The 350,468-nt window shown below is 63.3% G+C and carries 326 protein-coding genes, 9 tRNA genes and 1 pseudogene (2 of these 336 cut by a window edge); 192 read left to right on the plus strand and 144 right to left on the minus strand.

Features of this window, described 5'->3' with window-relative positions; genetic code table 11:
* On the plus strand, positions 1-1,111 hold the 3' portion of the coding sequence (locus ACR42D_RS06100) for an IS481 family transposase (protein WP_484565969.1). 32 nt of this gene lie to the left of the window's left edge; only the last 1,111 of its 1,143 coding nucleotides appear in the window; its start codon lies beyond the left edge, outside the window; it ends in the stop codon at positions 1,109-1,111.
* Positions 1,112-1,279: 168 nt separating this feature from the next.
* Here the strand turns inward: ACR42D_RS06100 and ACR42D_RS06105 are convergent, their stop codons facing one another.
* From ACR42D_RS06105 to ACR42D_RS06130, 6 genes are read right to left on the minus strand one after another with little or no spacing between them, the layout of a single operon-like run.
* Positions 1,280-2,080: a tetratricopeptide repeat protein gene (locus tag ACR42D_RS06105; protein WP_484565970.1), complete on the minus strand. Its 801-nt coding sequence runs from the start codon at positions 2,078-2,080 to the stop codon at positions 1,280-1,282.
* 29 nt (positions 2,081-2,109) lie between these two features.
* Positions 2,110-3,234 carry a glutamine-hydrolyzing carbamoyl-phosphate synthase small subunit gene (gene carA / locus ACR42D_RS06110; protein ID WP_484565971.1) on the minus strand — a complete coding sequence of 375 codons (1,125 nt, stop codon included), beginning with the start codon at positions 3,232-3,234 and terminating at the stop codon, positions 2,110-2,112.
* On the minus strand, positions 3,234-3,974 hold the full coding sequence (kdsB, locus tag ACR42D_RS06115; protein WP_484565972.1) for a 3-deoxy-manno-octulosonate cytidylyltransferase: 741 nt from the start codon (positions 3,972-3,974) through the stop codon (positions 3,234-3,236). The genes carA and kdsB overlap by 1 nt, the downstream gene beginning before the upstream one ends.
* 16 nt (positions 3,975-3,990) lie before the next feature.
* On the minus strand, positions 3,991-5,277 hold the full coding sequence (locus tag ACR42D_RS06120; RefSeq protein ID WP_484565973.1) for a 3-deoxy-D-manno-octulosonic acid transferase: 1,287 nt from the start codon (positions 5,275-5,277) through the stop codon (positions 3,991-3,993).
* Positions 5,278-6,189 carry a D-alanine--D-alanine ligase family protein gene (locus tag ACR42D_RS06125; protein ID WP_484565974.1) on the minus strand — a complete coding sequence of 304 codons (912 nt, stop codon included), beginning with the start codon at positions 6,187-6,189 and terminating at the stop codon, positions 5,278-5,280.
* Positions 6,155-6,793: an HD domain-containing protein gene (locus ACR42D_RS06130; protein WP_484565975.1), complete on the minus strand. Its 639-nt coding sequence runs from the start codon at positions 6,791-6,793 to the stop codon at positions 6,155-6,157. The genes ACR42D_RS06125 and ACR42D_RS06130 overlap by 35 nt, the downstream gene beginning before the upstream one ends.
* 197 nt (positions 6,794-6,990) lie before the next feature.
* On the opposite strand from ACR42D_RS06130, the gene ACR42D_RS06135 reads away from it, so the two are divergent.
* The 3 genes from ACR42D_RS06135 to hypE all read left to right on the plus strand — a co-directional run bounded on the left by ACR42D_RS06135 (position 6,991) and on the right by hypE (position 9,916).
* The gene (locus ACR42D_RS06135; RefSeq protein ID WP_484565976.1) at positions 6,991-7,659 is read left to right on the plus strand and encodes a hypothetical protein; all 669 of its coding nucleotides are present in this window, start codon (positions 6,991-6,993) and stop codon (positions 7,657-7,659) included.
* A gap of 155 nt (positions 7,660-7,814) precedes the next feature.
* Positions 7,815-8,909, plus strand: a complete 1,095-nt coding sequence (gene hypD, locus ACR42D_RS06140) for a hydrogenase formation protein HypD (protein WP_484565977.1) — start codon at positions 7,815-7,817, stop codon at positions 8,907-8,909.
* A 2-nt stretch (positions 8,910-8,911) separates the two neighbouring features.
* On the plus strand, positions 8,912-9,916 hold the full coding sequence (hypE, locus tag ACR42D_RS06145) for a hydrogenase expression/formation protein HypE (protein ID WP_484565978.1): 1,005 nt from the start codon (positions 8,912-8,914) through the stop codon (positions 9,914-9,916).
* 356 nt (positions 9,917-10,272) lie between these two features.
* Here hypE and ACR42D_RS06150 read toward each other — a convergent pair whose 3' ends face one another.
* The 3 genes from ACR42D_RS06150 to ACR42D_RS06160 form a co-directional block, all read right to left on the minus strand.
* On the minus strand, positions 10,273-11,280 hold the full coding sequence (locus tag ACR42D_RS06150; protein ID WP_484565979.1) for a chemotaxis protein: 1,008 nt from the start codon (positions 11,278-11,280) through the stop codon (positions 10,273-10,275).
* Between the two features lie 62 nt (positions 11,281-11,342).
* A complete protein-coding gene (locus tag ACR42D_RS06155) occupies positions 11,343-12,362 on the minus strand; it encodes a tRNA dihydrouridine synthase (RefSeq protein ID WP_484565980.1) in 1,020 nt (339 codons plus the stop codon).
* A 55-nt stretch (positions 12,363-12,417) separates the two neighbouring features.
* Positions 12,418-13,251 carry a substrate-binding periplasmic protein gene (locus ACR42D_RS06160; RefSeq protein WP_484565981.1) on the minus strand — a complete coding sequence of 278 codons (834 nt, stop codon included), beginning with the start codon at positions 13,249-13,251 and terminating at the stop codon, positions 12,418-12,420.
* 294 nt (positions 13,252-13,545) lie between these two features.
* On the opposite strand from ACR42D_RS06160, the gene ACR42D_RS06165 reads away from it, so the two are divergent.
* The 48 genes from ACR42D_RS06165 (at position 13,546) to ACR42D_RS06400 (ending at position 45,932) form a co-directional block, all read left to right on the plus strand.
* Positions 13,546-13,621: transfer RNA gene (locus tag ACR42D_RS06165), tRNA-Thr, on the plus strand.
* A 12-nt stretch (positions 13,622-13,633) separates the two neighbouring features.
* A tRNA-Tyr gene (locus ACR42D_RS06170) sits at positions 13,634-13,719 on the plus strand.
* Between the two features lie 64 nt (positions 13,720-13,783).
* A tRNA-Gly gene (locus ACR42D_RS06175) sits at positions 13,784-13,860 on the plus strand.
* A gap of 50 nt (positions 13,861-13,910) precedes the next feature.
* A tRNA-Thr gene (locus ACR42D_RS06180) sits at positions 13,911-13,986 on the plus strand.
* Between the two features lie 87 nt (positions 13,987-14,073).
* A complete protein-coding gene (gene tuf, locus ACR42D_RS06185) occupies positions 14,074-15,267 on the plus strand; it encodes an elongation factor Tu (RefSeq protein ID WP_484565982.1) in 1,194 nt (397 codons plus the stop codon).
* Positions 15,268-15,269: 2 nt separating this feature from the next.
* The gene (gene rpmG / locus ACR42D_RS06190; protein ID WP_071546590.1) at positions 15,270-15,419 is read left to right on the plus strand and encodes a 50S ribosomal protein L33; all 150 of its coding nucleotides are present in this window, start codon (positions 15,270-15,272) and stop codon (positions 15,417-15,419) included.
* Between the two features lie 13 nt (positions 15,420-15,432).
* Positions 15,433-15,509, plus strand: a tRNA-Trp gene (locus ACR42D_RS06195).
* Positions 15,510-15,593: 84 nt separating this feature from the next.
* Positions 15,594-15,851: a preprotein translocase subunit SecE gene (gene secE / locus ACR42D_RS06200; protein WP_484565983.1), complete on the plus strand. Its 258-nt coding sequence runs from the start codon at positions 15,594-15,596 to the stop codon at positions 15,849-15,851.
* A gap of 33 nt (positions 15,852-15,884) precedes the next feature.
* On the plus strand, positions 15,885-16,442 hold the full coding sequence (gene nusG, locus ACR42D_RS06205) for a transcription termination/antitermination protein NusG (RefSeq protein ID WP_066807267.1): 558 nt from the start codon (positions 15,885-15,887) through the stop codon (positions 16,440-16,442).
* Positions 16,443-16,488: 46 nt separating this feature from the next.
* Positions 16,489-16,914 (plus strand): 50S ribosomal protein L11, encoded by a 426-nt coding sequence (gene rplK, locus ACR42D_RS06210; protein ID WP_071546594.1) that lies wholly within the window; start codon positions 16,489-16,491, stop codon positions 16,912-16,914.
* A gap of 14 nt (positions 16,915-16,928) precedes the next feature.
* A complete protein-coding gene (rplA, locus tag ACR42D_RS06215; RefSeq protein WP_484565984.1) occupies positions 16,929-17,636 on the plus strand; it encodes a 50S ribosomal protein L1 in 708 nt (235 codons plus the stop codon).
* Positions 17,637-17,793: 157 nt separating this feature from the next.
* Entirely contained in the window at positions 17,794-18,315 is a 522-nt protein-coding gene (rplJ, locus tag ACR42D_RS06220) for a 50S ribosomal protein L10 (RefSeq protein WP_071546598.1), read from the plus strand.
* 40 nt (positions 18,316-18,355) lie between these two features.
* A complete protein-coding gene (gene rplL, locus ACR42D_RS06225) occupies positions 18,356-18,742 on the plus strand; it encodes a 50S ribosomal protein L7/L12 (RefSeq protein WP_071546600.1) in 387 nt (128 codons plus the stop codon).
* Positions 18,743-19,029: 287 nt separating this feature from the next.
* A complete protein-coding gene (rpoB, locus tag ACR42D_RS06230) occupies positions 19,030-23,160 on the plus strand; it encodes a DNA-directed RNA polymerase subunit beta (protein ID WP_484565985.1) in 4,131 nt (1,376 codons plus the stop codon).
* Positions 23,161-23,244: 84 nt separating this feature from the next.
* Positions 23,245-27,399, plus strand: coding sequence for a DNA-directed RNA polymerase subunit beta' (rpoC, locus tag ACR42D_RS06235; protein WP_484565986.1), 4,155 nt, complete (start codon positions 23,245-23,247; stop codon positions 27,397-27,399).
* 216 nt (positions 27,400-27,615) lie between these two features.
* Complete coding sequence (gene rpsL, locus ACR42D_RS06240; protein WP_014324023.1) at positions 27,616-27,987, plus strand: 30S ribosomal protein S12; 372 nt, start codon at positions 27,616-27,618, stop codon at positions 27,985-27,987.
* 98 nt (positions 27,988-28,085) lie between these two features.
* Complete coding sequence (gene rpsG, locus ACR42D_RS06245) at positions 28,086-28,556, plus strand: 30S ribosomal protein S7 (protein ID WP_484565987.1); 471 nt, start codon at positions 28,086-28,088, stop codon at positions 28,554-28,556.
* Positions 28,557-28,571: 15 nt separating this feature from the next.
* Entirely contained in the window at positions 28,572-30,647 is a 2,076-nt protein-coding gene (gene fusA / locus ACR42D_RS06250) for an elongation factor G (protein ID WP_484565988.1), read from the plus strand.
* 131 nt (positions 30,648-30,778) lie between these two features.
* Positions 30,779-31,099 carry a 30S ribosomal protein S10 gene (rpsJ, locus tag ACR42D_RS06255; protein WP_014324026.1) on the plus strand — a complete coding sequence of 107 codons (321 nt, stop codon included), beginning with the start codon at positions 30,779-30,781 and terminating at the stop codon, positions 31,097-31,099.
* Positions 31,100-31,109: 10 nt separating this feature from the next.
* Positions 31,110-31,742, plus strand: coding sequence for a 50S ribosomal protein L3 (gene rplC, locus ACR42D_RS06260; RefSeq protein WP_484565989.1), 633 nt, complete (start codon positions 31,110-31,112; stop codon positions 31,740-31,742).
* Between the two features lie 12 nt (positions 31,743-31,754).
* On the plus strand, positions 31,755-32,375 hold the full coding sequence (gene rplD, locus ACR42D_RS06265; protein WP_484565990.1) for a 50S ribosomal protein L4: 621 nt from the start codon (positions 31,755-31,757) through the stop codon (positions 32,373-32,375).
* Positions 32,375-32,668: a 50S ribosomal protein L23 gene (rplW, locus tag ACR42D_RS06270; RefSeq protein WP_014324029.1), complete on the plus strand. Its 294-nt coding sequence runs from the start codon at positions 32,375-32,377 to the stop codon at positions 32,666-32,668. Before rplD ends, rplW begins: the two co-directional genes overlap by 1 nt.
* Before the next feature lie 2 nt (positions 32,669-32,670).
* Positions 32,671-33,501, plus strand: a complete 831-nt coding sequence (gene rplB, locus ACR42D_RS06275; protein WP_484565992.1) for a 50S ribosomal protein L2 — start codon at positions 32,671-32,673, stop codon at positions 33,499-33,501.
* 11 nt (positions 33,502-33,512) lie between these two features.
* Entirely contained in the window at positions 33,513-33,782 is a 270-nt protein-coding gene (gene rpsS / locus ACR42D_RS06280; RefSeq protein WP_014324031.1) for a 30S ribosomal protein S19, read from the plus strand.
* A 12-nt stretch (positions 33,783-33,794) separates the two neighbouring features.
* Complete coding sequence (rplV, locus tag ACR42D_RS06285; protein ID WP_484565993.1) at positions 33,795-34,127, plus strand: 50S ribosomal protein L22; 333 nt, start codon at positions 33,795-33,797, stop codon at positions 34,125-34,127.
* Position 34,128: 1 nt separating this feature from the next.
* Positions 34,129-34,770, plus strand: a complete 642-nt coding sequence (rpsC, locus tag ACR42D_RS06290; protein ID WP_484565994.1) for a 30S ribosomal protein S3 — start codon at positions 34,129-34,131, stop codon at positions 34,768-34,770.
* Positions 34,770-35,183, plus strand: a complete 414-nt coding sequence (rplP, locus tag ACR42D_RS06295; protein ID WP_071546621.1) for a 50S ribosomal protein L16 — start codon at positions 34,770-34,772, stop codon at positions 35,181-35,183. Before rpsC ends, rplP begins: the two co-directional genes overlap by 1 nt.
* Before the next feature lies 1 nt (position 35,184).
* Positions 35,185-35,376, plus strand: a complete 192-nt coding sequence (gene rpmC / locus ACR42D_RS06300; protein WP_071546623.1) for a 50S ribosomal protein L29 — start codon at positions 35,185-35,187, stop codon at positions 35,374-35,376.
* 3 nt (positions 35,377-35,379) lie between these two features.
* Positions 35,380-35,646 (plus strand): 30S ribosomal protein S17, encoded by a 267-nt coding sequence (gene rpsQ, locus ACR42D_RS06305; RefSeq protein WP_371387309.1) that lies wholly within the window; start codon positions 35,380-35,382, stop codon positions 35,644-35,646.
* An 18-nt stretch (positions 35,647-35,664) separates the two neighbouring features.
* Entirely contained in the window at positions 35,665-36,033 is a 369-nt protein-coding gene (gene rplN, locus ACR42D_RS06310; RefSeq protein ID WP_066805540.1) for a 50S ribosomal protein L14, read from the plus strand.
* 10 nt (positions 36,034-36,043) lie between these two features.
* Positions 36,044-36,364, plus strand: coding sequence for a 50S ribosomal protein L24 (gene rplX, locus ACR42D_RS06315; RefSeq protein WP_071546625.1), 321 nt, complete (start codon positions 36,044-36,046; stop codon positions 36,362-36,364).
* 8 nt (positions 36,365-36,372) lie between these two features.
* Entirely contained in the window at positions 36,373-36,912 is a 540-nt protein-coding gene (gene rplE / locus ACR42D_RS06320; protein WP_071546627.1) for a 50S ribosomal protein L5, read from the plus strand.
* Between the two features lie 11 nt (positions 36,913-36,923).
* Positions 36,924-37,109, plus strand: coding sequence for a type Z 30S ribosomal protein S14 (locus tag ACR42D_RS06325; RefSeq protein WP_014324040.1), 186 nt, complete (start codon positions 36,924-36,926; stop codon positions 37,107-37,109).
* 15 nt (positions 37,110-37,124) lie between these two features.
* Entirely contained in the window at positions 37,125-37,508 is a 384-nt protein-coding gene (gene rpsH, locus ACR42D_RS06330; RefSeq protein ID WP_071546629.1) for a 30S ribosomal protein S8, read from the plus strand.
* Positions 37,509-37,520: 12 nt separating this feature from the next.
* Positions 37,521-38,057 (plus strand): 50S ribosomal protein L6, encoded by a 537-nt coding sequence (gene rplF / locus ACR42D_RS06335; protein WP_484565995.1) that lies wholly within the window; start codon positions 37,521-37,523, stop codon positions 38,055-38,057.
* A gap of 11 nt (positions 38,058-38,068) precedes the next feature.
* Complete coding sequence (gene rplR, locus ACR42D_RS06340; RefSeq protein ID WP_484565996.1) at positions 38,069-38,428, plus strand: 50S ribosomal protein L18; 360 nt, start codon at positions 38,069-38,071, stop codon at positions 38,426-38,428.
* A 16-nt stretch (positions 38,429-38,444) separates the two neighbouring features.
* Positions 38,445-38,936, plus strand: a complete 492-nt coding sequence (gene rpsE / locus ACR42D_RS06345) for a 30S ribosomal protein S5 (protein ID WP_319583782.1) — start codon at positions 38,445-38,447, stop codon at positions 38,934-38,936.
* Between the two features lie 12 nt (positions 38,937-38,948).
* Positions 38,949-39,122 carry a 50S ribosomal protein L30 gene (gene rpmD / locus ACR42D_RS06350; protein WP_484565997.1) on the plus strand — a complete coding sequence of 58 codons (174 nt, stop codon included), beginning with the start codon at positions 38,949-38,951 and terminating at the stop codon, positions 39,120-39,122.
* Positions 39,119-39,565, plus strand: a complete 447-nt coding sequence (gene rplO, locus ACR42D_RS06355) for a 50S ribosomal protein L15 (protein WP_484565998.1) — start codon at positions 39,119-39,121, stop codon at positions 39,563-39,565. Before rpmD ends, rplO begins: the two co-directional genes overlap by 4 nt.
* A gap of 32 nt (positions 39,566-39,597) precedes the next feature.
* A complete protein-coding gene (secY, locus tag ACR42D_RS06360) occupies positions 39,598-40,908 on the plus strand; it encodes a preprotein translocase subunit SecY (protein ID WP_484565999.1) in 1,311 nt (436 codons plus the stop codon).
* A 2-nt stretch (positions 40,909-40,910) separates the two neighbouring features.
* Positions 40,911-41,681 carry a type I methionyl aminopeptidase gene (gene map, locus ACR42D_RS06365; protein ID WP_484566000.1) on the plus strand — a complete coding sequence of 257 codons (771 nt, stop codon included), beginning with the start codon at positions 40,911-40,913 and terminating at the stop codon, positions 41,679-41,681.
* A gap of 131 nt (positions 41,682-41,812) precedes the next feature.
* Positions 41,813-41,926: a 50S ribosomal protein L36 gene (gene rpmJ / locus ACR42D_RS06370; protein WP_014324049.1), complete on the plus strand. Its 114-nt coding sequence runs from the start codon at positions 41,813-41,815 to the stop codon at positions 41,924-41,926.
* A gap of 12 nt (positions 41,927-41,938) precedes the next feature.
* Positions 41,939-42,310: a 30S ribosomal protein S13 gene (rpsM, locus tag ACR42D_RS06375; protein WP_484566001.1), complete on the plus strand. Its 372-nt coding sequence runs from the start codon at positions 41,939-41,941 to the stop codon at positions 42,308-42,310.
* A gap of 79 nt (positions 42,311-42,389) precedes the next feature.
* Entirely contained in the window at positions 42,390-42,776 is a 387-nt protein-coding gene (gene rpsK / locus ACR42D_RS06380) for a 30S ribosomal protein S11 (RefSeq protein ID WP_014324051.1), read from the plus strand.
* Between the two features lie 15 nt (positions 42,777-42,791).
* Positions 42,792-43,418: a 30S ribosomal protein S4 gene (gene rpsD, locus ACR42D_RS06385; RefSeq protein ID WP_071546646.1), complete on the plus strand. Its 627-nt coding sequence runs from the start codon at positions 42,792-42,794 to the stop codon at positions 43,416-43,418.
* Positions 43,419-43,430: 12 nt separating this feature from the next.
* Positions 43,431-44,471: a DNA-directed RNA polymerase subunit alpha gene (locus tag ACR42D_RS06390; protein WP_484566002.1), complete on the plus strand. Its 1,041-nt coding sequence runs from the start codon at positions 43,431-43,433 to the stop codon at positions 44,469-44,471.
* Positions 44,461-44,970 carry a 50S ribosomal protein L17 gene (gene rplQ, locus ACR42D_RS06395; RefSeq protein WP_484566003.1) on the plus strand — a complete coding sequence of 170 codons (510 nt, stop codon included), beginning with the start codon at positions 44,461-44,463 and terminating at the stop codon, positions 44,968-44,970. The genes ACR42D_RS06390 and rplQ overlap by 11 nt, the downstream gene beginning before the upstream one ends.
* A 77-nt stretch (positions 44,971-45,047) precedes the next feature.
* Positions 45,048-45,932 (plus strand): selenium metabolism-associated LysR family transcriptional regulator, encoded by an 885-nt coding sequence (locus ACR42D_RS06400; protein ID WP_484566004.1) that lies wholly within the window; start codon positions 45,048-45,050, stop codon positions 45,930-45,932.
* A gap of 4 nt (positions 45,933-45,936) precedes the next feature.
* On the opposite strand, the gene ACR42D_RS06405 is transcribed toward ACR42D_RS06400, so the two are convergent.
* The 4 genes from ACR42D_RS06405 to ACR42D_RS06420 all read right to left on the minus strand — a co-directional run bounded on the left by ACR42D_RS06405 (position 45,937) and on the right by ACR42D_RS06420 (position 49,662).
* On the minus strand, positions 45,937-46,761 hold the full coding sequence (locus tag ACR42D_RS06405) for a menaquinone biosynthetic enzyme MqnA/MqnD family protein (RefSeq protein WP_484566005.1): 825 nt from the start codon (positions 46,759-46,761) through the stop codon (positions 45,937-45,939).
* Positions 46,761-47,831 (minus strand): cyclic dehypoxanthinyl futalosine synthase, encoded by a 1,071-nt coding sequence (gene mqnC / locus ACR42D_RS06410; RefSeq protein WP_484566006.1) that lies wholly within the window; start codon positions 47,829-47,831, stop codon positions 46,761-46,763. Before mqnC ends, ACR42D_RS06405 begins: the two co-directional genes overlap by 1 nt.
* 94 nt (positions 47,832-47,925) lie before the next feature.
* Entirely contained in the window at positions 47,926-49,020 is a 1,095-nt protein-coding gene (gene mqnE, locus ACR42D_RS06415; RefSeq protein ID WP_484566007.1) for an aminofutalosine synthase MqnE, read from the minus strand.
* Positions 49,021-49,023: 3 nt separating this feature from the next.
* Entirely contained in the window at positions 49,024-49,662 is a 639-nt protein-coding gene (locus ACR42D_RS06420; RefSeq protein WP_484566008.1) for a TetR/AcrR family transcriptional regulator, read from the minus strand.
* Between the two features lie 129 nt (positions 49,663-49,791).
* Here ACR42D_RS06420 and ACR42D_RS06425 point away from each other — a divergent pair, with 129 nt between their 5' ends.
* A complete protein-coding gene (locus ACR42D_RS06425; protein ID WP_484566009.1) occupies positions 49,792-50,619 on the plus strand; it encodes a 1,4-dihydroxy-6-naphtoate synthase in 828 nt (275 codons plus the stop codon).
* Here ACR42D_RS06425 and ACR42D_RS06430 read toward each other — a convergent pair.
* The 7 genes from ACR42D_RS06430 to ACR42D_RS06460 form a co-directional block, all read right to left on the minus strand.
* Complete coding sequence (locus tag ACR42D_RS06430; protein ID WP_484566010.1) at positions 50,616-51,521, minus strand: DMT family transporter; 906 nt, start codon at positions 51,519-51,521, stop codon at positions 50,616-50,618. The two genes, ACR42D_RS06425 and ACR42D_RS06430, sit on opposite strands and share 4 nt — an antisense overlap.
* Positions 51,522-51,692: 171 nt before the next feature.
* Entirely contained in the window at positions 51,693-51,962 is a 270-nt protein-coding gene (locus tag ACR42D_RS06435; RefSeq protein ID WP_484566011.1) for a hypothetical protein, read from the minus strand.
* A 162-nt stretch (positions 51,963-52,124) separates the two neighbouring features.
* The gene (gene yjgA / locus ACR42D_RS06440) at positions 52,125-52,649 is read right to left on the minus strand and encodes a ribosome biogenesis factor YjgA (RefSeq protein WP_484566012.1); all 525 of its coding nucleotides are present in this window, start codon (positions 52,647-52,649) and stop codon (positions 52,125-52,127) included.
* On the minus strand, positions 52,649-53,266 hold the full coding sequence (locus ACR42D_RS06445; RefSeq protein ID WP_484566013.1) for an ABC-type transport auxiliary lipoprotein family protein: 618 nt from the start codon (positions 53,264-53,266) through the stop codon (positions 52,649-52,651). Before ACR42D_RS06445 ends, yjgA begins: the two co-directional genes overlap by 1 nt.
* A 12-nt stretch (positions 53,267-53,278) precedes the next feature.
* The gene (locus ACR42D_RS06450; RefSeq protein WP_484566014.1) at positions 53,279-54,430 is read right to left on the minus strand and encodes an MlaD family protein; all 1,152 of its coding nucleotides are present in this window, start codon (positions 54,428-54,430) and stop codon (positions 53,279-53,281) included.
* A 3-nt stretch (positions 54,431-54,433) separates the two neighbouring features.
* On the minus strand, positions 54,434-55,234 hold the full coding sequence (locus ACR42D_RS06455; protein ID WP_484566015.1) for an ABC transporter ATP-binding protein: 801 nt from the start codon (positions 55,232-55,234) through the stop codon (positions 54,434-54,436).
* Positions 55,235-55,243: 9 nt separating this feature from the next.
* Positions 55,244-56,389: an ABC transporter permease gene (locus ACR42D_RS06460; RefSeq protein ID WP_484566016.1), complete on the minus strand. Its 1,146-nt coding sequence runs from the start codon at positions 56,387-56,389 to the stop codon at positions 55,244-55,246.
* A 162-nt stretch (positions 56,390-56,551) separates the two neighbouring features.
* Between ACR42D_RS06460 and ACR42D_RS06465 the strand changes: the two genes are divergently transcribed.
* The 9 genes from ACR42D_RS06465 (at position 56,552) to ACR42D_RS06505 (ending at position 67,670) form a co-directional block, all read left to right on the plus strand.
* Positions 56,552-57,025, plus strand: coding sequence for an Lrp/AsnC family transcriptional regulator (locus tag ACR42D_RS06465; protein WP_484566017.1), 474 nt, complete (start codon positions 56,552-56,554; stop codon positions 57,023-57,025).
* A 17-nt stretch (positions 57,026-57,042) separates the two neighbouring features.
* A complete protein-coding gene (locus ACR42D_RS06470) occupies positions 57,043-60,063 on the plus strand; it encodes a proline dehydrogenase family protein (protein ID WP_484566018.1) in 3,021 nt (1,006 codons plus the stop codon).
* Between the two features lie 392 nt (positions 60,064-60,455).
* Entirely contained in the window at positions 60,456-61,037 is a 582-nt protein-coding gene (locus tag ACR42D_RS06475) for a TetR/AcrR family transcriptional regulator (RefSeq protein ID WP_071546679.1), read from the plus strand.
* Between the two features lie 17 nt (positions 61,038-61,054).
* Positions 61,055-63,181, plus strand: a complete 2,127-nt coding sequence (locus ACR42D_RS06480) for a SulP family inorganic anion transporter (protein ID WP_484566019.1) — start codon at positions 61,055-61,057, stop codon at positions 63,179-63,181.
* Between the two features lie 21 nt (positions 63,182-63,202).
* Positions 63,203-64,420 (plus strand): cytidylate kinase-like family protein, encoded by a 1,218-nt coding sequence (locus ACR42D_RS06485; RefSeq protein ID WP_484566020.1) that lies wholly within the window; start codon positions 63,203-63,205, stop codon positions 64,418-64,420.
* A 21-nt stretch (positions 64,421-64,441) separates the two neighbouring features.
* Positions 64,442-66,190 carry a sensor histidine kinase gene (locus ACR42D_RS06490; protein WP_484566021.1) on the plus strand — a complete coding sequence of 583 codons (1,749 nt, stop codon included), beginning with the start codon at positions 64,442-64,444 and terminating at the stop codon, positions 66,188-66,190.
* A gap of 1 nt (position 66,191) precedes the next feature.
* Positions 66,192-66,542: a response regulator gene (locus ACR42D_RS06495; RefSeq protein WP_484566022.1), complete on the plus strand. Its 351-nt coding sequence runs from the start codon at positions 66,192-66,194 to the stop codon at positions 66,540-66,542.
* A gap of 16 nt (positions 66,543-66,558) precedes the next feature.
* Positions 66,559-67,209 carry a sensor histidine kinase gene (locus ACR42D_RS06500; protein WP_484566023.1) on the plus strand — a complete coding sequence of 217 codons (651 nt, stop codon included), beginning with the start codon at positions 66,559-66,561 and terminating at the stop codon, positions 67,207-67,209.
* 32 nt (positions 67,210-67,241) lie between these two features.
* Positions 67,242-67,670: a response regulator gene (locus ACR42D_RS06505; protein WP_484566024.1), complete on the plus strand. Its 429-nt coding sequence runs from the start codon at positions 67,242-67,244 to the stop codon at positions 67,668-67,670.
* A 75-nt stretch (positions 67,671-67,745) separates the two neighbouring features.
* Here ACR42D_RS06505 and ACR42D_RS06510 read toward each other — a convergent pair whose 3' ends face one another.
* The 3 genes from ACR42D_RS06510 to rpe are packed head-to-tail and all read right to left on the minus strand — an operon-like array spanning position 67,746 to position 70,886.
* Positions 67,746-68,243: a GNAT family N-acetyltransferase gene (locus ACR42D_RS06510; protein WP_484566025.1), complete on the minus strand. Its 498-nt coding sequence runs from the start codon at positions 68,241-68,243 to the stop codon at positions 67,746-67,748.
* Positions 68,244-68,245: 2 nt separating this feature from the next.
* Positions 68,246-70,186, minus strand: a complete 1,941-nt coding sequence (locus ACR42D_RS06515) for an ATP-binding cassette domain-containing protein (protein ID WP_484568444.1) — start codon at positions 70,184-70,186, stop codon at positions 68,246-68,248.
* 49 nt (positions 70,187-70,235) lie between these two features.
* Positions 70,236-70,886 carry a ribulose-phosphate 3-epimerase gene (gene rpe / locus ACR42D_RS06520; RefSeq protein WP_484566026.1) on the minus strand — a complete coding sequence of 217 codons (651 nt, stop codon included), beginning with the start codon at positions 70,884-70,886 and terminating at the stop codon, positions 70,236-70,238.
* Between the two features lie 140 nt (positions 70,887-71,026).
* Between rpe and ACR42D_RS06525 the strand changes: the two genes are divergently transcribed.
* The gene (locus ACR42D_RS06525) at positions 71,027-71,848 is read left to right on the plus strand and encodes a substrate-binding periplasmic protein (protein ID WP_484566027.1); all 822 of its coding nucleotides are present in this window, start codon (positions 71,027-71,029) and stop codon (positions 71,846-71,848) included.
* Between the two features lie 13 nt (positions 71,849-71,861).
* Here ACR42D_RS06525 and ACR42D_RS06530 read toward each other — a convergent pair whose 3' ends face one another.
* The 16 genes from ACR42D_RS06530 to ACR42D_RS06605 form a co-directional block, all read right to left on the minus strand.
* Positions 71,862-72,188 carry a hypothetical protein gene (locus ACR42D_RS06530; RefSeq protein WP_484566028.1) on the minus strand — a complete coding sequence of 109 codons (327 nt, stop codon included), beginning with the start codon at positions 72,186-72,188 and terminating at the stop codon, positions 71,862-71,864.
* 14 nt (positions 72,189-72,202) lie between these two features.
* Positions 72,203-72,652, minus strand: coding sequence for a siroheme decarboxylase subunit alpha (gene ahbA / locus ACR42D_RS06535; RefSeq protein ID WP_484566029.1), 450 nt, complete (start codon positions 72,650-72,652; stop codon positions 72,203-72,205).
* Positions 72,653-72,940: 288 nt separating this feature from the next.
* The gene (gene ahbD, locus ACR42D_RS06540) at positions 72,941-74,140 is read right to left on the minus strand and encodes a heme b synthase (protein WP_484566030.1); all 1,200 of its coding nucleotides are present in this window, start codon (positions 74,138-74,140) and stop codon (positions 72,941-72,943) included.
* Between the two features lies 1 nt (position 74,141).
* Positions 74,142-75,122, minus strand: a complete 981-nt coding sequence (gene hemB / locus ACR42D_RS06545) for a porphobilinogen synthase (protein WP_484566031.1) — start codon at positions 75,120-75,122, stop codon at positions 74,142-74,144.
* 171 nt (positions 75,123-75,293) lie between these two features.
* The gene (gene ahbC / locus ACR42D_RS06550) at positions 75,294-76,487 is read right to left on the minus strand and encodes a 12,18-didecarboxysiroheme deacetylase (protein ID WP_484566032.1); all 1,194 of its coding nucleotides are present in this window, start codon (positions 76,485-76,487) and stop codon (positions 75,294-75,296) included.
* Between the two features lie 142 nt (positions 76,488-76,629).
* On the minus strand, positions 76,630-77,823 hold the full coding sequence (locus ACR42D_RS06555) for an OmpA family protein (protein WP_484566033.1): 1,194 nt from the start codon (positions 77,821-77,823) through the stop codon (positions 76,630-76,632).
* Positions 77,824-77,926: 103 nt separating this feature from the next.
* Positions 77,927-78,262: a hypothetical protein gene (locus ACR42D_RS06560; protein WP_484566034.1), complete on the minus strand. Its 336-nt coding sequence runs from the start codon at positions 78,260-78,262 to the stop codon at positions 77,927-77,929.
* Positions 78,263-78,271: 9 nt separating this feature from the next.
* A complete protein-coding gene (locus ACR42D_RS06565; protein WP_484566035.1) occupies positions 78,272-79,507 on the minus strand; it encodes a YIP1 family protein in 1,236 nt (411 codons plus the stop codon).
* Positions 79,508-79,598: 91 nt separating this feature from the next.
* On the minus strand, positions 79,599-80,813 hold the full coding sequence (locus tag ACR42D_RS06570; protein ID WP_484566036.1) for a glycosyltransferase family protein: 1,215 nt from the start codon (positions 80,811-80,813) through the stop codon (positions 79,599-79,601).
* Positions 80,810-81,883, minus strand: a complete 1,074-nt coding sequence (locus tag ACR42D_RS06575) for a glycosyltransferase family 4 protein (protein ID WP_484566037.1) — start codon at positions 81,881-81,883, stop codon at positions 80,810-80,812. Before ACR42D_RS06575 ends, ACR42D_RS06570 begins: the two co-directional genes overlap by 4 nt.
* 108 nt (positions 81,884-81,991) lie before the next feature.
* A complete protein-coding gene (gene fliS, locus ACR42D_RS06580) occupies positions 81,992-82,603 on the minus strand; it encodes a flagellar export chaperone FliS (protein WP_484566038.1) in 612 nt (203 codons plus the stop codon).
* Between the two features lie 13 nt (positions 82,604-82,616).
* A complete protein-coding gene (gene fliD / locus ACR42D_RS06585) occupies positions 82,617-84,362 on the minus strand; it encodes a flagellar filament capping protein FliD (RefSeq protein ID WP_484566039.1) in 1,746 nt (581 codons plus the stop codon).
* 162 nt (positions 84,363-84,524) lie between these two features.
* Positions 84,525-85,412: a flagellin N-terminal helical domain-containing protein gene (locus ACR42D_RS06590; protein WP_484566040.1), complete on the minus strand. Its 888-nt coding sequence runs from the start codon at positions 85,410-85,412 to the stop codon at positions 84,525-84,527.
* A gap of 290 nt (positions 85,413-85,702) precedes the next feature.
* Positions 85,703-87,373 carry a CgeB family protein gene (locus ACR42D_RS06595; RefSeq protein ID WP_484566041.1) on the minus strand — a complete coding sequence of 557 codons (1,671 nt, stop codon included), beginning with the start codon at positions 87,371-87,373 and terminating at the stop codon, positions 85,703-85,705.
* A gap of 107 nt (positions 87,374-87,480) precedes the next feature.
* Entirely contained in the window at positions 87,481-88,278 is a 798-nt protein-coding gene (locus tag ACR42D_RS06600; RefSeq protein WP_484566042.1) for an AsmA family protein, read from the minus strand.
* Between the two features lie 71 nt (positions 88,279-88,349).
* Positions 88,350-89,369 (minus strand): zinc dependent phospholipase C family protein, encoded by a 1,020-nt coding sequence (locus tag ACR42D_RS06605; protein WP_484566043.1) that lies wholly within the window; start codon positions 89,367-89,369, stop codon positions 88,350-88,352.
* Positions 89,370-89,422: 53 nt separating this feature from the next.
* On the opposite strand from ACR42D_RS06605, the gene ACR42D_RS06610 reads away from it, so the two are divergent.
* From ACR42D_RS06610 to dnaA, 3 genes are all read left to right on the plus strand, one after another.
* Positions 89,423-89,950 (plus strand): hypothetical protein, encoded by a 528-nt coding sequence (locus ACR42D_RS06610; protein ID WP_484566044.1) that lies wholly within the window; start codon positions 89,423-89,425, stop codon positions 89,948-89,950.
* Positions 89,951-90,040: 90 nt separating this feature from the next.
* Positions 90,041-90,775, plus strand: coding sequence for an FAD-dependent thymidylate synthase (thyX, locus tag ACR42D_RS06615; protein ID WP_484566045.1), 735 nt, complete (start codon positions 90,041-90,043; stop codon positions 90,773-90,775).
* A 609-nt stretch (positions 90,776-91,384) separates the two neighbouring features.
* Positions 91,385-92,746, plus strand: a complete 1,362-nt coding sequence (gene dnaA / locus ACR42D_RS06620) for a chromosomal replication initiator protein DnaA (RefSeq protein ID WP_484566046.1) — start codon at positions 91,385-91,387, stop codon at positions 92,744-92,746.
* A gap of 470 nt (positions 92,747-93,216) precedes the next feature.
* Here dnaA and ACR42D_RS06625 read toward each other — a convergent pair whose 3' ends face one another.
* The 14 genes from ACR42D_RS06625 to ACR42D_RS06690 all read right to left on the minus strand — a co-directional run bounded on the left by ACR42D_RS06625 (position 93,217) and on the right by ACR42D_RS06690 (position 105,936).
* On the minus strand, positions 93,217-93,642 hold the full coding sequence (locus ACR42D_RS06625; protein WP_484566047.1) for an arsenate reductase ArsC: 426 nt from the start codon (positions 93,640-93,642) through the stop codon (positions 93,217-93,219).
* 99 nt (positions 93,643-93,741) lie between these two features.
* On the minus strand, positions 93,742-95,322 hold the full coding sequence (locus tag ACR42D_RS06630) for a hydantoinase B/oxoprolinase family protein (protein WP_484566048.1): 1,581 nt from the start codon (positions 95,320-95,322) through the stop codon (positions 93,742-93,744).
* Positions 95,323-95,383: 61 nt separating this feature from the next.
* Positions 95,384-96,166, minus strand: a complete 783-nt coding sequence (gene tsaB, locus ACR42D_RS06635) for a tRNA (adenosine(37)-N6)-threonylcarbamoyltransferase complex dimerization subunit type 1 TsaB (protein WP_484566049.1) — start codon at positions 96,164-96,166, stop codon at positions 95,384-95,386.
* Positions 96,167-96,180: 14 nt separating this feature from the next.
* On the minus strand, positions 96,181-97,239 hold the full coding sequence (gene rseP / locus ACR42D_RS06640; protein ID WP_484566050.1) for an RIP metalloprotease RseP: 1,059 nt from the start codon (positions 97,237-97,239) through the stop codon (positions 96,181-96,183).
* 73 nt (positions 97,240-97,312) lie between these two features.
* Entirely contained in the window at positions 97,313-98,515 is a 1,203-nt protein-coding gene (gene dxr / locus ACR42D_RS06645; RefSeq protein ID WP_484566051.1) for a 1-deoxy-D-xylulose-5-phosphate reductoisomerase, read from the minus strand.
* 16 nt (positions 98,516-98,531) lie between these two features.
* Positions 98,532-99,341: a phosphatidate cytidylyltransferase gene (locus ACR42D_RS06650; RefSeq protein ID WP_484566052.1), complete on the minus strand. Its 810-nt coding sequence runs from the start codon at positions 99,339-99,341 to the stop codon at positions 98,532-98,534.
* A 111-nt stretch (positions 99,342-99,452) separates the two neighbouring features.
* Positions 99,453-100,160, minus strand: a complete 708-nt coding sequence (gene uppS, locus ACR42D_RS06655) for a polyprenyl diphosphate synthase (protein ID WP_484568445.1) — start codon at positions 100,158-100,160, stop codon at positions 99,453-99,455.
* Between the two features lie 18 nt (positions 100,161-100,178).
* The gene (gene frr / locus ACR42D_RS06660; RefSeq protein ID WP_484566053.1) at positions 100,179-100,733 is read right to left on the minus strand and encodes a ribosome recycling factor; all 555 of its coding nucleotides are present in this window, start codon (positions 100,731-100,733) and stop codon (positions 100,179-100,181) included.
* Position 100,734: 1 nt separating this feature from the next.
* Positions 100,735-101,454, minus strand: coding sequence for a UMP kinase (gene pyrH, locus ACR42D_RS06665; protein WP_484566054.1), 720 nt, complete (start codon positions 101,452-101,454; stop codon positions 100,735-100,737).
* A gap of 115 nt (positions 101,455-101,569) precedes the next feature.
* Complete coding sequence (gene tsf, locus ACR42D_RS06670; RefSeq protein WP_484566055.1) at positions 101,570-102,379, minus strand: translation elongation factor Ts; 810 nt, start codon at positions 102,377-102,379, stop codon at positions 101,570-101,572.
* Between the two features lie 5 nt (positions 102,380-102,384).
* On the minus strand, positions 102,385-103,200 hold the full coding sequence (rpsB, locus tag ACR42D_RS06675) for a 30S ribosomal protein S2 (RefSeq protein WP_484566056.1): 816 nt from the start codon (positions 103,198-103,200) through the stop codon (positions 102,385-102,387).
* Positions 103,201-103,509: 309 nt separating this feature from the next.
* Positions 103,510-103,779, minus strand: coding sequence for a hypothetical protein (locus tag ACR42D_RS06680; RefSeq protein WP_484566057.1), 270 nt, complete (start codon positions 103,777-103,779; stop codon positions 103,510-103,512).
* 86 nt (positions 103,780-103,865) lie between these two features.
* A complete protein-coding gene (locus ACR42D_RS06685) occupies positions 103,866-104,981 on the minus strand; it encodes a spore photoproduct lyase family protein (RefSeq protein WP_484566058.1) in 1,116 nt (371 codons plus the stop codon).
* The gene (locus ACR42D_RS06690; RefSeq protein WP_484566059.1) at positions 104,974-105,936 is read right to left on the minus strand and encodes a hypothetical protein; all 963 of its coding nucleotides are present in this window, start codon (positions 105,934-105,936) and stop codon (positions 104,974-104,976) included. Before ACR42D_RS06690 ends, ACR42D_RS06685 begins: the two co-directional genes overlap by 8 nt.
* 264 nt (positions 105,937-106,200) lie before the next feature.
* Here ACR42D_RS06690 and fusA (ACR42D_RS06695) point away from each other — a divergent pair, with 264 nt between their 5' ends.
* From fusA (ACR42D_RS06695) to ACR42D_RS06730, 8 genes are all read left to right on the plus strand, one after another.
* Entirely contained in the window at positions 106,201-108,261 is a 2,061-nt protein-coding gene (gene fusA / locus ACR42D_RS06695; protein WP_484566060.1) for an elongation factor G, read from the plus strand.
* Positions 108,262-108,563: 302 nt separating this feature from the next.
* Positions 108,564-109,409, plus strand: a complete 846-nt coding sequence (locus tag ACR42D_RS06700) for a radical SAM protein (protein ID WP_484566061.1) — start codon at positions 108,564-108,566, stop codon at positions 109,407-109,409.
* Positions 109,385-110,260, plus strand: a complete 876-nt coding sequence (locus ACR42D_RS06705) for a substrate-binding domain-containing protein (protein WP_484566062.1) — start codon at positions 109,385-109,387, stop codon at positions 110,258-110,260. Before ACR42D_RS06700 ends, ACR42D_RS06705 begins: the two co-directional genes overlap by 25 nt.
* Positions 110,253-111,026, plus strand: coding sequence for a 4Fe-4S binding protein (locus ACR42D_RS06710; RefSeq protein WP_484566063.1), 774 nt, complete (start codon positions 110,253-110,255; stop codon positions 111,024-111,026). Before ACR42D_RS06705 ends, ACR42D_RS06710 begins: the two co-directional genes overlap by 8 nt.
* Before the next feature lie 216 nt (positions 111,027-111,242).
* Positions 111,243-111,965: a lysophospholipid acyltransferase family protein gene (locus ACR42D_RS06715; RefSeq protein ID WP_484566064.1), complete on the plus strand. Its 723-nt coding sequence runs from the start codon at positions 111,243-111,245 to the stop codon at positions 111,963-111,965.
* A gap of 4 nt (positions 111,966-111,969) precedes the next feature.
* Positions 111,970-113,625, plus strand: coding sequence for a ribonuclease J (locus ACR42D_RS06720; protein WP_484566065.1), 1,656 nt, complete (start codon positions 111,970-111,972; stop codon positions 113,623-113,625).
* A gap of 78 nt (positions 113,626-113,703) precedes the next feature.
* Entirely contained in the window at positions 113,704-114,174 is a 471-nt protein-coding gene (locus ACR42D_RS06725) for a lipoprotein (protein WP_484566066.1), read from the plus strand.
* A gap of 65 nt (positions 114,175-114,239) precedes the next feature.
* Positions 114,240-114,707, plus strand: coding sequence for a hypothetical protein (locus ACR42D_RS06730; protein WP_484566067.1), 468 nt, complete (start codon positions 114,240-114,242; stop codon positions 114,705-114,707).
* A gap of 234 nt (positions 114,708-114,941) precedes the next feature.
* On the opposite strand, the gene ACR42D_RS06735 is transcribed toward ACR42D_RS06730, so the two are convergent.
* Both ACR42D_RS06735 and ACR42D_RS06740 read right to left on the minus strand, forming a co-directional pair.
* Positions 114,942-116,258 carry an L-cysteine desulfidase family protein gene (locus ACR42D_RS06735; RefSeq protein ID WP_484566068.1) on the minus strand — a complete coding sequence of 439 codons (1,317 nt, stop codon included), beginning with the start codon at positions 116,256-116,258 and terminating at the stop codon, positions 114,942-114,944.
* 2 nt (positions 116,259-116,260) lie between these two features.
* Positions 116,261-116,782 carry a hypothetical protein gene (locus ACR42D_RS06740; RefSeq protein WP_484566069.1) on the minus strand — a complete coding sequence of 174 codons (522 nt, stop codon included), beginning with the start codon at positions 116,780-116,782 and terminating at the stop codon, positions 116,261-116,263.
* Positions 116,783-116,970: 188 nt separating this feature from the next.
* Between ACR42D_RS06740 and ACR42D_RS06745 the strand changes: the two genes are divergently transcribed.
* The 3 genes from ACR42D_RS06745 to ACR42D_RS06755 all read left to right on the plus strand — a co-directional run bounded on the left by ACR42D_RS06745 (position 116,971) and on the right by ACR42D_RS06755 (position 120,221).
* Positions 116,971-118,734, plus strand: coding sequence for a chloride channel protein (locus ACR42D_RS06745; RefSeq protein ID WP_484566070.1), 1,764 nt, complete (start codon positions 116,971-116,973; stop codon positions 118,732-118,734).
* 109 nt (positions 118,735-118,843) lie between these two features.
* Positions 118,844-119,365, plus strand: coding sequence for a hypothetical protein (locus ACR42D_RS06750; RefSeq protein WP_484566071.1), 522 nt, complete (start codon positions 118,844-118,846; stop codon positions 119,363-119,365).
* 310 nt (positions 119,366-119,675) lie between these two features.
* On the plus strand, positions 119,676-120,221 hold the full coding sequence (locus ACR42D_RS06755; protein ID WP_484566072.1) for a hypothetical protein: 546 nt from the start codon (positions 119,676-119,678) through the stop codon (positions 120,219-120,221).
* A gap of 175 nt (positions 120,222-120,396) precedes the next feature.
* On the opposite strand, the gene ACR42D_RS06760 is transcribed toward ACR42D_RS06755, so the two are convergent.
* The 6 genes from ACR42D_RS06760 to gcvH form a co-directional block, all read right to left on the minus strand.
* On the minus strand, positions 120,397-120,783 hold the full coding sequence (locus ACR42D_RS06760) for a rhodanese-like domain-containing protein (protein WP_484566073.1): 387 nt from the start codon (positions 120,781-120,783) through the stop codon (positions 120,397-120,399).
* Between the two features lie 249 nt (positions 120,784-121,032).
* Positions 121,033-121,476: a NanQ anomerase/TabA/YiaL family protein gene (locus ACR42D_RS06765; protein ID WP_484566074.1), complete on the minus strand. Its 444-nt coding sequence runs from the start codon at positions 121,474-121,476 to the stop codon at positions 121,033-121,035.
* Positions 121,473-122,837, minus strand: a complete 1,365-nt coding sequence (locus ACR42D_RS06770; protein WP_484566075.1) for a dihydrolipoyl dehydrogenase family protein — start codon at positions 122,835-122,837, stop codon at positions 121,473-121,475. The genes ACR42D_RS06765 and ACR42D_RS06770 overlap by 4 nt, the downstream gene beginning before the upstream one ends.
* Complete coding sequence (gene gcvPB / locus ACR42D_RS06775; RefSeq protein ID WP_484566076.1) at positions 122,827-124,269, minus strand: aminomethyl-transferring glycine dehydrogenase subunit GcvPB; 1,443 nt, start codon at positions 124,267-124,269, stop codon at positions 122,827-122,829. Before gcvPB ends, ACR42D_RS06770 begins: the two co-directional genes overlap by 11 nt.
* A complete protein-coding gene (gene gcvPA, locus ACR42D_RS06780; RefSeq protein WP_484566077.1) occupies positions 124,266-125,600 on the minus strand; it encodes an aminomethyl-transferring glycine dehydrogenase subunit GcvPA in 1,335 nt (444 codons plus the stop codon). Before gcvPA ends, gcvPB begins: the two co-directional genes overlap by 4 nt.
* Before the next feature lie 73 nt (positions 125,601-125,673).
* On the minus strand, positions 125,674-126,054 hold the full coding sequence (gene gcvH, locus ACR42D_RS06785; RefSeq protein ID WP_484566078.1) for a glycine cleavage system protein GcvH: 381 nt from the start codon (positions 126,052-126,054) through the stop codon (positions 125,674-125,676).
* 312 nt (positions 126,055-126,366) lie between these two features.
* Between gcvH and ACR42D_RS06790 the strand changes: the two genes are divergently transcribed.
* The 8 genes from ACR42D_RS06790 to amrB all read left to right on the plus strand — a co-directional run bounded on the left by ACR42D_RS06790 (position 126,367) and on the right by amrB (position 136,121).
* Positions 126,367-127,062 carry a class I SAM-dependent methyltransferase gene (locus ACR42D_RS06790; protein WP_484568446.1) on the plus strand — a complete coding sequence of 232 codons (696 nt, stop codon included), beginning with the start codon at positions 126,367-126,369 and terminating at the stop codon, positions 127,060-127,062.
* 14 nt (positions 127,063-127,076) lie between these two features.
* Positions 127,077-127,496: a nickel-responsive transcriptional regulator NikR gene (nikR, locus tag ACR42D_RS06795; protein WP_319583866.1), complete on the plus strand. Its 420-nt coding sequence runs from the start codon at positions 127,077-127,079 to the stop codon at positions 127,494-127,496.
* Between the two features lie 178 nt (positions 127,497-127,674).
* On the plus strand, positions 127,675-128,445 hold the full coding sequence (folE2, locus tag ACR42D_RS06800; protein ID WP_484566079.1) for a GTP cyclohydrolase FolE2: 771 nt from the start codon (positions 127,675-127,677) through the stop codon (positions 128,443-128,445).
* A gap of 89 nt (positions 128,446-128,534) precedes the next feature.
* On the plus strand, positions 128,535-128,861 hold the full coding sequence (locus tag ACR42D_RS06805) for a flagellar basal body rod protein FlgC (protein WP_484566080.1): 327 nt from the start codon (positions 128,535-128,537) through the stop codon (positions 128,859-128,861).
* Positions 128,862-129,011: 150 nt separating this feature from the next.
* On the plus strand, positions 129,012-130,406 hold the full coding sequence (locus tag ACR42D_RS06810; protein ID WP_484566081.1) for an NAD(P)/FAD-dependent oxidoreductase: 1,395 nt from the start codon (positions 129,012-129,014) through the stop codon (positions 130,404-130,406).
* 308 nt (positions 130,407-130,714) lie between these two features.
* A complete protein-coding gene (locus ACR42D_RS06815) occupies positions 130,715-131,731 on the plus strand; it encodes a sigma-54 interaction domain-containing protein (protein WP_484566082.1) in 1,017 nt (338 codons plus the stop codon).
* Positions 131,732-131,795: 64 nt separating this feature from the next.
* A complete protein-coding gene (locus ACR42D_RS06820) occupies positions 131,796-135,179 on the plus strand; it encodes a tetratricopeptide repeat protein (RefSeq protein WP_484566083.1) in 3,384 nt (1,127 codons plus the stop codon).
* A 132-nt stretch (positions 135,180-135,311) separates the two neighbouring features.
* Positions 135,312-136,121: an AmmeMemoRadiSam system protein B gene (gene amrB, locus ACR42D_RS06825; protein WP_484566084.1), complete on the plus strand. Its 810-nt coding sequence runs from the start codon at positions 135,312-135,314 to the stop codon at positions 136,119-136,121.
* A 98-nt stretch (positions 136,122-136,219) separates the two neighbouring features.
* Here the strand turns inward: amrB and uxx1 are convergent, their stop codons facing one another.
* From uxx1 to ACR42D_RS06890, 13 genes are all read right to left on the minus strand, one after another.
* The gene (gene uxx1 / locus ACR42D_RS06830) at positions 136,220-136,423 is read right to left on the minus strand and encodes a UXX-star selenoprotein family 1 (RefSeq protein ID WP_484566085.1); all 204 of its coding nucleotides are present in this window, start codon (positions 136,421-136,423) and stop codon (positions 136,220-136,222) included.
* Positions 136,424-136,582: 159 nt separating this feature from the next.
* Entirely contained in the window at positions 136,583-137,146 is a 564-nt protein-coding gene (locus tag ACR42D_RS06835; RefSeq protein WP_484566086.1) for a CbrC family protein, read from the minus strand.
* Between the two features lie 178 nt (positions 137,147-137,324).
* Positions 137,325-139,565: a polyribonucleotide nucleotidyltransferase gene (gene pnp / locus ACR42D_RS06840; RefSeq protein ID WP_484566087.1), complete on the minus strand. Its 2,241-nt coding sequence runs from the start codon at positions 139,563-139,565 to the stop codon at positions 137,325-137,327.
* Between the two features lie 257 nt (positions 139,566-139,822).
* Entirely contained in the window at positions 139,823-140,092 is a 270-nt protein-coding gene (rpsO, locus tag ACR42D_RS06845) for a 30S ribosomal protein S15 (protein ID WP_319583875.1), read from the minus strand.
* 64 nt (positions 140,093-140,156) lie between these two features.
* Entirely contained in the window at positions 140,157-141,098 is a 942-nt protein-coding gene (gene truB / locus ACR42D_RS06850) for a tRNA pseudouridine(55) synthase TruB (RefSeq protein WP_484566088.1), read from the minus strand.
* Positions 141,099-142,067: a DHH family phosphoesterase gene (locus ACR42D_RS06855; protein WP_484566089.1), complete on the minus strand. Its 969-nt coding sequence runs from the start codon at positions 142,065-142,067 to the stop codon at positions 141,099-141,101.
* Positions 142,042-142,383 carry a 30S ribosome-binding factor RbfA gene (gene rbfA, locus ACR42D_RS06860; RefSeq protein WP_428593359.1) on the minus strand — a complete coding sequence of 114 codons (342 nt, stop codon included), beginning with the start codon at positions 142,381-142,383 and terminating at the stop codon, positions 142,042-142,044. Before rbfA ends, ACR42D_RS06855 begins: the two co-directional genes overlap by 26 nt.
* An 11-nt stretch (positions 142,384-142,394) precedes the next feature.
* Positions 142,395-142,688, minus strand: a complete 294-nt coding sequence (locus ACR42D_RS06865; protein WP_371384853.1) for a DUF503 domain-containing protein — start codon at positions 142,686-142,688, stop codon at positions 142,395-142,397.
* Between the two features lie 70 nt (positions 142,689-142,758).
* A complete protein-coding gene (gene infB, locus ACR42D_RS06870) occupies positions 142,759-145,662 on the minus strand; it encodes a translation initiation factor IF-2 (protein WP_484566090.1) in 2,904 nt (967 codons plus the stop codon).
* A 4-nt stretch (positions 145,663-145,666) separates the two neighbouring features.
* Positions 145,667-145,903: a YlxR family protein gene (locus ACR42D_RS06875; protein WP_484566091.1), complete on the minus strand. Its 237-nt coding sequence runs from the start codon at positions 145,901-145,903 to the stop codon at positions 145,667-145,669.
* A gap of 20 nt (positions 145,904-145,923) precedes the next feature.
* The gene (gene nusA / locus ACR42D_RS06880; RefSeq protein WP_484566092.1) at positions 145,924-147,330 is read right to left on the minus strand and encodes a transcription termination factor NusA; all 1,407 of its coding nucleotides are present in this window, start codon (positions 147,328-147,330) and stop codon (positions 145,924-145,926) included.
* 54 nt (positions 147,331-147,384) lie between these two features.
* On the minus strand, positions 147,385-147,843 hold the full coding sequence (locus ACR42D_RS06885) for a ribosome maturation factor RimP (protein WP_484566093.1): 459 nt from the start codon (positions 147,841-147,843) through the stop codon (positions 147,385-147,387).
* Between the two features lie 114 nt (positions 147,844-147,957).
* Positions 147,958-148,033, minus strand: a tRNA-Gly gene (locus ACR42D_RS06890).
* A gap of 136 nt (positions 148,034-148,169) precedes the next feature.
* Here ACR42D_RS06890 and ACR42D_RS06895 point away from each other — a divergent pair.
* From ACR42D_RS06895 to fliW, 11 genes are all read left to right on the plus strand, one after another.
* Complete coding sequence (locus ACR42D_RS06895; protein ID WP_484566094.1) at positions 148,170-148,946, plus strand: flagellar hook-basal body protein; 777 nt, start codon at positions 148,170-148,172, stop codon at positions 148,944-148,946.
* 17 nt (positions 148,947-148,963) lie between these two features.
* Positions 148,964-149,746, plus strand: coding sequence for a flagellar basal-body rod protein FlgG (gene flgG / locus ACR42D_RS06900; RefSeq protein ID WP_484566095.1), 783 nt, complete (start codon positions 148,964-148,966; stop codon positions 149,744-149,746).
* Positions 149,747-149,781: 35 nt separating this feature from the next.
* A complete protein-coding gene (flgA, locus tag ACR42D_RS06905; protein WP_484566096.1) occupies positions 149,782-150,795 on the plus strand; it encodes a flagellar basal body P-ring formation chaperone FlgA in 1,014 nt (337 codons plus the stop codon).
* 15 nt (positions 150,796-150,810) lie between these two features.
* A complete protein-coding gene (locus ACR42D_RS06910; RefSeq protein WP_484566097.1) occupies positions 150,811-151,506 on the plus strand; it encodes a flagellar basal body L-ring protein FlgH in 696 nt (231 codons plus the stop codon).
* Between the two features lie 59 nt (positions 151,507-151,565).
* Positions 151,566-152,723, plus strand: a complete 1,158-nt coding sequence (locus ACR42D_RS06915) for a flagellar basal body P-ring protein FlgI (protein WP_484566098.1) — start codon at positions 151,566-151,568, stop codon at positions 152,721-152,723.
* Between the two features lies 1 nt (position 152,724).
* On the plus strand, positions 152,725-153,462 hold the full coding sequence (locus tag ACR42D_RS06920) for a rod-binding protein (RefSeq protein ID WP_484566099.1): 738 nt from the start codon (positions 152,725-152,727) through the stop codon (positions 153,460-153,462).
* 77 nt (positions 153,463-153,539) lie between these two features.
* The gene (locus tag ACR42D_RS06925) at positions 153,540-154,019 is read left to right on the plus strand and encodes a flagellar protein FlgN (protein WP_484566100.1); all 480 of its coding nucleotides are present in this window, start codon (positions 153,540-153,542) and stop codon (positions 154,017-154,019) included.
* Positions 154,019-156,154, plus strand: coding sequence for a flagellar hook-associated protein FlgK (gene flgK, locus ACR42D_RS06930; RefSeq protein ID WP_484566101.1), 2,136 nt, complete (start codon positions 154,019-154,021; stop codon positions 156,152-156,154). The genes ACR42D_RS06925 and flgK overlap by 1 nt, the downstream gene beginning before the upstream one ends.
* A 16-nt stretch (positions 156,155-156,170) precedes the next feature.
* Entirely contained in the window at positions 156,171-157,838 is a 1,668-nt protein-coding gene (gene flgL / locus ACR42D_RS06935; RefSeq protein ID WP_484566102.1) for a flagellar hook-associated protein FlgL, read from the plus strand.
* Positions 157,839-157,942: 104 nt separating this feature from the next.
* Complete coding sequence (gene csrA / locus ACR42D_RS06940; protein ID WP_071546860.1) at positions 157,943-158,185, plus strand: carbon storage regulator CsrA; 243 nt, start codon at positions 157,943-157,945, stop codon at positions 158,183-158,185.
* On the plus strand, positions 158,185-158,604 hold the full coding sequence (gene fliW, locus ACR42D_RS06945; protein ID WP_484568447.1) for a flagellar assembly protein FliW: 420 nt from the start codon (positions 158,185-158,187) through the stop codon (positions 158,602-158,604). The genes csrA and fliW overlap by 1 nt, the downstream gene beginning before the upstream one ends.
* 25 nt (positions 158,605-158,629) lie before the next feature.
* On the opposite strand, the gene flgM is transcribed toward fliW, so the two are convergent.
* Together flgM and ACR42D_RS06955 are read right to left on the minus strand one after the other, a co-directional pair.
* Positions 158,630-158,938, minus strand: coding sequence for a flagellar biosynthesis anti-sigma factor FlgM (gene flgM, locus ACR42D_RS06950; protein ID WP_484566103.1), 309 nt, complete (start codon positions 158,936-158,938; stop codon positions 158,630-158,632).
* A 28-nt stretch (positions 158,939-158,966) separates the two neighbouring features.
* Positions 158,967-159,377, minus strand: a complete 411-nt coding sequence (locus ACR42D_RS06955) for a DVU0524 family FlgM-associated protein (RefSeq protein WP_484566104.1) — start codon at positions 159,375-159,377, stop codon at positions 158,967-158,969.
* A gap of 164 nt (positions 159,378-159,541) precedes the next feature.
* Here ACR42D_RS06955 and ACR42D_RS06960 point away from each other — a divergent pair, with 164 nt between their 5' ends.
* The 9 genes from ACR42D_RS06960 to ACR42D_RS07000 all read left to right on the plus strand — a co-directional run bounded on the left by ACR42D_RS06960 (position 159,542) and on the right by ACR42D_RS07000 (position 171,318).
* Positions 159,542-160,405, plus strand: coding sequence for an NAD(+)/NADH kinase (locus ACR42D_RS06960; protein WP_484566105.1), 864 nt, complete (start codon positions 159,542-159,544; stop codon positions 160,403-160,405).
* 2 nt (positions 160,406-160,407) lie between these two features.
* Positions 160,408-162,171 carry an ARMT1-like domain-containing protein gene (locus ACR42D_RS06965; RefSeq protein ID WP_484566106.1) on the plus strand — a complete coding sequence of 588 codons (1,764 nt, stop codon included), beginning with the start codon at positions 160,408-160,410 and terminating at the stop codon, positions 162,169-162,171.
* Between the two features lie 24 nt (positions 162,172-162,195).
* Positions 162,196-163,617, plus strand: a complete 1,422-nt coding sequence (locus ACR42D_RS06970) for an MltA domain-containing protein (RefSeq protein ID WP_484566107.1) — start codon at positions 162,196-162,198, stop codon at positions 163,615-163,617.
* On the plus strand, positions 163,610-164,254 hold the full coding sequence (locus tag ACR42D_RS06975; protein WP_484566108.1) for a DUF4254 domain-containing protein: 645 nt from the start codon (positions 163,610-163,612) through the stop codon (positions 164,252-164,254). Before ACR42D_RS06970 ends, ACR42D_RS06975 begins: the two co-directional genes overlap by 8 nt.
* 10 nt (positions 164,255-164,264) lie before the next feature.
* Positions 164,265-165,698 carry an Asp-tRNA(Asn)/Glu-tRNA(Gln) amidotransferase subunit GatB gene (gene gatB / locus ACR42D_RS06980; RefSeq protein ID WP_484566109.1) on the plus strand — a complete coding sequence of 478 codons (1,434 nt, stop codon included), beginning with the start codon at positions 164,265-164,267 and terminating at the stop codon, positions 165,696-165,698.
* Positions 165,699-165,983: 285 nt separating this feature from the next.
* On the plus strand, positions 165,984-167,021 hold the full coding sequence (gene mtnA / locus ACR42D_RS06985; RefSeq protein ID WP_484566110.1) for an S-methyl-5-thioribose-1-phosphate isomerase: 1,038 nt from the start codon (positions 165,984-165,986) through the stop codon (positions 167,019-167,021).
* Between the two features lie 150 nt (positions 167,022-167,171).
* The gene (locus ACR42D_RS06990; RefSeq protein ID WP_484566111.1) at positions 167,172-169,496 is read left to right on the plus strand and encodes a methyl-accepting chemotaxis protein; all 2,325 of its coding nucleotides are present in this window, start codon (positions 167,172-167,174) and stop codon (positions 169,494-169,496) included.
* Between the two features lie 120 nt (positions 169,497-169,616).
* Positions 169,617-171,137, plus strand: a complete 1,521-nt coding sequence (gene der / locus ACR42D_RS06995) for a ribosome biogenesis GTPase Der (protein ID WP_484566112.1) — start codon at positions 169,617-169,619, stop codon at positions 171,135-171,137.
* Between the two features lie 87 nt (positions 171,138-171,224).
* Positions 171,225-171,318 (plus strand) — tRNA-Ser (locus tag ACR42D_RS07000).
* 90 nt (positions 171,319-171,408) lie between these two features.
* On the opposite strand, the gene ACR42D_RS07005 is transcribed toward ACR42D_RS07000, so the two are convergent.
* Positions 171,409-172,842: a deoxyguanosinetriphosphate triphosphohydrolase family protein gene (locus ACR42D_RS07005; RefSeq protein ID WP_484566113.1), complete on the minus strand. Its 1,434-nt coding sequence runs from the start codon at positions 172,840-172,842 to the stop codon at positions 171,409-171,411.
* 346 nt (positions 172,843-173,188) lie between these two features.
* Between ACR42D_RS07005 and ACR42D_RS07010 the strand changes: the two genes are divergently transcribed.
* Complete coding sequence (locus tag ACR42D_RS07010; RefSeq protein WP_484566114.1) at positions 173,189-173,530, plus strand: DsrE family protein; 342 nt, start codon at positions 173,189-173,191, stop codon at positions 173,528-173,530.
* A 3-nt stretch (positions 173,531-173,533) separates the two neighbouring features.
* Here the strand turns inward: ACR42D_RS07010 and ACR42D_RS07015 are convergent, their stop codons facing one another.
* Positions 173,534-174,691, minus strand: coding sequence for an alpha-D-ribose 1-methylphosphonate 5-triphosphate diphosphatase (locus ACR42D_RS07015; RefSeq protein WP_484566115.1), 1,158 nt, complete (start codon positions 174,689-174,691; stop codon positions 173,534-173,536).
* 302 nt (positions 174,692-174,993) lie between these two features.
* Here ACR42D_RS07015 and ACR42D_RS07020 point away from each other — a divergent pair, with 302 nt between their 5' ends.
* From ACR42D_RS07020 to phnE, 3 genes are read left to right on the plus strand one after another with little or no spacing between them, the layout of a single operon-like run.
* The gene (locus tag ACR42D_RS07020; protein WP_484566116.1) at positions 174,994-175,875 is read left to right on the plus strand and encodes a PhnD/SsuA/transferrin family substrate-binding protein; all 882 of its coding nucleotides are present in this window, start codon (positions 174,994-174,996) and stop codon (positions 175,873-175,875) included.
* The gene (locus ACR42D_RS07025; protein ID WP_484566117.1) at positions 175,875-176,669 is read left to right on the plus strand and encodes a phosphonate ABC transporter ATP-binding protein; all 795 of its coding nucleotides are present in this window, start codon (positions 175,875-175,877) and stop codon (positions 176,667-176,669) included. The genes ACR42D_RS07020 and ACR42D_RS07025 overlap by 1 nt, the downstream gene beginning before the upstream one ends.
* The gene (phnE, locus tag ACR42D_RS07030; protein ID WP_484566118.1) at positions 176,662-177,501 is read left to right on the plus strand and encodes a phosphonate ABC transporter, permease protein PhnE; all 840 of its coding nucleotides are present in this window, start codon (positions 176,662-176,664) and stop codon (positions 177,499-177,501) included. The genes ACR42D_RS07025 and phnE overlap by 8 nt, the downstream gene beginning before the upstream one ends.
* Here the strand turns inward: phnE and phnF are convergent, their stop codons facing one another.
* Complete coding sequence (phnF, locus tag ACR42D_RS07035) at positions 177,502-178,275, minus strand: phosphonate metabolism transcriptional regulator PhnF (RefSeq protein WP_484566119.1); 774 nt, start codon at positions 178,273-178,275, stop codon at positions 177,502-177,504.
* Positions 178,276-178,651: 376 nt separating this feature from the next.
* Between phnF and ACR42D_RS07040 the strand changes: the two genes are divergently transcribed.
* Complete coding sequence (locus tag ACR42D_RS07040; RefSeq protein ID WP_484566120.1) at positions 178,652-179,641, plus strand: hypothetical protein; 990 nt, start codon at positions 178,652-178,654, stop codon at positions 179,639-179,641.
* Here ACR42D_RS07040 and ACR42D_RS07045 read toward each other — a convergent pair whose 3' ends face one another.
* Positions 179,642-180,073: a Fur family transcriptional regulator gene (locus ACR42D_RS07045; RefSeq protein WP_484566121.1), complete on the minus strand. Its 432-nt coding sequence runs from the start codon at positions 180,071-180,073 to the stop codon at positions 179,642-179,644.
* A 198-nt stretch (positions 180,074-180,271) separates the two neighbouring features.
* Between ACR42D_RS07045 and ACR42D_RS07050 the strand changes: the two genes are divergently transcribed.
* A tRNA-Ser gene (locus ACR42D_RS07050) sits at positions 180,272-180,363 on the plus strand.
* Positions 180,364-180,733: 370 nt separating this feature from the next.
* Here ACR42D_RS07050 and ACR42D_RS07055 read toward each other — a convergent pair.
* The 6 genes from ACR42D_RS07055 to ACR42D_RS07080 form a co-directional block, all read right to left on the minus strand.
* Positions 180,734-181,978: an ABC transporter substrate-binding protein gene (locus ACR42D_RS07055; RefSeq protein WP_484566122.1), complete on the minus strand. Its 1,245-nt coding sequence runs from the start codon at positions 181,976-181,978 to the stop codon at positions 180,734-180,736.
* A gap of 138 nt (positions 181,979-182,116) precedes the next feature.
* The gene (locus tag ACR42D_RS07060) at positions 182,117-183,223 is read right to left on the minus strand and encodes an ABC transporter ATP-binding protein (protein WP_484566123.1); all 1,107 of its coding nucleotides are present in this window, start codon (positions 183,221-183,223) and stop codon (positions 182,117-182,119) included.
* Positions 183,223-184,071, minus strand: coding sequence for a phosphodiesterase (locus ACR42D_RS07065; RefSeq protein WP_484566124.1), 849 nt, complete (start codon positions 184,069-184,071; stop codon positions 183,223-183,225). The genes ACR42D_RS07060 and ACR42D_RS07065 overlap by 1 nt, the downstream gene beginning before the upstream one ends.
* An 11-nt stretch (positions 184,072-184,082) precedes the next feature.
* The gene (locus tag ACR42D_RS07070; RefSeq protein WP_484566125.1) at positions 184,083-184,913 is read right to left on the minus strand and encodes a carbohydrate ABC transporter permease; all 831 of its coding nucleotides are present in this window, start codon (positions 184,911-184,913) and stop codon (positions 184,083-184,085) included.
* A complete protein-coding gene (locus tag ACR42D_RS07075) occupies positions 184,903-185,769 on the minus strand; it encodes a carbohydrate ABC transporter permease (RefSeq protein ID WP_484566126.1) in 867 nt (288 codons plus the stop codon). The genes ACR42D_RS07070 and ACR42D_RS07075 overlap by 11 nt, the downstream gene beginning before the upstream one ends.
* 3 nt (positions 185,770-185,772) lie before the next feature.
* Positions 185,773-186,576: an HAD-IIA family hydrolase gene (locus tag ACR42D_RS07080; RefSeq protein ID WP_484566127.1), complete on the minus strand. Its 804-nt coding sequence runs from the start codon at positions 186,574-186,576 to the stop codon at positions 185,773-185,775.
* A gap of 430 nt (positions 186,577-187,006) precedes the next feature.
* Between ACR42D_RS07080 and ACR42D_RS07085 the strand changes: the two genes are divergently transcribed.
* Positions 187,007-187,594 (plus strand): glycerol-3-phosphate responsive antiterminator, encoded by a 588-nt coding sequence (locus ACR42D_RS07085; protein WP_484566128.1) that lies wholly within the window; start codon positions 187,007-187,009, stop codon positions 187,592-187,594.
* 144 nt (positions 187,595-187,738) lie between these two features.
* Here ACR42D_RS07085 and ACR42D_RS07090 read toward each other — a convergent pair whose 3' ends face one another.
* From ACR42D_RS07090 to ACR42D_RS07145, 12 genes and pseudogenes are all read right to left on the minus strand, one after another.
* Positions 187,739-188,551, minus strand: coding sequence for an NADH-quinone oxidoreductase subunit I (locus ACR42D_RS07090; protein WP_484568448.1), 813 nt, complete (start codon positions 188,549-188,551; stop codon positions 187,739-187,741).
* An 84-nt stretch (positions 188,552-188,635) separates the two neighbouring features.
* Positions 188,636-188,866: pseudogene (locus ACR42D_RS07095) on the minus strand (4Fe-4S binding protein); the annotation flags it as partial.
* Positions 188,832-189,479 (minus strand): TorD/DmsD family molecular chaperone, encoded by a 648-nt coding sequence (locus ACR42D_RS07100; protein WP_484566129.1) that lies wholly within the window; start codon positions 189,477-189,479, stop codon positions 188,832-188,834. The gene ACR42D_RS07100 and the pseudogene ACR42D_RS07095, both read right to left, overlap by 35 nt.
* A gap of 50 nt (positions 189,480-189,529) precedes the next feature.
* A complete protein-coding gene (locus ACR42D_RS07105) occupies positions 189,530-190,396 on the minus strand; it encodes a dimethyl sulfoxide reductase anchor subunit family protein (protein ID WP_484566130.1) in 867 nt (288 codons plus the stop codon).
* Between the two features lie 2 nt (positions 190,397-190,398).
* Positions 190,399-191,019: a DMSO/selenate family reductase complex B subunit gene (locus ACR42D_RS07110; protein ID WP_484566131.1), complete on the minus strand. Its 621-nt coding sequence runs from the start codon at positions 191,017-191,019 to the stop codon at positions 190,399-190,401.
* A 13-nt stretch (positions 191,020-191,032) separates the two neighbouring features.
* Positions 191,033-193,114 carry a DMSO/selenate family reductase complex A subunit gene (locus ACR42D_RS07115; protein WP_484568449.1) on the minus strand — a complete coding sequence of 694 codons (2,082 nt, stop codon included), beginning with the start codon at positions 193,112-193,114 and terminating at the stop codon, positions 191,033-191,035.
* Complete coding sequence (locus ACR42D_RS07120) at positions 193,024-193,464, minus strand: hypothetical protein (protein ID WP_484566132.1); 441 nt, start codon at positions 193,462-193,464, stop codon at positions 193,024-193,026. Before ACR42D_RS07120 ends, ACR42D_RS07115 begins: the two co-directional genes overlap by 91 nt.
* Before the next feature lie 191 nt (positions 193,465-193,655).
* Positions 193,656-195,089 (minus strand): sigma-54-dependent transcriptional regulator, encoded by a 1,434-nt coding sequence (locus ACR42D_RS07125; protein ID WP_484566133.1) that lies wholly within the window; start codon positions 195,087-195,089, stop codon positions 193,656-193,658.
* Entirely contained in the window at positions 195,074-197,686 is a 2,613-nt protein-coding gene (locus ACR42D_RS07130; RefSeq protein WP_484566134.1) for an ATP-binding protein, read from the minus strand. Before ACR42D_RS07130 ends, ACR42D_RS07125 begins: the two co-directional genes overlap by 16 nt.
* A 608-nt stretch (positions 197,687-198,294) precedes the next feature.
* Positions 198,295-198,516, minus strand: coding sequence for a hypothetical protein (locus ACR42D_RS07135; RefSeq protein WP_484566135.1), 222 nt, complete (start codon positions 198,514-198,516; stop codon positions 198,295-198,297).
* Between the two features lie 300 nt (positions 198,517-198,816).
* Positions 198,817-200,211, minus strand: coding sequence for a glutamate decarboxylase (gad, locus tag ACR42D_RS07140; protein WP_484566136.1), 1,395 nt, complete (start codon positions 200,209-200,211; stop codon positions 198,817-198,819).
* A 25-nt stretch (positions 200,212-200,236) separates the two neighbouring features.
* Entirely contained in the window at positions 200,237-201,670 is a 1,434-nt protein-coding gene (locus ACR42D_RS07145) for an amino acid permease (RefSeq protein WP_484566137.1), read from the minus strand.
* A 465-nt stretch (positions 201,671-202,135) separates the two neighbouring features.
* On the opposite strand from ACR42D_RS07145, the gene ACR42D_RS07150 reads away from it, so the two are divergent.
* The gene (locus ACR42D_RS07150) at positions 202,136-206,620 is read left to right on the plus strand and encodes a PAS domain S-box protein (protein WP_484566138.1); all 4,485 of its coding nucleotides are present in this window, start codon (positions 202,136-202,138) and stop codon (positions 206,618-206,620) included.
* A gap of 7 nt (positions 206,621-206,627) precedes the next feature.
* On the opposite strand, the gene ACR42D_RS07155 is transcribed toward ACR42D_RS07150, so the two are convergent.
* Complete coding sequence (locus ACR42D_RS07155; RefSeq protein WP_484566139.1) at positions 206,628-207,986, minus strand: sigma 54-interacting transcriptional regulator; 1,359 nt, start codon at positions 207,984-207,986, stop codon at positions 206,628-206,630.
* A 13-nt stretch (positions 207,987-207,999) separates the two neighbouring features.
* Positions 208,000-209,796 (minus strand): ATP-binding protein, encoded by a 1,797-nt coding sequence (locus ACR42D_RS07160; protein ID WP_484566140.1) that lies wholly within the window; start codon positions 209,794-209,796, stop codon positions 208,000-208,002.
* Between the two features lie 232 nt (positions 209,797-210,028).
* Here ACR42D_RS07160 and ACR42D_RS07165 point away from each other — a divergent pair, with 232 nt between their 5' ends.
* Both ACR42D_RS07165 and ACR42D_RS07170 read left to right on the plus strand, forming a co-directional pair.
* Complete coding sequence (locus ACR42D_RS07165; protein WP_484566141.1) at positions 210,029-210,469, plus strand: zinc resistance protein; 441 nt, start codon at positions 210,029-210,031, stop codon at positions 210,467-210,469.
* 71 nt (positions 210,470-210,540) lie between these two features.
* Positions 210,541-210,795: an SHOCT domain-containing protein gene (locus ACR42D_RS07170; protein ID WP_484566142.1), complete on the plus strand. Its 255-nt coding sequence runs from the start codon at positions 210,541-210,543 to the stop codon at positions 210,793-210,795.
* Between the two features lie 131 nt (positions 210,796-210,926).
* Here the strand turns inward: ACR42D_RS07170 and ACR42D_RS07175 are convergent, their stop codons facing one another.
* From ACR42D_RS07175 to ACR42D_RS07185, 3 genes are all read right to left on the minus strand, one after another.
* Positions 210,927-211,205 carry a hypothetical protein gene (locus tag ACR42D_RS07175; RefSeq protein ID WP_484566143.1) on the minus strand — a complete coding sequence of 93 codons (279 nt, stop codon included), beginning with the start codon at positions 211,203-211,205 and terminating at the stop codon, positions 210,927-210,929.
* Between the two features lie 106 nt (positions 211,206-211,311).
* The gene (locus tag ACR42D_RS07180) at positions 211,312-212,697 is read right to left on the minus strand and encodes a sigma-54-dependent transcriptional regulator (RefSeq protein WP_484566144.1); all 1,386 of its coding nucleotides are present in this window, start codon (positions 212,695-212,697) and stop codon (positions 211,312-211,314) included.
* On the minus strand, positions 212,694-215,126 hold the full coding sequence (locus tag ACR42D_RS07185) for a c-type heme family protein (protein ID WP_484566145.1): 2,433 nt from the start codon (positions 215,124-215,126) through the stop codon (positions 212,694-212,696). The genes ACR42D_RS07180 and ACR42D_RS07185 overlap by 4 nt, the downstream gene beginning before the upstream one ends.
* A gap of 123 nt (positions 215,127-215,249) precedes the next feature.
* Between ACR42D_RS07185 and ACR42D_RS07190 the strand changes: the two genes are divergently transcribed.
* Complete coding sequence (locus tag ACR42D_RS07190; protein ID WP_484566146.1) at positions 215,250-215,606, plus strand: hypothetical protein; 357 nt, start codon at positions 215,250-215,252, stop codon at positions 215,604-215,606.
* Positions 215,607-215,613: 7 nt separating this feature from the next.
* On the opposite strand, the gene ACR42D_RS07195 is transcribed toward ACR42D_RS07190, so the two are convergent.
* From ACR42D_RS07195 to ACR42D_RS07220, 6 genes are all read right to left on the minus strand, one after another.
* Complete coding sequence (locus ACR42D_RS07195) at positions 215,614-215,907, minus strand: hypothetical protein (RefSeq protein WP_484566147.1); 294 nt, start codon at positions 215,905-215,907, stop codon at positions 215,614-215,616.
* A 67-nt stretch (positions 215,908-215,974) separates the two neighbouring features.
* Positions 215,975-217,726, minus strand: coding sequence for a YeiH family protein (locus ACR42D_RS07200; protein ID WP_484566148.1), 1,752 nt, complete (start codon positions 217,724-217,726; stop codon positions 215,975-215,977).
* A 252-nt stretch (positions 217,727-217,978) separates the two neighbouring features.
* Complete coding sequence (locus ACR42D_RS07205; RefSeq protein ID WP_484566149.1) at positions 217,979-218,683, minus strand: molybdopterin-dependent oxidoreductase; 705 nt, start codon at positions 218,681-218,683, stop codon at positions 217,979-217,981.
* Between the two features lie 116 nt (positions 218,684-218,799).
* The gene (locus ACR42D_RS07210) at positions 218,800-220,650 is read right to left on the minus strand and encodes an ATP-binding cassette domain-containing protein (RefSeq protein ID WP_484566150.1); all 1,851 of its coding nucleotides are present in this window, start codon (positions 220,648-220,650) and stop codon (positions 218,800-218,802) included.
* A gap of 16 nt (positions 220,651-220,666) precedes the next feature.
* Complete coding sequence (locus ACR42D_RS07215; protein ID WP_484566151.1) at positions 220,667-221,455, minus strand: ABC transporter permease; 789 nt, start codon at positions 221,453-221,455, stop codon at positions 220,667-220,669.
* A gap of 12 nt (positions 221,456-221,467) precedes the next feature.
* Positions 221,468-222,448, minus strand: a complete 981-nt coding sequence (locus tag ACR42D_RS07220) for an ABC transporter substrate-binding protein (RefSeq protein ID WP_484566152.1) — start codon at positions 222,446-222,448, stop codon at positions 221,468-221,470.
* A gap of 418 nt (positions 222,449-222,866) precedes the next feature.
* Between ACR42D_RS07220 and ACR42D_RS07225 the strand changes: the two genes are divergently transcribed.
* A complete protein-coding gene (locus tag ACR42D_RS07225; RefSeq protein WP_484566153.1) occupies positions 222,867-225,551 on the plus strand; it encodes a molybdopterin-dependent oxidoreductase in 2,685 nt (894 codons plus the stop codon).
* A 111-nt stretch (positions 225,552-225,662) separates the two neighbouring features.
* On the opposite strand, the gene ACR42D_RS07230 is transcribed toward ACR42D_RS07225, so the two are convergent.
* Together ACR42D_RS07230 and ACR42D_RS07235 are read right to left on the minus strand one after the other, a co-directional pair.
* Positions 225,663-226,478, minus strand: a complete 816-nt coding sequence (locus ACR42D_RS07230) for a PEP-CTERM sorting domain-containing protein (RefSeq protein ID WP_484566154.1) — start codon at positions 226,476-226,478, stop codon at positions 225,663-225,665.
* A 315-nt stretch (positions 226,479-226,793) separates the two neighbouring features.
* A complete protein-coding gene (locus tag ACR42D_RS07235) occupies positions 226,794-227,078 on the minus strand; it encodes a hypothetical protein (RefSeq protein WP_484566155.1) in 285 nt (94 codons plus the stop codon).
* Between the two features lie 137 nt (positions 227,079-227,215).
* On the opposite strand from ACR42D_RS07235, the gene ACR42D_RS07240 reads away from it, so the two are divergent.
* Positions 227,216-227,404: a hypothetical protein gene (locus ACR42D_RS07240; RefSeq protein WP_484566156.1), complete on the plus strand. Its 189-nt coding sequence runs from the start codon at positions 227,216-227,218 to the stop codon at positions 227,402-227,404.
* 182 nt (positions 227,405-227,586) lie between these two features.
* Here the strand turns inward: ACR42D_RS07240 and mazG are convergent, their stop codons facing one another.
* Both mazG and ACR42D_RS07250 read right to left on the minus strand, forming a co-directional pair.
* The gene (gene mazG, locus ACR42D_RS07245) at positions 227,587-228,393 is read right to left on the minus strand and encodes a nucleoside triphosphate pyrophosphohydrolase (RefSeq protein WP_484566157.1); all 807 of its coding nucleotides are present in this window, start codon (positions 228,391-228,393) and stop codon (positions 227,587-227,589) included.
* Between the two features lie 46 nt (positions 228,394-228,439).
* Positions 228,440-228,961, minus strand: a complete 522-nt coding sequence (locus tag ACR42D_RS07250; protein WP_484566158.1) for a CvpA family protein — start codon at positions 228,959-228,961, stop codon at positions 228,440-228,442.
* A gap of 190 nt (positions 228,962-229,151) precedes the next feature.
* Here ACR42D_RS07250 and rfbC point away from each other — a divergent pair, with 190 nt between their 5' ends.
* From rfbC to ACR42D_RS07330, 16 genes are all read left to right on the plus strand, one after another.
* On the plus strand, positions 229,152-229,721 hold the full coding sequence (gene rfbC, locus ACR42D_RS07255) for a dTDP-4-dehydrorhamnose 3,5-epimerase (RefSeq protein ID WP_484566159.1): 570 nt from the start codon (positions 229,152-229,154) through the stop codon (positions 229,719-229,721).
* Positions 229,722-229,726: 5 nt separating this feature from the next.
* Entirely contained in the window at positions 229,727-231,157 is a 1,431-nt protein-coding gene (locus tag ACR42D_RS07260; protein ID WP_484566160.1) for a mannose-1-phosphate guanylyltransferase/mannose-6-phosphate isomerase, read from the plus strand.
* Between the two features lie 170 nt (positions 231,158-231,327).
* The gene (locus ACR42D_RS07265; protein ID WP_484566161.1) at positions 231,328-232,077 is read left to right on the plus strand and encodes a cytochrome c3 family protein; all 750 of its coding nucleotides are present in this window, start codon (positions 231,328-231,330) and stop codon (positions 232,075-232,077) included.
* A 13-nt stretch (positions 232,078-232,090) separates the two neighbouring features.
* Positions 232,091-234,037: a menaquinone reductase molybdopterin-binding-like subunit QrcB gene (gene qrcB / locus ACR42D_RS07270; RefSeq protein WP_484566162.1), complete on the plus strand. Its 1,947-nt coding sequence runs from the start codon at positions 232,091-232,093 to the stop codon at positions 234,035-234,037.
* A 12-nt stretch (positions 234,038-234,049) separates the two neighbouring features.
* Positions 234,050-234,862 (plus strand): menaquinone reductase iron-sulfur cluster-binding subunit QrcC, encoded by an 813-nt coding sequence (qrcC, locus tag ACR42D_RS07275; protein WP_484566163.1) that lies wholly within the window; start codon positions 234,050-234,052, stop codon positions 234,860-234,862.
* Positions 234,863-234,873: 11 nt separating this feature from the next.
* Positions 234,874-236,100, plus strand: a complete 1,227-nt coding sequence (qrcD, locus tag ACR42D_RS07280) for a menaquinone reductase integral membrane subunit QrcD (RefSeq protein ID WP_484566164.1) — start codon at positions 234,874-234,876, stop codon at positions 236,098-236,100.
* Positions 236,101-236,280: 180 nt separating this feature from the next.
* Positions 236,281-237,369, plus strand: coding sequence for a TAXI family TRAP transporter solute-binding subunit (locus ACR42D_RS07285; protein ID WP_484566165.1), 1,089 nt, complete (start codon positions 236,281-236,283; stop codon positions 237,367-237,369).
* A 310-nt stretch (positions 237,370-237,679) separates the two neighbouring features.
* Positions 237,680-238,408, plus strand: coding sequence for an amino acid ABC transporter ATP-binding protein (locus ACR42D_RS07290; RefSeq protein WP_484566166.1), 729 nt, complete (start codon positions 237,680-237,682; stop codon positions 238,406-238,408).
* A 37-nt stretch (positions 238,409-238,445) separates the two neighbouring features.
* A complete protein-coding gene (locus ACR42D_RS07295; protein ID WP_484566167.1) occupies positions 238,446-239,252 on the plus strand; it encodes an ABC transporter substrate-binding protein in 807 nt (268 codons plus the stop codon).
* A gap of 78 nt (positions 239,253-239,330) precedes the next feature.
* Positions 239,331-240,098 carry an amino acid ABC transporter permease gene (locus ACR42D_RS07300; protein ID WP_484566168.1) on the plus strand — a complete coding sequence of 256 codons (768 nt, stop codon included), beginning with the start codon at positions 239,331-239,333 and terminating at the stop codon, positions 240,096-240,098.
* 12 nt (positions 240,099-240,110) lie between these two features.
* Positions 240,111-240,827: an amino acid ABC transporter permease gene (locus tag ACR42D_RS07305; protein ID WP_484566169.1), complete on the plus strand. Its 717-nt coding sequence runs from the start codon at positions 240,111-240,113 to the stop codon at positions 240,825-240,827.
* Positions 240,828-240,973: 146 nt separating this feature from the next.
* Positions 240,974-241,612 (plus strand): precorrin-8X methylmutase, encoded by a 639-nt coding sequence (locus tag ACR42D_RS07310; RefSeq protein WP_484566170.1) that lies wholly within the window; start codon positions 240,974-240,976, stop codon positions 241,610-241,612.
* A gap of 234 nt (positions 241,613-241,846) precedes the next feature.
* Positions 241,847-242,131 carry a 4Fe-4S dicluster domain-containing protein gene (locus ACR42D_RS07315; RefSeq protein ID WP_484566171.1) on the plus strand — a complete coding sequence of 95 codons (285 nt, stop codon included), beginning with the start codon at positions 241,847-241,849 and terminating at the stop codon, positions 242,129-242,131.
* A 5-nt stretch (positions 242,132-242,136) separates the two neighbouring features.
* Positions 242,137-243,282: a 2-oxoacid:acceptor oxidoreductase subunit alpha gene (locus tag ACR42D_RS07320; protein ID WP_484566172.1), complete on the plus strand. Its 1,146-nt coding sequence runs from the start codon at positions 242,137-242,139 to the stop codon at positions 243,280-243,282.
* Between the two features lie 4 nt (positions 243,283-243,286).
* Positions 243,287-244,138 carry a 2-oxoacid:ferredoxin oxidoreductase subunit beta gene (locus ACR42D_RS07325; protein ID WP_484566173.1) on the plus strand — a complete coding sequence of 284 codons (852 nt, stop codon included), beginning with the start codon at positions 243,287-243,289 and terminating at the stop codon, positions 244,136-244,138.
* Positions 244,139-244,744 carry a 2-oxoacid:acceptor oxidoreductase family protein gene (locus ACR42D_RS07330; protein WP_484566174.1) on the plus strand — a complete coding sequence of 202 codons (606 nt, stop codon included), beginning with the start codon at positions 244,139-244,141 and terminating at the stop codon, positions 244,742-244,744.
* A 104-nt stretch (positions 244,745-244,848) separates the two neighbouring features.
* On the opposite strand, the gene ACR42D_RS07335 is transcribed toward ACR42D_RS07330, so the two are convergent.
* The 3 genes from ACR42D_RS07335 to ACR42D_RS07345 form a co-directional block, all read right to left on the minus strand.
* Complete coding sequence (locus ACR42D_RS07335) at positions 244,849-245,967, minus strand: glycosyltransferase family 2 protein (protein ID WP_484566175.1); 1,119 nt, start codon at positions 245,965-245,967, stop codon at positions 244,849-244,851.
* A 361-nt stretch (positions 245,968-246,328) separates the two neighbouring features.
* On the minus strand, positions 246,329-247,000 hold the full coding sequence (locus ACR42D_RS07340; RefSeq protein WP_484566176.1) for a FlgO family outer membrane protein: 672 nt from the start codon (positions 246,998-247,000) through the stop codon (positions 246,329-246,331).
* A gap of 58 nt (positions 247,001-247,058) precedes the next feature.
* On the minus strand, positions 247,059-247,898 hold the full coding sequence (locus ACR42D_RS07345; protein WP_484566177.1) for a purine-nucleoside phosphorylase: 840 nt from the start codon (positions 247,896-247,898) through the stop codon (positions 247,059-247,061).
* Between the two features lie 92 nt (positions 247,899-247,990).
* Here ACR42D_RS07345 and ACR42D_RS07350 point away from each other — a divergent pair, with 92 nt between their 5' ends.
* The 8 genes from ACR42D_RS07350 (at position 247,991) to ACR42D_RS07385 (ending at position 255,265) form a co-directional block, all read left to right on the plus strand.
* Positions 247,991-248,746 carry a motility protein A gene (locus ACR42D_RS07350; RefSeq protein ID WP_484566178.1) on the plus strand — a complete coding sequence of 252 codons (756 nt, stop codon included), beginning with the start codon at positions 247,991-247,993 and terminating at the stop codon, positions 248,744-248,746.
* Positions 248,743-249,489, plus strand: coding sequence for an OmpA/MotB family protein (locus tag ACR42D_RS07355; protein ID WP_484566179.1), 747 nt, complete (start codon positions 248,743-248,745; stop codon positions 249,487-249,489). The genes ACR42D_RS07350 and ACR42D_RS07355 overlap by 4 nt, the downstream gene beginning before the upstream one ends.
* Before the next feature lie 36 nt (positions 249,490-249,525).
* Positions 249,526-249,906, plus strand: a complete 381-nt coding sequence (locus ACR42D_RS07360) for a PilZ domain-containing protein (RefSeq protein ID WP_484566180.1) — start codon at positions 249,526-249,528, stop codon at positions 249,904-249,906.
* Positions 249,907-249,908: 2 nt separating this feature from the next.
* Positions 249,909-251,336, plus strand: a complete 1,428-nt coding sequence (locus ACR42D_RS07365; RefSeq protein ID WP_484566181.1) for a biotin carboxylase N-terminal domain-containing protein — start codon at positions 249,909-249,911, stop codon at positions 251,334-251,336.
* A gap of 2 nt (positions 251,337-251,338) precedes the next feature.
* Positions 251,339-253,606, plus strand: coding sequence for an acetyl-CoA carboxylase carboxyl transferase subunit alpha/beta (locus tag ACR42D_RS07370; protein ID WP_484566182.1), 2,268 nt, complete (start codon positions 251,339-251,341; stop codon positions 253,604-253,606).
* 73 nt (positions 253,607-253,679) lie between these two features.
* Complete coding sequence (locus tag ACR42D_RS07375) at positions 253,680-254,330, plus strand: biotin/lipoyl attachment domain-containing protein (protein ID WP_484566183.1); 651 nt, start codon at positions 253,680-253,682, stop codon at positions 254,328-254,330.
* A 20-nt stretch (positions 254,331-254,350) separates the two neighbouring features.
* The gene (locus tag ACR42D_RS07380) at positions 254,351-254,692 is read left to right on the plus strand and encodes a hypothetical protein (RefSeq protein WP_484566184.1); all 342 of its coding nucleotides are present in this window, start codon (positions 254,351-254,353) and stop codon (positions 254,690-254,692) included.
* A 45-nt stretch (positions 254,693-254,737) separates the two neighbouring features.
* Positions 254,738-255,265, plus strand: a complete 528-nt coding sequence (locus ACR42D_RS07385) for a single-stranded DNA-binding protein (protein ID WP_484566185.1) — start codon at positions 254,738-254,740, stop codon at positions 255,263-255,265.
* A 107-nt stretch (positions 255,266-255,372) separates the two neighbouring features.
* Here ACR42D_RS07385 and ACR42D_RS07390 read toward each other — a convergent pair whose 3' ends face one another.
* Positions 255,373-256,596 carry a Fic family protein gene (locus tag ACR42D_RS07390; RefSeq protein ID WP_484566186.1) on the minus strand — a complete coding sequence of 408 codons (1,224 nt, stop codon included), beginning with the start codon at positions 256,594-256,596 and terminating at the stop codon, positions 255,373-255,375.
* A gap of 157 nt (positions 256,597-256,753) precedes the next feature.
* A complete protein-coding gene (locus ACR42D_RS07395) occupies positions 256,754-257,290 on the minus strand; it encodes a helix-turn-helix domain-containing protein (protein WP_484566187.1) in 537 nt (178 codons plus the stop codon).
* Between the two features lie 135 nt (positions 257,291-257,425).
* Here ACR42D_RS07395 and ACR42D_RS07400 point away from each other — a divergent pair, with 135 nt between their 5' ends.
* The 12 genes from ACR42D_RS07400 to ACR42D_RS07455 all read left to right on the plus strand — a co-directional run bounded on the left by ACR42D_RS07400 (position 257,426) and on the right by ACR42D_RS07455 (position 271,628).
* Positions 257,426-257,914 (plus strand): YbaK/EbsC family protein, encoded by a 489-nt coding sequence (locus ACR42D_RS07400; RefSeq protein ID WP_484566188.1) that lies wholly within the window; start codon positions 257,426-257,428, stop codon positions 257,912-257,914.
* An 891-nt stretch (positions 257,915-258,805) separates the two neighbouring features.
* A complete protein-coding gene (locus ACR42D_RS07405) occupies positions 258,806-259,822 on the plus strand; it encodes a molybdopterin-binding protein (protein ID WP_484566189.1) in 1,017 nt (338 codons plus the stop codon).
* A gap of 66 nt (positions 259,823-259,888) precedes the next feature.
* The gene (locus tag ACR42D_RS07410; RefSeq protein ID WP_484566190.1) at positions 259,889-262,606 is read left to right on the plus strand and encodes a molybdopterin-dependent aldehyde oxidoreductase; all 2,718 of its coding nucleotides are present in this window, start codon (positions 259,889-259,891) and stop codon (positions 262,604-262,606) included.
* A gap of 66 nt (positions 262,607-262,672) precedes the next feature.
* Entirely contained in the window at positions 262,673-264,919 is a 2,247-nt protein-coding gene (locus ACR42D_RS07415) for a pyridine nucleotide-disulfide oxidoreductase/dicluster-binding protein (protein WP_484566191.1), read from the plus strand.
* The gene (locus ACR42D_RS07420) at positions 264,916-265,131 is read left to right on the plus strand and encodes a DVU_1557 family redox protein (protein WP_484566192.1); all 216 of its coding nucleotides are present in this window, start codon (positions 264,916-264,918) and stop codon (positions 265,129-265,131) included. Before ACR42D_RS07415 ends, ACR42D_RS07420 begins: the two co-directional genes overlap by 4 nt.
* A gap of 2 nt (positions 265,132-265,133) precedes the next feature.
* The gene (trsM, locus tag ACR42D_RS07425; protein WP_484566193.1) at positions 265,134-265,787 is read left to right on the plus strand and encodes a DVU_1556 family methyltransferase; all 654 of its coding nucleotides are present in this window, start codon (positions 265,134-265,136) and stop codon (positions 265,785-265,787) included.
* Positions 265,787-266,242: a DVU_1555 family C-GCAxxG-C-C protein gene (locus ACR42D_RS07430; RefSeq protein ID WP_484566194.1), complete on the plus strand. Its 456-nt coding sequence runs from the start codon at positions 265,787-265,789 to the stop codon at positions 266,240-266,242. The genes trsM and ACR42D_RS07430 overlap by 1 nt, the downstream gene beginning before the upstream one ends.
* Positions 266,239-267,618 (plus strand): radical SAM (seleno)protein TrsS, encoded by a 1,380-nt coding sequence (gene trsS / locus ACR42D_RS07435; protein ID WP_484566195.1) that lies wholly within the window; start codon positions 266,239-266,241, stop codon positions 267,616-267,618. The genes ACR42D_RS07430 and trsS overlap by 4 nt, the downstream gene beginning before the upstream one ends.
* Entirely contained in the window at positions 267,599-268,888 is a 1,290-nt protein-coding gene (locus ACR42D_RS07440) for a DVU_1553 family AMP-dependent CoA ligase (protein WP_484566196.1), read from the plus strand. Before trsS ends, ACR42D_RS07440 begins: the two co-directional genes overlap by 20 nt.
* Before the next feature lie 3 nt (positions 268,889-268,891).
* Entirely contained in the window at positions 268,892-269,896 is a 1,005-nt protein-coding gene (locus tag ACR42D_RS07445) for an XdhC family aldehyde oxidoreductase maturation factor (protein ID WP_484566197.1), read from the plus strand.
* On the plus strand, positions 269,896-271,032 hold the full coding sequence (locus ACR42D_RS07450; protein ID WP_484568450.1) for a DVU_1551 family NTP transferase: 1,137 nt from the start codon (positions 269,896-269,898) through the stop codon (positions 271,030-271,032). The genes ACR42D_RS07445 and ACR42D_RS07450 overlap by 1 nt, the downstream gene beginning before the upstream one ends.
* Positions 271,029-271,628, plus strand: coding sequence for a histidine phosphatase family protein (locus tag ACR42D_RS07455; protein WP_484566198.1), 600 nt, complete (start codon positions 271,029-271,031; stop codon positions 271,626-271,628). Before ACR42D_RS07450 ends, ACR42D_RS07455 begins: the two co-directional genes overlap by 4 nt.
* An 18-nt stretch (positions 271,629-271,646) precedes the next feature.
* On the opposite strand, the gene ACR42D_RS07460 is transcribed toward ACR42D_RS07455, so the two are convergent.
* The gene (locus tag ACR42D_RS07460; protein WP_484566199.1) at positions 271,647-272,531 is read right to left on the minus strand and encodes a hypothetical protein; all 885 of its coding nucleotides are present in this window, start codon (positions 272,529-272,531) and stop codon (positions 271,647-271,649) included.
* 104 nt (positions 272,532-272,635) lie between these two features.
* A complete protein-coding gene (locus tag ACR42D_RS07465; protein ID WP_484566200.1) occupies positions 272,636-275,845 on the minus strand; it encodes a DEAD/DEAH box helicase in 3,210 nt (1,069 codons plus the stop codon).
* Between the two features lie 199 nt (positions 275,846-276,044).
* On the opposite strand from ACR42D_RS07465, the gene ACR42D_RS07470 reads away from it, so the two are divergent.
* Together ACR42D_RS07470 and ACR42D_RS07475 are read left to right on the plus strand one after the other, a co-directional pair.
* Positions 276,045-277,682, plus strand: coding sequence for a peptide-binding protein (locus ACR42D_RS07470; RefSeq protein WP_484566201.1), 1,638 nt, complete (start codon positions 276,045-276,047; stop codon positions 277,680-277,682).
* 15 nt (positions 277,683-277,697) lie between these two features.
* Positions 277,698-279,902 carry a RelA/SpoT family protein gene (locus tag ACR42D_RS07475; protein WP_484566202.1) on the plus strand — a complete coding sequence of 735 codons (2,205 nt, stop codon included), beginning with the start codon at positions 277,698-277,700 and terminating at the stop codon, positions 279,900-279,902.
* Between the two features lie 71 nt (positions 279,903-279,973).
* Here the strand turns inward: ACR42D_RS07475 and ACR42D_RS07480 are convergent, their stop codons facing one another.
* From ACR42D_RS07480 to ACR42D_RS07510, 7 genes are all read right to left on the minus strand, one after another.
* A complete protein-coding gene (locus ACR42D_RS07480; protein ID WP_484566203.1) occupies positions 279,974-280,318 on the minus strand; it encodes a hypothetical protein in 345 nt (114 codons plus the stop codon).
* A gap of 240 nt (positions 280,319-280,558) precedes the next feature.
* Positions 280,559-280,951 carry a cytochrome c3 family protein gene (locus tag ACR42D_RS07485; protein WP_484566204.1) on the minus strand — a complete coding sequence of 131 codons (393 nt, stop codon included), beginning with the start codon at positions 280,949-280,951 and terminating at the stop codon, positions 280,559-280,561.
* Positions 280,952-281,187: 236 nt separating this feature from the next.
* Entirely contained in the window at positions 281,188-282,951 is a 1,764-nt protein-coding gene (locus tag ACR42D_RS07490; RefSeq protein ID WP_484566205.1) for an amino acid ABC transporter permease, read from the minus strand.
* Positions 282,952-283,022: 71 nt separating this feature from the next.
* A complete protein-coding gene (locus ACR42D_RS07495; protein WP_484566206.1) occupies positions 283,023-283,847 on the minus strand; it encodes an ABC transporter substrate-binding protein in 825 nt (274 codons plus the stop codon).
* Between the two features lie 73 nt (positions 283,848-283,920).
* Positions 283,921-284,649 carry an amino acid ABC transporter ATP-binding protein gene (locus tag ACR42D_RS07500; RefSeq protein ID WP_484566207.1) on the minus strand — a complete coding sequence of 243 codons (729 nt, stop codon included), beginning with the start codon at positions 284,647-284,649 and terminating at the stop codon, positions 283,921-283,923.
* Between the two features lie 169 nt (positions 284,650-284,818).
* On the minus strand, positions 284,819-286,180 hold the full coding sequence (locus ACR42D_RS07505) for an L-serine ammonia-lyase (RefSeq protein WP_484566208.1): 1,362 nt from the start codon (positions 286,178-286,180) through the stop codon (positions 284,819-284,821).
* 22 nt (positions 286,181-286,202) lie between these two features.
* Positions 286,203-288,374 carry a malate synthase G gene (locus ACR42D_RS07510; RefSeq protein WP_484566209.1) on the minus strand — a complete coding sequence of 724 codons (2,172 nt, stop codon included), beginning with the start codon at positions 288,372-288,374 and terminating at the stop codon, positions 286,203-286,205.
* 235 nt (positions 288,375-288,609) lie between these two features.
* On the opposite strand from ACR42D_RS07510, the gene ACR42D_RS07515 reads away from it, so the two are divergent.
* Positions 288,610-289,851: a glycosyltransferase family 2 protein gene (locus ACR42D_RS07515; protein WP_484566210.1), complete on the plus strand. Its 1,242-nt coding sequence runs from the start codon at positions 288,610-288,612 to the stop codon at positions 289,849-289,851.
* The gene (locus tag ACR42D_RS07520) at positions 289,848-291,482 is read left to right on the plus strand and encodes a glycosyltransferase family 2 protein (protein WP_484566211.1); all 1,635 of its coding nucleotides are present in this window, start codon (positions 289,848-289,850) and stop codon (positions 291,480-291,482) included. The genes ACR42D_RS07515 and ACR42D_RS07520 overlap by 4 nt, the downstream gene beginning before the upstream one ends.
* On the opposite strand, the gene ACR42D_RS07525 is transcribed toward ACR42D_RS07520, so the two are convergent.
* Positions 291,449-292,471 carry a glycosyltransferase family protein gene (locus tag ACR42D_RS07525; protein ID WP_484566212.1) on the minus strand — a complete coding sequence of 341 codons (1,023 nt, stop codon included), beginning with the start codon at positions 292,469-292,471 and terminating at the stop codon, positions 291,449-291,451. The two genes, ACR42D_RS07520 and ACR42D_RS07525, sit on opposite strands and share 34 nt — an antisense overlap.
* A 100-nt stretch (positions 292,472-292,571) precedes the next feature.
* Positions 292,572-292,940: a response regulator gene (locus ACR42D_RS07530; protein ID WP_484566213.1), complete on the minus strand. Its 369-nt coding sequence runs from the start codon at positions 292,938-292,940 to the stop codon at positions 292,572-292,574.
* Between the two features lie 569 nt (positions 292,941-293,509).
* On the opposite strand from ACR42D_RS07530, the gene ACR42D_RS07535 reads away from it, so the two are divergent.
* The 17 genes from ACR42D_RS07535 (at position 293,510) to ACR42D_RS07615 (ending at position 310,179) form a co-directional block, all read left to right on the plus strand.
* Positions 293,510-295,225, plus strand: a complete 1,716-nt coding sequence (locus ACR42D_RS07535; RefSeq protein WP_484566214.1) for a sensor histidine kinase — start codon at positions 293,510-293,512, stop codon at positions 295,223-295,225.
* Positions 295,218-295,649: a response regulator gene (locus tag ACR42D_RS07540; protein ID WP_484566215.1), complete on the plus strand. Its 432-nt coding sequence runs from the start codon at positions 295,218-295,220 to the stop codon at positions 295,647-295,649. The genes ACR42D_RS07535 and ACR42D_RS07540 overlap by 8 nt, the downstream gene beginning before the upstream one ends.
* Positions 295,650-295,653: 4 nt before the next feature.
* Complete coding sequence (locus ACR42D_RS07545; RefSeq protein ID WP_484566216.1) at positions 295,654-296,058, plus strand: response regulator transcription factor; 405 nt, start codon at positions 295,654-295,656, stop codon at positions 296,056-296,058.
* Positions 296,055-296,438, plus strand: coding sequence for a response regulator (locus tag ACR42D_RS07550; RefSeq protein WP_484566217.1), 384 nt, complete (start codon positions 296,055-296,057; stop codon positions 296,436-296,438). Before ACR42D_RS07545 ends, ACR42D_RS07550 begins: the two co-directional genes overlap by 4 nt.
* A gap of 60 nt (positions 296,439-296,498) precedes the next feature.
* Positions 296,499-297,776 (plus strand): sulfite exporter TauE/SafE family protein, encoded by a 1,278-nt coding sequence (locus ACR42D_RS07555; protein ID WP_484566218.1) that lies wholly within the window; start codon positions 296,499-296,501, stop codon positions 297,774-297,776.
* Between the two features lie 4 nt (positions 297,777-297,780).
* On the plus strand, positions 297,781-298,467 hold the full coding sequence (locus ACR42D_RS07560; RefSeq protein ID WP_484566220.1) for a hypothetical protein: 687 nt from the start codon (positions 297,781-297,783) through the stop codon (positions 298,465-298,467).
* Positions 298,468-298,600: 133 nt separating this feature from the next.
* On the plus strand, positions 298,601-300,088 hold the full coding sequence (locus tag ACR42D_RS07565) for a PAS domain-containing sensor histidine kinase (protein WP_484566221.1): 1,488 nt from the start codon (positions 298,601-298,603) through the stop codon (positions 300,086-300,088).
* A complete protein-coding gene (locus tag ACR42D_RS07570; protein WP_484566222.1) occupies positions 300,085-301,431 on the plus strand; it encodes a sigma-54-dependent transcriptional regulator in 1,347 nt (448 codons plus the stop codon). Before ACR42D_RS07565 ends, ACR42D_RS07570 begins: the two co-directional genes overlap by 4 nt.
* A gap of 131 nt (positions 301,432-301,562) precedes the next feature.
* Positions 301,563-302,606 carry an FUSC family protein gene (locus ACR42D_RS07575; RefSeq protein WP_484566223.1) on the plus strand — a complete coding sequence of 348 codons (1,044 nt, stop codon included), beginning with the start codon at positions 301,563-301,565 and terminating at the stop codon, positions 302,604-302,606.
* Between the two features lie 271 nt (positions 302,607-302,877).
* Complete coding sequence (locus tag ACR42D_RS07580; RefSeq protein WP_484566224.1) at positions 302,878-303,222, plus strand: hypothetical protein; 345 nt, start codon at positions 302,878-302,880, stop codon at positions 303,220-303,222.
* Between the two features lie 378 nt (positions 303,223-303,600).
* On the plus strand, positions 303,601-304,020 hold the full coding sequence (locus ACR42D_RS07585; RefSeq protein ID WP_484566225.1) for a cytochrome c3 family protein: 420 nt from the start codon (positions 303,601-303,603) through the stop codon (positions 304,018-304,020).
* Between the two features lie 3 nt (positions 304,021-304,023).
* A complete protein-coding gene (locus ACR42D_RS07590) occupies positions 304,024-305,169 on the plus strand; it encodes a 4Fe-4S dicluster domain-containing protein (RefSeq protein ID WP_484566226.1) in 1,146 nt (381 codons plus the stop codon).
* A 48-nt stretch (positions 305,170-305,217) separates the two neighbouring features.
* Complete coding sequence (locus ACR42D_RS07595) at positions 305,218-306,189, plus strand: RnfABCDGE type electron transport complex subunit D (RefSeq protein WP_484566227.1); 972 nt, start codon at positions 305,218-305,220, stop codon at positions 306,187-306,189.
* Between the two features lie 2 nt (positions 306,190-306,191).
* Entirely contained in the window at positions 306,192-306,761 is a 570-nt protein-coding gene (gene rnfG / locus ACR42D_RS07600; RefSeq protein ID WP_484566228.1) for an RnfABCDGE type electron transport complex subunit G, read from the plus strand.
* A 10-nt stretch (positions 306,762-306,771) separates the two neighbouring features.
* Positions 306,772-307,461 (plus strand): electron transport complex subunit RsxE, encoded by a 690-nt coding sequence (rsxE, locus tag ACR42D_RS07605; protein WP_484566229.1) that lies wholly within the window; start codon positions 306,772-306,774, stop codon positions 307,459-307,461.
* 2 nt (positions 307,462-307,463) lie between these two features.
* Positions 307,464-308,039, plus strand: coding sequence for an electron transport complex protein RnfA (locus ACR42D_RS07610; protein ID WP_484566230.1), 576 nt, complete (start codon positions 307,464-307,466; stop codon positions 308,037-308,039).
* A gap of 25 nt (positions 308,040-308,064) precedes the next feature.
* On the plus strand, positions 308,065-310,179 hold the full coding sequence (locus tag ACR42D_RS07615; RefSeq protein WP_484566231.1) for an FAD-dependent oxidoreductase: 2,115 nt from the start codon (positions 308,065-308,067) through the stop codon (positions 310,177-310,179).
* Positions 310,180-310,338: 159 nt separating this feature from the next.
* Here ACR42D_RS07615 and speA read toward each other — a convergent pair whose 3' ends face one another.
* Both speA and ACR42D_RS07625 read right to left on the minus strand, forming a co-directional pair.
* On the minus strand, positions 310,339-312,252 hold the full coding sequence (gene speA / locus ACR42D_RS07620; protein WP_484566232.1) for a biosynthetic arginine decarboxylase: 1,914 nt from the start codon (positions 312,250-312,252) through the stop codon (positions 310,339-310,341).
* Positions 312,253-312,452: 200 nt separating this feature from the next.
* Entirely contained in the window at positions 312,453-313,028 is a 576-nt protein-coding gene (locus ACR42D_RS07625; RefSeq protein WP_484566233.1) for a flavodoxin family protein, read from the minus strand.
* Between the two features lie 190 nt (positions 313,029-313,218).
* Between ACR42D_RS07625 and ACR42D_RS07630 the strand changes: the two genes are divergently transcribed.
* Positions 313,219-313,803, plus strand: coding sequence for a TetR/AcrR family transcriptional regulator (locus ACR42D_RS07630; protein ID WP_484566234.1), 585 nt, complete (start codon positions 313,219-313,221; stop codon positions 313,801-313,803).
* 142 nt (positions 313,804-313,945) lie between these two features.
* Here the strand turns inward: ACR42D_RS07630 and ACR42D_RS07635 are convergent.
* Positions 313,946-314,022: transfer RNA gene (locus ACR42D_RS07635), tRNA-Pro, on the minus strand.
* Positions 314,023-314,265: 243 nt separating this feature from the next.
* On the opposite strand from ACR42D_RS07635, the gene ACR42D_RS07640 reads away from it, so the two are divergent.
* From ACR42D_RS07640 to ACR42D_RS07660, 5 genes are all read left to right on the plus strand, one after another.
* Positions 314,266-315,315, plus strand: coding sequence for a protein-glutamate methylesterase/protein-glutamine glutaminase (locus ACR42D_RS07640; protein WP_484566235.1), 1,050 nt, complete (start codon positions 314,266-314,268; stop codon positions 315,313-315,315).
* Positions 315,316-315,352: 37 nt separating this feature from the next.
* On the plus strand, positions 315,353-317,284 hold the full coding sequence (locus ACR42D_RS07645) for a HEAT repeat domain-containing protein (RefSeq protein ID WP_484566236.1): 1,932 nt from the start codon (positions 315,353-315,355) through the stop codon (positions 317,282-317,284).
* 15 nt (positions 317,285-317,299) lie between these two features.
* Entirely contained in the window at positions 317,300-318,175 is an 876-nt protein-coding gene (locus ACR42D_RS07650; RefSeq protein WP_484566237.1) for a CheR family methyltransferase, read from the plus strand.
* A 58-nt stretch (positions 318,176-318,233) separates the two neighbouring features.
* Positions 318,234-318,602, plus strand: a complete 369-nt coding sequence (locus ACR42D_RS07655; RefSeq protein WP_071546983.1) for a response regulator — start codon at positions 318,234-318,236, stop codon at positions 318,600-318,602.
* A 92-nt stretch (positions 318,603-318,694) separates the two neighbouring features.
* Complete coding sequence (locus tag ACR42D_RS07660) at positions 318,695-321,646, plus strand: chemotaxis protein CheA (RefSeq protein WP_484566238.1); 2,952 nt, start codon at positions 318,695-318,697, stop codon at positions 321,644-321,646.
* 400 nt (positions 321,647-322,046) lie between these two features.
* Here the strand turns inward: ACR42D_RS07660 and ACR42D_RS07665 are convergent, their stop codons facing one another.
* Positions 322,047-322,973: a hypothetical protein gene (locus ACR42D_RS07665; protein WP_484566239.1), complete on the minus strand. Its 927-nt coding sequence runs from the start codon at positions 322,971-322,973 to the stop codon at positions 322,047-322,049.
* Between the two features lie 195 nt (positions 322,974-323,168).
* On the opposite strand from ACR42D_RS07665, the gene ybgF reads away from it, so the two are divergent.
* From ybgF to ACR42D_RS07710, 9 genes are all read left to right on the plus strand, one after another.
* On the plus strand, positions 323,169-324,080 hold the full coding sequence (gene ybgF, locus ACR42D_RS07670; RefSeq protein WP_484566240.1) for a tol-pal system protein YbgF: 912 nt from the start codon (positions 323,169-323,171) through the stop codon (positions 324,078-324,080).
* An 84-nt stretch (positions 324,081-324,164) separates the two neighbouring features.
* Positions 324,165-325,394, plus strand: coding sequence for a DNA-processing protein DprA (dprA, locus tag ACR42D_RS07675; protein ID WP_484566241.1), 1,230 nt, complete (start codon positions 324,165-324,167; stop codon positions 325,392-325,394).
* Positions 325,395-325,409: 15 nt separating this feature from the next.
* Positions 325,410-325,682: a TMEM165/GDT1 family protein gene (locus ACR42D_RS07680; protein ID WP_014320867.1), complete on the plus strand. Its 273-nt coding sequence runs from the start codon at positions 325,410-325,412 to the stop codon at positions 325,680-325,682.
* A gap of 72 nt (positions 325,683-325,754) precedes the next feature.
* The gene (locus tag ACR42D_RS07685) at positions 325,755-326,174 is read left to right on the plus strand and encodes a hypothetical protein (RefSeq protein WP_484566242.1); all 420 of its coding nucleotides are present in this window, start codon (positions 325,755-325,757) and stop codon (positions 326,172-326,174) included.
* A 2-nt stretch (positions 326,175-326,176) separates the two neighbouring features.
* Positions 326,177-327,013, plus strand: a complete 837-nt coding sequence (locus ACR42D_RS07690; protein WP_484566243.1) for an HDOD domain-containing protein — start codon at positions 326,177-326,179, stop codon at positions 327,011-327,013.
* Positions 327,014-327,349: 336 nt separating this feature from the next.
* A complete protein-coding gene (locus ACR42D_RS07695) occupies positions 327,350-329,773 on the plus strand; it encodes a methyl-accepting chemotaxis protein (RefSeq protein WP_484566244.1) in 2,424 nt (807 codons plus the stop codon).
* Between the two features lie 100 nt (positions 329,774-329,873).
* Positions 329,874-330,836, plus strand: coding sequence for a GGDEF domain-containing response regulator (locus ACR42D_RS07700; RefSeq protein WP_484566245.1), 963 nt, complete (start codon positions 329,874-329,876; stop codon positions 330,834-330,836).
* Positions 330,811-331,761: a tyrosine recombinase XerC gene (gene xerC, locus ACR42D_RS07705; RefSeq protein WP_484566246.1), complete on the plus strand. Its 951-nt coding sequence runs from the start codon at positions 330,811-330,813 to the stop codon at positions 331,759-331,761. Before ACR42D_RS07700 ends, xerC begins: the two co-directional genes overlap by 26 nt.
* 13 nt (positions 331,762-331,774) lie before the next feature.
* Entirely contained in the window at positions 331,775-332,281 is a 507-nt protein-coding gene (locus tag ACR42D_RS07710; protein ID WP_484566247.1) for a peptidylprolyl isomerase, read from the plus strand.
* Between the two features lie 352 nt (positions 332,282-332,633).
* Here the strand turns inward: ACR42D_RS07710 and ACR42D_RS07715 are convergent, their stop codons facing one another.
* From ACR42D_RS07715 to ACR42D_RS07745, 7 genes are all read right to left on the minus strand, one after another.
* Positions 332,634-333,803 (minus strand): NAD(P)H-dependent flavin oxidoreductase, encoded by a 1,170-nt coding sequence (locus ACR42D_RS07715; protein ID WP_484566248.1) that lies wholly within the window; start codon positions 333,801-333,803, stop codon positions 332,634-332,636.
* A gap of 90 nt (positions 333,804-333,893) precedes the next feature.
* Positions 333,894-335,090 carry an L-2-hydroxyglutarate oxidase gene (lhgO, locus tag ACR42D_RS07720; protein WP_484566249.1) on the minus strand — a complete coding sequence of 399 codons (1,197 nt, stop codon included), beginning with the start codon at positions 335,088-335,090 and terminating at the stop codon, positions 333,894-333,896.
* Between the two features lie 5 nt (positions 335,091-335,095).
* Positions 335,096-335,539: a PPC domain-containing DNA-binding protein gene (locus tag ACR42D_RS07725; RefSeq protein WP_484566250.1), complete on the minus strand. Its 444-nt coding sequence runs from the start codon at positions 335,537-335,539 to the stop codon at positions 335,096-335,098.
* An 8-nt stretch (positions 335,540-335,547) separates the two neighbouring features.
* Positions 335,548-338,475, minus strand: a complete 2,928-nt coding sequence (locus tag ACR42D_RS07730; protein ID WP_484566251.1) for a PD-(D/E)XK nuclease family protein — start codon at positions 338,473-338,475, stop codon at positions 335,548-335,550.
* On the minus strand, positions 338,476-341,625 hold the full coding sequence (locus ACR42D_RS07735) for a UvrD-helicase domain-containing protein (RefSeq protein ID WP_484566252.1): 3,150 nt from the start codon (positions 341,623-341,625) through the stop codon (positions 338,476-338,478).
* A 3-nt stretch (positions 341,626-341,628) separates the two neighbouring features.
* Complete coding sequence (locus tag ACR42D_RS07740) at positions 341,629-342,513, minus strand: DMT family transporter (RefSeq protein ID WP_484566253.1); 885 nt, start codon at positions 342,511-342,513, stop codon at positions 341,629-341,631.
* 2 nt (positions 342,514-342,515) lie between these two features.
* A complete protein-coding gene (locus ACR42D_RS07745; RefSeq protein ID WP_484566254.1) occupies positions 342,516-343,466 on the minus strand; it encodes an ornithine cyclodeaminase family protein in 951 nt (316 codons plus the stop codon).
* A gap of 155 nt (positions 343,467-343,621) precedes the next feature.
* Here ACR42D_RS07745 and ACR42D_RS07750 point away from each other — a divergent pair, with 155 nt between their 5' ends.
* Positions 343,622-344,449 carry a pseudouridine synthase gene (locus ACR42D_RS07750; protein WP_484566255.1) on the plus strand — a complete coding sequence of 276 codons (828 nt, stop codon included), beginning with the start codon at positions 343,622-343,624 and terminating at the stop codon, positions 344,447-344,449.
* Positions 344,450-344,471: 22 nt separating this feature from the next.
* Here ACR42D_RS07750 and ACR42D_RS07755 read toward each other — a convergent pair whose 3' ends face one another.
* The 3 genes from ACR42D_RS07755 to ftsY all read right to left on the minus strand — a co-directional run bounded on the left by ACR42D_RS07755 (position 344,472) and on the right by ftsY (position 348,248).
* Positions 344,472-345,245 (minus strand): substrate-binding periplasmic protein, encoded by a 774-nt coding sequence (locus tag ACR42D_RS07755; protein ID WP_484566256.1) that lies wholly within the window; start codon positions 345,243-345,245, stop codon positions 344,472-344,474.
* Positions 345,246-345,365: 120 nt separating this feature from the next.
* Positions 345,366-346,826, minus strand: a complete 1,461-nt coding sequence (locus tag ACR42D_RS07760) for a 30S ribosomal protein S1 (protein ID WP_484566257.1) — start codon at positions 346,824-346,826, stop codon at positions 345,366-345,368.
* Positions 346,827-346,853: 27 nt separating this feature from the next.
* Positions 346,854-348,248, minus strand: a complete 1,395-nt coding sequence (ftsY, locus tag ACR42D_RS07765) for a signal recognition particle-docking protein FtsY (RefSeq protein WP_484566258.1) — start codon at positions 348,246-348,248, stop codon at positions 346,854-346,856.
* Positions 348,249-348,401: 153 nt separating this feature from the next.
* On the opposite strand from ftsY, the gene asnS reads away from it, so the two are divergent.
* A complete protein-coding gene (asnS, locus tag ACR42D_RS07770) occupies positions 348,402-349,769 on the plus strand; it encodes an asparagine--tRNA ligase (RefSeq protein WP_484566259.1) in 1,368 nt (455 codons plus the stop codon).
* Positions 349,770-349,818: 49 nt separating this feature from the next.
* Here the strand turns inward: asnS and ACR42D_RS07775 are convergent, their stop codons facing one another.
* Positions 349,819-350,468, minus strand: partial view of an AraC family transcriptional regulator gene (locus ACR42D_RS07775; RefSeq protein WP_484566260.1) — the 3' portion only. It continues 247 nt past the right edge of the window; 650 of the gene's 897 nt are visible here — the last part of the coding sequence; its start codon lies beyond the right edge, outside the window — the gene reads right to left on this strand; its stop codon occupies positions 349,819-349,821.

Genomic DNA, 350,468 nt, shown 5'->3' on the forward strand with positions numbered 1-350,468 from the left:
GCAGCTTGGCGCCGAGGCCCTAGCGGCATTGTGCCGCAAGTACGGCATCAGTCGAAAAACAGGATACAAGTGGCTGAAACGATACCATGAACTCGGCAAGTTCGGATTCATGGAGCTGACCAGGAGGCCGCGCGGTTGTCCGCATAGGACGCCTGTTGAAATGCGGGAGGCCGTCGTGGCCCTGCGCAAGGCGTGGCCGGGCATCGGGCCGCGCAAGATCGCCGGTGAGCTGCGCAATCGGGGGCTCCGGCCCCCCTCCCACAGCACCATCGCCCTCATCCTCAAGGACGCGGGGCTGGTCAAGGCGCGCAGGCGGCGCAACGCCCGGTTTCGGCAATGGCCAGGCACGCTGACGGAGCCCGAGCATCCCAACCACGTCTGGAGCGTCGACTACAAGGGCTGGTTCAGGATGCTTTGCGGAAGCACCTGCTATCCATTAACGATTATGGATAGTTACAGCCGATTTCTCGTGGGGTGCGAGGCCCTGTCCCGGCCCGCCTTCGCGCCCACGCGGGAGGCCTTCGACCGGACTTTCGCCCGATTCGGCCTGCCCGAAATAATCCGCGTGGATAACGGAACGCCGTTCGCGGGGGCGGGAGCGGGCGGCCTGTCCCGGCTGAGTGCTCTTTGGCTGCGGTTGGGGATCGACGTGGAGTTTATCGAGCCGGGCAAGCCGCAACAAAACGGGGCGCACGAGCGGATGCACCGCAGCCTCAAGCGGGAAATCCGCCTGGGCAGAGGGCTGCGGCAACAGCAGCGCCGCTTCCGCGCCTGGCGTCGGCACTACAACCACAACAGGCCCCATGAAGCGTTGGGCATGGCCGTCCCAGCCCAGGTCTACGTCCGATCGGAGAGAAGATATCCAGCTGAAATACCGGACTTTCAATACGCCGCACAGCACACTGTCCGGCGGGTCGAAAACACCGGGGAAATCAAGTGGAGGGGCCGCAGGCGGTACATCAGCCAGGGCCTGGCCGGCAGTCTGATCGGCCTTCTGGAAAACCGCGCCGGCGACTTGAACATCTACGCCGGATCAGTCCTGCTCGGCATCTTGCCCGCCTCCGGTTCCGGGGGCCTGATCAGGCCCCCGGAACCGGTAGACGAACAATAAAAGTGTTACCCATGTACCCGGGCAGAAGTGTTACCCATGTTTCCGGTTGCACAGGGAAGCCCTTTTCAAAGGGTTCCCTCTCCCCCTTCCCCCGGCCGCCGGAGGCGCGAACAACGAAAAAGGGCTCCCGTCAGGGAGCCCTTTTTCGTTGAATATCGTAGCGGTCTGCTAGCCCATTTTTTTCTGGGCGAATTTGAGCATTTTGACGGCTTCGGCGAAGTTGGGGTTGATTTCCACGGCCTTGTTGGCGGAGCTGGCCATTTTGCCCCATTTGCGCCAGTCGTAGTAGAGGCGGCCCATATTGTAGTGCAGGTATTCGTCTTCGGTGGTCAGGGTCAGGGCCTTGAGGTAGTATTTCTCGGCGGTCTCGAAGTCCTGCATCTTGCGCAGGACCATGCCGATGCGGTTGTACAGGTGGATGGCGTTGGGGTCGTCCTTGAGCGCCTCGTCCAGCATGGAGTAGGCTTCCTTGTACCGGCCCGCGTTGAGGTAGCGGTCGGCGATGTCGGCCTTGAGGTCCGGGTCGCCGCTGAAGGTGCGCACCAGCTGGTCGAAGACCTCGGTGGCCTTGTCCCAGTCCTGGGCGTCCAGGAGCGCCTGGCCCTTTTCCAGTTCGGCCAGCTTCTGGGCGTTGAGCGCGTCCAGGTCGCCCTGGACCTCTTCGTTCAGGGCCTTCTGGAGCTCCTGCAGCAGTTCGCGCATGGCGTCGAGCAGGGGACGTTCCTTGCCGGGTTCATAGCTGATGACCAGGGGGTAGATCTTGCGCAGCTCCTTGTCGGAGTTGAGCACATAGGTGACCTTCTGGAGGATTTCCTCGAACTCGTCCCGTTCGTTCTTCATGACCTGATTCTTGAGGAAGAGAATGAGGCCGTCGTGAACCGCCTGCACGGCGGGCATGTGCTTGCCCTTCTTCAAGAGGGTGGCGACGGAATTCAGCTTCTTGCGTGATTTGATCAGATCTGATGACATGAGTCGTTCCTGGCTGTGGTTCTGCGGGCCTATAGGCCGGTACTTTCCTTGACCATATCACGAAATCTCGGAAAGAAATAGCGGCTGTCGTGCGGACCGGGGCCGGCTTCCGGGTGGTACTGGATGGCCAGGATGGGCTTTTCCTTGTGGCGGAAGCCTTCAAGGGTGTTGTCGTTCAAGTTTACATGGGTTTTTTCAAGGAAATCGAGGCCTTCGACATCCACGCAGAAACCGTGGTTCTGGGAGGAAATCTCGATCTTCTCGGTCTGCAGGTCCATGACCGGGTGGTTGCAGCCGTGGTGGCCGAACTTGAGCTTGTAGGTGGTGCCGCCCATGGCCAGGCCGAGGATCTGGTGGCCCAGGCAGATGCCCGCCACGGGCATGTCCTGGCATAGGTCCCTGGCCGCTTCCACGGCGGTGGTCACGGCGGCCGGGTCGCCCGGGCCGTTGGACAGGAAGATGGCGTCCGGGCCGAGTTCACGCGCCTGGGCCGCGGTGTAGCTCGAGGGCAGCACGATTATGTCGAACCCCTCGGCCTCCATGAGGCGCAGGATGTTCCACTTGATGCCGTAGTCGTAGATGACGAGCTTGGGGCCCTTGCCCTTCCAGGCGAAGTCCTTGATGTCGTCGATGTAGACCGGCTTCTTGCCGTCCCAGGTGTACGGCTTGTCGCAGGACACGCGGTCGGCCAGGTTGAGGCCTTCCATGTTTTCGATGGACCGGGCCTTCTCGACCAGTTCGGCCGGGTCGGCGTCGCCGGTGGCCATGAAGCCGCGCTGGGCGCCGTTGATGCGCAGGTGGCGGGTCAGGGCGCGGGTGTCGATGCCCTCGATGCCCATGACCCCGGCCTCGGTCAGGTAGTCGGGCAGGGACATGGTCGAGCGCCAGTTGCTCGGTTTCTTGCAGCATTCCTTGACGATGAAGCCGGCCGCCTGGACCTTGTGCGACTCCACGTCCTCGGGGTTGATCCCGTAGTTGCCGATGAGCGGGTAGGTCATGGTGACCATCTGTCCGGTGTAGGACGGGTCGGTCAGAATTTCCTGGTAGCCGGTCATGCCGGTGTTGAAGATGACCTCACCGGAGGCCTCGCCCTGACCGGTGAAACTCGTCCCCTTGAAAATCGTGCCGTCTTCGAGGGCAAGAATCGCTTTCATCAATGGTTCTCCAGAATGGTCTTGACCTTGACGAGGTCTTCGGGCCTGTCCACCCCGTGGCAGGTGTGCCTCGTCTCGGTCACGTAAATATCGATACCGTCTTCGAGCAGACGGAGCTGTTCCAGTTTTTCCCGTTGCTCCAACGGGCTCGGGTCCAGGCTGCCAAACCGCTCCAAAGCCTCCATGCGGAAGGCGTAGAGGCCGATGTGCAGCAGAAATCCGTGCAGCTTCCCGTCGCGGTCATGGGGCACCAGCGAGCGGGAGAAGTAGAGCGCCCGCCCGTTGCCGGCGCGGACCACCTTGACCCGGTCGGGCGAGGCCGCCTCGTCCGGGCCGATGGACGTGGCCAGGGTGGTTACCCGGACCTTGCAATTCTCGAAGGGCCGGACCAGTTCGGTGAGCATGTCCGGCTCCAGGCACGGCTCGTCACCCTGGATGTTAACCACTACCGCGTCGGAGTCAATGGACAGGACCCGCGCCGCCTCGAGCACGCGGTCCGTGCCGCTGCTATGGTCGCGCCGGGTCATGACCACGGGCACGTCCAGGGCCTTGGCCGCGTCAAAGATGCGTTCGTCGTCCGTGGCCAGGGTCACGCTGGTCATCTGCGGGCAGGCGGACGCCCGGGACCAGACGTGCCAGAACATGGGCCTGCCGCCGATCTCGACCAGAGGCTTGCCCGGAAACCGCGAGGATTCGTACCTTGCGGGGATGATGCCGTGACATTCGGGGAATTCGCTCATTGCTTGGGTAGCGTATTTAATCCTTATTAAGAAAATCGGCAACCTGTTTGGCGACCGCTTCCGCGCCGCCCCTGCGGTCCCGGATATACTGCTTCGCGGCCTTTGCCACTGCCTGGCGGGGCGGCGGATTGTCGACGATTTTCTTGAGTGATTCCAATGCGTCCTGCCAGCCGGACGCCTCCACGGCCAGGCCGGAGTCGATGATCTCGCGGCCGACCCAGGCGAAATTCTTCCAGTGCGGGCCGGTCACCGGGGTCACGCCGCTGGTCAGCGGCTCCAGAAAATTCTGCCCGCCCAGCGGGGCCAGTGAGCCGCCCACGAAAGCGGCCGTTGCCAGCCCGTAGGCCGGGACCAGTTCGCCGAAGGTGTCCCACAGGATGACCGTGCCGGGTTTGGCCTGGCCGGACAGGCGGGAGCGCAGGACCCAGTTGAGCCCGGCCCCGTCCATGGCCTTGCGCCACAGGTCCAGGTGGTGCATGTGGCGCGGGAACAGGCCGAGCACGGTGGCCGGGCGCGATGACATGAGCCCGGCGGCCAGCCGGGTGACGTCGTGCTCCTCCTCCCTGCGCACCGAGCCGAAGATGACGAACGGGTCCTTCTCGCGGATCAGGTCCTTAAGCGGGTTGTTCTTGCGGTCCATGGGCCCGGCGTCGCCCATGCGGTCGAACTTGATGTTCGGCATGACCCAGACACGCTCGCGGCCGAACAGGGTGCCGAAGCGGCGGCCGTCGGTCTCGGACACGGCCATGATCCGGTCCGGGCCCAGGGCGCGGAACAGGGCGGGCCAGGTCATGTACCCGGCCAGGGACTTGGTGGTCATGCGCCCGTTGGCCAGAAGCACGCGCACGTTCCCGGCCTTGCAGGCGGACAAAAAGCCCGGCCAGATCTCGGTCTCGAGGATGACGGCCAGCTTCGGTTGCACGCGGCGGACCATGCGGCCCATGAGCTCCGGGTCGTCGAAGGGGAAATACCACGGCTGGACCGCCAGCCCGGCCTTGCGTCCGTTGATCTCCTCGGCGCCCCGCAGCAGGGTCTGGTATCCCTGCAGGGTGTTGGTGGTCACGAGCACGCGCAGGGTCTGGGCCCCGGTCGGCTTCAGGTGCCTGAGCACCTCCCAGGCCAGGTACGCCTCGCCGCCGCTGGCCGCCTGCATCCACAGGTCGGCCGGTGCGGGCTCGCCGCCGGCCAGGGTGCGCTGCTCCCAGCCGTCCTTGAGCCGTCCGTTGAATTTGAGCAGGGGCAGGGCGGCCTTCCAGGCCAAGCCGTAGGTCTTGAGGGCGACGCCCATGGCGGTCAGGGCCATCTAGACCCTGCCTTCCAGGCCGAGCCGGATGAGCTCGCCGATCAATTCGGTGAAGGAGTAGCCCACGTGGGCCGCCGCCCTGGGCAGCAGGCTGGTGGGGGTCATGCCGGGCAGGGTGTTGACCTCGAGCAGGTAGGCCTCGCCGTCGGCCGTGGCGATGAAGTCGCCCCGGCTGTAGCCGGTCAGGCCAAGGGCCGAGTGGGCCACGAGCATCTGCTCCTGGATGGACCTGGTCAGGGTCTCGTCCACCGGGGCCGGGCAGATCTCCTCGGCCCCGTCGGCGGCGTACTTGTTCTCGTAGTCGAAGAAGTCGGACCCGTCCCGGGGGGTGATCATGATCAGGGGCAGGGCCTGGTTGCCCAGGATGCCGCAGGTCAGCTCAACGCCGGGAATGAACGTTTCCACCAGTGCGGACTGGCACATGGCGAAGACCTTGTCGAGCGCGGCCGGGAACTCCTCGGGAGTGCGCACCAGGGACATGCCCAGCGACGAGCCGCCCTTGTCCGGTTTGACGAACACGGGCAGGGGGAGTTCGAGCGGGGTCTCGCGCCCCTGGGTGGGCGTGATCAGCTGCCAGTCGGGGGTCTGGATGCCGTTGGCCTCAAAGACCTCCTTGGAGGCCGCCTTGTTCAGGGCCAGGTAGGAGGCGGCCGGGCCCGCTCCCTGGTAGGGGCAGCCCGCCTTGTCCAGCACGGCCTGGATCAGTCCGTCCTCGCCCGGCGTGCCGTGCAGGTTGATGAAGGCGAAGTCCGCGCCTTTGGCTATGGAGAGCAAATTCCGGAAGTCGTCGGCAGGGTCGAAGAAGGTGACGTCGTGGCCGAGTTCGTCCAGGGCGCCCCGAATCTTCTTGGCCCCGGACAGGGAGACGTCGCGTTCGTCAGACCAGCCGCCCGCTATCAAAATCACATGCATTGAGGTCCACCTCGAGTGTGTCGCATAACAGTTGTTCCAGCTCCAGGGCCTGCCGTTTGGTTTCGCTGATGCTGTCCTGGAGGTTCAGGGGGATGCCGTACCGCACGATCAGGTCCTCGAAGCGGTCCCCGATGGACACCAGGCGGTTGTGGTTCACGCGCTTGTCCGCGTAGAGCACGGCCAGGGGCGTGAAGTAGCGCGCCAGGTCCAGGGCGAACGGCCAGTAGACGTGATGGGTCACCCCGCAGGCGATGACCGGGTTGCCGGTCAGCTCCATGACCCAGGCCCCGCCCAGCTGGCTGTGGTTGCCGCCGTGGCGGATGCAGTAGGTCTTGGCCAGGTCGTGGAGCAGAGCCGATGCGCGCACCGTGGGCACGTCCACGGCCAGGCCCATCTCCGCGGCCCGCTGGGCCAGGCAGGAGGCCACGTCGGCCACCATGCGGCTGTGCTCGGTCACGTGCTCGAGCATGGAGAATGCCTCCCAGTAACCGGCGCACTGGGCGTCGTTCGGGACGAAGAGCTCGGGATCGGGCAGGGCCGGGGGAGGCGGAGGCAGATTCGATCGGCGGGGACCGGATGGGGCGGTGTTATCCTTGGCAGACATGGCGTGCGTGCGCAACGGGCGTCGGGTTGGCGGGATGCACAAGCGCATCCGATGGTTTCCATCTACCAGCACGGCCGGAAAAAATAAAGCGGCCGCGTCACGGAAAAAAGCCTTAATGACGCCCAGGTCATTCTTTTCGCTGAATTCTGGCTGTCCTCTCCCGCTTGTGATAACGATTGTCATAGTGGGAGGAGTGCGTGAACGGATTGCTCATACTGCAGACAGTCTTTTTCCTGGGCGGATTGACCGTCCTGGCGCTGGCGTGGCGCATACGCCGCATCAACCGCGTGCCCCGGCTACCGGGCGTTTCCTGGTGGGCGGCCGGGTACGCGGCCATCGGGCTGGCCGCCATCGGCACCGGGGCGGATTTCTACTACGGCGACTGGATCAAGGGGTTCGTCACCCATCTGCTGCTGACCGGCGGCGTGGTCCTGGTCTGGATTGGCACCAAGCTCTTTTTCGAGGGCAGGGTGGACAATTACACCGTGTCGATCTCGACCGTCCTGCTGGCGGGCCAGGCCGTGGGTGTCTTCTGGTACTACTTCGTCACTCCCTCCTACCAGGCCCGGTTGACCATCACCTGCGTGGTCCTGCTCGTCCTGTCCATGTCCCTGTCCATGTCCCTGTTCCTGTCCCGCATGGACGACCGCGCGGTCATCACCGCAGGAATATCCTATTCCCTCTTCGCTCTGCTCAACGGGCTGCGGACCCTCTCCATCCTGATCAACCCGGTACCGTTCGCCCACTACCTGTCCGGGCCCCTGGCCGTGGCCGCCACCGCCCTGATGCTCCCTGTCCTGCTGACGGCCCAGGTAGCCACCCTGTGCATGATCCGCGACACCATCCGGGTCGGAAAACGGAGATAATCCCCTGAAAAGGGCCTTCCCTGTGTCCGGTCAACCGTCTCCAAAGCCCACCGGCCGATCCGGCGGGTTTTTCATTTGCCCATATCCTGGAGAGGGTATATGACTGTCGCTAACCTGAAGAAACCGGTTCCGAAATCAGCCTAAAGGACTATGCTTTGAGCTTTGAATTCCTGGAAAAGTTCCGTGATCCGGACCTGTGCCGGAAAATCCTCGACAAGATGGAATCCGAACTGGACAGGGAGCTGCGCTTCATGGAGGTCTGCGGCACGCACACCGTGGCCATCTTCCAGAGCGGGCTGCGCTCCCTTCTCCCCGAAAAGATCGTCCACCTCTCCGGGCCGGGCTGTCCGGTCTGCGTGACCCACGAGTCCGAGGTCAACGCCTTCCTGGACCTGGCCGGGCGCGACAACGTCATCCTGGCCACTTTCGGCGACCTTATGCGCGTGCCCGGGCACAAGGGCCGCAACCTGAAGAAGGCCGTGGCCGACGGCGCGCGGGTCAAGGTGGTCTATTCGCCGTTCGACACCCTCAAGCTGGCCCGGGAAAACCCCGGCGACCTGGTGGTCTTCATCGGCGTGGGCTTCGAGACCACGGCCCCGACCATCGCGGGGACCATGAAAATGGCCCGCGAGCAGGGCATAACCAATCTGCGCATCCTCTGTTTCCACAAGACCGTGCCCACCGCGCTGGACGCGCTTCTGGCCGACGAGGCCATCAATATCGACGGCTTCATCCTGCCCGGCCACGTCTCGGCCATCATCGGCGTTAAGCCGTACAACTTCATCGCCGAGAACTACGCCAAGTCCGCCGTGGTCACCGGGTTCGAGCCCCTGGACATCCTCCAGTCCCTGAACCAGATGATCGAATGGCGAAACCGGGGCGAGGCCCATGTGGTCAACAACTACACGCGCATCGTCGGCGAGAGCGGCAACCCCAAGGCGCTCGAGATCATGTACGAGGTCTTCGAGCCCACCGACGCCCTGTGGCGCGGGCTCGGCCTTATCCCCGGCTCCGGCCTGGAAATCCGGTCCGAGTGGGAAGCCTTCGACGCCAAGAAGGAATTCGGCATCGAGATCAAGGACGGCCCGTCCCTGCCCGGCTGCAAGTGCGGCGACATCCTCAAGGGCATCAAGCAGCCGGACCAGTGCCCGCTGTTCGGCAAGGCCTGCACCCCGGCCAATCCGGTCGGCCCGTGCATGGTCTCCACCGAAGGCTCCTGTGCCGCCTACTACAAATACAAATTGGATTAGACATGTCTGACAAGGTTCTTCTCGACTACGGCAGCGGCGGCCGCGCTTCCCAGCGCCTCATCTCCGACCTCTTTCTCAAATACCTCGGCAACGACGAACTCGACCGTCTCAACGACGCGGCGGTCCTTTCCCTGTCCGGCAGGATAGCCATGTCCACCGACTCGTTCACCGTGGACCCGATCTTCTTTCCCGGCGGCGACATCGGCTCCCTGGCCGTGCACGGCACGGTCAACGACGTGGCCATGATGGGCGCGGTGCCGCGCTACATCACCTGCGGCTACATCATCGAGGAAGGGCTGCCCATGGCCGACCTGGAACGCATCGTCCAGTCCATGGGCGAGGCCGCGAAGCACGCCGGGGTCAAGGTCGTCACCGGCGACACCAAGGTCGTTCCCAGGGGGGCCTGCGACAAGATTTTCATCAACACCACCGGCATCGGCGAGATCATCGTCGACCCGACCCCGAGCGGCGACGCTGCCAGACAAGGCGACGCGGTGCTGGTCTCCGGGACCATCGGCGACCACGGTCTGACCGTGCTCGGCACCCGCGAGGGCCTCGACTTCGAGGCCAAGGTCCAGTCCGACTCGGCCGCGCTCAACCACCTCCTGGTCAAGCTCGTCCGCGAACTGCCCGAGGTCCACGTGTTGCGCGACCCCACGCGCGGCGGCCTGGCCACCACCCTGAACGAGATCACCAAGAGCTCGAACGTCTGCTGCGAATTGGTCGAGGCCTCCATCCCGGTGCGGGCCGAAGTCAAGGGCGGCTGCTCCATCCTCGGCCTGGACCCGCTCTACCTGGCCAATGAGGGCAAGTTCCTTTGCGTGCTGCCCGCCGAACACGCCGACAAGGCGCTCGAAATCATGCGCGCCGATCCCCTCGGCCGGGACGCCTGCCGCATCGGCACCATGACCGACGCCAACCCCGGCAAGGTCGTCCTCGTCACCCAGCTCGGCGGCAAGCGCCTCCTCGGCATGCTCGAAGGCGAACAACTCCCGCGCATCTGCTAATCATCCCTAGGATATCAATAAAAAGTCCCCGCCAGCATGTGCTGGCGGGGACTTTTTTTGCCTCCGGCGGCCGGGGGAAGGGGGAGAGGGAACCCTTTGGGAAAAGGGCTTCCCTCTCCCCCTTCCCCCGGACCCCCATCCCCCTCACCCTCCTAAACCTTTTGTATCCGCTTCGCGGGCTGGACTGTACGAGAAAGCCCCTGACTCATATCTGAGTCAGGGGCTTTTGAATTCTTATTTTTTCTGGAGCGATTCGGGTGTTTCAGCACCCGACAGCGGCTCTTTTAACCGCGCTGGCACAAGGCTTTCGAGAGTGGGCAGCTGAAGACCACCCAGCCATCAATAAAGCGAATCGGCTAGCGAGCCTTTCGTGCCTCAATGAGCGCCGCAGCCCGGCGCGCAAGGTAAGTAATCTCCGGTTTGGAGACCTGGTCGTCGGCGCCTACCGTCTCGCCACGGTGGCGGAGCTTGTCGGTGATGAGCGAGGAGAAGAGGATGACCGGCAGGTCGCGCAGGACCGGGTCTTCCTTGACGCGCTTGCACAGGTGGTGGCCGTCCATCATGGGCATCTCGATGTCCGAGACCAGGACCTGGACGTAGTCGGTGATGGGGCGCTCCTCTTCCAAGGCGCGCTGCTTGATCTCCACCAGACGGTCCCAGCATTCCCGGCCGTTGTTGGTCTTTTCCACCTGGAAACCGGCCTGGCCGAGCATGTCGCGGATCATCTCGCGGATGAGCGGCGAGTCGTCGGCGATGAGCGCCTTGTACCCGGTGTAGCCGTCGTATTCGAAGTTGTCGTCGAACTGCAGGCGCATGGCCGGATTGAGCTCCGAGACGATGCGCTCCAGGTCGAGGATGAAGACGATGCGGTCGTCGAACTTGACCACGCCGGTGATGGATTCGGACGACAGGGCGGACACGTATTTGTTGGGCGCTTCCACGTCCTCCCAGGAGATGCGGTGGATGCGGGTCACGCCCGAGACCATGAAGGCCGAGGTGACCTGGTTGAATTCGGTGACGATGACCTTGGGCGGCTCGTTTTCCACGCGCTTTTTCTTGAGCCAGATGGACAGGTCGAGCAGGGGGATGATCCGGGAGCGCAGGTTGAAGGCGCCGAGCACAGCCGGGTGGGAGACCTCGGGCATCTCCGTGACCTTGGGCATGCGGATGATCTCGAGCACCTTGGCCACGTTCACGCCGTAGAAGCCCTTGCGGCTGGGCTTGTGTCCCTCTTCGAGGACGTGTTCTTCCTGGTTGGGTTCGGCTTCGTCGGACGCCTTGGGCTCTTCCTCGAGATAGAACTCGACGATCTCCAATTCGTTGGTGCCCGCTTCAAGCAGGATGTCGGTGGACTGGGTGGCCATGCTGATACCGCTTCCTTGTCAAGGGTATGAAATGATTAAGGCGACAAGCCACTGTGTAAACGCTATTGGCAAATCTCGTCAACAGGCGGCCAGGGGGTGTCCGGATCGGCCGGTTCCAGGTCCCGGATGACGTCGGCGGCCCGTTCCAGGTCCTCCCAGGTCTCGCACTGCAGGAGCGAGGCGCGCAGGGCGCGGATGCCCCGGAGCCCCTTGGCGTAGCGCGGGATAATGGAGCGGATCTTGCGGAAGGAGCGCCCGTCGCCCTCGAAAAGCCGGGTCAGGCGGATGTGCTCGCGCACGATCCCTGCCAGGAAAGCGCCGTCGCGCACGGGCATGGGCTCGCCACGGCGCAGGGCGATGTACCGGGCGAAGATGGACGGATCGTACAGCGCCCCCCGGGCGAACATGATCGCGTCGATGCCGGTCTCCTCGATGCAGCGGGCCCCGTCCTCGGCCGAGAACAGGTCGCCGGACCCGATGACCGGGATGGACACGGCCCGTTTCAGCTCGGCCAGTTTGGTCCAGTTGGCCTGGCCCGCGAACATCTGCTTGCCGTAGCGCGGGTGCAGGGTGACCCAGTCCACGCCCGCGTCCTCGAGCCGTTTGGCCAGGTCGAGGAAGACCTCCTCGCCCTTGTTGAAGCCCAGACGGAACTTGACGCCCACGCGGCCGCCCTCGGGATGCTCGGCGGCCTTGGCCACCATGATGGCGGCCAGCTCGACCAGCTTGTCGAGATCCTCCATGAGCTGGACCCCGGAGCCGGACTTGAGGACCTTTCGCACCGGGCAGCCCGCGTTGAGGTCGAAGTTGCGGTAGCCCATGCCGACCAGCTTCTCCATGACCGGCGGGAAATACTGGGCCTCGGAGCCGAACAGCTGGAGGACCATGGGGTCGTCCTCCGGGCAGGTGGCGATGAGGCGGCGGGTGCCGGAGTTCTTGAAGGCCATGCCCTTGACCGAGACCATTTCGGAGCAGGCCGGGCCGCAGCCGTACTGGCGCACGAGCATGCGGAAGGGCAGGTCGGAATAGCCGGCCAGCGGGGCCAGCCACGGGGAGTCGGGAGTGATGGTGAAACGATTCATGTCGGGATGCACATACGGGCTCGGGTGGCGCGAGTCAAAGGAAAAGGGGGCGGGGTCAACGTTCGTAATAGCGGTCGTACAGTGTCTGCAGCCGTCCCGAGGAGATCAGTCCGTTCAGGGCGGACTGCCAGCGCCGGATGACCGCGTCGTCCACCTGGGGCGAGAAGGCGATGTAGCCTGCGGATTGGACCAGGGGTTCGGGAACGCGGCTGATCCGGGAGGCCGGTATGCCTGCGGCGTGGAGCTTCTGTATCAGGGTCTCGTCCGAGGACACGGCCAGGGTGGCGGCCCCGGATTTGAGCCGGGAGAAGCATTCCTGGTAGGTGTGGGCGGCGACCACGTTGTCGAACCCGCGTTCCAGCAGCACCTTGTGGTGCTGGCTTCCTTCCACGGCGCAGATGGCCGGTGCCGACCGGGCCGCTTCCAAGCCGTTGATGCGGGTCTCCCTGAGGCCGTAGAGGTAGTCCACTTCGCGCTGGAGCGGGCCGACCCACTTGAAATGCGTCTCGCGCTGCGGGGTCCGGTAGACGTTGAAGAAAACCGTGTCGGGCCGGGAGGCGAGGGCCTCCATGCCCTGGGCGAAGGAGACCTCGCGGATGCGGGTCGTAAGGCCCACGGCGGTCATGATCTCGCGGACCGCCTCCAGATTGAAGGCCCGCTTGCCCGAGTGCTCGATGCCGTGCAGCTCGCCGGTTTCCGGATCGGTCACGGCCTGGCCCGTCAGATCGTGGGTCAGGATGACCAGATCATCCGCAAAGGCGGGCACGGGACCGGCCAGGGCGAGTACGGCTAAGGCGAGCACGGTTAAGGCGAGCGCGGCCGGAAACCGGGCGTGCGGCGGGCGGGGGGCCGGGGTGGCTGCGGCTGAGCGGTGTTCGGGAGGTCGCATAGGTTCGCAGGGGGGTTGCTGGTTTGGTATACATTAAATAATAGGCCATCGGCCAGGGGGCGGCAATTATTATGCTCGGCGGAGCACTGATCTCCTGGTCCGCGCCGGGATGGGGGAGGGGGGGCGAGGAAAGAATTTGAAAAAAAAGCGACCGCAGGGTTGACAACGGACCGCTTTTATCATTAAACCGGCCCGTCTTGGAGCGCACGGCTGCTCTTCCCGGCTTCGGGAAAAAAGGTCGTTGAAAACTCTTGATTTTTGACATTACGGCGTATATAGACTTCGTTCCCGTGAGCTGGCGTAGCTCAATTGGTAGAGCAGCTGATTTGTAATCAGCAGGTTGCGGGTTCAAGTCCCATCGCCAGCTCCATAAGACACAAATGGTGGGGTTCCCGAGTGGCCAAAGGGAACAGACTGTAAATCTGTCGGCATACGCCTTCGGAGGTTCAAATCCTCCCCCCACCACCACAATTTTTCGAGTCACGCTGTAGGAGGCGGTCCACGAAGTCCGTCGATGGACTACAGAGAGTGAGCGGGAATAGCTCAATTGGCTAGAGCATCAGCCTTCCAAGCTGAGGGTTGCGGGTTCGAGTCCCGTTTCCCGCTCCATTTTAGCCATCTCTCTCCTTCCATCATCCTATAATACAGTGTATGGCTGTGCTCACGTAGCTCAGTCGGTAGAGCACATCCTTGGTAAGGATGAGGTCACCGGTTCAAATCCGGTCGTGAGCTCCACGGTATTTTTATTGTTTGAATCGCTTGTCAACAAGTATTTAGAAATAGAAACCTACACAACATTTATTGATCCAGGGGGTTATTGAAATGGGTAAAGCTAAATTTGAACGTAGCAAGCCTCACGTTAACATCGGCACCATCGGTCACATCGACCATGGTAAGACCACGCTGACCGCCGCCATCACCAAGCTGGCCCACATGGCCGGCCACGGCGAGTACGTTGCCTTCGACGAGATCGACAAGGCTCCTGAAGAGAAAGAGCGCGGCATCACCATCGCCACCGCCCACGTCGAGTACGAGACCGAGTCCCGTCACTACGCCCACGTGGACTGCCCCGGTCACGCCGACTACATCAAGAACATGATCACCGGTGCCGCCCAGATGGACGGCGCTATCCTGGTCTGCGCCGCCACCGACGGTCCCATGCCCCAGACCCGTGAGCACATCCTGCTCGCCCGTCAGGTCGGCGTGCCCGCCATGGTCGTCTTCATGAACAAGTGCGACATGGTCGACGACGAGGAGCTGCTGGAGCTGGTCGAGCTCGAGATCCGCGAGCTGCTGTCCAAGTACGAATTCCCCGGCGACGACATTCCGGTCATCCAGGGTTCCGCCCTGAAGGCCCTGGAGTGCGAGTCCGCCGACGATCCGGCCGCCAAGCCGATCTTCGATCTGCTGGAAGCCTGCGACTCCTACATTCCCGAGCCCGAGCGCGACATCGACATGCCGTTCCTGATGCCCGTCGAGGACGTCTTCTCCATCTCCGGCCGTGGTACCGTTATCACCGGTCGTGTGGAGCGCGGTATCGTCAAGGTCGGTGACGAAGTCGAAATCATCGGCATCAAGCCCACCATCAAGACCACCTGCACCGGTGTCGAGATGTTCCGCAAGCTGCTCGACCAGGGTCAGGCCGGTGACAACGTCGGTCTGCTGATCCGCGGCGTGAAGCGCGAGGAAGTGGAGCGCGGCCAGGTTGCTGCCAAGCCCGGTTCCATCACCCCGCACACCAAGTTCAAGGCCGAGGTCTACGTCCTGTCCAAGGACGAGGGCGGCCGTCACACTCCGTTCTTCACCGGCTACCGTCCGCAGTTCTACTTCCGTACGACCGACATCACCGGTGTCGTCACCCTGGATGAAGGCGTCGAGATGGTCATGCCCGGCGACAACGCCACCTTCAACGTTGAGATGATCCACCCGATCGCCATGGAAGTCGGCCTCCGCTTCGCCATCCGCGAAGGCGGCCGCACCGTCGGCGCCGGTGTCGTCACCGAAATCGTGGAGTAATCATGCGAGTCAACATTCAGCTGCAGTGCACCGAGTGCAAGCGTAAGAACTACGCTACGCAGAAGAACAAGAAGAACACTACCGGACGCCTGGAAGTGAGCAAGTATTGTCCCTGGGACAAGAAGCACACGGTCCACAAAGAGTCCAAGTAGTCTTCGATAGAGCAGGGGTATAGTTCCAACGGCTAGAACGCCGGTCTCCAAAACCGGATGTTGGGGGTTCGAATCCCTCTACCCCTGCCAACTAAGTCTTTGAAAGCGGCGCGGGGCCTTGCCGAAGAAACGGCAAGGCCCCGCCAACCGCTCAATAATTTGGGATAAAGAGATATGGCCAAAAAGAAAGGCAAGAAGGCCGCTGAAAAGCAGGCCGCACAGTCCCAGGCAGCTGGTCTGACGGGCAAGATCAAGGAATTCATCGAGTTCTTTGAGGAGTCCAAGGTCGAGATCAAGAAGGTGGTCTGGCCGACCCGCAAGGAGACCGTCACCACGTGCATCGCCGTGCTGGTCGTTTCCGTGGTCATCGCTCTCTACCTGGGCGTGGTCGATCTGGCGCTCTCGAAGATCGTCGAGGCCATCCTCTCCTAGGACCAAAGCTACTCGCAAAGGCTGGAACACAACATGGATGCCACAATGGAAAACGCAGCGCCTCGTGCACGCTGGTACATAGTCCACACCTACTCGGGTTTCGAGCAGCGCGTGGAACAGACCGTGCGTGAAATGATGCGCACCGGACAGGACAAGGGCCTCATCGAGGAAGTTGTCATGCCCACCGAAAAGATCGTCGAGATGGTCAAAGGTGAGCGCAAGACTTCCACCCGCAAGTTCTATCCGGGCTACATCATGATCAAGATGATCCTGACCGACGATTCCTGGCACCTTATCCAGTCCATCCCGCGCGTGACAGGATTCGTCGGGGGCAAGAACCGCCCGACGCCCATGCGCGACAGCGAGGCGGAGAACATCCTCAACATGATGGAGAGCCGCCAGGAAAAGCCCCGTCCGAAGTTCAACTTCGAGCGCGGCGACGAAGTCCGGGTCATCGACGGCCCGTTTTCCGGCTTCAACGGTGTTGTGGAAGAAGTCAATTACGACAAGGGCAAGCTCAAAGTATCCGTCTCTATTTTCGGGCGTCAGACTCCTGTGGAGCTTGATTTTGTCCAGGTGGACAAGGGATAGCCCGGATTGTCGCTAACAGCGAAATTTCTCATCGAGGAATACAATAATGGCTAAGAAAGAATTAGGAAAGATCAAACTGCAGATCCCCGCAGGCTCCGCCAACCCCTCCCCGCCGGTCGGTCCGGCGCTGGGTCAGCACGGCGTGAACATCATGGAATTCTGCAAGGCGTTCAACGCCAAGACGCAGGACCAGAAAGGCCTGATCATCCCGGTGGTCATCACCGTGTACGCGGACCGCTCCTTCGACTTCATCACCAAGACCCCTCCGGCGGCGGTGCTCCTGCTCAAGGCCGCCAAGCTCGAGAAGGGCTCCGGTGAACCGAACAAGACCAAGGTCGGCAAGGTCACCAAGGCCCAGATCAAAGAGATCGCCGAGTTGAAGATGGCTGACTTGAACGCCAATGACATTGAGAACGCCATGCGTCAGATTGAGGGCACCGCCCGCAGCATGGGCCTCGACGTCAAGGCCTAGTGAGGTAAAGAGATATGCCTAAGCATGGAAAAAAATACCGCAACGCCCTGGGTGATCGTGACACCGCCGTGCGTGTTGATGTCGAAGAGGGCGTGAAGGCCGCTGTTGCCGCCGCTTTCGCCAAATTCGACGAGACCGTCGACGTCGCCATCAACCTGGGTGTCGATCCCAAGTACTCCGATCAGATGATCCGTGGCGCCGTCTCCCTGCCCAACGGGCTGGGCAAGGACATCCGCGTGGCCGTCTTCTGCAAGGGGGAAAAGGAGAACGAGGCCAAGGAAGCCGGTGCCGATTACTACGGTTCCGACGATCTGGTCGAGAAGATCCAGTCCGGCTGGCTCGACTTCGACAAGGCCGTGGCCACCCCTGACATGATGGCCGTGGTCGGCAAGATCGGCCGCGTGCTCGGCCCCCGCGGCCTGATGCCCAACGCCAAGACCGGCACCGTGACCATGGACGTGGCCAAGGCCGTCAGCGAGCTCAAGGCCGGTAAGGTCGAGTTCAAGGTCGACAAGGCCGGCGTGCTGCACGCCCCCATCGGCAAGGTCTCGTTTGGTCCCGACAAGCTCCTGGAGAACCTCAAGGCTCTGCTGGATAGCGTCATGCGCCTCAAGCCTTCCTCCGCGAAGGGCACCTACATGAAGGCGCTGGCCGTTTCTTCCACCATGGGTCCGGGCGTCAAGATCGACCCCCTGACCGTCCGGAAGTTCCTGGAAGCCTAGTTTTACGACAATAGAATGCCGGACCCCCTTGCGGGGTCCTGTAGATAATCGCACGGAAGGTTGAGTCAGAGACGGCAGGCGGGGCTGTGTCCCCTTAAACATCCTGCTCAGACAAAGCTTTGACCTGCTTTCCGGGCCGAACGACGAGGAGTGGTAGATGAACAGGCAAGAAAAAGCCCAGATCATCGAGCAGCTGCACGAAAAAGCTTCGCGCGCCAGCATCGCCGTCGTCACCGATTTCAAGGGCATGTCCGTTGAGGAAATGACCCAGTTGCGCGCAAAGTGCTTCGAGATCGGCGTCGATTACCAAGTCGTCAAGAATACCCTGGCCCGGTTGGCTCTCAACGACACCGATCACGGTGTGTTGAGCGAACATCTGAAAGAGAACTGCGCCATTGCGCTGGGTTACGACGATCCCGTCGCCCTGGCCAAGGCGTTGGCCGATTACGCCAAGACGAACAAGAAGTTCGCCATGCGTTTCGGTACTCTGGAAGGCCAGTTTCTTGACAGCGACGCAGTGAAGGAACTCTCCAAGATGCCCAGCAAGCCTGAGCTTCTTAGTTCCCTTCTCGGCACCATGCAGGCCGTACCTCGCAATTTCGTGTGTCTGTTCGCCAACATCGAGCGCAAGTTCCTGTATGCCTTGACCGCGATCAAGGAACAGAAAGAAGCTGCGTAAAAAACAGGTTCAAAGCGAATCAATTTCAAGGAGATTTATCATGGCTGATATCACCAAAGAACAGGTTGTCGAGTTCATCGGCAACATGACCGTCCTGGAACTGTCCGAATTCATCAAAGAGCTCGAAGACGTCTTCGGCGTTGAGGCCGCTGCTCCGGCCGTCGCCGTTGCCGCCGCTCCCGCCGCCGGTGGCGACGCCGCCGCCGAGGAAGAGAAGACCGAGTTCGACGTCGTCCTGACCGGTGCCGGCAGCAACAAGATTGCCGTCATCAAGGCCGTCCGCGGCATCACCGGCCTGGGCCTGAAGGAAGCCAAGGCTCTGGTCGACGAAGCTCCGAAGACCCTGAAGGAAGGCGTGTCCAAGGACGAGGCTGACGAGGCTGCCAAGCAGCTGCAGGAAGCTGGCGCCGAAGTTGAAGTTAAGTAACTTCACCGCCTTAAGCTAACAAAGCAAAGAGCGCTCGCCCTCTTAAAAAGGGCGTTGCGCTCTTTGCTCTGTATGTATATATAATGGTTTAATCGCCTTTCGCTATTGGGTTCTAGCGCTGTATGATGCAAATCTGCTCCTCGTCGGTGTGCCGGGTTTTTGGTTCCGGCTGCAGCTTATCTACCCATTTTTCGCACCGGTCGCTCTAGACGCCCGATGCGCCAGACAGAGGGCAAGGGCTCTGCGCCCCGCGCCCCAACCATCAACCGCTCATGCATGAGGGTACAATGGGTCAACTGAGAAAAAAATTCGGCAAAATCGTCAACACGCTCCCCATCCCGCACCTGCTGGAGCTTCAGGTGGATTCGTACAATCGTTTCCTCCAGGTGGATACCCCGCCGGCCAGCCGTGGAGACTTCGGGCTCGAGGGCGTGTTCAGGTCCGTTTTTCCCATTGAAGATTTCAACAAGACCGCTAGCCTTGATTTCGTGTCCTATGAAATCGGCGAACCAAAATACGACGTCGATGAGTGCATCTCGAAGGGTTTGACCTACGAGACGCCCATCCGTATCACCGTCCGTCTCGTAGTTTTTGACGTGGATGAAGAGACCGACAACCGCACGATTCGCGACATCAAGGAACAGGACATATACTTCGGGACGCTCCCGCTGATGACCGAGAAGGGCACCTATGTCATCAACGGCACCGAGCGCGTTATCGTGAACCAGCTGCAGCGCTCCCCGGGCATCATTTTCGAACATGACTCGGGCAAGTCCCACTCCAGCCGCAAGGTCCTCTATTCGAGCCGCATCATCCCCATGCGCGGGTCCTGGCTGGACTTCGACTTCGACCACAAGGACATCCTGTACGTCCGCATCGACCGCCGCCGCAAGATGCCCGTGACTATTCTGCTGAAGGCCATGGGACTGTCGCGCGCCGACATTCTCGACTACTTCTACGACATCGAATCCTACACCCTGCTCAAGACCAAGGTCACGCGCACGGTGGTGGCGGAGCAGTACCGCAAGGAAACCGCATTCGCCGACGTCGAGGTGGACGGCAAGGTCATCATCAAGAAGGGCACCGACATCACCAGGGGCGCCTGGAAGAAGCTCATCCGCAGCGAGGTCAAGGCCATCGAGGTCGACCCCGACTCCCTGCTGGGCCAGTTCCTGGCGCGCGACATGGTCGACAAGAACGGCGAGGTCATCGCCGAGGCGGCCGAGGAGATCACTCCGGATCTGCTCGACAAGCTGCGTGACGCCAAGATCAAGGACCTGGACGTGCTGCACACCCGCGGCATGGAGGTTTCCTCCTCCCTGCGCGACACCCTGCTGCTCGACAAGACCACGGACATGGAGACCGCGCAGATTGAGATCTACCGCAGGCTGCGCCCCAGCTCCCCGCCCACGCCCGAGATCGCGGCCAGCTTCTTCGAGAACCTGTTCCGCTCCTCCGACTACTACGACCTGTCCAGCGTGGGCCGCTACAAGCTCAACTCCCGTCTGAACCAGGAAGTGGACCTGTCCATCCGCACCCTGACCAACGAGGACATCCTCCTCGCGGTCAAGGAACTCATGCGCCTCAAGGACTCCCACGGCCCGGCCGACGATATCGACCACCTGGGCAACCGCCGTGTCCGCCCCGTGGGCGAGCTGGTCGAGAATCAGTACCGCATCGGCCTGGTCCGCATGGAGCGCGCCATCAAGGAGCGCATGTCCCTGCAGGAAGTGGCCACCCTGATGCCCCATGACCTGATCAACCCCAAGCCGGTTGCCGCCGTGCTCAAGGAGTTCTTCGGAACCTCCCAGCTCAGCCAGTTCATGGACCAGACCAACCCGCTCTCCGAGGTCACCCACAAGCGCCGCCTGTCGGCCCTGGGACCCGGCGGCCTGACCCGCGAACGCGCGGGCTTCGAGGTGCGCGACGTGCACACCTCGCACTACGGCCGCATCTGCCCCATTGAGACCCCGGAAGGTCCGAACATCGGTCTGATCGTCTCCCTGACCACCTACGCCAAGGTCAACGACTACGGGTTCATCGAGACCCCGTACCGCAAGGTGGTGGACAAGAAGATCACCGACGAGATCACCTACATGGACGCCTCCAAGGAGGCCAAGGAAGTGGTGGCCCAGGCCAACGCTCCCCTGGACAAGAACGGCGTCTTCACCAACCAGCGCGTCAACGCGCGTCTGGCCGGTGATGTCCAGCTGACCGCGGCCGAGGACGTCACCTGCATGGACATCAGCCCGAGCCAGACGGTCTCCATCTCGGCCGCGCTGATTCCGTTCCTGGAGCACGACGACGCCAACCGCGCGCTCATGGGCTCCAACATGATGCGCCAGGCCGTGCCGCTTCTCCAGGCCGAGGAGCCGCTTGTCGGCACCGACATGGAGGGCCCGGTCGCCCGCGACTCCGGGGCCTGCGTGCTGGCCAAGGAGGACGGCGTGATCCACTACGTGGACGCCGAGCGGATCATCATCAATTACGACAACGGACTGTTCCCCGACTCCGGCGGCTCCAAGCACTACGAGCTGCAGAAGTGGCACAAGTCCAACCAGAACTCCTGCTTCGGCCAGACGCCCCGCGTCCAGGTGGGGCAGCGGGTCAAGAAGGGCGAAGTCCTGGCCGACGGCCCGGGCATCGACCACGGCGAACTGGCGCTCGGCAAGAACCTGCTGGTGGCCTTCATGCCATGGTGCGGTTTCAACTACGAGGACTCCGTCCTCATCTCCGAGCGCATGGTCAAGGAAGACGTGTACACCTCGATCCACATCGAGGAGTTCGAACTGGTCGCCCGCGACACCAAGCTCGGACCCGAGGAAGTGACCCGGGACATCTCCAACGTTTCCGAGGAAATGCTTCGGAACCTGGACGAGTGCGGTATCATCCGCATCGGTGCCCGGATCAAGCCCGACGACATCATGGTCGGCAAGATCACGCCCAAGGGCGAGACCCAGCTGACCCCGGAAGAGAAGCTGCTGCGCGCCATCTTCGGCGACAAGGCCCGCGACGTGAAGAATACCTCGTTGAAGGTGCCGCCGGGAATCTCCGGCACCATCGTCGACGTCAAGGTCTTCAACCGCCGCTCCGGCGAGAAGGACGACCGCACCAAGGCCATCGAGGATGCCGAACTGGCCGCCTTCGACGTCAAGGAGCAGAAGCACATCGCCGCCCTGACCGACGCGATCCGCGACAGGATCTGGACCGTGCTCGAGGGAGCCAAGCTGAAGAAGGACCTGGTTGGTCCCAAGAAGACCACGCTGTGCAAGACCGGCGAAGTCATCGAGCGCGAGGCCGTGGACGCCGTCCCGGTCAAGAAGCTCATTGGCCTGTTCGACCGCGAGGCCAACGACCAGCTCAAGCTGATCACGGCCGACTACGAGCAGCAGATCGCCTTCATCAAGAACATATATGACGTCAAGCGCGAGAAGGTGACCGAGGGCGACGATCTCCCTCCGGGCGTGATCAAGATGGTCAAGGTCTACGTCGCGGTGAAGCGCAAGCTCTCCGTGGGCGACAAGATGGCCGGCCGCCACGGCAACAAGGGTGTCGTGTCCTGCATCCTGCCCGAAGAGGACATGCCGTTCTTCGAGGACGGCACCTCCATGGACATCGTCCTGAACCCCCTGGGCGTTCCCTCCCGTATGAACATCGGGCAGATCATGGAAACGCACCTGGGCATGGCCGGACGCAAGCTCGGCCAGCAGGTCCAGCAGATGCTCGAGGAGAGCGACAAGTCCCTCAAGGCCATCCGCGAGGAAGTCAAGTCCATCCTCGATACCGGCGACATGAACGAGCTCATCGACTCCATGTCCGACGAGGAGTTCGTGGAAGCGGTCAAGAAGCTGAAAAACGGCATTGTCGCCAAGACCCCGGTCTTCGACGGCGCCGAGGAAGACGGCATCTGGGGCTGGCTGGAAAAGGCCGGTCTCGCCTCGGACGGCAAGTTCGTGCTCTACGACGGCCGCACCGGCGAACCGTTCCACAACCGGGTCACCGTGGGCATCATGTACTATCTGAAGTTGCACCACCTGGTCGACGAGAAGATCCATGCCCGGTCCACCGGCCCGTACTCCCTGGTCACGCAGCAGCCCCTGGGCGGTAAGGCCCAGTTCGGCGGCCAGCGTCTGGGTGAGATGGAAGTCTGGGCCCTCGAGGCCTACGGCGCCGCCTATCTTCTGCAGGAGTTCCTGACCGTCAAGTCCGACGATGTCCAGGGCCGCGTGAAGATGTACGAGAAGATCGTCAAGGGCGACAACTTCCTGGAAGCCGGTCTGCCGGAATCCTTCAACGTCCTGGTCAAGGAACTCATGTCGCTGGGTCTGGACGTGACCCTGCACTACGAGGACCGCAAGCGTCCCGAGAGGCCGCAGCCCGCAGCCGTTCCGGCGGGGCCCAAGCCGCTGGTGGACTAGGGCCGGACGACAAAAGGTAATTGGCCCGGCCGGCCGCTTGCGGTCGGCCGGGCATGAGATAACATTTTACGATAGGGGATATCCATGACGTTGGACGATCTGTTCACCTTACGTGGAGCGCCGAATGCGGCTGCACAAGGCCGTAACCTGAAGGCTATCCAGATATCCATAGCTGCGCCCGAAACCATCCGGGAGTGGTCCTACGGTGAAGTCAAGAAACCGGAGACCATCAACTACCGGACCTTCAAACCGGAACGGGACGGCCTGTTCTGCGCCAAGATTTTCGGCCCGGTGAAGGACTACGAGTGCAACTGCGGCAAATACAAGCGCATGAAGCATCGCGGCATCGTCTGCGAGAAGTGCGGCGTCGAGGTCATCGCCTCCAAGGTCCGCCGCGAGCGCATGGGCCACATCGAACTGGCCGCGCCCGTGGCGCACATCTGGTTCCTGAAGACGCTGCCGTCCAAGATCGGCACGCTGCTCGACATCACCATGGCCGACCTGGAAAAGGTCCTGTACTTCGACTCGTTCATCGTTCTTGATCCGGGCGAGACCCCGCTCAAGAAGCACCAGGTCGTCAGCGAGGACCAGTACTTCCAGGTCATCGACCACTTCGGCGAGGACGCCCTGACCGTGGGCATGGGCGCCGAGACCGTCCGGACCATGCTCCAGGCGCTCGATCTGCCGACCCTGCGCACTGACTTGCGCGAGGAGTCCCAGACCACCCGGTCCCAGACCAAGAAGAAGAAAATCACCAAGCGGCTGAAGATCGTCGAGGCCTTCCTCGAGTCCGGCAACAAGCCCGAGTGGATGATCATGGAAGTGATTCCCATCATCCCGCCCGAGCTGCGCCCGCTGGTCCCCCTGGACGGCGGCCGTTTCGCCACCTCGGACCTCAACGACCTGTACCGCCGCGTCATCAACCGCAACAACCGCCTGAAACGGCTGCTTGAGCTCGGCGCGCCCGAGATCATCATCCGCAACGAGAAGCGCATGTTGCAGGAGGCCGTGGACGCGCTGTTCGACAACGGCCGCCGCGGCCGGGCCATCACCGGCACCAACGGCCGCCCGCTCAAGTCGCTGTCCGACATGATCAAGGGCAAGCAGGGCCGGTTCCGCCAGAACCTGCTCGGCAAGCGCGTCGACTACTCCGGCCGTTCGGTCATCGTGGTCGGCCCCAAGCTGAAGCTGCACCAGTGCGGCCTGCCCAAGAAGATGGCGCTCGAGCTGTTCAAGCCGTTCATCTACTCCGAGCTGGAGAAGCGCGAGATCGCCACGACCATCAAGTCCGCTAAGAAGATGGTCGAGCGCGAAGACCTGGTCGTCTGGGATATCCTGGAGGACGTGGTCCGCGAATACCCGATTATGCTCAACCGCGCCCCGACCCTGCACCGCCTCGGCATCCAGGCCTTCGAGCCCACCCTGGTGGAGGGCAAGGCCATCCAGCTGCACCCGCTCGTCTGCTCCGCCTACAACGCGGACTTCGACGGCGACCAGATGGCCGTGCACGTGCCGCTGTCCGTCGAGGCGCAGATCGAATGCCGCGTGCTGATGATGTCGTCCAACAACATCCTCAGCCCGTCCAACGGCTCGCCGATCATCAACCCGTCCCAGGACATCGTCCTCGGACTGTACTACCTGACCACGCCGCGTTCCTTCGAGAAGGGCGAGGGCATGATCTTCTCGAGCCCCGAGGAAGTCATCTCCGCCTACGACTTCGGCGCGGTCGGCATCCACGCGCGCATCAAGGTGCGCATGGACGGCGAGATCCACGAGACCACCACCGGCCGCATCATCGTTTCCGAGCTGCTGCCCGAAAAGGTCCCGTTCGAGCTGGTCAACTGCGTGCTGAACAAGAAGAACATCGCCGCCCTGGTCTCCGGCGCCTACCGTCTGGCGGGCACCAAGGCCACGGTCATCCTGTGCGACCGCATCAAGGACCTCGGTTACGAGTACGCCACCCGCGCCGGTGTGACCATCGGCGTCAAGGACCTCAAGATCCCGGCCAGCAAGCCCAAGATGCTGGCCACGGCCAACGCCGAAGTGGACGAGATCGAGAACCAGTTCCAGGACGGCATCATCACCCGTACCGAGAAATACAACAAGATCGTCGACGTCTGGACCAAGGTGACCAACGACATCTCCAACGAAATGATGCAGGAGATGTCCACCGACGTGCTGACCGATCCCAAGACCGGCAACACCGAGGTCAACTCGAGCTTCAACCCCATCTACATGATGGCCACCTCCGGCGCTCGAGGCAACCAGGACCAGATGCGGCAGCTGGCCGGCATGCGCGGTCTGATGGCCAAGCCTTCGGGCGAGATCATCGAGACCCCGATCACCGCGTCCTTCCGCGAAGGTCTGTCCGTCCTGCAGTACTTCATCTCCACCCACGGCGCACGGAAAGGCCTGGCCGACACCGCGCTCAAAACCGCGAACTCCGGTTACCTGACCCGCCGTCTGGTCGACGTCGTCCAGGACGTGACCGTGTCCGAGCTGGACTGCGGCACCGTGGACGGCCTGGAGCTGACTCACTACATCAAGGGCGGCGAGATCAAGCAGCGGCTGGCCGAGCGTGTCCTGGGCCGCGTGACCATGTTCGACACCTACGACGAGGAGACCGGCGAGCTGGTCATCCCGTCCAACACCATGATCGATGCGCAGTACGCCAAAAAGCTCGACGCCTCCGGCGTGAACTCCATCGTCATCCGCTCCGGCCTGACCTGCAAATCCAAGCAGGGCGTCTGCGCCATGTGCTACGGACGCGACCTGGCCCGAGGCCACCTGGTCAACGTGGGTGAGACCGTCGGCATCATCGCCGCGCAGTCCATCGGCGAGCCCGGCACCCAGCTGACCATGCGTACCTTCCACATCGGCGGTACCGCATCCAAGGAAATCGAATCCTCCAGCATCGAGTCCCAGCACAACGGCCGCGTGATCACCTCGCGCATGCGCACCGTCGCCAACTCCGACGGCGACAAGATGGTGCTCGGCAAGAGCTGCCAGGTCGGCATCGTGGACGAGCAAGGCCGCGAGCGCGAGAAATACGTGCTTCCGTCCGGCGCGCGTCTGCTGGTGGACGAGGGCCAGGAGGTCAAGAAGGGCACTCCGCTGGCCGAATGGGATCCGTACATGGAGCCGTTCATCGTCGACGTGTCCGGTACCATCAAGTTCAAGGACATCATCGAAGGGAAGACCGTCCAGGAGGACCGTACCTCCAAGGCGTCCTTCACCATCATGGAATACCGTACGACCAACTTCCGTCCGGCCGTCACCCTGCTGGGTGAGGACGGCTCCCCGGTGAAGCGGCCCGGCACCGATATCGATGCCAACTTCGCCATGCCCGTGGGCGCCATTCTCATGGCCAAGGACGGCGACACGGTCCGCGCCGGCGACGTCATCGCGCGTAAGCCGCGTGAATCCTCCAAGACCAAGGACATCGTCGGCGGTCTGCCGCGCGTCGCCGAGCTCTTCGAGGTGCGCAAGCCCAAGGATCTGGGCGTTGTCTCGTCCATCGACGGCATCGTCACCTTCGGTTCCGAGACCAAGGGCAAGCGCAAGGTCGTGGTCACTCCCGAAACCGGCGACGCCCAGGAATTCCTGATTCCCAAGGGCAAGCACATCACGGTTCAGGAGTCCGACTTCGTCGAGGCCGGCGACCTGCTGACCGAAGGCTCCCCGGAGCTGCACGACATCCTGCGGATCAAGGGCGAAAAGCACCTGGCCCGCTACCTGGTCGAAGAGATCCAGGACGTGTACCGCTTCCAGGGCGTCAACATCAACGACAAGCACATCGAGATCATCGTCAGGCAGATGCTCAAGAAGGTCTCGATCCTGAACCCCGGCTCCACCTCCTTCCTCATAGGCGAGCAGGTGGACAAGCTGCGGTTCATGGAGGAGAACGCCAAGGTCGCGGCCGAGGGCGGCAAGCCCGCAGTGGCCGAGACCCTGGTCCTGGGCATCACCCAGGCCTCCCTGTCCACGGACTCCTTCATCTCGGCCGCCTCGTTCCAGGAGACCACCAAGGTCCTGACCGAGGCCTCCCTGAAGGGCAAGACCGACTACCTGCACGGTCTGAAGGAAAACGTCATCGTCGGCCGGTTGGTGCCCGCCGGTACCGGATTCCGCAAGTACACGGACTCCGAGATCAGCGTGCCCGACCAGCCCGAGCGCCCGGACAAGTTCCTCGAGGAGCTGGAGGAAAGCCCGCTCCTGGTGGACGTTCCGTCGGTGTAATGCAGCCGAAATTAATAACTCGGCCGCGTTTGATATAACTGTTTGAAAAAGTTGGAGAGGCGTCGCCTCTCCAACTTTTTTGCCGGTCCGGACCCGAAAGTACGCGCGCTCGTCGGGCGAAATGCCTTGACAACGTTTGAGCGAATGGGGTACTTGCGGTCCTCTTTGCGCATGATTTGCGCACAGGTATCGTATTAACTAATGATTGGAGGATGAATGCCCACCATTAACCAGCTCATCCGTAAAGGCCGCGAAGCGCAGCCCAAGCGGAAGAAAACCCCGGCCCTGATGGAATGCCCTCAGCGTCGAGGCGTTTGCACCAGGGTGTACACCACGACCCCGAAGAAGCCGAACTCCGCGCTTCGTAAGGTCGCCCGCGTGCGCCTGACCAACGGCATGGAAGTCACCGCCTACATCGGCGGTGAGGGCCATAACCTGCAGGAACACTCCGTGGTTCTGATCCGTGGCGGCCGTGTAAAGGACCTTCCCGGTGTCCGTTACCACATCGTTCGCGGTACCCTCGATACCTCCGGTGTCGACGATCGTCGCCGCGGCCGTTCCAAGTACGGCACCAAGCGCCCGAAATAAGGTTATAGCTTTATTCGCAATGCCCGGGGTGGGATGACAAAGTAGGGCGGAGGCTGCCCGAAATAATGTCCCCCCGGCCGAAATTCAAGGAGAAAAAAATGCCTCGTAAAGGTCCTGTCGCCAAGCGGCAGATCCTGCCGGATCCTGTATACGGCAGCAAGCTCATCACCCGCTTCATCAACCGTCTGATGCTGGACGGCAAGAAGTCCACTGCGGAAAGAATTTTCTACAAGGCCATCGAAATCCTGGCCGAGAAGACCAACGAAGATCCGTTGCGCGCCTTCGAGAAGTGCCTGGAAAACATCCGTCCGGCCCTGGAGGTCAAGTCCCGCCGTGTCGGCGGCGCCACCTACCAGGTGCCCATGGAAGTCCGTCCCGACCGCCAGACCGCCCTGGCCATCCGCTGGGCCATCGGTTACGCACGCGGCCGCGGCGAGAAGGGCATGGTCGCCCGCCTGTCCGGCGAACTGCTGGACGCTTTCAACAACCGTGGCGGCGCCGTTAAGAAGCGCGAAGACACCCACAAGATGGCCGAAGCCAACAAGGCTTTCGCTCACTACCGTTGGTAGTCACGGAGTAGTAAAGTGGCGAGACAAGTACCCAGAGACAAACAGCGCAATATTGGTATCATGGCCCACATCGATGCGGGCAAGACTACCACTACCGAGCGAATCCTGTTCTACACCGGCGTGTCCCACAAGATCGGTGAGGTCCATGACGGCGAAGCCACCATGGACTGGATGGTTCAGGAGCAGGAACGCGGCATCACTATCACGTCTGCCGCGACCACCTGCTTTTGGCGCGAACACCGCATCAACATCATCGACACCCCGGGCCACGTGGACTTCACCATGGAAGTCGAGCGCGCCCTGCGCGTGCTGGACGGCGCCATCGCCGTCTTCGACTCCGTGGCCGGCGTCGAGCCCCAGTCCGAGACCGTGTGGCGCCAGGCCGACCGCTACAAAGTGCCCCGCATGGCCTTCGTCAACAAGATGGACCGCATCGGTGCGGACTTCTTCCGTTGCGTCGACATGATGAAGACCCGCTTGGGCGCCAAGGCCGTTCCTCTCCAGCTGCCCATCGGGGCCGAGGACGACTTCGAAGGCGTCGTCGACCTGATCGAGGGCAAGGCTTACATCTATGATCATAAGGATCATGGTGCCAGCTTCACCACCACCGAGGTTCCTGCCAACCTCCAGGACCAGTACGAAGAGATGCGCGCCGAGATGATCGAAGCCATCGCCGAGGAGGACGAAAGCCTTCTCGAGAAGTACATGTCCGACGAGCCCCTGACTCCGGAAGAGATCCGCGAGGGTGTGCGCAAGGCGACCACGAACCTGAGCATGTGCCCCGTGCTGTGCGGCACCGCGTTCCGCAACAAGGGCGTGCAGCCGCTGCTCGACGCCGTCGTCGACTACCTGCCCAGCCCCCTGGACGTCGTTGTCATGAAGGGGACGGACCCGAAGGACCCCGAGACCGTCATCGAGTGCCCCTGCGACGATGACGAGCCTCTGGCCGCGCTGGCCTTCAAGCTCATGACCGACCCGTTCGTCGGTCACCTGACCTTCCTGCGCCTCTACTCCGGCAAGATCGAGTCCGGCGCCACGTTCATGAACGCGGCCACCGGCAAGAAGGAGCGCATCGGTCGTCTGTTGAAAATGCACGCCAACAAGCGTGAGGAAATTAAAGAGGCATACGCCGGCGACATCGTTGCCGCTGTCGGCCTCAAGAACGTGGCCACCGGCGATACCCTGTGCGACCTCAAGCGCGCTGTGGCTCTGGAGTCCCTGGACATCCCCGAGCCGGTTATCGAAGTGGCCATCGAACCCAAGACCAAGGCAGACCGCGACACCCTGTCCGCCGCCCTCGTCAAGCTGGCCAAGGAGGATCCGTCCTTCCGCGTCAAGGGCGACGAGGAGACCGGACAGACCCTGATCGCCGGAATGGGCGAGTTGCACCTCGAGATCATCGTTGACCGCCTGCTGCGCGAGTTCAACGTGAACGCCAACGTGGGCGCCCCCCGCGTTGCGTATCGGGAGACCATCTCCGCGCCGAACAAGGTCGATGTCAAGCATGCCAAGCAGTCTGGTGGTCGTGGTCAGTACGGCCACGTCGTCCTCGAAGTCGAGCCGAACCCCGAGAACGGCTACGAGTTCGTCGACGAGATCAAAGGCGGCGTGATTCCCAAGGAATACATCCCCGCCGTGGACAAGGGCATCCAGGATGCCATGAAGAACGGCATCTCGGCCGGATTCCCGGTCGTCGATGTGAAGGTCAAACTGGTCTTCGGCTCCTACCATGAAGTCGACTCCAGCGAGCAGGCCTTCTACATTGCCGGTTCTCTGGCCATCAAGGAAGCCTGCAGAGGCGCCAAGCCGGTACAGCTCGAGCCGATCATGTCGGTGGAAGTGGTCACCCCCGAGGACTACCTCGGCGACGTCATGGGCGACTTGAACGGCCGTCGCGGCCGCGTGGGCGAAATGGAAGCCCGCACGGGCGTGCAGGTCATCCGGTCCTTCGTGCCGCTGTCCGAGATGTTCGGTTACGCCACGGATCTTCGTTCGAAGACCCAGGGCAGGGCGACCTTCACCATGCAGTTCGACCACTACGAGAAGTTGCCGAACAACTTGGCCGAAGAATTGATGAAAGGAAACGACTAAACGTAGAGCCTAGGATTTTCCCTTTGCTTGACAGTGCGGCGGTGCGGGTGTACTCAACCCGACCGCTGCACAGTTCGGCGCCTTTTTCTTTTCGGGCGCGGTAAAGATAAATCCTTTGAGGAGAAAGCACTATGGCTGCTTCGATGGCGAGCGATCGCATCAGAATCAAACTGAGAGCATACGATTACCGTATTCTGGACAAGGCTGTCACCGAGATCGTTGACACCGCCCGGAATACCGGTGCGGCTATTGCCGGCCCCGTGCCGCTGCCCACCGACATTCATCGTACCACCGTCCAGAAATCCGTTCACGTGGACAAGAAGTCCCGCGAGCAGTTCGAAATGCGCATTCACAAGCGTCTTCTGGATATCCTTGAACCCACTCAGCAGACTGTTGACGCCCTGGGCAAGCTTTCCTTGCCCGCCGGTGTGGACGTCGAGATCAAGCTCTAGGAGTATAGTTATGGCTAAGACTCTCGGATTGCTTGGCAGAAAGCTGGGCATGACCCGCATTTTCAAGGACGATGGTACCATCTGCCCCGTGACCGTTATCGAGGCGGGACCCTGCCCGGTCATGCAGATCAAGACCACGGACAAGGAAGGCTACAACGCCCTGCAGCTCGGCTACGATTCCGTGCCCGAGCGCAAGGTGAACAAGCCCATGAAAGGCCACATGGCCAAGGCCGGCAAGGACCTGTACCGCCACCTCAAGGAATTCCCCCTCGAGGTCGTGGAAGGGTACGAACTGGGTCAGGAAATCACCGTCGATATCTTTGCCGCCGGTGAAAAGGTCAAGGTTACCGGTACCTCCAAGGGTAAGGGTTTCCAGGGCGTCATGAAGCGTCACAACTTCGCCGGCTCCCGCGCTTCCCATGGTGCCGAAAAAGTGCACCGCGTTCCCGGCTCCGTCGGTAACGCGACTTTCCCCGGCCGTGTCTGGAAGGGCAAGAAGATGCCCGGCCAGATGGGTAACGCGCGCGTGACCTTGAGCAACGTGGAAATCGTCGATGTCAGGCCCGAGGACAATGTCCTCCTGGTCAAGGGCCAAGTGCCCGGCCCCAACAACGGCCTCGTGATGATCCGCAAGAACGGCTAAGAGGTATACGACATGGCAAAAATTCAAGTTGTAGATCAGAATAACAAGAAGGTTGGCGATTTCGAGCTGGCCCCCGAGGTTTTCGAGGTGGAGATCATGCCCGAAATCCTCAACCAGGTCGTCCGGGCCCAGCGCGCTTCCCAGCGGCAGGGCACCCACGCCACCAAGACCCGCGGTCTGAAATCCGGCGGCGGCCGCAAGCCGTGGCGCCAGAAGGGCACCGGTCGTGCCCGGGCCGGCTCCACCCGTTCGCCCCTGTGGCGCGGCGGTGCCGTCCTCTTCGGACCCCAGCCCCGCGACTACGCCTTTAAGGTCAACAAGAAGGTGCGCAAACTGGCCCTGAAGATGGCCCTGTCCTCCCGCGTCTCCGAAGAGAAGATGACGGTGGTCAAGTCCATCGATCTCCCTGAGATCAAGACCAAGGCCTTTGCCGAAGTCGCCCAGAACCTCGGCCTGAACAAGACCCTGATTGTCGCCAAGAACGCCGACAAGAATCTGGAGATGTCCGCAAGGAACATGCCCCACATCAAGGTCATCGAAGCCGACAAGCTGAATGTTTACGACGTGCTGCTGTACCCCGAGCTGGTTATGCTCGAGTCCGCCGCCCAAGACGTTCAAGAGAGGTTGAAGTAATGGATTATTCGAAAGTCCTGCTCAAGCCTGTGGTCTCCGAGAAGGCCAACGAGGCAAAGGAGCAATCCAATCACGTCTCTTTTTACGTCCACCCCGATTCCAACAAGATCGAGGTGAAGAAGGCCGTTGAAGCAGCCTTCGACGTCAAAGTCGAGTCCGTGAATATCGTGGCCAAGAAAGCCGCTCCGCGCAAGCGCATGGGCCGCCTGACCGGTGGACGCGTCCCCGGGTACAAGAAGGCCTACGTCAAGCTTGCCGCCGGCGATAAAATCGAAATCTTCGAAGGAGTGTAACCATGGCAACCCGTAAGCTGAAGCCTACTTCTCCGGGCCGCCGGTTCCAGACCATCTCCGATTTCGCGGAGATCACCCGGACCACTCCCGAGAAGTCGCTGACCAAAGGTCTGACCAAGAAGGCCGGACGCAACAACAACGGTCGCGTGACCATGCGTCGCCGTGGCGGCGGCAACAAGTCCCTGTACCGCCTGATCGACTTCAAGCGGAACAAGCTTGGCGTGCCCGCCAAGGTGGCCGAGATCGAATACGATCCGAACCGCAGCGCCCGCATCGCCCTGCTGCATTACGCGGACGGCGAGAAGCGCTATATCCTGGCCCCTGTCGGCCTGAATCAGGGCGACGTCATCACCGCCGGTGAAGGCGCCGACATCAAGCCCGGCAACGCCATGGCTCTGATCCAGATCCCGACCGGTACCATCGTGCACAACATCGAGCTGTACCCGGGCAAGGGCGGCCAGTTCTGCCGCGCCGCCGGCACCTACGCCCAGCTCATCGCCAAGGAAGGCAAGTACGCGCTTCTGCGCATGCCCTCCGGCGAGGTCCGCAAGGTCCTGGCCACCTGTTGCGCCACCATCGGTCAGGTTGGAAACATTCATCACGAGAACATCAAGATCGGTAAGGCCGGACGGAATCGTTGGCTTGGCCGTCGCCCGAAGGTCCGTGGTGTGGCAATGAACCCGATCGATCACCCGCTGGGTGGTGGTGAGGGCCGCAGTTCCGGTGGTCGCCATCCGGTGTCCCCGTGGGGTACCCCGGCCAAGGGCTACAAGACCCGGAACCGCAAGAAGGCTTCTTCGAAGCTCATCGTCAAACGCCGCGGCCAGAAGTAGGAGTATAACCAATGCCTAGATCTCTTAAAAAGGGCCCGTTCCTGGACGGTCACCTGATCAAGAAAATCCAAGTGGCCGCCGAGAATCAGGACCGCCGCGTGATCAAGACCTGGTCCCGCCGTTCCACGATCGTCCCCGAGATGGTCGGTATGACCTTCGCCGTCCACAATGGCCGGAAGTTCATCCCCGTGTTCGTGACCGAAAATATGGTCGGTCACAAGCTGGGTGAATTCTCCCCGACCCGCACCTACTTCGGCCACGTTGCCGACAAGAAGAAGTAGGGGGAGCACATTATGGAAGCCAAAGCAGTTGCCAAGTTCATCCGTGTGTCTCCGCGCAAGGCGCGCATCGTCGCCGAGAACATCAAGGGCAAGGGTGTCGAAGACGCTCTGAACATCCTCCGGTTCACCCCGCAGAAGCCCGCCGACATTCTCAGCAAGGTGCTGTACTCCGCCGTTTCCAACGCGGAGCAGATGCCCGGCGTCGACGTCGACTCCCTGATCGTCCACTCCGTGGTCGTGAACGAGGGTCCCACCTGGAAGCGTATCAAGCCGCGCGCCATGGGCCGCGCCTATCGCATCCGGAAGCGCACCAGTCACATCACCATCGTAGTCAAGGAACAGTAGTATGGGACAGAAAGTACATCCTTACGGTTTTCGTCTGGGGTATAACAAGAACTGGCTGTCCCGCTGGTACAGCAAGAAGGACTACCCGGCGTTCGTCTTCCAGGACGACCAGGTCCGCAAGTTCGTCAAGAAAAAACTGTATCAGGCCGGCGTTTCCCGCATCGAGATCGAGCGGGCCGGCGGCAAGATTCGCCTGATCATCCACACCGCGCGTCCCGGTATCGTCATCGGCCGCAAGGGTGTAGAGATAGAAAAGTTGCGTGAGGAATTGCGCAACAAGTTTCAAACCGAGTTCACCATTGAGGTCAACGAGATCCGTCGACCGGAGGTTGAAGCTCAGCTCGTAGCTGAGAACATTGCCCAGCAGCTCGAACGTCGAATTGCCTTCCGCCGTGCCATGAAGCGTACGGTGGGCCTTGCCAGGAAATTCGGCGCCGAGGGTATCAAAGTCGCTTGTGCCGGCCGTCTGGCCGGAGCTGAAATCGCTCGCGGCGAATGGTACCGTGATGGGCGTGTGCCCCTGCACACCCTTCGTGCCGACATCGACTACGGTTTCGCCGAGGCGTCCACCACGTACGGCGTGATCGGAGTCAAGGTCTGGATCTTCAAGGGTGAGATTCTGGACAAAGAGGTACAACAGTAATGCTTGCTCCAAAAAGAGTTAAATTCAGAAAATGGCAGAAAGGCCGACTCAGAGGCAAGGCCCAACGGGGTAACATGGTGTCCTTCGGCGATATCGGGCTGAAGGCATTGGAGCACGGAAAGATCACCAACCAGCAGATTGAGTCCGCTCGTGTCGCCATCATGCGCCACATCAAGCGCGGCGGTAAGGTCTGGATCCGCATCTTCCCTGATCACCCCACCACCTCCAAGCCCGCGGAAGTCCGCCAGGGCAAGGGTAAAGGCGCTCCCGACGGTTGGGTCGCGCCGGTGAAACCGGGCCGTATCATGTACGAAGTGAAGGGCGTTGACATCGAGCTTGCCAAGGAAGCCCTCAAGCGCGCTTCCTACAAGCTGCCGATCAAGACGGCCATCGTTGTGAAGGAGGGTCTGTAAGATGACTTCCAAAGAACTTCGTGAACTGGACGACGCCAAACTGGCTGAGAAACTGAATGAATCCCGCCACGAGCTGTTCTCCATGCGCTTCAAGCATGCGACCGCTCAGCTGGAAAACACTCAGGCTCTCTCCGGCGTCAAGAAGACCATCGCCCGTATCCTGACTATTCAGCGGGAACGACAGGGAGCGTAAGAAATGGCTGAGTTCAAATACCAAGGCAACAAGCGCCTGCTCACCGGTCTGGTCGTCTCCGACAAGGCCGACAAGACCATCGTCGTCCGCGTCGAGACCCTGGTGAAGCATCCGCTGCTGAAGAAGTACATCCGCCGCCGCAAAAAGTTCATGGCCCACGATCCGGCCAACGACTGCGGTGTCGGCGATACGGTCCAGATTGTCGAGTCGAGGCCCATGTCCAAGCGCAAGCGCTGGCACCTGGTGAAGATCCTCGAAAAAGCCGTCTAGGGATTAGGAGGAAATCAAATGATTCAGGTTGAATCCAATCTCGACGTGGCTGACAACTCCGGAGCCAAGAAGGTCGCCTGCATTAAGGTGCTCGGCGGTTCCAAGCGCCGTTACGCCAGCGTCGGAGATATTATCGTAGTGTCCGTCAAGGAGGCCATGCCCCATTCCAAGGTGAAGAAGGGCTCGGTCATGAAGGCGGTTGTCGTCCGCACCAAGAAGGAACTCGGTCGTCCCGACGGTTCCTACATCAAGTTCGACAACAATTCCGCCGTGCTGCTCAACAACAACATGGAGCCTGTCGGGACCCGTATCTTCGGTCCCGTGGCCCGTGAGTTGCGCGCTGCCGGTTTCATGAAGATCGTTTCCCTCGCTCCCGAGGTTCTGTAAGGAAATGACGATGAAGACTAAAATCCGTAAAGACGACAAGGTCATGGTCATCGCCGGGAAGGACAAGGGAAAGGTCGGTAAGGTCTTGAAGATCCTCAAGAAGCAGGACAAAGTCCTGGTCGAGAAGGTCAATATGGTCCAGCGCCATACCAAGGCCAACCCGTATGCCCAGCAGCCCGGCGGCATTATCGAGAAGGAAGCCCCTATCCATGTATCCAATGTGGCTATCGTGTGCGACGCCTGCACCAAGCCCACGCGGGTAGGGTACAAGAAGACTGAAGACGGCAAGAAGGTGCGCTTCTGCAAGAAGTGCAACGAGACCTTCAAATAGGTATCAGTATGACACGTCTCGAAAAGTTGTATAACGAAAAGGTCGTCCCCGAGCTCCAGAAGGAGTACGGTTACACCTCGTCCATGGAGATCCCGCGAATGACGAAGATCTCCCTGAACATCGGTCTCGGTGCAGCCAGCCAGAACAGCAAGCTGATCGAAGCCGCCGTCGAGGAATTGACCGCCATCGCCGGCCAGAAGGCCGTGGTCACCCTGGCCAAGAAGTCCATCGCCCAGTTCAAGCTGCGCGAGGGCCAGCCGGTCGGTTGCCGCGTCACCCTGCGCGACGATGCCATGTGGGACTTTTATGACAAGCTCGTGAGCTTCGCACTGCCTCGGGTCCGCGACTTCCGCGGCATTCCCGATCGCGGTTTCGACGGTCGCGGCAACTTCACCCTTGGCATCAAGGAACACACCATCTTCCCCGAGCTCGACATCGACCGCGTGGAACTGGTGAAGGGCATGAACGTGACCGTGACCACCACGGCCAAGACCGACAAGGAAGGCAAGACCCTTCTTGACCTCCTTGGCATGCCCTTTAAAAAGTAGGAGGACGGAAAGTGGCCAAAACAAGCTTACGCGTTAAGGCAAGCCGCAAACCCAAGTTCAAGGTCCGCGCTTACAATCGGTGCCCGATTTGTGGCCGTCCTCGGGCTTTTCTGAGGCGGTACGGAATCTGCCGTATTTGCTTCCGCAACAAGGCTCTCGCCGGCGAACTGCCCGGCGTCCGCAAGGCGAGCTGGTAATTAAGGAGAAATGAAATGGCTGTTGTTGATCCTGTAGCCGACATGTTGACCCGCATCCGGAATGCGTACGGCGCCTATCATACCGCTGTCGCAGTGCCGACTTCCAAGATGAAGTCCTCCATCGCGGGTATCCTGAAGGAAGAAGGTTATATCGCCGACTACGCTGTCGAGGACAGGGACATCAGTATTACGCTCAAGTACGCTGACGGCAAACCGCTGATTACTGGCCTGAAGAAGGTCAGTAAGCCCGGTCGCCGCGTGTACGTTGGTGCTTCTGATATCCCCCGTGTCCAGAACGGCATCGGTATTTGTATCGTGTCCACCTCCAAAGGGCTGCTTGAAGGCGCCAAGGCCAAAGAGGCCAACGTCGGCGGCGAGCTGCTCTGCGAAATCTGGTAAAGAGGTTCCGTTATGTCTCGTATAGGAAAGAATCCCATCGACATCCCCTCGGGTGTCGAGGTGTCTGTCGGAGCCTCCGAAATCCAGGTCAAGGGTCCCAAGGGAACCTTGGCTACCCCGGTCGATCCGGCCGTGGCGTATAAGATCGAGGATGGCAAGGTGTATGTCTCCCGCGTGGATGATTCCCGCCAGGCGCGCGGTCAGCACGGTCTTCGTCGGACCCTGCTCGCCAACTGCGTGGACGGCGTGACCAAGGGCTTTACCAAGACCCTGGAAGTCATCGGCGTCGGATACAAGGTGTCCGTGCAGGGCAAGAAAGTCGTTCTGGCCGTCGGGTATTCCCACCCGGTGGAGTTCGACCTGCCCGCCGGTCTGGAGGCCAAGGTGGAAGGCGCCAAGCTGACCATCGAGGGCATCGACAAGCAGCTTGTCGGTGAAATTGCGGCCCAGATCCGTCGTGTGCGTCCGCCCGAACCCTACAAGGGCAAGGGCATCAAGTACCTCGACGAGATCATTCGCCGCAAGGCCGGTAAGTCCGGTTCCAAGTAGGGGTATAAGTCATGAGCAAAAGCAAGAATGCACAGAGGCTTCGTCGCAAGCCCCGCATCAGAAAGAAGATCTCCGGTACCGAAGCCCGGCCCCGTCTGGTCGTCTATCGCTCCAACCAGCATCTCTATGCCCAGTTGGTCGACGACGTGAACGGTGTGACCCTGGCCTCCGCCAGCACCCAGGTGCTGAACAAGGACGGCGAGACGCTGAAGGCCAACAAGGACTCGGCCGCCAAGGTCGGCAAGGCTATCGCCGAAGCCGCCATGGCCAAGAAGATCGAGACCTGCGTCTTCGACCGGAACGGATATATCTATCACGGCAAGATCAAAGCCCTTGCCGACGGCGCCCGTGAAGCCGGGCTGAAATTCTAGTCACCAGGAAAGTAAAATGGAACAGAATGAAAGTGGATTGATTGAAAAAATCGTCTACCTCAATCGCGTCGCCAAGGTTGTCAAGGGTGGCCGCCGTTTCAGCTTCAGCTGCCTGGTGGTCGTCGGTGACGGTGAAGGTGGAGTCGGTTACGGCCTGGGTAAGGCCAACGAAGTGCCGGAAGCCATTCGCAAGGCGAGTGAGCGCGCCAAGAAGAACATGATCAATGTTCCTCTGCTGGACGGCACCCTCCCGTATGAGGTCCTGGGACGCTACGGCGCGGGCCGCGTCATGCTCAAGCCCGCCAGCCGAGGCACCGGCATCATCGCCGGCGGTCCCGTTCGTGCGATCATGGAGGCCGTGGGCGTCAATGACATCCTGACCAAGGCCATCGGCACCAACAACCCGCACAACGTGTTGCGTGCCACCATGGCCGGATTGGAGTCCCTGAGGAGCGCGGAAGAGGTTTCGGCCCTTCGCGGCGTCTCGGTCTCCACTCCCAGAAAGTAGAAGGATATCGCCGTGATTAAAGTTAAGCAGATCAAAAGCAAGATTGCCTGCAAGCCTGACCAGGTCAAGACCCTGGAAGCCCTGGGCCTGCGCAGGATCAATCAGGTCAAAGAGCACGATGACAATCCCGTCATCCGCGGAATGATCTACAAGGTCAGACACCTGGTGGAGGTTATCGAATCATGAGACTTCATGAACTCTACGCCTTCCCGGAAGAATATAAGAACCGCAAGCGCATAGGTCGCGGCTCCGGCTCCGGCTGGGGCAAGACCGCCGCCAAGGGGCACAAGGGTCAGAACGCCCGTGCCGGCGGCGGCGTCCGTCCCGGTTTCGAGGGCGGCCAGATGCCTCTGGCACGCCGTCTGCCCAAGCGCGGATTCAAGAATCCCTTCCGTGAAGAATACGAAGCCGTCAACGTGGGCCGCCTGATTGCCCTGTTCGAAGGCAAGGATGAGATCACCGTGGCCGACATGTACGAACGCGGCGTCGTCAAGAACGGCGCTCCGATCAAAGTGCTGGGCACCGGTGACGTCGACAAGGCCGTGACCATCGAAGCCCATCGCTTCAGCGCGTCCGCTGCCGACAAGATTGCCAAGGCCGGCGGTACCGCCAAGGCCATTGAGGCGTAAACTCACTATTGATTCGGAAGGGTACTTAGACGATGTCAGGAGTTGATAATATTGCCCGGTTGCCGGAGCTGCGTAAAAAGCTGCTCTGGACGTTCGCACTGCTCGCTGTCTACCGGATGGGCATACACATCCCTATTCCCGGCGTCGATAGTGCCGCGCTTTCCGAGTTCTTCGCTCAGGCGCAGAACACCCTCTTCGGCGTGTTCGACATGTTCTCCGGTGGTGGACTCAAAAGGATGTCCATCTTTGCCCTGGGTATCATGCCGTACATCTCGGCCTCGATCATCCTCCAGCTTCTGACCGTCGTCAGCCCCGAGCTGAAGCGGCTCCAGAAGGAGGAGGGCGAGGCCGGCCGCAAGAAGATCACCCAGTACACCAGGTACGGCACGGTGCTCATCACCGTGGTCCAGGGTTTCGCCATCGCCACCGGACTGGAGTCCATGAGTTCGCCCACGGGCGCGCCCATGGTGCTCTACTCCGGGATCGGCTTTAAGCTGATGACGATCCTGACCCTGACCGCGGGCACCGTGTTCCTGATGTGGCTGGGTGAGCAGATGACCGAGAAGGGCATCGGCAACGGTATCTCGCTGATCATCTATGCGGGTATCGTCGCCGGCCTCCCGGCTGCGCTGATCAACACGATGCAGCTGATGAGCGTGGGTGAGATCACCCTGTTCATCCTGCTCATCCTGCTGGTCGTGATGGTGGCCACACTGGCCTTCATCGTCTTCATGGAGCGCGGACAGCGTCGTATTCCCATTCACTATGCCAAACGTCAGCAGGGGCGCCGCATGTTCGGCGGGCAGACCACGCATCTGCCGCTGAAGATCAACACCGCCGGTGTTATTCCGCCGATCTTCGCGTCCTCCATCCTGATGTTCCCTGCAACGCTTGCCCAGTTCTCGAGCAACAAGTTCCTGCAGGACTTCTCGGCCTACTTCAGGCCGGATTCCATCCTGTACAACATCCTGTTCGTCGGGATCATCATCTTCTTCTGCTATTTCTATACGGCGATCATGTTCGATCCCAAGGGAATCGCGGAGAATATCCAGAAGCAGGGCGGCTTCATCCCGGGCATTCGCCCGGGCAACCGCACCCGCGAGTACATCGACAAGGTTCTGGCCCGCATCACCCTGTGGGGCGCCTTCTATGTCTCGGCGGTCTGCGTGCTGCCCATGTTCCTGATCAGCAAATTTGGCGTCCCGTTCTATTTCGGCGGCACCTCCCTGCTGATCGTGGTCGGCGTGGCCATGGACTTCATGGGTCAGATCGAGTCCTACATGATCTCCCGCCAGTACGAGGGATTGATGGGGAAAGGCAACAAACTCAAAGGTAGGCGCTAGTCTTGAAAAAGTTTCGGGGCGTCTTCCTCAAGAACGATAAAGAGATTGGCCTCATGCGTGAGGCCAATCGCATTGTTTCAAGGATTCTCGATGAACTCGGTGAAAACGTCAAACCCGGCGTTTCCACCATGTACTTCGAGAACATCTGCCGCGCACGCTGCGACGAGTACGGCGTGAGGCCGAACTTCCTGGGATACCAGGGGTTCCCCTTCGCCCTGTGCTGCTCGGTCAACGAGGAGATCGTGCACGGCTTTCCCTCCGAGGATCGTATCCTCAAGGAGGGCGACATCGTCAGCTTTGACATGGGTGTCGAATACAAGGGATTCCACGGAGACTCGGCCCGCACCTTCGCGGTGGGGAAAGTTTCCGCAGAAGCGCAGAAACTCATGGATGTAACACGCGAGTCTCTGTATATAGGGATCGAACAGGCCCGGCCCGGAAACAATCTGTATGATATCTCCGCGGCAATCCAGTCATACGTGGAAGGGTTCGGCCTGGGCATCGTCCGTCGTTTTGTAGGTCATGGGATCGGCAGTCATCTTCATGAGAAGCCCGAGATCCCGAACTTCGTGCCCAGGGGGCTGTCCGGCGTTCCTCTCAAAGCCGGAATGGTCCTTGCCATTGAGCCGATGGTCACACTGGGAACGCACGAGGTCGAGGTTTTGGACGACAATTGGACTGCGGTTACCAAGGACGGATCACTGTCCGCTCACTTCGAGCACTCGGTGGCCGTGACCTCCGACGGACCGAGAATATTGAGCCTGTCCGACTAGCTCCCCCGGGGGCCTGAAATTCGGGCTTGCTCTTTGTTCAAAAAGGCTGTATAAAACGCAGCTTCGTTAAAAAGGCCACCCCCCGACAGGGGGGTATGGGCATTATTGTTATTTAGACATTGGAGATGGTCATGAAAGTCAGACCTTCTGTGAAGAAAATGTGTTCCAAGTGCAAAGTAATTCGGCGCAACGGCGTGCTGCGGGTGATCTGCGAGAACCCCCGGCACAAGCAGCGTCAAGGATAGAGGGTAATAACTATGGCACGTATTGCTGGCGTTGATCTGCCGAGGAACAAGCGCGTTGATATCGCGCTGACGTACATTTACGGCATCGGCCGCACCATGGCTATGCAGATTCTCGACACCACCGGTATCGACTGGAAGACCAACAGTGACGACCTCACTGCCGAAGACGTCAACCAGATCCGCGTGGAGATCGAAAACAACTACAAGGTTGAGGGCGATCTCCGCCGTGAGATCACCACCAACATCAAACGCCTGATGGATATCGGCTGCTACCGCGGCCTGCGCCATCGTCGCGGCCTGCCCGTTCGCGGTCAGAAGTCCAAGACCAACGCCCGCACCCGCAAGGGGCCGCGCCGTTCCGTCATGGGCCGCAAGAAGAAATAGCTCGACAAGAGACTATCGCTTGCGCGCCCGTGCGTGCGCTTGCGTCTTATAAGACTTTTATTCAACGGAGATTAAGGCAATGGCTAAACCCCGTCGCTCTGGGAAGAAAAAAGAGAAGAAGAATATTCCCGTCGGTATTGCCCACGTCAAGGCCACGTTCAACAACACGATCGTGACCTTCACCGACGTCAAGGGCAATGTCGTCAGCTGGGCTTCCGCCGGTGCTCATTTCAAGGGTTCCCGCAAGTCCACTCCTTTCGCGGCCCAGATGGCTGCCGAAGCTGCCGCCAAGCGCGCCCAGGATTCTGGCATGCGCACCGTGGGCATTTACGTCAAGGGCCCCGGCTCCGGCCGTGAGGCCGCCATGCGCGCCATCAACAACGTTGGCTTCAAGGTGACCTTCATTCGGGACATCACCCCGATCCCCCACAATGGTTGCCGTCCGCCCAAACGCCGCCGGGTCTAATTAAGGAGAAGAATCGTGGCAAGATATACTCAAGCAAAATGCAAGCTGTGCCGCCGCGAGGGAGAGAAGCTCTTCCTCAAGGGTGATCGCTGCTACACCGATAAGTGCGCCTACGAGAAGCGGCCGTACCCCCCGGGACACGCCGGCCGCATGCGCCACAAAATGTCCGACTACGCCGTCCAGCTTCGCGAGAAGCAGAAGGTCCGCCGCATGTACGGCGTCCTGGAAGGCCAGTTCCGTATGTACTACAAGCGTGCCGAGGGCATGAAGGGCGTGGCGGGCCACAACCTGCTGTTCCTGTTGGAGCGCCGCCTCGACAACGTTATCTACCGCCTCGGCTTCGCCAACTCCCGCGACCAGGCTCGCCAGTTGGTCCGTCACGGCATCTTCAAGCTCAACGGCCGCCGCGTGAGCATCCCGTCCATGCAGGTCAAGGCCGAGGATATCATCGAGGTCCGTGAGGAAGCCCGCAAGATCCCCGTGATCAACGAGGCCCAGGAAGTCATCGCCCGCCGCGGCTGCCCCGAGTGGCTGGAATCCGACGGCGCCAACTTCAAGGGCACGGTTAAGGCCATGCCGAGCCGGGAAGACATCCAGTTCCCGATCAACGAGCAGCTGATTGTCGAATTGTACTCCAAGTAAATAGGGGACTACATGCTTATTGAGAACGGCGACAAACTCATCAACACCCGCAATTGGAGCGAACTGGTCAAGCCCGAGTCCCTCGTGCGCGACCCCAAGTCCTCCAAGATGTATGGTAAATTCATCTGCGAACCCCTGGAGCGCGGCTATGCCACCACCATCGGCAACGCCATGCGCCGGGTTCTCCTCTCCTCCATGCAGGGCTGCGCCATCGTCAGCGCGACCATCGAGGGAGTGCAGCATGAATTCACCACGCTGCCCGGGGTTCTTGAGGACATGACCGAGGTTGTGCTGAACCTGAAGCAGGTTCGCATCGCCATGACCACGGACGAGCCTCAGCGCTTGGTCCTCGAAGCCAACAAGAAGGGGCAGGTCACTGCCGGCATGATCCAGGAAAACCAGAATGTCACTATTCTGAACAAGGATCAGCTCATCGCCACGCTGACCGAAAACCGCTCCCTGAAGATGGAATTGGAAGTCCGCATGGGCAAGGGCTACGTCCCGGCCGACATGCACGAAGGGCTGACCGATGAAATCGGCTCCATGGTCCTCGACGCCAGCTACTCCCCCGTCAAGAAGGTCGCATACTCCGTCGAACAGGCGCGTGTCGGCCAGATGACGAACTATGACAAACTCATCCTGGAAGTGTGGACCGACGGTTCCGTCACTCCCGAGGATGCCTGTGCATACAGCGCCAAGATCCTCAAGGACCAGCTTTCGGTGTTCATCAACTTCGACGAATCCTCCTCCGAGACCCATGAGGAAGAGGATGATTCCATCGATCTGAACCCGAACCTCTTCAAGTCCATTGACGAGCTCGAACTCTCGGTTCGCGCCACCAACTGCTTGAAGGCCGCCAACATCCAGCTGGTGGGCGAACTGGTCCAGCGTACCGAACAGACCATGCTCAAGACCAAGAACTTCGGCCGCAAGTCCCTGGACGAGATCCGCCGGGTTTTGGACAGCATGACGCTGAAGTTCGGCATGACGGTCGAGGATTTTGACAAGAAATACCAGGAATGGTTGAAGAGGAAAGAGAAAAATGAGGCATAGAAAGTCCGGCCGCAAACTGAATCGGTCCAATACGCACCGTGCCGCCATGTTCAAGAACATGGCTCGCGCTCTCCTGACCTACGAGCAGATCCGCACCACCGAAGCCAAGGCCAAGGAACTTCGTCGCATCGCCGACAAGCTCATCACCCTGGCCATTCGCAACGACCTGCATTCCCGCCGTCAGGCGTACAAGGTCCTCGGCAGCCACCAGATGGTTCAGCGTCTCTTCGACGAGATCGGCCCCCGCTTCGAGGGCGCCGGCGGCGGTTACACCCGCATCGTCAAGATGTCCCAGCCCCGCAAGGGCGACTGCGCCCCCATGGTCATCATCGAGTTGACCCGGAAGGCCGGCGCTGAGACCGCCGAAGCTCCGGCCAAGGAAGAGCCCAAGAAGGCTCCCGCCAAGAAGGCTGAAAAGCCCGCCGAGAAGCCCGCTGAAAAAGAAGAGCCCAAGGCTGAGGAAGCTCCCGAAGCCGCTGATAAGGCCGACGAAGAATAGATCAAAAGGGGCAGGCCTCGCGCCTGCCCCTTTTTTGATTTTTGTTATAGATTTCATCAATTTTCAGGATAGGTTGCATGGACATCAGGAAGCTTGAAGCGTTTTGCAAGGTTTATGAATTGCAAAGTTTTTCCCGAGCCGGAGAGGCCATGTTCCTGTCCCAGCCGACGATCAGTTCGCACGTCGCCAATCTCGAAGACGAGTTGGGCGTCAAGCTGTTCGACCGTCTCGGGCGCAAGATCATGCCCACCCAGGCCGGCGACGTGCTCTATGAGAGCATGGTGACCATTTTCCGGAACCTGGACCGGGCCAAGGCGGCCATCGAGGTCCTGCGCGACCGGGTTGTCGGCGAGCTCCAGGTGGGGTGCAGCACCATCCCGTCCCACAGCATCCTGCCGGAACTGCTCAAGTCCTTTTCCGCCAAGTACCCCGAAGTCTCGTTCGTGGTCCATACCGGCGATTCGTCCGAGGTCATAAAGAGAGTGTCCTCCGGCGACTGGCCCGTGGGTATCGTGGGCAAACGTCCGGACGAAGAGGAGCTGACCGCCAAGCTGCTGGCCCGCGACGAGACCATTCTGGTGGCTTCGCCCAACGCGCCCTGGCTTCCGTCCGGGGACGAGCCGTCCATGGACGATCTGGTCAAGCTGCCGTGGATCATGCGCATCCAGGGCTCGGCCACAAGGATGGTCCTGGAAAACGCCCTGAACAAGGCGGGCTATTCGCTACAGAGCCTGAATATCCGCTGCAAGGTGGAAGGGACGTGCGAGAGTCTGGCCCACGCGGTGCACGGGGTGGGGATGTGCTTCACCTCCAAGCTGGCCGCCCAGTCGTTGCTGGACAGCGGCGAGGTCGTGCGCATCAAGGTTCCGGCCCTGGAAGGGCGCAGGGAGTTCTACCTGATCCACCACAGCGGCCGGTACATGTTCCCCGCGCTCAAGGCCTTCGTGGAGTTCCACGGGTAGGGCGTCAGGGCAGGAAGACCAACTCCGGGGCCTTGTCGATGATCCCGGTCTCCACCAGGCTTTCGTAGAAGGCCCGCATTCCTTTCTGTTCCTCGGGCCCGAGGTCGTAGACCAGGCCGTCAAAGTAGGAGCACATCTCCTCGTCGTTCAGGCAGCTCTCCTCGGCCGCTATGACGCAGACGTCGCCGATGTTTTCGGTGCCCCAGTTCTTGCCCGCCAGCAGCAGCCGTGCGGCCTGTTCCACCTTTTCCTTATCCCGCTGCCAGCTTTCGCGGCTGACGATCCAGACGCCGAAGATGAACGGCAGGCCGGTCAGTTCGCGCCAGGCCTCGCCCAGGTCGATGCGGTGCGGGTAGTCCGGGTGATAGCGCAGGTTCAGGGCCTCGTCGCCGATGCACAGGATGGCCTGGGGACGTTCCCCGGTGCCCAGGACGTCGGTGGCGCTGCCGGTGGTGAATACGGTCTTGATGTTCCACAGCTTGGCCTGGAGCACGCGGAGCAAAGCGGCGGAAGTGTGCGTCTGGGCGCTGACCAGAATGGTCCTGCCGTCCAGTTCCTCCACCGGGCACCGGCTCAGGAGCAGCACCGACTGCACCGGCCCCCGGCTGCCGATGGCGATATCCGGGATGAGGTAGTACTTGTCCGCGTGGCGGGCGTACTCCACGCTGGAGCAGGCGGAGACGTCGAGCTTTCCCGCGTCCATGAGCTTGTTGAGCTCGGCGGGCGGGCCCGAGGTAACCTCGCAGTCCATGGGCAGGATGCCTGTTTCCAGAGGGTGGTATATGGGCAGGACGTTGAGATAGCCGATTCTTCCGAGGCGGACGGGCATTACTTGGCCTCCATCAGGGTGTAGTCCATGGTTCGCTGGCGGGGCTCGAAACCGGCCCCTTCCACCAGGCGGCGGATTTCCTCGCGGGACAGGCGGAAGGCCACGCCCGCGGCTTTGACCACGTTCTCCTCGATCATGGTCGAGCCGAAGTCGTTGCCGCCGAAATAGAGGGCCAGCTGGGCGATCTTCGGGCCCATGGTCACCCAGGAGACCTGGACGTTGTCCACGTTGTCCAGGACGATGCGGGACACGGCCAGGGTGCGCAGGTACTCCACGCTGGTCAACTTGCGGCAGTGGGGCAGGGCGGTGTGGTCGGGCTGGAAGGTCCAGGGGATGAAGGCGGTGAACCCGTGGGTGCGGTCCTGGACCTCGCGCACGCGGAAGAGATGCTCCAACCGCTGTGCCGGTGTCTCCAGATGGCCGAACATCATGGTCGCGGTGGTGCGCAGCCCCTGCTTGTGGGCTTCCTCCATGACGCCGAGCCACTGGTCGGACGGGCATTTGTTCGGGGCCACCCGGGAGCGGACTTCGTCCACCAGGATCTCGGCCCCGCCGCCGGGGATGGAGTCCAGTCCGGCCTCGCGCAGCCGACGGACGACCTCGGTTACGGGGATGCCTTCCTTCTCGCTCCAGAAGACCACTTCGGGCGGGGAAAAGGCGTGGATGTGCACCGGGTGGTTCTTCTTGATCCAGCGGAGCATGTCCTCGTACCAGGTCAGGGGCAGGTCCGGATGGTGCCCGCCCTGCATGAGAATCTGGGTGCCGCCGAGCGCTTTGGTCTCGTCGATCTTGCGTCCGATTTCCTCGAAGGAGAGCACGTAGGCGTCCTTGTCGCCGGGCTCGCGGAAGAACGCGCAGAACTTGCAGCAACAGACGCAGACGTTGGAATAGTTGATGTTCCGGTCCACCACGTAGGTGACGATGGAGTCGGGGTGCTTGCGCAGCCGGACCTGATGGGCCAGCCACCCGAGGTCGTAAAAATCCGCCTCGGCATAGAGCAACTCGGCCTCGCCGAATCCGATACGCTCCCCGTCCAACACCTTGTCAAAAATCTTCTCAAGCTCACTCATATCAATCTCTCTTGCTCAGTCTTCCCACTGCCAGTCCCGCGAAGCGGCCTAAAAAGTTTAGGAAGGAAAGGGGGATGGGGGGGCGGAGGCATCTCTACACCGCGTTGAAAAAGCCGTCGCGCTCCACCGGGGTGCAGTCGCAGCCCCGGATCATGTCTTCGAGTTCGGTCCGGGACAGCCCCTGTTCCGAGGTGGCCCCGGCCTCATGGCCGATCTTTTCCTCGACCACGGTGCCGTCGAAATCGTCGGCCCCGAACTTGAGGGCGGCCTGGGCCTGCTTGACCCCGAGCATGACCCAGTAGGCCTTGATGTGCGGGATGTTGTCGAGCATCAGGCGGCAGACCGCGATGGTCTTGAGCTCCTCCAGCCCGGTCAGTGGATTGTCGATGGCCAGCTGGCTGTTCTCGGTCAGGAAGGGCAGGGGGATGAAACAGGTGTACCCGTGGCTGCGGTCCTGGGACTCGCGCAGCCGGACCAGATGGTCCACGCGCTCCTCGACGGTCTCGATATGGCCGAAGAGCATGGTCCCGTTGGTCTTGAGCCCGAGCGAGTGGGCTTCTTCGTGGATGGCCAGCCATTCATCGGCCGTGGCCTTGCGCGGGCAGAGCCGCTCGCGGACCCTCGGGGCGAAGATCTCGGCCCCGCCGCCGGGCATCATGCCGAGCCCGGCCGCCTTGAGCCGGGCCAGGACCTCGCTGGTGGAGATGTTCTCCAGATGGGCGAAGTGGGCGATCTCCACGGCGGTGAAACATTTCAGGACCGCGTCCGGGTAGCGGTCGCGCACGGCGGACAGGATATCCTCGAAATAGTCCAGGCCGAGCCGGGGATGACAGCCGCCCACGATGTGGACCTCGCGCGGCGGCAGCGGGGCGGCCTCGAGCTTGGCCAGGACGTCCTCGCGGGTGAGCACGAAGCCGCCGGACTGGCCTTCCTCGCGCTGGTAGGCGCAGAAAGCGCAGCCGTTGACGCAGACGTTGGTGTAGTTGACGTGGCGGTTGACCACGTAGAACGCCTTGTCGCCGTGCATACGGGTGCGCACGCGGTGGGCCAGGGCGCCCACGGCCAACGGCTCCGGACATTGGAACAGGCGCACGCCGTCCTCGAAGGAGAGCCGCTCTCCGGCTTCGACCTTGTCGCGGATGTCGGCCAGGTCCATGTTTTGGTAATAATCGCTCTTGAACAGGTTCATGGGTTACTCCTGTGTGGAAATGTCGGCCAGGCCGTGTCGCAGGAATGTGGCCAGGGCGCGGGCCCGGTCCGGCAGGGAGGCGGCGGGCGCGAGCCCGTTGTCCAGTGTGGGCACGGCGTAGCCCTGGAGGAAACGGTCCATGACCGCGTGCAGGGTGAACACGGCCATTTCCACGTCCAGGGTGGCGGGCAGTTGCCCGTCCCGGACGCCGCCCTCGATGAGCTGCCGGAGGTATTTGGCGTGCGCGCCCCGGATTTCGCCGAGGAACCGCTCGCGCAGGGGGAAATTCTCGTTGAAGAGCATCTTCAGATAGATGCGGTAGAGGTTCGGGTGTCCGTCCACGAACCGGGCTCCGGCCAGGAAGCTCTGCTCGATGCGCTCGAAGAAGCCGAGGTCGGGCGTGTCCCGGATGGCCTTGAGCGGCTTCTTGAAGTCGCTTACCGCGCGGCTGAAAAGGTGCTCGAACAGTCCCTGCTTGTTGCCGAAATACTTGAACAGCGAGCCCTTGGCGATGCCCAGCCGGTCGACGATGCGGTTGACCGACGCCTGGTGGTAGCCGTGCTCGGCGAATTCCACGGTGGCCTCGTCCAGGACGCGCTGCCGCTTTTCATCGGGCAGGTTCTCAAAGGTGTTTTTCGTCAATCGTTGTGCTCCCGCACTTGCGCTTTCCGGTCCGTTCCGTTAGTGGTGACCAGGTGGTCACCATGAGTACAGGGGCACGCCGATTGTGTCAAGTATGGTGATGAAGATTAGTTAAAACAGAAGGTTATTATGAATAGTATGCTGACTCTCGGCTATTCGCCCTGTCCCAACGACACCTTCATCTTTCACGCCCTGACCAAGGGGCTGGTCCCGTGGTCGGGCGGACTGGACGTGACGTTGGCCGATGTGGAGGAGCTCAACGGGCTGGCCGCACGGGGCGCGCTGGATGTGGTCAAGGTGTCCACGGCGGCGGCAGCCGGAATCCTGGACGAGTACGTGCTGCTGCGCGCGGGCGGGGCCATGGGTTACGGGGCCGGGCCGGTGCTGGTGGCCGGGGAGGGGCGGACGCTCCAGTCCCTGGACGGCGGCAGGGTGGCCATTCCGGGCGAGCGGACCACGGCCAACCTGATCTTCGGGATGTGCTGCCGCGACGCCGGGATATCGGTGGGGCGCATGCCCATGGTCTTTGACGAGGTCATGCCCGCGGTGGAGGCCGGGCTCGTGGACGCGGGCGTGGTTATTCACGAGGGACGGTTCACCTTCGGCGAGCGCGGCCTGATCCGGGTCCTGGACCTGGGCGCGTGGTGGGAGGCGCATACCGGCCTGCCCATTCCGCTGGGGGCCATCGCCATAAAGCGGTCATTGGGCGAGGCTGTGGCCCGGCGCATGAACGAGGCCATCCGCCAGAGCCTGCTCTTCGCGCGCAACGAGCCCGAGGCCGGGCGCGATTATATCCGCAGCCACGCCCAGGAGCTGAGTGAGGAGGTGGTCCAGACCCACATCGAGACGTTCGTCACGGACTACAGCCTGGACGCGGGCGAGGCCGGGATACAGGCGGTCTCGCGCCTGCTGGCCGAGGCGGGCTGTACCCGGAAGGATATCTTCATTACCCTCTAGGTGGCGGGGACGGGCTTCCTGGCCTTGGTGTCCTGGCTGACGTACACGCCGATAATGACCAGGGCCGAAGCCGCGTACTGCATCCAGTTGAGCCGCTCGCCGAGCAGAACCACTCCCATGACCAGCGTGATGACCGGGATGAGATTGATGAACGACGAGGCCTGGCCCGCCGGAATCTTGGACATGCCGTAGTTGTACATGCCGTAGGCCCCGATGGTCACGAACACGCCCAGGTACAGTACGGAGGTCACCCCGACCGGGTCGAAGGACGTGGGCAGTTGCGTGGACGGCAAAAAGAGCAGCGGGAAATAGAACAGGGAGCCGGTGAAGGCCTGGATCATGGTCAGGAACCACGGGTTGTAGCGGGGGCTGAGCTTCTTGAAGGCGATCATGTATCCGCAGGCGCAGACCATGGCCATGAATTCGAGGAAGTTGCCGAGTACCGGGTTGGACGCAGTTTCCGTGGCCTCGGCCACGCTGGACAGGACCACCGCCCCGGCAATGGCCAGGCCGAAGCCGGTCACCGTGCGCCGGGTCAGGGGTTCGTTCAGGGTCAGCCGCGCGGCCACGGCCACCATCAGCGGCAGCAGGGCGCAGATCATCCCGGCCTGGGACGCGTCCGTGTAGGTCAGGGCCATGGCTTCGAAGACGAAATAGAAGCCCGGTTCGCATATGCCCATGAAGGCGAGCAGTTTCCAGTCGCCCGGTTGGTAGTCGATCCGCTTCAGGGTCCTGAAGACCAGCATGAAGCAGACCGAGGCCACGAACATGCGGCCGAATATGACCACCATGGGATCGAATCGCTGAAAGGCGATCTTGAGCACGATGAACGAGCTGGCCCAAAGCAGGACCGCCGCCCCGAGCGCCAGCAGCGCCCTCGATTTCCCCTCAGCGATGACCATGTGCAAACTCCTGTGGATGTGAAGGGATCGTCTACCATTGTTCACCCTTGAAGGGAATGGGATTCGCCATCACTTATTCGGATGGAGAAGATCGGAGGCGCAAGGGGCCTGAAATGTGAAAAGGGCCCCGCTTGCGCAGGACCCTTTTCACGGTGTTCTATGAAATCTCCCCTAGTGGGGGCAGACGGCGAGGACGTTGACCGGCTTGAAGCCGTTGTCCGGATTCTCGGCGTAACGGCAGCCCAGATGGGAATCGTCGCGCTTGTGCATGATGTCGGTCTCGGAGCCGAGGTAGTGCGGACAATTGTTGTTGTTGCAGATGAGGATGACTCCCCAACCGGTCTCGGGAGGCGCCAGCCAGGCGTCCAGCCTTTTACCGCAATGCGGACAGTCCCTGTCGGGCAACTCCGTGACGATTCCGGCGTATTCGTGGATAACCATCTCTATCATCTCCTTATATGCGGCGGATCAGGCCGTCATTGATTCAATAAAGACAAGATAATCCCCCAACCCCGCTCGTCAAGTCCGGGGGGTGTTTTTTTTGCCTCCGGGCCTCCAGCCGTAGGCGAGTCTTCGAGCCCTACGGCTGGAGGCCCGGAGGCGCTACTCCCCTTCCAAATCCCGGAGGAGACGGAAGAGGGCGCGGGTGTCTTTGGGTGGTTTGTTGTTGGCCTTTTCGCGGCGCGCGCCGAGGGTCAGTTGGCGCAGGCGCTGGCCTTCTTCGGGGTGGCTGTCGAAGAGTTCCTGGAGCAGGTCGTCGTCGCCGTCCATCAGGCGGTCGCGCAGGTCTTCGATGTGTTGGAAGGCCTTGGTCTTGACCTCGTGCCCGCGATGGGCGGTCTCGACCAGTTCGCTGACGTGGGTGGTGTCGAAGGTGCGCATGAGCTTGCCCACGTACTGCATGTGGCGGCGTCTGGCCTCGTGCTTGGTCATGGTCTTGATGAGCAGCAGGGCCTTTTCCACTTCGGGCGGCAGGCCCGCTTCCTTGACCACTTTGTCGCCCAGCGCGGCCAGGTCGGCCCCGAGCTGTTGCAGGGCGGTCATGTCGCGTTTGAGCTGGGAGCGGCTCGGACGGTCTTCGATCTCGTCGAAGTCGGAGGGGAGGTAGGTCGGTTTCTTTTTAGCCATCAGTCTTTGAGCGGCGCGGCGGCCAGGTCGGTTTCAAGGGAGGCGTAGATGCGTTCCACGCCTTGGGTCATGGCTTTCACCAGGGTCTGGGGATCGGCGTCGGCCACGGGCATGCGTTGTGTGTAGGAGCCGGAGAAGACGATGGCGTTGTCCGGGGTGGATTCGTCCACCACGAAGAACTGCATCTCGACCACGGCGGCGGGTTGCTCGCCGGAATAGTCGCCGTACAGGGCGTTGACCACGCCTTCCAGGGTGAGGGAGGGAACGACCATGCTGCCCGGCTCGATGATGTGGCTGAACTGGCCGGATGCACGCAGCCAGTTGCGCAGCTCCGTGGTCAGCATGCTGCCGGGATTGACGAAGAACATGTTGTAGAAATCGGAGTCCACGCGCTCCTCGGCTCCACGGTAGACCAGTTCGCGGGTGTTGTAGAGGTCCGATACGGACAGCCGCCGGACCAGGAGGATGATGTCCCTGGGCGCATCGGCCTTTTGCGCGGTGCGTGTCGGGGAAATCTGGTAGTAGTGCTTTTCCAGTGGTTTCCCGCCCAGCTTGACGCAGGCCGAGACGGCCAGGGACGTGACCAGGAGGGCTATGAGAAGGTGGTGTCGTTTCATGGCGGTCACCGCTTAGTTGCTTTCGGGATGGGGTTTGTTCGGCGGGGTGCCGAAGATTACGCCGGACGGATACCGCTTGGCCTCGTCCGTGAGTTCCTTGACGTTCTCCATGACCTCCCTGGTGTCCTCGATGATGGACCGGACGTTGGCCTCCTGCGAGGCGGCCACGCCGTTGAGGCGGTTGACCAGGGCGTGGACCTTGGTCACGGCGGTGGCCAGGTCGGCCGAGGCCTTGGAGACGTTTTCCAGGGTCGGGGCGATCTCGGCCATGGCCTTGTCCATGCGCGGGTCGGTCAGGGTCTTGCTCAGGACCTGGGAGGCCTTGTTGAAGCTGGCGATGGCCGCCCGGGTCTCGGCCGCGGCATTGATGATGTCGTCGGCGGACTCCTTGGTGATGCGGTCGACGCTGGTCAGGATGGAGGCCGTTTTGGGGATGATGGTCTCGGCGGCCGGGTCGGAGAGCAGCTTGTCGGTCCGGGCCAGGATGCCCCGGGTGGACTGGAGGATATCGAGCATGCGGTCGCCCGCCTCCCTGCCGCCCTCGGTCTTCATGAAGTCGTTGATGGTCCCGACGATGGATTTGACGTCCTTGATGATCGATTCGAGATCTTCCTGCTTGAGGCTGCTCAGGGTCTTGCTGATGGTGGTCACGGCCTCCTCGACCCGGCTCAGGGTGGAGGGCACGGACGGGATGTACGCGTGCTGCGGGGTCCAGTCGATGGGCAGGGGCGGGTTGGACTTGGGGTCCTGGTAGACCGTGTTCAGGAAAAGCTGGCCGGTCAACCCCAGGGAAGTGGGCCGGATGCGCATGCCGCGCTCGGCGTCGCGGGCCACGTATTGGACGAAGTCCTTTTCGGTCAGGTTCTCGAAGAGGTCCGGGTTGATCTCGCACAGGACGTAGACGTAGCGGGCCTCGTCGTCGGTTGCTTCGGAATAGACGTTGGACACGAAGTTGATCTCGGCCACACGGCCCACCTGGACGCCGCGCAGTTTCACCGGGGAGCCCACGGACAGCCCGTTGACCGACTCATCGAAGTAGGTCTCCAGGGGGAAGGTGGTCTCGAAGAAGCGCCCGGCGCCGAGGATGACGACTACGGCCAGGAGCATGCCGGTGCCGAGTATGATGTACAGGCCCAGCTTGAAATAGTCTTTCGTGCGTACCATTGCCTATCCTTGAGCTGCCGGTTGTCGATCCGGTTCACGGTCGGGGGCGTCCGCGTCGGGCTGCCGGAGAAAGAAGCGCCGGACGGACGGGTTGTCCGAGGTGTCGCGCAGCACGCGCGGGTCGCCCTCGGCCACGATGGATTTGACTTCCTTGTCGAGCATGATAACCCGATCCGCTATTTTGTAAATGCTTTCCAATTCATGGGTGACGATGACGAAGGTGATGCCCAGGTTCTTGGACAGGTCCAGGATCAGCTCGTCCAGGGCCGCGCTGGAGATGGGGTCCAGCCCCGCGCCCGGCTCGTCCAGGAAGAGGATGCCGGGGTCGAGCGCCATGGCCCGGGCGATGGCCGCCCGCTTTTTCATGCCCCCGGACAGGGCGGCGGGCATCTTGAAGGCCGCGTTCTCCATGTCGACCATGGCCAGCTTGGACTTGGCGATGAGCTCGATGGCCTCCGGGGGCAGGTCGGTGAACTCCTCCAGCGGGAGCATGACGTTCTGGAGCACGGACATGGACCCGAAGAGCGCGCCCATCTGGTACATGACGCCGAATTTGCGGATGATCGCCTGGCGTGCGTCGCCCGATGCCGAGGTCAGTTCCTCGTCGCCGTACCAGACCTGTCCGGCCATGGGTTCGACCAGGCCGATCATGTTCTTGAGCAGGGTGGATTTGCCGCAGCCCGAGCCGCCGAGGATGATGAAGACCTCGCCGTGATTGATGTCGAAGGTGACGTCGTCCACGATGATGGTGCCGTCGTAGCCGCAGGTCAGGTTGCGCACGCTGATGACAGGAGTGTTTTCCATGCCCGCCGCCTAGAGATTCAGGTAGTAGAACGCCACGGCGAAGATGCCGTCCGCGAACGCGATGAGGATGATGCCCGAGACCACGGCGCTGGTGGTGGAGAGGCCGACCGCGCTGGCCCCGGACCGGGTCTGCATGCCGCGCAGGCAGCCCACGCCAGCCACCAGGAAGCTGAAGACCAGCCCCTTGAACATGCCGCCCCAGAAGTCGGACATGCCGACGTAGGAAAAGACGCGCGAGGTGAAGGTCACCAGGGGGTAGCCCAGGGAAAGCATGACCAGGGCGCCGCCCACCAGGCTGGCCAGGTTGAAGAACATGGTCATCAGCGGGACCATGAACATGGTCGCCAAAATTTTGGGGACCACCAGGAAGCGCATGGGCGAGAGGCCCATGGTGGTCAGGGCGTCCAGCTCCTCGTTGATCTTCATGGTCCCGATCTCGGCGGCGAAGGCCGAGCCGGACCGGGCGGCCAGGAGGATGGAGGTGACCAGCGGACCCATCTCGCGGAACATGACCAGGCCGAGCATGTTGGGCACGAATATCTCACCGCCGAACCGTTGCAGGCTGATGGCCGACTGGAAAGACATGATCAGTCCCATGAGGAAGCCGATGAGCACGATGATGAACATGGACTCCACGCCCACATTGATGCAGGCCAGGATGACGTCTTTCCAGCGCACCCTGCGCGGGTGGACGATCACCTGGGCGAGCAGGGAGACGGTTTCGCCCACAAAGGCGACCATCTCGCGGATGTTGCGCCATATCTCGCCGCCGCAGGCCTCCAGCGACTCGGACAGGGTGCGCCGTTCCCGATCCGCAGCCAGCATCTTGGGCAGCACGTTGTCCCAGGTCAGGGCCACCAGCTTGCGGTCCTCTTCGCGCAGGTTGTCCAGCGCCATGGCGGCGTCCCGGTCGGCGCACAGTTCCTTGAGCTTGAGCAAAAGAGCCACGCCCGCTCCGTCCATGTAGGTCACCCCCGCGCAGTCGGCGGTCAGCCGGGAAAACGCTTCCCCGGACGCGCCCTTGACGGCCTTGTCCCAGACCCCGGCGGTACCCGCCGCGTCCAGACGGCCGGACAGGGCCAGGACCAGTCCGTCGGCCCGGCTCGAGATGGAGACCCGTGCGTCGGTCCGGCTGCGGTTGTCGTTGGTGGCCATGCGGTGTTGTTCCTTGCTTGATTTCGGGGCTATGCGCCGAACATATCGGATTGTCAGAATATCCGAGGAGCCGTGAAAAGAAAAGTTGTATGTGAGGGGAGGTAACCCCGGAGACGGTGAGGCGCTTGACAGGGGGTGAAAAGAATATTATTTCTTTATTCTATGAATAACAGAAAGATTGACAAACTGGATTTGGAAATCCTGAACATCCTTCAGGAAGACGGAAAGGTTTCCAATGCCGAGATAGCCCGGAAGGTCGGCAAGGCTCCTTCCGCCGTGCTCGAGCGCGTGCGCAAGCTGAAGAAGAGCGATATCATCAAGGGCTATGAATGTATTGTCAACCATAAAGCTCTGGGGCGCGGGCTGACGGCCTTCACTTCCATTCGGGTGGAAGAGGGCGTGGGCGCCACCGAGGTCGGGCAGAAGCTGGCCGAGTTCCCGGAGGTTCTGGAAGTTCATTACACCGCAGGGCGGGATTCGTACCTGGTCAAGGTTCGGGTGGAAGACACCGAGGCCTTGCAGGCGACACTGGCGAAGTTCGGCACTCTCGGGCCGGTCAGGGACACCAATTCGACCATTGTCCTGACCACGGTCAAGGAGTCACGGGTCATTCCACTACCCCACGAAAAAGACTAGAACACAAGGAGTCAACAATGTCCGCTACACCGACCTCCCTGGACCCGAGAATCATCGCTCGGGGCAGGGAGTTTTTTTCGTCCATTACCGGCGAATCTCCTTCGGTTTTCAACAAAGGCTGGTGGACCGGAAAGGTCATGGATTGGGCCATGAAAAACGAGGATTTCAAGGTCCAGATGTTTCGATTTGTTGACGTTCTTCCGTACCTGAGCACATCGGAATCCCTTTCCCGCCATATCGAAGAATATTTTGCGGGCGAGGACTCCAACATCCCGGACGTGCTCAAGTGGGGGGCCACCAAGACCAAGTTCGGCGGCGGCCTGGTGGCCAAGGTCCTGAACAAGACCATCCGCTCCAACATCGAGTCCATGGCCCGCCAGTTCATCATCGGCCAGGAGGCCAAGGAGGCGGTCAAGGGCATCAAGAAGCTGCGCAAGGACGGGTTCGCCTTTGTCCTCGACCTGCTCGGCGAGGCCACCGTGTCCGAGGAGGAGTCCGCCGCCTACCGCGACGGCTACCTGGAGGTCCTGGACGCCATACATAAGGAATTGGACAAGTGGAAGCCGCTGGACGCTAGCGAGGGCGAACTGGACTGGGGCAACGCCCCCAAGGTCAACGTGGCGGTCAAGCCTTCGGCCTTCTACTCCCAGTCCAAGCCCGTGGACCTGGAAGGCACCGTGGATGGCATGGTCCACAGCATCGAGCCGGTCTACAAAAAGGTCATGGAGATGGGCGGGTTCATGTGCATCGACATGGAGCAGCTCAAGTACAAGGAAGCCACGGTGGAGCTGTACAAGCGGCTGCGTCTCAAGTACCCGGACTACCCGCATCTGGGCATCGTCTTCCAGGCCTATCTCAAGTCCGTGGACGAGGATGTCCGCCAGTTCATCGACTGGGCGCGCGAGGTCAATCTCCCGGTGTCCATCCGTCTGGTCAAGGGCGCCTACTGGGACTACGAGACCGTGCTGGCCAAGCAGAACGACTGGCCCGTGCCCGTCTGGACCCACAAGCCCGAGTCCGACATGGCTCACGAGCGCGTTTCCCGCTACATCCTCGAGAACCACGACATCTGCCATTTCGCCTGCGCATCGCACAACATCCGGACCATCGCGGCGGTCATGGAGAACGCGGCCGAGCTGAGCGTGCCCGAGGACCGTTACGAGTTCCAGGTCCTCTACGGCATGGCCGGGCCCGTGCGCAAGGGCCTCAAGAACGTGGCCAAGCGCGTGCGTCTCTATTGCCCCTACGGCGATCTGCTGCCCGGCATGGCCTACCTGGTCCGCCGGCTGCTCGAGAACACGGCCAACGAGTCCTTTCTCAAGCAGACCTTTGCCGACGAGGCGGACATGGACCGGCTCCTGGAAAATCCCGAGGAGACCCTGCGCCGCCAACTGGAGGACAAGTGCAGGACCGAGCCCGAGCAAAAGGAAGGGCTGCCCCGGTTCAAGAACTTCCCGCCCTCGGACTTCACCGTCCCGGCCGAGCGCGAGGCCTTCCCGGCGTCCATTGCCAAGCTTCGCGCCGCCATGGGCAAACAGGTCCCGCTGTACATCAACGGCCGCGACGTGACCACGGACGACACCCTGGACTCCTACAACCCGGCCAACCCGGCCGAGATCATCGGCTCCGTGTGCCAGGCGGGCGTGGCCGAGGTGGACGCCGCCGTGGAGGCCGCCCGCGAGGCGTATCTCTCCTGGCGCGACGTGGCCCCGGAGGAGCGCGCCGAGGTCCTGCTCAAGGCCGCCGCATATCTCAAGGCCAACATCCACGACCTGTCCGCCCTGCAGGTCCTTGAAGTGGGCAAGCAGTGGGATCAGGCCCAGGCCGACGTGGGCGAGGCCATCGACTTCCTCGAATACTACGCCCGCGAGATGATCCGCCTGGGCAAGCCCCGGCGCATGGGCCGGGCCCCGGGCGAGATGAGCCATCTCTTCTATCAGGGCAAGGGCGTGGCCGCGGTCATCGCCCCGTGGAACTTCCCCATGGCCATCTCCGTGGGCATGGTCTCGGCGGCCATCGTCTGCGGCAACCCCGTGGTCTACAAGCCCGCCGGGTCTTCCTCCTGTGTGGGCCGCGCCCTGGTCGACATGTGGCAGGCAGCCGGACTGCCCGGCGGCGTGTTCAACTACTGCCCCGGACGCGGCTCGGTCATGGGCGACCATCTGGTGGACCACCCGGACGTGGCCATCATCGCCTTCACCGGGTCCATGGAAGTCGGGTTGCGCATCCAGGAGCGCGCGGCCGTGGCCCAGCCCGGACAGCAGCAGTGCAAGCGGGTCATCGCCGAGATGGGCGGCAAGAACGCGACCATCATCGACGACGACGCCGACCTCGACGAGGCCGTGCTCGGCGTGCTCTATTCCGCCTTCGGCTTCCAGGGCCAGAAGTGCTCGGCCTGCTCGCGGGTCATCGTCCTGGACGCCATCTACGACCGTTTCGTCGGCCGCCTGACCCAGGCCGCCAAGTCCATCAAGCTCGGCCCGTCCGAGAACCCGGCCAACTACATGGGCCCGGTGGTGGACAAGGCGGCTCAGGAAAACGTCCTGCGCTACGTCAAAATCGCCGAGGAGGAGGGCAGGGTGTTGGTCAAGCGCAACGTGTCCGACGACCTCAAGGCCACCGGCGGCTGCTACGTGCCCCTGACCATCGTCGAGAACATCACCAAGGAACACCGCATCGCCCAGGAAGAGGTCTTCGGGCCCGTGCTCGCGGTCATGCGCGCCAAGGACATGGACGAGGCCCTGGACATCGCCAACTCCACCCGGTTCGCCCTGACCGGCGCCATCTACTCACGCAGCCCGCACAACCTGGAGCGGGCCTACAGGGAGTTCCGCGTGGGCAACCTGTACCTGAACAAGTACTCCACCGGCGCGCTGGTCGAACGCCACGCCTTCGGCGGATTCAAGATGTCCGGCGTGGGCTCCAAGTCCGGCGGACCGGACTACCTGCTCCAGTTCTTGGACCCGCGCATCGTCTGCGAAAACACCATGCGCCGAGGCTTCGCCCCCATCGAGGAGGACGACGACTGGCTGAGCTAGGCAGGCTCTAACGGTTACCAAAAAGTCCCGTCGGGTGCGCCCGGCGGGACTTTTTTTGCCTCCCTTCCCCTGGGCCCCCATCCCTCATCCCTCCTATATTTTTGGTTCCGCTTCGCGGGGTAGGGAGGGGCGAGAGAGGGGGAGGCTTCACTTTGCTTGGAGAGAAGAAGGAATGAGAGAGGGGAAAAAGGAGGAGGGGAGCAACTTTTTTTTATTTCCTATTTGGTTGCCGAATTCGGGTTTTCGACTTTTTCAATCATTTTGCGAGTCTTGATTGTGAAACTGAGTGCATACTCAGTTTTACCGATTTTTTTGACATAGTAGAATGTTACTCAGTATTAGGGAAAAAACTGAGTGAACACTCGGTTCGCTTGGGAAAAAAGGATCAAGGCATGAAGAAGAAGGAATCCATCCTCAAGGTCGCCACGTTCATGTTCGCGCACAAGGGGTTCGCGGACACGTCCGGGCAGGAGCTTGCCCGCCTCACCGGGGTGGCCGAGGGGACGATTTTCTACCACTTCAAGACCAAAGAGGGTCTGTTGCTGGCGATCCTGGAGAAGACCAGGGACGAGATAGTGGACCAGTTCGAACGGTTCTTTGAGAACAGGCCGTTCAAGTCCGGTCTCGAGATGACGGAGGAGGTCATCTCATTCTACCTCTATCTGGCGGGACTGATGGAAGACAAGTTCCTTTTGCTGCACCGTCACTTTCTCTACCAGTTCTCCGAGTCCAATCCGGAGTTCAGGGGGAATCTCGAGGATATCTACAATTGCCTCGTGGACATCTTCGAGAAGGCCATCGTGACGGGGCTGGAGGACGGCTCCATCAGCCAGGAAATCCTTCCCAGGAAATCGGCGCTCATTCTGTTCACGATGGCTGATGGTCTGGTTCGGTTCAAAAACTACAACCTGTACGATGCGGGCGCGCTGTTCAACGAGTTGATGCGGGCGTGCCGCAGGATGCTGCAGGCGTAATGCAAGGAAGAGGCTGCATGGTTTCACGAATATTCCCCTTTATCGGCTGGTTCAAAGGGTACAACATGGCGGCGTTCCGCGCCGATGCCATCGCGGGGCTGACCGTTGCCCTGGTGCTCATTCCGCAATCCATGGCCTATGCCCAGCTGGCGGGCATGCCCGCCTACTACGGCCTGTACGCGTCCTTCCTTCCCCCGCTGGTGGCCGCCCTGTTCGGCTCCAGCCGCCAGCTGGCCACCGGTCCCGTGGCCGTCGTCTCGCTCATGACCGCCGCCTCGCTCGAGCCCCTGGCCACGGCGGGCAGCGAGGGGTACATCGCCTACGCCATCCTGCTGGCCCTGATGGTCGGCATGTTCCAGTTCCTGCTCGGCGTGCTCAAGCTCGGCCTGGTGGTCAACTTCCTGTCCCACCCGGTGGTAAACGGCTTCACCAACGCGGCGGCCATCATCATCGCCTCTTCCCAGTTTTCCAAGATGTTCGGCGTCTACGTGGACGGCGCGGAGCACCACTATGAAACCATCATGCGCGTGGTCCATTCCGCCATCCATTACACTCATTGGCCCACCCTGGCCATGGGCGTACTGGCCTTCGGCATCATGGTCGGCCTCAAGCGCGTCAATCCCAAGATCCCCAACGTCCTGGTGGCCGTCGTCGTGACCACGGCCCTGTCTTGGGGGTTGGGCTTCAACCACGACACCAAGGCCTCGGTGGAGTCCATCCGCGTGCCCGCCGTGCACGAGGCCGTGGTCGGCTTCAACGCCGCCGTGGACGCCATGGACGCCCTGGCCCTGGAGCGCACCGCCCTGGGCAAGCGCATGGAAGAGGCCAAGGAGGGCGGCGACCCCATCGCGGTCCTGGATATCCAGCACGACCAGAACGTCATCGGCGTGAAGATGGCCGCCCTCAAGGAAAAGGCCCACGAGCTGCGCACCGCGCTCCGCGAGACCCTGCTCTCCGGCGTGGAAGAGGCCGGCGGCGGAATGCTCTTCTTCGCCCAGGGCGCGGTCCCGGACGGCATGACCGCCGATGGTCGGACCTGGCGCATCAAGGTCGGCAACACCAAGCTCGACGCCGCCTCTCTCAAGATGATGGGCGGCGGGGCCGTGGTCGGCACCGTGCCCTCGGGCATCCCGTCCATTACCATGCCGTCGCTGGACCTCAAGGTCATGCTGCACCTGCTCCCGTTCGCGGCGATTATCTCCCTGCTCGGCTTCATGGAGGCCATTTCCATCGCCAAGGCCATGGCCGCCAAGACCGGCCAGCGCCTGGACCCCAACCAGGAGCTCATCGGCCAGGGGCTGGCCAACATGATCGGCGCTTGCGGCAAGAGCTACCCGGCCTCGGGCTCGTTCTCGCGCTCGGCGGTCAACCTGCAGGCGGGCGCGGTCACCGGCATGTCCAGCGTGTTCACCTCGCTGATGGTCGTCATCGCGCTGCTCTTCTTCACCCCGCTGCTTTACCACCTGCCCCAGGCCGTGCTGGCCGCGGTCATCATGATGGCCGTCATCGGGCTGATCAACGCCTCGGGCTTCATCCACGCCTGGAAGGCCCAGTGGTATGACGGGGCCATCTCCATCCTGTCCTTTGTCTGCACCCTGGCGTTTGCGCCGCATCTGGACAAGGGCATCATGGTCGGCGTGGTCCTGTCCCTGCTGGTCTTCCTGTACAAGTCCATGCGCCCGCGCGTGGCCAACCTGTCCCGCACCGAGGACGAGTCCCTGCGCGACGCCACGGCCTTCGGGCTCAGGGAGTGCCGCCACATCTCCCTGGTCCGCTTCGACGGCCCGCTGTTCTTTGCCAACGCCAGCTTCCTGGAAGACCAGATTACCGAGCGGCTGATGGGCAACGACAAGCTCAGGCACATCATCATCGTGGCCAACGGCATCAATGACATGGACGCCTCGGGCGAGGAAGCCCTGTCCCTGATCGTCGACCGGGTCCGCTCCCGCGGACTGGACATCTCCCTGTGCGGGGTGAACGAGGCGGTCATGGCCGTACTCGAGCGCACCCACCTGCTGGAGAAGATCGGCAAGGACCACGTCTACGCGACCATGGAGAGCGCCATCTGCGCTACGCACGAGAGTGCCCACCGCGACGGCGACGAAGATAGCTGTCCCCTCACCACCGTTTGCCGCCTGGCCTAAAGGCGAGAAAAGGGAGTCAATATGTCAGTCATCACCGTTTTCAATGGACTGTTTTGCGAAGCCGGCGTGGTGGTCAAGCGCGTGATCGACGCCACGGACTGCAGGCTGGTAACCGACCAGGAGATCGTGGCCGACGCCGCGCGCCTGTCGGGCATGGCCGAGGACCGCATCGCCCGCGCCTTCCAGGCCAAGGGGTCGGTCTTCAACAGCTTCAGCCACGAGAAGGAGCAGGCCATCGCCTGGATGCGCCTGGCCGTGGCCAAGCGGCTGGTCGAGGACGAAAACCTGATCATCCCCGGGTTCGCCTCCCAGTTGCCCGATCCGGCCATCGGCCATATCCTCAAGGTCTGCCTGATCTCCGACCGCAAGGCGCGTGTGGCCGTGGCCGAGCGCGAGGAGGGGTTCGCCGACAAGCACGCCATGAAGCTCATCCGCAAGGACGACGAGGACCGCGCCGCCTGGGTCAAGGCCCTGCGCGAAGTGGACGACCCGTGGTCCGGCACCCTCTACGACCTGGTCCTGCCCGTGGCCTCCACCGGCGTGGAGCGCTCGGCCGACCTCATCGTCGAGCAGCTTTCCAATGCCGCGGTCAAGGTCACGGACAAGACCCGCGCGCAGGTGCAGGACTTCCTCCTGGCCGCCCGGGTGGAGACCGTGCTGGCCAAGGAAGGGCACAACGTCCAGGTCACGTCCAGCAAGGGCACCGTCACCCTGACCATCAACAAGCACGTCCTGCTGCTGGAGAAGCTGGAGCGCGAGCTCAAGTCCATCGTCTCCGGCGTGGAGGGCGTCAAGGCCGTGGAGGCCCAGGTGGGCAAGGGATTCCATCAGACCGACATCTACCGCAAGATGGACTTCGACGTGCCCTCCAAGGTCCTGCTGGTGGACGACGAGCGCGAATTCGTCCAGACCCTGTCCGAACGGTTGATGATGCGTGACATGGGCTCGGCCGTGGTTTATGATGGGGAGTCCGCCCTGAACCTGGTCAGGGACGACGAACCCGAGGTCATGATCCTCGACCTGAAGATGCCCGGCATCGATGGCATAGAGGTTCTGCGCCGCGTCAAGAGCGAGCACCCGAACATCGAGGTCATCATCCTGACCGGCCACGGCTCGGAGGCGGACCGCGAGGTGTGCATGGACCTGGGCGCGTTCGCCTACCTGCACAAGCCCGTGGACATCGACGTCCTGAGCGAGACGCTCAAGGCCGCCAACGAAAAGATCAGGGCCGAAAAGTAACTCCGGGAGCCGGGTGGCGTCATGGCATCAGTGATCGAGAAGATACGACCCCAGTTCTGGGATACGGAGAGCGACGGGGGAGCGGGCAAGAACCTGTTCAACTACCGCCGCATCTGGCGCTTCGCCATCATCCTGCTGGCGCTGGTGGCGCTGATCCCGCTGATGGTCATGGCCTTCATCGACTATAACGTCACCCGGCACTCCCTTGAATCCGAAAACCTCCTGCGTACGTCCAGGACCACCTCGAACACCCGGCGCACCGTGGCCTACTTCCTGGAGGAGCGGACCAAGGCCCTGGAGTTCCTGGTCCAGGACCAGGGCGTCGGCGCCCTGCGCGATAACAGGAACCTGGCCAAGGTGCTGGCTTCCCTGAAGCAGAGCTTCGGCGGGTTCGTGGACCTCGGTCTGATCGACGCCCGGGGGCGGCAGATCGCCTACATCGGTCCCTACGACCTGCTCGGCCGCGACTACAGCGGCCAGGAGGGGTTCGCCACGACCATGGCCCACGGCACCTACATCAGCCGGGTCTTCCTCGGGTTCCGCGACGAGCCGCACCTGGTGGTCTCGCGCAAGGTGCGCGACAGCCGGACCGACGAGGACTTCATTCTCCGGGCCACCCTGGACACGGACCAGTTCAACTCCATCCTGACCCAGCTCGACCTGCCCGGCGGGGGCGACGCCTTCGTGGTGGACCGCGAAGGAATCATCCAGACCCCGTCCAAGGAGCACGGCTCGCTGCTGACCAAGGTGGACCTGGCCATCCCCGGCTACTCCGACTCCACCCGCGTGGAGCAGGTCCGGGGCGGCGACGGCGAGGAGTACACCGTGGGCTACGCCTACATCCACGACACCCCGTTCATCGTGCTCGTGGTCAAGCGCACCCGCGAACTGATGAAGCCGCTGCAGACCATCCGCATGGAACTGCTCTGGATCCTGATCACCAGCATCGTCGTCATCCTGCTGGTCATCGTGGGCGTGGCCACCTACCTGGTCAACAAGGTCTACATCGCGGACCAGACCAGGGCGAGGACCCTGCACCGCATGGAGCACACCAACCGCATGGCCTCCATCGGGCGGCTGGCGGCGGGCGTGGCCCACGAGATCAACAACCCGCTGGCCATCATCAACGAGAAGGCCGGGCTGATCCGCGACCTGTTCGTCTACAAACAGGAGTACGCCCACGACGAACGGCTGCTGGCCAACATCGACTCCATCCTCAACTCGGTGTCCCGCTGCGGCAAGATCACCAAGCGGCTGTTGAGCTTCGCCCGGCACATCGACGTGGAGATGGACGAGATCGAGTTCAAGGGGTTGGCCGACGAGGTCATCGACTTTCTGCGCAAGGAGGCCGAGTACCGGTCCATCACCATCGACATGGACGTCCCGGAAAAGTTGCCCCCGTTCATCTCGGACCGGGGCAAGCTGCAGCAGATATTCCTCAACCTGGTGAACAACGCCTTCCAGGCCATGAACGACGGGGGGCACCTGTCCATCACGGCCCGCGAGACGGCCTGCGACCAGTTGGTCTTCACCGTGGAGGACGACGGCTGCGGCATCCCCGAAGCGGACATCAAGCGTATTTTCGATCCGTTCTTCTCCACCAAGAAGAAGACCGGCGGCACGGGACTCGGGCTGTCCATCACCTATGGCCTGGTCCAGGAGCTGGGCGGGGCCATGACCGTGGAGAGCAAGGTGGGCGTGGGCACGACCTTCACCATCATCATGCCCCTCAAGGGGGCCAAGACCGAAGACAAGACGGGCAAGGCATAACATGAAAGTACTTTTGGTAGACGACGAAGTGGAACTGGTTTCCGCCATGGCCGAACGACTCGGATTCCGGGACGTGGACGCGGACTGGACGGACAGCGGAGAGTCGGCCCTGGCCATGGCCGAGGAGACCGATTACGACGTGGCCGTCCTGGACATGAAGATGCCCCGGCTGAGCGGCCTGGAACTCATGGAGCTGCTGGCGGAACGGCATCCGGACATGAAGTTCATCTTCCTGTCCGGCCACGGATCGGAAGCGGATTTTAAGGCGGGCTGCGCTGCAGGCTGCAACTACTTGATCAAGCCCATCCAGCTTGAGGACCTCGTAGCTCTGATCCACAAGGTGGCGGCGTAACCGCCAAGGAGACCCTATGAGCCGGACCCAATGCGAACCCCGTGAGGGACTGCGATTTTTCGGGCGCATCAGCGCGTCCGTGTCCCACGAGATCAAGAACGTGTTCGCCGTGATCAACGAGGCGGCCGGCCTGATCGAGGATTTCACGCTCATGGCCGAGCGCGGCATGCCCCTTCAGCCCGATCGGCTCAAGGGCGCGGCCAACACCATCCAGGGCCAGATCCGGCGCGGCGACGCCATCGTCAAGAACATGAACGCGTTCGCCCATTCCACCGACGAGGACGTCCGCGAGGTGAACCTTGTCGAGGCCCTGAGGCTGGCGGCGGACCTGACCGCCCGTTTCGCCGACATGCGGCAGATCAAGCTGACCCTGGGCGAGAGCGCGCCCGTTTCCATGGTCGCCTGCCCCTTTGATCTGACGCGGCTGCTGCACTCCTCAATAGTGGCGGCCTTCGATTCCATGCAACCGGGCGACACGCTGGCGGTCAGCGTTTCCCCCGACGACGGCGGCGCATCGTTCTCCCTTTCCGTGCCCGGAAAGGATGCGCCGTTGAAGAATGACGAACCGTTCGCCGAACTGGCCCGGGCCATGAATGCCCGCGTCGAGGTGGACGAAAAGACCGGGACGAGCCAGTTGCTGCTTGCGGACAAGGGCGCTCCCGCGTAAGACAACATTCATACCAGATCGGAGAAGAAAAAATGGCAGAAAAAGTACTGCTTATCGATGATGAAGTGGAATTCCTCGAGGCCCTGTCCGAACGGATGGAAATCCGGGGCATGGATGTGACCACGGCCGAGACCGCCAGTGCGGCGGTCAGCGCGATCAATTCCGGCGATTTCGACGCCATCGTGCTGGACCTGCAGATGCCGGACATGAACGGCATCGACATGCTCAAGGTCATCCGGAAGACCAACCCCGACATGCAGGTCATCCTGCTCACGGGCCAGGCCACCCTGGAGGCGGGCATTCAGGCCATGAAGCTCGGCGCCATGGACTTCATGGAGAAGCCTGCGGACATCGACGCCCTGACCGACAAGATCAAGAAGGCCCAGGCCAAGAAGATGGTCATCGTGGAGAAGAAGACCGAGAAGAAGGTCAACGACATCCTCAAGTCCAAGGGCTGGTAGGCCGCTGTCCCCAAAGTCGAAAAAAAGGCTGCCGGGATTATCCCGGCAGCCTTTTTTCGTCTCTTGCCGTGACGCTCAGTCCTGAAGGTGCAGGCTCATGGCGTGCCATGCGACGCCGCCGTGGGTGGATGCGGACAGGCCGTCGTCGGTGAAACCGAAGCGGGCGTAGAAGGGCAGAAGCTCCTCCTTGCACAACAGCTTGATGTCGGTCTTGCCCATGTCCCCGGCGTGCTCGATGAAATTGGTCAGCAGCTTCTCGGCGATGCCGCGCTTCTGGAAATCCGGATGCACGGACAGGGAGAAGATGACCAGGTGGCGGCCCTCCGGGTCGTGCCCGATGAGCTGCTTGAACTCCTCGTCCGTGATGTCGTCCTTGTCGGTTGCGCCCGAGTTCACCTGGGCGATCACGCGGCCTTCCCATTCGGCCACCAGGAAGCCCTCGGGGTAGAGCTCGATGCGGTTGCGCAGGCTGCTCGCCCAGGCCGCCTCGGCGGGCGGAAAACAATTGACCTCAATGGTATGGCAGGCGGGCAGGTCGTCCATGTCCGCGTGGCGTATGGTCAGGCCTTTCATGATCAATCCAGCTCCACGCCCTCAAGGGCGGTTTCGAGTTCTTCCCAGGTCTCATAGGCGATTTCAAGATCGGACTCAAGGGTTTCCAGCCGCTTTTGGTCGTCCGCCATTACCTCGCCGGAATTCTTGTAATAATCAGCGGAACCCATGCGCTCCTGCAGGGTGCCGAGCTCGGTCTCGAGCGCCTCGATGCGGGCGGGCATCTTCTTGAGTTCCTCGCGCTTTTTCTCCAGCTCGAACTTTTCCTTGTAGCTCAGCTTCCGCTTGGTGGGGGCAGCTTTCATCGGTTCGGATTCGGGCTCGGTCCTGGGCTTGCACGCCTTGGCCGGGGCCGGGGGGGTGGAGGGCCGCTGGCGGAGCCAGTCGTCGTAGCCGCCCACGTATTCGGCCACCCGGCCGTCGCCCTCGAAGGCGATGGACGAGGTGACCACGTTGTTCAGGAAGTCGCGGTCATGGCTGACCAGCAGCAGGGTGCCGGGGTAGTCCATGAGCAGCTCTTCCAGGAGGTCCAGGGTCTCGGCGTCCAGGTCGTTGGTCGGTTCGTCCATGACCAGGACGTTGGACGGGCGGGTGAACAGCTTGGCCAGGAGTAGCCGGTTGCGCTCGCCGCCGGACAGCACGCTGACAGGGACCTTGGCCCGGTCCGGGGTGAACAGGAAGTCCTTGAGATGGGACATGACGTGGCGGCGGTGGCCGTTGATGTCCACGAAGTCGTTGCCCTCGGCCACGTTGTACCGGGCCGACCGGGTCTCGTCGAGCTGGAGGCGCAGCTGGTCGAAATAGTTGATCTGCAGGTTGACCCCGTGGCGCACGCTCCCGGACTGCGGCGTGAGTTCACCGAGCAGGATCTTGAGCAGGGTGGTCTTGCCCGCGCCGTTGGGCCCGATGAGCCCGACCTTGTCCCCGCGCATGACCGTGGTGGAGAAGTCCGCGATGAGCGGCTTGTCGTCGAATCCGAAGCAGAGGTCCCTGGCCTCGATGACCAGCTTGCCCGTGCGCTCGGCCTCCTGGATGACCATTTTGACCGAGCCCACGCGCTCCCGCCGGGCGTTGCGTTCCTCGCGCATCTTCCGCAGGTCGCGAACGCGGCCCATGTTCCGGGTGCGTCGCGCCTTGATGCCCTGGCGAATCCAGGTCTCTTCCTCGGCCAGCTTGCGGTCGAAGTTGTGGTTCTGCTTGGCCTCTGCGGACAGGGCCTCATCCTTGCGTTCGAGATAGGTCTCGTAGTCGCACTCCCAGCTGGTCAGCCGCCCACGGTCCAGTTCCACGATGCGCGTTGCCAGCCGCCGCAGGAAGGCGCGGTCGTGGGTGACGAAGAGCAGGGCCGCGCTCTGGCGCAGCAGGAAGTCCTCGAGCCAGGAGATGGAGTCGATGTCCAGGTGGTTGGTGGGCTCGTCCAGGATGAGCAGGTCCGGGTTCGAAACCAGGGCGCGGGCCAGGAGCACGCGGCGCTTGGTGCCGCCGGACAGGGAAGCGAAAAGGTCGTCGCCGTCGAGCTTGAGGTGCGACAGCACGGTCTCGATGGCCTGGTGGTGCGGCCAGCCACCGGCGTCCTCCAGGGCGTGCTGGGCGCGCTCCAGGCGGTCCACCAGCTCCTGGTCCGGGTCCGGGGATTCGGCCAGGGGGTGTGAGGCGTCGTGGTAGGCAGCCAGGTGTTCACCTACCTGGCCCAGCCCTTTGGCCGTGATGTCGTAGACCGTGCCCTCCAGGGCCTGGGGGACCTCCTGGGGGAGCATGGCCACGCGGCAGCCGCGCTGGTAGTCCACGGATCCGGTGTCCGGCGGGGTGATCCCCTCGATGATGGACAGCAGGGTGGACTTGCCTTCGCCGTTGCGGCCGAGCAGGCAGACGCGCTCGCCCGGCTCGATCTGCATGGACACCTTGTCCAGCAGCACCGTGCCGGTGAAATTGATGGAAATATCTCGTAAACTGACCAGGGCCATGGCGTCGCTCAAAGAAAAGGGGCTGCGGACAGCCCCGTTGATGGTTGGTTTAGCCGCAGGCGTCCTGGAACGCCTTGTGCCGCTCGCCGTAGGGCGGATACTTGAAGAACGCCGAACCGGAAACGAGCACGTCCACACCCGCATCGGTCAGCTCGCGCGCGTTGTCCAGGGTCACGCCGCCGTCGATCTGGATCAGGGTGTCGGCTCCGGTCTCGTCGATCATGGCCTTGAGGTCGCGGACCTTGTCCAGGCAGAAGGGGATGAACTTCTGGCCGCCGAAGCCCGGGTTCACGGACATGACCAGGACCATGTACAGCTGCGGCAGGAGATAGCGGATGGCCTCGGGCGGAGTGTGCGGATTCAGGGCCACGGCGGGCTTGGCCCCGGTCTCGGCGATCTGGGCGCAGACCCGCTCCAGGTGCGTGCACGCTTCGGCGTGGACGCAGATCAGGTCGGCCCCGGCGTCGGCGAACTCGCCTATGTACCGGCCCGGATCGTTGACCATCAGGTGGCAGTCGAAAAAGAGTTTGGACTTGGCGCGCATGGCCTTGATGATCGGCGGTCCGAAGGTGATGTTGGGCACGAACATGCCGTCCATGACGTCCAGATGGACCCAGGACAGGCCCGCGGTTTCCAGGGCTTTCAACTCGGCTTCCATGTTGGCGAAGTCCGAGGAGAGCATGGAGGGGGAAAGTATCATTCGCGTCGCTCCGCTTGGTGGTTTTGCTGGCAAAGGTGTACCCGCTCGCGGATGGGACCGCAAGTCTTTCGAGACAGCGGTTCCGGCTGCCCGGCAAATAATCATTTTTACGGCTTGAAAAATGCGGTAAGAATCCCCGTATGGGTATGCTCAAGGTGAGAAAAATCCTTCCAGTGCTGTTTTTGGGGCTGTTCACCGTGTTCGCGTCGCCCGAGGTCGCTTGGGCCGAGCATGTCCGTTTTTACGTGGACGGGCTGCCTCCCTACGCCGTGCTGCACGACAACGGGCCGCCTTCGGGGTTCGCCGTGGAGCTGATGGGGCGGCTGATGCACTCGGTCGGCGAACATTTCGCCCCCACCGACATCAAGGTGATGACCTGGGCGCGGGCGGTCCATGAGGTGGAGGTCAAGCCGGGCACCGCCCTGCTCGTGCTGGCCAGGCTCCCGGAGCGGATCGACCGCTTCAAGTGGGTCGGCCCGCTGGACACGCTCCCCATCGGGGTCTTCGCGCGCAAGGACTCAGGCATCAAGATCGAGAAACTGAGCGACCTGAAACGATACACCATCGGCATGGTCCGCAACACGGCTCCTTACCGGGTCCTGATCAAGGCCCTGCCCGAAATCTGGCAGAACATGGTCATGCTCAGCGCCATCCCCGCCCAGCTCAGGATGCTCAGGGAGGGAAGGGTGGATCTGATCGTCCAGGCCATCGGCGCGTCCAACCGGCTCATGGACGAAGAGGGCATGGCCAAGGACGACTATACCGTGGTCTACCGTTTCGAACCGCTGCAGATATATTTCGGATTCAACAAGAGTACGGACGACGGATTGATCCGTCGGCTCCAGTCGGCCCTGGACCGGTTCAAGGAAGTGGATTCGTCAGGGACCAGCCCCTACGGCCGGATGCGGGAATCGTTTTTCGGCAAGGTCCCGTCTTCCGTCGGGGAGAACGGGGCGGAGTGAGGCCTGCGGTCGGTCAGGGCTGGTTCTGGACGAGCCGTTCGGCGGTGAAGCCGAGCAGTCCGCCGAGGACCAGGGCGATGGCGAGGACCTGGAGCACGCCCAACACGCTGCCGGGATGGAGCAGGATGCACACGGGCAGGGAGGTCAGCATCGCGATGAGCATGCCCGTGGCCCAGCTCTCCAGCGGCATGCGCGCGTAGGCGATGACGATGCTCAGGCCCAGCCAGTGGAGCAGGGTGGCGGCCACGGGCTGCCAGGCCGAGGACAGAAAGACCATGGGGATGGCGTTCAGGATGCCGGCGGCCAGCCCGAGCAGCAGAATCTTGTACAACTTGTGCATGGCCTCGGGACTCCCTACTTGTCCATCTTGAAATCGACCTTGATCTTGAACAGCTTGTCCGCCGGGAGGTTGAGCACCTTGATGCCCGTGGCCTCGGTGATGGAGGCCAGGATGCTCTCCACCGCGTCCATGTCCGGGGCGATGAGCGCGAACCAGACGTTGAACTCGTTCTCGCGCAGATAGTTGTGCGTCACCCCGTCGTGCTTGTTCACCTCGGCCACGAACTCGTCGAGCTTGTCCTCGGGCACGCTGGCCGCGCACAGGGTGGACTGCCAGCCCAGGGACTGGGACGAGAAGTTCGCCCCCATGCGCCGGATCAGCCCGGATTCCTTCATGGCCCGCACCCGCTCAAGCACCTCTGCCTCGGTCAGACCGACCTGCTTGCCGACCTCCTCGTAAGGGCGTGAAGCGAGCGGGAAATGGGACTGGATGATGTCGAGTATCTGCTTGTCGTATGCGTCCATGGGGATAATGCCTCCGGCGGCCAGAGGGAAAACTTTTGAAATAGTTTTCCCTCTGGACTCCCTTTCAAAACTTTTTATCGCGCCTTCGGCGGGTTGCGTCCGGTCACGGTGAATTCTCTTTCAAAAAACAGCTTCAGGTCAAGCGATCCAACCTGACATCCCACCCCGCCCTCCGCGAAGCGATACAAAAAGTTTAGGAGGGTTGAGGGGATGGGGGTCCGGGGGAAGGGGAGAAGGGAAGCCCTTTTCAAAGGGTTCCCTTCTCCCCTTCCCCCGGCCGCCGGAGGCTTACGCCTTCGGCTTTTTTTTCGGGGTGTAGGAGCACAGGGGCTCTTCTTTGAGATAGTGGCCCTTCATGGTCTGGGCTCGGGCGCGGCAGCCGCCGCAGACCTTTTCGTATTCGCAGTGCCCGCACTTGCCGTCGTAGACCTCGGGGTTGCGCAGGTTGAGGAACTGCGGGGATTTCTTCCAGATATCCGGGAAGGGAATGTCGCGGACGTTGCCGCAGTCCAGTTCCAGGTAGCCGCACGGCTGGACCTGGCCACGGTGGGAGATGAAGCAGAACCCGATGCCGCCCAGGCAGCCGCGCGAGACAGCGTCCAGGCCGAAGTTCTCGAAGTTGACCGGAACGCCTTCCTCCTTGGCCCGCTGGCGCAGGATGCGGTGGTAGTGGGGCGCGCAGGTGGCCTTGAGCTGCATGTTGGTGGTCTTGCGGAAATCGTAGAACCAGTTGAGCACGTCCTCGTACTCCTCGGCGGTGATGATCTCGGTGCCGAGCTCCACGGCCCGGCCCGTGGGCACGAGCAGGAAGATGTGCCAGGCGGACGCGCCGATCTTCTCGCAGAGATGGAAGATGTCCTTGAACAGGTGCAGGTTGTTCTTGGTCACCGTGGTGTTGATCTGGAACTCGATGCCCACGTCCTTGAGATACTGGATGCCGCGCATGGAGGCGTCGAACGCGCCGAGCTCGCCTCGGAACTCGTCGTGCTGGGTTGCCTCGGGCGCGTCGATGGAGATGGAGCAGCGTTCGATGCCCGCTTCCTTCATCTTCCGGGCGGTCTCCGGGGTGATCAGCGTGCCGTTGGGGGCCATGACGCAGCGCATGCCCTTGTTCTTGGCGTAGGCGATCAGCTCGTAGACGTCGGCCCGCATCATGGGCTCGCCGCCGGTGAAGATGATGATCGGGGAGCCCACATCCGGGAAGGTGTCGATGAGCGCCTTGGCCTCAACGGTGGACAGCTCGCCCTCGTAGGGCTCGGGGTGCGCCTCGGCCCGGCAGTGCTTGCAGGCCAGGTTGCAGGATCGGGTCACTTCCCAGGCAATGAGCCGACAGATGGGGGTGACGCCGTCGTCGAGGTACTTCTTGGGCGCGTGTTCCGCGCCGGGGTGCATCTTGCCGTGGGGGTGCCCGCCGGGGTGTCCGCCGGGATGGCCTTCGGGCGGGCAGCCGGTCATGGAGCCGGGATGGCCTTTTGGATGTTCGCTCATATTATTTCAATACCTTGAGTACGTCTTCGGTGAAGTAGGACAGGATCAAATCCGCGCCCGCGCGCTTGAAGCCGACCAGGGATTCCATGACGATGGATTGCTCGTCGACCCAGCCGTTTTGGGCGGCGGCCTTGATCAGGGCGTATTCCCCGCTGACCTGGTAGGCGGCCACCGGCGTGTCGAAATTGTCGCGGATCAGCCGGACAATGTCCAGGTAGGGCTGGCCGGGCTTGACCATCAGGAAATCGGCGCCTTCCTCCAGGTCGGCGGCGGCCTCGCGCATGGCCTCGCGCACGTTGGGCGGGTCCATCTGGTAGGTCTTGCGGTCGCCGAACTTGGGCGCGCCCTCGGCGGCCTCGCGGAACGGGCCGTAAAAGGCCGACGCGTATTTGACCGCATAGGACATGATCGGGACGTTGATGAAGCCCGCTTCGTCCAGGGCGGCGCGGATGGCGGCCACGCGGCCGTCCATCATGTCGGACGGTGCGATGATGTCGGCTCCGGCCTTGGCCTGGGACACGGCGGTCCGGGCCAGCAGGTTCAGGGTCGGGTCGTTCTGCACGTATTCGTTTTTGACCACGCCGCAGTGGCCGTGGGAGGTGTACTCGCACAGGCAGGTGTCGGCCAGGATGATCAGCTCGGGCCAGCGGGCCTTGAGCATGCGCGTGGCCTTCTGGATGATGCCGTTGTCGTCGTAGGCCCCGGAGCCCATCTCGTCCTTGGTCCTGGGGATGCCGAAGAGCATCAGGGCCTTGAGCCCGTTGCCGATGGCCTCGGCCACCTTGATCTCCAGCTGTTTGAGGGAGAGTTGGTACTGGCCGGGCATGGACGGGATTTCCTTCTTGAAATCCTCGTCGTCGGTGTCGATGACGAAATAGAGCATGACCAGGTCGTTGGCCGTGACTTGGTTCTCCCGCACCAGCTCGCGCATGGCCGGAGAGGTCCGCAGCCTGCGTCCGCGATAGAAATCAGTGGGTATCATTATTCCGCTCCAGAAAAGAGATTCAGTTTGACTACTTCTATACCTGTCCGCGCCCATCCCGCAAGTTGGTGCAACAATTTGTGTCCGAAGTCGGGAGCGTCGTGGAACGATTGGAAAAAAAGGCCGGGACCCCTTATTGATAGGGGAGGTCCCGGCCTTGGAATGGAGTGTTTACAGCTTCTCGCCGGTGATTTCTTCGTCGGTGAGGTAGCAGGCGGGGTCCTGGGCCCAGAAGTCGCCGTAGTAGGCCTCGGCGCGGGCGCGGAAGTTGCCGCCGCAGATGTTCAGGAAGCGGCAACCGGCACAGCGGCCGCCCACGTGGGGGCGCTTGTCCTTGAGCTTGTGCAGGAGCTCGATGTTCTCATCGGTCCAGATCTCGGAGAAGGGGCGCTCCAGGACGTTGCCGAAGGTGTGGTGGCGCATGAACTGGTCGGCGTGGACCTGGCCGTCCCAGGAGATGCAGCCGATGCCGCGCCCGGAGGAGTTGCCCTCGTTCCACTTGAGCAGTTCGAGCACTTCCTTCGCGCGTTCCGGGTCTTCCTTGAGCAGCCGGTAGTAGACCAGGGGGCCGTCGGCGTGGTTGTCCACGGTCAGGACCTCCTTGGGCAGCCCCTTGTCGAACAGGGCGCGGGTGCGGTCCATGATCAGGTTGACCACGTCGCGGGTCTCCTGGTGGTTCAGGTCCTCGTTGATCAGCTCGGAACCCCGGCCGGAGTAGACCAGGTGGTAGAAACAGATGCGCGGGATCTCCATCTGCTCAATGAGGTCGAACAGGTGGGGGATCTCCACGGCGTTGCGCTTGTTGATGGTGAAGCGCAGGCCGACCTTGAGGCCCTCGGCCTTACAGTTCTCGACGCCCTGGAGGGCCTTCTTGTAGGAGCCCTTGACGCCCCGGAACTTGTCGTGGACCTCCTCGTTGCCGTCGATGGAGATGCCGACGTAGGACAGGCCGACTTCCTTGAGCTCGCGGGCCTTGGACTTGGTGATCAGCGTGCCGTTGGTGGAGATGACCGCGCGCATCCCCTGGGCGGTGGCGTACTTGGCCAGGTCCACCAGGTCCTCGCGGACCAGGGGCTCGCCGCCGGAGAAGAGCAGGACCGGCGCGCCGAACTGGGCCAGGTCGTCGATCATCTCCTTGGCCTTGTCGGTGGAGATGGGGTCTTCGTGGGAGCTCGGGTCCACGGCGTGGGCGTAGCAGTGCACGCACTTGAGGTTGCACCGCTGGGTCATGTTCCAGACCACCACCGGCTTTTTATCTTTTGAAAATTGGAGCAGATGGGACGGCAGCTGCCCGGATTCGCGGTTGTAGCGCAAGGCGTCGGAAGCTTCGACGGCGCCGCAGTACAATTTGGAAATGCCTATCATTAATATACCTCTCAGGTGAAATGAAGGTCTCTCAGGTAGCACACAAAATGCGCGGTGTAAAAGACGAAAAAAGAGGCCAGGAATGGCCCCTTGTCGCGTCCCTGCCTGTGAAGATAAGAACTATTCTCGGAAAGTCAAGCGGTCATTGGGCGGCCTGATCGGCCATCCTGATCTCAACCCTGCGGTTTCGCTGCTGATCCGCCGCAGTAGTCCCGGCGGTCAGGGGCCGGGATTTGCCGAATCCCACGGCCTCGATGAGGTTCGGGGCGATGCGCCACTTGTCCACCAGGTACTTCTTGACCGCGTCAGCCCGCTTCTTGGACAGATTGAGATTGTACTGGGCGTTGCCCGAGGCGTCGGTGTGGCCGCCGACCACGATGCTCCGGCCCTTGAACTCGGGCGAGTTCAGGGTTTCGCCCAGGGCGTCGAGCACGGCGTAGGATTCGGGCTTGATGGTCGCCTTGTCGAAGTCGAACTGGATGTCCAGGTCCACACCCGAGATGCCGGGGCGGGGCGTCGCGTCCTCGCCGTCGGTCCGGGCGGGCTCGCCTTGGCCGTTGCCCTGTCCGGGCTGTCCGGCGACCGGGCCCGAGGACACGGCCGGGGCCGGGGAGGTCTCGGGCGGGAGGTCCGAGCCCTGCGCGCCGTCGGTGGGGCCGTTCATCAGACCGCTCTTCACCGCCTGCGGGGTGGAGGCGTAGGCGAACCGCGAATCCGGGTCGGGCAGCCACGCCCTGAGCGGCACGGCCATGTCCTTGGCGATGGCCCGGATCATCTGGTTGAACGGGCTGTGCGACATGCGCGTCTCGTGGAGCACCACCACATAATCGTCCGGGTTGCGCTGTTCGATGCGCGAGGACTGGATCATGGTCCACAACAGGGTGCCGCTGCCCGCGGCGTAGACGTCCACCTGGATGGTCACGGCCGAGTCGTCCAGTGTGGTGCCGTCATAAAAATAGGGCACCTTACCGATGACCAGCAGGTCCGCGCCGCGCCGCCTTGCCGATTCCAGGGCCGAGGAATACCCCTGGTAGCCGTAGCCCGAGGCCTGCTCCATGGTCGAGAACAGCCGTTCCTCGGTCCAGGCGTTGAAGAAAATCTGTGTGAACGAGGCGGACAGGGCCGCGTGGTCCGCGCTTTCCTGTTGGATGACGAAGGGGTGGATGTAGGCGGTCAGGGGCGTGTACTGCTTGCCCTTGGGGTGGACCGAGACCTGGAGCGCCGATTTCCTGACGGGCGCGTCCGTGTAGATCTTGGTCTGGTCAGTCAGGGAGAAGCTCACGTGCGAACACGCGGCCATAGTCAGCAACAGGCTGAAAAGTATAGCTTTTTTCATGTCATTCACCGGCTGATGGTTGAAACCGCCCGGAGTCTCCCGCCGGGTTTGCGACGGGGCCGGAATCCTTGGCGGGATCAAAGCAATATGTATGCCGGTGAATCTACTGGAGGGTCTGGGTGGGCGAGGGCGCGGACTCAATGGATTCCAGGAGCTGCTCGCGGGACTCCTGGAGCCCCTGGCGCAGGAGCAGCTTCTTGCCGGTGGAGAGCTTCCGGAACTCGGGCCGGTCGGCCAGCTCCGAAAGCCGCTCCATCTCGACGATGACGCTGCGGATGAGCTTGTGGATGTCCCGCTCCCTCGGGTTGAGCTGGGAGGCGAGCAGGGCGAGATCGCGGATCTCCATGGCCATCCGCTTGAAGGCGCGCGGGTCGGTCTGGCGCGCCAGCTTGCGGTGGGCCTTGTAGGTCTCGATTCTGCGTTTGAACCATCCGATCATAGGCGTTTCCTACACGGTCGGCACCTGGCCCCGCATCATGAGCACGGCCGCGATCATGCCCAGCAGGAAGGGGATCAGGAGCACTGCCGCCACTTTCATGTAGCTGGTCTTGTGAATGTATTTCATGCCGATGGCGGTCAGGACCAACCCCCAGACCGCGTTGAACAGCATCCAGCCCGCCATGAAGTTCGCGGTGAACATGGGGATGATCCCGGTCATCATGGGCGCGTAGGCGTAGGCCACGGCCCGGAACGATCCTTCGAACCCCTTGTTGCCCGATTTGAGCACGCTGAGGATGAGGTGGTAGAAACCGGAGATGGCGAACAGGGACAGGGCCACGACGGCCGGTGTGAGCAGAAGCTCGAAGAGCCCGTTGGTGGCGTCGTAGGGCACGGCCTGGAGCCCCTGGCTCGTGACGTCGATGCCCGGGGTCAGCCCGGCCACGCCCCAGGCGTACTGGACCACGGTCTGGATCATGGAGATCAAGATGGCGAAGGTCAGGGGCTTGGACAGGCCGTTGCCCACGGGCATGACCGAGAAGAACAGGCGCGGCGAGAGCAGGACCAGCTTCAGGGTCAGGAACAGGCCGTGGAAGAAGCCGTAGCGGTCCAGCTGCTCGAAGGGCGGCGGCACCTGCATGGGGGCCGCCTCGCCCTCGTCCGAGTCCGCGAAATCGGCTTGCATGGGGTCCGGGAAATCTTCGTTGAATTCGCCGGTCCAGCCGGGGACGGGCTGCTGGTCCGGGTAGTCCCGCCGCCGGTCGTCGGCCTCGCCGTAATGCTCGTCGTAAGCCGCGTTTTGAGGCTCGCCATAGGCGTCGTCATAGGGCTCGTCCCGCGTCGGGCGGGGCTTCTCGGGCGGGGTCATGGTGTGCAGCCGCTGCCACAGTCCGTCGCCGTCCTTCTCCTCCTCGGGCAGGCCCGGAAACGCCTTGTCCTCGGGCTCTTCGGCCCGGTCAGGGCGTGACGGTTCGGTGCGGCGCAGCCCGCTTCCTATTACGGGCGGGGTTCTGGTCTTGCCCCGGGGGTCGGCGGTCCTTCGCGCGGCCGGTTCGGGCTCGGGCCGGGCTGCCGGTGCAGGGGGTTCGGCACCTTCGGGTTCCTCGATGAGGAACTCCTCCTCGGGCAGGTCGCGGAACTTGAACTTGGTCTGGCATTTGGGACAGGTCGCCACCTGGGAGCGGGCGGGTATCTTGCTCTCGTCCACCTCGCGGGTGAACCTGCATTCGGGACATATTATCTGCATTGTCTTTCCTTGAAGGACATGAATATCGATCGATGATCGGTCGTATACATTTTGTAGGTCAGAATCAAGCGATCTGCAACGTGCTGCACGATTAGCCGGGGTTTTCCTCCAGCAGGAGCATGGACAGGGAACCCACCAGGAACGTCGCCTCGGAGAGCAGAGAGCGCGGGATGGTCGGGTAGTCGTCGCTGAGCACGTGGCTGATGCCGCCGCCCGAGGCCGCGTCGAACCGCTTGAGCTTGGCGGTCAGGGCTTCCGGCGATTTGGTCAGCCGGCTGTAGTGCAGGATGGGTGCGTCCAGGACCAGGGCGGTGCGGCCCTCGACCCCGGTCAGCCGCTCGTGCACGGGCCGGGTGAAGCGCACGCCCTCCTCGTTGCGGAACAGGCGCAGCTGCAGGTCGGGCCACAGCCCGTAGCCCGCCTTGCAGCGGGTCTCGTCCGGGTACAGGGTCATGCGCGGGAACCAGCAGGCCGTGAGCCGCTTCACCAGCAGGCAGGCCGGGAGCAGCCCCCAGACGTCCTCGCTGAACCGTTCGTCGCCGTCCAGGTACAGGACCCAGTCCCCGGCGCATTGGTCGAGCATGAAGTTGCGCTGGGACGCGAAGTCGTCCAGGGGGCGGGCCAATTGGCGGACGGGCGCGGCGCAGGTGAAGTCGCGGCCGGGCGCCTCTTCGGCGTCCCAGAGGACCACCACCTCGCGGACCCAGTCCGGGAACTGGGCGAAAAAGTCGTCGAGCCCGGGCTCGTCCGGGGCCAGGATCACGCCCACGGACAAGTCCGGGGCCTGGACGCCCACGTGGCTCAGGTACGAGCTGTTGATGGCCTGGTGGGGCTTGGCGTTCATGAACAGCCGTTGGAGATTGCGGTAGGCCCCGCGCCGGTCATCGTCCAGGGCCGGGTTCAGGGCCAGGGCCGCCTTGTCCGGACTGATCCCGCTCATGGCCAGGATGTAGAGCTGGGCCCAGGGCGAGGTGTCGGCCAGGACCAGGAACCGGGATTCCGGGCCGTTCCACGCGGGATGGGCGGACAGGAAGGCGCGCGCCGCGGCCGGGTCGGTCTCGCAGACCACCAGCCGGGCGTTCTCGGGCAATCCGGCGGCCAGGGCCAGGGCGTGCTCGCCGCTGCCCAGGCCGAACAGGACCAGGGCCTCGCCCCGGCTCTTGTCCAGGATGCGCAGGGAGCGTTCGGCAAAGGCGGCCACGTCGGCCGGGTCGGCCTTGGCTTGGGCGGTGGCGGCGTTCTGGCCGTCGCGAAATCCGAATTCCAGGACGGCGGCGGTGTATTGTTCTATCAATCCGGTGTTCATTGCGAGATTCCTTTGCGTCGGAGCAGTTCCAGGTACACGGCTTCGAGTTTGCGGGCGATGTCCTGCATGCGGAACAGGCGGGCGGCCTTTTCCCGTCCGGCCAGCCCCATGCGCCGCGCTTCGTCGGGATGGGAAAACAGGTACTTGAGCGCCATTGCATACTCCTCCGCGCTGTTCGCCACAAGCCCGGTGACGCCGTGCTCCACCAGTTCGAGTTGGGCGTTGTCGCGCAGCCCCGAGCTCGGGTGGGTGATCACGGGCAGGCCGCAGGCCATGGCCTCGGCGATGGCCAGGCCGAAGGATTCGCCCGTGTCGTTGGCGTGGGCCAGGACCGAGACGTCGTTCAGAAAGGCGGCGATCTCCGCGTCGGTCTTGACCTGGCCGCGGAACAGGACGTGCCCCTGCAGGCCGTGTTGGCGGACATAGTCCTCGGCCTCGGGGATGCCGCCGATTATGTGGTAGCGGAAGTCGGGCACGTCGCGCAGGACCAGCGGCAGGAAGTCCAGGGCCAGGGGCGACCACTTGCCCGGATCGGGCCGGGAGATGCGTCCGGCCACGGGCCGGGAGAAGTCTCGGTCCGACTTGGCCGCCCCGGCGAACAGGTCGGTGTCCACCGGGTTGTAGAGATACGAGTACCGGGTCGGGTCCGGGGCCACGGGCGTGGTCCTGTGGAACCGGTCCAGGCAGAAGCGCGAGACGAACAGGGTGTGGTCGATGATCGCGGCCTGGGTGCTGGGGTCGTGGCGGCCGAAGACGTTGGTCTCCACCACCACGGGCACGCGGGCGCGCTGGATAGGCCTGAGCAGATCGGGCTCGGGCCACCCGGCGCGGTGGACGTGCACGATCTGCGGCCTGAAGCGTTCGAGCACGGACAGCAGGTCGGCCCCGATGAAGGTGTCCACGCCCGCAGTCCGAATCTGCGCGGCGCGCACGCCGTTCATGCGGCTGTAGACCGCCGGAGTGAACCGGGCCCGATCGAGGTTGGCCACGAAGAGCTGCATGACTTTCTCCGTGCCGCCAAGGCCCAGGGACTTGATCACATGGAGAACGCGGACAGGGGATTCAACCATGGCGGAAAGGTGACACATGCCGCATGTGTTGTAAATAACGGTCTATGGTTCAAGGAAAACGGCACGTTGTCCGCACAACGAAAACCGGCCCCTTGCGGGGCCGGAGGATCATCGGTTGGCGTTGTTGTAGGCGTTGGCCGCGCGGAATTTGGCGGCCGAGGTCCCGCTGCGCAACGGGGTGGGCTCGGCGGGCTCGGCCGGTTTGTGCTCGGCTTTGGGCGCGGGTTTGGGCGCGGGCGCGGTCTGCTGCGGGGCCTGGGGCGGCTGCATGTTCATTACCGGCGGGGCCTGCGGGACCGGGGCGGTCTGCGGCGCGCTCTTGGACACGGTGTCGCCCGGGGCCGCCTTGCCGTCGTGGATGGGCACGATCTGGGCGTAGGCCGAGCGCAGCCCGTCCAGAATCTTGATGACGTCGTCTACCATTCTGTTGTCCAGGCGGATGTTGGCCTTGACCAGTTGCGTGGTGCAGAACATGTACAGCTGGCTGAGCTTGGGGGTGATGTCCCCGCCCTTTTCCTTGTTCAGGCTCTCGGACAGCTCATGGATGATCGCCATGGCCTTGGATATGTAGATGCCCTTTTTGGCATAGTCCCTGTTGTCGATCTCCCGCTTCGCCCGTTTGAGAAACTTGATCGCCGCCTCATAGAGCATGAGGAGGAGTTCCCCCTGGGTGGTGGTTTCGATCTGGGTCGCCAGGTATGCCTTCGCTGGGTTGGCCATCAATTACTCCTTGCTATTGATTCAGCTGCGCCAATGCGGCTTGAAGTTGTCCCTGTTTGAGCTGGTATTGTCCCAGCAGCGTGTCGAGGCGGGAATACTTCAAGCGCAGGTTGCGTTCCAGTTTTTCGATGCGGGTTTCTTCGAAGTCGATCTTTTTGTCGATGGAGGTCATGATGTCCTTGTAGTTGTTCTGCAGGACCGACAGGGGACCGCCTTCGTAGGTATATTTGTTGTACGGCTTGGTCAGCTCTTCCAATTCATTGATCATTTCAGTGGCCTTGCCCGCCTTGACCGCCACCTTGCCGCTGTGAGTTCCGGCTGCGGTGTTGTTCACCCGGATGGCCATGCCGAGCGCGTCGCCGGACTTTCCGGTGATCTCCCATCCCGAGACGGTGGCTTCCTCGCCGTTGATGGTCGCGCTGAGAATCTGCGTGCCGTCGCTGACCACCTCGATGTCGTATTCGCCCGGCTTGGTCGTGCCTTCGATGAGGGAGTTGAACGTGAAATCCGTGGTCCGGCTGACCCCGGTGGGCTCCAGGGAGAACAGCTCGGCCACGGCCGTGGGGTCTGCCTGCAGGGCCTCGTCGAGCTTGTCGTAGTCGATGGTCAGCAGCCCGTAGGTGGGCGAACCCTGCTCGGCGTCGGTGAAGATGCCGAGCTGGGACAGGGAGGCGAACTTGTCGCCCGACTGGGTTTTCGGGTCCCAGGGGGTGAAGCCGATGCCCATGTTGGCCGTAATGTGCTTCAGATTCTGGGAGATGATGTCGATGCCGTAGTTGCCGGTCAGGATGGACCCCTTGGTCTCTTTCTGGTCCGTCAGCGAGTTGCCGCCGGTGCTGACGGCCCCCTTGGTTTCGTCCACCTTGGTCAGGGCGATGATCTGCGCCCGGATGACGTTGACCGCTTCCACGAACTTCGTGACGTTGTCCGAGATGCCGTCGGTGTCCGTGGTCACGGTTAGGCTGACCACCGTGCCGGGGGAAGCTTCCTTGAGGTCCAGGGTGATGCCGGAAATGATGTCGTCCACGGAGTTGGAGTCGCGCTCGATCCAGCCTGAGCCGGGGGCCGGGAACCCGTCCACGCTGATCTGGCTGTTCTGGGCGTTCTGGGTCTCGGTGAAGTCGCCCGCGCCGAACATCAGCGTGCCCGCGTTGGAGATGACCAGCTGGTTGTCCGCGCCCAGCTGCTTGCCCGACAGCTGCAAGTGGTAGGAGGTGCCGTCGAAGATGGTCGAAGCCTGGATGATTCCTCGCGAATCGGGGTGGTTGTTGATCAACTCGACGAACCCCTCCAGGGTGGTGTTCGCCGGGATGTCGTTGATGGTGATGGACTTGCCGGCGTAGGAAAAGGTGAACGAGGTGGCCGAAGAGGTGATGACCGAGTCAAGGGAGCCCGCGCCGGAGTTGGTGATCAGGATGTCGTTGGTGGCCAGCTGGTTGATGGTCACGGTGTGGGTGGATTCCAGGGCGTCGGCGTCGGCGGTGGCCGTGAGCAGGTTCGTGTTGGAGCTGGCAACGCCCTTGGTCATGAACTCGTTCAGGGAGTCCAGCCCTTCCAGGGCGGTCTTCAGGCTGAGCAACTTGGTGTTGAGATCCAGGAACTGCTCGTTCTTGAGTTCCCAGCTCTTCTTCCAGTTCTCCAGTCGTGTGACGCGGCCTCGCTCAACCTTGACGAGCCCTTCGATGAGGGTGTTGAAGTCCGTCCCGTTGCCCAGGCCGGTAAAGTTGATCGCACCCGATGTGTATGTTGTGTCTGCCATGGCTGCATCCTTAATCGGAAGATTTTTCCCATTCCATTAGGTATGAAATGGCCTGCAATCCTGATGCCACGGTAAAAGACGAAAATCCTCCTGTAAAAACAATGGGCCGGGCTCTCAAGGAGCCCGGCCCGAAAGTCGCCTTGAAAGCGATGCGATTGCCGACTAGCCGATCAGGGACAGGGCCATTCTCGGCATGCTGTTGGCCTGGGCCAGCATGGAGACCGCCGACTGGGTCAGAATCTGGTTGCGCACGAATTCGGTCATCTCGGTGGCGACGTCGACGTCGGAGATGCGGGATTCGGCGGCCTGGACGTTCTCGGCCTGGATCTCCAGAACGGAAACGGTGTTTTCCAGGCGGTTCTGCAGCGAACCGAGGTTGGCGCGGATCTTATCCTTGGAGATGATGGCCTTGTTCAGGACATCCAGGGACCGCTGGGCCAGCTCCTGAGTGGAGATGGATCGTCCGTTGGTGCCGGTTGCGCCGAGACCGACGCCCAGGGCCGACGCCGTGGCCGAGTTGATCTGGACGTAGTAGTAGTCTTCCGAGCAGTCGTTGCCGGTACCGAAGTGGACCTTCAGCTTACCGGTGGCCTTGAGTCCGGATCCGTCGTGGGTCGAAGAGGACAGGGCGCCGTTGAGCAGGTAGATGCCGTTGAAGTCGGTGGAGCTGGCGATACGGGTGATTTCCGAAGCCATGGCCTGATACTCGGAGTCGATGATCAGACGCTGGTCGGAGTTGTAGGTACCCGTGGAGGCCTGCATGGCCAATTCCTTCATACGGATCAGCTTTTCATCGATAACGCCGAGCGCGCCGTCAGCCGTCTGGATGAGGGAGATGGCGTCGTTGGCGTTACGGATGCCCTGCTGCAGGGACTTGACGTCGGAACGCATCAATTCGCGAACGGCCAGACCGGCGGCGTCATCCGACGCCCGAGTGACGCGCAGACCCGAGGACAGGCGACGGGTGGACGTTTCCAGGTTGCCGTACGAGACACCCAGGTTGCGCGAAGCGTTCATCGCCATCAAGTTGTGGTTGATAACCAGAGACATAATTTCCTCCTTGAAATTGTTTTGGCTTCCATGCCTAGGTACGATCCCGGGGGTCACATCCCACCGGGAAAACCTTCTTTTGTTGCCCACTTCATCGGCGGGGGTGAAGAAAACTTTAGGTTGCGTGAACGATTTTTTATGTCCCTGAATACGGGAAAGGAGCGCGGTCGGGCAGAGGGCGCGCCAGACCGTGCAAAACGGACCGAACGGGCGGCGAAAAAAAATGGTCCCGGCGATCAGTAAAGCGGGATTAAAGGGGAAAATTTATACCGCGCGACAAGGGACGGCCATCAGGCGAAGCTCGCGCGCATTGTCTCGAGGAGTCTTTTCAGGCGGATCTCATAGGTGTGCTCGGCCCGGATGCGCCGGGCGGCCGCGCGGCTGATTGCCGCCCGCGCCGCCGGATCGGCCGCGAACCGCTCGACCAGTTCGGGGATTCCCTCCACCGTGCGGTAGACCGCGGCCTCGCGGTCCAGATCGAAGAGATCCTCCATCTGTTCGCGGTGGTCGGTCAGCAGGAACCCTCCGCAGGCCGGGACGTCGAAGACCCGCTGGTTGACCGCGCCCTTCATCTGGCGGCTGGTGCAGTTGAAGTTGACGGTTGAGCGCGGATAGAAGCGCGGCAGGTCCACGTAGTAATCCAGGTTGGGCAAAAGCCGCGCGTCCGAATCTTTCAGCAGGGGCGTCCAGCCGTCGTCGCCCACCACCAGCGGGGCAAAGGGCAGGATGGCCCGCACGCAGGAAAGGCGGTACTGCCGGGTGGCCTCCCAGGTGAGCAGGGATTCGGCGGCCAGCCGCTGCTCGCGGGTCAGGTAAGCCATGGCCTCCAACCAGTCCGGGCGCTCGGCTTCGAGGAACCGGGCCACCGAGGTCTCGCCGGAGCGGCCGAACCCCCCGGCCACGGTCCCGTACTCGTGAAGCAGCGGGGCGGGCAGGCCGGACAGGGCCAGGGATTTCTTCACCGGCCCGCCCATGGAGCTGCCCACAAAGGAGATGGCCGAGGTCCACTCGGCCGGGGCCGAACCCGCGTCCGGCCGGAACCGCTGCGGATCGGTGGCCAGGGGCAGGTAATGGACGTGCTTGAATCCCCGGTCGCGCATGGCCTCGAGGTTGCCCGCGTCAAAGGTGAAGATGGCCGTGTTGTCCGCGCCGGGGTGATCGTAGTCGAAGAGGATCAGGTGCGGGTTGTCCACGAACCAGGAGGCCAGGGGCAGGCCGAGCTCATTGAGCAGCCCGGCCAGCTTGCCCTCGCGGTCCAGGCCGAAGTGGTTGACGGTCAGGGCCAGGTCCGGACGGAAGTCGACGACCGCCTTGAGCAGCCCCTCGATGAATTGGCCGGAGCCGGTCTCGCGGTTTGTCAGCTCCAGTCTGTGGTGGGCCACGCCGAGGCGGTCCAGGGCGGCCGGTATCTCCCGGCACAGGAAATAGTCCGAGTCGAAAAAGAGCACGCGGGGGGCGGCTGACCGGAACTTGGGATAGCGCGCCACGGACCAGAAATCCGGCTGCGCTCCGGCCTTGAGGGTCTGGGCCAGGGCGCCGTAATAGTCCCGGTCGAGGCGCTGGTAAAGGGGCAGGATCACCGGGACGAGCGGGCGGCCGCCGTGCTTTTCCCGCCACCGGGCCAGCCGTTCCAGGGCCGTGGCCGGGTCCGGGTCGTCCACGTGCAGGCAGACGGCGCTGTCTCGTCCCCCGAGGGCCCCGGTCCGTTCGAGCAGCCCGCGTTCCCGGTCCACCACGGCCACGGGCAGGCCGCGTTCGAGCAGGCGGTCCAGGCAGCGGCCGAGCCCCGCGCCCAGCAGCACGGGCAGGGCGTCGTCGCCTACCGCTTCGGCCAAATCGGCCTCGCGCGCAAGCCCGTCCCGACCCCAGAGATGCCAGGTCTTGCCCTGGATGCGGATGCGCAGGTCGGTGAGGGTGTGGCCGTCGAGGACCGGTTCGACTGTATACGGGGTGGGGCTCATGATCTGGACCTGTACTGCATCAAAGGGCTGCCCGGCAAGGGGCGGTGAAACGGATAAGGCCGCCCCGGCTTGTGCCGGGGCGGCCCGTATGCGCATGCGAACGGCGGTTATTCCTTGGAGCCGCCGAACAGTCCCTTGATGGCGCCGCCCACGGACTCGCCGGCCTTGCCCGCGCCTTCGACCGCACCTCCGACCGCCTTGCCCACGGCCTCGGAGAGCTGCTTGCCCACCTCGGTGACCGTGCCGGTCACGTCGCCGGTCATCTCGCCGAGGATCTGGGCGAACGCCTCGGCCGGAGTGGTCTCCTTGTCCTTGCCGATGTCCTTCAGGTGGATGTCGGGCAGGTCGATGCCCATGCCCTGGTCGCCGAAGGCGTCGAGCAGGGAGCCGCCGAGGTTGATCTTGCCGTTCTTGACGATGAAGTTGTTGATCTGGATCGTCTTCTCGGAGCCGGTCTCGGACTTGGCCTCATCGGTCTTGGCCGTGCCGCCCTTCTTTTCTCCGGCCACGGTCTTCTTGATGTTGTTGACGATGGTCTGGAAGTTGTCGGTGTTGCCCCGCTTCTCATAGCTGATGACCGGGCTGTCCACGTAGATTTCCTCGATGATGATCTTGTCCTTGGTCAGGGAGTCGGTGTTCACCTTGACGCGGATGGTTCCGCACTCGACCGCGCTGGGCATCTTGAATCCGGCGGGATTGCCCAGGTAGAAGTCGGACAGGGTCCCGGATCCGGACAGTACAGAGATGTCGGCCGAGCCGAGCCGGACCTCGGTCTTGGTGATGGGCGGGCCGAATTCCTCCACGGCTGCCTTGATCAGGTCGCCGAGATTGAGGATGACGAGCACGATGGCGGTGATGAGGCCGGCTACGATGACGCCCGCGCCGATAAGAATGTATTTTTTCATGGCGACTCCTTTCTGGTTGAGTGAGGGACTACTCGGATACGATACGGCATTTATGATGACAGGGCAACATCCTATCGGGAATGTTGCGGAAGTGTGGGGAAAAAAGTTTCGGCCATGTGGCGCATCTCCCCGGTGCCCGCGCCGCGTCTGCCCGAGTCCAGGGACGGCCCGGTCTCCGGCAGGACCTGCCCGCCGCCGTCGAAGACCGCCGGTTCCAGGCGGCGGCAGAGCGCCCCGGCCCGGTTCGCGGCCCGGTCCATGAGCTCGACCACGCTCTCCTCCCGGAGCTCGTCGGACACCGGGTCGTGGTAGCGGATGGGGCCGGTCACCCGGTCGGCCTGGTCGAGCCACTGGGGCGCGTAGAACAGGGCGGTGATCTCCCGGGCCGTGTCCGGCAGCCATGCGGACGCGCCGTACAGGCAAGAAGCCAGCCAGCGGACCGGGAACAACCTCTGGAATCCGGCGAAGACCTTCAGTGCCGAGGCCAGGGCCGGACCGGCCTTGTCCGGTCTGATGCCCGCGAGCTCCGCCATGCCGCTTAAGGGCAGGGCGTCGAACAGGGCCGGGCCCAGGGAGGCGAGCTGGTTGCGGATGCGGTAGAGCGGGCGGCCGATCATCTCCGGGCAGGCGGTCATGTCCAGGAGGGACTCCAGGGCGCGGTGGCGCTGCCGGGCCAGGGACTTCTCGCGCCTGGAGGCGGCGTAATAGTCGCCGGTCAGGTGCCAGACCATGGGATGCATGATCGTGTCCGCCCACAGGTGGGAGACCATGCCCACCAGCAGGGCTCCGGCCAGGTCGCGGTTCGGGGCGCGGGCCGCGTGGCGGGCCTGGAGCCGGAGCAGGGCGTAGGTGTCCTCGCCGCGCGCGCCGTGGATGCGGTGGGCCATGCGGGCCATGGGCAGGGCGCGGGGCGTGGCCCCGTAGAACAGGGCGTCGTGGAGCACGGCCCCGAGGAGCATGGCCTGGGGATGGATCGCGAGACCGGGCGCGAACCGGGTGTCGGCGAGCAGGGCGGCGGTCTTTTCGGCGGTCTTGAAGTGGATCAGTTCCTTGGGCATGGCGGTCCGGTTTTGGGTTTGCCTTTTGGCCATCCTACTTGATACCTTCCGCGTGGCAACACAAACATGAACCCGTCGAGGAGACGATGGTCAAATATCTCATCAATGAAGAGTACGACGTGGAGGACGCCGGGGCGGCCAAGGGGTTTTCCCGGGGCGAACGGCGCGAGGACTACGCCGACCCGTGGCGCGAGACCGGCAACGTGGTCCTGATCGGGCTGCCCGGTTCCGGGCGGGCCGAATTGGCCCGGCTGCTGGCCGACCGCACAGGCAAACCCGTGCTCACGCCGCCGGACGCCGGAGACGCGGCCGAGGCCCTGCGGGGGCGGGGCGCGATCATCGTGCTCGAAGACCGGCTGGTGGACGATCCGGGCGTGCAGCCGCTCATCCACGACGCGGGCAAGGTCTTCTACCTCATGGCAGACACCCGCCTGCTCTCGGGCCGAGTGGCGGAGCGCGAAGGGCTGGCCGACGCCGAGGAGTTGTGGCGCGGATTGTCGGCCCGGCTGGCCGAGGTGGAACCGACCTTCTACGGCGTGCTCCATTTCATATTACAAAGTGCGCGGTCCCCGGAGGAACTGGTGGACGACGCCCTGGAGAAGATCGGCTACTAGCCGGTCCCGGTCCGGGCTGGTGACAGTCCCGACCGTTTGCGGTAAGCAGAAAGACCTTTTCACCTACATATATATCTGGAGTAGAATTACATGCCGGAAAAGAATCTCAGGGTCGAGTTTTTGGCCATGACCCCCGACGCCCTGTCCCTCATCTATGCCGCGTTCCGGCAGTGCTACCACGCCGGGTTCGTGGCCGACATGTGGCCCCGGCTGCTCTCCGGCGAGATCGACCCGCAGGTTCAGGCCGACTTCGTGTCCAAAACCATGGAGTCGGGCCACGACAGCCCCATCGAGCACGTGTCCATGACCTTTGCCGTGGAGGGCATCTCCCGGGCCTGCTCGCACCAGGTCGTCCGGCACCGCATCGCCTCCTACTCCCAGCAGAGCCAGCGCTACGTGGCCGAGAACGACATGGACTACATCGTGCCTCCGGCCATCGCCAGGATCCCCGAGGCCAAAGAGCGGTTCGAATCGTTCATGGCCGAGGTCCAGTCCGCGTACTCGGACCTGCGCGACATCCTGGTGGCCAACGGGCGCAAGACCAAGGCCAACGAGGACGCCCGTTTCGTCCTGCCTCAGGCCGCGGAGACCAAGATCGTCCTGACCATGAACTGCCGCAGCCTGCACCATTTTTTCCACCTGCGGTGCTGCAATCGCGCCCAATGGGAGGTCCGGGCCATGGCTGACGCCATGCTGGCCATCTGCAAGGACAAGCTGCCGGCCATATTCGCCAAAGGCGGGGCCCGCTGCGAACAGCTCGGTTTTTGCCCGGAATCCCCCAAATTCGCCTGCGGGAAGTATCCGACCCGAGACTATCAAGAATAGATTTTTTCCATAGGCCAGGACTTTTTCCCACCCCCGAGAGGCCTTGCCTTTCTTGACGATTCGGTTACGGCGTATTTTTTGTTTTTGAATCCGTATTGTTACACCTGTTCCTAACGGGTGCGTACCCGGCAGCCCTAGAGGGACGGGGGTTTAACGGCATATCACTAATGCCGGATTCGACGCCGCGCTTGTATAGGAATGATTGTTGTCTCTAAATATTCAGTTTTTACAAATGGTTGTGAAGATGTACTCCATTTTACTCCCGATTGCGTAGGATACAGGTTGTCACAAAACAAAATTCAAGGACGAGAAAAAGAGTGAAATAGTCGTTAATCAGGCGAAAAAGAACTTTAATATTGTGGAAAATCTTTTCAACACCTGTTGAAAATTGTGCTCTCTAGATTAATTCGAGAGCCTGAAAACCCTTGTTACACCGGTGTTTCAAACCCGGTGAGCCGAAAACGTCGGCACGCTGTGGGTTTTTTGTTTAAATAAAATATTACAGTAGGTTATGCGCTCGATGCACTGTCGATAACCTGCCCGTGTCTTGGCCGTTTCATTGAATAACGCGAATTGTCCAAACCCTCCCGATACACTATCTCACACAACATGATCGACACTGCCTGGAAGCAAATACTCTACTCTCTCGAGAAGAGCCTTAACCCTGGTCTCTTCACTGTCTGGATTAAACCACTGCAAGGTCGCGTGGAAGGTAACCGGCTTACCTTGACCGCGCCCAACGAGTTCGTGGCCAACTGGGTCCGCGATCGCCTGCTCCAGGTTATCCGCGAATCCGCCGCCGAGGTCCTCGGCGCGGAGCCCCGCATCACCATCAACATCGGCGCGCGCCAGCCGAGCCCCAAGGCGACCCCGGCCGTGGGCAAAACCAAGGCCGTCGCGGAGCGGGCTCCCCAGCACATGGGGCTGCCCCTGAGCCAGTCGCTCAAGCCCGTGACGGTCTCCAATTGGCGCTTCTCCTTCGACGATTTCGTTGTCGGCCCGTCCAACGAGCTGGCCTGCGCGGCCAGCAAGTCCATCGGCTCCACCGCCTTCAACTCCGATCACCTGTTCTTGAGTTCCGGACCGGGCCTGGGCAAGACCCATCTGCTCCAGTCCGTGGGCAACGAGCTGTGCCGCACGGCCAACCGCAAGAACATCAAGGTCGCCTGCCTGTCCTCCGAAGAGTTCGCCACCCGCTGGGTGCTGGCCTTCAAGTCCGGCCAGGTGAACCAGTTCAAGGCCCAGTTCCGCGAAGCCATCGACGTACTGCTGCTTGAAGACGTCCACTTCTTCCAGGGCAAGGAAAAGATGCAGGAGGAACTGCTCTGCACCCTGACCGCCCTGCGCGAACGCGGCTGCAAGGTGGTCCTGACCAGTTCCTTCATGCCCAAGGAATTCAACAAGGTGGACGACCGCCTCGTGTCCCGGTTCTGTTCGGGCTTTCTGGCCCACATCAACCGCCCGGACATGGAGACCCGCCGCCGCATCATCCTGGACAAGGCCCGCCGCATGCAGGTGGCCGTGCCCGGCGAAGTCTCCGAACTGCTGGCCGAGCGTATCACCACCGACATCCGTCAGCTGGAGAGCTGCCTGAACAACCTGATCCTCAAGGCGCGCCTGCTCAACCGCGACGTGACCATGAACCTGGCCTGGGAGGTGCTCGAAAACTACGCCGTGCGCAACGCCTCCCCGGACATCGGGCACATTATCGAATTCATCTGTAAGTGCTACGCCATGTCCGAAGAGGAACTGCGCTCCAAGAGCCGCAAGCGCGACGTGGTCCTGGCCCGGAACACCGCCTTCTACCTGGCCCGCAAACACACCGAACTGTCGCTCAAATGCATCGGCGAGCACCTGGGCCGAAAACACTCCACCGTGCTCAAGGGCATCACCAAAGTGGAACGGGAAATCTCCCTGCAGACGCCGCTGGGACGGCAGATCGAAAACACCACCCAGCGGCTCACGCCGTAATACGCCCCCCACATGTTCCCCCGGAATCGGCCTTGGCCGGTCCCGGGGAAACATTTAAGGCCGGTCGCAAGACCGGCCTTTTCTTTTAAGATGCATGCCTCCAGCGGGGTCTCGCCGGCCGGGCGTCTCCGACGGCCAAAGAACCTTTTGAAAAGGTTCTTTGGAATCTCCCAAACTTTTTGTGTGCCTTCGGCAGGGGCGTGCGGGGGTGAAAAGGCGTGTCTTGATTTGGAGAAGGGGGTTCCCCACATCGTCATGAATGAGGCAAGTTTCTCCATAACCAGCCGCACGCGCGGATGCGCATACATGAAGTTTAGGAGGGGAGAGAGGATGGGGGGCCGAGGGAAGGGGAGAGGGAAAGCCCTTTTCAAAGGGTTGCCCTCTCCACTTCCCCCGGATCGCTGCTGTCCTCATCCGTAAGGCTCGAAGACTCGCCAACGGCTGGAGGCCCGGAGGCTCCTTCCCCCCTCCTAGAAATCGTTCAGAAAGCGGATGACCTGGGTGCGGATGTCGTCGCGGATGGCGCGGGCGGCGGCGAGTTGTTCCTCTTTTGAGCCGGTGATGTATTCGGGATCGGGGAATCCCCAGTCGAGCCGGGTGGTTTCGGCGGGCAGAGACGGCAGGTCCTTGAGCATCTCCGGGCCGGAGGTGGTGATCACGTAGTGGTAGGGTTCGCTTTGGCGCAGCAGGTCGCGGGCGTCGGCGGCGGCCTTGCCGTGCAGGTCGCAGTCCACCTCGTCCATGACTTGGATGACCAGCGGTTCCACTACGGTGGGCTCGGTCCCGGCGCTGCGGACCTCGAACCGGTCCTGGCCGAACCGGCTCAGGAAGGCCTCGGCCATCTGGCTTCGGCCGCTGTTGTGCCGACAGACGAAAAGTACGCGAATGCGGTCCATGGAAGCAACTCCTTCTGGGAACTGCTCTATCTCCGACAGGTTACAGCTGTAGGGCGGTCACATGGCCGAAGTGTATCAACTCTTTGGTAACGGGAGGCGTCAGTCGTGTTGCTGCTCGCCGAATCCGCCGCCGCCCGGCGTTTCGATGCGCACGCGGTCTCCCGTGCGCAGGGCGCGATGGAACTTGCCGGGCTCGGGCTGGGATTGGCCGTTGCGGATGATCACGTTGCGGCCGGGGGTGCCGTGCAGGCCGCCGTTCACGCCGAAGGGCGCGCGGGCGCGACGCTCGGACAGGACCGTGACTTCGGCGTCGGCCAACAGCTCGATTTCGCGGACCAGGCCGTCGCCGCCCTTGTGGGTGCCTCGGCCGCCTGTGCCGCGTAGGATGGCGTATTCGCGCACCCGGAAGGGATAGGCGTACTCCAGGGCCTCCACCGGGGTGTTCAGGGTGTTGGTCATATGCGAGTGCACGGCGGACTCGCCGTCATGATTCGGGCCCGCGCCCATGCCGCCCGCCAAGGTCTCGTAGTAGGCGAACGGTCCCTTGGCCGACCGGCCGCCGACTGTCAGGTTGTTCATGGTCCCCTGGGAGGCGGCGGGCATGGCTTCGGGCAGGGCCTGGGCCAGCGCGCCGAGGAGCACGTCCACCAGCCGCTGGGAGGTCTCCACATTGCCCCCGGCCACGGCGGCCGGGAACTCGGCGTCGACCACCGAACCGGGCCGGGTGGTCACGGCAAGGGGGCGCATGCAGCCCGCATTGGCCGGGATGTCCCGCGCGGCCAGGGCGCGGAACACATAGAGCACGGCGGACAGGGTGATGGCCCGGACCGCGTTGACGCTGCCGCGCACCTGGTCGTCGCTATTTGAAAAATCCAGATGGGCGCGGTCGCCGGTGACGGTCATGGTCAGACGGATGGCGATGTCGCGGGCACCCTGACCGTCGTCTTCCAGGAAATCCTCGAATTCGTAGGTCCCGTCCGGGATGGCGGCCACGGCCCGGCGAGTGATGCGCTCGGAGTAATCCATGAGCGCGCGGGCGTAGTGGGCGCAGACGTCCAGACCGTATTTGCCGATGCATTCGGTCATGCGCCGGACCCCGGTGACGTTGGCCATGAACTGGGCCGAGAAGTCCCCCTCGCGCTCCTGCGGGGTGCGCACGTTGTTCAGGATCAGGCGCAGGAGCTCGCGGTCCACCTCGCCGCCGCGCACGATGCGCACGGGCGGGATGATCAGCCCCTCCTGGAATAGGGAGGTGGACAGGGGCATGGACCCGGAGGCCATGCCGCCCACGTCGGCGTGGTGGGCGCGGTTGGCCACGTAGAAGACCGGCTTGTCCCCGCCTTGTGCGAAGACCGGGGCCACGATGGTGATGTCCGGCAGGTGGGTGCCGCCCTTGAACGGGTCGTTGAGCATGGCCATGTCGCCGGCCGCGAAGCCGCCTTGCTCGACCATGGCGGCCATGGCCGATTTGACGGACAGGGGCATGGACCCGAGGTGTACCGGGATGTGCGCGGCCTGGGCGATCATGTCGCCATCCGCGTCGAAGACCGCGCAGGACAGGTCGCGGCGTTCCTTGATGTTGGGCGAAAACGCGGTGTGCGTCAGGGTCACGCCCATCTCCTCGGCGATGGAGGAGAAGCGGTTCTTGAAGACTTCGAGGAGGACGGGGTTGGTCTGCATGTCCGAATCTACCCGCAAGCGGGGCGGTCTGGCAACCTTGTCCGGCTTTGGGAGAAGGGCGCTAGGCCCGGCTCAGGGCCTCGAGTTTCCTGCGGGCCTCTTCCGGGTCCAGGCCGCGCTTGGCCGCGATCTGGTCCAGGTTGGCCTCGGCGTCCGACGGGCGCACGTAGATGGGCTCGATGGATTCCCCGCTGAACCCGGCCCGCTCGGCGGCGGCCAGGAGCAGTTCGGGCGCGGGGTTGTCGAAGGCGGCGTCGAGCAGCGTGTAGCCGGGTTCGGCCTGGGCCAGGTCCGCGAAAAAATCGGGATTCTTGCGCAGGCCCGTGCCCATGAGTCGCGCCTCGGGGCCGATCTCGGCCATGCGCTGCCCGGCCTGCTCCAGGGTCAGGGCGTCCAGGGGGGCGATTTCGGTCAGGTCCGGGCAGTTGAAGGACTGCATGTAGACCAGGCCGCGCCGGGCGTAGGTCAGGACGTGGAGCGGGCCGGTAGACAGCGGGCCGGGGCCGGTGGCCAGCAGGGGCAGGTAGTCCAGCCCGGCCAGGGGCAGGTCGAGCCCGGCGGCCACGCCCTCGGCCGCGGCCAGGACCAGGCGCAGGCCGGTGAAGCTGCCCGGGCCGCGCACGCAGGTGATGCGCCCAAGCACCGAGGTGTCCAGGCCGAACTCGTCGAGCACGGACTTGAGCCCCGGCACCAGGAAGCGCACGGACTGGCCGGGCACGGTCCACTGGCGGGAGGCGAGCAGGGTCAGGCCGTCCGGGCCGGGCTGGCCCAGGACGAGCTGGAGCCGTTCCTCGGGGCCGGACAGGACCAGGGTCAGGTCGTGCGGCTGCGTGGTCTTGGGCATGGCCATAAGATCGCCTAGCCGAGCAGTCTGCGTACGTCGTTGAAGATGGCCAGGGACATGAGCAGGAGCAGGATGAGCAGCCCCACGCGCATGGACATGGCCTTCCAGCGGTCGTTGAGCGGCCTGCGGAAGACGATCTCCAGGGCGAAGAAGAGGATGTGCCCGCCGTCCAGCACCGGGATGGGCAGCAGGTTGATGATCGCCAGGTTGATGGAGATCAGCGCCATCATGCCGAGCAGGGCGTAGAGGCCGCTCTGGGCGGACTCATGGACCATCTGGGCGAGCATGATCGGGCCGCCCACGGATTCCACCGGGATGAGCCGCTCGATGATGGACAGGAATCCCTTGACCACCACCTCGGACATGCCCCAGGTGTGCGACAGGGCGGGCAGGATGCCGATTCCCTCGATCGGTTCGTAGCGCACCTGCCCGGACTGGTTGATGCCGACCATGGGCACGGTGACGTCTTCGCCGAACAAGTTCTTGAAGGTGCTGACGTGGGGGGTGACGGTCAGGGTCAGCTTGTCGCCGGACCGGTCCACGACCACGTTCAGGGGCTTGCCCTCGGCCGCGCGGATGGTGTCGACCAGCTGGGTCCAGGAGTCGACCGGCACGCCGTCGATGGCCTCGACCATGTCGCCCTTGACGAATCCGGCCTGTGCGGCCGGGGAGTCGGGCAGAACCCCGCCCACCAGGGGCAGGATCACGGCCTGGCCCTGAGCCAGGACCAGGAACCAGTAGATCAGGAAGGCCAGCAGGAAATTGAAGAACGGACCGGCGGCCACCACGCACAGGCGCTGCCAGGCAGGGCGTTTGGAAAAGAGCTTGTCATCCGGGAAGTCGGTCTCCTCCTCGCCCTGTTCTCCGGCCAGGGCCACGTAGCCGCCCAGCGGGATCAGGGAGACCTTGTAGTCGGTCTTGCCCGAGGTGAAGCCGAACAGCTTGGGCCCGAAGCCCAGGGAGAAGGCCTTGACCCCCATGCCGAAGACACGGGCCACGGCGAAGTGCCCCAGTTCATGGAAGAAGATGAGTCCGCCCAGGACCAGGACAATGGCGATGGTGCTCGTGATCATGTATTCCTCTTGTCGCCGCGTTGGTGAAAAAAGCGTGCGGCTCGGATAACTATAACCATTTTCGATTGGTTGGCTAGAGGCGACCCTCTGTTTCCCGACGGATTTCGCCGTCCAGGGCCAGGACCGCCTCGGGCGTGGATACGTCCACGGCGGCGTGGCGGTCAAGTCCGGCCTCGATCATGGCCGGTATGTCGGTGAAGCCGATGCGTTCCTTGAGGAAAGCGTCCACCGCGATCTCATTGACCGCGTTGAGCACGATGGGGTGGCTCCGCCCGGCGTCGAAGGCCTCGCGGGCCAGGCGCAGACAGGGGAAGGCGTCCAGGTCCGGCTCCTCGAAGGTCAGGGTGCCCACCGAGGCCAGGTTGAGCTGGGGCACGTCCACCGTGACCCGCTCCGGGAAGCACAGGCAGTGGGCGATGGGCACCTGCATGTCCGGGTTGCCCATGTGGGCCAGCTGGGAGCCGTCCACGTACTCCACCAGGGAGTGGACGATGGACTGGGGATGGACGACCACGTCGACCATGTCCGGCGGCAGCCCGTACAGATGGCAGGCCTCGATCAGTTCGAGCCCCTTGTTCATCAGGGTGGCCGAATCGATGGAAATTTTCGCGCCCATGTCCCAGTTGGGGTGGGCCAGGGCCTGTTCGCGGGTGACGGTCTCAAGGAACGCCCGGTCGCGGCCACGGAAGGGGCCGCCCGAGGCGGTCAGGATCAGGCGCTTGATCTCGTGGTCCGCGCCGTGCCCGGCCAACCCCTGGAACAGGGCGTTGTGCTCGGAGTCCACGGGCAGGATCACGGCCCCGGACGCCTTGCAGGCCGCGCGGATGAGGTGGCCGCCCAGGACCAGGGATTCCTTGTTGGCCAGGCCGATCATCTTGCCCGCGCGGGCCGCGGCCAGGGTGGGCTCGAACCCGGCGGCCCCGACGATGGACGAGAGGACGAGATCGACCCCGTCCATGGCGGCCAGGTCCACGTAGGCCCGGGGGCCGACCAGCAGTTCGGGCGCATAGCCGCCCGGCAGGTTGTCGAGAAATTCCTTGCGCGCCGCCTCGTCGAGCACGGCGGCGTAGGCGGGCCGGAATCGGGCGCACAACGCGGCCAGCTTCTTGCCGTTTCGGCCACCGGCCAGGGCCGTGACCGTGAACCGCTCCGGGTGCTTGGCCACCACCTTCAGGGCCGAGTCGCCGATGGAGCCGGTGGCACCGAGAATGGCGAGCCTGCGCGGAAACGGCGGGCAGTCGACCGAAGCGGGCCAGGAGGAGATGTAGGTTTTCATGGGCGGCCCGGTCTGCCTAGGGGAAGAACGGCTGGAACATGGAGATCAGGCCGTAGCAGGGGATGACCAGGAGCAGGCTGTCCACACGGTCGAGCAGGCCGCCGTGGCCGGGCAGAATGGTCCCGGAGTCCTTGATGTCCAGAGAGCGCTTGAGCGCGGACTCGAAGAAGTCGCCCATCTGGGCGGACACGTTCAGGGCCATGCCGAGCAGCAGCCACTTCCACCACGCCACCTCGGGCAGGCCGAGGAACAGGCCCCAGGCCATGGTGCCCACGGTGCAGGCGGTCATGCCGCCGATGGACCCAGCCCAGGACTTCTTGGGGCTGATGCGCGGCCAGATCTTCCGCTTGCCGAACAGGGAGCCCGCGTAGAAGGCGGCGGTGTCCGAGAGCACGGCCGCGCCCAGTACGAGCAGTATTTCCAGCCGGTCGAAGTAGAGGAAGAAGTGGAAATTCAGCGGGATGTAGAACAGCCCGGCCAGGAAGATGGCCGCGTGGCGGTAGGACGCGGTGACGTCCTTGTTGTAGCGCAGCAGAAAGACCATGGCGGAGGCCCAGAAGGCCAGGGCCAGGATGACCCCGGGATAGCGGGCGTCGCCGGTGGTGTAGGCCCCCATGAGCAGGAAGGTGCAGGCCGCGCCCAGCGATTTGAAGGCGGTCATGGACTGCACGGGCCGGAACATGGAGTAGAACTCCCACAGGGTCAGGACGCTGAACAGGGCGAGAACCGCGAACAGGACCCATCCCTGGAAGATCAGGGCCAGGGCCGGGAGTATGGCCAGGACGGCGCTGGTGGCGATTCGTTGCTTATGCGGGGAGATATCCATGGAGTATTTCAGCGGTTAATGGTGATTCCGGACTCGGCTTGAATCCGTTTTCTCTACGCTATTTGACGGCAGGGGGCAACACGCCGGACCACGGAATGGGCGCCCGGCCGTCTAGGCGCCGTCCAACTGGTCGCCGGTCTTGCCGAAGCGCCGCTGGCGGCCGTTCAGATCCTCGATGGCCTTTTCCAGCTCCTCGGGAGTGAAGTCCGGCCAGTATATGTCCGTAAAGTAGAACTCGGAATAGGCGGACTGGAAGAGCAGGTAGTTGGACAGCCGCAACTCCCCGCTGGTGCGGATGACCAGGTCCGGGTCGGGCTGGCCCGCGGTCCACAGTTCGGCCGCGAACGCCTCTTCGGTGATCGCCTCGGGAGGCAGTCCCTTGGCGGCCAGCGCCCGGGCCGCGCGGAGAATCTCCTCCCGGCCCGAGTAGTTGAGCGCCAGGTTCAGGGTCATCTCCGAGCAGTCGGCGGTCTGGCGGATGACGTGCTTGAGCACCTGGCGCACGGCCAGGGGCATGTCGCCGATCTCGCCCAGGACCTTGAGGCGGATGCCCTGTTCCTTGAGGCTCTTCTCCTCCCGCTTGAGAAAGGTGGTCAGCAGGTCGAACAGGGTCTTGACCTCGTCCTTGGGGCGCGACCAGTTCTCCTTGGAGAAGGTGTACAGGGTGAGGTGGCGCACGCCGAGCTCGCGGCAGCGGGTGACGACGGCGCGGGCCGCCTCGGTCCCGGCCCGGTGGCCGTCGGATCGCTGCAGCCCGCGCTGTTTCGCCCACCGGCCGTTGCCATCCATGATGATGGCTATGTGGGTGGGAATATGCATGTTGCTCAAGGATTGGTCCTAGATCTCGAGGATTTCTTTTTCCTTGGCGGCCATGACCTCGTCAGCCTTCTTGACGTAGTCGTCGGTCATCTTCTGGACGTCGGCCTCGCCGCGGCGCAGGTCGTCCTCGGAGATGTCCTTGTCCTTTTCCATCTTCTTGAGGGCGTCGTTCATGTCGCGGCGCACGTTGCGGATGGCGATCTTGGCGTCCTCGGTGTACTTCTTGGCCACCTTGACCAGCTCCTTGCGGCGCTCCTCGGTCAGGGGCGGGATGGCGATGCGGATGATCTTGCCGTCGTTGACCGGGTTCAGGCCCAGGTCCGAGGTCTGGATGGCCTTTTCCACCGCGCCGAACGCGCCCTTGTCCCAGGGCTGGATGGTGATGGTCTTGGAGTCGGGCACGGACACGGAGGAAAGCTGGCTGATGGGCGTGGGCGTGCCGTAGTAGTCCACCATGAGGGTGTCCACCAGGGCGGTGGTGGCCCGGCCCGTGCGCAGCTTGCCGAAGTCCTTGTCCAGGGCGCCGATGGCGCCGGCCATTCTCTTTTTGCCGTCGTCGAGTACGGTTTGCATATTAATCTCCTTGAACAATCGTTCCGATGGTTTCGCCGTTGGCGGCCCTGCGGATGTTGCCTTCCTTGTACAGATTGAAGACCACGATCGGCAGGTTGTTGTCGCGGGCCATGGAAATGGCGGTGGAGTCCATGACGCCGAGCCGCTTTTCCAGGGTTTCCATGTACGAGACGGTTGCGTATTTGACCGCGTCGTCGAACTTGACCGGGTCCTTGTCGTACACGCCATCCACCTTGGTGGCCTTGAAGATGGCGTCGCACTTCAGTTCCAGCGCGCGCAGGGCGGCGGCCGAGTCCGTGGTGAAGTAGGGGTTGCCGGTGCCGGCGGCGCAGATGACCACGCGGCCCTTGTCCATGTGCCGCAGCGCCCGGCGGCGGATGTACGGCTCGGCCACGTCGGCCATCTGAAGGGCGGTCATGACCCGGGTGTCGCAGCCGTTCTTTTCGAGCGCGTCCTGGACGGCCAGGGCGTTCATGACCGTGGCCAGCATGCCCATGTAGTCGCCCTGGGCGCGGTCCATGCCCTTGGCCGAGGCGGCCATGCCGCGAAAGATGTTGCCGCCGCCGATGACGAGCGCCATCTGCAGGCCGGTGGCGGCCACTTCGGCGATCTCCTTGGCGAACTGCCCGATGGCCTCGGGCTCGATGCCGAACTGCTGGTCTCCGGCCAGGGCTTCGCCGCTCAGTTTCAGTAGAATCCGCGAATAACGCGTCTTGGTCATTGGTACCCCTGCGTGTAAGAAAGGTTGCGATACGATCTCGCCCAAAGGCGATAGCATGTTTTTCAGACAAAAAAAACGGGCCGTAAGGCCCGTTTTCATTTTTTCGGCTGTTCGGTTACTCGGCCTTTTCACCGAGCGCCAAGCGGTGGAAGCTGGCCACGGTGCCGCCTTTGAGGATCTGCTTGATGGTCTGCTTGTCGTCCTTGATGAAGGCTTGTTCGATCAGGCAGACGTCCTTGTAGAACTTGTTCAGGCGACCCACGACGATCTTTTCGGCGATGGCTTCGGGCTTGCCCTCGTCCATGGCCTGCTTGATGTACAGGGCCTTTTCCTTTTCCAGGGTCTCGGCGGGCAGCTCCTCGGGGGAGATGCAGGCGGGGTTCATGGCGGCCACGTGCATGGCCACGTCCTTGGCGACTTCGACGTCGTCGGTGCCGGTCAGCTCGACGATGACGCCCAGCTTGTTGTTGGAGTGGATGTACACGCCCAGCACGCCGTCGGTGGAAACCTTGGCGAAACGGCCCACGCCCATGTTCTCGCCCAGCTTGGCGATCAGGTCGGTGACGTCGGCAACCTCGGCGGGCAGATCCTCGGCGGAGCCGGAGGTCACATCCAGGTCGGCGATCTTCTTGGACAGGGCTTCGGCGAAGGCCACGAAGTCGTCGCCCTTGGCCACGAAGTCGGTTTCGCAGAGCAGCTCGGCGATGACGGCGGTCTTGCCGTCCTCGGAGACGTACGGGGTGACCAGACCTTCGGAGGTGGCGCGTCCGGCCTTCTTGGCGGCCTTGGACAGCCCCTTCTCGCGAAGGTACATGACGGCCTTTTCCTCGTCCCCTCCGGACTCGGCCAGGGCCTTTTTGCAATCCATCATGCCCGCGCCGGTTTTCTCGCGCAGGGCCTTAACTTGTGCGGCAGTGATCGACATTATTTCTACTCCTCGGAAGCGGCTTCGGCGGGAGCCTCGGCCTTCTCTTCGGTTTCGGTTTCCGCAACGGGGGCGGCTTCTTCCTTGGCGGCGGCAGCGGCCTTGGCTTCGGCCTTGGCGTTGGCCTCGTAGTCCTTCTGCATGGCGGCGCCTTCGAGGCAGGCATCGGCCATGTGGGTGGCGAACAGCTTGATGGCGCGGATGGCGTCATCGTTGCCCGGGATGATGTAGTCGACCATGTCCGGGTCGCAGTTGGAGTCGACCACGGCCACGACCGGGATACCGAGCTTGCGGCATTCCTGGATGGCGATCTGCTCGCGCTTGGGATCGATGACGAAGGCGGCCTTGGGCGCGTCGTTCATGTCCTTGATGCCGCCCAGGGCCAGGTTCAGCTTCTTGACCTCGCGGTTCATGCCCACTGCTTCCTTCTTGGTGTAGCGGGAGATGGAACCGTCCTCGAACATCTGCTCGAGGTTCTTGAGGCGGTCGATGGACTTCTTGATGGTCTGGAAGTTGGTCAGGGTGCCGCCCATCCAGCGGTGGGTGACGAAGAACATGCCGGCGCGCTCGGCCTCGGCCTTGACGGACTCCTGGGCCTGGCGCTTGGTGCCGATGAACAGCACCTTGCCGCCCTTGGCGACGGTGTCGACGATGAAGTCATGGGCGGTGGCAAACATCTTGACGGTCTGCTGCAGGTCCATGATGTGGATGCCGTTGCGGGCGCCGAAGATGTAGGGGCGCATTTTGGGGTTCCAACGGCGGGTCTGGTGGCCGAAGTGGACGCCGGTCTCCAGCATCTGCTTCATAGTAACGTAAGCCATGATAATCTCCTGGGTTTTTCGTCCATCCCGCGGTCCAATAAGGAGCCCGTGCCATCACGGGCCACCCGGAGTTATGGGCGGGATGTGTGAATTTAAAGTCGGGGGTACTTAGCCCAATATTATATGGTTGGCAAGTGCTGTCAGGGATTTTTTTTCAAATTGGCGAATACGCGGCAATGTCTAGACTATTTCCTGAAAGGCCGGTCGTTCAGGTGAAAAATTTGAGGACACGACACTTTCCTTTGAACTTCCTGCAGCCATGAAGGCACAGTATCGCTTGAATAAATTCGGTGTGGGTGTATCAGATTTTCACAGGCCCATTGTATCGAGCCAACGAAGAACTTTATTCACTATCTTGTTACTTTCTCTTTGTTGTAATTTAGATTCTACTGTATAAATAATGAGTTCTAGCTCACCTTCAATTCCTGTAAAAAAGTCTCTATTTTTCCTGTCATCAAAGGATGTCATCGCAGATTCAATCAGTCTTATCTTCCATTGAAACTCTTTAATAGAGACATCTTCACTCAAGAGATCATGGCAATCCTTTTTTAGTTGTCTAAATAACTTAGCATTATTCATCGATGCTCCGGTAGCCCTCGGTCAGGTGAATGCGGACACGTTACAATACATTTACCTTGAGCCTCCCACAAGAAAATGCGGGGACACTATGTATATTCCCTGAACGCCCGCCCCATCAGCCGCTTGCCCAGCCCGCCGAAGTCCTTGGGCGCGTAGCCGAAGACCTCGTTCCAGACCTCGGTGGATTCCATGCAGAAATAGAGCTGCTCCTCCATGCCGTGGGCGCGGAGGCGGTCGACCATGAACTTGAATTGCTCCACGCGCAGGGGGCGGAGCAGGCGGGCCTTGCCGTCCAGGCCGGGGACGAATTCATTATATATGTACGTGGTCTCCGGGAACTTGTCCTCGATGATCGGGTTGAGCTGGGGCATGCAGCGGAAGGAGCCCAGCGACATGTAGGCGATCTGCTCGGGTTTCACATAGTCGAAGATGCGGTCGATGATCTCGCCGTACCCCTTGCGCCAGCCGTCGAAGCGGATGATCGGGTCGAAGTGCAGGCAGACCTTGAACCCCGCCTCGGCGCAGGTCCGGGCCGCCTCCAGCCGCTCGGTTAGGGTGGATACGCCGAACTCCTCGTGCTCGTTGATGAACGGGGCGTTCAGGGACCAGGCGGGCAGGACGCGGTCCGTGCGCGTGGTTCCGTCCATCCAGGACAGGTCCACCACCTTGGATTTCAGCTCCAGGACCACGTTGTCGTAATCCTCCAGAAAATGAACAAGGTCGCGGCTGTAGCCGGTCAGGTGCTCCAGGGCCAGGGAGTCGGTGAACTCGCCGGTGCCCACACGGTAGCGGGTGTCGCGATCCGCGCCGAAGCCGTCGGCCAGTTCGCGGAACAGGTCGTCCTGGTTGGCCCAGACCTTGAGCACCCGGTCCTGGAAATAGGCCTGGAGGATGCAGTAGGAGCAGGCCATGGGGCAGTTCTCGCCGATGTGGATGATCCGGTAGCCACAGCAATGATAGGCGCGGGTGCCGGGGCAGAAGCGCAGAAACCGCCCCTTGTACTCCTTGAGGTACACGGCCTGGGTCTCGCCCTGGTCGAAGACCACGCGGTCCTGGTCGGGCGGGATCACGGTCCAGGGGATGTCCGCCCGGCCGCCCTCGGCCAGCCGTTTGCGGACCCGGCGGGCGATGGGCGTGTCGGTCATGGACTCGTCCACGAACACCTGGCCGATCTTGCGCAGATGTCTGGGTAGCTTAGTCATTGTCACCGCCCGGACGAAACACGGTTTCCCAGGCCGGGTTGTCGGCCATGGTCTGCAACTCCTGAACGGCCTTGGCCAGCTGCTCGCGGTCCTTGACCCGCACGGACAGCTCGGCCCCGTCGGTCTCGAAATTGTCGGGCTGGATCAGCTTCCAGGCCGTGCCTCCGGTCACGGTCCGGGCCGCCGCGTCGAACCGCTCGCGCAGCCGGGTCAGCTCGGGATGGCGCGCCTGGCGGGCCTCGGCGCACAGCCGGGCGATGGCGTCCTTGGGCGACAGCCCCTGATCGAGCAGGGCGGGCATGCCTGCCTTGTCCATGACCTCGGCCACGGGGCAGCCTGCCATTCTCGCCGCCTCGTACAGCCAGGTCAGGACGTTGACCGCGTTGGACCGGGACCAGGCCATGCCCGCGAACAGGGGCATGACCGCGTCGCGGTCGGCCACGTCCATGCGGGCCAGGACCATCCCGGCGGCCAGGGGCAGGGTGCCGCGTCCGAGCAGCGCCTGCCACGATTCGGGCAGCCCGAGCCAGTCGAGGAGCAGGCGGGCGTCCTTGGACTTGGCCCGCACCCCGAGCCGGGGCAGGACGTCCCGTTCCAGCACGTCCCGTTCCAGGAGCGGGGCGAAATACCGCAGCGCCTTGAAGCGCATGGCGTCGTCGAGCTCGCGGTGGGCGTTGTCCGCCAGGTAGAGCAGCCCCAGCGAAACGGCGTCCTCGCCCTCGACCATGCGCGCCAGGACCGGCCTGCCCAGGTCGGCCAGCACGGCCAGCCGGGCGGAGCCCGCGGCCAGCGTGGGGCCGTGCTCGCCGTTGTAGACCAGGACCGGGGCGGATTGCCCGAATTCCTCGATGGAATTTCTCAGCGATTCCGAAATATTGCCCGACCAGAAAAGGTGGCCGCCCCCGGTCCGTATGGACTGGGCCGTGGAGGTGAAAATCTCGCTTGTGAGCTGCAATGGGCACTCCTGAAAGTTTCTCTCAATGTCGCGACAACGGATTGATATTGTTTGCGAAAGAGGGTATTTTATGAAGAAGCTCGTAGAAAAAAAACGTTATTTCAAGTGTTTGGAATAAAGTTGAAGAGCTGGCAACACTTGACATTCTCGCGTTGGTCTTCCTATAGGACTAAACCCGTAAAAAACCAAGTGCTGTGCTTTTCGCGGGGCGAAAGCGGCTCCGCGACTCCAATAAGGACAACCAGAAACGATGTGGAGTGAAGTATGCCTGACCTGAAGACCCAAAGAACGTATGCACTCGTCGGTCACGGCGGTAGCGGTAAAACCACCGTCGCCGAGATGCTGCTTTTCAACTCGGGAGTTGTAAACCGCCTCGGCAAGGTCGAAGAAGGGAGCACCGTTCTCGACTTTGAGCCCGAGGAAATCAAGCGTCGCGGTTCGATCCAGCCCGGTTTCGCCAGCTTCAAGTGGAACAAGAACGACCACTTTCTCATCGACACCCCCGGCGACTCCAACTTTGCCGGTGATCTTTCCTACTCCCTGACCGCCGCCGACGGCGTGGTCATGGTCATCGACGCCGTGGACGGCGTCAAGCCGCTGACCCGCAAGATTTGGGCCCAGGTCCAGGAGATGGGTCTTCCCTCCATGATCGTCATCAACAAGATGGACCGCGACCGGGCCGATTTCGACCTGGCCTTCAACGGCATTTCCGATGCTCTGGGCGCGCGTCCGGCCCTGCTCTACTATCCCATCGGGGCCAAGGAGGACTTCAAGGGCGTGGTGGACATGCTCTCCGGCAAGGCGCTTATGCTCGGCGCGGACGGCGCGGTCTCCGAGGGCGAAATCCCCGGCGACATCGCCGACGAGGTCGAGACCATCCGCGAGACCATGATCGAGAACATCGCCGAATCCGACGAAGAGCTCATGGAGAAATATTTCGAGGAAGGCGAACTGTCCCCCGAGGACATCACCAAGGGCCTTCAGGCGGGCGTGGCCTCCGGCGAACTCGTGCCGGTGGTCGTCTCCGCCGCGCTCAACTGCCAGGGCGGCCAGATGATCCTGGACACCGTGCAGAACCTGCTGCCCGGCCCGCTGGACCACAAGCCGTGGCAGGGCGAGGACGGTTCCGAACTGGCCAGCTCCCCGGACGAACCCATGGCCTGCTTCGTCTTCAAGACCCAGGCCGACCCGTTCGCGGGCCAGCTGACCGTGGTCCGCGTCCTGGCGGGCCAGCTCTCCCCCGACTCCCAGCTGGTCAACACCGGCAACGGCGAGAAGGAACGCGTGGGCCAGCTCCTGCTCATGAACGGCAAGGAGCAGACCCCGGTCAAGACCCCCATGGGCCCGGGCGCCATCGTCACCCTGGCCAAGCTGAAGAACACCCACACCGGCGATACCCTGGTGGAGAAGGGCGAGTTCAAGCTGGCCAAGCCCGAACTGGCCCCGCAGCTGATCACCTTTGCCCTGGCCCCCGAGGAAAAGGGCGACGAGGACAAGGTCTACGCCGCCGTGGCCAAGCTGCTCGAGGAGGACATCACCCTGACGCTGGGGCGCGACGAGGAATCCGCCGACATCCTGCTCTCGGGCATGGGCCAGAACCACATCGAGATCTCGGTCGAAAAGGCCAAGCGCCGCTACAAGACCGCCATCCTGCTCAAGACCCCCAAGGTCCCGTACCGCGAGACCTTCAAGACCGGGGCCAAGGAAATCCAGGGCCGCCACAAGAAACAGTCCGGCGGACGCGGCCAGTTCGGCGACTGCTGGATTCACGTCGCGCCCAGGGCGTCCGGCGAGGGCTACGAGTTCGTGGACCAGATCGTGGGCGGCTCCATCCCGCGCCAGTTCATTCCGGCCGTGGACAAGGGCATCCAGGAGACCGCCGCGCGCGGCGTGCTTGCCGGTTACCCGGTCATCGACTTCCAGGTGACCCTGTACGACGGCAGCTACCACAACGTGGACTCCTCGGAAATGGCCTTTAAGGTGGCCGGTTCCCTGGCCTTCAAGAAGGCCTGCGAAAAGGCCAAGATGGCCCTGCTCGAGCCGATTATGCTGGTCACCGTGGCCGTGCCCGACTCGTTCATGGGCGACGTCATCGGCGACCTGTCGTCCCGTCGCGGCAAGGTGCTCGGCTCCGACTCCCAGGCGGGTATCACCGAGGTCAAGGCCCACGTGCCCATGGCCGAGATGCTGCGCTACGCCCCGGACCTCAACTCCATGACCGGCGGCCAGGGCACCTTCTTCATGGAGTTCGCCGCCTACGAGGAGTGCCCGCCCCAGGAGACCGAAAAGGTCATCGCGGCCAACAAGAAGCACAACGAGGAATAACGGATCAAATCGATTCACAGTCGCGAGGGCGGCGGGGTAACCCGCCGCCCTTTTTTTGCGCCCAGCCCAACGCCGGGGGGGGCAATACGGGATTTGGTGTGAAATCATGATGGAGTGCGGGATGATATGCAGGTTTGCGCGTCGTGCTATAGAGCGCTTCGAGGGATATCCATAGACAGTTTTGATGTATCTGGTCCGTCCGGCTGGTTCCGGGCGCGGACGTCCTTGCGCCGCTGAACCCTTTCACCCCAGGAAGTGCCTGTATGGAAGTCCTGACAACGACTCGAGAGCCGGGGGAGGTGTTGCCTCATGCATCGTCCATCCCTTTTCATCCGTGCCTGAACGACGAGGCCCACGGCCGGGTGGCCAGAATCCACCTGCCCGTCGCCCCGCGCTGCAACCTGGCCTGCGCCTATTGTGAGCGCATCCTGTCCGACGACCCGGATCTGCCCGGGCCGGGCACGGCCGCAGCGGTCATGACTCCCGGGGCCGCCGCGCTCAGGGCCTTGGCCTTTTTGAATGAATACGGCGGCGACTCCATCGTGGGTATCGCCGGGCCGGGCGACCCTTTGGCCAATGAAGAAACCTTCGAATGCCTGGAGCGGGTCAGGCAGCAGGCTCCAGGGGCCGCCTTGTGCCTGTGCACCAATGGCCTGGCCCTGCCGCAAAGCATGGACAGGCTGGTCGAGATCGGGGTCGACACGCTGACGGTCACCGTGAACGGCGTGACCCCGGACACCGTGGCCCAGGTGCAGCCGCGCATCCGCGAGGGCGGGACCTGGATCAAGGGAACGGAAGCGGCGCGGCTCCTCATCGACCGCCAGCGCGAGGGCATTGCCCGGGCCGCAGGGGCGGGCATGGTGGTCAAGGTCAACATGGTCGTCATCCCGCAGATCAATATGCGCGAGGCCGAGGCCGTATCCGGCATGGCCGCGCAACTCGGGGCCAAGGTGTTCAACCCCATGCCCCTGATCCCGCGCAACGGACTGAAACATTTTTGCCGACCCACCGGCCGGGATATGGCCGAGGTCATGCGTCGATGCGGCAAGGACCTGTACGTTTTCACCAAATGCAAACAGTGTCGGGCGGACGCTGTGGGAATTCCCGGGAAGGAGCACTACGGATGTCAAATGACAAGAAACGGTTGAGCCGACGAAAATTCATGGTCGGCGGCGGAGCGGCGCTGACCACCGCCTTTGTGCCCATGGGCGCGCGTACGGCGGATGCCGCGCCGGAGGGGACCTTCGCCGGCGGGAGCCTGCAGGTCTGGTCCTGCGGCGGGCTGGCCGAGGCGTTCATGCCCGCCAACGCCAAGTTCGAACAGGCCACGGGCGGGTCCATCAGCTATACAGGCGCCTTTGCCGGAGCGCTGGGCAAGTCCCTGCTCGGCGGCAGCGCCAGGACCGAGGTCTTTGCCCCCCGCGTGCTCAAGCTGGCCAAGGCCTTGAAGGGGCAGGGCAAAATGCTCTCCTTCCAGCCCCTGTGCTTCACCGAGTACGTCCTGGTCACGCCCAAGGGCAATCCGGCCGGAATCACTTCCATCCACGACCTGAAGAAGGACGGCGTCAAGACCCTGTGCTCGCCGGACTCCTCGCCGCCCGGCGGGGCGGCCGCCATGGGCGTGCTCAAGAAGAGCGGAGTGGTCAAGGAGGCCACGGCCAACTCCATCTATCTGGGGTCCTGCGTCCAGCACGACGTGGCCGACGTGGCCGCGGGCAAGGCGGACGTGGCCGTGGTCGAACGCCGAGTCACCCGGCTGCCGCGCTACCGCGACGCCTTCGAGATCATCCCCATCCCGGAGGAGTATTTCCCGGCCCCGCCCATTCCGTTCACCATCGGGATGATGAAATGGGCCGAAAACCGGGACATGGCCCAGGCATTCATCGACTTCATCTGCGGAGAAGAGGGGCAGGCCTGCTTTCGGGATGCCGGATTCATTCCCGCGCTGTCCGACGAGGGACAGCGCCTTGCCGAAAAATACGGGGTGAAGGATGTCTAATACCACCGCAACCAGAAGCGTCCGTTACTGGGTCCGCCGTCTCATCCAGGCCGTGGCCCTGTTCGCCATCGCGGAGTTCTCCTACTACGGGATTTTCCGCTGTCCCTTTGCCGTGCCCTACGTCAGTTGCGCCAACTGTCCGGTCGTCCAGTGTCCGGGCAAGCAGCTCTGGCTGATCATGCTCCTGGGCATATTGGCCTCGGGGCTGCTGTTCGGCAGGGCCTTTTGCGGGTACGCCTGTCCGGCAGGCATGCTGAACGAGCTGTTCGGCAAGGTGGCGGTGCTGCGCGGCAAGGTGCGCGGCCGGTTCGCGGCCGTGGCCGGGTACGGCAAGTACGTGGCCGCCGCCATCTGCGCGGTCCTGTTCTTCGGCATGCACAACCCGCGCTGGGCCGTGCCCATCCGCACCGGCGAGTTCGTCAATTCGACCGTGCTGACCTTTGAGCACGCCTTTCCCCTGTGGTTGATACGTACCGGAATCGTGGTCGGGGCGCTGCTGCTCGGGCTGCTCATTCCCTACTTCTTCTGCCGTTTCCTGTGCCCGACGGGCGGCGTGCTGGAAATCCTCGGCCGGTTCTCGTTGTTCAAGTACCGTGTGGCCGACTCGTGCACCGATTGCGGCAAGTGCGACCGGACCTGCGGGCTGGAGACCCGGCCCGAGCGGGACAACTGCACCAATTGCGGCGAGTGCCGGGGCGTGTGCCCGGTGGACGCCATCGATCTCGGCACGGCGGCCAAGGGACGCGGTTCCAAATCAACCGTCTAGCGGTTCCGGTTCGGGCCCTGTCCGGCACGCATGAAACAAAGAGGGGGACTTCCCCCTCTTTTTTTGTCCGCGACGTCCCGCTTTGCCCGGAAAAAGGCCCGGAATCGAAAAAATCACGTTTTGACGCCGAACTATAATGCCTACCACCCGGTTGCGCTCTTGTTTCGCGGCGCAATATGGTTTACTCAGGCTGGAGTTACTCAAACAAGGAAACCTATGCTCCGAAGACTGTTTTTCACCATCCTGCTTGTCCCCGTAACCATCTGGTATTCTCTGAAGATGCTCAAGGTGGACCCCGATACTTCCACGCCCGAGGAATATGACCGCTGGGGGCTGGCCTGGGGGGCTGCCGCCGTGAAGCTGTCGGGCGTCAAGATCGAGGCGGACATGGGCGACGTGGACCCGAAAGGGCACTACGTGTTCATCGGCAACCACCAGTCCAACCTGGACATCCCCGTGCTCTTCTACCTGCTCAAGGGCAACCGCATCCGCTTCGTGGCCAAGAAGTCCCTGTTCGAGATTCCCCTCTACGGCAAGGCGCTCGGCCACGCCGGGCACATCTGCATCGACCGGGGAAACCGGCGCGCGGCCATGCAGTCCCTGAACGAGGCCGTGGAGACCGCCAAGGCGGGCATCTCCCCGCTCATTTTCCCGGAAGGCACGCGCAACACGGACCTGAGCCAACTCATGGACTTCAAGATCGGGGCCATAATCCTGGCCCTCAAGGCCGGGCTGCCCGTGGTCCCGTTCGTCATGACCAACACCGGGCGGATCATGGGCAAGGGCGATTTCATCATCGACAACCGGCCCGTGGTCCGGTTCAAGGCGCTGCCGGTCATCGACCCGGCGCAGTACACCCTCAAGGAACGCGAGCGGTTCAAGGATGACCTCTATGCCATGATGAACGAGGCGTACCAAGAACTGTTGGCAAAGGGGTAGGCGCATGGCCCAGAAGTCCTTCACACTCTATCCGCTGGGCGGGCTCGGCGAGATCGGCATGAACTGCATGCTCTACCGGACCGACAGGTCGTTGGTCATGGTGGACTGCGGCCTGATGTTCCCGGAGGACTACCATTTCGGCGTGGACGTGGTCATTCCCTGCTTCGATTTCGTGCTGCGCAACAAGAAGATGCTCAACGGCATCGTCCTGACCCACGGCCACGAGGACCACATCGGCGCGCTGCCCTGGCTGTTGCAGAACGTGGACGTGCCGGTCTACGGCTCGGAGTTCACCCTCGGCCTGGTGGAGAACAAGCTGCGCGAGCACGACCTGGACCGCTGGGCCGACCTGCGCCCGGTGCGTCCCTACGACCGTCTCCTGCTCGGCGATTTCCGCTTCAATTTCTTCCCGGTCTGCCACTCCATCATCGAGGGGTTCGGCCTGGGCATCGAGACCCCGGTGGGCCGGGTGGTGCACACCGGCGATTTCAAGATCGACCGCAATCCGCTGGGCGGCCACGCCACCGACCTGGCCGCGTTCCGCAAGTTCTCGGACGAGGGCGTGCGGCTGATGCTCTCGGACTCCACCAACGTGGGCAACGAGGGGTTCGCCCTGACCGAGCGCGAGATCAAGGTCTCCCTGCGCGAGATTTTCACCACGGCCAAGGGGCGCATCCTGGTCTCCCTCTTTTCCAGCCACATCCAGCGCATCCAGGAGATCTTCGACCTGGCCGACGCCGAAGGGCGCAAGGTCGCGATCTCGGGCAAGTCCCTGCACCGCAATATCGAACTGGCCCGCGACCTGGGCCATCTCAAGGTGCCCAAGGGCACGCTCATCGAGCTGGACGGCCTGGACGAATACGGCGACTCCCAGCTGGTCCTGCTGGTCACCGGCTCCCAAGGGGAGCCCCTGGCCGCCCTGTCGCGCATCGCCATGGGCGAGCACAGGCAGCTGTCCGTGCGGCCCGACGACCTGTTCATCCTCTCCTCCCGGTTCATCCCGGGCAACGTCAAGGCCATCAACCGGGTCATCAACAACCTCTACCGCCTCGGGGCCGAGGTGCTGTACGAGAAGATGCACGGCATCCACGCCTCGGGCCACGCCCACGCGGGCGAGCTGACGTTGATGCTCCAGACCGTGCGGCCCGAATATTTCATCCCCGTGCACGGCGAGTACCGCCACCTGGTCAAGCACCGGCGGCTGGCCGTGGACTGCGGCGTGGAGGACGAGAAGTCCATGGTCGTGGAGAACGGCCAGCCTGTGACTTTTCATGGAAACGGGTCCATCGAGTTGCTGCCGCGCATCGCGGCGGACAAGATCCTGGTGGACGGCAAGGGCGTGGGCGACGTGGGCCAATCCGTGCTCAAGGAACGCCAGTTGCTGGCGGGCGAGGGCATGGTCATCGTGGTCCTGGTGGTGGACGAGGCCTCGGGCGAAATCTCCATGGGCCCGGACATCATGAGCAAGGGGTTCGTCTTCGAGCAGCAGTACATGCATCTGCTCGACGACGCCAAGTGCATCGTCCTGGACGTGCACGAGAACATCGCGCCCGGCGACACGGCCAAGCTCAAGGAACGCATCCGTTCGGCCCTGCGTCGGTTCTTCCGCAAGGTGCTCGGCCGCGATCCGGTGGTCGTTCCCCTGGTCATTTCCATCTAGCGTCTGGACTTCGGCCCGATGTTGGGCTAGATATTCCAATAAACCGAAAGAGATGCTTTTTTTGAGAGGATACCCGACATGAAACGAATTCTGCTTGCAGCGGCCATGACGGCCATGATTTCCCTGCTCGCCGCCTGCGGCGCGCAGAAAAACGACCTCGATCTCGGGTGGGCCATGGTCAAGCAGGGCAACTGCGCCCAGGCCCAGGTCTACCTGGACAACACCATCGCCCAGCCGGATAACGCCATGGACCTGGCCTACGCCTATTTCCTCAAGGGCGAGTGCGCGGAACAGGCCTCGGACTTTGACGCCGCCTACGAGAACTACTACGCGGCCAAGGTCGTGGCCTGCTACGTGGTGGCCAACCAGACGCACGTCAACCTGGACACCTATGCGCGCAGCGACTACTGCGAACGGATTCTGCCCGCCAAGCTCGAGGCCCTGTCGGCGAAGATCGACGATCCGGCCAAGGTCGAGCACATCGAAGGCACGGTCAACGGCATACTGCGGGCCGACTATCTCAAGCGATTTGAAAAGCGCCTGAACTAGCATACCGAAACGCCCCGCCCTGCGGGGCGTTTTTCGTGGCGCATCCTGCAACAGAGGAGGGCGACATGGCGTTGGCGGATTACACGGCGAGCATCGACCGCCTGCAAAAGGCGCTGGGCAGGGCCTATGCGGACGAGCCCTGGCTGCTGAACATGCCGGGCCGGTCCGTGGCCTGCAAGATCGACCACTACTACTACCTCGCGGTCATGCCCGGGTTCGTTGAAACCCTGGCCCGGCTGGGCGGCATGTTCCCCAAGCAGGTCCTCGAAGCCCTGGTCCGGACCGGCAACCTCATCACCCGGGCCCCGGAGCGCGACCCGCTCCTGCCCCTGACCGTCTCCTGGGGTGCACGCTCCGTCACCCTGACCGGCGCGTTCGTCGACGCCGACTTCATCGACCGCGCCGTCAAGACTTACGGCGGATTCGGCGCCATCCTCAACGTCTCGGACCTCAAAATCTCCGCCGCCGACCGCGACCGCATCGAAACCCTGTTCCAGGACAAAACCCCGCCCCAAGGTCTGGCGTATTTTTGATGCCTCCGGCGGCCGGAGGAAGGGGAAGGAAAACCCTTTGAAAAGGGCTTTTCCTTCCCCTTCCCCCGGACCCCCATCCCCATCCTTTCCTAAACTTTCTATCGCCGCTTCGCGGGGTAGGGCGCAAAAAAAGACCTTCGATTCGATATCGAGTCAAAGGCCTTGTCTTTCTTTTTGGAGCGAATCGGGTGCGTAGCACACGACAGCGGCTCAGTCTCCCGCGCTCGGAAGCCGCTAAATGTTATTGAACCGTTTCTCCAACATGATCTGCAAGATCGTTTGGTCCGTCTGGATCATTCCATCTACGGCCAGCGTCCCGACATTTCTCATGGTGTCTTCGGAGGACAGGCCGATGATGCCGTCGGTGTGGTGGACGTTGACGCCCTGGAGGGAGAAGAGGGCGGCCTGGACGGCGGTTCCGGCCGCCGTGGCCAGCTTGAGGGCGCAGCCGGTCTTGGCGCCGTCGCAGATGATCCCGGCCAGGTCTTCCAGGAGATTCTTGATGGCCCCGGCGATGTGGTGGGCGTCGCCGCCGAGCAGGAAGGTGATGCCCGCCGTGGCCCCGGCCCCGGCGGCCACGGAGCAGCCGCAGATGGCGGACAGGCGGCCGGTGTGCGCCTTGACGAAGGCGGTGACGATGTGGGAGAGGGCCACCGCTTCGAGCACGTCCTTGATTTCCACGTCCTGGACGTAGTCCTTGACGGCCCAGATGGGCAGGATGGCGGTCAGGCCGTGGTTGCCGGACCCGGCCGAGGACATGGCGGGCAGGGACGCGCCGGACATGCGCGCGTCCGCCGCGGCCGAAGCCAAAATGCGCGCGGCCAGCATCATGTCCTTCTTGATCAGCCCCTGGCGGCAGAGCCGCTCCAAAGTCTTGCCCACGCCCAGCCCCAGGCCGTACTTCAGGCCCTGTTCGGCCAGGCGCATGTTCACGTCCACGCCCTCCCGCAGAAAGGCGAAGTCGTCCTCGTCCAGCTCGTCGGTCAGGGCCATGAGCTCGTTCAAGGTCAGGGTCTTGAGCCACGCCTCCATGGCGGCCACGGGCGAGGGCGCGCCGTCGGCCCGCACGCGGATGAGCGGGCTGTCCACGGGCCGTCCGTTCAGGGTCAGGGAGACGATGTTGTCGTGCAGCCCCTCGATGACCGATTCGGCCACCTTGCCGTCGGCCGTCACCTTGGAGCGGATGAGCAGCCCCTGGTGGTCCTTGATCAGGGTGACGTCCACCCTTCCTTCGGCCAGGGCCTTTTTCGCGGTCTTGACGTCCTCTTCGGTGACGCTCTGCAGCACTTCCAGGCGCAGGGCCGGGTCGCCGCCCGCAGCGCCGAGCGCGGCGGCGGTGTCCAGGCCGGACAGTCCGCCCGCGCCGGGAATGGAGACGGCCAGGCCGTTCTTGTACACGTTGGGGTCCACGGCCACTTCCAGTGAATCGAAGCGCTTGCCGGGCAGCAGGGACACGGCGGCCGCCGCGCCCAGGGCGATGGCCACGGGTTCCGTGCAGCCGAGCGCCGGGGCGACCTGGATGGAAAGAACGTCCTTGACCGTGAAGCTCATGGCTACTTCCTCACCGTGCTCTTGGGACAGTTTTCGCTCAGATGGCAGACCTCGCAGCCGCCGGTGTACGGGTAGGGCGTGAGCACCGCATACTTGCGGTTGACCGAGCCTTCCTCGTTCCAGGTCAGGCCGAGCTCGTCGAACGCGGCCAGCACGCCTTCGCCCGGACGGGGCAGGGGGGCGCACTTGCCGGTCTGCAGTTCGGGCACGAACCCCTGGGCCGAGCTCATGACCATGGTGATGGCCAGGGCGTGGAAGAGCAGGCCGTGGGTCGGCGAATCCTGCCAGATGCCCTCGATGGCGTCCTCGGCGGCCTGGTCCAGGAAGATCAGCACGAAGCTGCCTTCGCCCTGCGTGTTCTTCAGTTCGTAAGCCTTGAGGCTCTCGTTCGCCCACTTGTCCCAGAACTCCTCGAAGTCTTCGAGCATGTCGCCGTCGATGCGGGTCTCGCCCGCTACCTCCATGAAATACATCATGTCGAATTCGGGGTTCGGGGTCAGGGGGGTGATGTCGTATTTGGCCATAATTTTTCTCCGTAATGGAAATTGGGTGCGTAGGAGAGGCTTTGCTTACCCTTTTTCCGCACCGCGCTCAAGTTTTCCGGTCAATTCGTTGCGCTCGGCGCGGAAGTGGGGTTAGTATTGCATTGCAAGGGAGATAGGCCCCGTTCCCGCGTTGTCAACACCATGCCTCGGAGCAGTCCGGAGATTCAATGGCCGACAGAAGTGAACCGCTCTTTCTCAAGCTCAGACGACCCAACATCCGATTCCTGTTCCTGGCCATCATCATCGGCGGATTGGCCGGATACGGGGCGGTCCTGTTCAAGCTTATCCTCAAATACATGCAGTGGGTGTTCTACCAGAACACCGGCGACTGGCTGACCTTCGCGGATTCCGTGCCGCTGTGGATGAAGATCGTCATGCCCACGGCGGGCGGCCTGGTGGTCGGGCTGGTGGTCAGCTACTTCGCGTCCGAGGCCAAGGGCCACGGCGTGCCCGAGGTCATGCAGGCCATCGCCTTGCGGGGCGGCCGCATCCGCAAGAGGGTGGCAGCGGCCAAGATCTTCGCCTCGGCCGTGACCATCGGCTCAGGCGGGTCCGTGGGCCGTGAGGGCCCCATGGTCCAGATCGGGGCGTCCATCGGCTCGTCCGTGGGCCAGATATTCAAGATCCCCAGCGTGCACATGAAGACCATGGTCGGCTGCGGGGCCGCAGCGGGCATCGCCGCCACCTTCAACGCGCCCATCGCCGGGGTGCTCTTCGCCCTGGAGATCATCATCGGCGACTTCGGGGTCATGCAGTTTTCGCCCGTGGTCCTGTCCTCGGTCATGGCTACGGCCATTTCCCGCTATTATTTCGGTGATTTTCCGCATTTCGACATCCCGACCTATTCCATCGTCTCCCATTGGGAGTACCTGTTCTACCCGGTGCTCGGCGTGGTCACGGGCCTGGTGGCCCTGACCTTCACCTCCTCCCTGTACTGGTTGGAGGACCGCTTCGACGCCCTGGCCATCCCGGACTGGACCAAGCCGGCCATCGGCGGGGCCGTGCTCGGCCTGGTCTTCGCCGTGTTTCCGCAGGTCTTCGGCGTGGGCTACGGGGCCATGAACGCGACCCTGCTCGACAAGACCCCGTTTCAACTCATGCTCGTGCTCGTCGTGGTCAAGATCGTGGCCTCCTCGGTGACGCTGGGCTCGGGCGGGTCGGGCGGCATCTTCGCGCCCAGCCTGTTCATGGGCTGCATGACCGGCGGGGCGTTCGGCTACGTGGTCCACATGCTGTTCCCGGCCTACACGGCCACCCCCGCGGCCTACGCCCTGGTGGCCATGGGCGGTCTGGTGGCGGGCACCACCTACGCGCCCATCACGGCCATACTGATCATCTTCGAGATGACCTCGGACTACTCCATCATCCTGCCGCTCATGCTCACCTGCATCACGGCCACGGTCATGAACTCGACCATCCGGCGGGCGTCCATCTACACCACCAAGCTGCTCCGGCGCGGCATCGACATCGAAGCGGGCCGGGAGCGGCATCTGCTCTCGCACATTCTGGTCAAGGAGGTCATGGTCCGTGACTTCGTGACCATCCCCCAGTCCATGACCCTGTCGAGCATCATCTGGACCTTCAAGACCGAGAACGCGCCGTATCTGCACGTGGTGGACGAGGACCAGCGGCTGACCGGGATCATCTCCTTCCGCGACTTGCGGGCCGTGCTCAACGAGGAGGGGCTGGAGGATCTGCTCATCGCCCACGACCTGGCCACGCAGAACCCGGTGACCGTGACCACGGACGACACCCTGCAGGACGCCCTGGACAAGATCACGGACCGGGGCGTGTCCCAGCTCCCGGTGCTGTCCACCGGCAAGGAGCCGAGAGTGGTGGGCACCCTGACCGAGCTGGCCATCGACGCGGCCTACAATTCGGCCACGGTCAAGGCCGAGATCGCTGAAGGCCCGAACCGGGACGCCCTCTAGACGGCCCGGGCCGCGCCGTCCGATAGCCGTTGAGGCCCTTCGCCCTTTGTGCTAGCCTCCGTTCAGCGGCTACGCAGGCCGATAAAGAGCATTTCGAGGAACCGACCGCATGAACGACATCCGTATTTCCGTGACCCTGTCCCTGGACGAGAAGCATCCCGAGGACGGCTACATCGACTTCAACCTGTCCGTGGACGGACAATATCTGCATGAGGTCGGCGTGTATGTCGATCCCGTGGACCTGGCCACCTCGGCGACCATGTCGGGCGAGTTCTTCATCTACACATGCGACTGCGGCAACCCGGCCTGCCAGGGCATCGACGACGGCGTGATGGTCTCCCACACCCCGGACACGGTCGTCTGGCGGCTCAAGAATCCCATCTCCTGGCCCCCGGACGAGCCCAGGCCCGACTGGGAGCACGACGCCGAGTTCGTCTTCCCCAGGGACCTCTACCTCCAGCAGGTCTCCATCGCCCTGGACCATGCCAAGCGCATCGCCAGGGGATTCAAGCTTTCCGGCTCCCTGTGGGTCGGCCCGGACCTGTCCATGGAAGGGCTCATGGCCCTTGAGGTGCCCCATCAGGAGGGCGGCTTCTTCGCCCTGGAGCCCGAGGGGCGCGCCCTGCACTAGTCCCTTGAACAGTATCCGGGATACCGTATTTGCGTATTCCGGAAATTTGTTCTACGGTCGAATCAATTGCTCCGGCTGCTTTTCCGGTGGACCCATCCATCAGGAGGAGCAGACATGTCCGTTTACGATCCCAATCACAGCCGTTTTCATCGCGCGCGCTTTTTGCGTGCGCCGCCCTTTTGCGCGCGGTGTCGAACCGCTCGGGGGGTGGCCGAGTCAAGGGCTCGGGCGATCAAGCCTGCGGGAGGAGCCCCTGCTTTCGGGGCGGACCCGTGTCCGCCGCAATTCTAACCGAAAACAGGGTGTGTCCATGTACGTACCGATCAAGATCTATCCAAACCGGCAGAGTCTCAGGGGACGCATCGTCATCGCGGCCCTCTGTCTGGGCCTGGCCGTGGCCGGGTTCCAGTTCATCAACGACAAAAACCTCCGGGTCGCCGTGTACTGCCTGAGCATGGCCGGATTCGCCGTGGCCATGATCAACGCCATCGCGATCATGGCCCGGCAGCCCATGGTCAAGATCCTGGACGACCGGTTCTCGGTGTATACGCCGTTCGGCTACGCCCTGATCCGCTTCGGGGAGGTCCTGGCCTTCCGCAGGGGCCGGGTGCCGTTCTCCCGCAGCCTGCGCATCGAGATCAACGGCTCGGCCCGGCCGAAATTCCCGTCCGCCTTCTGCCGCCTGCTCTACGCCGTGGCCCACCTCAACTTCACCAACACCGTGTCCATCTCCGGCTCCCTGCTCGGGGCCGACCCGGAAGCGGTCATGCAGATGCTCGAAAAACGCCGCGTGGCCGCAGTGCGCCTGGATGCTGTCGGGGATTACAACCCCCAGGCCCTCACTTCCGTGGGGTGATGAATGAACCCCGGGCGGGCCGCTGTGCGGTCCGCCCGGGTTGCCTCCGGCGGCCGGGGGAAGGGGGAAAGGGAACCCTTTGAAAAGGGCTTCCCTTTCCCCCTTCCCCCGGACCCCCATCCCCCTATCCCTCCTAAACTTTTTATGTCGCCTCGCGAAGGGGGGCGGGGGATTGTCAGCAGGCGCAGCCTATGGTGGGGGCCGCCTCGCCCTTTTCAGTGGGGTAGCCGTCGCGTTTCCACCAGTCTATGCCGCCGATGAGTTCCTTTACGGTGAAGCCCAGGCGGGTCATGTTTAGGGCACCCTTGGTGGAGGCGTTGCAGCCGATGCCGTCGCAGTAGGTCACGTACAGGGCGTCGCGGGCTAGACCGGCGGTGGACGCCTCGCTCATTTCGCGGTGGGGCAGGCTGACCGCGCCGGGGATGTGTTCGGCCTCGAACGCCGCCGTACCGCGCGCGTCGATGACCACCACATTCTGTCCGCTTTTGCGGGCCTCGTTCAAATCCCAGGAATCGATCTCCCAGCGCAGCTTGTCCTCGTAATGACTCAGTTGGTCCTGCATGGCGTCTCCTTTATCGGTTGGCGGTCGGGGTATTCTCCACCCTATGCAGGCCACCAGGGACTCACCAGCCGCATATTTCGAGGACCCCGTTCAGATAAACCGAACCCGGACGCTGGCGCCCCGCGAAGCGGCACCAAAAGGTTTAGGAGGGAAAAGGGGATGGGGTCTGGGGAAGGGGGGGGAAGGGAAGCCGTCTTCAAAGGGTCCCCTCCCCCTTACCCAGCCGCCCGAGGCAAAAAAGGTCCGCGTTTACACGCGGACCTTCATGATGATCTTGTGGATCTCGCCGTCCGAGATCATGGGCATGTGCGCGTCTTGCGGGAAGTAGGCGGCGATCATGCCGGGCAGGACTTCGGCCCAGTGGGTGGGGTTGTCCTCGTAGAAGGCCACGTCGGAGCGCGGGTCGGAGGCCTCGACGGCCGGGCCGAGGTCGCGGCGCGCCTTCCAGCCGATGGTGTCCGTGCCGGAGATGACGTAGGCCAGGTCTATGTACTGGTCGTGGGTCTCGATGAGCGCGTTCTCGGGCCTGCGGCCCGGCCCCTTGGCCACCACCGCGTACAGGCCGTCCTCCAGGTCGATGCGGCCCACGGGCAGCTCGGCCAGGTCCGGCCTGCGCAGGAAGGCGAAGGCGGCGGGGAAGCGGGGATTGAGGTCCGCGTACAGGTCCGCGTTGTCGAGAATGTCCAGGATCATTGTATTTTCTTCCGTTCGGCCGTCAGGGCCATGAGCAGGGATTCGTCCAGGGACGGGTGCGCGAAGATGATCGAGTGCGTGTCCTCGGCGGTCCAGCCCTGTTGCACGATCATGGCCGCCGGGGTGACCAGGCGGGACACGTCGTGGCCCACGGCCGTGACGCCGACCACCTTGCCGCCGGACCAGACCACCTTGACGAACCCCTGGGTGGCCGCGTGGGCCTGGGCCATGGGGTTGGCCGCGAGCTGGGCCACGGAAACCTCGGTGGTGTCGAAGTCGGCCAGGAACGCCTCGTTCTCCATCTTGCCCACGCGCATGGCCTCGGGCGCGCCGTAGAGCACGCTGGGCACCGGCGGGCAGACATAGGGGCCCTCGGTCTTTCCGGCGGCGTGCCGGGCCACGTAGTGCGCCTGGTGCGAGGCCGCATGGGCCAGCTGGATGTGCCCGTTGGCGTCGCCGATGGCGTAGATGTCGGGCGCGGCCATGAGATGGTCGTCCACCTGGATCTGGTTGAAGAGCGGCTTGACGCCCGCTTCCTCCAGGCCGATCCCCTGGGTGACAGGCCCGCGTCCGACGGCCACCAGGGCCTTGTCCGCGGTCAGCTTGTCGCCGGTCTGGAAGGTCAACTCGGCCTTGCCGTCCTTGGTCCGGACACCGGCCACGCGTTCTTCCAGACGGATGTCCCATTTCCAGCGCTTGAACATCGAGGCCAGCGCCTTGGAGACCTCGGGGTCCTCCAACGGGGCCACGCGGTCCATGGCGTCCACCACGGTGATCCTGCAGCCGAAGCGGTGGGCCACCTGGGCCATTTCCAGGCCGATGAAGCCCGCGCCGACCACGATCAGGGACTCGGGCATGGACTCCATGGACAGGAACATGTCGGAGTCGAGCACGCATTCGCCGTCCGGCTCCAGGCCCGGGAAGAAGATGGGCTTGGAACCGGTGGCGACCACAAGCTTTTTGTAGCCGAGGGTTTGTTCACCGTCGGCCGTGACCACGGTGACCTGATGGTCGCCGGACAGGCGGCCCGTGCCTTCGACCAGCTCGATGCCGAGCTTCTTGAGCTGCATGGCCATGGCCTTGCGGGTGGCCCCCAGGTGCTTCTGCACCCGGCTCTGCAGCCCGGCGAAGTCCACGGTCACCTCGCCCGAGGCGACCTTCATGCGGGCCTGGTTGTGCAGCTCCTCGATGGCCGAGGTCGCGCCGAGCCAGAGCTTGGTCGGGATGCACCCCCGGTTGAGGCAGGTGCCGCCCAGGAAGTCCTTTTCCACCAGGGCCACGGTCAGGCCGAGCCCGACCGCTTCCACGGCGGCGTCAAAGCCGCCGGGGCCGGCCCCGATGACCACGAGATCATAAGTCATCGGTCAGCTCCATGGAGCGTGCGGCCTTGGTCTCGTCCAGCCGGGTCACGGGCAGGGTGACCGGGGCCGAGGTCAACGCCTCGGGGTTGGTGTCGACCAGTTCGGCCAGAGCGATGAGATCGTCGCAGAACCGGTCCAGGGTCTCCTTGTTCTCGGTCTCGGTGGGCTCGATCATGATCGCCTCGGGCACGATCAGCGGGAAGTAGACCGTGGGCGCGTGATAGCCCTTGTCCAGCAGCCCCTTGGCGAAGTCGAGCGCGTGCACGCCCTTCTTGGCCTGCGGGGAGGCCGAGGCCACGAACTCGTGCATGCAGATGCGATTGTAGGGGACCTCGAAGTGGTCGCACAACCGCTTGCGCATGTAGTTGGCGGCCAGGACCGCGTTCTCGGTGGCCCGGGTCAGGCCGGTGCCGCCGAGGCGCAGGATGTAGGCGTAGGCCTTCAGATACACGCCGAAGTTGCCGTAGAACGGGGCCACGTAGCCGATGGATTTGGGCTGGTCGTAGTCCAGGAAGTAGCGGCCGTCCTCGCGCTTGGCCACGCGGGAGATGGGCAGGAACGGAGCGACCTTTTCGGACACGCCCACCGGGCCGGAGCCGGGACCGCCGCCGCCGTGCGGGGTGGCGAAGGTCTTGTGCAGGTTGAGGTGGACGATGTCGAAGCCCACGTCGCCCACGCGCATCTTGCCCATGATGGCGTTCAGGTTGGCCCCGTCGTAGTAGAGCAGGGCGTCCACCTTGCGCAGCATCTTGACGATTTCGGGCAGGTTCTTCTCGAACAGGCCGAGCGTGTTGGGGCAGGTCATCATCATGCCCGCCACCTCGTCGTCCAGGACCTCGGCCAGGGCGGCCGGGTCCACGATGCCGTCCTTGGACTCCACGGTGATCACGTCGAAGCCCGCGATGGCGGCCGACGCCGGGTTGGTGCCGTGGGCCGAGTCGGGCACGATGACCTTGGTCTTCTTGTTGCCCCGGTCCTTGTGGTAGGCGGCCATGAGCATGACGCCGGTCAGCTCGCCGTGCGCCCCGGCCATGGGGTGCAGGGTGAAGGCGGACATGCCGGTGATCTCGCACAACAGGGACTCGGTCTCGTACATGACCTCGAGCGCGCCCTGGCACAGGCCGCCCGCGCCGCGAAGCTGGGGCAGGACCGGATGCAGCCGGGTGAAGCCGGGCATGGCCGCGACCACTTCGGTGAACTTGGGGTTGTACTTCATGGTGCACGACCCCAAGGGATAGAAGTTGCCGTCCACGCCATAGTTGCGCTGGGAGAGCTTGGTGAAGTGGCGGACCACGTCGAGCTCGGAGGCGGAGGGCAGGCCAACATCGCCGTCGCGCAGCAGTTCCTTGGGAATATAGGCCTCTTCGGCCATGCCTTCGCAGGGCCAGCAGCCCTCGCGACCGGCTACGGATTTTTCGAATATGGTCTTCATTTCAGCGCACCTCGCAGCATCTCGGCGAATATGCCGATCTGTTCTTCGCTGGTCTTTTCCGTGCAGGCCACCAGCAGGCCGTTTTCCAGTCCTTCGAAGTACCGGCCCAGCGGGAAGCCCGGCACATAGCCGCGCTCGCTCAGCTTGGCGATGGCCTCGAAGGCGTTGACCGGCAGGGTCACGGCGAACTCGTTGCCGAACGCCCCCTTGGTCAGCATGTCCACGCCCGGGATTGCGGTCAGCTTTTCGGCGCAGATGTGGGCGCGTTCCACCGACACCCTGGCCGCGCGCTTGAGACCGAGCTCGCCCAGAGCGCACATGTGGACCAATGCGCGCAGGGCGCACAGGGACTGGTTGGAGCAGATGTTGGACGTGGCCTTCTGGCGGCGGATGTGCTGCTCTCTGGCCTGGAGGGTGAGCACGTAGCCGGTGCGGCCCTCGGTGTCCGAGGTCTTGCCCACGATGCGGCCGGGCATCTGCCGGATCATGGCCTTGGTGCAGGTCATGATCCCGAGGTACGGGCCGCCGAAGGACAGGGGCAGGCCCAGGGACTGGCCCTCGGCCACGGCGATGTCCGCGCCCATGGCGCCCGGCGTCTTGAGCAGGGTCTGGAGCACGGGGTAGGCGGACACGACGGACACGGCCTTGACCTTGGCGGCCTCGGCGAACAGCTCGGTGAAGTCGTTGATGGAGCCGAAGAAGTTCGGGTTCTGGACCAGCACGGCGGCGATGGAGTCGTCCAGCGCGGCCTTGAGCCCCTCGATGTCCGTTTTGCCGTCCTTGTGGGGCACGGTGACGAACTCGAGGTCCAGGTTGGAGGTGTAGGAACCGAGCATGACCCGGTAGATGGGGTTGAGCGCTTCGGAGACCACGATCTTGCGCCGCTTGGTCTTGCGCACGGCCATCATCAGGGCCTCGTACAGGGCGGTGCCGCCGTCGTAGACCGAGGCGTTGGCGCACTCCATGCCCAGCAGCCGGGTCACGGCGGTCTGGTACTCGAAGATGGCCTGCAGGGTGCCCTGGGAGGCCTCGGGCTGGTACGGGGTGTAGGCGGTGTAGAACTCGCCGCGCATGGTCAGGGCGTCCACGGCGGCCGGGATGTAGTGGTCATAGAAGCCCGCGCCCAGGAAGCTGACGCTGTTGGTGGCGTTCTTGGCGGCCAATCCCTCGAGCTTGGAGAGGACCTCCATTTCGCTCAGCCCCTCGGGGAGGTCGAAACTTTTGGGGCGCATGTCCGCGCTGATCTCGGCAAAGAGATCCTCCACGGAGTCCACGCCGATGGTGGCGAGCATCTCGCGCACTTCATCTTCGGTATGCGGTACAAACGGCATGATGGAACCTGCTGGTTTATTGGGGAAAAGAAAAAGGGCCGAGACGTGTGCCCCGGCCCTGTCAGCGTCGTTGCTAGTGGGCCTCGGATTCGACCACCGCGGCGTAGGCCTCGGCGTCCAGCAGCCCTTCGGGGGCGCCCTTGATCTTGAACTTGAGCAGCCAACCCGCGCCGTACGGCTCTTCGTTGACCTTTTCCGGGGCGTCCTCCAGTTCCTCATTGACCTCGATGACCTCGCCGGTCACCGGGGCGTATATTTCGCTGGCCGCCTTGACGGACTCGACGGAACCCATCTCCGCGCCCGCCTCGAAGGTGTCGCCCACCTCGGGCAGCTCCACGAAGGTCAGGTCGCCCAGCTGCTCCTGGGCGAAGTGGGTGATGCCCACGGTGGCGACGTCGCCTTCGACCATGACCCATTCGTGGGTTCTCGCATACAACAGATCTTCGGGAATCATATCTCTCTCCTTGATTCGAAAAGGGTACTTCCAAGTGTGTGATCGCCAGACTATTAGCATGGGATTTTTTTGTTGGAAACAGTAAAAATAATGACACTTTCAAAGTTTTCGGCCCGATTTGCCGACGAACGTGCGAATCCGCCAAAAAGCTGACGAACGACTCTCGGCGCGGAAAAAATAGCTTCGTGTTTTCGGGAGATTGAATGAGAAGGTGTATCCCATATAGTCATACTTGTTTTATGGGGGTGATGCAAAAAGTATTACGATGGTGGTTGACCATGGCACGGAGCAGGGGTAACCTGACCGATGCGTATGAGCGTTGCACCGTCCAAATCCGGCCTGTCCAAGCCCTTTGCCGCACCCGATCCCGGCTCCCGCGTGGAGGTCGAGGTCGAGGGGCGCGTCTGGCTGCTCGACCGCGCCGCCGACATGGAGGCGTTGTGGGACGCCATGGACGACAGCGACCTGGACGAGGACGAGCGGCTGCCGTACTGGGCCGAGGTCTGGCCCGCCAGCGTGCTGCTCGGGCGGCATATCCTGCGCAATGCCGACCGGCTCAGGGGCAAAAACTGCCTGGACATCGGCTGCGGGCTCGGCCTGACCGGCATGATCGCGGCGTCCGTGGGCGCGAACGTGGCCGCCTTCGACTACGAGTGGCCCGCCGTGCGTTTCGCCCGGCACAACGCCGCGCTGAACAACGTCTCCCAACCCCTGTGGCTGCTCATGGACTGGCGCGATCCCGCCGTCCGTCCGGGCGCGTTCGACTTCATCTGGGGCGGGGACGTGCTCTACGAAAAGCGTTTTTTCGATCCCCTGATCCGGCTCTTCCGCCACGCGCTCGCCCCGAACGGGCGCATTTGGATCGGCGAGCCCGTGCGCACCGTGTCCCGGCCTGTCTGGGAGCGGCTCGCGGACGAGGGGTTCGAGACAAGGAAATTGACCGTGGAAAAGGTCGCCCTGTGCGGCCAGAACGCCACGGTAAACCTGTGGGAAATCACCATCCCCTGATATTGGAGGACACTATGGGCAAGACCATCCGATTCGGCGTGTCTCTGGATTCCGACCTGTTGGAGAAGTTCGACCAGCACTGCGAGGAGCGCAGCTACCAGACCCGGTCCGAGGCCATTCGCGACCTCATCCGCAACACCCTGGTCCAGCGCGAGTGGGAGCAGGCCGAGGGCGACCTGGCCGGGACCCTGACCCTGGTCTACGACCACCACAAGTCCGGGCTGTCCCAGCGGCTGACCGAGATCCAGCACGATTCCCATGAGGTCATCCAGTCCTCGCTGCACGTGCATCTCGACCACTTCAACTGCCTGGAAGTGATCATCCTCAAGGGCGACGCCGAGGTCATCAAGGAACTCGGCCAGAAGCTCATCTCCACCAAAGGCGTCAAGCACGGCAACCTCGCCTTGACAACCACCGGCAAAGACTTGATTTAAGGGGCCTCCGGCGGCCGGGGGAAGGGGAGGGGAAACCCTTTGAAAAGGGCTTTCCCCTCCCCTTCCCCCGGACCCCCATCCCCTCCCTTTCCTAAACTTTTTGTGCCGCTTCGCGGGGCAGGGGGGCGAGGGTGCGTCGCTTGCGCACGGGGGGACGGAGAAAGGAAGGGATATATTTATGGAAGACGTTCAGAAGAGCCAGGCGTCCATCGCCATGCCCATCGACCGGGTGGGCGTCAAGGGGCTGCGGTTGCCCATCATCGTCCGCGACCGCGAGTCCGGGGTCCAGCACACCGTGGCCCAGGTGTCCATGTCCGTGGACCTGCCCGCCGAGTTCAAGGGCACGCACATGAGCCGTTTCGTGGAGGCCCTGGAACACTGGGAGGGGACCCTCGACTACGACTCCTTCCTGACCCTGCTCGACGACATCGTGGAGCGGCTCCAGGCCCGCAGCGCCCACCTGCGTTTCGTGTTTCCCTATTTCCTGCGCCGCAAATCGCCGGTCTCCAGGGCGGGCGGCATGATGGACTACACCTGCCGGGTGGACGGCTACCTCAAGGACGGCAAGCTGACCTTCACCCTGGGCGCGGACGTGCCGGTCATGACCGTCTGCCCGTGCTCCAAGGCCATTTCGGACGAGGGCGCGCACTCTCAGCGGGCCGAGGTCCGCATCCTGACCCGGTTCGACGGCTTCCTCTGGCTCGAGGACCTCATCGAGATCGGCGAGCGCGCCGGGTCCTGTCAGGTCTACTCCCTGCTCAAGCGCGAGGACGAGAAATACGTCACCGAGACCGCCTTCGCCAACCCGACCTTTGTCGAGGACGTGGTCCGCGAAGCCGCCAAGGGACTGGACGAGCACCCCAAGGTCACCTGGTACAAGGTCGAGGTGGAATCCTTCGAGTCCATTCATAATCACTCGGCGTTCGCGGTCATCGAGAGCGACGGGTAGCCGCTTCCGGCCCGGTTTGCATCTCGCGCCCGGACCGGCTATACTGGTACCCGGCTGCTTCCCCAACCCTGAGAGGGGGTAGATCACCCATGTCCGACGCCAACATCTCGGCCCTGTCCGCACTGTCCACGGTGCAGGACGTGACGGCCAACAACATCGCCAACATGAACACCGACGGCTTCAAGGCCTCGGCGGTGTCGCTTGAGTCCGGCCCGGGCGACCAGGGTGTGGAGGTGGCCTCCATCACCGAGTCCACCACGCCCGGCTCCATGGTGGGCGGCGTGGAGACCTCCAATACCGACCTGGGCCGCGAGATGGTCGACATGATCACCACCAGCCGCGCCTTCGAGGCCAACACCACCTTCATCCGCGCGGATGAAGAGATGACCGGCCACCTGCTCAACATGATCGCCTGACAACGCCTCCGTCCCTGAATCCGCCCGGCGGCATCCCGCCTTGACATCTCCTCGATCCATGTCATACGGTCTATCATGGCCCGTCTGCGCGCGTTCCCTTTTCGGGGAGCGGCCGGTACGGGCCATACTTGCGACAGACGAGGATACCACATGAACAAGACCGTAAAGACCGATTTCGACGTCATCATCGTGGGCGGCGGCCCGGCCGGGCTGTTCGCCGCGTACTACCTGGGCGAGCACTCCGACCTGAACGTGCTGCTCATCGACAAGGGCAAGCGCTCGCTCAAGCGCAACTGTCCCCTTTCCGGGGACCAGGAGTGCGTCAAGTGCCGCCCGTGCAACATCCTGTGCGGCGTGGGCGGGGCCGGGCTGTTTTCCGACGGCAAGCTCAACTACATCCACAAGCTCGGCAAGACCGACCTGACCCAGTTCGTGGGCACGTCCGAGGCCATCAAGCTCATCGACGAGACCGAGGCCATCTTCAATAAGTTCGGCATGGACGGCAAAGTCTTCCCGACCGACATGGAAGAGGCCAAGCAGATCCGCAAGGCCGCGCGCAAGCACGGCATCGACCTGCTGGTCATCAAGCAGAAGCACCTGGGCAGCGACAACCTGCCCGGCCATATCGCGGGCATGGCCGACCATATCCGCGACAAGGGCGTGATCTTCCACACCTCCGAGAACGTCACCGACGTGGTCGTCAAGAACGGCAAGGTCGCGGGCGTGGTCACCAACCGCCAGGAGTATACGGCCAAGAACGTCATCCTCGCCCCGGGCCGCGTGGGCGCGGAATGGGTCGCCAACGAGGTGCGCAAGCACGGCATCCAGGTTTCCCAGCGCGGCATCGAGGTCGGCGTGCGCGTGGAGGTCCACAACGAGATCATGCAGGATCTCTGCTCGGTCATCTACGACCCGACCTTCTTCGTGCGCACCAACAAGTACGACGACCAGACCCGCACCTTCTGCACCAATTACGGCGGCTACGTGGCGCTCGAAAACTACCAGGACTTCGTCTGCGTCAACGGCCACGCGCTCATGAACAAGAAGTCCGCCAACACCAACTTCGCCTTTCTGTCCAAGGTGGTCCTGACCGATCCGGTGGAGGACAACCAAGCCTACGGCGAATCCATCGGCCGACTGGCTACGCTCATCGGCGGAGGCAAGCCCATTCTCCAGCGGTTCGGCGACTTGCGCCGGGGCCGCCGGTCCACCTGGGACCGCATCGGCAACGGCTACATCGAGCCGACCCTCAAAAACGTGGTCCCCGGCGACATCGCCATGTGCCTGCCCGAACGCATCCTGACCAACCTCATGGACGGCCTGGAACAGCTCAACAACGTGGTCCCGGGCGTGTCCAACGACGAGACCCTGCTCTACGCCCCGGAGATCAAGTTCTTCGCCACCCAGGTGGACACCCGCAAGCACCTGGAAACCAGCGTGGACGGCCTGTTCGTGGCCGGAGACGGACCCGGCGTGGCCGGCAACATCGTCGGCGCGGCGGCCACCGCCCTCATCCCGGCCAAGGAAATCATCCGCCGCTCGTAGGCGGCGGTGTGCCTACACAAAAAAGGGGCCCGGCTGATGCCGGGCCCCTTTTTTGTGTGCCTCCGGCGGCAGGGGGAAGGGGAGAAGGGACCCCCTCGATACATGGCCGACGGCCGGTCGGGGACGGTCGAGAACCTGTCCGCGCAACGGCCGGGCAGGGGGGCGATTTTCCTAAATTTCTTTGTGTGAAGGAGTTATAGTCGTTGACATGCCGTCAGTAAATTGACAGAGAAGATGTATAGTAAAGATATGGCTGCGGGGCAGGGGGTCCTGTCGGCTGCGTATCCATATGAATTCGGAGGGGGGAAATGTCGCTCAACCTGGACGGCATCATCGGGAACAGTCCGGCCCTGGCCAAGGTGTTCAAGGTCCTGGGCAAGGTCGCGCCCACGGACAGCACGGTGTTGGTCACGGGCGAGTCCGGGACCGGCAAGGAGTTGCTGGTCCGGGCGCTGCACCACAACAGCGAGCGCCGCGATATGCCGTTTGTGCCCATCAACTGCGGAGCGATCCCCAGGGAGCTGCTCGAATCCGAGCTGTTCGGGCACGAGAAGGGCGCGTTCACCCACGCCATCCGCTCCCGGCCGGGTCGATTCGAACTGGCCGATGGCGGGACCATCTTCCTGGACGAGATCGGGGAGATGGACCTGTCGCTGCAGGTCAAGATCCTGCGCGCCCTGCAGGAGAAGGAGATTGAGCGGGTGGGCGGCACCTCCATTAAGAAGGTGGACGTGCGCGTGGTGGCCGCCACCAACCGGGACCTGGAGGACGAGGTGGCCTCGGGCCGGTTCCGCGAGGACCTCTTCTACCGCCTCAACGTCATCCCCCTGAAGCTGCCGCCCCTGCGCGAGCGCGGCATGGACATCCTGCTGCTGGCCGAGCACTTCCTGAACCGGCACTGCGGCAGCAAGGCCCGCAAGCAGCTGACCCTGTCCGAAAAAGCGCGGGAGATGCTCCTGACCTACTCCTGGCCCGGCAATGTGCGCGAGCTGGAGAACTTCATGGAGCGGCTGACCATCCTGTGCGACGAGTGCGAGGTCCAGCCCGAGGACCTGCCGGACAAGATCTTCGAAGACATCGGCGAGAAGCCGCTCAGAAGGGAAGAGAAGGTCGTGCCCCTACGCCCGGCCGGATTCGCCTGGCCGTCGCTCAAGGACATGCGGGACAAGGACCTCAAGCTCAAGGACTTCCTGGAGGCCATCGAGGGCCGCCTGTTGGCCGAGGCCCTGGAGCAGGCCGACGGGGTCAAGAACAAGGCCGCCGAGCTGGTCGGGATAAAGAGGACCACCCTCATCGAGAAGTTGAAAAAAAGGGATTTGCTGTAACCCGCGGGGGAGTGCAAGAGTTGCCCGTTTCACGGGTAGCACGACAATTGCATAACCGCTTGCCGTGACTGTGAAATATGTCAAAAGTATAGCCTGGCCCCTGGCGGCCGCCCTTGTCTTGGGACTGATCCTGGTCGATCCCGCCCAAGCCCTGCGGGTGGGCTTTTCCTCTCAGAGCGGTTCCGAGAGGATGACTTTTACTTTTGATTCCGACACGTTGCCGCAGTCTCCCGTGGCCCGGACCGGCAAACGGACCCTGAAGGTCCTGCTGCCCATGGGCATCTGGAACCGGGAAGCCCGGCCCGACGCCAGGGATTTCCCCGGCAGCCTCGTCAAATCCATCGCCACCACGGACAACGGGGTGGAAATAACCACCTCCACCGACGCCTTCGGCTACATCCGGGTGCCCGCCCAGGGCAAATCCGAATTCGTGCTGCAGGTCTACGCCGATCCCATCGGCGCGCGCTGGCGGTCGCCCGACGCGCCTCCGGCACCGGCCAGGACTGCCGCAGCGTCCGCCTCGACCATCGCCGTCAAGGCTCCCGCCGCAGCCGCTCCTGCGGCCACGGCTCCTGAAGCCGCTCCCGAGTCCAAGGCGCCCACGGCCGCCGATGTGGCCCGCAATCTTTCCGCCGTCCGGCCCGACCAGCCCGGACCCAAGGGTGAGTCCGACCTGCCGCCCGAAGCCCCGGCCGGTGACCGCAAACCGTTTTTCGCCGTGCCCTATTCGGTGCGTGACGAGGTCCAGGCCCCCGAAGACCTGACGCCCGGCGCGAAAGCGCCCGCCGCACCGGCCCCAGGCGCACAGACGATCGCCGCCCCGGCCCAGGCCGAGGCCGTGACCGGCGACTATCCGCCCGCCAGCGAACTGCGCTTCAAGGCGGTGAACAAGTCCGCCGAGGATGTGAAGTTCGCCGAATTGGCCGGTGAAGCCGGGGGGAGCGCCCCGGTGGTCGCGCCGCAGGACGCCCAGGCCGAGCCCGTGAGCGAACCGGCCATGCGGCAGGCGGTCGCGCCTCCGCCGCGGCCTGCCGCGCAGCCCGAACCGCAGCCGGTTCCCGAGTCTCCGGCCCCCGAGCCTCCGGCATCCGAATCCACGGCTCCCGGCGAGATGGTCGGCGGCGTGACCCCGCCTACGGGCGAGGTGTCCGGGCAGGGCCAGGTCAGCGGGACGGTGGCCCCGCCTCCGCCGCCGGTGTCCGGCATAGGCAAGGCGGGAGGCGCGGTGTCGCCGCCTCCGGCCCCGGTTCCGACAGAGCCCCTGGCCGAGGCTCCGGCCGAGACGCCGCCCGCGCCCGAGATGGCCCGTGAGGCCGCTCCGGCCCCTGAACCGACCGCCGAGCCGCAGACCGCCGAGGCCCCGCCGTCCGACCCCGCGCAGCCCGCCGGGGACCAGCAAGCCGCCGAACAGGGCGGCGAGCCCGGAGCGGAAGGGCAGGCGCAGAAGGAGAAGACCCCCGAGGAGAAGGAAAAGGATCGGCTGCAGGCCATCAGCGACCAACTCTACGAGGCTCAATCCATGATGTTCAACGGTGAGCTGGACGACGCCCTGCCCATCTACGAGGACCTGCTCAAGCAGCCCAAGCTGCCGGACGAGGTGCGCGAGGAGACCCTGTACGCCATTGCCGACATCAAGCGGCAGCTCAACGCGGGCGATCTGTCGAACAAGTTCGACGAGGTGGCCCAGGCGTATATCCAGGCCATGAACGCGAACCTGCGCTCCAGCCGGGTGCCGCGAGCCCTGCTCAACCTCGGCCTGCTCAACCTCCAGGTGGGCAACTTCCCCGAGGCCCGCGCCTATTTCAAGATCCTTCAGGACAAGTACCCGGACGACGACAACATCCCGTCCATCAGCTACTATTGGGGCGAGTACTGGTACCGCAAGGGCGACTACAAGAAGGCCGCCGACCAGTTCCAGTACCTCATCCAGACCTACCCCGAGCATCAGCTGGCCAAGCAGGCCGCCTATTACCTGGCCGACTCCCTGAACCGGTTGGGATACCTGGATCAGGCGTTCCAGATCGTGGACTACATCGACAAGCGCTGGCCCGACTACTACATGGAGAACATGGAGTTCCTGCGGCTGGCGGGTGGCGTGGAGATGCAGCTCAAGAAGTGGGACCAGGCCAAGAACCACTTTTTCACCTACTACAACCTCAACCCCGAGTCCGACGGCGCGGACGTGGTCCTGGCCCGCATCGGCGACATCTACCTGCGCAAGAACGAGAAGGATGCGGCCAAGCAGATCTACGAGAAGGCGGTCAAGAATTTCCCGGACAAGGAAGGCGGGCTCATCAGCAAGATGCGTCTGGCCGAGGAGGGCATCTACGACGATCCGGCCATGAACGAGATGGTCGACGTCTTCAACCGCCCGTACAACCTCAATCCCAAGCGGGTCTACACCGAGATCGTCAGCCAGCACCCGGAGAGCCCGTTGGCGCCCATCGCCCAGCTCAAGCTGGCCATGTGGTACGCCTTCAACAAGAAGTATCCCGAGGCGCTGACGGCGGCCCAGGATCTCATAGAGAAATATCCGGACAGCCCGCTGGTGGACAAGGCGCGCACCCTGGGCGACTCGGTCTTTGTCCGGGCCGTGCCCGGCATGCTCGCCGAACAGCGCTACGGCCGCATCGTCCGCTACTGGGAGACCTACGACTTCATCGGCAAGAAGGACTCCAAGGTCGACGACAACACCCGGCTTGCCATCGCCACCAGCTACTGGAAGATCGGCCAGCCGGACAAAGCCCTGGACCTGCTCAAGCCGTACCTGACCGCGAAGCAGATACCCGGCGTCTCGGACCAGGCGTTGGGGCTGGCCGTGAACATTTACCTGGACCAGCTGGCCTGGCAGGACATCAACGACCTGGTCGACATGGCCTCCAGGAACTGGAAGCTCAAGCCTGAGCAGAAGCGCCAGATGGATTACGCCCGGGCCATGGCCCTGCAGAACATGGGCGACGGCAAGCGGGCCGTGACCCTGTGGGCCGATCTGGCCAAGGACACCACCGTGGATCCGGCCTTCCGGGCCTACGCCATGTACTACATGGCCAAGGACGCCATGGAGCGACAGGACCTGCGCCGTGTCTTCGTCTACGCTCAGGAGGCGTTGTCCCTGCTGCTGCAGACCGACGGCGACCCCGAGAAGATCAAAGACGCCGTGCTCATGTCCATCTACGCCACCGAGCGGTCCGGGCGCTACGAGGAGGCCCTCAAATGGGCCAAGGAGTACGACAAGTACATCTCCCCGGACAATCCCGAGTGGGCCTCCACCCGGTTCAAGTTGGCCCGCATCTACCGCAAGGCCGGGGCCATGGACGAATGGAAGCAGCTGCTCCAGGACATCATCGACAAGAAGCCCGATTCCCTCCAGGCGCAGCTGGCCAAGTCCGCCCTGGAGACCTACGAGCTCGAGCAGAAGGCCAACGAGTACGCCCCCAATCCGGGCTAGGCCGCATCTCCCGGGCGTTGCCGCCCGTCATTCCTGTCAGGTTTTTTTCTCTTTCGCGGTTTCGGTTGCGCGCCATTCTGTGCTAAGCAGGAGGCGCAGGGTGGTAAAACAGCTGTTTGTCGAGGTGGAGACATGGACAGAAATCCCATAGTTGCCGGACGGTTTTATGATGAGCAGCCCGAGCGGCTGCACGCCATGGTGGACGGGTTCCTCCGCCGGGCCGAGGGCAGGCAGGAGGAACAGACCCTGCTGGCCATGGTGCCCCACGCCGGGTACGTTTTTTCCGGAGGGGTCTGCGGCAAGACCATGGGGACGGCCAGCCTCGCGCCCACCGTACTTCTACTCGGGCCCAACCACACCGGGCGGGGCGAGCGGATCGCCCTGTGGCCCGATGGGGCGTGGCACATCCCGGGCGGCTCCCTGCCCGTGAATGCCGGGCTGGCCGAGGCGCTGCTCGAAGCCGACCCAGCCATCAAGGCGGACATCTCGGCCCACACGGGCGAGCACTCCCTCGAGGTGATCCTGCCGTTCCTGCACCGGCTCAACCCGGAGACGACCATTGTGCCCGTCTGCATCTCCGCGCCCACCCTGGAGACCCTGGAGCGGGTGGGAAAGGCCATGGGGCGGGCGCTCAAGGATTTCGGCGCACCCGTGTCCATCGTGGTCAGCTCGGACATGAGCCACTACATCACCAACGAGGAAGCACGCAAGAAGGACGGCATGGCGCTCGAGCCGATTATGACCCTCGACCCGGACGCGCTCTACGGCATCGTGCGCTCGCGGCACATTTCCATGTGCGGGGTGCTGCCCATGACCGCCGGGCTGTTCGCGGCCAAGACCGTGGGCGCGACCCACGCCGAACTGGTGGATTACGCCACCTCGGGCGAGGTCTCCGGCGACTTCGAGCAGGTGGTGGGCTACGCGGGCGTGCTGGTCAGTTAGGCGTCGCCTGCCGTCGTTGGGGGCGATGCAAAGAAAAAAGGCCATCCGATCGGATGGCCTTTTTTCGTGGCCCGACAGCCTGCCGGGGATCAGATGTGTCAGGAGCCCCGGTTGAAGCCGACGCAGACCTCGCCGTCCACGACAACGACCGGGATGCGCCGTTGCCCGTCCGAGAGCCTGAGCATCTCCTTGAGGTTCTCCTCCGAAGCCAGGATATCCACGAAACGCGCCTCCGGGTGCGCGGCCAGGGCCCGCTTGGTGTGCGGGCAGGTGGATTTGCCGTAGATCACGATCTCGCTCATGGTTCGCTCCCGTTCTCGGTTGAGGATACCACCCGGTCCGCCACTGACACAACCCCTGAGCGGGGACATCGGTTTCGGGGCGATCCGCAGCAACCCGGGAAGCGGTGTGCCGGAACCTGCCGAGGGCGGAATAGCTACCGGGGCGCATCTCGGCGGCGGCTAGGTGTAATCAACGTCGTAAAGCAGTTTTCCGCACTTCCGGCACTGGTACTTGTAGACTGCCGGGTTGCCGCCTTCCACATAGTTGTCGAGGAGTTTTTGCCAATCCTCTTGCGACATCATGCGTTCGAAAAGGAACTGCTTGAGATCGTCTCCGCCGTAGGCCCGGAGTTCATGCTTGGGCGCATCGCCGTGGAATACGCAGGCATCCCCGCAATGGGCAAGCCATCGTTCCTCCTGCCAGGAGTGATACCTCGGAGTCCTTTCGCTCACTTCCTTGACAATGGCTGGGTCAACCCCTTCGCTTATTAACGGATCCGGGTTGATAAATTCTCCTTTGAATTTGAAGGCGGCAGAGCCGTCGGCTATGCACCAAGGGCAGAATTCATCTGCATCGGATTCGGAGTAGAAACCGGCCCTGTACATGAATTGGCTTTCCTTGCCGCAGCACTGGCAGATCCCCGTCTCCCTGACTATTGCTCCAGTGGATATGGGGTCGGTGTGGTACTTGAAGTAGGGGAAGCCGTCTCTTTTGAATATTTTCTTCAACATATCAAAAAACATCAGTACGTCCTTTGCCTGTGTCTCTTGCGGGTGCGCGTTTGTATCCGTTGCGATAAAGGATACCCAACCCGATTGACAAGACCTTTAGCGGCGAGAACGCCTTGGGATGGCGGCATAAAAAAAACGCCCTGTCCGGCTGATGCCGGGCAGGGCGTTTCATTAACGTTGTCGGATGGGCCTAGCGGCGGTCGCGGCCACGGCCGCCCCGGTTGTCGCGGCGTCCGCCACGGTCGCCACGGTCCCCACGGTCACCCCGGTCGCCGCCGCGCGGAGCGGGGCGCTTGAAGTCGTCCAGGTTGACTTCCTGGCCGGCCTCTTCCATGAGCCACGCCTTGCGGGACAGGCGGATGCGTCCGCCGGGCTCGAGCGAGATGCACTTGACCCAGACTTCCTGGCCGAGCTGGACCACGTCTTCCACGCGCTCCACACGCTCGAAGTCGAGCTGGGACACGTGCAGCATGCCTTCCAGGCCGGGCAGGATTTCGACCAGCGCGCCGACCTCGAGGATCTTGCGCACCACGCCCTTGTAGTTCTTGCCGGGCTCGGGCTTCTGGTCGTAGTAGAGGACCATTTCCTTGGCCTTTTCCATGGACGCCAGGGTCGGGGCGAAGATGGAGATCTTGCCGGAATCCTCGATGTCGATGTCGGCTTCGGTCTCGGCGGTGATGGCCTTGATATTCTTGCCGCCGGGTCCGATGACCGAGCGAATCTTCTCGGGGTCGATGTAGACCACGGCCATCTGCGGGGCCAGGTCGGACAGTTCGGGGCGCGGCTTTTCCAGCACCTCGGCCATGTGGTCGAGGATGTGGGTGCGGGCTTCCTTGGCCTGGTACAGGGCCTTCTTGAGGACGTCCTGCGGGATGCCGGCGATCTTGATGTCCATCTGGATGGCGGTGATGCCGTCACGGGTGCCCGCGACCTTGAAGTCCATGTCGCCCAGCGCGTCCTCGTCGCCGAGGATGTCGGTCAGCACGAAGTAGTCGTCGCCTTCCTTGCACAGACCCATGGCGATACCGGCCACCGGATCGGAGATGGGCACGCCCGCGTCCATCAGGGACAGGGTGGCGCCGCACACGGAAGCCATGGACGAGGAGCCGTTGGACTCCATGATCTCGGAGACCACGCGGATGGTGAACGGGAATTCCTCGGGGCTGGGCAGCACCGGGGAGATGGCCCGTTCGGCCAGGGCTCCGTGGCCCACTTCGCGGCGGGAGGTGCCGCGCAGCATGCGGGCTTCACCGACGCAGTAGGGCGGGAAGTTGTAGTGCAGCATGAACCGCTTGGTGGCGTCGCCGAGCAGGGAGTCGTAACGCTGCTCGTCGCGGGTGGAACCGAGCGTGGCGACGGCCAGGGAGCAGGTCTCGCCGCGGCGGAACAGGACCGAGCCGTGGGTCTGCTGGAGCAGGCCGACCTCGATGGACAGCGGGCGCACCGTGGTGGTGTCGCGGCCGTCGATGCGCAGCCCTTCTTTGACGATGCGTTCGCGCACGATCTTCTTGGTCATGTCGCCGACGATGTCGCCCACGGCGGCCAGCTTGGCCTCGTCGTCCGGGAACTTCTCGGCCACGGCCTCCTTGGCCTTCTGCTTGGCCGCGTCCTTGGCGGCGTAGCGGACCATCTTCTCGGGGGTGGTCAGGGCCTTTTCCAGGTCGGCGGTGAGGATCTCGCCGAGGTACTGGGCCACTTCCTCGTCGCGCTCGGGAGCGGTCACCTCAAGCTTGGGCACGCCGACCCTCTCGCGCAGCTCGTCCTGGATGTCGAAGAGCGGGCGGACCTGCTCGTGACCCCAGGCCAGGGCGTCGGCCACCAGGTCTTCGGAAACGAAGTCGCCGCCGCCTTCAACCATGACCATGGCCTCGCGGGTGGCCGCGAAGACGAGGTTCAGGGAGGAGCGCTCCTCGATGCCCCGGTAGGAGGGGTAGAGGACGAACTCGCCGTCCACGTAGCCCACGCGGGCGCCCACGATGGGGCCGAGGAAAGGCATCTTGGAGATGTGGCAGGCGGCGGAAGCGCCGGTCAGGGCCAGGACGTCCGGGTTGACGCGCTTGTCGGCGGACAGGACGGTGGCGATGATCTGGACTTCGTCGGCGAAGCCCTTGGCGAACAGCGGCCGGATGGGGCGGTCGATGAGCCGGGAGACCAGGGTCTCATGCTCGGAGGGACGGCCCTCGCGGCGGAAATAGTTGCCCGGCACGCGGCCTGCGGCATAGGCCATTTCCTGGTAGTTGCAGGTCAGCGGAAAGAAGCCGCGGTCGATTTCCAGGGGCTGGGTCACGGCGGTGACCAGAACGGTGGTGTCACCGGAGGAAATGGTCACGGCGCCGGATGCCTGGCGTGCGAACTTTCCGGTTTCAATGGAGATGTCGATGCCGCCGACGGTCGCGGTGACCTTGGTGGCATCGAAAGGAATCATCGTCATAGAGATTCTCCTGCCTTTTTATAAGGCAATAAAGGTGAATCACTTTCTGCGATAATCCCTGTGGTGGATTAGCCGGCTTGGGGAGGGGCTTTTGGGTCGATGGGAGACTTGAAAAGTGTCCCAAAAACGCCTTCCGCAGCCAACTAAACTGGGCGTGGGGATTTCGGACCGTCCGATAGAAGACGGCTCCGACGCAGAAAGTGACGTACGTAACGGGGGAGGTTTGACCCTCCCCCGAACATCAATTCTTCAAAGAACTACTTGCGCAGACCAAGGCGGCTGATGAGCTCGCGGTAGCGCGTGATGTCCTTGTTTTGCAGATACTTGAGAAGTTTCCTGCGCTGTCCGACCAGTTTCAGCAGGCCGGTGCGGGAGTGGTGATCCTTCTTGTGGGTCTTGAAGTGGTCGGCCAGGTAGGTGATGCGCGCGGTCAGCAGCGCGACCTGGACCTCCGGGGACCCGGTGTCGCCTTCGCAGGTCTTGTACTCGTCAATAATCTTCTGTTTTTCTTCAGCAGTCATCACCACAGCGATATCCTCCTAAGTTGGATGTTGCTTGTTATGTTGTGCCGGACAGTGAGCTCTAAGCGGATCAGTCCCGGTTCCAGAGTCCCCGGAGAATGGCCCATCTGGGCTTGCCGTCCTGGAGTTTGGCCTCCACCAGCGCCAGCGGTTCGTCGTCGGGACCGAGCAGCATGGCCTGGTCGCCGATTTCACCCGCAAGCATGGCGTCCGGCTGATCGTTCACCGGCAGCCAGGACCCGTTCATGACGAGTCCGGCCAGCGGTTCGGTCAACCGGAACCTGGGCCAGTGGGGCAGGGTGTCCTTTAAGGGGATCACCCGTTCCGGAAACAGTTCCGGATTCTCCAGGACGTCCTCCAGGGAATAAGCCTGTTCGAGCCGGAAAGGCTCGCTGGCTTCCCTGACCAGGCTGGTCAGCGCCGCGCCGCACCCCATTCGAATCCCCAAGCTGTGGACCAGGGATCGTATGTAGGTGCCCGCGGAACAACTGACCCTGAATGCCGCCTCGGGCGGATTCACGTCCAGCGCTTCCACATGAGAAATAACAATGGGCTTTGTTTTGACCGGTGTTTCCAGGCCTTCGCGGGCCAGGGCGTACAGCGGCTTACCCTTGTATTTGGCAGCCGAATAGGCAGGAACTTCCTGCTCTGTCAACTCTTTCCAATACAAAATTTCACGTTCGACATCGCCGGCGGTCGCCTCGACCGGGCTCTCCTTGAGCACTTCTCCTTGAATATCAAGAGTGTCTGTGGTTATTCCGAGCCGAAACGTGCCGGAATAGGTCTTGGTCCCGCCGGTCAGGTACGGCGCAAGCTTGGTGCCGTTGCCGAGCAGGACCAGGAGCACGCCCTGGGCCATGGGGTCCAGGGTCCCGCCGTGGCCGATCTTGAACTGCTTGAGGCGGTGCTTGATGTCGTTCAGGCAGTCGGCCGAAGTCGGTCCGGACGGCTTGTTCAGGATGAGCAGTCCGTCGAGCTGTTCGGCGCTGCGTTTGTTGCGTCTGCGTCCCATCTAGGCGAGCTCCAGCTTGTCGGCCACGGCCCGGATGAGCAGCGCTTTGGCCTCGGCAAGGGGGGCGCTGATGGACCCGCCCGCCGCGTTCTTGTGTCCGCCGCCGCCGAACGTCGCGGCCACCTGCTGGACGTTGTCGTCGCCGAACGAGCGCAGGCTGAACTTGTAGAAGTCCGGCCCTTCCTCGCGCAGGATGGCGGCCACGCGCACGGTCTTGAGCTTGCGCAGGAAATTGATCAGGTTTTCGGTGTCCGCGTTGGAGGTGCCGGTGCGGGCGAACATCTCTTTGGTGATCACCGTGGCGCAGACCCGCTTGTCCAGGAAGAGCTCCATGGCGCCCATGGCCTCGGTCCACAGCTTCATGCGGTTCTCGGACCACTGCTTGGTGATGCGCTCGTTCATCAGGGCGATGTCCAGCCCGTCGCGGAGCATGTTCGCCGCCAGCTCCAGGGTCTCCGGGGTGGTGTTGCCGTAGGTGAAGAAGCCGGTGTCCGTGGCCACGGCCAGGTAGACGCACTCGGCCAGGGGCCCGATCAAGGGCGCGCGGAGGGCGTCCGCAAGCAGGGCGACCATGTTGCCCACCGCGGGCTGGGACGCGTCCACCCAGTTGACCGCGCCGAACTCGTCGTTGCCCAGGTGGTGGTCGATGTTGACGAAATTTGTCTCACCCGCGCGGGCGGACAGGGCTTCGCCCATGCGTTCGCCGCTGCCGCAGTCCAGGACGAAGGTCCATTGGGGCAGGGTCTCGGGCAGCTCGCGCTCGACGGGCGCGGGCGCGTCGATGAAGGCGTAGCGGGAGGGCAGGCCGGACGGATTGTACAGGCGGACCTTCTTGCCCAGGCCGGCCAGGACATGGCCCAAGGCGCAGATGGAGCCGATGGCGTCGCCGTCCGGGCTGTAGTGCGAGGCGACCAGGAACTCGTCGTGGTCGCGGATGATCTCGCTAATCCGTCGGATGGGATTTTCCATAGACCACGTCCTCGAGGAATTCATCGAACTGGAAGCGCAGTTCCGGGGTGTATTGCAGCTTCAGGATGCGCCCGAGCCGGGAGCGGAGGAAGCCGGTGGCCTTCTCCAGGCCCGCCTGGACCTCCTTGCGGTGTTCCGCGTCGCCGGACACGGTGTAGAAAATCTCGGCGATGCGCAGGTTGGCGTTCATGCGCACGCCGGACAGGGTGACGAGATTCAGGCGCGGGTCGGCCGCCTCCTCCACGAGCAGGGTGCCTATCTCGCGCATGATCTGGTCGCCCATGCGGACGGCGCGTCTGGAGCCGGATGCTTTCATTGCCTTGTCCTCTACTCGGTATCCGAGAAAATTTCCGTGTTGCAGCGGGTCAGTTCCGCCGGGGAGATGGCTTCCACCATGGCCAGGGCCTTGGACAGGGTGCTTTCCACCCGGGCCGATTCGTTGGCTGTGGTGACCACGGCCAGGACCAGCTTCTCGTGCACGTCCAGGGCGTCGACCTCGGCCACGGAAACGTTGAACTTGTTCCGCAGTTTCTGCTTCAGGCTGAGGGAGACCTTGCGCTTGCCCTTGAGGGAGCGGTTGCCGTGGAGCCTGAACTCGAGGTGGAGAACGCCGATGATCATGCCGATCCCCTAAAATAAACACGGGCGGCCCATTGTGCAATGAGCCGCCCGCGATTTTCCATTCGTTATGCTAGTCGATGGTACGGGCGACTTCCTTGGTCTCGAAGACCTCGATGGTGTCGCCGACCTTGACGTCGTTGAACTTCTCCAGGCCGATGCCGCATTCGTAGCCCTTGGCCACTTCGCGGACGTCGTCCTTCTCGCGGCGCAGGGACGCGATCTGGCCGGTGTAGATGACCACGCCGTCGCGCAGCAGGCGGACCTTGCCGCCCCTGGTGATCTTGCCGTCGGCAGCGAAGCAGCCGGCGATCATGCCGACCTTGGGCACGCTGAAGGTGGCGCGCACCTCGGCCTGGCCCAGGTAGACCTCTTCGATGTCCGGGGCGAGCATGCCGCTCATGGCGTCCTTCACTTCCTGCACCAGCTTGTAGATGATGTCGTAGAAGCGGATTTCCACGCCTTCCTGCTCGGCGATCTGCTTGACCTTCAGGTTCGGACGCACGTTGAAGCCGATGATGATGGCCTCGGAGGCACCCGCCAGGAGGATGTCGGATTCGGTGATGGCCCCAGCGCCGCCGTGGACGACGCTGATCTTGACCTCGTCCGTGGACAGCTTGTTCAGGGCCTCGGTCACGGCTTCCAGCGAACCCTGCACGTCGGCCTTGAGCACCAGGTTCAGGGTCTGGGCCTCGTCGTTGGGCTTGGAGGCCAGGAAGGACTCCAGGGTGACCTTGGTCTTGGCGGACAGGATCTTCTCGCGCTGCTTCATGGCGCGGGACTGCGCGATGCGGCGGGCGACCTTCTCGTCGTCCACAACAAAGAGCTCGTCACCGGCCTCGGGCAGGCCGTCGAAGCCCTGGATCTCCACGGGCATGGCCGGTCCGGCGGATTTGATCTTCTTGCCCTGGTCGTTGAACATGGCCCGGACCTTGCCGAAGTGGATGCCGGACACGAAGCTGTCGCCCTGGTTCAGGGTGCCTTCGCTGATGAGCATGGTGCCCACCGGGCCGCGGCCCTTGTCCAGGCGCGCCTCGACGATGTGGCCCTGGGCGTGCTTGTCCGGGTTGGCCTTGAGCTCCATGACCTCGGCCTGGAGCAGGACCATTTCGAGCAGTTCGTCGATGCCCTGCTTCTGCTTGGCCGAGACGTGGGCGAAGATGGTGTCGCCGCCCCAGTCCTCGGGAGCCAGGCCGAGTTCGGCCAGCTCGCGCTTGACGTTGTCCGGGTTGGCCCCTTCCTTGTCCATCTTGTTCACGGCCACCACGATGGGTACGCCGGCCGCCTTGGAGTGGGAGATGGCCTCGCGGGTCTGGTCCATGACGCCGTCGTCGGCGGCGACCACCAGGATGACGATGTCGGTCACCTGGGCGCCGCGCATGCGCATGGTCGTGAACGCCTCGTGGCCGGGGGTGTCCAGGAAGACGATTTCGCCCCGGTTGGTCTGGACGTGGTACGCGCCGATGTGCTGGGTGATGCCGCCCGCCTCGCCGTCCGTCACGTTGGACATGCGGATGGCGTCGAGCAGGGAGGTCTTGCCGTGGTCGACGTGGCCCATGATGGTCACGACCGGGGGACGCGGCTTGAGATCCTCGTCCTTGTCCGACTCGGTGGGGGTCAGGAATTCCTGCTCGTCAAAGGAGACGTTCTCCACCTCGTAGCCGAACTCGCCGGCCAGCAGGGAGGCGGTGTCCAGGTCGAGCGACTGGTTGATGGTCGCCATGACGCCCATGCCGAACAGGGCCTTGATCAGGTCCTGGGCCTTGATGCCCATCTGGTGGGCCATGTCGGCGAGACGGATGGCCTCGTCGAACTTGATCTTGCGTTTGGCCGCCTTCATGGGCTGCGCCTGGTTCTGTTCCGGCTGCATCATCTGCTGCTGTCCGCGACGGCCCTTTTTCTTGCGGCCCTTGCGGCCCTGCGGGAAATTGGAGTCGTTGTACAGCTTGTTGGTATGATCCTGGCCGCCGTCGGTGGTGAATTCCACCACGCGGCGGTCCTTCTTGCCTTTTTTCTTCTTGCTGCGGCCATCGCCCGCGGACGGATCCGGGACCGGGCTCGGCGCGCCGCCGGGACCGGGACGCCCACCGGGACGCGGGCCGCCTGGACGGGCGGCAGCAGGGCGTGCGGCACCGGGGCGTCCACCGGGGCGTCCGCCGGGACGGCGTTCGGGCTGGGCCATCTTGGCCGCTTCGCGGGCCTGCACCTCGGCCTCGGTGGGCATGGAGATGATCTTGACCTTGGGGGCCTCGGGCTCGCGCTTCTTCTTTTTCTTCTTTTTGGCCTCGCCCTTGTCCGCTTCGGACTCGGCGACCTCGGCCTCTTCGGAGACGGCCTCTTCCGGGGCCTCCTCGACAGCGGCTTCGGGCTCGGAAACGGCCACGGGTTCGGAAACGGCTTCCGGTTCGGGTGCGGCTTCGGGTTCGGGCTGGGCTTCGGCAGGCGCGGGTTCGGGAGCGGCCTCTGCAGCCACAGCTTCACCGGCCGGGGCCTGTTCGGCCTCGGCGGCTTCCGCTTCGGGGGCCTCTTGGGGCTCCTCCACGGCGGGCTTGATGATCTTGACCTTGGGCGCGGCCTTGCGCGGGGCCGCCTTGGGGGCGGGCTCCTGCTCGGGCTCGGCGGCGGGCGCTTCGGCTTCCTGTTCGGCGGGCGCGACTTCGGGCGCACCGGTCTCCGGGACGGACTCCTCCGGCTCCTCGGCCGATTCCTCGACCTCGGGCTCGGCGGCCTCCTCCCTGGGAGCCTTGGCCTTCTTGCGCCTGCGCCGGATGATGACACCGGATTCGCCCACGCGGCGGACTTCTTTCTTGCCGCCGCCTTTCTTCAATTCCGCCTTGAGGCGGTCCACATCTTCGTCTTCCACGACGGTCTTCTGGCTTTTCGCCTGAACGCCGATCTCACGAAGCTGCTGAATGATCTCCTTGTTGCTGAGACCAAGCTCAGCAGCCAAGTCTTCTACCCGAACCTTCGCCGTCATCTAATCACCTCGCACGTTTCTTCATCAGGCCCAAGATCATCTTGGGGAATCGCTCCCCGCACCGAGCCTGGCCGCATACGTAATATCCGCGTCCCGGCCTGTTCATGGCCGGGTCCGGCACCGGGCTTGCGTCCGGTCCGCTCAAATCCTCCGGGCTCACGTACCGCGTCAGTTCCGCTTTCGGGAACCTGTTGCGGCAGACGACGCACATGCGTTCGGGACTGTGCCCCTTTTCGGACATGCGTCGTCTCCGTCCGGAGTCTATTGTTTGTCCTCGCCCTCGGCGGGAGTCTCAGTTTCCGTTTCGGTCTCGGCAGCCTCGTCGACCTCTTCCTCGGCTTCCTCGGCTTCCTCGACCGCTTCCACGGTTTCGGCGACCTCTTCCTCGACGGTTTCCGTCTCGGGTTCGTCAGCCTCGGACTCGCTCAATTCGGCCTCCAGGCCGGGGGCGAGCATGTTCACCGCCAGGCGGATGTCGCCGATCTTGGACTCGGTCATGCCCCGGATGCCCATCAGCTCCTCGTCCGTAGCCTGGACGATGGACTCGAGGGATTCGAAGCCCGCGCTGAAGAAGCTCTCCATGGGGACCTCGGCCACGCTGGCGATCTGGTCCATGCCCTTGCGGGCGGCGTTGAGCTCGCCGTACCGGGATTCCGTGAAAATGTCTATTTTCCAGCCCAGGAGCTTGGCGGCCAGCTTGACGTTCTGCCCCTTGCGGCCGATGGCCAGGGTCAGCTGATCGTCGGGGCAGACCACTTCCAACGCTTCCTCTTCGTCGTCCACGGTGATCCGGGAGATCAGGGCCGGGGACAGGGCGTGCTGGGCGTACATGGCGATGTCCGGAGACCAGACCACGATGTCGATGCGCTCGCCCTTAAGTTCCTGGACCACGTTCTGGATGCGGGAGCCTCGGATGCCGACGCAGGCGCCGACTGGGTCCACGTCGCGGTCGCGGGACATGACGGCCACCTTGGCGCGCAGGCCCGGGTCGCGGGCCACGCCCATGATCTTGACCGTGCCGTCGGCCACCTCGGGCACCTCGCGCTTGAACAGCTCGATCATGTAGTCCGGATGGGACCGGGACACGACAACCTGCGGTCCGCGCGACTCCTTCAATACATCTATGATATATGCCTGCACCCGGTCGCCGCGCTTGTAGCGCTCTCTGGGAATCTGTTCTTCCTTGGGAAGCAATGCCTCGGTCCGGCCGAGGTTGATGATCCAGCCGGTGCGGTCGCGGCGCTGGATGATGCCGCTGGCGATCTCGGACACGCGGTCCTTGTACTCTTCGTAAATGATTTCCTGCTCGGCGTCGCGCATGCGCTGGATGATGACCTGCTTGGCCGACTGCGCGGCGATGCGGCCAAGGTCCTCGACCTTGACCGGGAAGCCCATCTCGTCGTCCAACTGGGCGTTGGGGTCGTGGGCCACGGCGTCCTCGATCGCGATTTCGCTGACCGGGTCGTGCACCTCGTCAACGACCACCTTGAACTCGAAGACCTCGATCTCGCCGAGCTCCTCGTTGAAGGCCACCTCGATGTCCATGGTCTCGCCGTATTTACGGGCCACGGCCGAACGGACCGCCTCTTCAAGGGTGTCGATCAGCAGGTCGCGGTCGATACCCCTGTCCTTGCTAATCTGGTCGATGGCTCTTTTCAGCTCCGACATGATAAACCTCCGCTTGTGCCGGTCGGGGCCTTTCCCCTCCGGCAGTGATATCTGCTAAAACTCGTGGACCAGGGTGATCTTCTTGATGGCGGTCCAGTCGAAGTCCACGGCCTGGTCGTCCACGGTCACGGTGACGGTGTCGCCCGCGACCGAGGCCAGCGCGCCTTTGAACTTGCGGCGGTCGCCCATGGGCTCGAAGAGCAGGACGTCGACCGTGCGGCCGACATAGTCGGCCAGCTGGGCCGGGGCGAAGAAGATGCGCTCCAGGCCGGGCGACGATACCTCGAGCACGAATGCGCCGGGAATGACGTCCTCGACTTCGAGCATGAGTCCCACCTGGCGGCTGACCTCGGCACACTGGTCGATGGTCACCCCGCCGGGGGCGTCGATGTATATGCGAACAACGCGCTTCTTGCCCGAAGAAGGGGAGCTCAGTCCCCAAAAGACATAGCCGAGGTTTTCCACCTCGGGCCGGATCATGTCCGACAACATTTCTTCGAAAGTCTGACGCATCGCTCTGATTCTCCCGCCGGACCGGAAAGCCGGTCCGGCAAATAAAAAAGGTGAGCCCGAGCTCACCTACGCGAACCCCGCAGGGTTCTTTTATTGAACCCTGCGAAAGGCTGTTGGAGCGGGTGACGGGGGTCGAACCCGCGACACCAAGCTTGGGAAGCTTGTACTCTACCAACTGAGCTACACCCGCTTGGAAACGAGCCTATTTATACATATATACCCAGGTTGTCAACAACCATCGTGAAGGTTCTCGCCGGGGGCCGAAATTCTCCTCCGCGCATTGGCATGCATAGTGCAATTCCCCGTTCGAACAGGAGGATCGCCCTATGCGGGACAGTACACAAAGCGCCATTTTCGGGGCTTTATCCAATGAATTGAGGATGTCATCCATCGCCAATAATTTGGCGAACGTGAACACGTCGGCCTTCAAGAAAGACAAGCTGGCCTTTCACGACACCTTTGTTCGCTTTGCCCACGACTACCTGGTGGATGAGAGAACCTACCTCCGCGGCGAGAAGTTGTTCCCCGAGGGGCACATCATGGCCAAGGCGCGTCTGTCGGCCCAGCAGGCCGATCTCTCCCAGGGCAGCCTGCAGGGCACGGGCAACCAGCTCGATTTCGCCCTGTCCGGGCCGGGGTTCTTCTCCATCCAGGGCGACGCCGAGATGCTCTACACCCGGGCCGGGAACTTCGTCACCGACGCGGACGGGATGCTCCGGACCGTGGACGGGAATCCGGTCATGGTCGACGGCGGTCCGCTGGTCATCCCGCAGGGAGGGCGCGTCCAGGTGGACGGCGAGGGCAACCTCATGGTCAACGGCGAGCCCGCCGGGTCGTTCGACCTGGTGGATTTCCCGGACCCGACCCAACTCGAACGGGTGGGCTCCAACAGCTACCGCGGACTGGACGGCGCGGCCGGTGTGCCGCCCGAAGACGTGACCGTGGCCCAGGGGTTCATCGAGAAGTCCAACGTGGAAGTGGTCACCGAGATGGTTTCCATGATCGAAACGCAGCGGGCTTTCACCATGTATACCAAGATGATCCAGGCCGACAACGAACTGGATACCAAATTGATCACCCAGGTGGGGCGTCCCACCGTTTAGCCTAGGAGGCTTTCACCATGATGCGTTCACTGTGGACTTCCGCCACCGGCATGATCGCCATGCAGACCCAAATCGACACCCTGTCGAACAACCTGGCCAACGTCTCCACCACGGGCTTCAAGAAGAGCCGTGCGGAGTTCGAGGACCTCATGTACCAGACGCTGAAAGTGGCCGGCACCCAGAACCCGGACGGCACCCGGACGCCCGTGGGCATGCAGGTCGGCATGGGCGTGCGCCCCGTGTCCGTGCACAAGTTCTTCACCCAGGGCGATTTCCAGAACACCGGCAACCCGCTGGACATGGCCATCGAGGGCGGCGGCTTTTTCCAGGTCATGATGAACGATGAAGAGGTCTATACCCGCGACGGTTCCTTCGAGCTGGATGACCAGGGCCGCGTGGTCACGGCCGCAGGCTATCCGCTGCAGCCCGAGTTCACCGTGCCGCCCGAGACATCCAGCGTGTCCATTTCCGAAACCGGGACCATCTCCGCCCTGGACAAGGACGGCACCGTGCTGGCCACGGCGGACATCGACCTCTATCGGTTCCAGAACCCGGCCGGGCTCATTGCCGCCGGGCGGAACTTCTACCGCGAGAGCGAGGCCTCGGGCGCGGCCGTGGCCGGGACCCCCGGCGACGATAACTTCGGGACCATCGCCCAGGGATTCCTGGAGGGGTCCAACGTGGAGATGGTGGACGAGATGGTCGGCCTGATCGTGGGCCAGCGCGCCTTCGAGATCAACTCCAAGGCCATCACCACCTCGGACGGCCTGTTGCAGACGGCCATCAACATCAAGCGATAGCGGCGGATGGGGAGATCTCACCGCAAGGCAGGTTCATGACTATGTGGAGCAAGCTCAATCAGCGCATCAACAAGGGCGGCGCGGCCCGGTACGCCCTGGCGGCGGCCCTGGCCCTGGTCCTGCTGTCCGTGCCCGTTCTGACCGGCGCGGCCAAGGGAAACCGGTGGAAGGGGCTGGTCAGGAACGTGGCCTGCGTCAAAGGGGCGGACGTCCTACTGGGCGAGATCGCGGACCCGGTGGACGAGGCGGCCCGGAGCCAGTGGCCGACGCTCTCGACCATCAAGCTGTGGAAGGCCTCGGACCGCCAGGGCCACGTGGTCACCGTGCCGCGCGACAAATTGGCCAAGGTCCTCAAATATTACATGGGCGACCTGGCCGGAAATCTGGCCCTGCCGAGCCAGCTGACAGTGCAGACCGGCGGCCGGGTGGTCGACGAGGCCGAGCTCAAGTCCCGTATCGTCGCCTTTTTGACGCCTCGGGCCAAGGACCTTGGCGGCGACGTGAAGTTCAAGACGCTCCAGATGCCGCGTTACGTATTTTTCCCGAATGATTACGACAAGTTGGTCATCAGCATGAGCGACGACCTCGAGCCCGGCCGCAACGAGATCATCCTGAGCGGCATGACCCCGGACGGCAAGGTGGTATCCCGCCGTTCCGCCGTGGTCTTCGCCGACGTGTGGAAGGCCGTGCCCGTGGCTTCCCGTCCCCTGAACCGCATGGAGCGGGTGACCCGCGAGAAGGTCTCCTTCAGGCGCATGAACATGGCCTACAACCGGGACGTCTGGGACGGCACGGGCGGACCGTGGCGCATGGCCCGGACCCTGGGCCGGGGCCAGGTCTTCACCATGTCCCACCTGGAGCCGGTGCCGCTGGTCGAGCGGGGCGAGATGGTCACCCTGGTCTACAACGGGCACAGCATCCGGCTGTCGGTCAAGGCCGAGGCCATGGGCGAGGCCGGAGTGGGGCAGCAGGTGGAAGTCCGCAACACGCAGAGCAACAAGATCATCCTGGCGACCGTCGTGGACGGTGAGACCGTGATGGTCCGTTAGATAAGGAGCATCGTCATGAGACGCTATTTTCTGATGGTCATGGCCGTCATCCTGCTGGCTTCGGGTTGCGCCCGGAAGTATGAGGACGAGCCCATGCCCGTGCTCACCCCGCCCGCCTACGAGGAGCAGGACCCGGCGTCCAACCCCGGTTCCCTGTACGACACCAACCGGTCCGAGTTCCTGTACGACGACAACCGCGCCAGCCGCGTGGGCGACATCGTCCTGGTCCAGGTGGAGGAGACCGCGACCACCAAGATCAAGTCCGAGACCACGGCCGACAAGTCCAACGACATCGACACCTCGGTAACGGCCGTGCCGACCACCGGGCTCATCGGCAACATCCCCCTGGCCGAGACCATGGGGGCCAAGGCCGGCATCGGCATCAAGGCCAACCAGAAGTCGGAGTTCGCGGGCACCGGCGAGACCAAGCAGGAGTCCAACTTCGAGGCCACAGTGGCCACGCGCATCGTGCGCAGGCTGCCGGGCAACATTCTGCAGGTGGAGGGGGCGCGCCGCATCCGGGTCAACAACGAGACCCAGTTCCTGGTGGTCCGCGGCCTGATTCGCCAGCGCGACATCTCGTCGACCAACACCATCCCGTCCACCAGCCTGGCCGAAGCCCAGATCGAGATCTACGGCCAGGGCGTGCTGGCGGACAAGCAGCGCCCCGGCTGGCTGTCGCGCATCCTGGACAACATCTTTCCCTTCTAGCCTGAACGGCTGGGCAACATAGTGAAGAAATTGAAGAAGAGGTTCGAGGAGTGAACGACATGATCCTGAATGAACGCATTGACCACGTGGACCCCGGCGAAGCGGCGCGGACATTGGTCCTGGCGGCCCTGTTCGCCGCGCTGGTCCTGTATCTGGCCTTCGTGCTCGCCCCGGGCGAGGCCCGGGCGGCCCGGCTCAAGGACATCGCCAGCTTCAGCGGGGTGCGCACCAACGAACTGGTGGGCTACGGCCTGGTGGTCGGCCTGGCCGGCACGGGCGACGGCACGTCGAGCACGTTCACCATGCGTTCCATGTCCAACATGCTCGAGAAGATGGGCGTGGAGGCCGATCCCGACAAGCTCAAGCCCAAGAACGTGGCCGCGGTCATGGTCACGGCCAAGATGCCGGTCTCGGCCAAGCCCGGCTCCAACCTGGACATCACGGTTTCGTCCCTGGGCGACGCCAAGTCCCTGCTCGGCGGAGTCCTGCTGATCACCCCACTGAAGGGGCTGGACGGCCGGGTCTACGCCGTGGGCCAGGGCTCCCTGACCATCGGCGGCTTCACCGTGGGCGGACAGGCGGCCGACGCCCAGAAGAACATCCCCACCGTGGGGCGCATCCCCAACGGCGCGGTGGTGGAGCGCAGCGTGCCGTTCAAGTTCAACAACCAGGATCACATGACCGTGAACCTGGAAGTGCGCGACTTCGGCACGACCATGCAGGTGGTCAACAAGATCAACGCCAGCATGGGCGGCCAGTTCGCCAAGGCCAAGGACATTTCGACCATCGACCTGGAGCTGCCCGACCGGTTCAGGGGCAACATGGTCCCGCTGATGGCCTCCCTGGAGGATCTGGACATCTCGCCCGACGGCAAGGCCAAGGTCGTGGTCGACGAGAAGACCGGCACCGTGGTGCTTGGCCAGGATGTGCGGTTGAGCCGCGTGGCCGTGGCCCACGGCAACCTGCAGATCGTGGTCTCCGAGACCCAGCAGGTCAGCCAGCCCGGCCCATTCTCGGACGGCGAGACCGTGGTCACGCCCCAGACCGACATCCAGGTCCAGGAGCAGAACAACCAGCTGATGCTCATGGAGGGCGCCACCCTGCAGGAGCTGGTGGACGGCCTGAACTCCATCGGCGCGACCCCGCGCGACCTCATTTCCATCATCCGCACCCTCAAGGCGGCGGGCTCCCTGCACGCCGACGTGGAGGTTATCTAGCATGATCGACAGCAACATGGACCCCCGGCTGGCCGCCAGCGTGGCCGACACTCAGGACCTGGCCCGGTTCAAGTCCCAGATGGACGGGCTCAAGAAGAACCTGTCCGGCGCGGACCCGGACAAGTTGGGCAAGCTCAAGAAGGCCTGTCAGGACTTCGAGGCGGTCTTCATCGGCAAGCTCTGGGAGCAGATGAAGCAGTCCGTGCCCAAGGAGGGCTACCTGCACTCCAAGCAGGAAGACAGCTACATGTCCATGTTCAACCGGGACTTCTCGGAAAAAATGGCCGAGGCGGGCGGCATCGGGCTGGCGGACATGATCTACGACCAGCTCAGCCAGAAGCTCAAGCAGGTCAGCCAGGAGACCCTGACCGGCGGGGTGGAGATCAACCCGGTCAAGGAGGAGGGCATCGCCCTGAAGCGGGGCCCGGAACCCATCGCCCTGAACCGCAAGAAGGGCATGACCCTGGAGGACTGGGGCGGCGATTCGGTGGTCGAGGATTCTCGGGGCGCGGCCCCCATGGAGGCGACCTCGGCCGAGCGGCGGGCCGACGACCCGACCGGCGTGCTGACCGACGTGGAGGTCAAGGCCCGGCTCGACGCGCTGACCCGCAGGCTCGAGGCCCGGCGTATCCGCGAGGGGCTGGCCGGAACACCCCGGGGCGGCAGGCGGACCGGCTACACAGCGGAAGGGGGCGCGGAGGACGTCAAGGTTGGCCGGAAACTTGCAGAAATCGGGTGAGCTCACGGGAGCGAATGTTGGCAGAAATAAAGAATTGTTAAGGGAATATAACCGTTTATTTGTGACGAGGTAGCAGGATGATCCGTCTGATAGAGGAAAATTTGGTCCGCCAGAACAAGGCCATGCTGCTCATGTTCTTCCTGCTTGAGGAAGAATTTTCCCGCCTCACCAACCTCAAGCCCCAGTCCGTTTCCCAGGTGGAGCTGTCCATCCAGGAGCTCATGCGTCAGGTGGCGGCCGAACGTCTCTCCCTGCGCCGCATGGTGGCCCGGACCGAGCCTTCGGCCCAGCGGGTCCGGGACATCCTGCCCGGCCTGGACAAGGAAGAGGCCGAGAACATCAGGGAGCTTCTGGCGCGTCTCGACGAGACCGAACAGAAGTGCGGAATCCAGGCCGCCAAGAACCAGCAGCTGGCCATGGCCCTGTTCGACCAGTCCAAGGGGCTTCTCGACTTCATGCACAACCAGATCAAGCCCAAGTCCACCACGACCTACGGACGGACCGCGAGGTTCGCCAAGGGCATCAATGACGCGCGCCTCCTGAGCGGGAGACTGTAATGTCGTTCGGCGCCAACTCCATCCTCGACATGGGCCGGTGGGCCCTGTTCGCCTCGCAGGCGCAGTTGCAGGTCACGGGCGAGAACATCTCGAACGTGAACACCGAGGGCTATTCGCGCCGCTCGGTGAACCTGGAGGAAGGTCCGTACATCGACTATTCGCCCGGCCAGCTCGGCACGGGCGTCAAGGCCACCGAGGTGGTCCGGCACTTCGACGAGATGGTCGAGGCCATGTATCTGGGGCAGGCTTCCCTGAGCAACATGTGGGGCAACCTTTTCGACCAGCTCAAGGGCGTGGAGAACCTGCTCAACGAGTCCGGCGGCAGCGGCGTGAGCACCGCCCTGTCCAAGTATTTCAATTCCTGGAACGAGGTCGCCCAGCGGCCCGACAACTACGGGGCGCGCCAGACCGTGGTCAACGATGCGGCCACTCTGATCTCCACCCTCAGGGCGGTGGACACCAACCTCACGCTCATGCAGCAGCGGATCAACAACGAGGTGTCGGCCCAGGTGAACGAGGCCAACAGGCTCATGCAGGACATCGCCGCCTTGAACCGGGAGATTCAGGTCCACGACGTGCCCGGCCAGAACAACGCCAACGCCCTGTACGACGAGCGCGCGCGCAAGGTCCGCGCCCTGGGCAAGCTGGTGGACATCAAGACCATCGACAACGGCGGCGGCAACTATACGGTCCTGACCCAGTCCGGGCAGACCCTGGTGGACTCGGAAAGCGCCTTTTCCCTCGATTTCCGCGCCCCGTCACAGGTCAAGGACCTGCGGGACAACTCCACGTTCAATGGCAATATCTATTTCGACGGCAACGACGACTTCGAGTACACCATCGAGTTCGTGTCATCCAACGCGGGCGACCCGGTGGGGCAGGTGGGGTCGGGAGCGGGCGCGGCCCAGTTCCGGGTCTCCCTGGACGGCGGCGTGACCTGGCTGACCAACGAAGACGGCAGCACGCGCTATTATTCCGCCCGGGATTACGGCGGCCGGGTCAACGTCGAGGGGCTGCAGATATGGTTCGGCTCCAACGCCGGGTCCCAGGGCTCGCCCTCGGGCACCTTCGCGGACGGCGACCGGTTCGTCATCAGCCCGCACCAGGGATTGTACTGGGTGCAGAACACCTCCCACGCCGAGGAGATCACCCCGCAACTGCATTTCAACGGCGAGGAGAACGCCCGGCGGCTCACGGGCGGCTCCATCGCCGCGCTGCTCTCCTTCCGCGACAACTACGTGGGCAAGTACCGCTCGAAACTGGACGAACTGGCCGGGACGGTCATCTGGGAGACCAACCGCCGACACAGCCAGGGCGCGGGGCTGCAGGCCTTCACCGAGACCGAAGGCACCTATCAGGTGGATTACACGGGCAAGGCGCTGGGCAGCGACTCGACCGGGTTGGCTTTCGGCGACAAGCTCCAGTCCGGCAGTTCCTTCATGTATGTTTACAACGAATCCACCGGGCTGCTGGCCTCGAGCGCGGCCTTGGACTTCGACGGCAACGGCGGGACCTTCAACCCGGCGATCCACACGCTGGAAGACGTGCGCGACGCCTACAACCGGACGTATGCCGGGGCCATCAAAGCCACCATCGTCAACAACAAGCTGCGTCTGGAGGCCGAGGACGGCTACACCTTCGCCTTCGGTACGGACTCGGCCGGACTCTACGCGGGCTTGGGGCTGAACACCTTTTTCAAGGGCCATGACGCCAAAAGCATGGCCGTCAACGAGAAGATATCCAGCGATCTGGATTATCTGGCCACGGGCCATGTGAACGGGGCAGGGGAAATGAACACGGGCGACAACACCACGGCCCTTGCCATGTACGCCCTGCGCGAGGCCGATGTGACCACCTCCACGGCCATGGAGGGGACCACCACGCAGACCATCCTCGACTATTACAACGGTATTGTGGGCAACGTGGGCACGGACGCCAACCGGGCCAAGTTCAACAAGAACTTTTATCAGACCCTGGCCAATGACCTGGACGAGCGCCAGCAGGAAATCTCGGGCGTGAACCTGGACGAGGAGATGAGCGATCTGATCCGGTACCAGGCGTCCTACACGGCGGCGGCCAAGCTCATCACCACCGCCGACCAGATGCTGCAGACCCTCCTGTCGCTGAAACCGTAGGCCGGAGAATAAGACTATGCGCGTAACACAGCAGATGCTCTTCAACAGATACGTGTACAATCTGAACACGTCGTTGACCTCGCTCATGGACCTGAACGTCAAGGCCCAGACGCAGAAGGCCATCAACAAGCCCAGCGACGACCCCACGGGTATGACCCGCATACTGGATCACCGCGACATCCTGCGTTCCCTGGACCAGTACGGGGAGAACATCTCGACCGCCAAGGGTTGGGTGGGAGCGGCGAATGAGGCGTTGCTGCAGGTTTCGAACATCCTGGATCGGGCCAAGACCCTGGCCATGCAGGGAGCCACCGGGTCCATGGACGAAGACAACCGTGAGCAGGTCAGTTACGAGCTGCGCTCCCTGTTCGAACAGTTGGTCAACCTGGCCAACACCGATTTTGACGGCCAGACCATTTTCGGCGGGCACAAGACCGACAGCCCGGCCTTCCAGCAGATCATGTGGCTGACCACCAACGACGAGAACTTCGGTAAGAACGCGGAGTTCACGGTCAACGGCTCCTCGAAATCCACGGTTCTGGTTCAATACTACGACACCACCGGCACCGTTCCGGTCGGCGGCAATATGAATTTGTCGGATCCGAACCTGGGGGTCCGTTACTCCGTGGACGGCGGGCGTACCTGGAAGACCGACGGGTCCATGACCTTTGTGGGCACCGAGGGGACATTGAACCTGCCCGAGAGCGGTACGAGCGTCACTTTCCACGGGGACGCGACCGTGAAGATGAACGACCCCCAAGACGAGTCCACCTCGAAGGGGACCTGGATGTGGATACGGCCGTCGGCCCGGTACATCGGCGACGATGACGATCCGCCACCCCAGGTGGATTCGCTGGGACCCGGGGTGAAGCAGATATCGGCCTCGGCTTCGGGCGCCTTTCTGGACAGGAATGTGACCGTCCGCATCGACAATACGTCCAGTGTGGGCATGAACGAGGAGATTCACTACTCCTACAGCCTGGACGGCGGCATCAACTGGGTGACCGGCAACGTGGCCCCGGCCGACACCACCAGCAACGCGACCGTGCTCGGGGTGGCCAACGGCGGCATTCTGACGCTGACCTCCAACGGCTCCAACCAGTTGCAGCCGGGGCAGCAGTTCGTCATCCATCCGCGTACCGCGGATATCAAATTGGACGTCTCGCCGGGATCACAGATCAAGCTCAACAATGTGGGCAAGAACATCTTCGGCGGCATCTACATGGCCCCGGACGCCGTGCTCGCCGCCGACGGATCCGTCCTGTCGCTGAGCAGCGAGAACGCCTCGCGCATGTTCCATTCCAACGGCGCGGCGAACATGACCCTGACGATTCAGGGGCAGGACGAGGATTCCATGAACCTGTTCGAGGTCATGGGCAACCTCGTGGCTTTTGCGGAGACCAACAACCAGACCGGCATGCAGCAGTGCCTGAAGAATCTGTCGGCGGTTCACTCCAAGGTCATGAACGCCGAAGCGGATATCGGCGGCCGGATAAACCAGCTGACGGTCAGCGAGAACATCGTGGACGGGCTGACGCTCAACGAGAAGACCCTGCTCAGTTCCATCGAGGACGCGGACGTCTCCGAACTGATGACCGAGCTGGCCCAGCAGCAAATCGTCTACGAGTCCGTGCTGCGCTCGACCTCCATGATCATGCAGCTCAATCTTGCGAAGTTTATATAAATTAATAAAATAATGCACTTTACTTGCGAGTGAACCTCATGTAGTCGGCAAGGCGTATTCCGCATGAAAAAGCGGACAAGCCGAAGGAAAGACTTGGTAACGAAATGTTGATTCTGACCCGGAGACCGGGAGAAAGCCTCTATTTGGGCGACAATATCAAGCTGAAGATCCTGAGTGTTCAGGGCAAGCAGATAAAGATCGGCCTGGATGTGCCCGAAGACATGACCGTCTATCGGGAAGAGGTCTATTTGAAGATCAAGGAACAGAACAGGCAGGCGCTGGAAGTCAATCAGCAGGACCTGCTCGCGGCGGCGGCGCTATGGCAAAAGAAAGAACGCAAAAAATAATGACCCGGCTGGGCGAACGGGAAATCCGTTCGGACTCCATTCTCTATTTTCCGCGCGGACTGGTAGGGCTCGAAGACAAGCGCGAGTTCACGCTGCTTCCGGTGAGGGAAGGAGATTCGCCGTTTTTGCTGTTGCAGTGTGTCACCGACCCGGGACTCGGGCTCCTGGTGGCCGATCCCTACAGCTTTATCGACGACTACGACGTGAAGATCGAGAATCCGGACCGCAAGGCCCTGAAAGTGGAGAACATCCGGCAGCTGGCCATCCTGGTGACCGTGACCATCCCACAGGACAAACCTGAAGACACCACCCTCAATCTCCAGGGGCCGATTGTCATCAACACGGAGACGAAGATAGGTCTTCAGATTCCACAGACGGAAGCGGGCTATCCCACGCACTTCCGACCGATTGGGTCCTGATCGTTAGGTCGCAACCCCTCTTGCGCTAAACAAAGAGATCGAGGTCGTCACGAATGAGATTCGCGGCGGCCTTTTTGATGTCCGGCTGGTAAGTTCCGTCCTTGACCTTGCGCTTGAGCTCGTCCACCTTTTCGCGGCGGACGTCGGACGCTTCCTTGGCGGTCTGCAGGGCGGCGCCCCGCAGCCGGGCTTCGGACGAGAGAACCACGCGGTCGGCGGCTTCTCCGGAGGTCTTCACGCTTTCCTGGGCGTTTCGGACATCCTTGGCCTCCGGCCGTTCGATCTTCTTGTTCGCGTAAGGGTTTTGATCCCCTACAATGTTTCTAATAACCATGTCGTACCTCCCGTTGGGGACGGGACTATCAAAGCATGGTGCCATCCACCTTTGACAATGCTATTTCCCACAATCTCCGCAAGACCTTGTTCCTCTCGGAACCCTCGACGTCCTGCGGGCCCTGTGGCGTCTCCCTGATTATCTGAACGTCGCCTCCGTCGAGCGGGTACTCGAACACGTACCGGCTGCCGAACTCGCTCTCCAACTGGTCCAGGACAGCCTGGACCACCGGTGAACGATCGGAATTGACGATCAGGTTTTCAATGACCTCGTGAGCGATGCGCTGCACCAGTTCCCGGCGCTTAGCCTGCCTGGCGATGTCGTCCGGGGGCTCCGCGCCGTCCATCGCCTGCCTGAAGCGTGCAAGACGCTTCGCGCTCGTAAGCTGCTTCCCATAGGTGCGCAGCATATTGCGAACATTGGCGGACGATGTATTCACGGTATTACCCCTTTCCTTGAATGTTACGATCGTCCCCCTGCGGAAAAACTTTAGGGGTAAAACGAAAAAAAATCCAGAAAAGCCGGTCGGCACGGGGGCTGGGAAGGGAGTCGCAAATGGAAAAAGGTTGAATGTTTCTCAAATTTTAAATAAAAATATCAATCATGAAACGTACCGTTGGGAAAATGCTTGTCGTGAGCAAGCCGGGCGACCCCGCCGCCGAGACCGTGCGCGACGCCATGGCCTCGGTCCTGGCCGAAAAGGGGGTGCCTTTCCAGGCCTGCGAGCACCGCCCGGAGTCGCCCCGCGATGCCTGCGGGAATGAGGAGCGGCTCGACGGTCCCTTCGACCTGGCCGTGATCCTGGGCGGCGACGGCACTTTCATCGGCGCGGCCCGGCGTCTGTTGCCGCTCAAGACCCCGCTCATGGGCGTCAACCTCGGCAGGGTGGGCTTTCTGCCCCAGCTGGAGCGCGACCAATGGCGGCCGTGGCTTGCGGACGTGCTGGACCACGGGTTTGACGCCGTTCCCCGGCTGGTCCTCAAGTACGCCGTGCTGCGCGGCGGCAAGCAGGTGGCCGGCGGACTGGTGGTCAACGAACTGGTCGTCAGCCGCGGTGAGCTGGCCCGGCTCATCCGGCTGGAGCTGGCCTTTGACGGCATCGGCATCTCCCACCTGCGGGCGGACGGGCTGATCGTGTCCACGCCCACCGGGTCCTCGGCCTACGGGGCGTCGGCGGGCGGCCCCCTGGTCCACGCCGGGCTGGCGGCCTGCTGCGTGGTCCCGGTCTGTCCCTTCCAGAACAGCTTCAGGCCCATGGTCTTTCCGGCGGACGGGGTGATCTCCGTGCGCGTCCTGGAGCAGGCGGGCGAGGTCAACCTGACCGAGGACGGCCAGGCCGGCGTCCGGCTCGCTCCGGGCGACGAGGTGGTCGTGGAGAAATCCCCCGCCGATCTCTGGATGGTGGACCCGGGGCAGGGCGCGTATTTCGAGAAATTGAAGAAACACGGTTTTCTGACCGAGAGGTGAACATGGTACTGGCCAAGGAATTCGATTCGGTACTGGACATCAAGTACGGGCTCGACCCCGCCCTGGACGCGTTGCTGCTCCACTTCATGTCGGAAAATCACCTGGAATACACCATCGACCCGCAGAAGAACGCCTCGGAAGAGCAGATGCGATTCATGATCGCGCTCAAGGAAGGGGAATTCTACGCCCCGTGCTCGGACTGGATGTTCACCATGCTCCTGGACCAGCGGCTGCCGGACAGGCTGCTGGAGAAATACCTGGAACAGTGGAAGCGGTTTCTGCACCTGTCCCGCGATTTCTGCTCGGACCGCAAACTGGCCCGGCGGTTTGTCCAGCTGGCCCGGCACAAGTTCCGCATGGTCCTGGCCTCGCCCATCCTCATGCCCTCGCGGTTGATGAAGTGGTTCATCACCATATTCATGACCCAGTCCGGCATCGACGACCCCTACCTGCACATCCGCAGGGGGCTCAACCGGCGGGCCGCCGAGATGGTCGAAAGCCGCGATTTCGACGAGATGGTCCACGGCAGCCCCGTGGGCATCGAACCGGGCGCCAGGACCGACGATCTGCGCAACCGGCTCGACCGCCTCGAGATCGAGCGGCTCATGCGCATCGCCACCTTCACGGACCACTGGAACCCGGAGATGTTCTCCCTGGACGGGCTGCGCGCCTCGGGGCTGGCCGAGGAGGTGCGCGAGGGCACGCATCTGCTCGACCCGATGTTCGAGCGGCTGGGCAAGGACGGGGAGCAGCGCCGCCGCATCCTCTACCTGCCCAACCGGGCGGGCGGCATCCTGTTCGACCTCAAGGTGGTCAAGACCCTGCTGCGCCTGGGCCACCGCGTGGTCATGGCCCTGAAGGAGGGGTTCTACTTCGACCACCCGACCTTCTGGGACCGGGACACGGACCTGGAGCTGGCCAGGGCCTTTGAAGGGGCGCACTTCGTCAGCGAGGACAAGCTGTCCAAGAACGAGCTGCTGGCCGTCATGGCCCGCCATCCCTTCCTGGTCATCTCCGACGGCACGCGGGAGAAGTTCAACCCCTACCGGACCTCGGTGACCTTCGCCCGGGCCTGGAAGGAGTGCGACCTGATCCTGGCCAAGGGCGAGGAGACCTATGACCGCCTGGTTCTCAACTCCCACGAGTTCACCCGCGACATCCTCAGCTTCCGCCGCGACGAGCTCGGCGAGTTTCAGGTCCATTTCCGGCCCAAGCCCGAACGGGTGCTGATCTTTTCCGAGCAGTACATCAGCGGCAAGGCCGAGGATATCATCCGGGAGATGCGCCAGGCCAGGAGCCGGGGCGAGACGGTCATGTTCTACTCCGGGATCATCGGTTCGGTGCCGGGCCAGACCAAGGAGGCCATCGAGGTCATCACCACCTACGTCAACCACCTGCGCGGCCAGCTGGACGACGTGTACATCATCAATCCCGGCGAGCACTTCGAGGAGGGCATGGACGCCGACGACCTGATGTTCATGTGGGAAAAGGTCCAGCGCAGCGGGTACATCAATGTCTGGCGTTTCCAGACGTATTTCGATATTGAAAAGAGCTTCGAGTTGATGGGGCGCAAGGTGCCCCCGGTCTGGACCGGCAAGGACTCCACCTATTCAACGGGCTGCACCAAGGAAATGCATATCGCCCTGGACGTGCAGCGGGCCCATCCCGAACTGCAGATCATCGGCCCGAACCCCGAAAAGTTCTTCCGCAGACGGGAGTACGGGGTGGGCAAGTTCTGCGACGTGGCCATCGACTCGTGCGGATAGGAACTTCAAACGGCGCGGTACTCCATGCGGCATGTTTTATCTGACATACGGCCCACCCTGTGGCGGGCGTTCCGGCTTCTGCTGGCCGTGGCCTGCCTGGCCGCGCTGCTCTCGTGCGTGAAGTCCGGTCCGTTCTTTCGGGCCAAGGCGGACGCGCCGCCCAAACAGGAGGCCGTCGCCGGGGAAACCGCAACGGCCGAGGCCCTTGAAGCCGGGGGCGCGGAGGCCGTGGACCCGGACGCCGACAGCGTGGCCGGACTGTCCGGCGGCGAAAGCTGCCTGTACCGCGACGGCGCGGTCCGGCGGCTGACCCTGCGGCCCGTGCGCGAGCCCCTGACCATTCCGGCCTGCGACATGTTCTTTCCCCTGTCCAACGTGGAGGGCGCGCAGAACATGGCCCGGCTGGACATCAGGAGCCAGGGGCTCGACTCCTGGCGCGCCCTGGAAGGGCCGGTCCAGCGCAGTCTGGAGTACGCCCTGAACATGCCGGCGAACGAGCCCGCCCTGGCCCGGCCCGGCATGTCCCTGACCTGGGGCCAGGTGGTCCGCTCCCTGGAGGAATTTTTCGACCTGCTGCCGCACCTGGACGCGGACCCGGACCTGCTGGCCCGGCGGTTCGTCTGGTACGGCATGCGCCAGAAGCCGCTCATGACCGGCTATTACACCCCGGAGATCGAGGCCAGCCTGACCCGGCGGCCCGGCTACGAGTATCCCATCTACGGCGTGCCCGAGGACCTGCGCTACGGCCCGGTGCGCGGCCGCTACCGGTTCTACCGCGTGGACAGGGGGAGGGTGCTGTCGTACTACAAGCGCGGCGACGTGGACGTCCGCAAGGTCCTTTCCGGGCGCGGGCTCGAGATCGCCTGGGCCAAGGACCCGGTGGACGTCTTCTACATGCAGGTGGAAGGGTGCGGACGGCTCAGACTGCCCGACGGGACCACCCGCAACGTGCTCTACGGAGCCAAGAACGGCCACGGCTTCCGCTCGCTCGGCCGCATCCTCCACGCCAAGGGACTGCTCCCGGACGGGCATCTGTCCAAGGAGGACGTGAAACGGTATTTCGCCAAGCATCCCGAGCGGATGTTCGAGCTCATGGCCGAGAATCGGAGCTACGTTTTTTTCCGCCTGGAGGACTCGCCGCCCGAGGGAACCATTGGAAAGCCGTTGACGCCGATGGTTTCACTGGCTACAGACCGAAAGCTCCTGCCGCTCGGCAGCCTGCTGGCCTTTGAGGCCGAGATTCCCGAGGCCCGGGACGGGCGCCCCACGGGCAAGCGCAAGGTCGCGGGCATCGGCCTGGCCCAGGACACGGGTACGGCCATTCAGGGCCCCCATGTCGACTACTACATAGGCGAGGGCAACGCGGTGGCGCCCATCGCCAGCAATATCAAGACCGAAGCCACCGTGTACCTCCTCATAAGCAAAGAAGCACTGATCAATGGCTGACATCACACACGATTCCATCAAGAATACCATTCGGGACGCCGTGGCCCACCAGATTCGGTCCGTCATGGACTGGCACTTCGGCGAGCCCGTGTACGAAGGCAATCCCGCCGACGACCTGGCCGGGCTGCAGGGGTTGCGCGAACTGGTGGCCCGCCAGCACTGGGCCAATTTCCAGCTCTGGCACGTCGAGGACCGCGCCCGGCGCAAGGACGTGGACGCCCGCGTCATCGCGGACTGCAAGTACGCCATCGACAAGCTCAACCAGAAGCGCAACGACCTCATCGAGCGTGTGGACGAGTGCCTCATCTCGGCCATTGAGCCGCTCCTGCCCTCGGAGGCCCCGGAGCGGTACAACACCGAGACCGTGGGCATGGCCCTGGACCGCCTGTCCATCCAGTCGCTCAAGATATACCATATGAAAGAGCAGTGTTCGCGCAAGGATGTGGACGATGAGCACATCCAGCAGTGCGACAACAAGGTCGGCGTGCTCAAGCGCCAGCACAACGATCTGGAACGGGCCGTCCTGGAACTGATCGACGAGTATTTCGCCGGGACCAAGAAGCCCAAGGTCTATTTCCAGTTCAAGATGTACAACGACCCCAAGCTCAACCCGGAACTCTACGGAAACAAGAAATAGGGGAGCCCCCATGTCCCGGTACGAAACCGTCATCGGCCTCGAAGTCCACGCCCAGATGAAAACCCAGAGCAAGATCTTCTGCTCCTGCTCCACCAAGTTCGGAAACGACCCCAACGAGAACGTCTGCGCGGTCTGCTCCGGCATGCCCGGCGTGCTGCCCGTGCTCAACGAGAAGGTCGCCGAATTCGCGACCAAGGCGGGCCTGGCGACCAACTGCGAGATCAATCTCAAGTCCGTGTTCGCGCGCAAAAACTACTTCTATCCCGACCTGCCCAAGGGGTACCAGATTTCCCAGTTCGAGCTGCCCATCTGCGAGCACGGCCATGTCGACATCGAGGTGGACGGCCAAAAGAAGCGCGTGGGATTGACCCGCATCCACATGGAAGAGGACGCGGGCAAGAATATCCACTCCGCGGCCGACAACGCCAGCTTCGTGGACCTGAACAGGACCGGCGTGCCGCTCATCGAGATCGTGTCCGAGCCGGACATGCGCTCGGCCGAGGAGGCCGTGGCCTACCTCAAGGAACTGCGCTCGGTGCTGCTCTACCTCGGCATCTGCGACGGCAACATGGAGGAGGGCTCTTTCCGCTGCGACGCCAACGTGTCCATCCGGCCCTACGGCCAGGAGGAGTTCGGCACCCGCGCGGAGCTGAAGAACCTCAACTCCTTCAAGCACATCCAGAAGGCCATCGAGTACGAGGTGGAACGCCAGATCGACCTGGTCGAGGACGGTGAACAGGTCGTCCAGGAGACCCGGCTGTACAACGTGGACAAGGGTACGACCCACTCCATGCGCGGCAAGGAGGAGGCCCACGACTACCGCTATTTCCCGGACCCGGACCTGGTGCCGCTGGTCCTGGAGCAGGCCTGGGTGGACAAGTGGAAATCCGAGCTGCCCGAACTGCCCTCGGCCAAGCGCGAGCGGTTCATGGCCGAGTACGATCTGGCCGACTACGACGCGGCCCTGATCACCAACGATCTCGCCGTGGCCGACTATTTCGAGGCGGCGGTCAAGGCCTATGCGGGCGATGCCAAGAAGGTCACCAACTGGGTGGTCGGCGAACTGCTGCCGTTCTGCCACGAGAGCGAGTCCGAGGCGTGCGAGGTTAAGCTGACCCCGGAAAAGCTGGCCGCGCTGCTCGGCCTGGTGGACGACGGGACCATCTCGGTCAAGATCGGCAAGGACATCTTCCGCGACCTGTGCGCGTCCGGCGACGACCCGGCCGAGTACGTCAAGGCCAAGGGACTGGTCCAGATGTCCGACATCTCCGAGCTCGAGGCCATGGTCGACAAGGTCATCGCCGACAACCCGTCCGAGGTCGAGGCCTTCAAGGGCGGCAAGACCAAACTCATGGGCTTCTTCATGGGCCAGGTTATGCGCCTGTCCAAAGGCCAGGCCAACCCCGGCGTGGTCACGCAGCTGTTTACGAAGAAACTTTCGTAAGGAAGACCGGGGGGAAACTTTTGGAAAAGTTTTCCCCCGGCCCCCCTTTTCAAAACTTTTTGGTGCCACGCCGCCAGGAAGCATGCGGGGCAAGTCCATATCTTCAAGGCGGCGTGGGGGTGCGTTTTCCGTACTCTGTTCCCATGGACCAAGGGTGGTGCCCGCACCTCCCGGCGCATATGAGGAGTCTTGCTGACTTCGATTCTTCCTGCGCCGCGATAAAAAGTTTTGGAGGGTCCAGGGAACCTTTTTCAAAAGGTTCCCTGGCCGCCGGAGGTAATTAAAGTGACCGAACACATTCAGTATTCTCCCGAGAAAGACGCCCTGATCCTGCTTGACCAGCGTTACCTGCCCAACCGGGAGGACTGGTTCGAGTGCAAGACCACGGACGACATCTGCTACGCCCTGGTGGTCATGGTTGTGCGCGGCGCGCCGGCCATCGGCGTGACCGCCGCCTACGGCTGTTACCTGGCCGGGTGTGAGGTGCAGGGCATGGACGGCGACTGGAAGGCGAACCTGTCGGCCAAGCTGGACCAGATCCACGACGCCCGGCCCACGGCGGTGAACCTGCGCTGGGCCGTGCGCGAGATGCGCCGCGTCTGGGAAGAGGCGGGCGACGTCTCCCTTGGCGAGTTGCTGGACATCTGGCTTGCCCGGGCCAAGGAGATCCACGCGGGCGACATCGAGATGTGCGAGCTGATCGGCAAGTTCGGCGGCGAGCTCATCGACGACGGCGACACGGTGATGACCCACTGCAACGCGGGCGCGCTGGCCACGGCCGGATACGGCACGGCGCTGGGCGTGATCCGGGGGGCCATCGACCAGGGCAAGAAGGTCTCGGTCATCGCCAACGAGACGAGGCCGTTTCTGCAGGGCGCGCGGCTGACCGCGTATGAGCTGCACAAGGACGGCATCCCGGTCAAGGTGGCCTGCGACAACGCCTGCGCCCTGCTGATGAAGCGCGGCCTGGTGGACAAGGTCGTGGTCGGCGCGGACCGGATCACGGCCAACGGCGACGCGGTCAACAAGATCGGCACCTTCGGGGTGGCCATCATCGCGAAGCGGTTCAATATTCCTTTTTATGTGGCCGCGCCGGTCTACACCATCGACCCGGAGACGCCCACCGGCGACGACGTGCCCATCGAGGACCGCGACCCGCGCGAGGTGACGCACATCGGCGACCACCGCATTCCGCCCGAGGGGGTGGAGGTCTACAACCTGGCCTTCGATCCCACGCCCAACGAGCTCATCGCGGGCATCATCACCGAGAAGGGCGTGCTTTATCCGCCCTATGACCTTGCCATCAAGAAATTGTTCATGTAACAGTCTCTCCAAGGTATGGTAACAATGGGGCGAAACCGCGTAGTGGTTTTGCCCCATTGTTATAGGAAGAATATATTGTTCTAATAGACATTTTCCCTCTAAGCGGCGATAAACAGGGGCAAAACTCAGACCGTCAAGGATGGTTTCAGCATGAAGATGAAAAGCGTCAATACAGCCATTGCCCTGTTGATCGCCGCCAGTATGGCCGTTTCGGTCCTGGCCGCCGTGCTCTGGGTCAACCACGACACCCGTCAGACGGTGTTCAGCGAGGGCAAGGAATCCATGGGCAACATGGTCGCCCAGACCATGGCCGCTTTGGACAACTATATCGCCCAGACCGACGAAATGGCGCGCATGCTCGCCTCGCAGCAGGCCGTGGCCGACGCCCTGGCCGGACGGGACGCCCTGCCCGCGTCCTGGCTGTTCAAGGACCTCATGTCCACCTCCGAGGGGTATTGGGCGGCCTTCGCCTTTGACCGCAACGGCATGGTGGTGGCCGGATATAATGCCAAGGGGCAGAACATGGCCGGTGCGGACCGCAGCTCGCGCGGATACGTCAAGGCCGTCCTGTCGGGCAAATCGGACCACTTCCTGTCCAACGACATTCTCATCTCCAAGAGCGGCGGCGGGATTCTCATCTTCGCCGCGGCCAGCGTGGTCCGCGACCACACGGGCGAGATCATCGGCGGAGTGGGGCTGTTTCCCAAGTGGGAGAACTTCACCTCCAAGTTCATCGATCCCTTCCGCGTGGCGGGCAGCGGTTACGCCTACATGCTCGACCACAAGGGGCGGATGATCGCCCATGCGGTGAACAAGGACCTGTATCTCAAGGACTTGACCGACCAGGATTTCGCCAAGGTCGCTCTGAACGCGAAGCAGGGAGAGACAACCTACCAGTGGGAGGGCCGCGAGAAATACATGGTCTTCGACACCGCGCCCAAGACCGGTTGGAAGGTGGTCATGAGCGCCTATGAGGACGACCTGGCCGCAGCGGCCCACAACCAGCGCGACAAGCTGGCTATGGGCGGGACGGTTTTGGGTATTCTGCTGGTGAGCGTGCTCATTTTCGCCGTTCGCCGGACCATCACGAATCCGGTGAAGAATATTTTGGATTACGCCTCCCAGGTGGCCGGGGGCAATCTGCAAGCCAGCCTGGAAGGGAAGTACAAGTTCGAGTTCAAGTCCCTGGCCGCGCAGATCGAGACCATGGTCCACGAGCTCAAGGTCAAGCTCGGCTTTTCCGAAGGCGTGCTGGCGGGCATCGCCATGCCCTGCGCCCTGGTGGGCGAGGACCACAAGCTGTTGTGGGTCAACCGCCAGATGTGCGACCTGCTCATGCGCCCCGAGCCGCCAGAGAGCTACGTGGGGGGCGCGCCCGGCGAGTTCTTTTACGGGGAGCCCGACCGGAAGACCCTGTCCGACCGGGCCGTGGAGCAGCAGCAGCGGCTGGACGACGAGGTGGAGTACACCCGTGGCGACGGTTCGGTGGTCAACGTCCAGGTGACCTCCACGCCGTTCTACGACATGGACGGCCAGCTGCTCGGCTCCCTGACCATCTGGTTCGACGTGACCGAAATTCGGGGGCAGCAGAAGCTCATCGAGGAGCAGAACGGGCGCATCTCCGTGGCCGCCGGGCAGGCCCGGGACATCTCCCTGTCCCTGTCCAGCGCAGCCGAAGAGTTGTCCGCCCAGATGGAGGAGGGCAAGCGCGGGTCCGAGGAGCAGCGGGCCAGGGCGGCCGAGACCGCCTCGGCCATGGAGCAGATGAACGCCTCGGTGCTCGACGTGGCCCGCAATGCCAGCCAGGCCTCCGAGGACGCGGAGCAGGCCAAGAGCCACGCCCAGCGCGGCGAGGATATGGTCAACCAGGTCATCGCCGCCGTGGGCGAGGTCCAGGTCCAGACCGATGGGCTGCGCCAGTCCATGGAGGGGCTTGGGTCCGAGGCCGAGGACATCGGCAACGTGCTCGGGGTGATCACGGACATCGCGGACCAGACCAACCTGCTGGCCCTGAACGCGGCCATCGAGGCGGCCCGCGCGGGCGACGCCGGGCGCGGGTTCGCGGTGGTGGCCGACGAAGTGCGCAAGCTGGCCGAGAAGACCATGGCCGCCACCAGCGAGGTGGGCGACGCCATCCGCCGCATCCAGGAGATGACCGGGCGCAACGTCGGGGCCACCGAGCGGGCGGCCCAGGCCGTGGCGCGCAGCACCGATCTGGCCCGCGAGTCGGGCAAGGCGCTGCTCGAGATCGTCGGCCGGGTGGAGACCGCCTCGGACCAGGTACGGATCATCGCCACGGCCGCCGAGGAGCAGTCCGCCACCAGCGACGAGATCAACCGGGCCACGGACGAGATCAACAGCATCTCCATGGACACCTACCAGGTCATGCAGAGCGCCAACGAGGCCATCCAGGAGGTGGCCGTCATGGCCTCGCGGCTCAACTCGGTCATCGAGGACATGGCGGGCCAGGGATAATCCGGCCGTCAACAATGGACTCGACTTTCAAATGAAGATAAGGTAACCCCCGCGCTTCCCGCCCTTGGAAAGCGCGGGATTTACGCATTACCGCGCATCAAACACCATCCGGAGCCGAACATGCTGCCGATCGTCGCCCTGGTGGGCCGCCCCAACGTGGGCAAATCCACCCTCTTCAACCGACTTCTGAGGAAGTCGCGGTCCATCACCCATGACCTCCCCGGGGTGACGCGCGACCGCATCTACGGCGAGTGCATCATGGGCGAAACCCGGTTCGACCTGATCGACACCGGCGGCATGGTCCTGGAATCCGAGGCCACGCCCGAACTGTCCAAGGACTTCGAGGACGAGATCTTCGAGCAGGCGCAGGAGGCCATCAACGAGGCCAACGCCATCATTTTCGTGGTCGACGGCAAACAGGGGCTGACCCCGCTGGACCAGCAGGCGGCCGAGTTCGTGCGCCGTTCCGGCAAGCCGGTGATGATGCTGATCAACAAGGTGGACGGCAGCGAGTTCGAGGCCGAGCTGACCGCCGAGTTCCATTCCTTGGGCATCGAATTCCTGCCTGTGTCCGCGGCCCATGGCTACAACCTGCACGGGGTGCGCGACCGGGTCCGCAAGTTCGTCAAGGCGCTGGGACTGCCCGAGGAAGAGGACAACGGGGTGGAGAAGGGCCTTCGCCTGACCATGCTCGGACGCCCCAACGCGGGCAAGTCCTCCCTGATCAACGCGCTCATCGGCAAGGACCGGCTGATCGTCTCGGACGTGGCCGGGACCACCCGCGACTCCATCGACGTGACCTTCGAGAAGCAGGGCAAGCGCTACACCTTCGTGGACACGGCGGGCGTGCGCAAGCGGGCCAACATCCAGGACCACCTGGAGAAGATCAGCGTCATCCGGGCGCTCAAGAACTCCAAGCGGTCCGACGTGACCATCCTGACCATCGACATCACCCTGGGCGTGGGGCGGCAGGACAAGCGGCTGATCGAATTTCTGGCCAAGGAGAAGACCCCGTTCATCGTGGTCGTCAACAAGGCGGACCTCATTCCCAAGAGCGAGACCAACCGGGCGCTCGAGGCGTTCCGGGAGGAACTGCGTCTGGTCCCGCACGTGCCCGTGGTCATGACCAGCGCGGTCAAGGGTGTGGGCATCGGCAAGCTTCTGCCCATGGCCGAGACCCTGCGCCGGGAGTGCGAGATCCGCGTGGGCACCGGCGAGCTGAACCGGGCCATGCAGGCCGTGGTGGAGAAGCTCCAGCCTCCGGTGGTCAAGCGCAGGCGGCCCAAGTTCTATTACGTCACCCAGGCGGACGAGCCCATCCCGACCTTCGTGTTTTTCTGCAACGACCACACCATCGTCAAGACGTCCTACGTGCGCTACCTGGAGAACCAGTTCCGCAAGCTGCTCGGCATCAAGTCCGCGCCGGTGAACATCGTGTTCCGATCCAGCCACGACAAGAAGGAGTGGGAAAAGACGCGCGGCATCTCGTCGCTGGGCAAGCGCGGCCCGGGCCGCGAGCGCATCGGCGGGGCCAAGACGCGCCGCCACGAGGAGAAGTACAAGGCGCTCAAGAGCAAGCGCCGCCGCGAGGAGCGCGAAAGCAAGGAGGCGCAGGGCGGCAAGGGGAAAAAGGGCAAATAGGGCTCATCTTTATTGACAATCCGCGCGGGAAAAGTGTAGACGGACTTTCCTCAATGCGTACAGCGTCTTTACGCGCGCAAAGAGTTTGGAGAAGTGGCCGAGCTGGCTGAAGGCGCACGCCTGCTAAGCGTGTTATGGGTGTAAAGCTCATACGAGGGTTCAAATCCCTCCTTCTCCGCCAGACAGCAAAAAGGCTTACGATGTACATCGTAAGCCTTTTTTCGTGCCTTTGAAGATTTGTATAGTGTTTGGCGTAATCTGGGGTGCAATTTTATACGGGCTTCTCGCCGTAAAGCCTTGAATATTCTTCAATAACAAAATTGTCTGTCATGCCCGCAATGTGGTCACAAATTGCACGCATCAAGGATTTTTCAAAGAAGGGATTGGATCTCATTTCTGCTGAGGCGACGATATTACGATAATCTCCAAGTTGTATCTTGCTAATGTTTTCTATCTGTTGTGATTTGCCTTCGTACATATTGAATGCGGCAAGAATTGTTGAATCATGTAGTTGGCGTGGATTGGTAAAGTAAGCTTTAAATAATTTTTCTATAATAAATGATCCCTTACCATCCATCCTTTGTGCTTTATGTGAATTGAGTATTGTGGATCGTAAAAATTCTTGAAAACGTTTGTCGGCACTTAAAAATTCATCACTAAATCTGATAACATTTTGTGTTATCTTGGGGCTGTATAGTGTGAAGCTATTCTTAAAGTCAGTTCTATTCTTAATATATACTGATTTTACAAACCTTAATAATGAGTATCTAGAATTCCTTATTAGGTTTAAGTTGTATAGATTGACAATGAATTGAGATATAAGTGAAGTAAAGTATGACTTTTCATTAAGTATAGCGTGTAGTTTGCTTATTTCCTGTTTGTGAATTACATTTCTAAAGCAATCTATTATTTTATCTATAATATCTCTCTTAGATATTATTTTCATATGGATTGCATCTTCTATGTCATGATGCCTCTGTGCTATCTCATCGGCTAATGCAACGACACTCGCTTCAAAAGACCATGCGAGTACATCGCCGCCTATAGTCATATCTGTATTGTATCTGTCATAGAAATCTACGTATCTACTGCCTGATGTTCTGCATTTAAAACGTTCTTTCCTGAAACATATCCCACTATGAAGATTAGGACACGTTTTTTTGTATTTGCTAGAGCTGTGACTAAATATGCCGTAGAGTGTAAAATTAGTCAGGTTTGTTCCATGTAAGTTTGGATATATTGAATGTAGATCGGAAAAAATACGAACTCCTTGCAAATTATGCTTAAAACCCCTTTCTCCATCTTCTAGGGATTGGAATGGGTGAGAAACTTTAATACAGTTATTCATGATTAAGTTTAAGGTCCTCTCTCCGACATGACCAAAAGGAGTATGCCCAATGTCATGGCCTAAAGAAATTGCTTCTGTGAGTTCCCCATTGAGCCCCAGTACCTTAGCGGTTGTACTTGCTATCTGGTTTACTTCAAGAGAATGTGTAAGGCGGTTCCTAATATGATCATTAGATCTGGATAAAAAGACTTGCGTTTTTCCATCAAGTCTACGGAAGGATTTTGAGTATAGGATTCGGTCACGGTCCCTCTGAAAGTTGCTTCTAAAAAAAGAAATTGGTTCATCCGTTTTGCGCGAAGCAAGTGTTTCAGGGACTGAGAAAATTCTTTCTTTTCTAAATCTTTGTATTGAAAGCAAAAAGCACCTCTCAAATAGCCGTGAGGGTTCGATTCTTGTAAGCTAACCACCTGGTTTACTGATACATTAATGCTAAGGCGTGTCAATATAAAACCGGCGTTAGTGAAATGTCTTGTCGAACCCGTGGGGTTATTCCCTCAAGGCGTATTAAAAGATAATCGGTGCCCTTCTTATCAAAATATATCAGGAAGGTGTCTGGAGTATTACTCCAAAAGAATCGTTGGGTGTGTGTCTAGGGATATCGCAACAACTTTTTTACGCGCCCCCCCTTCGGGTTGAAAAGAAACAAGAGGGGCAAACTGTGTTTAAGAGTAATCCAGCCGGAAGGCTTCAAGAGGCAGCCAATATGAATTACGACATACTGTTCCATTTCGACCACGATTCCCAGGCCCTGAATATCGCTTTCAGCAACATCAAGAATTATTTCAACGCCTTTCCCGAGGACAAGCCCGCCGTGGTTTTGGTGGTCAACGGGCCGGGTGTGCGATTGCTGGACCGGGACGGCGAGTATGCCGCGCAGTTGAACGAGGCGCTCGCCCTCGGCGCGGCCGTCAAGGTCTGCAACAACGCGCTGACCCACTTCGGCCTCGACCCCGACCGGCTCTGCCCGGGCTGCGAGGTGGTGCCCGCCGGAGTGGTGGAGATCGTGGAGTTGCAGCGCAAGGGGTTCGCCTACGTGAAGCCCTAGGGGCTACATGCCCAGCCCGTTGGCGCTGAAGACCGGGGTGCCCTGGCGCAGGGTCATGACCGCGAAGGGCAGGGCCGGGTCCGTGTCGTCCACGATGATCAGGTCGGCGCGCTTGCCGGGCTCGATCGCGCCCCGGTCGGCCAGCCCGGCGGCGCGGGCCGGGCCTGCGGAGACCAGCCGCCAGGCGTCCGGGAAGGGGCAGACCTTGTCGCGGGCCAGGGCGAAGGCGGCCTGGAGCAGGGAAGGGTAGTAATAGTCCGAGGTCAGGGCGTCGCACAGGTCCAAGCGGATGGCGTCGCGGGCCATGAGCCGGTTGATGTGGCTCTTGCCACGCAACGCATTGGGCGCGCCCAGGATGACCGCGCCGCCGAGTTCGCGGGCGCTGCGGGCCGTGGGCTCGTCCAGGGGGAATTCGGAAATGGCGCAGCCCAGCCCGTCGAACCAGGACCGTGTGGCCGGGTCCGGGTCGTCGTGGGAGGCCATGGGGATGTCCCGCTCGGCGGCGGCCACGGCCAGACGCCGGATGCCCTCGGGCACGGCGGCCGCGCGCTCCTTGATCTCGGTGATCAGGTCTATGAACGCCTCCCGGTTCAGGCCGGTGCGGTCCAGGTAGCCGGACATCTTGGAGTAGCGGTCCAGGTTGGCGAACATGGCGTCGATGTGGTCGTTGAAGGCGAGCATGTCCACGGTCCCGTCGAGTATCCAGGACTCGACCTCGTCCAGTGCCGGGAGATTGTAGGTCTCGAAGCGCAGGTGCAGGCGGGTGTCGCAGCCGAGCCTGTCGCGCACGGCCCTGAAATCCGCCAGGAAGGCGCGGGCGGCCTCGCGGCTCCGCAGCCCCGGCTCCCACGAGCAGGTCAACCCGTGGAAGGCGGTGGTGATGCCGTTGGCCGTCATGGTCCGGTCCGTGTCCAGCAGCCCCAGGGAGCGGCTGAAGGACACGCCCGCGCGCGGCATGATGTGCCGCTCGAAGCCGTCGCCGTGCAGGTCCACGATGCCGGGCAGCACCAGCTTGCCGCTGGCGTTGACGGCCTTGCCTCCGGCCGGGCTTCCGTTACCGGTCCCGACCGCCTGGATGACCCCCTCGGCCACGATGATGTCCGTCTGCCGCACGTCCCCGTCCGGGAGCAACACGCGTCCGTTTCGTATGCGCATATCCATGTATTCTTCCTCTATGTCCGCTCGTCTGCATGAAGGTCGCGCGGCCATCCGGTGACGGTCGCGCGGTGGTTAAGCCTGGCGCGCTCTCCTGCCGGAATGGCGCGCCAGCTCTTTCCGACCGGAGGCCATGTTCGGCGAGCGGGGCGGAAAAAGTAAAGCAGTAGACAGGTCGCTGATTTGTCTATGGGAAGTTCGGCTTTTGTACGTTCAACCGCAATCTGGACGTAACGCGACGGCCATACTCTGTGACCCAATCGATCGTCGGCAAGGACCGGCGCAACCGGAAATCATGGAGAGAAGCAATGAAACGTTCGATCGTCACCCTGTTCATGGCCCTGCTCATGGTCTGCGCCATGGGCGCATGGGCCCTGGCCGCCGACACCGTCCGGCTGGCCGTCACCGATCTGGAAGGCATGGAGGAACTCCAGCGGGAGTTCGGCGCGTTCAAGGAGAAGCTGGGCGGCCTGACCGGCTATGATTTCGAGTTCTTCCCGGTCAACAACCGTACCGCCGCCGTGGAGGCGCTCAAGTCCAAGCGGGTGGACTTCGTCCTGACCGGCCCGGCCGAGTACGTGGTCTTCAAGAAGCGGGTCAACGCCGAGCCCGTGGTCGGCTTCTCCCGGCCCGACTACTTCGGCTCGATCATAGTCCTGGCCGCAGGCGGAATCAACTCCGTGTCCGACCTCAAAGGTGAAAAGGTGGCCATGGGCGACGTGGGCTCCACCTCCAAGCACCTGGCCCCCATGCAGATCCTCAAGGACAATGGGCTCGATCCCCTCAAGGACGTCAAGACGCTGCACGTGGACTACAAGGTCGGCTTCGAGTCCCTCAAGCGCGGCGACGTGGCCGCCTTCGCCACCACCAACGACAAGTTCCTGAAGATGCGCTCCAGGGACAAGCAGTTGTCCGCCGGGGCTTTCAAGGTCATCGCGCGCGGCCCGGACCTGCCCAACGACGTACTCCTGGTGGGCCCCCACGTGTCCAGGGATGTGGTCGTCAAGGTGCGCTCCGCATTCGCCGACCACTCCGACGAGATGATCGCCGCCATCCTGACCGGCGAGGACAACCAAAAGTACAAGGGCATGGTCTTTCTGCCCAAGGTCAAGGACGTCGACTACAACTACGTGCGCGCCATGTACGCGACCATAGGCTATCCCCAGTACTCGGAATTCGTGGGTGACTGATGCTGAAGTTCAATACGTCCGCCGGGGAATCCTCCCCGGCGGCCTATGCCGGTGACCATCCGGAGATCCGGGTCAAGGGACTGGTCAAGTCCTTTGGCCGGACCACCATTCTGGACGGCGTGGATCTGGCCGTGAACAGCGGCGAGGCCGTTGCCCTGGTCGGGTCCAACGGCGCGGGCAAGTCCACCTTCCTGCGCTGCCTGCTGCGGCTCATCGAGCCGTCAAAGGGCGTCGTGGAGATGGGCGGGGCGGACGTCATGTCCCTGAGCCGGTCCGGCCTGCGCAGGCTGCGCAGCCAGGTCGGCTTCGTTTTCCAGAAGCACAACCTGGTGCCGCGCCTGACCGCCCTGACCAACGTGCTGCACGGGGCCCAGAGCCGCAAGCGCGGCCCGCGCGTCTGGTGGCACATGCTGGCCACGGACGGCGAGCGCCAGGAGGCCATGCGCTGCCTGCAGCTGGTCGGCCTGTCCCACGTGGCCGAGCAGCGGGTGGACCAGCTCTCGGGCGGCCAGTCCCAGCGGGTGGCCATCGCCCGCGCGCTCATGCAGCGGCCCCGGATCATGTTCGCGGACGAGCCCGTGGCCAGCCTCGACCCCAACGCGGGCGAGGAGGTCATGCGCCTGTTCGTGGAGCTCATCCGCAGCCGGGGGCTGACCCTGGTCTACACCTCCCATTCGGTGCGCCACGCCCTGGAATATTCGGACCGGGTCGTCGGACTGCGCGACGGGCGCATCGAGATGGACAGAGATACCTCGGGTCTGAACGAGGAAACGTTGCGGAGGATTTATGGCTGACCGCACCCGCCGAGAATCCCGGTTCGTCTTCGACGGCCAGGCCACGGACCCGGCCCTGCTGCCTATCCGCTTTCCCCGGCCGAGCGCGCTGTCCTTCGCCCTGTACGCGGCCGGGCTGGCCTTCTTCATCGTCTCCATGCGCAACATCGACTTTTCGCTGTCCGAGTTCGTACGCGGCTTCCCGTACATCGTGGACCTGGTTTCCGAGATGTTCCCGCCGTCCCTGCGCCGCGTGGACGCGGTGGCCCTGTCCCTGCTCGAGACCCTGCAAATGGCCCTGGTGGGCACGGTCTTCGGGGTGATCTTCAGCCTGATGCTGGGCATCCTGGCGAGCAAGAGCCAGTCGCCGAACAGGGGCCTGTATTACCTGTCCAGGAACCTCATCGCCTTGTTCCGGACCGTGCCCGACCTGATCTGGGCCCTGTTCTTCGTGGTCATGGTCGGGCTGGGGCCCTTCGCGGGCACCCTGGCGATCATGGTCGACACCATGGGGTTTTGCGGCCGGTTCTTCGCCGAGGCCATGGAAGAGGTGGACAAGGGGCCCCAGGAGGCGCTGGAGGCGTTGGGCGCGAGCCGTCTGGGCACGGTCATCTGCGCCGTGATCCCGGCCGCGCTGCCGTCGTTCGTGAACACGGCCCTGTTCAGCCTGGAAAAGGCCACGCGCTCGTCGGTGGTGCTCGGCCTGGTCGGGGCCGGGGGCATCGGCATCGAGCTCAAGGTCTCCATGGACATGTTCATGTACTCCGAGGCCTCGACCATCATCCTGCTGATCTTCGCCCTGGTCCTGCTGGTGGAGCAGCTCTCGTCGCGTCTGCGCAAGCGGATTATCTGATCAGTCCAGGAAGGTCTTGATGACCAGCTCGATCTTGTCGCCGCCGTAGCGGGTGACTCCGAAGTCCACGGGCACGCCGAGTTCGTCCACGTTGACCGAGCGGGTCTCCAGGACCGGCCGGTGGCGGGGCAGGCCGAGCAGCCGGGCCTCCTCCGAAGTGGCTTGCCGGGTCAGGATGCGGGTCTCCTCGCGGAAGTAGTCGGCCACGCCGTGGGCGTCGAGGCACCGGGTGATGGACCCGGTCTTGCGGAAGGTCTCGTGCAGTCCGGCGAATCGCGGCCTGGGAAAGTAGTGGGTGGTCAGGGACAGGGGGCGGCCCTCGGTCTTGCGCAGGATGTCGAGCACCGAGACCTGGGCCGTGGGCTGGATCTGGAGCGCCCGGGACACCGCGTCGCCCGCCTCCATCACCCGGTGGCCGATGAGCACGCCGTCGTGCGAGCGGTTCTGCCGGTTCAGGTTGTCGCTGAACCGGGTGCGCCGCGAAACCAGGTATTCCACCACATGCTCGCTGACAAACGTTCCCCGTCCTTTTTCGGACCGGACCAGGGCCTGCTCCTGAAGATGCGACAGGGCGCGGCGCACGGTGTGCCGGTTGACGCTGTACCACTTGGCCAGCGTGCTCTCGGCGGGCAGCCGCTCGCCCCGGGCAAAGTGTCCCCGAGCGATCTCCCGCTCCAGGGCCGAGGCGATCTGCCGCCACAGCGGGGCGCGGTGGTTCCTGTCCAGCAGAAACCGCCTGTCCGAGTCGTCGGCGTGGGGATTCAGTCCGCTCATGGCCAGGCAATGCCACCGATCGGCCGTCTTGTCTGTATCGGATAGGTTAAGATTCCTTCCGGTCCCGGTATCCGCTCTCCCCATTCCTGTTCGAAGGCAGGAGACGCCGAAGCCGGTGTCCGCGATTGCGCATGGAGATAAACGATAGTACGTGGTTGCTGGAGCGGGATTGCCCCGGCCTGTGCCGAGCGTGCGGTAAGATATGGATATACTCTTGTATCCTGAGCTGTTACAAGTTGCAGATCAGCGCTTGGCGGACGTGAAGGTGTTGGCGTCCCGGCTGGCTCGGCTTCCGGATGCATCCGAAGGTATTGATATTGCAGCGGGTCCGGAATAGAAGTTACGAGCGTCAACCTCTTGAATTGTTAGCGGTGGGATGATGGTCCGATTCCTGGCCCAGTCCAATTATCTGCGCGAAGTGCAGCGCACCTTCGGCGGTGCGGGGCGCCTCGACCTTATGGAACTGCTGTTCCGGACCTTGTCCGTGGCCGTTCCCTTGGCCGTGGTCTACGTGCTGTGGCGCTACCGGCTGCTCATCCTGCACGTGGTCGGGCGTTGGGGGGCCCGACTGTTGCGCGGGCGCAAGCGCAAGGCCGTGGAGAACTACCTGGTCTCCAGGGGAGTGGTCATCGAGGTCTGCCTGTACACCGGCGGCGCGGTCGGGCGGAAGCTCTGCGACGCCCGCGTGGCCAGCGTTACCGGCGGCAAGATGGAGCTCCAGCTGCTCGGCGGCAATCCGGCCTTCACCGACCTCAGGCACCAGCCGGTCATCTGCTTCACCCGGCCCTTCGCCTACTCGGGCAAACGCATCAACGCCTTCACCACCCTGGTGGCCCATGTGCGCAAGAGGGGCGTGGTCCTCAAGGAAATGAGCCTGCTCACGCCGGTGCGCTACCGGTTCATCCTGCGGCGTCGGCACCTGCGCCAGCGGGTCGCCCGCGAGGGGGCGGTCCGGGTCAAGGCGTGGAGCGGCCGCAAGGCGCGCAACTTCTGGATGTTCAGGCCGGAGCTGCAGACCGTGAACAACCCGGCCCGCTATGACGATCGCACCCGCCTGTCCGTGGAGAACATCTCGGCCGGAGGGATGCGCATGTTCATCATCAATCCGGCGGGCGGCCTGCCGCCGCTGGACCCGGGCAGCCAGTTGATCCTGCGGGTCAGCATCTGGAACCCCAAGACGCGGAAATTTACGTTTTTCACGGCGCTGGGCACCATCCGCAGCCGCTTCTCGGGCCGGGGCGGCTCCATCGGGCTGGGCATCCAGTTCATGGCCGAGGGCGAACAGGTGAAGAACCGGTACACATGGCATACCGTGCACGGGGAGATACCGGCCCTGGCGCAGTTCCTGGCCGAAATCGAGGAATAGCTATTTCTTGCGGCAGTCCGGGCACAGACCGTACAAATACATCTTGTGCCGGATGAGGGTGAAGCCGTGCTCCTGGGCCAGCTGTTCCTGGCGGCGCTCGATGACTTCGTCCACGATCTCGATGTTCTTGCCGCACTGCTCGCAGATGAGGTGGTCGTGGTGGTCCTTGCCGTAGCAGGGCTCGTAGCGGGTCACCCCGTCCGCAAAGTCCAGGGGCTCGATCAGCCCGGAATCACTGAGGAGCTTGAGGGTCCTGTAGACCGTGGCCTGGCCGATGGAGGCGTCCCGTTTTTTGACCAGCGCGTAGAGCTCCTCGGACGAGAGATGGTCGTTTTTCCTGAGCAGGGTATCGAGAATGACCCGCCGCTGGGGCGTCATCTTCAGGTTCTCGTTGGCCAGATATTCGGCAAAGACTTCTTGCGGGGCTTTCATTGGGATATCCCGTCGTTTTGTTTGAATTTCAGTCAATTCTTCTCATACGGGATGCGAAAGAAGGTGTCAAATGGGAACAAAAATGCGGGGAATAGTCCGGGACTGCCCGAAACCCCTTTTGCACCTTGACATTCCGGGGTACGGTTTCTACAAACGTTTTCCCACAAATCGGCGCGCAAATTCGCGTCGATCACCAAAGGAGAGGTGGCAGAGCTCGGTTTAATGCGCTGGTCTTGAAAACCAGAGACGGGGCAACTCGTCCGGGGGTTCGAATCCCTCCCTCTCCGCCAAAATACAAAATCACTTTGCCTCATAAAGTGTCATAAGCCCTCAAAATGAGGGCTTTTTTTATTGATTTTATTATTTCCGGAGGTCTCAGGAAACATCTTGACGTAGCGGGTAATGATGGAAGCATTGGCGGTATAAATCCAATTGATCCACTCAACGTGGTGCCACTTGGAGTCTTTTTATGGAGCTAACCGATGCGAAGGGCAAGTCGAAGGCTTGTAAGGGGGGCCCTGTATGCCCCTGACCTGCCCCCAGTTTATGTTCAGGGAGCGGGGGGGGGGCGGCCAGGTCCGCCGACGGGAGTGGTGGCGTTATGCAAAAAGGCCCCTGCGGGAGATTCCGCAGGGGCCTTGGCGTTGCGTGCGTAAGGCCTTACGGCAGCTGGAGTGCGGTCTTGGTCACGTAGGGGGCGAGGATGGAATCAGCCTCGTCCTGGGCGGCCTTGGCGGCATCCTTGGGGCTGAGGTTGGGGTCGTTGAGAACCCGGGCCAGGTTGTTTTCCATAGCCTTGCGCACGGCGATGGTTTCGTAGGTGGCGTACCAGGGCTGGGCGTACCGGAGCTGGTCCAGGGCGATCTTCGCGTTGGGATGCTCGTCAATGTACTGTTTCATCTCGGGCAGGTCATAGGCCTTTTTGCGGGGAGCGAAGTAGCCGGTGAAGCGGCTCCAGCGGCCGGACATTTCCGGGCTGGCGAGGTACTTCACGAACTTCCAGGCGGCCTTCTGCTGGTCTTCGGAGATGCCCTTGAAGGTGACCAGGGAAGCGCCGCCGATGAGCACGCCGTTGGTGACATGCTTGGGCATGAAGGCCACGCCGAGTTCAAAGTCCTTGGAGTTGGAGCGCATGTAGCCCAGGGCGCCGGTGGACAGGACGGCCATGCCGAGCTTGCCGGCGAAGAAGGTGGCGGAGATGGTGTTGGAGTTGATGACGCCGGCGGGCATGACGTGGTGCTTGTACACCAGGTCGCGCCAGAAGGTCAGCGCGCCGACGGTGGTGGGGGCGGTGTAGAACACCTCGCCGGGGTACTTGTTGTTGAAGTACTGGCCGCCGTTGGCCATGACCAGGGAGGCGAAGACCCACCCCCCGTAGTCGTTGTTGGTGCTCGGCATCATGATGCCCCAGCGGCCTTCGTCCTTGTTGGTCAGCTTTTGGGCCACGCTCACCAGTTCATCCCAGGTGGTGGGAACCTTGAGACCCATTTTTTGGAACATGGTCTTGTTGTAGTACAGCACCGGGGTGGAGTTGTGGAACGGGATGCCGTAGGCTTCGCCGTTGAAGGAAGCGTTCTTGCGCAGGGCGGGCCAGAACTCGTCGGCCAGGAACTCGTTGGCGTCCACGTTGCCGAAGCGGGTCAGCGTCTGCATGGGGGCGATAAAGCCGTTGATGGCGAGGTCAGGGATGAGGTTGGCCATCATGATGACCAGGGCCGGGGGATTGCCTGCCTTGGCGGCGGCTTCCGCTTTCACCTTGGTGGTGTCGTAGCTGCCGGTGTAGATGCCGCGAACTTCGACTTCAGACTGGGATTTGTTGTATTCGTCGATGATCTTGGTCATTTCCATGGCCAGTTTCCCCTGGACGGGGGAGGGGAACATCAGGTCGATTTTCGTTGCGGCCAAAGCGCTGCTTCCAAGCAGCAATACCGCACCGAGAGCCAAGCATAACGTGACACGAAAGATTTTCATTTTTTTCTCCTAACACTGTTTGGTGGTGTGCACTCGTGCCCGCACGGTTGCGGGTGCGTGACGCCGTTGCCGTCAGTTCAATCGATGCTCGCTTTCCGTGGCGAAGAAATGCGCCTTGGTCAGGTCGAGCACGAAATTCGTCGTTTCCCCTGCCGCATAGGCGACGCCCCTGTTGGCGATCCTGACCCGCAGCCCGTTGGATTCCCGTGTCGTGTGCAGGACGATGTCGCTGCCCAGCATTTCCACGGCGGAAAGGGTGCCGGAGTACGGAACGCACATCTCGGCAGGCGCCTGGAGGGTGGTGATGCCGTGACCGTTCGAGAGCAGGATGTGCTCGGGGCGGATGCCCATGGATGCCCGTTTGACCTTGTTGAGCAGGGGCTTGACGGACGCGGGGGTGGGGATCTCCACCCCGTTGGGCAGCCGGATGCTGCCGTTCTCGCAGGTGACGTCAAGGATGTTCATGGCCGGGGAGCCTATGAACCGCGCCACGAACAGGTTCGCCGGGGATTGATACAGCTCCTGGGGAGTCCCGATCTGCTGGATGACGCCGCGCCGCAAGACCACGATCCGGTGGGCCATGGTCATGGCTTCGATCTGGTCGTGGGTGACGTAGACCGTGGTGGTGCCCAGTCGCTGGTGCAGCTCCATAATGGAAAGGCGCACCTCGTTGCGGAGCTTGGCGTCCAGGTTGGACAAGGGCTCATCCATGAGAAACGCTTCGGGCTGGCGGACGATGGCGCGGGCCATGGCCACCCGTTGGCGCTGGCCTCCGGAGAGCTGCCGGGGCTTTCTGTCCAGCAGGCCGTCCAGGTGCAGGATGTCCGTCACCCTGTCCAGGGCCGCCTGTTGCGCCTGCTTGCTCTCCTTGCGGAGCTTCATGCCGAAGAGGATGTTCCGCCTGACGGTCATGTGCGGATACAGGGCGTAGTTTTGGAAGACCATGGACACGTCGCGCTTTTTGGGATGCATCCCGGTGACGTCCCGTCCCGCGATGGAAACGGTCCCTTCCGAGACCGGTTCCAGCCCCGAGATCAGCCTGAGCACGGTGGACTTGCCGCTGCCGGACGGACCGACCACGGCAATGAACTCGCCGTCCTCGATGTCCAGGGACATGTTCCGGATGACTTCGGTTTCGCCGAAGCATTTACGTACGTTATGCAGGGAAATCTTGCCCATTAGCACTCTCCTTCGGGGCAGCCGCAAGCGCTGTCAAAGGGATACGGCCCGGCAAAGGGCGCGAGCGCGCGGCTGTATGTGACCAGCCCTGTTTCAGGGGTGTAGCGATGCAGGTACATGGCGGGCGGTTCCAGAGTGTAGGAGCCGTCCAGGTCGGTGGAGTGAAACGGCACCTGATGGGCCGCGCCCGGCGCGGTGCACACGGTGATGCCGCTTACGGCTTGAAAAATGGTTCGGTGGGTATGCCCGCAGATCACGCGCGTCACCTGGGGATGTTTTTTGAGCAGCGCCATGAGCTCGGTTCCGTCCGCGCACCGGATGGCGTCCATGTGGGCGTTGCCGCAGGGAACCGGATGGTGGTGCATGCAGATGACGGTCTGCTTGTCCGGCTGCGCGCCCAGCTGTTTATCCAGCCACGCCAGTTGCTCCTGGCCCAACGCGCCGCCGAGTTCCCCGGCCACGGTGGAGTCCAGAAGGATGAACCGGACGGGGAAGTCCTCAAGGGTGTAGCGGATGTTGTTGGGTTTTCCGGGTGTCACGCCTTCAAGGGGCGGGCAAAGATCGGCCAGGGCGTCCAGGAAATGGTCGTTGTTGTCGTGGTTGCCGGGGATCAGGTAGAGCGGGATCGTGACCTGGCCGAGAATGCGGCGGGCCATGGCGTACTCGGCGGGCTGTCCGCAGTTGACGATGTCGCCGGTGATGAGTAGCGCGTCGGGGGCGTCGTGCCCTTTGGCCAACATGTTGATGGTCGCCACGTGTTGGCTGATGAGGGCGTTGGTGTCGATGAAGTCGTACAGTTTCACGCCGTGCGGCCTGATGTGCAGATCGGAGATATGGGCGATAAGCATGGGATTCCTCGTTATTTGTATTCGGTGAAGCCGAAGCTGCTGATGAACCGTTTTTGAAAGACGATAAAGGTGATGGTGATGGGGAGGCAGACGAGCAGCGTCCCGGCCGCGATCAGTCCCCATTCCGATCCGGATTCGGCGCTGGTGGTGAAGCTGACCAGGCCGATGGTCAGGGTTTGGGTGCTCATGTCGCTGAGCACCATGAGCGGCCAAAGGTATTCATTCCAGTGGGTGGCCACGCTGACGATGCTGAAGGCGAGCAGGGTCGGCCAGATGGCGGGGAGCAGCACGTGCCGGAAGAGTTGCGGCAGGGACGCTCCCTCCACCGTGGCCGCCTCCACCATCTCCTTGGGGACGCCTCTGAAGGATTGGCGCACCATGAAGATGCCGAATGCGGACGCCATATAGGGGAGCATGGCGCCAGTGAGCGTATTCAGGAGTCCCACCGACTTGAGGGTGACCATGTTCGGCACCATCAGCACCACGGGCCAGAGCATGAGCTGGACGAGAAAGAGGCGGAAAATCATCTCCCGGCCCCGGAATGGGACAAAGGCGAAAACGTATCCCGCCGTGACGATGGCGAAGAGCTGGCCGATGAGCACGCCGAACGTGAAAATGATCGTGTTGCAGTAGAGCGTGCCCCATTGCGCATAGCTGAGGGCGTCTTCAAAGTACCGGATGGAGGGGGGCCACTGGGGGAGGAGCGAAGCGATGTTCAGTCCGCCGGAGTCCGGGCGCAGGGAGGCGCTGACCATCCAGAGGAAGGGGATGATCCACACTGCGGCTATCAGCGCGCAAATCAGGGTGCCGTATGCCTGTTTCGGCTTTACATTATCTTTCATAATCCGCTCCGGAATCCAGAAGGGCGCTGTTGATCCAGGTGAGGAGGAAGAGGGCCGCCACGGTGATGGCCGTGGCGGCGTAGGCCTTGCCATAGTCCTGGGATTCCATGGTGATGGTCTGGATGTAATACAGCAGTACGGTGGTGGCGTGCCCCGGTCCGCCGTTGGTCATGGTCGGGATGTGGTCGATCTGGGTGAAGGCGTAGACCAGCGCCACGGTGCCCACGAAGGTCATGGTGGGCCTGAGCAGCGGCAGGGTGACGTGCCAGAATCCCTGCCAGGCGGACGCGCCTTCGATGTGCGCCGCGTCCAGGGCGTCGTCCGGGATGGACTGGAGCCCGGCAAGGAAGAACAACATGTAGTATCCCGAGTACTTCCAGATGCTGATGACGATGAGGGCCGCGAGCGCGGTGTCTTCTCGGCCGAGGAGATTGTGTTGGGGGCTGATCATGAAATAGGAAAGGTAATGGTCCAGCAACCCGACGCCGGGAAGAAAGATGAAGGACCACAGGGCGGCGGCGGCCACCAGCGGAATCAGGGACGGGAAGAAGAACAGTGAGCGCAGCCAGCGGTTCGCCCGCGTGTTGGATTTGAGGAGCACGGCGAACAGCAGGGCCAGGATGATGCTGGGCACCACGGTGAAGACCACGAAGATGACGTTGTTGATGCAGGAGGCGGTAAACGCGGGATCGGCAAAGAGCCGTTGGAAATTGGAGAACCCGACGAACTGTCCCGCCGCACTGACCCGATAGTCGTACACCGACCCGACGGCCGCCTGGAGCAACGGCTTGTAGGTGAAGCACAGCAGCAGGAAAGCGCTGGGCAGCAGGAGCAGAAGTTGTATTTTCCGGCGCATGTTCTACCTCGCTTTGCCGTTGTTCTGTAGTGCCCGGGCCAATTCTCCCACGTGGGCGAAGACGTGGGTCGCCTTGTAGGGGGAGCACTCGTAGTCGGCCAGGGAAGTCGCGCCGCTGCACACCAGAATGGTCTGGAGGTTGCTGTGTGCGCCAAGGGCGATATCTGTGGACAACCGGTCGCCCACCATGACCATTTCGTCGGCCTGAACCTGGTGGCGCTCCATGATGACGCCGAGGATGTAGGGGTTCGGCTTTCCCATCACCAACGGGGTCATTCCCGTGGCCATTTCTATGAACGCCAGGGTGCAGCCGATGTCCGGCACCATGGCGCCGTCGGCCTCCGGGCAGAGGCGGTCGGGGTGCGTGGCCACGTAGCGCGCTCCTTGCCGGAGGTGGGCGCAGGCCTCGGCGAGCTTGCCGTAGGTCAGGGTTGGATCCAGTCCGACCAGGACCACTTCGGGCTTCTGCCGCGCCATTTCGTTGGTCACCACAAGACCCTGCTCGCGGCATGCCTCCTCAAGGGCCCCCGTTCCCAGCACGTAGACCGTGGCACCGGGCCAACGGGAGGCGATGTAATGCGCGGCGATGTCGCCCGCCGTAAAGATGTTCTCCTCCGGTATGTCACAGCCCAATCCGGCGAAGATCTCCCGGTACTCCTTGCGGCTCCTGGAAGAGTTGTTGGTCAGGATGCATGCCCTGGACCCCTGGGCGGCAATGGCGTTCAAGCATTCCACCGCCCCGGTGATCCGGCGTGCGCCGTTGATGAGCGTGCCATCCACGTCAAAGAGGAAGAGGCGCGTCTTCATGAGGCCTCGGGGAACGTCGGCGATCATATTCATTGGTACTCGTCAATTTGGATTTAGCTGTTCGTGAAAACAAAAAAGCGGCGCCCTATATTTTGCAGAAAACGTCTTCCGCCAGGCTGTCGGCTGGCGTGCGGAATGGTTTTCTGGAAAAGATACGACGCCGCTTTCACAATTTCTCTATCGCGGCCAGAGTCAATGTATCCCAAAAACAATCAAAAACAAGTGAAATTTATGACTTTATTCGTTTCAATGCTGTCGCGGTCCCGTCACGATAATGCCGCAAAAGGATGGTAGGGCACGCGGTGATTGCGTGTTGCGCATGCCAAACGTGAAGAGAAACCGTCTTATGCCGCAGGCGGACTACATTGGGTGCCCGTGCCGCCCGGCGAGGCGGCATGTCGCCTTGAACCCATTTTGCGGAGGAGTCGCCATGGATACAGCAACCGTCATTCAGACAATCTGCCGGGAGCGCGTCATTGCCGCCGTGGCGGATTTGCGCGACGTCTCTCTGGCCCTGGAATCGCCCGTGAGCACCATTTTCATGCTGCATGCCCGGATAAAGGAACTGGGACAGGCCACGAACCTGCTCCGGGCGCATGGGAAAACCGTCTTCATTCACTATGACATGGTGGAAGGGCTTGCTCCCACTGCGGCGGGGTTGGAGTTGCTGCAAGGGCTGTGTCCCTTTGACGGCGTCATCACCACCCGGGGAAGCATCATACAAAAGGGGCGCAAGCTGGGGTTGGTCACTGTCCAGCGCGTTTTCATGATCGACTCCCGTTCCATTGCGACGGCTGTCCACGCGGTGGAGAAGTATCGCCCCGACGCCATAGAGATCATGCCCGGCCTCATGCCGAAGGCCGTCCAGGCCATCCATGACCGGATCAGCCCCCTCATCATCACCGGCGGCATGATATCCACTCCGCAGGAAGTGGAGGCCATGCTCGCCACTCCGGCGGCCGCCATCTCGGCGTCGGAAGTCTCCCTTTGGTCCCGCCTCCCTTCGAAGGGCGAGTAATCCAGGCCGTCCGCTTCCGCCAGGGACGGAAAGAGGATCGCCGTTTTCTCCAGCTCCACCGAGCCTTATTCATGGAAAACGATATGCCACCGGGATTGGGTGGGCGGGATCTTTATTGGTGTTCTTTCAGCAAATGTTCGGCGGCTAGGCCGGGTCTTGCATGCCCGACCGTTTTCGGGAGCAGATCGGGCAGAATCCGTCTGCGGACAGGGCGGTGGACTCGGTGCGGCAGCGGCGGCAGCGGCCCGTGGGGGCGGAGAACAGGACGGTCGTCGTCCCGGAGGCCATGGCCTCGAGCGTGGTATCCGCGCATTCCAGGAAGCCCGGCAGGCAGACACGGGCGCAGGAGCCGCACCCCACGCAGGCGGCCTCGTTGAAGGCGAGGGTACGGGTATTTCCTTTTGTTTCCAGGGTCAGGGCCTTGGTGGGACAGGTGCGAACGCATGCGCCGCAGGCGGAGCACGTACGGTTTTCCCTTTTCCGGACGCGGCCGCCAGCGAGTCCTTCCGGGACCGGGCCCCGCGCCTTGAGCGCGCCGAGCAGGCGGGCCAGGCGCTCCCGTTTGGACGGTTCCATGCCTTCCGCAGGCGTCATCCGTTTCGGGGACGGTCCTTCGGTAGCGGGCGATACCGGCCCGCATTTGCCCCTGAGCAGGCCGAGGAAATCCCTGCGGGAAACGGCCCTTTTCGTGGCCTGCGCCGGTTTGCGGCGCGTGCCGACGCGCCGCAGCGCCATGACGAACGGGGAGCGCTCCGTGGGCCGGGCGGAGGCGATCACGGTCTTTGCCGTGCGCACGGCCCGGCGCAGCCCCCGTCCATGATCCCCGCGGAGACAACGGCCGCAGTCCCCGCAGACCAGGGGTATGGCGTCTTGCCGCCCGCGATGGAGTGCGAGCAGGGATTCCGCGTCCAGGCTCGACAGGCACGCCCCCAGCGCCGTTTCGTCTCGATTTTTCACATCAGCCTGTGCGCAGACCAGGACCAACGGGTCGTTTGCTTGCCGTCGGGCTTGCCGCAACAGGCCGTCCGTAACAGGAAAGGAGAGCGCACCGGTGGGGCATGCCGCAGCGCAGATCCCGCACTCCATACATTTTTCAGTCTGGAGTGCGGGACCGCTATTTAGGAGGATTGCTTCAGCGGGGCAGGCGTCCAGGCAGCGCGCGCAATGTCCCCCGAGGGTCTCGGGGCAGAGTGACGGCGTGACGACGACTGCCAGGCGCATGCGGGCCTTGTCGGGCTTAGGCCCGGGCTTCCTTGAGCACGTTTGCGGCATGGTCGAGGACGGAGCCGCACAGCAGGGCGACCGCGCCGTAGATAGGGGCTTCTCCGCGTTCGGCCACGGCCGCCAGAAGGCGGGGCGCCCACGCGAAGAGGTGTTGTTGCAGGAAGGCGTCGGCCACGTCGGCGTGCGTCCGGGCGGCCTCGGCGTCGCCGTTCTCGAGGGATTCGGCCGCGCAGCCCATGACTCCGCCCAGAAAGGACAGCTCAAGGCCGATGTGATCGTCCGGTTCGCGGTCCGGGTTGGGGGAGGCCAGTCCGTAGCGCGCGTACTGCGCCCGGACGTCGAACATGGGGCCGTCGAAAAGCAGCCGGTCCTTGGTGGTCCAGACGGATTCCCAAAGGGGAACGGCATGGTCCGGGCTGAGGAACAAGGCGTTGTACTCGCCGTTCATCGCCGAGGCCCGGGACTCGCCGTGCGGTTCCAGTGCGGTGCGCAGGAATTGCAGGGCGTCGGCCGCCTCGCGGTCCGGGCAGGGCAGGGGCCACTGGTCGAAGACGCGGGCTTCGCCGATTTGGGACAGGAAGATCTGGTCCGGCGCTTCAAGGAAAAGCCGGGCAAAGAGGTTCAGGGCCATGGCGCATGCGCCGAATTCTTGGGTGTTCATGACTGAATGGGCGGCCCGGAGGCGTGCCTCCGGGCCTTTTGTTGTCGTTGTTAGATGCCGATGCGCAGGTAGGTTCCGTAGAACATGAGCCTGCCGATGATCTCGCCCGCCAGCACCAGGACCACGGCGCAGAGCGCCGGGTTGACGAAGTGCTTGACCTGCGCGTGCATGGCCTTGAAGGCGAATCCGATGAACAGGGTGACTCCGGCGCAGATCATGACGATGCGGGCGACCAAAGCAGCGACGCCTTGATCGGCGACCATGGCCAGGCCGTTCATCCCGAAGCTGTCCGCGTTGTTCAGGGCGATCATGCTCAGGACGATGCCGATGAACTTGAGCACGAGCCCGGTCATGGCCGCCGCGCTGAAGGTCGCGATCATGGCCGTGCCGGAGGACCCGCCGTCGGCGCCGTGGCGCATCTCCAGGCTGCCGACCAGCCCGCCGGCGACCGCGCCGGAGAGCAGCATGGTGCCGTAGAAGCCGATGGTCGTGGAGATGGAGTTCCAGACCGGGACGGTGGGGAGCAGGTAGACCTTGGTCATGACGAACACAGCGCCCAGTCCGACCACTATGGCGGCGACCGCCAGCGGGACGGCCTTGGCCTCGGGATTCTTCCTCCGTTGCAGCATGAGCAGCAGGATGAGGAGGAGGAAGACGCCCACAGAGAGGATTTCACGGCTGAGCCAGGAGGACCCCAGGTTCAGGATGGTGAAGACGCTGTGCAGCGGGGTGCCGAGGTGGGTCAGGGAGAAGATCAGACCCAACGCGGTCAGCAGGCAGGCGGCGGGCACCTGCCAGCGCAGGGTTGCTCCGCTCTTGCCGACCGTAAGCCGGGTGATTTCCGATATGACGACGATGCCCACCGCCGTCTGTGTGAGGACGGTGAAGAGTACGAGGCTCCAATCACTGGAAAACATGGTTAAAGCTCCTCCGGATTACTGATTTTGCCGTTTTTCGATCCGGCGGGCTGCGCGGTGCGGCCCGGCTTCACCAGCAGGTTGGGTTGTGTGATGGCCGGATCCGGCAGCGGGGCGATGACCGACACTTCGCCGTACTTGGCCACCAGTTCGTCATGCTCTCCGAAGTGGAGGGCCCTGTTGGGACAGGACGCGACGCAGGCGGGATCGAGTCCCTGCTCCAGGTAGTCCCGGCAGAAGTCGCACTTGGTCATCTTGCCCAGTTCCGGGTTGAACTGCGGAGCGGAGTAGGGACAGCCCCATTCGCAGTAGCGGCAGCCCACGCACTTGTCGTGGTCCACGCTGACGATGCCGTTTTCATCCTTGTGCATGGCCGTGGTCGGGCACGAGCGCACACAGATGGGGTTTTCACAATGGTTGCAGCCGATGGACAGGTAGTAGGCGAAGATATTCTGGGTGTAGGTGCCGTCCGCACGGGTGACCCAGTCGCCGCCCACATATTCGGTTACTCGCCGCCACAGTACGCCCTCCGGGAGGTCGTGCTTGTCGATGCAGGCGATCATGCAGGTTTTGCACCCGGTACAGCGGGTGGTGTCGATATAAAAAGCGGGACGCTTGAACATGTTGAGTTTCTCCTTAGGCCTTGACGACATCGACGAGGTTGGTGTGCTGAGGATTGCCCTTGGACAGCGGGCTGGGCCTCTGCGACGTCAGGACGTTCACACACCCGCCGTGGTCCACCCCGTCCTTGTCGGGATTGTACCAGGCGCCCTGGGGCAGGCTGAGTACGCCGGGCATGATGCGCGGCGTGACCTTGACGGGCACGATGACGGTGCCTCGGTCGTTGAAGACCCTGACCTTGTCGCCCGGCTTGATGCCGCGTTTTCCGGCGTCCAGCGGATTCATCCAGAGTTCCTGCGGCGCGACCTGCTTCAGCCAGTCGACATTGCCGTATGAAGAGTGGGTCCGCTGCTTGTAGTGGTGCCCGATGAGCTGCAGGGGGTACTTTTCCTTCAGCGGATCCGACACGCCTTCCCAGCAGGGAACGTACTCGGGCAGGGCGGTGATCTTGTCGCCCTCGGGCAACTCCCAGGTGTGGCCGATCTCCCAGAGGCGGGGCGAGAATATCTCCACCTTGCCGGAATCCGTGGGCAGCGGGTGGTTCTCGGGATCTTCGCGGAAATCCTTGTAGGGCACCGCCGGCGGTTCGGCCACCTTGCGCTTGTACACGCCCATTTTTAAGGCTTCCTCCAGGGTGGGGGGAAGTTCCGGGACCTTCACGCGGGTGTCGTCATAGAGCTTGCGCAGCCACTGGTCCCGGGTGCGGCCCTCGGTGAAGATGTCGCCCGCGCCCAGGCGCTTGGCGATCTCCGCGCTGATGTCGTAGATGGAACGGGACTCGAAGAAGGGCTCGACCGCCTTCTGGGCGAAGAGGACGTAATGGAGATGGGCGGAGTAGCCCTGCTTGACCATGTCGTCTTCCTCGAGGTTGAAGGTGCCGGGCAACAGGTAGTCCGCGAACCGCGCGCTCGGCGTGAGGAAGTTGTCGATGACCACGAGGGTATCCAGCAGGGACTCGTCCTGGAGAATGCGGGTGGTCTCGTTGGAGTCGGAGTGTTGGTTGATGATGCAGTTGCCCGCGAAGTTCCACATGAACTTGATGGGCACGTCCAGCTTGTCCGCGCCGCGCACGCCGTCGCGCAGGGCGGTCATCTCCGCGCCGCGCTTGATGGCGTCGGTCCAGGTGAAGACGGAGATCGACTTCTTGACCGGGTTCTTGAGGTTGGGGAACAGGGCGATGGGCAGGCTCGTGCTGCTTTCGCGCACGCCGGTGCTGCCGCCCTGCAGGCCCATGTTGCCGGTCAGCATGGAGAGCATGGTGATGCAGCGGGCATTCTGCTCGCCGTTGGCCTGGCGCTGGGACGCCCAGCCCTGGCAGACGTAGCAGGGCTTGGCCGTGCCGATCTCCCGGCCCAGCTGCACGATGCGCTGTTCGGGGATGCCGGTGATCTTGGAGGCCCAGGCCGGGGTCTTGGGCGTTTTGTCGTCGCCCTTGCCCAGGATGTAGGACTTGTAGGAATTGCCGGCCGGGATGCCCTCGGGAAGGGAATCCTCATCATAGCCCATGGTGCAGCGATCAAGGAAGTCCTGGTCCACCATGTCCTCGGTGATCATGACGTAGGCCAGGGCGCTGACCAGGGCCGCGTCCGTGCCGGGGTGGATGGGAATCCATTCGTCGGCCACCGCGGCGGCGGTGTCCGTGAACCGGGGATCGATGACGATGATCCGGGCGTCGCTCTTTTTCTTGGCCTCGAGCAGGTCGTAGATCAGGCCGCCGCCGCTCATGCGCGTCGCGGCGGGATTGTTGCCGAAGAAGACGGCCAGCTTGGTGTTGGCGATGTCGCTGAGGGCGTTGTTCTTGAGCCGGTGGCCGTACATGAACGGCATGACCTGGCTTATCTGGGAGGTGCTGTAGGAACCGTAAAGGTTGAGATAGCCTCCCAGGCTGTTCATGAGGCGGTAGAGGTGCGATTTGGACGAGGAGCCGTTGGACAGGACCGAGCCGAGGTTGCCGGTTCCGTAGTTCACGTACACGGCCTCGTTGCCGTATTGGTCCAGCGTCTTCTTCAGGCGTTCGGCGATTTCGTCCAGCGCCTGGTCCCAGGAAATGCGTTCGAACTTGCCTTCGCCGCGCTTGCCACGCGCTTCATGGGGTATTTCAACCGGCCCGGGGCATACAGCCGGTGGCGCATGGAACGGCCGCGCAGGCACGCGCGGATTTCATGCAGGCCGTACTCCTCGTCGCCGTAATTGTCCGTTTCTATGCGGGTGACCACGCCGTCGGTGACGTGGGCCCGCAGGAGGCAGCGGCTGCCGCAGTTGACGTTGCATGTCGTCCAGACGGTTTTCTCGTCCGTCTTCGGCTGGCTGTTGGCCCGCTTGAGGCCGTAGAAGAGGCCTCCCCCCGAAATGGAGGCGAGACCGCCGAGGGCGGCCGTCCACTTCAGGACACTGCGCCGGCTCACGCTTCCCGTCTTGCCGGGATGCTCTGTTGTCTTGCTACTCATACCTACTCTCTACACGTTACAATTAAGAAAACTGGGAAACACGGCATCGTATTAACAATAACCGTGCCATTAAAAATATAATGTAAAACAAGTATGTTGAGTGAGTTTCTACCCGGCGTGAGCCGCGTTGTTCTGCCTGGAGAGGAAAGCTCGGGGCCAGCGGAAGTGGAATTTCCGAAAAAAGTGGAAAGCTATGCCTTGTCGAGACGGTATCGCTTGATTTGCGAATACAGTCGGCTCTTCCCCAGGCCCGAGATCTTCGAGGCGCGTTTGACATCCCCGTCGCAGGCCTCGAAGAGCCGCCTGAAATAGCGTTCCTCGGCCCTGCTCAGGATTTCCTGGCGGAAGATCTTGTAGGGCAGGATTTCTCCGTCGGACTCGATGGCCTCGTCGATTTCCTCTTCGCCCGGGGCGTTCGGCGCGCAGTCGGAGGAGGCGTTGCGGGACATAGCCTTTTTGAGCAGCCGGATGCGCAGCTGCTCCGGGAGGCTGTGCGCGTATAGTTCGGACATGTCGTAGGCCGCGGCGATGGAGCTTTCCAGGACGTTGCCCAACTCGCGCACATTGCCGGGCCAGTCGTACGCCTCGAAGAGTTCCATGACCTCGCGGTTCAGCTTTTTGTGGGGGATGCCGTATCCGTCGCAGATGCGGCTGACGATGCTCTCGGAGAGTTCCCGCAGGTCGTCGCGGCGGCAGCGCAGGGGCGGCAGCTCGAGGGTCATGGCCCCCAGCCGGTAGAGCAGGTCCTGGCGGAATAGCCCGTCCTCCACCAGCCTGCCGAGGTCACGGTGCGTGGCCACGACCAGGCGGAAGTCGCTTTCCACCTCGTGCCCCGCGCCCACCGGCCGGTACCGGCGCTCCTGCAGCACGCGCAACAGCCGCTTTTGCAGGTCCAGGGACATCTCGCCGATCTCGTCCAGGAAGAGCGTGCCCTTGTTCGCCTTGAGGACCAGCCCCTCGCTGGCCCGGTCCGCCCCGGTGAACGCGCCCTTGACGTGGCCGAACAGGGTGCTTTCGAGCAGGGTGGCCGGAATGGAGGCGCAATCGACCACGATAAAGGGGCCGGTGGAGCGGCGGCTGTTGTAGTGCAGCGCCTTGGCGAAGAGTTCCTTGCCGGTGCCGGTTTCGCCGGTGATCAGGACGCTCGCGTCGCTGCGGGCGGCCGTGGCCAGTTTTTCCAGGGCCATGGTGGTGGCCTGGCTGTTTCCCGCGATGCCGCAACGGTCGAAGGTCTCGGGCAGGCGGGTGTGTTTGCGCAGGGTGTCCCGGTACTTAAGCACGCGTTGCAGGGGGAGCAGAATTTTCTTGGGGGACAGGGGCTTTTGCAGGTAGTCCCAGGCCCCGTTGCGGATGGCCAGCTCCGCCCCGTCCGGGTCGCCCAGGCCGGTCAGGATGATGACCTCGGGCGGCAGGGGGCGCTGGCGCAGGGTCGGCAGAACGCTCAGCCCGTTGGCGTCGGGCAGCCGGATGTCCAGAAAGACGACGTCGAAATCCCCGTCTTCCGCCTTGCGCACGCCGTCGGCGGCCGTCAGCGCACAGTCCGAATCGTGTCCGATGTTGTGCACCAGCTCCATCAGGGCCTCACAGGTGGGCCTGTCGTCGTCTATGATCAGGACTTTTGCCATGTCTCTTCCTTGCTCTGTTGTTTGTCGGAGAACGAACTGCCCGCCGGACGGAGGAAACGGCTGACGCAGATGGCCAGATTGCGGAGATCCACCGGTTTGTGGAGGAATACTTCTATTCCCAGTTGCCGGGCGTCGTTCTCGGCGAAGCTGTGGCTGTAGCCCGTGCACAGGATGATGGGGATGGTCGGCCGGATATCCAGGATGCTCCGGGCCAGCTTGTCGCCGCGCAACCCCGGCATGCTGTAATCCGTGATGACGAGGTCGAAGGCCTCCGGGGAGGCGGTGAATATCCGCAAAGCCTCGTTGCTGTCCGTGACGGTGCGCACCCCGTAGCCGAGATTGCCCAGCAATTCCCCGCAGGACTCGGCAAGGGCCTTTTCGTCGTCCACGAACAGGATGCTGCCGGAACCTTTCGGCAGATGGTGCGCCGAAACGGCCCGGGGCTGGGCGATGGGCACTTCCCGTGCGGCCGGGATGTAGATATGAAAGGAGGTTCCCTTGCCGGGGGTGCTCTCCACCCTGACGAATCCGCCCCATCCTTTGACGATGCCCTGGACCACGGACAGGCCCAACCCGGTTCCCTGCCCAAGGGGCTTGGTCGTGTAAAAGGGGTCGAAGATGCGTTCCAGCCGGTCCGGGGGAATGCCCTTTCCCGTGTCCTGTACCGCCAGGACCAGGAATCGTTTGCCGTCGGGCCCCTCCTGTTCGGGATGCCGGGCGCTCTTCTCGAACCGAAGGTCGATGAGCAGGGTGCCTTCGTTCTGGTCCATGGCGTGGGCGCCGTTGGTGCACAGATTCATGAGCACCTGATGGACCTGTGTCGGGTCCGCCAGGACCGGCGGCTCCGGCTGGCCGATGCGGTACTGGATGTCGATGGACGCGGGCAGGGAGGATTTGAGGAACCGCACCGTTTCCTTGACGATGGGGCTGATCGTGATCGATTGCGCCTCTTCGTTGCCCCTGCTGGTGAAGCTCAATATCTGGCTGACCAGGTCCCGGCCCCGGTAGGCGGCGGCCAGAATGGCCCTGGTCTTGGATTCCAGGCTCTGTCCGGCCTCTTCCAGATGGAACATCTCGATCATTTCGCCATTGGCGATGATGACGCCAAGCAGGTTGTTGAAATCATGGGCGATACCTCCTGCCAGAGTACCCAGGGCCTCCATCCGTTGGGCCCGCTGCAACTGAAGGTCCTTTTCGTGAAGGGATATCTCCGTGCGTTTGCGCTGGATAACCTCTTCAAAGACGAAGAGCACCTCGGTGAGCTGCGAGGTCTCGCCGTTGGTGAACTCCCGGCGCGGTCGCATCACGCCGATGATGGTCAGGTCGTTGTCCGTTTCCCGCTGCATAGGCACGGCCTTCAGCGGTACGGCGACTATCCGGTTCTCGCTGCCCTGCGAGCGGAAATGGATGTGGCGGCCCGCCCGGAGGTCCTCCAGCTGTTCGTCGCTCAACCGGACCGTCTCCTCTTCCGGCGTGAGCGGACCCCCTTGGTCCGTCTCGCCGGAAACGGCCAGCACACGCTCCATGCGGCTTCCCTCGGCAATCCGGGCGAGGAACGCCTCGTTGCTGCGGGACATGGCCTTGGCCTCGGCCAGACAGCGGAGCATGACCTCCTGTTCCGTACGGCAATCCAGGGTATCGAGCAGGACCCGGTTGATGGAGCTCAATGTCCGGGTCCGTTGGTTGACCTGCCGTTTCAGGCTGCGGTTCCAGAACAGGATGAGGACGATGCTGGCGACGATGACGCCGCACACCGCGAACACGCTGAACCAGAAGGTCCGGCTGGCCCAGAACGGACGGTATTGCAGGGAGAGCCATTCCTCTTCCGCCACCTGGCGTTCGTGGGGCAGGATCATGCTCAATCCCTTGCGCAGGATATTGCCGAGCATGGGGTCGTCCTTGCGTGAGGCGATGCGCAGCTCGATGGAATAGTTCGTCACGCCCGCGATGCGCAGGTTGCTGATCCGGGCGTTGGCGATGTACCGCGAAGCCAGGGCCATGTCGCAGATCAGTGCGTCCACGTCGCCCACCGCCAGGGAGCGCAGGCCGCCGATGTAGCCTCCGCTCATGGGGACGATGGTGTAGCCGCCGTCCGGGTACCGCTCATGCAGATACTTGATGAAGTGGTCGGAAACCGTCACCCCGATGCGCATGCCCGCCAGCTTGTCCAGGGTCAGGTCCTCGGTGAATTCCTTGCGGCAGATAATGGCCGCGGGCACGCTGATGTACGGCTGGGTGAAGTCCAGGGTCTCACGCAGTTCGGGAGTCATCTCCAGGGCGGCCATGGCCTCGACCTTGCCCGCGAGCAGGGCCTTTTCGGTCTCCTGCCGGTTCCGGAAGCGGACGGGCTCGAATTGAAGCCCTGTCTTTTCGCTGATCAGGCGGATGAAGTCCGCGCTCAGCCCCTGGTATTTGCCGTTGAGGCTGAAGGTTTCATAGGGTGGATAGTGCAGCCCGACGCCCACGGTCACCGGGTCCGGATGGTCCTTGATCCATTGTTGCTCCTCCGGGGAAAGCGGATTCGCCGCTTCAATGAAGTTGCATCCCGTCATGGAAATCAGGATAAGCAGGGAGAGGAGGATGAAAAAGCGGCGCATAGGGTGTTGCCTGTTTTTCTAGTTGCCGGGGAGACTTTTGTGAAACGCCGCCCGCTTGCTCCGGCCGGACTCCACAAGGGACCCAGCACTTGCCAACCGTTTGCCCGTTGCGCTGTGAGGCTGCGCATGTGGCGGGGCAGGCCGGCCGGTTTTTCTGAAATGGGTTGCGGGCGCGGGGCGTTTCGCCATGGTCGGAATCCTTTGTGCCGGGGTGGAATGGACACGAGTGGATTTTCAATATCCGTACCAGTCCATACCCGTCGGCAAATCGTTCGTGCCCGTGCCCGATACGTGCTTCCGGTAGCGGCAGCAAGGAGTATTTTCCATTCTGAGTGGAAAATGTCTTCTGAGAGAGGGAGAGGCTTCCAATAAAATTGGAATGGAGGCCACGGGTGCGTAACCAAGGCGAGTCTGCCATTCGAGAATGAGCCTGCCTGAACCGTCGCAGGCAGATTCCTGTTCCAGGTTTGAATAGCGCAAAGATCAAGGGTGCGCCTGAGGCGTCCCCCTTCCCCCTGACGTCCGGCTTGTGCCAGGCCTTTGCTCGCTCTTTGACAGAACCTGCCCATCTCCGCCGCCGGGGGGCAAGAACAAGGAGATGGCGTCGTCTATGGATTACATTTCACCGGACCGAGCGAATCCACGATCTCGTCCGCATCCAAGCTTTCAAATTTCTGATTGAATTCCTGTTGTTCCCGGCAGAACAGCCTTTCGCTTTTTACCGGGCGATAAAGAACCATCTCCTGATCGTCCTGAGCGTTGGTCGCGTTTGTCACCGTGCCCAGGGCGAAATATAGATTGCCGTTCTTCTTGTTCCTGAAAAGAGCCATGTAAATCCTCCGATTATTGCCAACTGGTTATCGAGAGAGTGCGTTCAATCGCTGACGCTCCTTCATCCGGCAACTTCCAAAAGAAATCAAGCCCGGTATGCCGTTCAGCCTCACCGGGTATCACGATCCGCCGCAGTTGGTGGTAATGGCGAGTGTGTGGTTTGATTAATACTATGATAATATTAGGTTAATTGTGGAGAGTTCGGTTTCGTTCCTCTCCGCCGGAAGGACAAAAGGCTTGCCCCGGACGGGACAAGCCCTTTTGAGTGCGGCCAAGCTGGCGGCCTTGCCCGGCTCGGGTCAGGAGTGGCTGTAGCCGCCCGCGTCCTTCCGGGTCAGGGAGTGGGCGACCGGGTTCTTCTTGAAGTAGTCGAGGCAGCGCTGCATGTCGGCGATGAACAGTTCGCCGAGGTCGCGGCTGAAGCCGTGGCGGACCAGGATGCGCATGATCACCAGGTCTTCGCGGTCGGGCGGCATGGAATAAGTCGGGACCTGCCAGCCCCGGCTGCGCAACCGGTCCGAGAGGTCGTAGAGGTTGAAGCCCGGGGCCATGCCTTCCTTGAGCGACCAGCTGAGGGCCGGGATGCCGCCGTGGCCGTCGTAGATGATCTCGAAGGGGCCCATGTCTCCGATTCTTTGCGAGATGTATTGGGCCGTGTCGTAGCAGCCCTGGTGAATCTTGCGGTAGCCTTCCCGGCCCAGGCGCAGGAAGTTGTAGTACTGGGCCACGATCTGGCCGCCGGGGCGCGAGAAGTTGAGGGCGAAGGTGGGCATGTTGCCGCCCAGGTAGTTGACGTTGAAGATCAGGTCCTCGGGCAGGTCGCTCTTGTCGCGCCAGATGACCCAGCCCACGCCCAGGGGGGAGAGGCCGTACTTGTGGCCCGAGGCGTTGATGGACTTGACCCGGGGCAGGCGGAAATCCCACTCCAGATCCGGGTCGATGAACGGGGCGAGGAACCCGCCGCTGGCTCCGTCCACGTGGACCGGGATGTCCAGGCCGGTTTCCTCCTGGAACCTGTCCAGGGCCTCGGCCACGGCCTTGACCGGTTCGTACTGGCAGGTGAAGGTCACGCCGAGGGTGGGCACCACGCCGATGGTGTTCTCGTCGCACCGTTTCAGCGCCTCCTCCGGGGACATGATCAGACGGTCCCTGGCCATGGGAATCTCACGCAGCTCCACGTCCCAGTAGCGGGCGAACTTGTGCCAGCAGACCTGGACCGGGCCGCAGACCAGGTTTGGCTTGTCCGTGGGCTTGCCCTGGGCGCGCATCCTGTCGCGCCAGCGCCATTTCATGGCCATGCCGCCGAGCATGGCGGCCTCGCTCGAACCGGTGGTGGAGCAGCCTATGGTATTGGCCGCGTCCGGCGCGTTCCAGAGGTCGGCCAGCATGTTCACGCAGCGCGCCTCCAGTTCGGCGGTCTGCGGATATTCGTCCTTGTCGATCATGTTTTTGTCCACGCTCTCGTCCATCAGCTGATGGATCTCGGGATCGAGCCAGGTCTGGCAGAACGTGGCCAGGTTCTGGCGCGAGTTGCCGTCGAGCATGAGTTCGTCGTGGACCGCCTGGTAGACGTGGCGGGGATCGTGTTCCTCGTCGGGAAAACGGTGCTTGGGCATCCGGACGGAGAGGTCCGTGGGCGCATAGACGTCGTCCAGCAACTCGTCCCTGATCAGATCCTGTTCGTGAAGAGGCATTGTATCTCCTTGGTTTGGTCGACGGTCAGTCGTTCATGTCCTGTTTCCATTCGGGCTTCTTGCGCGAATGGATGAACAGCGGCAGCCCGATGAATACGATCATGCCCGAGGCTACCAGCCCGACGTACAGGGCCGGGTTGCCCACGGGCAGGTTGCTGGGCGGGAAAAAGCCCACCAGCAGGGCGAAGCACACGCCGAGCAGCCCGACCCCGGCCACGAGCAGCATGCCGATGTTGCCGCCAGGGACCTTGTATGCGCGCGGCAAGTCCGGCCGGGTGTAGCGCAGCTTGATGGCCGCCGAGTACATGAGGATGTACATGACCAGGTAGAGGGTCACGGTCATGGCGGAGAGGACGAAGAAGGCCACGCTGACATTGTCCATGATGAAATAGAGCCCGGCCAGCAGGCTGACGATGACGCCCTGGATGAGCAGGATGTTGATCTGGATGCCGTTTTTGTTGACCTTGGCCATGAAGGGCGGAATCTCCCCCTGCCGGGCCGTGTGCAGAAGCCCCCGGCTGGGGCCGCCGACCCAGGACATGACCCCGCCGATGGCCCCGAAGGCCACGAACAGGCCTATGATCGGCGTCAGGAAGCCGATGCCGAAGGAATCCAGGACCTGCCCGAACGCCTGCATCAACCCCGCCGTGAGGCTGATCTCGTCCGCCGGGATGACCGCGGCCACGGCCACGGAGCCCATCAGGAACAGGGTGAAGATGATGGCCGAGGCCAGGAACATGCTCTCGGGAAACTGGCTGGACGGATTGTCCATCTCGTTGGCATGCACGGCATGCACCTCCACCCCGGCGAAGAGCAGGATGATCCCGGCCAGAAAGGCCACGCTGCCGAACCCGGTGAAGTGGGGAAAGATGCGCATGTGCGGATGGCCGCCGACCGCCGCCGCGCTGTGTTGCAGGAACTCGATGGGGTGGCCCTGGTCGATCCAGAGCAGCCCCAGGACGATGATGAACACGCCGGGCAGGATGGTTCCGAAGATGACCCCGTACTTGGTGATGGAGCTGGCGATGTCCGATCCGGCCAGGGTCAGGAAGGTGGCCGCCCAGTAGCAGGCCAGGATGACGACCCCGGTATACGTCCCGTTGGCGGCCAGGGCCGGGTCCATGAAAAGATAGGCCAGGGCGCTGGCCGCGAAGCCGAGCACGGTGGGGTACCAGACCACGTTCTGGATCCATTGCAGCCAGATGGCCGTGAACCCCCAGCGCGTGCCGAACGCCTCGGATATCCAGGTGTAGACCCCGCCGCTCTTGTCGCTGAAGCTGCCGCCCAATTCCGCGGCGACCAGCGAGGCCGGGATGAGGAACATGACCGCCGCGAACAGGATGTAGAAGATCATGGACAGCCCTTCCTTGGCCATCATGGGCAGTCCGCGCAGGCTGACCACGGCCGCCACGGTCATCATGCAGAGGGTGAAGATGCTCATCTTGCCGGATTTCTTCATGGGGCCTCCTGGGGGTAGTGCGGTAACAGCGCCCGAACCGGTATCGGCTGCATGGAGCGGCTTTTGCGGGGGACGGCGTCAGCCAGGGCAATGCCCATGAACACTAGGCCATATCCGGCGTCGAATCAACCGGGGACCTGTCTTTCCACGGTTCCACTACCGATCAGGGATGGGGGCGCAGCGCGGAACCCGGCATGTCGAAGAGATGAGAGAGATGAAACGTGCGTTTGGAACAGATAATCTCTATTTTGATTGGTAAGTCAATCTGTTGCCTCAATAATATAATGGACGACGGGACCCTGCGGTATGACCATGGTGCCATGGATGCGCCGCCCGTGTGCCGGGTGCGGCGTCCGGCCCGAGCCGCTGATGGCCGGGCGTGGATTCTCTTGCCTATTGCCTTGAAGACATGAATGAAATTAATCGGATTCGGCGCTCATCCCTTTCCTGCCGAAGGGGCCTGATATGAAACTGCGTACCTTTTTCCTGGCGGGCGTGATCACGGTGGCGGTCTTTTTCGCCATCTGCCAGTTCCTCGCTTCCGAGCTGATCCTGACCAGAGGGTTCCAGACGATCGAGGACGAGCATACGCGCTCCATGGCGGTCATGGCCAAAGGCGTTCTCGACAGGCAGTTCTCCTATCTGAACGACCTGACCCTGGATTGGGCCGAGTGGGACGACACCTATATCTTTGCGCAGGACGGCAACAGCGCCTACATCGAGTCCAACCTCGCGCCGGGGACTTATGCGGACCAATCGCTCGTCTGCATTTCGATCCAGAACAGCCGGGGCGAATCGGTCTATCTGGAGGCGTTTCGGCCGGACGGCAATGTGGATATGGCGCTCGCGCAGAATATCTACCGGCTGACGTCCGGGAGCCTTCCGCCCATGCCTCTGCATCCCGGCGGTTTCGGCGGCATTGTCCGGCTGGGGAACGGGGATCTGCTCATGGTCGTCAAGCGCCCGATCCTGACCAGCTCGAAATCGGGACCGGCCATGGGGCACCTCATGATGGCGCGCATGATCACGCGCGAGCTCATCGAGGGCGTATCGGCCCTGCTCGGCGCCGATGTGTCGCTCGTCCTCCCGGAGGGGAGCGGGGAGTATGAGGGACGCACCCCGGATTCCGGGGGGCTCGTGCACCTGGCCTATCCCGATAAAAGGACCTCGGCGGGGCTGGTTCCCTTGCAGGATGTGAACGGGCGGGTGGTCGCCGTGCTGAAGGTGGTGGTGAAAAGGGCTATCTCCAGGGAAGGAAAGACCATTTCATACTATTATTTCGCGGTCATCTTCACCTCCATCCTTTTTATCGGCCTGTTCAGCTTCTACCTGCTCCACAAAAAGGTCCTCAACCGGCTCGACCTGCTCATGTCCCGGCTCTCCAGGCGGGAGAGGAACGGCCACGAGGCGTCCCCCATCGACATCGGCGGGAACGACGAAATCCACGACCTGAGTCTCTTTCTCGATACCATGTTCGACCGTATCGACAGTTCGAAACAGGCGATCCTGGCCAAGTCGGATGAAATCCGGAAGAACGAGGAATTCCTGTCCCAGCTGTTCCATTCGATCGAGGCGGGCGTCCTGCTGGTCGACCCCGATACGCGGGAAATAGTGGCCATCAACCGGTTCGGCCAGAAGATGATCGGCCGGACCGAGGAGGAGGTGGTCGGCAGGCAATGCCATCAGCTGACCTGCCCCGCCGAACAGAACAAATGCCCGATCCTGGATCTCGGCCAGCCCAAGGACATGTCCAAGCGCTCCCTGCTGCACAAGGACGGAACCGTCATCCCGATCATGAAATCCGTCTCCATGATTTCCAAGGGAGGCAGGAATCTGCTGCTGGAGACCTTTGTCGACATCACGGAAGCCGAAGAAAGCAGGCTTGAACTGGAGAAGGCCAAAAAGGAGCTGGAGGACAAGGTCGAGGAGCGGACCGCGCATTTGCGCGGGATCATCGATACGGCCAGGAACGGTATCATCGTCATCGACTCCCAGGGGCTGATCAACGAGTTCAGCCCGGCCGCGCGGGATATTTTCGGCTACGCCAAGGACGAGGTCATCGGCCAGAGCGTCGACATTCTCATGCCCGAATCCTACGCCCATGAACACAACCTCTATCTTCGGAATTTCAACCGGGGCGGGCGGACAGGGCTCATCGGCAATCAGACGGTGGCCCGGGCCAGGAGGAAGGACGGTTCCGAGTTCCCCATGGAGATCGCCCTCAACTCGGCGGTGGTCAACGGCAACCCCATCTTCGTGGCCGTGCTGAGCGACATCACCGAGCGCAAGGCCATGGAGGACGAGATCAGGAGGAGTCGGGAGCGGTACCAGCGGCTGGTTGAGGACCTGGCCGGGCGCTTCGCCATATTCAGCCACAAGCCGGACGGGGAGATTCTCTTCATCAGTGAGAGCGTGTTGTCCGTGCTGGGCGTGCCCCGCGAAAAGGCCATAGGCCGGAAGTGGCAGGATGTGGTCGACTGGCTGCCCGGCGTATCCGAGCGGGCTGTGGAGGAGTTCAGGGAGACGATGCGGCGCAACCAGTCCGCCCTCGAGATAGAGATGGCCTACATCCATATGGACGGCACGCGGCACGAACTGCTCAACTCCATGCACCCGGTCTTCAACAAGGACGGGGAGCTCGAAACCATCGAGGGAATCATCGAGGACATCACCAGCCGGAAGGCGGTGGCCAAGGCCCTGGCCGAGGCCAAGGAGGAGGCGGAGCAGGCCACCCGGGCCAAGTCGGATTTCCTGGCCAACATGTCCCACGAGATCCGCACGCCCATGAACGCGATCATGGGGCTGTCCCACCTGGCCCTGCAGACCGACCTGAGCGACAAGCAGCGTAACTACATAGAAAAGGTCCATGTGTCGGCCGAGAACCTGCTCGGCATCCTCAACGACATCCTCGATTTTTCGAAGATCGAAGCCGGCAGGATGGACATGGAGAACACCGAGTTCTTCCTGGGGGAGGTGTTCGAGCATCTGGCGAGCGTCCTGGGGGTGCGGGCTCAGGAGTCCGGGCTCCAGCTGATGTTCGATCTGCCGGGCGACCTGCCCACGGCCCTGGTGGGCGACCCGCTCCGCCTGGGCCAGGTGCTCCTCAATCTCGGGAACAACGCGATCAAGTTTACCCCGCGCGGCGAGGTCGTGATCTCGGTGCGCCTCGAAGAGGAAACCGGGGATGACGTGACCCTCCATTTCTCGGTGCGCGACACGGGCATCGGCATGACCCCGGAGCAGCGCGATAAGCTCTTCCAGCAGTTCAGCCAGGCGGACACCTCCACCACCCGCAAATACGGCGGCACCGGGCTGGGGCTGGCTATCTCCAAGAAGCTGACCGAGATGATGGGCGGGGCCATCTGGGTGGAGAGCGAGTCGGGCATCGGCAGCACGTTCCATTTCACCGCCCGACTGAAGAAGCAGTCCCGTCCGCCCAAGTGGGATGAATACCTGGATATTCGTCCTCTGCACGTGCTGGTGGTGGACGACAGCGCCACCGCGCGGACCATCTTCGCCGAGATGCTGGCCGGGTTCGGCTTCTCGTACGACCTGGCGGATTCGTCCGAAGCCGGGCTGGCCCTGCTGGAAGGGCAGGCGGACGGCCGGATCTACGATTTCGCCATCCTGGACTGGGACCTGCACGGCATCACCGGGCACGACATGGTCCGGATGATGAAGACCAGCCCGGCCATCACCCACACGCCGAAGGTCGTCTTCGTGTCGGCGTACGGCACCTTCAACATAGACAACCAGACCAAGGACGAGCCCGCCGTGGTGGGCGTCCTGAGCAAGCCCATACTGCCGTCGACCCTGCTCGACACCATCATGGTCGCCGAGCAGGGCGTGACCAAGCGGGCGAGCCGGACCGGCTTCAGACAGAACGAACTGGGCCAGATGACCGCCAAGCTGCATCGGGCCAAGGTGCTCCTGGTGGAGGACAACGAGATCAACCAGGACGTGGCCGTGGACCTGCTCGCCAGCAACGGCATCGCCTGCAAGGTCGCCGGCAACGGCGAGGAGGCGCTGGAGATGCTGGAGCGGGAGCACTTCGACTGCGTGCTCATGGACTGCCAGATGCCGGTCATGGACGGCTACACCGCGACCCGGGAGATCCGCAAGATCGACCGCTTCAAGAAACTCCCGATCATCGCCATGACCGCCAACGTCATGGCCGGGGACAGGGAGAAGTCCATCGAGGCGGGCATGAACGACCACATCGGCAAGCCCATCCGTATCCAGGAGCTCTTCCAGACCATGGGCAAGTGGGTCAAGCCGTCCGGCAGGCGGGCCGCCTCCGTCTTGCCCGAGATGAACATGGACCTGTCCGGCCTGTACGGCATCGACGTGGTGGCCGGGCTGCGCTACGTCCAGGGCAAGGAGTCCCTGTACCGCTCCCTGCTGGGCAAGTTCCTGCGCGATTACGAGAAGTTCGGGGAGATGTTCGCAACCGCGCGCCGGGAGGACGACGCCATGGCCGCCGAACGGTGCGTCCACACCCTCAAGGGGGTGGCGGCCACCATCGGGGCCACGCGGGTCAGTGAGCGCGCCCAGGACCTGGAATCGGCCTGCGCCCGGAATGCATCGGAAGCGGAGATCGGCAGGCTGCTCGGGGCCGTGGAGGAGGAGCTGGCCCCGGTCATAGAGACGCTGAAGCGTCTGGGCGAGCCGTCCGCCCCGCCCGCTCCGTCCGGCCCGGCCAAGGCGGGCGAAGGGGAAGTGACCGGGGAAATCCTGGAATGCCTGGGGGAACTGCGCGCCCTGCTCGAGGAGTTCAACGCCGAGGCCCTGACCGTGGCCAAGAAGCTGCGTTCCATGCTCGGGGTCCGCGGGCACGCGGCCGAGATGAGCAGCCTCGTCAAGGCGGTGGAGAACTACGATTTCGAGGTGGCGCTCAGGAAGCTCGACGAACTGGGGCTGTCCCGACGGGTCTCGGGCAAAGACGCCTGATCCGCCCTCACATCCCGTATTTCTTCAACTTGTTGTTCAGCGTGGTCCGGGTGATGTCGAGAATCTTGGCCGCCTCGCTCTTGTTCCCGCCGGTCTGCTCCAGGGTGGCCAGGATGGCCAGTTTCTGGACGTCCTCCAACGGCTGACCGCCGAGCTGCCCGTGGCCGTTGTCCGCCGGGGCGTCCTGCTCGTAGTTCTTGAGCAGGGTGGCCGGGAGCTCCTTTTCCGTGACGTATTCGCCCATGCACAGGATGATCGCCCGCTCTATGGTGTTTTCCAGCTCACGGACGTTTCCGGGCCATGCGTGGTGGATGAGCATGTCCATGGCCAGGGGGGTGAATCCCTTGACCGCCTTGCGGTTCTTTTCCGCGAACCGTTCGAGGAAGAAGTTGGCCAGCAGGGGGACGTCGTCCTGGCGCTCGCGCAACGCGGGCAGCCGCAGGGCCATGACGTGCAGCCGGTAGTAGAGGTCCTCCCGGAACCGGCCCGCGTCCACCTCGGCCTTGAGGTCCCGGTTGGTGGCCGCCAGGATGCGCACGTCCACGGACTGCACTGTGTCGCTGCCCACCCGCTGGATCTCCCGCTCCTGCACCGCCCGCAGCAGCTTGGCCTGCATGGGCATGGATATCTCGCCGATCTCGTCCAGGAAGATGGTTCCCTTGTCGGCCTGCATGAACCGGCCGTCGCGGCGCTTGTCCGCGCCGGTGAAGGCGCCTTTTTCGTGCCCGAACAGCTCGGATTCCAGCAGGGTCTCGGACAGGGCGGCGCAGTTGATGGTCACCAGCTGCTTCGCCTTGCGCGCGGAGTTCAGGTGGATGGCCCGGGCGATGAGCTCCTTGCCGGTGCCGGACTCGCCGGTGATCAGCACCGTGGCCTCGGTGGGGGCGACCACCTTGACCATCTCGATGACCTCGCGCATGGCCGGGCTGGTCCCGATGATCCCCTTGAGCGTCTGGCCGGAGGAGACGGTCTCCCTCAGGTGGCGGTTCTCCTCGGTCAGCCGCCGGTGCTCCAGGGCGCGCTCCAGGGTCAGCTTGAGCTCGTCGAAATTGAGCGGCTTGGTCAGGTAGTCGTATGCCCCGAGCTTCATGGCCTCGACCGCCACGTCCACCGAGGAGTAGGCGGTCATGATCAGCACCGGGATGGCCGGGTTGTAGGCCTTGATCTCCTCCAGGGCCTCGATGCCGCTGACCTTGGCCATGCGGACGTCCATGAGCACGGCGTCGAAGGGGCGCTCCCTCACGGCCGAGACCGCCTCGCCGCCGTCCATGGCCAAAGCGGTTTCATAGTCCCATCCGCCGAGGATGGTCTTCAGCATCGAGAGATGCCCCTTGTCGTCGTCGACGATGAGTATGGTGGTCTTCATTGCGTGTCTTCCCTCAATGTGATTGCGGCAGGGTGATGGCGAAGGTCGTGCCCTTGCCCGGGGTGCTTGAGACATGGACGCCGCCGCCATGCCCCTCCACGATCTTGCGGACCACGGCCAGGCCCAGCCCGGTCCCCTGGCTCTTGGTCGTGAAATACGGATCGAAAATGGTCGCCAGGTCCGCTTCGGGAATGCCCTGGCCGGTGTCCTCGGCCTCGATGACCAGGCCGTCCACGGAGGCCTGGGCGCGCAGGGACAGGCGGCCTCCGGGCTCCATGGCCTGGATGCCGTTGATGCCGATGTTCAAGAGGGCCTGGACCATGCGGTCCGGGTCCATCTCGGTCTCGGGCAGGTTCGGCGCGATGTCCACGGCGACCTCCACCCCCTGGTCGGCCGCGTCCTGCTGCAGCAGCCGGGACACGGTGTCCAGGACCATGGCCGGGTCGGCCTTGCGGAACTTGAAGTCCGAGGGCCGCGAGAAATCCAGGAGTTCGGAGATGACCCGGTTCAGCCGTTCCGTCTCGGCGATCATCACCGTGGCCGCCTTGCGGTTCTCGCTGCCCTCGTCGAACAGCCCGGCGAAGTAGGTCGCGTATCCCTTGATGCTGCTCAACGGGTTGCGCACCTCGTGGGCGATGCCCGCCGCCAGGTTGCCGATGGCCGCCATCTTCTCGCGCTGCTTCACGTCCGCCTGGAGGCGGTGGATTTCTGTCAGGTCGCTCAGGATGTAGATGGTCCCAAGAAGGGCGGACCCGTCCGAGGTCACCGGAGCCACGCCGACGTTGACCGGCGACGCCGTTTCCCCGTTTTTGATCTGCAGCTCCCTGGTCACGGGAGCGTCCGCTGCGGCGGACTCGGCGGCCAGGTCCGCGACCTCGGCCGGGAGCACGTCGCGCGCGGCGGCCCCCAGGGCTTCGTCCGGTTCCACGTTCAGGAGCAAGGCCGCGTCGCGGTTGATGCGGGTCACGCAGTCGTCCGGGCCGGTGACGATCATGCCGATGGGCAGGTTGGCCACGATCTCGGCGGCCAGGGCCTGGGTGTCGCGCAGCTGCTCGCGCGAGCGGCGGTACGCCTGGACCCAGAAGAGCGAGACCATGCAGCCCAGGCCGACCAGCAGCAGGACGGCCGACGTGGTCACCATGACCCGGACGTCGGTCCTGCGCGCCTCGGCAAAGGGGGCGATGTCCAGGCCGATGAAGATCAGCGGCTTCTCGACGCCCTCGCCGGGCGGCTCTTCGGCCCGCCGCCGCATCATCCCCCAGCGGCCGTTGCCGCTTCCGTCCCCTCTTCCGCCGCCGGACGAGGACATGTGGTGGCCCATCATGTCGCGCATCATCCTGAAGCCGCCGGACTTCAGGGGGACGAACTCCTTGTAGACCACGAAGGAGCCCTGGTCCGCGCCGCTCTCGATGACCGCGGATTTGGCCTTCTGGTCCGGGCGCAGGGCCTGTATCTGGGCCGCGCCCAGGAACACGCTGCCGATCTTCCGCGAGTCGCTGTGGGCGATGATCCGGCCCTCCCGGTCGGTGAGCACTATATAGAGGATGTCGGGCAGCTTGGCGGTGGCGTCGATCAATGCCTGGAGCCTGCCCTCGGCCCCGTAGTCGCCCATCATGCCGACCCTCGCGCCCGTCTCGAAGGAGCGGATCAGGGCCCCGCCTTTTTCGCCGAGGACCTTTTCCATATACCGGACTTCGCGGTTGTAGTTGAACACGGCCAGGGTCACGACCACCAGGGTCATGATGGAGGCCATGCCCAGGATCATCCAGACGGATGCGGGACTTCCCAGAATCTTCGCTTTCAGCTGCATGTCCGACCTGCCGGGTGCGGTTGGTTAATTTTTAGACTGCCATATCTTGTGAACTGGTTAAAAATTAAACACACAAGGGCGTCTTGGCAAGGATAAATTTGGCCGCAGGTCCGCAGTTCAGTACAATATATTTAGTATGATCAGCATGTTAAGTATGTTGATTCGAGGTTTGGCACGCCCCTTGCCATAGAGAGAGTACCAACACGAACAAAACCCTACAGGAGGTTTTATCATGAAGAAGTTTGTTATGGCACTCGCGGTTGTTTCGGTTGTCTCCCTGGTTTCCGTCAACGCCATGGCCTGGGGCATGCACGGCTGGCAGGGCAACGGTGTCGGACCGGGTTACGCCAGCCAGGTGGACCCGAAGGTGCATCAGGAGTTCGTTGATTCCACCGCCGACCTGCGTGCGGCCATACGCGCCGACCGGGCCGAGATCGCGGCCATCATGGCCGGACAGAACCCGGACGCCAAGCGGGTTCGCGCCTTGACCGAGAACATCGAAAAGAACGCCACGGCCGTCCAGGCCAAGGCCAAGGAGCTCGGGCTGCCCCAGTACGGCGGCATGGGCTACGGCATGGGCCCCGGCCACGGCATGCGCGGCGGCATGGGACGCGGCGGCATGATGGGCTACGGTATGGGCTACGGCAACGGCGCCAACTGCCCGGCCTGGTAGGCGAAACACGTTCGCAAATTCGGCGGGAGGAGCGGGGCTCCTCCCGCCGAAATCCGTAAGGAGACAGGAATATGCTGCATCACGGTTGGGGTTTCATGTACGGACCGGGCCATGGCTGGTTCATGGGCGGCTTCGGCTCCCTTTTCGGACTGCTGCTGATGGGCCTGTTGATATTTCTGGTGGTACGGCTCTTCCAGGGAGCGGGCTCCGGCTCCAGCGCGAGGCGGGACAGGGAGGACTCCATGGAGATCCTGAAGCGCAAGTACGCCAACGGCGACATCTCCACCGAGGAGTTCCGCAAGATCCGCAGCCTGCTGAAGGAGTAGGCCGCGCCGCCCGGCCAGCGGGAGGCGCAACGGTCAACGAGGCGAAAGAGATTTGATGCGGCGCAGGGCCGCGAGGGCCGGAGGCGGATATTGCCTTCGGTCTTTTTTTACGCCCTTGTCCGGGGCGCCGCCTATTTCGGCGTGTACACGAACAGGATGACCGGCTGCACCCCGTATTCGTCGTCGGCCTGGAGGCCCATGTCCAGGAGCTGGGACATGGCGGCCTTGGCGTCGTCTTCGCTGGGCAGCAGGAAGTGGATGGGGTGGCGGTCGTTCTTGGCGTCGCGGTCCGAGCCCTTTTCCTCGATGCCGACGAACCATGTTTCGAGCCTGCCGCCGTGGTGGTTCATGTGGCGGACCGCCTGCGCGATCACGGCTTCCCTGGATTTGATGTCATGGAGGTTGCTCATGGCGATGCTTCTATAATTTTATCCGGGCGGAGGCAATGCGCGGACGGGATTTTCCGTTGGACGGCGGTCCGGTCACGAGTATGGTGGAGCGGGGCTTTTCTCCAAGCTATTTGAAACTGTCCGCCGAAAGCCCGTAGCGGTGCAGCATGTTCTGGACCGCCACCCGCGACAGGCCGGACAGCCGCGCGGCCCGGGAGACGTTGCCCTTGGCCAGGGCCATGGCCTCGCGGATGTAGTCCAGGGTGAAGGAGTCCATGACCAGCCCCTTGGCCTCCTTGAAGGGCGGCAGCTCGTCCACCTGGCCCAGGGGGGCGAGGCAGGCGGAGGCCGTGGTCGGGTCCCGCTGCGGCTGGACGTCGCCGAAGACCGCGAGCTTGCGCATGGCGTTCTGCAGTTCGCGGATGTTGCCGTGCCAGGGCTTGGCCGCGAGGCTCGCCAGGGTGGCGGGGGAGATGTCCTTGTCCGGCAGGCCGAGCTCGGCGCACGCCTTGAGCAGGAAGTAGCGGGCCAGAAGCGGGATGTCCCCCTGGCGCTCCCTGAGCGGGGGCATGGTCAGGGTGAGCACGTTGAGGCGGTGGTACAGGTCCTCGCGGAAGGTCCGGTCCGCAATGCGCGCGGCCAGATCCTGGTTGGTGGAGGCGATGATGCGCACGTCCACCTTGCGCGACACGTCCGAGCCCACCGGGCGGATCTCCCCCTCCTGCAGGACCCGCAGCAGTTTGGCCTGGGTCTCCATGGGGATATCGCCGATCTCGTCCAGCAAGATGGTGCCCGTGTGCGCCTTGACGAACAGTCCGTCCCGGTTCTGCTCCGCGCCGCTGAACGCGCCCTTGACGTGGCCGAAGAGCTCGCTCTCCAGCAGGTTCTCGGGGATGGCCGTGCAGTTGAGGGTGATGAACGGCCGGTCCGCACGCGGGCTCAGCTCCCGGACCATGGCGGCGGCCAGCTCCTTGCCCGTGCCGGACTCGCCCAGGATGAGCACGTTGTAGTCGGTCTGGGCCACGGCCTGGATGGACTGCTTGAGGCGCTGCATGACCGGGCTCTCGCCGATCAGCTTGTCCTTGTGCCGCTCCAGCTGGTCGCGCAGCTGCCGGTTTTCGTCGAGCAGCTGGCTGCGTTCGAGCCCGTTGGCCACCACCCGGAACACGTCCTCGGGTTCGGTGGGCTTGGTCAGAAAATCGTAGGCCCCGGCCTTGAGCGCGTCCACAGCGGTCTCGATGGTGCCGTGGGCGGTCAGCATCACCGCCGACAGGGAAGGGCACCGGACCAGGGCCTCGCGCAACAGGGTCAGCCCGTCCATGCCCGGCATCTGGAGGTCGGTGATCATCACGTTGACCGGCGTGTCCTCGAGCCGTTTCAGGGCCTGCTCGCCCGATTCGGCCACGTGGACGTTCACCCCGTCGAACTCGCCCTGGATCAGCCGCCCGAGCCCTCGGGCGAAATCGGTCTGGTCGTCGACCACCAATACGTGCCTGGATTGCGTTTCGTTCATATCGCTTCCGTCCCGGCCACGGGAAAACGCAGGGTGAACCGCGCTCCGCCGGTATTCTGGTTGTCCGCCATGACGCTCCCGCCCAGGTCGCTCATGAAGCCGAAGACGATGGACAGCCCCAGGCCCGATCCCTTGTTCACCTCCTTGGTGGTGTAGAAGGGGTCGAAGATGAATTTGTGGTCCTTCTCGGCAATGCCGGGCCCGTTGTCGCAGACCGTGACCACCACCTCTTCGGCCAAGTCGTCGTAGGCCGTCCTGATGTCGATCCTGCCGTCCTTGTCCGGGACGGCGTCCAGGGCGTTGATGATCAGGTTGGCCATGATGTGCTCCAGGGCCTGGTTGTCCACCGGCACCGGGGGAATCTCCCCGGCGGTGTTCGCGGACAGGACCGCGCGCTGGTTCTCGGCCTGGACCCGGAAGACCCTGACCAGCGAGTCGATGACCTCGGGCAGGGACACGGTCCCGTCGTTGCCGACCTTGGGGCGGGCGAAGCTGAGCAGGTTCGTGAGCACGCTCTGGGCCTGCCGGGTGTGCTTGACGATGACGTCGATGTCCTCGCCGGTCTGGCCCTCGGGCAGCCCCTTCTTGAGCAGCTTGGCGTAGCACAGGATGACGCCAAGCGGGTTGTTGATCTCGTGCGCCAGGCCCGAGGCGAGCTTGCCCACGGTGGCCAGCTTTTCGGCCTGGGTCATGTGCGCGAGCATCCGTTTTTGCTGCGTGGTCTCATGGACGTAGACCGCCGCCTGACTGTTGCGCGTGCCCCCGGACTCGGCCACCGGGTAGATGCTCAGGGCGAAGGAGCGGCCGTTGGGCAGGGAGACCTCGCGGGAGATGACCTCGTTGAGGTTGAGGGACTTGGAGATGTCGCAGTCGCTCTCTCCGCTGACGTTCGCGCAGAGCAGGCTGATGATATTGCCGTCCTGGACCATGCCCTCGGACAGGTCCAGGCCGAGACGGCGCGCGGACTCGTTGACCACCACGGGGTTGCCGGACTCGTCCACCAGCAGCAGCGGCTCGGTGATGCCCTCGAAAATGGCGTGCATGTTGGCGTTGTTTCGGACGATGGAGTCCAGGGCCGTGATGTTGTCCGCGGCGATGCCCAGCTGGCGGCCCAGGGCCTGGAAGACCTCGCCGTCCTGCTTGGCAAAGGCGCTGCCGGGCCTGCGGTACAGGCAGAGCAGCCCCTCGGCGTTGCCCACCGAGGATTCCACCGGGATGAACGCCCGGTCCTTCTCGATGCGCGGCATGGAATCCGTGAGCAGCTGGACCCAGTTTTCGGGCAGGTCGGGCGGCACGTCCGAGTGCGGCCAGGAGTAATGGCGCTTGGAGTAGAAGGTGCAGACGTAGACCGCGCGCTCCAGGTCGAACCGCTCGACGATGTGCGGCAGGGTGGCCTCCCACAGCTCGTGCCGGGAGCCGCTTTTGCTCGACCCGGCCAGCAGGCGGACGAACAGGCGCACGTCCGCCGAACGCGCCTCGGCCTGTTCGGCCAGCTTCTCCGTCCTTTCCTCGACCATGACCTCCAGGTCGTTGGTGTAGCGTTGCAACTGCTCGCGGGTCTCATAGAGGTAGTCGCCGAGCTTCTCGATACCGGAGATCATCTGGCCGATCTCGTCGCCCTTTTCCAGCTCCCGGACCAGTTCCACGCCCTTGTCGTCGCTGAAGTTGCGATGGAAGCTGGCGGTCAGCAGCCGGACGTTGTTGGCCACGATGCGCTTGAAGATGATGTTCGTGGCCCCCAGGTAGATCAGGGCCGCGATGGCGAAGACCGCCAGGTAGCTCATGATCGTGTCCTGCATGTGGGCCACCGAGGCGGAGACGGGCAGGCCGACGGAGTCCACGCCGCCGATGCTGTTCTCGGCGTGGCCGAAACCCCGGTCTCCGTACAGGGCGAGCACCTGCTCCGGGGCGTCCTCGGGCTTGCCGTGGCAGTGCAGGCAGCTCTTGGCGAAGACCACGGGGCGGGCCATGACGAAGTGCTCGATGCCGTCTATGTCGGTGAACCCCTGCCAGACCTTCTCGTCCGGGTGGGCGCGGAAATATTCCACCAGGTCCCGTTCCCGCCGGTTGGCCTCGAACTTCGGGTTGCGCGCGCCCATGGCCACCCGCCGGTAGAGGTGCCTGGTGGGGCTGTGTTCGGCCACGCCGTCCATGATGTTGCGGGTGATGAAGGACGAGGACATGGCCTCGATGATGAAGGTGTCGTCGAGGACGTCGTACATGCGCGGCCGAAGGACCTGGCGGACGTACTGCTGGACCGAATCCACCTGGGCCAGGACCATGGCGGCCTTGTCCTCGACCTCGCGTTCGAGGACCTGGCGCATGTGGTACGAAAAACCGGCCAGGAGCAGACCTCCGATGGCGACGGAGGTCATGATCAGGCCGATCAGAAATTTGCTCTGCAGTGAGTACGGTCTGGGAAGTTGCATGGTCTTGTATTTGACTATCAAAGATGAAGCCCGTTTCCGTCAAGGATTCCTTGCGGTACTTTCCATCAGGCCGTATGGTTTCCACAGGGTGGAAAAGGAGGCGCCGCCCGGGGGAGTGTCGATATGGGCGAAACGTTGCTGTTCGGAGCGGCCCTGTTCGTGGGGTTGGCCACGGCGGACATGTTTGTCCGGGCGTGGACCGGCGTGCTGCGTTCCGTGGCCCTGGTGGTGCTGTACTTTCGCGGGCGGATCTCGGGAGAAGTCCTGTTCATCCGCCTGAACACGACCATCCCGTTGATCCTCCTGTGCGGCATAACCCTGATCGCCGTTTTCTTCCTCTACTTCCGTTCCTACGGCCTGGGCCATAGCGAACTCGAGCAGCTCGGCTATTTCCTTGCCGCCGTCTCGCGCACCATCTGTTACCTCCTGGGCCTGAACCGGCGCATAGAGGCCATGTTCGACCCCCGGGACGGGATGTAGCCCCGGTCTATTCGTCGGCGGGTGCGCCGGTGGCCGAACCCACGTCGGGGGTAGGTCCCGGTCCGTGCGGCATGTACTCGATGGTCGAGCGGGCGTTGTGGTCCGCATGGCCGACGATCTCCAGGTCGGTGTAATAGAACATGCCGGTGTCTATGTTTTCCCGCACGATGAAATCGCCGAGCGTCCGGAAGTCCTGGGACGCGTTGACCAGCATGGGACCGGCCACATAGGTGAACACCCAGATGGCGGCGCAGACCGAGACCAGTGCCAGGATGCGCTGAGTGAGGCTGCGGTTTTCCATATCTTGCTCCTTGGGGTGAGGGGGGCCGGGGCGCGGCCCCCCTCGGGGTTCTTGGGGGTGGAGGTGGTTAGATCTTGGACGTGATGTCGGGGAAGACCACGTAGAACATCAGGTAGGCCATGGCCAGGGTCAGGCACAGGTTCAGGGACTGGCCGCAGACGTACAGGATGAGCGGCTTGCCGCCCTTGAAGTAGTGCTTCAGCTCCCGGAAGTTGGTGGCCAGGCCGATGGCCGCGAAGGACAGGCAGAAGAACCAGCCGCGGAACAGGCGGGAGAAGCCGCGCAGCACGCCCTGGTCGATCATGGTGAAGCCGGTGTCCGAACCGAGCGACGAGTAGGCGATGGAGAAGACCACCGAGGCGACCAGGAAGCCGAGCACGAACTTGGGGAAGCGGTGCCAGATTTCCATGGCCCCGACCTTCTGGCCCTCGACGCAATCGACCTTGGTGCACCAGTAGATGGCGATGCCGAAGGCGGTCACGCCGATGAGCACGTTCTGGATCATCTTGATGGTCGCGGCCACGTACAGGGCCTTCTCGGACAGGAACGCGCCGGCGGCGGCGACCGCGCCGGTGGCGTCGATGGTGCCGCCCATCCAGGCGCCGCCCAGGATGTAGGGCATGCCCGTGGCCTTGATGATCGCGGGCATGACCACCATCATGATGGAGGTGAAGACCAGGGACAGGCCGATGGCCAGGGTCAGCTCTTCCTTCTTGGCCTTGCACGCGGCGGCCGCGGCGATGGCGGCCGAGGTGCCGCACACGGACATGTCGGCGGAGATGGTCATGTTAAGGGTCTTGGAAGGCATCTTGATGACCTTCTGGCCGAAGATGAAGGTGGAGATGAGCACCACCGGGGTGACCACCCAGGCCACGAAGATGCCGGGGATGCCGATGGCCACGATCTTGTTGAAGAGCACCTCGGCGCCCAAAAGGACCAGGCCGGTCTTGATGAAGAACTCGACCTGCAGCGCCTTCTTGGCCCATTCAGGCGTGCCCACGGTGTTGGAGATGATCAGGCCGATGGCGATGGCCCAGGCCGCGTAGCCGATGCCGTACTGCTTCATGGTCGCCTGTCCCGACATGACGTAGGAGAGCACCGCCACGACGAAGACGAGAATGAAGCCCTTGAGGAACTTGGCGCTGCTGCCGTCGATGAAGTGCATGCCGATGGCGAAGACCACGCCGAAGACGACGAACAGGCCGATTAGGCCGGGGAACAGGTTGTACGGCTTGTTGGAGATCTTCTTCTTGGCCGAGGACTCCTTGGAGCGCAGCTTCAGCCAGTGCTCGATGGCGTTGGAGGCGTCGGCGTTCAGCCCGGCGTTCTGGAAGCCCGCCGCCTCGGCCTTGGTCTGGGCGGCCAGCGCGGCGGCCTTGCCTTCGGCGGCGGCCGCCTTGGCCGCTTCGTACTTGGGCATGCCCTTGGCGTTCTTGGCGTCGGCCTGGGCCTGGGTCTGCATGAAGGCGTTGAGCGGGTTGGTGGACCACGACTTGGGGTGGGCCATCAGGTTCGCGATGCTCTTGCCGATGGGCTGGCTCTTGGCCTTGATCTTTTCCTTGGCCGTCTGGGCCTCGTACCAGGCCACGGTCTTGAACGGGGCGCGTTGCGCCTCGGCGGTCATGATCGCGTTGGACTTGGCGAATTTCTCCTGCATGCCGGCGGGTTCATTGTTGAAATAGATGAATGCCCCGACGATGAGGATGATGAAACCGAGCCAGATGGCCCAGTAGTCCTCTTTCTTCCAGAGATCGGACCACGAAGACTTCGCCTGGTCGACGACGACTTCGGAGTTCTTCTCGACAACTTGTTCAGCCATTCTCACAATCCTCCAAAAAAGTTTCTCACAGAGGCGGATCGCCAGGACGACACGCCTGACCACACTCGGTTTTCTCCCCATGAGCAAGGAGCGGGCCAGGCCGGTCCGGAAGGATTGCGCTGTGGAATTACAGGATATTTCTATTAAACGTCCGCTTGGACTGCAAAGTTCGCTTTGCAGTCCGAGCGGGCTGGATGAAAGGTGGGTTTGCAGTTCTGCGGGGCCGGGGCGGTGTGTAGCGGACGGTGAGGGCTAGCGAGAGCGCGAGTAACGCTCCTCCTTCCACGGGTCGGCGGAGTTGCTGTAGCCGCGCGTCTCCCAGAAACCGGGCTCGTCCTTGGAGACGACCTTGAGCCCCTGAATCCATTTGGCGCTCTTGTAAAAGTAGCGGTCCGGGACCACCGCGCGCACCGGGCCGCCGTTGGGACCGGGCAGGGGGGAGCCGAACAGGGTGTGGGCCAGGAACACGTCCGGCTTCATGGCCTCGGAAAGCGGGATGCTCGTGGTGTAGCCGTGGGCGGCCTCTATGACCAGGAACTTCGCCTTCCCGGTGGGGTTCGCCTTGTCCAGGAGGACGGATATGGGCACGCCGCGCCATGTGGAATCCAGCAGGGTCCAGCCGGTCACGCAGTGGACGTCGCAGGTGAAGTCCCGCTGCTCGAGCCGCAGGAGCGCCTCGAAATCCAGATCGAGAGGGTGCTCGACCTCGCCGTGGACGCGCAGGCGGAAGTCCTCGGGGTTCGGCGAGCCGGGCCTGCCGCCCATGTCCTCGATCTGCTCGATGGCGGTCTGTCCCGGCGGGACACGCGGCCTGCCGTCCGGCCGCAGCGCTTCGGCCAGTTCCTGTTGGCGGGCCTCCCCCACCGTGGCGAACACGCCGGGCAGGCCGATGCTGACCACGGTGCCGGCCGCGACGGCCAGAAAAACGCGCCTGGACAACAGGTTCTCTTCCCTCATGACGGCTCCTTGCGGTTGGGGGTCGCATGGCAGTGGCCGGACCCGCGCGGGCACGGCACTTCGCCATTGCCCCATGGTGGCAAAGAGCGGCACAAAGGACAAGAGGGAAAACCGGGCTAGTTGGCCAGCCCCTTCAGGCTCGGGCCGAGCAGGGTTTCCGCCTGCTTGGCGCCGAGGTCCATGCGGTAGAACAGTTTGTAGAACTCGCGGGTCTCGCGGACCATGTTCCAGCCGAACCATTCGGGATAGAGCAGGTTGGTCAGCCAGATCAGCCCCATGAGCCGGTTCACGGACGGCGGCCGGTCGAACCAATTGTACATGCCCGCCGGGGGCTCGAACACGGCGTTGTTGCGGACCGCCTTGAGCCTGAACCAGAACGGATCGGTCCGCATCCTGTTATACAGCCGTTGCCGGGACTTGCCTTCGTCCGAGAGCATGACGACCACGTCCGGGTCCCAGCGGGCCAGGTCCGTGGCGCAGACCGGGGTGCGGCCGCAGCCGCGCTGCTCGAAGACCTCGGCCGCGTTCACCCCGCCAGCGTATTCGATGATCTCGCCGTGGCGGGACCGCCGGGGCTCGGTGAGCAGGCCGGTGGGCGACTGGGCGTAGTAGACCGTGCGCCGCTCGCCGTGCGGGATTCCGGCCACGGTCCTGGCGATGTGGCGGAATTTTTCGTCGAAATAATCGGCCAGGATATTGCCCCGGTCCGGAGCGCCGACCAGTGTACCCATGCGGCGCAGGACCTCGCCGGTGCGGTCCAGGCCGCCGTCGTAGACGAGCACGGGGATGCCCAGCTCCTGCTGCAGCTTTTCTGCCGCGTTCACCTCGACCTCGTCCAGGGCGAACAGGGTCAGTGAGAGGATCAGGTCCACGCCGCGTTGGCGGACCGCGTCCTTGTCAAAGGTGGTCTTGCCGCCGCCGAAGTCGCCGCCCATGACCCCGAGGACCGGCAGGGAGAGGTATTCCGGGCTCGCCAGCATGCGCTCGGGCGGCATGGGCGGCATGCCCAGCCCGGCGATCTTCTCCGGGGCCAGGCAGAAGAGCAGGGACGTAACCATGGGGTTGTAGCCGAAGACCCTCTCGATGTTGGTCTTGACCAGGACCTTGCGCCCGGCCATGTCCGTGGCCAGGGTCGTCTCGGGGAGACGAACGGGCTTGAATTCCACCATTTTCACCTCGTCGGTTGCGGGCCGTATGCGGCCCGGGGCTGTCGGTATATGGGGCGGCGTGACCGGGGCCGGGCTGGTTCGGCCAAAGGCCGCGCGCACGGCCGGGGCGGCCAGGAGTCCGTCCGTGGTTTGCCGTATGAAGCTTGCGTCGCGGGCCGCAAAGGGCGCGTCGATGCGCTGTTCAAGGACCACGCGGCCCGGTGAAGGGGCCAGGATGACGATGCGGTCGCTCAGGCGGACCGCCTCGGCGAGGTCGTGGGTCACAAACACGGCGGCCAGGCCGCGCTCGTCGATGAGGGAGCGGACCAGGTCCTGGAGTTCGCGCCTCAGGCCCACGTCCAGGGCGCTGAACGGCTCGTCCAGGAGGAGCAGGTCCGGCTCCACGGCCAGGGCCCGGGCCAGGGAGGCCCGTTGGCGCATGCCGCCGCTCAGGGTGTGGGGATATTTCGCCAGGTCGTTTGGGTTCAGCCCCATGCGTCCGGCCAGCCGGTGCGCCCGCGCCGACCGTTCCGCCCTGGGGATGCCCAGGGCCTTGAGCCCGAAGGCGATGTTGTCCACGGTGCGCCGCCAGGGGAGCAGCCTCGGCTCCTGGAACACGCAGGCCGTGTGCGAGAAGATGTTGGAAACGCGGCCCGAAGTCGGGGCGAGCAGCCCTGCGGCCATGTTCAGCAGGGAGGTCTTGCCGCAGCCCGAGCGGCCCGCCAGGGCCAGGACCTCGCCGGGCGCGACCCGCAGGTCGACGCCCGCCACCACCGGTCCGGCCCCGTAGTCGTGCGAGACGTTCTCCCAGGTCAGCATGTTCCGCCAACCTCCGTCACGAGGACGCGGTCCCGCCGCGCCAGGGTTCCATGCGCCGCTGCAGCGGTTCGAGCACGAACAGTTCCACGGCCAGGAGCATGACCAGCAGGACGATGATCCAGGCCAGGGCGTCGGCCGTATCCAGGTTGATCCGGGCCAGGGCCATGCTCGCGCCGATGCCGTCGGTGGAGGCGAGCAGTTCGGCCATGACCGCGACTTTCCAGGACAGGGCCAGGGCCGTGACCCAGCCCGGAAAGAGATAGGACAGCAGGTGCGGCAGGCGCACGTCCAGGAAGAGCGTCAGCGGCGGGGTGCCGAAGGAGCGGGCCATGTCCTCCAGGCCCTGGTCGCGGGTGCGCGCGCCCTCCACGGCCACGGCGAAGACGATGGGCAGGGCCGTGACCACCACGGTGAAGACCGGGGTCAGCCCGGTGGTGCCGAACCAGAGCATGGCCAGGACGATCCAGGCGATGGGCGGGATGCCCAGGAGCATGGCCGTGACCGGCTTGAGGGTCTGGGCCAGGGCGGGGCGCAGCCCGGCCAGGATGCCCAGCCCGCTGCCGAGCAGGGCCGCTATCGCGAACCCGCCCAGCGCCCGGCCCGCCGTGAGCAGGGCCGCATGGCCCGCCTGGCCGTCCAGGATAAGCCGCCACAGCGCGGCGGTCGCCTCCCACGGCGAGGGCAGGATGAACGGGCCGTAGAACAGGCTCCCCGCCCACCACAGTGCGATGAAAAGGGCCACCCCCAGGGCGGGGTATCCGAAGCCCCGCAGACGGGGCCATGCCGCATGGGCGGAACGCGCCATCCTGCCTCCTGCCTAGCCCAGGTAGAAGTCTTGGTCCGGCAGCTTGCCGCCGACCAGCTTGGGCGACATCTCCATCAGGGCCGAGTAGTAGAATTCCAGGTCCTTCCTGGCCTCGCCCGCCGGGCTGCGCCGCAGGGGGAAGGCCTCCAGGGACTTTTCCAGGACCATGGGCTTGAGCCCGAAGAAGTCGGCGCACTGTTGAGCGGCCTCGGCCGGGTGACCGTTGATCCAGTCCACGGCCCGGCCTATGCCCGTGCGCAGCGCGGCCACGGTCTCCGGCTGTTCCTTGGCCAGGGACGCCTGGCACATGGTCCCGCCCAGGGGCATGACCGACGCGCTGCCGGTGACCTTTTCCCAGACGTCTTGCAGGACGATACGGTGCAGCTCCATGCCCGCGCCCTTGCCCTTGAGAATGGCCGCCGTGGCGGCGGGCTCGGGCAGCAGGGCCGTGGCCGTGCGTTTGGAGAGGAGCATCTGCAGCGCCTCGAACGGCGAGTCCACATAGGACAGGGTCAGGTCCGCATCCGGTTTGATGCCGCTTTTCGTGGCCAGGTAACGGACGATGATGTCCGGGGTGTCCCCACGGAAGAACAACAGCAGGCTCTTGGACCTGATGTCCGTGAAGGTCTTGATGGCCGGGTCGGCGGTGACGATGCTCAGGCTCCCGCCGTTGTTGATGTCCAGGAGCCGGACCGGGAGCCCCTTGTTATAGAGTATGGACGCCGCGTTGGCCGGGGCGGCCGAGACCTGGGTCTCGCCCGAGATCATCCAGGCGCGCATGATGTCCGGGTTGCGCCATTGGCGCATCTCCATGGCGGGCAGGGCGGACGGATGCTGTCGGGCCAGGCGGACCAGGGGGAGGCTGAGCGGCGCGGGCGGCCCCGCCAGCACCAGTCCGGCCGCATCCCCGGCCAGGGCGCGGGCAGTGGTCATGAAGGGAAACAGGGCCAGGGCTCCTGCGCTCATGGACAGAAAATTCCTGCGTGTGATCATCGGCGGGCTTCCTCGCAACGGCGGTATGCGTCCCTTCGCAGGGCGGAAACGGAGCGCGCCTGCTCGGGGATCGCGGTTGGACGGCGCGGCGCAAAGGCGGCGCGCGCGGTGGATACGGAACGGGAACGCAGGGTGCGTATGCCTGCGAACAAGTTTCAGTATGTAGGGCCGGGGGAGGAAACCGGCAATACCGTCACGCAAACATGAATATGCGTGACATGCGATCGGGGAAGGGGAGCGGGGCGTGCGCACCGGGCTTGATTGCGGCGTCCGATTGTGCGACCTCAGGATCGAGGATCGGAACTGTCTCGATCGGGTGTCCACGATGTCCTCAGGGGTTTGCCATCCGTCCATCGACGTCCTATTGCCTGTCCTGCTGCGAGCCGGAATCAGACGGCCGAGAAAAGGAAACCGAAGAATGAGCCAACGCAAGATCGTCACCACCTGCACCCGCGACTGCCCCAACGCCTGCGGGCTCATCGCCACGGTCGAGGACGGACGGCTGGTCAAGCTCTCGGGCGACCCGGCCCATCCCCTGACCGGCGGCGTGGCCTGCCACAAGACCGCCAAGTATATCAAGCGGGTGTACAGCGCCGAGCGGATCACCCACCCGTTGCGCAAGGTGGACGGGCAGTGGCGGCGGGCGACCTGGGACGAGGTCCTGGACCTGGTGGCCGACAAGCTCCAGGCGGTGGCGGCCGAGTCCGGCCCCGAGGCGGTCCTCTATTATCAAGGATACGGCGAGCGCACGGCTCTCAAGCTCCTGAACAAGTATTTCTTCAACCTGCTCGGCGGGGCCACGACCATGCGCGGCTCCCTGTGCGGCGGGGCGGGGCAGGGGGCCCAGAATCTCGACTTCGGCGAGCGCGTGTCCCACGACCCGCTGGACCACTTCAACTCCAACGCCATGATCCTGTGGGCGCGCAACCCGGTGTCCACCAACATCTCCCTGGTCAAGATCGTCAAGGACATCAGGGAGCGCGGCGGCCGCGTGGTGGTCATCGACCCGGCGCGCAGCCTGTCCGTGAACATCGCCACCCACCATGTGCGGCCCAAACCCGGGCGCGACGGCTGCCTGGCCATGGCCGCGGCCAAACTGATCATCGAGGCCGGGGCCGAGGACCGCGATTTCATCGAGAACCGGGCCGAGGGCTGGGCCGAATACAAGGCGATCCTGGATTCCTTTTCCGTGCCCGAACTCTGCGCCCTGGCCGGGGTTCCGGTCACGGACGCCGAACTGCTGGCCGACACGCTGATAAACCAGTTCCCGACCTCCATCCTGCTCGGCTGGGGGCTGCATCGTCACGAGTACGCCCATTGCGCCATCCGGCCCATCGACGCCCTGGGCGGCATCGCGGGCCTCCTCGGCGTGCCCGGCGGCGGGGTCAGCCAGGGATTCGAGGAGTACAGCCCCTACGATCAGGCGTGGTGGGGCGACCACCTGCGCCCGGGCCGCCGGACCCTGCTCATCCCCAAGGTGGGCGAGGAGATATTAAGCGCCCGCGACCCGGATATCCGCATGATCGTGGTCACGGCGGGCAATCCGGTGTGCATGGCCCCCAATGCGGACAAGGTCGTCAGGGCGTTCAAAAAGGCCGAGATGGTCGTCTACTCCGGCCATTTCATGGACGACACCGCCGAGTTGGCCGATGTCTTCTGGCCCGCCACCTCCTTCCTTGAAGAAAACGACATTATGGCCAGTTACGGCCATAACTTCGTCGGGCCGGTCAATCCGGCCATCGAGCCGGTGGGCGAGACCAAATCCGAATTTCAAATGTTCCAGGAACTGGCCGCCCGGTTTCCGTTCGCCGGGCAGTACCAACGGTCCTTGGAGGACTGGCTCAAGACCATCTGCACTCCGCTCTGGGAGCAGGGCACGGACCTTGAGAGCGTGCGCAAGGGCCCGTTCCGCCTGGATGCGCCCATGGTCCCCTATGCGGACGGCGTGTTCCCCTCCGAGTCCGGCAGGTTTCGGTTCATGACCGAGTTCGATCCGGCCGTGCTTCAGGACGAGGACCCGGACTACCCGTACAAGCTCCTGACCATCGCGCCCCACGGCTACATCTGCTCCGAGCGCACCCTGGCCGAGCACGACGCCCTGCCTGTGGTTCTCCTGAATTCGGCCGAGGCCCGCAAGCGGGGGCTGACCGACGGCGGCCACGTGGTTGTGCGCAGTGCGTACGGCAGGCTCATGGCCCTGCTCAAGGTGGACGATGCCATGCGCGCGGACGTGCTCATCACCGAGCGGGGCGGCTGGAACAAGGCGGGCCACGGGGTCAATCTCCTGACCAGGGATATCCCGTCCATCGTGGGGCAGGGCACCCCGTTCTACGAGACCCGGGTCACGTTGGAGCCGTGTCCGGCGGACGGGATCATCGGCTCAAAGGTCCTGGTGGTCCAGAATTCCGCCCAATCGCCCGGCGGCAACTTCACCAAGGAGCTGGCCCGGCAGGGCTGCATCCTGATCGCTATTTTGCCGACCGAAGGGGAGCCGATTCCGGAAAACGCCGACAACTATGACCGCCTGGTGGTCCTGGGTGGTCCCCAGAACGCCTTTGACGACGAAACCTCGCCCTATTTCCCGGAGTTGATGCGGCTCATGCGCGACTTCGATGCGGCGGGCAAGCCTGTGGCGGGCATCTGCCTCGGCTGCCAGCTCTTGGCCCGCGCCCACGGGGGCGGGGTCTGGACCATGCCCGAATTGGAGTTCGGCTTTGTCGGCCACGCCCTGACCGAGGCAGGCGCACAGGACCCGGTCCTGTCGAAGGCCGGGCCGGTCCCGCCGCTCATGGAGTTCCATGAGGATTCCTTCGACCTTCCCGAAGGGGCCACGCTGTTGATCGAGGGTGATCGATGCATCAACCAGTGCTTCAAGGTCGGCAAGGCGTCCTACGGGTTCCAGTTCCATCTGGAAATGGACTCCCTGACCGCCGACGAATGGTTCGACGAGTTCCAGCGCGGCGATATCGACACCTACGCCCAATACCGCTTCCGGTTCACCGACGAATTCTTCGCGGCCACCCGCAGCCGGTTCCCCCTGCTCATCCAGCAGTCCGGCGATTTTTGCCGCAACGTGGCCAATAACTGGCTGCGGCTCGAATAGCCACCACTCGGGGGGGGGCGTTAAATGAAAGAAAGCCTGTGGGAATGCGATAGCGCACCCCCACAGGCTTGATTGTTTTAGCGGTTCGAAGCGGTCCCTGAAAGCCGTTGGCTACGCCTTGTTGCGGCGGTAGCGCATGAAACCGAGACAGCCGAGGCCGGCGAAGAGAAGCAGGAAGGTCGAGGGCTCGGGTACGGGGGGCGCCGAGGCTTCGAAGTTGATGTTGTAGGTGTCGATGGTCGGGGCGCCGGTGGCGTCCGTGTTGTAGAGGGAGATGCTCAGTCCGTCGAGCAGGCCGTCGAAACTCCCATTCCACCCGGAGCCCGTGGCCATGGCGATGGACAGCAGGCCCTGCTCGCCATAGACGTTTCCGCCGACACCCGCCATGGAGAGAAATTCATTCCAGAGCGGATCGGTGTAGCTGCCCCAGTAATTGCTCAGGGAGCTGTCGAAGAAGCGGAGCGCATTGGTGTCGTTCTGGCCCCCGATGGCCCACTGGTTCCATTGATCCGCCGTTTCCGAAAGGTTGGCGGAGAAATAGGGCTCGGTGTTGATGCGGTAGCCATACCAACTGCTTCCCGGGCTGTTTTCAAAGGGGGTGGTGTAGAAATGGAAATACCAATCCGGGGCGGATTCGACATGGGTAGTGGATTTTTTGGTCCAATAGCTCATCCCGGCCACATCGGCGAGCGTCACGGACCTGCCGAAGATGGTGGCGGCGTCAATGCCCCATTCCGCCTTGTAGGCCGAGTTGTCCGCAGCCCAGCTGCTGCCGGACACCTGCGGGAGGGGATAGTCGCCGTTCACGCCGAGCACCCCGGTGGCCTGATCCGCATACACGGTCATATTGTAGACCGCGGCCATCGCGAACGAGGACAGGGTCAGGAAGATGGCAAGGGTTAGAATTGCTGTCAGGAGCCGTTTCATACATCCCTCCAGATTGGGTCGAACTCGTGTATTAAATATTTGTTTGGATTAAGCACGAGTCATGCCGGACTGGAGCAACCGTAAATAAATCTATATGTTGGAATAGTGCTTTGAGATGGGCCTGCGTTGATTTGGTGAGAGAATGTAAAGAAATATTGGTATGTTGTCGGTTGCCCTTACATTCATACTACATTGGTCCGGAAAGAATGGCGGGCCTCCGGGGGGGCGTGTTGCGCCTCCTTGCCGACCAAGGAAGCCCCGCCTCCCGGTGAGGGGAGGGCGGGGCTTTTTTGTCGAGGCGTTATCTCCGAGCCGTCAGATGATGGTGTTGATGACCGCGCCCTTGGCGTAGGGGCCGAGGACATCGGTCTGGAAGTTGTAGCTTTGGGCCAGGCCGGCCTTGTCGGCCGTCGAGGTCCCGGGGTTCATGTAGTCCAGGGTTTTCGATACGAGCGACGCTTCGGCGGAAACCTTGTCCACCGGCGCGGGGCTCGGGCCGCTGTCGTTCATGTAGTCCAGGGTCTCGGAAACCACGGCCGCACCGAACGTTTGCTGATCGAACGGCGAGTAGCTTCCGAAGCCGCCGATTGCCATGGTCATACGCACCCTCCTGTCGTCAGGACGGAAATAACGCCTATCCGCCTTTTCGGCATTTTCCCGTATATCTTTAGGTCGAACCGGAAAAAATATTGCCCAATGAATACAATTGGGTGTATGGATGAATAACGGAGGGTTCCATGGACATCGAGATCAAGTGGGCGGTAGCCGCCATTCTCATCACCGTTCTGGTCGGCGTGGTGCTGCACCGCTGGCAGCGTCCGGTACTGCCCAGGTTGTACGTCTGGATCACGATAATCGGGACCCTGTTTGCGTCGTACTACATCCTGAACGTGTTTTTCGGGAGCGGCCGTACCGGGTGGCCGTGATGCGGCTTGGGAGGGGAGATGGATAAGACCCTGATGCTGGCCCTGGCCATGGCGGCCGGAGCGGGCGTGGCCGCGCTGCTCATCTGGAAGCTCAGGTCGCGCTGCGTGCCGTGAATGCTGACGTACGCAGCCATCGGCGCGGGAGCCGCCGTATTCTATCTTCTACAATATCTGTTCATGGACTAGGCCTTTTCCCAGTCCTTGACTTCGTCCCACAGGCCGTTCATCTCGTCCAGCCCCAGTTCGGCCAGGTCGAGGCCGCGCATCTCGGCCAGTTCCTCCATCTTGGCGAACCGGGCCAGGAATTTCTGGTTGGCGAAGTCGAGGGCCGCGTTGGCCTTGATGCCCTTGCGCCTGCCCAGTTCCACCAGGGTGAAGAGGTAGTCGCCGAACTCCTTTTCCGAGTCCTCGGCGTGGCCCGAGGCCATGGCCGCCTGCCATTCGTCCCATTCGCTCTTGAGGTGGGTCTCCACGTCCCGGTCCGATTCCCAGGTGAACCCGTTGCGGGCGGCCTTGGAGTTGATGCGGTACGCCTTGAGCATGGGCGGCAACCCCGAGGGCAGGGAGTCGAAGACCCGCTTGCGCCCGGTGCCCTTGTTCTCCTCGCGCTTGGTCTTTTCCCAGTTGTCCCACAGCTCGGTGATGTTGTCGAAATGCTTGTCCCCGAACACGTGCGGGTGTCGGCGGATCATCTTGGCCGCGCTGTAGTTGATGGAATCGGCCAGGGTGTGGGACCCGTCGCGCTCGTACAGGGTGGCCATGAACAGCAGAATGAACATGACGTCGCCCAGCTCCTCCATGGCCTCGTGCGGGTCGCCCGAGCGGATGCCCTCGATGAGTTCGAAGGCCTCTTCGGCCAGGTAGTCGCACAGGGTCAGCGGGGTCTGCTCCTTGTCCCAGGGGCAGCCGTCGGGCCCGATCAGGGTGTCTATGACCCCGAGCAACTCGCGCATGGCCCGGGACGGGGCGTCGTGTTTCGTTTCGCTCATGGCGAATCTCCTTCAGGAAAGGGAAAAGGGGTTGTGAAATCCGGGACTATTCGGCGTTTTCGCCGCTCCGGATGCCCAACGCGCTCTTGGCCGAGTCCAGGGCCTCGGGCAGGTCGACGTATTCGCCCATCTTGTCGACCATGTGCTGCGCCTTGGGCGCGATGTACGATTCGGCCAGGATATCGGACTGGGGCGCGAAGGTCTGGAGGAACATCAGCCCCACCAGGCAGATGAGCACGCCCTCGAGCAGGCCGAAGACGCCGCCCAGGGTGCGGTCTATCCAGCCGAGCAGGGATATCTCCAGCACGCTGCGGATCAGCTTGGTCACAAGCCAGACCACCACCAGGGTGCCGATGAAGATCAGCGAGTAGGACAGGGCGCTGACCGTGATGTCGCTGGAGATGTACATCTTGAGGTGCGGGGCCAGGGCCTCGTCGAAGCGTGAAGCCAGGTAAATGGCCAGGACCACGGCGATGAGCGACAGGACCTCTTGCACCAGGCCGCGGAAGAAACCGCGCAGGACGAAGAGGGCGACGATGCAGATGAGAATGATATCCAGAAAATTCATATAAATGCACCCATAAGCGGCTGAGGTGAACTTCCTCACAGAGCCCTAGCAAACTGAGGCCGAAATGTGAACCGCATTCGAGGTATATTTTTGTAATGGGCCGACCTGGTGAAATCCGGATCAGGGTTGTGTCCCTTGCCGAACTCGGCTACATGAACACCAATCGTCTGTCTTTTTCAAGGAGTCGTGAATGCAGGTCCACGAGACGGAGTTCCCCGGTCTGTTTATCCTGGTTCCCAAAGTATTTCAGGATGAACGGGGCTTTTTTCTGGAAAGCTACAACGCCGAACATTTCCGGGAAATCGGCATCGACTGCGGGTTCGTCCAGGACAATCACGCCTATTCCAAGGACGTCGGCGTGCTGCGCGGTTTTCATTTCCAAGTGCCGCCCGTGGCCCAGGCCAAACTGGTCTGGGTGACGCGGGGCGCGGTCCTGGACGTGGTCGTGGACCTGCGCAGGGGGTCGCCCACCTACGGGCAGACCGAGCACGTCATCCTCAGCGCCGCCAATTTCAAGCGCATGTTCATCCCCAAGGGATTCGGGCACGCGTATGTGACCATCATGCCGGACACGGAGTTCCAGTACAAGGTGGACGCGCCGTATTCGCCTGCCCACGAGGGCGGTCTCGCCTGGGACGACCCGGACATCGGCATGGACTGGCGGCCGGCCCTGCAGGGGCGGGAGCCGATCCTGTCGGAAAAGGACCGGCGGCAGCCCGGGCTGGCCGGGTTCGAATCCCCCTTTACCTTCGAGGATTGAAGCTCATGAGCCAAACCGAACCGGTCGCGCCGTCGTTTGCCGAGGATTGCCACGCCATCATCCTGGCGGGCGGGTCCGGCACCCGTCTGTGGCCGCTCTCCAGGAACCTGCTGCCCAAGCAGCTGCTGGTCCTGGGCGGCACGTCCACCCTGTTGCAGCAGACCGTGGCCCGCGTGCTCGAGGCGTTCCCGCCCGACCACGTCTGGGTGGTGACCAACGAGGAACACGTCTTCGAGGTGCGCAAGCAGGTGGCGGGGTTGGACCAGAGGCTGGAAGGGCAGGTCCTTTCCGAGCCGCTGGGCCGCAACACCCTGCCAGCCATCATGCTCGGCCTGGACAGGGTGGTGGAGGCCAACCCCAAGGCGCTGGCCGCCGTGTTTCCGTCCGATCACCTCGTCAGCGACGGCAAGGCGTGGGTCCGTGATCTGGCGCGCGCCTCGGAACTGGCCGTTCAGAAGCGGTTCGTGACCTTCGGCGTGCGCCCGGACAAACCCGAGACCGGCTACGGGTACATCGCCCTGGGCGAGGACCTCGGGGACAACGCCTTTGCGGTACAGGGTTTCGTGGAGAAGCCGGACTTTCTGACCGCGGACCGCTTCCTGCGCGAGGGCACCCATCTGTGGAACAGCGGCATGTTTCTGTTTTCGGCCAAGCATTTCCTGACCCAGGTGGCCCGCTGCGAGCCGGTCCTGTGGGACTGGTGGATGGCCCGGGAGGAGACGCCGCTGGTCCAGGGCTACCGCGACATCCCGGATATTTCAGTTGACTACGGCGTGGTCGAGAAGATCGACAACATCGTGGTGGTCAAGGCCGGGTTCGAATGGGACGACCTCGGCAGTTGGGAGGCCTTGTATAGGCTGGGCGACAAGGACGAGGACGGCAACGTGGTCCGGGGCGACGTCCTGGCCATGAACTGCGAGGGCTGCCTGCTCATCAGCGAGGGCGGCAAGCTGGCTGTGTCCGGCCTGAAGGACATGATCATGGTCCAGACGCGGGACGCCACCCTGGCCTGTCCCATGGAGCGCGTGCAGACCGTGCGCGACGTGGTCGCCGCCCTCAAGGCGCAGGGCAGCACGCTGGTGGAGAGCCATACCACGGTGTACCGCCCGTGGGGCAACTACACGGTGCTGGAGGAGGGGCCGCAGTACAAGATCAAGCGCATTCAGGTCACTCCCGGCGCGCGCCTGAGCTCGCAGATGCACCATCACCGCAGCGAACACTGGGTGGTGGTGGACGGCACGGCCGAGGTGGAGGTGGACAACGAGCCGCGCATCCTGGTGGAAAATCAGTCCGTGGATATCCCCAAGGCCTCACAGCACCGGCTGGCCAATCCCGGCAAGGTCCCGCTGGACATCATCGAGATACAGAGCGGGCCGTATCTGGAGGAGGACGACATCGTCCGTTTCGACGATGTCTACGGCAGGGCGCAGAAATAGGTTCCCGGTCGAATGTAGTTGGTTACCAATTGGAATGTATGCGGTTTTTCCTATTCGAGAGATCGTGAAAATTTTCATATTCTCTTGACACCAAAACGATTGGTGCCTTATGGAAACGTAGTTCAATTGGTGTGATTTTCACATTAACTTTAGAGTGATGGGGCGAGGTTATGGAGGAAAGAAAAGCATCAAAACGGTGTGGAGGGGTGTTCCCCTTTATCATCGGCTTCCTGGCTACCTGCGTCTTGGGGTGGGCTGTTATCCCCGGTCTGTTCTTCGAAAAGGAGGAACAACCCATTTGGTTCAGCCACGCCGTGCACGTGGACGGTCAGGGAATGGATTGCGAAAGCTGTCACTATTTCCGGGATGACGGCACCTATGCCGGTTTCCCGAGCAACGAAGTCTGCGCCGAATGTCACGCGGTCGATCCCGAGGAGGCCCTGGCGGCCATCGCCGAGGAAGGCATCGACCCGACCGACTACGACGCCGTCATGAAGGCCGGGATCGGCGCCATCGAGGACAATCTGGCTTCCTCGGATGACGACAAGATGCAGGCCGAACGCGAGTACGTGGTCAAGTATCTGATCCAGGGCAAGGAAGTTCCCTGGCTGAATTACCAGTACCAACCGGACAACGTCTACTTCTCTCATGCCTCGCACATGAGCCTCTCCATCGAGGACCTGGCGAGCCTGAAGAAGGAGCTGTCCGACGTGGTCGATCCCTCGGTCTTCGAGGGCGAGGCCCCCGAGCAGAACTGCAATCTCTGCCACCTGAAGGACATTCAGGCGAACGACGTGCCGCCGGCATTCGAGCGCAATATCCTGTCCGGGTACAGCAAGACCACCATGAAGATGTGGCAGTGCGAACGGTGTCACGCCCTGAAGGGCCAGCCCAACGCCTGCTACACCTGTCACAAGTAAAGGGGTACTGAGAATGAGCGTAGCACGCAGAACTTTTATTCAGTTGGGTGCGGGCGCCACCGTCGGTATTCTTTTTACTCCGACGGTCTGGAAAGCCCTTGATGATGTTTCCATCTGGACGCAGAACTGGCCCTGGATCCCCACGTTGAAATACGGGGCTCTGGATGCCAAACCCACCGTGTCCAAGATGTGCGAGTCCGGTTGCGCCGTAAAGGTCCGGACCGTTGCCGGTGAGGCCTTCGGCACCATGGGCAACGAAGACAACCCGATCTCGGGCGGCGGCATCTGCCCCCTGTGCGCCAACGGCGTCCAGGTCAAGAACAGCCCCAACCGGATCAAGGCCCCCATGCTGGACGGCCAGGAGATCACCTGGGAGAAAGCCCGGGAGGTCGTGGCCGAAAAGCTGGCCGCCGCCGGTTCCAAGGTCGCGGTCATCTCCGGCGACCAGACGGGCACGGCCAACGAGGTCTTCTCCGCGCTGCTGGCCGACAAGGGCAGCGATGCCTTTTATATGATGCCCTGCGACATGCAGGCGGCCGACAAGGCCTGGACCGGCCTGATGGGCGGCTCCGGCCAGATCGGCTACGACCTGGAAGGGGCCGACCTGGTCCTCCTGGCCGGGGCCGACGCCCTGGAATCCTGGGGACCGACGGTCGCCAACCTCAAGGCCTTCGCGGCCAACGAGTCCGGCAAGTTCATCTTCGCCGGTCCCATGCAGACCAAGACCGCTTCCGTGACCTCCAAGTGGGTCCCGGTCCCGGCCGAGGGCATGGCCGCCTTCACCCTGGGCATCGCCTACTATGTCCTGCAGGCCGGAAAGACCGTCAACACGGCGGACTTTAGCCAGTTCAAGGCCATGGTCATGAGCGAGTACACCCCGGCCAAGGTCGAGGCCGCCACCGGCGTCAAGGCCGACCAGATGGCCGCCCTGGCCAAGCAGCTGCTGACCGCCTCCAATCCGGTGGTCGTTCCCGCTGGCACGGTAGCGGCCCACGGCGCGGCGTTCGCGCTGAACCTGCTGCTCGGCGGCGCCATGAAGGCCCTGCCCGAGTTCGCCAAAGCCATCCCCGCCGCCATGAGCCGCTCCGAGATGCTCGAGGCGGACATCCTGGAAGGCGTGGACACCGAACTGCTGTTCGTCTACGAGGCCAACCCGGCCTACGCCCTGCCCGAAAAGATCAAGGCCGCCTTCACCGTGGCCTTCGACGTGGTCCAGACCGAGACCACGGCCACGGCCAACCTGGTCCTGCCGAGCCTGCATCCCTACGAGCGGTTCGACGACCTGGCCAGCCCCTACGGCCTGGCCGCGGCCACCTATTCCCTGGGTGCGCCGGTGAGCAAGCCGTCCGTGGACGCCGTTTCCGCCGCCACCTTCATCCTCAGCCTGGCCGACCTCGGCTTTGAAGCCTTCGAAGAGGTCCTCGGCGCCAAGGTGGAGGCCATCGGCGCGGACATGGACGCCCTGCAGGGCGGCGAGGCTTACGTGGTCGAGGGCGAAACCCCCGTGGCCGCAACCCTTGCCGCCAACGTGCTGGGCAAGGCCTCGGTTCCCGTCAAGGGCACCGGCGCCGTGGGACTGGCTCCCTACACCCTGCTCAACGTCGGCACCGCCAACCAGGCCACCACGCCCAACGCGCCGTGCACCATCAGCAACAACCAGCTGGTCGGCGACCACATGGTCGTGATGATGGGTTCGGCCACCGCCAAGCAGCTTGGCGTGTCCGTCGGGTCCAAGGTCAAGCTCTCCGGTGGGAAGGGCGAATGCGAAGCCCTGGTGCAGATCTTCGAAGGCGTCATGCCCGGCGTCGTGGCCGCTCCCCTGGGACTGGGCCATACCGTGGGCGACGAGTTCTCGAAGGGCAAGGGCGATAATGTCTACAAGATCCTCACGGTGAGCTCGGAGGCTGCCGCCGGCGCCTCCACATGGGCCGGTTCCACTGTGAACGTCGCCAAAATCTAGGGGGAACCGTCAATGCAAATGAAAGAATTCAAAATCAAGTGGGGCATGGTCATTGATATTGACAAATGCACCGGCTGCGGCGCCTGTATGGTCGGCTGCCAGGTGGAGAACAATATCGCTCCCATGACCAAGAGCGACCCCTATAACTACGTTCAGGCCCTGACCAAGCCGCGCGACGACGCGTCCAACAAGCTCAGGACCCTGACCTGGATGAACGTCTACGAACTGTCCAACGGCAAGGCCTTCCCGGAACACGAGACCGCCTACCTGCCGCGTCCCTGCATGCAGTGCGGCAGCCCGGCCTGCGTGCCCGTCTGCCCGGTCGTGGCCACGGACAAGAACGAGGAGGGCGGCATCGTCTCCCAGATCTACCCCCGCTGCATCGGGTGTAGATACTGCATGGCCGCCTGTCCCTACCATGCCCGGTACTTCAACTGGTGGGATCCCCTCTGGCCGGAAGGCATGGACAAGGGCTTGAGCCCGTCCACCTCCGTGCGTCCTCGCGGCGTGGTCGAGAAATGCAGCTTCTGCCACTCCCGCTACCTGGCGGCCAAGGACAAGGCCCGTATGGACGGCGAGGATCCGATGAACCTGCCCGACGGCGCGTACACCACGGCCTGCGCAGACATCTGCCCGACCAAGGCGATCACCTTCGGCGACCTGAACAATCCGGAGCACAAAGTGCATGAGCTCGCCAAGAGCCCGCACGCGTTCCGTCTGCTCGAGAAGCTGGGCCTGCACCCGCAGGTCTACTACATGTCCGAGCGCGAATGGGTCCGCAAGCAGGGCGACAACTACAACGCCGATGCCGGCGGACACCAATAGGAGGCTGAACAATGGATAGCAAACTCTTCCCGGAAGGGGTGCAGCGCTGCTCTTTCGGCAAGTTCCTGATTTGGACAGCCGTCATTCTGGCCTTCTTCCTGTGGGGCCTCTACGCAGCCGTGCTCGTTCTGTACAATGGAATCGGCACCACCGGCCTGGACAACTACTTCGGGTTCGGTGCCTGGATCACCTTCGACCTGGCCGTGATCGCCCTGGGCGCCGGTGCGTTCTTCACCGGGCTGCTCAAGTACATCCTCAAGATCAAACAGCTTGAGAAGATCATCAACCTGACCGTGGTCGTGGGCTTCATCTGCTACTCCGGCGCCATGTTGGTCCTGACGCTCGACATCGGGCAGCCCGGCCGCGCGTGGTTCGGCTACTGGCATCCGAACGTCCACTCCATGCTGACCGAAGTTATCTTCTGCATCACCTGCTACTGCACCGTTCTGATCATCGAGTTCGTCCCGCTGGTCCTGGAGCAGAAGCAGCTGAACAAGATTCCCTTCATCCACGCTTTAGCCCACAACATGCACGTGAACATGGCGCTGTTCGCCGGTATCGGCGCGTTCCTGTCCACCTTCCACCAGGGTTCCCTGGGCGGCATGTACGGCGTCCTGATCGGTCGTCCCTTCGCCTTCCGCGAGGGCTTCTTCATCTGGCCGTGGACCTTCTTCCTGTTCGTCCTCTCCGCCGTGGGTTCCGGGCCGGTCTTCACCGTCCTGGTCGCCACCTTCATGGAGAAGCTGACCGGCAAGAAGCTCGTGGACTTCAAGACCAAGGCCCTCATGGGCAAGATCGCCGGCACCATGCTGACCGTCTACATGTTCTTCAAGATCCTGGACACCTGGGCGTGGGCCACCGGCTACCTGCCTTCCGTGGGCCTGACCTTCGACGAGATGTTCTACGGCTTGGTCTACGGCAAGTGGCTGCTCTACACCGAGATCGTCCTGTGCGGCGTGGTCCCGGCCATCATGCTGATCACCCCGTCCATGCGCAACCGTCCGGCCTTGCTGTACACGGCCGCCATCCTGGACTGCATCGGCGTATCCGTGAACCGGTACATCTTCACTGTCCAGACCATCGCCTTCCCGGCCATGCCGTTCGATTCCTGGCAGGTCTACGCCCCCAACTGGGTGGAGTACGCCTCCTCGATCATGATCGTGGCCTACGGCTTCCTGGTCCTGTCCCTGGTGTACCGCTATCTGCCGCTGTTCCCGCAGGAACGCGAATTGAACTAGGTTCGCCATCCCATCATCAACAAGAGACCGCTCCCCGGAGCGGTCTTTTTTTTGTATTCTGGCCACGGGGATAATCGCTGTTTGCTAGATGATGGAAAAGGGCGTATTCATTGTGCAATGGGACGTTCCTGGCCGTATGGCCGGGAACGCTGAGACACCTATCACCCGAGGAGTGGGGCCATGAGGGCGAGTGCCGGGGGGATATTTACTGCGGTGTTGTTGGCTTGGGCGGTATTGCTGTCCGCTTGCGGCGAGCCGCCGCGCGAGGAACGGAAACAATCCGCGGACGGGTCGGCGCAGGGTAACACGGTGCGGCAGGCGGATCCCGACGCCGCCTCCCCCGAGGCTCCGGCCCCCGTCCGCTCGGACGGGGAGCCGACCTTCGTGACCATCGGCACCGGCGGCATCACCGGGGTCTACTACCCCACGGGCGGGGCCATCGCCAACATGGTCAATCTCAAGCGCGACAAGTACAACATTCGGGCCACGGTGGAGGCCACGGGCGGGTCCGTGTTCAACATCAACGCGGTCATCGCCGGGGACCTCCAGTTCGGCATCGCCCAGGCGGACCGCCAGTTCCAGGCTGTTCACGGCATCGCCGAATGGAAGGAACGGGGGCCGCAGGAAAATCTGCGGGCCGTGTTCTCCCTGCACCCGGAGACCGTGACCCTGGTGGCCGGGGAGGACTCCGGCATCCGGGACATCCGCGACCTCAAAGGCAAGCGGGTCAACATCGGCAATCCCGGTTCGGGCCAGCACCAGAACTCCCTGGACGCCTTGAGCGCGGCCGGGCTGGAGCTCTCCGACATCAAGGCGGTCGAGGTCAAGGCCTCGGAGGCCATCGGGATGCTCGAGGCGGGCACCCTGGACGCCTTCTTCTATACCGTGGGGCACCCGTCGGCGGCCATCCTGAAGGCCACCCGGGGCAAGCGCAAGGTGCGCTTCGTGCCCATCGTCGGGGTGGACACCCTGTTCGTCCTGCATCCCTACTACGTGCCGTCGCGCATCGACATGAAGTATTATCCCGGCGCGGCCAACGGGGGAGAGGACGTGGAGAGCTTCGGGGTCAAGGCCACACTGGTCACCTCGACCGAAGTTCCTGACCGGGTGGTCTACGCCGTGACCCGGGAGGTCTTCGAGAACTTCGAGGCTTTCAAGGCGCAGCAGCCCGCCTTTGCCGGATTGACGAAAAAGAGCATGTTCCAGGGGCTTTCCGCACCGATCCATCAGGGGGCGTCGCGCTACTTCCGCGAGGCGGACCTGCAATAGCGGCGGGGCAGGGGCGGGAACCCCTGTCCGGGCTATCCGGCTGAAATCCGAAACGATCGAAAACACTCCCCGACAGACGCCCGAACGGGGACTCGCGGGAACCGATTTCGCCTCGAAAATCGACACGAAAGCGTCTGCGGCCGGGAGTTGACAAACTTGTATTTTTCCCCGGACGCCTTGACTTTATTTCAATTTCGGACAATATTTTTTGTCTGTGACTGGGGCTCTACCGGTCTGTCTTGGCACGTGGCGGATTGGACGGGCTTTTTTATCTTTTCATTTTCACATTCAGGTTCGGAGACAACTGCAAATGGCAATGATTGAGGTGCAGAAACTGCACAAATGGTATGGCGATTTTCACGTTCTGCAGGGAATCACCGAATCCGTGAACAAGGGCGAGGTGCTGGTCATCTGCGGCCCGTCCGGGTCCGGCAAGTCCACCTTCATTCGCTGTATCAACCGGCTCGAGGAATACCAGAAGGGGCAGATCCTGTTCGACGGCAAGAACATCCTGGACAAGGATGTCAATATCAACGATCTGCGGGCCGAGATCGGCATCGTATTCCAGCAGTTCAATCTCTATCCCCACCTGTCGGTGCTGCGCAACGTCACCCTGGCCCCGACCAAGGTCAAGAACATGCCCAAGGACCAGGCCGAGGAGATCGCCCTGCGCCTGCTCGAGCGGGTGGGCATCCACGACCAGGCCCACAAGTACCCGGCCGAGCTCTCCGGCGGCCAGCAGCAGCGCGTGGCCATCGCCCGCTCCCTGGCCATGAAGCCCAAGGTCATGCTCTTCGACGAGCCCACCTCGGCGCTGGACCCGGAGATGATCAACGAGGTGCTCAACGTCATGAAGGACCTGGCGCGCGAGGGCATGACCATGCTCTGCGTGACCCACGAGATGGGCTTTGCCCGCGAAGTGGCCGACCGGGTCCTGTTCATGGACGGCGGCGTGGTCGTGGAGCAGGCCGCGCCCGACGAATTTTTCCGCAATCCCCAAAACGAGCGCACGAAGAACTTCCTGAAGGAAATTCTTTAATCGGCATAAACTGGAATCTCTAGAGAGAGGAGGATTCATGAAACGTTTGGTACTGATTCTGGCACTGGTCCTGTCCTTCGCGTTCGCGGCCAACGCCGCTTTCGCCGGCAAGATCGAGGACATCAAGGCCAAGGGCGTGCTGGTTTGCGGCGTCAAGGACTCCGTCAACCTGTTCGGCTTCGTCGATCCCAACACCAAGGAGCTGGTCGGCTTCGACGTGGATATCTGCAAGTACATCGCCGACAAACTGGGCGTGAAGCCCGAGTTCAAGGTCGTCACCTCCAAGAACCGCATCCCCATGCTGGCCCAGGGCTCCGTCGATATCCTGGCCGCCACCATGACCCACAAGTTCTCCCGTGACGAGCAGATCGACTTCTCCATCACCTATTTCATGGACGGCCAGAAGCTGCTGGTCGAAAAGGGCTCCGGCATCGCCTCCACCGACGATCTGGCCAACAAGAAGGTCGGCACCGTCAAGGGCTCCACTTCCGAGAAGAACATCAAGGCCGCACAGCCCAAGGCCCAGGTCATCTCCTATGACGAGTACCCGCAGGCCTTCATGGCGCTGAAGCAGGGCAAGGTCAAGGCCGTGACCACCGACTCCGGCATCCTGGCCGGTCTCAAGGCCGGTGACGACAACCCCGAGAAGTGGGAAATCGTCGGCGCCTTCTTCTCCTCCGAGCCTTACGGTCTCGGCGTCCCGCAGAACGACTCCGCGTTCCGCGACTTCGTCAACAAGAGCCTCAACGAGATGTGGCTCGACGGCACCTACCAGAAGCTCTTCAAGAAGTGGATGGGTTACGACCTGCCCGCCGGCTGGGAGATGGAACTCTGGCCCATGTAAGGCTGATTTAGCCCGATTCACCGGGAGCGCCTATGGCGCTCCCGGTTTTTGCAGCAACTTCAACCGACGGATTTCATTTTGGATTATACTTTTCATTGGGCCAGGATGTTCACGGGCGAACCCGCCCAGTGGATGTGGGAGGGGTTCTGCACGACCATGCAGATCTCGACGATCTCACTGATCTGCGCCATGATTCTCGGCGTCGTCATCTGTGTCCTGCGCATGACCCCGTTCAAGCCCTTCCAGTGGTTCAGCCTCGCCTTCACCGAATTTTTTCGCAACACGCCGCTGCTGGTGCAGATTTTCTTCTGGTACAATGCGTCGCACTTCATTATTCCCAAGGTCATCAACGACTGGATGAACGACCTCTATTACTGGTTCCCGGGGCCGTTCACCCTGTTCGGACACCAGTTCGTCGGCGAGTGGATGCTCTTCAACGTGGAGCTGTTCATGGGCATCATCGCCCTGACAGTGTATACCTCGGCCTTCATCGCCGAAGAGATCCGGGCGGGCATCTTCTCCATTCCCAAGAACCAGCTCGAAGCGTCCCGCGCCGTGGGCCTCTCCTTCCTGCAGGGCTACCGTTACGTGATCCTTCCCCAGGCGTTGCGCATCGTGATTCCACCGCTCATTTCCCAGGCCTTGAACCTGATCAAGAACTCGTCCCTGGTCATGGTCCTGGGCGTCACCGACCTCATGTACCAGGCCACCCAGATCGAGTCCTATCACGCCATGCCGTTCGAGGCCTTCACCGTTGCCCTGCTGATCTACCTGGCGATCTCCCTGGTCGTCTCGTTTTGCATCACCATGTACAACAAGCACTTCATGATCCAGGTCATGTACTAGGGAGGGCTTGTCATGCATTGGGATATCGCACTCGGCAACCTGGACTATTTCCTCTACGGGACAACGACCCTCGACTGGCACTTTCCCTTTATTCACAGCCCCGAAGGGCTGGTGGCCAGCGTCATCCTGGCCTTCTTCGGCATTTTCGGCGCCTTCTGGATCGGCATGGCCGCAGGGCTCATGCGCATGTCCAAGCGCTGGTGGGTCAAGATCCCTGCGGTCTGCTACATCGAAGTCATCCGCGGCATGCCTCTGCTGCTGCTCATCTTCTGGTTCTACTACCTGGCCCCGGTTATCACCGGGCAGACCATGCCCGCCTTCACCACGACCATGTTCTGTTTCATGGTCTTCACCGGGGCGTACGTGGGCGAGATCGTCCGCGCGGGCGTCAAGGCGTTGCCCAGGGGCCAGATGGAGGCCGCCCGATCCACCGGTTTGTCCCATGTGCAGGCCATGAAGCTGGTCATCCTGCCCCAGGCCCTGCGCAACATGATCCCGTCCTTCGTCAACCAGTTCGTCTCTCTGACCAAGGATACATCCCTGGCCGCCATCCTCGGCGTCATCGAACTGACCCGCACCGGCATCCAGGTGGACAACCGCGAGATGGTCGCCTCCTTCGAGATCTGGATCACCATCGCCTGCCTGTACTTCCTGATCTGCTACATCCTGACCTCCTACAGCCGCCGGCTGGAGGCCCAGTTGTCGCGCTATCAGGCCCGGGACCGCTAGGAGACCGGAGCGGGCAGGCCCGCGAAAGTCTATTGCAACAAGTCGAAACGGTCCGGAAAACGAGTGAAAACTGTTCCGGACCGTTTCGTTTTTCCGGAAAAAACAAATGGGGAAATGATGAAAACGCGTACCGGGAGGGTGCCGTCTTGTCCGAAATAACCTTCCAGAGCTTCCAAAAACCCGAGGAAATCGAGGCCGAATCCTTCCGGATCATCGACTCCGAGGTGCCCGAACCGCGTCCTTTCGAGGGTGCGCAATGGGAGATCGTCCGCCGAATGATTCACACCACGGCGGATTTCGAGATGCTTTCCCTGGCCCGCTTTCACGCAAAGGCCGTGGAAAACGGGCTGAACGCCCTGAAAAACGGGGCCGTGATCGTCACCGACACCGAGATGGCCCGGCGCGGCATGCCCGTGCGCAGGCTCGATCCACTGGGCTGCGCCGTGCACTGCCTGATGAACGACCCGCGCGTGGTCGAGCGCGCCAAGGCCGAGGGAATCACCCGGGCCAAGGCGGCCGTGGACGTGGCCGTGGCCGAGCTCTCCCCCGATATATGGGTGGTCGGCAACGCGCCCACCGCGCTCATCCGGCTGGTGGAGCACGTGGATAACGGCGCGGCAACCCCGGCGCTCGTGGTCGGCATGCCCGTCGGTTTCGTGAACGCGGCCGAGTCCAAGGCGCTGCTCATGAGCCGGGACATCCCGTACATCTCGGTGGAAGGGCGCAAGGGCGGCAGCGCCCTGGCCGCTTCGGTGGTCAACGCCCTGGCCGTGCTCGCCGCCTGATTTCCGGTTTTTTCCGCCGCAAAAATGCGCTCGAAGGGGATTCCTTCGGGCGCATTTCGCGTTTTTACGCCATCGGTTTTTGAAAGGGGGAAATCAATTTTTTGAAATCATTGGACACGACGGAAATTCCTGTTAGAAAATCAACTGGGTACCACAATGAAGCGGTGCCCCGAGAGATTTTTCCGTTTCGCTCAGGTTTGGTTTGAGGAATTTTAGCCCCCCCTGGAAGGAGCCATGTCCCGTAAGAACAAAGGCAAGAACAAGGTGACCGTTTACCCGGACTGGTGCAAAGGCTGCGGCATTTGCGTCGAGTTCTGTCCGGGCAAGGTCCTGGGCCTGAGCCTGCAAGGCAAGGCCGTGGTGGAGCGCGAGGAAGACTGTATCCGGTGCGGGTTCTGCGAACTGCACTGCCCGGATTTCGCCATCGTGGTCAGTGACAAGGAACCCATGGAAAACGGGCTGTCCGACAAGGACGCCGAAACCGCGCCGCCCAAGAAGAAGGCCGGGAAGGGGGCTTGAGAGACATGCCCAGACCTAAGAAACGCACCGAGATCTTCGCGCTCGGCAACGAGGCCGTCGTCGAGGGCGCGCTGTTGGCGGGATGCACCTTTTTCGGCGGGTATCCCATCACCCCGTCCTCGGAGATCATGGAGATCATGGCCAACCGCCTGCCTCATATGGAGAACGGCGTGTTCATGCAGATGGAGGACGAAATCGCCAGCATGGGCGCGGTCATCGGCGCGTCTCTGACCGGACGCAAGGCCATGACCGCCACCTCCGGCCCCGGCTTTTCACTGATGCAGGAGAACCTGGGCTACGCCGTCATGGCCGAGACCCCCATGGTCCTGGTCAACGTCATGCGCGGCGGGCCGTCCACCGGGCTGCCCACCAGCCCGGCCCAGGGCGACGTGCAGCAGGCCCGCTGGGGCACCCACGGCGATCATCCGATAATTGTTTTGTCCGCCTCCAACGTGCAGGAGTGTCTGGATATGACCATCACGGCCTTCAACATGGCCGAGAAATACCGCACCCCGGTCATCCTGCTTCTGGACGAGGTCACTTCCCACACCCGCGAGAAGATCGAGCTGCCCAACGAGAACGAGTACGAGGTCTTTTCGCGCACCGTGCCCAGCATGCCGCCCGAGTGGTACAAGCCCTACGAGGAGACCGTGCGCGGCGTGCCGCCCATGCCGCCCATCGGCTCGGGCTACCGCTTTCACGTCACCGGCCTGACCCACGACCGCAACGGGTTCCCGACCCAGCGGCCCGAGGAGGTGGTCGATCTCATGGACCGCATCCACCGCAAGATCGACCAGTTCTTCTACGACATCCAGCTGGTGGAGGAGATCATGACCGACGACTGCGACGTCTGCGTCATCGCCTACGGCTCGGTGGCGCGGTCCGCCGAGCTGGCCGTGCAGCAGGCCCGCAGCAACGGCGTCAAGGCAGGGCTGCTCAAGCTCATGACCCTGTTCCCGTACCCACGCAGGCAGACGGAAAAGATCCTGGCCCACGCCAAGACCCTGGTGGTCCCGGAAATGAACATGGGGCAGATGTCCCGCGAGGTGAAGCGCGTCAACATGGGCCACGCCGCGGTCAGGACCATCAACCGCGTGGACGGCCAGATCGTCACTCCCTCGGAAATCCTCAAGGTCATCATGCAGGGGTAGCCCAATGAGCAACATCACCGGAAACGAAATCATCCATCAATACCTGAGGCACAACAAGAAGTTCCCGCACGTGCTCTGCGCGGGCTGCGGGCACGGCATTGTGCTCGGCACCCTGATCCGCTCCATCCACGCGCTCGGCATCCCCAAGGACGACGTGGTGGTGGTCGCGGGCATCGGCTGCTCCGGCAGGCTGGCCGTGTACGTGGACTTCAACACCGTGCACACCACCCACGGCCGGGCGCTCAGCTTCGCCACGGGCATCAAGATGTCCAACCCCAAGCTGCACGTCATCGCGCTCATGGGCGACGGCGACGCCCTGTCCATCGGCGGCAACCACCTGATCCACGCCGCCCGGCGCAACATCGGGGTCACGGCCATGATCCTGAACAACAACATCTACGGCATGACCGGCGGCCAGTCCTCACCGGCCACGCCCGAAGGCTCGACCACCATGACCAATCCCTACGGCCAGCTGGACCACAGCTTCGACACCGTGGAACTGGCCAAGGGCGCGGGCGCCAACTACGTGGCTCGCGGCACGGTCTTCCACGTCAACCGGCTGGAAAAGATCATGATGGAGGCTCTGGAGCGGCCCGGCTTCTCCCTGGTGGAGGCCATCACCCCGTGCCACACCCAGTTCGGGCGCAAGAACAAGTACAAGTCCCCGGTGGACATGTACAAGTGGCTCAAGTCCACGGCCATCCCCGTGGAACGCTACAACGAACTGCCCGAGGCCAAGCGCGCGGACCGCATGCCCATCGGCGTGTTCGTGGATCGCGGCAGGCCCGGCTATGAGGAGTTGTATTACGCCCGCCAGGAACACTTCCTCGCCCAAGGTGCAAAAGGGGGCAAGTAGATGAAAGCGCAACAGCAACTCGACCGTTTCGAAATCCGCTTCTCCGGCCTCGGCGGCCAGGGCATCATCACGCTGGGCAAGATCATGGGCCAGGGGCTGGCGCTCGGCCACGGCTACAACGTGACCCAGACCCAGAGCTACGGCCCCGAGGCGCGCGGCGGGTCCAGCAAGTGCGACCTGGTCATCAGCTCCTCCCGAATCAGCTACCCCAAGGCCGAATCCCTGGACCTGCTCGTGGCCCTGTCCCAGGAGGCGTGCAACGCCTACTACCCGTATCTCAAGAAGGGCGGTATCCTGGTCATCGAATCCGATCTGGTCAAGCAGCCGCCCACCAACCAGTATCTCGGCCTGCCGTTCACCGCCCTGGCCAAGGACAAGGTCGGCATCGTCCAGGCCATGAACACCGTGGTCCTGGGCGCGCTCTCCTGCCTGCTGCCGTTCATCAACCAGTCCACCATGCGCAAGAGCCTGGAATCCGTGCTCCCGCCCAAGATTCGGGCCGTCAACACCAAGGCCTTCAACCTCGGCCACCGGCTGGCCAAGAAGGAATGGGGCGAGGACGCGGGCGGGGTCTGGCGCGTCGAAGACGGTGGAGAAATCGACTGAGTCGGGCCTGTATCATATGTCTAAAAAAAGGGGACGCCGTCGTACGGCGTCCCCTTTTCGCGTCTTCGGCGGCCCGGTAAGAGGAAGGGACCCGGGATGTCTCGTCAGCCTTTGTTCGAGGTGGCCCGTTTTTTCAGCGTTCCGAGGCGGGCTCGAACGGTGAGCGACATGGGGCGCAGTGCGGATTTGATGCGTCGACGGATCGTATGGAAGGTGGAGCGTTTGTCGATCTCCTTGGCAATGGGCGGAGCGCCCCAGCGGTCGAGTTCCGACTGGATCGCGGCGTCGTCTTTGCGGAGCATGGCCAGAAACAGCGGGAGGCCCTTGGGGTTGATGCCGAGGCCGAAGGTGTCTTCCGTAAACGGTTCTTCGGCGAGATTGTCGAACAGCGCCAGGCCGTGACGGATTATCTTGTCCCTGTCCGGCGAGGGCTGTCGGCCGATGCGGGGCATGACCTGCAGGATGTCGCGGAAATAGTTTTCATTGATGTATTTGACCAGGGGGCCGGGTTGTCCCGCGTTGATGAGTATATTCCTGGCCTCGACGTAATGGGGCATTATATCGTCGGTGTATATCTCCACGGTCGTGGGTGTCGATTTGTGCTCCTGGCGGAAATAATAAAACTGCTCGGCGACCTGAGAAAAAGAGGCGACCTTGGTCAGGGCCATGTACATATAGAGGACATCCTGCCCCATCCTGTAGGGGAAATGCGGGAAGGCGTTCTTTTGGACGAATTCGGTGTTGAAAATCCACCGCCACATGACCTTGCTCTTCCAGTAACGTTGGGCGTCCCGGAAGAGGAGGTTCGATGCCTCGGGATGCGGAAAGTAATTGCGCGTGTTGAGGGTCTTGTCCGAAAAAACGATGGCGTTTCCGCAGACCATGTCCACCTTGTCCGCTTCGGCCTTGTCCACCAGGGTCTTGAACGCCTTCCTGGAAAGGACGTCGTCCGCATCGAGGAAGTGCATGTATTTCTTGCGCGCCAGCTCCTGGCCCCGGGCCCGGGTGATGCCGGCCCCGGCGTTGTCCTGGTGGATGGAGCGCACCCGCGAGTCGAGCTTGGCGTAACGGTCCATAACCTCGCCCGTCCCGTCGGTCGATCCGTCGTTGATGACGATGACCTCGAGGTCGGAATAGGTCTGGTCGAGACAGGATTCAATCGTTTCCGCAAGCCAGTCTTCGACATTGTAGGCCGGAATGATCACGCTGAGGCCGGAGTCCATCGCATCCTCTTCTGTTGACGTTATACGGTTGGAATACAATCGTCGTCCCTGTGCCGGACTAGCGGAGCTGAGGTGGGAGGACGTCCCTATATTGGGCGGGCTTATTTGTATATGGCGCCGCCGTCGAGTCAAGCAAAGAATGCCGGGGCAAAGGGTAACGGAGTCAAACGGATAAGCCGTGTCCCGCGCCGCCTTTCAGGGCCGGTCTGCCGGTGTGGGGCTTTGCATGCGCCCGGAGGACCGGCGGAATACCCGCAACTATGCTCCGGGTATGGGGGGCGCTGCCCGTTCTTGTCAGCGTAAGCGGACAAAGTCGGCCACCGCCGTTGTCGGATGCCGGATTCCTCGGAAAACGCGCGGTTCAGTCGTTGAACGAGGTCTTGACCGTGGGGACCAGGCCTTCGTCCCGGGCGTTGAGCTGGGGGAGCATCTCGCGGACGCTGTCGGTGATGGGCAGGGTCCAGTTGTACGCCGAGACCACGGTGGAGTCGACCAGGCGGACGATGCGGGCGGTCATGTACACGTACTGGTCGGCGATGACGTAGGAGCCGACCAGTTTGGCGGACCGGGGCGGCAGCTCGCGGGACGAGCCCGCCAGCCCGGCGGCCTTGTCGTAGTCGGCCGCGACCACGCCCGAGGCGTAGGTGAAGTCCGTGGCGTTGGGCACGCCCTCGGTGATGCGCACGCCGTGCTGGACCAGGCGGTCGGCCACCTGTTGGGACATGGTCGGGCCGAAGACCGATTTGTCGCCGGGGTCGTTCTGGTTGGTGAAGGGCGAGACGAACACGGCGGAGTTGGGCGTCAGCTCGTTGCTGCCCACATTGGAGTAGAGCACGTCGGCGGCCCGGTTGTTGAGCTCGATGATCGGGATGGACGCGGTGTCGTGGTAGGAGCGGGCCGTGGGCGTGGTGTCGAACACGTAGTTGAACGTGTCCGAGGTGGTCTCCTTGGTGTCTTCCCACATGCGGTTGCCGCACCCCTGCGAAAAGAGCAGAAGGGTCGCCGTCAGTATGCTCAAGGCCGCTTTTTTCATATTCGTTGCCGTCCCGGTCGCTGTTTAGCCGTGTCGATGCCTGGGGGTACCCCGAAGGCTATTCGGCAGTTTCGGGCATTTCCTTTAGGATGGAGCGCAGGAGTTTGACCATGGCCGTGGAGGATTTCTCGGCCTGGGCGATAACCTGCTCCAGGGAGGCCTCCTGCATGCAGTCGGGCAGATTCTTGTTGGTCAGGCAGGACAGGCCGAGGATGCGGATGCCCATGTGGTGGGCGGCGATGGCCTCCATGCAGGTGGACATGCCGATGGCGTCCGCGCCCATGGCCCGGTACATGCGGGTCTCGGCCGGAGTCTCCATGTTCGGGCCCATGATCTGCATGAACACGCCGCGTTCCAGGCGGATGCCGAGCTCCAGCGCCTTTTGCACCGCGAGGGCGCGCAGGGCCGGGTCGTAGACCGCGCACATGTCCGGGAAGCGGTCGCCCCATGCGTCGATGTTCTCGCCGCGCAGGGGGGTCAGCCCGGTCAGGTTGATGTGGTCCTCGATGAGCATGGGGCAGCCCACCTCGAAGGACGGGTTGAGCGCGCCCACCGCGTTGGTCAGCACCAGCGTTTTGATGCCCAGCTCGCCGAGCACGCGGATGTTGTGGGTGACCTCCTGCGGAGTAAATCCCTCGTAGAGGTGGAACCGGCCGTCCAGGGCCAGGACAGGGACGCCCTCAATGGTCCCGGAAATGAGGCGGCCCGCGTGGCTCTTGACCGAGGAGACCGGAAACTCGGGGATGTCGCCGTAGGGGATGACGACCGGGTTTTCGATGGCCGAGGTCAGGGGACCCAGACCCGTACCCGTTATAAATGCCACGGTACCGGGTTGAATTTTGTCTAGCTTTTCATGTATGTATGCGGCAGAATGTTGTATCTTCCTATGGTATTCCATGTGGACTCCTTATGTTTTGGGCGCGACGCCGGGCAGGGGAGAGGGTTTTTAAGCAACGGACCGATCAGACTCGTGAAGGATAGGCGCGCTTTATGGATATCGTGACACTACTTGGTCTCGCCGTGGGATTGTCGCTCATCACCGGGGCCATTATCCTTGGTGGAGCGGTCGACGTTTTCATCAATGTTCCCGGCATGATGATTGTTATCGGCGGTACGCTCGCCTCCATCCTGGTGGCCTTCCCGTTCGAAGAGATCATACAGTCCTTCAAGGCCGCGTTCAAGATGTTCGTCGGGCGCAAGAGCCGCACCCGCGACGTGGTCAACATCATGGTCAAGGTGGCCGAGATCAGCCGCCGCGAGGGGCTCATCGCCCTGGAGAACGTCCAGACCGAGAACATGGTCCTCAAGAAATCCTGCCAGCTCATCGCGGACAATGCGGACCCGGCGCTCATCCGTTCCACCCTGTCCATCGAGATCAACTCCATGCGCCGCCGCCACCAGGTGGCCCAGGACGTGTTCAAGCGGCTGGCCGCCCTGGCTCCGTCCTTCGGAATGATGGGCACGCTCATCGGCCTGGTCCAGATGCTCTCCCAGTTGGACGATCCCAAGTCCATCGGCCCGGCAATGGCCGTGGCCATCCTGACGACCTTCTACGGGTCGGCCATGTCCACGCTCTTCTTCATTCCCATTGCGGCCAAGCTCAAGGCCCGCACCCTGCAGGAACAGCTGCACCTGGAGGTCATCTTCGAGGGGGCCAAGTCCATCCTTGAGAACAACAACCCTCGGTTGGTCTATGAGAAGCTGTCGTCCTTCCTGGCCCCGGTCGAGCGGGAGACCCAGCGATGAGCAGCGAATATGACGACGACCTGTTGCTCGACTTCAGCGAAGACGAGGGCGACGACAACGAGTGGTTGACCACCTTCGCCGACCTGTCCATGTTGCTTCTGGTCTTTTTCATACTCCTCTATTCCATGTCCACCATCGACACGCAGAAGTTTTCGGACACCTTTTCTTCGGTGACCCAGGCCCTGCAGGGCAAGATGGACAAGATTTCCACCAGCCGGATCACCCGGGAAGAGGCCGGGGTGCTGATCGACCAGGCCATGATGCGGCGTCAGATCATCGAGTCCCAGCGCAAGGTCTTTGCCGAGGTCAAGACCCTGCAGACCAAGAAGGGCGTGGAGGGGCTGGTCAGCGCCAACTTCGAGGATGGGATCATCACCCTGCGGGTGCCCGGGGACGTCATGTTCCAGTCCGGCCAGGTGGGGCTCACGCCCAAGGGCGTGGAACTGGTCAACGACCTCAAGGACTTTTTCATCAAGCACAAGGACCAGAACATCAAGATCGTCGGGTACACCGACAACGTTCGGCCGAGCGGCAACTCGCGTTTCAAGGACAACTGGGAGATTTCGGCCATGCGCGCGGTCAACGTGCTGCGCGAACTGCTCAAGATGGGCCTGGAATCCACCCGGCTGACGGCCACGGGGCTGGCCTATCTCAACCCGCTGTACCCGAACACCTCCGCGGAGTATCGGGCCAAGAACCGGCGGGTGGAGTTCATCCTGGAAAAGCGGGTATCCGGCAAATAGCCTTCGGGCGGAGACAAGGGATCCTTTGGGGGATTTATGGATTTCAACATACAGTTGCCCGACGAAGAGGAACGCCTGCGCAAGGCCTTCCGCACCAAGGTTCCGGGGTTGACCGCGCGGTTCCCCGGCCTGGACGTCGTCCATGAGGTGTCCGACCTCAGCGCCACCGGCTTCGCGGTCATCGACAAGAGCGGCCGTTTCTCCGAAAAGGAGAACTACGAGGTGGAGCTGCTGATCAAGAACAGGCTGTTCCTCGGCGGAGCCCGGGCCGTGTGCATGCGCGTGCACGACAACGGCATCGTCGGGCTGAATTTCGTGGACCTGGACCGGCAGCGGCAGATCAAGCTCGACAAGCTGGTTCTCGAGGTGCAGAAAAGACTCATCGCCCTGCGCAAGAAAAAGCGCGAGCAAGGCTGACAGTGCAAACCGGAAACATCGACCGCCACAAGGTCCTCATAGCCAACCGAGGCGAGATCGCCATGCGGGTCATGGCCGCGTGCCGTCGCCTGGGGCTCGATTTCGTCTGCGTATGCACGGCCGCGGACAGGGAGTCCGGGCACGTCCGGCTGGCCCGCGAGCTGGCCGGGGACGGCGCGGTCCACACCATCTCCTCCTACCTGGACGCCAACGAGATATTCTCCGTGGCCGACGCGAGCGGGGCCACGGCCGTGCATCCCGGCTACGGGTTCTTCGCCGAGGACTTCCGCTTCGCCCGGCGCGTGGTCCGGCGCGACCGGCCCATGGAGTTCATCGGGCCCAGCTGGTGGGTCATCCGCGATTTGGGCGACAAGATCAACACCAAGCGCATCGCCCGCTCCCTGAACGTGCCCACCGTGCCCGGCTCGGACCGTCCGGTGTACAGCGAGATCGAGGCGGACGAGATCGCCTCCTCCCTGTTCGAGTTCCAGGCCTGCCAGGGTATCGTGGACGGGGTGATCATGGTCAAGGCCTCGGCTGGCGGCGGGGGCATGGGCATCGAGGAGGTCGGGGACATCAACGAGTTCCGCTCCGTGTTTCGGCGTATCCGCAACTACGCCAAGCGAAATTTCGGGGACGAGGGCGTGCTTATCGAGCAGCGCATCTTCGATTTCAACCACCTGGAGGTCCAGGTGGTCTCCGCGCGGGGAGGGGGGCAGCACGTCCATTTCGGCACGCGCAATTGCTCGGTCCAGTCCACGGGCAAGCAGAAGCGCATCGAGGTCGCGCCGGGTTTCGCGCCGGGCGTGGTCTCCTACACCTTCGACGCCGACCGGGTGCTGTCCGAGATCACGGCGCACTCCCTGGCCATGGCCCGCGAGACCTACTACGACAACGTAGGCACCTGGGAGTGGATCATCACCCCGCGCGGCGAGCCGTTCCTGATGGAGGTCAACACCCGCATTCAGGTGGAGAACGGTGTGTCCGCGGTCATCTCCAGGGTGAACGGCCAGCCGGTGGACATCATCACCGAGCAGATCCGCCTGGCCCTGGGCGAGCCGTTGCGCTACACGCAGGAGGACATCACCTTCGAGGGCGTGGGCATCGAGTACCGGCTGGTGGCCGAGAACACGAACAACCGGTTCACGCCCTGCGCCGGAACCATTACCCGGCTGGGCTGGCCCGAGCGCGACTGGCTCCAGGTCCACACCCACGTACCCACGGACGGCGCCTACGAGATCCCCATGGAATACGACCCGAACCTGGCCCTGGCCATCGTCTGGGGAAGCGACCTGGCCGAGGCCAAGGCGCGCGGGCTGGAGTTCCTGGACAGCCTGACCCTGGAGGGGGAGTGCGGCGGCGTTTCCAATGAATTTTACAGCAACGTCGAATACCTGAAGGCCAAGACCGGCAGGCTCCTGGAGTTCTGAGCATGGACAGGGAACGAAGAATTCAGGGCATCAGGGACCGCCTGACCTACATCAACGACATCTTCGCCAACCGCGAGGACGAGTCCATCCGGCTGCTGTCCGCCAAGTTCGGCGAGATGCTGGAGCGCCACCAGTCCGTGCCGGGCGGGGTCAAGCGCGAGGAACTGGCGCGCATCGAGGACCTGTTCGATTTTTCCGAGCGCAAGCTCGACACCACCCTGACGCCCATGGACCGGGTGCGCATCGTCCGTCATCCCCAGCGCATCTGCCTCAAGGACATCCTGGAGAACGTCTACGACAACTACACCGAGATCGGCGGGCGGGGCGAATACAACATCGACCCGAGCATGCTCATCGCACGGGCCGTGTTCTCCCGCAGGGTGGGGGACAAGGTCATCAACCAGATGGTCATGGTCATCGGCCAGGAAAAGGGCCACGGCGAAGCGTTCCGCAACGGCGGTTCGGTCAAGCCGTGGGGCAACGCCAAGGCGCTGCACTACATGAAGGTGGCCGAGACCGAGAACATCCCGGTGCACACCTTCGTATTCACCCCCGGGGCGTACCCTGTGGAGGACTGGCCGGGCGCGGCCCAGCAGATCGCCCGCAACCTGTACGAGCTGGCCGGATTGCGCGTGCCCGTGGTGGCCGTCTTCTCCGAGGGCGGCTCGGGCGGGGCCGAGGCCATCGGCCTGGCCGACCGCCGGATCATGCTCTCCCACGGCTATTATTCGGTCATCTCGCCCGAGGGCGCGGCGGCCATCGAGGCCGGGCTGCGCAGCGGGGACCGGACCACGCCCGAACTGATCGAGAAGTGCGCCCGCCAGCTGTGCATCACCGCCGACGACAACCTGCAAAACGGCTATGTGGACCGCGTGCTCAGGGAGCCGCCGCTCGGGGCCCGGCCGTCCCACTACGACTTTTTCCGCGAGCTCAGGCGCGAGCTGATCCAGACCACCAACGAGGTGGTCAGCTCGGTCAAGTCCATGAAGCTCTACCGGGCCATGGCCGTGCGCACCACCAAGACCGACGACGCCGAGTCCATCTACATGCGCTGGACCCTGTCGCAGTCCGCCCTGGCCCGGCTCGTGGAGCAGCGCCAGAGAAAATTCCGGGCCATGAGCCGAAACGCCCGCCTGGACGGCACCGGGGTGATCACCCGGGCCGTGGCCGCCACCAAGGGGACCATCTGGGCGACCCATTCCTTCCTGCGCTACGACCTGCTCGGCCGCCAGAAGAAGCGGCTCAACGCCATGTTCGAGGACCTCGGGGCCGAGGCCCATCTGGTTCGGCACAAGGTGCTCATGCCGCTGAAGAAGACCCTGGACAAGGTCCTGCCCGGTAACGGCAATTCCCAGCCCAAGGTGGGCGACGCCGTGGTGGACAAACTGACCCGGCTCTCCAGCCCGGAGGACGGGGCCTGCCTGGTGGGCAGCGAGTGGGCCTGGACCAGCCCGCGCAGCCAGGAGGACCGGACCATCTCCTGTCCCAACGTGCGCACCCACCATTGCCCGGACCTGTGGGTGCCGGACCTGTTCGGCGATTTCGCCGGGGTCTGCCCGTCCTGCGGCCACCATTTTCCCATGGAGTACCGCTGGTACCTGCAGAACGTCTTCGACTACAGCGAGTCCAAGGAGTTCAACCAGCAGTTGGAGTCCATCAACCCCCTGGGCTACGAGAAATTCGACACCAAGCTGGACAAGGCCAAGGAGCGTACCGGGCTCAAGTCCGCATGCATCACCTTCGAGACCTCCATCGAGGAGGTGGACGCCGTGGTGGCCGTGCTTTGCGCGCCGTTTCGGGGCGGTTCGGTGGGCGCGGCCGAGGGCGAGAAGTTCATCCGCGCGGCCGAGCGGGCCACGCGCAAGCGCCAGCCGTTCATCGCCTACGTGCACGGCACGGCGGGCATCCGCATCCAGGAGGGCGTCAACGGGGTCATCCAGATGCCGCGCTGCACCATCGCCGTGCGTCGTTACATAGACGCGGGCGGCCTGTACCTGGTGCTCTACGACACCAACTCCTACGCCGGCCCCGTGGCCAGCTTCCTGGGGTGCTCGCCGTACCAGTTCGCGGTCCAGTCCTCGAATATCGGCTTTGCCGGGCCCGGGGTCATCTCCGAGACCACGGGCATAGCCGTGCCGCCCAATTACCACAGGGCGTACCACGCCCTGTCACGCGGCCACATCCACGGCATCTGGGACCGTCGGGAGGTTAAAAAGAACCTCCACCAGTCGCTGCTGACCATGGGCGGGCGCAACCTTTACTATCGCTGATTTTTATGAGACACCCCCGAGCGCGTCCCGTGTTTCAAACAAACACGAATCGAAGCGTAATAGAGGATAAATAGTGCTAAATATCAAAGAGTTGCTCGATAAAGTCAAGGCGTCTCCCTACCGCGAGATCGTGGTCCGCGCCCCGCATACCGGGGTGGTTTCGTTCGCGTCCGTCAAGCCCGGCGAAAAGGTCCACGGCCCGCGCGGCGAGTTTCTGGAAAAGCCCGGCACCCTGTTGGCCCACCTGACCCGCGAGAAGAACGAGAAGCCCATCCTGGCGCCGGAGAAGGGCGTGATCGAGGCCGTGCACACCCGGCACGAGGGGCAGTTCGTGGAGGCGGGCGAGCCGCTGGTGACCATCAAGCATTACCTGACCCGCAAGGAAGTCATCGAACTGATCCTGCAGGAGGCCCTGTACCTGTTCCGCGCCCCGGAACGGGCCAAGTACTACTTCGTCCCCGAGGTGGACCAGAAGCTCAAGGTCTCGGGCAAGCGCTCGGTCAAGGTCCAGGACGGCATGGAATTTCTCATCGTGTCCCGCATGAAGCGGGAGACCCCCCTGGCCTATTCCGGGCCCGAGGGCATCATCTACTCCGTCTACTTCGGCCGGGGCGATAACGTGGACGAGGGCGAGCCCCTCATCGGCGTCTGCCCCGAGGACCAGCTCACGGTCATCCAGGATGTGGTGGCCCGTATCCAGAGCGAGTGGGAAGAAGAGGCGTAGGCAAACAGCGGAGGCGCGCCATGGGCAGATTGCTTCAGGTTCGGGTGTCGGCGTGGACGTACAGCGAGGACGAGGTGCGCAAGGCGTGGCCGTCCCTGTGGAAACTGGCCTGGCAGGACAGCTCCGTCATCCCCAAGAAGGGCGTCATGGAGCTGGCCGACGCGGTCTTCGACGCGGTCCGGGCCGGGCTCATCCCCGATAACCAGGCCAAGGCCCTGAAGGCGGACGCCGAAAAGGCCGACGAGTTGCGACAGGCCATTGAAAAGGCCCTCGGCGACTGGCAGCCCGGCGAGGCGGACAAGCTGACCTACGCCCTGGAAGATACCATGGACGCGCTGGAAGACATTGCCGCCGATTTTTGATATTGCTTTTCTGTAAGACGAACCATTGTCAGGTAAGGAGTTGAAATGGCTGGCAGTTTAAATAAAGTGATCATTGTGGGCCGAGTCGGCCAGGATCCGAAGGTTTCCTACACCGGCTCCGGTCAGGCCGTGGCGAACTTCTCCGTGGCTACGGACGAAGGATACCGCGACCGGCAGACCGGCCAAAAGGTCGAGCGCACCGAGTGGCACCGCGTGGTGGCCTGGCGTCAGCAGGCCGAGTTCGTGGGCAACTACATCGGCAAGGGCCGCCTGGTCATGGTCGAAGGCAAGCTCCAGACCCGCAAGTGGCAGGGGCAGGACGGCCAGGACCGCTACACCACGGAGATCGTGGCCGACAGCATCCAGGGTCTGGACCGCGCCCCCGACGGCCAGCAGCCTGCTCAGCAGGGCGGCTACCAGCAGCAGGGCGGGTATCAGCAGCAGGGCGGCTATCAGCAGAATCGTCCGCAGCAGAATCCCCCGCAGCAGAACGGCTATCCGCAGCAGGACGAAGAGGACCTCGGTCCCGCCTTCCCGTCCGAGGCCAGCGGCATGGACGACGTGCCGTTCTGATGAGCCGATGGCCGGTGCCGGGCATCCGGTCCGGTGCGGAGAACAAAAAATCGGAGGGTGGTTTCGGCCACCCTCTTTTTTTGCGCCTTTTGTTCGCAATGAAAACCCTACGCCTCGGGCAGGTCCGCGCCGAGCAACTCGGTGTATTCCGGGCCGAGCACGTCCGGGCGGTACAGGGACGGGAAGTAATAGGGCATGACGTGCATGGGCAGGGCCACCTTCAAGGGCGCGCGGTGGGACTCGGAGGTCAGCAGCCCTTCGTCCGTGAGTTGGCGGACGAGCCGCCGGGAGCTCGTCTCGCTCGTGTTCAGGATTGCCGGGACCTGGCCCCTGGGAACCCGCCCCTGCATGAAGACCGCCCGCAACAGGCGCGAGGCCCGCAGGGGGAGGCGGTCGGCGCTACGCTGCGAGCGTTCGCGCACGAACCACTCGATGCGCTGTTCAATCTTTTCCAGCCGCAACTGGTTGGTCATGAATTGGGCCTGGTCCAGACAGACGCCGAGGAAGAACTCGCAGAAGTCCGCCAGCCGTTCGTTCAGGGCCTCCGGGGTGTCGTCGGGCGCGGGGTCCACGGAAAAGAGGTTGATCATGTACTCCTGCTTGCGCCGGGATAGGCCGCGCGACAGGGACCACAGGTTGCCCCGGTTGATCTTGGAGCGGGCCATGAACAGGCCGGAGTGCAGGCGGCAGACGCGGCCGTTGCCGTCCCGAAAAGGATGCAGCCAGGTCAGCTGGTGGTGGGCGGCGGCCATGGCGATCAGCTTCTCGTCTCCGTGGTAGCGGCCCACGTCGTAGTCCTGCGCATATCGCTCCAGACAGGCGGGAAGGTCGGTGCAGCTCGGGCCGTGGGTTCCCGCGTCGCGGTGGACCGCCACCTCGACGTCGCGGAACTCTCCGGGCCGGACCTCGATGTCGGTGAAGCCGTGCTCCTCATGGGTGAACCGGTGCTCGGGCGGCAGGTGGGAGTAAAATTCGCGGTGGATGGTCCGCAGGGTCTCCGGCGAGCTGACGTTCGTCTCCGGGGCCTGTTCCACCCGGTCCATGAGCGCCTTTTCCGCGACCACGTGGGCCCGGCACAGCTCCTGGGCGTAGCGGCTGCCCGCGTCCCGGCTGTAGTGGCCGTTCAAGGCCTTCTGGATATCCGGGATATAGGTTTTATGGCCTTCGATGAGGTTGCTGTAGAAGGAATTGATCAGGCGCAGCTGGTCGCCGAGGACCCGGGCTGTGTCCAGGGCCACGCGGCCTTCCAGGGCCGCCGAAGTCGCGGTGACGTCCTGGGCGAGGTCCTTGAGGGGACCGAGGAGGGCTCCGTGGGGCAGTATCGGCTTCATGCCGCCTCCATTTGGCTGGTTTGTTGGCTGGTTTTAATCTGTTTCTACTAGTCTAGATATACATGATTTTATGCTCAGTCAATAGGGTGTGTCTCTGTTGGTTTGGCTGGTTTGTTGGCTGGTTCCGGATCGGCCGGCCCAGCACGGCCAGGCGACCCTAGGTGTAGCAGATGATGTCCTGGAACACGACGGTATCGGTGACCGCCCGGTACTGGTGGGCCACGTCCGCGTGGAAGCGGTGGGACTGGCCCGGCTTGAGCCGGTGCACCCGGCCCTCGTAGATCAGGTCCAGCACGCCGCTGATGGTCACCGCGTGCTCCACCACCCCGAACCGGTGGCCGGGGGAGCGCTGGTGGTGCCGGTTGGTCAGGGTGACCTCGAACATCTCCATGCGCGTGGCCGCGTCAAAGGGAAAGATCACCCGGATGGCCATGTTCCGGTCGTTGGGAAAGGGCACCTGGCGGAAGTCCGAGCCCCCCTCGGACGCGAAGAACGATGAGAAGGATATGTCCAGCCCACTGGCGATCTTCCACAGGGTGGCGATGGTCGGCGCGGATTCGCGGCGTTCGATCTGGCCGAGCATGGCCTTGGACACGCCGGTGAGCAGGGCCGCCTTGTCCAGGCTCATTTCCCGCTCCTTCCGGCATGCCTTCAGCCGTCCGGCTATGGATTCCCTGATGTCATCCGCTGCCATGGTTTCTCCTTGTGCGCTATAGCGTACGGTGATAGCTTCGATGAAATGCGTTATAACGCACAAAAAAGAGTTAGCAGGAGTCCGGCCGCCGGGCAAGAAGAACCGGTCCGGACCGGGAATACGAGGAGAGACCGTATGGAGAAAAGACTGAGCAAGAGCGCGCAAAGAGTGCAGGATTTCCTGTCTAAACAGGGAGATGACTTTGACGTCAAGGAGCTGGATTCGTCCACCAGGACGGCCGTGGACGCGGCCGGGAGCATCGGCTGCACCGTGGGGCAGATAGCCAAGTCCCTGATTTTTCGCGACGGGGCCACGGGCGAGCCGGTTCTGGTAGTGGCCTCGGGCGTGAACCGAGTGGACGCGGCCAAAGTGCGCGCCGCCGTCTCCCTGGAACTGTGCCGTGCGGACGGAAATTTCGTCAAGGATCGCACCGGATTCGCCATTGGAGGCATCCCGCCCGTTGCCCATGCGACGCCCCTGCGCACCGTGCTGGACAAGGACCTGAGGCAGTTCGCGGAGATATGGGCGGCGGCCGGAACGCCGCACGCGGTCTTCCGGCTCACGCCGGACCGTCTCGGGGCGCTCACCGGCGGCCAGTGGATCGATCTGCGTGAAGAAGAGTGACCGCCTGGTCGAAACCGCATTGCTTGCATCGACAGAAGGTTACCGCTGAAAGCCGTGTCTCGGGACGCGGCTTTCGCCTTTTGCGGCCCCGGTTCACTTTTATAGGACAGAAGGCCGCTTGGAGCATGATATTGTGACACACTTGGCCTATTTTGGTGTGTCAAAAAGAAACATATTGTAACATGTTGTAATTATGATGTTTATGTTGGTTCAGGCAATATATCTGGCAAGGCGACCCGGAAATCATGTCTGAAAGGGCACAATGACACACTGGGTGAAAACAGCGTAACGCCGTACTGTGCCTACATAAACATAATGGACCGATTCTTGCTCAAGAAATGAACCTTGCCGCGACGCGGCAGGCGTATGCCTCGGGTTCAGTCCCTTCGTCCGCAGAGGAAAAATCATGGCGGTGATCGAAGTGGTTGCGGGCGTTTTCCTTCCCCGGGTCGCCACGCGACCCAATCGGGGGCGCACCGGCGGATCGGGATCCGGTCCGCAAGTGGAAAAGTGACCGCATGTCCGTTTTTCGGATTCTCTCCTTTTTCAGAATGTTGCTGGAAAGGACCGTGGCTTCGGGCAGGCTTTTGCCGTGTTGTCGGGCCTGTCCGGAATGGTGTTGTGTTCGAAAAGTGCACACCTAACATAATGAAAAATATAGGCTAAATTGAATAGAGGTGGTTGACCTGGATCATTCAACGGAATAAGTTAGGTCCAAGTCGGCATAATAAAGGGTGTGCCGGAAAAGGTGGCTGACGAGCGTGTAAGGGGAGTTATACCCATTTATTATGCTTGTTTAGACATAATCATCGCTCATGTAAGCAATGATAAGCCGGGCCGTCCCGCGGCAAGGGGCGGCGGACCATATACGGAGTCTTTAGTGGAGGAGTAATGAAGACCGTACCAGTACAGGATGCCGTGGGCATGGTGCTTTGCCACGACATGACCAAGATCGTCCCCGGGGAGTCCAAGGGGCCGGTGTTCCGCAAGGGACACGTCATAATGGAAGAAGACATCCAGACGCTGCTCGAGATAGGCAAGGAGCATATTTACGTCCTGGATATGGAAAAGGGCTGCATCCACGAAAACGAGGCCGCCCACCGCATAGCCAACGCGGCCGTCGGCCCGAACATCACCCTGTCGGACGTGTCCGAGGGGCGCATCAACTTCATCGCCGATCCCGGCCTGCTCGACGTCAACGTCGAGGCCCTCAACCGCATAAATTCCATCGAAGAGGTGGTCCTGGCCACCCTGCACACCGGCCAGCAGGTCACCGAGACCCGTCCGGTGGCCGGCACCCGCGTGGTCCCGCTGGTTATCGACGAGAAGAAGATCGAGCAGGTGGAGGCCATCTGCGCCGAGTACGACTACGTGGTCGGCATCCGGCCCTTCCGGCGGCTGTCCGTGGGCCTGGTGACCACCGGCAGCGAGGTCTACCACGGCCGCATCAAGGACAAGTTCGGCCCGGTCATCCGCAAGAAATTCTCCACCCTCGGCTCCGAGGTCATGGGCCAGACCCTGACCTCGGACGACCCGGCCATGACCCGCGACGCGATCATGGCCTTCATCGCCGGGGGCGCGGAGATGGTCGTGGTCACGGGCGGCATGTCCGTGGACCCGGACGACCAGACGCCTACGGCCATCCGGCTGACCGGCGCGGACGTCATCACCTACGGTTCCCCCACGTTCCCCGGGGTCATGTTCATGGTCGCGGAATTGAACGGCGTGCCCATTCTCGGGCTGCCCGGCTGCGTCATGTACTACCGGGCGTCCGTGTTCGATCTGATCGTCCCGCGCCTGCTGGCCGGGGAGAAGATCACCCGTGAAGACATCGTATCCTTGGGGCATGGGGGATTCTGCGCGACCTGCGAGGTCTGCCGCTATCCCATCTGCCCCTTCGGTAAATAGATCAAGGTTCCTTGGGAACCCAACCTATCTGCGAGACAGAGAGAACAAATTAGGAGGAAAACTGTCATGATCAAACGGACGCTCCAAGTAAACGGAGTCTCCAGGGTCGTAGTGTGCGAACCTGAAGAGTCCCTGGCCAACGTGTTGCGCCAGAACCTGGGACTGACCAGCGTGAAAGTCGGTTGCGGAACCGGCCAGTGCGGCAGCTGCACCATCCTGCGGGATGGCAAACTGGTCCGGTCCTGTACCGTGAAGATGAAACGGGTCAAAAACAGCACCCAAATCATGACCCTTGAGGGTCTGGGTACCCCCGGCAGCCTGCATCCCATCCAGATGGCCTGGATCGCCTTCGGCGGCGCGCAGTGCGGCTTCTGCTCGCCCGGCTTCCTGGTGTCCACCTACGCGCTTCTGACCGAGAACCCCAGCCCGACCCGCGACGAAGTCCGCGACTGGTTCCAGAAGCACAAGAACGTATGCCGCTGCACCGGCTATAAACCGCTGGTCGACGCGGTCATGGCCGCCGCCGAAGTCATGCGCGGCGACAAGTCCATGGACGATCTCATCTTCAAGATCCCCGAGGACGGCCGTATCTGGAATACCCATTATCCGCGCCCCTCCGCTGTGGCCAAGGTCACCGGCACCTGGGACTTCGGCGCCGACATGGGCCTGCGCCTGCCTCCCGGAAGCCTGTACTGCGAGCTGGTCCAGGCCGAGGTTTCCCACGCCAACATCCTGTCCATCGACGTGACCGAGGCCGAGGCCGTTCCCGGCGTGCACAAGGTCGTCACCCACAAGGACGTCAAGGGCAAGAACCGCATCACCGGTCTGATCACCTTCCCGACCAACCTCGGCGACGGCTGGGATCGTCCCATCCTGTGCGACGAGAAGATCTTCCAGTACGGCGACGCCATCGCCATTGTCTGCGCCGAGAGCCCGGCTGCGGCCAAGGAAGGCGCGGCCAAGGTCAAGGTCGAGCTCGAGCAGCTGCCCGAGTACATGAGCGCTCCCGCGGCCATGGCCGAGGACGCCATCGAGATCCATCCCGGCACCCCCAACGTCTACTACATCCAGAAAGAGGCCAAGGGACCGGACACCAAGCCCATCTTCGACGCCGCCGACGTGGTTGTCGAGGGCGACTACTACACGCAGCGCCAGCCGCACATGCCCATCGAACCGGATGTCGGGTTCGCCTACATCGGGGACGAGGGCAAGCTGGTCATCCACTCCAAATCCATTGGTATCCACCTGCACATGCTCATGATCGCTCCCGGTCTGGGCGTGGAGCCCGAGAACATGGTCATGGTCCAGAACCCCACGGGCGGCACCTTCGGCTACAAGTTCTCCCCGACCATGGAAGCGCTGGTTGGCGCGGCCGCCCTGGCCACCGGCCGTCCGGTCTACCTGAACTACACATGGAAACAGCAGCAGCAGTACACCGGCAAGCGTTCGCCGCAGTTCACCACCGTGCGCCTGGCCTCCACCAAGGACGGCAAGCTGCTCGGCATGGAGACCGACTGGACCGTGGACCACGGCCCGTACTCCGAGTTCGGCGATCTGCTGACCCTGCGCGGCGCGCAGTACATCGGCGCGGGCTACGACATCCCGGCCATCCGCGGCGAAGGCCGCACCGTGTGCACCAACCACTGCTGGGGCGCGGCCTTCCGCGGCTACGGCGCTCCCGAGGCGGAGTTCCCCTCCGAGGTGTGCATGGACGAACTGGCCGAGAAGCTGGGCATGGATCCGCTGGAACTGCGCTACAAGAACGTCTACCGCGAAGGTTCCACCACCCCCACCGGCCAGGACCCCGAGGTCTATTCCCTGCCTGAGATGATCGACAAGGTCCGTCCCAAGTACGAGGAATTCAAGAAGTACGCGGCCGAGAACTCCACCGATGCCAAGAAGCTCGGCGTGGGCGTCTCCGTAGGCGTGTACGGTTCCGGCCTGGACGGCCCGGACACCGCCGAGGTCGACATCGCCCTGAACGAGGACGGCACCGTGACCGTGTACTCCGCCTGGGGCGACCACGGCCAGGGCGCGGACATGGGTACCCTGGGCACGGCCCACGAGGCCCTGCGTCCCCTGAACCTGACCCCGGATCAGATCCATCTGATGATGGGCGACACGAGCTTCGCTCCCGCGGCCGGTCCGGCCGGCGGCAGCCGCTCCCAGGTCGTCGTGGGCCAGGCCACCAAGAACGCCTGCGACCAGCTCGTGGCCGCCATGCAGAAGCCCGACGGCTCCTTCCGCACCTATGCGGAAATGGTCGCCGACGGACTCGAGCTGCTGTACCACGGCAAGTGGAGCGCTCCGGCCAACGACTGCGACGCCAACGGCCAGGGCAACCCGTTCTGCTGCTACATGTACGGCGTGTTCCTGTCCCTGGTTTCCGTGGACACCGCCACCGGCAAGACCACGGTCGAGAAGATGGTCACCGTGGCCGACATCGGCGTGGTCAACAACTACCTCCTGGTGGACGGCCAGATCCACGGCGGCGTGGCCCAGGGCATCGGCCTGGCGCTGACCGAGGACTACGAGGACATCAAGAAGCACTCCAACATGGCCGGCGCGGGCATGCCCTACATCAAGGACATCCCGGACGACATGGAGATCATCTACGTGGAGACCCCGCGTGCCGATGGTCCCTTCGGTGCTTCCGGCGTCGGCGAGATGCCGTTGACCGCTCCGCACGCTGCGGTCATCAACGCCATCTACAACGCCTGTGGTGCGCGTATCCGCCACCTGCCCGCTTACCCCGAGAAGGTGCTCGCCGCCATGAAGGGCTAGTGTAAAACCGTAACAACAGCGGCCCATGCCTTGGCATGGGCCGCTTTTTTCCGTAAGTGGGGACCCATGGAACAATCGGAACTGAGACAATGGGAAAGCAAGTGTATTCAGGAGGAACCGCCCAAGTGCGTGGCGGCCTGTCCCCTGCATGTCGACGCCCGCGAATGTTGCTCCCTGCTGGCCGCGCGCCGCGTGGACAAGGCGTGGGCCGTGTTGGCCAAGACCATGCCGCTGCCCGGTGTCCTCGCCCGGATATGTGACGCGCCGTGCAAGGCTGCCTGCCTGCGCGGCGAGAAGGGCGGTCCCATTGAGATGGGCTCCCTTGAGCGTTTTCTGGCGGGCGCGGCCCAACCGGCCAAGCCGCCCCGGCCCCTGCCGCGCAACGGCAAGACCGTGGCCGTGGTCGGCGGCTCCATGACCGGCCTGTGCGCGGCCTGGGAGATTGCCCGCAAGGGGTTCTCCGTGACCGTGTTCTGCGACGCGCCCGAGGTCGGTTTCGACCTGCCCGAGGGAGTGCTCGGCAGCGAGCTGGAGGCCATGGACCGCATGGGCGTGACCATCAAACAGGAGGTGACGCTCAGCCAGGAGCTGGTCGAAGGCCAGCTGGAGGCGTGCGACGCGGTCTTTGTGGACTGCGACGGCGTGCCCGAACCGGTCTGCTACTTCGGCGAGCCGGACGAGGTCACCCTGGGCACCAACCGGCTCGGGCTGTTCGCCAGCCGCGCGGGCGAGGCTTCCCCGGTGTTTCAGGCCGCTGCCGGTAGGCGCGCGGCCAATTCCATCATGCGATTTTCCCAGGGCGTGTCCATGGTCAAGAGCCGCGAGCTCGAAGGACCGTACGACACGCGCCTGTACACCAACGTGTCCAAGGTCGAACCGGCCGCGCCGGTGCCCGTGGGCGACGGGTACGACGAGGCGCATGCCGTTGAGGAAGCCGCCCGCTGCCTCAAGTGCGAGTGCATGGAGTGCGTCAAGGGATGCGTCTACCTCAAGCACTACAAGCAGTACCCCAAGGTCTACGTCCGCCAGGTCTACAACAACGAGGCCATAGTCCGGGGCACGCGCCAGGCCAACAAGATGATCAACTCGTGCATGCTCTGCGGATTGTGCGACACGGTCTGCCCCGAGGACTTCGCCATGGGCGACGTCTGCCTGGAGGCGCGGCGGAACATGATCGCAAAGGGGACCATGCCGCCCTCGGCTCACGAGTTCGCCCTGCGCGACATGGCCTTTGCCGACGGCGACAAGTGCGCCCTCGCCCGGCATGCGCCGGGCGCGGATTCGAGCGAATACGTCTTTTTCCCCGGCTGCCAGCTGACCGCCACCGACCCCGGCGGGGCGGAGCGCGCCTATGCGGACCTGCGCCAGCGGCTGGGCAAGGTCGGGCTGATCCTGCGCTGCTGCGGCGCTCCGGCCGCCTGGTCCGGGCGCGACGCGCTGTTCAAGGAGTCCCTGGCCGAACTGAAATCGGCCTGGCAGGGACTCGGCTCGCCGCGCATCATCGCGGCCTGTCCTTCCTGCATCAAGATTCTGCGCGAAGCCATGCCCGAGGCGGAGATCGTTTCCCACTGGTCCATCCTGAGCGCGCTCGGCCTGCCCCAGTCCGCTGTGAAGAAGGGCGGGACCCTGGCCGTGAACGACCCGTGTGCGGCCCGCGAGGACGGCGCCCTGCGTGGCGACGTGCGCAACCTTCTGGATTCCCTCGGGGTGTCCGTGGTCGAGCCGGAGTATACCGGTGAGCTGACACAGTGCTGCGGCTACGGCGGCCTGCTCAACGAGGTGGACCCGGCCCTCGGCCAGGCCGCGGCCAAGGCGCGAGCCGACGCGGTGGATGAGGATTACGTGACCTACTGCGCCATGTGCCGGGAGATGATCGCCCGGACCGGCAAGACGGCCGTGCACCTCTACGACCTGGTTTATCCGGGCGCGGAGGGGGCGGGCGCGCGGCCTACGCCGGGCCATTCCGAGCGGCGCGAGAACCGCGTCCATCTGCGCGAGAAGTTGTTGCGCGAACTGTGGAGCGAAACGGACGGCGCACCGGCCGAGCCCTTTGAAACCGTTCGGTTTATTTGCACTGAAGCGGGCGCGGCGGTCATGGAGGAGCGGCGCATCCTGACCAGCGACGTACAGAAGGTCCTGCTCCAGGCGGAACAATCCGGCAGACATCTGGTCCACGGCGAGACCGGCCGTTTCCTGGCCTCGTTCCGCCCGGCCGTGGTGACCTACTGGGTGGAATATGAACAGACGGACGACGGGTACCTGGTGCACGACACCTGGTGCCATCGCATGCAGATACAGGGAGGGCAGCCATGAGCATGATCAAGGTACCGGGAACCGGAGCCGACGGCTGGCGGTGCGGCCCCTGCGACGAGGACCTGGCCATGAAACCGGTGGAGCTGACCTATCTCAACTCCCAGTTCATCGTGGAACTGCCCACCTGCCCCAAGTGCGGCTATGTGTACATCCCCGAATCGCTGGCCCTGGGCAAGATGCACCAGGTGGAGCAATTGCTGGAGGACAAGTAGCCGTGTCCCTTGCGCCGCGCCCGTTGTGGGAGCGTGAGGAACTGCGCGCCGTTGCCGGGGAGACGCTCCGGCCGGGCGGGTTCGCGCTGACCGACCGGGCGGCCGACCATATCGGCCTGTTGCCCGGGCAGCGCGTCCTGGACGTGGGCGCGGGGCTCGGAGCCACCGTGGCCCGGCTGCGCTCGCGCTACGGCGTTCAGGCCTGGGGCGTGGAACCGTCCGCCGATCAGATCTGGCGTGCCGACGGCGTGCCTGGACTCGTCCGGGGCTATGGCGACCGGCTGCCTTTCCGGTCCGGGACGTTCGACGCCCTGTTTTGCGAGTGCGTCCTGTCCCTGTTCGACGACCGGCCCGGCGGGCTCAAGGAATTTTATCGGGTGCTGAGGCCCGGCGGGGCCCTGGTCCTGTCCGACCTGTGCGCATCCGGTTCCCCCGTGGGCGGCGGCGCATCCTGCGCGGACCGGGCCGCTCCACTGGCCGAGATCGCGCGTCTGGTCCGCGACCACGGCTTCACCATCGATGTGCTGGAGGACCATTCCTCCCACCTGCGTGATCTGGCCGCCCGTCTCGCCTGGACCGGCGAGGGGGCTTCCTGCGGCTGCGGGCGGGGGCTTGGCTATTTTCTGATGATCGCGCAAAAGCAAGGAGCCTATTGATGCTGGACGACACCGGACTCCGGGTCATGGAATTGGCCGGGAAAGGATATTGCTGCAGCCAGATGATGGTCCTCATGGCCCTGGACGAGATGGGGCGCGAGGACCCGGACCTGGTGCGGGCCGCCGGAGGTCTGTGCGACGGGTTGGGCGACTGCTCCGGGCCGTGCGGCGTGCTCACCGGGGCGACCCTGGCGCTCGGCCTGTACGCGGGCAAGGGCATGGACATGGAAGAGCCTAAGGAGTGTCTGCCGGTGATGATCGAGTCCCTGCGCGACTGGTTCACGGAGCGGACCCTTGAATACGGCGGGACCACCTGCGCGGCCATCCTGGACGGCGGATGCGGCCAGCCCCATCCCACCCGCTGCGGCGGGCTGATAGGTGAGGCCAACGCCAAGGTCCGCGAGATCCTGGTGGACAACGGGCTGGACCCGGCCGAGGGACGCGAGTTGCCGTGAGCCTGAGCCCCAGGAGCGTCTGCCCGGTCTGCCTGAAACCGATTCCGGCCCGCCACGAGACCGCCGGCGACGAGACCTTTCTGATCAAGACCTGCCCGGACCACGGCGATTTCCGCACCGTGGTCTGGCGCGGCGAACCGTCTTTCGATTCCTGGGCGCGGCCCAAGGTCCCGTCAGGACCGCGCACGGCGTTCACGCCTGTTGAGCGGGGATGTCCGCTGGACTGCGGGCTGTGCGACGCCCACCGCCAGCATACCTGCACCGCGCTCATCGAGGTCACATGGCGTTGCGACCTGGGCTGCCCGGTCTGCTTCGCCTCGTCCGGCAAGGCGGCTCCCCCCGATCCGTCCATGGGGGAACTGGGCTTTCTGTTCGACCGGGTGGAGTCGGCCTCCGGACATTGCAACATCCAGCTCTCGGGCGGGGAGCCCTCGGTGCGCGAGGACCTTCCCGAGATCATCCGGCTGGGCAAGTCCAGGGGATTTCCGTTCATCCAGCTGAATACCAACGGGCTGCGGCTGGGGCGCGAACCGGGCTACGCGGCCCGGCTGGCCGAGGCCGGGCTGGACTCGGTCTTCCTCCAGTTCGACGGCACCGAGGACCGTATCTATCAGGCCCTGCGGGGCCGCCCGTTGCTCGAGACCAAACTGGCGGCCCTGGACGCCCTGGCCGGGGCCGGGGTGGGCATCATCCTGGTGCCCACGCTGGTGCCGGGCGTCAACGACGGCAACCTCGGCGAGATACTCCGGCTGGCCGTGGACCGCTCCCCGGCCGTGCGCGGGGTCCATTTCCAGCCGGTCAGCTATTTCGGGCGCTACCCGAAGCAGCCGGGGGACGACGAGCGCATCACCCTGCCCGAGATCATGCGCGGCCTGGAGGCCCAGACCGGCGGCATGCTTAGGGCGGGCGACTTTCGGCCACCGGGCTGCGAGCACGCCTTCTGTTCCTTCCACGCCAACTACGTGGTCACCGGGCAGGGCGGTTTAACCCGGCTCTCATCGGGCGGGGCCTGCGGATGCACGCCGCGCCCGGCATCGGAAGGGGCGGACGCGGCCAAGGCGTTCGTCAAGCGCCAGTGGAGTGCGCCGGACCTGCAACTGCCCATGGCCTTTGACGCCGACCCGGGCGGCCCCGTTACCGGCGGCCCGGAAGACGCCCTGGACGCCTTCATCCGGCGGGCGGCCACCCACACCCTGGCCGTGTCGGCCATGGCCTTCCAGGACTGCTGGACCCTGGATCTGGAGCGGCTCAAGGGGTGCTGCATCCACGAGGTCTCGCCGGATGGTCGGCTTATCCCGTTCTGCGCATACAACCTGACGTCCATGGACGGCGAAACCCTGTACCGGGGGAAGTGTCATGGGACGAACGAATCTTGATTGCTGGTTGGCCGGGCGCATGGACCGGGACACGGTCCCGTCCGCTTCCGAGCTGCGCGGCTGGCTGCTTGAGCGGCTGAGAGAACTGGTCGACCACGCCCGGCAGGGCAGTCCGGTCTACAACCGTCATCTGTCCGGCGTGCGCGGCGCGGACCTGTGTTCCCTGGAAGACTTTTCCCGGCTGCCGATGATCACGCCGGACCACCTGCGGGACAACCCGGACGCGCTGCTCAGCGTGTCCCGCGACGCGATCGAGCGGGTGGTCACCCTGTCCAGTTCCGGGACCACGGGCGAGCCCAAGCGCATCTTCCATACCGCAGACGACCTTGCGGCCACGGTGGATTTCTTCGGCTGGGGCATGGCCAACATGGTCGAGCCGGGCGGCACCGCGCTGGTGCTCCTGCCCGGAACACGCCCCGGCGGGGTGGGGCAGCTGCTCGATGAGGCGTTGTCGCACCATGGCTCACGGGCCGTGGCCTCCGGCGAACTGACGGACGCCGGGGAGGCCGTGGACCGCTGTCTGGCGGAGAATGCCACCTGCGTGGTCGGTTCCCCTGCCCACATCAACTTGTTGGCCCACGCCTGGGAGGCGCGCGGCCTGCCCAAGGGGGCGATCCGGTCCGCACTGTTGTGCTGGGACGTGATCCCGGATGCGGTCCGGGCGAGCGTGGCCGGGCGGCTGGGCTGCCGGGTCTTCCGCCATTGGGGCATGATCGAGACCGGCCTGGGCGGGGCCGTGGAGTGTCGGCTCGGCTCGGGCATGCACCTGCGCGAGACCGACGTCTACGTCGAGATCGTGGACCCGCACACGGGCGCGCTGCTTCCGGACGGCGAGTTCGGCGACATGGTCGTGACCACGCCGCTCAAGCTGGGCATGCCGCTCATCCGCTACCGCACCGGCGACGTGGGCCGCATCCTGGCCGGGGAGTGCGGCTGCGGCAGTCCGTTGCGTAGGCTGGACCCGTTGGTCAGGCGCAGGCGCGACGGCGTGCCGCTGCCTTCCGGGCCGCTGACCCTGCGGGAGTTGAACGAGATTTTGTACGGCGTGCCGGGGCTGGCGGACTTCGCGGCCCGGCTGGAGGGAGACACGCTGCACCTGACCGTGTGCGGCGACGTCCCAAAGGAGACCGTTCTGGCGGCCCTGAAGAATTTGCCCGTGGTGGCCGGGGGGCTTGCCAACGGGAGCCTTGAGGTGGATATCGAGAACAGGCGAGGCGCGGAACCAGCCGTTGCCGGTCTGGAAAAGCGGCGCATAGCCATAGGGAGTTGATTGATGCAAGCGTTTGTGCGTGACGTGGCCGGACTGGCCGGGGCCGATGTTCCCTTTGTCCTGGTCACGGTGGTGGAGAGTTCCGGTTCCACGCCCAGGTCCTCGGGCGCGAAGATGGCCGTTCGCGGGGACGGAACCATCATCGGCACCGTGGGCGGCGGCCTGGCTGAGGCGCGCGCCTGCCGGGCGGCCCAGGAGATGCTGCGCTCCGGCGCGGCCGACGGCGAGGCTCGGATGATGTTCGTGGACATGACCCAGGAACTGGCCGCCAATTCTGATATGATCTGCGGCGGGGGCCTGTCCATGCTCCTGGAGAAGGCCATGCCCGGCGGGGAATGCGCCCGCGTCTACAGTGAACTCGACGGGCTGCTGCGCAAAGGCGTCGCCGCGGCTCTGACCACCCGGATCGACGGCGCGAACAGTAGCGGGGGCGGTCCGCGTGTCATTGGGCATGAGTTGGCTCAGGGCAGGCCGGACAGCGACGTGCCGGTCTTCACGCGGGACAGCGATCCCATGGTCCTGGCCGAGCCGTTCATCCCCCCCGCGCCGCTGTATATCTTCGGGGCCGGGCACGTGTCCCGGTTCACCGCGCGGGTGGCGGCCATGGTCGGTTTCCGCACCGTGGTCCTGGACGACCGCGAGGAGTTCGCCAACCGCGAGCGTTTTTCCGAGGCGGACGAGGTGATCGTCCTGCCGTCCTTTGCCGGGTGCTGCGATTCCTTCAAGGACGACGCCGAGGCCTTCGTGGTCATCGTCACGCGCGGGCACCTGCACGACCGCAATGTTTTGGCCGAAGCCCTGCGCACCAAGGCGCGCTACGTGGGCATGATCGGCAGTTCCACCAAGCGCAATCAGGTCTATGAATCCCTGTTGTCCGACGGTTTCACCCAGGCGGACATCGACCGCTGCACCAGTCCCATCGGCCTGCCGCTGGGCGGACGAACCCCGGAGGAGATCGCGGTCAGCATCGTTGGCGAGCTCATCCAGGTAAGGGCGGGCAAGGCGTGATGAAAGAATTGGCGGCGATCATTCCGGCGGCCGGGCTGTCCTCGCGCATGGGCCGGTTCAAGCCGCTGCTGCCGCTCGACGGCGGCACGGTTCTGTCGCGCTGCATCAGGCTGTTTGCGGCATGCGGCGTGGAGCGCATCGTGGTGATTACGGGCAAGCGGGCGGACGAGGTGGCGGCCTGCGCCATGGAGGCCGGGGCCATGGCCGTGCACAACCCGGCCTACGAGCAGGGCATGTACACCTCGGTCCTGGCCGGGGTGCGGGCCCTGAAGGGCGGTGCGGAAGGGTTCTTCATGCTCCCGGCGGATATCCCCCTGGTCAGGCCCGAGACCGTGAGGCGGCTCATGGAAGAATTCCGGCGCGCCCGCCCGGCCGTGCTCTATCCCCGGTTCAACGGGGAGCGCGGGCATCCGCCGCTGATCGGCGGCGAGGTTGTTCCGGCCATCCTCTCCCACGACGGGGAAGGCGGGCTGCGGTCGGTACTGGACGGTTTCGAGCCCGACGCCCGCGACCTGGACGTTGCCGATTTCGGGACCGTCCATGACCTGGACCATCCCGAGGACTATGAACTGGCTTTGGCCGTGGCCGGGATCGGCTATCCGCTCAAGGACGAGTGCGGGGCGCTGGTCCGGATGCAGGGGGTCTCGGACCACATCGCCGGTCACTGCCGGGCCGTGGCCCGGGTGGCGCAGGCCCTGTGCGGACGGCTCAATGAGCGTTTGGACGCGCGGCCCGGCGCGGTCCGGCTGGACCCCGGACTGGTGCTCGGCGCGGCCCTGACCCACGACATCGGCAAGGGGACCAAACGGCACGAGGCCGCCGGAGCGGAGTTGCTGCGCGAACACGGATTTTCCGACGCGGCCGACATCGTGGCCGCCCATTTCGACGTGGCCCTGGCCGACGACGCGCCCATCACCGAAAAGGAGGTCGTCTTTCTGGCCGACAAACTGGTCCGCTGTCACGGGCCGGTCCCCCTCAGGGGCCGCTATCTGGAGAAGGTGGAGATGTACAGGCATGAGGAGGGCGCGGAGGAGGCCATCCGGGGGCGGATGGGCCGCGCCGAGGCGGTCATGGCCCGGTTCGACCGCGAGATGGACGGTTCGGCCGAGGCCGTGGCCAGGGAGGCGTTGGCATGATCATTCTTTTGCGCCACGGACGGATAGAAGACGGCAAGGGAAGGTGTCTGGGCCGTACGGACGTGCCCCTCTCTTCCGACGGTCTGGCCCAGGCCCGCGAACTGGCCGAGGAGCTGGGCGCGATCCCGTTCGCGCGGCTGTGCTCCAGCCCGGCGGGGCGGGCGCTGGACACCCTCAAGCCGCTGGCCGCCAGGCTCGGCATGGAGGTGGAGTCCCTGCCCGCCCTGGACGAGATTGACATGGGCGAGTGGGACGGTCTGGACTTCGACACCATACGCAGGCGGTTTCCCGAGGAATACGCGGCGCGCGGCAAGCGGCTGGGCAGCTACCGCGTGCCGGGCGGCGAGAGCTTCGAGGACGTGGCCGAGCGGGCCATGGCGGCGCTTGAGGAACTGGCCAGGGGGCCGCGCCCGGTGCTGGCCGCGACCCATGCGGGCGTGATCCGCGCGGTGCTCTGCCGCGTGACCGGACACCCCCTGGACGGGCTGTTCCGCTTCACGCCGGGCTATGCCCGGTGCACGGTCCTGCGCGCGGACGGCACGTTCGAGCTGGTCGCGGACGACGTGTTCGCCCGGACCGTGCGCGAATTGCTGTGACGGGACGTCCGGCCGGGCCTAGGGCCGCTTTTGGACGTACTTCGAATTGCTCGAGTAGAAGGTGTTGTAGACCAGGGTGAGCAGGCAGGCGAAGACTGCGGAGCCGATGCCGATACCCACGTTGTAGAAGGGCGGCGCGGTCAGGGCCAGCCGGATGAGCAGGGTGGCCAGGGCGAACCCGGAGTTGCGGAAGACCGCCCGGAACTCGGGCAGGAACCGCTGGGCGATGAGCACCAGCATGATGTCGCTGAAGATCAGCACCGTATAGAAATTCTTGAAGAAATGATGGGGGTGCTCACCGCGCAGGACGAGCAGCCCGTTGTGGATTCCCATGTATAGGAAGATGGCCAGGATGACCAGGGCGACCAGTTTTTTGGCGGCCACGAACTTGAACAGGCGGGTGCCGCCCTTGAGGGTCTCGTCCAGGTTGCGGCGCAGCAGGGCGTAGACGCCGAGCAGGCAGAAGATGACCACGGCTCCGCAGCCGTCCGAGATGAGCGTCCACAGTTCCGTCTCGTGGCCGGTGATGGTGATCGGCTCCGGGAAGTCGGCCAGGGTCTTGAAGGCGTCCCGCAGCAGGATCAGGGCCAGGATTTCGAACTGCTTGCCCACGGACTTGGAGATGGAGCAGGGCAGGGTGAAGATCAGGCCGATGACTTCGAGTATCAGGACCAGGGTAAAGGCCAGGTTGATGGCCATGAAGTGGCTGGTGGGGATCATCTCCCCGACGGGCCCGGTGATCCAGCCCTGGCGTTTCATTTCGATGGTGATCAGTCCGAGGACGAAGACCACCACCAGGAACCCGGCCACGGTCCGCTGGGTGGAATCCTTTTCCCAGAAGTGGTGCAGAGGGTCGAAGGTGAAGGTGACTAGGTCGTATATCTTGTGCATGGGATGTATCATGATGCCTCTACAAGTAAATCCAACGGTTGTACGCCGTCAACAGGCGTGGGGTCTGGACTAGCAGGAGAGACCGGAGAAGTAAATAGGAATGTTTCCTATTTAACCTAAATTTCGAAAAGCATCTCGAGATCGTCGCGGGTCAGGCTCTTCAGGGCGGACTGGCCGGGGATGATCGCCTCGGCGACGTCCTTCTTTTGTTCCTGGAGCTTGAGGATGCGCTCTTCCACGGTGTTCTGGCAGATCATCTTGTAGGCGAAGACCTGGCGTTTCTGGCCGATGCGGTGCGTACGGTCGGTGGCCTGGTTCTCCACGGCCGGGTTCCACCACGGGTCGTAGTGGATGACGTAGTCCGCGCTGGTCAGGTTCAGGCCGGTGCCGCCCGCCTTGAGCGAGATGAGGAAGATGGGGATGTCCGGGTTGTCGTTGAACCGGTCCACCTGGTCGAAGCGGTCCTTGGACGAGCCGTCCAGGTAGGCGAACGGGATCTCGCGGATCTGCAGCCAGTTGCGGATGACGTGGAGCATCTGCACGAACTGGGAGAAGACGAGCACCTTGTGCCCACCCTCGATGATGTCCACCACCAGGTCCTTGAAGGCGTCGAATTTGCCGGAAGGCAGGTTGGTGGACACGCCGGGCATGTCGAGCTTGAGCAGGCGCGGATGGCAGCAGATCTGCCTGAGCTTGAGCAGGGCGTCCAGGATGGACATCTGGCTCTTGGCCATGCCTTTCTCGTCCACATCCCTGAGGACCTGGTCCTTGAGCTTCTTGGCCAGGGCGTTGTACAGCTCGCGCTGCTCGTCCACCAGGTCGCAGTAGTGGGTGGTCTCGATCTTGGGCGGCAGGTCCTTGGCCACTTCGGCCTTGGTCCGCCGCAGGATGAACGGCTTGACCCGGGTGCGTAGGTAGTCGAGCGTCTCCTCGTCGCCGTCCTTGATGGGCTTGACGATGCCGCGCTGGAAGCTGTGCTGGGAGCCCAGGAAGCCGGGCATGAGAAATTCGAACAGGGACCAGAGCTCGAACAGGTTGTTCTCGATGGGCGTGCCCGACAGGCAGACGCGCAGTCCGGCGTCGAGCTTGCGCACCGAGCGGGCGGTGATCGTGTTCGGGTTCTTGATGTTCTGGGCCTCGTCCAGGATGACGCTGGCGTACTCGTACTTGAGCAGCTCGTCCAGGTCGCGCCGCAGCAGGGCGTAGGTGGTGATGACCAGGTGCGAGTCCTTGATGTGCTGGAACAATCCCTCGCGCTTGGCCCCGTAGATGGTCAGCCGCTTCAGGTTGGGCACGAACTTCTGGGCCTCGCGCTCCCAGTTGGGCAGCACCGAGGTGGGCACGATGATCAGGTTCGGGCCGGTGATGCCGCTGTCCACCAGGGACTGGATGTAGGACAGGGTCTGGATGGTCTTGCCCAGCCCCATTTCGTCGGCCAGGATGCCGCCGAAGCCGTACTCGCGCAGGAAGTTCAGGTAGCTCAGACCCTGGATCTGGTAGGGGCGCAGGGTGGCCTGCAACTCCTTGGGCTGGGCTATGATCTTGATCTGGTCGAAGTTGTTGATCTTCTCGCGCAGCTTGACGAAAAATTCATCGGTCTGGGCCTGGGGCAGGTCTTCCAGAATCTTTTCGAGCACCGGGGCTTCGAACTGGTTGAACTGCTGCTTGGGGGCCTTTTCCGGGTCGAAGCCCAGCGCCTTGAGCTTGTGGCCGAGCTTGTTCAGCCAGGACTCGGGCAGGCTGGTGTAGGAGCCGTCCTTGAGCTGGACGTAGCGCTTACCCTTGGTCCACGCCTCCCAGATGACTTCGATGGGCACCTTCTGGTCGTCGTATTGAACCGACAGCTCGAGGTTGAACCACTTGTCCTCCTCGTCGCTCTCCACCTCGGCCACCACCACGGGCTGCGTGGTGCGCACCTTGTAGCGGGTCAGGTTCTGCTCGCCGTAGACCCGGTAGGCCTCGACCAGCTGCGGATAGAAGTCGAGCAGGAAGTTGATGGCCTCCTCCTGCTCCATGAACCAGATGTGATTGTTCCTGGGCTGGAAATTCATTTCCTGGAGCTCGGTCAGCAGCCGGGCCTCCTCGTCCTGGGCGCGCCGGATGAGGTAGGACTTGCCGCCCTCGTGGTAGGAACCGGTCTGCAGGTCCGGGTTGGGGCCGGGCATGATGAACTCGCCGTGCTCGTTGGCGTAGATGTTCTGGATCTTGAGCACGAGCAGGGAGCCTTCCTCGTCCAGGTAGAGCTTGGGATCGTAGTCCGCGTCCTGGAATATGGGCCCCACGCGTTCCAGGAAGTCCTCCTGGCCGTAGAGGTCGCTGACCGGAATCTGGGTCCAGACGCGGTCCAGGAACTCGGACACGTCGGCGTGGGGCACGATGGGCTTCTGCTCGACCATGCCCTGGACCAGCTTGGGGTCCAGCCCGGTCTGCACCGGGTAGAAGGAGTTCTTGTAGTAGACCCACAGCGGCAGGCGTCCGTAGAAATATATCTCCTCCTCATCGGTGATGGGGAAGGGCATCTTGTCCTCTCTGGCCAGCAGGATGTCGAAGTTCAGGCCGTCCTCGCTCAGGGCGGGCGAGAGCTTCAGCTGCATGGTCTTGGACTCGATGGTCACGGGCTGGTCGGTCTCGCGCAGGTAGAGGTAATACTCGTTCTTGACCGCACGGAAGAACCAGGAGTGCAGGCCCGCCGGAATCTCCACCTTGTGGCCCCAGTAGTCGAGGTAATGGCCGATCTGTTCGGCCACGCCGGGCAGGGCCGGGGAGGTGTCGCACCAGTCCTGGTTCTCGACGATCTGGGCCAGGGTGACCTCGTTTTGGACCTGGGAGATGCCGGATTTGTTTTGCCGGGCGCGGAAAAAGGCGACCTGCAGCCGGCCGAGCTCGGGGTAGATGCGGTAGATGAGATAATGCCGTCCGGCCTCGGGCTCCAGCTCGGTGGCGAAGAACGGGCGGAAGGTCTGGCGCCAGTCCGTGCGCGGGGTGGGCATCTCGCCGCCGGATTCGGTGTCCAGGGACTTGAGCAGCTTGACCGCCGTGGCGGCCACGTGACGACAGACCCCGGAAAAGGAATCCGGGCAGTTGCAGTAGTAATTAATGGTCCTGTCGGACAGGTTCAGTCCGATTTCCGAGGTATAGTTCTGGAAATCGTCGCCCTGCACCTGGCCGTCGATGTCCCAATACTGTTCCCGCTTCTTGAGGTCCAGTTTGGATACGCCGTTCTCGGCCACGATTCCATGGGCGCTTTCCAGGATGTAATCCGGGACGCTGTCGCCTATGAAATCCTGTAGGATGGATTTGACTATCTGTTCTTCACCGCTGCTCATCGAAAGTCTCACGAAATCATCATGTCAATAAAATCGAACAGAACTTCTTACATATAACTCCGGCAATGGGCAAGCTGGATTTGTTTCCCCCCCATGTCCAAGTGGACCCTTGGCTTTTCGCACCTGTTGGTCCATACTGGGAACGTCAGTCATGCTCGCATAATTGTATGGTCCAACCAAATTGTTTTTGCAAGGGAAAATGAGACTCGATAACCTGCTAGCGGCCTTGCTCTGCCTGATGCTCCTGTTCGCCTGTTCCGACGGCGGCGGACCTGCCACGCCCGTGCCCCCGGTCAACCCTGCGGACATCCCGGCCGAGCCCGAACAGGGCGGCACCCTGGTCCAGCCCATGCTCGGCGAACCGAGCAACCTGATCACCATCCTGTCCTCGGACCAACCCTCCCATACGATCGGGGGCCAAATCTACGTCAGCTTGCTGAAATACGACAAGGACATCAACCTGGTGCCCTACGCGGCCGAATCCTACGAGGTCCTGGACGGCGGTAAGCTGCTCAAGTTCAAACTGCGCCAGGACATCTATTGGACCGACGGCGTCCAGCTCACGGCCGACGACGTGGAGTTCACCTACCGGCTGACCATCGATCCCAAGACGCCCACGGCCTATGCGGGCAACTTCAAGCTGGTCAAGGAGTTCCGCAAGACCGGCAAGTTCTCCTTTGAGGCGACCTATGACCAGCCGTTCGCCAAGGCGCTGGTCTCCTGGGCCACGGACATCCTGCCCAAGCACCTCCTGGAAGGGGAGAACATTGTCGACACCAAGTACAGCCGCCAGCCCGTGGGGGCCGGACCGTACATGCTCAAGGAATGGATCGCGGGCAGCCGGATCGTGCTCGAGGCCAATCCGAACTATTTCGAGGGCAAGCCGTACATCGACCGCCTCGTCTACCGCATGATTCCGGACATGGGCACCCAGTTTCTGGAGCTCAAAGCCGGGAACCTCGACATGATGGGATTGGACCCGCTGCAGTACCTCTACCAGACCTCGGGGCCGGGCTGGGACGGCGGCTTCCGCAAGTTCAAGTTCCTCGCCTTCGGCTACTCCTTCCTGGGCTTCAATTTCAAGCATCCCTTTTTCCAGGACGTGCGCGTGCGCCAGGCCATAGACTACGCCATCGACCGGCGGGAACTGGTCAAGGGCGTTCTCTACGGGCTGGGCGAGGCGGCCAACGGGCCGTACAAGCCGGGCACCTGGCAGTACGACACGAACGTCAAGCCGCGCGCATACGACCCGGCCAAGGCCCGCGAACTGCTGGCCGAGGCGGGCTGGACCGACTCGGACGGCGACGGCTGGCTGGACAAGGACGGCAAGCGTTTCGCCTTCTCCATCATCACCAACCAGGGCAACACCCAGCGGATCAAGACCGGCGTCATCCTGCAGCAGCGGCTCAAGGACATCGGCATCCAGGTCTCCCTGCGCACGGTGGAGTGGGCCGCGTTCGTCAAGGAGTTCATTGACAAGGGGCGTTTCGACGCTATTATCATGGGATGGAACATCCTGCAGGACCCTGACATCTACAACGTCTGGCACTCGTCTCAGGCCGTGGACGGGGGGCTCAACTTCATCCGTTACATCAACCCCGAACTGGACGAACTGCTCGATCGCGGGCGGCACCTGGTCGGGGAGGAGGAGCGCAAGCCCATCTACGACCGGGTGCAGGAGATCCTGCACGACGAAGTGCCCTATTGTTTTCTCTACATCCCCATGTCCCTGCCCATCGTCCAGGCCCGGATACAGAATATCAAGGCGGCTCCGGCGGGGATAGGCTACAACTCCGAGAAGTGGTGGATACCGCGCAGGCTGCAGCATCAGCCGTAAGACGGATGGACATACATGATTCGCATCAACGAAATCACCGACAAGGTGGCCTCATACATCAAGGAACCCGACCTGGACCTGATCCAGCGGGCCTACGTCTTTTCCGCCCAGGCCCACGACGGCGTGGTTCGGCGCTCGGGCGAGCCGTACATCTCCCACCCCATGAACGTGGCCTTTCTGCTGGCCGACATGCAGCTGGACGAGGCCACCGTGGCCGCCGGGCTGCTGCACGACACGGTGGAGGACACGGACACCACCGTGGACGAGATCGAGGAACTGTTCGGCTCGGACGTGGCCGACATCGTGGACGGGGTGACCAAGATCAGCAAGATGGACTTCGAGTCCAAGGCCGTGCAGCAGGCGGAGAACATCCGCAAGCTCATCCTGGCCATGGCCGAGGACATCCGCGTGCTCATGGTCAAGCTGGCCGACCGGCTGCACAACATGCGCACCCTCAAGTACATGAAGCCGGTCAAGCGGCGGCTCATCGCCCAGGAGACCCAGGACATCTACGCGCCCCTGGCCAACCGGCTGGGCCTGCACCGGGTCAAGACCGAGCTTGAGGACCTCTGCCTGCAATACCTCAAGCCGGACGTGTTCGCGCAGCTCTCCGACGCCGTGCACGAGCACCGGGCCGCGGGCGAGCCGTACATTGAGAAGGTCATCGAGCTGATCTCGGACATGCTCAAGCAGAACAAGATCAAGGGCCGGGTCTTCGGCCGGACCAAGCACTTGCACTCCATCCAGGTCAAGATGGAACAGCAGGGGCTGACCTTTGACGAAATCTACGACCTCATCGCCTTTCGGGTCATCGTCAGCTCGCTCAAGGACTGCTACGCCGTGCTCGGCCTGATCCACGCGGCCTGGCGGCCCGTGCCCGGCCGGTTCAAGGACTACATTTCCATCCCCAAGGCGAACATGTACCAGTCCCTGCACACCACGGTCATGGGGCCCGAGGGGGAGCGCATCGAGATCCAGATCCGCACCGAGGAGATGCACCGCATCGCCGAGAACGGCGTGGCCGCCCACTGGCAGTACAAGGAGGTGGGCAAGGGGGCCAAGCGGGGCAAGACCGCCGGGCGTCGCGACGCCGAGCGGTACACCTGGCTCAAGCAGATCATGGACTGGCAGCGCGAGTTGTCCGACCCGCGCGAGTTCATGTCCTCCCTGCGGTTGGAGATGTTCCAGGAAGAGGTCTACGTGTTCACCCCCAACGGCGACATCAAGGAGCTGCCGGACGGGGCCACGCCCGTGGACTTCGCCTACGCCATCCACTCCGAGGTGGGCGACATCTGCGCCGGGGCCAAGGTCAACGGGCGCATCGTGCCGCTGCAATACCGGCTGCAGAACGGCGACTCGGTGGAGATCATCACCGACAAGAACCGCGTGCCCAGCCGCGACTGGCTCAAGTTCGTCAAGACCGCCAAGGCCCGGACCCGGATCAAGCACTACATACGCACCGTGGAGAAGGAGCGGGCCATCAACCTGGCCAAGGAGATGCTCGAGAAGGAAGGCCGCCGGGTGGGCATCAACGTGCAGAAGGCCATCAAGGACGGCGAACTGACCAAGCTGGCCGCGGAGTTCAACTGCGGCAGCCTGGACGAGCTGCTGACCCAGATCGGCTTCTCGCGCTACACCCCGCGCAAGGTCATCAAGCGGCTGTTCGCGGTCCTGCACGGCGAGACCCTGGACGAGCGCAAGGTCAGGGAAAAGAGCGATCAGCCCGAACCCGAAGAGGAACCGGTCGTCGCTGCGGGCGTGGAGATCGGCAAGAAGCCCAAGGCCGACGGATTGCAGATCTCCGGCGTGGACAACGTGCTCGTGCGCTTCGCCAGCTGCTGCAACCCGTTGCCCGGCGAGCCGATCATCGGCTACATCACCCGTGGCCGGGGCGTGACCGTGCACCGCATCGACTGCCCCAACGTCGGCAATTTCGAGGACGAGCGGCTCATCCAGGTCAGCTGGGAGGGCGTGGAGGAAAAGCCGTATCCGGCCAAGGTCAAGATCAAGTGCCTGAACAAGCCCGGCATGCTCGGCCGTATCTGCAACATGCTCGCGGACATGGACGTGAACATCGACTCCGGCAACTTCGAGTCCAAGGTGGACGGCACCTCGCTGCTCAACTTCACCGTGGAGGTCAAGGACCTGGATCAGCTCTATTCGGCCCTGGCCGAGGTCAAGAAGCTCAAGGCGGTCACCGAGGCCATCCGCGTCTCGTGACCGGATGAATCCCGATGAACAAGAAAAGGCCCGCTCGAAAGCGGGCCTTTTCTTTTGGCTGACAGGAGCCGCTAGTCGGTGGTTCGGATTCGGATTGTATATTCCTGGATTGATCCCCGGTCGATGTATCGTTCCCTGACCACCGTGGGGCGGCGGGCCGGGGCGCAGCGTCGGGTCACATAGTGCGTACTGTGCCGGTGGAACCGCTGTCCATGGCGGTGGCCGAGGCGATGATCCCATTGCGCGTGGCGGCGCATGGTTTTGGGGCCCCAGCCCGGTCCCTGGACCACGGTCCGGTGCGTGACCATGTGTCTGGCCTGGCCCGGAGGAATACGGTGGTTGCCGGAACCGGCCCAGGCAGAGGCGGAAAGGGTGAGCAGACACAGGGTCACGGTGATGATGAGAAGGCGTCGCATACTGTCTCCTGGTGTTGCGGGTTGCGTCGCCCGATATATGGCAAGGGGTGTGCCATTGATAACATGCTGAATTGATAATTCTTAATATATCAAATCGGGTGGCCGAGCGCAGTGTTTGCGCACGTGTGCGCCAGGGGGGGCAATCCGCGAGCCGGATGGGCGAAGGGCGGATAGGTGAAGACCCCGCCTGGCGGGGCGGGGTCTTCGGTCTGGGGAGGATGTGGGGGTATGTCGTATGGCTTACTTCTCGTGGCACTGGCCGCAGCTCACCGGAACCGCCTTGCCCGCCTTCTTCAGGGGCTTGTGGCAGCCCACGCAGCTGCGGTCGGTGTTCTTGGCGTGGAAAGTGGAATAGAAGGCGGTCTCGCCCTTCTTGCCGGGCTGGTCGTGACAGCCGGGGGCCGCACAGCTCCGGATATCGGACTTGCCGTCCCAGGTGTGGTGGCAGGAGACGCACTGGACGTCGGCTGCGCCGTGCCGCGCGTGGGAAAATGCGACGAGGGCCTTGCTCGCCTTGATCCCGTCGGGCGGGCCGAGCCTGAGATCGCCGGGCGCCTGCTGGGCTGCCGAGGCCAGGCTCGCGCCCAGAAGCAGCGCGCACAGGGACAGGGTGACGGTCGGAAAGCGGGACATGCGAACCTCCAGCGGTTGTTGTTGAATGTCGCAAAGACCATCGCAATGGATGTGCCAAAATAAATATCCCATGAATACGGAGTGTTGAAAATGTACTCAGTCGCGTTGCGTACCGTTTTTGCGCGCTCTTGCGCAAATTCGCCGGACGGGAATCGTGGTCGGGGGGGGAGTTTGGGAGACAAAAAAAGGGGGAGCGCGTCAACGCTCCCCCCTTCCGGTTGCTTTGGCCGGACCGGCTACATCTCGATGCGCACGGTCTCAGGGCTGAGTTTGCGTTCCAGCCGCTTGGCGTAGAGGCTCATGAAGTAGCTGAAGACGAAGTAGAGCACGGCCACGGTGGTGTAGATTTCGAACGGGTGGACCATGATTCGGTTGTTGACCGCGTAGGCCGCGCGGGTCAGCTCCATGACGCCGATGATGTAGGCCAGCGAGGTGTCCTTGAAGTCGGCGATGAACATGCCGACCAGGGCCGGGAGCATCTGTTTCAACGCCTGGGGCAGGATGATCTTGCGCATGGTCTGGAAGTAGGTCAGGCCGGACGCCTTGGCCGCTTCCACCTGGCCGGGCGGGATGTTCTCGATGCCGCCACGCACGGTTTCGGCGATGTACGCGCCGAAGAAGAAGGTCAAAGCGATGGTGGCCGCCCAGAAGGCGTCCAGATCCACTTTGAAGACCACCGGGAGGATGGCCTGGTAGAACCACAGGATGACCAGGATGAGCGGGATGCCCCGGATGATTTCGATGTACAGCAGGCTCGGGATGCGGAAGACGCGGTTCTTGGAGGTGCGGCCCATGCCCAGCACGAGGCCGATAAGGAAGCTGCCGGCAATGGAGATGGCGGCCATGAGCAGGGAACCGGCCAGGCCGCCCAGGCCGAGGAAGAACTCGGTTTCATCGCCGTTGGGGAAGCGCCAGATGAGCAGGGTTTTGAGATTGGCCAGGATGATATCCCAATTGAAATGGAATACGGCAGTGCCGACCTCATAGAGGACGTAGGCCAGGGCGGCGACGAACAGGGCCTTGAGGGCCAGGATGGTCTGTTTGCCAATCATGCGCAGGGATTGTCTCAAGGGGGATATCGTGCGCTGGTCCGGGCTTTTGCGGAAATACCAGAAGACGTATTCGAGTCTGCGGCCCAGGAAGTCGAAGGGCCAGAAAAGGATGTCGGCCACCCTGCGCAGCGGGGTAATCCGGTCCGGAGACATGATCTTGAGGCGTTCGTTGACGATGTAGAGAATGCCCGCAATGGCCAGGGACATGCCCAGATAGATCAGGGTGGCCACGCTGAAAGATTCGAAGGTCCGGTAGGTCAGAGAGTAGACCTCGGTCATGGACCAGCACAGTTCGGACACGCCGATGGTCATGGCCAGGGAGGTGTTCTTCATGTTGTTGAGGAACTCGCTGCCCAGGGGCGGGATGATCTCGCGAAACGCCAGCGGCAGGATGACCTTGCGCAGGGTCTGGGGAAAGGTCAGCCCCGAGGAGTAGGAGGCCTCGAGCAGCCCCTTGGGGATGGACTGGATGCCCGCGCGGATGATTTCGGCCATGAACGCGCCGGTGAAGATGCCGCAGCCCACCGTGGCGCACCAGAACTCGAAATGCATGTCGAAGAGCTTGAAGCGGATATCCTCGGGAAAGGCATAGGGCAGGGCGAAGTTCCAGAAAAAGAGCTGGATGAGTAGCGGGGTGTTGCGGAACAGCTCCACGTAGCAAGTGGAGAACCAGTAGACCGGCTTGAATTTGGATAGCCGGGCCAGACCGAAGACGGTGCCCATGACCAGGGCGATGATCGAGGAGTAGAGCGTGATGGTCAGGGTGGTGTTCAGCCCCTTGAGCATCAGCAGGCCCATGTGTCCGTATTGGCCCTCGTGGGTGAAGACGGCCCAGTCGAAATCGTATTTGAATTCGAAGACGAAGGCGAAATAGTAGGCCACCAGGGCGGTCAGGGCCAGCAGGGTCGCGTTTTGGACCCAAATCTTTTGGATATACCGTTTAAACATCGTGCTCTTTTAAGGAAGAGGGTCCCGGAGCGGGATGCTCCGGGACCCGTTACATGCTTCGGGGAAGGGGCCTACGGCCACATCTCGATCTTGGAGGTCAGCGGGAACGGGTAGTCGGAATCCGGGCCGAACCACTTGTCGTAGATCTTTTTGTAGGTGCCGTCCTTCCAGATGTCCTGCAGGGTGAAGTTGATGGCGTCGCGCCAGGCGGAGTCGTCCTGGGGCAGGCCGATGCCGTAAGGCTCGTCGGAGATGAAGTCGCCGACCAGTTCGAACTTGCCGGGCACCTTGGCGGCGTAGCCGAGCAGCAGGGTGGAGTCGGTGGAGATGGCCTGGACGCGGCCGGAGTTCAGGGCCTCGAACATGGCCACTTCGCCGTCATAGCCGGTGACCTGCGGGTTGGGGTTGCCCAGCGACTGCAGGTAGGCCTTGGCGTTGACGATGGAGGTGGTGCCCTGCATGGAGCCGATCTTCATGTTGGCCAGGTCCTTGACGTCCTTGACCGTGCCCTTCCGGGCCAGGAACTTCTGGCCGTCGAAGAAGTAGGTGATGGAGAAGTCGATCTTCTCGTCGCGCACGCGCTTGTGGGTCATGTTGGACAGGACCATGTCCACCTTGGGCGGGTTGGTCTGGACGAAGGAAATACGGGTGTTGTTGTTGACCACGACCTTCTCGAGCTTGCAGCCGAGGCGCTTGGCGATCTCGGCGGCCATGTCGACGTCGAAGCCGACCCACTCGTTCTTGTCGTTGATGAAGCCGAACGGGATGCCCTGGTTGGACAGGCCGGCCTTGATGACCTTGGTGGACATGACGCGGTCGTAGGTGGGACCGGCGAACGCAACCGAAGCGGCCAGGACCAGCAGCGCGGCCATGGCGGTGATTTTGAGAACTCTCATTTACCTCTCCTGGTTGATGAGTCGTATGAAAAAGCCCTTGTCGGACACCGTGTCCGGCAAGGGCATAAATCCGTTAGTGGCTGAGAATCTTGCTGAGGAAGTCCTTGGTCCGGTCGGATTGGGGATTGTGGAAGAACTCCTCTGGCGTGTTCTCTTCGATCAGATACCCGTCGTCCATGAAGATGACCCGGTCCGCCACTTCCCGCGCGAATCCCATCTCGTGGGTCACGCAGACCATGGTCATGCCTTCGCGGGCCAGGGACTTCATGACGTCCAGGACCTCGTTGATCATCTCGGGGTCGAGCGCGGACGTGGGCTCGTCGAAGAGCATGATCTTGGGCTGCATGGCCAGCCCGCGGGCGATGGCCACGCGCTGCTGCTGACCGCCGGACAGCTGGGACGGGTAGGCCCCGGCCTTGTCCGGGATGCCGACCTTGCCGAGCAGTTCCATGCCGATGGCCGTGGCGTCGCCCCGGCTCATGCCGCGAACGAGCGTCGGCGCCAGGGTGATGTTCTCCATGACCGTCATGTGCGGATAGAGATTGAACTGCTGGAAGACGAAACCGACCTCGGCGCGCAACAGGGTCATGTTGGTGCGCGGGTCGGAGACGTTCATGCCGTCCACCAGGATATCCCCCTCCTGGATCGGCTCCAGCCGGTTGATGCAGCGGATCATGGTGGACTTGCCGGACCCGGACGGCCCGCAGACAACCACCACTTCGCCCTTGATTATATTGAGATTGATGTTCTTGAGGACCTGGAAGTCCCCGTACCATTTGTTGACGCCGTTGAAAGAAATCACTGCTCACTCCGGAATAAAAAATGGGCAAAAGCCAAGAGGATTTTTTAGCAGAAAAACGGCTGTAAAGCAATCAAAATTCTGCCCCCGGCCGGTGGTACTGAACCTTGTTCTGCTACCGGTCGGGGCGAAGAACGCATCCGCCGGACGGCTGGGGTCGCCCGGCGGATGTTCAGCATTCCGTGAAGCTTAGGGCCAGTCCGGCCTCGGAAGTCTCCTTGTATTTGCCCGACATGTCCCGGCCGGTCTGGGCCATGGCCCGGATGGCCTTGTCCAGGTCCACCTTCTGGTAGGTCTCGTCCAGGGTGGAGGCGATCAGATAGGCGTTGAACGCCTTGACCGCGCCCATGGCGTTGCGCTCGATGCACGGGATCTGCACGAACCCGCCCACCGGGTCGCAGGTCAGCCCCAAATGGTGTTCCAGGGCGATCTCGGCGGCGTTCTCCGTGACCTGGAAGCGGTAGCCCCGGGCGTAGGCGATCATGGCCGCGGCCATGGTCGAGGCCACGCCGACCTCGCCCTGGCAGCCCACCTCGGCCCCGGAGATGGAGGCGTTGTGCTTGCACAGGAAGCCGATGGCGCAGGCGGCCAGCAGGCCCTCGCGCAGCTCGGTCTGCAGGGCCCCGGTGTGGCGTTTGAGCATGAAGACGATGGCCGGGATGACCCCGGCCGCCCCGCAGGTGGGGGCGGTGACCACGCAGTGCCCGGCCGCATTTTCTTCGGATGCGGCCAGGGCGTAGGCGTTGAGCGCCTTGATGAAGCCGGGCCCCTGGAAGTACTCCTGGCGGGCGCGGTCGTACATGGCCGCCGCCTTGCGCCGCAGCCCGATGGGGCCGGGCAGCACGCCCGAGGTCTGGATGCCGGTCTCCACGGACTGCTCCATGACCGAGATGATGTGGTCCAACCCCATGTTGATCGCATCCTCGGTGGCCCCGGTGATGGCCATCTCGTTGGCCAGGATGAGCTCGTGCAGGCGGATGGACCGCTCGCGCAGGTGCTTTTTCAGCTCGGCCATGGTCGAGTAGGGGTAGGCGGGCTCGCCCCGTTGCGGCTCCTCCCAACCCTCCCAGCGCAGGAATCCCCCGCCCACGGAGTAGTAGATGCGCTCCAGCAGGACCGTATCCCCGGCCTTGAGTCGGAAGATCATGGTGTTGGGATGGGCGTAGTCGTGCTGCACCGCGTCCATGATGATCCGGCCCGGGGTATAGGGCAGGAACTTGACGCCCAGGTCCAGGTCGAAGGGTTTGTCCCTGTCCATGAACCGCTCCAGGGTGTCGGCCCCGCAGGTGTCGGGTTGGGAGCCGAGCATGCCGGACAGGATCGCCCGGGGCGTGCCGTGGCCCTCGCCCGTGGCGGACAGGGAACCGAACAGCCTGATTTCCAGGTCGTCGGCCCGCTTGCGCTCCGCTTCGGGCATCTCCCGGATCAGGCGCATGAAGTCGAATCCGGCCTTCATGGGGCCGATGGTGTGCGAACTGGACGGGCCGGGGCCGATCTTGAGCAGTTCGAATATGGACGTGGTGACGGGCACCATCTCGTTTTCTCCTGGCAGAGGGTTACCTGAGCGCCTTCACCTTGCGGCGCATGGCGTGCAGAATCGGTTCGGTATAGCCGTTGGGCTGGCTCGCGCCTTTGAAGATCAGGTCGCTCGCGGCCTGGAAGGCGACGCTCTTGTCGAAGTCCGGCGCCATGGGATGGTAGGCCGGGTCGTTTTGGTTCTGGCGGTCGACCACCTCGGCCATGGCCTTGAGAGTGGCCAGCACGGCCTCTTCGGTACAGATGCCGTGGCGCAGCCAGTTGGCCAGGTGCTGGCTGGAGATGCGCAGGGTGGCCCGGTCCTCCATCAGGCCCACGCCGTTGATGTCGGGCACCTTGGAGCAGCCCACGCCCTGGTCCACCCAGCGGACCACGTAGCCGAGGATGGACTGGCAGTTGTTGGCCAGCTCGCGGGCCACGTCGTCCTCGGACGGGCGATCACCGCGCATGAGCGGCAGGGTGGTCAGGGCGTCCAGGGAGGCGCGCATCTTTCCGGCCAGCTCGCGCTGGCGTTCGAAGACGTCCACCTGGTGGTAGTGCAGGGCGTGCAGGGTGGCCGCCGTGGGCGAGGGCACCCAGGCGCAGTTGGCCCCGGCCATGGGGTGCGCGCCCTTGGTCTCGACCATCTCCTTGAGCATGTCCGGCTTGGCCCACATACCCTTGCCGATCTGGGCCTTGCCCGAGAAGCCGCAGGCCAAGCCGATGTCCACGTTCCAGTCCTCGTAGGCCGCGATCCACGGCTCGTTCTTGATGGCCTCCTTGCGGACCACGGGCCCGGCCTCCATGGCCGTGTGGATCTCGTCGCCCGTGCGGTCCAGGAACCCGGTGTTGATGAAGATGACCCGGTCCTTGGCCGCCCGGATGCACTCCTTGAGATTCAGGGTGGTGCGGCGCTCCTCGTCCATGATGCCGACCTTGAGGGTCAGGACGGGCATGTTCAGGACCTCTTCCACGGCCGCGAACAGGTCGCAGGTGAAGGCGACCTCTTTGGGGCCGTGCATCTTGGGCTTGACGATGTACACGCTGCCGGTCTTGCTGTTTCGCCAACGACCGTCGCCGCTTAAATCGTGCAGGAAGATCAGGCCGGTGGCCAGGGTGTCCAGGATGCCCTCGGGCACTTCCTCACCGTCCAAAAGCACCGCGTCGGTGGTCATCAGGTGGCCCACGGTGCGGACCAGCATCATGCTCCGGCCGGGCAGGGTTACGGTTCCGCCGCCGGGCGCGCTGTAAGTCCTATCGTCGTTCAATGTGCGGGTCACGGTCCGGCCGCCCTTGTCGAAGCTGGCCGTCAGGTCGCCTTTGATCAGGCCGAACAGGTTCAGATAGGTCAGCCCCTTGTCCTCGCCGTCCACCACGGCCACGGAGTCCTCGCAGTCGAGGATGGTGGACATGGCCGATTCCAGGACCACGTCCTTGACGCCCGCCGGATGGTCGCAGCCCACCGGGTGCTCGGGGTCGAACTGCAGTTCGATGTGCAGGCCGTTCTTGCTGAAGAGCAGGGATTTGAGCGTGCCGTCTTCTTCAATGTACCCCGCGAACTGGGCCGGGTCGCGCAGGGCGGTTTTCCTGCCGCCGGTCAGGGTCACGGCCACTTCCTTGCCGGACGGGCCGTCCACGACGTCGAATCCAGTCGCCGCGCTGTGCGATCCCTCGGCCAGAGGCACGGCGGTATCCAGGTGGGCGGCGGCCCAGGCCATGACCTGCTGGCCGCGCCTGGGATTGTACCCCTTGCTCGGGACGTCGTCCTTTTCGATCACGTCCGAGCCGTAGAGCGCGTCGTACAGGCTGCCCCAACGGGCATTGGCCGCGTTCAGGGCGAACCGGGCGTTGGTCGCCGGGACGACCAGCTGCGGCCCGGCGATGGTCGCGATCTCCGGGTCCACGTTCGCGGTGGTGATGGCGAAGTCCCCGCCCTCGGGCACGAGATAGCCTATCTCGCGCAGGAAGGCGTGATAGGACTGTTTGTCGGCGGGCTGGCCGGGGTGCGCGCGGTGCCATTCGTCCATGGCCGCCTGGATGCGGTCGCGCTCGGCCAGCAGTTCCCGGTTGCGCGGGGTGAAGTCCCGGAACACGGCCTCGGCTCCGGCCCAGAAAGCGGTTTCATCCAGTCCGGTCCCTTGCAAAATCGTTTTGACGGCTTGGGCGAGTCCCTGGTGTACGGACAGCTTGCCAGCCTGAAATCTCTGCGTCACGTCTGCTCCTGATGCTCTGGTTGGGGAAACGGTCTCCTCATGGAGACATCCTTTCCAGATTGCCCTGAGAAGTGCTGTAATGCAACCACTACCGACTTTGACGGCAACAGATGTCGGATATGCACGGTCTTGTTTACCTCGTCAGGTTATTATTGGAACGAAATTTGTATTTGATCCCGTTTGATACGAGATTATGACGGCTTGCCGGAAAGACGAGTCGGAACGAGGGGACCGCATGCAGCTGAGTATCATTATTCCGGTTTTCAACAAATTCTCCCTGACGCTGGATTGCCTGCGCTCCCTTCGCGAGCACGCGCCCGAGGCGGACATGGAGGTCCTCGTGGTGGACAACGGTTCCACCGACGAGACCGCCGTCGCGCTCGATCCGCTGGGCGCGGAGTTGTTCGGAGATCGTTTTCGGGCCATCCACCTGGCCGAAAACCGCAACTTCGCCCCTGCCTGCAACCTGGGCGCACGCGAGGCCGGGGGCGAGTATCTCTTCTTCCTCAACAACGACACGGTGCTGACGCCGGACTGGTATCCGCCCCTGCGTGAGGCCCTTGCGGGCGACTGCGGTGCGGCCGGGCCGCTGCTCATGTATCCGGCCCACGGGCCGCTGTCCCTGGACCGGGTTCAGCACCTGGGGGTGGCCTGCCAGCCGCAGCTGCATTTCTGTCATCTCTACGAGTTCTTTCCGGCCTCGCATCCAGTGGTCGGGCGGCCTCGGTCCCCGCAGTTCCTGACCGGCGCGGCCCTGCTCATTTCCCGGCAGGTCTTTGTCGAGGCGGGGTCGTTCCACGAGGGATACGTCAACGGCGCCGAGGATCTGGAGCTGTGCGTCCGCATCCGCAAGGCGGGCCGTTCCCTGCGCTGCGTGCCCCAGAGCCGCATCTATCACCTGCAGAGCCAGACGCCGGGACGCCATGACCACGAGCGGGACAACGCCCGGCTGTTCAAGGAGCGGAACATGTGGGACATCTATCCGGACTTTCATCTGCGGCTGAAGGAAGACGGTTATGAAACGGCCCTGAACGAGCACCTGGTGCCCTTTGCCCGGCTTCCCCGGCGGCGGGCTGAGATCCTGGACCGGGCGTTTTCCCGCGATGCGGCCGTGCCCAACCGGACGGCCTGTCTGGCCATGATGGAGCGGGAGCCGCTCTACGGTCCGGCCTATGAGCGGCTGGCCGAGCTGTGCGAGGCCGAAGGCGACCTGTCCCTGTTGAGCGAGGTGCGCTTCCTCCAGGCGAGGCTTTTCCCCTGCCGCGAAGCCGGGACGCGGCTCCTGGACGCCGCCGCCCGCGCGGGCGACGAGCGCCTGGGCCGGGAAGGGGAACGCATCGTCGAATTCTACGCCCGGCTGGCCGCCGATCCGGATCTGCCCGCCATGGCGCGGGAGATGGTCGACTACGGTAGGCGGCTGGACCAGCCCGTCCTGGCGGAACTCTATGCCGGATGGCTGGCAGGGAGGGGATTGTGAGTCGCGCGGTGACCGACGATCTGACGGCCATGGCGACCATGGGGCGTGGTCACCTCATCGCGGCAGCTCAGTCTGCGTTCCGGGCCGCCGAGGCCGGGGACCCGGGCGGCATCGACCTCGGCGCGCGGCTGCTCTGCATGGCCTGGGCGGAGTTTCCCGTGGACGGCGCCCTGGCCGGGCAGATCGTGCGTCTGGCGGGATCGCTTCCGGTCGTGCGCGGGCTGCTCAATCCGGAGGGAGTGCGCCTAGCCGCCCGCGTGGCACAGGGGGACGGCGGCGGCAACCTGGCAGAGGCGGAACGGCTTTTTTCCCTCGGGGAGTACGAGGACATGGCCCGCTGCATCGAGGGTGCCGTACCGCACGGGCCGCTGCTGCCGGTCGTTCGGCAGGCGGTGCATTTCCAGGGCATTCTTTCGAATTTCGACTGGCTGGAGCGGTTCCTCAAAACGGCGTGCTCGCCTGTGGAGCCGGAACTCGCCGAGATGCTTCTGGCCGGAGTGTGGCTTGCCGCGGGGCGGTTCGAGCGGGCGGCCGCCGCCTATGGCCGGATCGCGGCCCGTTGCGGCCTGCCCCTCTGGGGACTGCGGCAGGCGGCGGCCCTGGCCGGAGCCGGGCGTACGGAGCGCGCCATGGGCGTGCTGGCGGCCGTGCTCAAGGAGTTCCCGGGGCACACCACGGCCCTGCTGTGCCTGGACGGGCTGGCCTTCCCTCCTGAATGCGGGGCGCGGCTGGACGGCGGGTGCGCGGTCTCCATCTATTCCTACAACAAAGCGGATGAGCTGCGCCGGACCCTGGATTCGGTCCTGGCTTCGGCTCTGGGGCCGGACGTGGGCGAGGTCGTGGTGCGTGTGCTCGTCAACGGGAGCACGGACGGCAGCCTGGCCGTGGCCGAGGCGGCCCGCGACCGGTTCGCCGGGCGGCTCGAGGTCATCTCCCTGCCCGTGAACGTGGGCGCGCCTGCCGCCCGGAACTGGCTGATGGACGCCGCCGTGCGGGCCGGGGACCGCTGGATCGTCTATCTCGACGACGACGTGCTGGTGCCCGGAGACTGGCTCTCCGGGTTGGCTGCCGGGGTCCGGGACTTCCCCGAGGCGGGCGTGTGGGGCTGCCGGGTCGCGGACGTGCGCTCTCCAGGGGTGACCCAGCACGGCGACGGCTTTCTGCTCCCGACCGAAGAGGCGGCCCGCAGGGACGGGTGGCTGACGCTGGCGGAACCGTGCGTGGAGGTCATGGCCGATCCGCTGCTGCGCTACCGGCGGTACGCCGCGTCCGTGACCGGATGCTGTCATCTCTTCGAGACGGCCTCCCTGGCGGCGAGCGGCGGCTTCGATCTGCTCTTCTCGCCCAGCCAGTGCGACGACCTGGACCTGGACCTGCGCAGGCTCGGGCAGGGTCTGCCCGCCGCCTACCTGGGCGACGTGCGCATCACGCACCTGCGCGAATCCACCCATTTCCTGAAATTGTCCGAGGGCGCGGCCGCGCAGAGCCTGATGCACCGCCGCCAGTTGGACGAAAGGCACGGGCCGGCCCTCGACGCGCTGTGCGCGACACAGCGGGCCGTGGTCCGGGCCGACCTAGCGGCCCGGCGGGAGCGGCTTCAGCGCGCGGGACTCCTGCCCGCCAGTTCGTAGCAGAGGGAGAGCAGTTCGCCTGGTTCGTCGCCATGGACGTGGGCGGCCAGCAGTTCCTCTCGGGCGTTGGATGCCATGCGCAGCCGGGCTCCGGGATTCTCGATCAATGTTTCCAGACAGCCCGCCCATGCGCGGGGAGCGCGGGCTAACAGGCCGGTCTGGCCGTGGCGCACGCAGGCGTAGGGCGTCAGGTCACTGAACACGCCCACCGCGCCGCACGCCGTATACTCCATCCATTTCACATGGCTCTTCGCCCGGTTGAAGGGCGAGTCCTCCAGGGGGGCCAGGCCGATGTCGAAGGCGAGCCCGGCCATGGCCTCGGCATAGGCCGCGTAGCTGTCCACCGCCGGGACTTTGCGCACGTCCTCCCTTTGGTCGAAGAACGGGGTGGAGCAGCCGAACAGGATTAGTTCCACCGTCGGGCCGAAGCGGTCCAGCACCGCCGCCAGCGGGGTTTCCAGGGCGCGGAGGTCCGCCGTGTGGGTCGGCGTGCCCGCGTAGAGGATGCGCACGGGACCGTCGGTCTTTTCCGGCTGCCTCGGAGGCCACAGGATCGGGTCCAGCCGGTTGGGCGTGACCGCGACGCGGTCGTTCAGCGGGGCAAAGGCGGCGGCCAGGGTGGCCGTGGAGACCGAGACGGCCGAGAAGCGGTGCGCGCATCGGATCAGCGTCCGCAGGGTGCGGAGGGCGAGGGGGGACTGCGGGTTGTCTTCGGGCACGGCCTGCAACAGGTCGTCCGTGTCGTAGATCACCGGTTTGCCCCCGGAGAAACAGGCTTCGAGAAGCGGTTCGGTGAAGTCCAGGGGGAAGAAGCGCTGCACCAGGATGACGTCGGCCCGTTGCAGGGCCTCGCCGTCCACGGCGTGCCCGTCGTCCCGGCTGTCCACGGCCCAGGCCACGTTGACGCCCTCATGGCGCAGCGGGGTCAGGACGCGGTATCGGGCGCAGGCGGATTCCGGGTTGTCGAAGGTCAGGACGGCGATGTTCACGAGGGCTCCCTGGCTGGGTGGTTGCGTCGCGTATACCCGGCCATTCTAGTGAAACGGCGCGGATTACGCCACCGCAAAATGGCGCGGCCCGGGCTTCCCGCTACCGTCCGGCGGCCTCCATGATGCGCTTCCACAACCGTTCCAGGGGCACGGGCTTGAGCAGGAAGTCGAAGGCGCCGGCCTCCAGAGACTGCATGTGTCGGGTCATGTCCCCCTCGCCGGTGAGCAGGATGACCTCGGTGGCCGGGAAGTTCTTGCGGATGATCTTCAGCGTCTCCAGGCCGTTCAGGTCGGGCATGTGCATGTCCAGCAGGACCACGTCCACGGGCTCGGATTCCAGGATGGCGTAGGCGTCGACTCCGCCCTCCGCCGTACGCACGCTCGCCCCGAGATGTCCCAGCCGCTTGGCCAGGGCGTCGACAAAGGCGGCCTCGTCGTCGACGAGCAGTATGTGGATGGGTGCGGTCATGGCGTAGTCTCTCCTGTGGTGCTTCTTACAATGAACATGCCAGCGGCTAAAAACGCAACACGTCTTGATACTTTTTTCTCCGTTTGTCGAGTTCTGGATAAAAGCAATGAAATAAGCATATTGTGGCAACATGGTTCGGAAGGAACCACCAGAATATCCCAGAGCCGCGAAATAATATTTTAAGGCTATTCAGGGGAATGTCGCTTAGAGCGGGACATTTTTACCCACTATATGGTATGGAGATCTTGATCGTGCCCTGTGGCAGGGCCTTGCGGGTAGAATTCCGCCATTGGCACCTTTTGTACCACTGGGGCAAAAGGTACCGTTTTGGGCGTTGTAGAGGGGGTGACAGGACGTTTTCACCTGTTGCCGATAGTCAATTCAGATCGGGTGCCGACGCAGAGATGGAGTACATAAGGTTAAGTATTTAGGCATGTAACGGCAATAAATAGGGAGCGGGCAATCCTCCGGCCGAACCAAGGCCGTGGCACACGGATTGCTCATGGCAGCACAGGCAGAGGTATTGGGTATCGGGCAGGTGGCCCGGGACTGCGACCGAGAGCGGGGCCATGCATCCTGAAAAGAAGTCATCCTACGACAACCTGTCGCGCAACCTGTCGCTGACGGTCATCACGGTGTCTTTCGCGCCGCTCATCCTGGTGGGCGGGCTCATCTTCCACCAGTTCCGCTCCATATACACCGAAAAGGTCTTCGCCCACCTGGCCGAGGTCGTGGACAAGCACGCGGCCGACATCAACACCTTTCTGCGGGACAAGCTCACCGAGGTCCAATACGTCAGCCGGACCTCCTCTTTCGACTACCTGACCACCTCGAACCACCTGGACCAGGCCCTGCGCACGATGCAGCAGCAGTACGGCCGCATCTTCGTCGACCTGGGCGTGGTCGACAGCCGGGGCCGCCAGGTGGCCTATGCCGGTCCGTTCAGCCTTCTGGGCGCGGACTATTCCGGGGCGGACTGGTTCCGCAACTCCAAGGAGAGCGACGCCATCATCAGCGACGTCTTCGAGGGGTTGCGCCAGTCCCCCCACTTCATCGTTTCCGTCAGCCAGGGGAGGGGCGAAGAGCGCTGGACCCTGCGCGCGACCATTGACTTCCTGGCCTTCAGCTACCTGGTCCAGAACATCCGCATCGGCGAGACCGGATTCGCCTACATCCTGAACAGCCGGGGCGTGTATCAGACCCGGCCCAAGGACGAGCGCAACCAGGATCTGGAACTGACCCCGCGCCGCCAGCTCGGACGCTCCGGCTCCCTGGCCGGGGTGTCCATCTTCGAGTCGGTGGACCGCGAGGGCGACACCTACGTCACGGTGACTTCGCCCATCAAGGGCGGGGAGTGGCAGCTGGTCTACCAGCAGAAGACCTCGGACGCCTTTTCGGCCATGACCCGCACCGAACTCGTCACCCTGGGCATCTTTCTCATCGGCGGGCTGGCCATCGTGGCCATGGCCCTGCTCATCTCCCGCAAGCTCGTGGTCCGCTTCCAGGCCATCGACCAGGAGTCCGAGCTGATGAGCAAGCAGATCGTGGAGACCGGCAAGCTGGCCGCCATCGGCGAGCTGGCCGCAGGCATCGCCCACGAAATCAACAATCCGGTGGCCATCATGATCGAGGAAGCGGGCTGGGTCAGCGACCTCATGGAGGACGAGGGGCGCGAGCTGCCGTCCTACGGGGAGATCCAACGGGCCCTGACCCAGGTGGGCAACCAGGGGCGGCGGTGCAAGGACATCACCCACAAGCTGCTCTCCTTCGCCCGGCAGAGCGACTCCAGGGCGACCGAAATGTCGGTGCCCGAATTCATCCGCGAGGTAGTCGATATTTCCATGCAGCAGGCCCGTTTCGCCCAGGTGGAGTTCGACCTGGACCTGGACGAGTCCATGCCGCGCATCACGGCCTCGGCCACCGAACTGCAGCAGGTCCTGCTGAACCTGGTCAACAACGCCATCCAGGCCATGGAGCCCGACGGCGGCAAGCTGTCCATCGGCTGCGCCATGGCGGACGGCCAGGCGGCCATCACCGTGGCCGACACCGGCCCCGGCATCCCGGCGGCCAACCTGAGCCGTATCTTCGATCCATTCTTCACCACCAAGCCGGTGGGCAAGGGGAGCGGCCTGGGATTGTCCATATGTTTCGGAATAATCCACCAGATGGGTGGAGAGATAGACGTGGAAAGCGCAGTGGGCAGCGGCACGCGGTTCACCATCCGTCTGCCCGCCCCGCAGCCCGCACGGCAACCTGAAACGCGACAGGAGATTCGACATGACTGATGCCACTGTTTTGATCGTGGACGACGAGCGCGGGTTCGTCGAGACCATGGCCAAGCGGCTCGAAAAGCGCAACATGACCGTTTTCCAAGCCTTTGACGGTGACGAGGCCATGGTCCGGTTGGCGGAGCACCCGAACATCCAGGTGGTCATCCTGGACATGAAGATGCCCGGCAAGGACGGCCTGGTCGTCCTGCAGGAGATCAAGGAGGCCTACCCCCTGGTCGAGGTCATCATGCTGACCGGCCACGCCACGGTCCCCTCGGCGGTGGAGGGCATCCAGCACGGGGCCTTCGACTACCTGATGAAGCCGTGCAGCTTCGAGGACCTGAACCAGAAGATCGCCGAGGCCGTCGAGCTCAAGAGCGAGCACGAGGAAGAGGCGGTCGAGGCCCGGCTCAGCGACATCGCCGGGCGCATGGGGTAGCGGCGTGGACAGGGCCAGGGACACCGCCGACGGCCGGGACGTGCGCCTGCTCATCGTGGACGATGAGACCGGGTTCGCCGAGGTCCTGTGCAAGCGCATGCGCCGCCGGGGCGTGGATGCGGCCTCGGCGGAGAGCGGCGACGAGGCGGTCCAGCTGCTGCGCCGCGAGGAGTTCGACGTGGCCATCGTGGACCTCAAGCTCCAGGGCATGAACGGGATCGAGATTCTGAAGGTCTTCAGGCTGATGGCCCCGGATATGCCGGTGCTCATGCTGACCGGCCACGGCAGCGAAGAGGCTCGTGAAGAGTGCATCAAGCTCGGCGCGGTGGACTATCTCTCCAAGCCCGTGGAGTTCGACAGGCTGCTCGACAAGGCGCTGGAACTGAGCGTCGGGAGGGTGCGGGCGTGAACGGCGTGAGGGTGCTGCTCATCGACGACGAGGGCGGGTACACCGATGCCCTGGCCAAGCGGCTGGACCGCAGGGGGCTGTCCGTTGCGGCCGTGGGCGGCGGGGCCCAGGCCCTCGAGATCATGGACCAATGGTCCTTTGACGTGGTCCTGCTCGACATCATGATGGCGGGCATGGACGGCATCAAGACCCTGAGCGCCATCAAGCGGCGGCACCCGGAAGTGGAGGTGGTCATGCTGACCGCCCACGCCGACACGGACATTGTCATTTCCAGTCTGGCCATGGGGGCGTTCGATTACCTCATGAAGCCGGCGGATGTGGAGGAACTGGTTCGCAAGATCGAAGATGCGGCCATGAGAAAAAGAAGCAATTCGAAGTGATCGGCCCGAGGGTGGGTGCTTCGGACGGGTTGAACAAAACAAGAGGAAGCGAGGATAATCATGCGATTTTTCAGCCAATGGGGTAGATTCATGATGGCCGGGGCCGGAGCCCTTGCCCAGTGGGAGATCGACAACGCCAAGTCCATAGTGAGCAGCCGCAAGAAGCTGCTGCTCATCGGGCTGATGATCATTCCCATCATTCTGATCGGCGTGGCCTTTGCCGACGACATCGGCCCGGCCCTGCCGCAGCTGCTCGGCGGCAAGAAGGCCTACAGCCCGGCATTCTACAGCCTGGGCATCTTCATGGTTTCCATCGCCATCGGCGTGGGCGCGGGGCTCATCACCGGCTGCATCGGCGCGGGCGGCGGCTTCATCATCGCCCCGGCGCTCATGTCCGCGGGCATCAAGGGCATCCTGGCCGTGGGCACCGACCTGTTCCACATCTTCGCCAAGGCGATCATGGGCAGCGTCATCCACCGCAAGCTTGGCAACGTGTCCGTGTCCCTGGCCGTGGTCTTCCTGGTCGGGGCCGTGCTCGGGGCCACGGCGGGCGGCATCATCAACCGCGTGCTCTACGAGATCAACCCGATCCTGAGCGACGCCTTCATCACCACCGTCTATTCGCTGATGCTCGGCTTCCTGGGCTTCTACGCCCTGGCCGACTTTTTGCGCTCGCGCAAGGCGGACAAGGGCGGCGACGCCCACGGCGGCGGGGAAGGGGCCGAACTCGGGGCCATCTGTCGCAACCTGCAGGACGTCAAGTGCCCGCCCATGATCAAGTTCGACCAGGACCTGGTCGCCGGTGGCCGCCAGATCTCCTGGATATTCCTGGTCCTGTCCGGCGCGCTGGTCGGCCTGGCGGCGGGCATCATGGGCGTGGGCGGCGGCTTTCTGACCTTCCCGATCTTCGTCTACGTGCTCGGCGTCTCCTCCATGACCACGGTGGGCACCGACATCTTCCAGATCGTGTTCACGGCGGGGTTTGCGTCCATCACCCAGTACGCCATCTACGGCTTCATCTTCTACACCCTGGCCATGGGCATGCTCATCGGTTCGCTGCTGGGCATCCAGATCGGCGCGCTGGTGACCAAGATCGTGCCCGGCATCACCATCCGGGGCTTCTACGCCATGGCCGTGCTGGCCGGTTTCATGAACCGGATCTTCGCTCTGCCGAGCAAGCTGGCCGATATGGACATCATCTCGCTCTCCCCCGGCATGGGGGCCGTGCTCAACACCATCGGCATCTGGGCGTTCTTCATCGTCATCGGCGGATTCTCCGTCTGGGTGGTGGGGACCTTCCTGATGAACATTTCCAAGCTCAAGAGAAAGGAGGCCTAAGGCCATGATCTACAACAAGAAGGAATTCTACGGCGGGGCAGCCCTGCTGGTGGTGTTTTTCGCGGTGTTGTTCATGATGTTCCAGCCCATATACCACGGGCACAACGGCATGCAGTTCCTGGACAACCTCTACAACTCCATCTCCAAGGGGTCCATCAACTACTCCTCGCAGTTGAAGGCCGACATGGAGAAGTTTAACGACAAGGCCATCGACGTGACCCTGAACTACGGCACAGAGGCCCAGGCCGCCCAGTCGGCGGAGATGTTCATCAAGGCCGGGGCGCAGGCCACGGCCGAGGGCAAGTCCCTGCATCTGGCGGGCTCCCTGGGCGCGCTCCTGAAGAGCAGCCTGGACGACGCCCAGGTCATGTATGACAACGACGGCGAGGCCATCCAGGCCAAGTACGGCATCGAGCCCCGCCGCGTCCTGTACAACTGGTGGACATCCTACAAGCTGATGAACAAGGCCCTGGGCAACCAGAAGGAGTTCGCGGCGGCCAAGGCCGTGGACACGGTCCAGACCAAGTCGGTGGAGGCCTCCTACAATTACTTCGGCGTCGAGGCCCAGAGCATAACGGACGACATCGGGCTGGTCATATTCTCCCTGGTCTTCTACGTGCTCTATACCCTGTGGTACGGGTTCGCCATCCTGTTCCTCTTCGAGGGATGGGGACTCAAGCTCAGTCACTAAGTCTCGGAATGCGCATCATACCCTAGCCCTGCACGGTCCGGCGTCCTCCCCCGGCCGCCGGACCGTGCCCCAACCATGAAGGGATTTACTCCTGTCCGAAATGATTGTATTTTCTTCAGATGAGGAAGCGTGCATGAATCTCCAGAATTATTACGACACCGTCATGGAGCTGACCCACGGCATCGTGGTCACGCTCGATCTGGACGGGGGGATCATCCACGGCAACTCCGAGCTGGAGCACCTCTCCGGGTACCATGTCCAGGAACTGGCGGGCCGCGACTGGTTCGAGGTCTTCATTCCCAGGGACGAGCGGGACATGGCCCGGCGCGCGCTGCTCGAAAGCGTCCATGAAAAGGGCGTGACCGCCTTTGCCGGGCGCATCCGGGCCAAGGACGGGGACACGGTCTACGTCAACTGGAACCTCAAGCCGCTGACCGACTCCAACGGCGAGATCGTCAGCCTCTTGTGCGTGGGCCAGGACGTGACCGACCTGGTCCTGCGCGAGAAGGGGTTGTTGCGCGAGCGGTTCACGCTCATGGAGCGCAACAAGGAGCTCAGCTGCCTTTACTCCCTGAGCCAGCTCATGGGCGAGATCCACCGGACCATGGACGACCTCCTGACCCAGGTGGTGGAGCTGCTCCCGGCGGCCTTCCAGAACCCCGAGATGACCTACGCCCGGCTGCGCATCGGGCACAAGATTTACGAGACGCCGGGCTTCGAGGAGAGCGACCACATGCTCAAGTCGGACCTGGTGATCAACAACGAGAAGCGGGGATCGCTGTCGGTGGCCGTGCGCAACGACGCGGCCCGGCCCGGTTTTCTGGAGGACGAAAGGGACCTGTTCACCACCGTGGTCCAGCAGGTGGTCATCCTGGTCTCCAAGCGGGAGACCCGGCTGGCCAAGCAGGAGCTGGAGCGCCAGCTGCGGCAGTCCGACCGGCTGGCCAAGATCGGCCAGTTCTCGGCCGGGGTGGCCCACGAGATCAACGAACCCCTGGCCAACATCCTCGGGTTCGCCGAGCTGGCCCTGCAGACCCCGGACCTGCCCGAGCAGGTGGCCACGGACCTGAACAACATCGTGGAGTCCTCCCTGCACGCCCGCGAGATCATCCGCAAGCTTATGTTTTTCGGCCGCCAGCTGCCGCCCCAGCCCGCGTTCATCGACTTCAACGACACGGTGGAGCAGGCCCTGCGCATCACCGAGTCCGGGGCCCGGCGCGGCGACATCGAGATCGTCCGGGAGTACGACCGGTCCCTGCCAAAAATTCTGGCCGATCCGCAGCACATGAAGCAGGTGGTGGTCAACCTGGTGGTCAACGCCATCCAGGCCATGGCCGACGGCGGCACCGTGACCATCCGCACCATCGGGCTCGACAGCGACGCCTACCTGGTGGTGGAGGACACCGGCCCGGGGATGACCCCGGACGTGCTCAAGATGATCTTCACCCCGTTCTTCACCACCAAGGACGTGGACAAGGGGTCCGGCCTGGGGTTGTCCGTGATACACGGCATCGTCAAGGCCCACGGGGGATTCATTCAGGTGGAAAGCTCGCCGGACGGGGGGACCAGGGTGGAGGTCGCCTTTCCCTGCCATCTGCGCGATCCGGAGGATGAGCCATGAGCAGGACTGTCCGCATTCTCGCGGTGGACGACAGCAAGTCGACCCTGGAGGTGCTCAAGCGCAATCTCGTGCCCGCTGGCTACGAGGTCTTCACCTGCGGCCGGGTGGACGAGGCCGTGGCCCTGCTCGAGGACCTGGTCATCGACCTGGTCATCACCGACTACCGCATGCCCGCCGCCTCGGGCCTGGACCTGATCAAGCACGTGCGGGCCAACCTGCCGGACGTTGAGATCATGATGATAACCGGCTACCCGTCCATCCCGGGCGCGGTGGAGGCCATCAAGGACGGGGCGGGGGAGTATCTGGCCAAGCCGTTCACCACCGATGAGCTGCTCTCGTCGGTGGGGCGCATCGTGGAACGGCTGCAGCGCAGGCGGGTCCTGGCCTCGGCCGACACCCCGCCGGACAATTTCGGGATCATCGGCAACGCCCCGGAGATGGAGCTGGTCTTCCAGCGCATCGGCAAGGCCGCGGCCTCGGACGCCAACGTGCTCATCAACGGCGAGTCCGGCACCGGCAAGGAACTGGTGGCCCGGGCCGTGCACTACAACAGCGACCGGCGGACCGCGTCGTTCGTGCCGGTCAATTGCACGGCCATCCCGGACAGCCTGGTGGAGAGCGAACTGTTCGGCCACGTCAAGGGTGCCTTCACCGGGGCCAAGGAGTCCAGGGCGGGCTTCTTCGAGGTCGCCAACGGCGGGTCCATCTTCCTGGACGAGATCGGCGACGCCAGTCCGACCATGCAGGCCAAGCTGTTGCGGGTCATCCAGTCCAAGGAGTTCTGCAAGGTGGGTTCGAGCATCGTCAAGACCGTGGACGTGCGCATCCTGGCCGCCACCCACAAGGACCTGCGGCGCATGGTCGCCGAGGGTTCCTTCCGCGAGGACCTGTTCTACCGGATCAACGTCATCGACATCAACGTGCCGCCCCTGTCCGAGCGCGGGGACGACATCCTCGTGCTCATCAATCACTTCCTGGCCGAGTTCTCCAGGGCCATGCACCGCGAGCCGCCGACCATCTCGGACGAGGCCCTGCATGCCATGCGCCGTTTCGACTGGCCCGGCAACGTCCGTGAGCTGGAGAACCTGATCCAGCGGCTGGTGGTCATCGTGGACCACGACACCATCGAGATCACGGACCTGCCCGAGGCCATGCGCTTCAGCCTGCCGCGCGAGGGCAGCGTCAACAGGACCCTGGAGGAAGTGGAGCTTGAGCACATCCGCAACGTCCTGGTCATGACCGGGGACAACAAGACCCGCGCGGCCGAGATTCTCGGCATCAACCGCAAGACCCTGCGGGAAAAACTCAAGCGCTTCGAAGGGATGGCCAAGCAGGGCGAATAGCCCGTCCCGGCCGCCCGGTGGTGAATCTTAGGAGTTGACCCGGACCGGTCCTTGTGCGACAGGGCCGGACGGCGTTGACCTGTACGCACAGTAGGGTATGGTTCAACGCACAACCATATTCAAGGCGCACCATGTCTTTCAACACGGAAAAATACATCAGCAATCACGTCCGGCACGGCATGAAGGTCGGGCTGGCCAGCGTCCTGGCCTACGTCGGGGCGGAGTTGATCGGCCTGCCCTACGGGTACTGGGCGGTCATCACCACGGTCATCGTCATGCAGATGCACGTGGCCGACTCCATCCAGATGTGCCTGTACCGGTTCACCGGCACGGCCATCGGCGCGGGCATGGGCATCCTGATGATCATCATCTTCCCGCCCACCCATTTCTATACGCTCATCGCCGTGTTCGTGGGCACGGGCATCTGCGCCTACCTGACCCGCTACGACGCGCGCTACCGCATGGCGGCCATAACCATGGCCATTGTCTTTCTGTCCAGCCTGGGCGCGGAGCACCGCATCGAATACTCCCTGTTCCGGGTGGCCGAGATCGGCGTGGGCGTGCTCTGCGCCTTTGTGGTCTCGGTGGCGGTCTGGCCCAACCGGACCACCTCGGTCCTGCTCGACCGCCTGTGCAAACAGTACGACCAGGTGGCGGACAACCTCCTGCTGCTCATGGACAACTTCCTGCATCGCCAGCGCAAGACCGACCCGGACCTGTTCTTCGACCTGGCCCGCGAGGTCCAGGCCAACCGGGAGCTCTACAACAAAATATACTCCACCGAACGGCGCGTGTTCCGCGACGACATGGATCTGCTCGCCCTGCAGGTCAACACGCTCAACTCCGTGGTGGAACGGCTGCAGTCCACGCCCAGCCTGCTCAACGAGGTGGAGGGCGACGGCTTCGACATCATCATGGCCCCGGAACTCACGCTCCTGGCCAAGCACATGGCCGTGGCCCTGCGCAACATCGGCAGGGGGGTCAAGTATGATCCCCATCCCCTGGCCCGGGCCGTGGACGCGGTGGAGCAGCGGTTCATCGAGCTGCGCGAGCAGGGCGTCATCGAACGGTTCGAGGTGCGTCGCTACTTCCAGGTCATGAGTTTCATCAACACCGCCCAGCACCTCGGCGAATTTCTCCTGGTGGTCCTGAACAAGCCGCAGATGCCGCGCTGACGCGGCCGGGAGCGGACCTCGAAGAGGGCCGCTTCTCGGCCCTGCCCTTGGATGGCGGTGAATTCCTGTTCGTCCCCCTGTGGAATGCGAAGCCGTCCTATCAGGACGTCAGCGGGCAGGCCAGGGCAGCCCAATAGGCCCGTCGGGGCAACGGACTCGAAGAGGCGCGCGGAACCGGTTCCGCGCGCCTTCATTTTACTGCACCCACCAGTCGCAGGCCTCTTGGTTTTGAAGATGCGTATTCCCGGCTGGGAGAGTGCGGCGGCGCGACGTGCCCGAGTGGCTTTCCCCCGGTTCATCGCAGTATTGTGAAAAAATGGACGCGGCCGCGCCCGGTTCCATTCGCCTCGTCTTGCCAAAACGGCCTCCGCCCCAGGCGTGTTTGTCCATTCCGTGGAAGGCGGCCTGGACATCGGGCGGCATGAAAAGGCGTGAAAATGCACGTCCGATGAGCCCCACGCCAAAATTTTTTTTTGCAACGTCTTTTCTATTCTTTGTTGCCAAATTTTTTTTTGCCAAAGCGGGAGCGTTGTCCGGCAATGAAAGGGCGGGCTATCCGGCGATAGGGCTTAACCTATGGAATTGCCATTTTATTTGTGCGAAAAATCACATGTGAAAGAATGGTAATCATTTTCGCCTGATCATTCCGCCCATAGGAGCGGTTGCAATTTTACCGTTCCGGAAAAACCTCCTGATTTCGTGCCATTGCGCGATCCGGGCGCGATTGAAACGGTTCCTTTGCGAATAAAAAGTACAGCATTTTAACGCATTGTGGTTATTTTACCTGTTGGTGCAATTGCCGCCTCCTCTGGCATGTTTTCTGCTAAAAACGAACTGATTGATTAATCAATCTGGACGTGCTAGCCCCTCCCCGGAATTCGGGCGCAGGCCGGCCCGAAGTGGAAAAGAAACAGCTATTCGAGTGAGGATTGACCAGTTGCGAAACAGATACTTTATCATTTCGGCAGTCGTTGCGCTTCTCTTTGTGGGAGCCGTGATCGGCTATGCCATCCCGGAGGAAAAGCAGGAAGTCCCGGCCCGGATCATCCTGGACAATACCGGGGGTCGTGTCGTGTTTTCACACCGCACCCACGCGGATGACTACGGGTCCGACTGCACAGACTGCCACCATGACGGCCTGGAGAGCGGTAAATACCTGCCGTGCGGAGCCTGTCACCCGGCGGAGTTCGACGAAACGTTCCGCCGCGAACACCCCAAGGCGTTTCCGGACAAGGAAGCCTGTCTGCGTTGTCACGACGAGGTGCCCACCGGGCCGCTCTCCGAAGACGAACGGCCGGACATCGAATCCATCCCGACCCGTGGCGAGGCCTTCCATTCCCTGTGCATGAACTGCCATGAAGAAAACGGCGGTCCATACGGGGAAGACGCCTGCTACCAGTGCCACGCGAGGTAACCCATGCTTAAGATACACTATTCCCTGGACCAGAAGCCGGCCGACGCCATCCGCGACCTGGAGCCGCCCAAGGTCCTGAACATCTCGGTGCGCAATCTCGTCCTGAAGACCAAGAAGGGCAGCGTGCTGTCCAAGGGCGACCTGGTCGCCGAACATCCGTCTCCCGGGGGCGGGTCCTGCCATGCGGCCCTGGGCGGCAAGGTCAAGGCCGTCAACTACCACAGCCTGACCGTGGAATGCTCCGGCGGCGCGGAAACCGTGGCCCCGGTGGACGTGGCGTCCATGGGCAGGGGCTCGGAGCTCATCCGCACCTTGCAGGAACTGGGCGTGGACGTGTCCCCGCTGACGGGAAGCGCCGAGGTCCTGGTGGTCAACGGCCTGAACCCGGAGCCGGGCGTATCCGTGGCCCAGCAGCTCCTGCATGACGGCGGCGAGGAATTGCGCGCCGGATTGGACATGGCCCGCAAACTGCTTTCGCCCAGCCGCGCCATCCTGGCCGTCCCCAAGGGAGAAGACGTCTCCATCCCGGGAGCTGAAACCGTGGGCATCCGGGCCAAGTATCCGTATTCCCTGGACGCCCTGGTGGTCCGTACCGTGACCGGGAAGGAGTTTCCCGAACATACCCGGGTGATCAACGTCATGGATCTGTTTGATCTGGGAAAGGTGGTCCTGACCGGACTGCCTGTCACCGAGACCTTCATGACCATCGACGGCCACAACTACCGGGTGCCCGTGGGCACGCCCGTACGTCATATCCTGGAGACCCTCGATCTGAAGGCCGGGCCCGGCGACACCATCGTCCTGGGCGGGCCGTTCAGGGGCGAATCCATCTACAGCCTCGATCAGGGGGTGAAGAAGGAGGACTACGGCATGTTCATCACCTCCTCCGACGCCATCCCCGAGGTGCAGGACGCCGCGTGCATGAATTGCGGCGAATGCGTTCTGCAGTGCCCGGCCCGGGTCCTGCCCCATCTCATCAGCCGCTACGCCGAATACGAGCGGTTCGAGGAAGCCGAGCGGTACGGCCTGAACAGCTGCTTCGAGTGCGGCCTGTGCGCCTTCAATTGTTTCGCCAGGCGACCGCTGCTCCAGTACATCCGCTTCGCCAAGGCGCAGATCCGCGCCAAGGGGCAGGGAACCCAGGCCTAGGCCGGGTTCCGATCAAGATAGATCGACAACACAAGAGAGATACAAGATATGAATCCTCCCATTCTCAAGGCGATGTCCGACATCTCGCTTCGCCTGACGGTCTCGCCGCCGCCTCACTGGCGCAGCGGGCGGACCATTCAGGGCATGATGCAGGCCCATCTGCTGGCCCTGGCTCCGGCCGCGGTCATGGCGGTGGTCATGTACGGCTACCGCGCCTTCGCGGTCATGGGCATGGCCGGAACCGCCGCCGTGCTCACCGAGGCCGCCTGCCTCCTGCTCCAGAAGCGGGACGTGGACGTGGACAACTATTCGGCCCTGTATGCGGGCGTGCTCTTCGCCTTCCTGCTTCCGGCCACCGCCCCGTGGTGGCTGGCGGTCATCGGCGGCGCGCTGACCATCGCCCTGGGCCGGACCGTGTTCGGCGGCTTCGGCTGCAACCCGGTCTGCGCCCCGCTGGTGGCCTGGGCCGTCTGCCGGTTCTCCTGGCCCGCAGCCATGGACATCGACCTGAACCTGGCGGCCTACATGGCCAACAGCCCGGTGGATCAGCTCATGCACTTCGGCGTGTCCAGCCTCGGCCAGTTCGACTACATGGACCTGTTCATGGGCCAGCAGCTCGGCGGTCTGGGCTCTTCCCAGATCGTGGCTCTGACCGCGGGCGGCCTCTTCCTGCTGGCCACCCGCTGGATCCGCCTGTTCATTCCGGTGGGGTTTCTTGTCGGCGTGGCCGGTACGGCCGCCGTCTATTGGGTCATTGATCCCACGGCCTACGCCGATCCCATGTTCCACCTGCTGGCCGGAAGCACCGTTTTCGGGGCGTTCTTCCTGGCCCCGGACACCGCGTCCAGCCCGGTGGGCAAGATCCCCCAGACCGTCTTCGGCCTCATCGCCGGGGCCATGGTCGTGATCATCCGCACCTACGGGGTGTATCCCGACGGCGTGCCGTTCGCCATCATGGTGGCGAACCTGCTCAGCCCGTTGCTGGAGCGCCTCCGTCCCAAGTACTTCGGAGTCAGATAGCCATGCGTGAAATCATCAATATGATCGTGGTCCTGTCGCTCATCTGCGCGGCATCAGGCACCTTACTGGTCAACCTGAAGCGGGCCACCAAGGATAAGATCGAACAGCAGGTTCTCGTCAACGTTCAGGGCCCGGCCCTCCTGTCCGTGCTCAAGGGGTGCGACAACGACCCCATCGCCGAGCGCAAGGTCGTGGACGGCGTGACGGTGTTCCCGGCCAGGCGCGCGGGCAAGCTCGTGGGCGTGGCCTTCGAGACCGCCGCCGCCGGATATTCGGGCGATGTCGGCGTCATGGTCGGCTTCGACCTCGACGCGGACCGGCTCATCGGCATCGGCATCACCACCCAGACCGAGACCCCCGGCGTGGGCACCCGGATCATGAAGCCCGCCTTCCTCAAGCAGTTCAAGGGGCACAAGGTCGATACCCTGGCCCTGAGCTCCAAGGGCGGCGACATCGACGCCGTGGCCGGGGCGACCTATTCGTCCTCCGGCGCGGTGGACGCGGTGCGCAAGGCCTTAACCGTCTACAAGGACATCAAGCCGCAAATCGCCGACCTCTGGCCGGCGTCTTAGGGAGCAATATATGAGTTCCATCAAGAAGGAATTCCTCAAGGGATTGTGGGACGAGCTGCCGCCGTTCCGCGTGGTGCTGGGCCTGTGTCCCACCCTGGCCGTGACCTCCACGGCCGAGAACGGGCTGGGCATGGGCGTGGCCGTGCTGTTCGTCCTGACCCTGTCCAACGCGATCATCTCGGCCCTGCGCAAGGTCATCCCCGGCAAAGTGCGTATCGCCAGCTTCATCGTCATCGCGGCCTCCCTGGTCGTGGCCGTGGAACTGCTCATGCAGGCCTACACCTATTCGTTGTACCAGAAGCTCGGCATCTTCGTACCGCTGATCGTGGTCAACTGCATCATCCTGGGCCGCGCCGAAGCGTTCGCCTCCAAGAACGCGGTCCTGCCGTCCATCGCAGACGGCCTGGGCATGGGGCTCGGCTTTACCCTGTCCCTGACGTTCCTGGGCGCGCTGCGCGAGGGACTGGGCAGCGGCACCGTCTTCGGTGTCCCGGTGGTCTGGGAGAGCTTCCAGCCCGCCCACTTCATGGTCATGGCGCCCGGTGCGTTCGTCTGCCTGGGCGTGATCCTGGCGGGCATGAACGCCTTCAACCGGTATCAGAGCCGCAGAAAGGGTGAACCGGTCACTGAGCCGCAGAACGCGGCCTGCGCCTCCTGCGCCGGCTGCAACCTGTGCATCACGGGCAAGAAGGAAGGGTAGTCATGGAATACTTCATGCTGTTCGTTTCGGCGATCTTCATCAACAACATCGTTCTGGTCCAGTACCTGGGTGCCTGCCCGTTCATGGGCACGTCCAAATCCACGGACGTGGCCATCGGCATGGGCGGCGCGGTCATCTTCGTCATGCTCATGGCCACGGCCTTCACCTGGCCCCTGCAGCATTATGTGCTGACGCCGTACGGCATCGGCTATCTTCAGACCATCGTCTTCATCCTGGTCATCGCCTCACTGGTCCAGTTCGTGGAACTGTTCCTGAAGAAGGTCATTCCGCCCCTGCACGCCTCGCTGGGGCTGTTTCTGCCGCTGATCACGACCAACTGCGCCGTCATGGGCGTGGCCATCATGGTCCAGCGCAGCAACTATTCGTTCCTGAAGGCCATGGCTTTTTCCCTTGCCTCGGGCATCGGCTTCCTCATCGCCCTGGTGATCATCTCGTCCATCCGCGAGCGGCTGGACGTCTCCCCGGTGCCCTCGGTTTTCCGGGGCATCCCGGTGGCGCTCGTTACGGCGGGCATTATGTCTCTGGTCTTCCTGGCTTTCCAGGGCATGGCCGCTTAACCGAAATAAGTTCAAGGACGCAAATATGGTAACCTCATCCATACTGGTTCTGTTTCTTCTGGGGTTGACGGCGGCGTCCGTCCTGGCGGTTGCCGCCCGTATACTCCACGTCGAGGAAGACCCCCGCGTGGTCAGCGTCGAAGCGTGTCTGCCCGGCGCCAACTGCGGCGGCTGCGGATACCCCGGCTGCTCGGCCGCGGCCGCGGCCGTGGTCAGCGGCGACGCACCCCCTGAACTCTGCGTGGCGGCCAACATGGAGACCGCCACGCGCATCGCCGCGATCATGGGAGCCGAAGCGCAGTTCAAGGAGCCCAAGGTGGCCACGAACATCTGCAGCGGCGGCTCCCGGGCCAACCTCCTGTTCGATTACAAGGGCGTGGAGGACTGCCGCGCCGAAGCCTTGCTCTACGGCGGCGAAAAGTCCTGCGGCATCGGCTGTATCGGGCTCGGCACCTGCGTCAAGGTCTGCGGGTTCAACGCCATCCGCCTGAGCGACGCCGGTCTGCCTGTGGTCGACTGGAACGCCTGCCGGTCCTGCGGCAAGTGCGCCGAAGCGTGTCCCACCGGGGCCATCCGCATCTCCAGCGTGGCCAGCGTGCTCCTGCACCTCAACCAGACCGACGACTGCCTGGCCCCGTGCATGCAGAAGTGCCCGGCCCAGATCAACGTGCGCCGCTACATCCAGCAGCTCAAGCAGGGCGATATGCGCGGCGCGCTGATCACCATCAAGGAGCACAATCCGCTTCCTCTGGCCGTGGGCCGGGTCTGTCCCGCGCCGTGCGAAAACATCTGCCGCCGCAAGATAGTGGACGAGGGCGTGGCCATCCATACCCTGCACCGCTTCGTGGCCGACTGGGAGATGCAGAACGGAGCCCGCGTGAACCTGCACTGCAATCCGCCCAGCGGACACAAGGTGGCGATCATCGGCGGCGGTCCGGCCGGGCTGTCCTGCGCCTACTTCCTGCGGCGCGTGGGGCACGAGCCGGTCATCTTCGAGAAGCGCGAGCACATCGGCGGCATGATGCGCGGTGTCATCCCCGAGTACCGCCTGCCCAAGAAGGTGGTGGACTGGGAAGTCCAGACCATCCTCAATCTCGGCGTGGAGACCCGCACCGGAGTGGCCTTCGGCAGCGATGTGACCCTGGCCGATCTCGAGAAGGAGGGATTCGAGGCGGTGTTCATCGCCACGGGCGCATGGAAGGTGCCGCCGCTGGGCATCGACAATGACGACGCCGAAGGGGTGCTGGACTCGGTCTCGTTCCTGCACGGCGTGGGCCGGCAATACACCGACCTGCGCGGCAAGACCGTGGTCGTCGTGGGCGGCAGCAACACGGCCATGGACGTGGTCCGTTCCGCCGCCCGCCTGGGTGCCGAGGTCGTCGCCCTGGTGCCGTGCATTCAGCGCAAGATGAGCGCCAACAAGGAAGAGGTCCAGCGCGCCGTAGAGATCGGCGGGGACCTTCGATACATGACCGCGCCTCTGGCCATCGAGGTGGAGAACGGCGCGGTCAGCGGCGTGACCTATTGCGATCTGGCCTATGATAACCCGGAGAAGCCTGTGGGCGAGCCCAAGCCCGTGTCCGGGACCAAGGCGTTCGTCCGGGCCGACCTCGTCATCGCGGCCACGGACCGCCTGGTGGACGACGGCCCGCTGCAGGACGCCGAAGGCAAGCCGATGTTCAAGAAGGACAAGAAGACCGGCGGGATCAGCGCCAACCCGACCACGTTGCAAACCGACATCCCCAACGTGTTCGTGGGCGGAGAGGTTCATACCGGGCGCAGCATCCTGATTCAGGCGGTGGCCGACGGCCGCCGGGCCGCCCGGGCCATCCACTTCCACGTGACCGAGGGGACCGTTCCGGAACCGGACAACCAGCAGGTCCAGGTCATCCCGGAATCGATCCTCAAGGACATGCGCGTGACCTATTCCATCCCCAGGGTGCAGGAGCCCCTGATCAGCATGGATGAGCGCAGGCACACCTTCAAGGAGGAAGTGGCCGGTTCCATCGCCTATGAAACGGCTCGCAAAGAGGCGAGCCGCTGCCTGCGTTGCGGGCTGACCTGCTACGACGCCGACGCCGGGGCCGAATACACCCTGGACGATGACGTCACGGTCATCAACGCACCGGGCAGGGAGTAAGCCCGGAACCTCGAACGATCTCCCGACAGGCTCGGATGCGCCAAAAACCTTCGAGGATAGCGCCCCCTGTCGCCCGAAGGACAGGCGCATGAAGCCGCAGCCCCGGACACCGCAAGGTGGCCGGGGCTGCATTGTTTGTATGGGAGAGAGGGGGGAGGCCTAACGTTCGAGGTAGGTGTATCCCCGCAGGCCGTTCTTGTAGGCCTGGAGGATCTCGCGGCGCTGGGTCGGGGTGATCAACCCCTTGCGCACGCTCTGCTCGGCGGTCTCGCGGAAGCGGGTGAGCAACGCCTTGGTGTCGTACTCCACATAGGAGAGGACGTCCTCCACGGTGTCGCCTTCCAGCTCGCCCACGAATTCGTACTTGCCGTCCTCCAGGATGCGGATGGTGACCACGTTGGTGTCGCCGAACAGGTTGTGCAGGTCGCCCAGGGTCTCCTGGTACGCGCCAACCAGGAAGGCCCCGAGGCAGTATTCCTCCGAGCTCTTGAGGGCGTGCAGGCGCATGGTCCGGTTCATGCCCGGCCCGTCGATGAAACGGTCTATCTTGCCGTCGCAGTCGCAGGTGATGTCGGCCAGGGAGCCCTCGCGGGTGGGCTCCTCGTCCAGCCGGTGCACGGGCATGACCGGGAAGAGCTGGTCGATGGCCCAGGCGTCGGGCAGGGACTGGAACACGCTGAAGTTGCAGTAGTAGATGTCCGACAGGGTGCGGGCGAGCCCCTCCAGCTCCAGGGGCAGGACGGGCAGGTCGCGGGCCAGGACCGCAATGCCGCGCACGGTCTGCCAGAAGACGTTCTCGCCCAGGGCGCGCTCGCGGAAGGAGATGGTTCCCTGGTTGAAGGCCTGGCGGGCCTCGTCCCGGTAGTAGAGGGCGTCGTTGAAGCTCTCCTGGACGTTGTCCGCGCTCAGGGCGAGCATGGTCGCGTGCAGGTTCCGAATGTGGACGCTGGTGTCCTCGGGGAGTGTTTCCGGGAGCGGTTCGGGTTCGAACCGGGCGGCGTCGAGCACGTTGAAGAGCAGCATGGAATAGAAGGCCACCAGGGCCCGGCCGGATTCGGTGATGATGGTCGGGTGGGGCACGGACTGCTCGTCGAGCACGGTCATGACCCCCTCGATGATGTCAGCGCAGTACTCGTAGACCGAGTAGTTGCGGCTGCTGGCCAGGCTGGTCCGAGTGCCGTCGTAGTCCACGGCCAGGCCGCCGCCGAGGTCCAGATAGCGCATGCCCGCGCCTTCGGCCGCGAGCCCCGCGTAGATGCGGCTGGCCTCGGCCACGCCCGAGCGGATCTCCCGGATGTTCGAGATCTGCGAGCCCAGGTGGTAGTGGAGCAGTTGCAGGCTGTCGAGCATCCCGGCCTCCTTGAGGCGGTCGATGACCTCGATGATCTGGGCCGCGTTGAGCCCGAAGACGGAGCGGTCCCCGCCGGACTCGGCCCACTGGCCCGTGGCCTGGGAGGCGAGTTTGGCGCGCACGCCGAGGATGGGCTCCACGCCTAGGGCCTTCGAGCGCTCGATGATCAGCGGCAGTTCGCCCGGCATCTCGATGACCAGCACGCACTTGAAGCCGAGCTGCACGGCGTGCAGGGCCAGGTCCACGAATTCCTCGTCCTTGTACCCGTTGCACACGAGCACGGCCCCGGGGTCGCTGTGCATGCCCATGGCCGCGATGAGTTCGGCCTTGCTCCCGGCCTCCAGCCCATGGTGGTACTTGCGGCCGTGACGGGTCACGGCCTCGACCACCTGTTGCTGCTGGTTGACCTTGATGGGATACGCGCCGAGGTAGGCGCCGCCGTAGTTCAGGCTCTTCATGGCCTGGATGAAACTGTCGTTGAGCAGGGATATCTGCGTGTCGAGCAGGTTCTCAATGCGCAAAAGCACCGGCAGGTCGAGGCCGCGCGCCTGGATTCCGGCGATGATGTCGGGGATGGACACCGCCCCGGAAAAGTCGTCGGGTGTGGCGGTTACCTGGAGGTCGCCGTTCTCGGAGACGCCGAAGAAACCCGCGCCCCATTCCCGGACGCGGTAGAGTTCCGCGGACCGTTCAGCGGTCCAGCCTTCGTGTGTATGGGTCACTCATATATCCTCCCTCAAAATATGGCACCGGGAAATCCGGCATGTTCCGGCGGCATGTAGGGGCGGGGTCCCCGAATGTCAACACGAATATGGGCCCGGCACCCCATTGAGACAAAAAAACGCTGTCAGCCGCCGCGAACTCATTCTCGGGAAACCTTCGATCCGACCGGCTTTGGCCTCTCTCGGAAGGTGTTCAGGACTTAGCTTGCTCTGTTCGCCGTCAGTTCATCGGCGAGCTCGGCGGCCTGGGCCTGTGCGGCGGAGACGTCCGCGTCAGGCCCCATGAGTCCTGTCGCGCGGATCACCTTGGTGTTGAAACCGTAGAGATCGCAGAAGGACCGGTACCGCTCCGCGACGTCTTCATGCCTCTCCTCGACATCGCCCTGGGTGAGGATGAGAATGGCGGTTTTCCCTTTCGGGATGCGCGAAGCATAGGGAGATTCGCTCTCATAATTCACTGCAACGTGGGACCATGTCCGGTCGAAGAACAGCTTGAACTGGCCGGAAACGTCCCCGTAGTAAACCGGCGTGGACAACACGACTGCATCGGCGGTCCGCATGGCGTCCAGCGCCGGGGTCAGGTCGTCCTTGAGAACGCAACGATCCTTCCTGGAATGACACTTCTCGCATCCCTGGCACCCTCTGTACGCCAGTTCGTTCAGACGGAACGAATCCACCTCGCCCCCGTTCTTTTCGATCACGTCGGTGAACGCCCGGGCGATACGGCTGCTGGTTCCTTTTCTTCTCGGGCTTCCCAGTATGTTGAGAACTTTCATGATTGCTCCTTGCTTTCTTGATTTGCATAGCCTAGGTCGATTGACCTAAACTGTGATTTAGGTCGTATGACCTAATCTGTCAACCACAAATCCGGAGACCCGTTTCAATGTGCCTGTTGTCGGAACTTGACAGCACTAGGTCGAGCGACCAAATTGGTTTGCATCAACATTGTCCGCAAGGGAGCCGCATGTGTCCGAAAACCTGAACCCCAAGATTCCGCTGATCATCGACTGTACTCTGGATATCCTTCGGGATTGCGGAGAGCAGGGATTGTCCATGCGAAAAGTCGCTGCGAAAGCCGGTATGTCGCTGGGGAATCTGCAATATTATTTCAAGAGCAAAGACGAGTTGTTCGCGGGGGTGATCCGCGAGTACTTCGGGCGATGCAGCGGCCATTTCAACGCGGCGCTTGCGGAGCGACGCCCGGAGGGCAGGCTGGAGACGATCCGCTTTCTTGTGGAGTACGGCATGGACTATGCCGACAGCGAGATCGCGAAGGTCTTCCGGGAGCTCTGGGGGATAGCGGCCAGAAACAGGAGCGTCGAGAATCATCTCCATGAATATTACAGGGCGTATGCGGATGCACTTGTCGAAATGCTCGTTCCCTACGCGAAAACTCCGGTCGTCGCCTCCACGGTCGCCAGCTTCCTCATTCCCTTTTACGAAGGGTACGGCATGATCTCCTCGCCGCTCCCTTCCGGCAGGCGGGAGATGGCGGGGGTTCTCGTACGGATGGTCGAAGCGTTGTTGGAAGGGGATTTCGCCGGGGAATGACGGTGGCGAAAGGGCGCGCCTCTCGGATGTCCCCGCCGTCATTCGGCGCTTTCGTAATTGCGCGGCGTCAGGAGGCTGTGACCGGTCGTGGGCGATAAAAGAAAAGGCACTTACGAAAATCTTCGTAAGTGCCTAATTTTTCTGGTCGGGATGAGAGGATTTGAACCTCCGATCTCTGCGTCCCGAACGCAGCGCTCTACCAGACTGAGCCACATCCCGTTGCACGTGAGAAGGGGTGTTTAGCGTACGGCTGAGCAAAAGGCAAGACAAAATTTCAATGAAAGTTCAAGGTTGTGGACAAAGGGGCTAAAGCCTCTTAAAATGGGAAATTGCAAGACAAAATAATATCCCGCCGCCGCGCGGCCGGTTATTGTCTCGCGGTTGCCGCCATCGGAGCGGCTGAAAGGGTCCCTGAAGCGGTGGGGGACGGAATATGGGGCTTTTTTTGAAGGAGTTGGCTACGTGATCAAAGTTCTCGTCGTTGATGATTCCGCGTTCATGCGCAAGGCCATCAGCACGATGCTCGACAAGGACCCCGGTATCACCGTGGTGGGGGTGGCGCGCAACGGCCGGGTCGGCCTGGAGATGGTGCGCAAGCTCGACCCCGATGTCGTGACCATGGACATCGAGATGCCCGAGATGGACGGTCTGACCGCACTCAGGCACATCATGATGGAATGCCCCAGGCCGGTGCTCATGGTCAGCTCCCTGACCACCGAGGGCGCGGAATCCACCCTGAAGGCCATGGAGCTCGGCGCCGTGGACTTCATTCCCAAGCAGCTTTCCAAGGTGTCGCTGGACATCATCAAGATAGAGCGGGACCTCATCGACAAGGTCAAGACCGTGGCCGCGCGCAAGATGCGCCATGTGGCCGCCCGTGCAGCCGCGCCGCGCCAGGTCCGGCGGCCTGCGATCGCGACCCGGGCGGGCGGACGGCCCGTCCGCGACGTGGTGGCCATCGGCGTGTCCACCGGCGGCCCGCCCGTGGTCCAGAAGATATTGTCCTCGCTGCCCGCCGATTTCCCGGCCGGCATCCTCATCGCCCAGCACATGCCCGCGGCCTTCACCGGCCCGTTCGCGGCCCGGCTGGACAGCGTCAGCCAGATCAAGGTCAAGGAGGCCGAGAACGGCGACGTGCTGCGGCCCGGCCACGCCTTTGTGGCGCCCGGCGGCAGGCACATCATTCTCGACCAGAAGGTCAGCCACATCAACGTGGTGGTCACGGACGAGCCTGCGGACGCCCTTTACAAACCCTCGGCCAACGTGCTTATCAGCTCGGTGGCCAGAGCGGTCGGCCGTCGTGGACTCGGGGTCATCCTGACCGGCATGGGCAACGACGGCTGCGAGGGAATCCGCGACCTCAAGGGGAAAGGGGGCCGGGCCCTGGCGCAGAGCGACTCCACCTGCGTGGTCTACGGCATGCCCAAGGCCGTGGTGGAACGGGACCTGGTGGACGAAATCGTGGATCTCGACGACATGGCCGAGTCCATCATGGCGAATTTATACAAATAAGAACGACCCGCGAATTGGAAGGGGGAGGTCTGACAACATGGCGGATTGTAACGAATATCTGGCCCTGCTGAGCAGCGACAACAAGGAAATCGTTCGGGAGAGCGCTTTCAGGGCCGGGGAAGAAAATTGTGTCGAGGCGGTTCCAAAACTGGCGGAACTGCTCAAGACAAACCACCTGGGCATCCAGGAGGCGGTGGACAGCTCCCTGCGCAAGATCGGGGGGCGGGAGACCGTCGAGGCGGTCATTCCGCTGCTGCGGTCCGACGAGGCCCCGGTGCGCAACCTGGCCATGGACATCCTGCGCGAGGTGGGCAACCAGGACATGCCGTCGCTCATCGACCTGACCCTGGACGAGGACCCGGATATCCGAATTTTCGTGGCCGACATCCTCGGCTCCACCGGGAATCTCCTGGCGGTCCAGCCCCTGTGCGAGGCCCTGCTCAAGGACCCGGAGGTCAACGTCCGCTACCAGGCGGCCGTGAGCCTGGGCGAGCTGGGCATGGAGGACGCCACCCCCTGCCTGAATAAGGCCATCAACGACGAGGAGTGGGTCCAGTATTCCGTGATCGAGGCCCTGACCAAGATCGGCCACACCAGTTCGGTGAACGCCCTGGTCAAGGCCCTGGACGGGGCGTCCGACCTGGTCGCCTCCATGATCATCGACTCCCTGGGTGAAATGGGTAACGTCAAGGCCGTGACCATGCTGCTCAAGCGCATGGCCGACGCGCCCACGGCCCTGCGCAACAAGATCGTCAAGGCCATCGTCAAGATTCTCGGCGGCAAGTCCCTGACCCTGCTCAGTGACGACGAACGCGAGCGGTTCCGGCAGTACCTGCTGGTGGCCCTGCAGGACGAGGACGAGGAGATCCAGGACGCCGCCATCCAGGGGCTGGCCTTTGTCGGCGGCGAGGAGGCCTCCTCGGGCATCCTCCGCATCGCGGGCGGGCTCGACCAGGACCGCGACCAGGACCGGCTGCGGCTGATCATCGGCTTCCTGGCCCAGATCGGCCTGACCGACGCTCTCAAGGAGGGACTGCTCGGCGAGGATCAGGACGTGGCCCGAGTGTCCGTGCAGGTCCTGTCGCAGATAGTGCCCGAGGTCTGCACCATGGAGAACTGTGTCTGCCAGGTGCTCATGGAGGCGTTCTGGAAGGCCGCGCTGCCCGTGCAGCGGCAGATCGTCAGCGTGGTCGCGGCCAAGGGCGAGGAGCAATCCAAGGACTTTTTCATCCGCGTGCTGAACGAGCACGAGGACGGCACCGTGCTCAAGAGCGCGGTCTACCTGCTCGGCGAAAAGCTCAGGCTGCCCGAAGTGGTGGACCGGATTTTCCCGCTCATGGCCCACCAGTACGACGACGTCAAGGAGGCCGCGCTGGAGGCGTGCATCGCCATTGACGGCCCGGAGGTGGAGGCCCGCTTCCAGGAGATGTTCGGCAGCGAGGAGCCCATCCGGCGGCTCATGGCCACCTACGCCCTGGGCAAGCTCGGTCCCATGGAGAACCTGGACATCCTGACTCAGGCCGTGGAGGACGAGATTCCGGACATCCGCAAGGTGGCCGTGGAGGCCCTGGCCGCGTCCGGCGGCGACCAAGCCGTGTGGCGGCCCCTGGTCCTGCACCGCATGTCCGACGAGAGCAAGGACGTGCGGCTGACGGTCATTGAGATCATGGGCCAGCACTATGACGAGGAGATGATCCCGCATCTCATCGACGCCCTGAACGACGAGGATGACTGGGTCAAGATCCGGGCCATGGACGCCCTGGGCGAGCACGGCACGCCCGAGGCCGCCCCGCTGATGATCGACATGCTGAACAACCCCAACCGGTTCGTGGTCATGAAGGCCATCGAGGCGTTGGGGAACATCGGCGGCAGCGAGGCCTTCGCGGCCCTGCTGGAAGTGACCAACAGCGACGAGTACGAGTTGGTCAGCGCCGCTGAGGAAGCCATCTCCAAGATCCAGGAAATGTAGGAGCAACCGACCGGAATGTCGTCTCTTTTTTCGAAGACCATATCCCTCGGCAAGGAGCTCAAGATCACGGATCAGGAGTTCGCCAACCTGCGGGATTTCATCTATGCCGAATGCGGCATCTATATTGCTGACAACCGTAAGTATTTATTGGAAAACAGGCTCGGAAACAGGCTCAAGAAGCTCAACCTGAAGAATTTCGACGAATATTACAACCTCCTGCGGTTCGACCCGGCCCGGGGCGCGGAGATGAAGAAGCTCTACGAGGTCATCACCACCAACGAGACGAGCTTCTACCGCAACCCGCCCCAGCTCAAGGTGTTCCAGGAAGAGGTCATGCCCGACGTGCTCGAATCCTGCCGCCGCACGGACAGGAGGCTGCGCATCTGGTCGGCCGGGTGTTCCACCGGCGAGGAGCCCTACACCATCTCGATCATCATCCACGAGATGCTCAAGGCCGAACTGCCGTCCTGGGACATCCGCATTACGGCCAACGACCTGTCGGAGCGGGTCCTGGAGTCGGCCCGCCGGGGCGTGTACAACGACTATACGCTGCGGACCACCCCGGAGGAGATCGCCGCCCGCTACTTCGACCGGGACAGCGGGCAGAACAAGATCAGGCCCGAGGTCAAACGGCTGGTCAGCTACGGCCAGATCAACCTCCGCGACCGGGTGCAGCTCAAGCGGGTGGAGCGCTCGCAGATCGTTTTTTGCCGAAATGTCATCATCTACTTCGACGACGAGATGAAAAAACGCGTAATTAACGCCTTTTACGACAACCTGTTGCCGGGCGGGTATCTGATTATCGGGCATTCCGAGTCGCTGCACAACATTACGCGCGCGTTCAAGCCCATTCACTATCCTGGCGCCATCATTTATCAGAAGGAGGAGTAGGACATGTGCCGTGGCGGATTTGATAAGGTGGCGCCTGCCGTGTTAGCCAGGGGGAGTTATGCCTAAACATATTCTTATAGTGGACGATTCGAAGACCGTCAGGAACCTGGTGGCCTTCATCATGAAGAAGGAAGGGTTCAAGGTGACCACGGCGGAGGACGGCCTGGACGGCCTGGAGAAGCTCTACAGCCTGTCCGAGGTCGATCTGATCGTGTCCGACGTGAACATGCCCCGCATGGACGGGTTGACCTTCATCAAGACGGTCCGCGAGCAGGCCGCCTACCGGGACATCCCCATCGTGGTGCTGTCCACCGAAGGCCAGGACAAGGACATCCAGACGGGATTGACCGTGGGGGCGAATCTGTACATGATCAAACCAGCCCAGCCGGAAAAACTTGTCCGGAACGTCAAGATGCTGCTGGGATAGCCGTCCGCGCGCACAAAGGCGATACAACGCAACCGACGCGGCAGGGGACGCGGGCCCGCATACAGAGCCCCGTTGCCGCATGAGGAATCTCGATGAGCCAGGACTTTCTCGATCCGGAAATCTTGTCCGACTTTTTCATTGAAGCCAAAGAGCACTTGGAGACCATCGAACCCAACCTGCTCGAGCTGGAGAAGAGTCCCGACAACCTCGGGCTCCTCAACGAGATATTCAGGCCCATGCACTCTCTCAAGGGGGCCTCGGGCTTTCTCGGCCTGAACAAGATCAACGGGCTGGCCCACAAGGCCGAGAACATCCTGGACGAGCTGCGCCAGGGGTCCATGCGGGTGACCGGGGCCATCATGGATCTGATCCTCTCGGCCACCGACGCCCTGCGGACCATGGTGGACAACCTGGAGACCAGCGGGGTGGAAGGCGAGGTGGACACCGCCCCCATCATCGCCCGGATCGAGGCGGCCCTGCTCGGCCAACTCCCGGAAGAGCGCGCGGCCGAATCCGCGTCTGAAACGGCTGCGGCCCCCGCCGCCCAGGCCGTTGCCGAGTCCGAACCCGAACACATCGAACCAGAACCCGCCCTGGCGGCGGCTGACGCCGGGGACGCCGACATGACCGCTTTTCATCCGCAACCCGATCCCGACTTCGACCCCACTCCCTATGCCCTGACCACGGTCGGCGAAGGCCATCTGGCCGATTTTCTCGAAGAGGCGCAGGAGATCGTCGAGAACCTGAACCGCTGTCTCCTGGCCCTGGAAGGGGACCCGGGCGGCAACGACGAGTTGATCAACGACACCTTCCGTTATTTCCACAACCTCAAGGGCAACAGCGGCATCATCGGCTTCAAGGAGCTCAACTCCCTGACCCATGAGGCCGAGACCCTGCTGAACAAGGTCCGCAAGGGCGAGATCGCCTCCAGCCAGGGGCTTATCGATCTGCTCCTCTCGGCCGTGGACCTCATCGAGGCCCTGGTGTCCAAGGTGGACACCGAGACCAGCCGGGTGGAGCCGCTGGACACCAGCGTCATGGTCCAGGTGCTCCGCAAGGTCACCGAGGACGGCACCGTGGACGCGGTCATCGGCGTGGTGCCCGTGGGCAGGAAGGCGGCCGAGACCGCTCCCGAGCAGGCTGAGGAGAAGGAGGAATCCGCTCCCCGGGCCGAGGCCGTTGCGTCGGAACCCGAGGCCTCCGAACCCGAAGCGTCTGCCGCCGAGTACGATCCCGAGGACGTGGCCCTGTTCGTCCAGACCATCGAGCAGCAGTTCGAGGCCGTGGTCGTGGCCTTCCAGATGCTCCGCGAGGACGCGGGGCAGAAGGACATCGTCGACAGCTTGTTCAGGACCTTCCAGACCATCCAGAACTCCACGGGATACATGGGGTTCGACGAGATCAAGGAATACGCGGGCCGGACCGTGGGGCTGGTGGACCAGGCCCGCAACTCGGACATGGATTTTTCCCTGATGCTCGATCTTCTCGAGCAGGAGTACGCCATCCTCCGGGACATGATCGCCGCGGCTATTGACACCTTGCCCGGCGCCGTCTTATCCGAACCCGCGCCCAAGGTCGCAGCCCAGGCCAAGCCCAAGGCGGCCCCGGCTCCCAAGTCCGCGCCCGCGCCCAAACCGGCCCCGGCACCCGCGCCGCGCGCCGAGGCCAGGCCCGCTCCGGCCGAGCCGCCAGCGCCCAAACCCGCAGCCAAGCCCGCTCCGGCGGCAAAGTCGACCATGCCCACCACGGCCGTAAAGAACAGCCCCAGCCAGGCCCAGTCCCAGGCACCGGCCAAGCCCAAGGCGTCGAGCACCATCCGCGTGGACCATCACAAGCTGGACCACCTGATGAACGTCATCGGCGAGCTGATCATCAACCGCAACCGCTACGCCATGCTCGCCCGCGCCCTGGAAGAGGGCCAGGAGGATGTGCACGTGGTCGCCCAGCAGCTCACCGAGACCACCTACGCCATGGCCCGTATTTCCGACGACCTGCAGGACACCATCATGAAGGTCCGCATGGTCCCGGTGCAGACCGTCTTTTCCCGCTTCCCCCGTCTTGTCCGCGACCTGAGCCGTAAGTCCGGCAAGCAGGTGGAACTGATCATGGAAGGCGAGGAGACCGAATTCGACAAGTCCGTGGTCGAGGAGATCGGCGATCCGCTGGTCCACCTCGTGCGCAACGCGGTCGATCACGGCCTCGAGGACGAGGAGACCCGCATCGCCGCAGGCAAGAAGCCCAAGGGCCACGTGTGGCTCAGGGCCTACCACAAGGGCAACTCCGTGGCCATCGAGGTCGAGGACGACGGCCGGGGCATGGACCCGGAAAAGCTCAAGGCCGTGGCCGTGCGTAAGGGCGTCATCACCCAGGACGAGGCCAACGCCATGGACGACCGTGAGGCCCTGGACCTGATCTTCGCGCCGGGCTTCTCGTCCGCCGAAAAGGTCACGGACATCTCCGGGCGCGGCGTGGGCATGGACGTGGTCAAGACCAACATCAAGAACCTCAAGGGCAGCGTGAACACCCAGTCCGAAGTGGGCAAGGGATCCAAGCTGACTCTGACCCTGCCCCTGACCCTGGCCATCATCGACGCGCTCATGGTCCAGGTCGGCGGCGATACCTTCGCCATTCCTCTGGACGCCGTGTCCGAGACCACCAAGATCGAGGTCGAAAAACTTTCGGACGTCAACAACCGAAAGGCCGTCACCTTGCGCGGCGAGGTCCTCGGCATCGTCGAGCTGGCTGAACTGCTCGACATGCCCCAGTCCATGGACGAACGCGAGGTTCTGCCCATGGTCGTCATACAGGACAACGACCGCCGGCTCGGCCTGGTGGTGGACCGGCTCCTGGAACGTCAGGAGATCGTCATCAAACCGCTCGGCCAGTACCTCAACAACTTCAATCTCAAGGGACTGTCCGGCGCGACCATCATGGGCGACGGCTCCGTGGTGCTTATCCTCGATCCCCATGAGATCTACAGCCTGTCCACCCAGCTCGGCCGTAAGGAACCTCTGGTCATAAGCGGCGCTATCAACGGCAAGTAGAAGAGCCTCCGGCGGCCGGGGGAAGGGGGAAAGGGAACCCTTTGAGAAAAGGGTTCCCTTTCCCCCTTCCCCCGGACCCCCATCCCCCTTTCCTTCCTAAATTTTTTGTATACGCATGCGCGTGAGCGGTGGGTGAAGGTGTGTCGTGCTTTTCGCCAGACTTCGTTCGTGATGACTAAATGATGGAACAAGACGGAAGTAACGCGCTCGCACGGCACCCGCGAAGCGGCACAAAAAGTTCTGGAGATTCTTAAGAACCTCTTTCAAGAGGTTCTTAAGCCGTCGGAGACGCCCGGCCGGCGAGGCCCCGCCGGAGGCCTCTCATGACATGCGCGGTACACGCACAAAAAAGGCCGGGGAGCATTGCTCCCCGGCCTTTTTGCGTCGCTTGCCCCATCGGCTACAACATGGTCATGAAGTTGACGAACAGGGTGACGTTGAGGGCGTGCATGATCCAGAAGAGGGGCAGGGTCAGGAGGGCCAGTCCCTTGAGGCGCATGGGCGATTCGCTGCGGCCCAGGAACAGCCAGATGAAGCAGCAGACCGCGCCGACGCAGACCAGGGCGGTCCAGACGAAGGCCAGGGGCGTGCCCAGGATGAGGGTCTGGATGTCGGCGGGCAGCCGGGAGTAGAGCCAGCCCTGGCAGCCGAGGAAGCCGATCATGGGCAGCAGGGCCCAGCGGGCGGCCATGCGCAGGGCGAAGCCGTAGTAGTCGCGCCCGAAGTCGTCCTTCTTGCGCCGGATGATGAGGTAGCCCAGGCTCATGGCGGCGGCGGCCGACAGGACGAGCAGGGCGTACATGGCGGACATGGGCTGGGCCAGGATGGCCGTGTTGGTCAGGGCGTCGCCGGTGGAGCCGTTCAGGGAGAAGTTGAAGAGCAGCTTGGCCGGGATGATGATGGCCAGGCCGATGAGCGCGCCGAAGGTGGCCACCAGCCCGAGGCCGATATGGGCGGCCTTGGCCGAGCGCAGTTTTTTCCAGGTGGTGAAATAGATCAGTCCGGCCGCCAGGAACACGCCGAAGGCCACCATGCCCTGGAAGAAGGGCGAGCCCGGGGTGAAGTAGGCCTGGAATAGTTTCGGGAACTTGACCATGGCGAGGCCGAAGGAGGCTCCGCCGATGAGGACCACGGCCACGGTCAGGATCAGGCCCATGGCGGCGGTCTGCTGGCCGTATTTGTCGAAGAAGACCTTTTTGCGGGTCTTGGCCGAGATTTCGCCCAGGACCGCGATGGCCGGGCTGCCGAGTGCCGCCATGCCAAGCAGGCTGAAAAAGGCCGGGGCCAGCATGTAGGCGATGAGGGTCAGGGTTTCTTGGGTGCTCATGGTCGATCGGACTCCGGTAGGTTGCGCGGGGCGGACCGTGCCCCGTGGGCGTTTTTTTGCCTGAAAAACGTGTCGCGCGCAAGGGCGCATTTCCCGGCGCAAGTGGCATGTTGTCCGTCAGATTCCTTGCAAAAAATCCGGGTATCGCCTATTGCCTATGAAACGCCCAAACGAGACCGCGCGGAGACCTCCCTGATGAAATGCCTGAAACTCCTTCTGCTTGCCGCTATCTGCCTGCCCCTGGTGGGCTGCATAACCTCGCAGAAGAATGCCGAGACCGAGTCGGCGAGCACGGAGTGGCGCATCAAGAGCCTTGAGGAGAGTTTCCTGAATTTCCGCGAGCAGCAGCGCAAGATGGCCGACGAGGACGCGCAAGCCCGTGAGAAGCTGGAAAAGCGCATGGCCGCCGTTGAGGCCGAGCTGGTCGCCCTGCGTGGCGGGCAGGCCCCGTCCGACGCGCCGCGCGGCGAAGCTTGGTCCTCGGACCTCCAGCCCGAGGAAGACGGCTGGGTGGAGGGTGGCAAGACCGCCGAACAGGGCGCGCCCATGGTCGAGAACGACGCGGAAAAGCCGTGGGCCGATGTACCCGCCGCGCCCGAACCGCCCAAGACCATCCCCGAGCCCGAGGTGATCACCCGCGCCGAGGCGCCCAAGCCGCCCCAGGCCGCCGCCAGGCCGACGCCCAAACCCGTTGCCAAGCCCGCGCCCAAGCCCGCGTCCAAGCCCGTATCCGGGCCCAAGGCTTTGTACGAGCGAGGGTACGGTCAGTACAACGGAGGGCAGTTCCAGGCCGCCCGGGCCACTTTCGACGAGTTCGTGGCCAAGTACCCGAACAACGAGCTGGCTGCCAACGCCCTGTATTGGAAGGGCGAGACCTACTATTCCGAGCGTAACTACGCCCAGGCCATCCTGGCCTTCAAGGAAGTCACGGGCAAGTTCCCCAAGCACGACAAGGCTGCGGCGGCGCTGCTCAAGATCGGCATGTCCTACGACCGGGTGGGCGACCCGGACAACGCGATTTTCTACCTGCGCGCCCTGGTGGAGGATTTTCCCAATTCTTCCGCCGCCGGGATCGGGCGCAAGGAATTGGCCCGGCTGGGCGGCTAGCCCGCCGTCCGTCCCTGTTTTCCCCTGAAGGCCGGTCTCCCAGAGGGGCCCGGCCTTGTCTTTTTGAAGAGGATCGGCGGGCTCATGGACCTGCAACAAGAATTCTTCGCCTGTCTGGCCCTGAAACACACCCCCCGGCTGGGGCCCAAGGTGTGGCGGGAGCTGTTCGCCGCCTATCCGAGCGCCTATGAGGCGGTGCGTGACGCGGCGTCCTGGCACGATCGCGAGTTGTCGTCCAAGGCTCAGGCCAAGGCCTGCGCGACCGAGGTCTGGCGGGAAAAGGCCGAGGCCGAGTACCGCGAGGTCCGGCGGCAGGGCATGGACGTGGTCACCTGGTTCGATCCCCGTTTCCCCGAGCGTCTGAAAGAGATTTCCGACCCCCCGGCCATGTTTTATCTGCGCGGAGACGCGTCCCTGCTCGGCAACCCGGGCGTGGCCGTGGTCGGGGCCAGGGAGTGCACCCGGCTGGGGCTGGAGACCGCGGGAAGGATCAGCGCGCAGCTCTCGAAGATCGGCATCACCGTGGTTTCCGGGCTGGCCCTGGGCATCGACCGCCAGGCCCACCTGGGCGGGCTCAAGGGTGTGGGCTCGTCCATCGCCGTGCTCGGCTGCGGCCTGGACGTGGACTACCCCCAGGGCAACGCCGACGTGCGCGGCGAGCTCTACGAGAAGGGGCTGGTGGTCAGTGAATACGGCCCCGGCATGGAGCCTCGGGGCGGCCATTTTCCGGTGCGCAACCGGCTCATCAGCGGGCTGTCGCTGGGGGTGCTGGTGGCCGAGGCCGCCCACAACAGCGGCAGCCTGATCACAGCCCGGCTGGCAGGGGAGCAGGGCAGGGACGTGTTCGCCGTGCCCGGCCCCATCGGACAGCCGACCTTTACCGGCTGCCACCGGCTGATCAAGCAGGGGGCCGCCCTGGTGGAGTCCGCCTCGGACATCGTCGAGATCCTGCGTTTCGATTTCGCCCGCGAACTGGAAGAAGTGCCGGACCCCGATACGGATGTACCGGAAAACGGGGTTGACGTGGAACGTGCCGTGGTCAAAAAGAAGAAGGCATCCGCGAAGCCCGTCGATCGGGAGGAACGGAAGCAGCGGCGACGGTCGCCTCTCGTGGACCGGGAGGCCATGGGGCTGAGCCCGGACGAAAGGCGCGTCCTGGACCTGCTCGACGACGCCGACAAAATGCATATCGACGCCCTGGGCCGGGAACTCGGCTGGGATTCGTCCACGGTCAGCCGGATCATGCTCCTGTTGGAGATGCGCGGCGCCGTGCGGCAGCTGCCCGGCATGTGGTACCTGGCCAGGGAACACTAATCATTTGAGGTTATTATGGATTGGAAATTACTTGCCACCACCTTCGGCACCCTGTTCGTGGCCGAACTCGGCGACAAGACGCAGCTCGCCTGTATGCTCATGACGGCCAAGACCCAGAAGCCCTGGACCGTGTTCCTCGGCTCTTCCCTGGCCCTGGTCCTGGTCAGCTTCCTGGGGGTCATGTTCGCCCAGTTCATCTGTCAGTACGTGCCCACGGACATCATCAAGAAGATAGCGGCCGTGGCCTTCGTGGTAATGGGCTGTCTGATCTTCTTTGATAAGATTTGATAAGCGGGGTTGTGGGAAGCCGGGGCGCAGTGTATTTTTGTCCCGGCCCCTTTACCCTTTGACCGGAACGCCATGCAGAAGATACCCATCAACCTCGCCGCCCCGGGCATGAAGCTGGCCAAGGCCGTGACCAGGGAAAACGGCATGACCATCATGGCCGAGGGCATGGAATTGACCGACAGCCTCATAGCGCGGCTGGAGGGCATGAACATTGAGCGCATCACCGTGCAGGGTCATCCCGTTGAAATGGGCGGGGCCGGAGCCGGGACGCACTGGGGTGAGCGTCTGGATCGGCTGGATCACCTGTTCCGCCGGTACGGCGAGGACAAGTGGATGGTCCGGGTCAGGGAGCGCATGCGCCAGTATTTCCAGATCAAGGCCGCCGCCCAGGAGGCCAAGATGCAGGCCGCCGGGCAGGCGGAGTTGGCGGGCGAGGACCCTGACGCGGCCAACGGCCCCGAGGGTGTCGGCAACGGCGGGGACGAGGCATGAGCATGGACGAAGATCTGAAAACCCGGGTGAAGGGGGAGATCCTGCAGGTCAAGGACCTGCCGACCCTGCCCAACGTCCTGGACAAAATCACCCAGCTCGTGGAGGACCCGGACGCCTCCACCGAGGCCATCGCCAAGGTCATCGCCACGGACCAGGTCCTGTCGGCCAAGGTGCTCAAGATGGTCAACTCGCCCATCTACGGCTTTCCCGGCCGGATCAGCTCCATCCAGCACGCCCTGGTCCTGCTCGGCTTCAACGTGGTGCGCGGCATCATCATCTCCACCTCGGTCTTCGACATGATGGTCCAGGCCATGAAAGGGCTGTGGGAGCATTCGCTGGGCTGCGCCACGGCCTGCAACATCATCGCCCGCCGGGCCGGGTTCGAGGACCCGGAGGAGTACGCCGTGGCCGGGCTGCTACACGACCTGGGCAAGGTGGTCACCGCGGTCCAGCTCCCGGACACCCACGCGGCCATCCTCGACACGGTCAGGGCCAAGGATTTGACCTATTTTCAGGCGGAAAAGGACGTGCTCGGCTTCGGCCACGACCGCATCAACGCCTGGCTCGCCCGCCACTGGGGGCTGCCGCCGAACATCCGCGAGGCCATGACCCGCCACCACGCCCCGCAGCTGGCCGAGTTCTACAAACCCATGTCTTGCGTGGTTCACATCGGCGATTTCCTGGTTCGCCTGCTCGAGTTCGGCAACTCCGGCGACGACCAGACCGCCTACCTCAGGCCCGAGGCCCTCATTGAGCTCAAGTTCCGCATGAGCGACCTGGACAAGGTCATGGACGAGATGGCCGGGCAGTTGCTCGAGGTCTCGGATCTGACCTTCTGATTTTCTCTTTTTGTCATTTTTCACCCTGCGGTTTGGCCGGTTGTCCCCGTGATGTGACAACCTGCCATTTTTTTTCGTCCGATAATCTTGCCACTTAGCCGTGGAATGTTGGCGGATGAGAATTATTACCACTTCCGCAATTGACCAATCAATTGTCTTAAGTTATCAGATTAACGGAGATATTTTCGCCGCATGGGGCCGGATGCTGTATGTAGACAGTACGTTGGACCGCCTGGGGGGGATGGGCTGACAAATTCGTGATCCAAGCGAAGGCCCGGATTCCAGGCGCATCCGGTCGTGGCGGCGCTTTCGATTCAAAGCATAGTGAGGCGGTGCATGCTTTCATTCATTCGGCGGCGGCTTTCCCTTAAGCTGCTCATTCCCCTGTGCCTGGTCATCGTGGCGGGCATCGGCGGCCTGGTCTACTACGTTACGCAGTCCACCTTCGGCATGGCCTATTCGGCCACCGAGAGCACGGCCCAGGAGCAGGCGGTATCCGCCGCACGTTCCCTGAGCATGTTCCTCAGGGACCAGCGGTCCATGGCCCGCATTCTGGCCGGCAACCCGGACATGTTGGCCGCTGTGCAGGATTCGCCCGAGGCGGCGCAGCTGGCCTGCGATACCGTGGTCAAGACCAACCCCAACGTCTGGGGCGTCGAGGTCTTCGACGCCCGGGGGCAGGTCAAGGCCGGGGCCAACTCCAGCGACGTCAAGATGGTCGGGCTCTACGTGGCGTCCCGTCATTTCGCCAAGGAAGTGCTCAAGGGCAACGACACCGGGGTCATGGACAAGACCATCGTCTCGGACCGCAAGTCCGGGGCGCATATCTTCAGCATCAGTTATCCCATCCGCGACGGCGAAGGCCAGGTCCGGGGCGGGGTTGTCCTGTTCTGCTCCTGGGATGCCTTCGTCAAGCAGTTCGTCTCCCCGATCCACATCGGCCAAAACGGCTACGGCTTTGTCCTGGACGGCGACGGCCGTTTCATCCACCACCCGGACGAGAAGCAGTTCCGCAAGGACGCCAGCGGCTTCGAGTTCGTCAAGACGGCCATGGACAAGAAGGAAGGGGTCGTCGAGTACGAGTGGGAAGGCGCGCGCAAGTTCATGGCCGTGGCCCAGGATCCCGTGACCGGCTGGTTCGTGTGCATGAGCGCCTCGGTGGACGACATCGCCGCCGTGGCCGCCCGCCAGGGACAGGTCATGCAGATGGTCGGCGCCGGGCTGATCCTGGCGGTCATGCTTCTGGTGCACCTCCTGCTGGCCATATTCGTCTTCCGCCCGGTCAAGAAGACCGTGGCCATGGCCGAGGCGACCGCCCACGGCGACCTGGCCGAGGTCTATGAAAAGAACGAGAACGGCGACGAGATCGCCAGCATGCAGTCCGCGCTCATCGACATCCGCCGGACCGTGCGCGCCATGACCGGCAATTTCGCCGAGGTGGCCCGACGGATCGAGCGCGGTCACTTCAACGAGAGGGGCGACGCCGAAGGATTCGAGGGCGAATTCGCCGGGCTCATCAACGGCTCCAACTACATGCTCGACGGCATGGTCAACCTGCTCGACGAGCTGCCTTTGCCGCTGATGGCCATTTCCAAGGACCACACCATCCTGTTCATGAACAAGGCGGGCGTGGCCCTGGGCGGGGCCGAACTCGAGGAGCTCACCGGGACCACCTGCTCCGACTACTTCCTGACAGGAGATTGCAGCCCGGAAAAGTGTGCCTGCGACAAGGCCATGCGCGGCGGGGAGATGGTCTTTTCCAACACCGAGGCGCATCCCGGCGTCCGGTCCATGGAGATCGATTACTTCGGCATGCCGCTGGTGGGCGAGGACGGCGAGGTGCTCGGCGCGGTCAAGGTCATCATGGACCAGACCGAAATCCGCCGGGTGCAGCGCGAGATGCTCGAAACCGCCACCCAGGCCGATTCCGTGGCCACCATGCTGTCCGCCGCCTCCCAGGAACTGACCGCCCAGGTGGAGCAGACCACGCAGGGCGCGGAACGTCAGCAGGCCATGTCCGCGGACGTGGCCTCGGCCATGGAGCAGATGAACGCCACCGTGCTCGAGATCGCCCGCAACGCCTCCAACGCCGCCAGGAACGCGGACGAGATGCGCGAGAACGCCACCCGGGGCGGCGAAGTGGTCATGGCCGTGGTCAATTCCATCGAACAGCTGCGCGAACGCGCCGGGCTGGTGGACCGCAACATCCGCGACCTCGGCACCGAGGTGGAGGCCATCGGCGCGATCATGACCGTCATTTCCGACATCGCGGACCAGACCAACCTGCTGGCGCTCAACGCGGCCATCGAAGCCGCCCGGGCGGGCGACGCCGGGCGCGGGTTCGCCGTGGTCGCGGACGAGGTCCGCAAGCTGGCCGAAAAGACCATGAACGCCACCCAGGAGGTGGGTGGGGCCATCAAGTCCATCCAGGACGGCACCCGCCGCAACCTGGCCGCCTTCCAGAGCGCCACCGAGGCCATCGACGAGTCCACGGACCTGGCCGCCAAGGCGGGCGAGGCCCTGGACGACATCCTCAAGGTGGTCAAGGTGGCCGACGACCAGATCCGCAGCATCGCCGCCGCTTCCGAGGAGCAGGCCGCGACCACTTCCGAGGTCAGCCGCAGCGTGGAGGAGGTCAACGAGGTGTCCAACGGCATTGCCGGGGCCATGACCGAATCGACCACGGCCGTGAGCGATCTGGCCCGGCTGGCCGAGGAGCTCAAGCAGATCACCACGCGCATCGGCCGGGACGACGACTAGGCCGCACGCCTTCCAAGACGAATGAACGAACCCTCCCGTCCGGACCGGACGGGAGGGTTCTTGCTTTGACGCATGGCCGGACCGGTGCTAGATTCCGAAAATGAACCAGACCCTTGAAGAATCCCTGTTCCAGCGCAAGCAGACCGGCTTCCTGCTCTCCCCGGACAAGTCCCTGGCCGAGATGCTGCAAAAACTCTGGTCCCCGGACGTCCTGGAGTTCCGGGTCTTCGACAAGGGGGCGCGGGCCATTGAGCTGATGTTCACCGACCCGCCGGACCTGTTGGTGGTGGACAACCGTCTGTCCGACATCTCCGGCCGCGAGGTGGCCAACCTGGTCAAGAGCGAGAACGTCTACCGCCAGCTCCCGGTGGTCATGTGCGTGGACCCGGTGGACGTGGAGGAGCCGTGGAACTGGAACCAGGTCGAGGTGGACGACTTCCTGGTCCGGCCGTTCAACCCGTCCGAGGTCCGCGACCGCATCAACCTGACCCTGTGCCGGGCCATGCGCGCCCTGGACGCCAACCCGCTGTCCAAGCTGCCGGGCAACACCTCCATCATCCAGCGCATCCAGCAGCTCATCGACAACGGCGACGACTTCGCCCTGGCCTATTGCGATCTCGACTATTTCAAGTCCTACAACGACAAGTACGGCTTCTCGCGCGGCGATGAGGTGCTCATGATGGCCGCCCGGGTCATCGTCAATACCATCCGCAGCTACCAGGGCGTCTCGAGCTTCGTGGGGCACGTGGGCGGCGACGACTTCGTCTTCATCCTGCCGCCGGACAAGGTCGAGGACGCCTGCAAACGGATCATCAAGGCGTTCGACGAGATCGTGCCCCATTTCTACGACCCCGAGGACCGCAAGCGCGGCAACATCACCTCCGTGGACCGGGAGGGCAATACCAAGGTCTTCCCGCTCATGGCCATCTCCCTGGCCGTGGTGGTCAACACCGACCGGCGCATCGAGCACTACGGCGAGGTCTCGTCCATCGCTATGGAACTGAAGAAAAAGGCCAAGGAAGACCCGAAGAGCAGCTATGTCATCGACCGACGCCAATCGTAACCAGCTGGGCGAACTCGTCCGGGGGTTTCTCGCCTACCTCGAGGTGGAGAAGGGCTATTCCCCGGCCACCATCCGCTCCTATTCCACGGACCTCGACCAGCTCGAGGAGTTTCTCAAAAATCGCAAGGCCACGCTGGAACGCCCGGCGCGCCTGACCCGCGACCACGTCCGCGCCTTTTTGGGCGAGCTGCACCGCAGGCAGCTGACCAAGACCTCCATGGGCCGCAAGCTGTCCAGCCTGCGCGCCTATTTCAAGTACCTCCTGCGCCACAAGATCATCACCAAGGACCCGGCTGCGGGCATCCGCAATCCCAAGCAGGAGAAGCGCCATCCGCAGGTGCTCAACGTGGACCAGGCCGTGTCCCTCATGGAGGCGCAGGTGGACCCGGACCCCGAGGGGCTGCGCGACGTCGCCCTGGCCGAGCTGCTCTACGGCTCGGGACTGCGCATCAGCGAGGCCATCGGGCTGGACCTCAACGACGTGGATTCCGACGTCATCCGCGTTACCGGAAAGGGCAGCAAGGAGCGTATTGTGCCCTTGTCCGACGCGGCCGTGGAGCGCATTCGCCGCTACATGGGCCAGCGCCACGCCTTTCTCCACGACAACTATGCCGAGCAGGCCCTGTTCCTCAGCTCCCGCGCGGGCAAGCGGCTGGACCGCCGCCAGGCCAACCGCATCGTGGCCAAGCTCGCCAAGCTGGCCGGGCTGCCCAAGGACGTGCACCCGCACATGCTCCGCCACAGTTTCGCCACCCACATGCTCGAGGCCGGGGCCGACCTGCGCAGCGTGCAGGAGCTGCTCGGCCACGAGAACCTGACCACGACCCAGCGTTACACGCATCTGGACATGCAGCGCATCATGCAGGTATACGACCACGCGCACCCGCTGGCGGGCGAGCATAAAACCGATACCGACAAAGACTGAACGGAGACCACCCATGGACAATCCCCTGGTCCTTCTGGAAACCCCGGAAGGCGAAATCCTGATCGAACTTTTTCCTGACAAGGCCCCGAAAACCGTTGAGAACTTCCTCCAGTACGTGGACGACGAGTTCTACGACGGCACCCTGTTCCACCGGGTCATCAAGGGGTTCATGATCCAGACCGGCGGCCTGACCTTCTCCATGCAGGAAAAGGAAACCCGCGAGCCCATCGAGAACGAGGCGACCAACGGCCTGAAGAACGTCAAGGGCACCGTGGCCATGGGCCGCCTGCCCGAACCGCATAGCGCCACCTCCCAGTTCTACATCAACGTGGCCGACAACGCCGACCTGGACCACACCGGCGAGGACGACGAGAACTTCGGCTACTGCGTGTTCGGCGAGGTCGTGGACGGCATGAACGTGGCCGAAAAGATCAGCAAGATCCGCACCCACTCCTACCAGGGCTTCGACGACGTTCCCAAAGACCCCGTTTCGATTATTTCTGCTCGCCGTTTCGAGTAGTAGAAGATGCCTCCGGCGGCTGGGGGGAGGGGAAGGAAAACCCTTTGCAAAGGGCTTTTCCTTCCCCTTCCCCCAGACCCCCATCCCCATCCTTTCCTAAACTTCTTGTGCCGCTTCGCGGGGTACGAGTGGGATGGGAGCCCCTGCCGTTTTGCGGGACTTATGAGGTTGTACATAGGTGCACGACAAACCGCACCCGCACACACCTGCCGAAGGCACACAAAAAGTTTGGAAGGGGAGTCCAGAGGGGAAACTTTTTCCAAAAGTTTCCCCTCTGGCCGCCGGAGGCATTCTTGAATAAAAAAAGGGCCGCCCATTTGGGCGGCCCTTTTTTGTTGGATGATTCGTCAGGCTACTTGTTCAGGACGTCCTTGATGCGTTGGGCGGCCTGTTCCTTGGTGTCGGCGATTTTCTGGCCGACTTCCTGGTATTTGCGCTCGGCTTCATCGCTGAGGGAGGCCATCAGTTCCTTGACGGTGATGATCTTGTCCACCAGGTAGGCATTGGCGCCGCAGAAGGCGAAGCCGTTCTTGAGCTTGCCCTTGTAAGCGTTCACCAGGGCCTGGGCGATGCAGTAGGGCGACTTGTCCTCGGCGCAGGAGTGCAGGCATTTGTGCACGCATTTCTTGGGGTGTTTGAGACCGGCGGTCACGGCGTCGAGGAAGGTGTTCTTCAGGGCGCGGCCGGGCATGCCCACCGGGCTCTTGATGATGGTCACGTCCTCGGCCTTGGCGTTGATGTAGGCCTGTTTGAAGGCCATGTCCGCGTCGCATTCCTCGGTGGCCACGAACCGGGTGCCCATCTGCACGCCGGAGGCGCCCATCTCGAGGTAGCGGGCGATGTCCTCGCCGGTGTACACGCCGCCCGCGGCGATGACCGGGATCGGCTTCTCGTGCTTCTCGCGGTAGGGCTGAACGGCCTCGACCACCTGGGCCAGGATGTTTTCCAGCTGGTACTCGGGATCGTCGATCTGCTCGGCCTTGAAGCCGAGGTGGCCGCCCGCCTTGGGGCCTTCGACCACGAAACCGTCGGGCAGGTAGTTGAAGCGGCTGGCCCACTTGCGGCAGAGGATGGAGGCCGCGCGGCCGGACGAGACGATGGGCACGAGCTTGGTGCGCAGGTCCTCCTTCATCTCGTCGGAGACTTCGCGCAGATATTTGGGCAGTTCCAGGGGCAGTCCCGCGCCGGAGATGATCACGTCCACCTTTTCGCGGATGGAAGTGCGGACCATGTCGCCGTAGTTGGTCAGGGCGCACATGATGTTCACGCCGAGCAGGCCGTCGGTCATCTTGGCCCGCGCCTTGCGGATTTCCTCAATGAGGCCGCGGCGGTCGGCCCCTTCGGGGTCCTTGGCCCGCAGCGGATCGCGCATGCCGATCATGGACGTGGCGATGACGCCCACGCCGCCTTCGTTGGCCACGGCGCTGGCCAGCCCGGAAAGGGAGATGCCAACGCCCATTCCGCCCTGGATGATGGGCAGCCGGGCGGTTATATCACCGAAATTGAGACTGGGAAGCTTCATTTATATATACCTCGCGTAAAGCAGATGATTAGATGACCCTTGCTCTGAATTCAAGCCCAAGTCAAGATAAACGAATGTTTCAAATAGACGTTACGAAGTCGTGACGTGCTCCTTGACCACCAATTCAGCGAAATACATGGAGCTGGTGAAGGCCGGGGAGATGGAATTGAGGATATGGACGCTGTTTTCCGCCTCCTCGATGACGAAGTCCATAACCAGCTGGCTGGTCTTGATGTTCACGAGTTGGGGTCGGATGCCCGCCTTGGCGGTGGGCAGCATGTCCTCGGGTTTGATCTCCTTGACCAGCTTGGCGGCGTCGTTGAAGAAATGCTTGAAGAAGTATTTGCGCGGCTCTTCCAGGGCGATGGTTCGGAATTTCTTGTTTTCCATGAACATGCGCATGTCGCGGAAGAGGATGTTCAGGACTTCGCCGTCCAGCCCCTTGAGAATGCCGTAGTTCTCGCGCCCGAAGGCCGGAATGGCCGTGGGGCCGACGTACACGTCGCCGTGCACGCTGCGGGTGAAATGTACCCCCAGAAACGGGTTCTTGATGTTCGGGACCGGGTAAATGGACCCCTTGATACGGTCGGCGGCGGGCTTCTTGAGCACGCGGTAGATGCCCTTGAAGGGCAGCAGCCGGTAGTCCTCGCCGATGCCGAAGGCCTGGGCAACCTTGTCGCTGTAGGCCCCGGCCGCGTTGATGAACAGCTTGTAGCCGATGTCGCCCTGGGAAGTGGCGACTTTGTTGGGCCCGGCCGTGCCGGTGAACCGGGTGTCGAAGAAGAAGCGGACCTTGCCGCTGGTCTCCAGCTCCTCGCGCATGGCGTTGAGGATGCGCTTGGGGTCGACCACGCTGGTCAGGGGCGAGTACAGGGCGCGGTCCACGGTAAAGGCGTTGGGCTCGATCTCGGCCAGCCGCTGTTTGTCGATCATCTCGACCACACCGCCGTTGGCCGTGGCCCTGCGCTTGAGTTCGTCCAGGGTGTCCAGTTCGTCCTCGGTGCGGGCCACAATGACCTTGCCGGACTTGAACAGGGGCAGCCCTCGCTCCTCGCAGTAGGCCTGCATGCGGCGGTTGCCCTCCAGGCACATCTTGGCCTTCAGGGTGCCGGGATCGTAGTAGATGCCCGCGTGGAGCACGCCGCTGTTGCGGCCCGAGGCGTGCTTGCCCAGGGCCGGTTCCTTGTCGAAGATGATGACGTCGTCGCAGCCGGCCTTGAGCAGCTCCCGGGCGATGGTCAGCCCGAGAATGCCCGCCCCGCAGATGACGGTGTGTGCGTTGTACATGTACCTTATTCCTTGGTCAGCAGGGACAGGCCGCTGTCGGCGTCCTTCTTGCGCAGCATGTCCGTGCCGTCTATTTCCATTATGATCACCTCGCCCACCAGCCAGACGTCCAGGCCGGGGCGGATGCAGCCGGTCAGGGTCTCCCCGGCGCGGCCGAGCGCCGCGTGCATGTGCAGGACCGGGTTGCCGGACTCGTCCGGGAACAGGGTGCCCAGGCCGAGCACTTCGTGGGCCTCTCGCACCGGGCAGAGGATCGGGTCGATGACCGGGGCCTCGCCGTCCTTGGGGCCGGCGACCACGTTGCCCTGATTCGCGCCGCCGATGAGGGTGCACAGGGCGGTCCGGATGCCGTGTTCCTTGGCGAACTGTTCGAGACAGTCCGGGAGCCGCTCGCCGCTTTCCAGGCGCAGGGTGAATACCCTGCCCACATTGCCTTGGCTGTACTGCATGGGAATTCCTATTGGTCCTTGGGCGGGGTCTGCCCGCACGGTTTGGTGAAATCGCACCACTTGCAGCGGTCTCCGGGCCGGGGATCGAACCGGGAGGCCGTGAGCATGTGCCTGACCAGTGTCCGTACCAGGAGCGGGGCGATCTCGTCCACTGCCTCGTCCACTTCCGCCTCGGTCCACTTGGCCGGGAAAAGCAGCTGCTCCCTGCCGTTTTCGCCCAGCTTGACCAGCCCCGCGTTGACCGGGGATTCGCCGTCGGCACGGGCGTAGAGATGTAGGTAGGCCGGGAGCTGGACCGAACGAACGGACTCGGCCAGGTGTGTGAGCAGGTCCGGGTCCACGTCGCCTTCCAGGAAACCGGCCATGCGGTCCAAAAGCTCCATGTCCCCCCAGAAGCGTGCCTTGGGCAAAAGCGCGCCGCCGGTCTTGTAGTCCAGGATGACCACGCCCTGTTCGCGCCGCTCCACGCGGTCGATGCGCCCCTTGAACGGAATGACCAGATCGTCTACGGCCAGCGTGGTCTCAAGAGGGTGCTCCAGGCCGAGCAGGGTGGCGGGCTGCTGCGCGGCCACGAACCGCTCCAGCCGGTAGCGCCCGGCCTCCATCAGAGCCGTGCGCGTGTCCAGCGGCAGCCGGGCGTAGAGCGGTCCGGCGCGGAAGGTCTCGCTGAAGGCCGAGAGCAGCGGGGCCGGGTCCAGGGCGGCAAGGTCTTCGCCGGTCCCCACATGGGGCAGGAGGAACTCCTTGAGCACGTCGTGGACCAGGGAGCCGAATTCGCTGCGGTCTCCGTCCTCGTCCACGGCGTCCACCGGGCGCACGCCCGAAAGGTATTGGTAGAAGAACCGCTTGGGGCAGTTCATGTAGGTGTCCAGGCCGGACGGCGACAGCCCCTTGGCGGTCAGGAACTCGGCCAGGGCCGTGCGCACGGCCTCGGTGGCCGGGACCGAAGGCGGTCCGGCGGGCAGGGAGCTGGCCGGGAAGGTCACGGTGCGGATCACGCCGTCCTCGGGCGCGATGAGTTTGCCCGAAGCCAGTTCTCGCTCCCACAAAAGTTGCTCCACGAACCGGCTGCGCACGGACTTGCCGTCGAGCAGGCCGGGCTGGACGCCGTTCTGGTAGTAGATGACCGCCTCTTTCGCGCCCATGAGCAGGCGGTAGAAGTTGTAGCCCGAGACGTTGTCCCGCTCGCGGGCGTCGGGCAGGCCCAGGAGCTTGCGCAGCGGGTCGGGCAGCAGCGGGTCGAACGGGTTGGTGCCGGGCAGCCGCTCCTCCACGGCGTCGAGCACAAAGAGTTTGTCGAAGTGGAGCAGCCGGGTTTCGAGCACGCCCAGGACCTGCAGCCCGGTCAGGGGGTCGGGTTCGAAGGAGACGCGCTCCTGGTCGAGCAATCGGCGCAGGAACGAGTGCAGGGTGGACTGGCCCAGGGGCTCGAAACAGGTCTCGGCGCTCTTGAGCTGGGGGATGACCGAGTTGGTCAGCCGGAACAGACACTCGGCGTCCATGAGATAGGTGTGCCACAGCCGTTCGCCGCGCGCGTGGAGCATCCCGGCCAGCCCGGCGAGGGCCCCGCCCACCTCGGCCAGGGTGTTCACGGCCTGGAACGCGGTCAGGCAGCGGTCCAGGATTTCCGCGAGCAGCGGTTCGGCCACGGTCCGGTCCACGTCCTTGAGCGCGTCGCCGTCCCATTCCGGTTCGAACGCCATGGGGTCGATGAACTTCTCGCCCCGGCGGATGATCGCCTCCCACAGGTGGAACACGGTGCGAAGCGGCTTGTCCTCGGGACCGAGCAGGCGCAGGTAGGGATGGCGGATCAGGGCGATCACGTCCTTCCAGTAATAGCGCCCGTCGGGCGCGCGGTTTTCGCGCAGGACCAGCAGGGTCTCGATGAGCCGGGCCAGGGAGGTGCGGGCCAGCGGATAGCCCATGGAAATGTTCGGCTCCAGATCCGGGTCCACCTTGGGGAGCATATGCAGCACGGGCAACAGCGCGCCCTCGTCGGGCAGGACCACGGCGGTGCGCTCCAGGGTGTCGCGCTCCTTGAGCTCGCGCATGTCCTCGGACAGCCCGGCCAGCTGCGAGTGGCGGTCGTAGCCTTCGCAGAAGCGGATATCCGGGGCGTGCGGCGTGGTGTCCAGGCCCAGCGGTATCTCCGGGCGCACCCCCCAGCGGGAGAGCCAGGCCGTGTGTTCGGCCGTGGCCCAGTGGGCGCGGCCGCCCTCGGCCAGGGCCGGGTCCGAATGCAGCACCGGGGTCAGGATATCCCGCTCCCACAGGGCGCGGAAGAGCCGGTCCTCGGTCCCGCTCAGGGCGTAGAACCCGGCGGCCAGCACGGTACGGCCGTCCAATGCGTCGGCCACCTCGTCCAGGTGATCGAGGACGAAGCGGGCGGACAGGCCGGGCGTGGTCCATCCCCTGGCTTCGAGCCGGGCCAGGTATTCGTGGTGGATGGCGCGCAGCTGCTCCAGGAGCCCGGCGGCGTAGGCCGAGACCTCTCCCTCCATGTACTCCAGGTCCAGGGGCTCCAGATCCTGGCGCAGGAGGTCGTCCATGAGCCGGGTCAACAGCATGCCCCACGGCAGGAACGCCTCGCGGTCGAGTTCGGGCAGGCGGGAGAGCAGGCTGCCCTTGCGCCCGCGCAGGTCCGTGACGACGGTATGCAGCATCTCCACCAGGTCGAGTGGGTTGGCCTTGACGGGCGGGACGGGCGAGAGGCGGCGGTGCTGGCCGGAGACGAAGTCCGCGATGGAGGTCATCTCGGGCATGAAGGCGGGCCGCTTCATGTCCGGGTGCGCGGCGAGCAGCCCTTTCAGGTGGCGGCGCGGACGGTTGTGCGGGAAAAGTATGGTCAGTCTGCCCGGATTGTCCGACTCGGCGACCATGTTGGCCAGCACGGGCATGAAATCGGTCTGCCAGGGGACGAGGAGGATGGGATTCATCTAGGCGTCCCTCCCGACTTCGCGGATCTCGCGCAGGTCCAGATAGACCAGGAAGCCGCGCGGCGCGCCGTATCCGCCCATGGCCGCGAGGATGTCCATGTACTCGCGGACCTGGATTTCGTTGTGCGGATCGGGTCGGCCGGTCTTGAAGTCCACGATCACGGCCTGTTCGCCGGTGACCAGCAGGTCGAACCGTTTGAACTCGCCGCCCGGGGCCAGAACCTCGGGCTCGCGCACTCCGTGGGCCAGCCAGTTGCGCAGCCGGTTGTCGCTGAGCGCCCATGCGGCCATGGCGCGCAGGTCCTGGTCGAGCCTATCCCGGTCCGCGTCGGCCAATGCGCCCAGTTCCGGGAAGTCCTGGACCGCCAGGGCCATGGCCCGGTCGATGTCGGCGGCATTGTCGTCCGAGACCGCCATGTGCTCCATGACCCGGTGGGCCACTTCGCCGCGCATGCGCTCGTTGAAGAAATAGTCGTCCAGGTTGTGGCGGTAGACCCGCAGTCTGGGCAGCCAGCCCATGAGGTCCGCTTTGCCTGCGGACGGGGCCAGAGCGACCGGCTCGGGCCGGGCGGCCTGCGCGGACGGGTGCGTCCCCGCCGGGGTGTCTCCCAGTTCGAACACGCCGTCGTCGTCCAGTTCCAGGAACTGGTCCATGGCCTTGAGAACCACCGGGTTGGAGGCCCGTGTCTTCTCGGGGAAGAAGCCGTACAGCTCCTCCCGCGCCCGGGTCCAGGCCACGTAGAGCAGGTTGAGCTGTTCGCGCACGGCCCGGCCCAGGCTCTCCTGGTAGGGGCGGCCCAACTCCTTCTTCATGGGCACGAGCAGGCTGTGTCTCTTGAATTCATGGACCACGAAGTTGCGGTCCGTGTCGGTCTTCCAGTGGTGGAAGGGCACGATGGTCACCGGAAATTCCAGCCCCTTGGCCTTGTGGATGGTCATGATGCGCACGGCGTCGATGTTCTCGGGCAGGGGGACCTTTTCCTGGTCCGACTTCTCTTCCCAGTATTCCAGGAAGGCGGACAGGGAGCCGTAGCCGTTCTCTTCGGCCAGGTGGATGACCTCCAGGAAGCGGCGCACGTACAGTTCGGCCTCGGGGTGCCGCTCCAGGACCCGGAAGACGCGCACACCCTCCATGGTCAGGTCGTAGGGCGTCATCAATCCGGACTGGTTGTAGAAGGGCTCGATGAGACGTTGCCACGGCTCGGGGAAATCCTCCCGGAACTGCACGCCCAACGGCCGCTTGCGGGGCTTGATGAGCCAGTCCAGCAGATCGGCCTCGTCCAGGCCGGACTCGGCCAGGAAGAGTTCGTGCCCGCCGATGAAGGCCAGGAAGGCCGCATCGTCGCGCGGGAAATCCAGAAAGCCGAGGAATCCGGCCAACTGCCGGACCACGGGGTGGCGGTCCAGCTGCAGGGAGTTCTCGGTGATGACCGGGATGTTCTTGCGCACCAGCAGGTCGCAGACCAGGGTGGCGTGGGTGTGGGAGCGGACCAGGATGCCGATGTCCCGGTAGTTGCGCCGGGCGGTCAGGTCGTCCATGAGCGCGTCGAGCCGCTCCAGGGTCTGCTCCTCGATCTCGCCCGAGCCGCCGCCCTCGATCCGCTCCATGCGCACGTAGCCGCCGGTGTCCCGGTGCTTGTCCGGCAGGGATTGGGCGCAGTCGCGGAAACTCTGCCTGAGTTGGTCGGCGAACTCGGCACGGAAGGGGCCGTCCGCGTCGGGCAGGACGCGCTCGGCCAGGTCGGCCGCCTGGTCCGGGTCCTCCAGGTTGGCGAAAAAGGTGTTGTTGAACTCGACCACGTTGCGGTGGCTGCGCCAGTTGTCCGGCAGGTTCTCGGCCTCTGGGCGCTCCACCAGACCCGCGATCTCGGGCTGGGCCATGACCTCGTCGAACAGGGCGGAGTCCCCGCCGCGCCAGCCGTAGATGGCCTGCTTGACGTCGCCCACGAAGAACAGGCTGCCGCCCTTGCCCAGGCACTCGCCGGCCAGCGGGGTAATGGCCCGCCACTGGTCGCGGTTGGTGTCCTGGAACTCGTCCACCAGCAGGTGGTGCAATCGGCAGCCCAACCGGCAGTAGGCCTCGGACACGGCCCCGCCTTCGGCCAGAAGGTCGATGACGTGCCCGGCCACGCCGCTGTTCAGGACCATGCCCTGCCTGCGCTGCAACTCCTCCAGTCCGTTCTCCAGGCGCAGGGCGATGTCGATGGCCGGGGCCAGGAAATAGGCTCCGGCCAGGATGGCGCGGCTCTGGCGGTACTCGGCCCACCTGGATTGCAGGCGGGCATAGAAGGACTCGGTGCGATCGTCCACCAGCCCCTTGCCCTTGGCCAGGACGCAGTCCGCCACGGTGCCCTTCTTGATGGAGGCCGAGTCCGGGACCGGATCGAACAGCTCCATGTCCAGGCAGTTGGTCAAAAAATCGCGGAAATATTTGTTCAGGGGCAGGCCGGTCTCCTCGGCGTGGGCGGTCATGGCCTCAACGGATTGCCTGAAAGACGCGTATTCGCCGCTGAGCAGTTCGACGATGGCCTGCTGATCGGTCAGCAAATCGCCCGCGCGGGTTTCGACGCAGCCGGTCAGCTCGCGTAATCGGTCGCGGACCGTGTCCTGGACCCAGAAGCCGTTGCGCCCCTCCTGGCGAATGAGGGTGCCCACCGCGCTGTCCAAAAGCCCTGCGGCGTCCTCGTCCGTTTCGCACAGGGCCAGGAAGAGGTCGAAGACCGCGTCGAACAGCTCGCGCTCGTCAAAGACGATCTCGAAGTCCGGGCGCACGCCGAATTCCAGGGCGAAGAGCCGGAGCAGAAGGACCAGCAGGGAGTCGATGGTCCGGATGTTCAGCCTGTGGTAGCGGCGCAGGATCGCGCCCACGGTGGTCCGGGCGGTCTCCGGGGTACAGGCCGGGTTTTCCTCGATGCCGAGCGCGCTCGCCTTGAGCCCGCCGACCACGCGCTCCTTCATCTCGGCGGCGGCCTTGTTGGTGAAGGTCACGGCCATGATCTCGGGCCAGGTGAACCCCCGGCCCGGCCGGTTGGTGCAGACGAACGGCGTGTCCCGCTCGTCCGCCGCGTCCAGCAGGGCCAGGAAGCGTCGGGTCAGCTGGTACGTCTTGCCCGAGCCCGCCGAGGCCTTGACCTGTCTCAGTTCGGACATCCCCTAGGCCTCGCTCTGCACGGTCTTGCGGTTGCGCGAGCCGGACAGCACGACCATGAGCACGGCGGCGATGATCAGCGACGAGCCGGCGTAGCCGAGCAGCGAGAACTTCTCACCGAACAGCCCGTAGGCCAGGACGGCGGCCACCAGCGGCTCGAAGGTGGCGATGACCGAGGCGTGGGTGGCGTCCATGCGCTTGAGGCCCGCGTAATAGACCGAGAACGCGCCGTAGGAGGTGACCAGGGCCATGCCGATCATGAGCAGCCACGCCTGGGGCGACTTGTGCACGAAGTCGATGAACGGCAGAAGCAGGAGCGCGCCGAAGGGCAGGGCGTAGACGAAGATGGTCGGCGTGGGATAGCGGTACAGGAACTTTTTTCCGAAGATGTAGTAGAGAGCGTAGGTGAAGCCGGAGAGCAGCCCGGCGGCCAGGCCGAAGAGGTTCAGGTCGATGGTCGAACCGCTCATCAGCTTGGGTCCGAGGCTGATGCAGGCCACGCCCAGGATGGTCATGACCACGCAGACCGCCTTGACCAGGGTCATCTCCTCCCTGAGGACCAGCCGGGAGAGCAGGGCCACCCAGGCCGGGGCCGTGTACAGCAGCACGGCGGCCATGGCCATGCCCACGTCGCGGATGGCGATCTGGTACGCCCCGTAGAAAAGGGTCACGCAGATGACCCCGAAGCCGAGCAGGGCGGGCATGTCCGAGCGGTGGGCACGAAGCTGCCCGGCCACGGCGGCGTGGACCAGGAAAAACATCCAGCCGAACATGGCCCGCCAGAAGGCGATTTCCAGGGCGCTCACGCCTTCCGCCAGAACGAACTTGGTGAATACGCCGATGACGCCCCACATGAAGGCGGCGGCGAGGACAAAAAGGACCCCGGCCATGGCTACAGCTCGACCACGGTGCCGGCGCCGGTCTTGGCGGCGCGTTCATAGACCAGGGCCGAAGCCATGACGTCGTGGGCGGCGATGCCCATGAGCACGGCTCCCCGGCGTCCCTCGCGCAGGCCGCGCCTGTCGCCCGCGCAGACCTCGCACAGGTCCGCGTCGATGGCTTCGGGCAGGGGATAGCCGTTTTGGAAATAGGTGCCCGCCTCCTGGGTCCTTGCATACTGCTCGCGGTGGTCGCAGGTGAAGTGCGCCCCGTCGAAGACGTCCTCGTTCACGCAGGCGTCGTAGTCCACGGCGATGACCAGGCAGTCGTCCCCGAGCCACTCACGGCGTACGGGCCGGTCCGGCTCCTCGACCATGGGCGTGCAGGTGATCAGCACGTCGGTGCCGCGCACGGCGGTCTCGATGTCGGTGTGCAGGGAAAAGACCGCGTCGGGAAGCTGCGGGGCCATCTCGTCGATGAACCGCTGGACCGAGGGGGCGCGAAGGCCGCAGCAGCGGACCTCGTTCAGTTTGGGGAAGACTTCCTTCATGGCCAGGAGGTTGGTCCGGCCCTGGACCCCGGTGCCCACGATGGTCAGGCGGGCGGTCTCGGGATCGCCGAAATGGCGGGCGTAGACGCCCGACGCCGCGCCCGTGCGCCAGGCCGTGAGCCGGGCCGCGTCCATGATGGCCAGGGGCAGGCCGGTCTCGGGATCGTTCACGATCATGACCCCGGAAATGTAGGGCAGTCCCTTGGCCGGGTTGGCCGGGTAGCCCGCGATGCACTTGACCCCGGCGCGATCGATGTGGCCGCCGAGGTGGCAGGGCATGGCGTGGATGAAACTGTCCTCGCGCGGGTGGACCCCGATCTTGGCGGGCATGCTGCCCAGCCCCTTGCCCAGGGCCGCGAAACCGGTCTCCACCGCGTCCATGACCTCGGCCATGGATATTCCGAGGCGGTCCATGTCTCCAGCCGACAGTATACGAACTTCCGAACCCATTCCGCTTCCTTTGCGCCGCAATCCGTTGAGTTGAAACTTCGCGCAAGGATGCTTCAATTTTCCTGTCAGCGCAACCGGAAACCCTTGCCGGGGAAGGTGGTTGCGCGTATGGTCGACGCATGTTTTTCGAGGGGAAGTTCAGTATCGACGCTTCCGGCGACGGCAGCCGCCTGGACCGGGCCCTCGAGGCGGTCATGCCCGGGTCCGGGCTGCGTCTGCGGCGTCGGCTGTGCGACGAGGGGCAAGTGCTGGTGGATGGCCGGGCCAGGAGGCCTGGCTACAAGGTCCGATTCGGACAAATGGTGGAAATAGGGGAAGTGCGCGCTATGACGACAGCGGATGAACTGGGCCTGAGAATCGTCAAGTTGGAGGGCGGATTCGCCGCGGTGAACAAGCCCGGCGGCGTGCATTCGGCGGCCATATCGGGCAAGGACGAACCCAGCGCCGAGAGCGTCCTGTCACAGCTCTTCCCGGGCTGCGAACCCGTGCTGCTCAATCGGTTGGACTTCCTTACCTCCGGGTTGCTGCTGGTGGCCCTGACCCCCGAGGCGCGTGAAACGTACCTGCGCCACGAGGCCGACGGGGCCATCAAGAAATTCTACCTGGCACGCGTGCGGGGGCGGCTCGACGGCATCGTGTCCGTTCGTAGCCGGCTCGACACGGACGACCGCAAGACGACCCGCGTGCTGGCCGAACCGGACCCGGATTCCCGTCGTTGGACCGGGGTCACGGCCCTGTCCCACGACAACGAGGCTGGCGCCTCCCTGGTGCGCTGCCTGATCATGAAGGGCGCGCGCCACCAGATCAGGGTGCACCTGGCTTCCATCGGTCATCCCATCATCGGCGATCCCCTGTACGGCGAGGGCGAGAGCCCGCGCGGCCTGATGCTTCAGCACCAGCGCATCGAGATGCCCGGCTTCCAGGCCGAGGCCGTTCCGCTGTTCTGATTCCCGTCGGTATCGGTCCGCCTCAGGGGCCTATGCCGTAATGGTCGAAGATCTTCTTCAGTTCACCCGAGGCCCGCATCTCCCTGACCTTGCGCTCGATCATGTCGCGCAGCAACTCGCCATCGGGGCAGCGGGGCGAAAAGGCGATGCGGTTGTAGAACATGGCCACCGGTTCGGGGTCGACCCGGACTTGATCCGCCACGCCCTCCTGCCGCGTGATGTAGCGGAAGGCCAGCGAGCCCACGAGCATGGCGTCGATGCGGTCGTTGAGCATGCACTGGAGATTGGAGCACTGGGCCATGGTCGGGTTGTCGCAGGAGGTCAGCCTGATCCTGGACGGATCACGTTCGTAGCGGTCCAGATACTCGTCCACCTCGCCGTTGCCGGTCCTGAATCCCTTGGGGATGGAGAAGCGAATTCCGTCCAGGGAACCGACTCCCCGGTATTGCCAGGTGCTGTCCGCGCGGGTGGCGAACTGGACCACGTTGATCATGTCCAGGTTGCGCACGAAGACGAAGTCCTCGGCGTGGACGGTGCCCGCGTAGGAGATGGCGTCGTATTGGCCGTCCAGCGTGTCGCGGACGGCCCGGACATAGGGTATTTCATGAAAGATCAGGCGGTATTCGGTATTGTCGAAGGTCCGACGCAGGACCTCGTGCATGATGCCGTCATGTGGGGCTTCGGCCGGATCACAGGCCAGGGGGCAGTACGTGGACGTGGCCACGTTGACGTCTTGCGCATACGCCTGGACAGGGAAGAGCAGGGCGAACAGGATAAGGTTGAATAGGCATCTCATGGGGTAATCCTCGGACTGCGGACAGTCTATACCAAAAAATCGCAAAAAAGAAACGGATAAAAGAAAGAGACCCGGCCTCCGTATGGAGGCCGGGTCTCTTCGTCTCGCGGCCGGGCCGCGTTATTTCTTCTTGTCGAAGGCTTCCTGGAGCTTGGCGCCGAGCAGTCCCATGGAGCCGGTCTCGGCCTTGCGCTTGGGCGCGAAGTCCTTCCAGTCGCCGTCCTCGCGGGCGTCGCCGGTGGTCAGGGATATTTTGCGCTCCCCGGCCTTGACCTCGCCGATGACCACCTCGACGGTGTCCCCGGCGTGCAGCTTCTCGAAGGCGGCGGGCTTCTCGGAGCGGGCGATGACGGACTTGGGCAGCAGGCCGGTGATGCCCGGCTCCAGCTGGATGAAGATGCCGAACTGCTCCTGCTTCTCGACCACGCCCTCGACCTTCTGGCCCGCCTGGTAGCGGTCGGCCACGCCGGACCACGGGTCGCCCTCGGCGTCCTTCATGGACAGGCTGATGCGCCGTTTGTCCGGGTCGATGGACTTGATCTTGACCGGGACCGAGTCGCCTTCCGCAACCATTTCCGAGGGCTTGTTCACACGCTTGGTGTAGCTCATCTCGGAGACATGGACCAATCCGTCCACACCCGGAGCGATCTCCACGAAGGCCCCGAATTCGGCCAGACGGACGACCTTGCCGGTGACGATGTCGCCGGGCGCGAAGGTGGCGGACAGGGTGTCCCAGGGGTCCTGGGCCAGTTCCTTCATGGACAGGGAAATCTTCAGGCGGCCCTTGTCGTCGTGCTCCAGCCGGGTGATCTTGGCCCGGACCTTCTGGCCCACGGAGACGGCTTCCTCGGGATGGCCCACGCGGCCGTAGCCGAGCTGGGAGATGTGCACCAGCCCTTCCAGGCCGGGCATGATCTCGACGAACGCGCCGAAGGCGGCCAGCCGGGTGATGGTGCCTTCGACCTCGTCGCCCACCTTGGTCTCGCTGACGAAGGACTGGGCGGACTCGGCGGCCTCGCGTTCCAGCAGGGCGCGGCGGGAGACCACGATGTTGCGGCCCCGGCTCTCCAGCTTGGTGATCAGGAATTCGTAGGTCTGGCCCACGTACTCCTCGGTGTTCTCCACGAAGCGGGCGTCGATCTGGCTCACGGGGCAAAACGCCCGGCGCTGCAGGATGGACACGTTGAAGCCGCCCTTGCAGGTGGACTCCACCTTGCCCTCCACGGGCAATCCGCCCGCCTTGGCCTCCTCGAGCATGGCCAGTCCGCCGATGCCGGAGATGGCGCGGGACAGCTTGATGCCGCCGGAGTCCTTGCCGACCACGTACAGCTCCACCTTGTCGCCTTCGGCCACGGTGCAGTTGCCGTCCTCGTCCAGCAGTTCCTCGCGCTCGACAATGCCGTCCAGCTTGGTGCCGGTGTCCACGAAGACCGTGGTTTCACCCACCTGGATGACGGTGCCGGTGACCTTGTCGCCGACGGACAAATCGTCACCGCCGCCTTCGCTGTACTGTTCGAACAGTTCGGCGAAGGACTCTTCGCCTTCTTCCACGCCATTACGCTCTTTGAATTCTTCGGACACGTCGTCTCTACCGTTTGGATAAAAGGTTTAAGTCAGCAGGGCCTTGGCGAAGTCCTTGCCGTCGAAGGGACGGAGGTCTTCCATCTTCTCGCCGAGCCCCACAAAGGTGATCGGCAGTTTGTTCTGCAGGGTCACGGCGACCACTACGCCGCCTTTGGCCGTACCGTCCAGCTTGGTCAGGATGATCTCATCCACGCCCACGGCCTGGTTGAACAATTTGGTCTGGCTCAGGGCGTTCTGGCCGGTGGTGGCGTCGATGACCAGGATGTTGCGGTGGGGCGCGCCTTCGTGCTTCTTGCCCACCACGCGCTTGATCTTGGTCAGCTCCTCCATGAGGTTGGCCTTGGTGTGCAGCCGCCCGGCGGTGTCCAGGAGCAGCAGGTCGTACCCCTCGCTTACGGCCATGTCCATGGCCTCGTAGGCCACGGCGGCCGGGTCGGCCCCTTCGTCCTTGGCGAAGAAGCCGGTGCCCAGGCGGTCGGCCCAGACGCGCAGCTGGTCGATGGCCGCGGCCCGGAAGGTGTCGCCCGCGGCGATGAGCACCTTGCGGCCCTGCAGCTGGGCGCGATAGGCCAGCTTGGCTATGGTCGTGGTCTTGCCTACGCCGTTGACGCCGACCATCATCAGCACTTCGGGCGGGTTTACGGCCTCGATGCGCTTGGGAACCTTGAAGATGTCCTCCAGTTCCTCGCGCAGGATATCCTTGAAATCATCGGGGTTGTCGGTCCCGGCCTTGCGGGCGCGGGCCTTCAGGTTGTCCATGAGCTGGTTTGCGGCCTCCATGCCCACGTCGGCCATGATCAGAATCTCCTCGAATTCCTCCCAGAAGTCGTCGTCCAGGGAGGAGTGGGCGGAGAGCAGGCCGTCGATGCGCTTGGTGATCTGCTCGCGGGTCTTGGAAATGCCTTCGGAGAGCTTGAGGAACAGCCGGTCGCGCTCGTCCTCCTCGTCCTCCAGGTCCAGGGCCAGGGCCAGCCGGTACTGCAGTTCGGACTTGAAGTCGGCCACGGCGTCGTAGCCCATGTCGTCCAGCCATGCCTCGAATTTGGCGATGAACTCGCCGGCCTCTGCGTCGGGCGCGCCCAGGGCCTTGAACAGAAAGGCCAGACGGTCCCACAGGTCCTGGCCCTTGCGGTCCACGCCTTTGACGATGATGTTCAGCCATTGGGAGAGCTTGGGTTCGGCCTGGCGCAGGGCCAGGGTCAGCCCGGCCTGCCAGCCCTCGGAGGGAGTGGGCGCGGCCACGTCGCTTGCGGGCGCCTCGGGGGCCGGTGCGGCCTGGGGCGCAGGTTCGGGTGCGGGCTCGGCCTTGGCCGGTTCGTCGAGATTCAGCCCTTTTTCCCGCTTGTATTCGTCCAGGGCCTGCTGCGCCGCATCTTCCGGGCTTGCCCAGGCCTTTTTCAGTTTGCTAAAAAATCCCATCAGGGCCTCTTATATTGATAACGTTGTCAGTTCGGGCGTAGTTAATAGCCTACCTCGGAGTAGGTGGCAATAGATGATGTTGTCCCGCGCGTATTGCCATTATGCGTCCAAGCGGCTAAGAGCGAGAAAAAAATTCACCCAGAGGACGAATTCATGAAACGAACCAAGATAATCGACGCGCTGAACGCACAGGCCCCGGTGGAGGACATCCGCATCATGGGTTGGGTCCGCTCCAAGCGCGACAACAAGGGTTTTTCCTTCCTGGCCCTGAACGACGGTTCCTGCCTGGGCTCCATCCAGGTCATCGTGGACCATACCCCGGAGATCGAGGCCGCCTTGGACCGCATCGGCACCGGCGCGTCCGTGGCCGTTTCCGGCGAACTGGTGGAGTCTCCGGGCAAGGGCCAGAAGTGGGAGGTGCGCGGCAAGGCGCTTGAGGTCATCGGCGAGGCCGACCAGGAGACCTTTCCCCTGCAGAAGAAGCGCCATTCGGACGAGTTCCTGCGCTCCATCGCTCACCTGCGCCCCCGGACCAACAAGTATGGAGCCATGTTCCGCATGCGTTCGCGCCTGGCCCAGGCCGTGCACAAGTTCTTCGCGGACAAGGGGTTCTTCTACATCCATACCCCGATCATCACCGGCAGCGACTGCGAGGGCGCGGGCGAGATGTTCCGCGTGACCTCCCTCCCGGTCGGGAGCAAGGAGCCGGTGGAAAACGACTTCTTCGGCAAGCCGTCCAACCTGACCGTGTCCGGCCAGCTCTCGGTGGAGATGTTCGCCCTGTCGCTGGGCGACTGCTACACCTTCGGCCCCACCTTCCGGGCCGAGAACTCCAACACCCCGCGCCACGCCGCCGAGTTCTGGATGATCGAGCCGGAGATCTGCTTCGCGGACCTGGCCGACGACATGGATCTGGGCGAGGAGATGATCAAGTACCTGGTCGGGTACATGCTCGACAACTGCGCCGAGGACGTGGAGCTGTTCGCCCAGTGGGTGGACAAGTCCCTCATGCCCACGCTCGAGACCATCCTCAAGGAGCCGTTCGAGCGGCTGCCCTACACCGAGGCCATCAACATATTGAAGAAGACCAAGAAGCAGTTCGAGTACCCGGTGGAGTGGGGCATCGATCTGCAGACCGAGCACGAGCGGTTCCTGTGCGAGGAGAAGTTCAAGAAGCCGGTCTACGTCTACGATTATCCCAAGACCATCAAGCCGTTCTACATGCGAATGAATGACGATGACAAGACCGTGGCCGCCATGGACTGCCTGGTGCCGCGCATCGGCGAGATCATCGGCGGCAGCCAGCGCGAGGAGCGTCTGGACGTGCTCACGGCGCGCATGGACGAAATGGGCTTGGACAAGGAAGAGTACTGGTGGTTCCTCGACTCCCGGCGCTACGGCACCGCTCCCCACGCCGGGTTCGGCATGGGCTTCGAGCGCATGCTCATGCTGGTCACGGGCGTGCACAACATCCGCGACGTCATCCCGTTCCCCAGGACGCCCAAGAGCCTGGACTTCTAATCGGCCCGTACAAGAAGCGAGGCCCGGCGGTTCTCCGCCGGGCCTCTTGTTATGCTATGGATATGTATATGTCGGTCAGCAGTTCTTCTGGCGGCGTCGACCGCGGGTCGTTGAGGTAGAGTTCGAAGCAGAGGTTGTCTCCCAGCCGTTCGCCGCTGAGCGGCAGCCAGCCGCCCATGAGTTCGGCATAGGTGGATTCCTGATTCTCATATGGCCCTTTGTGCGTGGTCACGGCATAGCGTCCGCCGCCAACAGTCTGGATGCCGACTTCGCCTTCGCCCTCCACGGTTTCGTCCACGGTGACGCAGGCGTCGTAGCGGATCTTGTCCGGCGGCGTGACCTGGGGGTCGTCATGGCCCACCCCGAGAAAACGAGCGTCCGCGTGGAGCAATCCTTTCGGACCGGCCCAGGCGCAGAGCCTCATCCAGGCATCCTCGCACTGGTTGTACGGCCCCGTCTTGCGGATGAACGCCACCCGCATGGGGGGCACGGTCTCCATTCTCACTTCCATGTTCGTCTCCTTTCGGTTGTTCAGGGTAAATGTCGTGCGCAGTTCGTCCGGGCGGTAATGGATCAGGCCCGGAAATCTGTCCTGCATCGTTTGCCAGTGTCGCTCCCGGTACTTGGAGGGCGGGCATCCGAACATCTTCTTGAATGCCCGGCTGAAGGACTCCACGGTCTCGTAGCCCGCGTCGAATG

Source organism: Pseudodesulfovibrio sp. lm2024 (genome assembly GCF_051175575.1).
In the GTDB taxonomy this organism is placed as follows: Bacteria; Desulfobacterota; Desulfovibrionia; order Desulfovibrionales; family Desulfovibrionaceae; genus Pseudodesulfovibrio; species Pseudodesulfovibrio caledoniensis.

What these genes read in the sequence shown, in the direction of transcription:
- ybgF (WP_484566240.1), top strand. Translation starts at nt 323,169, where the DNA reads ATGAAATGCCTGAAACTCCTTCTGCTTGCCGCTATCTGCCTGCCCCTG.
- rpsB (WP_484566056.1), bottom strand. Translation starts at nt 103,200, where the DNA reads ATGGCTTACGTTACTATGAAGCAGATGCTGGAGACCGGCGTCCACTTC.
- rplK (WP_071546594.1), top strand. Translation starts at nt 16,489, where the DNA reads ATGGCTAAGAAAGAATTAGGAAAGATCAAACTGCAGATCCCCGCAGGC.
- rplP (WP_071546621.1), top strand. Translation starts at nt 34,770, where the DNA reads ATGCTTGCTCCAAAAAGAGTTAAATTCAGAAAATGGCAGAAAGGCCGA.
- rpoC (WP_484565986.1), top strand. Translation starts at nt 23,245, where the DNA reads ATGACGTTGGACGATCTGTTCACCTTACGTGGAGCGCCGAATGCGGCT.
- ACR42D_RS06920 (WP_484566099.1), top strand. Translation starts at nt 152,725, where the DNA reads ATGATCGACAGCAACATGGACCCCCGGCTGGCCGCCAGCGTGGCCGAC.
- ACR42D_RS07535 (WP_484566214.1), top strand. Translation starts at nt 293,510, where the DNA reads ATGCATCCTGAAAAGAAGTCATCCTACGACAACCTGTCGCGCAACCTG.
- ACR42D_RS07460 (WP_484566199.1), bottom strand. Translation starts at nt 272,531, where the DNA reads ATGATACATCCCATGCACAAGATATACGACCTAGTCACCTTCACCTTC.
- ACR42D_RS07170 (WP_484566142.1), top strand. Translation starts at nt 210,541, where the DNA reads ATGCTGCATCACGGTTGGGGTTTCATGTACGGACCGGGCCATGGCTGG.
- rplE (WP_071546627.1), top strand. Translation starts at nt 36,373, where the DNA reads ATGACACGTCTCGAAAAGTTGTATAACGAAAAGGTCGTCCCCGAGCTC.
- rpoB (WP_484565985.1), top strand. Translation starts at nt 19,030, where the DNA reads ATGGGTCAACTGAGAAAAAAATTCGGCAAAATCGTCAACACGCTCCCC.
- rplB (WP_484565992.1), top strand. Translation starts at nt 32,671, where the DNA reads ATGGCAACCCGTAAGCTGAAGCCTACTTCTCCGGGCCGCCGGTTCCAG.
- ACR42D_RS07175 (WP_484566143.1), bottom strand. Translation starts at nt 211,205, where the DNA reads ATGAGCAACCTCCATGACATCAAATCCAGGGAAGCCGTGATCGCGCAG.
- ACR42D_RS06530 (WP_484566028.1), bottom strand. Translation starts at nt 72,188, where the DNA reads ATGCACAAGTTGTACAAGATTCTGCTGCTCGGGCTGGCCGCCGGCATC.
- ACR42D_RS07700 (WP_484566245.1), top strand. Translation starts at nt 329,874, where the DNA reads ATGAACCAGACCCTTGAAGAATCCCTGTTCCAGCGCAAGCAGACCGGC.
- ACR42D_RS07395 (WP_484566187.1), bottom strand. Translation starts at nt 257,290, where the DNA reads ATGGCAGCGGATGACATCAGGGAATCCATAGCCGGACGGCTGAAGGCA.
- ACR42D_RS06965 (WP_484566106.1), top strand. Translation starts at nt 160,408, where the DNA reads ATGGTACTGGCCAAGGAATTCGATTCGGTACTGGACATCAAGTACGGG.
- ACR42D_RS07315 (WP_484566171.1), top strand. Translation starts at nt 241,847, where the DNA reads ATGTCCCGTAAGAACAAAGGCAAGAACAAGGTGACCGTTTACCCGGAC.
- asnS (WP_484566259.1), top strand. Translation starts at nt 348,402, where the DNA reads ATGAAACGAACCAAGATAATCGACGCGCTGAACGCACAGGCCCCGGTG.
- ACR42D_RS07470 (WP_484566201.1), top strand. Translation starts at nt 276,045, where the DNA reads ATGAGACTCGATAACCTGCTAGCGGCCTTGCTCTGCCTGATGCTCCTG.
- rplO (WP_484565998.1), top strand. Translation starts at nt 39,119, where the DNA reads ATGAGACTTCATGAACTCTACGCCTTCCCGGAAGAATATAAGAACCGC.
- ACR42D_RS07385 (WP_484566185.1), top strand. Translation starts at nt 254,738, where the DNA reads ATGGCTGGCAGTTTAAATAAAGTGATCATTGTGGGCCGAGTCGGCCAG.
- ACR42D_RS07690 (WP_484566243.1), top strand. Translation starts at nt 326,177, where the DNA reads ATGGACGAAGATCTGAAAACCCGGGTGAAGGGGGAGATCCTGCAGGTC.
- ACR42D_RS06970 (WP_484566107.1), top strand. Translation starts at nt 162,196, where the DNA reads ATGCGGCATGTTTTATCTGACATACGGCCCACCCTGTGGCGGGCGTTC.
- ACR42D_RS07135 (WP_484566135.1), bottom strand. Translation starts at nt 198,516, where the DNA reads ATGGCTCTTTTCAGGAACAAGAAGAACGGCAATCTATATTTCGCCCTG.
- rplC (WP_484565989.1), top strand. Translation starts at nt 31,110, where the DNA reads ATGGCTAAGACTCTCGGATTGCTTGGCAGAAAGCTGGGCATGACCCGC.
- ACR42D_RS06390 (WP_484566002.1), top strand. Translation starts at nt 43,431, where the DNA reads ATGCTTATTGAGAACGGCGACAAACTCATCAACACCCGCAATTGGAGC.
- gcvPA (WP_484566077.1), bottom strand. Translation starts at nt 125,600, where the DNA reads ATGCCGTTTGTACCGCATACCGAAGATGAAGTGCGCGAGATGCTCGCC.
- hemB (WP_484566031.1), bottom strand. Translation starts at nt 75,122, where the DNA reads ATGATACCCACTGATTTCTATCGCGGACGCAGGCTGCGGACCTCTCCG.
- ACR42D_RS07405 (WP_484566189.1), top strand. Translation starts at nt 258,806, where the DNA reads ATGAAGACCGTACCAGTACAGGATGCCGTGGGCATGGTGCTTTGCCAC.
- ACR42D_RS06610 (WP_484566044.1), top strand. Translation starts at nt 89,423, where the DNA reads ATGGTCAAATATCTCATCAATGAAGAGTACGACGTGGAGGACGCCGGG.
- uxx1 (WP_484566085.1), bottom strand. Translation starts at nt 136,423, where the DNA reads ATGAGCGAGATCGTGATCTACGGCAAATCCACCTGCCCGCACACCAAG.
- ACR42D_RS07150 (WP_484566138.1), top strand. Translation starts at nt 202,136, where the DNA reads ATGAAACTGCGTACCTTTTTCCTGGCGGGCGTGATCACGGTGGCGGTC.
- ACR42D_RS06895 (WP_484566094.1), top strand. Translation starts at nt 148,170, where the DNA reads ATGCGGGACAGTACACAAAGCGCCATTTTCGGGGCTTTATCCAATGAA.
- ACR42D_RS07335 (WP_484566175.1), bottom strand. Translation starts at nt 245,967, where the DNA reads ATGGACTCCGGCCTCAGCGTGATCATTCCGGCCTACAATGTCGAAGAC.
- fusA (WP_484566060.1), top strand. Translation starts at nt 106,201, where the DNA reads ATGCCTGACCTGAAGACCCAAAGAACGTATGCACTCGTCGGTCACGGC.
- ACR42D_RS07420 (WP_484566192.1), top strand. Translation starts at nt 264,916, where the DNA reads ATGAGCATGATCAAGGTACCGGGAACCGGAGCCGACGGCTGGCGGTGC.
- ACR42D_RS07190 (WP_484566146.1), top strand. Translation starts at nt 215,250, where the DNA reads ATGGGCGAAACGTTGCTGTTCGGAGCGGCCCTGTTCGTGGGGTTGGCC.
- ACR42D_RS07735 (WP_484566252.1), bottom strand. Translation starts at nt 341,625, where the DNA reads ATGTCCGAACTGAGACAGGTCAAGGCCTCGGCGGGCTCGGGCAAGACG.
- ACR42D_RS07345 (WP_484566177.1), bottom strand. Translation starts at nt 247,898, where the DNA reads ATGGAATACCATAGGAAGATACAACATTCTGCCGCATACATACATGAA.
- flgG (WP_484566095.1), top strand. Translation starts at nt 148,964, where the DNA reads ATGATGCGTTCACTGTGGACTTCCGCCACCGGCATGATCGCCATGCAG.
- ACR42D_RS07480 (WP_484566203.1), bottom strand. Translation starts at nt 280,318, where the DNA reads ATGCGACGCCTTCTCATCATCACCGTGACCCTGTGTCTGCTCACCCTT.
- ACR42D_RS07465 (WP_484566200.1), bottom strand. Translation starts at nt 275,845, where the DNA reads ATGAGCAGCGGTGAAGAACAGATAGTCAAATCCATCCTACAGGATTTC.
- fliD (WP_484566039.1), bottom strand. Translation starts at nt 84,362, where the DNA reads ATGGCAGACACAACATACACATCGGGTGCGATCAACTTTACCGGCCTG.
- ACR42D_RS07260 (WP_484566160.1), top strand. Translation starts at nt 229,727, where the DNA reads ATGAGCCAAACCGAACCGGTCGCGCCGTCGTTTGCCGAGGATTGCCAC.
- ACR42D_RS07125 (WP_484566133.1), bottom strand. Translation starts at nt 195,089, where the DNA reads ATGGCAAAAGTCCTGATCATAGACGACGACAGGCCCACCTGTGAGGCC.
- ACR42D_RS06740 (WP_484566069.1), bottom strand. Translation starts at nt 116,782, where the DNA reads ATGGCCAAATACGACATCACCCCCCTGACCCCGAACCCCGAATTCGAC.
- ACR42D_RS07530 (WP_484566213.1), bottom strand. Translation starts at nt 292,940, where the DNA reads ATGACCGCACCCATCCACATACTGCTCGTCGACGACGAGGCCGCCTTT.
- ACR42D_RS06835 (WP_484566086.1), bottom strand. Translation starts at nt 137,146, where the DNA reads ATGTTTTTTGATATGTTGAAGAAAATATTCAAAAGAGACGGCTTCCCC.
- ACR42D_RS06630 (WP_484566048.1), bottom strand. Translation starts at nt 95,322, where the DNA reads ATGCAGACCAACCCCGTCCTCCTCGAAGTCTTCAAGAACCGCTTCTCC.
- ACR42D_RS07330 (WP_484566174.1), top strand. Translation starts at nt 244,139, where the DNA reads ATGAAAGCGCAACAGCAACTCGACCGTTTCGAAATCCGCTTCTCCGGC.
- ACR42D_RS07400 (WP_484566188.1), top strand. Translation starts at nt 257,426, where the DNA reads ATGGAGAAAAGACTGAGCAAGAGCGCGCAAAGAGTGCAGGATTTCCTG.
- ACR42D_RS06725 (WP_484566066.1), top strand. Translation starts at nt 113,704, where the DNA reads ATGAAACGAATTCTGCTTGCAGCGGCCATGACGGCCATGATTTCCCTG.
- ACR42D_RS06735 (WP_484566068.1), bottom strand. Translation starts at nt 116,258, where the DNA reads ATGAGCTTCACGGTCAAGGACGTTCTTTCCATCCAGGTCGCCCCGGCG.
- ACR42D_RS07100 (WP_484566129.1), bottom strand. Translation starts at nt 189,479, where the DNA reads ATGAACACCCAAGAATTCGGCGCATGCGCCATGGCCCTGAACCTCTTT.
- gcvPB (WP_484566076.1), bottom strand. Translation starts at nt 124,269, where the DNA reads ATGAAGACCATATTCGAAAAATCCGTAGCCGGTCGCGAGGGCTGCTGG.
- pyrH (WP_484566054.1), bottom strand. Translation starts at nt 101,454, where the DNA reads ATGACCAAGACGCGTTATTCGCGGATTCTACTGAAACTGAGCGGCGAA.
- ACR42D_RS07250 (WP_484566158.1), bottom strand. Translation starts at nt 228,961, where the DNA reads ATGAATTTTCTGGATATCATTCTCATCTGCATCGTCGCCCTCTTCGTC.
- ACR42D_RS07515 (WP_484566210.1), top strand. Translation starts at nt 288,610, where the DNA reads ATGCAGCTGAGTATCATTATTCCGGTTTTCAACAAATTCTCCCTGACG.
- fliS (WP_484566038.1), bottom strand. Translation starts at nt 82,603, where the DNA reads ATGGCCAACCCAGCGAAGGCATACCTGGCGACCCAGATCGAAACCACC.
- ACR42D_RS07075 (WP_484566126.1), bottom strand. Translation starts at nt 185,769, where the DNA reads ATGCGCCGGAAAATACAACTTCTGCTCCTGCTGCCCAGCGCTTTCCTG.
- ahbC (WP_484566032.1), bottom strand. Translation starts at nt 76,487, where the DNA reads ATGATAGGCATTTCCAAATTGTACTGCGGCGCCGTCGAAGCTTCCGAC.
- rpsK (WP_014324051.1), top strand. Translation starts at nt 42,390, where the DNA reads ATGGCTAAACCCCGTCGCTCTGGGAAGAAAAAAGAGAAGAAGAATATT.
- ACR42D_RS06565 (WP_484566035.1), bottom strand. Translation starts at nt 79,507, where the DNA reads ATGCAGATAATATGTCCCGAATGCAGGTTCACCCGCGAGGTGGACGAG.
- ACR42D_RS06400 (WP_484566004.1), top strand. Translation starts at nt 45,048, where the DNA reads ATGGACATCAGGAAGCTTGAAGCGTTTTGCAAGGTTTATGAATTGCAA.
- ACR42D_RS07560 (WP_484566220.1), top strand. Translation starts at nt 297,781, where the DNA reads ATGATCTACAACAAGAAGGAATTCTACGGCGGGGCAGCCCTGCTGGTG.
- ahbA (WP_484566029.1), bottom strand. Translation starts at nt 72,652, where the DNA reads ATGGACGCATACGACAAGCAGATACTCGACATCATCCAGTCCCATTTC.
- ACR42D_RS07490 (WP_484566205.1), bottom strand. Translation starts at nt 282,951, where the DNA reads ATGTTTAAACGGTATATCCAAAAGATTTGGGTCCAAAACGCGACCCTG.
- ACR42D_RS06910 (WP_484566097.1), top strand. Translation starts at nt 150,811, where the DNA reads ATGAGACGCTATTTTCTGATGGTCATGGCCGTCATCCTGCTGGCTTCG.
- ACR42D_RS06105 (WP_484565970.1), bottom strand. Translation starts at nt 2,080, where the DNA reads ATGTCATCAGATCTGATCAAATCACGCAAGAAGCTGAATTCCGTCGCC.
- ACR42D_RS06730 (WP_484566067.1), top strand. Translation starts at nt 114,240, where the DNA reads ATGGCGTTGGCGGATTACACGGCGAGCATCGACCGCCTGCAAAAGGCG.
- ACR42D_RS07045 (WP_484566121.1), bottom strand. Translation starts at nt 180,073, where the DNA reads ATGAAAGCCCCGCAAGAAGTCTTTGCCGAATATCTGGCCAACGAGAAC.
- ACR42D_RS07555 (WP_484566218.1), top strand. Translation starts at nt 296,499, where the DNA reads ATGCGATTTTTCAGCCAATGGGGTAGATTCATGATGGCCGGGGCCGGA.
- rbfA (WP_428593359.1), bottom strand. Translation starts at nt 142,383, where the DNA reads ATGAAAGCATCCGGCTCCAGACGCGCCGTCCGCATGGGCGACCAGATC.
- ftsY (WP_484566258.1), bottom strand. Translation starts at nt 348,248, where the DNA reads ATGGGATTTTTTAGCAAACTGAAAAAGGCCTGGGCAAGCCCGGAAGAT.
- frr (WP_484566053.1), bottom strand. Translation starts at nt 100,733, where the DNA reads ATGCAAACCGTACTCGACGACGGCAAAAAGAGAATGGCCGGCGCCATC.
- ACR42D_RS06750 (WP_484566071.1), top strand. Translation starts at nt 118,844, where the DNA reads ATGAACGACATCCGTATTTCCGTGACCCTGTCCCTGGACGAGAAGCAT.
- ACR42D_RS07740 (WP_484566253.1), bottom strand. Translation starts at nt 342,513, where the DNA reads ATGGCCGGGGTCCTTTTTGTCCTCGCCGCCGCCTTCATGTGGGGCGTC.
- rsxE (WP_484566229.1), top strand. Translation starts at nt 306,772, where the DNA reads ATGAGTTCCATCAAGAAGGAATTCCTCAAGGGATTGTGGGACGAGCTG.
- secY (WP_484565999.1), top strand. Translation starts at nt 39,598, where the DNA reads ATGTCAGGAGTTGATAATATTGCCCGGTTGCCGGAGCTGCGTAAAAAG.
- ACR42D_RS06595 (WP_484566041.1), bottom strand. Translation starts at nt 87,373, where the DNA reads ATGAGCCCCACCCCGTATACAGTCGAACCGGTCCTCGACGGCCACACC.
- rplX (WP_071546625.1), top strand. Translation starts at nt 36,044, where the DNA reads ATGAAGACTAAAATCCGTAAAGACGACAAGGTCATGGTCATCGCCGGG.
- ACR42D_RS06720 (WP_484566065.1), top strand. Translation starts at nt 111,970, where the DNA reads ATGGCCCAGAAGTCCTTCACACTCTATCCGCTGGGCGGGCTCGGCGAG.
- ACR42D_RS06710 (WP_484566063.1), top strand. Translation starts at nt 110,253, where the DNA reads ATGTCTAATACCACCGCAACCAGAAGCGTCCGTTACTGGGTCCGCCGT.
- ACR42D_RS07370 (WP_484566182.1), top strand. Translation starts at nt 251,339, where the DNA reads ATGGACAGGGAACGAAGAATTCAGGGCATCAGGGACCGCCTGACCTAC.
- ACR42D_RS06650 (WP_484566052.1), bottom strand. Translation starts at nt 99,341, where the DNA reads ATGGATATCTCCCCGCATAAGCAACGAATCGCCACCAGCGCCGTCCTG.
- rplQ (WP_484566003.1), top strand. Translation starts at nt 44,461, where the DNA reads ATGAGGCATAGAAAGTCCGGCCGCAAACTGAATCGGTCCAATACGCAC.
- ACR42D_RS07210 (WP_484566150.1), bottom strand. Translation starts at nt 220,650, where the DNA reads ATGCTGACCTGGGAGAACGTCTCGCACGACTACGGGGCCGGACCGGTG.
- ACR42D_RS06435 (WP_484566011.1), bottom strand. Translation starts at nt 51,962, where the DNA reads ATGGTTATCCACGAATACGCCGGAATCGTCACGGAGTTGCCCGACAGG.
- ACR42D_RS06485 (WP_484566020.1), top strand. Translation starts at nt 63,203, where the DNA reads ATGTCAGTCATCACCGTTTTCAATGGACTGTTTTGCGAAGCCGGCGTG.
- secE (WP_484565983.1), top strand. Translation starts at nt 15,594, where the DNA reads ATGGCCAAAAAGAAAGGCAAGAAGGCCGCTGAAAAGCAGGCCGCACAG.
- rpsC (WP_484565994.1), top strand. Translation starts at nt 34,129, where the DNA reads ATGGGACAGAAAGTACATCCTTACGGTTTTCGTCTGGGGTATAACAAG.
- ACR42D_RS06455 (WP_484566015.1), bottom strand. Translation starts at nt 55,234, where the DNA reads ATGGAAAACACTCCTGTCATCAGCGTGCGCAACCTGACCTGCGGCTAC.
- ACR42D_RS06865 (WP_371384853.1), bottom strand. Translation starts at nt 142,688, where the DNA reads ATGATCATCGGCGTTCTCCACCTCGAGTTCAGGCTCCACGGCAACCGC.
- ACR42D_RS07625 (WP_484566233.1), bottom strand. Translation starts at nt 313,028, where the DNA reads ATGAAAGTTCTCAACATACTGGGAAGCCCGAGAAGAAAAGGAACCAGC.
- ACR42D_RS06505 (WP_484566024.1), top strand. Translation starts at nt 67,242, where the DNA reads ATGGCAGAAAAAGTACTGCTTATCGATGATGAAGTGGAATTCCTCGAG.
- yjgA (WP_484566012.1), bottom strand. Translation starts at nt 52,649, where the DNA reads ATGGCTAAAAAGAAACCGACCTACCTCCCCTCCGACTTCGACGAGATC.
- ACR42D_RS07650 (WP_484566237.1), top strand. Translation starts at nt 317,300, where the DNA reads ATGTCGTCTCTTTTTTCGAAGACCATATCCCTCGGCAAGGAGCTCAAG.
- ACR42D_RS07665 (WP_484566239.1), bottom strand. Translation starts at nt 322,973, where the DNA reads ATGAGCACCCAAGAAACCCTGACCCTCATCGCCTACATGCTGGCCCCG.
- ACR42D_RS06570 (WP_484566036.1), bottom strand. Translation starts at nt 80,813, where the DNA reads ATGAACACCGGATTGATAGAACAATACACCGCCGCCGTCCTGGAATTC.
- ACR42D_RS06575 (WP_484566037.1), bottom strand. Translation starts at nt 81,883, where the DNA reads ATGGTTGAATCCCCTGTCCGCGTTCTCCATGTGATCAAGTCCCTGGGC.
- ACR42D_RS07595 (WP_484566227.1), top strand. Translation starts at nt 305,218, where the DNA reads ATGAATCCTCCCATTCTCAAGGCGATGTCCGACATCTCGCTTCGCCTG.
- mqnC (WP_484566006.1), bottom strand. Translation starts at nt 47,831, where the DNA reads ATGAGTGAGCTTGAGAAGATTTTTGACAAGGTGTTGGACGGGGAGCGT.
- ACR42D_RS06450 (WP_484566014.1), bottom strand. Translation starts at nt 54,430, where the DNA reads ATGGTACGCACGAAAGACTATTTCAAGCTGGGCCTGTACATCATACTC.
- thyX (WP_484566045.1), top strand. Translation starts at nt 90,041, where the DNA reads ATGCCGGAAAAGAATCTCAGGGTCGAGTTTTTGGCCATGACCCCCGAC.
- ACR42D_RS06885 (WP_484566093.1), bottom strand. Translation starts at nt 147,843, where the DNA reads ATGCGTCAGACTTTCGAAGAAATGTTGTCGGACATGATCCGGCCCGAG.
- ACR42D_RS07185 (WP_484566145.1), bottom strand. Translation starts at nt 215,126, where the DNA reads ATGCAACTTCCCAGACCGTACTCACTGCAGAGCAAATTTCTGATCGGC.
- ACR42D_RS06600 (WP_484566042.1), bottom strand. Translation starts at nt 88,278, where the DNA reads ATGAAAAAATACATTCTTATCGGCGCGGGCGTCATCGTAGCCGGCCTC.
- rplL (WP_071546600.1), top strand. Translation starts at nt 18,356, where the DNA reads ATGGCTGATATCACCAAAGAACAGGTTGTCGAGTTCATCGGCAACATG.
- ACR42D_RS06810 (WP_484566081.1), top strand. Translation starts at nt 129,012, where the DNA reads ATGAACAAGACCGTAAAGACCGATTTCGACGTCATCATCGTGGGCGGC.
- ACR42D_RS06815 (WP_484566082.1), top strand. Translation starts at nt 130,715, where the DNA reads ATGTCGCTCAACCTGGACGGCATCATCGGGAACAGTCCGGCCCTGGCC.
- ACR42D_RS07130 (WP_484566134.1), bottom strand. Translation starts at nt 197,686, where the DNA reads ATGCGCCGCTTTTTCATCCTCCTCTCCCTGCTTATCCTGATTTCCATG.
- ACR42D_RS06150 (WP_484565979.1), bottom strand. Translation starts at nt 11,280, where the DNA reads ATGGCCACCCAGTCCACCGACATCCTGCTTGAAGCGGGCACCAACGAA.
- rplR (WP_484565996.1), top strand. Translation starts at nt 38,069, where the DNA reads ATGAGCAAAAGCAAGAATGCACAGAGGCTTCGTCGCAAGCCCCGCATC.
- ACR42D_RS07325 (WP_484566173.1), top strand. Translation starts at nt 243,287, where the DNA reads ATGAGCAACATCACCGGAAACGAAATCATCCATCAATACCTGAGGCAC.
- ACR42D_RS06480 (WP_484566019.1), top strand. Translation starts at nt 61,055, where the DNA reads ATGGTTTCACGAATATTCCCCTTTATCGGCTGGTTCAAAGGGTACAAC.
- qrcD (WP_484566164.1), top strand. Translation starts at nt 234,874, where the DNA reads ATGGATAGCAAACTCTTCCCGGAAGGGGTGCAGCGCTGCTCTTTCGGC.
- ACR42D_RS07085 (WP_484566128.1), top strand. Translation starts at nt 187,007, where the DNA reads ATGGATACAGCAACCGTCATTCAGACAATCTGCCGGGAGCGCGTCATT.
- ACR42D_RS07265 (WP_484566161.1), top strand. Translation starts at nt 231,328, where the DNA reads ATGGAGGAAAGAAAAGCATCAAAACGGTGTGGAGGGGTGTTCCCCTTT.
- ACR42D_RS06925 (WP_484566100.1), top strand. Translation starts at nt 153,540, where the DNA reads ATGATCCGTCTGATAGAGGAAAATTTGGTCCGCCAGAACAAGGCCATG.
- rplV (WP_484565993.1), top strand. Translation starts at nt 33,795, where the DNA reads ATGGAAGCCAAAGCAGTTGCCAAGTTCATCCGTGTGTCTCCGCGCAAG.
- ACR42D_RS07575 (WP_484566223.1), top strand. Translation starts at nt 301,563, where the DNA reads ATGTCTTTCAACACGGAAAAATACATCAGCAATCACGTCCGGCACGGC.
- dprA (WP_484566241.1), top strand. Translation starts at nt 324,165, where the DNA reads ATGGACCTGCAACAAGAATTCTTCGCCTGTCTGGCCCTGAAACACACC.
- carA (WP_484565971.1), bottom strand. Translation starts at nt 3,234, where the DNA reads ATGAAAGCGATTCTTGCCCTCGAAGACGGCACGATTTTCAAGGGGACG.
- amrB (WP_484566084.1), top strand. Translation starts at nt 135,312, where the DNA reads ATGGACAGAAATCCCATAGTTGCCGGACGGTTTTATGATGAGCAGCCC.
- mqnE (WP_484566007.1), bottom strand. Translation starts at nt 49,020, where the DNA reads ATGAACCTGTTCAAGAGCGATTATTACCAAAACATGGACCTGGCCGAC.
- ACR42D_RS07010 (WP_484566114.1), top strand. Translation starts at nt 173,189, where the DNA reads ATGAATTACGACATACTGTTCCATTTCGACCACGATTCCCAGGCCCTG.
- kdsB (WP_484565972.1), bottom strand. Translation starts at nt 3,974, where the DNA reads ATGAGCGAATTCCCCGAATGTCACGGCATCATCCCCGCAAGGTACGAA.
- ACR42D_RS07410 (WP_484566190.1), top strand. Translation starts at nt 259,889, where the DNA reads ATGATCAAACGGACGCTCCAAGTAAACGGAGTCTCCAGGGTCGTAGTG.
- pnp (WP_484566087.1), bottom strand. Translation starts at nt 139,565, where the DNA reads ATGACGATGATTCCTTTCGATGCCACCAAGGTCACCGCGACCGTCGGC.
- ACR42D_RS07445 (WP_484566197.1), top strand. Translation starts at nt 268,892, where the DNA reads ATGCAAGCGTTTGTGCGTGACGTGGCCGGACTGGCCGGGGCCGATGTT.
- ACR42D_RS07155 (WP_484566139.1), bottom strand. Translation starts at nt 207,986, where the DNA reads ATGAAGACCACCATACTCATCGTCGACGACGACAAGGGGCATCTCTCG.
- ACR42D_RS06555 (WP_484566033.1), bottom strand. Translation starts at nt 77,823, where the DNA reads ATGAAAAAAGCTATACTTTTCAGCCTGTTGCTGACTATGGCCGCGTGT.
- rfbC (WP_484566159.1), top strand. Translation starts at nt 229,152, where the DNA reads ATGCAGGTCCACGAGACGGAGTTCCCCGGTCTGTTTATCCTGGTTCCC.
- ACR42D_RS07390 (WP_484566186.1), bottom strand. Translation starts at nt 256,596, where the DNA reads ATGAAGCCGATACTGCCCCACGGAGCCCTCCTCGGTCCCCTCAAGGAC.
- rpsL (WP_014324023.1), top strand. Translation starts at nt 27,616, where the DNA reads ATGCCCACCATTAACCAGCTCATCCGTAAAGGCCGCGAAGCGCAGCCC.
- xerC (WP_484566246.1), top strand. Translation starts at nt 330,811, where the DNA reads ATGTCATCGACCGACGCCAATCGTAACCAGCTGGGCGAACTCGTCCGG.
- ACR42D_RS07455 (WP_484566198.1), top strand. Translation starts at nt 271,029, where the DNA reads ATGATCATTCTTTTGCGCCACGGACGGATAGAAGACGGCAAGGGAAGG.
- nusG (WP_066807267.1), top strand. Translation starts at nt 15,885, where the DNA reads ATGGATGCCACAATGGAAAACGCAGCGCCTCGTGCACGCTGGTACATA.
- ACR42D_RS07655 (WP_071546983.1), top strand. Translation starts at nt 318,234, where the DNA reads ATGCCTAAACATATTCTTATAGTGGACGATTCGAAGACCGTCAGGAAC.
- nusA (WP_484566092.1), bottom strand. Translation starts at nt 147,330, where the DNA reads ATGTCGGAGCTGAAAAGAGCCATCGACCAGATTAGCAAGGACAGGGGT.
- ACR42D_RS06590 (WP_484566040.1), bottom strand. Translation starts at nt 85,412, where the DNA reads ATGTCTCTGGTTATCAACCACAACTTGATGGCGATGAACGCTTCGCGC.
- ACR42D_RS06680 (WP_484566057.1), bottom strand. Translation starts at nt 103,779, where the DNA reads ATGAATAATGCTAAGTTATTTAGACAACTAAAAAAGGATTGCCATGAT.
- ACR42D_RS06715 (WP_484566064.1), top strand. Translation starts at nt 111,243, where the DNA reads ATGCTCCGAAGACTGTTTTTCACCATCCTGCTTGTCCCCGTAACCATC.
- ACR42D_RS07360 (WP_484566180.1), top strand. Translation starts at nt 249,526, where the DNA reads ATGGATTTCAACATACAGTTGCCCGACGAAGAGGAACGCCTGCGCAAG.
- ACR42D_RS06625 (WP_484566047.1), bottom strand. Translation starts at nt 93,642, where the DNA reads ATGGACCGCATTCGCGTACTTTTCGTCTGTCGGCACAACAGCGGCCGA.
- ACR42D_RS07180 (WP_484566144.1), bottom strand. Translation starts at nt 212,697, where the DNA reads ATGAACGAAACGCAATCCAGGCACGTATTGGTGGTCGACGACCAGACC.
- qrcB (WP_484566162.1), top strand. Translation starts at nt 232,091, where the DNA reads ATGAGCGTAGCACGCAGAACTTTTATTCAGTTGGGTGCGGGCGCCACC.
- ACR42D_RS07225 (WP_484566153.1), top strand. Translation starts at nt 222,867, where the DNA reads ATGAGCCAACGCAAGATCGTCACCACCTGCACCCGCGACTGCCCCAAC.
- ACR42D_RS06525 (WP_484566027.1), top strand. Translation starts at nt 71,027, where the DNA reads ATGGGTATGCTCAAGGTGAGAAAAATCCTTCCAGTGCTGTTTTTGGGG.
- rpmG (WP_071546590.1), top strand. Translation starts at nt 15,270, where the DNA reads ATGCGAGTCAACATTCAGCTGCAGTGCACCGAGTGCAAGCGTAAGAAC.
- infB (WP_484566090.1), bottom strand. Translation starts at nt 145,662, where the DNA reads ATGACGGCGAAGGTTCGGGTAGAAGACTTGGCTGCTGAGCTTGGTCTC.
- ACR42D_RS06160 (WP_484565981.1), bottom strand. Translation starts at nt 13,251, where the DNA reads ATGCGACCTCCCGAACACCGCTCAGCCGCAGCCACCCCGGCCCCCCGC.
- rpsE (WP_319583782.1), top strand. Translation starts at nt 38,445, where the DNA reads ATGGAACAGAATGAAAGTGGATTGATTGAAAAAATCGTCTACCTCAAT.
- flgM (WP_484566103.1), bottom strand. Translation starts at nt 158,938, where the DNA reads ATGGTTATTAGAAACATTGTAGGGGATCAAAACCCTTACGCGAACAAG.
- ACR42D_RS06875 (WP_484566091.1), bottom strand. Translation starts at nt 145,903, where the DNA reads ATGTCCGAAAAGGGGCACAGTCCCGAACGCATGTGCGTCGTCTGCCGC.
- ACR42D_RS07065 (WP_484566124.1), bottom strand. Translation starts at nt 184,071, where the DNA reads ATGCTTATCGCCCATATCTCCGATCTGCACATCAGGCCGCACGGCGTG.
- ACR42D_RS07350 (WP_484566178.1), top strand. Translation starts at nt 247,991, where the DNA reads ATGGATATCGTGACACTACTTGGTCTCGCCGTGGGATTGTCGCTCATC.
- ACR42D_RS07305 (WP_484566169.1), top strand. Translation starts at nt 240,111, where the DNA reads ATGCATTGGGATATCGCACTCGGCAACCTGGACTATTTCCTCTACGGG.
- ACR42D_RS07590 (WP_484566226.1), top strand. Translation starts at nt 304,024, where the DNA reads ATGCTTAAGATACACTATTCCCTGGACCAGAAGCCGGCCGACGCCATC.
- ACR42D_RS06515 (WP_484568444.1), bottom strand. Translation starts at nt 70,186, where the DNA reads ATGGCCCTGGTCAGTTTACGAGATATTTCCATCAATTTCACCGGCACG.
- nikR (WP_319583866.1), top strand. Translation starts at nt 127,077, where the DNA reads ATGGGCAAGACCATCCGATTCGGCGTGTCTCTGGATTCCGACCTGTTG.
- tsf (WP_484566055.1), bottom strand. Translation starts at nt 102,379, where the DNA reads ATGTCGATCACTGCCGCACAAGTTAAGGCCCTGCGCGAGAAAACCGGC.
- csrA (WP_071546860.1), top strand. Translation starts at nt 157,943, where the DNA reads ATGTTGATTCTGACCCGGAGACCGGGAGAAAGCCTCTATTTGGGCGAC.
- ACR42D_RS07755 (WP_484566256.1), bottom strand. Translation starts at nt 345,245, where the DNA reads ATGAGATGCCTATTCAACCTTATCCTGTTCGCCCTGCTCTTCCCTGTC.
- ahbD (WP_484566030.1), bottom strand. Translation starts at nt 74,140, where the DNA reads ATGAGCGAACATCCAAAAGGCCATCCCGGCTCCATGACCGGCTGCCCG.
- folE2 (WP_484566079.1), top strand. Translation starts at nt 127,675, where the DNA reads ATGGAAGACGTTCAGAAGAGCCAGGCGTCCATCGCCATGCCCATCGAC.
- ACR42D_RS06465 (WP_484566017.1), top strand. Translation starts at nt 56,552, where the DNA reads ATGAATAACAGAAAGATTGACAAACTGGATTTGGAAATCCTGAACATC.
- ACR42D_RS07645 (WP_484566236.1), top strand. Translation starts at nt 315,353, where the DNA reads ATGGCGGATTGTAACGAATATCTGGCCCTGCTGAGCAGCGACAACAAG.
- ACR42D_RS07200 (WP_484566148.1), bottom strand. Translation starts at nt 217,726, where the DNA reads ATGGCTGAACAAGTTGTCGAGAAGAACTCCGAAGTCGTCGTCGACCAG.
- ACR42D_RS06560 (WP_484566034.1), bottom strand. Translation starts at nt 78,262, where the DNA reads ATGATCGGATGGTTCAAACGCAGAATCGAGACCTACAAGGCCCACCGC.
- ACR42D_RS07040 (WP_484566120.1), top strand. Translation starts at nt 178,652, where the DNA reads ATGATGGTCCGATTCCTGGCCCAGTCCAATTATCTGCGCGAAGTGCAG.
- ACR42D_RS07215 (WP_484566151.1), bottom strand. Translation starts at nt 221,455, where the DNA reads ATGGCGCGTTCCGCCCATGCGGCATGGCCCCGTCTGCGGGGCTTCGGA.
- ACR42D_RS06960 (WP_484566105.1), top strand. Translation starts at nt 159,542, where the DNA reads ATGAAACGTACCGTTGGGAAAATGCTTGTCGTGAGCAAGCCGGGCGAC.
- rplJ (WP_071546598.1), top strand. Translation starts at nt 17,794, where the DNA reads ATGAACAGGCAAGAAAAAGCCCAGATCATCGAGCAGCTGCACGAAAAA.
- ACR42D_RS07020 (WP_484566116.1), top strand. Translation starts at nt 174,994, where the DNA reads ATGAAACGTTCGATCGTCACCCTGTTCATGGCCCTGCTCATGGTCTGC.
- ACR42D_RS07565 (WP_484566221.1), top strand. Translation starts at nt 298,601, where the DNA reads ATGAATCTCCAGAATTATTACGACACCGTCATGGAGCTGACCCACGGC.
- ACR42D_RS07540 (WP_484566215.1), top strand. Translation starts at nt 295,218, where the DNA reads ATGACTGATGCCACTGTTTTGATCGTGGACGACGAGCGCGGGTTCGTC.
- ACR42D_RS06755 (WP_484566072.1), top strand. Translation starts at nt 119,676, where the DNA reads ATGTACGTACCGATCAAGATCTATCCAAACCGGCAGAGTCTCAGGGGA.
- ACR42D_RS07430 (WP_484566194.1), top strand. Translation starts at nt 265,787, where the DNA reads ATGCTGGACGACACCGGACTCCGGGTCATGGAATTGGCCGGGAAAGGA.
- rplN (WP_066805540.1), top strand. Translation starts at nt 35,665, where the DNA reads ATGATTCAGGTTGAATCCAATCTCGACGTGGCTGACAACTCCGGAGCC.
- ACR42D_RS07440 (WP_484566196.1), top strand. Translation starts at nt 267,599, where the DNA reads ATGGGACGAACGAATCTTGATTGCTGGTTGGCCGGGCGCATGGACCGG.
- ACR42D_RS07505 (WP_484566208.1), bottom strand. Translation starts at nt 286,180, where the DNA reads ATGGTGCCCGTCACCACGTCCATATTCGAACTGCTCAAGATCGGCCCC.
- ACR42D_RS07730 (WP_484566251.1), bottom strand. Translation starts at nt 338,475, where the DNA reads ATGAATCCCATCCTCCTCGTCCCCTGGCAGACCGATTTCATGCCCGTG.
- ACR42D_RS07220 (WP_484566152.1), bottom strand. Translation starts at nt 222,448, where the DNA reads ATGATCACACGCAGGAATTTTCTGTCCATGAGCGCAGGAGCCCTGGCC.
- ACR42D_RS06460 (WP_484566016.1), bottom strand. Translation starts at nt 56,389, where the DNA reads ATGGCCACCAACGACAACCGCAGCCGGACCGACGCACGGGTCTCCATC.
- truB (WP_484566088.1), bottom strand. Translation starts at nt 141,098, where the DNA reads ATGGGACGCAGACGCAACAAACGCAGCGCCGAACAGCTCGACGGACTG.
- ACR42D_RS06765 (WP_484566074.1), bottom strand. Translation starts at nt 121,476, where the DNA reads ATGATCCTGGACATTCTCGACAACGCGGACCTGTACGCGGACCTCAAT.
- dxr (WP_484566051.1), bottom strand. Translation starts at nt 98,515, where the DNA reads ATGAAAACCTACATCTCCTCCTGGCCCGCTTCGGTCGACTGCCCGCCG.
- rplA (WP_484565984.1), top strand. Translation starts at nt 16,929, where the DNA reads ATGCCTAAGCATGGAAAAAAATACCGCAACGCCCTGGGTGATCGTGAC.
- ACR42D_RS07680 (WP_014320867.1), top strand. Translation starts at nt 325,410, where the DNA reads ATGGATTGGAAATTACTTGCCACCACCTTCGGCACCCTGTTCGTGGCC.
- rseP (WP_484566050.1), bottom strand. Translation starts at nt 97,239, where the DNA reads ATGATCACGAGCACCATCGCCATTGTCCTGGTCCTGGGCGGACTCATC.
- rpsH (WP_071546629.1), top strand. Translation starts at nt 37,125, where the DNA reads ATGGCTGTTGTTGATCCTGTAGCCGACATGTTGACCCGCATCCGGAAT.
- rpmJ (WP_014324049.1), top strand. Translation starts at nt 41,813, where the DNA reads ATGAAAGTCAGACCTTCTGTGAAGAAAATGTGTTCCAAGTGCAAAGTA.
- ACR42D_RS07195 (WP_484566147.1), bottom strand. Translation starts at nt 215,907, where the DNA reads ATGGAAAACCGCAGCCTCACTCAGCGCATCCTGGCACTGGTCTCGGTC.
- rpmC (WP_071546623.1), top strand. Translation starts at nt 35,185, where the DNA reads ATGACTTCCAAAGAACTTCGTGAACTGGACGACGCCAAACTGGCTGAG.
- ACR42D_RS06975 (WP_484566108.1), top strand. Translation starts at nt 163,610, where the DNA reads ATGGCTGACATCACACACGATTCCATCAAGAATACCATTCGGGACGCC.
- ACR42D_RS07160 (WP_484566140.1), bottom strand. Translation starts at nt 209,796, where the DNA reads ATGCAGCTGAAAGCGAAGATTCTGGGAAGTCCCGCATCCGTCTGGATG.
- ACR42D_RS07340 (WP_484566176.1), bottom strand. Translation starts at nt 247,000, where the DNA reads ATGAAAAAAGCGGCCTTGAGCATACTGACGGCGACCCTTCTGCTCTTT.
- ACR42D_RS07235 (WP_484566155.1), bottom strand. Translation starts at nt 227,078, where the DNA reads ATGACCATGGCAATCGGCGGCTTCGGAAGCTACTCGCCGTTCGATCAG.
- gcvH (WP_484566078.1), bottom strand. Translation starts at nt 126,054, where the DNA reads ATGATTCCCGAAGATCTGTTGTATGCGAGAACCCACGAATGGGTCATG.
- ACR42D_RS06760 (WP_484566073.1), bottom strand. Translation starts at nt 120,783, where the DNA reads ATGCAGGACCAACTGAGTCATTACGAGGACAAGCTGCGCTGGGAGATC.
- dnaA (WP_484566046.1), top strand. Translation starts at nt 91,385, where the DNA reads ATGATCGACACTGCCTGGAAGCAAATACTCTACTCTCTCGAGAAGAGC.
- ACR42D_RS07570 (WP_484566222.1), top strand. Translation starts at nt 300,085, where the DNA reads ATGAGCAGGACTGTCCGCATTCTCGCGGTGGACGACAGCAAGTCGACC.
- ACR42D_RS06120 (WP_484565973.1), bottom strand. Translation starts at nt 5,277, where the DNA reads ATGGCCCTGACCGCCATGGGCGTCGCCCTCAAGACCTACGGCTTGGCC.
- ACR42D_RS06500 (WP_484566023.1), top strand. Translation starts at nt 66,559, where the DNA reads ATGAGCCGGACCCAATGCGAACCCCGTGAGGGACTGCGATTTTTCGGG.
- lhgO (WP_484566249.1), bottom strand. Translation starts at nt 335,090, where the DNA reads ATGTACAACGCACACACCGTCATCTGCGGGGCGGGCATTCTCGGGCTG.
- ACR42D_RS07710 (WP_484566247.1), top strand. Translation starts at nt 331,775, where the DNA reads ATGGACAATCCCCTGGTCCTTCTGGAAACCCCGGAAGGCGAAATCCTG.
- rplW (WP_014324029.1), top strand. Translation starts at nt 32,375, where the DNA reads ATGGATTATTCGAAAGTCCTGCTCAAGCCTGTGGTCTCCGAGAAGGCC.
- uppS (WP_484568445.1), bottom strand. Translation starts at nt 100,160, where the DNA reads ATGCATATTCCCACCCACATAGCCATCATCATGGATGGCAACGGCCGG.
- ACR42D_RS07615 (WP_484566231.1), top strand. Translation starts at nt 308,065, where the DNA reads ATGGTAACCTCATCCATACTGGTTCTGTTTCTTCTGGGGTTGACGGCG.
- rpsQ (WP_371387309.1), top strand. Translation starts at nt 35,380, where the DNA reads ATGGCTGAGTTCAAATACCAAGGCAACAAGCGCCTGCTCACCGGTCTG.
- ACR42D_RS07715 (WP_484566248.1), bottom strand. Translation starts at nt 333,803, where the DNA reads ATGAAGCTTCCCAGTCTCAATTTCGGTGATATAACCGCCCGGCTGCCC.
- ACR42D_RS06430 (WP_484566010.1), bottom strand. Translation starts at nt 51,521, where the DNA reads ATGGTCATCGCTGAGGGGAAATCGAGGGCGCTGCTGGCGCTCGGGGCG.
- rpsM (WP_484566001.1), top strand. Translation starts at nt 41,939, where the DNA reads ATGGCACGTATTGCTGGCGTTGATCTGCCGAGGAACAAGCGCGTTGAT.
- ACR42D_RS07105 (WP_484566130.1), bottom strand. Translation starts at nt 190,396, where the DNA reads ATGTTTTCCAGTGATTGGAGCCTCGTACTCTTCACCGTCCTCACACAG.
- hypE (WP_484565978.1), top strand. Translation starts at nt 8,912, where the DNA reads ATGTCTGACAAGGTTCTTCTCGACTACGGCAGCGGCGGCCGCGCTTCC.
- der (WP_484566112.1), top strand. Translation starts at nt 169,617, where the DNA reads ATGCTGCCGATCGTCGCCCTGGTGGGCCGCCCCAACGTGGGCAAATCC.
- ACR42D_RS06475 (WP_071546679.1), top strand. Translation starts at nt 60,456, where the DNA reads ATGAAGAAGAAGGAATCCATCCTCAAGGTCGCCACGTTCATGTTCGCG.
- ACR42D_RS06125 (WP_484565974.1), bottom strand. Translation starts at nt 6,189, where the DNA reads ATGCATGTGATTTTGATAGCGGGCGGCTGGTCTGACGAACGCGACGTC.
- ACR42D_RS07320 (WP_484566172.1), top strand. Translation starts at nt 242,137, where the DNA reads ATGCCCAGACCTAAGAAACGCACCGAGATCTTCGCGCTCGGCAACGAG.
- rplF (WP_484565995.1), top strand. Translation starts at nt 37,521, where the DNA reads ATGTCTCGTATAGGAAAGAATCCCATCGACATCCCCTCGGGTGTCGAG.
- ACR42D_RS06445 (WP_484566013.1), bottom strand. Translation starts at nt 53,266, where the DNA reads ATGAAACGACACCACCTTCTCATAGCCCTCCTGGTCACGTCCCTGGCC.
- ACR42D_RS07380 (WP_484566184.1), top strand. Translation starts at nt 254,351, where the DNA reads ATGGGCAGATTGCTTCAGGTTCGGGTGTCGGCGTGGACGTACAGCGAG.
- rpsS (WP_014324031.1), top strand. Translation starts at nt 33,513, where the DNA reads ATGCCTAGATCTCTTAAAAAGGGCCCGTTCCTGGACGGTCACCTGATC.
- ACR42D_RS07450 (WP_484568450.1), top strand. Translation starts at nt 269,896, where the DNA reads ATGAAAGAATTGGCGGCGATCATTCCGGCGGCCGGGCTGTCCTCGCGC.
- ACR42D_RS06490 (WP_484566021.1), top strand. Translation starts at nt 64,442, where the DNA reads ATGGCATCAGTGATCGAGAAGATACGACCCCAGTTCTGGGATACGGAG.
- ACR42D_RS06770 (WP_484566075.1), bottom strand. Translation starts at nt 122,837, where the DNA reads ATGACTTATGATCTCGTGGTCATCGGGGCCGGCCCCGGCGGCTTTGAC.
- rpsJ (WP_014324026.1), top strand. Translation starts at nt 30,779, where the DNA reads ATGGCTGCTTCGATGGCGAGCGATCGCATCAGAATCAAACTGAGAGCA.
- ACR42D_RS07745 (WP_484566254.1), bottom strand. Translation starts at nt 343,466, where the DNA reads ATGGACCGCCTCGGAATATCCATGGCCGAGGTCATGGACGCGGTGGAG.
- ACR42D_RS07295 (WP_484566167.1), top strand. Translation starts at nt 238,446, where the DNA reads ATGAAACGTTTGGTACTGATTCTGGCACTGGTCCTGTCCTTCGCGTTC.
- ACR42D_RS07205 (WP_484566149.1), bottom strand. Translation starts at nt 218,683, where the DNA reads ATGAGGGAAGAGAACCTGTTGTCCAGGCGCGTTTTTCTGGCCGTCGCG.
- ACR42D_RS07685 (WP_484566242.1), top strand. Translation starts at nt 325,755, where the DNA reads ATGCAGAAGATACCCATCAACCTCGCCGCCCCGGGCATGAAGCTGGCC.
- ACR42D_RS07725 (WP_484566250.1), bottom strand. Translation starts at nt 335,539, where the DNA reads ATGCAGTACAGCCAAGGCAATGTGGGCAGGGTATTCACCCTGCGCCTG.
- ACR42D_RS07475 (WP_484566202.1), top strand. Translation starts at nt 277,698, where the DNA reads ATGATTCGCATCAACGAAATCACCGACAAGGTGGCCTCATACATCAAG.
- mazG (WP_484566157.1), bottom strand. Translation starts at nt 228,393, where the DNA reads ATGAGCGAAACGAAACACGACGCCCCGTCCCGGGCCATGCGCGAGTTG.
- ACR42D_RS07695 (WP_484566244.1), top strand. Translation starts at nt 327,350, where the DNA reads ATGCTTTCATTCATTCGGCGGCGGCTTTCCCTTAAGCTGCTCATTCCC.
- flgL (WP_484566102.1), top strand. Translation starts at nt 156,171, where the DNA reads ATGCGCGTAACACAGCAGATGCTCTTCAACAGATACGTGTACAATCTG.
- ACR42D_RS07610 (WP_484566230.1), top strand. Translation starts at nt 307,464, where the DNA reads ATGGAATACTTCATGCTGTTCGTTTCGGCGATCTTCATCAACAACATC.
- tsaB (WP_484566049.1), bottom strand. Translation starts at nt 96,166, where the DNA reads ATGCCCAAGACCACGCAGCCGCACGACCTGACCCTGGTCCTGTCCGGC.
- gatB (WP_484566109.1), top strand. Translation starts at nt 164,265, where the DNA reads ATGTCCCGGTACGAAACCGTCATCGGCCTCGAAGTCCACGCCCAGATG.
- rplD (WP_484565990.1), top strand. Translation starts at nt 31,755, where the DNA reads ATGGCAAAAATTCAAGTTGTAGATCAGAATAACAAGAAGGTTGGCGAT.
- ACR42D_RS07110 (WP_484566131.1), bottom strand. Translation starts at nt 191,019, where the DNA reads ATGTTCAAGCGTCCCGCTTTTTATATCGACACCACCCGCTGTACCGGG.
- ACR42D_RS06510 (WP_484566025.1), bottom strand. Translation starts at nt 68,243, where the DNA reads ATGAAAGGCCTGACCATACGCCACGCGGACATGGACGACCTGCCCGCC.
- flgK (WP_484566101.1), top strand. Translation starts at nt 154,019, where the DNA reads ATGTCGTTCGGCGCCAACTCCATCCTCGACATGGGCCGGTGGGCCCTG.
- ACR42D_RS07660 (WP_484566238.1), top strand. Translation starts at nt 318,695, where the DNA reads ATGAGCCAGGACTTTCTCGATCCGGAAATCTTGTCCGACTTTTTCATT.
- ACR42D_RS06915 (WP_484566098.1), top strand. Translation starts at nt 151,566, where the DNA reads ATGATCCTGAATGAACGCATTGACCACGTGGACCCCGGCGAAGCGGCG.
- phnE (WP_484566118.1), top strand. Translation starts at nt 176,662, where the DNA reads ATGGCTGACCGCACCCGCCGAGAATCCCGGTTCGTCTTCGACGGCCAG.
- ACR42D_RS06155 (WP_484565980.1), bottom strand. Translation starts at nt 12,362, where the DNA reads ATGAATCGTTTCACCATCACTCCCGACTCCCCGTGGCTGGCCCCGCTG.
- ACR42D_RS06790 (WP_484568446.1), top strand. Translation starts at nt 126,367, where the DNA reads ATGAGCGTTGCACCGTCCAAATCCGGCCTGTCCAAGCCCTTTGCCGCA.
- ACR42D_RS07120 (WP_484566132.1), bottom strand. Translation starts at nt 193,464, where the DNA reads ATGAGTAGCAAGACAACAGAGCATCCCGGCAAGACGGGAAGCGTGAGC.
- ACR42D_RS07145 (WP_484566137.1), bottom strand. Translation starts at nt 201,670, where the DNA reads ATGAAGAAATCCGGCAAGATGAGCATCTTCACCCTCTGCATGATGACC.
- ACR42D_RS06705 (WP_484566062.1), top strand. Translation starts at nt 109,385, where the DNA reads ATGTCAAATGACAAGAAACGGTTGAGCCGACGAAAATTCATGGTCGGC.
- ACR42D_RS07485 (WP_484566204.1), bottom strand. Translation starts at nt 280,951, where the DNA reads ATGTCCCGCTTTCCGACCGTCACCCTGTCCCTGTGCGCGCTGCTTCTG.
- ACR42D_RS07495 (WP_484566206.1), bottom strand. Translation starts at nt 283,847, where the DNA reads ATGAGAGTTCTCAAAATCACCGCCATGGCCGCGCTGCTGGTCCTGGCC.
- ACR42D_RS06745 (WP_484566070.1), top strand. Translation starts at nt 116,971, where the DNA reads ATGGCCGACAGAAGTGAACCGCTCTTTCTCAAGCTCAGACGACCCAAC.
- ACR42D_RS06130 (WP_484565975.1), bottom strand. Translation starts at nt 6,793, where the DNA reads ATGTCTGCCAAGGATAACACCGCCCCATCCGGTCCCCGCCGATCGAAT.
- ACR42D_RS07025 (WP_484566117.1), top strand. Translation starts at nt 175,875, where the DNA reads ATGCTGAAGTTCAATACGTCCGCCGGGGAATCCTCCCCGGCGGCCTAT.
- flgA (WP_484566096.1), top strand. Translation starts at nt 149,782, where the DNA reads ATGACTATGTGGAGCAAGCTCAATCAGCGCATCAACAAGGGCGGCGCG.
- ACR42D_RS06425 (WP_484566009.1), top strand. Translation starts at nt 49,792, where the DNA reads ATGAATAGTATGCTGACTCTCGGCTATTCGCCCTGTCCCAACGACACC.
- ACR42D_RS07290 (WP_484566166.1), top strand. Translation starts at nt 237,680, where the DNA reads ATGGCAATGATTGAGGTGCAGAAACTGCACAAATGGTATGGCGATTTT.
- ACR42D_RS06805 (WP_484566080.1), top strand. Translation starts at nt 128,535, where the DNA reads ATGTCCGACGCCAACATCTCGGCCCTGTCCGCACTGTCCACGGTGCAG.
- ACR42D_RS07285 (WP_484566165.1), top strand. Translation starts at nt 236,281, where the DNA reads ATGAGGGCGAGTGCCGGGGGGATATTTACTGCGGTGTTGTTGGCTTGG.
- ACR42D_RS07240 (WP_484566156.1), top strand. Translation starts at nt 227,216, where the DNA reads ATGGACATCGAGATCAAGTGGGCGGTAGCCGCCATTCTCATCACCGTT.
- ACR42D_RS07355 (WP_484566179.1), top strand. Translation starts at nt 248,743, where the DNA reads ATGAGCAGCGAATATGACGACGACCTGTTGCTCGACTTCAGCGAAGAC.
- ACR42D_RS07165 (WP_484566141.1), top strand. Translation starts at nt 210,029, where the DNA reads ATGAAGAAGTTTGTTATGGCACTCGCGGTTGTTTCGGTTGTCTCCCTG.
- ACR42D_RS07015 (WP_484566115.1), bottom strand. Translation starts at nt 174,691, where the DNA reads ATGGATATGCGCATACGAAACGGACGCGTGTTGCTCCCGGACGGGGAC.
- rpsG (WP_484565987.1), top strand. Translation starts at nt 28,086, where the DNA reads ATGCCTCGTAAAGGTCCTGTCGCCAAGCGGCAGATCCTGCCGGATCCT.
- ACR42D_RS07080 (WP_484566127.1), bottom strand. Translation starts at nt 186,576, where the DNA reads ATGAAGACGCGCCTCTTCCTCTTTGACGTGGATGGCACGCTCATCAAC.
- ACR42D_RS07750 (WP_484566255.1), top strand. Translation starts at nt 343,622, where the DNA reads ATGTTTTTCGAGGGGAAGTTCAGTATCGACGCTTCCGGCGACGGCAGC.
- qrcC (WP_484566163.1), top strand. Translation starts at nt 234,050, where the DNA reads ATGCAAATGAAAGAATTCAAAATCAAGTGGGGCATGGTCATTGATATT.
- phnF (WP_484566119.1), bottom strand. Translation starts at nt 178,275, where the DNA reads ATGAGCGGACTGAATCCCCACGCCGACGACTCGGACAGGCGGTTTCTG.
- ACR42D_RS06990 (WP_484566111.1), top strand. Translation starts at nt 167,172, where the DNA reads ATGAAGATGAAAAGCGTCAATACAGCCATTGCCCTGTTGATCGCCGCC.
- ACR42D_RS07415 (WP_484566191.1), top strand. Translation starts at nt 262,673, where the DNA reads ATGGAACAATCGGAACTGAGACAATGGGAAAGCAAGTGTATTCAGGAG.
- ACR42D_RS07070 (WP_484566125.1), bottom strand. Translation starts at nt 184,913, where the DNA reads ATGAAAGATAATGTAAAGCCGAAACAGGCATACGGCACCCTGATTTGC.
- tuf (WP_484565982.1), top strand. Translation starts at nt 14,074, where the DNA reads ATGGGTAAAGCTAAATTTGAACGTAGCAAGCCTCACGTTAACATCGGC.
- ACR42D_RS06495 (WP_484566022.1), top strand. Translation starts at nt 66,192, where the DNA reads ATGAAAGTACTTTTGGTAGACGACGAAGTGGAACTGGTTTCCGCCATG.
- ACR42D_RS06855 (WP_484566089.1), bottom strand. Translation starts at nt 142,067, where the DNA reads ATGGAAAATCCCATCCGACGGATTAGCGAGATCATCCGCGACCACGAC.
- ACR42D_RS07060 (WP_484566123.1), bottom strand. Translation starts at nt 183,223, where the DNA reads ATGGGCAAGATTTCCCTGCATAACGTACGTAAATGCTTCGGCGAAACC.
- ACR42D_RS06405 (WP_484566005.1), bottom strand. Translation starts at nt 46,761, where the DNA reads ATGCCCGTCCGCCTCGGAAGAATCGGCTATCTCAACGTCCTGCCCATA.
- ACR42D_RS06685 (WP_484566058.1), bottom strand. Translation starts at nt 104,981, where the DNA reads ATGACTAAGCTACCCAGACATCTGCGCAAGATCGGCCAGGTGTTCGTG.
- gad (WP_484566136.1), bottom strand. Translation starts at nt 200,211, where the DNA reads ATGCCTCTTCACGAACAGGATCTGATCAGGGACGAGTTGCTGGACGAC.
- fliW (WP_484568447.1), top strand. Translation starts at nt 158,185, where the DNA reads ATGACCCGGCTGGGCGAACGGGAAATCCGTTCGGACTCCATTCTCTAT.
- ACR42D_RS07230 (WP_484566154.1), bottom strand. Translation starts at nt 226,478, where the DNA reads ATGAAACGGCTCCTGACAGCAATTCTAACCCTTGCCATCTTCCTGACC.
- ACR42D_RS06605 (WP_484566043.1), bottom strand. Translation starts at nt 89,369, where the DNA reads ATGGCCAAAAGGCAAACCCAAAACCGGACCGCCATGCCCAAGGAACTG.
- ACR42D_RS06470 (WP_484566018.1), top strand. Translation starts at nt 57,043, where the DNA reads ATGTCCGCTACACCGACCTCCCTGGACCCGAGAATCATCGCTCGGGGC.
- rnfG (WP_484566228.1), top strand. Translation starts at nt 306,192, where the DNA reads ATGCGTGAAATCATCAATATGATCGTGGTCCTGTCGCTCATCTGCGCG.
- rpe (WP_484566026.1), bottom strand. Translation starts at nt 70,886, where the DNA reads ATGATACTTTCCCCCTCCATGCTCTCCTCGGACTTCGCCAACATGGAA.